The organism is Amycolatopsis benzoatilytica AK 16/65 (assembly GCF_000383915.1).
In the GTDB taxonomy this organism is placed as follows: domain Bacteria; phylum Actinomycetota; class Actinomycetes; order Mycobacteriales; family Pseudonocardiaceae; genus Amycolatopsis; species Amycolatopsis benzoatilytica.
In genome coordinates, this window is the sequence record NZ_KB912942.1 from 1,169,605 (window position 1) to 1,586,426 (window position 416,822).

At 70.1% G+C, this 416,822-nt stretch carries 404 protein-coding genes, 2 rRNA genes, 1 pseudogene and 2 riboswitches (2 of these 409 only partly in view); of the genes and pseudogenes, 213 read left to right on the forward strand and 194 right to left on the reverse strand.

All coding sequences use genetic code 11. From position 1 onward, the window contains the following. From AMYBE_RS0105565 to AMYBE_RS0105670, 22 genes and pseudogenes are all read left to right on the forward strand, one after another. Positions 1 to 318, forward strand: the 3' portion of a protein-coding gene (locus AMYBE_RS0105565) for a hypothetical protein (protein ID WP_020658356.1). It extends 144 nt beyond the left edge of the window; only the last 318 of its 462 coding nucleotides appear in the window; its start codon lies beyond the left edge, outside the window; it ends in the stop codon at positions 316 to 318. After that, positions 315 to 995 (forward strand): lambda exonuclease family protein, encoded by a 681-nt coding sequence (locus AMYBE_RS0105570; RefSeq protein ID WP_020658357.1) that lies wholly within the window; start codon positions 315 to 317, stop codon positions 993 to 995. The genes AMYBE_RS0105565 and AMYBE_RS0105570 overlap by 4 nt, the downstream gene beginning before the upstream one ends. Continuing rightward, positions 995 to 1,627, forward strand: a complete 633-nt coding sequence (locus AMYBE_RS43235) for a hypothetical protein (RefSeq protein WP_020658358.1) — start codon at positions 995 to 997, stop codon at positions 1,625 to 1,627. The genes AMYBE_RS0105570 and AMYBE_RS43235 overlap by 1 nt, the downstream gene beginning before the upstream one ends. Next, positions 1,624 to 1,872, forward strand: a complete 249-nt coding sequence (locus AMYBE_RS0105580) for a hypothetical protein (RefSeq protein ID WP_020658359.1) — start codon at positions 1,624 to 1,626, stop codon at positions 1,870 to 1,872. The genes AMYBE_RS43235 and AMYBE_RS0105580 overlap by 4 nt, the downstream gene beginning before the upstream one ends. Continuing rightward, on the forward strand, positions 1,869 to 2,573 hold the full coding sequence (locus AMYBE_RS40905) for a hypothetical protein (protein WP_051124631.1): 705 nt from the start codon (positions 1,869 to 1,871) through the stop codon (positions 2,571 to 2,573). Before AMYBE_RS0105580 ends, AMYBE_RS40905 begins: the two co-directional genes overlap by 4 nt. Then, positions 2,570 to 2,650, forward strand: a pseudogene (locus AMYBE_RS46850) (DUF6011 domain-containing protein); the annotation flags it as partial. The gene AMYBE_RS40905 and the pseudogene AMYBE_RS46850, both read left to right, overlap by 4 nt. A gap of 87 nt (positions 2,651 to 2,737) precedes the next feature. Next, the gene (locus tag AMYBE_RS0105590; protein ID WP_154676122.1) at positions 2,738 to 3,109 is read left to right on the forward strand and encodes a hypothetical protein; all 372 of its coding nucleotides are present in this window, start codon (positions 2,738 to 2,740) and stop codon (positions 3,107 to 3,109) included. Positions 3,110 to 3,186: 77 nt separating this feature from the next. Continuing rightward, the gene (locus AMYBE_RS40910; RefSeq protein WP_020658361.1) at positions 3,187 to 3,513 is read left to right on the forward strand and encodes a hypothetical protein; all 327 of its coding nucleotides are present in this window, start codon (positions 3,187 to 3,189) and stop codon (positions 3,511 to 3,513) included. 39 nt (positions 3,514 to 3,552) lie between these two features. Then, positions 3,553 to 4,443 carry a DUF2303 family protein gene (locus tag AMYBE_RS43240; RefSeq protein ID WP_020658362.1) on the forward strand — a complete coding sequence of 297 codons (891 nt, stop codon included), beginning with the start codon at positions 3,553 to 3,555 and terminating at the stop codon, positions 4,441 to 4,443. A gap of 67 nt (positions 4,444 to 4,510) precedes the next feature. Continuing rightward, on the forward strand, positions 4,511 to 4,837 hold the full coding sequence (locus tag AMYBE_RS0105605) for a hypothetical protein (RefSeq protein ID WP_020658363.1): 327 nt from the start codon (positions 4,511 to 4,513) through the stop codon (positions 4,835 to 4,837). Positions 4,838 to 4,842: 5 nt separating this feature from the next. After that, positions 4,843 to 5,697, forward strand: coding sequence for a helix-turn-helix domain-containing protein (locus tag AMYBE_RS44615; RefSeq protein WP_342663931.1), 855 nt, complete (start codon positions 4,843 to 4,845; stop codon positions 5,695 to 5,697). After that, entirely contained in the window at positions 5,694 to 6,083 is a 390-nt protein-coding gene (locus AMYBE_RS0105610; RefSeq protein WP_020658364.1) for a hypothetical protein, read from the forward strand. The genes AMYBE_RS44615 and AMYBE_RS0105610 overlap by 4 nt, the downstream gene beginning before the upstream one ends. Further along, positions 6,083 to 6,289 (forward strand): hypothetical protein, encoded by a 207-nt coding sequence (locus tag AMYBE_RS0105615; protein ID WP_020658365.1) that lies wholly within the window; start codon positions 6,083 to 6,085, stop codon positions 6,287 to 6,289. Before AMYBE_RS0105610 ends, AMYBE_RS0105615 begins: the two co-directional genes overlap by 1 nt. Positions 6,290 to 7,054: 765 nt before the next feature. Beyond that, positions 7,055 to 7,699, forward strand: coding sequence for a hypothetical protein (locus AMYBE_RS0105625; protein ID WP_154676124.1), 645 nt, complete (start codon positions 7,055 to 7,057; stop codon positions 7,697 to 7,699). Further along, a complete protein-coding gene (locus AMYBE_RS0105630) occupies positions 7,692 to 8,006 on the forward strand; it encodes a hypothetical protein (protein WP_020658368.1) in 315 nt (104 codons plus the stop codon). The genes AMYBE_RS0105625 and AMYBE_RS0105630 overlap by 8 nt, the downstream gene beginning before the upstream one ends. After that, the gene (locus tag AMYBE_RS0105635; RefSeq protein ID WP_020658369.1) at positions 7,999 to 8,376 is read left to right on the forward strand and encodes a hypothetical protein; all 378 of its coding nucleotides are present in this window, start codon (positions 7,999 to 8,001) and stop codon (positions 8,374 to 8,376) included. The genes AMYBE_RS0105630 and AMYBE_RS0105635 overlap by 8 nt, the downstream gene beginning before the upstream one ends. Before the next feature lie 150 nt (positions 8,377 to 8,526). After that, positions 8,527 to 8,784, forward strand: a complete 258-nt coding sequence (locus AMYBE_RS0105645) for a hypothetical protein (protein WP_020658371.1) — start codon at positions 8,527 to 8,529, stop codon at positions 8,782 to 8,784. Positions 8,785 to 8,871: 87 nt separating this feature from the next. Continuing rightward, positions 8,872 to 9,339 carry a hypothetical protein gene (locus AMYBE_RS0105650; RefSeq protein ID WP_020658372.1) on the forward strand — a complete coding sequence of 156 codons (468 nt, stop codon included), beginning with the start codon at positions 8,872 to 8,874 and terminating at the stop codon, positions 9,337 to 9,339. Next, on the forward strand, positions 9,336 to 10,211 hold the full coding sequence (locus AMYBE_RS0105655; protein WP_154676125.1) for a hypothetical protein: 876 nt from the start codon (positions 9,336 to 9,338) through the stop codon (positions 10,209 to 10,211). Before AMYBE_RS0105650 ends, AMYBE_RS0105655 begins: the two co-directional genes overlap by 4 nt. A gap of 17 nt (positions 10,212 to 10,228) precedes the next feature. Beyond that, positions 10,229 to 10,648 (forward strand): hypothetical protein, encoded by a 420-nt coding sequence (locus AMYBE_RS0105660; RefSeq protein ID WP_154676126.1) that lies wholly within the window; start codon positions 10,229 to 10,231, stop codon positions 10,646 to 10,648. Between the two features lie 139 nt (positions 10,649 to 10,787). Further along, complete coding sequence (locus AMYBE_RS0105665; protein ID WP_020658375.1) at positions 10,788 to 11,165, forward strand: hypothetical protein; 378 nt, start codon at positions 10,788 to 10,790, stop codon at positions 11,163 to 11,165. Positions 11,166 to 11,301: 136 nt separating this feature from the next. Next, positions 11,302 to 11,658 carry a hypothetical protein gene (locus AMYBE_RS0105670; protein WP_020658376.1) on the forward strand — a complete coding sequence of 119 codons (357 nt, stop codon included), beginning with the start codon at positions 11,302 to 11,304 and terminating at the stop codon, positions 11,656 to 11,658. Between the two features lie 68 nt (positions 11,659 to 11,726). Here the strand turns inward: AMYBE_RS0105670 and AMYBE_RS0105675 are convergent, their stop codons facing one another. The 3 genes from AMYBE_RS0105675 to AMYBE_RS0105685 form a co-directional block, all read right to left on the reverse strand. Then, a complete protein-coding gene (locus tag AMYBE_RS0105675) occupies positions 11,727 to 11,960 on the reverse strand; it encodes a hypothetical protein (protein ID WP_020658377.1) in 234 nt (77 codons plus the stop codon). Between the two features lie 89 nt (positions 11,961 to 12,049). Beyond that, on the reverse strand, positions 12,050 to 12,370 hold the full coding sequence (locus AMYBE_RS0105680; protein WP_020658378.1) for a hypothetical protein: 321 nt from the start codon (positions 12,368 to 12,370) through the stop codon (positions 12,050 to 12,052). A gap of 72 nt (positions 12,371 to 12,442) precedes the next feature. After that, the gene (locus AMYBE_RS0105685; protein WP_020658379.1) at positions 12,443 to 12,631 is read right to left on the reverse strand and encodes a hypothetical protein; all 189 of its coding nucleotides are present in this window, start codon (positions 12,629 to 12,631) and stop codon (positions 12,443 to 12,445) included. A gap of 138 nt (positions 12,632 to 12,769) precedes the next feature. On the opposite strand from AMYBE_RS0105685, the gene AMYBE_RS0105690 reads away from it, so the two are divergent. The 24 genes from AMYBE_RS0105690 to AMYBE_RS0105810 all read left to right on the forward strand — a co-directional run bounded on the left by AMYBE_RS0105690 (position 12,770) and on the right by AMYBE_RS0105810 (position 33,860). Then, on the forward strand, positions 12,770 to 12,982 hold the full coding sequence (locus AMYBE_RS0105690; RefSeq protein ID WP_020658380.1) for a hypothetical protein: 213 nt from the start codon (positions 12,770 to 12,772) through the stop codon (positions 12,980 to 12,982). A gap of 307 nt (positions 12,983 to 13,289) precedes the next feature. Then, positions 13,290 to 13,541, forward strand: a complete 252-nt coding sequence (locus AMYBE_RS0105695; protein WP_020658381.1) for a hypothetical protein — start codon at positions 13,290 to 13,292, stop codon at positions 13,539 to 13,541. 2 nt (positions 13,542 to 13,543) lie between these two features. Further along, positions 13,544 to 13,693, forward strand: coding sequence for an IDEAL domain-containing protein (locus AMYBE_RS43790; RefSeq protein ID WP_020658382.1), 150 nt, complete (start codon positions 13,544 to 13,546; stop codon positions 13,691 to 13,693). Continuing rightward, positions 13,690 to 13,959, forward strand: a complete 270-nt coding sequence (locus AMYBE_RS40920; protein ID WP_020658383.1) for a hypothetical protein — start codon at positions 13,690 to 13,692, stop codon at positions 13,957 to 13,959. The genes AMYBE_RS43790 and AMYBE_RS40920 overlap by 4 nt, the downstream gene beginning before the upstream one ends. Beyond that, entirely contained in the window at positions 13,956 to 14,459 is a 504-nt protein-coding gene (locus tag AMYBE_RS0105710) for a hypothetical protein (protein WP_020658384.1), read from the forward strand. Before AMYBE_RS40920 ends, AMYBE_RS0105710 begins: the two co-directional genes overlap by 4 nt. A gap of 2 nt (positions 14,460 to 14,461) precedes the next feature. Next, on the forward strand, positions 14,462 to 15,229 hold the full coding sequence (locus AMYBE_RS0105715; protein ID WP_020658385.1) for a hypothetical protein: 768 nt from the start codon (positions 14,462 to 14,464) through the stop codon (positions 15,227 to 15,229). Next, entirely contained in the window at positions 15,192 to 16,697 is a 1,506-nt protein-coding gene (locus tag AMYBE_RS0105720) for a hypothetical protein (protein ID WP_020658386.1), read from the forward strand. The genes AMYBE_RS0105715 and AMYBE_RS0105720 overlap by 38 nt, the downstream gene beginning before the upstream one ends. A 1-nt stretch (position 16,698) precedes the next feature. After that, entirely contained in the window at positions 16,699 to 19,431 is a 2,733-nt protein-coding gene (locus tag AMYBE_RS40925; protein WP_020658387.1) for a phage minor head protein, read from the forward strand. After that, positions 19,428 to 20,693: a hypothetical protein gene (locus AMYBE_RS0105730; protein ID WP_020658388.1), complete on the forward strand. Its 1,266-nt coding sequence runs from the start codon at positions 19,428 to 19,430 to the stop codon at positions 20,691 to 20,693. The genes AMYBE_RS40925 and AMYBE_RS0105730 overlap by 4 nt, the downstream gene beginning before the upstream one ends. A gap of 2 nt (positions 20,694 to 20,695) precedes the next feature. Next, positions 20,696 to 22,333: a hypothetical protein gene (locus tag AMYBE_RS0105735; RefSeq protein ID WP_020658389.1), complete on the forward strand. Its 1,638-nt coding sequence runs from the start codon at positions 20,696 to 20,698 to the stop codon at positions 22,331 to 22,333. Between the two features lie 70 nt (positions 22,334 to 22,403). Beyond that, positions 22,404 to 22,661, forward strand: coding sequence for a hypothetical protein (locus AMYBE_RS0105740; RefSeq protein WP_063710056.1), 258 nt, complete (start codon positions 22,404 to 22,406; stop codon positions 22,659 to 22,661). Next, the gene (locus AMYBE_RS0105745; RefSeq protein WP_020658391.1) at positions 22,661 to 22,936 is read left to right on the forward strand and encodes an SAP domain-containing protein; all 276 of its coding nucleotides are present in this window, start codon (positions 22,661 to 22,663) and stop codon (positions 22,934 to 22,936) included. The genes AMYBE_RS0105740 and AMYBE_RS0105745 overlap by 1 nt, the downstream gene beginning before the upstream one ends. 160 nt (positions 22,937 to 23,096) lie before the next feature. Continuing rightward, positions 23,097 to 24,005: a hypothetical protein gene (locus tag AMYBE_RS0105750; protein WP_020658392.1), complete on the forward strand. Its 909-nt coding sequence runs from the start codon at positions 23,097 to 23,099 to the stop codon at positions 24,003 to 24,005. After that, positions 24,005 to 24,568 carry a hypothetical protein gene (locus AMYBE_RS40930; protein WP_020658393.1) on the forward strand — a complete coding sequence of 188 codons (564 nt, stop codon included), beginning with the start codon at positions 24,005 to 24,007 and terminating at the stop codon, positions 24,566 to 24,568. The genes AMYBE_RS0105750 and AMYBE_RS40930 overlap by 1 nt, the downstream gene beginning before the upstream one ends. A 5-nt stretch (positions 24,569 to 24,573) precedes the next feature. After that, positions 24,574 to 24,831, forward strand: coding sequence for a hypothetical protein (locus AMYBE_RS0105760; RefSeq protein WP_154676128.1), 258 nt, complete (start codon positions 24,574 to 24,576; stop codon positions 24,829 to 24,831). Positions 24,832 to 24,834: 3 nt separating this feature from the next. Next, entirely contained in the window at positions 24,835 to 25,848 is a 1,014-nt protein-coding gene (locus AMYBE_RS0105765; protein ID WP_020658395.1) for a phage tail tube protein, read from the forward strand. Positions 25,849 to 25,880: 32 nt separating this feature from the next. Continuing rightward, a complete protein-coding gene (locus tag AMYBE_RS0105770) occupies positions 25,881 to 26,282 on the forward strand; it encodes a hypothetical protein (RefSeq protein ID WP_020658396.1) in 402 nt (133 codons plus the stop codon). Positions 26,283 to 26,503: 221 nt separating this feature from the next. Next, entirely contained in the window at positions 26,504 to 26,932 is a 429-nt protein-coding gene (locus tag AMYBE_RS0105780) for a phage virion morphogenesis protein (RefSeq protein ID WP_020658398.1), read from the forward strand. A 9-nt stretch (positions 26,933 to 26,941) separates the two neighbouring features. Continuing rightward, positions 26,942 to 29,323 carry a phage tail tape measure protein gene (locus AMYBE_RS0105785; protein WP_020658399.1) on the forward strand — a complete coding sequence of 794 codons (2,382 nt, stop codon included), beginning with the start codon at positions 26,942 to 26,944 and terminating at the stop codon, positions 29,321 to 29,323. Next, positions 29,320 to 31,842, forward strand: a complete 2,523-nt coding sequence (locus AMYBE_RS40935; RefSeq protein WP_020658400.1) for a LamG domain-containing protein — start codon at positions 29,320 to 29,322, stop codon at positions 31,840 to 31,842. The genes AMYBE_RS0105785 and AMYBE_RS40935 overlap by 4 nt, the downstream gene beginning before the upstream one ends. A gap of 12 nt (positions 31,843 to 31,854) precedes the next feature. Beyond that, on the forward strand, positions 31,855 to 32,424 hold the full coding sequence (locus AMYBE_RS0105795; RefSeq protein ID WP_020658401.1) for a hypothetical protein: 570 nt from the start codon (positions 31,855 to 31,857) through the stop codon (positions 32,422 to 32,424). Positions 32,425 to 32,434: 10 nt separating this feature from the next. After that, entirely contained in the window at positions 32,435 to 32,602 is a 168-nt protein-coding gene (locus tag AMYBE_RS44620) for a hypothetical protein (protein WP_020658402.1), read from the forward strand. After that, positions 32,599 to 32,937, forward strand: a complete 339-nt coding sequence (locus AMYBE_RS0105805; protein WP_020658403.1) for a hypothetical protein — start codon at positions 32,599 to 32,601, stop codon at positions 32,935 to 32,937. Before AMYBE_RS44620 ends, AMYBE_RS0105805 begins: the two co-directional genes overlap by 4 nt. A gap of 14 nt (positions 32,938 to 32,951) precedes the next feature. After that, positions 32,952 to 33,860, forward strand: coding sequence for a glycoside hydrolase domain-containing protein (locus tag AMYBE_RS0105810; protein WP_020658404.1), 909 nt, complete (start codon positions 32,952 to 32,954; stop codon positions 33,858 to 33,860). 62 nt (positions 33,861 to 33,922) lie between these two features. Here the strand turns inward: AMYBE_RS0105810 and AMYBE_RS0105815 are convergent, their stop codons facing one another. The 3 genes from AMYBE_RS0105815 to AMYBE_RS0105830 all read right to left on the reverse strand — a co-directional run bounded on the left by AMYBE_RS0105815 (position 33,923) and on the right by AMYBE_RS0105830 (position 35,121). Next, positions 33,923 to 34,306, reverse strand: coding sequence for a helix-turn-helix domain-containing protein (locus AMYBE_RS0105815; protein WP_020658405.1), 384 nt, complete (start codon positions 34,304 to 34,306; stop codon positions 33,923 to 33,925). Between the two features lie 393 nt (positions 34,307 to 34,699). Beyond that, positions 34,700 to 34,876, reverse strand: coding sequence for a hypothetical protein (locus AMYBE_RS44625; RefSeq protein WP_154676129.1), 177 nt, complete (start codon positions 34,874 to 34,876; stop codon positions 34,700 to 34,702). After that, positions 34,876 to 35,121, reverse strand: a complete 246-nt coding sequence (locus AMYBE_RS0105830) for a hypothetical protein (RefSeq protein WP_084469875.1) — start codon at positions 35,119 to 35,121, stop codon at positions 34,876 to 34,878. Before AMYBE_RS0105830 ends, AMYBE_RS44625 begins: the two co-directional genes overlap by 1 nt. A 193-nt stretch (positions 35,122 to 35,314) precedes the next feature. On the opposite strand from AMYBE_RS0105830, the gene AMYBE_RS0105835 reads away from it, so the two are divergent. From AMYBE_RS0105835 to AMYBE_RS0105845, 3 genes are read left to right on the forward strand one after another with little or no spacing between them, the layout of a single operon-like run. After that, the gene (locus AMYBE_RS0105835; protein WP_027927405.1) at positions 35,315 to 35,638 is read left to right on the forward strand and encodes a hypothetical protein; all 324 of its coding nucleotides are present in this window, start codon (positions 35,315 to 35,317) and stop codon (positions 35,636 to 35,638) included. Beyond that, positions 35,635 to 36,165 (forward strand): DUF6879 family protein, encoded by a 531-nt coding sequence (locus AMYBE_RS0105840; protein WP_020658410.1) that lies wholly within the window; start codon positions 35,635 to 35,637, stop codon positions 36,163 to 36,165. Before AMYBE_RS0105835 ends, AMYBE_RS0105840 begins: the two co-directional genes overlap by 4 nt. After that, on the forward strand, positions 36,162 to 37,013 hold the full coding sequence (locus AMYBE_RS0105845) for a helix-turn-helix domain-containing protein (RefSeq protein WP_020658411.1): 852 nt from the start codon (positions 36,162 to 36,164) through the stop codon (positions 37,011 to 37,013). Before AMYBE_RS0105840 ends, AMYBE_RS0105845 begins: the two co-directional genes overlap by 4 nt. Before the next feature lie 7 nt (positions 37,014 to 37,020). On the opposite strand, the gene AMYBE_RS40940 is transcribed toward AMYBE_RS0105845, so the two are convergent. Genes AMYBE_RS40940 through AMYBE_RS0105865 form a run of 4 tightly spaced genes read right to left on the reverse strand, consistent with a single transcriptional unit; the run spans position 37,021 to position 39,292 of the window. Then, the gene (locus tag AMYBE_RS40940) at positions 37,021 to 37,572 is read right to left on the reverse strand and encodes a hypothetical protein (RefSeq protein ID WP_020658412.1); all 552 of its coding nucleotides are present in this window, start codon (positions 37,570 to 37,572) and stop codon (positions 37,021 to 37,023) included. A 12-nt stretch (positions 37,573 to 37,584) separates the two neighbouring features. Next, positions 37,585 to 37,755, reverse strand: a complete 171-nt coding sequence (locus tag AMYBE_RS44630; RefSeq protein WP_020658413.1) for a hypothetical protein — start codon at positions 37,753 to 37,755, stop codon at positions 37,585 to 37,587. After that, the gene (locus AMYBE_RS0105860) at positions 37,752 to 37,979 is read right to left on the reverse strand and encodes a hypothetical protein (RefSeq protein WP_020658414.1); all 228 of its coding nucleotides are present in this window, start codon (positions 37,977 to 37,979) and stop codon (positions 37,752 to 37,754) included. The genes AMYBE_RS44630 and AMYBE_RS0105860 overlap by 4 nt, the downstream gene beginning before the upstream one ends. Before the next feature lie 41 nt (positions 37,980 to 38,020). Further along, the gene (locus AMYBE_RS0105865) at positions 38,021 to 39,292 is read right to left on the reverse strand and encodes an MDR family MFS transporter (RefSeq protein ID WP_020658415.1); all 1,272 of its coding nucleotides are present in this window, start codon (positions 39,290 to 39,292) and stop codon (positions 38,021 to 38,023) included. A gap of 86 nt (positions 39,293 to 39,378) precedes the next feature. Here AMYBE_RS0105865 and AMYBE_RS0105870 point away from each other — a divergent pair, with 86 nt between their 5' ends. The 3 genes from AMYBE_RS0105870 to ligD are packed head-to-tail and all read left to right on the forward strand — an operon-like array spanning position 39,379 to position 42,635. Then, on the forward strand, positions 39,379 to 40,512 hold the full coding sequence (locus tag AMYBE_RS0105870; RefSeq protein ID WP_020658416.1) for a DUF1015 family protein: 1,134 nt from the start codon (positions 39,379 to 39,381) through the stop codon (positions 40,510 to 40,512). A 42-nt stretch (positions 40,513 to 40,554) separates the two neighbouring features. Next, entirely contained in the window at positions 40,555 to 41,634 is a 1,080-nt protein-coding gene (locus AMYBE_RS0105875) for an ATP-dependent DNA ligase (protein ID WP_020658417.1), read from the forward strand. Continuing rightward, positions 41,631 to 42,635, forward strand: coding sequence for a non-homologous end-joining DNA ligase (ligD, locus tag AMYBE_RS0105880; protein WP_020658418.1), 1,005 nt, complete (start codon positions 41,631 to 41,633; stop codon positions 42,633 to 42,635). The genes AMYBE_RS0105875 and ligD overlap by 4 nt, the downstream gene beginning before the upstream one ends. Before the next feature lie 126 nt (positions 42,636 to 42,761). Here ligD and AMYBE_RS0105885 read toward each other — a convergent pair whose 3' ends face one another. Together AMYBE_RS0105885 and AMYBE_RS0105890 are read right to left on the reverse strand one after the other, a co-directional pair. After that, positions 42,762 to 43,028, reverse strand: a complete 267-nt coding sequence (locus AMYBE_RS0105885) for a hypothetical protein (RefSeq protein ID WP_020658419.1) — start codon at positions 43,026 to 43,028, stop codon at positions 42,762 to 42,764. A gap of 99 nt (positions 43,029 to 43,127) precedes the next feature. Further along, positions 43,128 to 44,132: a CobW family GTP-binding protein gene (locus AMYBE_RS0105890; RefSeq protein WP_020658420.1), complete on the reverse strand. Its 1,005-nt coding sequence runs from the start codon at positions 44,130 to 44,132 to the stop codon at positions 43,128 to 43,130. 102 nt (positions 44,133 to 44,234) lie between these two features. Here AMYBE_RS0105890 and AMYBE_RS0105895 point away from each other — a divergent pair, with 102 nt between their 5' ends. Beyond that, the gene (locus AMYBE_RS0105895) at positions 44,235 to 44,741 is read left to right on the forward strand and encodes a flavodoxin domain-containing protein (RefSeq protein ID WP_020658421.1); all 507 of its coding nucleotides are present in this window, start codon (positions 44,235 to 44,237) and stop codon (positions 44,739 to 44,741) included. A 23-nt stretch (positions 44,742 to 44,764) separates the two neighbouring features. On the opposite strand, the gene AMYBE_RS0105900 is transcribed toward AMYBE_RS0105895, so the two are convergent. After that, entirely contained in the window at positions 44,765 to 45,115 is a 351-nt protein-coding gene (locus AMYBE_RS0105900; protein WP_020658422.1) for an antibiotic biosynthesis monooxygenase family protein, read from the reverse strand. Between the two features lie 574 nt (positions 45,116 to 45,689). Between AMYBE_RS0105900 and AMYBE_RS0105905 the strand changes: the two genes are divergently transcribed. Beyond that, the gene (locus AMYBE_RS0105905) at positions 45,690 to 46,892 is read left to right on the forward strand and encodes an MFS transporter (RefSeq protein ID WP_245573365.1); all 1,203 of its coding nucleotides are present in this window, start codon (positions 45,690 to 45,692) and stop codon (positions 46,890 to 46,892) included. A 477-nt stretch (positions 46,893 to 47,369) separates the two neighbouring features. On the opposite strand, the gene AMYBE_RS46020 is transcribed toward AMYBE_RS0105905, so the two are convergent. After that, positions 47,370 to 47,654 (reverse strand): hypothetical protein, encoded by a 285-nt coding sequence (locus tag AMYBE_RS46020; RefSeq protein ID WP_020658425.1) that lies wholly within the window; start codon positions 47,652 to 47,654, stop codon positions 47,370 to 47,372. A gap of 81 nt (positions 47,655 to 47,735) precedes the next feature. Between AMYBE_RS46020 and AMYBE_RS45625 the strand changes: the two genes are divergently transcribed. The 3 genes from AMYBE_RS45625 to AMYBE_RS0105930 all read left to right on the forward strand — a co-directional run bounded on the left by AMYBE_RS45625 (position 47,736) and on the right by AMYBE_RS0105930 (position 52,574). Beyond that, positions 47,736 to 48,284 carry a PadR family transcriptional regulator gene (locus AMYBE_RS45625; RefSeq protein WP_020658426.1) on the forward strand — a complete coding sequence of 183 codons (549 nt, stop codon included), beginning with the start codon at positions 47,736 to 47,738 and terminating at the stop codon, positions 48,282 to 48,284. A 134-nt stretch (positions 48,285 to 48,418) separates the two neighbouring features. Then, a complete protein-coding gene (gene dnaE, locus AMYBE_RS0105925; protein ID WP_020658427.1) occupies positions 48,419 to 51,937 on the forward strand; it encodes a DNA polymerase III subunit alpha in 3,519 nt (1,172 codons plus the stop codon). Between the two features lie 139 nt (positions 51,938 to 52,076). Then, complete coding sequence (locus tag AMYBE_RS0105930) at positions 52,077 to 52,574, forward strand: DinB family protein (protein WP_027927407.1); 498 nt, start codon at positions 52,077 to 52,079, stop codon at positions 52,572 to 52,574. 87 nt (positions 52,575 to 52,661) lie between these two features. Here AMYBE_RS0105930 and AMYBE_RS0105935 read toward each other — a convergent pair whose 3' ends face one another. Continuing rightward, positions 52,662 to 58,121 carry an ATP-binding protein gene (locus tag AMYBE_RS0105935; protein ID WP_020658429.1) on the reverse strand — a complete coding sequence of 1,820 codons (5,460 nt, stop codon included), beginning with the start codon at positions 58,119 to 58,121 and terminating at the stop codon, positions 52,662 to 52,664. A gap of 822 nt (positions 58,122 to 58,943) precedes the next feature. Here AMYBE_RS0105935 and AMYBE_RS0105940 point away from each other — a divergent pair. The 6 genes from AMYBE_RS0105940 to metH all read left to right on the forward strand — a co-directional run bounded on the left by AMYBE_RS0105940 (position 58,944) and on the right by metH (position 67,169). Next, positions 58,944 to 59,357, forward strand: coding sequence for an SsgA family sporulation/cell division regulator (locus tag AMYBE_RS0105940; RefSeq protein WP_020658430.1), 414 nt, complete (start codon positions 58,944 to 58,946; stop codon positions 59,355 to 59,357). Positions 59,358 to 59,400: 43 nt separating this feature from the next. Then, positions 59,401 to 60,402 (forward strand): glycosyltransferase family 4 protein, encoded by a 1,002-nt coding sequence (locus AMYBE_RS0105945; RefSeq protein ID WP_020658431.1) that lies wholly within the window; start codon positions 59,401 to 59,403, stop codon positions 60,400 to 60,402. Beyond that, positions 60,402 to 61,493, forward strand: a complete 1,092-nt coding sequence (locus tag AMYBE_RS46025; protein ID WP_020658432.1) for a lysylphosphatidylglycerol synthase transmembrane domain-containing protein — start codon at positions 60,402 to 60,404, stop codon at positions 61,491 to 61,493. The genes AMYBE_RS0105945 and AMYBE_RS46025 overlap by 1 nt, the downstream gene beginning before the upstream one ends. Further along, complete coding sequence (locus AMYBE_RS0105955) at positions 61,427 to 62,773, forward strand: carboxylesterase/lipase family protein (protein WP_245573157.1); 1,347 nt, start codon at positions 61,427 to 61,429, stop codon at positions 62,771 to 62,773. The genes AMYBE_RS46025 and AMYBE_RS0105955 overlap by 67 nt, the downstream gene beginning before the upstream one ends. Before the next feature lie 4 nt (positions 62,774 to 62,777). After that, complete coding sequence (locus AMYBE_RS0105960) at positions 62,778 to 63,380, forward strand: maleylpyruvate isomerase N-terminal domain-containing protein (protein ID WP_020658434.1); 603 nt, start codon at positions 62,778 to 62,780, stop codon at positions 63,378 to 63,380. An 87-nt stretch (positions 63,381 to 63,467) separates the two neighbouring features. Further along, positions 63,468 to 63,546, forward strand: a riboswitch (S-adenosyl-L-homocysteine riboswitch). A gap of 17 nt (positions 63,547 to 63,563) precedes the next feature. Next, positions 63,564 to 67,169 (forward strand): methionine synthase, encoded by a 3,606-nt coding sequence (gene metH / locus AMYBE_RS0105965; protein ID WP_020658435.1) that lies wholly within the window; start codon positions 63,564 to 63,566, stop codon positions 67,167 to 67,169. Between the two features lie 87 nt (positions 67,170 to 67,256). Here the strand turns inward: metH and AMYBE_RS0105970 are convergent, their stop codons facing one another. Next, positions 67,257 to 67,670 carry a MarR family winged helix-turn-helix transcriptional regulator gene (locus AMYBE_RS0105970; RefSeq protein WP_020658436.1) on the reverse strand — a complete coding sequence of 138 codons (414 nt, stop codon included), beginning with the start codon at positions 67,668 to 67,670 and terminating at the stop codon, positions 67,257 to 67,259. Positions 67,671 to 67,765: 95 nt separating this feature from the next. Between AMYBE_RS0105970 and AMYBE_RS0105975 the strand changes: the two genes are divergently transcribed. The 3 genes from AMYBE_RS0105975 to AMYBE_RS0105985 all read left to right on the forward strand — a co-directional run bounded on the left by AMYBE_RS0105975 (position 67,766) and on the right by AMYBE_RS0105985 (position 70,647). Next, positions 67,766 to 69,367 (forward strand): FMN-binding glutamate synthase family protein, encoded by a 1,602-nt coding sequence (locus tag AMYBE_RS0105975; RefSeq protein ID WP_027927408.1) that lies wholly within the window; start codon positions 67,766 to 67,768, stop codon positions 69,365 to 69,367. 493 nt (positions 69,368 to 69,860) lie between these two features. Then, the gene (locus AMYBE_RS0105980; protein WP_020658438.1) at positions 69,861 to 70,235 is read left to right on the forward strand and encodes an STAS domain-containing protein; all 375 of its coding nucleotides are present in this window, start codon (positions 69,861 to 69,863) and stop codon (positions 70,233 to 70,235) included. Position 70,236: 1 nt separating this feature from the next. After that, the gene (locus AMYBE_RS0105985) at positions 70,237 to 70,647 is read left to right on the forward strand and encodes an ATP-binding protein (protein ID WP_020658439.1); all 411 of its coding nucleotides are present in this window, start codon (positions 70,237 to 70,239) and stop codon (positions 70,645 to 70,647) included. A gap of 195 nt (positions 70,648 to 70,842) precedes the next feature. Here the strand turns inward: AMYBE_RS0105985 and AMYBE_RS0105990 are convergent, their stop codons facing one another. From AMYBE_RS0105990 to AMYBE_RS0106015, 6 genes are all read right to left on the reverse strand, one after another. Further along, complete coding sequence (locus AMYBE_RS0105990) at positions 70,843 to 72,456, reverse strand: AMP-binding protein (protein WP_020658440.1); 1,614 nt, start codon at positions 72,454 to 72,456, stop codon at positions 70,843 to 70,845. A gap of 247 nt (positions 72,457 to 72,703) precedes the next feature. Beyond that, positions 72,704 to 74,752, reverse strand: coding sequence for a transglycosylase domain-containing protein (locus AMYBE_RS0105995; protein ID WP_211226921.1), 2,049 nt, complete (start codon positions 74,750 to 74,752; stop codon positions 72,704 to 72,706). A 126-nt stretch (positions 74,753 to 74,878) separates the two neighbouring features. Beyond that, a complete protein-coding gene (locus tag AMYBE_RS0106000) occupies positions 74,879 to 75,700 on the reverse strand; it encodes an ABC transporter permease (protein ID WP_020658442.1) in 822 nt (273 codons plus the stop codon). Further along, entirely contained in the window at positions 75,660 to 76,463 is an 804-nt protein-coding gene (locus AMYBE_RS0106005; protein ID WP_020658443.1) for an ABC transporter ATP-binding protein, read from the reverse strand. Before AMYBE_RS0106005 ends, AMYBE_RS0106000 begins: the two co-directional genes overlap by 41 nt. Further along, the gene (locus AMYBE_RS0106010) at positions 76,460 to 76,912 is read right to left on the reverse strand and encodes a MarR family winged helix-turn-helix transcriptional regulator (RefSeq protein WP_020658444.1); all 453 of its coding nucleotides are present in this window, start codon (positions 76,910 to 76,912) and stop codon (positions 76,460 to 76,462) included. The genes AMYBE_RS0106005 and AMYBE_RS0106010 overlap by 4 nt, the downstream gene beginning before the upstream one ends. Positions 76,913 to 76,982: 70 nt before the next feature. Further along, entirely contained in the window at positions 76,983 to 77,618 is a 636-nt protein-coding gene (locus tag AMYBE_RS0106015) for a LysE/ArgO family amino acid transporter (protein ID WP_020658445.1), read from the reverse strand. 40 nt (positions 77,619 to 77,658) lie between these two features. Here AMYBE_RS0106015 and AMYBE_RS0106020 point away from each other — a divergent pair, with 40 nt between their 5' ends. Both AMYBE_RS0106020 and AMYBE_RS0106025 read left to right on the forward strand, forming a co-directional pair. Beyond that, positions 77,659 to 78,540: a LysR family transcriptional regulator ArgP gene (locus tag AMYBE_RS0106020; RefSeq protein WP_020658446.1), complete on the forward strand. Its 882-nt coding sequence runs from the start codon at positions 77,659 to 77,661 to the stop codon at positions 78,538 to 78,540. A 60-nt stretch (positions 78,541 to 78,600) separates the two neighbouring features. After that, entirely contained in the window at positions 78,601 to 82,740 is a 4,140-nt protein-coding gene (locus tag AMYBE_RS0106025; protein ID WP_020658447.1) for a tetratricopeptide repeat protein, read from the forward strand. A 1-nt stretch (position 82,741) separates the two neighbouring features. On the opposite strand, the gene AMYBE_RS0106030 is transcribed toward AMYBE_RS0106025, so the two are convergent. Further along, positions 82,742 to 84,814 carry an AMP-binding protein gene (locus AMYBE_RS0106030; RefSeq protein ID WP_027927413.1) on the reverse strand — a complete coding sequence of 691 codons (2,073 nt, stop codon included), beginning with the start codon at positions 84,812 to 84,814 and terminating at the stop codon, positions 82,742 to 82,744. A 370-nt stretch (positions 84,815 to 85,184) separates the two neighbouring features. On the opposite strand from AMYBE_RS0106030, the gene AMYBE_RS0106035 reads away from it, so the two are divergent. From AMYBE_RS0106035 to AMYBE_RS0106060, 6 genes are all read left to right on the forward strand, one after another. After that, positions 85,185 to 86,006 carry a ZIP family metal transporter gene (locus tag AMYBE_RS0106035; RefSeq protein WP_020658449.1) on the forward strand — a complete coding sequence of 274 codons (822 nt, stop codon included), beginning with the start codon at positions 85,185 to 85,187 and terminating at the stop codon, positions 86,004 to 86,006. A 56-nt stretch (positions 86,007 to 86,062) separates the two neighbouring features. Beyond that, the gene (locus AMYBE_RS0106040) at positions 86,063 to 86,548 is read left to right on the forward strand and encodes a universal stress protein (protein WP_020658450.1); all 486 of its coding nucleotides are present in this window, start codon (positions 86,063 to 86,065) and stop codon (positions 86,546 to 86,548) included. A 257-nt stretch (positions 86,549 to 86,805) separates the two neighbouring features. Continuing rightward, positions 86,806 to 87,570, forward strand: a complete 765-nt coding sequence (locus AMYBE_RS0106045) for a putative protein N(5)-glutamine methyltransferase (protein WP_020658451.1) — start codon at positions 86,806 to 86,808, stop codon at positions 87,568 to 87,570. 66 nt (positions 87,571 to 87,636) lie between these two features. Further along, complete coding sequence (glgA, locus tag AMYBE_RS0106050; RefSeq protein ID WP_020658452.1) at positions 87,637 to 88,794, forward strand: glycogen synthase; 1,158 nt, start codon at positions 87,637 to 87,639, stop codon at positions 88,792 to 88,794. Continuing rightward, positions 88,791 to 90,008, forward strand: coding sequence for a glucose-1-phosphate adenylyltransferase (glgC, locus tag AMYBE_RS0106055; protein WP_020658453.1), 1,218 nt, complete (start codon positions 88,791 to 88,793; stop codon positions 90,006 to 90,008). Before glgA ends, glgC begins: the two co-directional genes overlap by 4 nt. Before the next feature lie 183 nt (positions 90,009 to 90,191). Then, positions 90,192 to 90,578: a DUF5684 domain-containing protein gene (locus tag AMYBE_RS0106060; protein WP_020658454.1), complete on the forward strand. Its 387-nt coding sequence runs from the start codon at positions 90,192 to 90,194 to the stop codon at positions 90,576 to 90,578. Positions 90,579 to 90,582: 4 nt separating this feature from the next. Here the strand turns inward: AMYBE_RS0106060 and AMYBE_RS40955 are convergent, their stop codons facing one another. Then, positions 90,583 to 91,779 (reverse strand): glycosyltransferase, encoded by a 1,197-nt coding sequence (locus tag AMYBE_RS40955; RefSeq protein WP_020658455.1) that lies wholly within the window; start codon positions 91,777 to 91,779, stop codon positions 90,583 to 90,585. Positions 91,780 to 91,904: 125 nt separating this feature from the next. Between AMYBE_RS40955 and AMYBE_RS0106070 the strand changes: the two genes are divergently transcribed. After that, a complete protein-coding gene (locus AMYBE_RS0106070) occupies positions 91,905 to 92,672 on the forward strand; it encodes an SGNH/GDSL hydrolase family protein (protein ID WP_034286778.1) in 768 nt (255 codons plus the stop codon). A 335-nt stretch (positions 92,673 to 93,007) separates the two neighbouring features. Here AMYBE_RS0106070 and AMYBE_RS0106075 read toward each other — a convergent pair whose 3' ends face one another. From AMYBE_RS0106075 to AMYBE_RS0106105, 7 genes are read right to left on the reverse strand one after another with little or no spacing between them, the layout of a single operon-like run. After that, on the reverse strand, positions 93,008 to 94,843 hold the full coding sequence (locus AMYBE_RS0106075) for a sialidase family protein (protein WP_027927415.1): 1,836 nt from the start codon (positions 94,841 to 94,843) through the stop codon (positions 93,008 to 93,010). Next, positions 94,840 to 96,846 (reverse strand): beta-galactosidase, encoded by a 2,007-nt coding sequence (locus AMYBE_RS0106080; RefSeq protein WP_020658458.1) that lies wholly within the window; start codon positions 96,844 to 96,846, stop codon positions 94,840 to 94,842. The genes AMYBE_RS0106075 and AMYBE_RS0106080 overlap by 4 nt, the downstream gene beginning before the upstream one ends. Beyond that, entirely contained in the window at positions 96,846 to 97,775 is a 930-nt protein-coding gene (locus AMYBE_RS0106085; RefSeq protein WP_020658459.1) for a dihydrodipicolinate synthase family protein, read from the reverse strand. Before AMYBE_RS0106085 ends, AMYBE_RS0106080 begins: the two co-directional genes overlap by 1 nt. Next, positions 97,772 to 98,731, reverse strand: a complete 960-nt coding sequence (locus AMYBE_RS0106090) for an oligopeptide/dipeptide ABC transporter ATP-binding protein (protein WP_020658460.1) — start codon at positions 98,729 to 98,731, stop codon at positions 97,772 to 97,774. The genes AMYBE_RS0106085 and AMYBE_RS0106090 overlap by 4 nt, the downstream gene beginning before the upstream one ends. Then, positions 98,728 to 100,689, reverse strand: coding sequence for a dipeptide/oligopeptide/nickel ABC transporter permease/ATP-binding protein (locus AMYBE_RS0106095; protein WP_020658461.1), 1,962 nt, complete (start codon positions 100,687 to 100,689; stop codon positions 98,728 to 98,730). Before AMYBE_RS0106095 ends, AMYBE_RS0106090 begins: the two co-directional genes overlap by 4 nt. Continuing rightward, positions 100,689 to 101,648 (reverse strand): ABC transporter permease, encoded by a 960-nt coding sequence (locus AMYBE_RS0106100; RefSeq protein ID WP_020658462.1) that lies wholly within the window; start codon positions 101,646 to 101,648, stop codon positions 100,689 to 100,691. The genes AMYBE_RS0106095 and AMYBE_RS0106100 overlap by 1 nt, the downstream gene beginning before the upstream one ends. 16 nt (positions 101,649 to 101,664) lie before the next feature. Beyond that, positions 101,665 to 103,272 carry an ABC transporter substrate-binding protein gene (locus AMYBE_RS0106105; protein ID WP_027927416.1) on the reverse strand — a complete coding sequence of 536 codons (1,608 nt, stop codon included), beginning with the start codon at positions 103,270 to 103,272 and terminating at the stop codon, positions 101,665 to 101,667. 203 nt (positions 103,273 to 103,475) lie between these two features. On the opposite strand from AMYBE_RS0106105, the gene AMYBE_RS0106110 reads away from it, so the two are divergent. The 4 genes from AMYBE_RS0106110 to AMYBE_RS0106125 all read left to right on the forward strand — a co-directional run bounded on the left by AMYBE_RS0106110 (position 103,476) and on the right by AMYBE_RS0106125 (position 106,957). After that, positions 103,476 to 104,201: a FadR/GntR family transcriptional regulator gene (locus tag AMYBE_RS0106110; RefSeq protein ID WP_020658465.1), complete on the forward strand. Its 726-nt coding sequence runs from the start codon at positions 103,476 to 103,478 to the stop codon at positions 104,199 to 104,201. Positions 104,202 to 104,476: 275 nt separating this feature from the next. Next, positions 104,477 to 105,016 (forward strand): GNAT family N-acetyltransferase, encoded by a 540-nt coding sequence (locus tag AMYBE_RS0106115; RefSeq protein ID WP_020658466.1) that lies wholly within the window; start codon positions 104,477 to 104,479, stop codon positions 105,014 to 105,016. A gap of 112 nt (positions 105,017 to 105,128) precedes the next feature. Then, positions 105,129 to 105,866 (forward strand): sugar phosphate isomerase/epimerase family protein, encoded by a 738-nt coding sequence (locus AMYBE_RS0106120; RefSeq protein WP_020658467.1) that lies wholly within the window; start codon positions 105,129 to 105,131, stop codon positions 105,864 to 105,866. Continuing rightward, positions 105,863 to 106,957, forward strand: a complete 1,095-nt coding sequence (locus AMYBE_RS0106125) for a Gfo/Idh/MocA family protein (protein ID WP_020658468.1) — start codon at positions 105,863 to 105,865, stop codon at positions 106,955 to 106,957. The genes AMYBE_RS0106120 and AMYBE_RS0106125 overlap by 4 nt, the downstream gene beginning before the upstream one ends. 10 nt (positions 106,958 to 106,967) lie before the next feature. Here the strand turns inward: AMYBE_RS0106125 and AMYBE_RS0106130 are convergent, their stop codons facing one another. Continuing rightward, positions 106,968 to 107,561 carry a TetR/AcrR family transcriptional regulator gene (locus AMYBE_RS0106130; protein WP_020658469.1) on the reverse strand — a complete coding sequence of 198 codons (594 nt, stop codon included), beginning with the start codon at positions 107,559 to 107,561 and terminating at the stop codon, positions 106,968 to 106,970. A 380-nt stretch (positions 107,562 to 107,941) separates the two neighbouring features. Here AMYBE_RS0106130 and AMYBE_RS0106135 point away from each other — a divergent pair, with 380 nt between their 5' ends. Continuing rightward, complete coding sequence (locus AMYBE_RS0106135) at positions 107,942 to 109,111, forward strand: MFS transporter (protein WP_020658470.1); 1,170 nt, start codon at positions 107,942 to 107,944, stop codon at positions 109,109 to 109,111. Positions 109,112 to 109,115: 4 nt separating this feature from the next. Here the strand turns inward: AMYBE_RS0106135 and AMYBE_RS0106140 are convergent, their stop codons facing one another. From AMYBE_RS0106140 to AMYBE_RS0106150, 3 genes are read right to left on the reverse strand one after another with little or no spacing between them, the layout of a single operon-like run. Next, positions 109,116 to 109,580 carry a hypothetical protein gene (locus AMYBE_RS0106140; RefSeq protein WP_034286782.1) on the reverse strand — a complete coding sequence of 155 codons (465 nt, stop codon included), beginning with the start codon at positions 109,578 to 109,580 and terminating at the stop codon, positions 109,116 to 109,118. After that, entirely contained in the window at positions 109,577 to 110,983 is a 1,407-nt protein-coding gene (locus tag AMYBE_RS0106145; RefSeq protein ID WP_020658472.1) for a sensor histidine kinase, read from the reverse strand. The genes AMYBE_RS0106140 and AMYBE_RS0106145 overlap by 4 nt, the downstream gene beginning before the upstream one ends. Continuing rightward, positions 110,980 to 111,681 carry a response regulator transcription factor gene (locus AMYBE_RS0106150; RefSeq protein ID WP_027927418.1) on the reverse strand — a complete coding sequence of 234 codons (702 nt, stop codon included), beginning with the start codon at positions 111,679 to 111,681 and terminating at the stop codon, positions 110,980 to 110,982. Before AMYBE_RS0106150 ends, AMYBE_RS0106145 begins: the two co-directional genes overlap by 4 nt. 199 nt (positions 111,682 to 111,880) lie before the next feature. On the opposite strand from AMYBE_RS0106150, the gene AMYBE_RS0106155 reads away from it, so the two are divergent. Then, positions 111,881 to 112,432, forward strand: a complete 552-nt coding sequence (locus AMYBE_RS0106155; RefSeq protein ID WP_020658474.1) for a M15 family metallopeptidase domain-containing protein — start codon at positions 111,881 to 111,883, stop codon at positions 112,430 to 112,432. A gap of 22 nt (positions 112,433 to 112,454) precedes the next feature. Here the strand turns inward: AMYBE_RS0106155 and AMYBE_RS0106160 are convergent, their stop codons facing one another. Then, entirely contained in the window at positions 112,455 to 112,961 is a 507-nt protein-coding gene (locus AMYBE_RS0106160; RefSeq protein WP_020658475.1) for an EXPERA domain-containing protein, read from the reverse strand. A gap of 53 nt (positions 112,962 to 113,014) precedes the next feature. Here AMYBE_RS0106160 and AMYBE_RS0106165 point away from each other — a divergent pair, with 53 nt between their 5' ends. The 4 genes from AMYBE_RS0106165 to AMYBE_RS0106180 all read left to right on the forward strand — a co-directional run bounded on the left by AMYBE_RS0106165 (position 113,015) and on the right by AMYBE_RS0106180 (position 116,186). Beyond that, the gene (locus AMYBE_RS0106165; protein WP_020658476.1) at positions 113,015 to 113,848 is read left to right on the forward strand and encodes a DUF1295 domain-containing protein; all 834 of its coding nucleotides are present in this window, start codon (positions 113,015 to 113,017) and stop codon (positions 113,846 to 113,848) included. 214 nt (positions 113,849 to 114,062) lie between these two features. Further along, a complete protein-coding gene (locus AMYBE_RS0106170) occupies positions 114,063 to 114,440 on the forward strand; it encodes a hypothetical protein (RefSeq protein WP_020658477.1) in 378 nt (125 codons plus the stop codon). Between the two features lie 2 nt (positions 114,441 to 114,442). Continuing rightward, complete coding sequence (locus tag AMYBE_RS0106175) at positions 114,443 to 115,489, forward strand: hypothetical protein (protein WP_020658478.1); 1,047 nt, start codon at positions 114,443 to 114,445, stop codon at positions 115,487 to 115,489. Between the two features lies 1 nt (position 115,490). Next, on the forward strand, positions 115,491 to 116,186 hold the full coding sequence (locus AMYBE_RS0106180; RefSeq protein WP_020658479.1) for a YbaB/EbfC family nucleoid-associated protein: 696 nt from the start codon (positions 115,491 to 115,493) through the stop codon (positions 116,184 to 116,186). A gap of 11 nt (positions 116,187 to 116,197) precedes the next feature. On the opposite strand, the gene AMYBE_RS0106185 is transcribed toward AMYBE_RS0106180, so the two are convergent. Continuing rightward, the gene (locus tag AMYBE_RS0106185) at positions 116,198 to 116,866 is read right to left on the reverse strand and encodes a TetR/AcrR family transcriptional regulator (RefSeq protein WP_020658480.1); all 669 of its coding nucleotides are present in this window, start codon (positions 116,864 to 116,866) and stop codon (positions 116,198 to 116,200) included. A gap of 117 nt (positions 116,867 to 116,983) precedes the next feature. On the opposite strand from AMYBE_RS0106185, the gene AMYBE_RS0106190 reads away from it, so the two are divergent. Beyond that, entirely contained in the window at positions 116,984 to 117,835 is an 852-nt protein-coding gene (locus AMYBE_RS0106190; protein ID WP_084469877.1) for a 3-hydroxybutyryl-CoA dehydrogenase, read from the forward strand. A gap of 21 nt (positions 117,836 to 117,856) precedes the next feature. After that, on the forward strand, positions 117,857 to 119,011 hold the full coding sequence (locus AMYBE_RS0106195; protein WP_020658482.1) for an acyl-CoA dehydrogenase family protein: 1,155 nt from the start codon (positions 117,857 to 117,859) through the stop codon (positions 119,009 to 119,011). An 84-nt stretch (positions 119,012 to 119,095) separates the two neighbouring features. Here AMYBE_RS0106195 and AMYBE_RS0106200 read toward each other — a convergent pair whose 3' ends face one another. Then, positions 119,096 to 119,500 carry a winged helix-turn-helix transcriptional regulator gene (locus AMYBE_RS0106200; protein WP_020658483.1) on the reverse strand — a complete coding sequence of 135 codons (405 nt, stop codon included), beginning with the start codon at positions 119,498 to 119,500 and terminating at the stop codon, positions 119,096 to 119,098. Between the two features lie 89 nt (positions 119,501 to 119,589). Between AMYBE_RS0106200 and AMYBE_RS0106205 the strand changes: the two genes are divergently transcribed. After that, positions 119,590 to 120,435, forward strand: a complete 846-nt coding sequence (locus AMYBE_RS0106205; RefSeq protein WP_020658484.1) for an NAD(P)H-binding protein — start codon at positions 119,590 to 119,592, stop codon at positions 120,433 to 120,435. A 12-nt stretch (positions 120,436 to 120,447) separates the two neighbouring features. On the opposite strand, the gene AMYBE_RS0106210 is transcribed toward AMYBE_RS0106205, so the two are convergent. From AMYBE_RS0106210 to AMYBE_RS0106225, 4 genes are all read right to left on the reverse strand, one after another. Beyond that, positions 120,448 to 121,698, reverse strand: a complete 1,251-nt coding sequence (locus AMYBE_RS0106210) for a pentapeptide repeat-containing protein (protein ID WP_020658485.1) — start codon at positions 121,696 to 121,698, stop codon at positions 120,448 to 120,450. Positions 121,699 to 121,779: 81 nt separating this feature from the next. Further along, the gene (locus AMYBE_RS0106215) at positions 121,780 to 122,310 is read right to left on the reverse strand and encodes a DUF6069 family protein (protein WP_020658486.1); all 531 of its coding nucleotides are present in this window, start codon (positions 122,308 to 122,310) and stop codon (positions 121,780 to 121,782) included. A 44-nt stretch (positions 122,311 to 122,354) separates the two neighbouring features. Then, the gene (locus AMYBE_RS0106220; RefSeq protein ID WP_020658487.1) at positions 122,355 to 122,942 is read right to left on the reverse strand and encodes an HdeD family acid-resistance protein; all 588 of its coding nucleotides are present in this window, start codon (positions 122,940 to 122,942) and stop codon (positions 122,355 to 122,357) included. 87 nt (positions 122,943 to 123,029) lie between these two features. Further along, complete coding sequence (locus tag AMYBE_RS0106225) at positions 123,030 to 124,169, reverse strand: cytochrome P450 (RefSeq protein WP_020658488.1); 1,140 nt, start codon at positions 124,167 to 124,169, stop codon at positions 123,030 to 123,032. 85 nt (positions 124,170 to 124,254) lie between these two features. Here AMYBE_RS0106225 and AMYBE_RS0106230 point away from each other — a divergent pair, with 85 nt between their 5' ends. Continuing rightward, positions 124,255 to 125,325, forward strand: coding sequence for a TetR/AcrR family transcriptional regulator (locus AMYBE_RS0106230; RefSeq protein WP_027927421.1), 1,071 nt, complete (start codon positions 124,255 to 124,257; stop codon positions 125,323 to 125,325). Positions 125,326 to 125,391: 66 nt separating this feature from the next. On the opposite strand, the gene AMYBE_RS0106235 is transcribed toward AMYBE_RS0106230, so the two are convergent. From AMYBE_RS0106235 to AMYBE_RS43245, 4 genes are all read right to left on the reverse strand, one after another. Continuing rightward, entirely contained in the window at positions 125,392 to 128,772 is a 3,381-nt protein-coding gene (locus AMYBE_RS0106235) for a S8 family serine peptidase (protein ID WP_245573158.1), read from the reverse strand. Positions 128,773 to 129,016: 244 nt separating this feature from the next. Continuing rightward, positions 129,017 to 130,225 (reverse strand): MFS transporter, encoded by a 1,209-nt coding sequence (locus AMYBE_RS0106240; RefSeq protein WP_020658491.1) that lies wholly within the window; start codon positions 130,223 to 130,225, stop codon positions 129,017 to 129,019. Further along, on the reverse strand, positions 130,222 to 130,866 hold the full coding sequence (locus tag AMYBE_RS0106245; protein WP_020658492.1) for a GntR family transcriptional regulator: 645 nt from the start codon (positions 130,864 to 130,866) through the stop codon (positions 130,222 to 130,224). Before AMYBE_RS0106245 ends, AMYBE_RS0106240 begins: the two co-directional genes overlap by 4 nt. Before the next feature lie 406 nt (positions 130,867 to 131,272). Further along, positions 131,273 to 131,812 (reverse strand): antitoxin, encoded by a 540-nt coding sequence (locus tag AMYBE_RS43245; RefSeq protein WP_020658493.1) that lies wholly within the window; start codon positions 131,810 to 131,812, stop codon positions 131,273 to 131,275. 208 nt (positions 131,813 to 132,020) lie between these two features. Between AMYBE_RS43245 and AMYBE_RS0106255 the strand changes: the two genes are divergently transcribed. Continuing rightward, positions 132,021 to 133,115 (forward strand): CaiB/BaiF CoA transferase family protein, encoded by a 1,095-nt coding sequence (locus AMYBE_RS0106255; protein WP_020658494.1) that lies wholly within the window; start codon positions 132,021 to 132,023, stop codon positions 133,113 to 133,115. Positions 133,116 to 133,664: 549 nt separating this feature from the next. Next, the gene (gene eno, locus AMYBE_RS0106260; RefSeq protein ID WP_020658495.1) at positions 133,665 to 134,939 is read left to right on the forward strand and encodes a phosphopyruvate hydratase; all 1,275 of its coding nucleotides are present in this window, start codon (positions 133,665 to 133,667) and stop codon (positions 134,937 to 134,939) included. Between the two features lie 42 nt (positions 134,940 to 134,981). Here the strand turns inward: eno and AMYBE_RS40965 are convergent, their stop codons facing one another. Next, entirely contained in the window at positions 134,982 to 135,410 is a 429-nt protein-coding gene (locus AMYBE_RS40965) for a hypothetical protein (protein WP_020658496.1), read from the reverse strand. Between the two features lie 418 nt (positions 135,411 to 135,828). Next, positions 135,829 to 137,046: a hypothetical protein gene (locus AMYBE_RS0106270; RefSeq protein WP_020658497.1), complete on the reverse strand. Its 1,218-nt coding sequence runs from the start codon at positions 137,044 to 137,046 to the stop codon at positions 135,829 to 135,831. Positions 137,047 to 137,218: 172 nt separating this feature from the next. Between AMYBE_RS0106270 and AMYBE_RS0106275 the strand changes: the two genes are divergently transcribed. Beyond that, the gene (locus AMYBE_RS0106275) at positions 137,219 to 138,073 is read left to right on the forward strand and encodes an NAD(P)H-binding protein (RefSeq protein ID WP_020658498.1); all 855 of its coding nucleotides are present in this window, start codon (positions 137,219 to 137,221) and stop codon (positions 138,071 to 138,073) included. 7 nt (positions 138,074 to 138,080) lie between these two features. Here AMYBE_RS0106275 and AMYBE_RS0106280 read toward each other — a convergent pair whose 3' ends face one another. From AMYBE_RS0106280 to AMYBE_RS0106290, 3 genes are read right to left on the reverse strand one after another with little or no spacing between them, the layout of a single operon-like run. Beyond that, the gene (locus AMYBE_RS0106280; RefSeq protein ID WP_020658499.1) at positions 138,081 to 138,473 is read right to left on the reverse strand and encodes an Imm1 family immunity protein; all 393 of its coding nucleotides are present in this window, start codon (positions 138,471 to 138,473) and stop codon (positions 138,081 to 138,083) included. Positions 138,474 to 138,508: 35 nt separating this feature from the next. Then, positions 138,509 to 139,750 carry an RNA polymerase sigma factor gene (locus AMYBE_RS0106285; RefSeq protein ID WP_020658500.1) on the reverse strand — a complete coding sequence of 414 codons (1,242 nt, stop codon included), beginning with the start codon at positions 139,748 to 139,750 and terminating at the stop codon, positions 138,509 to 138,511. Further along, on the reverse strand, positions 139,750 to 140,148 hold the full coding sequence (locus AMYBE_RS0106290; RefSeq protein ID WP_020658501.1) for a YciI family protein: 399 nt from the start codon (positions 140,146 to 140,148) through the stop codon (positions 139,750 to 139,752). Before AMYBE_RS0106290 ends, AMYBE_RS0106285 begins: the two co-directional genes overlap by 1 nt. A gap of 203 nt (positions 140,149 to 140,351) precedes the next feature. Between AMYBE_RS0106290 and AMYBE_RS0106295 the strand changes: the two genes are divergently transcribed. Beyond that, positions 140,352 to 141,143 carry a thioesterase family protein gene (locus AMYBE_RS0106295; protein WP_020658502.1) on the forward strand — a complete coding sequence of 264 codons (792 nt, stop codon included), beginning with the start codon at positions 140,352 to 140,354 and terminating at the stop codon, positions 141,141 to 141,143. A gap of 99 nt (positions 141,144 to 141,242) precedes the next feature. Here AMYBE_RS0106295 and AMYBE_RS0106300 read toward each other — a convergent pair whose 3' ends face one another. Next, positions 141,243 to 142,013 carry a GntR family transcriptional regulator gene (locus tag AMYBE_RS0106300; protein ID WP_020658503.1) on the reverse strand — a complete coding sequence of 257 codons (771 nt, stop codon included), beginning with the start codon at positions 142,011 to 142,013 and terminating at the stop codon, positions 141,243 to 141,245. A 96-nt stretch (positions 142,014 to 142,109) separates the two neighbouring features. Between AMYBE_RS0106300 and AMYBE_RS0106305 the strand changes: the two genes are divergently transcribed. Together AMYBE_RS0106305 and AMYBE_RS0106310 are read left to right on the forward strand one after the other, a co-directional pair. Next, entirely contained in the window at positions 142,110 to 143,165 is a 1,056-nt protein-coding gene (locus AMYBE_RS0106305; protein WP_020658504.1) for a YeiH family protein, read from the forward strand. Positions 143,166 to 143,242: 77 nt separating this feature from the next. Further along, on the forward strand, positions 143,243 to 143,755 hold the full coding sequence (locus tag AMYBE_RS0106310) for a putative immunity protein (protein ID WP_020658505.1): 513 nt from the start codon (positions 143,243 to 143,245) through the stop codon (positions 143,753 to 143,755). On the opposite strand, the gene AMYBE_RS0106315 is transcribed toward AMYBE_RS0106310, so the two are convergent. After that, a complete protein-coding gene (locus tag AMYBE_RS0106315; RefSeq protein WP_020658506.1) occupies positions 143,752 to 145,371 on the reverse strand; it encodes an ABC-F family ATP-binding cassette domain-containing protein in 1,620 nt (539 codons plus the stop codon). The genes AMYBE_RS0106310 and AMYBE_RS0106315 overlap by 4 nt on opposite strands. Positions 145,372 to 145,592: 221 nt before the next feature. Continuing rightward, positions 145,593 to 146,216 carry a TetR/AcrR family transcriptional regulator gene (locus AMYBE_RS0106320; RefSeq protein ID WP_020658507.1) on the reverse strand — a complete coding sequence of 208 codons (624 nt, stop codon included), beginning with the start codon at positions 146,214 to 146,216 and terminating at the stop codon, positions 145,593 to 145,595. A 68-nt stretch (positions 146,217 to 146,284) separates the two neighbouring features. Between AMYBE_RS0106320 and AMYBE_RS45395 the strand changes: the two genes are divergently transcribed. Continuing rightward, positions 146,285 to 146,563: a hypothetical protein gene (locus AMYBE_RS45395; RefSeq protein ID WP_020658508.1), complete on the forward strand. Its 279-nt coding sequence runs from the start codon at positions 146,285 to 146,287 to the stop codon at positions 146,561 to 146,563. After that, positions 146,560 to 146,709: a hypothetical protein gene (locus tag AMYBE_RS44640; RefSeq protein WP_020658509.1), complete on the forward strand. Its 150-nt coding sequence runs from the start codon at positions 146,560 to 146,562 to the stop codon at positions 146,707 to 146,709. The genes AMYBE_RS45395 and AMYBE_RS44640 overlap by 4 nt, the downstream gene beginning before the upstream one ends. Before the next feature lie 138 nt (positions 146,710 to 146,847). On the opposite strand, the gene AMYBE_RS0106335 is transcribed toward AMYBE_RS44640, so the two are convergent. Beyond that, the gene (locus tag AMYBE_RS0106335; protein WP_020658510.1) at positions 146,848 to 147,306 is read right to left on the reverse strand and encodes an HNH endonuclease; all 459 of its coding nucleotides are present in this window, start codon (positions 147,304 to 147,306) and stop codon (positions 146,848 to 146,850) included. 369 nt (positions 147,307 to 147,675) lie between these two features. After that, positions 147,676 to 148,557, reverse strand: a complete 882-nt coding sequence (locus tag AMYBE_RS0106340; RefSeq protein ID WP_020658511.1) for a LysR family transcriptional regulator — start codon at positions 148,555 to 148,557, stop codon at positions 147,676 to 147,678. 68 nt (positions 148,558 to 148,625) lie between these two features. On the opposite strand from AMYBE_RS0106340, the gene AMYBE_RS0106345 reads away from it, so the two are divergent. The 3 genes from AMYBE_RS0106345 to AMYBE_RS40970 are packed head-to-tail and all read left to right on the forward strand — an operon-like array spanning position 148,626 to position 150,896. Next, positions 148,626 to 149,492, forward strand: coding sequence for an EamA family transporter (locus tag AMYBE_RS0106345; RefSeq protein ID WP_020658512.1), 867 nt, complete (start codon positions 148,626 to 148,628; stop codon positions 149,490 to 149,492). A 46-nt stretch (positions 149,493 to 149,538) separates the two neighbouring features. After that, positions 149,539 to 150,456: a hypothetical protein gene (locus tag AMYBE_RS0106350; protein WP_211226801.1), complete on the forward strand. Its 918-nt coding sequence runs from the start codon at positions 149,539 to 149,541 to the stop codon at positions 150,454 to 150,456. 53 nt (positions 150,457 to 150,509) lie between these two features. Continuing rightward, positions 150,510 to 150,896, forward strand: coding sequence for a hypothetical protein (locus AMYBE_RS40970; protein ID WP_154676133.1), 387 nt, complete (start codon positions 150,510 to 150,512; stop codon positions 150,894 to 150,896). Positions 150,897 to 150,947: 51 nt separating this feature from the next. Here AMYBE_RS40970 and AMYBE_RS0106360 read toward each other — a convergent pair whose 3' ends face one another. Continuing rightward, positions 150,948 to 151,400, reverse strand: a complete 453-nt coding sequence (locus tag AMYBE_RS0106360) for a hypothetical protein (protein WP_020658515.1) — start codon at positions 151,398 to 151,400, stop codon at positions 150,948 to 150,950. Positions 151,401 to 151,485: 85 nt separating this feature from the next. Between AMYBE_RS0106360 and AMYBE_RS0106365 the strand changes: the two genes are divergently transcribed. Further along, positions 151,486 to 152,232 carry a TetR family transcriptional regulator gene (locus AMYBE_RS0106365; protein ID WP_020658516.1) on the forward strand — a complete coding sequence of 249 codons (747 nt, stop codon included), beginning with the start codon at positions 151,486 to 151,488 and terminating at the stop codon, positions 152,230 to 152,232. A 40-nt stretch (positions 152,233 to 152,272) separates the two neighbouring features. On the opposite strand, the gene AMYBE_RS0106370 is transcribed toward AMYBE_RS0106365, so the two are convergent. Then, positions 152,273 to 153,166: an NAD(P)H-binding protein gene (locus AMYBE_RS0106370; protein ID WP_020658517.1), complete on the reverse strand. Its 894-nt coding sequence runs from the start codon at positions 153,164 to 153,166 to the stop codon at positions 152,273 to 152,275. Between the two features lie 104 nt (positions 153,167 to 153,270). Here AMYBE_RS0106370 and AMYBE_RS0106375 point away from each other — a divergent pair, with 104 nt between their 5' ends. Further along, the gene (locus AMYBE_RS0106375) at positions 153,271 to 153,897 is read left to right on the forward strand and encodes a TetR/AcrR family transcriptional regulator (RefSeq protein ID WP_020658518.1); all 627 of its coding nucleotides are present in this window, start codon (positions 153,271 to 153,273) and stop codon (positions 153,895 to 153,897) included. Between the two features lie 106 nt (positions 153,898 to 154,003). On the opposite strand, the gene AMYBE_RS0106380 is transcribed toward AMYBE_RS0106375, so the two are convergent. From AMYBE_RS0106380 to AMYBE_RS0106390, 3 genes are all read right to left on the reverse strand, one after another. Then, the gene (locus AMYBE_RS0106380) at positions 154,004 to 155,107 is read right to left on the reverse strand and encodes a glycoside hydrolase family 64 protein (RefSeq protein WP_020658519.1); all 1,104 of its coding nucleotides are present in this window, start codon (positions 155,105 to 155,107) and stop codon (positions 154,004 to 154,006) included. 254 nt (positions 155,108 to 155,361) lie between these two features. Then, positions 155,362 to 155,880: a lytic polysaccharide monooxygenase auxiliary activity family 9 protein gene (locus AMYBE_RS0106385; protein ID WP_020658520.1), complete on the reverse strand. Its 519-nt coding sequence runs from the start codon at positions 155,878 to 155,880 to the stop codon at positions 155,362 to 155,364. A 461-nt stretch (positions 155,881 to 156,341) separates the two neighbouring features. After that, positions 156,342 to 156,797, reverse strand: coding sequence for a MarR family winged helix-turn-helix transcriptional regulator (locus AMYBE_RS0106390; protein ID WP_020658521.1), 456 nt, complete (start codon positions 156,795 to 156,797; stop codon positions 156,342 to 156,344). Positions 156,798 to 156,906: 109 nt separating this feature from the next. Between AMYBE_RS0106390 and AMYBE_RS0106395 the strand changes: the two genes are divergently transcribed. Next, positions 156,907 to 157,797 carry an alpha/beta hydrolase gene (locus AMYBE_RS0106395; protein WP_020658522.1) on the forward strand — a complete coding sequence of 297 codons (891 nt, stop codon included), beginning with the start codon at positions 156,907 to 156,909 and terminating at the stop codon, positions 157,795 to 157,797. Positions 157,798 to 157,935: 138 nt separating this feature from the next. Here AMYBE_RS0106395 and AMYBE_RS0106400 read toward each other — a convergent pair whose 3' ends face one another. The 8 genes from AMYBE_RS0106400 to hpnC form a co-directional block, all read right to left on the reverse strand. Then, on the reverse strand, positions 157,936 to 158,508 hold the full coding sequence (locus AMYBE_RS0106400; protein ID WP_020658523.1) for a CGNR zinc finger domain-containing protein: 573 nt from the start codon (positions 158,506 to 158,508) through the stop codon (positions 157,936 to 157,938). 366 nt (positions 158,509 to 158,874) lie between these two features. Next, on the reverse strand, positions 158,875 to 159,876 hold the full coding sequence (hpnH, locus tag AMYBE_RS0106405) for an adenosyl-hopene transferase HpnH (RefSeq protein WP_020658524.1): 1,002 nt from the start codon (positions 159,874 to 159,876) through the stop codon (positions 158,875 to 158,877). 3 nt (positions 159,877 to 159,879) lie between these two features. Further along, a complete protein-coding gene (locus AMYBE_RS0106410) occupies positions 159,880 to 160,440 on the reverse strand; it encodes a phosphorylase family protein (RefSeq protein WP_020658525.1) in 561 nt (186 codons plus the stop codon). Next, positions 160,437 to 162,335 (reverse strand): squalene--hopene cyclase, encoded by a 1,899-nt coding sequence (gene shc / locus AMYBE_RS0106415; RefSeq protein ID WP_020658526.1) that lies wholly within the window; start codon positions 162,333 to 162,335, stop codon positions 160,437 to 160,439. The genes AMYBE_RS0106410 and shc overlap by 4 nt, the downstream gene beginning before the upstream one ends. Next, positions 162,335 to 163,357 carry a polyprenyl synthetase family protein gene (locus tag AMYBE_RS0106420; protein WP_020658527.1) on the reverse strand — a complete coding sequence of 341 codons (1,023 nt, stop codon included), beginning with the start codon at positions 163,355 to 163,357 and terminating at the stop codon, positions 162,335 to 162,337. The genes shc and AMYBE_RS0106420 overlap by 1 nt, the downstream gene beginning before the upstream one ends. Continuing rightward, positions 163,354 to 164,697 carry a hydroxysqualene dehydroxylase HpnE gene (hpnE, locus tag AMYBE_RS0106425; RefSeq protein WP_020658528.1) on the reverse strand — a complete coding sequence of 448 codons (1,344 nt, stop codon included), beginning with the start codon at positions 164,695 to 164,697 and terminating at the stop codon, positions 163,354 to 163,356. The genes AMYBE_RS0106420 and hpnE overlap by 4 nt, the downstream gene beginning before the upstream one ends. After that, positions 164,694 to 165,554: a presqualene diphosphate synthase HpnD gene (hpnD, locus tag AMYBE_RS0106430; RefSeq protein WP_020658529.1), complete on the reverse strand. Its 861-nt coding sequence runs from the start codon at positions 165,552 to 165,554 to the stop codon at positions 164,694 to 164,696. Before hpnD ends, hpnE begins: the two co-directional genes overlap by 4 nt. Then, positions 165,551 to 166,405 carry a squalene synthase HpnC gene (gene hpnC, locus AMYBE_RS0106435; protein WP_020658530.1) on the reverse strand — a complete coding sequence of 285 codons (855 nt, stop codon included), beginning with the start codon at positions 166,403 to 166,405 and terminating at the stop codon, positions 165,551 to 165,553. The genes hpnD and hpnC overlap by 4 nt, the downstream gene beginning before the upstream one ends. A 151-nt stretch (positions 166,406 to 166,556) precedes the next feature. Here hpnC and AMYBE_RS0106440 point away from each other — a divergent pair, with 151 nt between their 5' ends. Further along, the gene (locus AMYBE_RS0106440; protein ID WP_020658531.1) at positions 166,557 to 167,753 is read left to right on the forward strand and encodes a PucR family transcriptional regulator; all 1,197 of its coding nucleotides are present in this window, start codon (positions 166,557 to 166,559) and stop codon (positions 167,751 to 167,753) included. Positions 167,754 to 167,826: 73 nt separating this feature from the next. Here the strand turns inward: AMYBE_RS0106440 and AMYBE_RS0106445 are convergent, their stop codons facing one another. Both AMYBE_RS0106445 and AMYBE_RS0106450 read right to left on the reverse strand, forming a co-directional pair. After that, positions 167,827 to 168,576 carry an SDR family NAD(P)-dependent oxidoreductase gene (locus AMYBE_RS0106445; RefSeq protein ID WP_020658532.1) on the reverse strand — a complete coding sequence of 250 codons (750 nt, stop codon included), beginning with the start codon at positions 168,574 to 168,576 and terminating at the stop codon, positions 167,827 to 167,829. Further along, positions 168,573 to 169,238 carry a VC0807 family protein gene (locus tag AMYBE_RS0106450; protein ID WP_020658533.1) on the reverse strand — a complete coding sequence of 222 codons (666 nt, stop codon included), beginning with the start codon at positions 169,236 to 169,238 and terminating at the stop codon, positions 168,573 to 168,575. Before AMYBE_RS0106450 ends, AMYBE_RS0106445 begins: the two co-directional genes overlap by 4 nt. A 104-nt stretch (positions 169,239 to 169,342) precedes the next feature. On the opposite strand from AMYBE_RS0106450, the gene AMYBE_RS40975 reads away from it, so the two are divergent. Both AMYBE_RS40975 and AMYBE_RS0106460 read left to right on the forward strand, forming a co-directional pair. Beyond that, positions 169,343 to 170,281 (forward strand): DMT family transporter, encoded by a 939-nt coding sequence (locus AMYBE_RS40975; protein ID WP_020658534.1) that lies wholly within the window; start codon positions 169,343 to 169,345, stop codon positions 170,279 to 170,281. 15 nt (positions 170,282 to 170,296) lie between these two features. Further along, positions 170,297 to 172,969 carry an MGDG synthase family glycosyltransferase gene (locus AMYBE_RS0106460; protein ID WP_020658535.1) on the forward strand — a complete coding sequence of 891 codons (2,673 nt, stop codon included), beginning with the start codon at positions 170,297 to 170,299 and terminating at the stop codon, positions 172,967 to 172,969. 1 nt (position 172,970) lies between these two features. Here AMYBE_RS0106460 and AMYBE_RS0106465 read toward each other — a convergent pair whose 3' ends face one another. From AMYBE_RS0106465 to AMYBE_RS0106475, 3 genes are all read right to left on the reverse strand, one after another. Continuing rightward, the gene (locus AMYBE_RS0106465; RefSeq protein ID WP_020658536.1) at positions 172,971 to 173,687 is read right to left on the reverse strand and encodes a DUF427 domain-containing protein; all 717 of its coding nucleotides are present in this window, start codon (positions 173,685 to 173,687) and stop codon (positions 172,971 to 172,973) included. After that, entirely contained in the window at positions 173,684 to 174,184 is a 501-nt protein-coding gene (gene msrA / locus AMYBE_RS0106470) for a peptide-methionine (S)-S-oxide reductase MsrA (protein ID WP_020658537.1), read from the reverse strand. Before msrA ends, AMYBE_RS0106465 begins: the two co-directional genes overlap by 4 nt. 80 nt (positions 174,185 to 174,264) lie before the next feature. Then, positions 174,265 to 175,170: a LysR family transcriptional regulator gene (locus tag AMYBE_RS0106475; RefSeq protein WP_020658538.1), complete on the reverse strand. Its 906-nt coding sequence runs from the start codon at positions 175,168 to 175,170 to the stop codon at positions 174,265 to 174,267. A 108-nt stretch (positions 175,171 to 175,278) separates the two neighbouring features. Here AMYBE_RS0106475 and AMYBE_RS0106480 point away from each other — a divergent pair, with 108 nt between their 5' ends. Continuing rightward, positions 175,279 to 176,505, forward strand: a complete 1,227-nt coding sequence (locus AMYBE_RS0106480; RefSeq protein ID WP_020658539.1) for an MFS transporter — start codon at positions 175,279 to 175,281, stop codon at positions 176,503 to 176,505. 31 nt (positions 176,506 to 176,536) lie between these two features. On the opposite strand, the gene AMYBE_RS44645 is transcribed toward AMYBE_RS0106480, so the two are convergent. Further along, positions 176,537 to 176,689 (reverse strand): hypothetical protein, encoded by a 153-nt coding sequence (locus AMYBE_RS44645; protein ID WP_020658540.1) that lies wholly within the window; start codon positions 176,687 to 176,689, stop codon positions 176,537 to 176,539. Between the two features lie 144 nt (positions 176,690 to 176,833). Here AMYBE_RS44645 and AMYBE_RS0106490 point away from each other — a divergent pair, with 144 nt between their 5' ends. Further along, complete coding sequence (locus AMYBE_RS0106490; RefSeq protein WP_034286791.1) at positions 176,834 to 178,264, forward strand: choice-of-anchor A family protein; 1,431 nt, start codon at positions 176,834 to 176,836, stop codon at positions 178,262 to 178,264. Positions 178,265 to 178,343: 79 nt separating this feature from the next. Here AMYBE_RS0106490 and AMYBE_RS0106495 read toward each other — a convergent pair whose 3' ends face one another. Further along, a complete protein-coding gene (locus tag AMYBE_RS0106495) occupies positions 178,344 to 179,180 on the reverse strand; it encodes an oxidoreductase (protein ID WP_020658541.1) in 837 nt (278 codons plus the stop codon). A 111-nt stretch (positions 179,181 to 179,291) separates the two neighbouring features. On the opposite strand from AMYBE_RS0106495, the gene AMYBE_RS0106500 reads away from it, so the two are divergent. Further along, positions 179,292 to 179,954, forward strand: coding sequence for a TetR/AcrR family transcriptional regulator (locus tag AMYBE_RS0106500; protein ID WP_020658542.1), 663 nt, complete (start codon positions 179,292 to 179,294; stop codon positions 179,952 to 179,954). Between the two features lie 42 nt (positions 179,955 to 179,996). On the opposite strand, the gene AMYBE_RS0106505 is transcribed toward AMYBE_RS0106500, so the two are convergent. The 4 genes from AMYBE_RS0106505 to AMYBE_RS0106520 all read right to left on the reverse strand — a co-directional run bounded on the left by AMYBE_RS0106505 (position 179,997) and on the right by AMYBE_RS0106520 (position 185,542). Further along, the gene (locus AMYBE_RS0106505) at positions 179,997 to 182,093 is read right to left on the reverse strand and encodes an iron ABC transporter permease (RefSeq protein ID WP_020658543.1); all 2,097 of its coding nucleotides are present in this window, start codon (positions 182,091 to 182,093) and stop codon (positions 179,997 to 179,999) included. A gap of 2 nt (positions 182,094 to 182,095) precedes the next feature. Continuing rightward, the gene (locus AMYBE_RS0106510; protein WP_020658544.1) at positions 182,096 to 183,103 is read right to left on the reverse strand and encodes an ABC transporter substrate-binding protein; all 1,008 of its coding nucleotides are present in this window, start codon (positions 183,101 to 183,103) and stop codon (positions 182,096 to 182,098) included. A 28-nt stretch (positions 183,104 to 183,131) separates the two neighbouring features. After that, entirely contained in the window at positions 183,132 to 183,962 is an 831-nt protein-coding gene (locus AMYBE_RS0106515) for an ABC transporter ATP-binding protein (RefSeq protein WP_020658545.1), read from the reverse strand. A 332-nt stretch (positions 183,963 to 184,294) separates the two neighbouring features. Further along, positions 184,295 to 185,542 carry an FAD-binding protein gene (locus tag AMYBE_RS0106520; protein ID WP_020658546.1) on the reverse strand — a complete coding sequence of 416 codons (1,248 nt, stop codon included), beginning with the start codon at positions 185,540 to 185,542 and terminating at the stop codon, positions 184,295 to 184,297. Positions 185,543 to 185,608: 66 nt separating this feature from the next. Between AMYBE_RS0106520 and AMYBE_RS0106525 the strand changes: the two genes are divergently transcribed. From AMYBE_RS0106525 to AMYBE_RS0106535, 3 genes are all read left to right on the forward strand, one after another. Further along, the gene (locus tag AMYBE_RS0106525) at positions 185,609 to 186,466 is read left to right on the forward strand and encodes an NAD(+)/NADH kinase (RefSeq protein ID WP_027927426.1); all 858 of its coding nucleotides are present in this window, start codon (positions 185,609 to 185,611) and stop codon (positions 186,464 to 186,466) included. Positions 186,467 to 186,613: 147 nt separating this feature from the next. Continuing rightward, the gene (locus AMYBE_RS0106530; protein ID WP_020658548.1) at positions 186,614 to 187,285 is read left to right on the forward strand and encodes a VldE C-terminal domain-containing protein; all 672 of its coding nucleotides are present in this window, start codon (positions 186,614 to 186,616) and stop codon (positions 187,283 to 187,285) included. 111 nt (positions 187,286 to 187,396) lie between these two features. Continuing rightward, positions 187,397 to 188,710, forward strand: a complete 1,314-nt coding sequence (locus AMYBE_RS0106535) for a M14 family zinc carboxypeptidase (protein WP_020658549.1) — start codon at positions 187,397 to 187,399, stop codon at positions 188,708 to 188,710. 33 nt (positions 188,711 to 188,743) lie between these two features. Here the strand turns inward: AMYBE_RS0106535 and AMYBE_RS40980 are convergent, their stop codons facing one another. After that, positions 188,744 to 188,956 (reverse strand): DUF2795 domain-containing protein, encoded by a 213-nt coding sequence (locus AMYBE_RS40980; RefSeq protein ID WP_020658550.1) that lies wholly within the window; start codon positions 188,954 to 188,956, stop codon positions 188,744 to 188,746. Positions 188,957 to 189,148: 192 nt separating this feature from the next. Here AMYBE_RS40980 and AMYBE_RS0106550 point away from each other — a divergent pair, with 192 nt between their 5' ends. Together AMYBE_RS0106550 and AMYBE_RS0106555 are read left to right on the forward strand one after the other, a co-directional pair. Then, on the forward strand, positions 189,149 to 190,507 hold the full coding sequence (locus AMYBE_RS0106550) for an MFS transporter (protein ID WP_020658552.1): 1,359 nt from the start codon (positions 189,149 to 189,151) through the stop codon (positions 190,505 to 190,507). Further along, entirely contained in the window at positions 190,504 to 190,962 is a 459-nt protein-coding gene (locus tag AMYBE_RS0106555) for a MarR family winged helix-turn-helix transcriptional regulator (RefSeq protein ID WP_020658553.1), read from the forward strand. The genes AMYBE_RS0106550 and AMYBE_RS0106555 overlap by 4 nt, the downstream gene beginning before the upstream one ends. Before the next feature lie 310 nt (positions 190,963 to 191,272). On the opposite strand, the gene AMYBE_RS0106560 is transcribed toward AMYBE_RS0106555, so the two are convergent. Then, positions 191,273 to 191,701 (reverse strand): DoxX family protein, encoded by a 429-nt coding sequence (locus AMYBE_RS0106560; protein ID WP_020658554.1) that lies wholly within the window; start codon positions 191,699 to 191,701, stop codon positions 191,273 to 191,275. Positions 191,702 to 192,022: 321 nt separating this feature from the next. Then, positions 192,023 to 192,595 carry a TetR/AcrR family transcriptional regulator gene (locus AMYBE_RS0106565; RefSeq protein WP_020658555.1) on the reverse strand — a complete coding sequence of 191 codons (573 nt, stop codon included), beginning with the start codon at positions 192,593 to 192,595 and terminating at the stop codon, positions 192,023 to 192,025. Between the two features lie 66 nt (positions 192,596 to 192,661). Between AMYBE_RS0106565 and AMYBE_RS0106570 the strand changes: the two genes are divergently transcribed. Then, positions 192,662 to 193,522: an SDR family NAD(P)-dependent oxidoreductase gene (locus tag AMYBE_RS0106570; protein ID WP_020658556.1), complete on the forward strand. Its 861-nt coding sequence runs from the start codon at positions 192,662 to 192,664 to the stop codon at positions 193,520 to 193,522. Here AMYBE_RS0106570 and AMYBE_RS0106575 read toward each other — a convergent pair. The 3 genes from AMYBE_RS0106575 to AMYBE_RS0106585 form a co-directional block, all read right to left on the reverse strand. Continuing rightward, complete coding sequence (locus AMYBE_RS0106575) at positions 193,515 to 194,543, reverse strand: NADPH:quinone reductase (protein ID WP_027927427.1); 1,029 nt, start codon at positions 194,541 to 194,543, stop codon at positions 193,515 to 193,517. The genes AMYBE_RS0106570 and AMYBE_RS0106575 overlap by 8 nt on opposite strands. 423 nt (positions 194,544 to 194,966) lie before the next feature. Then, a complete protein-coding gene (locus AMYBE_RS0106580; RefSeq protein WP_020658558.1) occupies positions 194,967 to 195,794 on the reverse strand; it encodes a peptidoglycan-binding domain-containing protein in 828 nt (275 codons plus the stop codon). A 96-nt stretch (positions 195,795 to 195,890) separates the two neighbouring features. Next, on the reverse strand, positions 195,891 to 196,199 hold the full coding sequence (locus AMYBE_RS0106585; protein WP_020658559.1) for a cupin domain-containing protein: 309 nt from the start codon (positions 196,197 to 196,199) through the stop codon (positions 195,891 to 195,893). Positions 196,200 to 196,365: 166 nt separating this feature from the next. On the opposite strand from AMYBE_RS0106585, the gene AMYBE_RS40985 reads away from it, so the two are divergent. Both AMYBE_RS40985 and AMYBE_RS0106595 read left to right on the forward strand, forming a co-directional pair. Continuing rightward, complete coding sequence (locus tag AMYBE_RS40985) at positions 196,366 to 199,512, forward strand: GH92 family glycosyl hydrolase (protein ID WP_245573159.1); 3,147 nt, start codon at positions 196,366 to 196,368, stop codon at positions 199,510 to 199,512. Between the two features lie 106 nt (positions 199,513 to 199,618). Next, complete coding sequence (locus tag AMYBE_RS0106595) at positions 199,619 to 200,881, forward strand: Bcr/CflA family multidrug efflux MFS transporter (protein ID WP_020658561.1); 1,263 nt, start codon at positions 199,619 to 199,621, stop codon at positions 200,879 to 200,881. 85 nt (positions 200,882 to 200,966) lie between these two features. Here the strand turns inward: AMYBE_RS0106595 and lexA are convergent, their stop codons facing one another. Next, a complete protein-coding gene (gene lexA / locus AMYBE_RS0106600) occupies positions 200,967 to 201,620 on the reverse strand; it encodes a transcriptional repressor LexA (RefSeq protein WP_020658562.1) in 654 nt (217 codons plus the stop codon). A gap of 120 nt (positions 201,621 to 201,740) precedes the next feature. On the opposite strand from lexA, the gene AMYBE_RS0106605 reads away from it, so the two are divergent. Further along, a complete protein-coding gene (locus tag AMYBE_RS0106605; RefSeq protein ID WP_027927429.1) occupies positions 201,741 to 202,439 on the forward strand; it encodes a hypothetical protein in 699 nt (232 codons plus the stop codon). Between the two features lie 47 nt (positions 202,440 to 202,486). Here AMYBE_RS0106605 and AMYBE_RS0106610 read toward each other — a convergent pair whose 3' ends face one another. Genes AMYBE_RS0106610 through bla form a run of 5 tightly spaced genes read right to left on the reverse strand, consistent with a single transcriptional unit; the run spans position 202,487 to position 205,571 of the window. Beyond that, positions 202,487 to 202,939: a MarR family winged helix-turn-helix transcriptional regulator gene (locus AMYBE_RS0106610; protein WP_020658563.1), complete on the reverse strand. Its 453-nt coding sequence runs from the start codon at positions 202,937 to 202,939 to the stop codon at positions 202,487 to 202,489. A gap of 36 nt (positions 202,940 to 202,975) precedes the next feature. Continuing rightward, complete coding sequence (locus tag AMYBE_RS0106615; RefSeq protein ID WP_020658564.1) at positions 202,976 to 203,338, reverse strand: VOC family protein; 363 nt, start codon at positions 203,336 to 203,338, stop codon at positions 202,976 to 202,978. A 49-nt stretch (positions 203,339 to 203,387) separates the two neighbouring features. Next, a complete protein-coding gene (locus tag AMYBE_RS0106620) occupies positions 203,388 to 204,113 on the reverse strand; it encodes a maleate cis-trans isomerase family protein (RefSeq protein ID WP_020658565.1) in 726 nt (241 codons plus the stop codon). Positions 204,114 to 204,159: 46 nt separating this feature from the next. Further along, positions 204,160 to 204,681 carry a D-alanyl-D-alanine carboxypeptidase family protein gene (locus AMYBE_RS0106625; protein ID WP_027927430.1) on the reverse strand — a complete coding sequence of 174 codons (522 nt, stop codon included), beginning with the start codon at positions 204,679 to 204,681 and terminating at the stop codon, positions 204,160 to 204,162. Continuing rightward, positions 204,678 to 205,571 (reverse strand): class A beta-lactamase, encoded by an 894-nt coding sequence (bla, locus tag AMYBE_RS0106630; protein ID WP_020658567.1) that lies wholly within the window; start codon positions 205,569 to 205,571, stop codon positions 204,678 to 204,680. Before bla ends, AMYBE_RS0106625 begins: the two co-directional genes overlap by 4 nt. Before the next feature lie 109 nt (positions 205,572 to 205,680). Between bla and AMYBE_RS0106635 the strand changes: the two genes are divergently transcribed. Further along, the gene (locus tag AMYBE_RS0106635; RefSeq protein WP_020658568.1) at positions 205,681 to 206,547 is read left to right on the forward strand and encodes a LysR family transcriptional regulator; all 867 of its coding nucleotides are present in this window, start codon (positions 205,681 to 205,683) and stop codon (positions 206,545 to 206,547) included. A gap of 61 nt (positions 206,548 to 206,608) precedes the next feature. Then, positions 206,609 to 207,514: a serine hydrolase gene (locus AMYBE_RS0106640; RefSeq protein WP_020658569.1), complete on the forward strand. Its 906-nt coding sequence runs from the start codon at positions 206,609 to 206,611 to the stop codon at positions 207,512 to 207,514. Between the two features lie 212 nt (positions 207,515 to 207,726). Here the strand turns inward: AMYBE_RS0106640 and AMYBE_RS0106645 are convergent, their stop codons facing one another. Beyond that, the gene (locus tag AMYBE_RS0106645; RefSeq protein ID WP_020658570.1) at positions 207,727 to 208,440 is read right to left on the reverse strand and encodes a S1 family peptidase; all 714 of its coding nucleotides are present in this window, start codon (positions 208,438 to 208,440) and stop codon (positions 207,727 to 207,729) included. 261 nt (positions 208,441 to 208,701) lie between these two features. Between AMYBE_RS0106645 and AMYBE_RS0106650 the strand changes: the two genes are divergently transcribed. Further along, entirely contained in the window at positions 208,702 to 209,118 is a 417-nt protein-coding gene (locus tag AMYBE_RS0106650) for an STAS domain-containing protein (RefSeq protein ID WP_020658571.1), read from the forward strand. A 292-nt stretch (positions 209,119 to 209,410) separates the two neighbouring features. On the opposite strand, the gene AMYBE_RS0106655 is transcribed toward AMYBE_RS0106650, so the two are convergent. Next, positions 209,411 to 209,590 (reverse strand): sigma factor-like helix-turn-helix DNA-binding protein, encoded by a 180-nt coding sequence (locus AMYBE_RS0106655; protein ID WP_020658572.1) that lies wholly within the window; start codon positions 209,588 to 209,590, stop codon positions 209,411 to 209,413. 824 nt (positions 209,591 to 210,414) lie between these two features. On the opposite strand from AMYBE_RS0106655, the gene AMYBE_RS0106660 reads away from it, so the two are divergent. The 3 genes from AMYBE_RS0106660 to AMYBE_RS46590 all read left to right on the forward strand — a co-directional run bounded on the left by AMYBE_RS0106660 (position 210,415) and on the right by AMYBE_RS46590 (position 212,223). After that, positions 210,415 to 211,218, forward strand: coding sequence for an SDR family NAD(P)-dependent oxidoreductase (locus AMYBE_RS0106660; protein ID WP_020658573.1), 804 nt, complete (start codon positions 210,415 to 210,417; stop codon positions 211,216 to 211,218). Positions 211,219 to 211,390: 172 nt separating this feature from the next. Beyond that, the gene (shbA, locus tag AMYBE_RS0106665; protein ID WP_020658574.1) at positions 211,391 to 212,008 is read left to right on the forward strand and encodes an RNA polymerase sigma factor ShbA; all 618 of its coding nucleotides are present in this window, start codon (positions 211,391 to 211,393) and stop codon (positions 212,006 to 212,008) included. A gap of 92 nt (positions 212,009 to 212,100) precedes the next feature. Further along, positions 212,101 to 212,223, forward strand: a complete 123-nt coding sequence (locus tag AMYBE_RS46590) for a hypothetical protein (protein WP_020658575.1) — start codon at positions 212,101 to 212,103, stop codon at positions 212,221 to 212,223. A gap of 257 nt (positions 212,224 to 212,480) precedes the next feature. Here the strand turns inward: AMYBE_RS46590 and AMYBE_RS0106675 are convergent, their stop codons facing one another. Beyond that, positions 212,481 to 213,929 (reverse strand): MDR family MFS transporter, encoded by a 1,449-nt coding sequence (locus tag AMYBE_RS0106675; RefSeq protein ID WP_020658576.1) that lies wholly within the window; start codon positions 213,927 to 213,929, stop codon positions 212,481 to 212,483. Positions 213,930 to 214,319: 390 nt separating this feature from the next. Next, positions 214,320 to 215,414 carry a calcium:cation antiporter gene (locus tag AMYBE_RS0106680; RefSeq protein WP_020658577.1) on the reverse strand — a complete coding sequence of 365 codons (1,095 nt, stop codon included), beginning with the start codon at positions 215,412 to 215,414 and terminating at the stop codon, positions 214,320 to 214,322. A 193-nt stretch (positions 215,415 to 215,607) separates the two neighbouring features. Here AMYBE_RS0106680 and AMYBE_RS0106685 point away from each other — a divergent pair, with 193 nt between their 5' ends. The 4 genes from AMYBE_RS0106685 (at position 215,608) to ctaD (ending at position 218,855) form a co-directional block, all read left to right on the forward strand. Next, complete coding sequence (locus AMYBE_RS0106685; protein WP_020658578.1) at positions 215,608 to 216,372, forward strand: acetate uptake transporter family protein; 765 nt, start codon at positions 215,608 to 215,610, stop codon at positions 216,370 to 216,372. Between the two features lie 15 nt (positions 216,373 to 216,387). Continuing rightward, positions 216,388 to 216,813, forward strand: coding sequence for an SPW repeat domain-containing protein (locus AMYBE_RS0106690; protein ID WP_020658579.1), 426 nt, complete (start codon positions 216,388 to 216,390; stop codon positions 216,811 to 216,813). Between the two features lie 6 nt (positions 216,814 to 216,819). Continuing rightward, a complete protein-coding gene (locus tag AMYBE_RS0106695) occupies positions 216,820 to 217,062 on the forward strand; it encodes a hypothetical protein (protein ID WP_020658580.1) in 243 nt (80 codons plus the stop codon). A 92-nt stretch (positions 217,063 to 217,154) separates the two neighbouring features. Then, complete coding sequence (ctaD, locus tag AMYBE_RS0106700; RefSeq protein ID WP_020658581.1) at positions 217,155 to 218,855, forward strand: aa3-type cytochrome oxidase subunit I; 1,701 nt, start codon at positions 217,155 to 217,157, stop codon at positions 218,853 to 218,855. Positions 218,856 to 218,901: 46 nt separating this feature from the next. On the opposite strand, the gene AMYBE_RS0106705 is transcribed toward ctaD, so the two are convergent. The 3 genes from AMYBE_RS0106705 to AMYBE_RS0106715 all read right to left on the reverse strand — a co-directional run bounded on the left by AMYBE_RS0106705 (position 218,902) and on the right by AMYBE_RS0106715 (position 221,108). Beyond that, entirely contained in the window at positions 218,902 to 219,267 is a 366-nt protein-coding gene (locus AMYBE_RS0106705; RefSeq protein ID WP_020658582.1) for an RNA-binding S4 domain-containing protein, read from the reverse strand. Between the two features lie 7 nt (positions 219,268 to 219,274). Next, a complete protein-coding gene (locus AMYBE_RS0106710; protein ID WP_034286801.1) occupies positions 219,275 to 220,204 on the reverse strand; it encodes a hypothetical protein in 930 nt (309 codons plus the stop codon). Between the two features lie 82 nt (positions 220,205 to 220,286). Further along, on the reverse strand, positions 220,287 to 221,108 hold the full coding sequence (locus AMYBE_RS0106715) for a MerR family transcriptional regulator (protein ID WP_020658584.1): 822 nt from the start codon (positions 221,106 to 221,108) through the stop codon (positions 220,287 to 220,289). A 272-nt stretch (positions 221,109 to 221,380) separates the two neighbouring features. On the opposite strand from AMYBE_RS0106715, the gene AMYBE_RS0106720 reads away from it, so the two are divergent. The 6 genes from AMYBE_RS0106720 to AMYBE_RS0106745 all read left to right on the forward strand — a co-directional run bounded on the left by AMYBE_RS0106720 (position 221,381) and on the right by AMYBE_RS0106745 (position 226,914). Then, positions 221,381 to 222,073: a helix-turn-helix transcriptional regulator gene (locus AMYBE_RS0106720; RefSeq protein WP_027927433.1), complete on the forward strand. Its 693-nt coding sequence runs from the start codon at positions 221,381 to 221,383 to the stop codon at positions 222,071 to 222,073. Positions 222,074 to 222,137: 64 nt separating this feature from the next. Further along, complete coding sequence (locus AMYBE_RS0106725; protein WP_020658586.1) at positions 222,138 to 222,722, forward strand: nuclear transport factor 2 family protein; 585 nt, start codon at positions 222,138 to 222,140, stop codon at positions 222,720 to 222,722. A 21-nt stretch (positions 222,723 to 222,743) separates the two neighbouring features. After that, positions 222,744 to 223,427 (forward strand): response regulator transcription factor, encoded by a 684-nt coding sequence (locus AMYBE_RS0106730; protein WP_020658587.1) that lies wholly within the window; start codon positions 222,744 to 222,746, stop codon positions 223,425 to 223,427. Further along, positions 223,424 to 224,758: a HAMP domain-containing sensor histidine kinase gene (locus tag AMYBE_RS0106735; protein WP_020658588.1), complete on the forward strand. Its 1,335-nt coding sequence runs from the start codon at positions 223,424 to 223,426 to the stop codon at positions 224,756 to 224,758. Before AMYBE_RS0106730 ends, AMYBE_RS0106735 begins: the two co-directional genes overlap by 4 nt. A gap of 69 nt (positions 224,759 to 224,827) precedes the next feature. After that, positions 224,828 to 225,460: a DUF2231 domain-containing protein gene (locus tag AMYBE_RS46595; protein WP_020658589.1), complete on the forward strand. Its 633-nt coding sequence runs from the start codon at positions 224,828 to 224,830 to the stop codon at positions 225,458 to 225,460. 290 nt (positions 225,461 to 225,750) lie between these two features. Further along, a complete protein-coding gene (locus AMYBE_RS0106745; RefSeq protein WP_020658590.1) occupies positions 225,751 to 226,914 on the forward strand; it encodes an IS110 family RNA-guided transposase in 1,164 nt (387 codons plus the stop codon). 50 nt (positions 226,915 to 226,964) lie between these two features. On the opposite strand, the gene mftD is transcribed toward AMYBE_RS0106745, so the two are convergent. The 9 genes from mftD to AMYBE_RS0106790 all read right to left on the reverse strand — a co-directional run bounded on the left by mftD (position 226,965) and on the right by AMYBE_RS0106790 (position 234,530). Next, entirely contained in the window at positions 226,965 to 228,137 is a 1,173-nt protein-coding gene (gene mftD, locus AMYBE_RS0106750; RefSeq protein WP_020658591.1) for a pre-mycofactocin synthase MftD, read from the reverse strand. After that, on the reverse strand, positions 228,134 to 229,561 hold the full coding sequence (gene mftF / locus AMYBE_RS0106755) for a mycofactocin biosynthesis glycosyltransferase MftF (protein WP_020658592.1): 1,428 nt from the start codon (positions 229,559 to 229,561) through the stop codon (positions 228,134 to 228,136). The genes mftD and mftF overlap by 4 nt, the downstream gene beginning before the upstream one ends. Then, positions 229,558 to 230,346, reverse strand: a complete 789-nt coding sequence (locus AMYBE_RS0106760; RefSeq protein WP_020658593.1) for a mycofactocin-coupled SDR family oxidoreductase — start codon at positions 230,344 to 230,346, stop codon at positions 229,558 to 229,560. Before AMYBE_RS0106760 ends, mftF begins: the two co-directional genes overlap by 4 nt. Further along, the gene (gene mftE / locus AMYBE_RS0106765; protein WP_020658594.1) at positions 230,343 to 231,032 is read right to left on the reverse strand and encodes a mycofactocin biosynthesis peptidyl-dipeptidase MftE; all 690 of its coding nucleotides are present in this window, start codon (positions 231,030 to 231,032) and stop codon (positions 230,343 to 230,345) included. Before mftE ends, AMYBE_RS0106760 begins: the two co-directional genes overlap by 4 nt. 1 nt (position 231,033) lies before the next feature. Continuing rightward, the gene (mftC, locus tag AMYBE_RS0106770) at positions 231,034 to 232,215 is read right to left on the reverse strand and encodes a mycofactocin radical SAM maturase (RefSeq protein WP_020658595.1); all 1,182 of its coding nucleotides are present in this window, start codon (positions 232,213 to 232,215) and stop codon (positions 231,034 to 231,036) included. Then, positions 232,215 to 232,508, reverse strand: coding sequence for a mycofactocin biosynthesis chaperone MftB (gene mftB / locus AMYBE_RS0106775; RefSeq protein ID WP_020658596.1), 294 nt, complete (start codon positions 232,506 to 232,508; stop codon positions 232,215 to 232,217). The genes mftC and mftB overlap by 1 nt, the downstream gene beginning before the upstream one ends. Next, positions 232,498 to 232,605: a mycofactocin precursor MftA gene (gene mftA, locus AMYBE_RS0106780; RefSeq protein WP_020658597.1), complete on the reverse strand. Its 108-nt coding sequence runs from the start codon at positions 232,603 to 232,605 to the stop codon at positions 232,498 to 232,500. Before mftA ends, mftB begins: the two co-directional genes overlap by 11 nt. Before the next feature lie 351 nt (positions 232,606 to 232,956). After that, positions 232,957 to 233,472 carry an AAA family ATPase gene (locus AMYBE_RS0106785; protein ID WP_020658598.1) on the reverse strand — a complete coding sequence of 172 codons (516 nt, stop codon included), beginning with the start codon at positions 233,470 to 233,472 and terminating at the stop codon, positions 232,957 to 232,959. A gap of 209 nt (positions 233,473 to 233,681) precedes the next feature. Further along, positions 233,682 to 234,530 (reverse strand): LuxR C-terminal-related transcriptional regulator, encoded by an 849-nt coding sequence (locus tag AMYBE_RS0106790; RefSeq protein WP_020658599.1) that lies wholly within the window; start codon positions 234,528 to 234,530, stop codon positions 233,682 to 233,684. An 87-nt stretch (positions 234,531 to 234,617) separates the two neighbouring features. Between AMYBE_RS0106790 and AMYBE_RS0106795 the strand changes: the two genes are divergently transcribed. Continuing rightward, on the forward strand, positions 234,618 to 236,246 hold the full coding sequence (locus tag AMYBE_RS0106795; protein ID WP_020658600.1) for an AMP-binding protein: 1,629 nt from the start codon (positions 234,618 to 234,620) through the stop codon (positions 236,244 to 236,246). A 98-nt stretch (positions 236,247 to 236,344) separates the two neighbouring features. On the opposite strand, the gene AMYBE_RS43250 is transcribed toward AMYBE_RS0106795, so the two are convergent. Further along, positions 236,345 to 236,863: a DUF3060 domain-containing protein gene (locus tag AMYBE_RS43250; protein ID WP_020658601.1), complete on the reverse strand. Its 519-nt coding sequence runs from the start codon at positions 236,861 to 236,863 to the stop codon at positions 236,345 to 236,347. 528 nt (positions 236,864 to 237,391) lie between these two features. Between AMYBE_RS43250 and AMYBE_RS40995 the strand changes: the two genes are divergently transcribed. Beyond that, positions 237,392 to 238,828 (forward strand): LCP family protein, encoded by a 1,437-nt coding sequence (locus AMYBE_RS40995; RefSeq protein WP_020658602.1) that lies wholly within the window; start codon positions 237,392 to 237,394, stop codon positions 238,826 to 238,828. A 270-nt stretch (positions 238,829 to 239,098) separates the two neighbouring features. Next, positions 239,099 to 242,983 carry a Pls/PosA family non-ribosomal peptide synthetase gene (locus tag AMYBE_RS0106810; RefSeq protein ID WP_020658603.1) on the forward strand — a complete coding sequence of 1,295 codons (3,885 nt, stop codon included), beginning with the start codon at positions 239,099 to 239,101 and terminating at the stop codon, positions 242,981 to 242,983. A gap of 142 nt (positions 242,984 to 243,125) precedes the next feature. On the opposite strand, the gene AMYBE_RS0106815 is transcribed toward AMYBE_RS0106810, so the two are convergent. Both AMYBE_RS0106815 and AMYBE_RS0106820 read right to left on the reverse strand, forming a co-directional pair. Further along, positions 243,126 to 244,292 carry a polysaccharide pyruvyl transferase family protein gene (locus tag AMYBE_RS0106815; RefSeq protein WP_020658604.1) on the reverse strand — a complete coding sequence of 389 codons (1,167 nt, stop codon included), beginning with the start codon at positions 244,290 to 244,292 and terminating at the stop codon, positions 243,126 to 243,128. Then, positions 244,289 to 244,828, reverse strand: a complete 540-nt coding sequence (locus AMYBE_RS0106820; RefSeq protein WP_020658605.1) for an OmpA family protein — start codon at positions 244,826 to 244,828, stop codon at positions 244,289 to 244,291. The genes AMYBE_RS0106815 and AMYBE_RS0106820 overlap by 4 nt, the downstream gene beginning before the upstream one ends. Before the next feature lie 373 nt (positions 244,829 to 245,201). On the opposite strand from AMYBE_RS0106820, the gene AMYBE_RS43255 reads away from it, so the two are divergent. Then, on the forward strand, positions 245,202 to 245,822 hold the full coding sequence (locus AMYBE_RS43255) for a DUF998 domain-containing protein (protein ID WP_245573160.1): 621 nt from the start codon (positions 245,202 to 245,204) through the stop codon (positions 245,820 to 245,822). Continuing rightward, complete coding sequence (locus AMYBE_RS0106830) at positions 245,819 to 247,840, forward strand: glycosyltransferase (protein WP_020658607.1); 2,022 nt, start codon at positions 245,819 to 245,821, stop codon at positions 247,838 to 247,840. Before AMYBE_RS43255 ends, AMYBE_RS0106830 begins: the two co-directional genes overlap by 4 nt. A gap of 172 nt (positions 247,841 to 248,012) precedes the next feature. Here the strand turns inward: AMYBE_RS0106830 and AMYBE_RS0106835 are convergent, their stop codons facing one another. The 6 genes from AMYBE_RS0106835 to iolC form a co-directional block, all read right to left on the reverse strand. Further along, the gene (locus AMYBE_RS0106835) at positions 248,013 to 251,315 is read right to left on the reverse strand and encodes a GH92 family glycosyl hydrolase (RefSeq protein ID WP_027927434.1); all 3,303 of its coding nucleotides are present in this window, start codon (positions 251,313 to 251,315) and stop codon (positions 248,013 to 248,015) included. A 394-nt stretch (positions 251,316 to 251,709) separates the two neighbouring features. After that, positions 251,710 to 253,062 (reverse strand): MFS transporter, encoded by a 1,353-nt coding sequence (locus AMYBE_RS0106840; protein ID WP_020658610.1) that lies wholly within the window; start codon positions 253,060 to 253,062, stop codon positions 251,710 to 251,712. Positions 253,063 to 253,106: 44 nt separating this feature from the next. After that, on the reverse strand, positions 253,107 to 254,960 hold the full coding sequence (iolD, locus tag AMYBE_RS0106845) for a 3D-(3,5/4)-trihydroxycyclohexane-1,2-dione acylhydrolase (decyclizing) (RefSeq protein ID WP_020658611.1): 1,854 nt from the start codon (positions 254,958 to 254,960) through the stop codon (positions 253,107 to 253,109). Beyond that, a complete protein-coding gene (iolB, locus tag AMYBE_RS0106850; protein ID WP_020658612.1) occupies positions 254,957 to 255,796 on the reverse strand; it encodes a 5-deoxy-glucuronate isomerase in 840 nt (279 codons plus the stop codon). The genes iolD and iolB overlap by 4 nt, the downstream gene beginning before the upstream one ends. Beyond that, a complete protein-coding gene (locus AMYBE_RS0106855; RefSeq protein ID WP_020658613.1) occupies positions 255,793 to 256,659 on the reverse strand; it encodes a Cgl0159 family (beta/alpha)8-fold protein in 867 nt (288 codons plus the stop codon). Before AMYBE_RS0106855 ends, iolB begins: the two co-directional genes overlap by 4 nt. Further along, on the reverse strand, positions 256,656 to 257,603 hold the full coding sequence (gene iolC / locus AMYBE_RS0106860) for a 5-dehydro-2-deoxygluconokinase (protein WP_020658614.1): 948 nt from the start codon (positions 257,601 to 257,603) through the stop codon (positions 256,656 to 256,658). Before iolC ends, AMYBE_RS0106855 begins: the two co-directional genes overlap by 4 nt. Positions 257,604 to 257,710: 107 nt before the next feature. Between iolC and AMYBE_RS0106865 the strand changes: the two genes are divergently transcribed. After that, positions 257,711 to 258,463, forward strand: a complete 753-nt coding sequence (locus AMYBE_RS0106865; RefSeq protein WP_020658615.1) for a GntR family transcriptional regulator — start codon at positions 257,711 to 257,713, stop codon at positions 258,461 to 258,463. 75 nt (positions 258,464 to 258,538) lie between these two features. Here the strand turns inward: AMYBE_RS0106865 and AMYBE_RS0106870 are convergent, their stop codons facing one another. The 8 genes from AMYBE_RS0106870 to AMYBE_RS0106905 form a co-directional block, all read right to left on the reverse strand. Further along, positions 258,539 to 261,328 carry an FAD-binding and (Fe-S)-binding domain-containing protein gene (locus tag AMYBE_RS0106870; RefSeq protein ID WP_020658616.1) on the reverse strand — a complete coding sequence of 930 codons (2,790 nt, stop codon included), beginning with the start codon at positions 261,326 to 261,328 and terminating at the stop codon, positions 258,539 to 258,541. 185 nt (positions 261,329 to 261,513) lie between these two features. Further along, entirely contained in the window at positions 261,514 to 262,923 is a 1,410-nt protein-coding gene (locus tag AMYBE_RS0106875; RefSeq protein ID WP_020658617.1) for an ABC transporter substrate-binding protein, read from the reverse strand. A 35-nt stretch (positions 262,924 to 262,958) separates the two neighbouring features. After that, complete coding sequence (locus tag AMYBE_RS0106880; protein WP_020658618.1) at positions 262,959 to 263,837, reverse strand: carbohydrate ABC transporter permease; 879 nt, start codon at positions 263,835 to 263,837, stop codon at positions 262,959 to 262,961. Beyond that, positions 263,834 to 264,781, reverse strand: coding sequence for a carbohydrate ABC transporter permease (locus AMYBE_RS0106885; protein ID WP_020658619.1), 948 nt, complete (start codon positions 264,779 to 264,781; stop codon positions 263,834 to 263,836). The genes AMYBE_RS0106880 and AMYBE_RS0106885 overlap by 4 nt, the downstream gene beginning before the upstream one ends. Before the next feature lie 245 nt (positions 264,782 to 265,026). Beyond that, positions 265,027 to 265,323, reverse strand: coding sequence for a MoaD/ThiS family protein (locus tag AMYBE_RS0106890; protein ID WP_027927436.1), 297 nt, complete (start codon positions 265,321 to 265,323; stop codon positions 265,027 to 265,029). Positions 265,324 to 265,328: 5 nt separating this feature from the next. Continuing rightward, positions 265,329 to 266,444 carry a WD40/YVTN/BNR-like repeat-containing protein gene (locus AMYBE_RS0106895; protein ID WP_027927437.1) on the reverse strand — a complete coding sequence of 372 codons (1,116 nt, stop codon included), beginning with the start codon at positions 266,442 to 266,444 and terminating at the stop codon, positions 265,329 to 265,331. A 32-nt stretch (positions 266,445 to 266,476) separates the two neighbouring features. Next, complete coding sequence (locus AMYBE_RS0106900; protein WP_020658622.1) at positions 266,477 to 267,268, reverse strand: helix-turn-helix transcriptional regulator; 792 nt, start codon at positions 267,266 to 267,268, stop codon at positions 266,477 to 266,479. A gap of 63 nt (positions 267,269 to 267,331) precedes the next feature. After that, positions 267,332 to 269,197 (reverse strand): FAD-binding monooxygenase, encoded by a 1,866-nt coding sequence (locus AMYBE_RS0106905; RefSeq protein WP_020658623.1) that lies wholly within the window; start codon positions 269,195 to 269,197, stop codon positions 267,332 to 267,334. A 126-nt stretch (positions 269,198 to 269,323) separates the two neighbouring features. On the opposite strand from AMYBE_RS0106905, the gene AMYBE_RS0106910 reads away from it, so the two are divergent. From AMYBE_RS0106910 to AMYBE_RS0106925, 4 genes are all read left to right on the forward strand, one after another. Further along, positions 269,324 to 269,983 (forward strand): IclR family transcriptional regulator, encoded by a 660-nt coding sequence (locus AMYBE_RS0106910; RefSeq protein WP_020658624.1) that lies wholly within the window; start codon positions 269,324 to 269,326, stop codon positions 269,981 to 269,983. 62 nt (positions 269,984 to 270,045) lie between these two features. Further along, complete coding sequence (locus AMYBE_RS0106915; protein WP_020658625.1) at positions 270,046 to 270,990, forward strand: GNAT family N-acetyltransferase; 945 nt, start codon at positions 270,046 to 270,048, stop codon at positions 270,988 to 270,990. A 163-nt stretch (positions 270,991 to 271,153) separates the two neighbouring features. Next, positions 271,154 to 271,438: a hypothetical protein gene (locus tag AMYBE_RS0106920; RefSeq protein ID WP_020658626.1), complete on the forward strand. Its 285-nt coding sequence runs from the start codon at positions 271,154 to 271,156 to the stop codon at positions 271,436 to 271,438. 341 nt (positions 271,439 to 271,779) lie between these two features. After that, positions 271,780 to 272,460: a DNA alkylation repair protein gene (locus AMYBE_RS0106925; RefSeq protein WP_027927439.1), complete on the forward strand. Its 681-nt coding sequence runs from the start codon at positions 271,780 to 271,782 to the stop codon at positions 272,458 to 272,460. On the opposite strand, the gene AMYBE_RS0106930 is transcribed toward AMYBE_RS0106925, so the two are convergent. Next, the gene (locus AMYBE_RS0106930; RefSeq protein ID WP_020658628.1) at positions 272,429 to 273,220 is read right to left on the reverse strand and encodes a methyltransferase domain-containing protein; all 792 of its coding nucleotides are present in this window, start codon (positions 273,218 to 273,220) and stop codon (positions 272,429 to 272,431) included. The two genes, AMYBE_RS0106925 and AMYBE_RS0106930, sit on opposite strands and share 32 nt — an antisense overlap. A 558-nt stretch (positions 273,221 to 273,778) precedes the next feature. Here AMYBE_RS0106930 and AMYBE_RS41005 point away from each other — a divergent pair. After that, a complete protein-coding gene (locus AMYBE_RS41005; protein WP_245573161.1) occupies positions 273,779 to 280,345 on the forward strand; it encodes a DUF7927 domain-containing protein in 6,567 nt (2,188 codons plus the stop codon). Between the two features lie 114 nt (positions 280,346 to 280,459). Here AMYBE_RS41005 and AMYBE_RS0106940 read toward each other — a convergent pair whose 3' ends face one another. The 3 genes from AMYBE_RS0106940 to AMYBE_RS0106950 all read right to left on the reverse strand — a co-directional run bounded on the left by AMYBE_RS0106940 (position 280,460) and on the right by AMYBE_RS0106950 (position 282,687). Then, entirely contained in the window at positions 280,460 to 281,371 is a 912-nt protein-coding gene (locus AMYBE_RS0106940; RefSeq protein WP_020658629.1) for an SAM-dependent methyltransferase, read from the reverse strand. Between the two features lie 212 nt (positions 281,372 to 281,583). Beyond that, complete coding sequence (locus tag AMYBE_RS0106945) at positions 281,584 to 282,189, reverse strand: DUF305 domain-containing protein (protein WP_020658630.1); 606 nt, start codon at positions 282,187 to 282,189, stop codon at positions 281,584 to 281,586. 57 nt (positions 282,190 to 282,246) lie between these two features. Further along, the gene (locus AMYBE_RS0106950) at positions 282,247 to 282,687 is read right to left on the reverse strand and encodes a hypothetical protein (protein WP_020658631.1); all 441 of its coding nucleotides are present in this window, start codon (positions 282,685 to 282,687) and stop codon (positions 282,247 to 282,249) included. Positions 282,688 to 283,073: 386 nt separating this feature from the next. Here AMYBE_RS0106950 and AMYBE_RS0106955 point away from each other — a divergent pair, with 386 nt between their 5' ends. Together AMYBE_RS0106955 and AMYBE_RS0106960 are read left to right on the forward strand one after the other, a co-directional pair. Then, positions 283,074 to 283,697, forward strand: a complete 624-nt coding sequence (locus AMYBE_RS0106955; RefSeq protein ID WP_020658632.1) for a superoxide dismutase — start codon at positions 283,074 to 283,076, stop codon at positions 283,695 to 283,697. A gap of 1,078 nt (positions 283,698 to 284,775) precedes the next feature. After that, positions 284,776 to 285,255, forward strand: a complete 480-nt coding sequence (locus tag AMYBE_RS0106960; RefSeq protein ID WP_020658633.1) for a hypothetical protein — start codon at positions 284,776 to 284,778, stop codon at positions 285,253 to 285,255. A gap of 46 nt (positions 285,256 to 285,301) precedes the next feature. Here AMYBE_RS0106960 and AMYBE_RS0106965 read toward each other — a convergent pair whose 3' ends face one another. From AMYBE_RS0106965 to AMYBE_RS0106980, 4 genes are all read right to left on the reverse strand, one after another. After that, positions 285,302 to 285,583: a DUF3040 domain-containing protein gene (locus AMYBE_RS0106965; RefSeq protein ID WP_020658634.1), complete on the reverse strand. Its 282-nt coding sequence runs from the start codon at positions 285,581 to 285,583 to the stop codon at positions 285,302 to 285,304. A gap of 170 nt (positions 285,584 to 285,753) precedes the next feature. Next, positions 285,754 to 286,029, reverse strand: a complete 276-nt coding sequence (locus AMYBE_RS0106970; RefSeq protein ID WP_020658635.1) for a GlsB/YeaQ/YmgE family stress response membrane protein — start codon at positions 286,027 to 286,029, stop codon at positions 285,754 to 285,756. A gap of 164 nt (positions 286,030 to 286,193) precedes the next feature. Continuing rightward, complete coding sequence (locus tag AMYBE_RS0106975; protein ID WP_020658636.1) at positions 286,194 to 287,093, reverse strand: RNA polymerase sigma-70 factor; 900 nt, start codon at positions 287,091 to 287,093, stop codon at positions 286,194 to 286,196. Between the two features lie 177 nt (positions 287,094 to 287,270). Beyond that, entirely contained in the window at positions 287,271 to 288,026 is a 756-nt protein-coding gene (locus tag AMYBE_RS0106980; RefSeq protein ID WP_020658637.1) for a class I SAM-dependent methyltransferase, read from the reverse strand. Positions 288,027 to 288,067: 41 nt separating this feature from the next. Between AMYBE_RS0106980 and AMYBE_RS0106985 the strand changes: the two genes are divergently transcribed. The 3 genes from AMYBE_RS0106985 (at position 288,068) to AMYBE_RS0106995 (ending at position 290,560) form a co-directional block, all read left to right on the forward strand. Next, positions 288,068 to 288,694, forward strand: a complete 627-nt coding sequence (locus AMYBE_RS0106985; protein ID WP_020658638.1) for a class I SAM-dependent methyltransferase — start codon at positions 288,068 to 288,070, stop codon at positions 288,692 to 288,694. A gap of 160 nt (positions 288,695 to 288,854) precedes the next feature. Then, positions 288,855 to 289,394: a Chromate resistance protein ChrB gene (locus tag AMYBE_RS0106990; RefSeq protein ID WP_020658639.1), complete on the forward strand. Its 540-nt coding sequence runs from the start codon at positions 288,855 to 288,857 to the stop codon at positions 289,392 to 289,394. An 8-nt stretch (positions 289,395 to 289,402) separates the two neighbouring features. Next, positions 289,403 to 290,560 (forward strand): MFS transporter, encoded by a 1,158-nt coding sequence (locus AMYBE_RS0106995; RefSeq protein WP_020658640.1) that lies wholly within the window; start codon positions 289,403 to 289,405, stop codon positions 290,558 to 290,560. A gap of 108 nt (positions 290,561 to 290,668) precedes the next feature. On the opposite strand, the gene AMYBE_RS0107000 is transcribed toward AMYBE_RS0106995, so the two are convergent. Both AMYBE_RS0107000 and AMYBE_RS0107005 read right to left on the reverse strand, forming a co-directional pair. Further along, positions 290,669 to 292,732 carry a phosphocholine-specific phospholipase C gene (locus AMYBE_RS0107000; protein ID WP_020658641.1) on the reverse strand — a complete coding sequence of 688 codons (2,064 nt, stop codon included), beginning with the start codon at positions 292,730 to 292,732 and terminating at the stop codon, positions 290,669 to 290,671. A 74-nt stretch (positions 292,733 to 292,806) separates the two neighbouring features. Beyond that, positions 292,807 to 293,799: an Lrp/AsnC family transcriptional regulator gene (locus AMYBE_RS0107005; RefSeq protein ID WP_027927442.1), complete on the reverse strand. Its 993-nt coding sequence runs from the start codon at positions 293,797 to 293,799 to the stop codon at positions 292,807 to 292,809. A 106-nt stretch (positions 293,800 to 293,905) separates the two neighbouring features. Here AMYBE_RS0107005 and AMYBE_RS0107010 point away from each other — a divergent pair, with 106 nt between their 5' ends. Both AMYBE_RS0107010 and AMYBE_RS0107015 read left to right on the forward strand, forming a co-directional pair. Then, complete coding sequence (locus AMYBE_RS0107010; RefSeq protein ID WP_020658643.1) at positions 293,906 to 295,306, forward strand: FAD-dependent monooxygenase; 1,401 nt, start codon at positions 293,906 to 293,908, stop codon at positions 295,304 to 295,306. An 11-nt stretch (positions 295,307 to 295,317) separates the two neighbouring features. Further along, positions 295,318 to 295,962, forward strand: a complete 645-nt coding sequence (locus AMYBE_RS0107015; protein WP_020658644.1) for a class I SAM-dependent methyltransferase — start codon at positions 295,318 to 295,320, stop codon at positions 295,960 to 295,962. Between the two features lie 165 nt (positions 295,963 to 296,127). On the opposite strand, the gene AMYBE_RS0107020 is transcribed toward AMYBE_RS0107015, so the two are convergent. Next, entirely contained in the window at positions 296,128 to 297,057 is a 930-nt protein-coding gene (locus tag AMYBE_RS0107020; protein WP_020658645.1) for a LysR family transcriptional regulator, read from the reverse strand. Between the two features lie 72 nt (positions 297,058 to 297,129). Here AMYBE_RS0107020 and AMYBE_RS0107025 point away from each other — a divergent pair, with 72 nt between their 5' ends. Next, the gene (locus tag AMYBE_RS0107025; RefSeq protein WP_020658646.1) at positions 297,130 to 298,914 is read left to right on the forward strand and encodes a gamma-glutamyltransferase family protein; all 1,785 of its coding nucleotides are present in this window, start codon (positions 297,130 to 297,132) and stop codon (positions 298,912 to 298,914) included. Positions 298,915 to 299,070: 156 nt separating this feature from the next. Here AMYBE_RS0107025 and AMYBE_RS0107030 read toward each other — a convergent pair whose 3' ends face one another. Continuing rightward, positions 299,071 to 300,570, reverse strand: coding sequence for an acyl-CoA synthetase (locus tag AMYBE_RS0107030; RefSeq protein WP_020658647.1), 1,500 nt, complete (start codon positions 300,568 to 300,570; stop codon positions 299,071 to 299,073). Between the two features lie 84 nt (positions 300,571 to 300,654). Here AMYBE_RS0107030 and AMYBE_RS0107035 point away from each other — a divergent pair, with 84 nt between their 5' ends. Both AMYBE_RS0107035 and AMYBE_RS41010 read left to right on the forward strand, forming a co-directional pair. After that, entirely contained in the window at positions 300,655 to 301,329 is a 675-nt protein-coding gene (locus AMYBE_RS0107035; RefSeq protein WP_020658648.1) for a TetR/AcrR family transcriptional regulator, read from the forward strand. Positions 301,330 to 301,510: 181 nt separating this feature from the next. After that, the gene (locus AMYBE_RS41010; protein ID WP_020658649.1) at positions 301,511 to 304,972 is read left to right on the forward strand and encodes a DEAD/DEAH box helicase; all 3,462 of its coding nucleotides are present in this window, start codon (positions 301,511 to 301,513) and stop codon (positions 304,970 to 304,972) included. 9 nt (positions 304,973 to 304,981) lie between these two features. On the opposite strand, the gene AMYBE_RS0107045 is transcribed toward AMYBE_RS41010, so the two are convergent. Next, a complete protein-coding gene (locus tag AMYBE_RS0107045) occupies positions 304,982 to 306,556 on the reverse strand; it encodes a succinic semialdehyde dehydrogenase (protein ID WP_020658650.1) in 1,575 nt (524 codons plus the stop codon). A gap of 16 nt (positions 306,557 to 306,572) precedes the next feature. Beyond that, positions 306,573 to 308,201, reverse strand: a complete 1,629-nt coding sequence (locus AMYBE_RS0107050; protein WP_020658651.1) for a GMC family oxidoreductase — start codon at positions 308,199 to 308,201, stop codon at positions 306,573 to 306,575. Positions 308,202 to 308,411: 210 nt separating this feature from the next. After that, positions 308,412 to 308,524: riboswitch (cobalamin riboswitch) on the forward strand. A 29-nt stretch (positions 308,525 to 308,553) separates the two neighbouring features. On the opposite strand from AMYBE_RS0107050, the gene AMYBE_RS0107055 reads away from it, so the two are divergent. From AMYBE_RS0107055 to AMYBE_RS0107085, 7 genes are all read left to right on the forward strand, one after another. After that, positions 308,554 to 308,763 carry a CbtB domain-containing protein gene (locus AMYBE_RS0107055; protein WP_020658652.1) on the forward strand — a complete coding sequence of 70 codons (210 nt, stop codon included), beginning with the start codon at positions 308,554 to 308,556 and terminating at the stop codon, positions 308,761 to 308,763. Between the two features lie 25 nt (positions 308,764 to 308,788). Further along, positions 308,789 to 309,628 carry a CbtA family protein gene (locus AMYBE_RS0107060; RefSeq protein ID WP_020658653.1) on the forward strand — a complete coding sequence of 280 codons (840 nt, stop codon included), beginning with the start codon at positions 308,789 to 308,791 and terminating at the stop codon, positions 309,626 to 309,628. Beyond that, on the forward strand, positions 309,625 to 310,290 hold the full coding sequence (locus AMYBE_RS0107065; protein WP_020658654.1) for a (2Fe-2S)-binding protein: 666 nt from the start codon (positions 309,625 to 309,627) through the stop codon (positions 310,288 to 310,290). The genes AMYBE_RS0107060 and AMYBE_RS0107065 overlap by 4 nt, the downstream gene beginning before the upstream one ends. A gap of 103 nt (positions 310,291 to 310,393) precedes the next feature. Beyond that, the gene (locus AMYBE_RS0107070) at positions 310,394 to 311,428 is read left to right on the forward strand and encodes an enoyl-CoA hydratase/isomerase family protein (RefSeq protein WP_027927443.1); all 1,035 of its coding nucleotides are present in this window, start codon (positions 310,394 to 310,396) and stop codon (positions 311,426 to 311,428) included. Then, the gene (locus AMYBE_RS0107075; RefSeq protein ID WP_020658656.1) at positions 311,428 to 312,201 is read left to right on the forward strand and encodes an enoyl-CoA hydratase; all 774 of its coding nucleotides are present in this window, start codon (positions 311,428 to 311,430) and stop codon (positions 312,199 to 312,201) included. The genes AMYBE_RS0107070 and AMYBE_RS0107075 overlap by 1 nt, the downstream gene beginning before the upstream one ends. Positions 312,202 to 312,257: 56 nt before the next feature. Then, positions 312,258 to 312,476, forward strand: coding sequence for a hypothetical protein (locus AMYBE_RS0107080; RefSeq protein WP_020658657.1), 219 nt, complete (start codon positions 312,258 to 312,260; stop codon positions 312,474 to 312,476). Between the two features lie 186 nt (positions 312,477 to 312,662). Beyond that, a complete protein-coding gene (locus tag AMYBE_RS0107085; RefSeq protein ID WP_034286824.1) occupies positions 312,663 to 315,056 on the forward strand; it encodes a cation-translocating P-type ATPase in 2,394 nt (797 codons plus the stop codon). On the opposite strand, the gene AMYBE_RS0107090 is transcribed toward AMYBE_RS0107085, so the two are convergent. The 3 genes from AMYBE_RS0107090 to dapA all read right to left on the reverse strand — a co-directional run bounded on the left by AMYBE_RS0107090 (position 315,039) and on the right by dapA (position 317,364). After that, a complete protein-coding gene (locus tag AMYBE_RS0107090; RefSeq protein ID WP_020658659.1) occupies positions 315,039 to 315,308 on the reverse strand; it encodes a DUF1918 domain-containing protein in 270 nt (89 codons plus the stop codon). The genes AMYBE_RS0107085 and AMYBE_RS0107090 overlap by 18 nt on opposite strands. A 642-nt stretch (positions 315,309 to 315,950) precedes the next feature. Continuing rightward, on the reverse strand, positions 315,951 to 316,109 hold the full coding sequence (locus AMYBE_RS44650) for a hypothetical protein (protein ID WP_154676136.1): 159 nt from the start codon (positions 316,107 to 316,109) through the stop codon (positions 315,951 to 315,953). A gap of 376 nt (positions 316,110 to 316,485) precedes the next feature. Further along, a complete protein-coding gene (gene dapA, locus AMYBE_RS0107100; RefSeq protein WP_020658661.1) occupies positions 316,486 to 317,364 on the reverse strand; it encodes a 4-hydroxy-tetrahydrodipicolinate synthase in 879 nt (292 codons plus the stop codon). A 73-nt stretch (positions 317,365 to 317,437) separates the two neighbouring features. Here dapA and AMYBE_RS0107105 point away from each other — a divergent pair, with 73 nt between their 5' ends. The 4 genes from AMYBE_RS0107105 to AMYBE_RS0107120 all read left to right on the forward strand — a co-directional run bounded on the left by AMYBE_RS0107105 (position 317,438) and on the right by AMYBE_RS0107120 (position 322,268). Beyond that, positions 317,438 to 318,325, forward strand: a complete 888-nt coding sequence (locus tag AMYBE_RS0107105; protein ID WP_020658662.1) for a LysR family transcriptional regulator — start codon at positions 317,438 to 317,440, stop codon at positions 318,323 to 318,325. Positions 318,326 to 318,766: 441 nt separating this feature from the next. After that, positions 318,767 to 319,288 (forward strand): PadR family transcriptional regulator, encoded by a 522-nt coding sequence (locus AMYBE_RS0107110; RefSeq protein WP_020658663.1) that lies wholly within the window; start codon positions 318,767 to 318,769, stop codon positions 319,286 to 319,288. Beyond that, positions 319,288 to 319,977, forward strand: a complete 690-nt coding sequence (locus tag AMYBE_RS0107115) for an ABC transporter ATP-binding protein (RefSeq protein WP_020658664.1) — start codon at positions 319,288 to 319,290, stop codon at positions 319,975 to 319,977. Before AMYBE_RS0107110 ends, AMYBE_RS0107115 begins: the two co-directional genes overlap by 1 nt. Continuing rightward, on the forward strand, positions 319,974 to 322,268 hold the full coding sequence (locus AMYBE_RS0107120; RefSeq protein ID WP_027927445.1) for an FtsX-like permease family protein: 2,295 nt from the start codon (positions 319,974 to 319,976) through the stop codon (positions 322,266 to 322,268). The genes AMYBE_RS0107115 and AMYBE_RS0107120 overlap by 4 nt, the downstream gene beginning before the upstream one ends. Before the next feature lie 115 nt (positions 322,269 to 322,383). On the opposite strand, the gene AMYBE_RS0107125 is transcribed toward AMYBE_RS0107120, so the two are convergent. Beyond that, positions 322,384 to 323,271, reverse strand: coding sequence for an alpha/beta hydrolase (locus AMYBE_RS0107125; protein WP_020658666.1), 888 nt, complete (start codon positions 323,269 to 323,271; stop codon positions 322,384 to 322,386). Beyond that, complete coding sequence (locus tag AMYBE_RS0107130; RefSeq protein ID WP_020658667.1) at positions 323,268 to 324,641, reverse strand: flavin-containing monooxygenase; 1,374 nt, start codon at positions 324,639 to 324,641, stop codon at positions 323,268 to 323,270. Before AMYBE_RS0107130 ends, AMYBE_RS0107125 begins: the two co-directional genes overlap by 4 nt. A 90-nt stretch (positions 324,642 to 324,731) precedes the next feature. On the opposite strand from AMYBE_RS0107130, the gene AMYBE_RS0107135 reads away from it, so the two are divergent. After that, a complete protein-coding gene (locus AMYBE_RS0107135; protein ID WP_020658668.1) occupies positions 324,732 to 325,376 on the forward strand; it encodes a TetR/AcrR family transcriptional regulator in 645 nt (214 codons plus the stop codon). A 28-nt stretch (positions 325,377 to 325,404) separates the two neighbouring features. Here the strand turns inward: AMYBE_RS0107135 and AMYBE_RS0107140 are convergent, their stop codons facing one another. Together AMYBE_RS0107140 and AMYBE_RS0107145 are read right to left on the reverse strand one after the other, a co-directional pair. Further along, complete coding sequence (locus tag AMYBE_RS0107140; RefSeq protein ID WP_034287997.1) at positions 325,405 to 325,842, reverse strand: hypothetical protein; 438 nt, start codon at positions 325,840 to 325,842, stop codon at positions 325,405 to 325,407. A gap of 88 nt (positions 325,843 to 325,930) precedes the next feature. Continuing rightward, the gene (locus AMYBE_RS0107145) at positions 325,931 to 326,731 is read right to left on the reverse strand and encodes an IclR family transcriptional regulator (protein ID WP_020658670.1); all 801 of its coding nucleotides are present in this window, start codon (positions 326,729 to 326,731) and stop codon (positions 325,931 to 325,933) included. Positions 326,732 to 326,807: 76 nt separating this feature from the next. Between AMYBE_RS0107145 and AMYBE_RS0107150 the strand changes: the two genes are divergently transcribed. Next, positions 326,808 to 327,911, forward strand: coding sequence for a mandelate racemase/muconate lactonizing enzyme family protein (locus AMYBE_RS0107150; protein WP_020658671.1), 1,104 nt, complete (start codon positions 326,808 to 326,810; stop codon positions 327,909 to 327,911). Further along, positions 327,908 to 329,080 (forward strand): iron-containing alcohol dehydrogenase family protein, encoded by a 1,173-nt coding sequence (locus AMYBE_RS0107155; protein ID WP_020658672.1) that lies wholly within the window; start codon positions 327,908 to 327,910, stop codon positions 329,078 to 329,080. Before AMYBE_RS0107150 ends, AMYBE_RS0107155 begins: the two co-directional genes overlap by 4 nt. 117 nt (positions 329,081 to 329,197) lie before the next feature. Here AMYBE_RS0107155 and AMYBE_RS0107160 read toward each other — a convergent pair whose 3' ends face one another. The 4 genes from AMYBE_RS0107160 to AMYBE_RS0107175 form a co-directional block, all read right to left on the reverse strand. Then, complete coding sequence (locus AMYBE_RS0107160; RefSeq protein WP_027927447.1) at positions 329,198 to 330,340, reverse strand: hypothetical protein; 1,143 nt, start codon at positions 330,338 to 330,340, stop codon at positions 329,198 to 329,200. Positions 330,341 to 330,526: 186 nt separating this feature from the next. After that, positions 330,527 to 332,311 carry an APC family permease gene (locus AMYBE_RS0107165; protein WP_020658674.1) on the reverse strand — a complete coding sequence of 595 codons (1,785 nt, stop codon included), beginning with the start codon at positions 332,309 to 332,311 and terminating at the stop codon, positions 330,527 to 330,529. A 120-nt stretch (positions 332,312 to 332,431) separates the two neighbouring features. Beyond that, positions 332,432 to 332,788, reverse strand: coding sequence for a DUF3040 domain-containing protein (locus tag AMYBE_RS0107170; protein WP_020658675.1), 357 nt, complete (start codon positions 332,786 to 332,788; stop codon positions 332,432 to 332,434). Between the two features lie 179 nt (positions 332,789 to 332,967). Next, on the reverse strand, positions 332,968 to 333,516 hold the full coding sequence (locus tag AMYBE_RS0107175; RefSeq protein ID WP_020658676.1) for a hypothetical protein: 549 nt from the start codon (positions 333,514 to 333,516) through the stop codon (positions 332,968 to 332,970). Here AMYBE_RS0107175 and AMYBE_RS44655 point away from each other — a divergent pair. From AMYBE_RS44655 to AMYBE_RS0107190, 4 genes are all read left to right on the forward strand, one after another. Further along, positions 333,515 to 333,691: a hypothetical protein gene (locus AMYBE_RS44655; RefSeq protein WP_154676137.1), complete on the forward strand. Its 177-nt coding sequence runs from the start codon at positions 333,515 to 333,517 to the stop codon at positions 333,689 to 333,691. The two genes, AMYBE_RS0107175 and AMYBE_RS44655, sit on opposite strands and share 2 nt — an antisense overlap. A 408-nt stretch (positions 333,692 to 334,099) precedes the next feature. After that, positions 334,100 to 334,372 carry a hypothetical protein gene (locus tag AMYBE_RS0107180; RefSeq protein ID WP_020658677.1) on the forward strand — a complete coding sequence of 91 codons (273 nt, stop codon included), beginning with the start codon at positions 334,100 to 334,102 and terminating at the stop codon, positions 334,370 to 334,372. Beyond that, positions 334,344 to 335,972 carry a hypothetical protein gene (locus AMYBE_RS0107185; RefSeq protein WP_020658678.1) on the forward strand — a complete coding sequence of 543 codons (1,629 nt, stop codon included), beginning with the start codon at positions 334,344 to 334,346 and terminating at the stop codon, positions 335,970 to 335,972. Before AMYBE_RS0107180 ends, AMYBE_RS0107185 begins: the two co-directional genes overlap by 29 nt. A gap of 21 nt (positions 335,973 to 335,993) precedes the next feature. Further along, positions 335,994 to 336,233, forward strand: a complete 240-nt coding sequence (locus tag AMYBE_RS0107190) for a hypothetical protein (RefSeq protein ID WP_020658679.1) — start codon at positions 335,994 to 335,996, stop codon at positions 336,231 to 336,233. Between the two features lie 16 nt (positions 336,234 to 336,249). Here the strand turns inward: AMYBE_RS0107190 and AMYBE_RS43810 are convergent, their stop codons facing one another. From AMYBE_RS43810 to bioB, 5 genes are all read right to left on the reverse strand, one after another. After that, the gene (locus AMYBE_RS43810; RefSeq protein ID WP_020658680.1) at positions 336,250 to 336,411 is read right to left on the reverse strand and encodes a hypothetical protein; all 162 of its coding nucleotides are present in this window, start codon (positions 336,409 to 336,411) and stop codon (positions 336,250 to 336,252) included. A 38-nt stretch (positions 336,412 to 336,449) separates the two neighbouring features. Continuing rightward, positions 336,450 to 337,661 (reverse strand): NAD(P)/FAD-dependent oxidoreductase, encoded by a 1,212-nt coding sequence (locus tag AMYBE_RS0107200; RefSeq protein ID WP_020658681.1) that lies wholly within the window; start codon positions 337,659 to 337,661, stop codon positions 336,450 to 336,452. 161 nt (positions 337,662 to 337,822) lie between these two features. After that, positions 337,823 to 338,320: a COG4315 family predicted lipoprotein gene (locus tag AMYBE_RS0107205; protein WP_020658682.1), complete on the reverse strand. Its 498-nt coding sequence runs from the start codon at positions 338,318 to 338,320 to the stop codon at positions 337,823 to 337,825. Positions 338,321 to 338,590: 270 nt separating this feature from the next. After that, positions 338,591 to 339,727, reverse strand: a complete 1,137-nt coding sequence (locus AMYBE_RS0107210; RefSeq protein ID WP_034288006.1) for an 8-amino-7-oxononanoate synthase — start codon at positions 339,725 to 339,727, stop codon at positions 338,591 to 338,593. Positions 339,728 to 339,732: 5 nt separating this feature from the next. Further along, positions 339,733 to 340,797: a biotin synthase BioB gene (gene bioB / locus AMYBE_RS0107215; protein WP_020658684.1), complete on the reverse strand. Its 1,065-nt coding sequence runs from the start codon at positions 340,795 to 340,797 to the stop codon at positions 339,733 to 339,735. A 48-nt stretch (positions 340,798 to 340,845) separates the two neighbouring features. Between bioB and AMYBE_RS0107220 the strand changes: the two genes are divergently transcribed. Together AMYBE_RS0107220 and AMYBE_RS0107225 are read left to right on the forward strand one after the other, a co-directional pair. Further along, a complete protein-coding gene (locus tag AMYBE_RS0107220; RefSeq protein WP_154676138.1) occupies positions 340,846 to 341,388 on the forward strand; it encodes a TetR/AcrR family transcriptional regulator C-terminal domain-containing protein in 543 nt (180 codons plus the stop codon). A 71-nt stretch (positions 341,389 to 341,459) separates the two neighbouring features. Then, positions 341,460 to 342,404 carry an arsenic resistance protein gene (locus tag AMYBE_RS0107225; RefSeq protein ID WP_020658686.1) on the forward strand — a complete coding sequence of 315 codons (945 nt, stop codon included), beginning with the start codon at positions 341,460 to 341,462 and terminating at the stop codon, positions 342,402 to 342,404. Between the two features lie 13 nt (positions 342,405 to 342,417). On the opposite strand, the gene AMYBE_RS0107230 is transcribed toward AMYBE_RS0107225, so the two are convergent. The 4 genes from AMYBE_RS0107230 to AMYBE_RS0107245 form a co-directional block, all read right to left on the reverse strand. After that, positions 342,418 to 342,882, reverse strand: a complete 465-nt coding sequence (locus AMYBE_RS0107230) for a mycothiol transferase (protein ID WP_020658687.1) — start codon at positions 342,880 to 342,882, stop codon at positions 342,418 to 342,420. Between the two features lie 37 nt (positions 342,883 to 342,919). Then, positions 342,920 to 343,516 (reverse strand): class I SAM-dependent methyltransferase, encoded by a 597-nt coding sequence (locus AMYBE_RS0107235; RefSeq protein WP_020658688.1) that lies wholly within the window; start codon positions 343,514 to 343,516, stop codon positions 342,920 to 342,922. Between the two features lie 244 nt (positions 343,517 to 343,760). Continuing rightward, entirely contained in the window at positions 343,761 to 344,246 is a 486-nt protein-coding gene (locus AMYBE_RS0107240; RefSeq protein ID WP_020658689.1) for a hypothetical protein, read from the reverse strand. 90 nt (positions 344,247 to 344,336) lie between these two features. Continuing rightward, positions 344,337 to 344,768 carry a DUF6292 family protein gene (locus AMYBE_RS0107245; protein ID WP_020658690.1) on the reverse strand — a complete coding sequence of 144 codons (432 nt, stop codon included), beginning with the start codon at positions 344,766 to 344,768 and terminating at the stop codon, positions 344,337 to 344,339. A gap of 326 nt (positions 344,769 to 345,094) precedes the next feature. On the opposite strand from AMYBE_RS0107245, the gene AMYBE_RS0107250 reads away from it, so the two are divergent. Next, the gene (locus AMYBE_RS0107250; RefSeq protein WP_020658691.1) at positions 345,095 to 345,706 is read left to right on the forward strand and encodes a hypothetical protein; all 612 of its coding nucleotides are present in this window, start codon (positions 345,095 to 345,097) and stop codon (positions 345,704 to 345,706) included. A gap of 251 nt (positions 345,707 to 345,957) precedes the next feature. After that, positions 345,958 to 346,326, forward strand: a complete 369-nt coding sequence (locus tag AMYBE_RS0107255) for an STAS domain-containing protein (RefSeq protein WP_020658692.1) — start codon at positions 345,958 to 345,960, stop codon at positions 346,324 to 346,326. Here the strand turns inward: AMYBE_RS0107255 and AMYBE_RS0107260 are convergent, their stop codons facing one another. Continuing rightward, entirely contained in the window at positions 346,327 to 347,535 is a 1,209-nt protein-coding gene (locus tag AMYBE_RS0107260; RefSeq protein WP_027927450.1) for a PP2C family protein-serine/threonine phosphatase, read from the reverse strand. A gap of 94 nt (positions 347,536 to 347,629) precedes the next feature. Here AMYBE_RS0107260 and AMYBE_RS0107265 point away from each other — a divergent pair, with 94 nt between their 5' ends. Next, positions 347,630 to 348,040 (forward strand): ATP-binding protein, encoded by a 411-nt coding sequence (locus AMYBE_RS0107265; RefSeq protein ID WP_027927451.1) that lies wholly within the window; start codon positions 347,630 to 347,632, stop codon positions 348,038 to 348,040. 15 nt (positions 348,041 to 348,055) lie between these two features. Here AMYBE_RS0107265 and AMYBE_RS46600 read toward each other — a convergent pair whose 3' ends face one another. Continuing rightward, a complete protein-coding gene (locus AMYBE_RS46600; protein ID WP_020658695.1) occupies positions 348,056 to 348,187 on the reverse strand; it encodes a hypothetical protein in 132 nt (43 codons plus the stop codon). Positions 348,188 to 348,369: 182 nt separating this feature from the next. Here AMYBE_RS46600 and AMYBE_RS0107275 point away from each other — a divergent pair, with 182 nt between their 5' ends. After that, positions 348,370 to 348,843: an SRPBCC family protein gene (locus AMYBE_RS0107275; RefSeq protein WP_020658696.1), complete on the forward strand. Its 474-nt coding sequence runs from the start codon at positions 348,370 to 348,372 to the stop codon at positions 348,841 to 348,843. Positions 348,844 to 348,954: 111 nt separating this feature from the next. Here AMYBE_RS0107275 and AMYBE_RS0107280 read toward each other — a convergent pair whose 3' ends face one another. Beyond that, positions 348,955 to 349,701: an IclR family transcriptional regulator gene (locus tag AMYBE_RS0107280; RefSeq protein WP_020658697.1), complete on the reverse strand. Its 747-nt coding sequence runs from the start codon at positions 349,699 to 349,701 to the stop codon at positions 348,955 to 348,957. Beyond that, positions 349,698 to 351,185: an APC family permease gene (locus AMYBE_RS0107285; RefSeq protein ID WP_020658698.1), complete on the reverse strand. Its 1,488-nt coding sequence runs from the start codon at positions 351,183 to 351,185 to the stop codon at positions 349,698 to 349,700. Before AMYBE_RS0107285 ends, AMYBE_RS0107280 begins: the two co-directional genes overlap by 4 nt. 224 nt (positions 351,186 to 351,409) lie before the next feature. On the opposite strand from AMYBE_RS0107285, the gene AMYBE_RS0107290 reads away from it, so the two are divergent. The 14 genes from AMYBE_RS0107290 to AMYBE_RS0107355 all read left to right on the forward strand — a co-directional run bounded on the left by AMYBE_RS0107290 (position 351,410) and on the right by AMYBE_RS0107355 (position 366,869). Then, positions 351,410 to 352,843, forward strand: a complete 1,434-nt coding sequence (locus tag AMYBE_RS0107290) for an APC family permease (protein WP_020658699.1) — start codon at positions 351,410 to 351,412, stop codon at positions 352,841 to 352,843. 38 nt (positions 352,844 to 352,881) lie between these two features. Further along, the gene (locus tag AMYBE_RS0107295) at positions 352,882 to 354,792 is read left to right on the forward strand and encodes a primary-amine oxidase (RefSeq protein WP_020658700.1); all 1,911 of its coding nucleotides are present in this window, start codon (positions 352,882 to 352,884) and stop codon (positions 354,790 to 354,792) included. Beyond that, the gene (locus tag AMYBE_RS0107300) at positions 354,782 to 355,168 is read left to right on the forward strand and encodes a hypothetical protein (RefSeq protein WP_020658701.1); all 387 of its coding nucleotides are present in this window, start codon (positions 354,782 to 354,784) and stop codon (positions 355,166 to 355,168) included. The genes AMYBE_RS0107295 and AMYBE_RS0107300 overlap by 11 nt, the downstream gene beginning before the upstream one ends. Before the next feature lie 84 nt (positions 355,169 to 355,252). After that, on the forward strand, positions 355,253 to 355,762 hold the full coding sequence (locus AMYBE_RS0107305) for a MarR family winged helix-turn-helix transcriptional regulator (RefSeq protein ID WP_084469885.1): 510 nt from the start codon (positions 355,253 to 355,255) through the stop codon (positions 355,760 to 355,762). Between the two features lie 542 nt (positions 355,763 to 356,304). Beyond that, positions 356,305 to 357,573 (forward strand): FAD-dependent monooxygenase, encoded by a 1,269-nt coding sequence (locus tag AMYBE_RS0107310; RefSeq protein WP_027927454.1) that lies wholly within the window; start codon positions 356,305 to 356,307, stop codon positions 357,571 to 357,573. 40 nt (positions 357,574 to 357,613) lie between these two features. Beyond that, positions 357,614 to 359,005 carry an MFS transporter gene (locus tag AMYBE_RS0107315; RefSeq protein WP_020658704.1) on the forward strand — a complete coding sequence of 464 codons (1,392 nt, stop codon included), beginning with the start codon at positions 357,614 to 357,616 and terminating at the stop codon, positions 359,003 to 359,005. 28 nt (positions 359,006 to 359,033) lie between these two features. Next, positions 359,034 to 359,918 (forward strand): FAD binding domain-containing protein, encoded by an 885-nt coding sequence (locus tag AMYBE_RS0107320; RefSeq protein WP_020658705.1) that lies wholly within the window; start codon positions 359,034 to 359,036, stop codon positions 359,916 to 359,918. Further along, on the forward strand, positions 359,918 to 362,323 hold the full coding sequence (locus tag AMYBE_RS0107325; protein ID WP_020658706.1) for a xanthine dehydrogenase family protein molybdopterin-binding subunit: 2,406 nt from the start codon (positions 359,918 to 359,920) through the stop codon (positions 362,321 to 362,323). Before AMYBE_RS0107320 ends, AMYBE_RS0107325 begins: the two co-directional genes overlap by 1 nt. Continuing rightward, the gene (locus AMYBE_RS0107330; RefSeq protein WP_020658707.1) at positions 362,320 to 362,832 is read left to right on the forward strand and encodes a (2Fe-2S)-binding protein; all 513 of its coding nucleotides are present in this window, start codon (positions 362,320 to 362,322) and stop codon (positions 362,830 to 362,832) included. Before AMYBE_RS0107325 ends, AMYBE_RS0107330 begins: the two co-directional genes overlap by 4 nt. Further along, positions 362,829 to 363,482 carry an SRPBCC family protein gene (locus AMYBE_RS0107335; protein WP_020658708.1) on the forward strand — a complete coding sequence of 218 codons (654 nt, stop codon included), beginning with the start codon at positions 362,829 to 362,831 and terminating at the stop codon, positions 363,480 to 363,482. Before AMYBE_RS0107330 ends, AMYBE_RS0107335 begins: the two co-directional genes overlap by 4 nt. Beyond that, a complete protein-coding gene (locus AMYBE_RS0107340; protein WP_020658709.1) occupies positions 363,469 to 364,131 on the forward strand; it encodes an isochorismatase family protein in 663 nt (220 codons plus the stop codon). Before AMYBE_RS0107335 ends, AMYBE_RS0107340 begins: the two co-directional genes overlap by 14 nt. 13 nt (positions 364,132 to 364,144) lie before the next feature. Further along, positions 364,145 to 364,990, forward strand: a complete 846-nt coding sequence (locus AMYBE_RS0107345) for an alpha/beta fold hydrolase (RefSeq protein ID WP_027927455.1) — start codon at positions 364,145 to 364,147, stop codon at positions 364,988 to 364,990. Positions 364,991 to 365,061: 71 nt separating this feature from the next. Then, a complete protein-coding gene (locus tag AMYBE_RS0107350) occupies positions 365,062 to 366,108 on the forward strand; it encodes a 2,5-dihydroxypyridine 5,6-dioxygenase NicX family protein (RefSeq protein ID WP_020658711.1) in 1,047 nt (348 codons plus the stop codon). Next, positions 366,105 to 366,869 (forward strand): maleate cis-trans isomerase family protein, encoded by a 765-nt coding sequence (locus AMYBE_RS0107355; RefSeq protein WP_020658712.1) that lies wholly within the window; start codon positions 366,105 to 366,107, stop codon positions 366,867 to 366,869. The genes AMYBE_RS0107350 and AMYBE_RS0107355 overlap by 4 nt, the downstream gene beginning before the upstream one ends. Before the next feature lie 52 nt (positions 366,870 to 366,921). Here AMYBE_RS0107355 and AMYBE_RS0107360 read toward each other — a convergent pair whose 3' ends face one another. Continuing rightward, positions 366,922 to 369,069 carry an ArnT family glycosyltransferase gene (locus tag AMYBE_RS0107360; RefSeq protein ID WP_020658713.1) on the reverse strand — a complete coding sequence of 716 codons (2,148 nt, stop codon included), beginning with the start codon at positions 369,067 to 369,069 and terminating at the stop codon, positions 366,922 to 366,924. Further along, positions 369,066 to 370,313: a bifunctional glycosyltransferase family 2/GtrA family protein gene (locus tag AMYBE_RS0107365; RefSeq protein ID WP_020658714.1), complete on the reverse strand. Its 1,248-nt coding sequence runs from the start codon at positions 370,311 to 370,313 to the stop codon at positions 369,066 to 369,068. The genes AMYBE_RS0107360 and AMYBE_RS0107365 overlap by 4 nt, the downstream gene beginning before the upstream one ends. A 222-nt stretch (positions 370,314 to 370,535) precedes the next feature. On the opposite strand from AMYBE_RS0107365, the gene AMYBE_RS0107370 reads away from it, so the two are divergent. The 3 genes from AMYBE_RS0107370 to AMYBE_RS0107380 all read left to right on the forward strand — a co-directional run bounded on the left by AMYBE_RS0107370 (position 370,536) and on the right by AMYBE_RS0107380 (position 373,120). After that, the gene (locus AMYBE_RS0107370) at positions 370,536 to 371,210 is read left to right on the forward strand and encodes a response regulator transcription factor (protein WP_020658715.1); all 675 of its coding nucleotides are present in this window, start codon (positions 370,536 to 370,538) and stop codon (positions 371,208 to 371,210) included. Positions 371,211 to 371,230: 20 nt separating this feature from the next. Beyond that, positions 371,231 to 372,613, forward strand: coding sequence for a HAMP domain-containing sensor histidine kinase (locus AMYBE_RS0107375; protein WP_051124897.1), 1,383 nt, complete (start codon positions 371,231 to 371,233; stop codon positions 372,611 to 372,613). A 120-nt stretch (positions 372,614 to 372,733) separates the two neighbouring features. Then, positions 372,734 to 373,120 carry a hypothetical protein gene (locus tag AMYBE_RS0107380; RefSeq protein WP_020658717.1) on the forward strand — a complete coding sequence of 129 codons (387 nt, stop codon included), beginning with the start codon at positions 372,734 to 372,736 and terminating at the stop codon, positions 373,118 to 373,120. Here the strand turns inward: AMYBE_RS0107380 and AMYBE_RS0107385 are convergent. Then, the gene (locus tag AMYBE_RS0107385) at positions 373,117 to 373,599 is read right to left on the reverse strand and encodes a GNAT family N-acetyltransferase (protein ID WP_020658718.1); all 483 of its coding nucleotides are present in this window, start codon (positions 373,597 to 373,599) and stop codon (positions 373,117 to 373,119) included. The two genes, AMYBE_RS0107380 and AMYBE_RS0107385, sit on opposite strands and share 4 nt — an antisense overlap. A gap of 163 nt (positions 373,600 to 373,762) precedes the next feature. Further along, on the reverse strand, positions 373,763 to 374,143 hold the full coding sequence (locus tag AMYBE_RS0107390) for an ArsR/SmtB family transcription factor (protein WP_020658719.1): 381 nt from the start codon (positions 374,141 to 374,143) through the stop codon (positions 373,763 to 373,765). 119 nt (positions 374,144 to 374,262) lie between these two features. Here AMYBE_RS0107390 and AMYBE_RS0107395 point away from each other — a divergent pair, with 119 nt between their 5' ends. Further along, complete coding sequence (locus AMYBE_RS0107395) at positions 374,263 to 375,354, forward strand: cation diffusion facilitator family transporter (RefSeq protein WP_020658720.1); 1,092 nt, start codon at positions 374,263 to 374,265, stop codon at positions 375,352 to 375,354. A gap of 178 nt (positions 375,355 to 375,532) precedes the next feature. On the opposite strand, the gene AMYBE_RS43815 is transcribed toward AMYBE_RS0107395, so the two are convergent. Both AMYBE_RS43815 and AMYBE_RS0107405 read right to left on the reverse strand, forming a co-directional pair. Beyond that, the gene (locus AMYBE_RS43815; RefSeq protein WP_084469887.1) at positions 375,533 to 375,781 is read right to left on the reverse strand and encodes a DUF2180 family protein; all 249 of its coding nucleotides are present in this window, start codon (positions 375,779 to 375,781) and stop codon (positions 375,533 to 375,535) included. 113 nt (positions 375,782 to 375,894) lie between these two features. Then, positions 375,895 to 377,490, reverse strand: coding sequence for an amidohydrolase (locus AMYBE_RS0107405; protein ID WP_020658722.1), 1,596 nt, complete (start codon positions 377,488 to 377,490; stop codon positions 375,895 to 375,897). 229 nt (positions 377,491 to 377,719) lie between these two features. On the opposite strand from AMYBE_RS0107405, the gene AMYBE_RS0107410 reads away from it, so the two are divergent. Continuing rightward, positions 377,720 to 378,628, forward strand: coding sequence for a hypothetical protein (locus AMYBE_RS0107410; RefSeq protein ID WP_020658723.1), 909 nt, complete (start codon positions 377,720 to 377,722; stop codon positions 378,626 to 378,628). Between the two features lie 498 nt (positions 378,629 to 379,126). On the opposite strand, the gene AMYBE_RS0107420 is transcribed toward AMYBE_RS0107410, so the two are convergent. From AMYBE_RS0107420 to AMYBE_RS0107430, 3 genes are read right to left on the reverse strand one after another with little or no spacing between them, the layout of a single operon-like run. Further along, positions 379,127 to 379,621 carry a nitroreductase family deazaflavin-dependent oxidoreductase gene (locus tag AMYBE_RS0107420; RefSeq protein ID WP_027927456.1) on the reverse strand — a complete coding sequence of 165 codons (495 nt, stop codon included), beginning with the start codon at positions 379,619 to 379,621 and terminating at the stop codon, positions 379,127 to 379,129. A gap of 9 nt (positions 379,622 to 379,630) precedes the next feature. After that, on the reverse strand, positions 379,631 to 380,146 hold the full coding sequence (locus tag AMYBE_RS0107425; RefSeq protein WP_027927457.1) for a pyridoxamine 5'-phosphate oxidase family protein: 516 nt from the start codon (positions 380,144 to 380,146) through the stop codon (positions 379,631 to 379,633). 28 nt (positions 380,147 to 380,174) lie between these two features. Further along, complete coding sequence (locus tag AMYBE_RS0107430) at positions 380,175 to 380,807, reverse strand: TetR/AcrR family transcriptional regulator (RefSeq protein WP_020658726.1); 633 nt, start codon at positions 380,805 to 380,807, stop codon at positions 380,175 to 380,177. A gap of 160 nt (positions 380,808 to 380,967) precedes the next feature. Between AMYBE_RS0107430 and AMYBE_RS0107435 the strand changes: the two genes are divergently transcribed. Further along, positions 380,968 to 382,998 carry a phosphocholine-specific phospholipase C gene (locus AMYBE_RS0107435; RefSeq protein ID WP_020658727.1) on the forward strand — a complete coding sequence of 677 codons (2,031 nt, stop codon included), beginning with the start codon at positions 380,968 to 380,970 and terminating at the stop codon, positions 382,996 to 382,998. 54 nt (positions 382,999 to 383,052) lie between these two features. Here the strand turns inward: AMYBE_RS0107435 and AMYBE_RS0107440 are convergent, their stop codons facing one another. The 11 genes from AMYBE_RS0107440 to AMYBE_RS41020 are packed head-to-tail and all read right to left on the reverse strand — an operon-like array spanning position 383,053 to position 388,208. Next, complete coding sequence (locus tag AMYBE_RS0107440; protein WP_020658728.1) at positions 383,053 to 383,331, reverse strand: GlsB/YeaQ/YmgE family stress response membrane protein; 279 nt, start codon at positions 383,329 to 383,331, stop codon at positions 383,053 to 383,055. Between the two features lie 57 nt (positions 383,332 to 383,388). Further along, on the reverse strand, positions 383,389 to 383,667 hold the full coding sequence (locus AMYBE_RS0107445) for a gas vesicle protein K (protein WP_020658729.1): 279 nt from the start codon (positions 383,665 to 383,667) through the stop codon (positions 383,389 to 383,391). Next, positions 383,660 to 383,827, reverse strand: a complete 168-nt coding sequence (locus AMYBE_RS0107450; RefSeq protein WP_020658730.1) for a gas vesicle protein — start codon at positions 383,825 to 383,827, stop codon at positions 383,660 to 383,662. Before AMYBE_RS0107450 ends, AMYBE_RS0107445 begins: the two co-directional genes overlap by 8 nt. After that, positions 383,824 to 384,561 (reverse strand): GvpL/GvpF family gas vesicle protein, encoded by a 738-nt coding sequence (locus AMYBE_RS0107455; RefSeq protein WP_020658731.1) that lies wholly within the window; start codon positions 384,559 to 384,561, stop codon positions 383,824 to 383,826. The genes AMYBE_RS0107450 and AMYBE_RS0107455 overlap by 4 nt, the downstream gene beginning before the upstream one ends. Then, positions 384,551 to 384,895, reverse strand: coding sequence for a gas vesicle protein GvpJ (gene gvpJ / locus AMYBE_RS0107460; protein WP_020658732.1), 345 nt, complete (start codon positions 384,893 to 384,895; stop codon positions 384,551 to 384,553). Before gvpJ (AMYBE_RS0107460) ends, AMYBE_RS0107455 begins: the two co-directional genes overlap by 11 nt. A 1-nt stretch (position 384,896) precedes the next feature. Continuing rightward, the gene (gene gvpO / locus AMYBE_RS0107465) at positions 384,897 to 385,208 is read right to left on the reverse strand and encodes a gas vesicle protein GvpO (RefSeq protein WP_245573162.1); all 312 of its coding nucleotides are present in this window, start codon (positions 385,206 to 385,208) and stop codon (positions 384,897 to 384,899) included. Next, positions 385,205 to 385,471: a gas vesicle protein GvpG gene (locus AMYBE_RS0107470; protein WP_020658734.1), complete on the reverse strand. Its 267-nt coding sequence runs from the start codon at positions 385,469 to 385,471 to the stop codon at positions 385,205 to 385,207. Before AMYBE_RS0107470 ends, gvpO begins: the two co-directional genes overlap by 4 nt. 3 nt (positions 385,472 to 385,474) lie before the next feature. Continuing rightward, the gene (locus AMYBE_RS0107475) at positions 385,475 to 386,242 is read right to left on the reverse strand and encodes a GvpL/GvpF family gas vesicle protein (RefSeq protein WP_020658735.1); all 768 of its coding nucleotides are present in this window, start codon (positions 386,240 to 386,242) and stop codon (positions 385,475 to 385,477) included. 6 nt (positions 386,243 to 386,248) lie between these two features. Next, the gene (gvpJ, locus tag AMYBE_RS0107480; protein WP_020658736.1) at positions 386,249 to 386,644 is read right to left on the reverse strand and encodes a gas vesicle protein GvpJ; all 396 of its coding nucleotides are present in this window, start codon (positions 386,642 to 386,644) and stop codon (positions 386,249 to 386,251) included. After that, the gene (locus AMYBE_RS0107485) at positions 386,641 to 387,636 is read right to left on the reverse strand and encodes an SRPBCC family protein (protein ID WP_051124900.1); all 996 of its coding nucleotides are present in this window, start codon (positions 387,634 to 387,636) and stop codon (positions 386,641 to 386,643) included. The genes gvpJ (AMYBE_RS0107480) and AMYBE_RS0107485 overlap by 4 nt, the downstream gene beginning before the upstream one ends. A 5-nt stretch (positions 387,637 to 387,641) precedes the next feature. After that, entirely contained in the window at positions 387,642 to 388,208 is a 567-nt protein-coding gene (locus AMYBE_RS41020) for a hypothetical protein (RefSeq protein ID WP_034286838.1), read from the reverse strand. A gap of 812 nt (positions 388,209 to 389,020) precedes the next feature. Between AMYBE_RS41020 and AMYBE_RS0107495 the strand changes: the two genes are divergently transcribed. Beyond that, entirely contained in the window at positions 389,021 to 389,815 is a 795-nt protein-coding gene (locus tag AMYBE_RS0107495; RefSeq protein ID WP_020658739.1) for a M15 family metallopeptidase, read from the forward strand. 240 nt (positions 389,816 to 390,055) lie between these two features. Here AMYBE_RS0107495 and AMYBE_RS0107500 read toward each other — a convergent pair whose 3' ends face one another. Continuing rightward, on the reverse strand, positions 390,056 to 391,477 hold the full coding sequence (locus AMYBE_RS0107500; RefSeq protein WP_020658740.1) for an amino acid permease: 1,422 nt from the start codon (positions 391,475 to 391,477) through the stop codon (positions 390,056 to 390,058). 258 nt (positions 391,478 to 391,735) lie between these two features. After that, positions 391,736 to 392,011 (reverse strand): hypothetical protein, encoded by a 276-nt coding sequence (locus AMYBE_RS0107505; protein ID WP_154676140.1) that lies wholly within the window; start codon positions 392,009 to 392,011, stop codon positions 391,736 to 391,738. A 137-nt stretch (positions 392,012 to 392,148) separates the two neighbouring features. Here AMYBE_RS0107505 and pqqA point away from each other — a divergent pair, with 137 nt between their 5' ends. The 6 genes from pqqA (at position 392,149) to AMYBE_RS0107535 (ending at position 396,093) form a co-directional block, all read left to right on the forward strand. Beyond that, positions 392,149 to 392,244 carry a pyrroloquinoline quinone precursor peptide PqqA gene (pqqA, locus tag AMYBE_RS0107510; RefSeq protein WP_020658742.1) on the forward strand — a complete coding sequence of 32 codons (96 nt, stop codon included), beginning with the start codon at positions 392,149 to 392,151 and terminating at the stop codon, positions 392,242 to 392,244. Between the two features lie 100 nt (positions 392,245 to 392,344). Continuing rightward, entirely contained in the window at positions 392,345 to 393,025 is a 681-nt protein-coding gene (gene pqqC, locus AMYBE_RS0107515) for a pyrroloquinoline-quinone synthase PqqC (protein WP_425386939.1), read from the forward strand. Continuing rightward, positions 392,994 to 393,302, forward strand: coding sequence for a pyrroloquinoline quinone biosynthesis peptide chaperone PqqD (pqqD, locus tag AMYBE_RS0107520; RefSeq protein WP_051124643.1), 309 nt, complete (start codon positions 392,994 to 392,996; stop codon positions 393,300 to 393,302). Before pqqC ends, pqqD begins: the two co-directional genes overlap by 32 nt. Further along, on the forward strand, positions 393,293 to 394,366 hold the full coding sequence (pqqE, locus tag AMYBE_RS0107525; RefSeq protein WP_020658745.1) for a pyrroloquinoline quinone biosynthesis protein PqqE: 1,074 nt from the start codon (positions 393,293 to 393,295) through the stop codon (positions 394,364 to 394,366). Before pqqD ends, pqqE begins: the two co-directional genes overlap by 10 nt. Continuing rightward, a complete protein-coding gene (pqqB, locus tag AMYBE_RS0107530; protein ID WP_020658746.1) occupies positions 394,363 to 395,259 on the forward strand; it encodes a pyrroloquinoline quinone biosynthesis protein PqqB in 897 nt (298 codons plus the stop codon). The genes pqqE and pqqB overlap by 4 nt, the downstream gene beginning before the upstream one ends. A 42-nt stretch (positions 395,260 to 395,301) precedes the next feature. Then, positions 395,302 to 396,093: a class I SAM-dependent methyltransferase gene (locus tag AMYBE_RS0107535; RefSeq protein WP_020658747.1), complete on the forward strand. Its 792-nt coding sequence runs from the start codon at positions 395,302 to 395,304 to the stop codon at positions 396,091 to 396,093. A 43-nt stretch (positions 396,094 to 396,136) separates the two neighbouring features. On the opposite strand, the gene AMYBE_RS0107540 is transcribed toward AMYBE_RS0107535, so the two are convergent. The 8 genes from AMYBE_RS0107540 to AMYBE_RS0107580 form a co-directional block, all read right to left on the reverse strand. Then, complete coding sequence (locus AMYBE_RS0107540) at positions 396,137 to 397,873, reverse strand: ATP-binding cassette domain-containing protein (protein WP_051124902.1); 1,737 nt, start codon at positions 397,871 to 397,873, stop codon at positions 396,137 to 396,139. 86 nt (positions 397,874 to 397,959) lie between these two features. Further along, positions 397,960 to 399,612 (reverse strand): ABC transporter ATP-binding protein, encoded by a 1,653-nt coding sequence (locus AMYBE_RS0107545; RefSeq protein WP_020658749.1) that lies wholly within the window; start codon positions 399,610 to 399,612, stop codon positions 397,960 to 397,962. 161 nt (positions 399,613 to 399,773) lie between these two features. Beyond that, complete coding sequence (locus tag AMYBE_RS44660) at positions 399,774 to 399,914, reverse strand: class III lanthipeptide (RefSeq protein ID WP_020658750.1); 141 nt, start codon at positions 399,912 to 399,914, stop codon at positions 399,774 to 399,776. A 33-nt stretch (positions 399,915 to 399,947) separates the two neighbouring features. Beyond that, positions 399,948 to 402,494, reverse strand: coding sequence for a class III lanthionine synthetase LanKC (gene lanKC / locus AMYBE_RS0107555; protein WP_020658751.1), 2,547 nt, complete (start codon positions 402,492 to 402,494; stop codon positions 399,948 to 399,950). 631 nt (positions 402,495 to 403,125) lie between these two features. Then, complete coding sequence (locus tag AMYBE_RS0107560; protein ID WP_020658752.1) at positions 403,126 to 403,566, reverse strand: HutD/Ves family protein; 441 nt, start codon at positions 403,564 to 403,566, stop codon at positions 403,126 to 403,128. A 633-nt stretch (positions 403,567 to 404,199) separates the two neighbouring features. Next, positions 404,200 to 405,039, reverse strand: a complete 840-nt coding sequence (locus AMYBE_RS0107570; protein ID WP_020658754.1) for an LLM class F420-dependent oxidoreductase — start codon at positions 405,037 to 405,039, stop codon at positions 404,200 to 404,202. Positions 405,040 to 405,103: 64 nt separating this feature from the next. After that, positions 405,104 to 405,730: a hypothetical protein gene (locus tag AMYBE_RS0107575; RefSeq protein ID WP_020658755.1), complete on the reverse strand. Its 627-nt coding sequence runs from the start codon at positions 405,728 to 405,730 to the stop codon at positions 405,104 to 405,106. Positions 405,731 to 405,893: 163 nt separating this feature from the next. Next, positions 405,894 to 406,778 (reverse strand): LysR family transcriptional regulator, encoded by an 885-nt coding sequence (locus tag AMYBE_RS0107580; RefSeq protein WP_027927461.1) that lies wholly within the window; start codon positions 406,776 to 406,778, stop codon positions 405,894 to 405,896. Positions 406,779 to 406,861: 83 nt separating this feature from the next. On the opposite strand from AMYBE_RS0107580, the gene AMYBE_RS0107585 reads away from it, so the two are divergent. Next, positions 406,862 to 407,764 (forward strand): DMT family transporter, encoded by a 903-nt coding sequence (locus AMYBE_RS0107585; protein ID WP_020658757.1) that lies wholly within the window; start codon positions 406,862 to 406,864, stop codon positions 407,762 to 407,764. Between the two features lie 134 nt (positions 407,765 to 407,898). On the opposite strand, the gene AMYBE_RS0107590 is transcribed toward AMYBE_RS0107585, so the two are convergent. Further along, positions 407,899 to 408,501, reverse strand: a complete 603-nt coding sequence (locus AMYBE_RS0107590) for a TetR/AcrR family transcriptional regulator (protein ID WP_020658758.1) — start codon at positions 408,499 to 408,501, stop codon at positions 407,899 to 407,901. A 91-nt stretch (positions 408,502 to 408,592) separates the two neighbouring features. Here AMYBE_RS0107590 and AMYBE_RS0107595 point away from each other — a divergent pair, with 91 nt between their 5' ends. The 6 genes from AMYBE_RS0107595 to AMYBE_RS0107625 all read left to right on the forward strand — a co-directional run. Continuing rightward, complete coding sequence (locus tag AMYBE_RS0107595) at positions 408,593 to 409,378, forward strand: SDR family NAD(P)-dependent oxidoreductase (RefSeq protein WP_020658759.1); 786 nt, start codon at positions 408,593 to 408,595, stop codon at positions 409,376 to 409,378. Between the two features lie 91 nt (positions 409,379 to 409,469). After that, positions 409,470 to 410,378 (forward strand): NAD-dependent epimerase/dehydratase family protein, encoded by a 909-nt coding sequence (locus AMYBE_RS0107600; protein WP_020658760.1) that lies wholly within the window; start codon positions 409,470 to 409,472, stop codon positions 410,376 to 410,378. A 58-nt stretch (positions 410,379 to 410,436) separates the two neighbouring features. Beyond that, positions 410,437 to 411,081, forward strand: coding sequence for a GntR family transcriptional regulator (locus AMYBE_RS0107605; RefSeq protein WP_020658761.1), 645 nt, complete (start codon positions 410,437 to 410,439; stop codon positions 411,079 to 411,081). A gap of 426 nt (positions 411,082 to 411,507) precedes the next feature. Beyond that, a complete protein-coding gene (locus tag AMYBE_RS41025) occupies positions 411,508 to 413,028 on the forward strand; it encodes an MFS transporter (protein WP_020658762.1) in 1,521 nt (506 codons plus the stop codon). 382 nt (positions 413,029 to 413,410) lie between these two features. Beyond that, a 16S ribosomal RNA gene (locus AMYBE_RS0107620) occupies positions 413,411 to 414,929 on the forward strand. Between the two features lie 301 nt (positions 414,930 to 415,230). Then, a 23S ribosomal RNA gene (locus tag AMYBE_RS0107625) occupies positions 415,231 to 416,822 on the forward strand (it continues 1,531 nt past the right edge of the window). Together the 16S and 23S rRNA genes form the textbook arrangement of a ribosomal RNA operon.

Genomic DNA, 416,822 nt, shown 5'->3' on the forward strand with positions numbered 1-416,822 from the left:
CGGTGGGCCGACACGCTCGGCGGCGATGTCGAGATGACCGTGCACAAGAGCGAGTACTACCACCTGCACGCTGTCGGATTCCTGCCCGGGACGGACATTGCCGCGAAACTGAAAGTCTTGGTCGTCCCCAGCGCCGAGCGCGACGCGTTGGCGGAGGAGTTTGGCCGTCCGGCACAACCGGTCGCCATCACCCGCACCCAGCTGGCGAAGATCACCGACCCGGAGCTGCTCGACGACCGCCCGTTCCTGACCGAGGAGCAGCGGGACGAGATCGAGTACTGGTCGAACACGCCGATGACGCACGAGGTGACCTCGTGAGCCTCACCGAATTCCCGGACGTGATCCAGGGCTCCGACGAATGGCACGAACAGCGCCGGGGAATCGTCACAGCGTCCGTCGTCGGCCAGCTCGTCACGCCGAAAACAATGAAGATCGCTGCCAACGACAAGAGCCGCAGCATCGTCGCGCAGCTCGTCGCCGAACGCATCACCGGCTACACCGACCCCACCTACATCGGGGACGACATGCTCCGCGGCGTCGAGGACGAACTGCGGGCACGCGACCTGTACGCCGAATTCTACAAGCGCCCCGTCCGCGAGGTCGGTTTCCTTCTGCGCAAGGAAACCGCTTGGCAGATCGGCTACTCGCCCGACGGTCTCGTCGGCGAAGTCGGCCTGATCGAGGTGAAATCGCGCCGCTCCAAGCTGCACCTGCGCACGATCCTCGACGACGAGGTGCCCGCCGAGTACATGGCGCAATGCCAAGCCGGGCTGCTCGTCTCCGGGCGTGAGTGGCTCGACTTCATCTCGTTCTCCGGCGGAATGCCGATGTGGCACAAGCGCGTGTACCCGGACCCGTTGTGGCACAAGGCGATCATCGCCGCAGCCGAGCAGTTCGAGGCCACGGCAGCGGAAATGACCGCGGACTACCTGGCCAAAACCGAAGGACTTCCCGCGACCGAGCGGACTCCCGACTTCATGGAGTTGACGATCTGATGGACCTCACCGACAGCATTGCACCCACGAGCGACCAGCTCGACGCGGTCGACCTTCTCGGCGGCCCGCGCACCTTTACCATCGACGCGATCGGCGCGGGCAATGCCGAGCAGCCCGTCAACATCAAGCTGGTCGAGTTCCCTCGCGTCTGGCGTCCCGGGAAGTCCATGCGGCGCGTGCTCGTCGCGTGCTGGGGTGCCGACGGGTCCAAGTACGTGGGTCGCCGTGTTCGCCTCTACTGCGACCCCGACGTCAAGTTCGGCGGCCAGGCCGTCGGCGGCACCCGCATCAGCCACCTCAGCCACATCGACAAGAAGCGGCAGGTGCCGTTGCTGGTGACGCGCGGCAAGTCCGCGATCTTCGTGGTGCAGCCGCTCGTCGAGACGGTCGAGGACCGCGTCGCCGAGTACAAGCTGGAGTGGCGGACTGCCACGCCGGAGCGGCGAAAGGTCATCAAGGCCGAGGTTGCTGCCCTGACGAACCCCGAGGCCCCGTCGACCCCGCCGGTCGCCGAGGAACCGGAGACGAAGCCGGAAGAGCTGGAGGCCGAGGACTTCGACGCCGACGATGACCCGACCTTGCCGGACGACCCGGACCTCGCGCTGCCCGCGCAGGAAGGCGCGACTCGGTGACCGTCCGCCTTGCCATTCCGCGGGCCGCGCCGTCTGCCGACCGCCGGGTGTGCGAGGACAGCTCGCTCACCCGGTCGTCGACGCTCGTCGGCGCGGTCTGCGGCGGCGGGATCCCGCAACCGGCGTGGCCCGCGTGCGAGGAACCCGGCCGCTGGGAGATCGCCGGCTACGAGCACCGGTATTGCACCCTGCACGCCGCGACCCGCGTCCGTGCCCGTGACGCGTTGGCCGGGTGGATCCGGTGACGCGCGCGGAGCGTCCGCACGGGCGCGCGAAATACGTACGGGAGCACTGTCCGTGTGACGTCTGCCGGGAGGCGAACAACGCCTACCAGCGCGACCGGAAACGGCAGCGCGGCTACGGCCGCGCGGCCTATGTCGACGCCGAGCCCGCTTGCGCGCACCTGCGCGCGCTCGGCGACGCCGGGATCGGCTGGCGCCGCGCCGCCGAACTCGCCGGCCTCTCGACGTCCGTCGTGAGCAAGCTGCTCTACGGGCAGACGAGTCGTGCACCGTCGAAACGGGTCCGCGCGGCCACCGCGGAGAAGATTCTCGCCGTCGAGATCAACGCCGAGGGAATGGCTGCGCACGCGATCGTCGACGCAACGGGCACCAGGCGCAGGCTCTGCGCGCTCGTCGCGATCGGCTGGACGCAAACCCAGCTGGCCGAACTCCTCGGCTTGACCCCCAACAACTTCTGGCCGCTGATCCACGGGCAGCCGAACATCACGGCCGCGCGCCGTCGCGCGGTGGTGCAGCTTTACGACGATCTGTGGGACAAGCCCCCCGCAGACGACGCGCTCGCGCGGAAGTCCAGGCGTTACGCGCAGCGGCACGGCTGGGTTCCGCCGCTGGCGTGGGACGACGACAAGATCGACAACCCGGCCGCGCGTCCTGCCGGCGTCCGGATGGACGCGGTCGACGACGACCTTCGGAGGTCGGCGTGACCGATCGCTGCCAGGTCCCGACGTGCAACCGGCCCCTCACGAGCGAGGAGTCGAGACGGCGCGGCATGGGTCCGGTCTGCTGGCGGCGCAACAACCCTCCCGCACCACGCATTCCGACCGGCGCGCATCCGGCCGGCCCCACTCAACTGTCCATGGAGGACATCGTGACCACCCAGCCTCGCGTTTTCGACGTAGACGCCCCCGAGCCGTCGGACGTGCTGTTCCTGCGCACCCACGACGGCGAGATCGTCGAGCGTCTCGCCGGTGGCCGCTACTCCCTCAACGGCGACGACACGCTCGACTGGAACGACGTCGTCGAACGGGCACCGCTGCACGAGATCGTCACCGAAGAGCCCATCGACACGCTCCGGGACATCGCCCGCGGACTCATCGCCGACCACGCCCGCGAAACCGCCAACATCCGCGCCTTCGAGGCCCACTCGGCTGAACACCTGCGCGACGACGACCTGTACGTCCTCGAAGCCCTCATCGACCGTGCCCAGGTAGACGTCACCGTCACCTGGCCTGCCCCCTGATTTGTCGGCGGGGCCGCGCCGCCCGAGGACCACGACCCCGCCGACACGCCAATTTCCCCACCACGAAAGGAAAACGAGTGACGACGACCAAATCCGCCGAGGACAAGCAGACCGAAGCACCGGACTTCGCGGCCACGCTGCTCAACCTCGCGAAAGGCAAGACCCACGCGGAGCTGTCGACGCAGCTCGCCGAGCTCGTCACCGCGGTGACCACGACCCTGAAGCCCGGGAAGCTGACCCTCACGCTTCAGGTGAAGCCGCAGCACGGCGTCGACGGCGCGGTGCTCGTCACCGCCGCGGTCGCCTCGACCAAACCGAAGTTCGAGGCCCCGGCGTCGATCTTCTACGCCACCGACGAGGGCAGGCTCGTCCGCGACGACCCCAACCAGGCATCCCTGTACTGACCGTCCCCTTTTCCCAACCACTGCAAGGAGAAACCCGTCGTGGAATACGACACCGACACTCCGACCGGCGCACTGATCGCCGATCTTTCCCGCCGCGTCGAGGCGAACGACGCCGCGCTCGCGTCCTACAACGTCGTGCAGGACGGCCCGATCCTCGCACGCACCGCCCGCCAGGACGAGCGGCTCGAAACCGTCAACCTGGAGAAGTGGCTGCCCGAACCGACCCGGGCGCGCGGCACCGTCACCCTGCACGACCCGGGCGACTTCACCATCTATACGGAACGGCTCTGCAACGCCGGAACCACCGTGTTCGGCGAAGAGGACCGTGCCCGCTTCACCGCGGTGTTCAACGACCACCAGGAAAACGGCGGCGGCGAAGACGAGCCGGTGGCCGGCTGGCGGGACCATACCGCGGTGCTGCAGCTGCAGACCGACCCGGACTGGTCGAGGTTCCTCGCCGTTGACCGGAAGTACCTCAGCCAGCTGGACTTCGCCGAGTTCCTTTCGGACAACGCCTCGGCGTTCGTCGAGCCGGACGGCGCGACGCTGCTGGAGGTCGCCACCCACTTCCGCGCGCACAAGAAAGCCGAGTTCCACGAGGCAGTCAACCTCGACACCGGCGACGTGCAGCTCACTTACAACGAGGAGACCGCGACCAAGACGACGGCCGGGCAGGTCGCCGTTCCGCGCGAGCTCGTCGTCCGGCTGACGCCGTTCCTCGGCTACCCGCCGGTGGATGTCCGGGCCCGGCTCCGCTACAGCATCGACGGCGGCCGGCTTCAGATGGGCTTCGTGCTCCAGCGGCCGGACCTGGTGAAGCGCGAGGCGTTCGCGCAGATCCGCAACGGCATCGCCGACCAGCTCACCGAGACGCACGACGTGCCGGTGCTGCTCGGCACGCCGCCCGCGTCGACCGTCCCGCAGTCCTGACCCGGTGGCCCGGCCGGTCCCGATCCGGCCGGGCCGCCATCCCTCAACCCCACCGAGGAGGTGACTGGTGACCGAACACCTGCGCGACGTTCCCGAACACATCGCCGAACGAGCCCGCGTCATCATCCAGCTTGCCGAGAACACCGATGCGATACACGTCGCCGACATCCTCACCCCTTGGGTGCGCGAAGACCCCGAGTTGTTCGTGCAGGTGCTGATCGCGATCGCGCTCATGGCCGACAAGGACAGGCGCATCAAGGAAGCCCACGCCGCCTACGGCCGCGGGGAACGGTCCCCGTCGATCATCAGCCTGGAGCGCGAATACCAGCGCAACCGCGTCCGCAAGACCCGCACCTTGAAGCAGCACAAGGAAGACGGGGAGGGCGCAGCTTGACCACGATGGCGACTGGGCTGGAGCCGTGCGACCGGTTCGAGTGGGAACGCGTTGTGCGCCGTCTCGGGCTGCCGATGCGGTTGAAGCTCGTCGCGCTCACGCTCGCCACGTACGCCGACAAGGACGGCAGCCGTGTCCGGCCCGGGGTGAACGCTCTCGCCGCGGTTACGGGGCAGGGGGAGAGCACGGTGCGCCGGTTGCTGGCGGCGCTGCGGGAGTCGGGTCTGATCGAGCAGGTGTCGCGGGGCGGCGGCCGCGCGGGGCACGGCAAGGCGACCGAGTACCGGCTGACGCTCCCGGCCGATGTGGACGGTCTCGTTCTTCTGCCGCCGTCCGAGGTTGCACCGCTCCCGATGGCGAGCGGTCAATCGGACGCCGCACCGCTCCCTAGGGAGAGCGCTGAAACGAACGCTGAACCGCTCGCCCAGGAGAGCGCCCAATCGGAACCGTCCCCTGTGGACAACCCGGAAACTCCGCTCGCCATAGAGAGCGGTGATTGTGGACAGTCCCCTGTGGACAACTCGGTTTCAGCGCTCGCCCAGGAGAGCGGCCAATCCGAGGCGCACGAACCGATTGACCGCTCGGAAAACACTGTTACCGACCGATTGACCGCTCGCTACGACGGATTGACCGCTCGCAGCTCCGAGCGACTACCAGATCAAGAACACCAACCACCTAAAAGCGACCAACCTTGTAGTCCCGACCCAACGCAACCACAGACCGCGCGCGAACCCGACCCGAACCCGATCGAACTCCGGCCGAGGAACTGCGCACACGGCCTCCCCGCCCACCGCGACGCCACCGGCACACCCACCTGCCCCCTCTGCCGCCGCGGACTCCCCGCCACGGAGGAACCATGACCCGCTACTGGCACGGCGGAAACCCCGGACTCCGCCCCGGCGACCTCGTCCAACCCGGACACACCCGCACCGTCCCCGACTGCCTCATCTGCCAAGCCCGCGCCGACGGCCAAACAACCCTCATCAACGGCCACGCCATCGACCCCGCCACCGGCCGACCCGACCGCGTCTACCTCACCACCGACCGCGAATACGCCCGCTTCTACGCATCCATGGCCCTCTACGGCGACCTCTACCGCGTCGAACCCATCGGCCCCCTCGAACCCTCCACCGAAGACCCCTTCGACACCTGGATGGCCCCCGCAGCCCGCATCACCGCCGTCTACGACCGCGCCGTCCGACTCACCAACGCCCAACGCAGACGCCTCCTCGCGCGGTGGCCGTGATGACCCTCGACCGCACCGGCGAAGAAATCCTCGAGGTCACCGACGAATGGCCGGCCATCCCCACCCACGACCCACGCTGCGACGGCACCGGCTGGATCGACCGCGACGCCATCCCCGCCAAACCCTGCCTCAACTGCAAACCCCACCTCCGCCGAGACGAACTCCGCCGCAAAACCTTCGGCCCCCACGAGGAGAACACCCGATGAACCGCCAACTGCCCGACTGGGCAAAACAAGCCACGCCGCTCATCGACCCCCAAACCCTCGCCAAAATGCTCGAAGCCATCGAACAGATCCGAGATCACTTCAGCGGCGACCCGTCGGGCCCGCCCACCCGTGAAACCCCGGACGGCGAGAACGCCAGCGAGAGGGCCAGCCAGCTGGGCGCAATGGACCCGTCCGAGCGGGCGCGCTGGATGGATGTCCTGTCCGGGCTGCCGGGGCTCAGCGACTACGAGCAGGGTGCGGAAATCGAACGCCGCATGGTCGCCGGGGAACTCCGGGAGTTGGACGGCATCTGGTACGAGCGGGTCGAGCTGGAGCCCGCCAGCGAGCGGCCGAACGCGAGCCAGGAAACCGTGGCTGAGTCGCTCGCGGCAGCGGACGAGTGGCTCAACCGCGAAGCGTCGCGGCAGTGCGATCAGGTGGTGCTCGCGCTCGGTCCGCTCTACAACGACTGCCACCGCTCATGGTCGGCGGCGTCTCTCGCAGGAAAGGCGGCCGAGGACATCACGAGCGGCACGAAGCGGAACACCTCGATGGACGCCGCAACCTTGGGTGCAATGGCCCGGATCATCGTGCAGGCCGGGAAAGACAGCCACCGCGCCGAGACCGCTGAGGCGCAACTCGAAGAGTGGACGCTGGCGGAGAACGACCAGGCTCGACGCGTCGTCGCTGCCGAGCGCGAGCGTTCCGCGGCCCTGTCGAAGCTCGACCACATCCGGGACCTTGGCCGCCGGTTTCCATGCGTTCATGCTCAGCCTTGGCCGCTGCAACCCGGACGAGGTGCGCACCCGTGCGGTGAAGGCGTTGGACGGCATCCGGAATGTGTTCGAGGACCGCGCGGGACGCGGCGAACCATCGGCGGCGGCGAAGCTCGACCAGGTGCGCGAGGTGATCCTCGACTTCGGTCAGCTGGAGAACAAGCTGCAGCCGATCGAGGTCATCGAGAAGATCGATGCGATCGTCGAGCCCGTCACGGACCGCGAGGAACCGGCGCAGGACATGTGCGGCGAGCCGCTGCCGTCCGACGACACGGCCCGCTGCCAGAACCCGACCGGCCACACTGGACCGCATTGGACGCACGGCTGCGGCCACGGATCAACCTCATGGCGCGCCAGCGAGGAACCGGCCGGCGAGACGAACTCCCAGCGAACTCCCAGTTCGCCCCAGACTGGGAGTCCAGCCCCGCGCACGCTGCTCGGCTGGACCGTGCCCGACCACATCGAGATCGCCGGTGCTGGCGAACTGATCGAACTGTGGTGCACCTACCACAAGCTCAGCGTCTCCGGCGGCTGGACGAACCGGGAATCGGCGGCACCAATCCAGTACTTCCTCCGCAACCACGCCCACGGACAGCCCGTCGAGCGCCAGGCGCAGGAGGCCGACCGTGGCTGACCACGAGTTCACACCTGACCAGATCGAGCACGGCATCGCCTGCGCGGTGAGGGAACGCAACCTCGATGTCATCCCCGGCCTCGTCCAGCTGCTCGCCGTCCAAGACCCGGCACGGGCACAGACGGTGCTCGACGCGCTCCGCGGCAAGGCAACGATCACCGTCGACCTCGCAGCGTCCCGCGAAGACCCCGCCGTCACCCCGCCCGACCGGTCCGGCCGCTGGGTCGGTGATCGGCTCGTCCCGTTCGGCCCCCACGACCTCGACGGCTGGCAACCCACCTACCCCGAGGTGGTTGCTGGTGACTGACCCCGTCGAAATCGACGTGCCGCTGCACAAAGGGAAAGCGCCGCTGACGATGAACCAGCGGCTGCACTGGCGGGAAGTGGCACGACGCAAGCAAGTCGTCCGCGAAGCCGTCGGCTGGGAGGCAAGAAAACTCAAACTCGGCCGCCACAACCACATCAGCGTGCAACTGCACTACGCCACCGGCGACAACCGCGGCCGCGACGAAGACAACCTCGTCGCCACCCAGAAACCGGCCGTCGACGGGCTCGTCGACGCGAAGCTCATCCCGAAAGACACCCCCGAGCACCTGACCTGGTGGGCGCCCGCCATCCACAACGGACCCGGGAAACGGCGGCTCTGGCTCACCATCAAAATCACCGAGGAACCGTGAGCGACGAATACGAGACCTGCACCGTGTGCAACGGGCAAGGGAAGCTCCCCACCCCGAAACGGGGACGGCCGTCACCGTGCACCAGCTGCTTCGGCACCGGCCAGAAACGCAAACCGAAACCGCCGGCACCGCCGAAACAAGAGGACGACGATGACTGACCCGCGCGAACTCATCGACACCTACGCCAGTGAGACCGACTTCTATCGCGGCGATCTGCTCGACGATCGGGAGCACGAAGCCCCGAAAGCGTTCGCCGCGCTGCGCGCCGTGCTCGACCTCCACAAGCCGATCGAGATCGAGCACGGATGGGACCAGACGGTCGACATCAAGTGCAACGACTGCTGCGACTTGTATCCGTGCCAGACCGTCCAGGCAATCACGACCGCGTTGGGGGCCACCGATGGCTGACCCGGATGACCCGCACACCGACGAGGAAATCCTCGAAGCCCTCAACGACCTGATCGACGAGAAAGACCCGCCACCGAGGAGGAAGCAATGAGCAGGCCACTGTGCGACAAGATCGAAGACGACGGCACGCGCTGCACCTCGTGGGCGATCGTCGGCTACGACCAGTGCGTCGCCCACTGGCAGCCCGGCATCGGCCCGAAACGACTGCACGCACCCGCCTACACCGGGCCGTACCAAGAGGGACGCTTCAAGCTTGAGCAGCCCGTCGACGACGAGCCCGAGCCGGTCGCCGCATCCACGCCGGAATCAACGCCAGAGCCCGAAAGCGTTGAAACCCCGGCAGAAAATGAACGCCCGGTTGAAGATCCGGAACCGGATCTGCCGGACATCATCGCGCGGCTGCTCACCGGAGGGGATACGGCCAGACTCGACGCCGAGTGGGACAGGATCCGCGAGCACGCCCTCACCAAGATCGACAAGGTCGCCGTCGAGCCCACACCGAAGCCGCCGTTCCACCGTCGCCTGTGGAACGCACTCATCCGGAGGGCAGCTTGAACCAGCCCCGCGCCTGTGTGCTCCCCGTCCACACCCGCGACGGCGACCGGCCCTGCCCGCGCCGCGCCGCACCCGGCACCCTCGTCTGCCCGCCATGCAGCGAAAACCTCCGCGGCGTCCTGTCCCGGCTCGCGCTCACCTACCGCGCCGTCACCGAGCTCGACGAGCTCATCCCCGGCGGCCGCGGCGGCGACGGTGCCCGCCGGGTACCCGGTCCGCGGTCGCCGGCGGTCGACGCGATCCTCGCCCACACGGATCCGCGCAGCCGGGACGACAGCGCGCTCGCGGTGGTCGAGTCGTGGGCACGGTGGGTGCGCGCCGAACGGTCGATCGACGTGGCCCCGGCGCAGATGCTCGCGACCGTCCCGGCCGGGCGCATCACCATGACGCGTGAGCTGGACACGCTGCGGTTCAACTGGGACTGGATCATGGCCAGCCCGGAGGTGCCGTGGTTCGCCGAGGCGATGCGGTCGGTGACGCAGGCTCTGCGGCAAGTCCGCGGCGAACTCGACCGGGTCACGCGTGTCGGGAAGTGCCCGACGATCGTGGTGGCGGGGGAGGCGCTCGGGATCCCGATCGACCTCGCGTGCGGTGCGTCGCTGCGGGTCCGGCCCGGCGCGACCAAGATCGTTTGCCGGAACTGCGGCACCGAATGGACCCGCGACCGCTGGCACGAGCTCGGCGACGCCCGCGCCGACTACGGCACCCTCGCCGCCCAGTTCAACGTCCCGGTCGGCACGCTCCGCAGGTGGGCGAGCGAGGACGGCTGGGACAAGACCGGCACCCGCGGTCGGCCGTTGCTGCTGCGCGCCGAGGTGTTCGCAAGCTACGTCAAGCGGCGTGGTGACCTCACCTTCGACCAGGCAGGATGACAGCCATGACAGACCAGGTGTTCATCGTGCTGCGCACCCTCGGCGACGTGCCGGAGCCTGTCGGCGCGTGGTTCGACCATGCCGAGGCTGCGCGGATCGCGCGTGACCTCGGTGCCGGCCATTTCGTCGCGCCGGTTCCGATGGTTCCGCCCGGCGTGGGGTTGGTGGCGCAGGTGTTCCGGTGCCGTGCGGTGGTGCGGGACGGCGAGGTGAGCGTGCCGGAGGATCCGGCGCCGCTGAAGGGCGCTGCGCGGCTGGTGCTGGGCTCTGCGGACATGCCCGGAGAGCGGGTGGTGGTCGACGAGCAGGCGGCGGCGCTGGAGGCCGCGGTGCATGGTCGTCCGGTGTTTTTCGTCGAGGCGTTCGCGGTGACCGGGGATCGGGCGCGTGAGCTGGCGGTGGAGCGTGCGGAAGCGTTGGCACGCGGCGACTCCTGAAAAAAGTCCCCCGAGTTCCCACTATCCCCTTGCGATAGTGGGAAGTGAGGGTGCATAATTAAGGAGTCCCGAACGGGACCCCCGGAACCGGGCGCTAGCACCGCCCCCGGGGAAAACTACAGAGAGGAAGGAACTCCGGATGGACGACAAGTTCGCCGATGACCGGTTCTACGGGGTCCGCTACCACGAAAGTGCTGGCGAGGACCTGTACCGCGTCGCTGGACGGATCTTGAGTGACCTCAAGGTCGACCAGCACGAAGGCCGGATGCCCTCGACCGTGATCCTCGTGATCGCAGTCTCCGGGCAAACCATCACCGTCCAAGCCCACGTGCAGGACAACGCCGAGTTCGAGCAGTGGACAGCGGAAACCATCCGCGCACGCGCGACGACGGTGTCTGACCGGTACAACTGGCGAGGCGTGAACAACCGGGCCGACACGCGGTTCAAGTTCGGCTGCAGCGTCCGCGTCGTCCGAGGACGACTCGACGCCAAGCACCTCGGATCGATCATCGGATGAACAACCCCGGGGGCGGCGACACCGCCGCCCCCGGGCGTCCCGCCGGAACCCCCTCGGCGTAGAAGGGCCCCGACGCTCTAGCACAGCGCCGGGGCCCCGAGAGAAGAACTCCACCGACCAGGATAGACGAGGAACCATGCCGCGCAAACCCACACCACCCCCGCCCGAACTCGACGACGTCCGCGCCGTCGCGGACCTGCTCGCCCTCGCCGAGCAGCTCGTCGAGACGCTGCGCGAGGAACGCAACCATCGCATCGCCATCGCTAAGCTCGCCGGCGCGACCGGCGACCAGCTCGCCGAAGCCGCCCAGATGACCCGCCGCAACGCCACCACAGCGGCCGCGGACGGCGGTTTGGGCGAGCCCGGGTGGGTCGACGACCCCGACGCGTACCGGGCCGCGATCCTCCGGCGCCTGGAGGGGCGCGACGCCGACTCTCGGCAGCGGCGCGACGCGATCATGCGGCGGCTGCGCGACGCCGCTGCCGACAAATGACCCTGCGGATGCGAAGCCGGGTGGGAAGAATGACGACTTGGCCCCGCTCGTACTGAGCGGGGCCAAGATCAACGCTCGGCGGTGCGCAGCAGCTCACCCAGCTCCGCGCCGTCCGGCAGCGGCACCTCCCGCGCCCGGGCGAGCATCGCGTCACCGCCCGGTGTAGTCGGGTCGTCGAGGTACGGCTCGCACACGGCGAACAGCGGTTCGCCGAACGCGCGCTGGTCGACCTGCCACCGGCCGTCCACGAAGATCACCGGGACTTCGATGCTGGTTTCCGGAGTCGGTCCGTTCAAGATCATCACATCCTTGGGAGCCATCGTCAGGCCGGTCACGATCCCGGCGACACCGCGCGGAGGACGGGCGCGGTGTTTCGGCTCAGCAGTAGAGGTCAGGCATCGACCCCGCGGCGGCGCAACTCGTCGACCACGAGCTGCCGGTTCATCCGGGCGCGTGCGGGTCGGATGCCGCACACCGCGGCAACTTCCTCGAAGTCCGGCAGCATGTCCTGCAAGTCGTCGGTGATCATCGAGCGGGCGATGTTCTCACGGCCCGCGCGGGTGTGCAGTTCATCGACGATGGCCACCAGGCGGGCGCTCAGGCGGTCGCCGTGCACGCCGTCGTAGTCGGCCAGCCGGAGGGCGAGGTCTTCGTAGGCCCGGTTCAGTGCGGCGACGGTGAGCGCCGGGAGGTCGTTGTTGGTGATCAGCATCGGCCGGTCTCCTGTCTGGTATGGATGGTGGGGGGGTGGGGGTGCCCCCGGCCGGAGCCGGGGGCGTTCCTGTCAGGCGCTGGGGTATTCGAGGCTGGCGTCGGTGTGGAGGACGTCCATCCAGTGCTGGTGGGCGGCGGCGGAGCGGTCCCGGATGTCCTGGTCCTGGCGGGGGTTGCGGGCGATGCGGAGGTCGGTGTCGGCGGTGCGTCCGATGGCGGCGGCGAAGTCTGCGGTGAGGGGGTAGGTGATCTCGTTCATTTTGTCCTCCGGGGTTTCTCTCTCTTGCTGATGTAATAACTATAGCACGGGTGCAATGGCACCTACAATACATAAATCAAGATTCTTTTCGGGAACTCGGATTTGCGGGTGCCAGTGCACCCGTGCTAGCCTCAGGGCATGCCCAACCAGCCAGCCACCTTCAACAAAACCGTCCGCGTCGACGGAGACCTCTGGGACCGCGCCGGCCAGATCGCCACCGTGCAAGGCACCACCCGCGCAGGCGTGATCAACGCGTTCCTCCGCTGGTACACCGGCGACCCGACTGCGAAACTCCCCACCCCGGCCACCCGAGCCGGGACAGGCAACGACCCGCAGGGAGAACGATCTTGAACGAAGCCAGTCCCGTCGAGGTCACGTGCGACCGCTGCCGCATGCCGTACGACAGCACCGACCCAGACAAGGTCCGCTACCACACCGAACCCGTCGACTGTGACTGTGGACGGTGCCGCGGCAAGCCCCAGTGCTACAGCTGCGGGGGAAGCTTCTGTTTCTGCCCCAGCCACTAGCGCGCCGCGCCGGAAACTGCCCCCTCGTTGACGCTGACCAGGGGCGAACGTATATTCGATCACGTTGGAGCACTGTCTCCGGAGCCCGGACCACTGGTTCGGGCTTTTTTCATGCCCAGGGGAGGTGCGCCATGAAGGCGATGTCGGTCTACTGGATCGTGTGGGCGTCCACGATGTTCGTGTCGTTCGCGATCCCCGAGTTCTGGGCGCTCGCCACCCACCACCCCGAGAACACGCTCTCGGAGAACTTCTGGCGGATGGAACAGTTCCTGCCCGGCCAGGACTTCATGCACTGGACCGCGCTGCACTACCTCATCGGGGTCACGCTCACCGTGTGGCTGCTCTGGTTGATCGGGCACCTGGTCTACGGAATCTGGCGATAGCGATGGGCAGCGACCCGGCCTCGATCCGGTGGCTGCTCTCCCGCATCGACCGCGCGCTCGACGTCGGCAACCGCCGCATCTTCATGGAACTCACCGGCCAGCTGAAAGCCGCGAAAACCAAGACCCGACAGCGGAAGGACGGAACCGCATGAGCACCCCCACTGTCTGGAGCGGACGGCATCCAGGCACCCAGCACTTCGAAGCCCTGTTCGAGCACACGCACCTCCCGGAACACCTCGCGGAGATCAGCGCGCCGTTCGGCCGCCTCGCCGAGGCGCTCGTCGCCGCGCTGCCGGACGGCCCCGAACTGTCCGCCGGACTCCGCAAGCTGGTGGAGGCGAAGGACTGTTTCGTGCGCGCGCAGGTCGCCTACGTCAAGGCCGGCCGTCCGATGACCCCGATCGGCGGCGGCCGATGATCGAGCACACCGTCCGCCTCACCGGCGAGCCCGGCACTTTCCAGCCCACCAGCCACAGCGAGTGGATCGGGCACCTCGTCGACGTCACCGGGTTGGACCCCGCGATGCATCACGTGCTGCGCGCCGTCGAGAACACCACCGATGGCACCGCCAGCACACTCACTCTCTCGACCTACAGCGACGCCGGCCCCGACCTCGCCGCCGTGGTCTCCGTGCGCGTCGGCACCCCGCTCGCGAGCGTCCAGGCGTTCGTGAACGGCACGAAGATCGCGACGGCGCAGCTAGAAGCGCCGTTGCAGATCGGGCAGCCCGTGCGGGTCGCCGGCCAGATGTACACCGTGCAGGCCGTGTCCTACCCGGCACGCCAGCCGGACGGCACCACCGTCGGCGACGACTACCAGCGTGTGGACCTGGCGGCCGCGGTCGCGCCGGCGCTGGTCGCCGATCGCGGTCCGGCTCCCGCTCCCGCTCCCGCGCCGAACCCGCTCGGGCACGGCTGACCGTGTCGACCGGCAACGGCCCGAACCCGAAGTGCACCGGGCGGGTGCCGCTCAAGGGCGACGACGGGCAGATGCTGCGGGACGAGAACGGGACCGTCCAAACCCGTGCCTGCAAGAACTACGCGATCGACGGCGCGACGGTGTGCGAGTCGCACGGCGGCCGGGCGCCGCAGGTGAAGGCGCGGGCGCAGGTGCGTGCCGAGGTGATGCGGTGGGGGCTCGGCGACGCGCACGCTGATCCGGCCGAGGTGCTGCTGCGGCTGGTGTCGCAGTCCGCGGCACGGGTCGAGCTGTACGGGCGGCTGCTGCAAGAGGCGTACGACGCTGCGGACCGGCTGCGGAAGGCGCACGCCGCGGAGCAGCTGGTCGCGGACACGGAGATCGAGTACGGGTTCGGCGGCGAGGGCGGCGACAGGGCCGAAGTCCAGACCGCGAAAAAGGATCTTGAACGGATCTTCAACACCGGCGGTGTCGCCGCGCTGGTCGGCTACACCTACGACGACTCGAAAACCGGCGGGATCTACGCCACCGGCGAGCAGATCCGCGGCCTCGCCCAGCTGGAAGCCGCGGAGCGGGAACGCTGCGCCGGGTTCGCGGCGAAGGCGGTCGCGGCCGGGCTCGCGCAACGGCAGGTCGAGCTCGCGGAACGGCAGGGCGCGCTGCTGGTCGAGCTGCTGACGGCGGTCTTCGATGATCTTGGGCTGACCGAGGAGCAGAGGGAGGCGGCACCCGATGCCATCGACCGCCACCTCCGCCTGGTCGCGGGCTGACGTCTCCGCGTTTTCCTCGGCGACCGCGCAGATGCGGGCGGCGAACGAGGCGCGCCGCCTGTCGCGGGACGGTGCGCTGTGGACCCGGGAACGGCTCGGCGAGCATCTGTGGTCCAAACAGGTCGAGATCCTGAACTCGGTGCGGGACAACCGGTACACGGCAGTGAAAGCGTGCCACGGGCCGGGAAAGTCGCGGGTCGCCAGCCGCGCGGCCGCGTGGTGGATGGAAACCCACCCTGCCGGTACCGCGCGGGTCGTCACCACCGCGCCGACCGGCGACCAGGTGAAGGCGATCCTCTGGTCGGAGATCAACAACGCGGCCAGCGTCGCGGAAGCCCGCGGAGAGCCGTTCCGAGGCAGGGTCAACGAAACCGAGTGGAAGATCGGCAAGCAGCTGGTCGCGTTCGGCCGCAAACCGTCGGACTACAACCCGCACGCGTTCCAAGGGATCCACGCCCGCTACGTCCTCGTGATCCTCGACGAGGCGTGCGGCATCGTGAAGCACTTCTGGACCGCCGCCCGCGCGATCACCACCGGCGAACACTGCCGCATCCTCGCGATCGGCAACCCCGACGACCCCGGCAGCGAGTTCCGGCGGGTGTGCGGGAAAGAGGACTGGAACACGATCACCATCTCGGCGTTCGACACCCCGAACTTCACCGGCGAATGGGTGCCGCAGGAAGTCTCCGAAGCGCTCGTCGGACCGTCCTATGTGGAAGACATGCGGACCGAATACGGCGAGCAGTCCCCGGTGTACATCGCGAAAGTCCTCGGCGAGTTCCCCGACGACGCCGACGACGGCGTGGTCCGGTACAGCTCGCTCCGCGCCTGCACCCACCCCGAACCGCCGCCGCACACCGACGCCGAACAGTTGCCCGTCGAACTCGGCGTAGACCTCGGCGCCGGCGGCGACGAAACCGTCATCCAGGAACGCCGCGGCATGGTCGCCGGCCGAGTCTGGACCACCCGCACCCGCGACAGCATGCAGGCCGTCGGGAAAATCGTCGAGGCGATCCGGGAAACCGGTGCCACCGCGGTGAAAGTCGACGTGATCGGCATCGGCTGGGGCATCGTCGGCCGGCTCCGCGAGCTCGCCGGCGAAGGAAAGATCACGGCATCGATCGTCGGCGTGAACGTCGCCGAAGCCTCGACGCAGCCGGAGAAGTACCGGAACCTCCGGTCGCAGATCTGGTGGGAAGTCGGCCGCAAGCTTGCCGAGGACCGGGCGATCGACTTCTCGACGCTGGACACCGCCTATCGGGACAAGCTGTTCACGCAGCTGACCGCACCGAAATACGCGCTCGACAGCTCCGGCCGGATCGTGGTCGAACCCAAGGACGAAACCAAGATCCGGCTCGGCCGGTCCCCGGACAACGCCGACGCCCTGCTCCTGGCCTACTACGCGCCGCGCGGTGCCGACTCCGTCGACTGGATGAAGCAGTTCGTGGCTGCACGCAAGGGGGTGTGAGGTGGGCAAGCGCCGCAAGCAAGGCCGTCGACCGCCGCAGACCGTCCGTCGCGGCGGCCTCGGCATCCCCGACGCGGCGAAGGCGAACATCCCCACCGCCGCGCAGGGCGCACGCGACGCCTCCACCGCGGTCGCCTCGATGACGCAGCGAGGCCGCGGCCAGATCCAGCCCGGCTACGAACAGCAGGCGCTGCCGCGCCCGGACATCTGGTACCAGAACCCGTTCGGGCCCGGTCTGCCGTCGATCCCGGTCGGCATCGACGCGCCCCGCCCGGACACGGGGCGCCCCGAGCCGCGGATCTTCGAATACTCGGTCGGCTGGAACCTGCCGGGCAAGCACAACCGGCTGCTGCCGTGGAAGCTGCTGCGCGACGCCGCCGACTTCATCCCGCTGTTCCGGCGTTGCATCGGGATCCGGCAGGACCGGATCGGCGCGCTCGACTGGGGCGTGCGGCTCACCAAAACCGCGATCCAGAACGCTGAACGCGACAACCCCGGCACGCCGCGGGTCGAGCTGGAGCGGAAGCTCCGCGACGAGAACGCCGCCGCGATCGAACGCTGCGAGGCGTTCTGGCAGATGCCGGACCGTCGCAACCGGCGCGGCTGGAACGCGTGGCTGCGGATTCTCCTCGAGGAAGTGTTCGTCGGGGACGCTCTCTCGATCTACCCCGTGTACACCTACGGCGGAGACCTGCACTCGCTGGAAATCCTCGACGGCACCACGATCAAACCGCTGCTCGACGAGCGCGGCGGCCGGCCGCAGCCGCCGTTCCCGGCGTTCCAGCAGATCCTGTGGGGTTACCCGCGGCGGGACCTGAGCATGGAGGTCGACGCGGACGGCGGCACCGGACCGTTGATGCCGTCCGACCAGCTGATTTACGAGCCGCGGAATCAGCGGGTGTGGACCCCGTACGGGCACAGCGCGGTCGAGCAGGCCCTGTCGGACGGTGAGCTGTACATGCACCGGCACCGGTGGATGACGCTCGAATACACCGCGGGCAGCATGCCGACGTCGCTGTTCGAGGTCGCGGCGGACGCGGGGTTGTCGCCGCAGCAGGTCGCGGAGCTGGAGCGGTATTTCAACGACCTGCACGCAGGCGACAGCGCGCAGCGGCAGCATGTGAACTTCCTGCCGCCGGGGATCGTGCCAAGCAGGGAAGGCGGCGGGGTCGCCGAACGGTACAAGCCGGACTACGACCTGCACCTGATCAAGCTCGTCGCGTCGCACTTCGACACGACGCTGCCGGAGCTCGGGTTCACCGAGACGAACGGGCTCGGGTCGTCGGGTTTCCACGAGGGCCAGGAAAACGTCCAGGACCGCAAAGATCAGTCCCTGATCAAATGGTTGAAGCGGCTCCTCACCGACGTCACTCGCACCCAGCTCGGCGCGCCTGACGAACTGGAGTTCTACTTCCTCGGCCTGGATGACGAGGACGAAGCCGCCGCGGACGACGTCGAGCAGGGACGCCTGAACGGCGGCGTCATCACCCTGAACGAGCGGCGCGACCGGCTCGGCCTGCCGCGCTACGAGTTCGACGAGGCGGACATGCCCGCCCTGTTCACGCAGCGCGGCCTCGTGTTCCTCGAAGGCGCGTCGAGCCTGGAGCCGGCGGGGACGTTCATCACGCCGCCGCAGGCGCCGCCGGGCTCGCCGAACCCGAACACCGCGGCGATCCAAGCCGACGAAACCGGTGCCGCGGGGGACCAGGACGGGGATGCGAACCCGGCCGAGCCCGAACCGGCGCAGCAGAAACCGCCGACGAACGCCGCCGGGACCGAGGCGGCCAAGAAAGCGGAGCTGGCGGCGTACCGAAAGTTCGCGGCGAAGGGCACGCGGGCGCGGGAGTTCCGGTGGCAGCACCACACCCCGGCCGAGGTCGACGCGATCAAGGCAGGTGGTGTCGACCCAAAAGGCCCGGTGGCCAAGGAATGGCCAGGGTGGAAGGTCGACCAGGCGGCCGCGAAGCTGTGGGGGAAACGCATTTCGGCGGCTTTGACTAGGGCAGTGGACGCCCAGACCATCGCAGCTGACTGGCGGCATGCCCGGAAAGCAGCCCCGATCTACCCCGGCCAGGTCGACGCACAGTCCTGGCTGGCGCAGAACGGGGTCACGGTCACCGCGACCCTCCGCGGCGTGCTGCGGGACGTCTACACCGACGGCTACCTGATCGGGGACCGGTCCGCGGCCGCGCTGCTCGCCAACGTCGAACCCGACTGGGGATCGTGGACGCCGGGGGACACCGAAGCCGCACTCGACCTTCTCGCCGGGGACACGTCGCTGCAAGCCTTGCTCGAGCAAGCCGACGTGACGATCACCTCGATCGCGGCTCATCGGATGGACGCGCTCGCGCTGGAGCTGGCGCGCGCGGTGGAGAACGGCGACAGCGCCGACACGCTCGCCGCGAACCTCGCCCGGGTGCTCGACGATCCGCGGTGGGCGCGGATGGTCGCCACCACCGAACTGAACCGGGCCATGTCGTCGGCCACCCTCAACCGGTACGCGCGCAACGGGATCGAAGCCGCGTACTGGATGACCGCCGAAGACGAACGGGTGTGCCCGGACTGCACCGGCAACGAAGACGCCGGCGCGATCCCGCTGTCCCAGCCGTTCCCGTCCGGCTCGTATCAACCCCCCGCGCACCCGGACTGCCGGTGCGCATTGGCCCCGATGGTCGTGGACATCAGCGAAGTAGACACCGCCGGACTCTCGGCGGCGGACCTGGAGGAATCATGAGCACCACCACGGTGTACGCCGAGATCGTCAAGCACTACCGCGACGACGACGGGAACCTGATCGTCGAGGGCTCGGCAACGAACCCGTCCCTCGACCTCGACGACCAGATCTGCGACCCGACGTGGCTGAAGTCGGCCATGCCGGACTGGTTCGAGTGGGGCAACGTCCGCGAGCAGCACACCGCGATCGCGGCCGGTGTCGGCACCGACCTCACGCAGGACGGCGACAACTGGCTGCTCCGCTCGAAGGTCGTCGACCCGGTCTCGGCGAAAAAGGTCGAGAACGACGTCCTGAAGGGCTATTCGATCGGGATCAAGAACCCGCGGGTGATCACCGACAAGTCCGCGCCCGGCGGCCGGATCGTCGGCGGCCAGATCGTCGAGGTGTCCCTTGTGGACCGGCCGTGCAACCCGACGTGCACGCTGACCGTCACGAAGGCCGCGAAGCCGGGCAGCACAGTGAAAGCGGTCGACCTCGACCGCGACCACATGCTCGTCAAGGTCGAGGAATACGCCGAGCACCAGGACGACCGCGAAGCCGGTGCCGACAAGGCCGCTGACGCGGACGATACGGCGACGGTCGAGCAGGAGCCGGACACGCCCCACCCGGCGCTCGCCGTGGTCGACGCGGTGAAGGCGCTCGGCGTCGACCTCGCGAAAGCCAGCCCCGACGAGGACATCGCCTCGGCGCAGGAAGCGATCGCGATCATCGGCCGGATCATCGTCTCCGAGGCCCAGTCCCTCGCCGCCGGGCAGCTGTCCGACGCCTGCGATATCGACGAGCTGCTGTGCGTGGTCCGCGCGCTGAAGTGGTTCATGTGCCTCGAATCCGAAGAGGACGTCACCGCGCCGACTGGCGCCGACAACCTCGTGACCATCCCCCTCGCCGCCGAGCCGGACCAGCCCAAGAACGCCGAGCCCGACGCACCCAAGACCCCGGAACCCGACGCCGCCAAGGCGACCGGGCCGGACAACCTCGCCGAACTGGTGAAGGCCGCAGTCACAGAGGTCATCTCTGCCTCAGAGGAGCGCATCAAGTCGCTCGAGGTGCAGCTGGCAAAGGTGCTCGCCACGCCCGTCCCGGGAGGACCCGCCATCACCCGCCACGCGGACGCCGACGCAGCGGCCGCAGACCTCGCGAAGACCACCGAGGCCACACGGCTGACGCGGCTCGCGAACACGGTCACCGACCGGGAGATGGCCGCTTACTACCGGAACAAGGCCGCGCAGCTCACCGCCGCGCCGGCCAGCGAAGGAGCATGACCATGAGCACCACCACCGTCCTGAAGGACGTTTTCGCCGACGCCGAAACCACGAAGGACGTCGGCGACCGGTTCGAGCGGTACAAGAACCTGCTCACCAAAGCGATCGAGCGCGGCGACTCCCGCAAGGACGGGTTCGCTCCGCGGGTCGGCATCGTCAAGGCCGGGAATTTCGACAGCCTCGCGCAGCGGGTCGCGGACATCACCAAGGGCCTCGACGCCGACGCTGCCGCGCAGTTGCAGACCACCCTCGGCGAGATGCGTGCCGACCTCGGCAAGGACATCACGTTCGCCGGGCCGCAGGGCCCTGGCGGCACCACGCAGCTGGTGCCGTACGACCTGGAGGCCCCGGCGAAGGAGATGTACCCGAAGTTCACGCCGATCCGGAACGAGCTGTCCCGGGTCCGCGGACAGGGCGCGGCGCGCGAGTACAAGCGCATCAACGGTGTCACGAACGCCGGTCTGGGCGGTGTCCCGGACATCAGCCCGTTCTTCAACTCGGAGTCGGACTCCGGGACGCCGTCGTTCGGGTCGCTGACCCTGCGCCGCGGCAAGAAGATCCAGTACGCGGCGGACGACAAGGTCATCCCCTACGTCGAGATGTCCCTGTCGGACATGGTGACGTACAAGGCCCAGTTCGCCGGTGTCGGGTTCGAGGACGTGCGGCAGCTGTCGCAGCACTCGCTGCTGTGGTCGCACCTGCTCGGCGAGGAGAAGGCGCTGCTGTACGGCCGCGGCTCGAAGACGGGTTTCGTGGGTGCGATGACGCAGCCGGCGCAGCCGACGCTGTCGACCGCGACCACGGGCGGCACGATCGCGGCCGCGACGTACTCGGTGCGCATCACCGCCCGATCCGGGTTCGGCGAGACCGCCGCCACCGCGTCGGTCACCCAGGCCACCACCGGCAGCACCAGCACCCTCACGGTGAACCTGCCCGCGGCGAACCTGCCGTTCGGCGCGAACATCTACATCGGACCGGCCGGTTCCGAGGTGTTGCAGGGCACCGGCACCGCCGGGCAGGCTGTCGTGTTCACGTCCCTCGTGACCGGCACGGCCGCGGCACCGGCCGCCGACTCGTCCGCGGACGCGAACGGCTACGACGGTCTGCTGACGAACGCGCTCGCGCTCGGCACCTCGCCGCTGGCGCTGAACGCGAAGCTCGGCCAGGGCGTCTACACCACGCCGGGCGCAGAGTTCCAGCAGCAGTTCCTGGCGATGTGGAACGCGGTCTACGCGGACCCGGACGAGGTGTGGTCGACCGCCGCGGTGCGGAACGAGCTGGGCAACCAGCTGCTCGGGTCGTCCAGCAGCAACTACCGGATCGACCTCGGCGCGGCGCAGAACGGCAAGGTCATCGGCGAGATGGTCGCCGGGATCCTGAACCACGCCAGCCCGACCAGCAAGATGGTCGACCTGCGGGTGCACCCGTACATGCCGTCGGGCACCGCGCTGATCCGCTCCCGCACGCTGCCGTTCCCGGACAACAACGTCGGGGAAACCAGCCAGGTCGTCGCCGTGCAGGAGTACATGAGCGTGGATTGGCCGCAGATCCAGTTCACGTACGACCAGTCGACCTACTGGTTCGGGACGCTCGTCAACTACGCCCCGGCGTGGAACTCGGTCATCACCGGCATTCAGTGATCCACGTGCGTTGAGCAGCCCGGGCCCCGTGTCGGGGCTGCTCGGCGTGCCCGAACGAAAGGTGTCCACTGTGGACACGGTGCGTGTGTGCGCTCCGGACGGTGCGCAACGTGAGGTCGACGGCGTCACCGGCGCCCGCTACCGCTCCAGCGACGGCGTGTACGACATGCACCCCGCCGACGCCGCCGCCTTCCGCAAGATCGGCGCGTTCACCCCGAATCTGGCCGGCGCATCCACGCGCGGCGGATACCGCTGCGGCCGCTGCGGTTTCGGGTCCTGGTTCGTCACCTGCGGCCGCTGCGGCGGCCCCTGCTCGAAGGAGTCCTGATGCCGGAAGACCACCGCGCCCTCTACGAAGCGGGCACCGTCGCCGATCTCGCTGCCGAGCTCAACTCGCGCGGCCTGTCGGCGAAGGGCGACAAGCCGGACCTCGTCGACCGGCTGCTCGAACACGACGCCGCGCAGGCACCTGCCGATCCGGGCGGTGACCAGCCGCCTGCTGACGACTCGGACGGCGAGATCTGCGGCGCCTGCTGGCCGGAAGGGTGGCCCGGCGACGACTCCGCCGCCACCTGCGCGCACGGCAGCTGGACCCGGGCGTAAGAGGACGTTCGTGAAGCACCCGCGCCGCGGCGTGCACGCGAAGCACAAGGGTGCCCACGTCCGCCACAAGGCCATTCACAGCCACGAGCATCCGCATCGCGGCAGCCACATGAAACGCGGGCACACCGCACACCGCCGAACCAGCAGACGGAGGTGAGCCGTGCTGATCCTCCCGTACGTCACCAACGCATCGTTCAAGGCGTACCCGACGTTCCTCGAGGTCGCGAACCTGCGGTCCGGTGATCCGATCCTCGCCGACCAGGACGCCGAGCTGTACAACATCCTCCTCAAGGCCAGCGCGATGGCGGACCGGTACGTCGAGCTCGGCGTTTCGTCGGGCAACGCCGCTACGGGCACCCTCACCGCGCACTCGCGCACCGAGAACGCCCGCGTCCGGACCCGCTACGACGGCCGGATCTCCTACCACCCCGACCATTCCCCGGTCACCGCCATGACCGCGCTCTCGACCGGCTACTCGCCGAACTCGTTGAACCCGGTGACGGATCTGTCGAATTTCTGGGTGGAGGACGGGAAACAGATCGTCGGCTACCCCGGAGGCGTCACGTCGCCGGGTTTCGGGGCGTTGCAGTTCGGATCGGTCGTCGCGGCCGGCGACCTCTACGCGCAGTGGACCTACACCTCGGGGTTCTCCAATACGCTGCTCGCCGCGGACGTCGCGCAGGGGGCGACGTCCGTGACCGTGCAGGACGCCACCGGGCTCGCTGCCGGGCAGGTGCTGCGGATCTGGGACCCGGGCCACGAAGAGGCCGTCACCATCGCCGGGACCTACACGACAGGGTCGACGACGGTGCCGCTCACCGGCGGCCTGAAGAATGCGCACACCGGCACCGCGACCGTGCCGGTCGGGATCTCCGCGGTTCCCGCGGATCTCCATCTCGCGGTGATCTTCTACGCCGCCGCGCTGCTTCAGCGGCCGGACAGCGAATCGGAGGACGTGTTCCCGTCCGCGCGGGTCAAGTCGAACGCGCGTGTCGGCGGGTCGACGGACGGGTCCGGGTTCGTCACCGAGGCCGAGCGGCTCCTCGAACCGTACCGGCGGGTCCGCTGATGTCCTCCGTGAACACCATCGACCAGGTGTGCCGGTACTTCGGCGGCGCCTACGACGCGACCACCCGCACCTACCGGACCCCGCAGCTCGCAGTGTCCGGTTTGGACGGTCCGATCGTGCGCCGGTCGCCGCCGCGCAGCGACGACCACAACACCGACTACCACCAGACCGGCGCGACGCCCGGCTCGATGGGCTGTCAAATGCAGGTCCAGATGCTGCGCGGCGAAGAGAAACGTGTCGCCGTCGCCGGAGCCGTCTCAGGTCTGAAACACGTGTCGTGGACGGTGAATCTCCATTCGTTCGTGCGGTCGACGACGGGGTTCGTGGAGGACCTGGCCGACGTCATGTACGCGCTGCTCGACGCGATCCGCACGCACATCGAAGCCGACCGGACCTTGGGGACCGGCGGATTCGAAGCCGGGTACGGGGTCGGGTTGCAGGCCGGGGAAGGCGGCGACCCGTGGCTCCGCTGGGAAGGCCCGTTCATGGAGTCCACCCCGAAGGGCCTGTCCAAGGGCTACCTGCTCGTCGAATTCGACTGCGACCAGTACATCCAAGCGTGAGAGAGGTGTCCACTGTGGAATACCGCTACAGCGGCGAGGAGCGGGTCTACGTGGACCGGGCTCTCGTCGTTTCCGACGGCGACGTCGTCGACTGGCCCGAGCCGCCCGACGACGGGCATTGGACGCCGGTCGCGCCTGGCGAAGAGAACAAGGCCCCGGACAACGGCAGCAACGACGAGCAGCACGAGAACGAGCCGCCCGCCGACGCGACCACGACCACCGAAGCCCCGGCGGACGCCGTGGCCCAGCACACCGAGGAGTGACCGGTGCCTACTCCAGCCACGTTCACCAGCTACAAGCAGTTCCTCGGCGTCGCCAAGGAAACGCAGCAGGGGACCGCTGTCGCGATGACCGCGACGATCCCCGTCGAGAAGCTCGACTTCGAGGACAAGCCCGTGTTCCTCGACGACAAGGCGATGCGCGGCAGCATGGTCGAGTCGTACGGGAAGCAGGCCGGTGTCATCAAGACCGATTTCTCGTTCTCCGGCCCGGTTTTCGGGGATACGCTCGGTTGGCTGCTCGGCAACATCCTCGGCGACCTCACCACCACGGGTGCCAGCGCGCCGTTCACGCACGCGTTCTCGACGCTGAACTCCGGCAACGGGCAGCCGACGTCGCACACGTTCACGCAGTACACCGGAACCACCGCGAGCACCGGCACCCGGCAGTGGCCGGGCGCGTGCCTGTCGGAACTCACGCTGAAGTGGAACGCGGAGTCGCAGCTGTTCACCTACGACGCGAAGGGCTCGTGCTGGCCCTCGATCATCGCCGCGGCGACGCCGACGAGCGCGCCGTCGACCGTGACGCCGATCGCGTCCTGGCGCGGGCAGCTCGGCGTCGGCGGCCCCGCCACCGGCGGCACTCTCGCGCTCAACGTGACCGACGGCGAGATCGCGATCAAGCGTGTCGTAGAGCCGGTGTTCACCACCCAGAACGCGCAGACCCCGTACATCATCCAGCGCGGTGCCGTGTCCGCCAGCGGGAAGCTGAACTTCATCGCGAAGGACGAAACCCCGTACCTGAACATGGTCAACAACACCCAGCCGCAGTTGCAACTGATCGTCAGCAACGGATTGACCGGTGCCGCGCAGGTGCAGTGCCAGGTGGATGTCCAGCAGGGCGCGTTCGTCACCGCCAAATACGACAGCGGGAAGAGCGCGATCGCCTACCAGACCACGTTCGATGCGGTCGCCAACACCACCAACGCCGGCACCAGCGGCGGGTTCTCGCCGCTGAAGGCGACGCTCACCAACGCGATCGCCGCCGGCACGTACGTCTGACCGGCCGGTCAGCAGTTGAAGGGACGGATTCAATGACGACTCGCTACAAGCTGCCCTCCGGCGGCACAGTGACCCTCCGCGACCCCGAGTCGCTGAAAGCCCGCGACACCAAGGCATTCATGGCGAAAATGGGTGCCGCGGTCAAGAACGTCGACGAGGAGGACGGCGAAGCGGTCGCCGCCGCCGGGGTCGAGTCGACCGACCACCTCATCGCCATGCTCGTCACCGATTGGCAGATCCCGTACGAGACTGAGGACGGCCGACCCTGGCTGATGCCGAAGCTCGACCTCTCCCTGATCGACGAGCTGACGGGCCCGGACTACGGGCTGCTGATGGAACTGGTGAAACCGGCGCAAGAGGCGCTGATGCCGCGCAACACCGATCCCAGCGACTACGAGGACCCGGATTCCCCTACCGAGCCCGCGAGCGCGTAAGAGCGAAGCTCGCGGGGAACCCGGTCAAGGCGCCGCGGCCCGGGGAACAAACCCGGTGGGACGAGGCATCGGACTACTGGTGGTGGGCCGACCGGTTCGGGTGGCCGCCCCAAGTCGTGGACGAGATCCCCGCCTACCTGTACGCCCGCATCCCGGCTGTGACCGCGATGGCGGAGGAAATCCGCTCCGAGGAACAGAAGCAAGCGTTCCGGGGGTGAGCGGTGGCTGAGTTCCATTTCCTCGGCGTCTCCGAGTTCAAGGCCGCGATCGAGGGCTCTATAGCCCGACAGGTCGCCGCTACCTCGACCGCGGTCGCCAAGGGCGCGCACGTCATCGAGGGCAAGGCGAAAGAAGAACTCACCAAGGCCAGCCACAAACGCGGCACACCGACACCGTCCATGGCCGGCCAGCCCCCGGCGCTCGTGTCCGGGACGCTGCGCCGGTCGGTGATCGTGCAGGGTCCGAAACCCACGTCCAGTGCCGGGTTTTCGGCGTCGATCGGCCCGACCGCGGTGTACGGGCGCATCCAGGAGCTCGGCGGCATGGCCGGACACAGTCGGCTCCCGCCGCGCCCGTACATGCGGCCCGCGGTCACGAAATCCGCGACCGAACTCGACAGCCTGTTCAAAGAAGCCTGGTCGAAATGGTGAGGAGGAACCATGGCCGCCGGTAGCCTCCTGCCGCCCGTCGTCGCCGTGCTCATGGGCAACATCGCGGACTTCTCCGCGAAGATGGGCGAGGCCAAGGGCGAGATGGCCGGCGTCGAGGGCACGGCCGGGAAAATGGGCGCCCTCGGAAAGACTGCGCTGCTCGGGCTGGCGGCCGGCGCGGTCGCGGTCGGCGTCGAGTCGGTGAAGATGGCGACCAGCTTCCAATCGACGATGGAGCTCATCGCCACCCAGGCGCACGCCGGGCAGGGCGAAGTCGACAAGATGAAGCAGGCCGTCCTCGACCTCGCGCCGACGGTCGGGATCGGGCCGGAGAAGCTCGCCGAGGGCCTGTATCACGTCGAGTCCACCGGTCTGCGCGGGCAGGCTGCCCTCGACGTGCTCAAGGCCAGCGCGCAGGAGGCCGCGCTGGGCATGGCCGATTTCGACTCGGTCACCTACGCGATGTCCGGCGTGATGTCCGTGGCGATGAAGGACGTGAAGGACGCCGCGGACGGCGTCGCCTACCTCAACACGATCGTCGGCACCGGCGACATGCACATGCAGGACCTTGCCCAGGCGATCGGCACCGGCGTGCTCCCGGCGTTCAAAGAGGCGCAGCTGGGGATGCGGGACTTCGGTGCGTCGATCACGGTGCTGACCGACAACTCGATGCCTGCGGAGGTCGCGGCGAACCACCTGCGGACCGCGGTGGCGTTGCTGCAAAACCAGTCCGGCCCGGCGACGAAAGCACTAGCCTCTATCGGCATCGAGCAGGGGCAGCTGGCGCGGGACCTGGCGAAGCCGGACGGCCTGCTGGTCGCGATGGAGGATCTCAAGTCCCACCTCGAAAACTCGGGCAAGACCGCCGTCGAGCAAGGCCAGATCATCAGCAAGTCCTTTGGTGGCGCGAAATCCGCGTCCACGATCGAAACGCTCGTCGGCGAGATCGACAAGCTCAAGGGCAAGTACCAGGAGATGGGTTCGGTCGGGGAGCGGGCGAAGCAGCAGCAGGACGACTGGGCGAACGCGCAGAACACGTTCAAGCAGAAGATGAACGAGGTCGGCGCGCAGTTCCAGGTGTGGGCGATCGAGATCGGGCAGGTGCTGCTGCCGGTCCTGTCGAAGATGGCCGACTGGTTCATGGGTTCGGTGAAGTGGCTCGGCGCGCACAAAGAGGTGCTGTTCGCGATCGGCGCGATGGTGCTGCCGTTGATCGCCTCGGGGTTCCGCGCACTCGCGAAATCGGCAATCGATGCGCTGGAGGGGATCGGCGCGGCGATCAAGTCGAACCCGATCGGCTTGCTTGCCTCGATCGTCGCGCTCGTCGTCTACGAGATCATCACGCACTGGGATCAGATCAAGAAAGCGCTCGGTCCGTTCGCGGGCTGGGTGAAGCGCGAAGTGATCGACCCTGTCATCCGCGCGTGGGACGCGTTGCTGGCTTTCCTGCGCCCGATCGGACAATGGATCAACACCAATGTCGTGCAGCCGATTGTCCGATTCTGGCATGCGCTCGTCGACTGGACGCGCGGCATCTGGCCGGATATCCAACAAATCATCGAACACGTCCTGAACGGTCTCAAGGATTTCTGGGAACCGTTCTGGAAAGTGCTGCAGGCTCTTTTCGCCGGTTTCGTGGCCGGATTCAAGGCGGCGTGGGATCCGCTGAAGGCGTTCTTCAAGGACGCGTGGGACGTCATCAGCTCCACGTTCAAGTTCGCGTGGGACATCATCACGACGGTGTTCAAATCCGCGTGGCAGATCATCAGCGGCGTGGTTTCCGGGATCATAAAAGTGATCAAGGGAATCATTGATTTCGTCGTCGGGATTTTCTCCGGAGACTGGAAGCGCGCCTGGAACGGCGTGAAGGAAGTGTTCTCCGGGATCTGGGACGGCATCAAGGGAATCCTCGGCGGCGTCTGGTCGTTCATCACCGGAATTTTCAAGGGTGCCGGAACCTGGCTGTGGAACGCCGGTAAAGCAATCCTCGAAGGCTTGTGGAACGGCCTCAAGTCCGTGTGGAGCGGGATCACGAACTTCTTCGGCGGAATCGGGAAATGGATCTCCGACCACAAAGGTCCGATCGACTACGACCGGAAACTTCTGATCCCGCACGGAAACGCGATCATGGACGGATTCCACGAGGGGCTGCTTTCGGGAGGCAAACGCGTCCAGGGCTTCATCAACGACTTCACCACCGGCATCGGGCACACCGCGATCAACGGCGCGTTCTCGATCTCCGCTGGCGGCGCGGTCGGCGGCGGTGCCGGCGGGACGCAGCAGATCGTGATCCAGATGAACTCGCGTGACATGCAAACGTGGCTGCAAACCGGGATCCTCCGCTACAACCTCCGCAACAGCTCGAACGGTCTGGCGGTGAGCGCGTCGTGAGCCGCGTATACCCGCTGATGACGATCAACGCGGACTTCACCGCCGGGCCGCCGAACACGCCCGGCAACTCGCAGGTAGCGCTGATGACGCCCGGGCCGGGCCCCGGGACGACCGTGCGCGCCTGGTCGACGTCACGCGGCCGTCAGTACGAGCTGGACGTGTTCCAGGCGGGCACGGCGTCGCTGGACATGGTCGACGGATCGGAGTGGCTGAACCCGGTCAACGCGTCGTCGCCGTGGAACAGCGGCGGCAATAGCTTGCTGCCGTACCGGTGTGTCCAAATCGGAGCGTTCTGGAACCCGACGACACGCTCGCTAGCCGGGAACCTGCTGAACTCCGGAAACTCCGCCAACATCGCCGGGACCTGGCTCAATTCGAGCCCGTACTATTGCAGCTTCGAGTCCGGCATCGGGTTCGTCGGCACCCTCTCGGGCTCGCCGACGCTCGCGCAGTCGACGGCGCAGGCGTGGGACGGCACGCACTCGCTCGCGATCACCTTCACCGGCAGCACCGATTTTCCCGGGTTCGGGTTCCGCACCGTCCCCGGCCAGACCTACACGATGTCCGCGTACGTGTACCTCCCGGCCGGGGCGACTGTGCAGGCGGTGTTCGCGAACTACCCCGGCGCGCTCGGCACGACCATCGCGTCGGCGTCGACCTCGACGTCGGGTGTGTGGACGCGCCTGGTGATGACCGGCGTCCCGTCCGGCGCGCTCGGCGTGTGCGGCTTCAAGATGACCGGCGGCAGCTTCCCCGCGACGGTGTACGTCGACGCGGTCCAGCTCGAACTGAGCTCGACCGCCTCGCCGTTCACCGTCAGCGGCCCCACTTGGTACAACCTGTACACCGGCTACATCGAGCGTTATCCGCAACGCTGGGACATGGCCGGCTTCCGCGGCCTGAAGCCGCTCGAGTGCGTCGACGCATTGAGCCCGATGTCCCGCACCGCGATCAGCCAGTCGTACGCGGCCACGATCGCCGCGGACAGCCCCAACCTGGTGATCCCGTACAACGACAAGTCGTCGCCGCAGGCCGTGCAGCTGCCGCAGGGCGGGCAGCCGTTCCTCGGCTACACGGCGCTCGGCACCGACGGGCAGGTCAACTTCGCCGGCGACACGTTCCTCGACGGGAGCGAAGCGGTGTCGCTGCTTCAGCAGAACCTGAACAACAACACCAACTACACCAGCATGATCACCAACCAGGGGACGGTGCAAGGACAGCTCGCGATGAACCCGCAAGCGTTCACCATCGAATGCTGGCTCAAGTCGTCGTCGGGGATGCCGTACTTCGGTGCCGCGGCGTTGACGCCGGGCGAGAACCTGAAAACGAAACCGTTCGGGCCGACCTATGGGATCGGCTGGTTGAGCTTCGTCGGCGGCGACCTCGGGTGGTACTACTACGACCCGAACGGCAACAACCCGAACGGCGGCCTTCCCGGATGGAACGGTTTCCCGGACGGGCAATGGCACTACCTGGTGATCAGGCTGACGGGAAGCAACCAGCTGAATGCCGTGGTCGACAACGTGATCGGCGGATACGCATCGATCAGCCCGTCAGGGTCGGTGCAGCTGAACAACTTCTACCTCGACGCGCAAACCTACTGGACCAACCCGGTCACGGAGTTCGCGGTCGCGAACCTCGCCTGCTATCCCGCAGCCTTGTCGAACGCCCAGCTGTCGAACCACTACCAGCGCGGCATCGGCTACCTCGGCGAGCTGTCCGGCAGCCGGGCGCAACGCCTGCTGGCCCAATACTGGTCCAGCAGCAACATCTTCTGGGACTACGGCAAAACGAAGATGGCCCCGGATTTCGGCTACAACGGGCGCTTCCTGCTGGACGTGTTGCAGGAGATCGCGCAGACCGAGAACGGCGCCACCTGGGCCGACGCCGCAGGCGTCGTGCACCAGGACTCGCGCGAGACCAGGTACACCTACAGCCGGTCCGCCGCGTCGCGGTACACGTTCGGCGAGAACACGGCCGCGGGCGAGCTGCCGTACCTCAACGTCGAGTACGACTACGACCCGACGTACGTCTACAGCCAGGCGAACATCACCTCTGGCGGGAGCGGCACCCAGCTCGCGCCCGTCGTGAACGCGACGAGCCAAGCCGCGTACGGGCAACGGATCCTGTCGCTCACGCTGCAAACCCAAAACGATTGGGACGCGCAGCAGGCCGCGCAGTTCTACGTGCAGCGGTACGCGAAACCGGCCGGTGCGCCGGGAACGAACGTGCCGCCGCGGATCACGAAGATGACGCTCGACCCGGTCGCGAATCCGGCGCTGTGGGACGCGGTGCTGTCGATCGACCTTGACGACCGCATCACGGTGAAGCGGCGCACGAGCGCGGGCGTGACGGTGTCCGGGGACTACTACGTCGAGAAGATCGACCATCACGCGGCGGGCGACGCGTCGACGTGGACGGCGGATTACGAGTTGTCCCCGGTGTGGATCTCCCAGGCTTGGATTCTGGGCGACAGCGTGAAAAGCGTGCTCGGCAGCACGACGGTTTGTGTCTACTAAGGACGGAGCATCGTGGGCATCCCAACTCCCGCGATCCCGACGTTCACGGACGGCCAGGTAGTCCATGCCGCCGACCTGAACGCGCTGGGATCGAACCTGACCAACCTCTACAACTACGGCAACGCCGGGTTCACCACCCAGCGGCCGATGGTGATCGCGCAGGCCACCACCACCCAATCCTGCGGGAACGCGGTCTACACGAACGTCACCTTCGGTCAAGCCGTGATCAACACCGACAACATGTGGAGCGCGTCGCAGGCAAGCCAGCTGACGATCCAGCATGCGGGCGTGTACTGGATTTTCGGGCAGATCAGATGCCCCAGCTTCTCGACTGGCGGTGTCGCGGGAAACATCCTGATCAACGGCACCAGCTTCAGCAACTCGAAGTCGACGAGCATCTTCGGCCCCGGGCCGAGCGGGTTCACCGGCCCGACTCCGCAGATGGGCTTGATCGTGAACCTTGCTGCGAACGCGACGGTTTTCCTGTCCCTGTACCAATCCACGGGCGGCGGGAGCTTGACGCTCCAAACCGACTTCGGCGGCAGCTATCTCGGTGCCGCGTTTCTGTCACCGTCCACATAGGAGGCGAGCAATGACTCTCTGGCAGCATCTGTTCCCTCCGTTCGACGCGTGGTGGCCGAACATCATCGCCCAGGTCGTGTGGACGGTCCCCGTGCTCACCGTCCACCACATGCTGTTGCGGCGGCATTTCCGCAACCAGCTGACCGAGAAGCTGCGCGATTTCGTGGAGGGCGAATGACCACCCCAGCGCTGCCCGAGCAGCCGACCGGCGGCGAGATCCTGCGCGCGATCGGCCGCGTCGAGAAGTCCGTCGACGGCCTCGGCGAGCAGGTGCGGCACATGGACGACAAGCTCGACGGCCAAGGGCAAACGCTGGCGGCGCAAGGGGAACGCCTCGTGACCGCAGAACGGGACATCCGCGAGCTCAAGGCGGAGAAGGTCGCCGACCGCGCCGCGGCTGCCTCGCACGCGTCGAGCATGCGCGTCGCGATCAAGGGCGCGATCGCCGCGGGCGCCGCTGGGTTCGTCGCCTCCATCGGTGCGCTCATCGTTCAGCTCATCGCCCACCACTGACCCGGAGGAACCTCATGCAAAGCATCGGTCGCTGGGCCGACGCGTCCGGGCACCCGTCCGGCGCGGCCCTCGTCGCCGAGGGCTACGTCGGCGTGTTCGTCTACGCGGGCACCCCGGGCCGCGCCAAGAACATCACCGCTGCCGTGTACGCCGATTATGTCGCGCACGGATTGCAGGTCGTCGCCGTGTACGAGAACGTCGCCGACGACATCTCGAGCGGAGCGGGCGCGCAGCACGCGCGCGACATCATGGCCGACCTCGCGCACGTCGGCGCACCGAACACACTGCTGATCTGCGCCGCCGCGGACGAACATCTGACCGCCGGCCAAGTCGTGACCGCGACCGGATACCAGCGCGATTTCTGGAACACTGCCAAAGGCGCAGGCTGGTCCGGGCCGGTGGGCGGCTATGGCTTCTCCGAGTTCACGCACGCCATCCACGACGCTGGGCTGTCCGAGTTCCTGTGGCAGTGTGGCAGCGAATCCCTGCTGTGGGACGGCGTGACGTGGTGGCAGCGCAACGACGGAACCGCCGTAGTGGGCGGCGTCCAGGTCGATATCAACGAGCAGTACCAGGAGGTCACCACCATGCCCACCGCACAGGAAATCGCGGCCGCCGTCTGGGCCTACGCGATCGGCAAGCGCCCGGACGGCAGCCCGGTCGAGGCCGGCGACGCCGAGGTCAACGAATATCTCGCCGGGTTCTTCGGCGGCGGCGACGCCGGTGCCCACGCGGTCTACCCGACTGTGAACGCGCTGGCCGCGAAGCTCGACCAGTTGAACGCCAAGGTTGACGCGCTCCAGGGCACCACCCCGGCAGCGATGCAGGCGATGATCGACGCCGCGATCGGCCAGCACATGCAGATCACCGGCACCGTCCAGATCACCGGCGCACCCCCGGCCTCGCCGCCCCCGGCGGCCTGAACACCCCAGATCGTCGCCCCCGCGCCCGTCCGTCCACGGGCACGGGGGCGGCTTTTCCATGCCTAAGTCCGGCGCGTCGGACGCAGCAGCGGCGAGATCTCGATGGCGTTTTGGCCGCCGTGCGGTCGGATCCGCACCTTGTTCTTGATCAGCAGCCGGCGGATGGTGCCGTACGACGTGCCGTGCTTGTCCGCCAACGCCTGCATCGTCGCTCCCTTGTCGTACTCGCGGATGATCTCCGCGACAGGCAGATCAGCACGCCGGACCCCCTGGCGGATCTGCGGGAGCACCGCGCCTTCCTGGCGCAGCAGCCGCCCGGTCCAGCTCAGCGACAGTCGGTGTTCCCGCGCGATCTCGGTGATCGACACACCGGAACGCCAGGATTCGAGCATCCGGCGATTCCGTTTGATCCGCTTCGCGCGCGCCTCGTCCGGCGTGTCGGCCATTCGCTGTCCCGTCGTCGCAAGTCTGTGGATGGGGGCGGTGGTCTTCGGGAGAGGCCACCGCCCCCGCGCCCCGTCCGGCGGGGGCGCACCCGGTGCCGCGGCGTGTCGGGGGATTACCGCCGCGGTGCCGGGCTGTCTAGATGTCCAAACGGAAGCTTTCGCCGCACTCGCCGCATCGGCGATCCGTGTGCTTGGCGGTCGCGCCGCAGGCTTTGCAGGCGAGTCGGATCCGCGTGGGTGGCCGAGGCGGTGCTGGACGCGCGAAACCCGGTTCCTGGCGCAGCCATTCCGCGAACAGATACAGGGGGTTGATGCCGCACTCGTCGTCGGCGTAATGGCGGCGCCGGTAACCGTGGCTCCGGCGTTGCGGCGCGGCTTTCGTGTCGCCAGTCGTCACTGCCGTCCCCTCACCAAGCCGGGAGGGGTGAGGCCCTTCCTCGGATAGCGCGCCTTCACGTACTGGACCCAGACCTCAAGATCGTCGTCCGGGCTCGGCTCGCTGTACTGGCGTGGCGTCGACAACGGCTCGGCATCAGGCTTCCCCGAGGTGCCCGGCTGCGGATCGTCCATCACGCACCCCCTCGCAGATCAAGCAGATCGGTCAGCGAGAGGCGGAGGTTCGAGACCAGTTCGGCACCGCTGTCGAGCATCAGGACCGCCGACGGGCCGACCTCAGATACTTGGCCGAGAGCGTTGATCGCGAGGCCGCCCACATCGTCGCCGTGCCTGTCGACCGTGAGCCCGGTCGTGACCGCGACCGGCCGTCCTGCCGTGTCGGCCGTCCACAGCACTCGTTCTTTCCGCCATCCCCGCACGGCGTCAACCCTGGACCTCAGCACTTGCCCGAGGCAAGGAATCTTGCGCAAAATTCGAGATCAACACTCGAACGGAGTACAACCACTGTTGGAATTTTCCGCGTCGACCCTGTCATCTCACCCGTTTGCCGGTGATAGATTGCGCAAGATCATGGCCACGATGGACGCCCAACCCCGATCAAGGAGGAACCCGATGTCGGACTCACAGGGCATGGCGTTTATCGGCACCAGCTCCGGCGGCGGAGGCTGCCCGACGATCTTCGTCACCGACCGCGGCACTCTCGTCGTCCAGGGCGCCACCGTCACCGACCCGGCCGCCCTCGACACCATGCGCGCCCGCGGCAACGGCATCCCCGCCCACGAGTCCGCCGTCGAGATCCCGGCCGCGCTGCTGCCGTTCGTCGACGTCGAAGCGCTGCAACGGATCGCGTTCGCCGACGAGGACCGGCCGTCGTTCGTCGTCGACCCGGCCTCGGCGGACAAGCTGCGCCAGCTGGCCGACGCGGTGCGCCGATGACCTGGGTCAAACCCGGCGCCGAATTCGCCGCGCTGTTCCACACCTTCGAGTCCTCGGCATGGCGGTGGGAATGCCAGGGCACCTACCGGGAGCCCGTCGAGCGGGAACCGCTGCAGGCATGGCGCGACGGACACCCGACCTTCGAGTTCATGCAGCCCTGGCTCGACCAGATCCGCGCGCAAACCGCCGAAGGCAAGACCTTCGAGCGGGTCCGGATGATGACCAGCCCGCCCACCGAGTACCTCAGGTGGATGTTCGAGTTCACGCCCCTCAACATCGAGGCAGGCGAAGACATCCGGTGGATCGGCGAGGAGCACGCCCGCAAGCTCGGCGCGCCGACCCACGACTTCTACATCTTCGACGACGCCCGGGTCGCGATCCTCCACTTCGACGACAACGGCGTTTCCGGCGCCGAGGTCACCGACGACCCCGATACCGTCGCCGAGCACCGGCAGTGGCGCGACCGGGTGTGGCCGGTCGCCGTCGCGCACAACCAGCAGTTCGCACCGACGACGAGGAGCCCGTGACCGCATCCAATCTGAGCGACCGGCGCATCGAATACGGCGACCGGCTCAAAACGCACCGCGTCGCCGTCACGCCACGGCTCACCGGCAAGGCACTCGCCGAACGTCTCGGATGGCGCGCGGCGAAGGTGTCGCTCATCGAAGGCGGCAAGCAGCTGCCGACCGAGCCGGAGCTCGGCGCATGGGCCGAGGTCGTCGGCATCACCGCCGACGACCTCGCCGCCCTGCTCCAGGAACTGCGCGCGATCCGGCTCGACGACGCACGCTGGAAAGCCCGGCTCCGCACCGGCGGCCACGAAAGCGCGCAACGATCGTTCGCCGAAATGGAAGCCGCGGCCGCCACGATCGTCAACTTCGAGCCCGCTCTCGTGCCCGGCCCGCTGCAAACCCCCGGCTACGCACGCGCCATGTTCGCGAGCATGGCCGCGCTCAAGGACGCCGGCGACGACCTCGACGCCGCTGTCGCCGCACGGATGCAGCGGCAGAACGTCCTCTACGACGAGACGAAGACGATCGAGATCCTGTTCTTCGAGGCGTCGCTGCGGAACTCGATCGCGTCGGATGCGGTGATGGCGGCCCAGGCCGACCGGCTGCTCGCCGCGACCCAGAACCCGAACTTGCGACTCGGGATCATCCCGGTCGGCGTGCAGGTGCCGTACGTGCTGCTGCACGGGTTCTGGCTGTTCGACGACGAGCTGCTCATCGCGGAGATGCTGCACACCGAGGTCACCACCCGCGACCCCGAGGACGTCCGGCTCTACCGCCGGTACCTCGCGGATATGTGGGAGGTCGCAGCGGAAGGCGAGGCCGCCCGCACGCTGCTGCAACGCGTGCTCGGCGACCTCGCCTGAACCGCGGCTATCCCTGCCTGTCGACGATGTTGCAGGTGCCCGACCCCGCCGCTGCCGTCACGCTCACCGACACAGTGTCCGCCCTCTTCAGCGGGAACTCGGTGAACGTGAACACGTGCCCGGCGTCCTGCGCGCCCTCCGTGTATGCCTGCTCGCCGTGCTGGCCGTCGCTGCTCTCGATGTAGGCGTGCACGTTCCCGGGACCGGGGAAGTTGAGCGTGACGCGGATACCGCGGCCATCGGCGGACGCAGTCGCCGTGCTGGCATCGCACATCAGCTGGTTGGAGTTCTCGATGTGCGCGTGCAGCGGCCCGGCCGCGGCGAGGATCGCCGCTTCTCCCGCCCCGGCTGCGTCAGGCGCGGCGGACGTCGGTGCCGCTGGTTTCGAGGCGGTTGCCGACGCGGCAACTGCGGCCGGAGGTGGAGCGACGGGTTTGGGTGCGGCCGCGGGGCTGGCGGCAGCCGGCGGGTTCGCCGGCTGGTCCGGTTCGAGCACCGCCCCGACTATCCCGGCGGCCACCACCACGCCGCCGACTATCCACCAGACCCGTCGCTTCACTGCGGACCTCCGTCATCGCTGGGACGACGACAAGGTCGTCCCCGGCGGCGTCGGCGTTACCGGGATGCGGTGAAACGCGGCGGGCGCGGCGAATCCGATCACGGTGACGACGACACAGCCGGCGGTGACCGCGGCGAGGGTGGCGCGGAGCAGCACGCGCCGCCACAGAGCCGCCGCCTTCACGGGGTCGCCTCGAGCGGGTAGCCGTCGGCGTCGATGGGGTCGCCGGCCATGCCTTCGAAGTCGACGTCGCTGCCGTCGTCGTTACGGTGCCCATCCCAGTCGGTGATCGGCTGGCACCAGCAGGAGGTGCTGAGGGTGTGGGTCAGGCTGCGTGCTGAGGGTGGGTGCGGGATGCTGGTCGCCTGGAGTGGCGTGTTTCGCGGCATGATCTTGCTCCGGTTCAACCCAAGATATTTCAGCCCTCGCCGCTCCTGGGTGACCTGGATTAACCTGCCTTCGGATGCCGCATAACTGCTGCATACCGGCAGAACATGTTGGTCGCGGTCACCACGCCGCGGCGTTCCCAGCCGACCGTCGACTGCACGGCCACCACGGTGGGACTCGCGGAGAGACCGAGCCCGAAACCGACCACGAGAACGACGCCGGCGGCCATCCACACCACGGACCCCGCGCCGAGGAACGTCCCGAGGACCGTCCCGACGACCAGGAATGCGCTGCCGATCAACGCCGTATCGCGGAATCCGATCCGCAGGTAGATCCGCCCGGAGAGCGACGCGGCGATCGGCCAGCCGATGGTGAGCGCCGCCAGCGCGAATCCCGCGGTGAGCGCGTCCGTGCCCAGGACGCCTTCGGCGTAGGTCGGCAGGAACGAGCTGAAGCCCAGCAGGACAGCGCCCGCGACGAGCGAGACCAGGTTGCCGCCGACGAGCGTGCGGCGAGTGAACACCCACAGCGGCAGGATGGGTTCCTCCGCTCGCCGTTCGACCAGCACGAACGTGATCAGCAACAGGACGCCGACGGCGAAGATCGCGATGCTCGGCACGGACGTCCAGCCCCAGGCGACGCCGCCTTCCAGCAACGCCAGGATCAGCAACGCCAAGCCGAGCGTCAGCAAGGTCGCGCCCGAGTAGTCGACGCGGTGTCGGGTGCGGTTCACCTGCTCGGTGAACTTGCGGTACAGCATCCAAGCGGCGAGCGCGCCGAGCGGCAGGTTGACGAAGAAGATCCAGCGCCAGCTGAGGTACTGGGCGAACACGCCGCCCAGTGTCGGGCCGATCACCGAGGCCACCGCCCACACCCCGGCCAGGTAGCCCTGTACCCGCGCACGTTCCTCGACCGTGTACAGGTCGCCGACCATCGTCATGCTGATCGGCTGGACCGCGCCGGCGCCGATGCCCTGGACCGCGCGTGCCGCGATCAGCACCGGCATGCTCCACGCGACACCGCACAGCACCGAGCCGAGCAGGAAAGCGGCGATCCCGAAGAACATGATCGGGCGGCGGCCGAGCACGTCGGCGAACTTGCCGTACAGCGGCACGGTGACCGCCTGGGTGAGCAGATAGATCGAGAACAACCACGGGAACTGGGAAAACCCGCCGAGGTCGGCGACCACCGACGGGACTGCGGTGGCGATGATCGTGCTGTCGAGCGCCACCAGGCCGGTGCTCAGCATGACGGCGGCGAGGACCGGACCGCGCTCGGAACGGAATCCGACGCCTTCGCGTTTCGTTGCGGGGGGACTGCTCGGGCTACCCATGCTGGGAATGAACTCGTTCGCACGGGTAAGCATTCCGCTCGCCCAAGATCGGCGCCCAGGGTTCACTCGGACGCCATGATGGAGGCATGGAAACGTGGGTGCGGCCGATCGGCCGGGGCTGGGTGGTGCGGGCAGCGGTGCCGGGACCGGATGTCGACGAGTTCGCCGAACCGGAGTCGGTGACCGCGGCGCTCGCCGCGGCCGAGGGCGACACGTTGCTGGCCGCGCAACACCCGGCGCGCACTCCCGCCGCATTGGCATCGGGCCTGGACGTGGCGGCGGCGCTGCCGGACGCGCGGGCCACGCTCGACCGTCTGCTCGCCGGGCATTACCGGCCGGAAAGCGGGTTCGTCGCCGCCTACCGGATCGGCGACGCGATCGCGGGCGTGCTCTGCCTGGTCGATGTCCGGGAACTGACCTCGGGCGGCGCGCATGTCCGGCACACCGAGGAGGTCTACCCGGACGTGGTGGCCGAGCGCGCGGCTGTTCTCGCTGGTCTGGGCTGTGCGACGAGTGCGGCGCTGCTCGTCCCGGTCCGCGACGGGACGGAGCTGACGACGGCGGTGAAGGAAGCCGCGGTCGGCCTGCCTGACGTGTCCGCGGTGGACCGCGCGGGACTGGCGCACGAGCTGTGGGTGGTACGGCAGGGTCCGCTGCAAGACCGGTTGCTGGCGGCCGCGTCGGCGAGCGACCTGCTCGTGGCGGACGGGAATCACCGGGTCGCCGCCGCGGCCGCCAGCGGATGGCTGCTGGCGCTGGTCACGGCCGGTCCGCAGCTGGAGATCCACGCGATCGACCGGGTGCTCACCGGCGCTGGGTACTCCGCCGAACGGCTGTTCGCGGCCTGGCGGGCGGCCGGGCTGGAGGTGGCCTGGACCGAGGACCGGACCCGGCCGGAGTCGCCGGGCGCCGCCGTGGTCGTCGCCGGTCCGCGCACGATGCGCGTGGTGCTGCCCCGGACGGATCCGCTGGTGATCGATCACGAGGTGGTGGAGCAGGTGCTGCTCGGGGCCGCGCTCGGCCTGGATCCCGAAGGCCCGCAGGTGCGGCCGCTGCTGCCGGGTGGTCTGGTCCCGGACGACGCGGACGCGGTGGTGCGGCTGGCCCCGGTGCCGCTGGAGACAGTGCTGGCCGTGCACGCGGCGGGCCGGCGGATGCCGCGGAAGGCCACCTACTTCATGCCCAAGCCGCGGGGCGGGCTGGTGGTAGCGCAGTGGTGAAAATGGTGCAGGTCAGCACCTGGTCCGCCTAGGATCGCGGAGGTGGAGTTGCCGCTGTTGCCGCCGGTGCGGCCGATGCTCGCCAAAGCCGTGCACGAGGTGCCGCGCGAAGGCGGGTTCTGGTACGAGCCCAAGTGGGACGGTTTCCGCTGCGTGGTGTTCCGAGACGGCGACGAGGTCGAACTCGGTTCCCGCAACGACCGCCCGCTCACCCGCTACTTCCCGGAGCTGGTCCAGCTGCTCAAGGACGCGCTGCCGGACCGCTGCGTGGTCGACGGCGAGATCGTCCTGGTCACCCCGCGCGGCCTGGACTTCGACGCGCTGCAGCTGCGGCTGCATCCGGCCGCGAGCAGGGTCCGCAAGCTGGCCGAGGAAACCCCGGCGAGCTTCGTCGCGTTCGACCTGCTCGCGCTGGACGAGCAGGACCTCACGGCGAAGCCGTTCGCCGACCGGCGGCGCGCGCTGGAGTCGATTTTCGGTCCGGACGAGGGCGGGTTGCAGCGGGTGCACCTGACTCCGCTGACCACCGATCCGGACGTCGCGCAGGACTGGTTCACCCGGTTCGAAGGCGCGGGTTTCGACGGCGTGATGGCGAAGCCCGCCGATCTGCCGTACGAACAGGACAAGCGCGTGATGCTGAAGGTGAAACACGAACGCACCGCGGACTGCGTGGTCGCCGGTTTCCGGTGGCACAAGGACGGCAACGGCGTCGGTTCGCTGCTGCTCGGCCTGTACGACGACGCCGGCGCGCTGCACCACGTCGGCGTCGCCAGCAGTTTCACCGCGGCGCGGCGGCGCGAGCTGGTCGGGGAATTGGCTCCGTGGCGGGAAAACGCGCTGGACGGGCATCCGTGGCGCAGCTGGGCGGAATGGCAGGCCGACGCGGTCCGCCGGCCGGGCGCGAACAGCCGTTGGGCGCCCGACAAGGACCTGTCCTGGGAGCCGCTGCGCCCGGAGCAGGTCGCCGAAGTCCGTTACGAACACCTCCAGGGCGGCCGCTTCCGCCACGGCGGCCGGCTGGTCCGCTTCCGCCCGGACCGCACACCGGACTCGTGCACGTATGCGCAACTGGACGAAGCCCCGCCCACCGAACTGGCGGACCTGTTCGGGGAGGCCCGATGAGCGGCGTGACCCTGGAGCTGGACGGCGTCGAGCTGACGATCTCCAGCCCGGACAAGGTGTACTTCCCCGAACGGGGGGAGACGAAGCTCGACCTGGTCCGCTACTACCAGGCCGTGGCCGGCCCGCTGCTGGACCGGCTCGGCGGACGGCCGCTGCTGCTGGAGCGCTACCCGGACGGCGCCGGCGGCAAGTCCTGGTTCCAGAAACGGACGCCGAAGAACGCCCCGCCGTGGCTGACCACCGCGGTGGTGTCCACTCCGAACGGAACGACGAGCGACGCGTTGGTGGCGGCGGATCTGGCGCACATCCTGTGGGCCGTCAACCAGGGCTGCCTGGGCTTCCACGTCTGGCCGAACCGCGCGGCGTCGCTGGACATCGCCGACGAACTGCGGATCGACCTGGACCCCTCTCCCGGAATCGGATTCGGCGAACTGCGCACGGCGGCCTTGCTGGTCCGCGACTTGCTGACCGAACTGGGCATCGAGGTGCACGTCAAGACGTCCGGCTCGCGCGGCCTGCACCTGTACTCGATCCTGGAACCCCGCTGGGACGGCTACCAGGTCCGAGCCGCCGCGGTGGCGCTGGCGAGGGAACTCGAACGCCGCCACCCGGACCTCATCACCGCGCAGTGGTGGAAGGAAGAACGCGGCTCGCGCGTGTTCGTGGACTTCAACCAGAACGCGCCGCACAAGACTGTGTTCGGGGCTTGGTGCGTACGCCCGAGGACGGGCGGTCAGGTCTCGACGCCGATCGCGTGGCCGGAGCTGGACACCGTGGAGCCGGACACCCTGACCTTGTCGACGGTTCCGGCCTTGGTCGCGGAGCGAGGGGACCCGTGGGCCGGAGCGAACGACCGTCCGCAGTCGATCGAGCCGTTGCTGGAGATGTCGCGCAAGGACCTGGCCGGTGGCCTGATGGACGCGCCGTGGCCGCCGGTCTACCCGAAGATGCCGAACGAACCGCCGCGGGTGGCGCCCAGCAGGGCGAAGAAAGCGGACTGACCCACGCGCGGTCCGTGAAGGGACCCTTGAGGGAATCAGCGTCCCTGAACGGCCCCTTCGCGGACGTGGCGTCCGTGAAGGGGCCCTTCACGGACTTAGACTCCCTGAACGGTGCCTTTCACGGAATCAAAGTCCCTGAGGGGGCGCTTCCCGGCCCAACGGCAGATCGAACGCGAGCTGCTCCTCGCCGCGGCCGATCGCGCCCGCGCACCGAGGACAGGCTTCGACGCCGTCCGACTCCAGGTCGACCGCGGTCCACGTGCGGGATTCCCGCTCGCCGCACGCGGACCGTCGATAGCGCAGGTCTCCGGCCCGGGTCATCACATGCGCGACCGGACGCTCTTCCGGCAGCGCTCCGACCAGATACCACCGGGCGACAACAGCGACAGCCATGGAACTCGCCTCCAAAGAGGTCACTCCGAGCTACCCGGCCATCCTCACCCCGCGACCCCGGCGAATCCGCGCTTTTCCGCTCCGTCGGCGAGTCGTTGATCAATCCTGGTCGCAATAGCGAAGAAACCGGATCAATCCGCCGGCATCGTCTTCGTCGCCGTTCGTGACACATTCCGCGAGCTGTCGCTCCACCGTCGCGACATCCACCCCAGTTCCGATCGCCACGACGTCGCTGCGCCGTGACCCGCTCCACGACGACCGCTCCACCTGCACGAACGACCCCACCGCATGGACGCCGAACCGCGACCGGGCCCCCGCGACCCCGACGTCGACATACCCCTTGACCCGATACAGACCGGCCGCCCGATTCTCCAGAAACGCGAGAAATCGCCGAGGAGACAACGGCTGATCGGCCCGGAAGGAAACGCTCTCGAAACGCGCGTGCAGATGCTCGGAATGATCATGCTCGCGCAGATCGTCGAATGACATCTGCCCGGCGATCTCCCGCGGTCGCGGATCGAAGAACAACGACGGGTCCACCCGTCCGTGCTCGGTCACCAGCACCGGTACCCCGGGCGCGTGCTCGCCGACCGTCGCCTTGACCTGGTCCAGCCGATCGGCGCCGACCCGGTCGGCCTTGTTGAGGACCACCAGGTCGGCCACCCGCAGGTGCTCGGCCAGTTCCGGGTGCTGGGTCCGGGACTCCTCGAACTCGGCGGCGTCCACGACCTGGACGAGCCCGCCGTAGCGGATGTCGGGGTTCTCGCTCGCGATCATGAGCCGCAGCAGGTCGCGCGGTTCGGCGATGCCGCTGGCCTCGACGACGATCACGTCGATGCCCGCTTCGGGGCGGGAAAGCTTGCCGAGCATGGCGTCGAGCCCGCTCGCGTCCACGGCGCAGCACAGGCAGCCGTTGCCAACGGAGACCATCGTGTCGATCTGGCCGGCGACGGCGAGCGCGTCGATGTTGACGGCGCCGAAGTCGTTGACGACGACGCCGATCCGGGCTCCTTCGCGGTTGGCCAGCAGGTAGTTGAGCATCGTGCTCTTGCCGGAGCCCAGGAATCCCGCGACGAGCACGACCGGGACTCGCTGCTTGGCCACGCCTGGGTTCCGTTCTGCTTGGGGGCGTCGAGTTTACGGGCTGCCGCGGGCGGCGGGTCGGGCGGTGGGCGAGGCGGGGAGCGCTGGGGGGACAATGGGAAGATGATCACTGTCCTCGTCGCGTATGCCGGCAAGCACGGCGGTACGCGGGAGATCGCCGAGGTCGTCGGCGAGGAGCTGCGCGCCGAGGAGTTCGAGGTCGACGTGTGCGGCGCGGCAGACGTCGACGGGGTCGAGAAGTACGCCGCGGTGGTGGTCGGAAGCGCGCTCTACTACGCGCGGTGGCGGCCGGAGGCAGTGCGGTTTCTGGAGCGGAACGCGGATGCGCTGAGGGAGCGGCCGGTCTGGCTGTTCCACAGTGGACCGTGCGGGCCGGCCGCGAACCTCGTCCGGGTGAGCTTGCCGGCCAAGGTGACGTTGCTGGCCGCCGCGATCGACGCGGAGCGCACCGAGACGTTCGGCGGCCGGCTTGATCCGGCGACCGCGAGCGGGGTCCTGGAGAAGCTGATGGCGCGCGGCGAGCGGGCCGGCGACTTCCGGGACTGGGAGCGGATCCGCGCGTGGGCCCGGGACATCGGCCGGCGGGTGCGGTCCGGGGTCGCGATCTAGGGCGCGGATGCTCCCGCACCGGGTCAGAGGTCGATCGGCTCGAACAGGTGCGGGTACGACACGATGTCTTCGGGGGATTCGGCCGCCAGGCGCTGGAACTCCGGATCGCCGAACGCGGTGGCGAGCGCCTCGGCGGATTCCCAGACCGCGACGTTCATCAGGAGCCGGCTGCCCGCGGTTCCCCGGTGCATCCGCAGGGACACGAATCCCGGCTGGGCCCTCATGAACTCGGCCTGTCGCCGGAAAAGGGCCAGGAACGACTCGGTCTTCTCCGGCGGGACGACGAAGGTGTTGGCCAGGACGACCGGCCCGGCCTTCTCCTGGAACTGGGCGAAGATCGGGGTCTTCGGGTCGAGGCTCTGCAGCTGGGCCATGGTCAGTACTTCCCTTCGCGGTGGGTCAGCCGGCGTCGCGGCAGCTGACCAGTGCACTTTCTAGCACTGCTAGATGACGTAGCGACGCTATCACTGCTGCCGCTCGATTGTCTAGCGGTGCTAGATCCACGTGGTGGACCCAGCCGCGACTTCGGTGGCGGCTGAGGGAGCGTCGCGACGTCAGTCGGGCCGGCGGCTGCTGGCTCGGGCGAGCCCAAGGAATGACTCCCGGTCCGCACCGATTCCGGCACCGAGATTCGCCGCACGTGCGGCGGTCAGGGCAGCGTCGGCCTCTCCGGCGGCGCGGTGGTCGAGCTGGATGGTCGCGACGACCAGTCAGTCCGGCCGAAGCGTGCCGGTCGAATTCGCCGGATCGCCGGCCGCGAAACCTGCCGGTTAATCCGTTTTATCGGGCCCTGTCCGGGTCATCCGGAGTCCACATGCGACACTTGCTCCGCCGTCGCGGCAGGTGTAGACCAAGCCGGTGACGGAAAATGCTGCCGGGAGCAAGGAAAAGCGCAAGCTGACCGCGGATCAGCGGAATTCGTTCCTCGCCGCGTGGCTCGGCTGGAGCATGGACGCGTTCGACTACTTCCTCGTCGTCTTCGTGTTGTCCGACATCGCGAAAGATCATTCGTTCGGCGCGACCGCGACCCAGCTGGCGTTCATCACCACCGCGACGCTGGTGATGCGGCCGGTCGGCGCACTGGTGTTCGGACTGTGGGCGGACCGGTCCGGCAGGCGGATCCCGCTGATGGTCGACGTGCTGCTGTACTCGACGGCCGGCGTGCTCTGTGCGGTCGCGCCGAACTTCGGTGTGCTGCTGGTGCTGCGATTCGTCTACGGCATCGGCATGGGCGGCGAATGGGGGCTGGGCGCCGCGCTCGCGATGGAGAAGATTCCGGTGCAGCGGCGCGGTTTCTTCTCCGGGCTGCTGCAAGCGGGCTACTCCGCCGGCTACCTGCTGGCCGCGCTGGCGTACCTGCTGTTCCATACCGCGCTCGGGCTGGAGTGGCGGTGGATGTTCGTGCTGAGCATCTTCCCGGCGCTGATCAGCCTGCTGATCCGGGCGCGGGTCAAGGAATCCGAGGTGTGGGAGGCGGCGCAGGAGAAGATGCGGGTCACCCGCACCTCGGTCAAGGACGTGCTGTTCAACCCGAAAGTGCTGCGCCGCTTCGGGTACCTGGTGCTGCTGATGACCGCGTTCAACTGGATGAGCCACGGCACCCAGGACGTCTATCCGTCGTTCCTGAAGGCGACCGAGCACGGCGGGGCCGGACTGAGCGCGGCGACCAGCACCTGGATCGCCGTGCTGTACAACATCGGCGCGATCATCGGCGGGCTGGTCTTCGGGTCGCTGTCCGAACGCTTCGGCCGCCGGATCACGATTGTCGGTGCGGCCGTACTCGGGCTGCCGATCGTGCCGATCTTCGCGATCGATCACGGGGCCGGAATGCTGGCGCTCGGGTCGTTCCTGATGCAGATCATGGTGCAGGGCGCGTGGGGCGTCATCCCTGCGCATCTCACCGAGATGTCGCCGGACGCGATCCGCGGCTTCTTCCCTGGCGTGACCTACCAGCTCGGGAACCTGCTGGCCGCGCTGAACCTCCCGATCCAGCAGAGCATCGCGCAGTCGCAGGGCTATTCCGCCGCGCTGCTGTGGACGGTGATCCCGGTGCTCGCCGCGGTCGCGGTGCTGACCGCGCTGGGCAGGGAAGCGAAGTCGATCCAGTTCGGCGCGGAGAGCGCCACGACGGCGCCCGCCAGCACTGCCTGACTTTTCCCGGGTTCGTTCGTCGTTGGTTGCGTCCGACTGGGTCGGCGATATATCGTCGTCATGTCGGCGATAGAACAACGACGAATGAGGTGTGCGATGACGACGACCGCAGGCGGGGGACACGCGTTCCGGGGCTTCGGCGGGCCGGAACGGTTCGAGGGGAAGGGCATGCCGTTCGGATTCGGCCGGCCCGGCGGCGATCGCGGGGTGCCGGACGGGCATGCCGGAGGCCGGGACGAGCGCGCCGGGGCCGGGTATTGGCCTGGCGGCGGGAGAGGTCGGCATCCGGGCGGGCCGGGGGAAGGGCACGGGTGGCCCGGATTCGGCGCGGACGAGGGGCGCGGCGGACCGGATGCGAGGGGAAGCGCCGTGCGACAGGGGGAGCCGTTCCACGGCGCGGCTGGGCATGGCTGGCCGGGGGTGGCTGGGCTCGGCTGGCCCGGTGCGGCGGCTGGGCATGGGTGGCCTGGCGGTGATCTAGCTGGGCATGGTTGGCCGGGTGCGGCTGAGCACGGCTGGCCGGGTGGTGCGGCTGGGCATGGCTGGCCTGGCGGCGAGATGCCGGGCGGCCATGTGCGGCCAGGTCCGTTCGGCGGGTCTGGGCCGGGGTTCGGCTGGCCGGGTCCGCACGGTCATCCGGGGCATCCCCACGGCGGCCACGGCTGGCATCCAGGCCATCGAGGCCACCCCGGCGAGCACGCGGTGCCCTTCGACAGCGCGGACGACGAGGAAACCTGGGACAGCACGGTCTTCGAAGCTCACGGCGGCTTCCCGCCAGCGCCTCCCGGCCCTCCTGGCCCGCCCGAGCCGCCGGGTCGCCCTGGCCGCCCCGGTCCGCCGGGGATGCCCGGGTTCCCGGGCTTTCCGGGGTTCCCCGGATTCCCGGGCGGCCCCGGCGGGCCGGGCAGCTTCTTCGGCGGTCCGCCGCGCAGCGGACGCGGCCCGGCGCGGCCGGTGCGTCCGGCGGTGCTCGCGCTGCTCGCCGAGGAGCCCCGGCACGGCTACCAGTTGATGCAGGAGATCCGCCGGCGAACGAACGACGAGTGGCGGCCCAGCCCGGGTTCCATTTACCCGATTCTGCAGCAACTCGAGGACGAAGGTCTCGTCCGCACCGCCGAGGAGGGCGGGCGCCGGGTCGCGCATCTGACCGAAGCGGGACGCGAGCACGTCGCCGGGCGCGAGGAGGAGTTCGCGGCGTTGTGGGAGTCCGGCACGCGGACGGACGACCCGAGCGCGGACCGGTTCGGGGCGCTGTATCAGCAGATCGGCGAGTTGGCGGGCGCGGCGATGCAGGTCGCGCACACGGGCAGCGAGACCCAGGTCGCGGAGGCGCACAAGGTTCTGCGCGAGGCGCGACGCCGGCTGTACGGCCTGCTGGCCGAGGACGAATAACGGGAAACTGACCGCCGCGGTCGAGTCTATTGTGGACTCGGCCGCGGCGGCTGCCTCGGGACACAACCGGAAGTGGTCCGAGCGCGCGTGTCGGTTGTTGGACGCCGTCGCGGTGCGGCCTGTCCAATGCGGGCATGCGCGCATTCGTCCACTTGCACGTCCACACCGAGTATTCGATGTTGGACGGTGCGGCGAAGATCGGCCCGTTGTTCGCGGAGGCGGCCCGGTTGGGGATGCCTGCGGTGGGGATGACCGATCACGGGAACATGTACGGCGGGGACGAGTTTTACCAGACGTCGAAGAAGCACGGGATCAAGCCGATCATCGGGATCGAGGCGTATGTCGCGCCGGAGTCGCGGTTTCATAAGAAGCCGGTTTTCTGGGGGCAGGCGAATCAGCGGGGGTCGGACGAGTTCGGTGAGGGCGGGGACGTTTCGGGCGGTGGTGCGTATACGCACATGACGATGGTGGCGGGTGATGCGACGGGGTTGCGGAATCTGTTCAAGCTGTCGTCGTTGGCGTCGATTCAGGGGTATTACCGGAAGCCGCGGATGGACCGGGAGCTGATCGCGGAGAATGCGGCGGGGATTATCGCGACGACGGGGTGTCCGTCGGGCGAGGTGCAGACGCGGTTGCGGTTGGGGCAGCGGGAGGCGGCGATTCAGGCCGCGTCGGATTACAAGGATATTTTCGGGGCGGGGAATTTTTTCCTGGAGTTGATGGATCACGGGTTGCCGATCGAGCGGTCGGTGCGGGAGGGTTTGCTGGAGGTCGGGAAGCTGCTGGATTTGCCGTCGTTGGCGACGAATGATTCGCATTATGTGACGAAGGATCAGGCGGATACGCATTCGGCGTTGTTGTGTGTGCAGGCGGGGAAGACGCTGAATGATCCGACGCGGTTCAAGTTCGACGGGGATGGTTATTTCCTGAAGTCCGCGGAGGAGATGCGGGAGTACTGGGATCGGGAGGTTCCGGGGGCGGCGGACAACACGCTGTTGATCGCGGAGCGGGTCGAGTCGTATGAGGACGTGTACGCGCACAAGGACCGGATGCCGGTCTTCGACGTCCCGGAAGGCCACACCGAAGCCACCTGGCTGCAGCACGAAGTCATGGCCGGCCTCGCCGAGAGAATGCCGGACGGCGTTCCCAGCGAGTACCGTGATCGCGCTGAGTACGAACTCGGCGTCATCGTGGACAAAGGGTTTCCCGGCTACTTCTTGATCACCGCGGACCTGATCGCGCACGCTCGCACCTCGGGGATCCGGGTGGGGCCGGGGCGAGGGTCGGCAGCCGGGTCGCTGGTCGCCTACGCGCTGCGGATCACCAATCTCGACCCGATCCGGCACGGCCTGCTCTTCGAGCGGTTCCTGAACCCGGAGCGAGTGTCCATGCCGGACATCGACATGGACTTCGACGACCGCCGCCGCGGCGAGATGATCCGGTACGCCACCGACAAGTACGGCTCGGACCGGGTCGCCCAGGTCATCACGTTCGGCACGATCAAGACCAAGGCGGCGATCAAGGATTCCGCGAGAGTCCACTTCGGCCAGCCGGGGTATGCGATCGCGGACAAGATCTCGAAGGCGCTGCCGCCGCCGGTGGCGGCCAAGGACATTCCGTTGGCCGGCATCGTGGACGCCGGGCACGAGCGCTACGCCGAGGCGGCGGAAGTCCGGGCGCTGGTCGAGACCGACGACGAGTGCAAAACGATCTTCGACACCGCCCGCGGGCTGGAGGGCCTGATCCGCAACGCCGGCGTGCACGCCTGCGCGGTCATCATGTCCAGCGAACCGCTCGACGAAGTGATTCCGTTGTGGCGCAGGGACGACGGTTCGATCATCACCGGCTGGGACTACCCGTCCTGCGAGGCCATCGGCCTGCTGAAGATGGACTTCCTGGGCCTGCGCACCCTGACCGTCATCGGCGACGCGATCGACAACATCAACGTCAACCGCGGCGAGGACGTCGATCTGGACTTGCTGGCCACCGACGACGCGGAGACATTCGCGCTGCTGGTCCGGGGAGACAGCCTCGGGGTGTTCCAACTGGACGGCGGGGCGATGCGTGATCTGCTGCGCCGGATGCGTCCCACCGGGTTCGAAGACATCGTCGCGGTCAACGCGCTGTACCGGCCGGGTCCGATGGCGATGAACACGCACAACAACTACGCGGACCGCAAGAACCGGCGGCAGGCGGTCGATCCGATCCATCCGGAACTGGCCGGACCGCTGCGCGAAATCCTTGCCGAAACGCATGGCCTGGTGGTCTACCAGGAACAGATCATGCAGATCGCGCGGCAGGTCGCCGGGTACTCGATGGGCCGCGCGGACGTGCTCCGGCGGGCGATGGGCAAGAAGAAAAAAGAAGTACTGGAAAAGGAGTTCGAGGGCTTCCGGGACGGGATGGTCGCCAACGGTTTTTCCGCGGCGGCGGTGCGGGCATTGTGGGACACGATCCTGCCGTTCGCCGGCTACGCGTTCAACAAGTCGCACGCCGCCGGCTACGCGCTGGTCGGGTATTGGACCGCGTATCTCAAGGCGAACTACACCGCGGAGTACATGGCCGCGTTGCTGACGTCGGTGGGGGACAACAAGGACAAGTCGGCGATCTATCTGTCGGAGTGCCGTCGGCTGGGGATCAAGGTGCTGCCGCCGGATGTGAACGAGTCGGCGCTGCGGTTCGCGGCCGTCGGGAGCGACATCCGGTTCGGTCTGGGCGCGGTGCGCAATGTGGGCGCGAACGTGGTGGAGTCGATCATCAAGACGCGCGAGGAGAAGGGCAAGTATTCCTCGTTCACCGAGTTCCTGGACAAGTCGGAGCTGGTGGCGTGCAACAAGCGGGTGATCGAGTCGCTGATCAAGGCGGGTGCGTTCGACTCGATGGGGCACACCCGGCTGTCGATGATCCAGGTGCACGAGGACGCGGTGGAAGCTGTCGTGCAGCTCAAGCGCCAGGAAGCGATGGGACAATTCGATCTCTTCGGCGGCGACGAGCAACCGGCCTCGTCGCCGCTGGCGCATCTGAAGTTCGGTGCCGAGGAATGGCCGCGCAAACAGCTGCTGGCCCATGAGCGGGACATGCTCGGACTGTATGTCTCCGGCCATCCGCTCGACGGCGCGGAAGGAATTCTCCGCAGACACGCGCCCCGTCCGATCGCGGCGATCATCGACAACCCGCCGAAAGAAGGCGAACTGATCGTTTCCGGGTTGATCACCTCGCTGGAGCGGCGGGTCAACAAAAAGGGCGAGCCGTGGGCGATCTGCACGGTGGAGGACCTGGACGCGTCGCTGGAGGTGCTGTTCTTTCCCAAGTCGTACGCGTTGTGCTCGGCGGACCTGGTCGAGGACAACGCGGTGCTGGTGAAGGGCCGGGTCAACTGGCGGGAGGACAAGATGTCCGTCTTCGGCGCGGCGGTGGTGTCGCTGGATCTGACCGAACTCGGCGAAACGCCGCTGGTGCTGTACACGCGGGCAGAGAAGGTCACCTTGCCGATGGTGCTGGAACTGAAGCAGACATTGTTGGCGTACAAAGGAAAAACGCCGGTTCACGTGCAGGTGGGGGAACGCCGGTACGCGCTGGACGGGTACTCGGTTCAGGTCACGCCGGCGCTGCTGGGCGAGATCAAGACGATCCGGGGAATCGCGTTGACCTGACCGTCGCAGGGGTCCTATCCTCCGGGGACCGGCCAGTCCGGAATCTGATCACGGCTGCGGCTTCTGTCCGCGCCGGCCCTCCCTGCGCTGCAGCGAGCTTCTGACGACCCCCGTGACGACCTGAGAACGGAGTACCCCCATGCCTCTTGCCCGATTGACCACCGGCACCGAACGCGCGCTCCTGGAGAACGCGCTCGACCGCAACCGCGAAGCCCTGATCGCGACCGCGCGCGGCCTGTCCGAAGCCGACGCCCGCCGCCGGCTCGTCGGTTCGCTGACAACGCCGATTTCCCTGCTCAAACACGCCGCGGGAGCCGAACGGATCTGGTTTCAGCGCTTCTGGGCAGGCCTGGCCGAGGCCGACTGCGACGGGTACTCGAAGCGGGACGTGGGCACCTTCGCGGTCGCCGACGACGAAAGCCTGGCCGAGGTGATCGCCGAGTTCGAACGGGCCAGCCAGCGCTCGCGGGAGATCACTGCCCGGTTCGAACTGGACGACACCAAGGACATGCCCCGGGAAGGGACGGTCAGCATGCGCTGGACACTGCTCATGATGAGCGAGGAATTCGCCCGGCACGCCGGACACGGGGACATCCTCCGCGAGCAGATCGACGGCGTCCCGCACCCGAAGCGCTAAGGCCGCTTCATCGCCTCGCCCGGTCCGGGAAGTGCCCCTTGCCGGACTTGGATTCCGGCAAGGGGCCCCTCACTGACTAGCGCAACGCTAGCCCTTCAAGCCGTGCTCGATCGCCTCGATAATCCGCGGCCGCAGTTGCGCCACGCTGACGATCGCGTCCACCGACCCGACCTCCACCGCTCGCTGGATGCTGTGCACCCGGTCGAACTCGGCCGCGACCTCGCCCAGCTTCTCCGCCCGCACCGAAGTCTTCACCTCGGCCAGTTCCGCAGCACAGGCCGCCCGCTCCGCCCCGCTCAGTTCGCCGAGGCGCTTCTGCAAGCCGGCCACCCGCGGGTCGTTGGCGGTCCGCGTGTTCACGTCGCCCGCGAACACCACGGCCGCCGCCGGTGCGCCGCCCAGGACCGAGGCGAACGAGCCTTCCAGCGCCAGCACGGTCATGTTCGGGTTGAGCGCTTTCGAGAACACCACGAACGCGCCGCCGTGGTACCGCGAGATCACCGTGAACACGATCGGGCCTTCGAAGTTCACGATCGCGCGGCCGATCTCGGCCCCGTACTCCAGCTGCAGCTTCTTCATCGACTCCGGCGAGCCGTCGAACCCGGACAGGTTCGCCAGCACCACCAGCGGCCGGTTCCCGCTCGCGGTGTTGATCGCGCGCGCCGCCTTCTTGGACGACTTCGGGAACAGCGTGCCGGCGGTGAAGGTGTCCGGGCCGTCGGTGGGCGGGAAGCCGCGGCGGGGGACCGAACGCGACTCGATGCCCAGCAGGCACACCGGGTGGCCGCCGATGTGCACGTCCTGCACCGCGGCGGTGTCCGCGTCCGCCATGCCCGCCCAGCGTTCCAGCACCGGGTGGTCCTGGTCGGACAGAGCGCGCATCACCGTGCGGATGTCGAACGGCTTCTTCCGGTCCGGGTTGTGCTCGGCGGAGAAGATCTGGCCCACCGTGGTGAAATCGCTGCCGACGACGGCGTGCGGATAGTCCGACATGTCCCGGCCCGCCGGGTCGGTGGTCGCCGCCTGGCGCGGGCCTGCTTCGCCAGGCACCACATAGGTGTGCGCGTAGTGCGACATGAGCACGTCGCGCGCTCCGGCGAGGTTCGGCGCCCAGTACTGCGCCTGTCCGTTCGGCCCCATCACCCGGTCGTAGCCGCCGATGCCGAAGTTGTCCTCGGCGGACACGCCGCCGGAGAAGTCCAGCGACTGCTTGCCGGTCAGCACCATCGCCGAATCCGGCGTCATCACCAGGATGCCCTTGGTGTGCATGAGCATCGTCGCCTCGGCGTTCCAGTACGGCTGCGCGCCGACCGTGATGCCCGCGACCACGATGTTGATCTCGCCGCCGTCCTGGGTGAACTCGACGATCCGCTTCAGGGCGGACGCGACCCAGTCCATGTTCTCGGTGCCGGACTCCATCGAGATCCGCGCGCCGGACGACAGCGCGAACCACTCCACCGGCACGCGCAGCTCTTGTGCCAGGTTCAGCGCGGCGATCACCCGGGTGCATTCCGCTTCGGCGAGCGCGCCGAGCGACTTCGTCGGGTCGCCCATCAGCACGACCCGCCGCACGCCCTCCGGGACCAGTTCGGTCGGCGTGCTCACCACGCCTGCCACGATCCCGGCCTTGTTCTGCCCGCGCGGCCGGTCGACCGGCACCAGCGCGCCCGCGTCGTCCAGGTCGTGCTCCACGAAGGAACCGCCGCCGGCCAGCATTTCGGTCAGCTCGTACGGGTACACGGTGTCGCGCCGCGCGGCGCGCAGCACCTTCTGCCGATAGTCGTCCAGCGGCTGCACCGGCTCGGTCGACGGGGCCTCGACGGTCAGCCGGGTGCCCGCGCCGACCTCGTTGCGGATGGTCACCGCGATGTCGGTCAGCTCGCCGGTCTCCGCGTCGCGGCGGCGGGCGAGGAACTGGATCTCCTCCAGGCCAGCACCCGCGGTGGTCGGCAGGATCCGCCGGGCGAGCAGGTCCAGCTCGTCCATCGTCAGCTCGCTCGGCGGCCACACGTAGAGCACGATCCGGTTGGTGTCGAAGCGGTTCCGGGCCGGCCGCCGCGCCTGGGCGTTGCGGATCGCGTCGAGGCAGGCCACCAGGGTGTCCTCGGCGGAGGGCAGCGAAACCAGCCTGCCGTCGGCCTCGCGCAGCGGGGTGAGGTCGCGGATCTGCGCCATCGCGACCAGCCGCTCGTCGGCCGGGTTCGTCCGCGCGGTGCAGGTGAACAGGTACACCTCTTCGTCGGTCGAGGGCAGCCGGGTGAGGTCGAACTCCTGCAGCCGTTGCAGCTGCAGCCGCTCGGCGACGCGCGGGTGCAGCCCGCGGATCACCCGGTCCTCCACGAAGCCGGAACCGTTGCGGCGGAACGTGAAGTGGTGGTGCATGACCGCGCCGCCACCCCCGGCGACGGTGGTGGTGACCCGGGCGAGGTCGGCCGGCAGCGGTTGCGCGGCCACGATTTCGCCCAGCTGCTCGGCCATCGCGTCGATGTCCGGCTGGTCGGCCCACTTCACGTACACGTCGGCGACGACCGGCGCGTCCGCTCCGGCGGACAGCTCCGCCACCGCACGCATCGCGTCCGGCAGCTGCGGGAAGTCGACCGCCGTGGTCACCACGCGGGCCGGCTCGGCGTGCTCGGCGGTGACGAATCGGCAGCCGGCCGCTTCAGTGACGCGGACGTCGGTCAGCGGCCGGTTGCCGTAGTAGCGGCGGGTCAGCACTTCCAGCATCGGGGCCGGGTCCGCGCCCGGGCGGCCGATCCGCTGGCCGAGCAGCCGCACCAGCGGCTCGTTGCTCGCCACCATGCTGGCGATCCGCTCGGCTCGGTCCGGCGCGTCCGGGGTGCGGTCGAGGTAGCGCAGGTGGCCGCGGACCTCGGTGTACAGCTCGGCTCGCGCCCGGCGCAGCATCGGCTGCGCGAACCAGCGGAACACCACCGCGCGGGCCAGGTCGCTGACCGCCGGGAACCGCAGCTGAGTAGCGGCGATCAGGTGCTCCAGCGCCAGACCGGTCGCTTCGCGCACCTCGGCGGACGGCGGCGCCTCGGAGAGCCACTGGCGCAGCAGCGCGGACACGACCGCGCTGTCCGTCGAAGCCCGTTGCTGGGCAAGGAAGATCCGGAAGACCGCTTCTTCCAGCTCCGGTGTGCGCTCCAGGTCGCCGACGCCGTAGTGGCCGAGCACCCGGCGCAGCCGGCCCTGGAACTTCTCCGGCAGCCCGGCCCGCTCGACGTCGAGACTCTGCAGGTAGGAGTGGAAGTACTCGCGGGCGCTGTGCACCGGGCTGGCCGCGCTCAGGTCGTCCGCGGCCGGCTTGTTGCGGCTCAGCTCGGACAGGTCGGCGAACACTTCCAGCAGGGCCAGCTCCTCGGCCAGCGGCCGCGCCGGCAGTTCGGCGCGGGCGGAGAGGTATCCGTCGAGCAGCCGGTTCTGGTCGTGCGGGTCGACGTCGAAGCCGAGCAGAAGGCTCCGCAGGTCTTGGCAGCCGCGCGCGGCCAGGTCGGCGGCGCTGGTGCCGTCCGGCTCGACCGGCAGGTCGATCTCGGCGGTCTCGGCCTGCGCGGCGGTCTCGTCGGCGTCATCGGCCAGCGGCTCCAGGCGCAGCAGCGCCGCGCCGGTCTCCACCTGGCTGCCGATCGACACCGGCAGTTCCTTGACCCGGGCGCGGAACGGCGCCCGCAGCACCGTCTCCATCTTCATGCTTTCCAGCACGAGCACCGGCGCACCGGACTCGACCTCGTCGTCCACCGCGACCGGCGTGGCGACCACCAGCGCGGGCGCGGGGGAGCGGACGACGCCGCCCTCGTCCCGGCTGACCCGGTGCGTGACGCCGTCGACCTCGACCAGGTGGACCGGCCCGTGGGTGCCGGTGACCAGCCGGAACCGAGTGCCGTTGACGGTGATCTGGCCGCTGTGCGCGTCGAACCGCTCCAGCTCGACGTCGGCCGGGTGCACCTCGCCGCCGCCACTGACTCCGACGCGGAAGCGCTTCGGCCCGGTGCGCGCGACAGTGACCCGGTACGCCGCGCCGCGCAGCTTCAGGTCCAGCGGGCGGATCTCGTGGCGGACCTGCGGGCGGCCGCCGTGCGCGGTGGACAGCAGCCGTTGCCGCGCGGCTTCCTCGTCGTCCTCGTACGCCTCGATCGCCGCGGCGGCGACCGCGACCGCCGAGTGCTTGGTGGTGACGAGCCGGCCCTCGGCGCGGACCCGGTCGATCCAGCCGGTGTCCGCGCTGGCGTCGATCACCTCCGGCTGGTCGAGCAGGTCGAGCACGAAGCTCTTGTTGGTGGCGCCGCCTTCGATCAGCACCGAGGTCTCGGACATGGCCCGGCGCAGCCGCGCCAGCGCCTGGTCGCGGTCGCGGCCGTAGGCGATGATCTTGGCGATCATCGAGTCGAAGTCGGCCGGGATGGTGTCGCCCTCGCTGACCCCGGTGTCGACCCGGATGCCCGGGCCGGCCGGCAGCAGCAGCCGCGCGATGCGGCCCGGCGACGGCGCGAAATCGCGGTCCGGGTCTTCCGCGTTCAGCCGTGCCTCGACCGCGTGGCCCAGTTCGCCGGGCTGCTCGCCTTCGAGCTTGCCGCCAGACGCGACGTGCAGCTGCAGCCGCACCAGGTCGGTGCCGGTGGTGATCTCGGTGATCGGGTGCTCGACCTGGAGGCGGGTGTTCACTTCGAGGAACGCGAACAGCCGCTCGCCAGGGTGGTACAGGAACTCGACGGTGCACGCGCCGCGATAGCCGACCGCGACCGCGAGCCGCTCGGCGGACGTCTTCAGCTCCGCGGCCTGCTCCGGAGCGAGCACCGGCGAAGCGGACTCTTCGATGATCTTCTGGTTGCGCCGCTGGACCGAGCAGTCGCGGACGCCGAGCGCCCACGCGGTCTCGCCGTCGGAGATCACCTGGACCTCGACGTGCCGTGCGCCGGTGACCAGCCGCTCCAGGAACACGATGCCGCTGCCGAACGCGCGCAGCGCTTCCTGGCTGGTGCGCTCGTACGCCTCGGTGAGCTCGCCCGCCGACTCGACCTTCCGGATGCCGCGCCCGCCGCCGCCCGCGGTCGCCTTGAGCATGAGCGGGTAGCCGATCTTCTCGCCCGCGGCCAGCGCGTCTTCCAGCGTGGCGACCTCGCCGCCGCTCCACGGTGCGACCGGCACGCCGACCTCCTCGGCGATCAGCTTCGCGCCGATCTTGTCGCCGAGCTTGCGCATCGCGTCCGCGCTGGGACCGACGAAGGTGACGCCGACCTTGTCGCACAGCTCGGCGAACGCCGGGTCTTCGGCGACGAAGCCCCAGCCGACCCAGGCCGCGTCGGCCTCGGTTTCGACGAGCGCCTTCTCCAGCTTGGCGAGGTCGAGGTAAGGCCGCGCGGAGGCAGGGCCGAGGCGGTAGGCCACGTCGGCTTCGCGCACGAACGTCGCGGTGGCGTCCGCGTCGGTGTAGAGCGCGACCGTCTCGATCCGCTCCCCGGTCTCCGCGGACAGGTCCCGGACGGCGTGGATCAGCCGCATCGCGGCCTCCCCGCGGTTGACGATGGCGACACGACTGAACACGGACAAAGCCTCCAAGCGAACCTGACTGCACTGACGCGCAGCAGGCGACGTCCGCTTGCCCGGAACGCCGCCTGTCTCCGTCGTACACACTGCTCTCTTACCGGCGGGTACACCAATGTCGCGGATGGCGCATGCCGGGCCTGCCGGATTGTAGGAACCCGCCAAAAAGCGCTCGTGTCACGTCGTTCGGCGCGCGATTTCTCGCGAGGTATGCCACAAATCACGCCCGGTTGGCCAGGGGCGAGGGCAACTGGACCGGAAGACGTTTCCGGCGGGTTGAGCGGGGGTTACCGGATGTTCAGCGCCGGCCCGGCAGGTTCTCCTCGCGGTCCGTGAAGGGCCCCTTGAGGGAATCCAAGTCCCTCAAGGGGCCCTTCGCGGACAACTGGGCGGCGGCGGGCGTGCAGCGGGGCGGCCGAGCCAAGTGGGGAGCGGGGTGCCGGGCCAAGCGTGCACCGGGGCGGCTGTTGAGCGAGGCGATCGGCCGAACTTCGCGCGTCGGTGGGTACCGATCGGTGGGACTTGGCGCGGATCCGTCGTTCAGCCTGCCCAGTGCGTCTCCCGGCGCGCTCCGCCGCGGTGAGTCTCCCCAGGTCGAGGTGCCCGCGGCGGCTCCGGAACGCGATCTTGGCCCATGCCCGGCCGGTTGCCCGTTCCTGCTCCGGCTGCTGCCCTTCTGTAAGCAAGTGAGACGTAGATCTCCACCCTTAGAGTGAAACATGCCCGGCCGGGCAGCTTACGCTCTCACGGCGCGTTACTTATTGAGACACATTCACTTCGGTCCGGACAGGTTCGCGACCGGGTAACGAAGGAGGCGCCGTAGTGGGTACCGAGCCGCAGGTCGTCCGCGCCACGATCATTTTCGGGCTGCGCACGTTCGGGTCCGTCCCGCTGCCGGTGCGCGCCGATCTGGAATACGACCCGGTCGATCCGTTCGCGGTGTCCGTCGGCTACCACGCCGGCGGCAGTGTGGTGCGCTGGCTGTTCGGCCGCGACCTGCTCGGCGACGGACTGCTCGCCCCGGCAGGCGACGGCGACGTCCGGGTGCGGCCCGCCGCCGACGACAGCCGGGTGCTGGTCGAGCTGAACGCGCCGGACGGGTCCGCGGTGCTGGAGGCGCCGGCGAACGAGCTCGCCGACTTCCTCGACCGCACTTACGACGAGGTCCCGGTCGGCACCGAAGACAGCTGCTTCGACTTCGACGCGGAACTGGCGAAGCTCGCCCTTCGCGACTGAACCGGATCGCCTTCCCACCCGTGCCAAGGGGGAGGGAGGCATCGTGTTCTGGTTCGTAGTGCCCGGCGACATCGACGACCGCAGCGTGCCCAGCGGCGGCAACACCTACGACCGTCGCATGGCTGAGGAGCTGGCCGCCCGGCTGACCCCGGTCGACGGCAGCTGGCCGGATCCCGGCCCGGCCGCGCGGCAGCGGCTCGGCCAGGTGCTCGCCGAGATCCCCGACGGTTCGACGGTGCTGCTCGACGGTCTCGTCGCGTGCGGGGTGCCAGATGTCCTCGCGCCGCACGCCGCCCGGCTCGATATGGCGATTCTTGTCCACCTGCCGTTGGCCGACGAGACTGGCCTCGACCGACAGCGCGCGGCTGACCTTGGCGCTCGCGAGCGCAAGGCGCTCGACCTGGCTCGGCGCGTCATCGTCACCAGTCCAGCTGCCGCGCGCGCCCTCGAAGGCCGTGCCGCGCAGGCTGTCCCGCCCGGCACCGATCCCGCGCCGCCCGCGGCCGGGACGGACGGCAGGTCGCAGCTGATCTGCGTCGCCGCGGTGACTCCGCGCAAGGGACAAGACCTGCTGCTGACCGCACTGTCTCAAGTAGACGGTCTCGCCGTCGACTTCGTCGGCTCGCGCACCCGAAACCCGGCCTACGCCAACGGCTTGCCGAGGCATCCGCGAGCCCGGTTCACCGGCCCGCTCTCCGGTGCTGCGCTCGAAGCCGCCTATCACCGCGCGGACCTGCTGGTTTTGCCGTCGCACGCGGAGACCTACGGCATGGTCGTCACCGAAGCGCTCGCGCGCGGGATCCCGGTGCTGGCGGCGGAGGTAGGCGGGATCCCGGACGCGCTTGGCCGCGCGCCCGACGGCGAGTTGCCGGGGCTGCTGGTCCCGCCTGCCGACGCGGCGGCGCTCGTGACAGCGCTGCGGTCCTGGCGCGACGACCCAGACCTGCGGCGCCGGCTACGGGTTGCTGCCGCCGCGCGAGCGCGCACACTGGAGACTTGGCCCGCCGCGGCTGCGCGGCTGGGCGGCATCTTGGGGGTGCGTTGATGCGCTGGCTGCGTCTGCTGGCCGGGGCCGCGCTCATCGCGGCGCTGTGCTGGCGATTCGGCACTGACGCCTTCGTGGCCGGCCTGCGCGCCCTCGGTCCGGCTCCGATCTTCGTCGCGCTGACGATCGGGGCGGTGACGACGCTGGCGAGCGCGGCGCGGTGGCGCTTGGTCGCGGCCGGCCTCGGCCTGAGACTGCCGTTCCGCGAGGCGGTCGGCGACTACTACGGCGCGCAGTTCCTCAACGGAGTCCTGCCCGCGGGGGTGCTCGGCGACGTGCATCGAGCCGTGCAGCACGGTCGCCGGTCCGGTGACGTCGGGCGCGGCGTGCGCGCGGTCGTACTGGAACGCGTTGCCGGACAAGCGGTAGTGCTCGTCGCCGCACTGGCGGTGCTCGCTTTCCGGCCGGAACTGCTGCCGCGCCAAGTGGTGCTCTGCCTCGGGCTGGTCGCGGTCGCCGCGGTGGCCGTGGCGTCGGTGATGCGGCGGCGGTTGCGGCAGGTGTGGGCGGCGGACATTCGCTCCGGGCTGCTCGCCGCCTGGCCCGGCGTCGCCGGCTGGTCACTGTTCGCGGTGGCGGGGCATCTGACGCTGTTCGTGGTCGCCGCGCGGGCAGCGGGCGCGAGCGCACCGCTGAGCGTCCTGCTGCCGCTGCTGGTGCTCGCGTTGCTGGCGATGGGGCTGCCGCTGAATGTCGGCGGGTTCGGCCCGCGGGAGGGCGCGGCGGCGGTCTCCTTCGCGGCTGCCGGGCTGGGTGCGGAGCTGGGCGTGACGGTCTCGGTCGGCTACGGCGCGCTCGCCCTCGTGTCCACCTTGCCTGGTGGGGCGGTGCTGCTGCTGCGCCGGATGATCCCACGGCGAGAGGTGCCCAGCGGGCAGGTATCGTCCGGCTGGTGGCGAGGGATTTTCGAACAAAGTGGCGGCGATTCTCCGCGCTCCTTGTCCTTCCCGCGCTGGCCGCGTCGGCGTGCGCGGCTTCGGACGCCACCGGTGCCGGCGACGTCGTCCACACCGCCGCTGGCTCCGTGCGCGGCATCGTCAGCGCTGGGCACCGGCTCTTCCAAGGCATCCCGTACGCCGCCCCGCCAGTAGGCGAGCTGCGCTGGCAGCCGCCGGCCCCGGCTCAGCCGTGGACCGGGGAGCGTGACGCCACCCGGCCTGGGCCACATTGCCCGCAGGCGCTCGCGGACGCGTTGACCAGCGAAGACTGCCTCTATCTGAACGTTTGGACCCCGCCGGCCGGCGCCGTGAAGCGACCGGTGCTGGTGTGGCTGCACGGCGGCGCGTTCCTCACCGGCGGCGGCGACCGGTACCAGGCCGCCCGGCTCGTCGGCCACGGCGACGCGGTGGTGGTCACGCTCAACTACCGGCTCGGCGCGCTTGGCTTCCTCGCCGACCCGGCGCTGGGCCGCGAGCCCGGCAACTACGGCTTCCTGGACCAGCAGCAGGCGTTGCGCTGGGTGCGGGACAACATCGCCTCGTTCGGCGGCGACCCGGGCCAGGTGACCGTCGCGGGCGAGTCCGCGGGCGGGATTTCGGTGTGCGACCACCTGGTCGCGCCGGGTTCGCGGGGCCTGTTCCGGGCCGCGATCATCCAAAGTGGACCTTGCCAGGCGCAGACCACGTTGCCGGACGCGGAACGCAAGAGCGTCGCGTACTCGGCCGCGCAGGGCTGCACTGATCGGTCGACGGCCGCCGCGTGCCTGCGGGCGCTGCCGGTCGCGAAGCTGCTGACCGGACCTTCTTATGTGTCGGTGGCGGGCGTCGACCTGCCCGGTCCGGCGCTGGGCGGCTCGGTGCTGCCGGCCAAGACGGCCGCGGTCCCGGTACCGGTCCTTATCGGCACGACGCACGACGAGTTCACGTACTTCCTGGCGGAACAAGCGGCGACCGGATTTGTCGTCGACCAGCACAGTTATCCGCAGGCGCTCGCCCGGGTCTTCCCGGATCCGGCGGCCGTGGCCCGTGCGTATCCGCTGGATTCGTTTCACGGCAACGCTTCCCTCGCCTACGCGGCGGCCGTCACGGACTGGGCGTTCGCCTGCCCGGCCGCGCGGCTCGCCGGTTCGCTGCCCGCGGCGTCGACCTACGAGTTCGACGACCCGACGTCGCCGGCCGCCGCCCCGCGCTCGCCGTTCCCGCTCGGCGCGACACACGCGTCCGAACTGCCGTACCTGTTCGAGCTGGGCGATCGGCCACCCGCGCTGACGCCCGCGCAGCAGCGTCTCGCGGACCGGATGGCGGGCGACTGGATGTCGTTCGTCCGAGGCCGCCCGGCCGGCTCGGCGATCGCCTATCGGGCGGACGGCGCGCGGCCGCTGACCGGTTTCGCGGAGGATCATCGTTGCGGTTTCTGGGCTTCTCTACGCTGACCGGATGACCGTTCGCGCCGAAGACCTCGACGACGCTCTCGCCTGCGTGTCCGCCGCTCTCGAACCCGTCGTCGGCGGCGACTGGACGCGCCCGGCCGGAGACCTGGACTGGGACTGCCGCTACACCGCCGAACACCTCGGCGACACGCTCTTGTCCTATGCCGCGCAGGTGGCGAGCCGCCCCGCCGACCACTATGTGCGCTTCCTGGCGAAGGCGGACGCCGACGCCTCCGCCGGAGAACTGCTGGAGTTCGTCTTGACGGCCGGCCGGTTGCTGGCCCTGGCGGTCGGCGCCGGCCAGCCGGACGAACGCGCGTATCACCCGACCGGGCGGTCCGATCCCGCTGGCTTCGCGGCCATGGGGTGCGTGGAACTGCTGCTGCACGGCGACGACATCGCGCGTGGTCTCGGCACCGGAATCGACGCGCCGCGCGAGCTCTGCGCCCGCGTCGTCGAGCGGCTTTTCCCGGAACAGGAACCGATTCCCGACGGGTGGGACGCGCTGCGCTGGTGCGCGGGCCGGATCGAACTGCCCGGCCGGCCGCGGCGGACCGGCTGGAAATGGCAGGGCAGCCCGGAATCGGACCGAGTGGCGCCGCCGGCGTGACCGGTGCCACCGGTGCGCTCGACCGGCGGCGTCTCGCAGAGTGAACGCGGTGTCGGCGCCTAGGTCACTTCCGGTAGTCTTGTTCCTCAGGTCGAGAGGCGCTGCAACGGACCGGTGGTCCGCCACGCTCGGCCGGTACCACCATTCCCAAGGGCGCCTCCGTGGACTCATGCGGAGGTGGCGATGACCCAGAACCTGCGGAACTTGCTCGACCAGCGCGTCGTCGTGCTCGACGGGGCTTGGGGCACGATGCTGCAGGGGGCCGGTCTCGCCCCGGAGGACTACCGGGCGGACTGGCTCGACGGCCACGAGAAGGACGTCACCGGCGACCCGGACCTGCTGAACCTCACCCGGCCGGACGTCGTGCTGGACGTGCACCGCCAGTACCTCGCCGCGGGCGCGGACATCACCACCACCAACACCTTCACCGCGACCAGCATCGGCCAGGCGGATTACGGCCTGCAGGACCGGGTGCGCGAGATGAATCTGCGCGCTGCCGAGCTCGCGCGCCAGGCCGCGGACGAGTTCGGCAACCGGTTCGTCGCCGGGTCGATCGGGCCGCTGAACGTCACGCTTTCGCTGTCGCCGCGCGTCGAGGACCCGGCCTACCGTGCGGTCAGCTACGAAGAGGTCAAGGCGTCCTACGCCGAGCAGATCCAGGCGCTCGCCGACGGCGGCGTCGACCTGCTGCTGATCGAGACCATCTTCGACACGCTCAACTGCAAGGCCGCGATCACCGCCGCCCGCGAGGTCGCGCCGCATCTGCCGCTGTGGATCTCGGTGACCATCGTCGACCTGTCCGGGCGCACCCTGTCCGGCCAGACGGTCGAGGCGTTCTGGACCTCGGTCGCGCACGCGCGTCCGCTGATCGTCGGCGTGAACTGCTCGCTGGGCGCGGAGGAAATGCGCCCGCACGTCGAGGAGCTGTCGAAGCTCGCCGACACCTACACCGCCTGCCACCCGAACGCGGGCCTGCCCAACGCGTTCGGCGGCTACGACCAGACGCCCGAGGAAACCGGCGGGATGCTCGGCGAGTTCGCCGGCGCCGGGATGGTCAACATCGTCGGCGGCTGCTGCGGCACCTCGCCCGCGCACATCGCGAAGATCGCCGAGGCGGTCAAGGAGCTTCCGCCGCGGCAGGTGCCCGCGCACGAGGCGAGCACGCGGTTCTCCGGCCTGGAGCCGTTCAAGATCGGCCCGGACACCGGGTTCGTGATGATCGGCGAGCGCACCAACGTGACCGGCTCGGCGAAGTTCCGCAGGCTGATCGAGGCGGGCGACCACCAGGCGGCGGTCGACGTCGCGCTGGAGCAGGTCCGCGGCGGCGCGAACCTGCTGGACGTCAACTTCGACGCCGACCTGCTCGAATCCGAGCAGGAGATGACCACTTTCCTCAACCTGATCGCCACCGAACCGGAGGTCGCGCGGATCCCGGTGATGATCGACAGCTCGCGCTGGAGCGTGCTGGAAGCCGGGCTGCGCTGCGTGCAGGGCAAGGGCGTGGTCAACTCGATCAGCCTCAAGGAGGGCGAAGGCCCGTTCCTGGAGCAGGCCCGGCGCATCCACGACTACGGCGCCGGCGTCGTGGTGATGGCCTTCGACGAGAAGGGCCAGGCCGACACCGTCGAGCGCAAGGTCGAAATCTGTTCCCGCGCTTACGATCTGCTCACTCGTGAGGCCGGTTTCGCCGGCGAGGACATCATTTTCGACCCGAACGTGCTCGCCGTCGCCACCGGCATCAGCGAGCACAACGGGTACGCGAAGGCGTTCATCGAAGCGCTGCCGCTGATCAAGGAACGTTGTCCGGGCGCGCACACCTCCGGCGGCATCTCGAACCTGTCGTTCTCCTTCCGCGGCAACAACGTCGTGCGCGAGGCGATGCATTCGGCGTTCCTGTTCCACGCCGTGCGCGCCGGGCTCGACATGGGCATCGTCAACGCGGGCCAGCTCGCGGTGTACGAGGACATCCCGAAGGACCTGCTCGAACTGGTCGAGGACGTGCTGTTCGACCGCCGTGGCGACGCCACCGACCGGCTGGTGGAGTTCGCCGAGACGGTCAAGGGCAACGGCACCAAGCGGGTCGTCGACCTGTCGTGGCGCGAGGCGCCGGTGACCGAGCGGCTGTCGCACGCGCTGGTGCACGGCATCGTGGACTTCATCGAGGACGACACCGAGGAAGCGCGGCAGTCGTTCGAGCGGCCGCTGGAGGTGATCGAGGGTCCGCTGATGGACGGCATGAAGATCGTCGGCGACCTGTTCGGCTCCGGGAAGATGTTCCTGCCGCAGGTGGTGAAGAGCGCGCGGGTGATGAAGCGCTCGGTCGCCTACCTCGAGCCCTACATGGAGGCGGAGAAGGAGAAGATGCTGGCCGAGGGCCGCATCGAGACCTCCCGCGGCCAGGGCAAGGTCGTGCTCGCCACGGTGAAGGGCGACGTGCACGACATCGGCAAGAACATCGTCGGCGTGGTGCTGGGCTGCAACAACTACGAGGTGATCGACCTCGGCGTGATGGTGCCCGCCGCGCAGATCCTGGACACCGCGGTCGCCGAGCACGCCGACGTGATCGGGTTGTCCGGGCTGATCACGCCGTCGCTGGACGAGATGGTGTCCGTCGCGCAGGAGATGCAGCGGCGCGGGCTGAAGCTGCCGCTGCTGATCGGCGGCGCGACCACGTCGAAACAGCACACCGCGGTCAAGATCGCGCCGGTGTACGACCACACCACGGTGCACGTGCTCGACGCCTCGCGGGTGGTCGGCGTCGTGTCCGACCTGCTGGACACCCGCCGCGCGGACGCACTGGACACCGCCAACCGCGCCGAGCAGCAGCGGCTGCGCGAACAGCACGAAAACCGGCACGCGACGCCGATACTGACCGTCGAGCAGGCACGGGCGAACGCGGAGAAGGTGTCGTTCGAGGACGTCCCGACGCCGGAGTTCACCGGGGTGCGGGTCGTCGAGCCGTCGATCGCGCAGCTGCGCGAGATGGTCGACTGGCAGTTCCTGTTCCTGGCCTGGGAGCTGAAGGGCAAGTACCCGGCGATCCTGGACCAGCCGGTGGCGCGCGAGCTGTTCGACGACGCGAACCAGCTGCTGGACGAGATCATCGAGAACGGCTCGTTCACCGCGCGCGGTGCGTATGCGTTCTGGCCGGCCCACTCCGAAGGCGACGACATCGTGCTCGACGGCGAGTACTCGGACTGGAAGTTCCCGATGCTGCGCCAGCAGACGCAGAAGCCGGACGGCCGCGCGAACCGCTGCCTCGCCGACTACATCGCCCCGTCCGGCTCGGGCGATCACCTGGGCGGGTTCGCGGTCGCCATCCACGGCGCGGAAGACCTGGCCGCTCACTACGAGGCCGAGCACGACGACTACCGGGCGATCATGGTGAAGGCGCTGGCCGACCGGCTGGCCGAGGCGTTCGCCGAGCACATCCACCTGGAAGCCCGGCGGCGCTGGTTCGAACCGGACGTGCAGCCGGTCCTGGCCGACCTGCACGCGGAACGCTTCCGCGGCATCCGCCCAGCGCTGGGCTACCCGGCGAGCCCGGACCACAGCGAAAAGAAGGACCTGTTCACCCTGCTCGACGCGGAGGAGCTGGGAATCGGCCTGACCGAGTCGTACGCGATGACCCCGGCCGCGGCGGTGAGCGGGCTGATCTTCGCGCACCCGGAATCGCGGTACTTCACGGTCGGGCGGCTGGGCCGCGACCAGATGGAGGACTACGCCCGGCGCAGGGGCGAGGAGCTGGCCGAGGTGGAGCGGTGGTTGCGGCCTAACCTGGCGTATTGAAGCCGGCGTGCTTGAGCGCGCGGGCCGGGCGGCTGACTGGAGCTGGGTCGGCTTGGCTCGCGGCTCGCGCGCCGTCCGGTATCGCGGTCAGGAGAGCAGGTCAGCCAGCCGAAGGGTGTCCGCCAGGTAGCGGTCGTACGGGAAATCCGCGTTCCGCAACGCTGTGCGCAGCTCGTCCTGCAGCGGTTTCCCGCTCTCGCGGAACGCGGCGAGACCGGCCTCGGTCAGCGTGACCAGGCGGCGGCGGGCGTGGTCGGGGTCCTGCCGGATTTCGACCAGGCCGGCCGCTTCGAGCGGGCGCAGCGCGCGGCTGACCGCCGGGTCGGAGACGGCCATCGCCTGTGCCAGCTGGTGCTGGGTCGCCGGCTGGATGTCCTCCACCGCGCCGAGCAGGCGGATCTGGCTGTAGGTCAGCCCGCCGGTGCCTTCGGTGCGCTGCCGTGCCGCGTCGCCCAGCAGGGACACCACCCGGTGCAGCGCATCGCCAAGTCCTTCGTCCACGGGGCGACGATATCAGAATTCTTGCATAGTTAATATTAACGGCGCAATAACTCGGCGGACCTGCGAGGGCGGGGCGCGGGGATTAGCTTCTACGCGTGGCAAGACTCAGTGTGGTCCGGTTCGGAATGGTGGCGGGGCTGGTCGCGATCGCGGCCGCGGCCGTGCTGCTCAGCAACACGCTCTCTCCGTGGTGGTGGTTCCTCGCGGGGCCGTTCGCGCTGTTCGCGGCGACCGGGGTCTACGACCTGGCGCAGCGAAAGCATTCGGTGCTGCGGAACTACCCGGTGCTCGGGCACGCGCGTTTCCTGCTCGAGAGCGTGCGGCCGGAGATGCAGCAGTACTTCGTGGAGCGGAACTTCGACGGCCGGCCCTACGATCGCAGCGTCCGGTCCATTGTGTACGAGCGCGCGAAGGGCACCGCGGCCGAGGAGCCGTTCGGGACAGAACGGGACATGTACGCGGAAGGCTACGAGTTCCTCGTCCCGTCGCTCGCGCCGGTGCCGGTGCCGAAGTCGCCGCCGCGAGTGCGGGTCGGCGGGCCGGACTGCGCGCGCCAGTACGACATGGCGTTGCTGAACGTGTCCGCGATGAGCTTCGGATCGTTGTCCAGCAATGCAATCCTCGCGCTGAACCAGGGGGCCGCCCGGGGCGGCTTCGCGCACGACACCGGCGAAGGCGGCCTGTCCGAGTACCACCTGCGCGGCGGTGGCGACCTGATCTGGGAGATCGGCACCGGGTACTTCGGCTGCCGGACCGCTGACGGCGGCTTCGATCCCGGCGAGTTCGCCGACAAAGCCGCCCACGACGCGGTGAAATGCGTTTCGCTGAAGCTGTCCCAGGGCGCGAAGCCCGGGATGGGCGGGGTGCTGCCGGGGAGCAAAGTGAACGCGGAAATCGCCCGGGTACGCGAAGTGCCGGTAGGACAGACCGTGGTTTCCCCGCCGTACCACCGGGTTTTCTCGACGCCGCGCGAGCTGGTGCGGTTTGTCGCGAAGATGCGAGAACTGTCCGGCGGCAAGCCGACCGGGTTCAAGCTGTGCGTCGGGTCGCGGGTGCAGTTCCTGTCGGTGTGCAAGGCGATGCTGGCCGAGGAAGTGACGCCGGACTTCATCGTCGTGGACGGCGCCGAGGGCGGCACCGGCGCGGCGCCGCTGGAGTTCGCGGACCATCTGGGCACGCCGCTCACCGAGGGCCTGCACACTGTCCACAACGCACTCGTCGGCGCCGGGCTGCGGGACCGGATCCGGATCGGTGCGAGCGGGAAGGTGGCCACCGGCGCGGATCTGGTGAAGCGGCTGATCCAGGGCGCGGACTACACGAACGCGGCGCGGGCGATGATGTTCGCGGTCGGGTGCATCCAGTCGCAGCGGTGCCATACGAACAAGTGCCCGGTCGGCGTGGCGACGCAGGATCCGCGACGGGGCCGGGCGCTGGACGTCGCCGACAAGACCGAACGCGTCCGGCGCTATCAGCAGGAGACGGTCGCGAGCGCGATGCGGATCATGGCGGCGATGGGGGTGTCCGACCCGGCGCGGCTGTCTCCGGAGCAGTTGCGGCGGCGGGTGGATGTGCGGACGGTGCTGTCGTATGCGGAGTGGTACGACGACTGGCTGGCCCCACGGGAGCTGCTGGCGGACCCACCGGCCGGATGGGCGGCCGACTGGGCGGCGGCGGACCCGGACCGGTTCGCGGGGTGAACCGGTCCGGGCCGGCCGTCGGTGACGCGGCGATCGGGCACCAGTCGTCGTGGCGCGGCGCTTCCGGCCCGCCCGGCTAGAGACACACGACCGCCCGGTGTCGTGCCGGAAAAAGTCCGTGAGGGGCCCCTTGAGGGACTCCAAGTCCGTGAGGGGCCCCTTGAGAGACTCCAAGTCCGTGATGGGCCCCTTGAGGGACTCCGCTCCGGGTTGGTGGAGGGGTCGTTGAGGGAATCCGCCCCGACTCCGTGAAAGGCCCCTTGCCGGAATTCAAGTCCGTGGAGGGGCCCTTCACGACACCGCCGCCAGGGCGCTTCCGGATCTGCGGCGCGGCGGGACCGCTGGCTCCCGATCCGCGGTCGCGCGACGGCCCGCCGCTCCGCTGCCCGAGTGGGCGATCCGCCGTCGCCGCGCCAGCGTCCGGCCGGGTCGGGCCTGGTCCACCCGGCTGAGCACTGGCGATCCGGGCTCTGATCGGGCACGATCGGCAATCGTGGCTTCCGGGTACCGGCAGGACGCGGGCGATCTCGAGGTTTCCGTGCGCTGGCGCGGGCACGCCGCGGTCGTGACCGTCGGCGGCGAAATCGACCTGGTCACCGCGCCGGAACTCGGCGAGGTGGTCGGCGGCGTGCTCGAACGCGGGCCTGGCGTGCTGGTCGTGGACCTGCGTGCGGTCGATTTCCTGAGCTCCTCCGGCCTGCAAGTGCTGGCAGGCGCGCACCGGCAGCTGGACGCGGGCGCGCTGCGGGTCGTCAGCACGTCGACGATCACGTCGCGCCCGTTCACGACCACCGGGCTGGACGAATGGATCGGCCTGTTCCCGACGGTCGACCACGCGCTCGCCGGCGTCTCCGGCACCGGCGGTTGAGGTGGACGTCCGAGCCGAAACCAGCGCGCTGAGCTGTCACGGCATCCTCGCCGAGCCGACCGCGCTGCGCGCGTTGCGGCACCGGCTGCTGGCGTGGACGCTGGAGTCCGGCGTTCCCGAGGAGCGCGCGCACGACATCGTGCTCGCCGGGTACGAGGCACTGGCGAACGTCGCCGACCACGCCTACTCCGGCGGCGAACCAGGGCTGGTCGACCTGGACGCGGTATGCCACCCGGACCGCGTCGAGGTGGTCATCGCCGACCACGGCCAGTGGCGCGCGCCGACCGTGGAGGACGACCCGGTCGCGTTGCGCGGACGCGGGCTGCTGCTGCTTCAGGCGACCGCCGACCACGCCGAGGTCAGCACGGACGAGAGCGGCACCGTGGTGACGTTGGGGTGGAAACTGGACTAGCGCGGGCTCGGTTCGCTTCGGCGGGGTGAGGTCCGGGCAATCTCCGGAAGTCCTTCCGGGCGCTGGCCTGTCTGTGAAGGGAACATTGAGGGAATCAGATTCCCCCAATGTTCCCTTCACAGACAGCCGGCCAAACCGGCGGCCGAGGCCGAGCTGGGCGGCACCACTGCACGGGTGGCCGGCGCGGAAGCCTGATCAGCTCGCCGTCTCCGCGGCCCGCCGGCGCAGCAGGTACCGCTGCACCTTCCCGCTGGGATTGCGCGGCAGTTCCGTCACGAACTCGACCCGGCGCGGATACTTGTAAGGCGCGGCAAGGGATTTGGCGAAGTCCTGCAACTCCCGCACCTTCGCCGCATCGCCTTCGACGCCGTCGTTGAGCACTACGTACGCGGCCACGATCGACCCGCGGGCATCGTCCGGGGCGGCGACCACCGCGCACTCCAGCACATCCGGGTGGCGCAACAGCACCTCTTCCACCTCGGGGCCGGCGATGTTGTACCCGGACGACACGATCATGTCGTCGCTGCGGGCGCGGTAATGGAAATAGCCGTCGGAATCGCGGACGTAGGTGTCGCCCGTCAAGTTCCAGCCGTCCTCCACGAAGACGGTTTGGCGTTCGTCGGCCAGGTAGCGGCAGCCGGTCGGGCCCTGTACGGCCAGTCGGCCGGGAGTCCCGTCGGGGACGGGGCGGCCTTCGTCGTCCACGATCCGGGCCCGGTAACCGGGGACAGTGCGACCGGTGGCGCCGGGACGGACGTCGTCGTCGGCGGCGGAGATGAAGACGTGCAGCATTTCGGTGCTGCCGATGCCGTCGATGAGCCAGTGGCCGGTGGCTTCGTGGAAGTCGACGGCGACGGATTCGGGCAGCGCTTCGCCCGCCGACACCGCGCGGCGCAGTCCGGACAGCAGCGGGCGGCGGTCCGAAGCGAGGATCGCCCGGTACGCGGTGGGTGCGGTGAACAAGACGGTGATCTGGTGCTTGGCGACCAGGTCGGCCAGTTCCGCCGGGGTGGCCCGTTCGACGAGCAGGGTCGCGGCGCCGGCGTGCAGCGGGAACACCAGCAGGCCGCCGAGGCCGAAGGTGAACGCCAGCGGGGGAGTGCCGCAGAAGAGGTCGGTTTCCCTCGGTTTCAGGAGATGCCGGGAGAAGGTGTCGGCGATCGCGAGCAGGTCGCGGTGGAAGTGCATGGTCGCTTTCGGCCGTCCGGTGGTGCCGGAGGTGAACGCGAGGAGCGCGACATCGTCGGCGGCGGTGTCGACGTCGGCGAACTCGGCCGGGTGCCCAGCGCAACGGGCGGCCAGGTCGGCGGCGGTATCGCCGCCGTAGGTGAGGAGGGGGAGGTCGAAGGACTGCAACTCCTCCGGATAACGGTGATCGCACAGGGCGAGCACCGGAGTGCTGGCCTCGATGATCTTCGCGAGTTCGTGTGCGCGCAGCATCGGCATGGTGGCGACGGCGACCGCGCCCGCTTTCAGCACGCCGAGCCAGCAGGCGGCCAGCCACGGGGTGTTGGGGCCGCGCAGCAGGACCCGGTTGCCGGGGACGACGCCGCGGGCGGCGAGTTCGTGCGCGATCTGGTTGGCGCGGGTCAGGAGTTCGCCGTAGGTCCAGGATTCAGTGGGGGACAGCAGTGCGGGACGGTCCGCACCCCAGCGCGCGACGCTGCCGTCCAGCAGGCGAGTGGCCGCGTTCAGCCGGTCCGGGTAGTGCAGTTCCGGCAGCTCGAACCGCAGTTCCGGCCACTGTTCGAACGGCGGGAGGTGGTCCCGGCAGAACGTGTCGACATGCGCACTCGGCTGGAGCTGCACTCCGTGCCCCCAATTCTGGCTACGACATCACGCGTCCCGCTACTGTAATACGTTTAACGATCGTCAGGAAGACGCAACATCGGACGGCGGCGGAGTGCGCTCGCGGGGGCACGGAGCGCAGCGGTGATCAGCGGCAGTGTCCGGCGAGCCGGCGGCCGCCAGCCTTGCCGGTAATGGGTCCGTGAAGGGAACATCGAGAGACTCTGAGTCCCTCGATGTTCCCTTCACGGACCGGCCTGGGGCAGGCTCAGGCGTGCGCGTCCAGGTACGCCGGGTCCGGCGCCGGGATCGGCACGTCCGGTTGTCCGGCCAGCAGCTGGTTCATCGCGGCGAAGTACGGCGGAGCGGCGACCGTGCCACCGAACGCGCCGTGACCGCAGTCGCCCAGGTGGACCGGGGTTCCCGGGCAGATCTCCTGCGGGTGCGGTCCGTCGGCGAAGACCATCGACGACACCGCGTAATGGTCGACGCCGCCGACGAAGGCGACCGATTCGCTTTGCTGCGTGGTTCCGGTCTTGCCGATGTCCGGATGGGTCCAGCCGGCCGCTCGGGCCGCGGCCGCCGAGGTGCCGATCGTGGTGTCCTGGCTCAGTCCGGCTTCCAGCGTGTTCGCCACGCCCGGCGGGATCACCTGCTCGCACGCCTGCTGGTGCAGCGCCACCGGTTTCCCGGTGCGGTCGGTGACCGACAGGATCGGGTCCGGCGCGCACCACATGCCGCCGCTCATCAGGGTCGCGGACACGTTCGCCATTTCCAGCGGGCTCACCGGGCTGTTGCCGAGGGTGAACGACAGCAGGTTCTGGAAGTACTGCGACTGCGGTTCGTTGTACTGCGGGTTCTTCGACCGCGGGTCCGACGGGTCGGTGATCGGCTTGCTGCCCGCGTCGTTGGTCGCCATCGTGCTGCGCAGGCCCAGTTTCCGTGCCATGTCCAGCACGGCCGGCATGCCGACCTGCGATTCCAGCCCGACGAACGCGACGTTCGGCGACGTCGCCAGCCCGTCGGCCAGCGAGATCGGGTCCGGGTAGCTGGTGCCGTCGTTGCTCACCGGATAGCAGTGCGTGTAGCGGTTCATGTTGGGCGGGTTGAAACAGTCGCTGAACGGGTTCGGCAGCGGGGTGTTCAGCCCGGCCTTGCCGGTGACCATCGCCGCGGCCGAGGTGAAGATCTTGAACGACGACCCGGCCCCGAACACGTTGCTCGCGTCGGCCACGATGTTGGTGGATTGCTCGCCCTGGCTCGGATCGGTGCCGTAGTTGCGGTTCGCGACCATCGCGAGCACCTGGTGCCCGTCGCTGCCCGGCTGGATCACCGCGAACGTGTTGGCGACGCCGTCCTGCGTGGTCGGCACGTTCGCGTCGACCGCGTCCTTGGTGACCTGGCTGACGTGCGGGTCCAGCGTGGTCTTGACCGTGTAGCCGCCGGTGTCGATCTGGTCGGCGGTGAGGCCGGACTGCTCGAGGTAGCGCACCGCGTACGCGCAGAAGAAGCCGGCGTCCGGCGCGGCGCCCATGCAGGTGCTGTCCGGTGCCTGCGGCCGCGATCCGATGACGCCGAGCGGGGTCGCTTTCTCGGTCGCGCCGTAGGAGGCCGGGATCGAGCGCGCGGACACCATCGAATCGATCACCACGTTGCGCCGCTGGAGCGCCTTGTCCGGATGCGTGTACGGGTTGTAAGTGTTGGGGTTGTTCACCATTCCGGCCAGCAGCGCGGCCTGCGGCACGGTCAGTTTGTCCGCCGTCGTCCCGAAATACGCCTGCGCCGCCGCGCCGACCCCGTACACGGTGCCGGAGTATTCGACCACGTTCAGGTAGTCGGCGAGGATGTCGTCCTTCGACACGGTGTGGCTCAGCTGCACCGCCATCTTGGCCTCGCGCAGCTTGCGGGCCAGGGAATCCTCCCGGTCCTTGTCCTGTGCGGTCTTGTCGTTGCGGTCCACGACGTTCACGAGGTAGTTCTTCACGTATTGCTGAGTGAGCGTGGACGCGCCTTGCAGATTCCCGCCCGAACTGTTGTGCACCGCCGCGCGCAGCATGCCCTGCGGGTCGACGCCGCCTTCGGTGTAGAACCGGCGGTCTTCGATGTCGACGATCGCCGCTTTCATCGCCGGGGAGATCTGCGCGGCGGTGACCGGAATGCGGTACTGCGAGTACAAAGTCGCGATCCTCCCGCCACTCCGGTCGGTGACCGTGGTGACCAGCGGCGGCTCGGCGCGCACCAGGTCGGCGGAGATGGCGTCCACCGAATCGCTGACCTGGTTGGACAGCACGCCGGCCCCGATGGCGACCGGGGCCATCGTGCCGGCCACCAGTATTCCGGCCAGCAAGCACAATCCGAGGAACGGGGCGATCTTGTTGCGACGAGCCACGGAAGCCACGTTAGGCCGGTCCGGGTGAGAAAACCGTGTGCGGACGAGGGTGTGTCATCGAGCCAGCCTTCCCAGCAGAGCCGAAGCGACCGCGATCGCGGCAGCGGTCGCACCTATCAAGACGCCGAAGTCCGCGCCGAGGTTCGCCGGGGTGCCGATCAATAATCCGCGCAAGGCGTCAACTTGGTAACTCAGCGGGTTCACGTGGCTGAGCACCTTGAGCCAGCCCGGCATCAGGTTCACCGGATAGAGGGCGTTGGAGCCGAAGAACAACGGCATCGTGATCGCTTGGCCGATGCCCATCAGCCGTTCGCGGGAAAGCACCAAACCGGCGATAACGATGGAAAGGCAGCAGAAAAAGGCCGAACCGAGCACAACGACCACCGCGGTGGCGAGCAGCCGGAGCGGGTTCGCGGTGAGCCCGACGCCGAGGATCGCGGCGAGGACCACCACGATGAACGCCTGCACGAGCGCCCGTACTCCGGCGGCGAACGCCTTGCCCGCCACCAGCGCGGCGCGCGGGGTGGGGGTGACGAGCAGTTTCGCCAGGACGCCCGCGTCGCGCTCCCAGATGATCTGGATGCCGTAGAAGATGGAGATGAACAGCGCCGACTGGGCGAGGATGCCGGGCGCGAGATAGTCCAGGTAGGGCACCGAACCGGTCGGGATCGCGCGCAGCCGGGTGAAGGTTTCGCCGAAGATCAGCAGCCAGAGCGCCGGCTGGATCGCCCGGGTGAGCAGTTCGGTCTGGTCTCGGCGGAGTTTCTGCAGTTCCACCAGGCACATCGCGCCCACCCGGGCGAACAGGACGCGCAGCTGGCCCAGCGGCCCGGGGTCAGCCGAGACGGCGGGCGGTGCGGCGAGTGGCACGGACATTGCGGATCCCTCCTTCGTCGTGCGCGAGCGCGTTCCCGGTCACTGTCCGGAACACGTCGTCCAAAGTGGACTCCGGACCGAGTCCGGCCTCCAGCTCGGCGGGCGTGCCGAGCGCGCGGATCCGGCCGGCGTGCATCAGCGCGACGCGGTCGCAGTACTGCTCGGCCTCGTCCATGTAGTGGGTCGTGACCAGCACGGTCATCCCGGTTTTGACCCGGATTTCGGAGATTCGGTCCCAGACCGCGGTCCGGGCGACCGGGTCGAGGCCGATGGTCGGCTCGTCGAGTATCAGCAGCCGGGGCGAGCTGACCAGCGCCTGTGCCAGTTCCAGCCGGCGGATCATGCCGCCGGAGTACCGGCCGGCCGGACGGTCCGCGTCATTCTCCAGTCCGACGAGTTCCAGCGCCTCGCGGACCTGGGCGGCGCGCTGGGAACGGGGCACGTCGAAGAGCCGGGCGAACAGTGCGACGTTCTCGCGCCCGGTGAGCGAACCGTCCGCGGAAAGCTGTTGCGGCACATAGCCGATCAGCCGGCGCACGGCCATCTTGCGCCGGGCGGCGTCGAGGCCGAACACGGTGACGTGCCCGGTTTCGACCGGCAGCAGGGTGGTGATCATCCGGATGGTGGTGGTCTTGCCGGCGCCGTTCGGGCCGAGGAGGCCGAACACCTCGCCGGAATCGATTTCCAGGTCGACGCCGTCGACCGCGAGAGTGGTGCCGAAGGCGTGCCGCAATCCGGTGCAGCGGACTGCTGTTTCGCTCATGTGTCCTCCTTGAGCACCTCGGTGAGCCGTTCGAGCGCGGGCAGCGCGGCGAGGATGGCCGCGGTGTCCGCTTCGGGCAGTTCGGCGAGCGCCGCGGAAACCAGTCCGGTGCGCGCGCGCCGCCAGGCCGCCATCCGCTCCTGCGCTTTGTCGGTGAGTTGCAGCCGGGCCGCCCGGCGGTCGGCCGGGTCGACCTCGCGGCACAGCAGGCCGGCGTCGGTGAGCGCGTTCACGAGCGTGCTCACCGAGTTCCCGGCCAGGTTCAGTTCCCGGGCCGCCGCGGCGACGCCGATGCCCGGGCTCCGGTGCACCACCCGGAGCAGTTCCACCTGCGAGCCGGGCAGCCGCGGCCCGGGCAGCTCGGCCCGCACCCGGCGGCGCACGACGCGGCGTACGCCCAGCACGGCGGCGAGCAGACTTTCGGCGAGGTCGATCCGGGGTGGCGGCATGCTGGCAAAGTAACTCTGACTCAGAGCTATTAGCAACGCTAAATGTCTTGTTCGCCGGGAGAGTTCCAGTTCATCCCCTCTGAAGGAGGAGCGAGACGCCCAGCGCGACCATCGTGGCCGCGATCAAGCCGTCCAGCACTCGCCACGCGCCGGGCCGGGCGAACAGGCCGGACAGCCGCCGCGCGCCGAGCCCGAGCGTGCTGAACCACACCGCGCTCGCGGCCACCGCGCCGGCGCCGAACAGCCAGCGCCCGTCGCCGTGGCCGGCCGCGACGGAGCCGACCAACAGGACGGTGTCCAGGTAGACGTGCGGGTTGAGCCAGGTGAGCGCGAGACAGGTCAGTAGCGTGCGGCGGGGCGAGGCGAGCGGGTCCGGGGAAGCGGTGAGCGCGTTCGGCCGGAAGGCGCGACGGGCGGCGAGGATTCCGTACCCGATCAGGAATAGCCCGCCGACGACCGCGATCGCCTGCATCGCCGACGGCCAGTGCTGGAGCACCGCTCCGATCCCGCTCACTCCGGCGGCGATGAGGACGATGTCGGACAGCGTGCAGACGAGGATCACCGGCACGACGAGATCGCCGCGCAGTCCTTGCCGGAGCACGAAGGCGTTCTGCGCGCCGATGGCGACGATGAGGGACAGGCCGGTGCCGAAGCCAGCCGCTAGCAGCGGGATCACCCGGTCGACGCTAAGGCTGGTCGCGGACATTAATCCAGGTAAAGATTCTGATTTAAGATAAGCGATCGTGATGTCGGATCTTCCCCTCGACCAGGTGCGCACGTTGCTCGCGGTGGTGGACGAGCAGTCCTTCGACCGGGCCGCGGCGGTCCTGCACGTGACCCCGCCCGCGGTGAGCCAGCGGGTGAAAGCGCTCGAGCAGCGGATCGGCCGAGTGCTGGTGCTGCGGTCGAAACCGGTCCGGCTCACCGACTCCGGCGAGGTGCTGGTGCGGTTCGCCCGGCAGCTGACCCGGCTCGAAGCGGACACCCGCGCGGAACTCGGCCTCGGCGGTCCGGGAGAGCCGACGACGCTGCCGATCGCGGTCAACGCCGACTCGCTGGCCACCTGGTTCCTGCCCGCGCTGCAAGCGGTGCCTGCGGAGCCGCCGATCTCCTTCGACCTGCGCAGCGACGACGAGGGGTACACGGACTCACTGCTGCGCGAAGGGCTGGTGATGGCCGCGATCACCGCCACCCCGCATCCGGTGCAGGGCTGCAGCGTGCGCCGGCTCGGCACGATGCGGTACCGCGCGGTGGCGTCCGCCGCGTTCGCGTCGCGTTGGCTGGACGGCCCGCTCGCCGAACGGCTCCCCGCCGCGCCGACGGTGCTGTTCGACCGCAAAGACGACCTGCAGGACGGCTTCCTCCGCCGGCTGACCCGGCGCAGGCTGCCGACCCGGATCCGGCACTACATCCCGGCTTCGGTGTCGTTCGCCGACGCGGTGGCGGCCGGGCTGGGCTGGGGCATGGTGCCGGAACTCCAGCTGGCCGGGCGAAACCTGGTCGAACTCGCGCCGGAACGCCCGATGGACGTGGCGCTGTACTGGCAGCAGTGGAAGCTCGACTCGCCGCCGCTGGCCGCGGTGGCCGACGCGGTGGCGGCGGCCGCCCGGCGGGAATTGGGGGGATGACCGGACAGGAGTCGTGCGAACCGGGCATGCTGTGGCCGGGCTTGTGAGGGAGGACCTGTCGTGACGGAACCGGCCGACGCCGTCGACCAGCTGCGGGAAGACTGGAAACTGGACGAGGCGGAAGAACTCGGCCGGCGGGCGGTGACGGAGCAGCCGGGAGACCCGGCCCGGTGGATCGCGCTCGGGCGGGTGCAGCTGGAGCAGTACCGGCGGAAAGAGGCGCTGGAGTCCTTCAGCCGCGCGGCGGGGTCCGGGCTGGGAGTGGCCTGGCAGGTCGCTGCGCTGAGCCGGTTGCGGCGATACGACGAAGCGGACGGGGCCGCGGCGGGCGGCCTGGAACGCTTCCCCGGCAGCGCGGACCTCTTGCTCGCCCGCGCGCGGATCCGTTTCGATCAGGACGACTGGGCGGCCGGGCTGCCGTTCCTGGAAGAGGCGCTGGCGTCCGAACCGGGGCACCTGGACGCGGCGCGCTGGCGAGTGATGGCGCTGGCGACCCTGGGCCGGTTCGACGACGCGGAAGCCGCCGGCCAGCTGATGATCGACCGGCACCCGGATCATCCGGATCCGCTCACGACGATGGCCTGGGCGGAGGACGAGCGGGAGCGCTACGACGAGGCACTGGGGTGGGCCGAGCGCGCGCTGGCGGTCGATCCTCGCAACGAGTGGGCGCTCCGGTCCAGGGTGCGCGAGCTGTGGTGCCTGGAACGGTACGACGATGCGATGGCGGCCGGTCTGGCGGCGATCGAGCTGCTTCCCCGAGGCCCGCGGCTTCTTCGCGAACTGGGCTGGGTCGAGAACGTCCGGGAACACTACGAGGAGTCGCTCGGGTGGTTCGAAAAGGCCCGGGAAATCGCTCCCCGAGACGGTCGGCTGCTGCGGGACCAATCGATGGCGCTGGCACTGCTGGACCGGTTCGCCGAGGCGGAAGCGGTGCTGGCGGAAGCGCGTGAAATCCGGCCGGACGATCCGGTGATTCTGGTGCAGTGCGGCCTGATCGCGGAAGCTCAGGCGCATTACGAGGACGCGGTCGGGTGGTTCGAACATGCGTTGGCCGTCGACCCGCGGGACGTGGACGCGTTGCGGTGGCGCCTGCGGACGTTGCGAAGCCTGAAGCGATATCCAGAGGCCGAGGCGGCCGCTCGGGAAGCGGTCGAACGGCGTCCACGCGACGTGGAGTGCCTCGTGTTGGCCGGCGAGGTGTACGAAGACCAGTTCAACTTCGAGGCTGCGCTGAGCTGGGCCGAGCGTGCGCTCGCCCTGGACCCGAAGAGTTACGACGGCCTGGTCAACCGGACGTTCGCACTCCGCCGGCTGCGCCGCTTCGAGGAATCCGCCGCGACCGCGCGGGAAGCCGCCGCGCTCCATCCGGAAGAACCGATTTTCCGCGTCCACGCGGGCTGGGCGGCGGCGGATCTGCGCCAGCATCAGCAAGCGATCGAATGGTATGACCGGGCATTGGAGCTGGACCCGGCTTTCCGGCCAGCGCTGCAAGCGAAGATCTTCGCACTGCGCGTGTTGCGCAGGTTCGACGAAGCCGACACGGTCGTGAACCACGCGATCGACCTGCTCCCCGGCGACGCGAGCCTGCTGGTCTACCGGGGCTGGAACCACGACGACCGGGGCGAGCGCGACAAAGCGCTGGATTCGTTCCGGCAGGCGACGGACCTCGATCCCGCAGAACCCTGGGCGTGGCAGTCACGGATCGCCCTGCTGGTCTCGATGCGGCGGTTCGACGAGGCGGAAGCCGTCTTCGAGGAAGCGGTCCGGCACTGCCCGGACGAACCGAATCTGCCGATGGAGCGGGTCGCGCTGGAACTTGCCCGGTACCGGTACGCGGAGGCGCTGGTCTGGTGCGACCGGGCGCTGGAGCTCGATCCGGTGCACGCGGAAGCGCTGGAAAAACGCGTGCGAGTGCTACGCCGGCTGCGAAGGTTCGAGGAGGCCGAAGCGGCGGCGCACGAAGCGGTCGGTCGCCGTCCGGACGAGCCGGATTTGCTGGTGGAACAGGCTTCGTTGTACGAAAGCCAGTGGCGGCTGGAAGAGGCGCTGGTTTGCCTCGGGCGGGCGCTGGAGATCGATCCGGTGCACGAGTGGGCGTTGCGGTCCCAGTCGAGCGTCTATTCCCGGATGAGGCGCTTCGACGAGGCGAAGGCGTGCACCCAAACGGTTCTTCGCCGCCAGCCGGATCACCTGCTCGCGTTGGTGCAGATGGCGTTGCTCAGCCGCAGCCAGTCCGGTGCCGAAAAGTCGCTGGAATGGTTCGACCGCGTGCTGGCGATCGACCCGAGGGACGCCACGGCGCTGGAGTGCCGGGCGACGGCGTTCCGGGAGCTGCGGCGGTTCGACGAAGCCCGGGCCGCGGTGAACGAGGCGATCGAGCTGCTTCCGAACGACCCGGATCTGCGGCTGGAGCGGGCGTTGCTGCTGCAGGAGGGGGATCGGCTCGAGGAATCGCTGGCGAACGTCCGGCAGGCGCTGGAGATCGACCCGCTCAATTCGGACGCGCTGGAGGGGCAAGCGGTCCTCCTTCGCCAGCTGAGCCGTTTCGACGAAGCCGAAGCGGCGGCGAAAGAAGCGATCGAGCTCCGCCCGGACTCCCCGGACCTGCCAACCGAACTCGGCGTCTTGTACGACGACCAGCTGCGGTACGAGGAAAGCCTGGTCTGGTTCGACCGGGCCCTGCGGACAGATCCGTGCTACCTCGACGCGATCAGCGGCCGGTCGGCGGCGCTGCGCGCGTTGCGCCGGTTCGACGAGGCCGAGCGGGGCGTTCTCGCCGCGCTGCGACGGATGCCGTGGAACCGTTCGCTGCGTGAAGAACTCGTCTGGATTTACCACGACAGCCGGCGGCTCGACGAAGCCGGGCAGCAGATCGCCTTGCTGCAAGCGGACAGCCACAATGCCCGGGAGGAAGCCGAAACCGCGGCGCAGGCGGGATGGATCCGGTTCGCGGCGGGCGACTATCCGGCCGCCGAAGGTCAGTTCCGCACCGCGTGCGAGAAGGATCCGGGCACGGCCGACCACCAGTTCGGGCTTGCCTGGTGCCTGGTGCGCCAAGCCACCGAGCAAAGCCGTCGCGAAGCCGAGCAGCTGTGCTTTTCGGTACTGGAGAAGAAACCCCGGCACCATTCCGCGCACACCTGTCTCGGCGTGATCAACTACCAGCGCGGCAACTACGCCCAAGCCGAACAGCATTTCCGCCGCGCCATCGAACTGGACCGGCACCACGCCAGCTACGTCGACCTGGCCTCCCTCTACTCCCAGCTGGGCCGCTTCGACGAAGCCGAGGAGAATCTGACCGCCGCGCTGAAGCGGGACTGGTATGACGCGCAAGCCCACGTCGAACTCGGCTATCTCCATCTTCAGCGCGGAATGGACGACCCGGACGGCAAAACCGGTGCCGTCGCCGCTCGGCACTTCCGGCAGGCGCGGCAGATCGATCCGGCCAACGGCAGCGCGAGCCTCGGGCTGGCGGTGGCGCTGATGCGGTCCACCGGCGACTTTGTCGAGGGAGAAGCTGTCTTGCAGCAAGCGTTGCAGCGCAGGGACTGTGATCTTCCCCGGTGGCAATTGCTCGTCGCGGTGGCGAAATTGCTGATCGAGCGCGGCGACGCCACTCAGGGCAGGCAGTTCCACTCCGACGCGCTCGCTCATGCGCAGGAGGCGATTTCCCTTGCCGCGCACGAAGCCGAGCCGTATTTCGTGGCCGCGGTCGCTCGCTACAAGCTCGCCGAGTCGGCGGGCGACTTTCCGGCGAAACCCATGCAGCGCCGCAAAGCGATTCGTGATCTGCGGCGGTGCGTGAAGATCGATCCGGGCAACGTCGAAGCGCGGCGGAGCCTGCAGATCATGGAGGAAAGCCTGCGGATCACCCGCAGCAGCACCGTCGGCAGCGTCGTGGTGGTGGTCGTCGGAGTCGCCGCGCTGAGCGCGTTGTGGACGGCGTTCTTCCTGTCCGACAAAGTGACCGGCGTGATGCTGACGACGCTCACGCCGGTCCTGGTCGGTCTCATGGTGGTCGGGCTGCTGCTGCCGTTCCTGATCCGGCTGAAGCTGCCCGGCGGGGTCGAAGCGGACCTGAGCGCGAGCATCCGGCAGATCTCGTCCGGCCCGACCGGCGAGGAGACGTTCGGCCCTGGCCGGTTCAGCGTCACCGCGGCCGCCAGCCCGGGACCGAAGGGACAGCTGGCGCGGTTGTGAGTCAGGACTGGGCGAGTGGCCAGAGATCGTCGTTGAGCAGCCGCTTCACGATCTTTCCGGTGGCGTTGCGGGGGAGTTCCGGGACGAAGTAGACGTCGCGCGGCACCGCGAACCGGGCCAGCCGCTGGTGGATGTAGTGGCGGACGTCCTCGGCGTGCATCCGCGCGCCGTGCCGGAGCACGACGTACGCGGCGAGGCGCTGGCCGAATTCGTCGTCCGGGACGCCGACCACTGCCGCGTCCGAAACCCCCGGTAACGCCGCGAGCGCCTCCTCGACCGGGCGCGGGAACACGTTTTCGCCGCCGGAGACGATCATTTCGTCGGCTCGGCCGGTGACGAACAGCCGGCCGGACGCGTCCTGGTAGCCGACGTCGCCGGTAGCCATCAGGTCGTGCGCGCGGGCGACGCTGGATCCGTTGGTGTAGCCGTCGAACAGCATGTCGTTGCCGACGAAGATCTGGCCCTCGTCGCCGGGCGGGACCGGACGGCGGTCGTCGTCCAGGATCGCGATCCGGGTGCCGGGCGGGCAGCGGCCGGCCGTGGTCGGGGCGGCCCGCAGGTCGGCGGGGTCGGCGATGCTCGCCCAGGAGACCTCGGTGGAGCCGTAGAAGTTGTAGAGCACGTCGCCGAAAGTGTCCATGAACGACGAGACGAACGCGCCCGGCAGCGCAGATCCGCTGCTCGCGACGATCCGCAGCGACGACAGGTCGTACCGGCTGCGCACGCGTTCGGGGAGATCCAGGATGCGCTGCAGCATGATCGGCACCGCGAACAGGGCGTCGCAGCGGTGTTCGGCGATCACCTGCAGGGTGTGCTCCGCGTCGAACCGGCGGATCAGCGACAGTTCCGCGCGCAACGCCATGCCCAGCTGCATCGCGGCCAGGCCCCAGCTGTGGAACAGCGGTGCCGCGACCGCGATCTTGTCCCGTGCCTGCAACGGAATCCGCGACAACACCGTCGCCGACGTGCTGAGCCCCTTCGGGGTCGGCCGGCGCGCGCCCTTCGGCGCACCGGTGGTGCCGGAGGTCAGCACGACGATGCGGCCTTCGCGGCCGGCCGGTTTCGGCCGGTCCGCCGACACGTCGCGGATCAGCTCGTCCAGCGTGCGGTAGCCCTGCTCGGCGTCGTCCCACGTGCTGACGCGCGGGAATTCGCCGGGTACCGAGGCGATCACCGGCCCGAACTCGTCGTCGGCCAGGACCGCGGCGGGCTGGTGCTCGGTGAGCACTTCCTCGACGGCGGCGGGGGAGAGGCCGGTGTTGAGCAGGACGACGTCCGCTCCGAGCTTGCTGCAGCCGACGAACGCTTCGATCATCGCCGCGTGGTTGCGGCACATCAGCGCGACCCGCGAACCGGCCTTCACCTCCAGCGCGGCCAGCGCGTTCGCCAGCCGGTTGCTGCGCTCGTCGATCTCTCCGTAGGTGCGGCTGTTGCGTTCGTCGTGCACGGCGATGTCGTCTGCCCCGCGCGCGGCCGCGGCGAGGTAGCCGCCGGCCAGCGTCGCGCCCCATTGGGCCAGCGAACTGACCTGCCGCACCATCTTGTCCGGCCGCCCGGCCGCCAGGACGCCGGCTCGGACCAGCGTGTTCGCCGTGCGCAGCGCGGTCGCGCGCTCCTGTTCCGGCTGGTCGCCGGGAAGACCGGACAGCTGCTGCCCGATCCGCTTGGCGAGGTTTTTGAGCAGTCCCTTGACCGCGCCGCGGGCCACCAGGCCGGCGTGCTCGTCGGGCAGGGAAGGGAGCATCATCCGCAGCACGATTTCGGTGCCGCCGCGGGGCACCGGGCGCAGTTCGATCGACACCCAGTTGCGCTCGTCCGGCAGCCCGCACCAGACGACGTGCTCGCCCGGCCGCCACACCGCCGCGTGGATCGCGCCTTCGGTCGTCGTCTCCCGGTCCGGCGCGAGCCGGATCCGGCAGTGCGGCCCGCGGCCGCGTTCGGCCTGACGGGCGACCTCGCACCAGCTGATCGCCGGCACGAATCTGGAGTACAGCTCAGGGGAGCCGACTATCGACCACACCTGCTCGGGCGGGTGCCCGACGACCGCACTCGCCTCGACTACATCGTCCCGCATCGCGATCCGCCTCGCCATTGCGCGCGTGTGGGCTCCCCGGTCCTTCCCGGCGCGCGTTCAGGTTGCGGGGACGCTACCAGCTGAACCTGCCGTGGGGTACTCCGAACGGCGGACAATCCAACCTGGTGGGAATTTTCTCTCCGCCGTCGGCGGCCGGTGCGCTGCCGCGCGAACCGGCGGGCGATACCCGCGGAAGTGCTGGTCGGTGCCGGGTCCGGGCGGAGAGGTGCGGGCATTTCCGGACATCGGACCGGTAACCGCGCGGACTCGGCAAGCGGACGGTTAAACCTTAGGGTGGCCTCTGTTAGGGAAGGCTCAGCTGGGGTTACGGTCCTGACGCACCCCTCCCTTCCGCAGAACCGGGTACCCCATGTCTTCCGCTCAGATCGCGCTCCTCGGCGGCATCGCCGGGCTCACCATCTTCCTCGGCCTGCCGCTCGGACGGCTCCGCACGCCGCTGCCCCGGGTCAAGGCACTGCTCAACGCGACCGCGACCGGAATCCTCGTCTTCCTGCTGTGGGACGTGCTCGCGCACGCGTGGGAGCCGATCGATCACGCACTGTCCGGCCATCAGGTCGGCTCGGCCGCGGGCAACGGCGCGGTGCTGATCGTCGCGCTGGGAGCCGGCCTGCTCGGGCTGGCCTACGTGGACGCCGCGGCCGCCCGGCGCGCGGCGTCCGCACGGGCGGCCGGTCCTGGCGCGGCTTCGGCCGGCGAGCTGGCCACCGCGACGATGCGCGGTCCGGCCGGCCGGCTGGCGCTGACCATCGCGACCGGGATCGGGCTGCACAACTTCGCCGAGGGTCTCGCGATCGGCAACTCGGCCGCGGGCGGGGAGCTCAGCCTCGCGCTGCTGCTGGTGATCGGATTCGGGCTGCACAACGCGACCGAGGGCTTCGGCATCGTCGCGCCGCTCACCGGACACCGGCCGTCCTGGGGCTACCTGGCCCTGCTGGGACTGATCGGCGGCGGGCCCACGTTCCTGGGCGCCGTGGTCGGGCAGAGCTTCGTCAACGACACCCTTTCGATCGCTTTCCTGGGCCTGGCCGCCGGTTCGATCCTGTACGTCGTGGTCGAACTGCTCGCGGTGGCACGGAAATCCGGGATGAAGATCATCACCAACTGGGGCCTGCTGCTCGGCCTGGTCCTCGGCTTCGTCACCGACGCGATCGTGACCGCCGCCGGGGCGTGACCGGCGCCTCGCCGCTGCCGTCCGGCGCGGCCGCGCGCACCGGACATAATGGGCGGGTGGAGCATCTGGTCGAGGAATACGGCCCCAGCTGGGAGCCAGGCCCGTACGAGCGCGGCACCGACGGGCCGCGGGTAGTCCTGGTCGGCGCGGACACCTCGCCGACCGGGCTGCGGGCGACGGCGTATGCGGGCGGGCTCGCCCGGCGCCAGCGTGCGCGGCTGGTCGTGGTGTACGTGGCGGCGCCGACGGTGTGGACCGGGTTGGCCGCCGCCGCAGTCGTCGATGTGCAGCAGCAGACCTTCGAAGAGGAGATCGAACAGTTGCGCGCCGAGCTCCAGGACCGGGCGGCCGACCTGCAGGTGCCGGTGAAGTTCCTGGTCCGCCGCGGCGAGACGTTCCCCGAGCTGCGCCAGGCGGCGCTGGACGAGAACGCGGACATGGTCGTGGTCGGCGCGTCCGAGCAGGGCGGGCACCGGCTGGTCGGCTCGGTCGGCAACCGGCTGGTGCGGGCCGCCACCTGGCCGGTCGTGGTCGTGCCCTGATCCGCTCGGGACCAGCACGGGCCGGCACCGGCCAGCGCTGACCTGCCGCGCCCGGGTTCGCCGAGCACGGCGGCGGGGAGTTGCGCAAGCGGGTCGAGTGATCGTCTGCGGGAATTCTCCTGGCCGCCTGGTTGGCCGGTTTGGCCGACTGTCCGTCAACGGCCCCTTGAGGGAATCAGATTCTCGCAAGGGGCCTTTCACGGACAGGCCGGCTGACTGTTTGGTCTGCACCACCTGAGACAAGCGTAGGGTGAGTCGTGGATTTCGACGACTTCGACGACATCGTCGCGCGGCTGCGCGCGGCCGGCTGCGTTTTCGCCGAGGACGAGGCGCGGCTGCTGCTGGACCAGGCGAGCGATGGTCTGCCGGAGATGGTCCGGCGGCGAGTCGCGGGGGAGCCATTGGAGTACGTGCTGGGCTGGGCGGAGTTCGCCGGCCGGCGGTTCGTCGTCGCGCCCGGGGTCTTCGTGCCCCGGCACCGCACCGAACTGCTGGTGCGGCTGGCCGCCGGCTTCGCGCGGACCCGGTCAGTGGTACTCGACTTGTGCTGCGGTTCCGGTGCGCTGGGCGCGACGGTCGCGGCGGAAGTACCCGGGATCGAGTTGTACGCCGCGGATATCGAGCCGGCCGCCGTCGAGTGCGCGCGGCGGAACGTTCCCGGCAAGGTCTGCGAGGGCGACCTCTACTCCCCGCTTCCGGCGAGCCTGCGCGGCCGGGTGAACGTGCTGATTTCTAACGTTCCGTACGTCCCGACCGACGAAGTCGCCCTGATGCCGCCCGAGGCCCGCGACCACGAACCTCGCGTCGCACTGGACGGCGGCCCGGATGGTCTCGACGTGCTGCGCCGGGTCGTCGCGGAAGCGCCGGAGTGGCTGGCGCCCGGCGGGCACGTGCTGTTCGAAGCCAGCGAACGCCAGGCCGAGGCCGCTGCGGCCGAGGTGCGCCGGGCCGGGCTCGCGGCGGCCGTGGAACAGTCGGAAGAACTCGGTGCGACTGTCGTGGTGGGACTGCGCGAACACTGAGCGGCGATCCTGATTCGCCCGCTTTCCGTACTGCGTCGGGCCGGGGAGGCCGTCTAGGGTCGGGGCATGAAGGTCGGCTTGCTCACCCGGGAGTACCCGCCGGACGTCTACGGGGGAGCGGGGGTGCACGTCGAGTTCCTCGCCAGGGAGCTGCGGTCGCTGGTCGACCTGGACGTGCACTGCTGGGGCCCGGATCGTCCGGACGGCGCGCACGGGCACCGCGACGCGCACGGCTACGCCCAGCCCGCGTTCGCCACCATGGACATCGCGGTTTCGATGGCGGACGCGCTCGGCGGCCAGGATCTCGCGCACAGCCACACCTGGTACGCGAACCTCGGCGGCCATCTCGCGAAGCTCGCGCACGGCATCCCGCACGTGATCACCGCGCATTCGCTCGAACCGCTGCGGCCGTGGAAAGCCGAGCAGCTCGGCGGCGGCTACCGGGTCTCGTCGTGGATCGAACGAGACGCCTACCAGGCCGCGGACGCGATCATCGCGGTCAGCTCCGGAATGCGCCGCGACGTGCTGGCCGCGTACCCAGAAGTGGACCCGGCGCGGGTGCATGTGGTGCGCAACGGCATCGACACGGATCTTTACCGGCCCGATCCCGGCACCGATGTGCTTGCCAAGCACGGCATCGATCCGAACCGGCCGTACGCGCTGTTCGTCGGCCGGATCACCCGGCAGAAAGGCGTGCCGCACCTGGTGCGGGCCGGGGCCCAGCTCGACGAGGACGTGCAGCTGGTCCTGTGCGCGGGCGGCGCGGACACGCCCGAGCTGGACGCCGAGTTCCGCGGCCTGGTCGCGGAACTGCAGAAAAACCGGTCCGGCGTGCACTGGATCCCGGAGATGCTGCCGCGGCCCGAAGTGGTCCAGCTGCTGACCCACGCGCTGGTGTTCGTGTGCCCGTCGGTCTACGAACCGCTCGGCATCGTGAACCTGGAAGCGATGGCCTGCGGAACCGCGGTGGTGGCCAGCGACGTCGGCGGCATCCCGGAAGTGGTCGCCGACGGCGAGACCGGCCTGCTGGTGCACTACGACGAAACCGAGCCCGGCGCGTTCGAAGCCGGGCTCGCGCGCGGGATCAACGCACTAGCCGCCGACCGCGACCGTGCCACCCGGCTGGGCCTGGCCGGGCGGGACCGCGCGGTGGGAGAGTTCGGCTGGGCAGCGATCGCCGCCGCGACGGTCGGGGTGTACGAGGCGTGCGGGAGGGTTTCGTGATCGACGGATCCGATGTGCTGGGCATTGTCCTCGCCGGCGGCGAGGGCAAACGGCTGATGCCGCTGACCACCGACCGCGCGAAACCCGCGGTCCCGTTCGGCGGCGTGCACCGGCTGATCGACTTCGTGCTGTCCAACCTCGTGCACGGCGGAATCCGTCGGATCTGCGTGCTGACGCAGTACAAATCGCATTCGCTGGACCGGCATATCTCGACCACCTGGCGGCTCTCGTCGCTCACCGGCGAGTACGTCACGCCGGTGCCCGCGCAGCAGCGGCTCGGCCCGCACTGGTTCCAGGGCAGCGCGGACGCGATCCACCAGAGCCTCAACCTGGTGCACGACGAATCGCCGGCGTACATCGCGGTCTTCGGCGCCGACAACATCTACCGGATGGACCCGCGGCAGATGATCGACGCGCATATCGCGTCCGGCGCGGGCGTGACCGTCGCCGGCATCCGGGTGCCCCGGTCGGAGGCCCGGTCGTTCGGCGTGATCCAGACGGCGGACGGCACGAAGATCGACGCGTTCCTGGAGAAACCGGACGACCCGCCGGGCCTGCCGGACTCGCCGGACGAGTCGTACGTGTCGATGGGCAACTACGTGTTCACCACCCAGGCGATGCTGGACGCGCTGCACGCGGACGCGAAGGACCCGGCGTCCAAACACGACATGGGCCGCGACATCATCCCGGCGCTGGTGGAGAAATCCGAAGCCGCGGTATACGACTTCAGCGGCAACGTGGTGCCCGGCGAAACCGATCGCGACCACGGATACTGGCGCGACGTCGGGACGATCGACAGTTATTACGACGCGCACACGGACCTGATTTCGACGCAGCCGATCTTCAACCTGTACAACCGGAAGTGGCCGATTCTGGCGCATCCGGGCCAGCGCGCCGCGGCGAAGTTCGTGGAAGGCGGTTCGGCGACCCAGTCGATCGTCAGCAACGGCTGCATCATCTCCGGCGCGCAGGTGGTGGATTCGGTGCTGTCGCCGGACGTGTTCATCGAGAACGGCGCGGTCGTGCAGGGCTCGGTGCTGCTGGACGGCGCCCGGGTCGGCCGCGGCGCGGTGGTCCGGCGGGCGATCCTGGACAAGAACGTGGTGGTGCCGCCGGGCGCGCACATCGGAGTGGACCTGGCCCGGGATCGCGGGCACTACCACGTGAGCGACTTCGGCATCGTGGTGCTGGGCAAGGGAGAGACGGCGATCTGACCGGGCTTCGCAGCCGGGTCCGGGAAGGGAACATCGAGGGAATCAGAGTCTCTCAATGTTCCCTTCCCGGCTGTTGGACCGGGGCACAGAGCGTGCCCTGCTGCGCACGCCGGATCTGCCGCGTACGCCGGGCGACGCTATGGTCACCGTCCACCCCGCTGTCGCGAAAGGACCCACCGCGTCATGAACCACGACACCTCGTTCGTCACCCCGGCCGCCGGCCTCGGTTTCGGCGGCCTCGGCCTGGTCTTCACGGTGCTGGTCATCGTCGCGATGTGGAAGGTGTTCGCGAAAGCGGGCCGGCCCGGCTGGGCGGCGATCATCCCCATCTACAACGTCTACACGCTGCTGAAAGTCGCCGGCCGTTCCGGCTGGTGGCTGCTCCTGCTGCTCATCCCGATCGTCAACCTGGTCGTCGCGATCATCGTGTCGCTCGACATCGCCCGGGCGTTCGGCAAGAGCGGCGCCTTCGGGTTCTTCGGCCTCTTCCTGTTCTCGGTCATCGGCTACCTGATCCTCGGCTTCGGCGGAGCGCGCTACACCGCTCCGCCGTCCGCCGGAATCCGCTGACCCCTCAGCGCAGCGCGGCGAGACCGCGGGCGAGGACTTCCGCCGGGCTCGGCTGTTCGGCCATCTCGGCCCGCACCTCGGCCGCGGCCGTGCGGAACGAGGCATCGTCGAGCAGTTGCCGCACCAGCTCCCGCACGGTCGGGACGTCCACAGTGGCCGGATCGTGGCTCAGCCCGACACCGCGCTTGGCGACTCGCTCCGCGGACATCGGATTGTCCGCGAACGAGGGCAGCACGAGCTGCGGCACGCCGTAGAACAGCGGTGTCGCCGTGGTGCCGGAACCGCCGTGGTGGACGATCGCGGCGCAACTCGGCAGGAACACCGACAGCGGCAGGTAGCCGACCGAGCGCACGTTCGCCGGTAGCTCGCCCAGCTCGGACAGATCGGCGGCACCCGCGGCGAGCACGACCTCGACGTCCAGGCCGCCGAGCGCGTCGAGCACGACCTTCAGGCTGCTGACCCCGCTCATCACCGGCACGACGGTGCCGAGCGTGACCGCGATCCGCGGCCGGTCCGGCCGCGCCAGCGCCCACTCCGGGACCACCGCGCCGCCGTTGTAGGGCACGAACTGCATCGGCCACCACGGGACGCCGTCGCGTTCGTCGGCGAACTCCTCGTCCGCCCGCAACCCGCCCATGCTCGGCGCGCGCGGGTCGACCCGGGCGACAACCTCCGGGCCCTCGTCGCCGATGCCGAGCTTCTCGCGCATCAGCGCGCTGAGCTCGCCGCCGAGCAGATCGGTGTGCTCGGTGTGCCACGCGGTGTCCCGAGTGGACCAGGAGACCCGGTTGCCGACCTCCAGCGCGGGCACACCGAGCGCGGCCGCGGTCAGCGCGCCGGCCGCGTGGTCCGACGGGTACGCCACCAGCTCCGCGCCAAACGCCCGGCCCGCCTCGATCGTGCCCGCCGTCATCGACGCGGTGAACAGCCCGAACGGACCGGCCATCCGCCGGGCCAGCTGGTACTCCTCAGGCTCGTCCTCCGGGGCCGCGGCGCCCTGCACCCGGGCCATCAGATCCGCCCACACATCCCGGCCCGGCAGCACGTCGACCACCGGCAACCCGGCCTTCGCGGCCACTCCGGCCATTTCGGACGAGGTAGCCAGCAGCACCTCGTGCCCGGCGGCGCGAGCCGCCCAGACAAGCGGGATCAGCGGCAGCGTCAGCCCGTACCCGGGCGCGGTGGCGAACAAGATCTTCACCTCTGCGAGACTGCCAGAACCGCGGCGGTCCGCGCATCCCGTTTCGCCGGGGAGATCGGTAACGACCGGGGCCCCCGCAACGACACATGCGCAGATCGTTCTTCTCCGAAAGGCACCCCCACCCCATGCGCAGAGCCCGAATCGTGGCCGTGGCGACGCTGGTCAGCCTCGGCGTCGCGATGTCCGCGTCCGTCTCCGCGGCCGACGCGGCGTCCAGCACCGGCTGGTGCGCCCACAAGGACAACGTGGCCATCTTCGGCACGTCGGCCGACACCGGCTACGGAACCACCGGCTACCAGTCCAGCACCGACACCTTCGCCCGCACCCGCTACGGCTGGTCCACGAAATTCGCCGACGAGGTGAAAGCGGCCTGGGGCACCGCGACGCAGAACTACGCGCACAACGGGGCCATGGCGACCGACTACCTGCCCGGCGGCCGCTGGTCCGACACCACCGGCGCGCTCGCCGACCTGACCACGCACCAGCCCGACCTGGTGCTGATCGACCTCGGCGGCAACGAACTCAACGCCCAAGTCGACCCGGCGGTATTCCAGGCGAACCTCGGCACGCTCATCGACAACATCCGCGCCGCCCGGCCGACCGCGAGCATCCTGCTCTCGATCTACGCCGAACTGAAATGGGCACCCAACCCGTGGGGCGGATCGACACAGAAGTACACCTGGTCGCAATACGCCTCGGCGATCTACCAGACGGCGGTCGGCAAGGGCACCGCGATGGTCGACCTGCGGCAGTACATCCCGCCCGCCGCCTCCGCGAACCTGCCCAACCCGAGCCCGTGGCTGTCGGACAACATCCACCTCAACGACGCGGGAAACCTCGCCGAGCACGGCATGTGGTGGGGCTGGACGGCCAGTCTCGGAAGCATCTGCTGAGGTTCAGCGACCGGAGGGGGAGTGTCAGCGGGGAGTGAGTGCCGGCGGGGAGTGAGTGCCGGCGGGGAGTGAGGGCCGGCGGGGAGTGAGGGCCGGCGGGGATTGAGTGCTCGCGGGGGGAGTGCCCGGGAGTGAGTGCGGGATGAGTGCCGGGGGAGTGGTGCTCGCGAAGTGGGTGTGGTGTCGCGAAGTGGGTGTGGTGTCGCGAAGCTGTGTTGTTGGCGCCGGCTCCGCCGTCGCGGCGGGATCGCTTTTAAGTCGGCGTCTGGAGGGGCGATGTGCACGGCCCGGGGGGCCGTGCACATCGCCCCTCCAGACGCCGACGCGATCCCGCGTCAACCAAGACCGTCAAAGTCAAGCCGTACTACCGCTCCTTGGACGGGCTTCCCCTCTCGGACTGTCGCAAGTTCGTCGCCGGTCAGCGCTCGCCGGTAGAGCCTGGTGTCGTCCAGGGCACCGGTCAGGTGCTGGGTGCCGTCCAGGCGTTCGCCTAGCCATAGCTGGAACGACACTGTCTGGCTGACTGAACCGGGCACGTCCGGGCCGGATGCGGCTTGGGCGCCGTCTACCAGGATGCGCAGTTGGCCTGCGGTGCGTTGCAGGGCGATGTGGTGCCACTTCTGGTCGTCGTAGGCCGATGTCGTTGTCACCGACTTGCTGCCGGCCGGGGTGGTCATCATCGCTACCAGCCGGTTCGAGGCCGGCTCGGCACGCAGCCACAGCTGCGGTGCGGTCGAGCCCATGCCGCCCAGCCACATCAACGCCTGCGGATCCTTCGATGCGCCGTAGCGAACCCAGGTCGAGAACGTGAAGTCCCCGGCTCCGACAAGCTGCTTCGGCGAGTACGGGACGCGGACGAAGGCATTCTCCAATTCCACCGCATTCCCGAACCGGCCGGGGACCGCCGCCGCGTCGCCGAGGACCCGGGCGGGCGGTCCGGCGAGGTCCGGAGTGGACACTCCCGGATTCCGGCGCCAGCCCAGATAGTTCTCGTCGAACCGGGCGAACCGGATCTCGTCGCGGGCGTCCACCGCGCCGCCTTCGTACATCAAGCCGATCTCGGCGTCGCGCTGCCCAGGAGCACTGAGCTGCACGAGATCCGAGTAACCCGACCAATCGGACGTGACCCGGGTGCCCTGATCGGCGTTCTCCCACGTCCTGCCGTCGTCATAGGACGAACGGATGGTCATCCACCGCCGGCGGTCGGTGTCCGCGGGGGAAGCGAACAGGATCCGCTGGCCGCCCGGGCGGTCCAGGCGCAGCAACGAGCCCTGCACCATCGGTGTGACCAGGTCGGGGATGGCGGTGAATCGCTGACTGAACGTCTCGCCGCCGTCACGGCTCAAGGCGTAGTCGCGATTGCCGACGTCGGTGCCGCTCTGTTCGCGGCCGCCGGCGTAGACCGTGCCGTCCGGGAGTTCGACGACGCTGACCTCGGACGGCTTCTGCGTGAAGGTGCCGCCGACCGGATGCGGGTAGCTGTCCACCGCGCCGACGCGCCAGCTGGACCCGCCGTCGTCGCTGTAGACCAGGCCCGCGTAGTTCTCCACCGAGTTGGTGCCGTCGCTGCGTTCGGCGTTCACGCCGAAGACAGGCCGTCCGGCGTGTTCGCCGTGCCGCAGTTGGATCCCGTGCACCGGACCGGAGGCGTACCACGAATCCCAGGCGGGCAGTTTCGCCTGCGCGCTGATGTCCACCGGCGCCGACCAGGTGCGGCCGTCGTCGGTGCTGTACTGCGAGTACGGAGTGCGCGGGCACGGCACGTCGCAGCCCTTGGTGTCGGTGCGGCCTTTGTTGTATGTGGTGATCAAGACGATCCGGCCGGTCCGGCTGTCCACGATGGGCACCGGATTGCCGTGTGTGTCGCCGCCGCCGCGGTTGACGACCTGCAACGGGGACCAAGTGGTTCCGCCGTCCGTCGAGCGCTTCAGCACCAGGTCGATGTCGCCGGTGTCGCCGCAGTTGTCCTTGCGGCCCTCGGCGAACGCCAGCAGCGTGCCGTGCGTGCTGCGGACCACGGCCGGGATGCGGAAGCAGGCGTAGCCGGTTTCCTGATGCGGGTTGAAGAGGGCTTGCTGGTCGAAGTAGGGAGCGGCGGAGGCGGGGGCCGGGAAGAGCAACGCCAGCAGCGCGCACGCCACGACCGCACGGAGGATGGCTCTGTATCTCAACGGGCGTCCTTTCCGAACTGTCCGGAGAGGACCGCGACACCGTACGGTGCCAGGTCCACTTCGGACGATGGCGGGGCGGGATCGGTGAGCACATCAGTGCCCGGCGACGGCAGCGAGACCGTCACCGGCACGGAGTTGTGATTGAGCAGGAACAGATAGTCCGTGCCGCCGCGCCGCACGACGGCCTGGACACCGTCCGGCAGCCCGGGCAGCACCGGCGAAACATCGGCCTCGGCGGTGATCCGGTCGAACAAGGTGCGCATCACCGTCGGGTCCGGCCGGGTGCCGAGATACCAGGCGACGCCGGAGCCGAACTCGTTGCGGGTGACCGCGGGACGCCCGGCGAGCGGTCCTTCGGCGAAGGTGGCGACGATGTCCGCGCCCTCGGATTCGATCCATTCCGACCAGACGCTCGCGCCGGCCCTCGTGCCGTCGAGGTGCATCGTGGTCGAACCGCCTTCCGGCAGCGGCCAGAACTCGTCCACCCGAAGGCCGAGGAGATCGCGCAGGGGAGCGGGATAGCCGCCCTCGTACACCCGGTCGTTCTCGTCGGCGATGCCGGAGAAGAACGACACCGCGAGGTGCCCGCCACCCTCCACATAGGAGCGAAGGTTCGCCGCGACGGCTCGGTCCATCAGATACAGATTGGGCACCACGACCAGCCGGTAGCCGGACAGATCGTGCGAGGGGTGCACGACGTCGCAGGTGATGTTCGCGTCGAAGAACGGCGCGTAGTGCGCCAGGTGCGCGTCCAGCTGGGTCAGGTCGTCCGACGGGTGCGAGTTCAGCTCCAGCGCCCACCAGCTGTTCCAGTCGTGCAGGATCGCGACGTCGGCCTGGACTCGGCTGCCGGCGATCTGCGGTGCCGACGCCAGTTCCTGGCCGAGTTCGCGCACCTCGCGGAAAATGCGGGTATCGGCACCGCCGTGCGGCACCATCGCGGAGTGGAACTTCTCCGCGCCGCCGGGCGTCTGCCGCCATTGGAAGAACAGCACCGAGTCGGCTCCGCGCGCGACCGCCTGCCAGCTGCCCAGCCGCATCGTTCCCGGTGGCTTAGGGCTGTTGCGGGTGCGCCAGTTGACCGCACTCGTCGCCTGCTCCATCAACAGCCACGGCTGGCCGCCCTTGAGCGAGCGGACCAGGTCGTAGCCGAAAGCCGCTTCGAGATGCGAGCGCGCGTCGTACGGGTCCGGATAGGAATCGAGGCTGACGATGTCCTCGTGCTGGACCCACTTGTGCCAGTCGAGCGACTTCTGCACCAGGCCGACGAAGTTCGTCGTGACCGGCACGTCCGGCGTGATCCGGGCGAGGATTTCGCGTTCGTTCAGGTAAGCGCCCAGCGAGGCGTCCGAGGAGAACCGGTGGAAGTCCAGTTTGTGCGCCGGATTGGGGAAGGTCGGCGCGACACGCGGCGGTTCGATCTCGGCGAAGCCGGAGTACCGCTGTGACCAGAACGTGGTGCTCCACGCGGCGTTGAGCGCGTCGATGGTGCCGTAACGCTCGGCGAGCCAGCGGCGGAAGTCCACCGCGGACGCCTCGCAGTAGCACTCCCGGATGTGGCAGCCGAATTCGTTGCCGATGTGCCACAGTTCCAGCGCCGGATGATCCGCGTACCGGGTGGCGACCCGATCCACCAACCGGGCCGCGTACCTGCGAAAGACCGGGCTGGACGGGCAGAACTGCTGCCGCGCGCCGGCCGAGAGCCGGGTGCCGTCGGCGCGCACCGGAAGGATTTCCGGATGCTGGTGGGAAAGCCACGGCGGCGGTGAAGCCGTCATCGTGGCCAGGCAGGCCCGGATGCCCGCCTCGGCGAGATTGTCCAGCGTCTGGTCGACCTTGCCGAAGTCGAACTCGCCTGGTCGCGGTTCGACCTGCGCCCAGGAGAAAATGCCCACCGTAACCAGGGAAACCGCGGCCTCGGCCATCAGCTTCCGGTCGTCCTCCCAGATTCCGTCCGGCCAGTGCTCCGGGTAGTAGTCCCCGCCGTAGTAGACCCGTTCCATCAGAGCAGCCCTGCTTCCGCCAGCTTTCCCTTGATCTGCAACAGTTCGTCGTCATTGAGCGGCAGCTGGGGCGGTGCCAGCACCGCGTTGTCGATGAACCCGCGCATCTTCATCGACGCCTTGAACGCGCCGAGCGCGGCCGAACCGCGGCCCATCCGGCTCGGCGGAGAGACGTCGGTGATGCCGAACAGCGTCAGCAGTCGTTCCTGCTCGCGCCGTGCGGCCTGCGGGTTTCCGTTCCGGAAGTGGTCGTAGATCAGCACGTAGCCAACCGGGTCGACGTTCCCGAGTCCGGGCACCGCGCCGTCCGCGCCCTGCGCGAGCGCGTTGTCCACCAGCAGTTCGGATCCGGTGAACACGGCGAACTCGTCCAGGCCGCGCTCGCGCCGCCGCTGCAGGACCAGCCGGAACCCGGCCTCGTCGCCGCTGGAGTCCTTGAGCCCGGCCAGGACTCCGTCCGCGGCCAGGTTCAGCAGCATCTCCCGGTCGAGCTTCGTGTGCACGGCGACCGGGATGTCGTAGGCGAAGATCGGCAGCGCGGTCCGCTCGTGCAGCAACCGGAAGTGCCGGTCGATCTCCGCGACGTGCGTGCGGGTGTAGTAGGGCGCGGTCACCACGATGGCGTCCGCGCCGGCCGCTTCGGCGGTCTTCACGTGCTCAGCGACCCGCAGGGTGGTCATGTCGATGCAGCCGGCCAGCACCGGCACCCGGCCAGCCACCTGGTCGACCGCGGTCTCGACGGTGATCCGGCGCTGTTCGTCGGGCAGGAACGCCACCTCGCTGGACGAGCCGAGCACGAAGACCCCGTGCACGCCGGCATCGAGCTGGACTTCGATGTGCCGTCGCAGCGAGTCGGTGTCGACCGTGAAGTCGTCGCGGAACGGCGTGCACAGCGGCGGGATGATCCCGGTGTACTTGGGCGCAGTCATGAGGCGGTCACTCCGATTTCTGGATGGATACAGCGGTAGCTGTGCTCGTCCGGCCCGGACTGCGCTGGCAAGGCGAGCGAGCACTCCTCGGTGGCTTTCGGGCAACGGGTGTGGAACGGGCAGCCCGGCGGCGGCGCGGTCGCCGACGGCACCGGTCCGCTGAGGACGATCGGTTCCACCGGGTGCAGCAGGCTCGGCGTCGCCGAGAACAGCGCCCGGGTGTAGGGGTGGTGCGCGTTGCCGGGCAGCTCCGAAGCCGGGGCCTGCTCGACGATCCGGCCGAGGTACATGGTGACGATCCGGTCGCTCATCCGCCGGACGGTCTGGATGTCGTGCGATACGAACACCATCGCGAGTTCGAGCTGTTCGCGCAGGTCCAGCAACAGGTTCAGGATCTGCGCCCGCACCGAAACGTCCAGTGCTGACGTGGGTTCGTCGGCCACCAGCAACGCCGGCCGCAACGCGAGCGCTCGTGCGATCGCCACTCGCTGCCGTTGCCCGCCGGACAGCTGCGACGGCAGCGCGTCGGCCACGCTGGAGGGCAACCCGACCAGAGCCATCAGTTCGCGGACGCGTTCGGTGCGTTCCTCGGGAGTGCCGATCCGGTGCACGTCCAGCGGATCGCGGACCACCTTGGCGACCGGCAGCCGCCGGTTCAGCGCGGTGGACGGGTCCTGGAAGACCATGCCCACCGTCCGGCCCAGCTCGGCAGGCCGCAATGCGGACAACGGTTTCCCGGCGTAGCGAACGGTGCCGGAAGTCGGCCGCTGCAATCCGACCAGCACCTTGGCCAGAGTGGACTTGCCGCAGCCGGATTCCCCGACCACGCCGACGGTTTCGCCCTTCGAGATGCGGAGGCTGGCGTCGGTGAGCGCGTACACGCGGTCGTGCCCGAACAAGCTGGTGCCGCGGATCTTGTGCACCACGTGCACGCCGTCGACTTCGACCAGGCTCATGCCTGCGCTCCTTCCGCGACGACCGCGACCGGATTGTCGGCGGGGTAATGGCAGGCAACCAGGTGGCTGGCGCCGGATGGTTCCGGCGCCGTCTCGAAGCAGTGCCCGCGCGCGACCGGGCAGCGGTTCGCGAACCGGCAGCCGAGCGGGAAGTCCGCCGGTGCCGGCACGACGCCCTTGATCTGGGTGAGCGTGGCCTCGTTCTCCTCCAGCGAGAGGACCGCGCTGAGCAGACCACGGGTGTAGTGGTGCCGCGGCGATCCGACGACCTCCGCGGTCACGCCGGTCTCGGCGACCTGGCCGCCGTACATCACCACCACGCGATCGGCGATGTCGGAGACCAGTGCGAGGTCATGCGAAACCAGCACCAGTGCGAAGCCGAGTTCTTCCTGCAGCCGCAACAGCAGAGCCATGATCTGCGCCTGCACGGTCACGTCGAGCGCGGTCGTCGGCTCGTCCGCGACGATCAGCTTCGGGCTGCGCGACAACGCCATCGCGATCAGGACGCGCTGCCGCTGACCGCCGGACAGCTCGTGCGGGTAGGACCGCAGCGTCCGGCCCGGATCGAGGTTGACCAGTTCCAGCAGCTCCTCCGGCGTGCGGGTGCCGCCGCGCCGGGTGAACTGCTTGAGCTGCGCGCGGATCGTCATCGCCGGGTTCAGCGAGCTGAGCGCGTCCTGGTACACCATCGCCAGGTCCTGGCCGAGCCGGCGGCGACGCGCGCCCGGCTTCATCGTGAGCAGGTCGTCTCCGGCGAAGAGGATCTCGCCGCCCAGCCGTGCGGCATCCGGCTGCAGGCCCATTATCGACAGCGCGGTCAACGATTTCCCGCAGCCCGATTCGCCGATCAGCCCGAGCACTTCGCCGGAACGCACCGAAAAGGACACTCCGTCGACCACGTGCACACCGTTGTGCCGCTCGGGGAACGAGATCGCGAGATCACGCACCTCCAGGACAGTGTCCCGGCCGGACAGGTCTCGTGCCTTGGCGGCCAGCCGCTGCCCGGCTTCGAGGAGTCCGCGCAGCGGCAGTACCGCGACGGTGTTCTCCGCGGCCAGCTCGATCTTCTGCGCGGCTTCGGCCGCCTTGGCGGTCCGGGCGGACGGCGCGGCCCACGCGTCGGAGATGCCTTCGGACAGGATGTTCAACGCCAGCACGGTGAGCAGGATCAGCAGACCGGGGAACAGCGTCGCCCACCAGCCGCCGGTCAGCACGAGGTCCTTGCCGTCGGCGAGCACCGAACCCCACGACGGGTCGGGCGGCTGGATGCCGGCGCCGATGAACGACAGCGACGCCTCGAACACGATCGCATCGGCGACGGTCACCGTGCAGTACACGAGAATCGGTGCGGCACAGTTGATCGCGACGTGCCGGGCGAGGATGAACAAGCGTTTCGCACCGAGCACCCTCTCGGCCGCGACGTAGTCCTCGCCGTATTGCGCGAGCACATTCGCGCGCACCACGCGGGCCACCGGCGCCATGTTGAGGAAGCCGATGGCGAGGATCAGCACCAGGATGCCGCGGCCGAACACGGCCACCAGCACCGCGGCCAGCGCGATGCCGGGAAACGCCATCAAGACGTCGAGCACCCGCATGACCGCGCCGTCTGCCCGGCGGCCGGTGGTCGCCGCGAACGAGCCGACGACGACGCCCGCGACCAGCGCCAGCGCCGTCGCGCCGAGGCCGATCGCGAGCGACCAGCGGGTGCCGGCGATCAGCCGGGAGAAGATGTCCCGGCCGGACTGGTCGGTGCCGAACCAGTGCGCCGCGCTGGGCCCGCCGGTGTCGGTGCTGAGCGCATCCGGATTGTGCGTGGCCAGCACGGTGCCGAGCACCGCGACCAGCCCGAGCACGACCAGCACGCCGAGCGCGATCCACGACGAGAGGGGAAGCCGCCGGAACCGGATGCCGGGCCGGGACAGCCGGGCGGTGAGGTTCGGGCGGAGGACCGGACGCATCACGAGCGGCTCCGCAGACGAGGGTTGGCGATCAGGTAGAGCACGTCGACGATCAGGTTGACGAGCACGAACCCGGCAGCGATGGTGATCACGAAGCCCTGCACCTTGGCGGTGTCGCCGTCCTGGACGGCCTGGATCATGTTCTGCCCCATGCCGGGCAGCGCGAACATGGTCTCGATGACCACCGCGCCGCCGAGCAGATAGCCGATCCGCAGGCCGAGCACGGTCAGCGGGTTGACCAGCGCGTTGCGCAGCACGTTCCGCCCGACCACCACGACCGGGGCCAGGCCGCCGCCGCGCGCGGTGCGCACGTAGTCCTTGTCCAGTTCCTCGACCATCGACGTGCGGATCACCCGGGTCAGCTGCGCGGCCACCGGCAGCGACAACGAGATCGCCGGCAGGGTCAGCGAGGCCAGCCAGCCGGAGAACGAATCGGCCGGGCTGACATAGCCGCTGGTGGGGAACAGGCCGTTGCCGACGGCCAGCCACTGCACCAGCAGCAATGCGATCCAGAAGGCGGGCGCGGCGACGCCGGCGAGCGTCACGACCCGGATCAGGTGGTCCGGCCACCGGCCGCGGAACAGCGCCGAGGTCACCCCGAGGACGATCGACACGACGAGCGCGATCGCCAGCCCGAGCAGGGTCAGCTGCACGGTCAGCGGGAGCGCGGTGGCGATGGTCTGGCCCACCGGTTCCTTGGTGATCACGCTGGTTCCGAAGTCGCCCTGGATCAGGTGCCAGACGAAGTGCACGTACTGCAGCGGCAGCGGGTCGAGCAGGCCGTTCTGCTCGCGGAACTGCTGCAGCTGGTCCGGGGTGGCGTTGGCGCCGTTGAACGCGGCCAGTGCCGGGTCGACCGGCGAGAACCGCATCACGATGAACACGAACAGGATCACGCCGAGCAGCAGCGGGATCAGAGCGAGGATGCGGCCGGCCAGCATCCGCACGACGACTGTCACTTGCCGAGCCTCCTTCTCAGACCGGCTTGGCCTGGTTCAGGTAGATGCCCGGGTAGCCCTGGGCGCGCACCCCGGTGATCGCCTTCGCGTCCCAGGCGGTGCCCATCTGGGTGAAGACGATCGGGTAGATCACCGCCTGTTCGGAGATCTGGTCGAACAGCTGCTGGTACAGGCCGGTCCGCTTCGCCTCATCGGTCTCGCCGGCGGCCTTGTCCTGCAGTGCGAGCAGCGCCTTCGCGTCGTCGCCGGTCCATCGCGCGTACTTCGTCATGATCGTGGACGTCGCGTCGTAGTAGTAGCGGACGAGCAGATCCGGGTCGTTGCCGAACTGCAACGGGTTGTTGGTGGTGGCCACCACCTGGAAGTCGTCGCCGTTGTCCAGCTTGGAGAACAGCGCCTTGGTGTCCTGGGAGTCCAAAGTGGTCTGCACGCCGACGGCGTCCCAGCCCTCCTTGATCACCTTCACGCAGTCCAGCACGAGCGAGGTGTTCGTGGTGGACAGCGAGATCTTCAGCCCGGACACGCCGGCGGCGGCGAGCAGCTGCTTGGCCTTGTCCGGGTTGTACTCGAAGCTTTCCGACGCGGGCTGCGAACCGGGCAGCTTCGGGTTGATGAACGACGTGCCGGCGGTGCCGGTGCCGCGCAGGCCGATGTCGATCATCTTCTTCTTGTCGATCGCGTAGTGCAGCGCCTGGCGGACGCGCTTGTCCGTGAACGGCTCGTGCGTGGTGTTGAAAAGCAGGAAGAGGTTGTTGCCGCCGTCGGCGAATTCGACCGTGCGGCCTGCCTTGCGCAGCTGCTCGGCGTTGGCCGGCGGGATGTTCTCCGCGATCTGCGCGTCCGGGCGCGCGCCGGAGATGGCCGCCACCCGCGGTGCGGAGTCCACAATAGACTTCCAGAGCATCTTGTCGTACGCGGCCGGGCGCGGGCCGTTGTAGCCGTCGAACTTCTCGAACGAGGTGTGCGAGAGCGGGGCCTGCTCGGTGATCCGGTACGGCCCGGAGCCGACGACCTTGCCCGCGGCGGCCGCCTTCCAGTTGGTCTCGAACACGTGCTTCGGCACGATCTTGCAGATCTGGATCCGCTGCAGTGCGTACGGGAACGCGAACTTGAGCTTGAACTCGACGGTCTTCGCGTCGACCTTGGTCACCGACTCCAGCCACTGCGTGAAGAAGCTGTGGATGAGAACGTTCTCTTTCGGATCGAGCGCGCGGGCGTAGGTGAACACCACGTCGTCCGCGGTCACCGGCTGGCCGTCGTGCCATTTGGCGCCGTCTCGCAGTTCGAACCGGAGCGTGGTGCTCTTCAGGTCGGCCGGCAGCGCCTTGGCCAGTCCGGGGAAGGGAGCGCGGGTGATCGGATCACCTTCGACGAGCGATTCGTAGCAGTGCAGCATCGCGGCCATCGAGAACGCCGACGCGGTCTGCAGCGGGTCCCAGGTCTGGTTGTTGCCGTAACCGATCACCGCGGTGACCGAACCGGACGAGCTGCCGGTCTTGTTGGTCGACGCGGGACCGCCGCACGCGGCGAGCGTCGACGAAACCGCCGCGGCCGCGCCGGCGAGGCCGGCGTAGCGCAGCAAAGCGCGCCGGTTGAACGAAGTCCCCATGGCGGTTCGGGACATGGCGTCTCCTGACTTGATGCGGTGGTCCACCCAGAAAGCGTTGGAAGTAGGACGTGGGACGTCCTATGACTTGCGCGAAACCCTAGGTCTCGTTTCCCGCCCGGTCAAGGGGTTCGTCCGCCGCTGCCGCGGGGCCGTGATCATGACGTAGGATGTCCTCAGATGGCGACGTGCCAGGTGCAGTCAAGACCCCGGGAGAACGTGTGGCGCGCCCGCAACGCAGTGAAGAGATCACCAAGCAGATCATCGACCTGATCGTCGACCGGCAGCTGCCGACCGGCGCGCCGATGCCGACCGAGCTCAGTCTCGCCGAAGACCTCGGGGTCAGCCGGAACTCCGTCCGCGAGGCGGTGAAGGCGTTGCAGGCGCTCGGCATCGTCGAGGTCCGGCACGGATACGGGACGTTCGTCGGGGCCGCCGGGTCGGAGGCGCTGCAGACGTGGCTGCTGTTCCGGACGCGGAGCAGGGGCAGCACCGACGCCGGCCGGTTGCGGGACCTGCTGGAGGTCCGGGAAATGATCGAGACGGAGCTGACCTGCCGGGTCGCGCGGGAGCACCGGCCGGAGCTGATCGCGGACCTGCAGGAGTGCGTGACGCGGATGCGCCGGAAAGGACCGGATGCCGCGGTCGCGGATCGGGAGTTTCACGACCTGATCTGCGCGGAGGCGGGGTTCGACCTGGCCCGGGAGCTGACCGGGTTGTTCTGGGATGTGTACCGGGCGGCGGAGGGCGAGATGGGCGGGCCGGTTTCCTCGTCGACGGCCACCGCCAAGCGGCATCAGGCGATCGTCGACGCGCTGGCGAGCGGAGACGCGGAGGAGGCCGCGGTGGCGGTGCACCGGCATTTCGACGAGGTGCGGAAGCGGGCGAAGGCGGGCCGGTACGGAGGGTTCGGAGAGGCTCGGCCGCAAGCTGCGCGCCTCGGCTGACGGAGTGGTCCGCTGCCGGAGGTGTGGCGGCTGACTCGTCNGTGAGGGGTCCACTGNGGGACTGCGGTGTCCGTGAGGGGCCCCTTGGGGGACTTGGGGTCCGTGAGGGGCCCCTTGAGGGACTGCGGTGTNCGNGNGNAGAGCCCNTCGAGCGGCTGCGGTGTCCGCGAGAAGAGCCCGTCGAGCGGCTGCGGTGTCCGTGAAGGGCCCCTTGCGGGAATCTGACTCCCTGAATGTCCCCTCCCGGACTTGCGGGGTTCTGGTTAGCTGGGGTTGTGGGTGTTCCGGAGATCGCGTTCCTGCCGCCGTCCGCCGCTGATGATCTTGAGCTGGTCGGCGCGCTGGCCGAGCTGGTGAACCTCGTCTACGCCAAGGCGGAAGCCGGATTGTGGGCCGGGGCGGTGGATCGCACCGACGTCGCCGAGATGGCCGCGTTGGTCCGTGCGGGCGAGATCGCCGTCGCTCGGCTCGACGGCGCGGTGGTCGGGTCGGTGCGGGTTCAGCGGCTGTCCGCGGAGCTCGGCGAGTTCGGGTTGCTCGCTGCTGCTCCCGAGGTGCGCGGGGCGGGGATCGGCCGGTCGCTGGTGCGGTTCGCGGAGGAGCACAGCCGGGCGGCGGGGTGTGTGCGGATGCAGCTCGAGCTGCTGGTTCCGCGGAACGGGACGCATCCGGCGAAGCAGTTCCTCTCGGACTGGTACCGGCGGCTCGGCTATCGCGTCGTGGAGGTCGCCGCGTTCGACGGGCCGCATCCGGATCTTGCTCGGCTGCTGGCGGTCCGATGCGACTTTCTCATCTGGCACAAGGAACTCGCCTGATCTTCGCGGTGGTTTTCGTCCGGTTCTGTCCTGGCATCAATTCTGACCAGGTGGTAGAAATTGGCGCAGGCGGCGGACGGCCGCGGCCGACCAGACCTCAAGGAGAGCGGCAATGGGCAACCCCTCCGTGCAGCTGTACTCGGTCCGCGAGGCGTTCGCGGCCGACCCGGACGAGACGCTGCGGCGGCTCGCCGCGATCGGGTTCAAGCGGGTTGAGCCGTACGGCGTCGTGGAGAACGCGAAGGCGCTCGGCGCGGGACTGCCCGCGCACGGTCTGACCGCGCCGACCGCGCACGCGAAGCTGATCGGCGAAGATCAGGATCGAGTGTTCGCCGCGGCTCGTGAGCTGGGCATCGACGTCGTCATCGATCCGCTGGTGCCGGCAGCCCGGTGGCAGGACGCGGCGGACGTCGCCGCCACCGCGGAGGCGCTCAACGCCGCGGCGAAGGTCGCGGCCGGGCACGGCGTCCGGGTCGGGTACCACAACCACTGGTGGGAGCTGGAATCCCGGATCGACGGGCGGACCGCGTTCGAGTTCTTCGCCGACCGGCTCGACCCGGCGATCGTGCTGGAGGTCGACACCTACTGGGCCACCGCCGGCGGGGTCGACGCGCCCGCTCTGCTCGGCCGGTTGGGCGAGCGGGTGCACGCGATCCACGTCAAGGACGGCTCGCTGGCGACCGACGCCACCGGTCAGGTTCCGGCCGGGCAGGGCCGGGTCCCGCTGGCGTCGGTGCTCGCCGCCGCGCCGGGCGCGTTGCGGGTCGTCGAGTTCGACCAGTACGACGACGGCGACGTGTTCGACGGCATCGCGGCCAGCTTCGCGCACCTCGCCGAGGTCGAGAAGTGACGGTCGGGGTCGGCGTTGTCGGCGCGGGGTTCATCAGCGACACCTACCTGGAGAACCTCAGCTCGTTCCCGGACGTCCGCGTCGAGGCGGTCGCGGATCTCGACGTCGGGCGCGCGCGGGCCCAGGCGGACAAGCACGGGGTACCGCGGAGCGGTTCGCTGGCGGATCTCCTTGCCCTGCCGGAGATCGAGATCGTCGTGAACCTGACTGTCCCGGCCGTGCACGTCGAAGTCAGCTTGGCCGCGGTGGAGGCGGGCAAGCACGTCTGGACGGAGAAGCCGCTCGGGCTCGATCGGCAGACCGCGCGCAAACTCCTCGACCGGGCGCGGGAAAAGGGCCTGCGCGTGGCCAGCGCGCCGGACACCGTGCTCGGCGCCGGGCAGCAGACCGCCCGTCGCGCGGTCGAGGCCGGACGGATCGGGACGCCGGCCACCGCGCTGGCGTTGTTCCAGACTCCGGGCCCGGAGAGCTGGCATCCGGCGCCTGAGTTTCTGTACCAGGCCGGGGCTGGGCCGTTGCTGGACATGGGGCCGTACTACCTGTCGCAGCTGGTCTGCCTGTTCGGACCGATCCGCAAGGTGACCGGCGCGGGCGGCCGGGCGCGCGAGACCCGGGTGATCGGCTCCGGGCCGAGGGCCGGCACCGCGTTCCCGGTGACGGTGCCGACGACGGTGACCGCGCTGGCCGAGTTCGCTCGCGGCGGTAGTGCTCAACTGGTGCTGACGTTCGATTCGGCGTTGCGCCGCACCGGTTTCGTCGAAGTGTCCGGTCCGCTCGGCACGGCTGTGCTGCCGGACCCGAACCGCTTCGACGGCGACACGGTGCTGCACCTCGCCGGGCACGACGAGCCCGAGGAGCTGCCGGCGGCCGGGCACGCGGCGTCGCGCGGCACTGGCGTGCTGGACCTGGCGCGGGCGATCCGGGCGGGAGCGCCGGAGCGCGCGTCCGGAGAGCTGGCCTACCACGTGCTCGACGCGATGCTGGCGATCGAGGAATCGATCACGCGAGGTTCTTCGGTGGAGGTGTCGAGCAGCGTCGACGTGGCGGCGCCGCTGCCCGCGGACTGGGACCCGTACGCGCGGACTGTCTGAATATTCCGGTTTACGGGAACAGTGGGACGGTCAGCAGGGTTTGCAGATAGAAGCGGAGGGAACCGACCAGATCGACACGCGCGGGGGTGGTGAGCCACTGGACCTGGAGACCGTCCATCAACGCGATGAAGGCGAGCGCAGCGTGCTCCGGATCCGTTCCGGGACGGAGCTCGCCGGTTTCGGCGAGGACCCGGAACGACTGGCCCACGCTCTCGCGTGCCTCGCGGTAATGCTTGGCGAAGTAGGCGTGCGCCGGGTGGTCCTCGGCGACCGCTTCGGCGGCGAGCCGCGAGTACAAGTCGACAATCCCGGGGTGGCGCACGTTGTGCTCGGCCAGCGCGACGAAATGCCGCAGCACCGCCAGCCCCGGGGGAGCGGAGAGCTGCTCGCGGACGCTGTCCTCGGCGTCCCGGCGTTCGAGCACAGCGGCGAGCAGCGCTTCTTTGGTGGGAAAGTGGTAGAGCAGCCCGGCGTGGCTGATGCCGACGCGTTTGGCGATCTCCCGCAACGACGATCCGTGGTAGCCCGCCTCGCCGTACAGCACGGCCGCCGCCGAAATGATGTCTTCCCGGCGGATGCGGCCCTTGAGATACCCCTCGCTCACGAGGCGGCGATCGATCCGGCGGCGTCCACGCGCCCATCATGCCCGAGCCGGACCGGGGGTGCCGGGACCCGGGCGGGAAATCCCGTTGCCGGGCGCGCGGCGGGTGGTATTGGGTTGGCGGGACAGCGGCGCCGGCCTCGGGTGCTGAGCATTAGCTGCCCGCCAGGCTGGCCGGAGCGGCCGGGTGCTCAGCGCCGCGTCCGGCGGGTTGGCCGCACCGGTCGGCGCGCCCGGCTGGCCGCAGCCAGCGGATGCGTCCGGGTTGCCCGGCTTGGCACGCTCGCCGGTCCGAGGAGGCCTTGCCTCTCCCGCTCGACCCGCCGTCCCTCCCCGACGAGACCCGCAGCGCGGCACCAGACCTCGAACAGGAGCCGAACCCGATGACCGACCTTTCTCCGCCCGTCGCGTTGCCCCGCGCCGCGCGGATCGCGACGTTCACCGTCTTCGCGCTGTGCGGTTTCGCGGTCGGCATGTGGGTCGTGCACATCCCGGTCATCGAACGCGCGGCCGGGATCTCGCACACCGCGCTCGGCGCGCTCCTGCTCGTCCTCGGCGGCTCGGCGCTGATCGGCATGCAGGTCACCGGCCGGCTCGCGGACCGGTTCGGGCATCCCCGCGTGATGACGGTGGCCGGTGTTCTCGTCGGGATCTCGGTCGTGCTGCCCGGCCTCGCCGCGAACTGGTGGACGCTCGGCCTCGCGCTCGTCGCGTTCGGCTTCTTCAACGGCTCGCTGGACGTCGCGATGAACGCGCACGCGGTAGTCGTCGAACGCGCCTATCCGCGGCCGATCATGTCGGCGTTCCACGCGATGTGGTCGATCGGCGGCGCGATCGCCGCCGCGGTCGGCGCCGCGGTGCTGGGCGCGGGCGTGCCGACCCTCGTTTCGCTCAGCGGCACCGGCGCGCTCTGCGTCGTGATCGCGGTGGCGGTGCGCCGGTATCTGCTCGATTCGCCGGCACCGGCGGACGAGGAAACCGTCGCCGCGAAGAAACCGGCGAAGATTCCGGCGCGCGTGGTGTGGCTGCTGGGGCTCCTGGCGTTCGCGCTGATGCTGTCGGAGGGCGTCGCGAACGACTGGGCCGCGCTCTACCTCCGCGACGGGCTCGGCACTTCGGAAAGCACCGCGGCGCTGGCCTACGGCTCGTTCGCGGTGGCGATGACGGCCGGCCGGTTCGCCGCCGACCGGGTGGCCGGGCTGGCCGGCCCGGCGGCGGTCGTGCGGTACGGCAGCGCGCTGGCGGCGGTCGGCTTGGCGGTGGCATCGCTGGCGCCCTGGGTGCCGCTGTCGTTGTGCGGCTGGGCGTTGTTCGGGCTCGGGCTTTCCGGCGGCGTGCCGCAGCTGTTCACCGCGGCGGGCAACCTGGACAAGCGTGCGTCGGGCGCGTTGATGGCGCGAGTGGTCGGCGTCGGCTACGTCGGCCTGCTGGCCGGTCCGGCGATCATCGGCGGGCTGGCGCACTGGGTGCCGTTGAACGTCGCATTCCTGCTGCCGCTCGCGTTGTGCCTGCTGGCGGTCGTGTTCGCGCCGGCGATCACACCGCGCGGCTGAGCGGTCAGGTGGTGCACGTGCGCGGCCCGGTTTCCTGGCCGCCACCGGTCAGAACGACGGTGCCGGAGCCGGCGTCGCTTCCCGCGGCGAGGATCGTGCAGACGATCTGCGTGACCGCGTTCGGGCTGAGGGTGCGGACGTCGATGCCGAGGTGCGCGGTGAACCCGCTGATCGCCATCGGGGCGCCCAGCGGCGGGACTTCGGTGGTGTAACCAGTGGCGCGTTCCGCGTCGGTAGGGCCGGCCGCGAGCAGCCGGACCCGGTCGGCCGGCGCGGCGCCGATCCCGTCGCGCGGCACCGGGACAACGGTGCCGTTCAAGACGAAGTAGAGCGTGGCCGTGCTCGGACCGGGCGCGGCCGGTCCGCTCGGCGCGTCGCCGCCCGGGATCACTCCGCTGGGCCGGACCCCGCAGCCCGCGACGAGGACCGCGACCGCGGCCAGGCCGGCGAGCAAACGCTTGCTCCTCATGGCTGTTCTCCCCGTGGCAGCCGCAGCGTGAACACCGCGCCGCCTTCCGGCCGGTTCGCCGCGGTCAATTCCCCGTGGTGCAGCCGCGCGTTTTCCCACGCGATGGCCAGCCCGAGACCGCTGCCTGCGGACCGGCTCCGCGCCGTGTCGGCCTTGTAGAACCGGGCGAACACGTGCGGCAGCACCTCTTCCGACAGACCTGGTCCGGAATCGGCGACCTCCAGCGTCACGCCGGCCGCGTCGCCGCGCAGCCGGACGGTGACCGGCGGCGCGCCGTGCCGCAGCGCGTTCCCGACCAGGTTCGCCACGATCACGTCCAGCCGACGCGGATCGACCCGCGCGCGGATGCCTTCCGGCAGGTCGGTGCCGACCTCGAAGCCGCGCACCCGCAGCGTCGCGCGGACCGCCTCGGCCACGTCGACGTCGTCGACTTCGAGCGACGCGGTACCGGAGTCGAACCGGGTCACTTCGATCAGGTCGTTGACCAGCCGGGTCAGGTTGTGCGTCTCCTGGCTGACCAGGCGCACCGCCTCGCCCGCCGCGTCCGGCAGCCGGGCCGCTTCGGCGTCGAGCATGTCGGTGACCGCGGTCATCGCGGCGAGCGGGGTACGCAGCTCATGCGAGACGTCGGCGACGAACCGGCGCGCGTCGGCTTCCATCCTGCGCAGTTCGCCGACGTGCTGCTGCAGCGATTCGGCGGTGGAGTTGAACGTTTTCGCGACACTGGCCAGCTCGTCCCCGCCCCGGACTTCGACCCGGGCGTCGAGATCGCCGTCGCCGAGGCGCCGCGCCGCTTTCTGCAGCTCCGCGACCGGCCGCAGCACGCTCCCCGCCGCCGCGACGGCGATCACCAGTGCGAGCGCGAGCGCCGCCCCGCCGGCGAACCACGCTTCCCGGGACAGCTGGCCGACCGCCTCGATTTCGCCGGTCAGGTCGCGCACCTGGTAAACCTCGATGCCGGACGGAACTGTCGGATTCCGCCGGTCGCCGGTCGAGATCAGCAACGGCGACCCGAGCACCAGGACGGTGGTGCCGCCCCCGTCCACGCGCTGCCAAGCGACCTTTCCGGATCGCACGACCTCGCGCAGCTCGGGCGAGATCGCCCGGCCGATCGGGCTGCCCGCGGCCACTGTCCCGCTGATCACCAGCGCCGAATGCTTGCCCTTGCTCATTCGTTCCGCGAGCGCGTCCACGGCGCTCGCCGACAGCGGTTGCGGCGGCAACGGGTACAGCAGCTTGATCTGCGCGGTCAGCTCGTTCGCGGCGCTGTCCTGGGCGCGCTGGACGATCCCGGTGCGGGCGCGCACGTAGCCGATCCCGGCGACCGCAGCCGCGGTGATCACGCTGAGCAGCGCGAAAGCCAGGACGAGCCGGGTGCGCAGACTGCGGAACCGCCAGTTCACAGCGGCCCGAAGCGGTAGCCGAAACCGCGCAGGGTCTGGACGTACACCGGTTTGGCAGGGTCGTCCTCGATCTTCGCGCGCAGCCGCTGCACGCACGCGTCGACCAGCCGGGAATCGCCGAGATATCCCTGGTCCCACACGGATTCGAGCAGCTGCTGGCGGCTGAGCACGCGGCCGGGCGAGGCGGACAGCTCCAGCAGCAGCCGCAGCTCGGTCGGCGCCAGCCCGATCGGCACGCCGTTCTTGCTGACCACCAGTCCGGCCCGGTCGATGGAGAGCGCGCCGTGCTGGTCTGGACCAGGCTGCCCGTTCGGCGCGCCGGCGCCGCGGTTCTCGCCGGCAGTGCGGCGCAGCACCGCGCGGATGCGCGCCTCCAGTACCCGGGCCTGCGCGGGTTTGACCACGTAGTCGTCGGCCCCGGCCTCGAGCCCGGCCACCACGTCGATGTCGTCGTTGCGCGCGGTGAGCATGATGATCGGCAGATCGCCGGACGCGCGGATGCGCCGGCACACCTCGAACCCGTCCATGCCGGGCAGCATCAGGTCCAGGACCACGACGTCGGCCGGGTCGCCGGCCAGCCGGGCGAGGCCCTCCTCGCCGGTCTCCACGGCATCGACGGTGTGGCCCTGGTAGGTCAGGGCCAGCCGCAGGCCGTCGCGCACGGCCTGGTCGTCTTCGATCAGCAGTACCCTGGGCATGACTCCCACTATCGCAGTCCGCCCGTCCGGCCGCCCGGACAGTCCACAGCGGACAGCCAGGGCCCACCCTGCCCGGCGCGGCTCATCGCCCAGTGCGCGGGAGGTCATCGTTCGGTAACAGCCGCGCCGGGGCGAACTGTTACAGAGCTGTCAAACTCCGCGCGCAGTGCGTGGACACTGGCGCCCAAAAGTGGGCGTCATGATCGAGTTGCTGCGCCGGCCGCGAGTCCTCGCTGCCGTCACCCGCACGCTGGCCGTGCTGTTGCTGCCCGTGGCCTTCCTGCGCTCGCCGTCGCGCTGCCGGTACCTGGCCTGCCAGTGGGCGCTCGGCCTGCGCTACCCGACGGAGGACCTGGCCGGCCTCGCCGAGCCGGCCCGTGCGGCCTTCACCGCAGCGCGCACCGAGGCGTTCTGGCGCCACGGCCAGCTCATCGGCCTCACCTCGGGCCACCGCGACGCGGCTGACCAGTACCGGCTGTTCTCCGACGAGGTGCACCGCACCGGCTCGGTGACCGCCGCCCGCCACCGGGTGCTGCCTCCGCACGAGTCGGCGCACGTCCGCGGGACGGCGCTGGACGTCCGGCCGACGGAAGGGGCAGCGTGGCTGGAAGAGCACGGCCCGTCGTACCGGCTGTACCGCCGCTACGACAACGAGTGGTGGCACTTCGAGTACCACGCCGACACGGTCCCGATGCGGCTGCCGGACCCGGACGCGCTCCGCCCGCGCGCCCTGAGCCGGCTCGCCGGGTGAGGTTCAGGAGCGGTCCAGCGGCTCAGAACCGGCGGGTGAACGGCAGCGGCTTGCGCATCCGGACCAGCAGCAGCAACGGGATCACCACGTAGGGCAGATTGAAGGCGAGAAACTTGCCGGGATTGCCGGTGCGGGTCGCCGGATCGCCGAAGAACTCGACGCCGAACACGACGATCCCGGTCAGCGTGCTGATCATCGTCGCGTAGACGACCGCGAACAGCTGGACGCCGTTGCGGCCGGTCAGCAAGCACCAGACGAGGACGACGTAGAAAGGCAAGTAGACGAAGGCGGAGAGCCCGGTGACGATCCGCATCCAGTCCGGCGGGTGCATGAAGAGCGGGTCGGCGTCGTGGGCGTACCAGTAGTTCGAGTCGACGAAGAAGTTCCCGGTGGGCCGGGAGAAGTCGACGCCGATCGTCGGCAGCAGGTCGCTGATCAGCGAGGTGCCGGTGAAAACGGAGAACACCGCCGCGAAGAAGACGTCGATCTTCCGTTCGCGCAGGGGCAGGTTCGGCGCCTCGGGGCTCATGCCAGCGGATTGTAGGGCTTCGCGGCGGCCCCGCCGGCCGTAAAGTCGCGGGCATGAACGCGTTCCAGGTGTGCCTCTGGGTCTTCGCGGGCGTCTGCGCCGCCTGCTGGCTGCTGTCGGTCCTCGCCCACGAGTACTCCTGGGTCGACCGGATCTGGTCCGTCGTCCCGGTCGTCTACACCGGGGTCTTCGCCGGCTACGCCGGGTTCGCCGATCCGCGGCTGAACCTGCTGTTCGGCCTCGTCTTCCTGTGGGGCGTCCGGCTCACCTTCAACTACGCGCGCAAGGGCGGCTACGCCCCCGGCGGCGAGGACTACCGCTGGGCGGTGCTGCGCGGGCGGATGAAGCCGTGGCAGTTCCAGTTGTTCAACCTCTTCTTCATCACGCTCTACCAGAACGTGATCCTGCTGCTGATCACGTTGCCCGCATGGACCGCTCTGGACCACCGGAGCCCGCTGGGGCCGCTCGACATCGTGCTCGCCGTCGCGTTCCTCGGCTGTCTGGCCGGCGAGACGATCGCCGATCAGCAGCAATGGAACTTCCAGCAGAAGAAAAAGCGCGAAACTGCGGCCGGGCGAATTCCGGATCCGCGATTCGCGCAGACCGGGCTTTTTCGGTTTTCCCGGCATCCGAACTTTTTCTTCGAACAGGCGCAATGGTGGCTGGTCTTCCTGTTCGGCGTGTCCGCGGCCGGCGCGTTCAGCTGGACGGTTGCCGGGGCGTTTCTGTTGACCTGCTTGTTCATCGGCTCGACCGTCTTCACGGAAAGCATCACCCGGAGCCGCTATCCGGAGTACGCCGACTACCAGCGGCGGGTTTCGCCGGTCGTGCCGTGGTTTCCGCGACGGGATTCCGGAACGGGGCCGTCCGCCCGGGCTCGTCCGTGAAGGGCTCCTCGAGGGAATCTGAGTCCCTCAAGGGGCCCTTCACGGACATCCGCGACCGAGCCGACGACCGGGAACCCCGCAGCGCGGGCCGAGCGCGGCTCCGATTAGTGACCGTCATCACGTTAATGCCGTGAACCGCCCTCGCGCCCGATGAGTCGGATTGGATACCGTTCGCCCGGTAGGGTGGCGGTTTCAGAGGACTGGGGGCAGCACCATGATCGGTTTTGAAACGGAGCTCTCCGACCTGCGGAAGGCGAGCGGGCTCGTGGGCAACGCCGGCGACGCGGCGGAGACCGCGCGCGCCGGCGTCGGCAAGCTCGGCGTGGACGTGTCGAACGGAATGCCGGGTGCGCCGTGGCTCGACCCGTTCGGCTTGGCGGGCAGCGGCACCGCGTTCGGCGGCACGCTCGGCATGCCCGAGGTCGCGAAGGCGTACGAGGCGCATCGCGCCAAGGTGGAGGATGCCCTGGCGAAGCTGGCGGCCACGACGCAGCAGACGAGCGAGGCGCTGAAGAAGGTCGCCGAGCTGTACGAGACGTCGGACGCGAACGCGCAGTCGGCGATCCGCCGGGCGGCAGGGGAGGTGCTCTGACGGTGAGCGGCCAGGAGGACTACTTCGGGCTCAGCGGCGGCGGGGACGAGCGGCCGCGCGAGGAGCTGCTCGAAGGCATCTGCGACGAGCTGCGCGGCGGCGCGAACGACGCGCTCGACGGGCTTCAGCTGCTGAAGTACGCCGAATTCTTCCAGTTCGGCATGATGGGCGAGGCCTATGAGGACTTCCAGGACAAGATCACCGGCGTCTTCCGGGAGTTCTCGTCGGCCGAGCTGACCGACTCCGGCACCGGGCTCCAGACGATGATCAACTCGTACGAGCCGGTGTGGCGGAACCTGGGCCACGGCTCGCTGACCGAGCTCAAGCGGGCCAGGGAATTGATGGACTCCTGGCGCGGCGAAGCGGCCGAGGACGTCAAGACCTACCTGGACAACCTGGCGGAGACCTACGACGCCATCGGCGCCGAGATCACCGTCGTGGAGAGCGTCGTCGCGGCCGCCCGGGACAGCGTGTGGGGTGCGCGCGACGACCTCAACAAACTGGCCGAGACGTTCAAGGAGACCGCGCGGAAGTACCAGAAGGACAAGGCCAAGGAGGGCGAGATCTCCTGGTCGAAGGTGGCGGCGGTGGCCTTTTCCGCAGCGTTGATCGGGATGCTCTCGGTGGTCGCGACGCCGGCCGCGGGCGCGGCGGCGGGCGGTCTGACGATGAGCGCGGTCGGCACCGAGGCCGCGGTGGCCGGTGCGGGCGCCGGCATCACCGAGGTGGTCGCGGAGGCGACGACCAAGGTCGAGGGCGACAACGCGATGGAAATCTTCCAGAGCTTCATGGAGCACACCGACAAGCTCCGCGAGAACATGAAGGCGGCGACCGCGCGGTTCGTGCAGAAGGTGCACGAGAAGTCCAACAACATCCCGCCGATCCCGGATCCGCCGGACGTCAGCCCGGGCAACTCGTTCGACCCGTCGAACTTCGAGACGTCGAACACCCCGAAGGACACCGAGAAGCGGGTCCGGGACCGCAAGGTCGACCTCACGCCGGACGACTCGCAGGCCGCGCCGCCGCTGACCGCGTCCGCTATGGACTGACGTGCCGGGACCGGAAGAACTGATCGCGGCATTGTCCGCGTTGTCGGTCGACGCTACGTCGCCCGACAACGCGGTCACGGCCACCGTCAACACGGATGGCGTCCTTACCGGGCTGAAGCTCTCCGACGCGGTGCGCAGCCTGCCGCCGGAGCAGCTTGCCGCGCTGATCCTGCGCACTTGCGCGGAGGCGCAACGGGATTCGGCGAACCGGACGGCGGCGTTGCTGGCCCCGGTCGGGTTGAAGGGGTACGTGATGGACCGGCTGCGGTGGCGTGCCGGGTTCAAGCCGGAGGACGCTCCGCCGGCCGAGCCCGCCCCGGCGCGCCGGACTCCGCCACGCCGGCCCGTGCCGCCGGATCAGGCGACGCGCCCGGGCGCTCCGTCACGAGCGGTACCCTCGCGTCCGGCTTCTGAGTCGGCAGGGAACCCGGCAACGCCTGCGGTGGCAAGGAATCCGGCCGGACCCCGCGCGGCCGCCGCACCTGGCCCGACCGGCACCAGTCAGGCGGCTCCGGGACGGGCTCAGCCCGGCCGGGGCTCGGCGGTGCCCGGTCCGCCCGTGGCAGCCGGTGACCCTGCCGCAGCGGGATACCTGCGTGACCGCACCGCCGACCCGGAGCGTCCGACGGCACCGGAGCGTCCATTGAGCGACGAGGACTGGTACGGCGAAGGCGTCCGGTTCGACGACGCCTGGTAGCGCCGGCCGGATCAGCCGAGCGTGCCGTCGTCGCCGAGCAGCTTCCGCAGCCCCGGCAGCACCGTGGATAGGTCTTTGCCAGTACGGAAAGCGACCACCGTGGTCTCCGCCTCGCCGGTGTTGCCGAACAGGGCGACCGTCTCCGTCATCGCCGCGTCGAAGGCCGCTTCCGGATTCGTCGTCTGGCCGCGCAGCCATCGGCGCAGGACGTGGTTGTGCGCCGTCACCACCGCGGCGGCCATCAGTTCGGCGCGCAGCGCGGTCTCTTCGCCGCCGCCGAGCCAGCGGTGGACGAACTCCTGGAACAACCGCTGGTACTGCCGGGTGCCGGCGATCTCTCGCGCGCGCAGCGCGGGCACGCTGCGGGTGAGCCGGTAGCGGGCCAGCGCCAGGTCGCCCTCGGCGACGTAATGCCGGAGCACCAGCCGTGCCGCCTCGGTGATCGCGACTGTCGCGGTGCGCGGGTCGGAGCCGGACAGTCGGGCCTCGATCGCGCTGAGCAGCACCTCGTGGTCGGGGAAGATCACGTCCTCTTTGGACCGGAACGCGCGGAAGAACGTGCTACGCCCGACGCCGGCGCGCTCGGTGATGTCCTCCACCGTCGTCTGGTCGTAGCCGCGTTCCTCGAACAGCGCGAACGCGGCCTCGCTCAGCCGTTGCCGGGCTGGTTTCTCGGCCATCGCACCACCTTTCCGCGGTCAGCCTAATCGCTGGGCCGGGTGAGCCGGGTCACGCCGTCGATCCCTACCCGCCGGTACTGAGTACCGTCATTATGAAACCAAGTACCGGAGAGATGGGTGAGGCACGTGGAGCTCGTCGGCGTGGTCGGCTGCGGCCAGATGGGGGCGGGGATCGCCGAGGTGTGCGCTCGCGCCGGGCTGGACGTCGTGGCGGTCGAATCGAGCCGGGCGGCCGCCGACGCGGGCCGGGCGCGGCTGGAGGCGTCGCTGGGCCGGGCCGAGCGCAAGGGCAAGATCGAGTCCGCGGCCGCGGTCCTGGAGCGGATCCGGATCACCGAGGAGCTCGACGACCTGGCCGACCGCACGCTGGTGATCGAGGCCATCGTGGAGAACGAGGCGGTCAAGGCGGAGCTGTTCGGCAAGCTGGACAAGATCGTCGCCGCGCCGGGCGCGGTGCTGGCTTCCAACACCTCGTCGATCCCGATCATGAAGCTCGGCACCGCCACCGCGCGGCCGGCCAAGGTACTCGGCATCCACTTCTTCAACCCGGTCCCGGTGCTGCCGCTGGTCGAGCTGGTGCCGAGCCTGCTGACCAGTGACGAGACCACCGTCCGGGCGCGGAAGTTCGCCGAGGAGACGCTCGGCAAGCACGCGATCCTGTGCCAGGACCGGGCCGGCTTCGTGGTGAACGCGCTGCTGATCCCGTTCATCCTGGCCGCGGTGCGGATGCTGGAGTCGGGTTTCGCGACCAAGGAAGCGATCGACGAGGGCCTCGTCCGCGGTGCCGCGCACCCGCAGGGCCCGCTCGCGCTGGCCGACCTGATCGGGCTCGACACCACGAAGGCGGTCGCGGAATCGCTGTACGAGGAGTTCAAGGAGCCGCTGTACGCCCCGCCGCCGCTGCTGGCCCGGATGGTCGACGCCGGTCTGCTCGGCCGCAAGACCGGCCGCGGCTTCTACACCTACTGACCGTTTCCGAGGAGAATCCCGATGAGCTTCGACCTGTTCAAGATCAACGAAGACCACGAAGCGATCCGCGAGGCCGTGCGCGCGGTCGCCGAGGAGCAGATCGCGCCGCACGCCGCCGAGGCGGACGAGCGCGAAGAGTTCCCGAAGGCGTCCTACGACGCGCTGGTGGCGTCGGACTTCCACGCCCCGCACGTGCCCGAGCAGTACGGCGGCGCCGGCGCGGACGCGCTGGCCACCTGCATCGTGATCGAAGAGGTCGCCCGGGTGTGCGCCTCGTCGTCGCTGATCCCGGCGGTGAACAAGCTGGGCAGCCTGCCGCTGATCCTCGCCGCGAACGAGGACGTGAAGGCGAAGTACCTGCCGCCGCTGGCATCCGGTGCCGCGGGATTCTCCTATGGACTGTCCGAACGCGACGCCGGCTCGGACACCGCGTCGATGCGCTGCCGCGCCACCCAGTCCGGTGACGACTGGATCCTCAACGGCCAGAAGTCCTGGATCACCAACGCCGGTTTCTCGGAGTACTACACGGTGCTGGCGGTGACCGACCCGGACGGCCGCCGAGGCGCGAACGTGACCGCGTTCGTGGTGGAGAAGTCCGACGAAGGATTCTCCTTCGGGGCCAAGGAAAAGAAACTGGGCATCAAGGGCTCGCCGACGCGCGAGCTGCTGTTCGACAACGTGCGCATCCCCGGCGACCGGATGGTCGGCGAGCCTGGCGAGGGCCTGAAGATCGCGCTGCGCACGCTCGACCACACCCGCGTGACGATCGCCGCGCAGGCGGTCGGCATCGCGCAGGGAGCGCTGGACCACGCGCTGGCGTATGTGAAGGAGCGCAAGCAGTTCGGCAAGCACATCGCCGACTTCCAGGGCATCCAGTTCATGCTGGCGGACATGGCGATGGCGGTCGAGACGGCCCGCCAGATGGTGTACACCGCGGCGGCGAAGTCCGAACGCGGCGACGCCGACCTGTCGTTCTTCGGCGCGGCGGCGAAGTGCCACGCCTCGGACGTGGCGATGCAGGTCACGACCGACGCGGTCCAGCTGCTCGGCGGATACGGGTACACGCGCGACTTCCCGCTGGAGCGGATGATGCGGGACGCGAAGATCACCCAGATCTACGAGGGCACGAACCAGATCCAGCGCGTCGTGATGGCTCGGCAGCTGCTGAAGGACTGAGGGTTGGTTTTCGAAGCCTCGTCGCCTGCGTTTGCGGGCGACGGGGCTTCGGTCTTTGGGGAAGCCGGACGGTAAGGCTCCCGGTCACGCGCCCGGCTTGTGCTGCCGATCATGCCGCCGCTGGGCCTTGACCACCTCGATCGTGCGGCTGCCGATCCAGTCCAGCAGCCCCTCCAGCGGAATCGTCAGCTCCCGCCCGAGGTCGGTGAGGGCGTAGGACACCTTCGGCGGGCTGTCCGGTTCCACCGAGCGCTCGATCAGGCCGTCCCGGGTCAGCGTGCGCAGGTTCTGGGACAGCATTTTCTCGCTGATCCCGCCGATCGTGTCGCGCAGCGCGGAAAACCGCACCGGGCCGTCGCGCAGGGAGAGCAAAATCAGCGTCCCCCAGCGGCTGCACACATGATTCAGCACCGTCCGGCCGGGGCAGTCGCCGTTGAACGCGTCACCCGGTGCCGCGGCGCCCCGCCCGGCCTCGATGCTTACTGTCACGTACGGACCTTACCTCAGGGTTCGTACTTACCAAAAGTTAGCTGGCCTCCTACGGTGAGTCTTACTGCCACTCAAGGAGGAAACCAACGATGACGACGCTGGTGATCGGCGCGACCGGCAAGGTCGGCCGCCACGTGACGGCGCAGCTGGCCGAACGCGGACTCGCGGTGCGCGCCTTGGTGCGCCGTCCGGACCAGGCCGGCCTGCCCGAAAGTGTCGAGCAGGTGCACGGCGATCTGTCCGACCTGGACAGTCTGCGCGCGGCGGCACACGGGGCGGACTCGGTGTTCCTGATGTGGCCGCTGATGTCCGCCGACCCCGCTGCGCGGATCGCGGCCACACTGGCCGAAAGCACCCGCCGTCTGGTGCTGCTGTCCTCCGCGGCGGCCCGGTCGGGCCGGGACGACGCGATCAGCCGAGTTCATTTGGCCGTGGAGCAGGCCGTCGAGCGCACCGCCTTGGAGTGGACGTTCCTGCAGCCGCACGGCTTCGCCGCGAACACTCTCGGCTGGGCACGGCAAATCCGCGAGGACGGAGTGGTGCGCGGGGCTTACGGTTCCGTGGTCTCCACGCTCATCCACGAGGCCGACATGGCGGCGGTCGCCGTGACCGCGCTGGCTGAGGACGGACACGTCGGTGCCAAGTACGACTTGACCGGGCCGCAAGCGCTTTCCCACGTCGACCAGGTCCGCGTGGTCGGCGAAGTGATCGGCCGCCCGATCCGCTGGGAGGAGGTCTCCCGCGCGGCGGCGCGGGAGCAGCTCGTCAAGCAGATCCCGGCAGCGTACGCGGACGCGATGCTCGACGCCTACGCCCGCCTTTCCGAGGCGGAACCGGACCAGCCGACAGCAACGGTGGCGCAGGTGACCGGGCGGCCGGCGCGCAGTTATGCGCAGTGGGTGGCAGACCATGCTGCGGAGTTCACAGGGCAGTGATCCCGATGCTGGTCAGACGGTGTCTTCGAGGCTCAGCCAATCAGACTGGAGTTGCGGGGGACGGTACGGAAGACCGTTGAGAGTGGTGCCGTGGAAGCCGATGTCGCCGTCGAAGGTGGCGTTGTCGAAGGTTGTGTAGCTCGCGAAACTCACGCGGTCGAACCATGCCTGGTCGCCGAAGCGGGCGCGGTCGAAATACGCGCTTTGGGCTGCGGCTCCGTCCTCGAACACCGGTGCGGCGGTGAACCCGGCGCCGGCGAAGCTGACGCTCCGTTCGAACTCCGCGTCGCTGAACCGGGCGATGCCCCGCAAGAGCGCTCTGTCAAATGACGCGTCGCGCTGGAAGCCAGCGTGCCGGAATATCGTGGTTCCGACGAATTCTGTGTACTCAAAGCGGGCTTCGTTGCGGAACACCGTGCGGTCGAACTGGACGCTGCCAGCGAAAGTGGCTCGAGTGAACCAGGTCTCGCCGTGGAAGACAGCTTCGTCGAACCGGCTTGTGCCGGTGAAGGTCGCTTCGTGGAACCACGCGTCGCCGACGAACTGCGCGCCCGCGAAGCGGGCGTTGTGGAGCGCGGCACCGTTGAGGGAGAGGTCGAAAAGGACAGCGCCCGAGAGATCGAGTTCCACTCCGCTCCAGAACTGCCCGTCGGGCGCGTCCGGTGTCAGGTGCTGGACCAGGAGCCGTTGCGCGGTGAGCCGGACTTCGCGTTCCTGGCGCGGCACCGGGTCGGCGGCGTCGGCAGTGAGGTCGTAGGGCATCCGCAGATAGGCGCTCAGCACGTTGGCGATCGTCGGACGCAGGCGCGCATTTTCCTGTGCCAGCCGGTCGAGCGCGTACAGTCCGGCCAGCCGCACCGGTGCTCGGTCGGCACCGAGCTGTTCGACCGCCTTGAGGTTCAGCTCGTTGATCCGCCGCTCGGTTGCGTCATGGCGGGCATCGGCGTTGGCTTGCTCCCGCAGCCGCAGTTCCGCGCGTTTGGTGGCCAGGTCGCGTTCTGCGGTCTGTTGTCGGCGCGCGGCCAGCAGGAGCGCCAGCGCACCGCCGGTGCCGACGACGATTGTGCCGACCGTCCTGATGCCGTCCAGCCGGATGCGGTCTGCCTCGGTGCCGTGCCCGTACCACGCGAATAAAGCCCAGAAAGCAGTCGCGGCGACCACGACGACCGTCGCCGCGCAGACCACGATCGTGCGGCTGGACAGCACCCCGGCGGTCCCGTCTCCGCCGGAATCCTCCCGCGTTCGCGGGGAGAGATCGACCATCCCTCCATGATCAGCGCTCGGGCCCCGGAAAGGAGCAGCTGGAAGGGTGGAACCCATTCCGCCGAACAGCGGCGCCCTTCCTTACCGGTCGTAATAAGAAGTCGGCGGCTCCGGCCACTGCCGGGTCGGCGAGTCCGGCCCGCTCCGCTTCTTCTTGTGCAGGGTCCGCGCGCTGGCCGCCATGCTGCTCACCACGATCGCGATCACCAGCCCGATCACCAGGTTGATCAACGCCGTCGCGATCTTCGCGTCCAGCCCGACCGTCAGCGTCAACGGCAGCACCACCGCGATCGCCGTCACCAGCACCATGATCCAGCCGAAAAACTGTCCCGGCGCCGGCGTCGCCACGCTCAGCAGATGCATCAGCCCGGTGGCCAGCAGCGCGACCACCGCGGCGGCGATCGCGTACGTCGGGGTGCTCGCCTTGCCCCACAAGCCGTCGCCCTTCGGGGCCAGCACCGGCACGTCAAAGATGCCGCGCGCGATCAGCAGGCCGACCACTGCCACGAGCGCGGCTACGACCGCGGTCGCCACCCCGCCCGCCCACAGCCGGGCGGCGTCGATGCCGGGGCGGGTGTCCTCGTTGTAGCCGCCGGGGTATTGCTGCGCCATCGCGGTCCTTCCGTCGCCGGTACGGTCCTTCCCCGATTGTCGCGCTACTTCGGCGCGGCTGCCGGGTCGGCGGACAGCTTGCGCAGTTTGAACGACAGCACTACCAGGGTGACCCCGTAGATCACCGCGTAAATGCCGATCAGCAGCGCGACGCCGTACGCGCCGGCGATCGGGTGGAACAGCACCAGGACCCCGGCGAGCACCGACAGCGCGCCGGCCACGATGAGGAACGCTTCGCCGGTGATCTGCTTGCGCAGCCGGACCGCGGCGACGATCTCCATGATCCCGGTGACCACGGCCCACGCGCCGACGAGCGTCGCCAGCACCAGGATGGTCAGGCCGGGCCATACGAGGGTCATCACGCCGGCGACGAGGCCCAGCATGCCGAGCAGCGCGTAGGCGAACCGGTGCGCGCCGTCGCCCGGGCGGAACGCCTGCATGATCGCGCCGACCGCGTCGAACAGCACGTAGATCCCGAACAGGATGGCGAGCGCCAGCACGGTGATGCCAGGCCAGACCAGCGCCAGCACGCCGAACAGCACGCCCAGGATCCCGCGGGTGAGCATCAGCGGCCACGCGCGCCGCGGGTCGAGCACCGCCAAGCCGAAGACGGGCGGAGTGGGCATGGTCATGGGGTCGCCTCCCGAGTGTCGTGCTGACCTGGGGAAACGGTAGCCGGATGAGGCCCGGGCCGCCGGGACCTCACCCGATCGAGGGCGCTACCAGACGACCGGGAGACCGGCGAGGCGCCAGGTTCCCGGGTCCGGCATCCGCTTCGCCTCCAGCACCCGCAGGCCGGGGAACCGGTCGAGCAGCGCCGTCAGCGCCGCTTCGGCTTGGACTCGGGCGAACGACGCGCCCAGGCAGAAGTGCGGTCCGTGTGCGAAGCCGAGGTGCGCGCCCCCGGTGCGGCGGACGTCGAACCGGTCCGGGTCGGCGAAGACACGCGGATCGCGGTTGGCCGCCGCGATCGACGCGGTCACCTGCTCGCCGCGGCGGATCAGCGAGCCGTGCAGCTCGACGTCTTCGGTGGCCTGGCGGGGGATGGTCAGCAGCTGCGAACCGCACCAGCGCATCAGTTCCTCGACCGCGCCCGGCCACAGTTCCGGTTCCGCGCGGAGGATCTCGAGCTGATCCGGGTGCGCCAGCAGGGTTTCGACCGAGTTCGCGATGAAGTTCGCCGGTGTCTGCCCGGCCAGCACGAGCTGCCACACCAGCGCGACGGTCTCCGTTTCGGTCAGCCCGGCGCTGGTCAAGTGCGCCAGCAACGCACTGTCCGGATGCGCCGCCAGCGACCGCGAGCTGTCGATGATTCCCGGCACCGCCGCGGCGAATCCCTCGCCGTGCGCCTGTACGACCGCCCCGCCGTACTCGTGCCAGCGGGGCCGCTCGGCTTCCGGTACGCCGACGAGTTCGCAGATCACCGCCATCGGGAGCGGCTGCGCGAACTCGGTCAGCAAGTCGACCGGGCCTTCGGCGGGCAGCGCGTCCAGGTACTGGCCGACGATTTTTTCGATCTGCGGCCGGAACTCCAACGCGCGGCGGGCGGCGAAGGCGGGCGCGGCCAGGCGGCGCAGCCGCGCGTGTTCTTCGCCCTCCACTTCCTGCATCGTCCGCAGGTACGGACGGCAGTGCTCGGGCACCTCGGGCCGATGGTGGTAGCTGCCCTCGCTCAGCGCGAAGCGCGAGTCGGCGAGCATCGCGCGCGCCTCGGCGTGCCGGGTGACCACCCACATCGGCGGGAAGCCGGGCCCGACCAGCTTGGCGAGCGGACCCTGCTCGCGCGCCGCGCCGTAGGTCGAGAACGGGTCGAGGACCACGGCCGGATCGGTCAGGTCGAGTTCGGGAACGGGGGACACCGGCACCTCCAGATGGTGAATTCAGATGATCTCATCATATGCATGGTGACGGTATCTTGGCCAGGACGGACCGGGAGGGCGCACGATGGCTCGGCTGACCAGGGCAGAGACACAGGAGCGGAACCGGGCGAGGGTGCTCGCCGCGGCGCGCGAGGAGTTCACCGAGCGCGGGTTCCGGGACGCCAAGATCGACGTGATCGCCGAACGGGCCGAGCTGACCCGCGGCGCGGTCTACTCCAACTTCCCGGGCAAGCGCGCGCTCTACTTCGCGGTGCTCGCCGCCGAAGCGGAACGATTCGCCGCGCAGCCGCCGGATCCGGACCCCGGCCTGACCCCGGCGGAGGCGCTCGGCGCGTTCGCCCGTGCCTGGGTCGCCCGGCTGCCGCTCGCGACCGACCCGGATGCCCGGCTGGGCGTCGACCTGCTGCCGGAGATCCTCGCCGACGAACTCACCCACCGCCCGTACGCGCAGCTGCTGCGGTTCGACGCGATCGTGCTCGGCCTTGCCCTGGAACGGCTTTCGCCGTCGTCCGGCCGGCTGGTCCGTGTCGCGGAGGCGGCCCTGACGACGCTGCACGGAGCGAGTCAGCTCGCGGCCGCGGCGCCCGGATTCGGCGAGCCGTTCAACGTGGTGCGGCTGTGCGAGGCATTGCCCGCGCTGGGTCTGACCGACAGCTGGCCGGAGCCGCCGATTATGCCGCAGGCGCGTCCGGCCGCCGAACCCTGGGCGCCGCCGGAGGTTTTCGACGCGCTGCGAGCTCGTGCCACCCGGATCGACGGCGACGGTGTGGTCGCGGTGATCGGGTTGCACCGGCTGTCCGCGATCGAGGAAGCCTTGCGCGCGGCGGGGGAGGCCACGCTGGTGGTGGTGACCGGCCAGCCCGGGGAGCTGACCCCGTTGACGAACTTGGTGCTCGCGGACCTGCGCGGGCTGTTGCGGCGATCGTGTCCGGAAGCCGCCTGGCCGCGCCTGCGCGTCGTCGTCGACGAGACCGGTCAGCTCGCGGCCGCCGCCGGAGTGTCCGCGGTGAGCGACGCGACCGAGACCGCGATCCGGGTCCACAATGGACACATTGTGCTCCGGGCGGAGGGGTTCGGCGCGTGCCACGCGGTCGCGGCCGCTCCGGTGCCGGCTGATCCCGCCGAAAAGCCGTGAGGGGCCTCTTCCGGGAATCAGATTCCCGGAAGAGGCCCCGCACGGACCGTTTTTCGCCCGAGACGATCAGCCGATGCGGTAGCTGTAGGGCAGAGCCGCCAGCACCTCACCGGTTCCGACCTGCGGAAGACCGGTCACGCCGGTCGGCAGCGACGGCACCGTCACGAGGTTCAGGTGCCCGGTCACCGTCTGCCCGGCCTTGCCGGACGGGGTGATGGTGACTGTGACGGTCGCGGTCTCGCCCGGCTTGACCAGCTGCGGCGTGCCGCCGGTGCCGTTCGGGTCCACCGACTGGCCGTACGGGTCGCCGGTCGAGGACGTGACCGCGCCGTCGAAGCCCGCGGTCCGGATCGACGACGTGTAGCTGGAGTGGCCTGCCGGCGCGCCCGCCGGGCCGAACGGGCCGATCTCCTGCACGTCGGCGAACCAGAGGCCCTTCGTGACATACCCGGACTTCTCGCCGATCGTCGCGACCGACACCGTGCTGCCGTTCTGCGCGGCCTTCAGGTCGCCGAGCACGTCGATGCCCGCGGCCGAGCCCTGGATCTCCGCCTGCGCGGGCACCGTCGACGAGGTCGCGACGGTGAACCGGCTGGTGTCCGGCGGAATCGAGTACACCGGCGCGTCCGTGCCCTGTTCCGGCAGAGCGACCTCGGTCGAACCCTGGATCGGCTGCGGCTGCAGCGTCTGCTGGGTGTTCGTCCGCGCGTCGACGCCGATCGCGATCGGCTCGACGCCGGTGTTGCGCACCGTCACCGGCATCGTGACAGCCTTGCCGGCGGCCAGCTGCTTCGCCGCGGACGCGGGCAGCGCGGGGGCGCTGACCGAGACCTGGTCGAAGCCGACGGTCCCGGTGAACGGCTGCTCGATCTGCTTGCCGGTCACCGGGTTCTGCACCACCAGCACGAGGTGCCAGCGGCCGGGCAGCGGGTTCGCGTCGGTCAGCTGCAGGCCGGTGCCCTGGCCCAGCGTGGTGGGCGAGGTCAGGAAGGCGTTGCTGTTCACGTCGGCGAGCTCGCCGTTCGGGTCGACCAGGACACCGTCCAGCAGCGTGCCCGGGTCTTGCAGCTTCACCGCGACGTCGAGGTCGTGCTTGCCGCGAGGAACGTCGAACTCGTAGGAGAACGTCTGCGCAGGCGACACGGCGCGCGCGTTGCCGCCGGTGATCGTGCCGCTGAAGGTCCCCGGCCCGTTCTTGGTCGGGATCAGCGAACGCACGATCGCGGACAAGGTGGTCTGGTGGCCGTCGGAGCTGCCGAAGGTCACCGAGTAGTCCGCGTCGCCGCCGGTGGCCGGGGCCTGCAGCGAGAAGTGCACCGGCTTGGTCTGGCCCGGGTTGAGCTGCAGGATCTGCGGTGACACCTGGCCGTACGGGACAGCCCGCTGCGCCGTGGTGGCCAGCTGGATGTCGCCGGTGTAGCCGGCCTTGCCGGACACCGAGTACAGCACCGCGGTCCAGGTACCGGCGGCCGGACGGGTGACGTCGACGTTGGCGTAGTTCGCCGTCGCCGGTCCGCCCTGCGGGCGGCTGTTGGCGACGAAGGTGCCGTCCGGCGCGAGCAGCGTCAGCCGCACCACCGGGGTGACGGACTGGCCGTTCACCGTCTTCGGGCTGCCCTGCCAGGCCATCCGGGCCAGAAGCCGTTGCGCGCCAGCGGGAACTGAGAACGTGACCTTCTTGTACGCCCAGTTGGCGCCATTGAAGTACGGGAAGGTCGGCAGGCTCGTGGAGTCGAACCCGGTGGTCTGGGTCTGGGTGCCCATCGGCGCGAAGGTGCGCGTGCCGGTGCTGACCGTGAGCGGCTTGCTGCCGACGTTGGTGACGTTCACCGAACCCTGCTGGGTGCTGCCCGGCGCGCCTTCCAGAGTCAGCTGGTCGGCCGACAGCGAGATGTTCGACGCGACGCCCGTCGGAGCGCCGGTGGTGCCCGGCGCGGTCAGCGCGGCTTCGACGGCCGCACGCGCGTCGAGCAGGCCGGAACCCTGCTCGTCGGCGGGGAGGTTGAGGTCGCGGGTGGTGCCGGTGATGAGCTGCTTCACCTGCGCGGGCGTCGGCGACGCGCCGTGGTGGGTGTTGCGGTAGCTCTGGATCACCAGCGCGGCGACGCCCGCGGTCAGCGGCGCCGCTTCACTGGTGCCGCCGAACGACTCCAGGTCGGTGCCCTGCGGCACGGTCTTGAAGTTGCGGCATTCCGCGTACGCCGGCGCGCAGTCGGCCCAGTTGCCCTCGCCGGGTGCGACCAGGTCGATGGTGCGGCCGTTCTGCGTGATGCCGGACGAGGACAGCGCGGAGATGTTGTCGCTCACCCATTTCCCGTTGGAGAACGGGAAAGCCGCGTAGCCGGTCTGCGCGTACAGCCGGTTGTCGGTGGTCGCGCCCGCGGAGATGACCAGCGGGTCGGTGGCCGGGCTGCCGATCGTGGACGTGGTGCCCGCGTCGCCGCTGGACGCGGTGACCGTGACGCCCGCCGCGACCGCCTGGTCGTTGAAGACCTGGAACAGGTTGCGGGAGCTGGAATCCGGGTACTGGTTCAGGCCGAGCGACTCGTTGATCACGTCGACGTGGTCGACCGTCACCGCGTAGTCGATCGCCTGCAGCACCGCGGAGTTCGTCGCGGTGCGGCCGAAGACGTTCAGGCCGACCAGGCTCGCGCCCGGGGCCACGCCTTTGACGACGATGTTGCAGCCGGCCGGCAGCGGGTGCTTCTCGTTCACGAACTTCGACAGATCGTGCACCACGACGCCCTGTGCGGCGATCGACGAGGCGTCGCCGAACGCCTCGGCCCCGGCGTCGGTCGTGTTCGGGCCGTCGCCGGAGAAGTCCTGGTAGTCGGAGAACACGTGGCTGCCGTCGGGCCGGATGAAGTCCGCGTAGTTCGGGTCCATGTTGTCGGCCAGGAACGCGACCTTGACCCCGGCGCCGTTGGCCAGGTCGGACGCGCTCTTCGAACCGTCGGTGCTGTACGCGTGGATCGAGGTCAGCGCTTCCGGCTCCAGCAGCGGCTTCGCCGGGTCGGTCGGGCAAATCGCGTTCGGCGTTGCCGCCTGCGCCTTGCCCCCGGCCTGCGGCGCGCCGGCCGGCGCGGCCGGCTTCGCGTCCGGCAGCATCACCTTGCTGTCCGGCAGCACCTGCGCGACCGCCGGGTCCTGCGCGAGCTGCGCGGCCTGCGCGGGCGTGACGGTGGCGGAGAACGCGTTGCCCAGCGCGAAGTGCTTGACCTTGGCCGGTGCGGCACCGGCCAGCTTGGCCAGCACCGAGTTCTGTTCCTGAGTGGCTTTCGCGCGGCGATCGCCCGACTCCGCCTTGGTGGGCGGCGCGCCGGGCAACTGGTCCGCGAGGACGACGATGACGGATTGCGGTGTGCCGTCGGCCGTCGCGGCGGTCTGCGGGGCAGCCAGTGCCGACTGGGTTACCCCAGCCAGCACCAGACTGCCGGTCGCAGCCATGACGAGGGCGCGAACGGATCGCGAGGAACGCCCCATGTGCAGTTCCCACTTCCTGTTCGAATGGTTCGTGAGTTACCGGCCCCGACGAAAGCGGGCGCGAACCAACCGCGCCCGTTTTCCCTGCCGCAGAACTCTTTCGCGGCCCGGCACGATCCACAAGCGACAATAGTGGGAAAGAATTCCGGCAAACAGGACTGAATTCCGGGCAGTGCGGGCATTCGGTCCTGTTTGCCGGGTTAGTCGATCAGTGTCGCGGGAGGTGCCGGCGCGAGTGTCGGGCAACCACAAGGGTTCCGGCGATCGCGATCACCGCGACACCGGCGAGCAGCACCGGGTAACCCGCTACTCCGTTCAGGGCCGCCAAAAGTGACGGCAAGAGGAATCCGACGTACGCCAGCGCGTAGTACACACCGGTGAGTTCCGCGATTTCGTCCGGCCGGGCGAGTCGTTGCAGTTCCAGCAATCCGGACACCACCACGATGCCGTATGCGGCGCCCAGCACCACGGCCGAACCGAGTGCGAGCCACGGCGATTCCGCTGCCGCCGCGACCACGCTGAGCACTAGTCCGAGGCAGAGCACGATCATCCCGGTGAGCACCGCGCGGGCGCTGGTCGCCCGGTCGACGCGCTTGGCGATCGGCTGGATCCCCACGCCCGCCCCGATCGCGCACACGGTCAGCAGGGTGGAGTAGGCGAGCGCCCACGATCCGGTCTGGTGCTCGACGAGCTGCGGAAGGATCGCGTACGCGACCCCGCAGGACCCGAAGATCCACGGTGCCATCGGCAGGATGACGCGGCGGAACCGCGGGTGTTTCGTGGTGCCGGGCAATGCGGTGCGCACTGAATCCGTTCGGGCGCGGAGAGTTTCCGGACTGCGCCGGACGGCGGTCAGCGCGGCGGCGGCGAGTCCGATGTGGACCAGGTAGGGCAGGACCATCGGCCACGGCCCCCACTGGGCGAGCGCTCCGGCGACGCCCGGTCCGATGCCGAGCCCGAGGGTGAGGCACAGCGCGGCGCGGCGGGTGCCGAGATCGGCCGGGCGGAACGGGTCGGCGTCGGCGAGCTCCTTGATCCACGTCGACCCGACCGCCATCGCGACAGCGACCGCGATTCCGGTCAGGAACCGTCCGGCGGCGATCCAGCCGACGCCCAGCGGGCCGAGCGCCAGCAAGACGCTCGCGACCAGCGACATCAGGGTGCCGGCGAACATCACCGGCCGGCGACCATGCCGATTGGACAGTCCGCCGGACAGCAACAATCCCGGCACCAGACCGACGACGTACGCGCCGAGGAGCGCGTCCACGGTGAAAGCGGAGTAGCCGGCGGCGTGGTACATGACGAGCAGCGGGGTGAATTGGTTGCCGCCCCAGCCGCACGCGAACACTGCCGCGGCCGCCGGAAACCAAGCGGGCCGCACGGTGGTTTCCGGCACTGTCTCAGAAGTCGCGGTCATCGGCGGTGCACCCGGTCCAGGTGCGCTCGCAGGGCAGGCGCGAACGTGTCCGCCTTTGTCTCGGCCTCGGCGATGATGTCCAGCAGGTCCTCGTGCTCGCCGACAACCCCCGGCAGTTGGGCCGGGATCGGCGCGAGGGCGTGCACGTTCATTCGCCGCTGCCGGTCGGCGAGCGTGGTGTAGAAGCCGAGCAGCAACGCATTTCCGCCGGCCGCGACGATCGTGCGGTGGAACAGCGCGTCGGCTTCGGCGAACGCGGGCACATCCCCCGCTTCCGCGTGCTGACGCTGGTTTCGCAGCACCGCGCGAAGCCGCTCCAGCGCGTCCGGGATCATCTCCGGCCGCCGCGCCAGCCGCTGCACCGCGGCGCTCTCGACCGCTTCCCTCGCTTCGAGCAGGTCCTCGGCCTCACCGGGGGAGACCGGCACGACGATCGCGCCGCGTTTCGGGATCAGGTTGAGCAGCCCTTCGACCTGCAGGCGCAGAAACGCTTCTCGGACCGGCGTGCGGCTGACGCCGAGCCGCTCGGCGATCTCGCCCTCGCTGAACAGGTGGCCGCCGGGCAGTTCGCCGGTGAGCACCAATTCCTTGGTGAGCCGGTAGGCGCGATCGGCGGCCCCGGAAGGTTTCACAGCGTTCACGTGAGGGACGCTACCATGCATCCCATCTTGTATCTAAGGTGTTGTGACCTGCGGCTCAACCTTCGGGCGGGCGGCCTTTGGCTCTCCTGATCGCCTGGGCTGTCCGCCTTGCCGCGGCGGCCGACCTTGGCCCCCGCAACGGCGAGGGGAGACCGGAATGCCCGACGACCTGATCATCGCGGCGGAGCTGCTCATTCCGGCGCGAAAACCGGGTTGACGAGCCAGTCTCGGAGCAATTCGACGCAGGCCGGAAAAACGGGGCGGCATTACCGCGCCAGCCTGGCCGGCTGACCGGAAATTACGCGGTAATGCCGCCCCGTTCGGCTGGAGACTTTCTTCTCGGCAGGCCGCGGGTTTCGGTCACCGAATCGCGGCAGCTGCGGAGTTCAGTGCATTCGGGCCAGTGCTACCACTGCTGCTCGTTCTGCTGGCCGCCATACTGCTGGCTCTCGCCTTGCTGGCCGCCGTACTGGTCGCCGCCCTGCGGTTCGCGCCACTGGTCGTCGCCGCGCTGTTCGCCGTACTGCTGATTTCCGTACTGCTGACCGGTTTCCTGCTGGCCGCCGTACTGCTGCTGGCCGCCGCGCTGGTCTCCGTACCGTTCGCCGCCTGGCTGGCCGCCGAATCCGCCCTGCTGCTGGCCGCCCTGCTGCTCACCGAATCCGCCCTGCTGGCCGCCTTGCTGCTGCCCGCCGCCGTACTGCTGATCGCCTTGCTGCTGCCCGCCGCCGTACTGTCCGCCGCCCTGCTGCTGGCCGCCTTCGTTCTGCCCGCCGCCGAACGCACCCTTGAGCTTGTCCGCGCCCTGACGGATCTGATCGCCGTGCTGGCCGCCGGTCTTTTCGTCGACGAATTCGGCGGCCTTGTCGATCCCCTGGCCGACCTGGTCGGAGTTGTTGCCGGCGAATTCCTGGATCTTGTCCTTGGCTTGGTCGAAAAAGCTCATGGAAATCCTTTCTTGATATGCGTGCCCCCTGAATACCAGCCGAGTACCCGCGCGGCGCGGCGGCGAGACACCGATCCCCGGTTCGGGTGAGGCGCGATGCCGGTTCTGCCCGGGTCGTGGCCCGGGTGGGTTACCCCACAGCCGCGGGCGGGCGGCCGACCGGCCGGTAGGGTCGCGGCGTCGGAGGCAGCGAAGCCGAGGAGGGCACGTGGCGGGACCGTTGAGCGGGCTGAAGGTCGTTGAGCTGGCCGGGATCGGGCCGGGACCGCATGCCTGCATGGTGCTCGCCGACCTGGGCGCGGATGTCGTGCGGGTCGAACGGCCGGCCGGGTCGCTCGACCTCACCGGCGGGCGGGCGGACCCGCTGCTGCGCGGCCGCCGTTCGGTCGCGGCGGACCTCAAGTCGGCGGACGGGCGCGAGCTCGTGCTGCGGCTCGCGGCCAAGGCGGACGTGCTGGTCGAAGGGCTGCGGCCGGGTGTCGCCGAGCGGCTCGGCGTCGGACCCGAGGACTGCTCCAGCCGCAATCCCCGGCTCGTTTACGGGCGGATGACCGGGTGGGGGCAACAGGGCCCGCTCGCGAAGCGCGTCGGGCACGACATCAACTACCTCAGCCTGACCGGCGTGCTGCACATGATCGGCCGCGCGGGCGAGCGGCCGGTGCCGCCGCTCAACCTGGTCGGCGATTTCGGCGGCGGGTCGATGTTCCTGATCGCCGGCGTGCTCGCGGCGCTGTGGGAACGCGAACGCACCGGCCTCGGCCAGGTCGTCGACGCGGCGATGGTCGACGGCGCGGGCGTGCTGGCGCAGATGATGTGGGCGTTGCGCGGCCTCGGTTCGTGGTCCGACGAACGAGGCACGAACCTGCTCGACGGCGGCGCGCCGTTCTACGACACCTATGTCTGCGCGGACGGCCGTTACGTCGCGGTCGGCGCGCTCGAACCGCAGTTTTACGCGGCGCTGCTGGCGGGGCTCGGCTTGGCCGCCGAAGACCTGCCTCCGCAGCTCGATCGCGACGGCTGGCCGACGCTCCGCGCCACGTTTACCCGGGCCTTCCTCGGTCGCACTCGCGACGAATGGGCGGAGCTGTTCGACGGCACCGACGCTTGTGTCACGCCGGTGCTCGCGCCGGACGAGGTGGCGAGCCATCCGCACATAGCCGCGCGGGCCGGGCTGATCGAGATCGACGGCATCGTGCAGCCCGCGCCGGCACCCCGATTCTCGCGCAGTACAACGGATCTGCCGTCGCCGCCGGCGGTGCCGGGCGCGGATACCGAACAGGTGCTGGCGGACTGGAAAGCGTAGCCGGACGGAGAGTCCACAGTGGAGGGTAGACTCTCGCCGCTGATCAGCCGCCGGCGCGCTTGCGGTGCCCGGTCAGCGGCGGACCGGCCCGTCGGCGAGTCGCGAGGTGATCATTTGCCAGGCCGGATCTCGGGTGAACGTCAGATGCCGGCCCTGGACCGGCGTCGCGCGGCGCGGCAGCGACCGTACCAGTGGTGAGTAGTGGTACGGCAGCGCTTGCGCCCATTCTGCCTAACGCACGTCGGCGACTGGCGGCTTTTCGATACCGGTGGTTGCCGCCGCTGGCATTTTGTGCAACGCGAAGCTGTCCGCCGGACAGCCCGCCGATGAACGGGAGCTGTCCGGGACGGGCAACGTCCCGGCGGCAGTACTGGTTCGTTCTCTTTGTCGGGAACCGGTTTCCGACTGTCCGATGTGGAGCCCGAGGGTTCTGCCGGATCGATTCAGAAGTTTCTGCTAGCCTCCGTCATGACGTGCGGCTCACCGTGGTGCCGCGTTGCTGCCGGAGTGCGCACGGTTTCGCTTCGGCTCGAACCTCCGAGGAGCGTTATGACAGCCATCGTCCGGGTGCGCGGCCGGGAAGTGCTCGACAGCCGGGGCAACCCGACGGTCGAGGTCGACGTGGTGCTGGCGGACGGGTCGGTGGGTCGCGCCGCGGTGCCTTCCGGCGCGTCCACCGGCACCCGCGAGGCGGTCGAGCTGCGCGACGGCGACGCGAAGCGGTTCCACGGCAAGGGCGTCCGGAAGGCGATCGACGCGGTCAACAGCGAGATCGCCGACGCCGTGACCGGGATGGAAGCCGAGGCGCAGGCCGACGTCGACCGGGCGCTGATCGCCCTGGACGGCACCGAGAACAAGGCGCGGCTGGGCGCGAACGCGACGCTCGGCGTTTCGCTGGCGGTGGCGAAAGCGGCCGCCGCGGCGAACACGCTGCCGCTGTACCGGTACGTCGGCGGGGTGTACGCGCACCTGCTCCCGATGCCGATGATGAACATCATCAACGGCGGCGCGCACGCGGACAACCCGATCGACTTCCAGGAGTTCATGATCGGCCCGGTCGGTGCGACGACGTTCGCCGAGGCCGTCCGGATGGGCTCGGAAGTGTTCCACACGCTGCGGAAATCGTTGCACGAAGCCGGACACAACACGAATGTCGGCGACGAAGGCGGCTTCGCCCCGCAGCTCGGCTCGGCCGACGAGGCGCTCGAATTCGTGGTCCGCGCGATCGAGCAGACCGGCTACGAGCCCGGCAAGGACATCGCGCTGCTGCTGGACCCGGCGGCGTCGGAGTTCTACCGCGACGGCGTGTACGACTACGCCGGCGAGGGACGCAAGCGCAGCATCGAGGAGCACGTCGCGTACCTGACCGAGCTGACCGAGCGGTTCCCGATCGTTTCGATCGAGGACGGCCTGGCCCAGGACGACTACGTCGGCTGGAAGCAGCTGACCGACGGCATCGGCGACCGCGTGCAGCTCGTCGGGGACGACCTGTTCTGCACCAATGTGGAGATCCTGCGCGACGGCATCAAGCGCGGCATCGCCAACTCGATCCTGATCAAGGTCAACCAGATCGGCACCCTGACCGAGACGCTGGCCGCGGTGGACACCGCGCACAAGGCCGGGTACTCGGCGGTCATGTCGCACCGTTCGGGCGAAACCGAGGACACCACGATCGCCGACCTGGCGGTGGCGACCGGCTGCGGCCAGATCAAGACGGGTTCGCTGTCGCGATCCGACCGGACGGCGAAGTACAACCAGCTGATCCGCATTGAGGAGGAACTGGGCACCGAGGCCCGCTACGCCGGGTGGGACACCCTGCGCTGAGTCTCCGCGGCCCGGGCTTTCCGCCCGGGCCGCGAACTCTGCCTACCGCCTTGTGCGCAGCAGCAGCGGCAGCGCGGCCGCAGAGCAGGCCGCGCTGACCCAGAACACCCGTCGCGCGTGACCCGCATCGACGACTACGACTCCCGCGACCGCGGGCCTGACGACCGCGCCGACGTTGAACGCCGTCGTCGCCAGCGCCCCCGCTATCCGGGGCGCCTGTTCGCCGGCTTCCGTGACGATCGCCGCGATCAACGCCGACCCGACGCCGAACGCTGCCGCCCCCGCGGCCAATGCGGTGGCGAGCAGCCCCGGCAGGCTCTGCGCCGCGACCACGGCTGCCGCCCAGACGCCAGTGAGCACGAACACCCCGGCCTTGCGGGCTGCCGCTGGAATCCGGCCCGCCACCGTGACTCCGACGAAGGACCCGATCCCGAAGGCCGCCAGCTCGACCGGCGCCCACGTACCGGCCATCGTGCCGAGATAGGTGAAAGCGGCGAAGGTGCCGGCGTTGACCAGGCCAGCCCGCGTACTGCCCGAGGACCGTGCCGGCCGGCTTCCCGCAGCCGTTTGCCGGTCTGTCCGTGAAGGGCCCCTTGAGGGAAGCCAAGTCCCTGAAGGGGCCCTTCACGGACAGAGACCGGTGGACGTTCGGCACACGCCACCTGAGGCAAGCGCTTAGCCGGGTCAGGAGCGGGATTCCGCCGCTGAACCGGGCGGAGACGGGCGCCGGGCGAGCCGGAAAAGTCCCAGCCCGCCCGGCGTTCCTCCATCCGGCCGGCAGCCCTGCCCGGCAACCTCCAGCCGTCCGGAAGTTCTGCCGGAAAAGCGCGGCGCCTGTTGAACCCCGGGCGGGACGGGAATTCCCCGCCCCGCCCGGGAACCCCCAGTCTCAGCAGAGCGGCGCGACCGGGCTGTCCGAACCGGTCTGCACATACGTGTCCGAAACGTAGTTCCCCGGCCCGATCCGGTCCCAGATCGTGCTGGTCCCGAACTTCCCGGTCACGCTGTCCCCGTTGACGTAGCACTCGATGTTCACCTTGGCGTAGTTCGCCGCCAGTCCCACCGCCGCCGCGGACGTGTGCGCGCCCGATCGGACGTTCACCGGGTCGCCGGCGGTCTGCACCAGGCCGCTCGCCGCGCTCGAGCCGGTCCACAGGTACGTCACCTTGACGTTCCCGTTGTCCCCGAGTCCGACGCCCGAGCTGAATGTGCCGTCCGCCAGGTCGATGCCCGCCGGGTTGCCGACCTGGTACCCGAGGTCGTCGCGGCCGCCGTTGTACCCGTTGTGGTACGCCGCATACGCTTCCGGCTGGCCCTGCGGCAGGTCCCGGTACTCCGAACGCACCGAGGACGGGTTCCAGTAGTCGTCCTTGGTGTTCCACGGCCCGACGTCCCAGACCGGCGCGTATTCGCAGCGGCTGTTGTCGGTCTTGCACACCCGTACGCTGTAGTTGCCGGTCCCCCTGGGGGACAACGCTTTGCCCGAGGGCAACGCGACGAAGTGGTCGTTCGCGGCGATCACGTGGCCGTTCGCGGTGGTCCCTCCGGTGAGGCCCTCACGGGTGGCGTAGACGGTGTAGGTGAGCGGGGCGGAAGCGGTGAGCGCCCGTGCCTGCGGGCCGAGGGTTCCGTTCAGCTCGACGTCGCGGACCGTCGGTCTGGCGTTGGTTCCGTTGCCGGACAAGATGATTCTCGTCTGTACCACGGTCACCGGGCGGGTGAGCGCGGTGCCGGCCGGGACCCATTCGGTCCAGTCGGCGCTGCCGGAGCGGCCACGGACGTCCACTTCGACCGACGTGCCCGCCGGGGTGTCCGCGGAGATCTGCGCCTGCACCCGGTTCACCGGGGACGACAGCTGTCGTTCCGCCGACACCAGGTAGCCCTCGCTGCCCTCGTTCTGCGCCGCCGGTCGCCAGCCGGAGTTCCGCAGGGTGATCGCGCTGCCCGCGGAAGCGACGTTGACGCCGTCACTGTCCACAGCGGACAGATCAGCCCGCCAGGAACCGGAGTTCGCGGCCGCGCTCGCCGCCGTGGTGCTTCCTGCGGTGACCGCTCCCGCGGCGAGCAGTGCGGCGACCGTGCGCCGGACCATCACATTCCCGACCACGACCGATCTCCCTTCACTCGTCCGAACCGAACGGCCGGAGTCTCGGAGGGATCCGTACACGATCCATACAACGATCTCGCTTGGTCGTGTACCCGGAGATCAGGTTTGACAGCAGAGAGTCGCCAATCTACCTTTGTAAACAAAGCTAGTTTGTGAATAAAGGGAGCTGGGGATGACGATCTTGGTGACCGGTGCGCGCGGAAGCATCGGCAGCGAAGTCGTGCGTGCGCTGCGGGCCGGCGGGCACGAGGTGCGCGGATCGGCACGGGACGCGTCGATGCTGGACCTGCCGGACGCGGTGTCGCTGGACCTGACCGCCGAAAGCGGGTTCGAGGACGCACTGGAGGGAATCGACGCGATCTTCCTGTATCCGACGGCGCGGGCGGGAGCGGGCCATTTCCTGGCCGCCGCTAAAAAGTCAGGTGTGTCGTATGTGGTGCTGCTGTCCTCGCCGGATGTCCGCGAAGGCGCGGCCGGCAATCCGCTCCGGCAAGCGCACTTGCCGTCCGAGCGGGCAGTCCGCGAATCCGGCCTCCCGTTCACCGTGGTGTACCCGGGCTGGCTGGCGGGCAACACCCGGCGTGATTGGGGTGCGGCGATCCGGGCGGGCGATCCGGTGCGGCTGTTCTCGCCGGACGCCCAGTTCGCTCCGACTGCCGAAGCGGACGTCGCTGCGGTCGCGGCGACCTTGCTCGCGGAGCGTAGCTATCCGGGCAGCGACCTGGCGTTGACCGGGCCGGAATCCATGACGCAGCGTGCGGTCGTCGCCGTCCTGGTGGAGGAACTCGGCCGCTCGATCGAAGTGCGGCCCGAAACGCGGGGGGAGGCGCTGGCGAGACGGCCGGAATGGATGCCGGCGGCCGTGCTGGAGTACCTGATGGACGCGGAAGAAGCGGCCGAGAAGCGGATCGCGCCGGTGAACAACACGGTGGAACGGTTCACCGGCCGCCCGGCGACGTCGTTCCGCGAGTGGGCGCGGACGCATCGAAGCGACTTCGAGAAGGCCGCCACCGTCCACATCGGATAGTGACCGGCTAAGCCGGTTTCCAGGCTGTCCCGGCCGGTCGCGCCTGCGATTCGCACAGCTCCCGTACCGCCCGCAGCACGGCTTCGGCCGAGACTTCGCTGCCGGCCGGCTGCGGGAAATGCGCGCCCTGCAGGCTGAAGTAGTCGGCCAGGCCCTCGCCGTCGCCGTCCGCGGGCAGGTAAGTCTGGCCGTTTTCGTGCCATACCAGGCTTCCGCGCGTCCCGTTCAGGCCGGCGACCAGGTACGGCGTCCCGGGCTTCCGTCCCGCGTACAGCCACCAGAGGACCCCTGCGCCGGGCGTCGGCGGTTCGGCGGAGCGCAGTGCGGAGAGCACGTCTTCCGCGGTCACGTCGGTGACGTCGTACCCGGTCCGGCGCCGGGCGTCTTCGGGGCTCGCCATAGTGCGCTCCGCTCGTGCCGTGCAGTTTCCTGATACTACTCGGTGGCGTTCGGCGACTTTACTGTGGAATGCGTCGCGCGGAGCCGGGCCGCGCGCAAGGTGAGATAGCGTTGCTCGGCCGTGTTGGCGGTACGCGCGGCGGCCGCGTCGTAGTAGCGGACGGCTTCGTCCGGTTCGCCGGCCAGTTCCAGCAGGTGGGCGCGGGCGGCGGCCAGCCGGTGATGCTCGGGGAGCCGGTCGTCGAGGCCTTCGAGCAGGGCCAGCCCAGCCGCCGGGCCGTGCACCATCGCGGTGGCGATCGCCCGGTTCAGCGTGACTACCGGGTTGCCCGTCAGCGATTCGAGCCGGCGGTACAGGGCGAGCACGCGCGGCCAGTCGGTGTCCTCGGCGCGCAGTGCGATGTCATGCGTCGCGGCGATCGCGGCTTGGAGCCGGTACTCGCCGGCTCCGCCTGGTGCGAGCGCGGCGGTGACCAGCGCGACGCCCTCCCGGATCAGCGAACGATCCCAGCGGGCCCGGTCCTGGTCCGCGAGCGGGACCAGCGCTCCGTCCGGATCGGTGCGGGCAGGGCGGCGGGCATCGGTGAGCAGCATCAGCGCGAGCAACCCGGCCGTCTCGCCGTCGTCCGGCAGAGCCGCGTGCAGCAGCCGGGCCAGCCGGATCGCCTCGGCGGACAGTTCGGTGCGGTGCAGGCTGCGGCCCGCGCTGCTCGTGTACCCCTCGTTGAACACGAGGTACAGCACGTGCCGCACCGACTGCAGCCGAGCTTCGCGTTCCTGCGGCGCGGGCATCCGGAACGGCAATCCGGACTTCTTGATTTTCGCCTTCGCCCGGCTGATCCGTTGCGCCATCGTGGCTTCCGGTACGAAGAACGCACTGGCGATCTCGGCGGTGGTGAGGCCGCCGACCGCGCGCAGCGTCAGCGCGATCGCCGAAGCCGCGGTCAGCGACGGGTGGCAGCAGAGGAACAACAGCGTCACCGTGTCGTCCTGGTCCGGTACCTCGGCGGGCGGCGGTTCGGCGAAGACCGTGTCCTCCCGCCGCCGTCGAGCCTGATCGCTGCGGAATCCGTCGATGAACCGGCGACCGGCGGTCTGCAGCAGCCAGCCGCGCGGATTTTCCGGCACGCCCTCGGCCGGCCAATGCCGCACCGCGGCGAGCAGCGCCTCCTGCGTGGCGTCCTCGGCCGCGCCGAAGTCGCCGTACCGGCGTGCGAGCAGGGCGAGAACCTGGGGCGCCAGCGTGCGCACCAAGTCCTCGACCCGGTCGCCGGGCATCACACCTCCGGCGCGCTCATCACCTGGCGCACCTCGATCGGCACCCGCAGCGGCGCGCCTTCGGGGCCGGGCGCGGCCGAGATCCGCTGCGCGATCTCCAACGCTCGCGTTTCCGATTCGACGTCCACCACCCGGTACCCGGCGAGCAATTCCTTGCCCTCCGCGTACGGCCCGTCGGTGACGACCCGGCCGCCGTTGCCGTCCGCGACCACTGTCTTCGCCGCGTCCGGTCCGGCCAGACCCTCGGCCTCGACGAGTTCGCCCGCCTCGGTCAACTCGGCGTTCAGCACCCGCTGGAACTCGATGTGCGCGCGGATGTCCTCCGGCGCCCACTCCGGCAGCGGCAGGTCGCAGTTCTCGCCGCGGGCGTAAGTCTGCAGCAGCATGTACTTCGGCATGGGTTCCTCCGCGATCCGGTCCGCCCCTCGCGGGCGGCTCACCAGAAGAACGGAGCCGGTGCGCCGCCCTCTACCCGGATCGGCGGATATTGTGCCGGGAAATCCGCCGGCTCGCTCCGGCGAGGGTGGGCTGGGTCTCAGCGAACGGGGCAGCATGGTCGCTTGCAGGTAAGTTGCCGGAAGAAACTCACTACGGAGGCAGCGTGAGCACGACGACCTTCGCCGCGGTCTCCGCGGTCAAGCAGCAGTCCGAGACCCAGTTCCGCGCTGACCTCAGCCCGGCCTGGACGATCGGCGGCCGCCCGAACGGCGGCTACCTGCTGGCGGTCGTCGCGCGTGCGGCGACCGTCGTGTCCGGGCACCCGGACGTGCTCGCGGCCAGCGCGCACTACCTGCGCTCGCCCGAACCGGGCCCGGCCGAGGTCGAGGTCGAGGTGCTGCGCACCGGGCGGACCGCCAGCCAGCTGCGCGGCCGGCTGCTGAAGGACGGCGTGCCGCAGGTGGAAACCCTGCTGACAATGGGCGTCCTCGGCGACGCCGAACCGCACTGGCAGGAGGGCGTGCCGCGGCCGGAGTTCGGCGAGTTCCCGGAGCAGCCGTGGGGTCCGGGCGCGGCGGCGTCCGGCTTTCCGATCGCGATCCAGAACGAGATCGACGTCCGGTTCGACCGGCCGCTGACCGACGGGCCCTCCGGCCGCGGCGAGCTGCGCGGTCTGCTCTCGCTGCCCGCCGACGAGCCGTTCGACCCGATCAGCCTGCTGTTCGCGCTCGACGCACTGCCGCCGGCGACCCTCGACGTCGCCCCGTCCGGCTGGGTCCCGACGCTCGAGCTGACCGGCTACATCCGGTCCCGGCCGGCCCCCGGTCCGGTCAAGGTGCTGCACCGGGCGCATCTGATCGGGGACGGCCGGGTCGACGAGTCCTGCCACGTGTGGGACAGCGAGGGGACTCTCGTCGCGCACGGCACTCAGCTGGCCGGGATCCGGCTCGGCTGAACCCGGCCGTTACTGGCCCGGGTGCGGCTGCTGCGGGAAACCGGGATCGCCGCCCGGCGGTAGCGCGCCGGCCGAGCGTGCCGGTCCGGGCGCGATTGGTCAGCGGGTTCCGGCCACTGTCCCAGTAGTGACCAGCCGGTACCCGGTGCGCCCGGAGAACTCGGCGGTCAGCGCGAACCGGTCGCCGCGCACGAGGGTGTGCCGCCATTCGATCGGGCGGCCGGCGCTGGCGCCGAGGCGTCCGATCGAGAACGCGCCTACCGTTTCGCCGCAGCCGAGCAGGGCGCGTTCGGCACGGGTCGGCACCACCGCGCGGATCTGTTCCTCGCCGTGGTCGAGCCGGACGCCGGTGCGCTTGTACAGCTCGCCGTACAGGCTGGTGTGCTGGAAGTCGGCGGCCAGCAGCGGCCGGGCCAGATCGGCGGGCAGCCACACCCGGTCGACTGCCAACGGGTCGTTTCCGGCCAGCCGCAGGCGTTCCAGGTAGAGCAGGGGAGTGGACGCCTCCAGTCCGAGCCGCTCGGCGACCACCGCGTCCGCGCGGATGTCGAGCCGGCGCACCACGCTGTTCTGGTGCAGCCCGGCCGCTTCGACCGCGGCGAAGAGACTGTAAAGCGCGCCTAGCGGCTGCTGGATTTCCGCAGCGGCGGCGACCCGGGGCTGGCGTCCGCGTTCGGCGATCAGCGTGCCGTCGGCGCGCAGTTCTCGCAGTGCCTGGCGGACGGTCTGCCTGCTCACGCCGTACTCCTCGGCGAGCGCGAGCTCCCCGGGGAAGGCGCCGTCGAACTCTCCGGCGCGGATGCGCACGAGCAGCGCCTGCTGCAGCTGCCGCCACAGCGGCTGGCCGCCGGTGCGATCCAGCTCTCCCATGTCGTGCAGCGTACCGGTTGCCAAATGTCCGTACCTCCCCCTAGATTAAATGTACGTACATTACGGAGGAGGAACGGTGCGCACAGGGACAGACCGGTGACCGGGGCGGCGCTGGGAGCGACGCGCGCGACGGCGGCTTGGCGGGCCCGGCTGGCCCGTCCGGTGCCCGGGCTCGCGGTCGCGGTGCTGGTCGCGGCGGTGGCGACGGCCGGCGGAAAGCTCGTTCCGGTGGTCGGCGGGCCGGTGCTCGCGATCCTGCTCGGCGCGCTCGCCGGCGCGGTGGTGCCGGGCCTGCGCGGCTGGCGGTTCAGCCCGGGCTACGCGGTCGCGTCCCGGCCGGTGCTGCAGCTGTCGATCGTGGTGCTGGGCACCGGCTTGTCCCTGCAGCAGGTGGTGCACGTCGGCGGACAGTCGCTGCCGGTCATGCTGGGCACGCTCGCGGTCGCGCTCGGCGGTGCCTGGATCCTCGGCCGGTTGCTCGGGGTTCGCGGTGACACGCAGACGCTGATCGGCGTCGGCACCGGGATCTGCGGCGCATCGGCGATCGCGGCGACCAGCGCGGTGCTGAAGCCGAAGGAAGCCGACGTCGCCTACGCGCTCGGCACCATCTTCACCTTCAACGTCGCCGCTGTGCTGCTTTTCCCGCCGCTCGGTCACGCACTCGGGATGTCTTCGCACGCGTTCGGACTGTGGGCGGGCACCGCAGTGAACGACACGTCTTCGGTGGTCGCGGCGTCCTACGCGTACGGCGGCGACGCCGGGGCGTACGGCCTGGTGGTCAAACTGACCCGGACGCTCACCCTGATTCCGATCGTGTTGTTCCTCGCAGTGCTCGCCGCGCGCAAGCAGACCAGCGGCGGCCGGGTTTCCTTGCGTGCCATGCCTTGGCACCGGCTGGTGCCGCCGTTCCTGATCGGCTTCCTCGCCGCCGCGACGGTGGAAAGCGCGGGCTGGATCCCAGTCTCGTGGCACGGCCCGCTTTCGGCTCTCGGCACCTTCCTGATCACCATGGCTCTCGCTGGGATCGGCCTGGCGCTCAAGCCGTCCGATCTCCGCAAGGCAGGGCACCGGCCGCTGCTGATGGGCGCGATCCTGTGGGTCGCGGTGGCCGCGTCCAGTCTCGGGCTGCAGGCGCTGACCGGCGGGATGTGATTGCGGCTTTTCCCGGACCTTCCTGGGGACTGTCGCGGAAAACACCAACCGGTTGTTCAACGCTACTGTTCAAGCACATGACGGAAATCCCGCTGGACCTCGCCGAGCTGCGCGCCGTCACCGCCTACGCGGTGGCCTGCGCGGAGCCGGCGCTGGCGATCTTCGACCAGGCGCGGCCAGCCGACGACCGCCCGCGCGCCGCGCTCGAGGCAGCGCGGGCGTTCGCGCAGGGAGCCAAGCGCAGCAAGGCAATCCGCGACAGCGCATGGGCCGCGCAGCGGGCATACCAGGAAGCCCGGGACGCGGGGGAATCCGCCGCTGGCGAAGCCGCGCGGGCGGCAGTGGCCGCGTGCGGGGCGGCGTTCTTGCACCCGCTCGCGAAAGCCACGCAGGTGCTGCACATCCTCGGTCCGGCCGGGCACGCCGCGTACGCGTTCGAGCTGGCCGGAGGCCGCTATCCGGTCGACCCGTGCGCGTTGGCGGACCCGATCGTCCTCCGGGTGCTGGCGCGGTACCCGAAGGCCCCGCCCGGCCGGGGCCGGGCGGGCGAGCTGGCGCGAGAGCTGGACACGCTGCTGCGTCCGGCTTAACGCGCCCGTTCCACTCGTCGCTCGTCCCACACCGGTTCCGGCGTTTCGCGCACCACTCCGTCCGATCCGAACACCAGGTACCGGTCGAACGACCGCGCGAACCACCGGTCGTGCGTCACCGCGACGACGGTGCCCTCGTAGGAATCCAGCCCTTCCTGCAGCGCTTCCGCCGACTCCAGGTCCAGGTTGTCGGTCGGCTCGTCCAGCAGCAGCGCTGTGGTGCCGGCCAGTTCCAGCAGGAGGATCTGGAATCGCGCCTGCTGTCCGCCGGACAACCGGTCGAAGGTCTGCTCGCCCTGGCGGTGCAGCTCGTATCGCCGGAGCGCGGACATCGCCGCGCCGCGGCCGGCCGAATGTTCCGTCCACAGGATGTCGACGAGCGTGCGGCCGGTCAGCTCCGGTCGCGCGTGCGTCTGCGCGAAATGCCCGGGCACGACCCGGGCGCCGGTGCGCCATTCGCCGGTGTGCGCGACGTCGTCTCCCGCCAGCAGCCGCAGGAAGTGCGACTTCCCGGACCCGTTCGAGCCGAGCACCGCCACTCGCTCGCCGAAGAAGATCTCCAGTGAGAACGGTTTCATCAGCCCGGTGAGCTCCAGATTCGCGCATGTGACCGCGCGTACGCCGGTGCGGCCGCCGCGCAACCGCATCCGGATGTCCTGGGGCCGCGGCGGTTCCGGCGGGGGACCGGCCTCCTCGAACTTCCGCAGCCGGGTCTGTGCCGCCTTGTACCGCGACGCCATTTCGTCGCTGCGCGCCGCGTACTGCTGCATGTCCCGGACGAGCCGCTTGAGCTGGGCGTGTTTCTCGTCCCAGCGCCGGCGCAGTTCGTCGTAGCGGGCGAACCGTTCCTGCCGTGCCTCGTGGTAGGTGCCGAAACCTCCGCCGTGCACCCAAGCGTCCGCGCCGTCACCGCCCGGCTCGACGCTCACGATCTTCTCCGCCGCGCGGGCGAGCAGTTCCCGGTCGTGCGACACGAACAGCACGGTCTTGCGGGTTTCTTTCAGCCGCTCTTCGAGCCAGCGTTTGCCGGGCACGTCGAGATAGTTGTCCGGCTCGTCGAGCAGCAGCACCTCGTCTGGACCCCGCAGCAACGCTTCCAGCACCAGCCGCTTCTGCTCGCCGCCGCTGAGCGTGCGCACGAGCCGCCAGCGCGCGCGGTCGAACGGCACGCCGAGCGCCTCGGTCGTGCACATGTCCCAGGTCGTCTCGAACTCGTAGCCGCGGGCCTCGGCCCAGTCGCTGAGCGCCTGCGCGTACCGCATCTGCGCGGCTTCGTCGTCGACTTCGAGAATCCGCTCCTCGGCCGCGTCGACCGCCTGGGCGGCCTCGCGAACCCGTTTGGGCGCAACGGAAACCAGGAGATCGCGAACGGTGCGCTCGTCGCGCACCGAGCCGACGAACTGCGCCATCGCGCCGAGTCCGCCGGACACCGTGACGGCACCTTCATCGGGTTTGAGGTCGCCGGACAGCAGCCGCAGCAGAGTGGTCTTGCCCGCGCCGTTCGGGCCGACCAGCGCGACGACCGCGCCCTCGCCGACCCGGAACGACACGTCGCCGAGCAGCGGACGCCCGTCGGGCAGCACGTAGCGCAGGTGCGCAGCCTCCAGATGGCCCATGGCCCGGCACTCTACCCAGCCGAGCCGGGATCGCCGCACGATTTATCGACCGCTCGCGGGACTGCTCGGCAGCCGTGGTGTCTTTTGGAAAACCGTTGGGGGGACTGGCATTGCTGGCTTTCCGGGCGAGTGAACGGTCGTGCTGGGGTAAGTCCGTGAAGGACCGTCCGGGGAACCTGATTCCCTCCAGGGGTCCTTCACGGACGGCTGCTCGCGCGCGGTCAGCCTTTTTCCCGGAACAGTTCGGCGAGATGCGCCCGCAGCACGGCGACACATTCCTCCGGCGGCGCGACGTCCGGCTGCAGCACCGCCCGGAACGCGAGCCCGTCCAGGAGCGCAGCCAGCCGCGGGGCTTCGACGTCCGGATCCAGCGGCGCGAACCGGCCGGTCCGGGCGCGGGCGTCGAGGGCGCGGCGAGCGAGCGTCACGGTGCCTTCGACGGCTTCGCGGGCCAGGTCGTCGAGGCTCGGGTCGGCGCGCGCGGCCAGCAGGAATTCCACCAGCACGGTTACTTCGACCCGCCGCCGCTCGTCCAGTGGCAGCAGTTCGGACAGGAACTCGGCGAGCTGGCCGACGATCTCGGCGGAAGGCAGGTCTGTCATCGACGGCATCCGCTCGCGGCGGGCGATGAGCCGTTCGCTCGTGCGGTCGATCGTGGTGCGCATCGCGAACCGCAGCAATGCGTGCTGGCTGTCGAAGTAATGCCGCACCGAACCGATGTTCAGCCCGGATTCCGCGGCCACCGCACGCAGCGACACCGCAGGCAGTCCGTCTCTCGCGGCCAGCCGCAACACCGCGTCGGCGATATGCGCGCGCCGCTCGTCTCCGTCCACCACCTTGGGCACTGGACTTTTATAGCACAGCTGTGATAGACACCTTTCTATCACAGTCGTGATAGAAAGGGGGATGCGCTGTGGAGACGGTGCTGAACATCCTGCTGATCCGGTTCGGCATCATCGCCGGGATCGTCGTGGTGGTGGGACTGGCCGGGTTCGCGCTGATCGTTTCGCTGCGCCGGCGCGGCAAGGGGGAGCAGGTGCGGGCCGGGGCGGCGACGTTGGCGAAGTCCGCGGCCCGAGCGGTGGAGCGGCGCGGCGCGAGGGGAGTGCGCGGCCGAGTCGGCGGGGAGGTCGTCCGCCAGGCCGCGCGCTGGCTGGACGAAGGCCCGGACCGGAAGCGGCCGGGCCGGTGACCGGCGTGCTGCTCGCCGAGGGCGAAGGGGCCGAGATCCTCGGGCACCTCATGCACGACCTACTGGTGAAGGGGCTGATCGTGCTCGGCGCAGTGCTCTTGCTGGTGATCGGGGCGGTGGTGATCTGGAAAAAGGTGGGCCGCTGATCCAGCCGAGTTCGACCGGTCCGGTGCGGCGCTGGAGCCGGGGCCGCGTGCAGCGAAGAGCCCCTTGCCGGAATCGGATTCCGGCAAGGGGCCCTTCACCGCAGTGGTCGCGGCGAACCGAGACCAGCTCGGCCAGTCTTATGCGGTCAGCGGATTCAGCTCGTCCCACCGCGGCACCCGCGGCGCGAACCGCAGCACCAGGCCGGCTTCCTCCGGCGTGCGGTCGGCCTTGCGAGCGTTGCAGCTGCGCGCGGTGCCACCGCAGGCGGCGACGGTGTTCAGCCAGCTCGTGCGCGGACCGCCGCGCGAGATCGGCGTGATGTGGTCGACCGTCGTGGCACGGCGGCCGCAGTAGGCGCAGGTGTGCCGGTCGCGGCGCAGCACCCCGGCCCGCGACCAGCGCGGCGTTCCGGAGTAGCGCCACTTCATCACGACGTAGCGAAGCAGCCGCACCACCTTCGGCCGCGGGAAGATTCCGAGGTCCGGCCCGTCGCTTTCGTGAACGACCGCGACCTGCCGGACGAGCATCCGGATGGCATGGGGGAGCGAAACGGTGTGCAAGGGCTCGTAGCCGGCATTGAGGACCAGGACTCCCATGGCGACGGGCACCTCCTTTCCCGGTGAAACGGGCCGGGAACGCAAAAGCCGCCCGGCCGGTGCTCCGGCGGGCGGCTCCTCGCTCACGGCGTGGCTGGACCACGGTCATGGCGCGGAGCCGGGAATGCCCGGCAGGATCGACAAGCGATCGCCGAAGACGGGCATCCGGGGTCTCCTTTCGTGGCTGGACAACGTCATTGTTGTCGCGCCGGGACGCCGCGTCAACGGAAAATGGCCGAGGCCGCCCGGATGCTCCACAGTGGACACAACGGCCGGCGGGCGGGGCTGTCTTCCCGGTCCGGCACGGGGCCGGTGATTCCGCGATGCGAGAAGGATCGCTCCGGCGTTCCGTTCCGCACGCGGACCCGCCTACCGCGCGTTCCGGCTTTCCCGTTTCGGATTCGCCTGGTACAGCTCACCGAGCAACGCCACCGCGGCGTGCGTGGCCGGATGCGGATCGTGTGCCCGCCAAGCGAGATTGACCGGCACAGGCGGGGCGTCGCGAACCCGGCGGTACACGATTCCGTCGCGGCGGTACTGCGTCGTGGTCGCGTGCGGGGTCACCCCGACGCAGCGTCCGGTGGCGACCGCGGCGAGCCAGTCGTCGACGTCCAGCGTCGGTTCGGTGCGCGGCCGCGCGCCTTCCGGCCACAGGTCCGGCGAAGTCGTTCCGGTGCGCGGATCGACCACCAGCAGCCGGGACGAGAGATCCGCGAGCGTCACGGTCCGGCGGCGGGCGAGCGGATCGTCGGCGGCCATGGCGCAGTACCGGTCCTCCTGCCCGACCGTCGCGTGCGCGAACCGGCTGGAGGGCACCGCGGTCCGCACCACAGCGAGATCCGCGAGCCCCTCGGCGAGCCCGGCGGTCGAGGTGTTGGTGCGCACCAGAAGCAGTTCGACGTCCGGATACCGGACCGCCCAGCGGCGCTGGAACTCCGCGGTATGCCTGCCCATCGCCGACCACGCGTGACCGATGCGCAGCCGCGTGTGCCCGGTCGTCGCCTCGCGGACCAGGTCGTCGGCCTCGGCGAGGAGATGCCGCGCCCGCGCGAGCACCTGGACCCCGGCGGTCGTCGGGGTGAGGCTCCGGCTGGTGCGATGCAGCAGCCGCACGCCCAGAACCCGTTCCAGCGACGCGAGATTCCGTGACACGGCCGCCTGCGAGACGCCCAGCTGGAATGCCGCGTCGGTGAACGTGCCGGCGTCGACGATCGTCACGAGGCAGCGCAGCTGACGCAGCTCCAGATCCATGCGTCTAGCGTATCCTTGATGCGGTCAATGCATTTTGCGCATTGATCCGGCGACCGCATCCTCGTCGCATGGCGACTACCGAACAGGCTCCGCGCACTCGCGACGACACCCGGCTGACCGGTGCGGCGATGCTGCTCGGCAGCGCACTGTCGAACCAGGTCGGCGCGGCGACGGCGGCGCTCGCGTTCCCGGTGCTCGGCCCGGCGGGCGTGGTGGCGGTCCGCCAGTGGGTGGCCGGCGCGGTGCTGATCGCGGTCGGACGGCCGCGTCTGCGGACGTTCACCGCCCGCCAGTGGCGTCCGATCCTGGGCCTGGCCGCGGTGTTCGCGACGATAAACCTCTCGCTGTACACCGCGATCGACCGGATCGGCCTCGGTCTGGCGGTGACGCTCGAGTTCCTCGGCCCGCTGGCGATCGCGCTGCTCGGCTCGCGCCGCCGGATCGACCTGGCGTGCGCGGCGGCCGCCGCGGTGGCGGTCGGCGTGCTCACCCGCCCGCAGCCGAGCACGGACTACGTCGGGATCGGACTCGCCGTGCTCGCCGCGGTGTGCTGGGCCTGCTACATCCTGCTGAACCGGACGGTCGGCCAGCGCGTGCCCGGACTGCAGGGCTCCGCCGCCGCCGCGGGCGTGTCCGGTTTGCTGTACCTGCCGGTCGGCGTGATCGTGATGCTGCACCACCCACCGACCGCGGGCGCGTTGGCGGCGGCGTTGGCCTGCGGGGTGCTCTCGTCGGCTGTGCCGTTCCTGGTGGACCTGCTGGCCCTGCGGCGGGTGCCGGCACAGTTCTTCGGCGCGTTCATGAGCGTCAATCCGGTGATGGCCGCGCTGGTCGGGCGGGTGATGCTGGACCAGCGGCTGGACGCGCTCGCCTGGGTCGCGATCGGCGTGATTGTACTGGCGAACGCCGGCACCGTGCTGCGGCGTGTCGGGTGATTGCCGCTCCCCGGGCCGACGTACCGTCGAGGGGGAGGTGGGCGAGGTGGTGCGGACCCCGGACCGGGAATGGCCGTCGACGGTCGTGCCCAGCGACGCGCGTGAGCGCGCGCAGGCGACTGGCGTGCTGGTCCGCCGCATGGGCTGGGTCACCGAGCGGCTGACCCAGGACGAACGCGACGACGTCGAGCGGCAGCTGGAATTCTGGTACTCCAACGGCTACTGCCCGGATGCGCTGCTGATCGCGCTCAGCGCGCTCCCGGACGGCACCCGCCAGCGCCCCCGCCGGGGCAGCGAACGGCCCGGCGACTTCCTGCGCTCCCGCATGAACGCCTGGTTCGCCGACGACGACCCCGGCGCGGCGATGTCCGACGTCCGGGAGCCGCCCCGGCAGGGCCAAACCTACGATGCCTGGCTCGCCAACCGCCGCAAGCAGGCGGAAAACGAAGGCGGCTACCGGCGTCCCTCCCGGCTTACCGGCGTGGGGGAGCGCGCCCGCGCCGAGGCCCGCGAGATCGCCGCCGCCAAACGCGCGAACCCGCTTGCCCGGGTGCGGGAGGCCGAACGTCGCCGGGCCGCGGCGCTCGAGAGTTTGCGGGTGGTCGGCGAAGAGGTGCCCGCTGCCGCGCCGCCGGCCGAAACCCGGGCCACGCCGCGCATGGTCGCGTCGTTCGCCGGTCGCCAGGCGCTGGCCGCGCAGTCTCCGCAGGTGCGCAGGATCGTCGAACGCCTGCGCGCCGAAAAACGCGCCCCGTCCGCCGCGGAGCTCGCGGTCTTGCGCAACGCCGTCCGCGACGCCCACCACAACGCCGGCCTGGGTGCGCTGGAAGCCGCGAGCGCGGAAGTCAACGACGTCACCGAGCTGACCCCGGACGGGCAGCGGATCCTGGATTTCCTCGCCCGTGCCGCGGACGATCGCCTGCCCTTGGACGCGACCGTGCGATTGCTTCACTCGATGCGGTGAGCTTGCGCGTGTCGGGTCCCCCGCAGCGGGGATAATGCTTCCACACTCGCCCGGTGACGAACACCTCGATGGACGACGCCGGCCGCTGCCTGCTCTCGGTGGCATGGAACATCCGCACCGGCGGTCCGCGAGCAATCCCCCGTGCGGACGCCGTGCGGGAACGCCTGCAGACGTTGTGCCGGGGGCTGGGTCATGCTGCCTGCCGCCGTGCCGGCCAGTGCGCCGGAGGGGACCACGTGCCGCTGTTGCGGCTCGCCGACCGCGCCTACGAAATCGACACCCTGTTGCTGCTGGTCGGGACGTCCCTGATCCCGGACCCCGCCCGAGACACCCGCCGCTGGAACGAAATCGACCGCCTGGTGTCCGAAGTGGACGATCTGGCGACCAAGGCCGCCGCGGCGCTGGACGAGCTTTCCCGCGAACTCGCCGAAGTTCCGTGAAGGGCCCCGTGCGGGACTCCGAGTCCCGCTAGGCGCCCGGCACGGAACCGATCAGCGCCGCCGAGTCCCGGCGATCACCGCGCTGACGCTGGGCAGCCACCGTCGCCGGGGATCCGGCGCGCTCAGCCACTCCGGCCCCATCCCGACCCCGGCCCGCCCGTCTGGCAACGGAATCAGCGCGCCACTGTCCAGGACCTGCACATCCGCCGGCAGCCCGCCGCACATCGGCAGCTCCCCGTCCGCGTCCGCGAGAATCGCCAACCGAGGCCCCCGCTGGGTAGGCAGAATCAACGCGGGACCGGCACATCCGAGCTCGCGCAGGTGCGCCAACACCGGGCCTGCCGTCAGCTTCGGCAGGGTGACCGCGCACAGCCCGTACTCGAGCGCCAGGAACAGCCGCCCGCCCTGCCGCCGCACCGACCAGCCGAACACTCCGCCGTAAAACGCCTCGGCCGGGTCCGGCCCGGTCTGCTGGTCCGGCCGCAACTGCTGGTCGAGTGTCATCGTCGACGCCTTCCGCTCGCCTGGGGTGCGTGACCATGCTAACGACACTGAGTGCCACTAGCAAGCCGGCTGCTACCGTTCGCCCATGACCGAGACGCCGCGCACCCGGGTCGGGGCCACCCCCGCCGGCCGGCGCCAGCTGCGCCGCGCGCTGGCGACCGCGGCGGTAGACCTCTTCGCTGCCAACGGTTACGAAGCCACCACCATCGACGACATCGCCGCGGCCGCCGGCGTCGGCCGGCGCACGTTCTTCCGCTATTTCGACAGCAAAGACGACGTCCTCTTCGCCAACCACGACGAGATCGTCGCCGAGATGGAGCAGGTCTTCGCCTCCGCCGACCCGTCGCGGGACCCGATCGAAGTCGCCACGGCCGCGGTCTCGCTCGTGCTCGAGTCCTACGCCGCGGAACTGGACGTCTCGCTCAAGCGATTCACCCTGACCCGGACCGTCCCGTCGTTGCGGGACAAGGAAGTCGCGACCGTCGACCGCTACCAGCGAGTCCTGGCCCGCTACCTCCAGGACCGCTTCGCCGACGCGGGCGACGAATCCGCGACCCTTCGCGCGGCAGTCGCCGCGGCGGCGATCGCGGCCGCGAACAACCACGTCCTCCGTCGCTGGCTCCGCAGCGGCGGACGGGACGACATCGCGGTCGCCGCGAACGAGGCATTCGCTCTGGTCGCGGCCGCTTTCCGGGCTCCCGGCGGGCCGGCCGAACCGGAGCCGCGGGAGCCCAGCACGGTGGTCGCGGTGCTGAGCACGACGGCCCCGCTGCACGAGGTCGTCACCCGCATCGGCGCAGCTCTGCGCTCCGCGGAGCCCGGTGGGCACTGAGTGCCATTGAGAGGATGACGCGGTCAGCCCAGCGGCGGGATCAGGCCTTCGCCACCGCGGGCTTGAGCACCTCTTCGCACCACTGCCGGAATGTGGTCGGCGTGTCCACCGCGTGCTGCGGAGTCCGCCGCACACCGTGATCCAGGTTTTCGATCTTCGCGGTCATCATGTCCACCATGCCCTGCGCCATCGCTTCGGACGCGCCGTTCGCGATCAGCCGCAGCCTGAGCGACGAGACCGGAACCTGCTGGTACTTGACCGAAATCCCGAGAACGTCGCCGATGACGGCCGCCTGTTCGTCCGCGGTCAGGTCCTGCGGGCCGAGTACCGGGACCTCCTCCTGGCCGGACCACGACGGATCGGTCAGGAACCGGGCGGCGAGCGCGCCGATGTCGCGCGTGGTGACCGTCGGCGAGGCGTAGTCGGGCGGCAGGACGTCGTAGAACACGCCCTGGTTCTTGATCGTTTCGGTCTGCCGCAGCAGGTTTTCCATGAAGGACGGGTTCACCAGGGCGCGGAACGCGACGCCGGTGCTGGCGATCAGGTCGTCCATCGCCAGTGAAGCAGACACGTATCCGGCGTTCACCGAGGAGGCTCGCCCCCGGCCGAGCGCGCTGATCGAGACGACCCGGCGGACGCCGTGCGTGCGGATCGCCTCCGTCGCGGGTCGGGTGAAGCCGGAATACACCTCGTCGACCGTCGCCGCTCGCGGGTTGCCCGGCGGGAGCCAGAACACCGTGTCGGCTCCGGCGAAGGCGCGGTCCAGCACGGCCGGATCGCCGTGCGAGCCGACCTCGACTTCTACGCGTTCCCGCAGGTCGTCGGGCAGTTTTCCGGGATCGCGCACGATCACGCGGACTGGGTGCGCACCGTCCGCGACCTGCGCCAGGACGCGGCTGCCGATGTTGCCGGTGGGGGTGGTGACGACGATCATCAGGACGCTCCAGGAGACTTGTCGAAGAGAGCAGGAGACTTCCGAAGAGGTGGAGCAGGAAGTAAACTCCACCGTACCGTTTACTTTTCGCGGAGGCAAGACCGATGGTGCGTGCGGGCGGTTCGCAGCTGCGAGGCGCGGAGTTGAGCAGGCACATCCTGCTGTCCGCGAAGAACGTGTTCCTCGAGGTCGGCTTCGAGCGCGCCTCGATGGACGCGGTTGCGGCGCGCGCGGGGACGTCCAAGCGGTCGCTCTACGCGCACTTCGAAAGCAAGGACAAGCTGTTCCTCGCGGTGCTCGACCTGGTTCGCGAGCTGTACCTGGGCAAGCTCCGGACGCCGGGCGACTACGCGGCGGACCCGGTCGAGGCGGTGACGCTGTTCTGCGGCCGGTTCCAGCAACTGCTGACCTGGGAGCCGCAGGTGCGCACGTGCCGGCTCAGCATTTCGGCCGTCGAGCGGCTGCCGGACAGCGCGCAGGCGTACTACGACGCGATGTTCGCGTCGATGTATGCGCGCCTGGCCGAGTACCTGGCCGAGCGGTACGAAAAGGACAGTGCGGCCGCGATGGCGCTGGCCGAGGACCTGGTCGGCCGGACCGTCCTGGCGCGGGTGTTCCGGGTGCTGTTGAACGCGGAACCGGCGATCCAGAAGCCGCCGGGCGAGGACGCTGCGGTGGAGAACGTCGACCTGGCCCCGATCCGCCGGGTGGTTTCGGCAGTGCTGAGCTGACCGCTCCAGGGCCCTGCGGTGGCGGGACGCGGACTTGTTCGCACGGGAAGGCGAGCTGACCGGGTGACTGCCGCGATCCGTCCCGGGACCGCGGCAGTCGCCCAGGTCAGCGGAATGCGCTGATCGTGATGGTGAGCGTGTCCGGATCGCCGGCTTGCACCGCGCCGCTGAAATCGGGACCGGGAGAGACGTCGTCGTACGGGAAGGCATACCCCCGGTTGTCCGGCAGCTTGCTGTGCACGATTCGCGCGTAGTGGTTGGTTTCCGGATTCTGATAGAACTTCGCCGGGTCCTCGCCGGTCGGCTGCTTCGGGTTGTCGCGCAACGTGGTGCGGTTCAACGCGGCCGCCAGCCGGGGAACGATCGCCTTGCGTGCCTGGCTGTCGCTGTCCTTGATGGCGAACGGGCCGCTGTCGCAGCTCCAGACGTCCGGCGTGGCCGGCTTGGCGAAGCGTTCGCCGTTGTTGAAGACGAGCATTCCGTCCGAGCCGACTTGGCCGGTGAAGGCGCCGAGACCGGGCACCTGGGTGTCGACGGTGAGCGGCGTGCCGGTGTACTTCTGCCACACCTCTTCGATGTAGCCGTCGAGGTATCCGCCGAATTGGTCGGCGCGGTAATGCGCCGACAGGGCGCGCAGCGGTTTCCCGTCGCCGCCGGTCTCGATCAGGCTGCCCCATTTGCCGCCCTGCGCTTTGAGCGCGTCGCAGATCGGGTCGAGCGAACGGGCCGGCAGGCCGGGCACGGTCTGGTCGCCGGAGCCGGTGGTGGTGAGGTGCAGGCCGATCGGGATCGCCACGAAGTCGACGTAGCTGATGTTGGCGAACAGCACGTCGTTGTTGAAGGTGAATTCGCAGAACGACCAGGTGCGCCCGTAGTTGGGATCGTCGGCGGCGAGGAAACTCGGGTGCACGAGCGCCGGGCCGCGGTTGACGAAGAAGTCCAGTTTGCTGTCCAGTGCGACGTAGATCCGGGCCGCGTACATTTTCGGGACAGTGATCTGGGAAAGCGATTTGAGCGGGATCGCGCAGTCCTCGCCGAGCGGCGTGTGGTCGGTGCCCGGAGACGGCGGATAGTAGGGAGTGCCGTCAGATTTCAGTACTATCAGCCGGTTGTCGAGAGTCGTGCCGGTAATGTAGGCGTACGACTGGCCCGCACCGGATTTGTCGTCGAAGGCGACTCTCGCGGTGTCCGGGGTCGTCGCGGACGCCATTGCGGAGCTCCACAGGGGAAATGTCGCTGCTGCCGCGGATGCGCCGAGGAATGCTCGCCGGGAAATCAAGGAAACCGCCTCCTAGGGTCGTGCCCTTTCCGGGTGCCGGGCACGCTAGTGACGGTGCGGAGGCGGGTCAACGCGCGCCGGGAAGGTTGGCTCGTTTTGTCAGTCCGGGTTTCCCGAAAATGCGCGACGAGGCACGGGCCGGGGGTGCCGGCCCGTGCCCCGATGTCCTTTGTGGACATTTGGGCTCAGCTTACTTGCAGGTCGATGCAGGAGTAGAACGCGTTCGCGGTGTCCGCGATGTTCCAGACGGCGAGCACGGTCTGGCGTCCGGTGTGCCCCTTCAGGTCGACCTGGTGGGTCACGGTGGCCGGCGGCTGCTGGCCGTTGCCGTCGACGGTCGCGATTTTCTCGTTTCCGATCCAGTATTCGTAGCTGGAGGTGCGGTGCCGGGCGGTGAACGTCCAGGTGAAGGTGGCGGTGCCGCCGGTCGGAGTCGCCTTCCAGCCCTTGTTGTCGTCGTTCAGTTCGGCGAACTGCGAGTTGCCGCCGTCGCAGCTGTGCAGCCCCTTCGGTCCCTCGACGCTCTGTGGTTCGTACTTGATCTGCCCGCAAGAAACAGTTCCCTGCGCGCATTGCGCCTGCCGGCTCGCCAGCGCGTTGACGTATCCGTGCGCGCTGGCGATGCCCGCTGGGCTGATCAGCACGAGCACCGGTGCGATAGCCGTGCCGACCGCCGCGGCGACGAGTTTCCGGTTCGCTTTCATGGCAGCTCCTTCGGGGAGTGCTCGCTTCCGTTCGCGGGTACGACAAAGCGACGCGCCGGCTTTCGGGAGCCGGCCCGCGGGGAAGTCGTGAGCGGGGAGGGAGTGGGCTTCTTGGTCTAGACCATACGACGACCAATCCGGAAGGTCAACAGCTGGCAAAGAGCCGGGGGCCCGCGGTGATTCGGCAACCAAAGGGGCGGGCGCGAGCAGTCACCGAGCGGGGCGGAGGCGTTGGGCTGGACGAGTGAGCCGGCGCGTCCGCGACCACGCTTGGTGATCTCCTGGCTTTGGGGTCCGATTTGGACAGTCTGTTGTGGACAATCAAAGCGCTGGCACTGACCTGTCGGCGGTGCTCGGCTTCGGCCGAATCCGTCGAGCCCGGTCGACGGTGCCGTATATCCCGATGATTCTGGCTAGGACCGGCTGGACCTCTTCCGCCTTCGAGATGCTTTCCGGCTGGGTCAGGCTCCTCGCCCGGGCTCGCCGTGGCGGCCGGCTTCCAGGGTTTCCCGGAGGGCGGCGAGAGTGGCGGCGACCCTGGTCAACTCCGCCGGGTCGATCGTCGCGGTCAGGGCGGCGAGTTCGTCTTCGACCACCGGGCGGGACTCGGCCAAGATGCGCTGTCCCGACTCGGTGAGGCGGAGGACGGACGAGCGCCGGTCGTGCGGGTTGGCGAATCGTTCGCACCAGCCGGCCGCGGCGAGGCGGTCGACTCCCTTGCTGACCGCGCCGACGGTGATCGCCACTTCGGCTGCGATGTCAAGGACGCGGCAGTTCGGCGTGCGTTCAATGATGTCCAGAAATTCGAACTGGCCGAGGCTCAGGCCCAGGTCGGCGCGCAGTCGGGCGCTCGCCGCGGTGTAGAGGCGGGTCTCGACCCGGACGAGGTCGACGAAGGCTTGAGTGACGTGGCTCACAACTTCTCCAGTGGATTCCATGGAATCATCTTCCGAGGAATCCGGTTGAGAGGGACCAGATGGATTCGAAGGAAACCATCCTCTCATCCCGATCGCTTGGAGGCACGACATGTCCCGTGAGCAGCGCGAAGCCCTTGACGCCTTGATCCGTTCCGCGCCCCGTCCGGAGACGCCGCCGACGCTGGCGGAGGAACGCAACGGGTTCGCGGCGACCTTCACTCGCCCGGTGCCCGACGGCGTGGCCGCCCGCCGGACGGAGCTGGGCGGTCGCCCGGCATTGGAATTGGAGCCGGACGGAACGGCCGGACGCGGACGACTGCTGTACCTGCACGGCGGGGGGTATGTCATCGGGTCGGTCGACACCCATGCCGGCCTGGCCGGCGAGCTTGCCCGGCGCGCAGGACTGCGGACCGTCCTGGTGGACTACCGATTGGCGCCTGAGCACGTCTTCCCGGCCGCGGTCGAGGACGGGGTCGCGGCCTACCGGGAGCTGCTGGAATCCGGGGTCGGTGCGCGGGAAATCGTGCTGGCCGGGGATTCGGCGGGCGGCGGGCTGAGCATCGCCACCTTGGTGGCCGCTCGGGATGCCGGGTTGCCGATGCCCGCCGGGGTGGTGGTGTTCTCGCCGTGGGCTGATTTGAGTCTCGGCGGGGAGAGCATCCAGGGCAAGGAAGAGGCGGATCCGATCTTCACAGCGGCCGACGTCCAGGCTTACGCGGACCGCTACGCCGGGGCGGCGGACCGGGCGAATCCGCTGGTCAGTCCGGTGTTCGCGGATCTGGCCGGGCTGCCGCCGATGCTGGTGCAGGTGGGCTCGAACGAGGTGCTGCTGGACGACGCGGTCCGGCTCGCGGCTCGGGCCGGAAGGGACGAGGTCGACGTGACGCTGGAGGTGGCGGCCGGGTTGCCGCATGTGTTCCAGTCGAACTACGGGAAGCTGGAGGAAGCGGACGCGGCGATCGGGCGGGTGGTCCGGTTCGTGCGGGAGGTCGTCGGCTGAAGTTCGCGGCTGGTTGACCGGTCCGGTGCCGGGGCCGGGAAAGGGGTCCTTGCGAAACCCCGTTCCCGCAAGGCCGCCCTGCTTCGGTGGTGAGGTTTGCGCGGCGGCGCTTGGGGAACTGCTGCCGTCCAGGTGGACTCAGCTGGACTGCCGGGACGGGCTGAGCGGCGGATTTCCCCGCTGCCGCGCCCGGTAGGCGGCGGCCTTCATCTTGTTCCCGCAGGTCGCCATGGCACACCATTCGCGGCGCGAGCCCCTCGAATGGTCCAGGTACACCTGCGTGCACTCGGGGCGGCCGCACTCCTTCAGCAGATCCGCGTCGGGTCCGCCCAGGATGGCGACTGCCGTCCGGGCCACCGTGGACAGCGCCTGCGCCGCCGTCGCTCGGGTGTGCCGGCCGGTGCGGCTCAGTTGCGGGACGGCGTCCGGCTGGGCGGCCGCCTCGTTGAGCAGGGTAAGCGCCTCGGTGTCGTACTCGTGGCCGGTGAGCCGCGCGGCAACCAGGGTGTAGATCGCTTCCCTCACCGCGACAGCCCCAGCCAGGTCGGATGCAGTGCTGCCGGGATCGGAGTCGGTGACGCCGGATTCCCGGAACCAGGCGTCCAGGCTGCGCGGCGAGCCCAGCATCTCTGCCGGGACGTCGTTGCGCCGTGCGCGCAGCGTGCCGACGAAGTCCAGTGCCGGGTTCCCGCAAGGGAAGGCGTGCTCCATCGCACCAGTTTGACAGGTGATGAATTGTCGCGCAACAACGCTGGTTCGCCCCGAAGAGATTATCCGGACGCAATGGGCGGGTGATGAATAGCCGGGGAACGGATTCTCGTCCTTCTGATGCCGGTGCCGAGGGCGGCTTCGGTCAGCGCGGCGATGCGGCGCAGCGCGGGATCCACGGAATGGCTTCCGCACTGCGGAACCTCGGGGGTGAAGGTGGCTTCACCTCCGGGCAGCGAGGGGAGACGCGAACGTCAGCGGGCGGAACCCGGCGCGCACGCGCAGCCCCCGGGCACTGCCCGGGGGCGAAGAAATCGCTGTGCACGCATGCGGCCATGATGGCCCGGCCGCGACCGCGAGGGCGACCGATCAGTGTCCGACGGCGGCCCGCACGGATTCCTTGAGCGAGCCGAGCGTGGCGATCACGGCGGTCGGCTCGTAGCCGCAGTGCGCCATGCAGTTGGCGCAGCGCGGGTCCTTGCCGCGGCCGAAATTCTCCCATTCGGTGGTTTCGATGAGTTCCCGGTAGGTCTTCGCGTAGCCGTCGTCCAGCAGGTAACAGGGGCGTTGCCAGCCGAGCAGCGAATAGGACGGGATGCCCCAGGGAGTGCATTCGAGATCGCGTTTGCCTTCGAGGAAATCCAGGAACACCGGAGAGTGATTGAGCCGCCAGCGTTTCCGGTTGCCGCCGCCGAACGCCTTGGCGAACAGTTCCCGGGTCTGCTGGACGCCGAGCCAGTGGTCCTGGTCCGGAGCCTTCTCGTAGGCGTACCCGGGCGAGATCTGCATGTTGTCCACGCCGAGGTCGTTGAGGTAGTCGAGGACGTCGATCACGTCCTGCGGGGTGTCGCCGGTGAAGAACGTCGTGTTCGTCATCACCCGGAAACCCTTGCTCTTCGCCAGTTTGATCGCGTCCACCGCGGCTTGGAAGCCGCCGGTCTTGCGCACCGACGCGTCATGCCGCTCTTCGAGGCCGTCGATGTGCACCATCCAGGCGAAGTTGCGGTGCGGCTTGAACTTGTGGATGTGCTTGGGAAGCAGCAAGGCGTTCGTGCAGAGAAAGATGATCTTGTTCCGGTCCAGCAGCTGCCGGGTGATCTCGTCGATCTGCGGGTGCATCAGCGGTTCGCCGCCGGCGATCGACACCATCGGCGCGCCGCTTTCCTCGATCGCGCCGACCGCCTGCTCCACCGGCATCCGCTGTTTCAGCAGGGTGTGCGGTTGCGCGATCTTGCCGCAACCGCCGCATTTCAGATTGCACGCGAACAGCGGTTCCAGCTCGACCAGCAACGGGAACTTCTCCTTGCGCAGCAGCTTCTGCTTGAGCAGGTAGCTGCCCAGCCGGACAGACTGGCGCAACGGCATGGCCATGGTTCAGCGCACCTCCCGAGGTAGCGTGGTTGTCGGTTTAGCCGCCCACCCGGCGAGAGCGGGCACGGCGCGGCGCAGGCTCCGCAATCCGGCCAGGCCGTGCGCGATCGTCGACACACGCAGCAGCGGCTGGTTTGCGGTGTCCACAATGGCCCGGACGACGGCGAACGGCGCCGCGCCGGGAGCCAGCCAGGCCGATTCCATGTCGACGGCCAGCGCTCCGGTCTTCGCCAGCGAGGACCGTTCTCGCTCCCGCACCGGGTGGTCGGTGCTGAGGATGGGTCCGATATGGACAGTAAGGCCGAGTTCTCGCAAGTCATCCACCAGCGAAGCGAAGGACGCCGGTACCGCCTCGCCTGCACCGCGTACTTCGGAAGCGACCACGACATCGCCTGGTCGCACCTGCGCGGCCAGGCCGCCGCCGAGCCCCGCGACGATCCGTGGACCGGCGGGAAGCCGAGCGGCGGCGGACCGGCGCGGGCCGAGTCCGGTGTGGACAGGACGGAGCCCGCGCACCGCGGCCTGTTCGATCCGCAGCGGCGTGCAGACTACCGCCCGGGTCACGAGCCGCCTCGCACGTACCGGCCGAGCGCGGACAGCGGGAATACCACGCGGTACAGGTGATAGGACAGGTAGAAGTCGCCGGGGAATCCGGTGCCGGTGTGCTTGTCCTCGTCCCAGCCGCCGTCCGGCCGCTGTCGCGCGCACAGCCACTCGACGCCCCGGGTGACCACTTCGGACTCGCGTTCTCCGGCGGCCAGCAAAGCAAGCAATGCCCACGCGGTCTGCGACGGCGTCGAATCGCCTCGTCCAGCCCATTCCCGGTCTCGATAGGAGCGCAGGTCCTCGCCCCAGCCGCCGTCCGCGTTCTGGTGCTCCGCCAGCCATCGCACGGCCCGCCGGACCCGGGGAGAGGACCGCGGAATGCCGGCCGCCGTCAACGCGGGGACCACCGCGCCCGTCCCGTAGACGTAGTTCGCGCCCCAGCGGCCGAACCACGAACCGTCGTCTTCCTGGTGGTCCAGCAGCCACTGCACCCCGCGACGGCACTCCCTGGTGCCGGTTTTCCCCTCCGCCGCCAGCATTTCGACCACGTGCGCGGTCACGTCCGCCGACGGCGGGTCGATCACCGCGCCGAAGTCGCAGAACGACAGTTTCGTGGTGAGGACCTGCGTGTTGTCCGCGTCGAAGGCGCCCCAGCCGCCGTCGCGGGACTGCATCCCCTCCAGCCAGGCCACGCTGCGGTCGACCGCGCCGCGGATCCGGAGGTGGTCCGGCTTGCCCATCCGGCGCAAGGCCAGCACGACCTCGGCGGTGTCGTCGGTGTCCGGGTAGCCGTCGTTGGCGAACTCGAACGCGAACCCGCCCGGCGCGAGCGACGGCCGCCGCACCGTCCAGTCGCCCGGCACCCGGATTTCCTCGCCCAGCAGCCAATCCGTGGCGCGCACCAGCATTTCGTCGCCGGCGGAGACGCCCGCGTCGAGCAGTGCGGTCATCGCCAGCGCGGTGTCCCACACCGGCGACTGGCAGGCTTCGAGCCGGCGCAGCCAGCCCTGGTCGGTTTCCTCCCGGATGGTGAACCCGTCCAGCCCGGCGATCCCGGCCTTGACCGCCGGGTGGTCCAGCGGGTAGCCGAGCAGGTGCAGTGCGAGGATCGAGTACACCCACGGCGGCTGGATCCCGCCCCACGAACCGTCGGCCTCCTGCCGTGCCAGTATCCACTCCGCGGCCTGCTTGAGCGCCGCTTTGCGGATCGGGTTGAACGGCAGTTTCGCGTACGCGTGCAACGCGGTGTCGAGGTTCTGGAACATCCCGTCCCAGGTCCACGGCGTACGCGTCTTCGGCGGCCGTTTTCCGGTGCGCAACTCGGCGACGTCGAACGGCAGCGGGCGGACCGGGCGCAGCGTGCTGACGACGGTCAGCGGGACGATCGTCTGGCGGGCCCAGCAGGCGAAGTCGTAGACGTTGAGCGGGAACCAGGACGGCAGGAAGACGAGCTCCGGCGGCAGGTTCGGCAGATCGTCCCAGGACCACTGGCCGACCAGGGCGAGCCAGATCCGGGTGAACACCCGGGCCGCTTCGATGCCGCCCTGGTCGCGGATGAACTCGGCGGACGGCGTCAGCCACGGCGCGTCCGCCGGATCGCCGGCCAGCCGCAGCGCGACGAACGCTTCGACGGTGGTGGAGAGATCGGCAGGGCCGCCGGGGAAGGTGGCCCAGGTGCCGTCGGCGCGCTGCTGGGAGCGGATCCAGCGAGCGGATTCCTCGGCTGCCTGCGGGGTGAGGATGCCGAGGAAATGCCGGAGGAGCAGATCCTCGGCGTCCATGGTGACGTTGGTGGCGAGTTCGCCCTTCCACCAGCCGGCTCGGTCCTGTTCGCGACGGAGGAATCCGATGCCGGCGGCGAGGGCGTCGGCGGGGGTGGCGGTCGCGGATGCGCGGGGAACGGTTTGGGTCATTACGCGTCCCTTCCTGCGATGAACCGCGCGATCGCGGTCAGCTCGGCACGCGGGCCTGGCGGGAGCCCGGCCAGCGCGCCTTCCGCGACGGCGACGTGCCGCGCGGCCTCCGCGACGGCCCAGTCGCGTCCGCCCGCGGCATCGACCAGTGCGGCGACTTCGGCGAGGTCCGCGTCGTCGCCAGTGGACAGCCAGCTGGCCAGCTCGCGTCCGGCCGCGCCGCCGTGCGTGGTCGCGTAAGTGATCGGCAGCGACTTCTTGCGCGCTCGCAGGTCGGAGTAGATCGGCTTGCCGGTGACCGCCGGGTTGCCCCAGATTCCGAGCATGTCGTCGACCAGCTGGAAGGCCAGTCCGATCTCCTCGCCGAACACGGTGAGCGCGTCGGTCACCTCGGCGGGAGCGCCGGCCAGGACCGCGCCGATCGCCGAGCTGGCAGACAGCAGCGCTCCGGTCTTCCCGGCCGCCATCGCGACGCATTCGGCGAGCGTGACGTCGTCGCGCTGCTCGAAGGCGACGTCGAGGAGCTGGCCGCGGATGAGCCGTCGCGTGGTCTCGGTGAGCAGCTGTCCGGCGGCCCCGGCGTGCGGCGAACCGCTCTCCAGCACTACTTCCAGCGCGAGCGCGAGCATCGCGTCGCCGGTGAGGATCGCGTTCGCCGAACCCCAGAGCGCCCAGACTGTCGGGCGATGCCTGCGCTCGGTGTCGCCGTCCATCAGATCGTCGTGGACCAGTGAGAAGTTGTGCACGAGTTCCACCGCGACCCCGCCGGGCACCCCGAGGCGAGCGGGCGCCCCGGCGGCTTCGGCGGACAGGACCGCGAGCGCGGAACGCACCGCCTTGCCACCGTTGCCGCGCGCTGGGACGCCGTTCGGATCGGTCCAGCCGAAGTGGTAGGCGGTCATCGCACGGCTGTCTTCGTCCAGCCGGTCGACGGCGGCGCGCAGCTCCGGCTGGACCAGTCCGCGTACCCGCTTGAGTACCAGCGGGACCGTCTCCGCGGCGGAAAACACTTCGGCGGTCATGCTCCGACTCCCTCCCTCTTCCCCGGTACGTTCTCGTGCAGGAGGGCAGCCGCGGCCGCGGCACCGCTGCGCGCGGCGCCCTCCATCGTCGCGGGCCATCCGGTCGCGGTCCACGCGCCGGCCAGGTACAGCCCGGGTGCCGCGGTGCGCGCGGGCGGGCGCAGCGAAGCGGTGCCGGGGGCGGGCCGGAAGGTCGCGTGCCGCTCGCGCGTGACGAAGAAGTCGAGTACCTCGGCACCGCGTGCTTCCGGCAGCAGCGACAGCAGTTCCGGCAGCAGCGAATCGCGCAGTTTCGCGGTCGGGACGTCGATCTGGGCGTCCGCGGCGGACAGCGACATCGCGAGGTACTGGCCGGAGTCCAAACCGGACTGCCGGGTTCGGTCGAACACCCATTGCACCGGCGTGCGCACGCCCGCGACGAACGGTTCGGCCAGCACCGGCCGGTCGAGCACGACGTGCACGTTCACGATCGGCGAGCTGCCCAGCCCGCCGGACCAGCCGGGCGGCAGGTTGATCGCGCCGGCCGGGGCGAGCGCTTCGGTGACCGGCGGCGGGGTGGCGAGGACGACCTGGCAGAAGCATTCGTCGCCGTCGTCGGTGCTGATCTGCCAGCCCTCGCGGACAGCACGCACCTTGGTGCCGGTGCGGACCTCCGCGCCCGCTTCGGCCAGGCGTTCGCGCGCCGGTTCGCCGTGCAGCTCGCGCAGCGGCACCAGCGACCACCCGATGTCCGCGGCGGCCGGATCGGTGAGCAGGCCCTCCTGGAAGACCGTCGCGGCGAGGCTGAGAGACGCCTCGTCGGCAGTCGCGTTGAGCGTCGCGACGCCGACCAGATCCCACAGCGCTTCGATCGCGGCCGCGCTCTGCCCGTGTCGCCGCAGCCATTCTCCGAACGACTGCCGATCGGTGTGGTCCGCCGCCGGATCCACCCGGCGCAGCGCCAGCGCGGCCAGCGCGAACCGCGCCCGGTCCAACGGACGAAGCGGGCCGTACCGCAGCAGCGAACCGGCCAGGTGCAGCGGCGCGGGCAGATCGCCGCGCCGCAGCCAGGTCGGGGCGGCCGCGCCCGGCCGGCGGATCGCAATCTCCAGCCGAGGTTGCAGCGTCACCCGCTCGGCGACGCCGAGGCGGTCCAGCAGCGCCCGATACGCCGTGCAGCAGCGCAGGAAGACGTGCTGTCCATTGTCGACTTGCAGATCTCCGCGAGGGAACGAATGCGTCAGCCCGCCGAGGTGCGGCCGCGCCTCGAACAGCGTCACCGCGCGGCCGGCGTCGGCGCAGGCGAGCGCCGCGGCGATTCCGGCCAGGCCGCCGCCGACCACCGCGACCGGCCCGGTCATCGGCCGATCCCGGTCAGCGCCCGGACCGCGACCACCGCCTTTTCCCGGCCGGACAACGAAAGCCGTCGGTCGAACACGCGGGACGGCTGTTCGTCGATCCGATCGAGCAGGGTGCGGTAGATGCCGGACATCGCGGTGCAGCAGGCCGCGCTGCGACCGTCCAAAGAGGGCACCAGGCGCAGGCCGCGGGCGTACCAGTCGCGGGCTCGCGCGGCGCTGTCGCGGATCAGCGCGGTGAGGCCGCCGCCCGGGTCGGCCAGCTTCCCGTCCGGCCCGACGGACAGCTCGACGCCGAACCGGTCGAGATCCTCCTTGGGCAGATAGACCCGGCCGTTGAGCAGGTCCTCGCGAATGTCGCGGAGGATGTTGGTCTGCTGCAGGGCAATCCCCAGCTCGTCGGCGTACACCGAAGCGTGCGGCTCGGGCTTGCTGCCGAACACGCCGAGGCACAGCCGGCCGACCGAACCGGCCACGCACCGGCAGTACTCGACCAACTCCTCGAAGCGCACGTACTTGCGACCGGTGACATCCATCTCGACACCGTCGAGCAATTCGTCGAACGCGCCGAGCGGAATCGGGTACCGGCGGGTCGCGTCCGCGACCGCGACGTACACCGGTTCGGTGCGCGCGGACAGGTCGCTGAGAGCTTCCCGTACGCCGCCCAGGCCCTGCAGCTTCGCCTCGGCGGCGGCTTCGGGGTCGTCGCCGATGTCGTCGATGATCCGGGCCAGCGCGTACACCGCGCACAACGCCGCACGCTTGGCCGGCGGCAGCAATCGAATCCCGTAGTAGAAGTTTCGTGCCTGGTGCTTGGTGACCTCCGCGCAGTGCGCGTAGGCGTCCTCGACGGTCGTCATCCAGCCCGCCTCCTCGTGCTCGCCTGCAGCCAGATCAGCCAGCCCAGCAACCCGCCCCGGCTCGGCCGGACCGGTTCGGACAACACGTCGCCGCCGCTCGCGCGCAACGCGTCGACCGTCGCCAGCCCGCCGGCGAGGAACCCGCTCACCGCGAGCCGTCCCCACCCGGACAGCCGCTGGACCAGCTCCGCGCCGCTGCCCAGCAGGGCGGCGGCGCGGTCGGTTTCCCAGCGCATCAGCGCTTTCAGCGGCGGCGACGCGTGCGCCGCGGCCAGTTCCCGCTCCGCTACCCCGAACTCGGCGAGATCCTCTTGTGGCAGGTACACCCGTCCGGCGCGGCAGTCCTCGCCGACGTCCTGCCAGTGCTCCACCAGCTGCAGCCCGGTGCAGATCCGGTCGGAGAGCTCCGCGGCGTCCGGATCGGACACATCGAGCAGGTCCAGCACGATGCGTCCGACCGGATTCGCGGAAAGTTGGCAGTACGCCAGAAGATCTCCGAAGGCCGGATAGCGGCGGATGTGCTGGTCTTGCAGGTTCGCCCGCACCAGAAGTTGAAACGGTTCTTCCTTCAGCCGTCCGGCCCGGATCGCCGGGAGAAGTCCACGCACTGCCGGATCGGCTGGTTCATCGCCGCCGAACGCCGCGGACAGCTCGGCGGAGAACGCGGTGAGCCGGGCAGTCCGGTCGCCTTCGGCCTCGTCGCCGAGATCGTCGATCGTGCGTGCGACGGCATAGACCGAGACCAGGTCGGCGCGCAGTTGCCGCGGCAGCACGCGCAGTGCCACCGGGAAGTTTTCCGCGCCGCGTTTTTCCCGCAGCGCGCGGGCGTCCGGGGCGACGTGAGGTCTCATCTTGGCCAGTGTCGCGCCCCCGGTCGGGCGTCTTCTGCCGCCGGAAAGCGAATTTCGCTGGCTTCGACTTGGCACGAGGAGCCAAAGTGGGGAGAGGATGTTCCAAGGCGAACCCATGCACTCCTGCGGCACAGGAAGGACTCCCGGAACCATGGGACCAGATCAGGCGACCCGGCTGGGCGAACTGGAGGCGGTCGTGGCCCGCCGGCTGCCCGCCATTCTCAACGAGGTCCGCGACCAGCTGACCGACGAGCATCCCGACTACGCGGAATTCCTCGCCGAAGAACTCGCCGATGTGGTCGAGGCCAGCGCGGGGTTCGTGCGGCGGATGATCGACCTCGCCGCCGAACCGGACGCCCGGCTGCCGGAGCTCGGTTCTGGCGTCGAGCAGGTGGTGTTCGAGGAAATCGGCCGCGCGCAGTACCGGCTGGGCCGTCCGGTCACCGGCCTGCTGTCCGCCTACCGGGTGGGCGCGCGGGTGGCGTGGCGACACGTCTCCGACGCAGCGCTCGACCTCAGCGTGCCCGCGGAACTGTTCGCGTCGCTGGCCACCACCGTCTTCGCGCTGGTGGATCAGCTTTCCGAGTCGTCGTTGCGCGGTTACCTGCAGGAACAAGCCGACGCGGTACGCGCGCGGGATCGGCTGCGCGACGAGTTGACCGCGTTGCTGTTGTCCGATCGCGCGGACATGGCGGCAGTGCGCGCGGCCGCGGCGCGCGCGGATTGGCGATTGCCGAACCAGGCCGCGGTCGTGTTGGTGCAGGACGACAACGAGCTGGGCCGGGAGCTGGTGTTCCGGCTGGAGGACAGCTGTCTGCGGCTGCACCGTCCCGGCGTGGTGGTCGCGATCGTCCCGGACCCGGACGGGCCCGGCCGGCGGGCGTGGCTGGCCAGGGCGCTGCGGGGCGGGGGAGCGGTGGTGGGCGCGGCGGTGCCGCTCGACCGGCTGCCAGCCAGCCTGCGGATCGCCGAAGTGACCGCGCGGCTGCGCCGGGACCACCTGCTCAGCGACGACCCGGTGTTCGCCGACGAGCATCTGGACGCGATCATCGTGCACCGCGACGACCGGCTGCTGGACGTGCTGCGAAGACAGGCGCTGGCCCCGCTCGACGAGCTGAACCAGTCTGCGCGGGACCGGCTGTGCACCACGCTCACGTCCTGGCTGCTGCACCTGGGCGACCGCAAAGCAGTGGCCGAGGACCTGCACATCCACCCGCAGACGGTGTCTTACCGGTTGGGCCGGCTGCACGATCTTTTCGGGCCCTCGCTGGACGATCCGTCCGCGCGCGCGACGCTGCTGCTCGCGCTGGCCTGGGGTCCGCCCGGCGGGCCGGACCGGATCGGCTGATCGGGGAATGTCCCGGATGCGGCGGCGGGCGCGCGGTTCTACGTTGAATCTTGTGACAGACGGCGGGGACGCATCAGCTTTCGGCGCCGAAGCGCGCGGCGAGCGTGCGGTAAACGCCGGGTGCCGCGCCGCGCAACGCGGCCGGGAAACGCAGCCAGCGCGGCAGGTAGTAGTCGCCGGGACGGCGCGCGGCGTGCACCACCGCGGCGGCGACGCGTTCCGCGCTGACCGGACGCGGAATACCGCGGGTGTACGGCCGGCCGCGGCGGGTGAAGAATTCCGTGCGCACCACACCGGGAACTACGACTCCGACCGTCACTCCAGTCCCGTGCAACTCGAATCGGAGACTCTCCGCGAAAGCGTCCACACCGGACTTGGTCGCCGCGTAGACCGCTTCCCCAGCGACGCCGGTGCGCCCGGCGATCGAGGACACGAACACGAGCTGCCCGCGGCCATGGTCGAGCATCGCGGGCAGCAGCGCGCGGGTCAGCTCGATCGGAGCGGCGAGGTTCACCGCGACGAGTTCGGCCAGTCGCCCGGCCGGCAGTTCGGGCAACGGACCGGCCCAGCCGAGCCCGGCGTTGTTGACGAGCAGATCCACCGATCCGGTGACAGCGAGCGCGCGTTCGGCAAGATCCGTTGCGGCGCCGGAGAGTCCGAGATCGGCAGGGAGCGCGGTGCCGTCGGTTTCCGCGGCGAGCGCGGCCAGCCGGTCCTCGTCGCGGCCGTGCAGCAGCACGCGGGCGCCGGAACGGGCCAGCAGCCGAGCGGTGGCGGCGCCGATGCCCGACGACGCGCCGGTGACCAGCGCCGTTCGGGTCATGCGGCCAGCGCGGCCGGGCGGTGGCCCATGCGCAGCGTGATGCCCGCCGAGCGCAGCGACCGGCGGAACCACCACAGCGAACCGGCGATCGCCAGCCCGATCACGGTGTACGAGCCGGCAGTGCTCACCATGAGGAAGTTCCCGACCGTCGCGGTCGCGAGCATCAGCAGCGTGACCGTTCCGTTCACCGCGAACACCAGCGCCCACAGCACCGACACCCGCTGGAAGAACCGGCGCATTCCGGGGTGCGCCGACAGCGATTCCGGGAATGCGCAGAAATCGCCGGCGAGCCGCGCGAGCAACGGTTTGTTGAACGGGGCGGACGCCAGGAACAGGACGGCGACGACGAAATTCTGTAAAGTCGGCTGCAGGAAGTACAGGAAAGCACTGCCGGTCGCCAGGCCCAGCACGGTGCGCGCGACCAGCAACCCGGTGGTCAGCAGCAGCACCGCGGGAATCGGCTTGCGCCGCAGCAGTCGCGTCCCGATCACCGCCGCCGCCCAGCTGAGCGCCGCGATGACCCCGCTGTCGAAGCTCACCAGGGTCAGCAGGAGGTAGAAGAGGCCGGCCGGGACCAGCGTCGACTCCAGCAGGTGCCGGCCCCCGCCGGTGACGAGGCTGCGGAACGAGGGGAGGTCGATCGTGAGGTGGTGGTGTCGCATGCGGGTTCTGCTGCCTCCGGTGGCCGGTCTTTGCGGGCTACTACCCAGCATAAACGCAGCGGATGGGGACGATGTGAGGTGAAAGCTCCGTGACAGTTACGGGGATGTCGCTCGTCGTGGCCGTCCCCGCCGCCGTCGCCGGCGCGGCGTGCATGGGCATTGCCAGCGCCGCACAGGCCAGGGCGACCAAAGAGGTGGAAACCGGCAAGCCGCTGGACCTGACGCTGTTCAAGCGGCTCGTCGGACGCCCATTGTGGCTCATCGGCATCGCGGCGACCATCCTGGGGCTGGTATTGCAGCTGGTCGCGCTCGCCTTCGGCCCGTTGCTGCTGGTCCAGCCGTTGCTCGTGACATCGTTGATGTTCGCCGGTTTCGCGTCCGCCCGGCTGGAGCGCCGCCGTCCGGACCGGACGATGAGCGTCGGCGGATTGTTGTGCGCTGCCGGGCTGGCGGCGTTCCTGGTGATCGCTCGCCCGGGCGGCAACGGCGAAACGCTGGTGAACGGAAGCGCGTTGCTGCCGTTGGGAATCACGCTCGCGGTGGTGACGCTTATCTCGCTTGTTGTTGCGGCGTCAACGAAATCTGGATCTTTGCGGGTGCTCGGGCTGGCCGTCGCCACCGGCGTGCTCTACGGGCTGACCGCCGGGCTGATGAAGGTGGTCGCCGGACAGTTCCGGTCCGGCGTCGACGAACCGTTTCGGCACTGGACGCTGTATCTGGTGTGCGTGGTGGGGCCGCTGGGATTCCTGTTGAGCCAGAACACCTTCCAGCAGGGCCGGTTCCTGACGCCCGCGCTCGCCGTCATCACCGCGCTCGACCCGCTGGTCGGCGTCGCGATCGGGCTGTCCTGGATGGGCGAGTCGGCGGACGGCAGGCCGCTCGCGCTGGCCGGCGAGGCGCTGGCCGCACTGGTGATCGTGGTGGGGATCGCGATGCTGTCCACCCGGGCCTCGCATCTGTCCGCGGAAATCCCTGCCGACGAAGAGGAATCCACACCGGGCGAACCTGACGACGGGTTCGGTCTCGCCCGGTCCGCTGGCTGAGCTGAAGGGGGCAGCGTGCAGCGCGTGCTGATCGTGTCCGCGAACATGGGACAGGGGCACAACGCCACTGGGCGTGCGCTCGAAGAGGCGGTGCGTGCGCGGTGGCCGGAGGCGACCGTGCGCTGGGTGAACGCGCTGGAACGGCTCGGCCCGGGTTTCGAAGATCTTTTTCAACGGATCTATGTCGCGAATGTGGAAACCACGCCGTGGCTGTACGAATTCTTCTACCGGGCGATCTGGCGGATCGGCTGGTTCGCCGCGGCGTCTCGCCGGTTCGTCGCCGCCTGGTGCGGGCGGCGGCTGGCCCGGCCGGTCGAGGAATTCGCGCCGGACCTGGTGCTGTCGACCTATCCGATGGGCACCGCGGGCCTGGCCTGGCTGCGCCGGCACGGAAGACTCGACGTTCCGTTCGGCGCCTGGGTTTCGGACTTCGCGCCGCATCCGTTCTGGGTTTACGGCGCGGCGGACCTGACCATGGTGATGCACGAGGTGGCGGTGGCGCCGGCGTTGCGGGCGTCGCCTTCGGCGCGGGTGGGAGTGTCCGCGCCGCCGGTGCGCGCGGTCTTCCGCGCCGGCGACCAGGCGGCCGCCCGCCACGAGCTGGAATTGCCGCCGGACGCGTTCGTCCCGCTGGTTTCGTGCGGCTCGCTCGGTTTTGGAGAAATCGAGTCGACGGTCAGGGAATTGCTTTCGGCCGACGAGACGGTGGTGCCGATCGCGATTTGCGGCCGGAACGAGGCGCTGGCCGCTCGATTGCGGGCGCTGGGTTCGCCCCGGTTGCGGGTGGTCGGATGGACCGACCGGCCGGAGGTGTACACGCTCGCATCGGATGTGGTGGTGACGAACGCGGGCGGGGCGACGGCGCTGGAGGCGTTCGCGTGCGGCCGGCCGGTGCTGATGCACCGGCCGATCGCCGCGCACGGCAAGGCGAACGCGCGGCTGATGGCGGAGGCCGGGCTGGCGGTGGTGTCGTGGCGGGAGGGCTCGCTGGCGCCGCTGGTCCGGGAGCTGCTGGAGTCGCCGGAACGCTTCAAGGAGTTGGTTGAAGCGGTTGTCCGGCATGGGGAAACAGCGATGCCGTTGGTGACTGCGCTGGAGGAGCTGGTTTCGGGGCCGCGGAATCCGCCGACGCAGCGGTTGCGGGCGGAGGACGCGTTGTTCGCGCACGTGGCCACGGCCGCGGTGCCGCAACAGGTCGGGGCGGTGCTGGTGTTCTCGCCCAAGGCGGACGGATCTTCGGTGACCCGAGCGGACGCCGAGCACCTGGTGGCCGCGACCCCGGGCCTGCGCACCCGGTTGCTGCCCGGCGGCGGCTGGTGGCGGGCGCGGTGGCAGGAGGACCCGGGGCGGACCGCGGCGACGGTGCTGACGGAGTCGGCGGCGGGTTCCGGGGACGCGCTGACGGCGGCGATGGACGAGTTTTTCTCGGAGCCGGTGACGTCGGAACACCCGGTGCGGGCGAGGCTGGTGACCGGTCTGGTCGGCGGGGAGGCAGCGTTGCTGATCGCGCTGCATCACGCGGCCAGCGACGGGATCGCGGTGATCAGCGCGCTGGTGGGGCGGGCTCGCGGGAAGGACGTGGTGGAGCCGGCACCGCTGGTGCGAAAGGGGAGACTGGGGGAGCGGGTTCGCGGGGTGCTGGAGGGCAGGGCGGGGGAGCGGGTTCGCGGGGTGCAGGAGGGGAAGGTGGGGGAACGGGTTCGCGGGGTGCAGGAGGGCAGCGGGCCACTCGGCGGGCGCCGGCTGCGCCGAGAACGGTCTGCCGAGCCGGCTCGCGGAGCGGCCGGTGCGGGGTCGACCGACGCCGCCACACCGCGAGGCCGGACCGCCGAGCTGCTTGGCCGGACCGCCACGCAGCGCGGCCGGGCCGCCGAGCTTAGCCGTTTCCGTGAAGGGCCCCTTGCGGGAATCAGATTCCCGCAAGGGGCCTTTCACGGACGCGCGCGAGCAGGTTCGGGTGACCGCCGTCGGAGGGCGGCCGAACTGGCCCGCGGAATCTGGGCGCTGGCCCGAGCCGGCACCGCCCCCCGCGTTCGCTGGGACAATCGCATCACCAGCCCCAGCCGACACTTCGCCCGTGCTTACCTGCCGGCCGCCGAAGTCCGCGCCGCCGCGCGGCGGGCCCGTGTCGCGACTACCAACCTGGTCCTCGCCCTCGTCGCCGAAGCTCTTCACCGCGAACTCGGTGCCGCGGCCCCGGACCGGATCCGCGTGCTCATCCCGATATCCGTCCGCGACACCGGCACTTTCCGCAAACTCGGCAACCACACCGGCGCGGCGTCGGTCGACCTTCCGACCGGGCCGATGCCGCTGGAGCGGCGGATCCGCGAAACCGACCGGATGCTCGCGAGCCAATCCGCCGCGCCCCGGGCGGGCAACGCCGTCGTGCGCGTCGTCGGCGTCCTTCCGCCGCGCCTGCACCGGCTGGCCGCCAAGCTGGTCTACCGCGGCACCTGGTTCAGCGCGATCGCCTCAGTCCTGCCCGGCGCTCGCTCGCCGGTCGTGCTGAACGGCGCCCTGGTTCGCACCGTCTACCCGGTGCTTTCGCTCGCTCCGGGGGTGCCGGTCGCCGTGGGCATCTTGACCTGGGCCGATCGCTTCACCGTGTGCGTCACCGTGCCGTCCGGCCAGTACGGCCGCGGGGACCGGCTGGCCGCGGCGGTCGTCGAGGCGTTCGGGCAGCTCTGAGCTACCTCGAGAAGTGCGTCCGCGGCCGGGCGAGAAGTTCCCCGTCCACTTCGATATCGACCATCTCGTTGTAGAACGCGACCAGCCCGGCGATCGGAAGGACCGCCGCGGCCGGATAGGTGTACGTCCAGGCGAGATGCCGGTGCCGGACCTCACCGATCCGCACGGACCAGTAGCCGGACGTCTCGCCCTTGTACGGGCAGGCCGTCGCCGTCTCCGGCTCCGGGACCAGGTGCGCGAAGTCGACTTCCGTGCGGTTGAAGTAGTACCGCGTCGGCAAGCCGGTCTCGAACAGCAGCACCGGCGACGACGATTCGGCCAGCCGGACCCCGTCGAGCAGCACGCGGACGTGCCGCGTCGAGCGCAGCGCGTCCACCCGCGTATACGGATTGCGCGGGTGGACGTAGACCTGCTCGTCCTCCTCGAACCAGGCGTCGAACGCGTCCCATTGGAACCGGACGTGCCCGGGCAGCTCCGCGGACGCCCAGGCGGCGGCGGGCTTTTCCACGTCGCCGGCCCGCACCGTGAACTGGTCGTCGAGAGCGCCGGGCCGGACGTCTTCGAGCGGGAAGTGAAACTGCGGGTAGTACGGCCATTCCCAGACGTACTTCGCGTTCGTGCTGTCCACGACGGTCTCCCCGGCGAGCATCGCGCGCACCCGCCGGGGGACCGGCTCGACATGGCCGGCCTCGACCGCTGGCCCCGGATAGCCGGTCATGCGGTTCGGCGGGGGAGTTTCCAGCCGGGGCGGGGGAAGTGGCAGGTGTAGCCGTTGGGGTAGCGCTGGAGGTAGTCCTGGTGTTCGGGTTCGGCTTCCCAGAAGTCGCCGGCCGGGGTGACTTCGGTGACGACTTTGCCGGGCCAGAGGCCGGAGGCGTCGACGTCGGCGATGGTGTCTTCGGCGATGCGTTTCTGCTCGTCGGTGGTGTAGAAGATGGCGGAGCGGTAGCTGGTGCCGATGTCGTTGCCTTGCCGGTTCGCGGTGCTGGGGTCGTGGACCTGGAAGAAGAATTCGAGCAGGGCGCGGAAGTCGGTCTGCTGCGGGTCGTAGGTGACTTCGATGGTTTCGGCGTGGGTGCCGTGGTCGCGGTAGGTGGCGTGGGGGACGTCGCCGCCGCTGTAGCCGACGCGGGTGGCGGTGACGCCGGGCTGGTGGCGGAACAGCTCCTCCATGCCCCAGAAACACCCGCCGGCCAGAATCGCCTTTTCCGTCATTTCACGCCTCTCTCGTCGGGGAATTCCCACCCTGCTTGACGCTGGGCGGCCGGTCGCTATTCCGGTCGCGGAGGGGGCGGTCAGAACTCGGTAATATCTTCCTCCGCCGCGGCGGTGACGAACAGGTCGAGCAGCGTCCGCAACGCCCGCGAGGGCGGCCGCGCGGCCGAGACGACCACCGAAAGCGGCAAGGTCAGCGCGGAGCCGGCGAGGTCCTTCGCCACCGTCCCGGGGAAAGCCCGCGGCCCGGTGCCTGGTGTGACCGCGACGCCCAGCCCGGCGGCGACGTACCGGGGCAGCGTGCGCAGATCCGCGACCTCGACGATCACCCGGCGGGACATCCCGAGCGCGGCGAACGCCCGGTCCACCGCCAGCCGGTTCCCGAAGCCGCGCGGGCAGTCCACGAACTGCTCGCCGTCCAGGTCCGGCAGCGCGATCGACGGCCGGTCGGCGAGGCGATGCGCGTCCGGCAGCACGGCGTAGTACGGCAGGCTCGCCAGCGGTGTCACGTCGAGCCCGCCCAGTTCGGAGTGGGCGAGGCCGAGCAGTGCGACGTCCAGCCGGCCGTGCCGGACGTCGTCGGCGAGGCCGGTCGAGCCGGTCATGGACACGGTCAGATGCAGGTCGACCCTCGGGTGTTTGCGGTGGAACGCGCCGAGCAGCACCGGCAGGTCGAAGGCGCTCATGCTGGTCAGGGTGCCGATCCGGAGGCTGCCGCGCAGTCCGGCGGACGCCTCCTGCACCACCGAACGCGCCCGTTCCACCGATTCCAGCGCCGCTTTCGCCTCCGGCAGGAAGAGCATGCCGGCCGCGGACAGCGCGACCCGTCGGGTGGATCGGTCGAACAGAGTCGTGCCGAGGTCGGTCTCCAGTGCGCGGATGGTCGCCGAGACCGTGGACTGCGTCGCGAACAGCCGCTGCGCCGCCCGCGTGAAGCTCAGCTCTTCGGCGACCGCCACGAAATACTCCAGCTGCCGCGTCTCCATGGCACCGATTATCGCTCAAGGCGATAACTGTGACCAAGACTTTTCGTTGGACTTGGTGAGTGGGCCGAGGGATCGTTGCAGGCGAAGGCTCCCGCTTGGAAGGTCGACATGGTCAGCACTGTGCAGCCAGCTTCGCTCGCTCCCGCCGCCTGGCGGGTCAGCTACGGCTGGGGTTTCCGGGTGATCGCGTTCGCGTTCGCCGCCTGCCTCGCGTTTTCCACCGTGCCCACCCCGCTGTACGCGCTCTACCAGCAGCGCGACGGCTTCCCGACGTTCCTGATCACGGTCATCTTCGCCGCGTACGCGGTCGGCGTGATGACCAGCCTCTACCTGGCCGGGCACGTGAGCGACTGGCTCGGCCGCCGCCGCGTCATCCTCGCCTCGACGCTCGCGGTCGCGCTGTCCGCGGCGCTGTTCCTGATCTGGCCGGATGTTCCCGGTTTGCTGCTGGCACGGTTCGTGACCGGGGTGGGCATCGGCGCGTTGACCGCGACCGCCACCGCGCACCTGTCCGAGCTGCGCGCGGTGACCCGGCCGGAGGAGGATCTCGGCCGATCGGGCTTGATCGCCACCGTGGTGAACATGGGCGGTCTGGGGCTCGGCCCGATCGTCGGCGGCGTTTTCGCCCAGTACGTCGACGGACCGCTGACCAGTACGTTCGTCGTGTTCCTGATCGTGCTTCTGGTCGCTGCGGGTGCGGTGTGCCTGGTGCCGGAGACGGTCGAACGGCGCGAGGAGCGTCCGGCGTACCGGCCGCAGCGGGTGTCGTTGCCGACCGGGGCGCGGCCCGCGTTCGTCGGCGCGGCGGTCGGCGTGTTCGCCGCGTTCGCGATCACCGGGCTGTTCATGTCGCTGGCGCCGACGCTGCTCGCGGAGGGCTTGCACCAGCACAACCGGATGCTCGCCGGCGTGACGGCCGGTTCGATGCTGGTCGCCGCGGCGGTCGCGCAGGTCGGGTTCGTGCGAATGGCGTCGCGGGCGCAGCTCCGGCTCGGGTTCACGCTGATGCCGGTCGGCCTGGTGGTGTTGTCCGCAGCGGCCTTGCTGCCTTCCCTCGCGCTGTTCCTGGCCGGCTCCGTCCTCGCCGGGGCCGGGGTGGGCCTCGGTTTCCGCGCCGCGGTGGGGACTGTCGCCGCGCTGGCCGACCCGATGTCGCGCGGAGAAGTGCTCGCGGCGCTGTTCCTGGCGGCCTACGCCGGGCTCGTGGTGCCAGTGCTGGCGACGGGGCTGACGCTGCGATGGGTGTCGAGCCCGGTCGCGCTGGTCGGATTCTCGGCGGCGGAGCTGGTGCTGCTCGGGCTGTCCGCGGCGCGAGTGTTGCGAGCCTCGGCCTGAAGTCCGGGAAGGCCCCGGACGAAACCGGGGATCAGGCGACCGGCAATTTGTGACCCAGCACCCATTCGTCGCCGCGAATGCGTTCGAGAAGGATTTCGGCGGCGTGCGCGGCGAGCGGATGCCAGTGCCGGAGGAAGAACGTTCCGGGCTTTCCCGAACGGCTCGGCGGACGCGGCGATGCCACTGCGGCGCAGGCTCTCCGCCGAGTGTCGAGTGTGGACCGGCGCTGCTCGCTGGTCCGATGAGTTTTGCCTTTTCCTGACCCGTTCGGGTGGGTTCCGGTGGTTCGATTTCGGTTTTCCGGGGACGGCGGGCAAAGATCGGGCACATGCGTGCCAGAAAAGTGGCCGTGGCCGGCGGAGCGATCGCCGCAGCGGTTTGTGCGGTGGCGTTCGTCGCCGGTCCGGGAGCCAGTGCCGCGCCGTTGCCCGGCGGGCTGGGTCCGTGCGTCGGCGACGCCTGTCCGGACAAATACCCGCCGATCAACAACGGCTCGTTCGCCGGCCGCGACGACGGCATCAACGTCTTCGCCGGCGGCGATTTCAAGGTGCGCGAAGGAGCGGCGGAGGCCGAGGGTCGGGTCGTCGTGCTCGGCGGCTTCGACATGGCGAAGCGGGCAGGCGCGTCCGCGATCTACAACATCGGCGTCGTCGGCGTCGGTTCGCGCGTGCCCCCGCCGGACGGCAGCGATTTCCTGGTGACCGGCAAGGACGTCACCATCGCCCCGAACCAGCGCCTGCTCGCCGACGGCGGCGTGGTGCGCTACGGCGGGACGGTCACCGGCACCGTGACCGGCACGCTGAAGCAAGACCCGAAGGCGACCGAGCCGTACCGGCAGCTGCGCGCGCAGCTGACCGCGGCGAGCGCCTGCTACGCGAAGTCCGCCGCGACCGGCACCGCCCGCAACGCCGGCCACGCGACAGTGTTCACCGGCGACGGCAAGTCCGCGCTGCAGGTGTTCGACGTCGACTTCGACCTGACCGGCGCGAACGGCGGAATGCAGGGCATCGAGTTCAACGGCATCCCCGAGGGCGCCACCGTGCTGGTGAACCTCGTCGGTGCGAACCGCACGATCAACACCTACACCGGCGACCCCGGCGATGCCGGCCCGGTGAACAAGCTGCGCGAGCGGCTGCTGTGGAACTTCCCGGAGGCGTCGAAGGTCAAGATCGCCGGCCAGGCTCAGTTCCAGGGCAGCGTGCTGGTCGGCAATCCGTCCAGCGACACCACGGTGACCGCCTCGGGCACCAATGGCCGCTTCTTCACCGCCGGAAACCTGCTGCACGCCTCGGACGGGGCCAGCGGCGGGCAGGAATTCCACTCCTACCCCTTCGACGGGGACCTGCCGGACTGCCAGGCGCCGACCACCAGCCCGACGAGCAGCACCACGTCAAGCAGCACGAACAGCACCACTAGCAGCAGCACGTCTTCCACGTCGAGCACGTCCTCGACGACCAGCACCAGCCCGACCAGCTCCTCGGCGACGGAGTCCAGCTCCCAGCCGACCTCTTCGACGTCCTCGAGCCGCACCACCGCGCCGACCACGACCAGCTCCTCGAGCGAAGGACCGGCCCCGATCACGACCACGAGCACCAGCTCCGGCGGAGTGGGCCCCAGCGGCAGCGCTCCGACCGGCCAGGGCCCGCTGGCCTCGACCGGCACCGACATCCGCGGCTACCTGATCACCGGCGGTGTCCTGGTCCTCCTCGGCGGCGCGCTGGTGGCGTTCACCGTCCTGCGCAGGCGCCGGAACACCTGATCCGCACCTGAGGCGCAAGGGGCAGGCAGGGGAACGACTCCCTTGCCTGCCCCTTGCGCCTGCGCGCGCCGCGCCGGGCTCAGCCGCGTACGCCCGTGCCGAGCTTGATGAGGGTGTCGAAGGCCCGGTCGGGGAGAAAACGGCGGAGCAGCAGCAACGGCTTGGCGCCCATGCCGACCTGGTACCGGGTGCGCGGGCGACGCGCGGAAGCCGCCTTGGTCACGGCCTTGGCGACTACCTCAGGCCCCGACGCCATCCGGTAGCCGGGTTTGGAGCTGGCGTCCAGCGTGTCCGCCATCGCGTTGGCCTGTGCGGCGTACGGGCCGCTGCCGGAGATCGCGCGGACGTTGTCGGCGGCGATGGCGCCCCACTCGGTCCGGATCGACCCCGGCTGGACCACTACGACCTTGATGCCGAACCGCTTCAGCTCCAGCCGCAGCGCGTCACTGAGGCCCTCCACCGCGAATTTGCTGGCGTGGTACCAGGATCCGAGCGGTGTCGCGAACCGGCCGCCCATCGAACTGATGTTGACGATCGTCCCGCCGCGCTGGGCGCGCAGATGCGGCAGGACCAGCTGGGTGAGCCGGGCCAGGCCGAGCACGTTGACGTCGAGCTGCGCCTGCGCCTCGGCCAGCGGGACCTCTTCGAGCGATCCGTAGGAGCCGTAACCGGCGTTGTTGACCAGTACGTCGATCCGGCCCTGCTCGGCGAGGATCGTCTCGACGGCGGAGGCGGCGGACGCCTGGTCGGTCACGTCGAGCGCGATCGTGTGCACGCCGGCGTCGCGCAACGGGGCCATCCGCTCGGTGCGCCGGGCCGCGGCGTACACCACGAACCCGGCCTCCTGCAGCCGCCGCGCGGCGGCCTCGCCGATGCCGGACGAACCGCCGGTGACCAGTGCGACCTTCTTGCCCATGTCCCGATTCCTGTTCTGTCGGAGCGATCCGCCGGGTAACGGACCGATGGTCTCTAAACTAAGAGACCGCTGGTCTGGTGTCAACAGACCGGCGGTCTGTACGATGTGGCGGTGAGCACCTTCCAGCGAGCCCGCAACGAGGAACAACGCGAGATCAGGCGCCGCGCCATCCTGGAGACAGCGGCGGCGATGATGGGCGAGATGCCGGTCGCCGCGGTCAGCCTCAACGAGCTCAGCCGCCGAGTCGGCCTCGCCAAGTCGAACGTGCTCCGCTACTTCGAGTCGCGCGAGGCGATCCTGCTCGACCTGCTGTCCCTGCGCGCGGACAGTCTTCTCGAGCGGATCGCGGAGCAGCTGCCCGGCATCACCGGGCCGGTCCGGTCGCGGGTGGCAGGAGTCGCGTCGGCGCTGGCGAAGGAGTTCGCGGCAGATCCGATGCTGTGCGAGCTGCTGAGCGCGCAGGCGGGAGTGCTGGAGCACAACGTGTCCGCGGAGACCGTGGCGCAGTACAAGCGGGACGGCTACCGGATCCTGGCCAGTGCCGCCGCGACGCTCCAGCAGGTTCTCCCCGAGCTGGGCGACGCGGCGGCCGAAGCGGTGCGGACGCTGCTGGTGCTGGCCGGGGCGCTGTGGACCCATGCGCATCCGCCGCAGGCGGTGCGGGACGCGTACGCGGCCGATCCGTCGCTGGTGTTCCTGCCGGAGGGGTTCGTGCGCACGCTGGATCGGACGATCACCTTGGTGTTGCTGGGGATTCTGGCCAGCGGGGAGTAGCGCGCGAAGAGGTTTCGACGACGCCGCGCGGCGAAACTCCGGCTATGCGGCGGTCCGGCTCCGCCACAACAGCCAGCCGAAGTACGGGGCGCCGATCAGCGCGGTGACCAGACCGGCCGCGATCTGGGTCGGGGCCAGGACCGTGCGGCCGAGAGTGTCCGCGACGCAGACGAGTACCGCGCCCACAACCGCGGCGACCGGCAGCGACCGGGAATGCTGGGAGCCGACCAAGGCCCGGGCGGCGTGCGGAGCGACCAGGCCGACGAAACCCAGCGCGCCGACCGCGCACGCGGCCGCCGCGGTGAGCACGCCGGCCAGCGACGCGAAGGCCAGCCGCGATCGGTCCAGCGGGACGCCGAGCACGCGCGGCACATCTTCGTCCAGAGCGACCAGGTCGAGGGTGCGCGCTTGCGAGAGGGCCAATGGCAGCACCACGGCCAAAGCGAGCAGGACCGGCAGAACCTGGTCGAACTCGCGGCCGTAGGTCGAGCCGACGAGCCAGGTGAGAGCGAGATTCGCGTTCCACGGCGAGGTGAGGACGACGACCAGCGTGGTGATCGCGTTGGCGGCGGCACTGACGCCGATGCCTACCAGCACCAGCCGGTCCGACGAGAGGCCGCGCGAGCCCCGGCCGCTCGCGAGCCAGTGCACGAGCGCGAAGGTGGCGAACGCGGCGACCGTCGCCGCGCCCATCATCGGCCAGATTCCGATCCCGGGCGCGAGCAGCACGACGCTGATCGCGCCGACGCTCGCACCGGGCGTCACGCCGAGCAGGCTCGGTTCGGCCAGCGGGTTGCGGCAGATCGCCTGCACCAGCGAACCGGCGACGGCCAGCGCGGCGCCGCCCAGCAGTGCGGCGAGCATTCGCGGCCAGCGCAGGTCCAGAGCGAACGACACTTCGGTGCCGGCCAGGCCGCGCAGCCAGTTCAGGACGTCGCCGAGCAGCACGATCCGATCGCCGAGCAGCAGGGCGGAGACCACCGCGCCGACCAGCGCGACGGCGAGCACGAGCCCGGTCGCGAAGACCCAGCGCCGCGAACGGACCGTGCCATGCGTTCCCCGGGCGGACGGTGTGCCGGACGGCTGCCGTCGGGCGAGCCAGACCACGACGACCGCGCCGGCGAGCGTCGTGACGACGCCGGTCGGGACGGAAACCGCTTTGTCCGCCGGGACAAGCGCGCGCAGGAGAACGTCGGCGGCGACCACGGCCAGTGCGCCGGCGAGCCCGGAGAGCGGCAGCAGCAGCGGGTGCTTGCCCAGGCCGGGCACCCGGCTGGCGATCAGCCGGGCGATGACCGGGGCGCACAAGCCGACGAAGCCGATCGGGCCGGCGACGGTCACCGCGACGGCGGAAAGCAGCACCGCGACGACGACGGCGAACGTGCGGGTGCGGCGGACGTCGACGCCGAGTACCCGCGCTTGGTCGTCGCCGAGGCCGAGCACGTCGAGCCGGTGTGCGAGCAGCAGAGTGGCCGCGATGCCGAGCGCGATGACCGGGGCCGCCAGGGAAACCTGGCGCAGTCCGGATTGGACAGTCGTGCCGCTGCCCCAGCCGTAGAGACCGGCTGTCCGTTCTTGGAAGAGCATCAGCAGCACCGACGTGAGCGCGGTGAGCGCAAGCGCGATCGCGGACCCGGCGAGCACCAGCCGGGCCGCGCCGCCGCTGCTGCTCCGCGCGACCAGCAGCACCAGCCCGGCCGCCGCCAGCCCGCCGGCGAACGCGACGATCCCGTTGACATAGAACGGAAGCGAGATCCCGAACGCGGCGACGCCGACCACGGAAACGTACGCGCCCGCGTTGACGGCCAGCGTGTCCGGCGAGGTGAGCGGGTTCCGGGCGATCGACTGCAGCACGCACCCGGCGAACCCGAGGGCCAGCCCGACGAGCAGCGCCGCGGCCAGCCGGGGGAGCCGGCTGGCGACGAGCACCGCCACGGCTTGGCTGCTTGGCTCGTCGTCGGCACCGGGCAGGATCGCGTGCAGGAGGTCGCCGAACCCGAGGTGCGACGAGCCTTGCAGCAGGTGCACCGCGGACAGCACGAGCAGCGCGACGATTCCGGCGAGGAAGACGATCGGTGCCTTGCGGCTGCGCGGGGCCGGTGCCGGCGGCCGGGCTGGAGCGGGGGCGGCTGCGGTCATCGTCAGCGGGTCAGCGCGGCGGTGAGCGCGTCGACGTAAGCGATCCCGGACTTCGGGCCGCCGAACGTCCAGATGCCGTCCGGGATCCGGTGCAGGCTGCCCGACTTCACGAAGGGCAGCTGCCGCCACACCGCGTTGCCGGCGAGGTCCTCGGCGAACACGTCGGTCTCGGTCCCGTTGGCGACGTAGACGAAGGACGTCGCGGGATCGCTGATCTTGGTCAGGCCTTCGACGTCGGTGGGGGCGAGGCCGTACACCTTGTCGCCTTCGCCGGTCCACTGGTTGGCAGCGCCGAGCCGCGCGGCGATGCTTCCGAGGAACGAGCCCTTCGTGTACATCCGGACGGTGACCGTGCCGGACGTCGTGGACCCGTTGGCCATCACGAACTTGGCACCGGACTTGCCCGCGGCGGCGATCTTCTTCGTGCCGTCGGCGACCTTGGCGTCGAACTCGGCGAGCAGGGCGCGGCCCCGCTCCTGGGTGCCGGTCGCGTCGGCCAGCGTCGTCACGGTCTTGCGCAGATAGGCGATCGGGTCGGCGGAATCGGAGCCGCGCAGGGTGAGTACCGGCGCGCGCTTCGAAAGCTGCGCTATGACGTTCTCCGGCAGGTCCGTCGTGGCGACGACGAGGTCCGGGTGCAACGCGGAGATCGCGTCGAGGCTGGGTTCGCCGCGGGTGCCGACGTCCGGCGTGGCTTCGGCGAGCGGCAGCACCTTGTCATAGGTGTTGTAGCCCTTCACATCCGCGGCCCCGATCGGCTGCACACCCAGCGCGAGAAGGTTCTCGGTGAGACCCCACTCCAGCGAGACGATCTTCGCGGCCGGCGCGGGCAGGTCGACCTTGCCGCGCTCGTCGGCGAGGCGCACCGGGCCGGCTGGCTTCGCGGCGGCGGACTGGTCCGGACTGGCCGGGGCTTCGGTGGTGCCGCAGGCGGCGAGGGTGACCGTGGCGAGCAGGGCCGCGGCGGCTGAGAAGAACGGTCTGCGGGCAGGGCGGAACACAGCGGACACGGGTTTTCCTTCGTACTAGGGGAATGGGTCAGGCGGAGCGGGCCGGCCGCCGCCGGGTGGTGTGCCGTCCGACCGGGCGCGTGCGGACGTGCCCTTCCTCGTCGGCATCGACGTCGATGCGCAGCCCGTATACGGCGCTGAGCAGTTCGGACGTCAGCACGTCGGCCGGGCGGCCGGTGGCGCGGACCGTGCCTCGGCACAGCAGCACCACCTCGTCGGCGACAGCGGCGGCCTGGTCGAGGTCGTGCAGCACGACGCCGACCGCGACGCGGTGTTCGTCGGCGAGATCGCGGACCAGATCGAGTGTTTCGATCTGGTAGCGCAGGTCGAGGAACGTGGTCGGCTCGTCCAGCAGGACGACGCCGGTGTCCTGGGCGAAACAGGTCGCGAGCCAGACTCGCTGCAGCTCTCCGCCGGACAGTTCGTCCACCGGGCGGTCGGCCATCGCGTCGACGCCGGTGTGCCGCATCGCCCGTTCGACCAGTCGCGCGCCGTCGGGGTCGCCGGTGCCGAAGCGGCCGCGATACGGGTGCCGGCCGTAGGCGACCACATCGCGGACGCGGACGCCGCCGGGCGTCGGGCGCGACTGCGTCAGCAGCGTGACTTGCCGGGCGAACTCCTTGGCGGACAAGGCACGCGCGTCTTTGCCGGTCAGCGTGAGGTCACCGGCGGTCAGCGGGTGCAGCCGGGCCAGCGCCCGCAGCAGCGTCGACTTGCCGGAGCCGTTCGGTCCGATCAAGACGGTGACCGTGCCGGAGCGCAGCGTGAGCCCGGCGTCCTCGACCACCGGCTTTCCGCCGTAGCCGAGTGCGAGCCCGGTTCCGGCGAGGGCCGGGGCATCCGGCCAGGAGTCACTCATGAAGGTTAGCCTAACCTGACCGACGGATCGAGGGAAACCGGGCACATCGGCGGTGCCGGACGTCACGGACGTTTCGTGCCGGCCGACCCGGCCCGGAGGTGAAACGCCGCTGCCGCGCATTGCCGCCGCTCTGGCTTCGGCTGTCTCGGCTCCCGCATCGGCGAGCGCACCACCGGGGGGTGTGGCGGGCACGGTGGGCCGGGTCCGCGGCCGGGAGGTACGGCCTGATGGCGGACCTGGCGCGGATGATCGTCCGGGTGCGCTTGCCGGTGTTCCTCAGGGCGGCGGCTCCCAGGCACCGCAGGGAGGCGATCGCCGTCGATCGACGGTGTCTACTGTGGACTGTTCGAGAGCAGGTGCCGTTCCAGGAATGGATTGCGGAACTTTCCCGCCGGGTCCAGCTCCGCCGCCAGCTCCCGGAACTGCCGTACCCCGCGGTGGTCGAGGTCCAGCGCCGCGCCGTGGAACAGCTTGCCCCAGTGCGGCCGGGCGGTGAACGGAGCGAGCCGTTCCTCGATCAGCGGCAGCACCGCTTCCACTTCCGGCTGGCGAGGCTGCCAGGTGAAATGCAGTGCCACCCGGTCGCCGTCGAAAGCGGGGCTCAGCCAGAGGCCGTCGCCTGCCACCGTGCGGATTTCCGATACCACCAGCAGCGGCGCGATCCGGTCGCCGATGCCGCGCAGCGCCTCGAACGCCGCGGTGGCGTGCGCGCGCGGCACGAAGTACTCGCTCTGCAGTTCCGCGCCGACACTCGGCGCGAATTCCAGCCGGAAGTGCGGCAGCCGGTCGTACCACGGACCGGGGATCCCGCCTTGCACCGTGGTGTTTTCCGCCGCGATGCCCGCCGCGTGGGCGGGGTGGCGCGGACCGTCGGCGGGCAGCGCGCCGAACAGCGAGTCCGGCGCCTCGTGCGGGACTCGGTTTTTGAGCAATACCTGATCGATGACGTCGCGCGCCCAGTTCGTGAACAGGCTGACGCTGTAGCCCGCCGCTTGGATCTCGTCGAAGTGCTCGAGGGCGGCAGACCACGGGAGACTGTCGAAAACGTCTTGCCGGACCGAGAAAGCCGGTTCCAGGTCGAGGGTGAGCCGGGTAACGACGCCGAGCGCGCCGACGTTCACGACCACGCCGGGGAACATGTCGTCGGCGCGGGAGAAGGTGCGAAGCGACCCGTCGGAGGTGAGCAGTTCCACCGCGGACACCGCCGACGCGAGGCCGCGCAGCCGCTCGCCGGAGCCGTGGGTGCCGGTCGCGACGCTGCCGGCCACCGTGATGTGGGGGAGCGAGGCCAGGTTGGCCAAGGCGAACCCGGCCTCGTGCACCTGGGCGACCACGTCGCCGTAGCGGGTACCGCCGGCGACGGTCAGCGTGCCGGCCGCGATCTCGGGTGCCAGGACGATGGCGGACAGGTCGAGCTGGAGCCCGTCCGGGCTGTCTGCGACGGTGTTGAAGCTGTGCCGGCTGCCAAGAGCCTTGACCCGGGTCGCGCCGGCCACGAGTTCCTGCGCTTCGGCGAGCGTGCGCGGGGCGAGGATCTCGCGGCCGCGATAGGTGAGGTTGCCAGCCCAGTTTTCGGTCACGGACGGGAAGCCTAATCAGCCCGAGCGCGGCAGACTGGGGACAGGCCGACGCGAGGGGACCGGACAATGCAATCTGCTGGACTCGTGCTGCATCCGCGCCGCGACTCGAAGCCAGCGGTGGACGCCGTGCTGGGCTGGGCGGCCGGGCGCGGGATCGAGATCCTCGGCATCGCCGACGAGATCGCGCGGGTCGACTGCTCGGCGACCAGCGTCACCCCGGCCGAACTGGGCAGCCGGGCGGACCTGCTGGTCAGCCTCGGCGGCGACGGCACCATGCTTCGTGCGATGCGGCTCGCCGACGGCCAGCACGCGCCGGTGCTCGGCGTCAACCTGGGGAAACTCGGCTTCCTCGCCGAGGTGGACGTGCCGGATCTGCCGCTCGCGCTGTCCGCCATCGACCGGGAGGAGTTCACCGTCGAGCCTCGGCTGGCGGTGGACGCGCGGCTGCGCGATCGGGTCGAGACCGCGTTCAACGACGTCGCGGTGGTCCGGGTGCCCGGCGACGGCAGCGCGGTAGTGGCGGTGCTGGTGAACGGCGAGCAGTTCGTCAGCTACGCGGCCGACGCGGTCGTCGTCGCGACCCCGACCGGCTCCACCGCGTACAGCTTCTCCGCGGGCGGGCCGATCACCAGCCCGGCGGTGGAAGCGCTGCTGGTCACGCCGGCCGCGCCGCATTCGGCGTACAGCCGCGGGGTGGTGCTGTCCGTGCACGACACGGTGACCCTGCAGGTGCTGCCGTCCAGCGGGCGGCTCGCGGTGGAGGTGGACGGCCGGGTCGCGGGCTACGTCGGGCCTGGCGAAACCATCGATCTGCATGCCCGGCCGGCGGCCGCACGGGTCGTCCGGCTCGGGATGACGACGTTCTACCAGCGCGCCCGGCGCAAGCTGCGGCTCACCGACTCGGCGGAGATCCCGCTGGCCTGAGCGGCTTTCGCGGTTTTCGGTAATCGGCCGCTGACCTGCGGTTATCTTGTTCGGACTGTGCTGACTGTCACTTGTCGGAGACATTCCCGTGTCCTATTCGTAATGTCATGGCGGCTTTGCGGATCCGAACGAGGAGAGTGGTGCGAGGTGTCCGGTAGACATCGCGACGGATCGAAGTCGTGGCGGCTGCCGGCCGCGGCGGGCGTGCTGGCGGCCGGTGCGCTGGCGGTGCCGGCCTGGCTGACGGCCGGTCCGGCCGAGCCGTTGCCGACTCCGATGGCCGCCGCCGACCTGCACGCGTTCAGCGCGCCTCGGCCGTCGAGCAGCACTCCGCGAACGACTTCGGCCCCGCCGTCGACGTCGACGACCAGCGCCGCGCCCCCGGCTTCCTCGGCTCCCTCGACTCCCTCGTCGTCGCGACCCGCCACCACGTCGAAGACGCCGGTGACCCCGGCCGCCCAGGCGTGTTCGTCCACTTTGGCCGGCACGCAGCCGGCGGTGGCCCAGGCCGGGAACTTTCTCAAGGAAAAGTTCGGAGTAACCGACGTGGGCGGCCGGGCCAGCCGGTCCGGCACGAGCGACCATCCGGCCGGCCTCGCGCTCGACTTCATGGTCGACACGAACACCGGAAACGCTTTGGCCGCTTACGTTCTGGCCCATCAGAACGAGCTCGGCGCGAAGTACGTGATCTGGCAGCAGCGCTACAACGACGGCAGCGGCTGGTCGTCGATGCCAGACCGCGGCAGCGAAACCGCGAACCACTTCGACCACGTCCACGTCTCGTTCGAACGCGGCGCCAAGGTCTCGGTTACCTGCTGACACCCGACTTTCGGCCGGTGTGCCGGGTTCGCCCGGTTGGGCACACTGTGCGCTGTCGACCGGTTACCGTCCGCGTGCGGTGACTTCCGTTCGTCCGCGTGAGGAGCTCCGATGACGGGCAGGTTCTCGATCCGGCTCACCCTTGGCCTGGCCGGAGCGCTGATCGCGCTCGGCGGAACGCTGCCCTCGGTTGCCTCCGCCGCGCCGGACGACCCGGTTTCCTGGAAAGTCCCGGCCAACGCCGCCCAGGCGGCCGATCTGGCCCGCGCCGGATTCGACGTGGCCGGCGCGGATGCGGGCGCGGCGTATGTGGTCGGGAACCGGTCGGTCGCCGGGAAGCTGCGAGAACGGGGCTATGCGCCGGAATTCTTCGACACCGTCTACAAGGGAGTTTCGACCCGGGCGGCGGGTGAGACGTTCTACGGCGGTTACCGGACGGTCGCGGCGCAGGAAGCCCATCTCGCCAGCGTCGCCGCCGCGCATCCGGACCTCGCGACCGAGTACTCGCTCGGCCAGTCGTGGCTGAAGACCCAGGGCAAGGGCGGCCACGACGTCAAGGCGATCTGCCTGACCAAGAAACGGGCTGGCGACTGCACACTGTCCCCGACGTCGGCGAAGCCGAAATTCGTGCTGATGGCCCAGATCCACGCCCGCGAGATCTCCACCGGCGAGCTGGCTTGGCGCTGGATCGACTACCTGGCCGACGGCTATCCGGCCGATGCCACTGCCAAGTCCATTTTGGACACCACTGAGGTGTGGGTGGTTCCGATCGCCAACCCGGACGGCGTCGACATCGTGGCGTCCGGCGGCGACTCGCCGAAACTGCAGCGCAAGAACGCGAACGGCAGCCGAGGCGGATGCACCGGCACCGACCTCGGCATCGACCTCAATCGCAACTCGAGCTTCCGCTGGGGCGGCGACTCGAACTCCCCGTGCTCGGAGACCTACCAGGGGACCGGTGCGGCGTCGGAGCCGGAGACCGCGGCGCTGGAGAAGTTCTTCCGTGCGATCTACCCGGTCCAGCGCGGCAGCGGCGACAACGACCCGGCTCCGGCGACCGCGCGGGGCACGATGATCACGTTGCACAGCTACGGCGACGACATCGTGATCCCGTGGGGATTCACCGACGCGGTGTCGCCGAACGACGCCGCGTACCGGAAGCTCGGCGCGAAGTTCAGCGCGTCGAACGGGTACCTGGTGGGGACCAACGGGGAGACGGTCGGGTATTCGACCAGCGGCACCACGGACGATTTCACGTATGGCGCGCTGGGCGTCGCGAGTTTCACCTTCGAGGTCGGCGCCCAGAGCGGTTCGTGCGGCGGGTTCCTGCCAAAGTACTCGTGCGTGGACAGCACGTTCTGGCCGAAGAACAAAGCCGCGTTCGTCACGGCGGCGAAAGCGGCCGCGGCGCCGTATCAGCAGTAAGGCCGGACGGCGCCGCTCCTGGCCGGTCCGCGGTCAGTGCGGACCGTGCCAGGGGTGCCCGTGCAGTTCGACCGGACGGTTGAGCAGCCGGTTCACCGTGTCGATGCTGTCGTACTCCTGCTCCGGCAGCGTGGCCAGCCAGCCGAGAACGTCGTCGCCCGCGCCCTGGGCGGTCGCGCTGCGCAGAAGTTCCGCCCGGTCGCAGGGGTAGCGGACGCTGGCCAGGCAGTCGCGGATGTCGATCATCGCCGACCTCCCTTGGTTGACGGCGAAGGTGCTTGCCCTGACCGCATACCCGGTCCAGACGGCGGGTATGCGCTCGCTGGGTATCCCGCTGATTAGCTCGGTGAGCGAACTAACTCTCCTGCGCTCTTGCCAGTACGGCTGGTTATGCCCGTAATATAGTTCTGCACTGGAACTAATAGACGGGAGCAGACGGTGACGATCGGCCACGAACGCGCTCGTCCGGCGATCGTGCGGGACCACCCGATGGCCGGCTGGTTCGCGGTCGGCGCGGTGTGTTTCGGCGCCTTCATGGGGCAGCTCGACGCCAGCATCGTCACTCTCACCTTCCCCGCCCTCCAGCACGAGTACGGCGAGCCGCTCGCCGCCGTCCAGTGGGTGTCGCTGGCGTACCTGCTCGCGCTGGTCGGCCTGCTCGCGGCGGTCGGCCGGGTGGCCGACGCGGTCGGTCGCAAACTCACCTACGTCTACGGGTTCGGCGTGTTCACCGTCGCGTCGGTCGCTTGCGGGCTGGCCCCGACGCTCGGCTGGCTCATCGCGTTCCGGGTGGTGCAGGCGATCGGGGCCGCGATGCTGCAAGCCAACAGCGTCGCCCTGGTGGTGCGCAGCGTGCGCGCGGACCGGATGCGCGCCGCCCTCGGGGTGCAGGCGGCCGCGCAGGCGCTCGGGCTCGCGTTGGGGCCGGCGGTGGGCGGGCTGCTGGTCGACACGGTCGGCTGGCGATGGGTCTTCCTGGTCAACGCGCCGGTCGGGCTCGCCGGGCTGATCGCCGGGCGCTACTTGCTGCCGCGGACTCGCGAGCGGACCCCGCTCGGCCGGTTCGACGGCGCGGGCGTCGCGTTGCTGGCGACGGCGTCGACCGCGCTGCTGCTGACGATCTCCGCGGTGTCCGGGCTGGCGGTGCCCGGATGGGTGCTGACGGTGCTGGCCGGAGTGACGGTGGCCGCGGCGATCGGTTTCGTGCTGCGGGAAAACTCGGCCAGCAGCCCGATTCTGCAGCTTTCGGTGCTGCGGCCGCCGGTGGTGTCGCTGGGCCTGGCCGGGGCGCTGTGCGGGTACCTCGTCCTTTTCGGCCCGCTGACGTTGCTGCCGCAGGTGCTCGGCGCGGCGGGCGGCACCGGGCTCGTGCTGACCTGCCTGCCCGCCGGATTCGCGGTCGCGGCGGTGCTGGCGGACCGGGTCCTGCCGGCGAGGTTCGGTGCCCGCGCCCGCACGGTCCTCGGCGCGCTGGTCGCCGCGGCCGGCTGCGCCGGGCTGGGGCTGGCGTCCGCGGAGTGGGAGGTGGGCGTGTCGCTGGTGGTGGCCGGGTTGGGTCTGGGAGTGTTCATTCCGGCGAACAACTCGGCTGTCATGGGCGCGATCCCGGCGCGGATGTCGGCCACCGGAGGAGGACTGGTGAACATGGCGCGCGGACTGGGGACGGCGCTCGGAGTGGCGCTGGTGACGTTGTGCCTGCACGCCGCCGGAGAAACGGCCGCGGTCGCGGTGCTGGCGGCCGCCGCGGTGCTGGCCGCGGCGACCGGGCTCGCGGCGCGTCCGGAGACGGGTCGGTGACCGGCGCGGAACCAGGGCTCGCGGACGTCGTCGCCCGGCTGCGGCGTGCGATGCGGCGGGCCGCGCGGACGGCGGACCCGGACAACACGCTGTCGGTCGCGCAACTGGAACTGCTGTCCTGCCTCTCGGAAAACCCCGGCGCGCGGCCCAGCCGGATCGCGCAGCTGCTGAAGCTGGCCCCGAACTCGGTGACGACGATGGTGACCGGCCTGCGCGCGCGAGACCTGGTCACTCGCACGAGCGGCGGCGACGACCGGCGGACGGTGGCGCTGGAACTCACCGGCAGCGGGCGCGCCGCGGTCGAGAAGTGGCAGGGGCACAACGCCGCCATCCTCGCCGCGGCGCTCGACGGGGTGCATCCGGCGTGGCGGCATCTGATCGCCGCCGCGGTGCCCGCGCTCAACGAGCTGGTCCGGGCGATCGACGCGCTCGCGGAGTCCGGCCAGGAGCACTGACCGGACTCGCCGAGCTGTGCACCGCGCCGGACCGCGCGGCGCGGTCGCGGTGCCTGGGCGGCGGGCAGCCAGTTTGCTGGTCGGTCCGTGAAGGGCCCCTTGAGGGAATCCAAGTGCCGGAAGGAGTCCTTCACGGCCAGACCAGCGGACCGTTCGGCGAACTCCACCTGAGACAAGCTTCAGCCGCGGCCCGCGAGCATCACGACAGCGCCACGTGAGACCTGCCCCAAGGCATCGAACGCGGGTCGCCGCAGGGGAGGCGGACCACCGGCTCGTGATCGGCGAATCGTCCCGGGGGCGAACGGCGAAATCAGGCGCGCGGGACCGCGTCAACGCGAGATTCCCTGGGCCGCAACGGGGAAAGCGCTCCGGCGAGCGCGAATCGGCCCGGCCCGACGAACGCGAGGATCAGCAGCGTCCAGCAGAACATCGCCGCCGCTTCGCCGCCGTTCTCGATCGGGAAAAGCGCCTTCGGCAGGTGGACGGTGAAGTAGGCGAACGCCATCGACCCGGATCCGAGCAAGGCCGCGAGCCGGCTTCCGATGCCGAGCAGCACCAGGACTCCCGCGACGAGCTGGATGAGCGCCGCCCACCAGCCGGGCCAGGCCCCGGCCGGGGCGGGGTCGTGCGCGCCCAGCACTCCGAACAGCGTTTTCACGCCGTGGCAGGCAAAAAGAAACCCGATGACGATGCGGAACAGTCCGATCGCATAATCCCGTGCCGCGTCCAGCCGGTGCATGCTGCCTCCACAAAGGACGACTCGGACGGACAGCCCCGCTGCCGTGCGGGCACCGGTCCGGCCCGTTAAGTGGTCCAGACCTTTTGGCGGACCGGTACCAGGTATACCGGCCACCCGAGCCAGGCGATACCTGCGAAAGTCAGGTTCCGCCCGAATCGCGGTGCGTGGTCACGGTCGGTGCGGGTACCGGCGTCCGATCCGGGGACGGCCCGGGGCGGTGCGGAGGAATGGGTTCGTTCGTTTGCCGGAACGAACGGTACGGACAATTCGGCGGGCAAAGCCGGGCGGGCGGCAGCGATTTCCGGGCTCGGCACTGCGCTGCTACGCCGGCCACCCGTATCGCAGCACTTCGAACACCCCCGCCAGCGCCGCCAGCGGATCCGCCGCTGTCCCGGTCAAATCCGGCACCTCCAGCACGAACCGGGCCAACGCCAGCACCGCCGGATCATCCGCCGCGAGTCCGCTCTCCTCGGCCAGCACCGGCACCAGCAACGGCTCGCACGAATGCCACAACCGTCGCGCGTAGGACCGCAAGGCCGGCGTCTCCACGATCAGATCCCGCTTCTCCGCGTGTTCCGCGGGCAGTTTCGTCGAATACGGACCTCTGCTCGCGAAAAACCGCTCCAGTGCGTCCAGTACCGACTCCGTGTCTGCCCGCTCTCGCACTGCCGCGACGATCCCCGCCCGTCGTTCGCTGCCGTCGTCGAAGATCAACGCTTCCTTGCCGTCGGGGACGTGCGCGAAGAGCGTGGCGACCGAGATGTCCGCTGCGTCGGCGATTTGCGCGACCGTCACCCCGTCGTAACCGTGCTCCAGAAACAGCCGCAGGGCGACCTCGTCCAGGCGGCGGCGGGTTTCGAGTTTGCGGCGTTCGCGGCGTCCGGTGTTGACCACGGGGCCAGCCTACCTCAAATCTAAAGTGAGTATATAATCAGAATGACTACAGATTTGGGAGGCGTCATGGCGGTGCTGGTGACCGGCGGCAACGCGGGGATCGGCTACTTCGTCGCGGAGCAGCTGGCCGAGCAGGGCGTGGAGGTCGTCCTCGGCAGCCGCGACGCGGGGAAAGCCGAGGTCGCGCTGAAAGTGCTCCGGGAGCGGGTGCCAGAAGCGCGGGTGCGGCACGTGCCGCTGGACCTGGCGTCGCTTGAGCAGATCAAGGAGGTCGACGCGGGCCCGCTCGAGGCGGTCGTGCTGAACGCGGGCGTGTACCTCCAGCAAGCCGAGCGGCGCGAGACCCCGGCGGGGCACGAGATGGCGTTCGGCGTCAATCACCTCGGGCATTTCGCGTTGGTAGCGGCGCTGTGGCCGCAATTGCGGCCGGACGCGCGGATCGTCAACACCGGCAGCTTCGCCGCGAAGTCCGCCAAGCTCGATTTCGCGGATCTCCAGACCCGCCAGAACTACACGCCGAAACTCGCCTACGAGCGGTCGAAACTCGCGCAGACGCTGTTTGCGCTGGAGCTGGACCGGCGGCTGAAAGCGGCGGGCAGCGACCGGCTCAGCGTGGTCGCGCACCCGGGCGGCGCTCTCGACAGCCTGACCCCGGACCGTCCGCCGCTGCACGTGCGAAAGGCAAAGGACCGCCTCGGGCTCTCGCGGATCATCTTGCAGGGCAAGGACGGCGGTGCCCGTACCGCGGTACGCGCGGCAGTCGGCCCAGATGTCCACAGTGGTCAGATCTGGGGGCCGCGAGTGTTCGGCCTCCGCGGACGGCCGCGCCCGGAACCGGTGCGCGCGCCGTACGCGGACGTCGAGGCGGCGCAACAGCTGTGGGCCGCCAGTGTGGAACTGACCGGGGTGGAACCCTTGGTCAGCTGACGTCGATCAGGATCTTCCCGGCGATGCCCTTCTCGGACGCCTCGTGCGCGCGAGCGGTTTCCGTTAGCGGGAACCGGTGCACGGGCAGGCCGTGGTCCGGGCCGAGCCGCAGACCGCCGTCCCGGAAAGCGGCGGTGAGGTCCTCCGCGCCGGCCCGGAGCTTGTCGAAGCCCACGGTGTAGAGCACCAGGAACTGGTATCGAGTGTTCAGAAAGAGATGCTGCCCGAAGTCGATGGTCACCGAACCGGTTCCGCCGTCGTCGCCGTAGACGGCCACCGTGCCGCGGGTGCGAAGGACCGCGGCGTGCAGGGGGGCGTTCGCGCTAGCCGCGACCTCCACGATCACGTCGACCCCGTCCGGCGCGATCTTCCGGACCTCGGCCGCGACATCCTGCTCGGTGTACCGAACGACATGCTGGGCGCCTGCCGCGCGGGCCAACTCGGCCTTGACCTCGGTGCTCACCGTGGCGATCACCGTCGCGCCGGCCCAGCGCGCCAGCTGGATGGCCGAGTTGCCGACCGCGCCGGCCCCGCCGCTGACGAGAATCGTCTTGCCGGACAACGCATTCGGCGCGAGCCGTCGCGGGCCGTCCTCCGCGACGGTCAGCGCGCGGTGCGCGGTCAGCGCGGGGATGGCGAACGCGGCGCCCTCGTCGAAACCGGTCTCGTCCGGCAGCGCGACGAGCCGGTCGGCGGGGAGCACGACGTACTCCTGCGCGGTCCCGGACAACGGCGAGTGCGCGGCCGCGAGCAGCACCCACACCCGGTCGCCGACCGCGAACTCGCCGACGTCCGGGCCGATGGCGTCGACGACCCCGGCCCCGTCCTGGTTCGGCACCGACAACTCGGCTTCGCCGCGCGCGACGGCGCCGGAGCCGGAGCGGGCTTTCCAGTCGGTCGGGTTCACCGCGGACACGACGATCCGCACCCGGACCTCGCCCGGGCCCGGCTCCGGCACGGGAAGGTCGGTCAGCGTCAGCACTTCCGGTCCGCCGCGGCGGTGGTAGGTCACAGCTTTCACCCTCGGTGCAATTCACTCTCGGGCGCGGCTATTCCCGGAAGCGCAGCGGCGGCACGCTGGGACGAGCGCGGCCGGGCTGTTGCCGCTGCGGTCGGGGCTGGCTGCGGCCGAGTTTGCCTCTATCCGTGAAGGGCCCCTTCAGGGACTCCAAGTCTCTCAAGGGGCCCTTCACGGATCCACCGCCAGTCCCGGAAGGGCCCCTTCAGGGAATCGAGGTCCCTTAAGGGGCCCTTGACGGAATCCAAGTCCCTCAAGGGGCCCTTCACGGACGGCCCGCGGGTTGGTTCCACGGGCACGGCCAGGTGTTTCCTCGCCCCGCCGGGGCGGCTCGTCCGCGATCGCGGCACTGCGGCGACCACGGCCGCCGCACCGCGGCGACCACGGCCGCCGCACCGCTGACGGCGGATGCGGCGGCCGGGAGACTCAGCCGCGCTGGTACTGCTCCCAGGTCAGCTTCGGGTTCACCGCCGGGCCGTCGTCCTTGCCGTGGTTGGCGAGGCCGTTCTGCCCGAGGTAGTACGCGCCGACCTGGTGCTGGGCGCCCGAGGACAGGTCCGGGTCGTTCACCGCGACCGCGTGGATGTGGTATCCCCAGTCGCCCTGGTCGGGCGTGCGGACCCAGGCCGCGAAGCCGACCTTGCGCAGGTCCTTGGCGAAGTCCGTGCGGGTCGCCGAAGACATCCCGGACACCGACACGTCCAACGCGCCGCCGCCGTCGTGCGTGCCGGCCGAGGCGCCGACCCCGCCCGGGTTGTACGAGCCCTGGGTGAGGCCGACTTCCTTGCCGAACAGCTTCTCCGCCGCCTGCAGCATGGCCTTGGTACGAGTGTTCAGCGTGACGCCGTGGTAGGTCACGTGGCTGCCCGCGGAGACCGGGTTCGTCACGGTGTACCGGTTGGCGCCGAGCTTCTCCAGCGAGGTCTTGCCGGGCAGGCCGGACGCGTCGAGGCCGGTATAGCCCAGCGACTTCTGGTATTTCGCGTACGCGTCGATGGTGGTGGTGCCGAAGTAGCCGTCGACGTACTTCGCGTCCAGCAGCCCCTTGGCCTGCAGCGCCTGCTCGACGAGCAGCACGCTGTCGTGTGCGCCCGGCGTCTGCGTGCTGTCCGCGCGCTGCGGGTCGATCTGGGCCGCGAGCAGCACCGCCTCCATGTTCGCGGACGGCAGCGCGGCGGCGGTGCCCGGCGCGGCGATCGCGACCGCGGCGGCGGTGGCCGCCCCGGCAGTCAGCACTGCGAGATTCTTCAACATCCGTGTTCCTCCCGGTCCTGGTCGATCCGGGGCTGATCATCGCCGGGAGGGATACACGAGACGTACAAATGAGCCGTTTTCAGGCTCCGGCCGCAATCACTCCAGCCATTCGGTGACGAACCGGTCGTTCTCGTGGATGTGCACGGCCTCGTACGGCTCCGGACCGAGCGAGGCGAACTTGTGCGGGGTGTCCGGCGGGCAGACCAGCACATCGCCGGCGGCGCCCTCGCGCTGCTGGCCGCCGATGGTGAACAGGGCGCGGCCGCGCTGGATGACGAACGTTTCGCGGTAGGGGTGCTTGTGCAGCCGGGGTCCGGTGCCCGGCTCGGCGGTGTACTCGCGGATGACCGAAACACTGGAGCCGACCTCGTAGCCCTCGACGTTCCGGGTGGCAGGTGCTGTCATACCGCCTCACGGTAGCCCTCGCGGGTGCCCCTCGGAGGCGTTTCGGCCGAGCGAGCCGGCTGTCGGATGTCTGTCCGGTCAGAACCGGCCAGATCCGTGTCAACCGGTTGACCGCGCTGCCCGCCAGCCGCAAAGGTCGGACCACAGCAGAGTTCCGGGAGGGCGTGTGCGGCACTCAGTCGTGGCAGCGTTGGTGACGGCGGCCGTCGTCGGTGCGGGGACGGTCGCGGCGGCCGCGCCGCAGACCCCGCTGACGGCCGATCCGGCGGCGTACGTCGATCCCCTGATCGGCACCGGCCGCGGCGGCACGTCGGTCGGCGAGATCAACAACTTCCCCGGGCCGGCCGCGCCGTTCGGGATGATGCAGTTCTCGCCGGACACCGACGGGTCCTACGCTGGCTACCAGTACCACAGCGACAAGATCCGCGGCTTCAGTCTCGACCATGCGTCGGTCGGCTGCAATGCGTTCGGCGACGTGCCGATCCTGCCGGTGACCGGCGACGTCGGAGCGAAACCGTGGGACCGCGTCGAGCGCTTCACCCACGACGGCGAGCAGGCCGAGCCCGGCTACTATTCGGTCGCGTTCCCGGACTCCGGCGTGCGCGCCGAGCTGACCGCGACCACCCGCACCGGCCTGGCCGCGTTCACGTTCCCCTCCGGAGCCAACGCGCAGGTGCTGGTGAAGGCCGGCGCGAGCCTGGCCGGAAACTCCGCGGCCGGCCTGCGGATCACCGGCGACCGCGAGGTGAGCGGCTCGGCCACCACCGGGCACTTCTGCGGCAAACCCAACAAGTACACCGTCTACTACGACATCACGTTCGACAAGCCGTTCACCGCGCACGGGACCTGGGACGGCACTGCCGTCCAGCCGGGCAGCGACCGGGTCGACGCGGCGAAAGCCGGCGCGTACCTGACCTTCGGCGACGCGGGCGTGGTGCACGCGAAGGTCTCCATGTCCTATGTGGACGTCGGGGGTGCCCGCGCGAACATGGCGGCCGAAGCGCCCGGCTGGAACTTCGCGGGCATCCGCGGCGCCACCCGGAACGCCTGGAGCGATGCGCTCGGCCGGATCCGCGTGGCGGGCAAGGATTCCGAGCAGCTCAAGACGTTCTACACCGCGCTCTACCACAGCCTGATGCACCCCAACACTTTCAACGACGCGGACGGCCGATACATCGGCTTCGACAACCAGATCCGCACCCTCCCGGCCGGGCACGCGCAGTACGCCAACTTCTCCGATTGGGACACCTACCGCTCGCTCGCGCCGTTGCACGGGATGTTGTTCCCGAAGGAAGCCAGCGACATGGCCCAGTCGCTGACGAACGACGCGGTCCAGGGCGGCTGGTGGCCGCGCTGGCCGATGGCCAACGGCTACACCGGCCAGATGACCGGCGACAGCTCGGTCGCACTGCTGTCCAGTCTCTACGCCTTCGGCGCCCGTGACTTCGACGTCAAGACCGCGCTGAAGTACCTCGTCAAGGGCGCGACGTCAGTGGACGAGACGCCTGGCGCGTACCAGGAACGCCGCGGGATCGCGGACTATCTCGCCCGCGGCTACCTGCCCAACAACGACGCCTCACGCGGCGACCATGCGCGCGTCGGCGCGTCGATCACGCTGGAATGGGCGATCGACGACTTCGCGATTTCCCAGTTCGCCGGAGCGATCGGCGACCGCGGCGTGGCCCGCGACTTCGCGAAACGCGGCCAGAACTGGCAGCACCTGTTCAACCCGGCCACCGGCTACCTGCAGCCGCGCGGCCAGGACGGCCGGTTCCCGGACGGCCCCGGCTTCGTGCCGCCGCCGCCCGGCAAGTTCGGCCAAGACGGGTTCGACGAGGGCAACGCCGCGCAGTACGCCTGGCTGGTGCCGCAGGACCCGGCCGGCCTGGTGACCGCGATGGGCGGCCCGGCCGCGGCGGCCGGGCGGTTGGACGCCTTCTTCCAGAAGCTGAACGTCGGCCCCAACGAGCCGTACATGTGGGCCGGCAATGAGCCGGACTTCGGCGTGCCGTGGCTGTACAACCACGTCGGCCAGCCGTGGAAGACCCAGGAGGTGGTGCGCCGGATCGCGACCACCTTGTTCAGCGCGACCCCGGACGGCGAGCCCGGCAACGACGACCTCGGCGCGCAGTCCTCGTGGTACGTCTGGGCGGCGCTCGGCCTCTACCCGACGACCCCGGGCACGCCGGACCTGACCGTGCACAGCCCACTGTTCGAACGCGCGGTGCTGAGCCTGCCGGGCGGTCGCACGCTGGACCTTCGGGCACCGGGGGCGTCCGCGACCACGCAGTACGTCCACGGCCTCGCGCTGAACGGACACCGGTGGGATCGGACGTCGCTGCCGCGGGACCTGGCCCGCGACGGCGGCCGGCTCGACTTCACGCTGTCCGCGCAGCCGGATCGGACCTGGGCCGCGAACACCCAGCCGCCGTCGTACCGGGACAACGAAGAGCCCTATGTGGCTTCGGCGACGAACCAAGTCACCGTGGCGCCGGGCCAGTCCGGCACTGTCGAGGTGCACGGCCAACGGCTCGGCGGGCACCTGCGTTCGCTCGACCTGACGACCTCGGCCCCGGCCGGGATCGCCGTCTCCGGGCCGCGTTCGGTCGTGCTCGACGACCGCACCGGCGGCGGGAAAACCGACCTGACGGTGGCGGTCCAATCCGGCACGGCGGAGGGCTACTACCAAGTTCCGGTCACGGTGCGAGGCGCCGGACATTCGGTTTCGTCTTCGGTTATCGTGTTGGTCGCACCGAAGGGAAGTCTCGCCGACGCGTTCGGTAACGCCGGAATTTCCGAGGACGGCGACGGCGGTTCCGCCAATTTCGACGGCGCGGGCAACAGTTATTCCGGTAATGCGCTGTCCGACGCCGGTCTCGCTCCGGGTTCGGCCGGACACGCAGCGGGTACGACCTTTGTCTGGCCCGCCGCGCCGGCCGGCCGCCCGGACAACGCGGTGCCGTCCGGGCAGAAGCTCGACCTGGCTGGAACTTCAGCCAGCCGGCTGCTTTTCGTTGGCTCGGCGACGAACGGCGACCACCGGGGCAGCGCCACCGTCGCTTTCACCGATGGAACAACGGCGACCGCCGACCTGTCGTTCGGCGACTGGGTATTGCCCGGCGGAGGTACCGAACCAGTGTTCGGTAATTCGTTGGTCGCCCGCGCCGCATATCGGAATCAGCCAGGCGGTCGAGGATCCGGCGCGTCGGTGTACGCCACGAAACCGCTGGAAATCCCAGCAGGCAAGAAGATCGCTGCGGTGACTCTGCCGACCGACCCGGACCTGCACGTTTTCGCTCTCGGGCTCGGCTGAGCGTTGTCAAGCGGGATTATCGCAGTGTGATCTGTTCGGCGGTTCCGGAATTTCTCCGGCCCCTTCGTCGTAAGTGACTGGCGTGCTCACGACGAAGGGGAGTGGCGTGAACGAAACACGCGAAGCGGCGAGGGGCGCCGCAAGCCAGCTCAAGCTGGTGCTCGTGCTGGGCGTTCTGGTGGCATTGGGGCCGCTGTCCATCGACATGTACTTGCCGGCGCTGCCGGACATCACCCGCGAACTGTCGACGACGGAGTCGACCATTCAGCTCACCCTCACCGGAACGGTGCTGGGACTCGGGCTCGGCCAGCTGATCGCCGGCCCGCTCTCGGACGCGATGGGGCGGCGGATCCCGCTCGTCGCGGGAAGCCTGATCCACGTCGTCGCGTCGCTGTTGTGCCTGGTGGCGCCGAACGTCGAACTGCTGAGCGCGGCGCGTGTCCTGCAGGGCCTGGGGGCCTCGGCAGGCGCGGTGCTGGCGCTGGCCGTGGTGCGCGACCTCTACACCGACCGCGCGGCCGCGAAGCTGCTGTCCAAGCTCATCTTGGTGATGGGTGTTTCCCCGGTGCTCGCACCGACGCTCGGCAGCGCGCTGCTGGCGTGGACGCACTGGCGCGGGGTGTTCGTGGTGCTCGCCGCGATTGGTCTGGCCAGTGGCATCGCCGCGGCGCTGGCGCTGCCCGAGACGCTGCCGGCGGCGCGGCGTCAGCCCTTCCAGGCGAGGGCGACCGTGCGGTCCTACCGGAGTCTGTTCACCGACCGCTCGTTCCTCGGGCTGGTGCTGGTGGCCGGGTTCGCGATGGCCGGTCTGTTCGCGTTCGTCAGCGGCGGGTCGTTCGTGTTCCAGCAGCAGTACGGGCTGGACCAGCAGCAGTTCGGCCTGATGTTCGGGGCCAGCGCGGTGTGGCTGATCGCCGCGACGCAGGTCAACGCGCGGCTGATGAACCGCTTCGAGCCGCATCAGGTGCTGCTCGTGGCGAGCGTTGCCGCGGCGGTTTCGGCAGCCGTGCTGCTGACGACCGCGCTGACTGGGCTCGGCGGCATGTTCGGTGTCGCGGTGCCGGTGTGGGCGGTGCTGTTCTTCGCCGGGCTGATCCTGCCGAATGCTCCCGCGGTCGCGCTGGACGCGCACGGCGACAACGCCGGGACGGCCGCGTCGCTGCTGGGGGCGGTGCAGTTCGGCGTCGGCGCGGCGATCTCGCCGGTGGTCGGCCTGCTGGGCAACAACGCGGTCGCGATGGCCACCGTGATGTTCGGCGGACTGGTCGTTTCCGGGCTGGTGCTGTGGCTGATCGCGCGGCCGTGGCAGGGCCGGGCAACCGAGCAGAGCGAACTGGCCGACACCCTGGTCCCGGTGGCGGTCGACTGACCCAGCCGGGGCACCCGCTGTCCGTGAGGGGAACCCTGAGGGACTCTGATTCCCTCAGGGTTCCCCTCACGGACCTTTCGGCGCTTTACATGCTGCGCAGCACTGAGACGATCACGCCGAGCACCGTGGCCCGGTCTCCGTCGATCACGTCGTAGGCCGGGTTCCGGGGCTCCAGGTAGACGTGCCCGTCGCGGCGGCGGTAGACCTTCACGGTCGCTTCCTCGTCGATCATCGCCGCGACGATCTGACCGGAATGCGCCTCGGCCTGCTGCTTCACCACGACGATGTCGCCGTCGCAGATCGCCGCGTCGATCATCGAATCGCCGCGCACCCGAAGTCCGAAGACGGTCCCGCGCCCGGTCAGCCCGCGCGGCAGCTGCAGGACGTCGTCCAGGTGCTCCTGTGCGGCGATCGGCGTGCCCGCCGCGATGTCGCCGACCACCGGGACCGGCACCGAGTCGCCGCCGTCGCGGGTGGGCAGGTCGCCGAGGAAGGCGCGCACGTCGATCGGCCGCGACATGGTCGAACTGCGCCGCAGGAAACCCTTGTCTTCGAGGGCGGCGAGGTGCTTCGAGACCGACGACGTCGACCGCAGGCCCACCGACTCGCCGATCTCGCGGGTGCTCGGCGAGTAGCCGTGGCGGCCCACCCAGTCCCGGATGGTGGCGAGGATGCGCTGCTGACGCTCCGGCAGGGCCGAGGCGTCGAGGTCGTCGTAGACGTCGTCGTAGGCGGTCACGGGCCTGATCGTAGAGGGCGCCGGGCACGTCCGCCGGGACCGGGGCGGCTGCTCCACTGTGGACTGTCCGAGCGGGCCGGTAGACTCTCCGCGCCCGAGGGGTGACGGAGGGGGACCGGGATGACACAGCCGATGACACGGCCGAAGGCGACGGGGATCGGGATCGCGCTGGCGATTCTGCTGAGCCTGCTGGAGGCCTACGTGACGAAGTTCGGTATCTTCGGGATTTACTGGCTCTTCGCGAGCGGAAGCCGCATCGACGCCTACGCCTGTCTCGTTGCCGTCATCGGCGTGCTCGCGCTGCCCGTGGTCGTTGGTGCGGTGCTGATCCTGGCGCGGCGCCCGGCGGTCGGCCGGGTTCTCCTGTGGTGCGCGCCCGCACAGCTGCTGCTCGCGGCCAGCAAGTTGGCATTCGTCCACAATGCTTGGGCAAATCTCGTCATTTTCGCCGTGCTGACCGCGCTGGCGGTGGTGCTGTGGCTGCCTGGTGTGTCGGCGAAAGTGCCGGCGACTGCGCCGCAGTGGGGTTACGGGATGCCTTACGGGGCAGCGGTTCCGCCCGCGGCGCCAGGGCATCCAGGTCAGGTTCCGCCGGGATATTCAGGTCAGGTTCCGGTCGGGACGCAGTATCCGCACCCCGGGGCGGGTTTGGCGCAGTATCCGCAGCAATACAGCGCTCCGGCAATGCCCCCGCAGCCCATGCCCCCGCAGCCCATGCCGCAGCAACCGATCCCGGGACAGATTCCGCCCGGTCAGCCGATCGGGCAGTGGCCCGCGCCGGGGCAGCCGCAGGGATGGCCCGGACCACCCGGGCCGTAGCCGTCTCTCCGCCCGGGTGCGCCCACAGCGACCGGTCCGACAGCGGTTCACGGTCCGGCGTAAACCCGCTGCTGCTCGGTGACTTCCGCGAGCGTCCGTTTGAACCGTTCGTACTCCGCCCGGCCGAGTCGGCCGGCGTGCCGGTCTTCCAGTTCCGCGAGGATGCGCGTCGATGCGCTGATCATGGCGTTCCCGCGCGCCGTCGGGCACACGAGTTTCGCCCGCCGGTCGCCGGGGTCCGGGCGGCGCTCGACGTACCCGAGCGTTTCGAGCTCGTCCACCATCGCGCCGATCACCTGTTTGCGCCGCCCGGACCGCCGGGCCAGCTCGGTGGCGCGCGAACCGTCCGGTTCGAGGTAGGCCAGCACCGCACCGTGGCGCGGGCTCAGGTCGGAGAATCCTTCCGCGGACAGCGCTGTGAACAGTTCCCGCTGCACCGCGAACAGCAGCCGCCCGGCGAGCATGCCGAGGTCGGGCGGGCGGGCGGCGGGTTCGGGCACGGCGAAGATCGTAGCCCGCGCCCGGTGGCGAAAACGTCAGGGTCGTCGGGGGAGGACGCAGAATTCGTTGTCTTCGGGGTCTTTCAGCACGATCCAGTGGTCGTCCTCGGGGTCTTCCGCCACTTTCGCGCCGAGCGTCACGAGACGGGCCACTTCGTCGCGCTGTTCCACCCGGTCCGGCGCGATGTCCAGGTGCAGGCGGTTCTTCCCGCTCTTGCCCTCAGAAACCGGCTGGAACAGCAGCGCCGGCCGGTCCGCGGCCTTCAGCTCGACGTAGGTGAGCCCGTGGCTGTCCTGCCATCGTTCGGTGTGCGGATAGTCCAGCGCGGCGCGCCAGAATTCGGCGAGGGCTTCGGCGTCGCGGCAGTCGACGGCGACGGCGATCAGACGGCTGCTCATGTCCAGGGCATACCCGCGATCAGCCGGGGTTACCCGCCGGGACTCCGGATCAGTGCGGTTGCGCGAGGAGCGTGCCGAGACCAGGCCCGGCCGCCGGGCGGCCGAGAAGGCGAAGGCAGTGCCAGAGCGTCACTTGCGTCGAGGTGAGCACTGGTTTGCCGGCCAGCTCCTCAAGACCGGCGAGCAGCGGCGCGGTGTGCAGGGCGGTTTCGGGAACCAGGACTGCTTGTGCGTCCGGGGACTGCGCGGCGTCCACGAGGTCGCGGATGCGCTCGCCGGGCCAACGCGCCAGGTCACGATCCGAACCAGCGTCGGCCGAGACCGCGTGCACGGTGGCGATGTCTTCCTCGGCGAGGAAAGCGGCGAACGCGTCGGTGAGTTCTGGCGCGTACACGGAAGCGAGCGCGACGCGCTCCAGCCCGAGTCGGCGGGCGGCGGCGGCGAACGCCAGGGACGTGCTGCTCGCCGGAACGCCCAGCGCAGCAGACAGGGCGGCGGTTTGCGAGCTGGCGGCAGCCGCGCCGTCAATGAAGCTGCAGCTTGCGCACGCCCAGCTGACCACCCGTGGCGACCCGGTGAACGACCTCGCCGCGCGGACCAGTCGATCGGGCTGGCCTAGCTCGTGCACGGCGGTCGCAGCGGTTTGCCGTTCGACCGTGCGCCGTGTCCAGGGGACGTAGGCGAATTCCACCCCGGGCCGGGCGTCAAGACACCCCGCCAGCGCGGTGAAGTCGTCTTCGGCGCAGTCGCGGGTCGGATAAAGCAGGCCGATCATCGAAGCCAGTGTCGCATCCGTCGACGGTCTTCGCCGGGTGTCTCGTTCAGCTCGCGGCGCGCGTCGCGGCGAACCCGGGATGCGGCAGCCGTTGCGGCGGACCGTCCGGGTGGTACTCGAAGTGCCACCATTCGTTGTCGTACACGCGGTACAGCCCGTACCGCGCGCCGTGGACTTCCAGCCACTGCGCGCCTTCGTACGGTCGCACGTCGAGTGCGACGCCTTGCACGTGCTGGGATTGCGCCGGCGGCAGCGCCAGGCGCAGGGCGCGCTCGTACGAGCCGGTCCGCTGCACTTCCGCGTCGAACAGTTCGGCCTGCGTCTCGGCGTCGCGGTGCCCCGAGGTCAGGCCGAGCAGGATTCCGTGCCGCCACAAGGCTTTGGTGCGCGCCGCGGTGAAGGCGGCGTGCGCGCCGGGGGTGAGTCCGGAGAGGTTTTCTGCCGGGTAGCGGGTATTCAGCGCCCACTGGCACGCCACGTGCAGCGCCCGCCCCCGCGCGACCACCCACGCGACCGGCACGAAAAGCACCGCGAGCACGTGGGTGATCACTCGGTAAATACCGGTCACTGCAACGCCTTCGCGACCGCGGACGCGGCCTGCGCGATCAGCTTGTCGTCGGTTTTCGCGTCTTTCTGCGCGTGGTCGGACAGCACAGCGAGCACGATCGGCGCCCGGTGCGGCGGCCAGAGCACGGCGATGTCGTTGCGGGTGGCGTAATCGGCCGTCCCGGTCTTGTCGGCGACTTGCCAGTCAGCGGGAACGCCCGCGCGGATGGCGTTGGTGCCGGTGGTGCTGGCCCGCATGATTCCGGTCAGCACGGCCTGCTGGTCCGTCGGGAGACCGCTGCCCAGCGCGGCGGCGCGCAGGTCTGCGGCCCAGATTCGCGGGGTGGTCGTGTCCCGGACGTCACCAGGGCTCGTCTCGTTGAGAGCGGGCTCGATGCGGTCCACGCGGGTGACCGTATCGCCCAGCCGGCGCAGGTCGGAACTCAGCCCTGCGGGGCCGCCGATTTCGCGGAACATCAGGTTACCCGCGGTGTTGTCGCTGTAGCGGAGCGCAGCATCGAGGACGCTCCGTAATGACATCGGGGTGTCGAGATGCTTCTCCGTGATCGGGGAATTGGGCACCAGGTCGCTTTTCCGAATTGTGATCATCCGGTTCAGATCTTCCCCGCGGTGCAGGATCGCGGCCGCGGTGAACACTTTATGGGTGGAAGCGTAGGCGAAGCGATCGTCGGCGTGGTAAGCGATCTCGCGGCCATTGCCGGTATCGATCGCGAATACGCCGAGCCGGGCTCCGAAAGCCTTCTCCAGCTGGGAAAAATCGGGCTGCGCGGCGGCGCGGGCAGCGGCCGGCGCCGCGGGCGCGGCGCTGGCTGGTGTTTCCGGTGTTTCTGCTGTGGCGCACGAGGTCAATGCGAACAGGGCGAGCGAGGCCACGGACAGCCTGCGGATCACGGATGCTCCCTCCAAGACGGATCTTCTTCCCGAACACTGCCGGAGCCCCGGTCATGCTCGCTAAGACACTTCTGTGCGAGTTGATGCGAATCTGGCATAAGGTGAGGTCGTGGACTTGGTCGGCTGCAGCAAAGCCTTCGTGAGCGTCGCCGAGGCGGGGAGCTTCACCGGAGGGGCGGCCGTCGCGCGGATCCCGCAACCGGTGGCGAGCCGCCGGATCGCCGCGCTCGAGCGGCACTTGGGGGAGCGGCTGTTCGACCGCTCGACCCGCCGCGCACAGCTCACCCAGTTCGGCCGTGACCTGCTGCCCTCCGCGCAACGCCTGGTCCGGCTGGCCGAGGCGATGGAGAACGACGCCCAGCGCGCCCGCCGCCGCCCGCTGCGGCTGGCTGTCCCGGACACCTGCACGACCCGCGACCTGGCCGAGCTGGAAGCGCAGGCGCGGACCGTGGAGGTGTTCCTGGAGTTCCGCGTCGCCGGGCCGGCCGAGCGAGCGGAACTGGTGCGCACGCAGGAAGTGCGCGCCGCGCTGGTCGCCGTGCCGCCGGAGGACGGGGCTTGGACGGTGCCGCTAGGCCTGGCCAGCGAGGCTTCATCGGACGAAGCGGTGCGGTATCTGGAGACGTTGCGCGCGGGTCGCTCGCCAGGCCCGCGACGCCGGGTGTGGGTCCAGCCCGAGGACGATGTGCCGCACGTGCGAGACCGCATGTTCCGGGCTCGGGACTCGGCCGGGCTGCTGCCGGCGCAGGTGGAGGTCGCGGCGACCTTGACGACGGCAGCCGCGAGTGTGTTCGGATCCTCGGACTTGCTGCTGTGCTCAGCGGACCAGGCGCGGGAACTGGGCTTGGACTGGCGGCCGGTCGGCGGGGTCCGGCTCGCGCGCGGGTACGACGTGGCGGCCGGGCTGGGCGACGATGTCGACCGCGTGCGCGCACCGCTGCGCAGTGCGGTCGCTCGGTGCTTGGGCGCTCTTTGAGAACTCGCGGCGATGGCCGCGCGGGCCGGCGCGGTGCCGGCGGTGCGGCACACTGGCGGCCGTGAACACTGAAGCGCTGCTGGCGAACCTGCGGGACGAGCTCGAGGCGGGCGGCCTGCGCGGCTCGTTCCTGGTCCGCGATCTCGGGTCCGGCCAGGAGATCGGGATCGAGCCGGACCTGGAGTTCCCGACCTCGTCGTTGGTGAAAGTGCCGCTGGTGGCGGTCACCGAGGACCGGATCCGGCGCGGCGAACTCGACGGCGCGCAGCCGGTGGAGGTCGGACCCGGCAAGCTCGACTCCGCGGGCCCGACCGGTCTGTCCCGGTTCCGGTACCCGGCGCGGATCGCGATCGCCGACCTGATGTACCTGGCGTCGGCGATCAGCGACAGCACCGCGGCGGACGCGTTGTTCGCGCTCACCCCGCCCGCAGAGGTCGCGCGGACCGTGCGGGAGTGGGGCATCGCCGGGATCTCGGTGCGGCACCCGGTTCGCGAACTCAGCGATACGCCAGCGGAACGCTTCGCGGTGGGGGAAGTGCACCTGGCGCATTCCCTGGCGATCGGCGCGGCCACCGAAGGCCGTGGCCACCCAGTGCGGCAGCTGGACGTTTCCCGCGCGAGTTCCGGTTCGGCACGCGCGTTCACCGATCTGCTGGCCGCGCTGTGGACTCCGTCGAAGATCGACCCGGAGGTGTCCGCCCGAGTCCGCCACCTGATGGGCGACAACCTCCTGCGGCAGCGACTGGCGCCGGATTTCGCGTCGGATTCGGCGAAATGGTCCTCGAAAACGGGGACGCTGCTGAATATGCGGCACGAAATCGGAGTGGTGGAGCACGAGGACGGCCAGACCTTCGCGGTCGCCGCGCTGACCGAATCCCGGGTGCCGGCCGCGATCCAGCCGGAGGCGGAGATCCTGATGGCGCGGGTCGCCCGGTCGCTGCGGGACCACCTGCGCGCCCGGAGCTGAGTTGTCGCCGGCCAGGCGAAAAGGCTGCACAGCCAGATCGCCGGCAACGCGGTGACGCAGTTCTTCGGACAGCTGTGACTGTCCGGCGCAGATCGCCGCGTCGGACGAGATGGCGCGGCTCGCCCGGGCCTGGAACGGTGCGTGACTGTCCGTGCAGGGCCCCTTGCGGGAATCAGATTCCCGCAAGGGGCCCTTCACGGCCTTTCGTCCGGTCAGACGCCGGCGACCGACTTGATCCAGTCGCGGTAGCGGGTGACGTTGATGTAGGCGGTGTAGGACTTGCGGTCGCTCGTGGACGCGACGCCGACCTGCTTGCCGTTGGCGTACATCGGGCCGCCCGAGTCGCCGCCTGCGGTGATGCCGTCGACGCGGTCCGCGCAGACCGAGACCCCGGCCGCGCCGTCCGGGCAGTCGACCGAAGTGACCTTGACGTTCGCCACCTTCAGCGTCTTCGACTGGCAGTTGATCTCCGGCTGATCGGTGCAGGTCGCGCCCCAGCCGTAGACCTGGACCTGGTCGCCCGTCTTGACGTCGCTCTCGGTGCCGAGCGGCGCGTAGTCGGTCTGGACTTTCTGGTCGATCTGCACCAGCGAGAGGTCAGCGTCGGGGGAGTCGTGCACCGACGTCGCGGACACTGCGGTGCCCTTGGTCTGGTCCAGGTCTCCGACGTGGAAGGTGATCTGCTTGCCGCCGGCGCCCTGGGTGCAGTGCCGGGCGGTGAGGATCCAGTCCGGTGCGACGATAGTGGCCGAGCACAGCTCCTGGCCGCCGGCGAACATCCGGGCGGCGGAGTGCGGGGAGTCGGCGTTGCTGCCGTCGATGATGGCGGGCAGGGCGGCCGGCGTGGCGGCAGTGGCCGGGACGGCCGCGGCCACCGCGGCGAAGGCCAGGCCGGACAGGGCTGCTGCGGTACGCGCGATTCGCACGGGCGATCAACTCCGTTGAGTACGGGGAGTGTTCGGTCAGGTACTTGCTCACCGTCTTAAATGTCGGTAAATGACGGAACCCGCCGAAGGTCGGTCGCCGCGTGGCTCACGACTTTCGTCGTGGTCCAGCCGGAGCAGCCGCTTCGGGCGGCCGTCAGAGGCGGACTGTGGGCGCGGTCACCATGCCCACAGGGTCCAGAATGGTCTCGGGTGGACATGCGGGTCGACAGGCCCCGCCTGAACAGGGAGCGCAGCACGAGGATGGAAGCCGGCTCACAGGGATCGGCGCGGCTCAAGTCGTCGTACCGCTACGACGATCTTGACGTGCTCACGCTGCTGCTCGCCGGAGAGCTCGATGCCGATACCGCCCTGGTCGTGGTCCGCGCGGTGACTTTCGCCTTGGCGAAACGGCCGATGGCGCTGGTCCTGGACCTGAGCGAGCTGAGCCTGCTGACTGACGCCGGAGTCCACGTGCTCCGCGCCGCACAGGACCGGGCAGCCGCCGAAGGGGTGGTGCTGCGGCTGCTCGCGCACCCCTTCGGGGCGGCCGTGCGGTACCTCGCCGAGACCGGGATGACCGGAGTTTTCGACGTGTATCCAGACCGCACAGCGGTCCGGGTGGAGACGGACCGGATCGCCTTCCTGCGCCGGATGAAGCGGCGGCTCGACGCCGGCTGAGCGACGCCTCGGCAGGCCGATCCGGGCGTTTCGGGTCCGGCTCGCCGGGTCCGGTGGCCCCGAGCGGGTGAACTTTCCGAACTTTCTCCGGCATTGGTTCGGCCGACCTGGCCCGCCGGGTGCAGCGGCTCGCAGGTACGGCGGGCTCCTGATTCCGGTGGGGCACGCCGGTTCATCGGCCCGGTCGGGCACCGGCTCGGCTGAGCGCGGCAACGGAGCCGCGCTCCAGTGGTCGCAGCGAGTGACCGGTCTCCTCGACGAAGCTGCGGTTCGCCTCGCCGGTTGCGCTCGGTCAGGCGAGCAGCGCGTCTGCCAGTTCCGGTGCCTGGACCGGCTCGCGCAGCTTCGCCAGCGCCCAGCACTGCGTAACCCGAACGTTCCCTGGCGAGATGCCGAGCGCCGCAACGGTTTCCGCGGACGTCAGGCCGACCACGAGCCGCAGGACCAGGATTTCCTGGTGCAGCTTCGGCAATCCCCGACATCAGCTGGCCGAGCGCGGTGCCGAGGTTGGCGGTGAGCAACCTCGCCGACAGGCTCGGGCTCGGTGGCGGACATGAGGCGTTCCATTCGTGCCGGCGGCCGCCACGATCCTTGCGCGCTCGATCCGGAAAACGACGCGGAGGTTGCGTGCGCGCCGGTGTTGTCCAGGTTCGGTTCGTTGCTGGGCAACGGGATCCACGCCGATCTCGACAGATCTTGGACAACCGCAGTGCGCCGGTGTCGCGAGCGATCCCGGGGCGGTCGGCGAAAACCGATCCGAGAGGGGGTGCGATGAGCACGCACTGACCGGCGGAACTGGCCAGGCAGCGGTGGCTGGCCGGGCTCTCGACGCGGCAGAATCTGGAGCCTGGCCGAGCAATTGCGTCCGCCAGCTTACGAAAAAGCCCGCGGAATCGGTTCCGGCGGGCGCGTCAAGACACCGCCGCACGCAATGCTTCAGCGCGCGGCGGGAACGCGAAAAGATACCTGCCCCAACATCAATCCTGCGGCGATCGGCCTCGCGCGACGTCGTCCAGCCGACCCTGGCGGTGACCGAAGCCCTTCCGCCCGGGGACCTGCGACCCCAGCCCGTGGCCGGCCGAACCGCGAGAGTGGAGGTCGCCGGGAAACCGGCGACCCGCCCGGGCGGCGGCCTGGTTGTCCGCAGGCTCGCGGCCTGGATTGACCCATCGTCGCAAGACGGGGAAGCCGCACCCGGGCGGGCCTTATCTCGGACCTGCCGTCCCGGCCGCACCGGATGGGCCGTGCGACGGCAGAGGTTTCCGCTTCTTCGGTGCACCAGGGAGGACGCACGCGATGACATTGCCTCGAGGGCAAGACCTGATCAGCCTGACCGGCCGGACGGCGATAGTCACCGGCGGTGCGATGGGCATCGGTTACGGGATCGCTTACCGGCTCGCCGAGGCCGGGGCGAAAGTGCTGGTAGCCGACCAGGACGAGGCAGCGGCGAAGTGGGCCGCGACGCGGCTCGAGGACGCCGGTTTCGTCGCCGCCGCGGTACGGGCCGACGTCGCGGACCAGGAGCAGGTGCTCCACATGGCCGACACCGCCGCGAACCGCTTCGGCGGGATCGACATCCTCGTCAACAACGCCGGGATCTACCCGGCCCGGTTGATGATGGACCTGACGGCGGCCGAATTCGCCCGGGTCGTCGCGGTGAACCTCACCGGAGTGTTCCTCTGCACCCAGGCCGTCGCGCGGCACATGATCGACCAGGGCCGCGGCGGCCGGATCGTCACCGTCACCTCGATCGACTCGGTGCACCCCTCGTCGCCCGGGCTGGCCCACTACGACGCGTCGAAGCACGGCGTGTGGGGGTTCACGAAGAACGTCGCGCTCGAACTCGCGCCGCACCGGATCTGGGTCAACGCGATCGCGCCCGGCAGCATCGCCACCCCCGGCGTCGCCGCGCAAACACAGCCTGGAACGGCCGGGGTGGACCTGACCGCACTGCTCGAGTCCTTCGCGGCCAAGGTCCCGATGCGGCGGATCGGAGACCCGGACGACATCGGGCGCGCGGCGCTCTTCCTGGCGTCGGACCTGTCCTCGTACATCACCGGCGCCCAGCTGGTGGTGGACGGCGGCATCTTGCTCACCTGACAGCTGAGGGCCGCTGGCCTTCGCAGGGGGCCGGAAGGCTCTCATCGCCGGGTGCCGCTCCGGGAGACGCAGGCGGCCGAGGGAGGACTATCGCCATGACTTGCCGACAAAACCACATCGGCTCGGCCCGCGCCGCGGCTTCCGCGTCCGGGCGACAGCACACGGAGGCAGCGTGACACGGCCGGCATTCCGCGTCGACGCCGCACGCACCCCGGCTGCCCGCAGCCCGACGCTGGACGAGCTGGACCCGCTCGTCCGGGCCGCCGGACGCAACGACCCGGCGGCGGTCGCGCAGGTGCTGCGACTGCTGCAGCCGGTCATCGTGCGCTACTGTCGCGCCCGCATCGGGGGGCGCGACCTGTCCTATCTGTCCGCCGACGACGTCGCCCAGAACGCCTGCATCGCCGTGCTCAACGCCCTGCCCGCACACCACGACCGCGGCGGCTCGTTCCTGCACCTGGTGTACGCCATCACGGCGAACAAGATCGCCGACGCCTTCCGGGCGGCCGGACGCGAGCGCGCCGATCCGGTCGCCGAGCTGCGCGACGACCCCCAGACCGGCAATGAACCCGAGGCACACGCACTGCGCCTCGACCTCGGCAGCCAGCTGAGCGAACTGCTCGGCAAGTTAGCTCCGGCGCAGCGGGAAATCCTCGCGCTGCGCGTCATCGGCGGGCTCAGCGCCGGCGAGACCGCCGAGGCGCTCGGGATCTCCGCCGGGAACGTCCGGGTCATCCAGCATCGCGCGCTCACCAGACTCCGCGGGATGCTCGGGGAGAAGGAACTCTGATCCGGCGGTTCGGGCCGGGGCGCTCGGCGGTGCGGACAAAACTCGTTGGTCCGCGTCGCTGTCGCACATTCCGGGCACGCCTGCGGGATTCCGTGCTGGTGCTCGACCGCGCCGACCAGGTTCGGTCGCCGTTGCCCGCCGAGCCGGAATGCCGCATCGTCATCGCTGGCCGATCAGGTCTGCTCGTGCTCGACGAGGTCGAGCACGTTCCCTGAGCGTTCTCCCTCGGAAACCGTCGTGTCCTTGGCATCCCCGATCTGAACCCGACCGTTCGCGGGCCGCGGCCCGCCGGGCGGCAGAGTCCGGCTCGGCCGTCGCTGGACAGTGCCAGCCGGGCCGCGGCATCGTCGGCGGTGGCGGCCGGAGGACGTCGTCGTAGCCAGCCATCCGGCGCACCACCAGCCGATGCGCGCGGCGGTTGCCGATGCTGGTCGTGCCCGAGGCGCGGGCGACGCCGCCGAGCCGTGCCGGGTTACGGGTGCGCTGCCTCCTTGGCCTGCTCCGGGCGAGCCGACCGGATGAACCAGGCGCCGACCAGTCCGACCAGGCCGATACAGCCGGAGACCACGAACGCGGTGTGCAGGCCGTCGGCGTCCGGGCTCGTGGCGGCGTGTTCGGCGGTGCCGAGCGTCGCGACACTGACGAACACCGCGGTGCCCAGCGCGCCCGCCACCTGTTGCAGGGTGGACAGAATGGCGCTGCCGTGCGAGTAGAGGTGGTCCGGCAGAGCCGCGAGCGATTCGGTCATCAGCGGCGTCATCATCAGGCCAAGGCCGGCCATCAGGACGATGTGGATGCCGATCACCGCGATCAGCGGCGAATCCGGGCCCAGCACGGAGAACAGCCACAGGGCGGCGGTCATCGCGAGGGCGCCGGGCAGCACCAGCGGACGGGCGCCGACCCGGTCGAACAACGCGCCTACCGGACGGCCCAGCAGTCCCAGGACGAGTCCGCCGGGCAGGACCGCCAGGCCGCTCACGAACGTGGACTTGTGCAGCACTGTTTGCAGGTACAGCGGCAGCAGGATCGCGCCCGCGCCGATCAGGCACATGAACAGGACCGCGCTCAGCGCCAGCGCGACCACGAAGTTGCGATGGGTGAACGGCCGCAGGTCCAGCAGCGCGCGGTTGCGTTGTTGCAGGCGGAGCTGCCGCCATCCGAACACGGCCAGCGAGGCCGCGCCGACGACGATCGGCAGCCACGGCGGCACGAGCGCGGTCTCGGCGGATTCGCCCGCCGACGACAGGCCGTACAGGACGCCGCCGAAGCCGATGGCGGACAGGACCACGGACAAGACATCGAGCGGAACAGCGCGGGTTTCGCTGCCGATCCGCAGGCGCAGCATCCCGACGACCAGTGCGGCCAGCGACAGCGGCAGGACGATGAAGAACATCCAGCGCCAGCTGAGCGACGCCAGCACCGCGCCGCCGATGGTCGGCCCGATCGCCGGGGCGACCGCGATGACGATGCTGATCGTGCCCATGGTCGCGCCGCGGCGTTCGGCCGGCACGAGCCGCATGACGGTGGTCATCAGCAACGGGATCATCACCGCGGTGCCGCAGGCTTGGACGACCCGGCCGGCCATCAGCAGCCCGAAGCCGGGCGCGACGCCGCACATCAGGGTGCCGGCGCTGAACGAAGACAAAGAGAAGAGGAACACCTGGCGCGGCGTGAACCGTTCGAGCAGGAATCCGGTGGCCGGGATGACCACGGCCATGGTCAGCAGGAAACCGCTGGTGAGCCACTGGATGGTGGTCGTCGGCACGGACAGCTCGACGGTGAGGTCGCGCAGCGCGATGCTCAGGATGGTCTCGTTGAGGATCATCACGAACGCGGACAGCACGAGCACGCCAATCAGCAGTCCCGGCTTCGTCTCGGCTCGCGCGGGCGCCTCGCTGGGCGGCGAGGACACGCCGCTCATCGGAGGGCCTCGCCTCGGAGCGGGCCCGCGACGAGCGCGGCCGCCGGAAACAACACGGCGGCCGGTCGCCCGGATGGCGCCGGGCGGGGAAGCACGGGTCTGCGCGCGGCCGCACCGGCGGCCGAGGACGGGAGGGGGGACTGCTGGATGATCACTCGGTCAGGATACGGAGGAGGACCGACAAAACCGGCGCGCTTTTCCCCGCGACCGGCCGGGCGGGCGGCCGGTTGGCGGCTGGATCCGCAGGTGGGCGGTCGCTTTGGGAAATGTGAAAACTCTGGGCGGCTGGCTTCTTCCGCACTGCGCGCGACTGGTTCGGCCTCGCGCGACGGGAGGGGAGGCCGGGGCCGGGGCCGAGTCAGCCGACCGCCAGGGCGCGAACCGTAACCGTCAGGGATTCATCGCGAGCACCAAGAACCCCGCCAGCAACACCAGGTGCACCCCGCCCTGCAGCCGCGTAGCGCGCCCAGGCACCACCGTCAGGACGCTGATGACCACTGTCAGCGCGAGCAGCACGATGTGCGTCTCTCCAAGCCCCAGGAGCAACGGCCCCTTCAGCCACACCGAGGCGAGCGCGATCACCGGAATCGTCAAGCCGATGCTCGCGATCGCCGATCCGTACGCCAGGTTAAGGCTGATCTGCATCCGGTCCCGCCGCGCGGCGCGGACCGCGGCCAGCGTCTCCGGTGCCAGGATCAGCAGCGCGATCACCACACCGACGAACGACTGCGGTAGCCCGGCCGCGCGCACGCCCGCCTCGATCGCTGGCGACTCGACCTTCGCGAGGCCGACCACGGCGATCAACGACAAGAGCAGCAGAACGAGGCTGACCATGGTGGTCTGGAGGCTCGGCGGGTCCGCGTGGTCCTCCTCGCGAGCCTCGCCGTCGGCGTCGACCGGGAGAAAGAAGTCGCGGTGACGGATCGTCTGGGTCGTCACGAAGGTCGCGTACAGCACGAGCGACGCGCCGGCGGCGAAGGCCAGCTGCGGCGCGGAGAACGCCGGTCCGGGGCGGCTGGACGTGAAGGTCGGCAGGACGAGGCTCAGCGTCGCGAGCGTGCCGACGGTCGCTAGCGCCGCACCACTGCCTTCGGGGTTGAACCGGGTTTCGCCGTACTTCCGCGCGCCCACCAGAAGGGACAAGCCGACGATGCCGTTCGTGGTGATCATGACCGCCGCGAAGACCGTGTCGCGCGCCAGGGTGTCGGCTTTCTCGCCGCCGGACGCCATCATCGTGACGATCAGCGCGACTTCGATCACCGTCACCGCGACCGCGAGCACCAGCGACCCGTACGGTTCCCCGACCCGGTGCGCGACGACTTCGGCGTGGTGCACGGCGGCGAGCACGGTGCCGCACAGGGCGATCGCGACCAGCGCGACCGCGATCGGGCCCAGATCCCGGCCGAAGGTGACCGCCAGCAGGATCAGGGCGACCACCGGCAGCAACGTGGTCCAAGACAAGAGATAACTGCGGGCGCGCGCCATGCGCTCACCCTCGCATACCGGACTCCCGGGCGCTGGCAACCCGTCCGCGCGGGGGAGTGTCGCGTCCGAGTGGACGCCGCCGGCCGCGCCTCCGCCGAAATTCACTCGTTCGGCCTACTGATTGCAGGGTTCCGCGGATGGACGGCGGGGTACGCGCGGCGAACGGGGGACCTCGGCAGGAGAGGAGCCGGAGATGACCCGCGAGATGCCGGACATCCGGATGCCGGACAGCCGCTCGATGGGCGGGGACGGCGCGGAGTATTCGTTCTGGCGCGAGCACACGCACATCAACCTGAGTCCGGTGGCGGCGCCGTCGATCCTCGGCCTCGCCGGATTCGCTGTCTCGACGTTCATGGTGGCCGGCAACATGGCCGGCTGGTACGGCAACGGCACGACGACGCCGTTGCTGCTGGCCCCGCTGGCGTTCGCATTCGGCGGTGTCGCACAGTTTCTCGCCGGCATGTGGTCCTACCGCGCCCGCGACGCGCTCGCCACGGTGGTGCACGGGACCTGGGGCGCGTTCTGGATGGGCTACGGGGTGTACCAGCTCTTCGTCGGGCTCGGCGGGCTGCCGTCGACCTCGGCGAGCCCGGTCGCCGCTTCGGCGATCGGCTTCTGGTTCATCGGGCTGGCCGCGATCACCTGGACCGGTGCGGTGGCCGCGCTGGCGGAAAGCCTGGTGATCACGTCGGTGCTCGCGGTTCTCGCCGCCGGGTCGACGCTGCTGGCGATCGGCCTGATCGCCGACGTGGGCGCGGTCCGCACGATCGCCGCCTACTTCCTGCTCGTGTCCGCGGTGCTGGCTTGGTACGCGTGCAGCGCGATGGTGCTCGAAGCGGCGCACCACCGGGTGATCCTGCCGATGGGCCTGCGCCAGCCGCGCCGGGTCCCGGCGGCGCCGTTGCACCAGGCGATTCAGTTCGACCACGGAGAGCCGGGAATCAGGGCCGGACAGTAAAAGGGGGCACCGCTGATGAAAGGGAACACCGCGCTGACCGGACTGCGGACGCGGGACCGGAAGCTGCGAGAAAGCCGGCTGCCGCTCACCGCCGAGTTCATCGCCGGGGTGTGGCTGGTGATCGCGGCGTTCGCCTACAGCTACAGCTACACGCTGTCGGCGGTGGCCGGGTTCTGGAACAGCCTGCTGTGCGGGATCGTCGTGGCCGCGGTCGCGCTGGTCCGGTTCGGCTTGCCGGAGCGGGCGCGCTGGCTGGGAGTGGTCAACCTGGCGATCGGCGCGTGGCTGATCGTGGCTCCGTTCGCGTTCGGTTACCCAGTCGACGGGCATCGTGACGCGCTCCGCACGAGCGCGTTGCTCGTCGGCGTGCTGCTGGCGATTTTCTCGGTCGTCTCGATGACCGTCGCGTTCCGACGGCACAGCGGCGATTTCCGGGAGTAGGAGGACATGTACTGGCCGGTGCTGGCCGTGCTCGCGATCGGCGTGCTCGCCCTGGGCAGCGCGGGGCTGCGTGCGCGCAAGGCGGCCTCACCGAGCCGGAAGGAGACGTTGCTCGGCGCGTGGCTGATCGCCGCCGCGGGCGTGGTGTGGTGGGCGTCGTCGCCTGCCGTCAGCGCGGTGTTCCTGGTGATCGGGGCCGCGGTGGTGTTCGGCGTCGTGCTGACAGACCGTCAGTTGCCGCTGCGCTGAATTGAAGGTTTGCCCCCGGACGGCTCGGGTTATCCGGGGCGAAGTGTGCCGGGCCGCCGCCCGGCGCTCGTCGCGCGCGCGGGAGGTCGATCATGACGCAGCTCAAGCCCCGACCCGTAGTCATCGCGGAAGCGCGGCCGCGCGGGAAGAAAGGCTCGGTGCTGCTCGGCATCCTGCGCACCACCGACCACAAGACGATCGGGTTGCTGTACCTGGGCACCTCCTTCGCGTTCTTCCTGGCCGGCGGCGCGATGGCGCTGCTGATGCGCACCGAACTCGCCCGGCCGGGCCTGCAGTTCCTGTCGCAGGAGCAGTACAACCAGCTGTTCACCATGCACGGCACGATCATGCTGCTGCTGTACGCGACGCCGAACGTGTTCGGGTTCGCCAATTTCGTGCTGCCGCTGCAGATCGGCTCACCGGACGTCGCCTTCCCGCGGCTGAACGCGTTCTCCTACTGGCTGTACCTTTTCGGCGGGTTGATCGTGATGGGCGCGTTCCTCACTCCGGCCGGCGCGCCGGACTTCGGCTGGACCGCGTACACGCCGCTGTCGGACGCCACCCACACGCCGGGCATCGGCGGCGACCTGTGGATCATGGGCCTCATCGTCGCCGGGCTCGGCACCATCCTCGGCGCCGTCAACATGTTGACCACGATTTTGTGCCTCCGCGCGCCGGGAATGATGATGTTCCGGATGCCGCTGTTCACCTGGAATATTTTCTTCACGGCGATCCTGATCCTGATCGTGTTCCCGATTCTGACCGCCGCGCTGTTCGCGCTGGAAGCCGACCGGCGGCTTGGCGCACACGTGTTCGATCCGGCCAACGGCGGTGCGATCCTGTGGCAGCACCTGTTCTGGTTCTTCGGTCATCCGGAGGTGTACATCGTCGCATTGCCGTATTTCGGGATCGTCACCGAAATCATTCCGGTGTTCAGCCGGAAACCGCTTTTCGGCTACCGGCTGATGGTGTTCGCGACGGTGGGCATCACCGCGTTGTCGGTGGCGGTCTGGGCGCATCACATGTTCGCCACCGGCGCGGTGCTGCTGCCGTTCTTCTCGATCATGACGTTCCTGATCGCGGTGCCGACCGGGATGAAGTTCTTCAACTGGATCGGCACCATGTGGCGGGGCGCGATCTCGTTCGAATCGCCGATGCTGTGGTCGATCGGGTTCATGGTCACCTTCCTGTTCGGCGGTCTGACCGGGGTCATCCTCGCCTCGCCCCCGCTGAACTTCCACGTCACCGACACTTACTTCGTGGTCGCGCACTTCCACTACGTGCTGTTCGGCACGATCGTGTTCGCCACTTTCGCCGGGATCTACTTCTGGTTCCCGAAGATGACCGGCCGGATGCTCGACGAGCCGCTCGCGAAATTGCATTTCTGGACGACTTTCATCGGCTTCCACACGACGTTCCTGGTGCAGCACTGGCTCGGGGTGGAAGGAATGCCGCGCAGGTACGCCGACTACCTGTCCTCGGACGGGTTCACGGTGCTGAACACGATCTCCACGATTGGTGCTTTTCTGCTCGGCGCCTCGGTGCTGCCGTTCATCTGGAACGTGGTGAAGAGCTACCGATACGGCGAGAAATGCGAAGTGGACGATCCATGGGGTTACGGCAATTCCCTGGAGTGGGCGACGTCGAGCCCGCCGCCGCGGCACAATTTCACCGAACTGCCCCGGATCCGTTCCGAACGGCCTGCCTTCGAACTGCACTATCCGGAGGCGGTGCAGCGGATGAGGGAGGAGCAGCACGTCCATTGGGGGCGGCGGGACAAGGTCGACGCCTGATCAGCGCTGCCGGAAGCCGGTGATCGGCGCGCGCCCGGCCCGCCGATCAGCTCCGCTGCTGCCGGAACTCGTCCAGCACGCGCCGTTCCCGCTTCGTCGGACGGCCCGCCCCTCGCTCCCGGCGGGCGACCGGGATCGCCGCTTCCGGCGGCGGTTTCGGGGTGCGGTCGATCAGGCAGGTGGCCGCGACTGCCGCGCCCACGCGTTTCTGGATGACCTGGACCACCTCGACCACCCGGGTCGTCGTGCCGATCCGGGCGCGGACCTCATCGCCGGGGACGACCGTGGTCGCCGGTTTCGCCGGACGGTCGTTCACGCGCACGTGGCCACCCCGGCAGGCGGCAGCGGCGTCGGCGCGCGTCTTGGTCAGCCGGACTGCCCAGAGCCAGCGGTCGATCCGGGTCGATTCCATGCGTCCATCATGTCGCGTCCCACCGCCAGCGCGCGCCGAGGATCCCCGGCGTCACGGCGGTCGACACGACGTGCGCCGGGAGACCAGCGGTCACCGGCAGTTCGGCGACCGCGGTCTCCGGCCCGCCCGGCGAGTCGAGCCGGTAGGCGTGGCAGGACCGCGGTTCGTCACCGGCCGGAAAGTGCAGTTCCATCAGGTGCTCGTGGACGGCGTTGCGGAACCGGCGCTCGTAGAAGGGCTCGGGCCGGTCGTCGGCGAACTCGAACTCGTACTCGGCGATCGCGGTTTCGCCCCGGTCGAGGCCGCGGCCGAGGACGAGTTCGCTCACCGTGTACCCCTCGTCGGCCAAGGTTTCGGTGCGCCCGGGCGAGCAGTAGCGGGTGCGTGCCAGCCGCGGCGGGCAGCCCGGCCCGGCTCCGTACGCGGTGACCAGCCGGACCTGTGTGTCGTCTTCGGTCGCGCGCAGCACCTCGCGCACTTCCAGCCGGTCCAGCCGCCGGTCCGCGCCGACGTGCACCGCCTCGTGCAGGCTCACCACCACCAGCGCTGACCGCTCGTCCGCCTCGAACGAGCTCAGCACCCGCAGTACCGGGTTTCGCGTGCCCCACAGCCGTTCCCATCGCACGACCGGCACCGGCGGCGGTCCCGGATCGCGGTCGAGCAGCCCGGTCAGCGAGTCCGGCGGCAGGTCGAGCACCTGCTCCAGGATCCGCACCGCGGCCCGGGACCGGGCGCGGCCGGGCGTGGTGCGGCCGGTGCGCCAGTAGCTGAGCGTGGTGGTGCTGACCGCCGCGCCGGCCGCGGCGAGCCGGTCGCGCACCCGGTCCAGCCCGAGCCCGCGCCGGTCGATGGCCAGCGTCAGCGCGCGGCTGAACGGCCCGTCCGCCAGCGCGTCGGCCAGCTGGTCCGGCGGCACGCCGGGACTTGTCGAGAACACCTTCGTCCTCCTCGGATCGCCCCCTCCCATTCCGCTGCCGGAAGGGGCGATCCGCAACCGTCGAAGGTCGGGTGTTGGCCGGTCAGCGGGCCGACTCGGCGATCGGCTCCTGGAGTTCGACGACCCATTCGCGCTCGTCGCCGGAAGTGTGCAGGTAGGTCTCGCGCGGGAATCCTTCGGCGCGGTGCCCGTGCTCGTCGGTCCACCGGGCCAGCTCCTGGTAGCCGGCCAGGACGCCGCTCATCGGGCCTCGGTGGAGCAGCGTCGCGGCGCGGGCGGCGGGCAGCTCGGCCACTTCGAGCCCGTTCGGCTCGGAGACCGCGCCGGACACCGGCAACGCGGCGTGCACGACGATCGGATCGTCCTCGCGGGCCGGCTTCTCGTAGTAGCAGACGAGCGGACCGGCCGGAGCGGCGTCGGAGCCTTCGAGCCGGCGGCCCAGTTCCTCGCAGAGCGGGCGCACGACCGGGGTGATCGCCTCCGGCGAGAAGCTGTCCACGGTGGCGGTGAGCCGGACGACGCGGGTCGCGGGGAGGTCTTTGACGATGATGTCGGACATGGCGTGCTCGCTTTCCAGCGTGCGGAGTCTCGCCTCGACCTCGGCAAGCCGGAGCCGGTCGGCGGCCAGCTGCTGCGCCAGCTCGGCGCGGCGCAGCAGCAGCATCCCGCGGACCTGCTCGGGCGTGACCTGCTCGGCCAGCAGTTCGCCGACCTCGCCGAGACCGAAACCGAGCTCCTTCAGCGCGACGATCCGGTTGAGCGTGGCCAGCTGGTCCGCCGAGTAGGAGCGGTAGCCGGTGTGCGGGTCGACCCGGGCGGGCCGGAGCAGGCCGAGCGCGTCGTAGTGCCGAAGCATCCGGACGGAAACCCGGCCGTGGCGGGCGAATTCTCCGATGGTGAACATGACCTCCCCAGCACACGCTCTGCCCCAGTGTGAGAGTCAAGTGTGCCTTCCGGGCCGGGAGCGGGCCGGCCCCCTGCGCCGACCCGCTCCGGCGGCCCCCTCGTCCCCCGACGAACGAGGGGGCCACGTCGGTCCGCCACCCTCCAGATACGGACCGGCGCCGGTCTTCGCGGCTCCCGCGAACGGAACAGCGCAGTCGGCGGGTCGTGACGGCGGTCGCCCGGAAACTCCCCCGAACGGGTTACCGGGCGTTGGTCCGTACGCTGGTCCGGGTGAATCGCACGGACCGGTTGTACGCGCTCGTCGAGGAGCTCCGGGCGATCGCGCCGCGCACTCGGACCGCCGCCTGGCTGGCCGGCCGGTTCGAGGTCAGCGTTCGCACGGTCGAACGCGATCTCGGCGCGTTGCGCGAGGCCGGCGTGCCGATCTGGACCGAGACCGGGCGGTCCGGCGGCTACGGCCTGGACCGCGAACGGACGTTGCCGCCGCTCGCGCTCACCGCGGAAGAAGCCATCGCGATCACCGTCGCGTTGCGTTCGGCCGCCGGTTCGCCGTTCGCCGCGGCCGCGCAGTCGGCGGCCCGGAAGGTGCTCGCGCGGCTGCCGACCGATGTCCGCGACGCCGAACAGCACTTGGCCGCCCGGTTGCACCAGGTCGGCGAGCCGGCGCCGCCGGTGGCGCACGGCGGGCTGATCGTGTCCGCGCTCGCCGCCCGGCGGGTCGTCCGGCTGTCCTATGTGGACGCCAAAGGGCACTCGACGGAACGGGCGTTGGAGCCGCTGGGGCTGCTGCGGGGCCCGGCGGGCTGGTACCTCCTGGGCTGGTGCCGGCTGCGCGACGCAGTGCGCGGCTTCCTGCTGGACCGCATCGGCGAGGTCGAGTTGACCGGTGAGCGGGTGCGGCGGCGCGAGGTGGACCTGGACGCGGAGCTGGCCCGGATTTCGGCCCGGCCGCTCGCGCAGTGACCTGCGCCACCGGGGCGGGAAACACCGACAGGACGGTGTCGCCGATGCCCGCGATCGTCATCGCATGGCAGAAAACCTGAACCCCGAAGAGATCCCCGCCCTCTGGTGCCGCATGTGGAACGAGGACGCAGCGCTCGCGCACCGGCTCCTCACCGACGACGGCAGGCAGTGGTCGGGCGCCAAACCCGGCCTCGACCCGCTGGTCGGCCCGGCCGACGCGGAGGCGTTCATCGCGAAGTACCAGCAGGACGTCGGCAACCGGTTCGTCCCGCGCACGCTCGTCGTCGACGGTGCCGACCGGCTCGCCTTCACCTGGGACGTCACCCGCCGCGACGGCGTGGTGATCACCGGTGCCGACATGTTCGTACTGGCGGGCGGGAAGGTCGCCCGGAACTGGACGATCCCGTCGCCGGACGGCCGCTCCGCGGTGGGGGACGGGCCGGGCGCGGGCAGCCTGGACCGGGACGAGCTGATCGCGCTGGCGAAGAACGCGCATCCGTGGCGGGGCGAGCTGGCGGCGGATCCGGCGCGGCAGACGGTCGCCGGGGTGTGGTCGGACGGCGTGCGCGGCGGGATCTCCGTGCTGGTCGCGGTCGACGGACGGGCCGACCGCGAGTGGGTAGTGCCGGGGACGCGCAGGCTGCCGTGAGCCCGAGGGCATGATGGCGGCATGGCGAACCGGGTTCTGCTGGCGGACGACGACCGGGCGATCCGCGAGTCGCTGGTCCGCGCGCTCGAGCTGGAGGGCTACGAGGTCAGCGAGGTAGCCGACGGCGTCTCGGCGCTCGCGACCGCGCGGCGGGAGGAGTTCGACGTCCTGATCGTCGACGTGATGATGCCCGGCGTCGACGGCCTCGGCGTGTGCCGCGTGCTGCGCGCGGACGGCGACCGCACTCCGGTGCTCATGCTGACCGCCCGGGTGGAGACCGCCGACCGAGTCGCCGGTCTGGACGCCGGAGCCGACGACTACTTGCCGAAACCTTTCGAACTGGACGAGCTGCTCGCCCGGCTCCGCGCGTTGCTGCGCCGCAGCGCCGACCCGGGCGAGCAGGCCCAGCGCGTGGTGCGGCTCGCCGGGCTGGCGGTCGACAGCGGCGCGCGCCGGGTGTGGTGGCACGACACCGAGGTGCCGTTGTCGAAGACTGAGTTCGACCTGTTGGAGCTGCTGGTGCGCAACGCCGGGATCGTGCTCGACCGCGGCACGATCCACCAGCGGATCTGGGGCTACGAATTCGGCCCGGAGTCGAAGAACCTGGCGGTGTACATCGGCTATCTGCGGCGGAAGCTGGAGCAGGCCGGCGCGGACGAGCTGATCCGTACCGTGCGCGGCGTCGGCTACGTGGTGCGGCCGTGAACCTGCGGGGGAAGCTGGCCGTCGCGTTCGCCGTGGTCGGCGGGGCGGCGGCGATCCTGGTGGGAGTGCTGGGCTATCAGACGAGCTCGCACCGGATCCGCGCGGAGCTCGACCGGTCGCTGCTGAACACCGCGGCGCAGGTCGCCGCCGGCGGGGTGCAGGTCCTCGCGCCGAGCCCGATCACCCGCGGCCCCGGCGACGACGACCACGACGAGGCGCAGCCGATGGTCGCCCAGTCGATCGCCCCGGACGGGACCGTGCGGCGGATCGGCGGGCGCCCGGTAGACCTGCCGGTGACGGCGGACGATCGCGCGCTGACCTCCGGCACCCGCTATACGGACGTAACGGTCGGATCGGACGGCTACCGGGTGCTGACCGTCGCGCTCGGCCCGGACCGCGGGTCGCTGCAGCTGGGCATCGACACCGACGAGACCCGGCGCGTCCTCGGCGATCTCGCCGAGCGGATGACCTGGGTGAGCGTCGCGGTGCTGGCCGGCGCCGCGCTGGCGGGCTGGCTGATCGCCCGCCAGATCACCCGGCGGCTGGTCCGGCTCACCCGGCTGACCGAGGAAGTGAGCGCGGGCAGCCGGCCCGGGATCGGCGTACCGGACCGCGGCCGCGACGAGGTCGGCCGGCTGTCCGCGTCGTTCGCGGAGATGCTGCGGCGGCTGGCCAGCGCCAGAGAGGACCAGGAGCGCCTGGTCCAGGACGCCGCGCACGAGCTGCGGACGCCGCTGACCAGCCTGCGGACCAACGCGAGCGTGCTGCGGCGGTTCGCGGAGCTGTCTCCGGACGCGCGGCAGCGGCTGCTCGCGGACGTGGACGGGGAGACGCGCGAGCTGACGCATCTGGTCGAGGAGCTGGTGGAACTCGCCACCGGGCAGCACGACGACGAGCCGCGGCAGCCGGTCGAACTGCGCGAGCCGGCGGAGCGGGCCGCCGAGCGGGTGCGCCGTCGATCGGGACGGGAGATCTCGGTCGACGCGGACGGAACGACCACCGACGGACGGCCGAAGGCGCTCGAACGGGCGATGACGAATCTGCTGGAGAACGCGGTGAAGTTCGGCGGCGGGCCGGTGGCGCTGCGGGTGCGCGACGGCCGGGTCGAGGTGGCCGACCGCGGGCCGGGGATCGCCGAGGAGGACGCGGACCGGGTGTTCGACCGGTTCTACCGGGCCGCGGACGCCCGCTCGCTGCCCGGTTCCGGGCTGGGCTTGGCGATCGTGCGGGAGGTCGCGCGCTCGCACGGCGGTTCGGTGTTCGCCGGTCCGCGCGACGGCGGTGGAGCGGTGGTCGGATTCACCGTCGCTCTTACCGGATTCATACCTTGATCTTGCCCGCGGTTAACGGCGTTCGGCCAGAGTGAGGGGTGCTGGTTCGATCTTGTCCTGGAAGGCGTCATGACGACTGTCAACGGCTTGCCCGCCCACATCCTGCTCGTGCACGCGATCGTCGTGCTGCTGCCGCTTTCGGCATTGCTGCTGGTCCTGACCGCGTGGCTGCCCGCGGTACGGCGGCGCCTCGCCGGCGCGAACGCGATCTTGTCGGTGCTCGTGGTCGTCCTCGTGCCGATCACGACGGACGCCGGGGAGTGGCTGGAGCGGAGGGTGGCGCGGACGGCGTTGCTGCGTACGCACACCGAGCTGGGCGACACGGCGGTGTGGGCGGCGATTCCGGTGGCGCTGCTGGCGTTGGCGGTGTGGTGGCGGCAGCGGGAAGCGGCGGCCGCCCCGGTCGCCGGGGCACGGGGCACTGCCGGAGCCAGTGCCGTCGGCGGGCAGCTGCCGGGTCCGGACGGCGCGCAGGCGACCGGGTCGGTCGCGACCCGAACGGAGAGCGATTCCCGCCCCGCCGCGTCCGGGCGACGCACCTTCCTGGCTCCGGCGTCGAAGGCCGTCAGCGTCACCTTGATCGTGCTGTCCGTCCTGGCCGCCGCGGCGGCCTGCTACGACATCGTCCGGATCGGCGATTCCGGCGCGCAGGTCAGCTGGCAGGGCAAGTTCCAGCAGAACGCGGCACCGCGCGAGCACTGAGACCGCTTGACTGAAAGTCCGTGAAGGGCCCCTTGAGGGAATCAGATTCCGACTTGTATGTGGTGACCGGTTGGATTGGCTGGCTGATCACTGGTCGTAGTCTGCCGGAAGTGCCGGGCTGGGATCGCTCGTGAGATTCCTGCCGCCCTTGTGCGGGCTGGCTCGTTGAGGGTGTGTGTCCTGGTCCGGCACCGGCTGCGGTCTGACTCAACAGAGGTTCGGGCACCACAAGCTGAAAGTCGGAATGTCGACCGCGGTTTCCCGTATCTGACGAGGAAGGAACGCGGTTGATGGTCGTGATCGGAGTCGACCCGCACAAGTCCAGTCACACTGCGGCGGCGCTCGACCCGGGCAGCGACGCGACGCTGGACACCGTCCGCATCGACGCGGCATTGCCGGAATACCGGAAGCTGCTGGTCTGGGCCCGGCGGTTCGGGCAACGCCGCTGGGCGGTGGAAAACGCCTGGGGGCTCGGCCGTCATCTGGCGCAGTGGCTCACCGCGCGGGGCGAGACCGTCGTGGACGTCCCCGCGACCGCGACCGCGCGGGTGCGGCAGCTCTCGCGGGGCCGCCGGAAGAACGACGCCCTGGACGCCGCGGCGGCGGCCAGCGTGGCAGCGCTGCAGGGCGACGGGACCCCGGTGACCGCCGAGGGGCTCTCGACGGTGCTGGGGATGCTCGACGAGCGGCGGACCAACCTCACCCGGCAACGCACCCGGACGGTCAACCAGCTGCACGCCCTGCTGCGCGAACTGATGCCCGGCGGCGCACCCGCCGACCTGACCGCCGGCCAGGCGGCCGCGATGCTGGCGCGGGTCCGGCCGGCCTCTCCGGCGGAGCAGGCCCGCAAGGACCTCGCGCGGGACCTGGTCGCCGACATCCGCGCACTGGACACCCGTGTGAAGACGAACCAGAAGCGCATGCAGCAGGCCGTCGCCGATTCCGGCAGCAGCCTGCCCGACGTCGTCGGCATAGGCCCGGTGGTGGCCGCGCGGCTGATCGGGCGCACCGGTCGCGCCTCGCGGTTCCCGACAGCAGCGGCCTTCGCCGTCCACGCCGGCGCGGCGCCGATCGAGATCGCCAGCGCCGGCACGGCGCGGCACCGGCTGTCGCGCCAGGGCGACCGCAAGCTGAACAATGCCCTGCACACGATCGCCTTGACCCAGGTGCGCATGTCCGGAACCAGAGGACGCCTCTACTACGACCGCAAGATCGCCGAGGGCAAGACTCACAAAGAAGCGATGCGCTGCCTGAAACGCCGTCTGGCCGACCACGTCTGGCGAGTCATGATCGCCGACCAGCGCCGGCAGACACGAGCGGCGGGCCCGGGAGGACACGCGGGGGCGACTCTGACATCCAGCGCGACCAGCCCTACCCCGACGGCCGGCTCTTCGGACAAGTCACTTCCCGGACCCGCCAACCACAACTCTACGACACCGAACCCAGCAGCTTGACAAACACAGAGGAACCCTCAAGGGGCCCTTCACGGACGGGTCAGGCGGGGTCAGGCGCCGATCCGCCGCTCGAACCCGTCCGGCACGATCAGATCGTCCCGGCTGAGATCCCGCACGCTGCGGTGCCCGAGCGCCAGCAGCGTGGAATCGATGCCGTTGCGCAGCACGTCCAGGACGTTCTCCACACCGGACTGTCCGCCCGCGGCCAGGCCCCACAGGTACGCGCGTCCGATCAGCACCGCGCGCGCTCCGAGCGCCAGCGCCTTCACCACGTCGCTGCCGCGGCGGATTCCGCCGTCCAGCAACACTTCCACCTCGTTTCCGACCGCTTCCGCGACCGCTGGCAGCGCGCGGATCGTCGCGGGCGTGCCGTCGAGGTTGTTGCCGCCGTGGTTGGACACCGAGATCGCGCTGACGCCGGCGTCGACCGCGCGCCGCGCCTCGTCGACCCGGTACACGCCCTTCAGCAGGAACGGCCCGTCCCACTGCTTCCGCAGCCAGCTCACGTCGTCCCAGGTCGGCGGCGCGGTCTGCATCCACTGGCCGTAGGCGTTGAAGAACGTCGGCACCGGGCTGCCCGGCTCGGCCATGTTCGGCACGCTGAGGTCGGGCAGTTTCCGGGTGCGCGCGTAGGCGAGCAGCCAGCGCGGGTGCAGCATGCCCTCGGGCGCGAACCGGAGGAGCTCGCGCAGGGTGAGCTTGTCCGGGATGTGCGGGCTGCCCCAGTCGCGGCTGTGCGAGAACGACCAGTCCAGGGTGAGGACGATGCCGACCGCGCCGGCCGATCGAGCGCGCTCCAGCCGGCCCAGGATGTCGTCGCGGGTGCCGGTCCAGTAGACCTGGAAATAGGTGTTCGGGTTGGCCGCGACCACCTCCTCGATCGGCTTGCTGGCGAACGACGACAGGCCGATCGAGGTGCCGCGCGCGGCGGCGGCGCGAGCGACGGCGACCTCGCCGTCCGGGTGCACCGCCTGCACGCCGGTCGGCGAGATCAGTACCGGCAGCGCGACGTCGCGGCCGAGCACGTTCGTGCTCAGGTCGCGTTCGCCGGGCAGCCCGGCGGTGCGCGGGGCGAACCGGAGCTCGTCGTAGGCGGCCAGGTTGTCCTGCAGCGTCAGGCCCTTTTCCGACCCGGCGATCAGCGCCGAGTAGACCGACGACGGGAGCCGTTTCTTCGCGCGCCGTTGCGCTTCCGCGACGGACTCGAACCAGGTGGTGCTCATTGTTTTCCCTTCCGGTCGACGCGCAAGGGGCGCCAGGTGATGCGCGGCCGCAGCGGGACCGCGGTCCGGTGGTTTAAGCAGCCCGCCCACACCCCGGCGCCATACGCGAGGTCGTCGGCGATCGCGCCGGCGGTGTAGCGGAACGGATCCAGGCCGGGCCGGTTCTTGGCCCAGGCGGTCAAGGGGGGTCCGGCGAGCAGCGACGCGATCGCGGCTCGCCGTCCCCAGCGCCGCCGCCCTCCGGGCAGGAGCAGCGCGGCGAGCAGGGGAGCGGCGAATTGCGTGCCGTAGCGGCCGAATCCGAGCCAGGTTTGGCCGACCGCGGTCGCCATCGCCGGAACGACGCCGTTCGTGGGCACGTCGCCGCGCCGGAGGGCGCGGGTCATGCTCAGCACCGCGCCCGCGAACCCGGCCGAGGCGAGCAGCGGACGGCGGGCGAGGAGCGCGGCGGCGGTCAGCGTCGGCCAGGGGTGCAGGACGAGCGGGGCCATCGCGTCCGGGCGGCGCAGCGCGAGCGGGGCGGCGGATGTTCCGTAGCTCGCACGCCGGCGCAGGACAGCTGGCCAGCCGGCCGGTTCGTGGTGGTCGACCTGCGCGGACGGCTCGTAGCGGAGCCGGAATCCGGCGTCGTGCAGCCGCCAGCCGAAATCGACGTCCTCGCCGACGCGCATCTCCGGATCGAAGGCAACCGAAGCCATCGCGGACCGGCGGACCAGGAGCGCGGCAGTGGGCACATAGGACAGCCGGGTGCCGGGGGCGACGCGGGCGGGCGCGGTGCCCATGTCGAGGCTGCTCGCGGCGCGGCTGTAGCGGCCGGCCCAGGTGCCCGGGGCGAGCGGGCGGATGCGCGGGGCGACGGCGGCGACGAGCGGGTCGGCGAAGTGCCCGGCGAGCCGGTCGATCCAGTCCGGCGACGGGACGCAATCGCTGTCCAGGAAGGCGATCAGGCTGGTGGACACGTGGTCCAGCGCGGTGTTGCGGGCCGCCCCGGGGCCGCCGTTGACATCTCGGCGGACGAGCTTCGCGCCGTGCGCGGAAGCGATGGCGGCGATCGCGGCCGGGTCGGCGGAGCCGTCGTCGACCACCAGGACCGGGTAGCGGCCGCCGAGACTGTCGAGTCCGCCGAGGCAGCGGTCGAGCAGTTCGGCGCGGTCGAGGACCGGGATGACGACCGTCGCGTCGGCGGGCTCGGCAGGCGCAGGCGGTACGGGATGCGCGAAACCGGCGTCGGTGAGCAGCCGGGCCAGCGTGCCTTCGGCGGGGGTGGCGACGGGATGGTCGGCCAGCCGCTCCCATGCGGCCCGCCCGGCCTTGGTCAGGCGCAGTACGCGAGCCGGGGAGCCGCCGAAAAGCAGGCCGTCGGCGAGTGTTTTGACGCTCGGGTCGAGCATCAGGCGGAATCCGGCGGGCAGGGGAGTGGTCACAGTGCCAGACCTCCGTCGACCGGGACGACCGCGCCGGTCATCGCGCTGCTCTCCGGACTGGCCAGGAACGCCAGCACAGCAGCGACTTCGGCGGGGTCCAGCAGACGGTGCATCGGCTGCTGAGCGGCGAATGCGCGGGCTTCCGGAAGGTCGTAGAGCCGGGCGCTTTCGGCCAGGATCGGAGTGTCGGTGGAGCCGGGGCTGACCGCGTTGGCGGTGACGCCGGAGTCGCCCAGTTCCGTGCCGAGCGCGCGAATCAAGCCCGCGACGCCGGATTTCGCCGCGCAGTAGGCGGCGAGCATCGGCAATCCGCGCGTCGCGGCGGCGGACGCTACGGCGAGAAACCGGCCAGAGCGCGGCTTCGGCCGGTTCAGCAGGGCCGGGATCGCGACCCGGGCGAGGTTCAGGACACCGCGGAGATTCACGTCGAGAACCGCGTCTTCCTGTTCTGGCGGCATTTCCCATAGCGGTGCCCCGCCGCCGATCACTCCGGCGGCGGCGATGGCTGCGTCGAGACCGCCCCAGCGCTGTTCGGCTTCCGCGACGGCTTCGGCCAACCGGCCTCGGTCTCGGACATCCGCGCGGAATTCCGCTGCGGTACCACCGGCCTCGCGGATTTCAGCGACCACTGTGGACAGTTGCTTCGCGGTGCCGAGCGGATACGGCAGAGCCGGGTCGTCGTCGGCGAGGTCGACCGCGAGCACGGCCCAGCCCTGCGCGGCGAGCTTCTTCGCGGTGGCGGCGCCGATGCCGCGGGCCGCGCCGGTCACCAGAGCGGCCTTCATCGCACCACCGCCGAAGTCCAGTCCCGCACGTGCGCGACCAGCTGCGCCGTGAGGTCATCGAGCAGGTCCCGGCCTTCCTCCGCGCCAGCCCCGGTGGGATCGCCGAGCACTCCGGTGTCCGTCACCGCTCGAACGCCGCCGTCGCGAAGAAGCGGGAGCAGGTCGCGCAGCGGACGGCGATCGCCGGGCACCGCGCGGTCCATCTGCACGGCCTCCGGGTGAAGCGCAAGCTGCAGAGCGGTTTCCGGCCGTCCGGCGTGCGGATCACCTTGCCAGCGCGGCTCGAACACCGACACGTCCCGAGACTCCGCGCGCAGCTTCGCGACCGCACGGGTCACCGCCGCCGCGTTGCCGCCGTGCGCGGACACGAAAAGCAGCCGCTCGAACGTTTCGCAGGCCGACCGGCCGAGCTCGATCAGCAGAAACTCCGTCGCCGCTTGCCCGATCGACAGCGTCCCGGCGAACCCGGCGTGCTCGCCGCTCGACCCGTAGGGCAGCGCGGGCGCGACGAGCACGTCCGGCCGGTGCTCGGCGAGCCGGTCGCACAACGCGGTCGCGATGTCCGTGTCCGTGCTCAACGGAAGGTGCGCGCCGTGCTGCTCGGTAGCCCCGAGCGGGACGGCGAGGAGCGCGCCGGACGCCGCCCGCGAGGCGACGTCCGGCGACGGCAGATCCGCCAGCCGCACGTCAGCGGCCCGGAGCGAACCCGGCGAGCGGGTTTTCGTCGCACGCCCGTTCCGGCGGACGGCGCATCCCGATGCTCACCGGCACCGGCTTGCGCTTGCGGTGCGAGTGATCCAGCGACGGCTTCGGCGCGCTGCCCGCCGCGACGCCGGCCAGCGCGCGTTCGCCGTGCCCGCGCACGCATTCCGGATCGGGACCGTCGAGCGGCAGGCCGGTGAAGAACTTCGCCGCCATGCACCCGCCTCGGCAGGCGTCGAAGGCCGAACACGACGTGCACGCCCCGCCGCTCTGCGGGCTGCGCAGCTCGGTGAACAGCTCCGATTCCTGCCAGACCCGAGTGAACCCGCCCTCGCCGCGGGTGTTGCCGGCGAGGAAGGTGTCGTGGATGGCGAACGGGCAGGCGTAGACGTCGCCGACCGGGTCGACCAGGCACACCACCCGGCCCGCGCCGCACAGGTTCAGCCCGGGCAGTCCGCCGTCGCCGTAGCCGGCGAGGTGGAAGAACGAATCGCCGGTCAGCACGTTCTCGCCGTGCGCGACCAGCCAGTCGTACAGCTCGCGCTGTTGCTGCGCGGTCGGATGCAGTTCGTCCCAGACGTCCGCGCCGCGGCCGGACGGGCGGAGCCGGGTAAGCCGCAGCTGCGCGCCGTAGCGGTCGGCGATCGCCTTGAACGCGTCGAGCTGCCCGGCGTTCTGCCGGGTCACCACGACGGAGATCTTGAAGTTCCCGAATCCGGCCGCGGCCAGGTTCTCCATCGCCCGGATCGCGGTGCGGTAGGAGCCGGGGCCGCGGACGTGGTCGTTGACCTCCTCGGTAGCCCCGTCCAGGGAGATCTGGACGTCCACGTAGTCGCTGGCGGCGAGCCGCTTCGCGACGTCCTCGGTGATCTTGATGCCGTTGGTGGAGAACTTGACGCCGACGTGGTGCTCGGTCGCGTAGTCGACCAGTTCCCAGAAATCGGGGCGGACAGTGGGTTCGCCGCCGCCGATGTTCACGTAGAACACCTGCATCCGCTCGAACTCGTCGATCAGCGCCTTGCACTCGGCGGTGCTCAGCTCGCGCGGGTCGCGCCTGCCGGACGAGGAAAGGCAGTGCACGCACGAGAGATTGCAGGCGTAGGTGAGTTCCCAGGTGAGGCAGATCGGCGCGTCGAGGCCGTACTGGAATTCGTCGACAAGCGACATCACACGCTCCTCGGCTGGATCATGTCCGACGCCGCGAGGGCGGCGAGGGCGGCGCGGTAGCGGGGCAGCTCCGCGGGCGTGACCCCGGCCTGCGCGCAGGCGGCGCGGGCGGAGGGATGGTCGATCAGGGCCTGCACCGCGGCGAGCATGGTGCGGCTCTTGAGAAAGGACAGCCGGCGAGTGCCGAAGTGATACAGCAGCGCGCCGAACCGCTCCGGCCGGATGGAGACCCGGCTGTCCAGTTCCCAAGCACCGTCCAGATCGAACGCCGCGGCGGTGCGGTCAGTAGACACCGCACATGCCGTCGATCGAGACTTCTTCGACCAGCAGTTCCTCGGCGACGACGGCCTCGTCGGCGCTCGCTTCGGCGGTGGCGGTCGGTTCGTTCATCGTGACTCCCTTGGCACGTCGACGATATTTGGCACTTAGTGCCGAATGTGTTCGAAACAATACTGTCACCAAGTGCCAGAAGCAATGGCCCAGCCCGCGGAGGTACCCGAATGGCGGACCGGGCCGGCCTTCGCCGCAGGTCGGCGGGGTGCGGCCGGCTTTCGCGGGTGCGCTACGACGGTGCCGACTGGGAACTTCGGCCGGCCGCGGCGGCAGTCGAAGCTGGCCGTCCAAACAGGACTCGACGGCGGTGGAGGGTCGACGCGCGCCTGGGCGGCGGGCGATGGCAGCGGGACCGGGCACGCGCCCGCGCCGATCGCGGCCGTGTTCCCGGCCGCCGTGATCGGGTGGTCAGCGGTCGATCTGGTTCGCGATGTCTCGCGCGGCTTTCCCGGCGGGCTGGCGCGAGGTGTCGATGAGCGTCGCCTCCTCGCGCAGCCACGGCAACGCTTCCAGGTAGCGGGCGACGTGGTCGAGCCGCCACTGCCGCGCAGCCGTCTCGACCTGATCGCCTTCGATGCGGGCGACAAGTTCCTCCGGCGCCGCGTGCAGGACGAAATGCCGGACCGGCACCCGCTCGGCGGCGAAGGCCCGGAAGATCTCGTGCGCGTATCGCTGGACGAGGACGGTCTGCGGGATCACCAGCGCGCCGCCGGTGTGGCCGAGGATCTCGATCGCGGTGCGGGGGACCAGAGCCCGCCAGGGCGGCAGGTCCTGGAAGTCGCCGACCGGTTCGGTGATGACCTGGCGGAGGAGGTAGCCGACGAGTTCGGAGTCGAAGATCCTGGCCTGCGGGAGCAAGCGGGCGAGTTCGCGGGCGGTGGTGGTTTTGCCCGCGCCGAAGGTCCCGTTGAGCCAGATGATCATTTGTCACGATAGCGCGGTGATCTGGCCGGCCGCCAGGACATCTCCGTCTCGGGCTCGCTCAGCAGCCTCGTCGAAGCGACCCGGCACGGCGAGCTGGTGCCCGCGCGGGCGGGCCGTCGCTCGAGGCGGCGGAGGTGCTTGCTCCGACGCCTGCCGGATGCGGCGTGCCAATCGATCTCGTACGCGACACGATCACCGCACCGGAAGGCTCAAGGCAGCAGATTCGCTCGCCGCGCGGCATTGACCGCCTGCAGCCGCGTCCGCGCGTCCAGCTTCCGCATCGCGTTCCGCAGATAGCTCTTCACCGTCTCCGCGCCCAATCCCAGCGAAGCGGCGATGTCCACATTGGTCATTCCGGCCGCCACCCCGCCCAGCACGTCCAGCTCCCGAGCCGACAACCCGACCGCACCGTCGGCCGGCCCGCCGGTCAGAGTCCGGCACACCGAGTCCAACCGCTCCCGCAGCTCCGGATCGTCCACCCCGGCGGCGATCCGCCGAAGCTCCGCATGACTCTCCCGAACGGCCTCCGCATCGGCCGGCGCCCCTGCCGGCGCGACCGCCGCGGGCACCAGCAACGCGACTCTTCGCCGCACCTCCGCCCGGATAGCCAGCTCCTGCTCCAGGTCCCGGGCCACCTCGACCATCGCGGACACCGAACGGTCGCCGAACCGGACCTGCTCGCGGGCCGCGCCGTACAGCACCGCCCGGACCGTCCGCTGCACGATCACCGGCACCGCCATCACCGCTCGCACGCCCTCCGTCTGCACCGCGCGGTCGTAGTGGTGGCTGATCGCGTCGCTGGTGGAGTAGTCCGCCAGCACGACCGGTTTGCGCACCCCGATCGCCCGGCCGCCGAGCCCTTTGCCCTCCGCGACCACCAGCCCGAGCAACGAGGTCGTCGAATTCCCGACCAGCTCGGTCATCTGCAGCCGCCGGCCGTCCGCGACCGCGCCGCCGAACGACAACGGCACCTGGGCCGCGCCGCGCAGCCGCACCAGCGCGCGCCGGACCTCCGCGATGTCCTCGGCCTGGCCGGGAGCGGGATCAGGATCGGGCATCGGGCACCCCTTTTCGGGGGTAGTGGTCCTGCTGACGTGCGGAGATAGTACCGCCGACACTGGCCGACGACGACCGTGGAGCACGCTGTGAGCCCTGAGCGGACCACCCGCGACCTGTTGCAGACCTATGCCGCGCCGGACGCGGACGCGACCCGTTTGCTGTGCGGGCGCCACCCGGCGGACGCGGTGGCGTTCACCCTGGTCGAGCCCGACCTGAGCAGTCACGACCTGACGTACGGGCAGCTGGAGAAGGCATCCGCGCGGTTCGCCGCCGCTCTTTCCGCGCACGGAGTCCGCCCCGGCGACCGGGTCGCGACGCTGATGGGGAAGTCCGCCGAACTGGTCACCGCGCTGCTCGCGATCTGGCGGCTCGGCGCGGTGCACGTGCCGTTGTTCACCGCGTTCGCGCCGCCCGCGATCGCGCAGCGGATCGTCGGCAACGGGACCCGCGCGGTGATCGTCGACGCCGGCCAGCGCGGCAAGCTCGAACCCGGCGCGGACCTGCCCGCCGATCCGGACCGGCTGATCGTGACGACCGGCGACGCGACCGGTGCCGACTTGTCGTTCCAGACCCTGCTGGCCGAGGAGCACCCGGTGCCCGAGCCGGTCGCGATCGGCGGCGACGGGACCTTGATCGAGATCTTCACCTCCGGCACGACCGGCACGCCGAAGGCGGTGCCGGTGCCGCTGCGCGGGCTCGCCGGGATCCACTCCTACCAGCAGTTCGGCCTCGACCAGAACGACGAGGACGTCTTCTGGAACGCCGCCGACCCGGGCTGGGCGTACGGGCTGTACTTCGCGTTGCTCGGCCCGCTCGCCACCGGACGGCGCAGCCTGCTGCTGCACGCCGGGTTCAGCCCGGAGCTGACCTGGCAGGTGCTCGAACGGTTCGGCGTCACGAACTTCACCGCCGGCCCGACTGTCTACCGCGCGCTGCGCAGCTCCGGCGTGGAGGCGCCCTCCGGGCTGCGGCTGCGGCACTGCTCGTCGGCGGGGGAGCCGCTGACGCCGGACGTCGTGACCTGGGCCGAGGAGGTGCTCGGCTGCCCGGTGCGCGACCACTACGGCCAGACCGAGACCGGCATGGTGGTCGGCAACGCGTGGCAGCCGAATCTGATCGCGCCGGTCAAGACCGGGTCGATGGGACGGCCGCTGCCCGGGTTCGCCGTCGAGGTGCTGAAGGCCGACCGCGACGAGGTGGCCGAGGCCGGCGAGACCGGCCGGGTCGCGATCGACGTGCCGGCCAGTCCGCTGATGCCGTTCACCGGCTACCGCGACGCGCCGGATCGCACCGCGGAGCGCTTCAGCTCCGACGGCCGCTGGTACTACACCGGGGACATCGCCGCCCGCGACCACGACGGCTACCTGACGTTCGGCTCCCGCGACGACGACGTGATCCTGATGGCGGGCTACCGGATCGGCCCGTTCGAGGTGGAAAGCGCGCTGGCGCAGCATGAAGCAGTCGCCGAAGCCGCGGTGATCGGCGCTCCGGACGAACTGCGCGGCGAGCTGGTGGTCGCGTACGTGGTGCTGAACCCCGGCACCGAGGGCTCGGACGAACTGGCCGCCGAGCTGCAGCAGACGGTCAAGACGCGGCTGGCCGCGCATGTGTACCCGCGCCGGATCCACTTCGTGCGCGAGCTGCCGAAGACACCGAGCGGGAAGATCCAGCGCTTCGCGTTGCGCGGCCGGGAATTGAGCACCACCGCCGGCTGATCGGGTGCTTGCCGCGGGCTGTCCCAACCGGGCCGGACAGCCCGCGGTTTCCCTTTGCCTGGCGCGATTCCTGGGAAGCGCGCCGGCTTCGGCGAACGTCAGGGGGTGGCGGTTCCGCCCTGGGTGATGACACTCGCGCCGCCCTTGTTGACGATGCGCGGGCTGCCCGAGGCGTAGCGCACGACGATGCCGCCCCCGGTGGTCACGATCTTCTGCGCCGAGCCGATGTTGATGACCGAGCCGTTGCCGTTGACCGTCAGCAGGGCGCACGGCCCGTTGAGGGTGAGCTGCACGTTGCTGGCCGTCACGAGGACCTTGCGGGACTTGCAGTTGTCGGTCAGCGACGTGCCGTCCTCGCTGACGATCAGCGGTTCGCCCTGGCCCTGGATCTCCTGGGTGTCGGCTTCCTCGGTGTCGGCCGCGGGCGAACTCCCGCCCGGCGTCGACTGCTGCCCGGCGGCCGGTGCGGCAGGCGGCTGCGGCGTGGCGGCCGGTTCGCCGGACCCGCAGCCGGCGGCCAGCAGTGCGGTCAGCCCCGCCGTGGCCAGGATCGCGCCGATGCGCGGGGCGGGCCGGTTCGCGCGGGCCGGGGAGGCGGAGGGGAGAGCTGGTTGCATATTCAACAAATTAACAACTTAGCTCAAAGGCTTCGTCAAGAGGTCGGGTTGTCCGCGGTCCCGTTCCGGCGCTGCCTGGCTCCTGGTTGAGCTGCGGTTTCGTCCGGAATGGACGGGGTAGCGGGCGGCGGTCCGGCGGGGTGGCGGCTCGGCGGTGGCACCAGCGGGCCGGGAGAGTGGTCGAGATCACCATCCGATGGCTGGGCCGGTTGTGATCCGGCGGCAACCCTTGTTCGGTGACCCGGTCAGGCCGCGGCGGCCAGCACATGCTGCCGGTGCGGCGCCGCGGACGGGTGCCACGAGATCCGTGCGAGCGCCGACCGGATTGACGAACGTCAGGTCGTCGCGCACAAAGCCGGCGGGACCGTCCGCCGTTGTGCGCCAGGCCACGCCCGCCCGCGTCCCGATCCGGATCTTGGCCAGCGGCTGCCCGGCCGGACGCTGCCCCTTGCCCTGCCGAGCGTCTCTCTCATCGCTCTCACAGCAATCCCGGAGTACACCGGGACTCGCCACTAGGGAGGAGGGGGAGTGTCCGAGCGCGCGAAGGGCCACTGGGCCGAGCGGGTCGGCGTGGTCGCGCTGGTCGCTGTCCTGCTTGGCGGAGCCGGGTACGGCTGGGTGGAGCTGCATTCGCTGCTGTCGGGAGTCACCACGTCCACTGTGCTGGACGGCCGGGTCCGGCCGGCCGGCGACACGAACATCCTCGTCATGGGGCTCGACTCCCGCCTCGACGAGCGCGGCGACCCGCTGCCCGCCCAGCTCTACGAGGAGCTGCACGCGGGCGATCAGCAGGTCGGCGGCTATCACACGGACGTGCTGATGCTCCTGCACGTCCCGGCCGACGGCGGGCATCCGACGGTCATTTCGATCGCGCGCGACGATCTGGCCGATTTCCCCGGCTGCCCCGGCGGGGTGTGCCGGGGCGCCATCAAGGAGGCTTACGGGTACGCCTTCGCCGCTGAGTCGAAACTGCTTGCCGGGCAAGGGATCGTCGACAGGGTGGTGCGGGAGCAGCGGGCGCGGGACGCCGGCCGGGCGGCGGAAATCGCCGCGGTGCGACAGTTTCTGGGCGGGGTTCCGGTCGACCACTTCCTGGAGGTGACGCTCGTCGCGTTCTTCCAGCTCGCCCAGGTCGTCGAGCCGATCACGGTCTGCCTCGCCGAAGACACCCGCGACAGCGCTTCCGGGGCGGATTTCCGTCGCGGGCCGCAGCAGATTTCCGCCGCGCAGGCGCTGGCGTTCGTGCGGCAGCGGCAAGATCCGGACCACGATTTCACCGACCTCGACCGGGAACGACGGCAGCAGGCGTTCCTCGTTTCCGTGGCGCACCAGCTGAAAGAGGGACGGGTGTTCGGCGACCCGGCGGAGCTGGGCCAGCTGGTTTCGGTCGCGCAGCGCAACGTCGCGGTCGACTCCGGTTTGGACCTCAACGCCCTGGTGCACCAGGCGGAGTCCTTCGCGGGCGGCGACCTGACTCTCTCGTCGCTTCCGGTCGAACGGTTCGGCAAGGACGAGCGCGGGAACGACGTCAACATCGTCGACCCGGCGAAAGTCCACGCCGCGGCGGCGCGGCTGCTGGGCCGCACGACTCCGCCGCCGCCCGCGGCGACCGCCGGGCCGGGGGTGGACGTGGTGAACGCGAGCGGTCGCGAAGGGGCGGCTGCCCGGCTGGTCAAGACGCTGCCATCGCGGGGCTATCGCGCCGGTCGGGTGACCAGCGCGCATCACCTGCGCCACACTGTCGTCCGCTACGGCAGCGGGGATTCCGCCGCGGCGGCCAAGCTGGTCGCCACGCTCGGCGGCGGCTACGACACCGGTTACGACGATTCGCTCGCTGCCGGGGAGCTGAAGCTGGTGCTGGGCACCGATTTCCGCGAATCGGCGGACCAGGTGGACCCGGTGCCGGTCGAGCCCGCTTCGCCGTCCGACGAAATGACCGGGGGCGGGGTTCCGTGCGTGCGGTGAAACCCGGCTGCACAACGATCCTGTGGAGACGGTGAGAACGAAATCCGAAATTAGCTCTTCCGAGTGACCCGAGTGAGGTTTTGTCCGCTGGTGTCCGGAGCGGAGTGACGGTTCTCTCGCCAGGGAACTGTCCGGCTGTCCGGTACCTGTTCTTGTTCCGTTTCAGCGTCCGGGAACGGCGCTGCTGCTTCAGCCCGGTCTTACGCCATTCAGTGTGGAGTGGTCGCGGTCGGGGATACGTGACTCCGGTAATTCTGAAAGAGGTTTCCTGTGACGCTGGACGCGGGTCGGACGCGAGCAGTCGCGCCCGAAAGACTCGCCGACGAGGCGACGGCTGTTTACCGCGCGGGCCCGACGCCCGCCGCGCGGACCCTTTACGACATTTTCGCCGAAACGGTGCGCCGGTTTCCGGACGCGCCCGCGCTCGACGACGGCGCCGAAACGTCGACCTACCGGCAGCTTTCCGCGCAGGTCGACGAACTCGCCGGGAAGCTCCGCACGGCCGGCGTGACGCCGGGCGACCGCGTGGGCATCCGGATGACCTCCGGCAACGCGGCGCTTTACCGCGGCATTCTCGCCGTGCTCGCCACCGGCGCCGCCTACGTTCCGGTCGACGCCGACGATCCGGCCGACCGGGCCGAGACGGTGTGGGCGGAGTCCGGGGTGTGCCTGGTGCTCGGCGACGGAGGGCTGCCCGCGACGCGCGGGCCGCAATGGCCGCGGGTCCGTCCGCAGCCGCAGGACGACGCCTGGATCATCTTCACGTCCGGTTCCACCGGCAAGCCGAAGGGCGTCGCGGTCACGCACCGCGCGGCGGCGGCCTTCGTGGACGCGGAAGCACGGTTGTTCTGTCAGCCCCGTCCGCTCGGTCCGGGCGACCGGGTGCTGGCCGGGTTGAGCGTCGCGTTCGACGCGTCGTGCGAGGAAATGTGGCTGGCCTGGCGGCACGGCGCCTGCCTGGTCCCGGCTCCGCGATCGCTGGTCCGAGCCGGCGCGGACCTCGGTCCGTGGCTCGTCGAGCGCGGCATCACGGTGGTCTCGACAGTGCCGACGCTCGCCTCGCTGTGGCCGGTCGACACGCTGGCCGGCGTCCGGCTGCTGATCCTCGGCGGCGAGGCATGCCCGCCCGAGGTCGTGACGCGATTCGACGACGGCACAAGGGAAATCTGGAACACCTACGGCCCGACCGAGACCACCGTGGTCGCGTGCGCGCAGCGGCTGCGCGCGGGCGAACCGGTGCGGATCGGCCTGCCACTGGACGGGTGGGAGCTCGCGGTCGTGGACCCGGACGACCCGGCCGGCATCCCGGTCCCGTGGGGCCGCAGCGGCGAGCTGGTCATCGGCGGGGTCGGTCTCGCCCGCTACCTCGACGTCGCGAAGGACGCGCAGAAATTCGTCCCGCTGCCCGGATTGGCCTGGCACCGCGGGTACCGCAGCGGCGACCTGGTGCGCGCGCTGCCGGAGGGGCTGGAGTTCGTCGGCCGCGCGGACGGTCAGGTCAAGATCGGCGGACGTCGCGTCGAGCTGGGCGAGATCGACGCCGCGCTGCGGGCGCTCCCGGGCGTCGCCGCGGCCGCGACCGTCGTACGCCGTACCGAGAGCGGCGCGCAGGTGCTGGTCGGGTACGTGGTGCCGGACGGCGACGGTCTCGACCGCACCGCGGCCCGGAACCGGCTGCGCGACCAGTTGCCGGCCGCGCTGGTGCCCCGGCTCGCGCTGGTGCCGGACCTGCCGGTGCGCGCGTCGGGCAAGCTCGATCGCGACGCGCTGCCGTGGCCACTGGAGGAGCCGACGACCGCGCCCGTGATCCCGTCCGACCCGAAGCTGGCTTGGCTGTTGCGAGTGTGGAGCGATCACCTCGGCACCGCGGCCGGGCCGGACGACGACTTCTTCGACCTCGGCGGTTCGAGCGTGACCGCGGCCCGGCTCGTTTCGGTGCTGCGCGAGCGGTATCCGGGCGCGGCAGTGTCCGATGTGTACTCCTGCCCGACGCCGCGGGAACTGTTCGAACGTCTCGACGGCACTCCGGTGCAGACGGTCGCGGCGGTCGAGCCGCGGTTCCAGGCCGCGCGCGGGACTGGCTGGTGGCAGGCCGGCGTGCAGCTGGTCCTGCTGGCCCTGTCCGGAATGCGCTGGCTGCTTTCGGTTTCGCTGCTCGGCTCGCTGGTGGCGCTGGTGGCGCCGATGCACTGGCTGCCGGAAATGTCGTGGTGGGTGCTCGTGCCCGCGTGGCTGGTGCTGCTGAGCCCGCCGGGCCGGATGCTGCTCGCCGCCGGTGGCGTCCGGGTGCTGCGCGGCACACTGCGGCCCGGCGAGTACCGGCGTGGCGGAACCGTCCACATGCGACTGTGGACGGCGGAGCGGTTCGCCGCGGTGGTCGGTCCGCCCGGTGTCGCGGGCACTCCGCTGGCCGCGCCTTATGCCCGGTTGCTCGGTGCGCGTGTCGGCAAGAACGTGGACCTGCACTCGCCGCCGCCGGTGAGCGGCCTGGCCGCCTTCGGCGACGGGTGTGCGATCGAGCCGGAGGCCGACCTGGCGGGCTACTGGCTGGACGGTCCGGTCCTGCGGATCGGCCGGATCAGTGTCGGCGCCGGTGCGCGGGTCGGCGGCCGCAGCACGCTCCTGCCGGGCACCGATCTCGGTGCCGGCTCGGTTCTGCTGCCCGGTTCGACCCTGGACACCCGCGTGCCCGACGGCGCGGTCTGGGGCGGTTCCCCGGCCGGTCCGGCTGGTGAACGGCCGACGCGGCCCGCTGCCGCCGCGCCTCGCGCGAAGCGGTACTCCTTGGCGTTCGCCCTCGGCGGCACGCTGCGTTCGCTGCTGCTTATCGTGGCGGCGATCCCGATGATCGTGGCCGCGTTCGAGCTGGTCCCGGCGGCGGACGACCCGCGCGCCGCCGCGCTGGCGATCCTGCCGTGGACTCCGCTGCTGGTGCTGGGCGGCATCGTGCTGCACGCGCTGATGATCGTCTTCCTGGTGCGGGTGGCCAGCCGTTCCGTGCGCGCCGGCGTCTATCCGGTGCTCAGCCGGGCGGGCTGGGCCGCGTGGTTCGTGCACGAACTGCTGGAAATCGCCCGCCGTCAGCTGTTCCCGCTCTACGCCGCCCTGGCGACGCCGGTGTGGATGCGGCTGCTGGGCGCCCGGATCGGCCGCAACGTCGAACTGTCCACTGTGCTCAGTCTGCCTTCGCTGCTGAAGGTGCGAGACGGCGCGTTCCTGGCCGACGATGTCCTTGCCGCACCGTATGAACTGGACCGCGGCTGGGTCCGGCTCGGCGTTTCCGAAGTCGGCGAGCGCGCCTTCGTCGGCAACTCCGCGGTGGTCGGCCCGGACCGGACGCTCGGCTCCGGCGCGCTGGTCGGCGTCCTGTCCGACACGCCGATGGAGGTCCCGGACGGCACCTCCTGGCTGGGGCGGCCCGCGCTGAGCTTGCGGCGGACTGCCGACTCGGCCGACCCGGCTCGCACCTTCGCGCCGCCGCGCCGGTTGAAGGTGGCCCGTGCACTCGTCGAGACCTGCCGGATCGCGCCGCTGCTCATCGCCGGGCTGCTCGGCCTCGCGGTGACCGCGGTGCTGGCCGGCGTGGACCTCGCCGACGGCTTCTGGATCGCGGCCGCGATCGCGCCCGCCGTCTTCGTGTCGGCCGGCCTGATCGCCGCGCTGCTCACCACGCTGATGAAGTGGCTGCTCGTCGGCCGGTTCCGGCCGGGCCGGCACCCGCTGTGGAGCGCGTTCGTGTGGCGGAACGAGCTGTACGACACCTTCGTGGAAACCCTTGCCGTGCCGTGGTTCGCCGGGTCGTTCCTCGGCACACCGGTGCTGAACTGGTGGCTGCGGACGCTCGGCGCGCGCATCGGGCGCGGCGTGTGGTGCGAGAGCTACTGGCTGCCCGAGACCGACCTCGTGCACCTCGGCGACGGCGCGGTGGTGAACCGGGGCTGCGTGCTGCAGACGCACCTGTTCCACGACCGGGTCATGCGGCTGGATCCGGTTCGCCTTGGCTCCGGCGCGACGCTCGGCCCACGCGCGTTCCAGCTGCCCGGCAGCGGTGTTTCGGACGGCGCGACGGTGGGTTCCGGCTCGCTGGTGATGGCGGGGGAGACGGTGCCGCCGCGGACCCGGTGGCGCGGGACTCCGGTCCGGCCCTGGCGGTGACGCCGGACGCTCGCGCCGGTTCGCCGGGGCGAGCGTCCGCGTTACGGCGGAACTGCCGTGAAGGGACCTTTGCCGGACTCAGATTCCCTCAAGGGGCCCTTCACGGGCCTGGATTGCTGGGCCAGGGCCACCGGCCGCGCGCTCAACTGGTCCGCGGCCGGCGCGAGCGGGACGCCGGGGCTCCGTACACGGCTTCGGCGACTGCTCGCTTCCGTTCCGCGCATTCGTGGAGCACATGAGGGGGAAAGCCGGTGCCGGAAGGGCGTTGCGGGGGCTTCTCGGCGGCGGCGTCCACGAGCGTCCACCCGGAGCCGAGTTCGATCAGGCTGCGGTGTTTCGTGGTGTAGTAACCGGGCGCGACATCGATCGCCACGCCGGTCGCGCCGGCTGCCGCCGCGGTCAAGTGCAGGTGGTAGCGGCTGGAGATCCAGGTCTGACCGGCAGCGACCGGCAAGCCGTGGCGCCACACGTCGCGGAACGGGTGGAACTCCGCGCCGGGCAGCTGGTGTTCGAGCAGCGCGAAGACCTCCCGGTCGACGCGCGGGATTCCTTCCACCACAGCGAGTTCCTCCGGCCGGAGTTTCCAGTCGCGGAGCAGATCGAGAACCTGTGCGGCCAGCGCGGAAGGCGGCGCGGAACCGACGTCGGACTGCACGCACAGGACAAACTCCCGAGAGGTCGGCGCGGTGGCCGGGTGCGGGTCCAGGAAGACGTCGTCGCAGGTGCGTTCGGCGCCGGGCACGCCGTGCAGGAGTTCGGCCGACGGGTCGTCCCGGACGTCGACGACGTCGAACCGTTCGGCGAGCGAGCGAAGGAGCCCGGCCGCGCCGGCCGGGAACGGGACGAAGCCTTGTCCGGTCATCGCCGAGCGAGCCGCGGAGCGCCGGGCGGCCGCGACCGCCCCGGCGACCAAGCCGAAGTGCCTCGGCCACAATGCGTTGACGTAGCCGCCGCCGATCAGGTGCACCACCTCGAGCCTGCCGAGCAGATCGATGCCCGCGTCCCAGCGCGGCGCGCGCCCGGGGTCGTGCACTGCGGCCTGCACCCAGGACGCGACTTCCCACGGATCGTCCGACGGAGCCTCGCCGCACAACCGCCACAAGGTGTCCGTGCAGCGCAACCGCGGGTGCAAGTCGCCGAGCAGCAGCTGCGCCGGCCCTGGCGAATGCGTGTCGAGCCAGACTTCGGCATCCGGTTCGGTGCGGGCGAGCCGGCGCAGCCAGGTCGCGGCGATCAGCTCGTCGCCGTAGTTCGGGTACCCGCTCGGCCCGATGAGGTAATGCCGGCGCGGCAGCGGGGCACGGGTCATGAAGCGACGCTGAGCTGCGTGTCCAATGCCTGCTCGCCCTGCGCCTTCTCGTTGCCGGTCGGCTCGCTCTGCACGCGGTCCTTGACGACCCCGTCGCTCTCGAGCGCGGTGGTGATCGCCTCGGCGCGCTGCTCGGAAAGCTGCTTCGACTTGGCGGCGTCCGAGTAGCCGGCGTGAGTCGCGACCTTCAGCTTGACCTCGTTGCCTTGCATGGCTTTCGCAATGCCCTTCAGGCCTTCCTTGGCCTGCCCGGTCAACTCCGCCTTCTCCGGCTCGAACTTGAGCGGTGACTGCTGGGCGGCCTGCTCGATCGCGGCGGTGACCTGCTTGCCGGCCGCGCTGTCCGGTCCGCTCATGCCGTTCTGTCCTGCGGCTCCGGACTGCTCGGCACCGGACTGGGCCGCTCCGCTGGCCGAAGCGGAGGTGTTCTTCCCGGACGCGCCGGACCCGTCGTTCGATCCGCCGGACCCGCACCCGCTGGCCAGCGCGGCGACCGCCGCGGCACCGGCAATGGCCAGGACGATTGTCCTCTGCATGAAAATCGAGCTCCTTCGGCTGGGTTCGCCGGGATCGGAACACGGGGCCAGGGGACGGGCAACCTCTGCCCGCCACCGCCGGGTCGGCGACGCCGTCGCCGGTTTCCTGCTGCCAGCAGGGCGGGAGCGGCGGTGCGCGGCAACCTGGCGGAGTGCGACATCCACCCAGCTGAGGGACCCTGTCTATCCACAATAGACAGTGCAGCGGGCCGGGCGCTCCGAGTGTATAACGCCCTATTCGCCCGGCTGTGAGTCGACGACCTGCCTCTGCCGGGAACAAGATCCGCAGCGACGGGCCCGCGTCCGATTCCGGGGTTCATCTCAGGGTGTTCCCCGATGCTCAGTGGTCCGAGTCACCACCATGCTGGCCAGCGTGACGCTTTTGACGCGAAATGCCCGGGCGGCGACTCCGGCCCTCGCCGTTCTCGCGCTGGGCTTTTCGCTGGTGCCGATCGTCCTGCTGCACTTGCTCACGATCGAGACGATGAACCCGGTCCGCGACGTGATCAGCGATTACGTCTTCCCGGACGGCGGGGCGGTGCTGCTCGGCTGCGCGTCACTCAGCCTGGCCGCGGCGTCCCTCCTGGCCAGGCAAGTGTTGCTGGCCAACGGATTGCCGAGGCTCAGCCTGGAATCGGTGCTGCTCGCGCTGTGGGCGGCCGGTTTGGTCGTCGCCACTTTCTTCCCCACTGACCCGACCCGGTTCGAGTCCTCGTTCTCCGGCGCGGTACACCGGTACGCCGGCGCGACGATGTTCGTCAGCCTGCCGCTGGCGGGCTGGCTCCTGGCGCGTCGGTACCGCGAGGCGACGGCATTGCGGTGGTTGTCCTTGGCGGCGGGGATCGCTTCGTTCGCGTTTCTCCTGGCACACCTGCCGTTGCTGGAGAATTCCGTGCCGGAGTTCCTCGGCTTGTTCGAGCGAGTGCTCTACGCGTTGCTGTACGCGGAGTTGTTCGCCCTCGTCGCGGTCGCGAAGTCCGAGGTGGACGCATGACGATCATCGCGATTTGCCTTGCTGTCGTCGGCGCTGCTTTCTTTTCGGTGGGCGCACTTCTGCAGCATCGCGTCGTTGCCGGGCTGCCGGGTCAGCCGCGGATCGGCTTGCTGGTCCGGTCGCCGCGGTGGCTGGGCGGGCTGGCGTTGCTGGGCTCGGGCGCCGGGGTGCACGCGGTCGCGCTGGGAATGGCTCCGCTGAGCGTCGTCCAGCCGGTCGGAGTGCTCGCGGTCGCGATCACCGCGGTGCTCAACCGGAGGTGGCGGGATCTGCCCGCGGTCGCGCTCACCACGCTCGGCGTCGGCACGTTCGTCACTGTCGCGGCGGACCGCGCCAGCACCACGCCGGTCAGTGCGGATGCCCAGCTGCGGGCGGCTTTTCTGGTGCTGGGGATCGTCGCGCTGCTGACCATCACCGGTGCCGTCTCTTCCCGCCCGGCGGTGCGCGGCATGTGTTTCGGCGCGGCGGGCGGCGCGGCTTACGGGTTCGTTTCGGTGCTGATGCGGGCGGTTTCGCTCGAAATCCGCGAAGGCACCGTCAGTTTCGCCACCGCGGCGTCGGTCGCCGCGATGGTGGTGGCGCTGGCCGTCGGCGGCTGGCTCGTGCAGCTGGCCTATCGATGCGGTCCGCCGCACGCCGCGGTCGCTTGCCTGACGGTGGTGGACCCGCTGGTCGCGGTGGGTCTTGGCGCCGGGGTACTGGGGGAAGCCACCCACCTCGACGGCGGCGAGACCGCGGTCGCACTGGCCGCGGCGGTCCTGGCGGTCGGCGGGATCGCCGTGCTCAGCCGGACCGGCACCACTCCTGTCCATTTCAGCAGATCGGAGCACCCTGTGAACGACGACCGGGCTTTGCGCATCGTGGTCGCTGCCGAAACCTACCCGCCGGACGTGAACGGCGCGGCGCACTTCGCCCACCGGCTGGCCACCGGCCTGGCCGGGCGGGGGCACCAGGTGCACGTGATCACCGTCGACCCGGCGGGCGTGGCGCGTACCGAGCGGGCCGGCGACGTGGTGGTGCACCGCGTCCGCTCGCACCGCACCCCGTTCCACCGGACTTTCCGGATCGGCCTGCCGTGGGAGGTGAGCAAGGACGTCGCCGTGCTGCTGGACGAACTGCGCCCGGATCTGGTGCACGTCCAGGCGCACTTCGTCGTCGGCCGGTATGTGCTCAAGCACGCGGCCGCGATGGGCGTGCCGGGGGTCGCCACGAACCACTTCATGCCGGAGAACCTGTTCGGCCACCTGCGCGTGCCGACCTGGTTGCGCGGCGCGGCGTCGCGCTGGGCCTGGCGCGACTTGACCCGAGTCTTCTCGACCGCCCGGGTGGTGACCGCGCCGACGCCGCGTGCGGTGGAACTGCTGCACGAAAACGGTTTCCCGGAACGAGCGATCCCGGTTTCGTGCGGAATCGACATCGACCGCTACCGGCTGCGCACTTTCTCGCGAGTGTCGGACGGCCCGACTGTGTTGTTCGTCGGGAGGCTGGACGAGGAAAAGCGCGTGGACGAACTGCTGCGTGCCCTCGCGCTGGTCCCGGACCTGAGAGCGGAGATCATCGGTGACGGTTCGTGCCGGGCGCAGTGGGAGGCGCTCGCCGGCGACCTGGGGGTCGCCGAGCGGGTGCGGTTCCGCGGCTTCGTGTCCGAAGAGGACTTGCTGGACGCCTACGCGGCGGCGGACGTGTTCTGCATGCCGGGGATCGCCGAACTGCAGAGCCTCGCGACAATGGAAGCGATGGCGGCGGGGAAGCCGGTGGTGGTCGCGGACGCGATGGCACTGCCGCACTTGTGCCGCTCGGGGTACAACGGCTGGCCGTTCCAGCCGGGCGACGTCGGGGAGCTCGCGGCGCGGCTGCATGCGGTGGCCGCTGATCCGGAGACGCGGGCGCGGATGGGTGCCGCGAGCGGCAAGATGATCGCCGCGCACGCGGTGGAGACCACGTTGGACTCGTTCGAAGCGTGTTACGCCACCGCGATGGGCCGGGCGGAGCGGGTTCCGGCCGCGCGGGCGGCGTAAGGCGTTGGGGCGGCCGGTCGCGGATATGGCCGCCCGGTGTTGCGTGCTTCCGGCCGCACAACTGCCGTGAAGGGCCCCTTACCGGACTCAGATTCCCTCAAGGGACCCTTCACGGACTGGCCGCCGCGTCAGCGCACTGCAACGGGGGAGCGATGCGCGAACCCGGCCTGGCTCAGTCGAGCGTGATCGCGTAGACCTGCACTCGCGGGTCGTTCGGCAAGCTGACCGACTGGACGGTCTTCGTCCCGTCCGCCGCGGCGGTCATGCCGAACAATCGCACCGGCGGACCGTCGATCCCGCTGCCCGCCTTGATCCGGTGCGGCATATCGAGCACGACGCTGGTGCCCGCCGGCGTCGAGCCCGCCCAGTCGCCGAACGTTACCGGCAGGTCGGCGCTGGTGCCGTCGCTGTAGTGGATGGTCAGCGCGGCAGTCACCGGACCGTTGTGCGATGCGCCGATCAACCGAATCGCCGAGTGTTTTCCGGCAGGCAGCAGCAGCGACTGTCCGCGCGCCTCGACGAAGTTCGCCGCGGTGCCGGCCGGATCGGCGGCCGCGTAGGTGACTCCATCGTGGACGAATGTCCCAGCCGGCGGCATCAAGGCGGCGTCGTAGCTCCAGCCGCTGCCGTCGAAGTTGCCTTCGGTGGACGCGGTTTCCGTGGCGGTGCCGTCGTGGTTGCGGTCATGGCTGAGATCGACCGCGCATTGCGCACCGGCGGACGTCGCACAGACCGTCGGTTGCCGGACTTCGACCGTCGCGGTGCGAGTGACCGTGTTCGCACCCGGGCCAGATGCCTTGACCTGCACCGAATACGTTCCGACCGGCGTGCCGCCCGGAACGGTCACCGTCACCGGCGCGGTCTTCTGCACCGGCAGCTGGAACGACCACAACAGCTGCAGCCGATCGGTCTGCACCTGCCAGCCCGCCGGGGCCGACGCGGTCACCGTCACCGGCTGCGCACCGGGGTTCTGGCCGAGCACGTCCAGGTTCAAGTGGACAGTCTGCTCGGCGGATTGCTGCGGCAGGACAACCGAACCCGGTCGCAGTGTCGCGTCGACATGCCGACGGAGGTCGCCGGTCGCCTGATTGACCGACGGCGGTTCGGTGCCCGGCCGGGTGCCCCACTGCGACGGCTGGGCGCCGACCTGGTAGGCGAGCTCGCCGCCGTGCGCGACGGCGGACCAGTCGAGCCAGGTCTGCGGGACGTCGCGGCCGTTGAGCGAAACGCTGCGCACGTAACGGTTCGTGTCGCTGACCCCGGGTGCGGTGACGGTGAGCGTGCCGCCCTGCTTGCCATCGTACTGTCCGATTCGGACGGTCGCCGACTCGAACTGCGGGCTCGACACGGCGAGGAAGTTCGAACCGCTCATCGTCGGGTAGAGGCCGAGCGACGAGAAAACGTACCAGGCGGACATCGTGCCGAGGTCGTCGTTGCCGGTCATACCGTCGGGACCGGTAGTGAACAGTGTCATCGCGGCCCGCACGACGGTCGCGGTCTTCGACGGTGCGCCGACCCAGTTGTACATGTACGGCGAAAGCAGGTCCGGCTCGTTGTTCGGGTTGTAGGTGGCCTTGGCGTAGTAGTCGTACGGGCTGGCGATCCAGTCCTTGCGCGCGGTGCCCGCCGGGTCCTTCAGCAGGTTGCCGTAGGCGAAAAACGAGTCGAGCCGGTTCTCGGTCGGCTTCTTGCCGCCCATCAACGCGGTCAGCCCGGCCGGGTCCTGCGGCACCAGCCACTGGTACTGGTACGCGCCGCCCTCGTGGAACTGGTGGTCGGCGTCGATCGGGTCGTACGGCGCGAGCCAGGTGCCGTCGGTGGTGCGCGGACGGAACTGCTTGCTCGAGGCGTCCCAGACATTGCGGTACCACTGGCCGCGGTCTGCGAACATCCGCGCATCGGCCTGGTGGCCCAGCCCCTTGGCCATCAGCGCGAGCGCGGCGTCGGCGGCGGAGTACTCCATGGTCGCCGAGGTCGGGTGCTCGCAGTCGTTGTCGCCGCCCTTGGCCGCGCAGTCCTTGCCGAGAACCAAACCGCTCGGAATGTATCCGCGCTCGTTGTAGAAGTTGACGCCAGAACGGCCGTTGTACGGCGAATCCGCCGGCGGCGTGCTGGTCGCGTTCTTCTTGAGCAGCGTGTACGCCTCGTCCTCATGTCCGGCGAGCAAGCCCTTCGACCAGGCTTCGACGAGGAACGGGGTCACCGGATCACCGGTCATGATGTTGGTTTCGCTGCCCGCCAGTGCCCATCGCGGCAGCCATCCGCCGTCGCGGCCGATCGCCAGAACGGACTGCGCGACATCCTTCGCCACCTGCGGTTCCAGCATTTCCAGCAACTGGTTCTGCGGACGGTAGGTGTCCCAGAGCGAGAAGTTCTGGTACGGCGTGTAGCCGTCCGCGCGGTGGACCTTGCCGTCGAACCCGGCGTAGTCGCCGGTGACGTCGCCAGCCAGGTTCGGGTGCAGCTGCGCGTGATACAGCGAGGTGTAGAAGGCGGTCTGCCGGTCGGCGGTGCCGCCGGCGATCTGGATCGCGCCCAGCCGGTCGGCCCATTGCCGGCGGAGGGCAGCGCGGGTGGCGTCGAAGTCGTAGCTGGTGCCGGTTTCCGCGGCGAGATTCTTCCGGGCGCCGTCGATACCGGTGTAGGAGAGGCCGACCTTGAGGACCGCGGCGTGGTTCGCGGTGGCGTCGAAGCTGACCCAGGCGCCGTTTCCGCCGGTGCCCGCGGCGTCGCGGCTGCCTTCGGTGCGGGTATTGCCGCGCCAGGTGCCGTAGGACGCGAAGGGACGGTCGAAGGTGGCGGTGAAGTAGACGGTGTGTTCGTCGTGCCCGGCGCAGAACCCGCCCGCGCGGACGCGGCCTTCCAGTGTCCGGTCGCCGACGACGTGGATCTCGGAGTCCTTCACCGACTGGTTGGCCTGGCCGGTGTTGAACAGGACGTTCGCTTGCCCGGTGGAGGGGAACGTGTAGCGCTGCCAGCCGGTGCGGGCAGTGGCGGTCAGCTCGGCGTTGATGCCGTACTTCTTCAGTCCGACGCGGTAGTAGCCGGGCTCGGCCTTCTCGTCGTCGTGGCTGTAGGCGGATTTGTAGGCGTTCGTGTCCGTGGAGTCGACCGGGCCGGTGGTGGGCATGACCGGCAGTTCGCCCATCACGCCGCAGCCGACGCCGGACAGGTGGGTCTGGCTGAAGCCGTAGATGGCGTTCTGCTGGTAGTCGTAGCCGCCTTGGCCGCCGGTGTCCGGGCTGACCTGGACCATGCCGAACGGGGCGCTGGCGCCGGGGAAGGTGTTGCCGAAGTTCTGCGTGCCCACGAAGGGGTTCACCAGGGAAACCGGATCGGACGGCGGGGCGGCTGTCGACGGGGTGGCTGCCGCGGCGGTTGCGGGGGCGGCGGTTGCGGGGGCGGCGGAAAGGAGGGCCGTGGCCAGCAATGCCGCGGCCGCGGCTGCGACAGTCCGTCTCGAGGGCGACCGCATGGGCTGATACCTCCAGGGTGACAACGTTGTCAACGCGCGAACCGATGCGGGGCGACCGGCTGCGTGAGCAGCTTGCCAGCCGCACCAGGCTTTGGAAACCCTGACAAACGGACAGTTCGCGCGGTCCGGAGCCGTCCGTGAACGGTGCTTGAACGGTCGTGAGGGGAACATTGAGGGACTCTGAGTCCCTCAATGTTCCCCTCACGGGATCCGAGTCCGTTCAAGCATGGCTCACCGGCTGCTGTCGTCATGCCTGGCCGCCAGTTTGCTTGGCCGGTCCGTGAAGGACCCCTTGAGGGAATCCAAGGCCCTTGAAGGGGCCCATCACGGACTTCCGGCCGGGGCGCGGAGGATCACGCGCGGCGCGGAGGATCCCGCCCGCGCATCGTTCGGGTTATACGGCGACTGGGTTCCGGCCGCGGGTCGCCAGCAATGTGCAGCCGACTGCCGCGGCGTATCCGGTCATCACCACCTGCATCGGCACCTGGAGCGACATTCCTGTCCCGCTGGCCGTGAGCAGCGTGCCCAGCACCGCCGTCCCGAGCGCGCCGCCGCTCTGCCGGGCGGTGTTGAGCACTCCGCTCGCCAGCGCGGTGTGCTCCTCCGGCGGGGTGGACATCGCGACCGACGTCATCGCCGGCATCGCGAACGAACAGCAGCACAGCACGATTCCGCCGGTCACCACGAGCGGCACCGAATCGGCCAATTCGAGGATCGCGGCGCCGAGCCCGGCCAGGCTGAAGCCGGCCAGCATCGGTGCCCTGGGGCCGAACCGGGCGGTCAGCCGTCCGCTGGCGGTCGCGCCGACGCCGATCGCGACGGTGAGCGGGAGCGTCAGCATCCCGGTCGCGAACGCGGTCTGGCCGAGCGGACCCTGGAGGTACAGCGAGAGGCAGAGCAGCGTGCCGTAGAGGCCGAAGTTGAAGATCAGGCCGGCCGTGGACGCGGCCGAGAACGGCCGGGACGAGAAGATCTCCACCGGCAGCATCGGATCGCGGCGGCGCCGCTCGACCACGACGAACCCGGTGCCGGCGGCGATGCCGCCGGCGATCAGCGGGGCCGATTGTCCCCAGCCGAGCTGGCCGGCTTCGATCAGGCCGCCGGTGAACGCGGCGAGCGCGAGGGTGCCGAGGACGAGGCCGTACGGGTCCAGGCTGCGCTCGCACCTCGGCGGTGACTCCTCGACGTACCGGCAGGTCAGCACGATGGCGAGCGCCGCGAACGGGACGTTCACCCAGAAGATCGCGCGCCAGTCGGCCAGTGCGACGAGCACGCCGCCGGCCACCGGTCCGGTCGCCAGGCCGATCGCAGCGATGCCGCCCCACACGCCGAGCGCGTGCGCCCGGGCGCGCGGCTCAGGGAACTGGCGGACGATCAGCGCGAGCGAGCACGGGAGCAGGGCTGCGGCGCCGACGCCTTGCAGCGTGCGGGCGGCGATGAGGACGGGCAGGTCCGGGGCCAGCGAACACACAGCGGAAGCAGCTCCGAACACGACTGTCCCCAGCACGCAGATCCGTCGCGCGCCGAACCGGTCGCCGAGCGACCCGGCGGTGAGCATTCCGGCGGCCAACGCGATCGTGTAGCTGGCGACGACCCATTGCTGGCCGCCGAGCCCGCCGCCGAGGTCGTGCTGGACGGCGTCGAGCGCGACGTTGACGACGGTCGCGTCCAGCTGGACGATGAAGAAGGCCAGGCACAGCGCCAGCAAGGCAAGCCGCTGCCGCCGGGCGGAGGTCGTTTCGGTCACCGGGCCATCGTGGCGCGGGAATCGTTCGCCGGCGGCCGAAGTGTTCAGAGGTAATGCCGCTGCGCCCGCTTCTCGGTGACGTAGGTTTGGCGTGCCGCCCGGGTCGAGTCCAGTTCGGACACTTCGCTCACCGGCACGTCCCACCATGCCGAGCCGGGCGGGTTGGGCGCGAGCGGATCCGTTTCGACGTGCACGACGGTGACCATGGGATTCGACTTGGCCTCCGCCATCGCCGCCCGGAATTCGTCTACAGTGGACGCCCGGACCACGGTCGCGCCGAGGCTGGCGGCATTGGCGGCGAGGTCGACCGGCAGCACCGAACCGTCGAGCTGCCCGGACTCTCCCCGATATCGGTACGACGTGCCGAAGCGTTGCGAGCCCAGTGCTTCCGACAACGCGCCGATCGAGGCGAACCCGTGGTTCTGCACCAGCACGATGATCACCTTGAGCCGCTCGGCGACCAGGGTGACGATCTCCTGTGCCATCATCAGGTACGAACCGTCGCCGACCAGGACGACCACCTCGCGGTCCGGCGCGGCCAGCTTCACGCCTACGCCAGCGGCGACCTCGTAGCCCATGCACGAATAGCCGTACTCCACGTGGTACGCCTTCGGATCCCGTGCCCGCCATAGCATCTGCAGGTCTCCCGGCATCGAACCGGCCGCGTTGATCACCACGTCGCGGTCGTCCAGGATCTCGTTCAGTGCGCCCAGAATCTCAGTCTGCGCGGGCCGCGGGCCGTGTCCCAGCTCGAAACACGCGGTCGCGGCGCGGTTCCACTCGCCGGCCAGCCGCCGAGTCCGGTCCCGGTACGCCGGGTCGACCTGCCAGCCCGGCAACGCGCCGGTCAACGCTTCCAAACCGCGGCGCGCGTCGGCGAGCAGCATTTCCGCGGAGTGCTTCGCCGCGTCGAGCCGGGCGACGTTCAGATTCACGAAGCGTACGGCGGGGTTGCCGAACACGGTGTGCGACGCGGTGGTGAAGTCGCTGTATCGGGTCCCGATGCCCAGCACGACGTCCGCCTCGGCAGCCAGCGCGTTCGCAGCGGAAGTCCCGGTGGCGCCGAGACCGCCGACCGCGCATGGGTGATCCCAGGGGACGGCGCCCTTGCCTGCGTGGGTGTCGGCGACCGGAATCCCGGTGGCGTCGGCGAAAGCACACAACGCCTCGGCGGCACCGGAGTACACCACGCCGCCACCGGCGACGATCAACGGTGCCTTGGCGGACCGCAGCAATGCGACTGCTCGGTCGAGAGCTTCGGGCGCGGGCGCGGGACGGTCGATGTGCCAGACCCGGTGCCGGAAGAACTCTTCCGGCCAGTCGTATGCCTCCGCCTGTACGTCCTGCGGCAGCGTCAGGGTGACCGCGCCGGTCTCGGCCGGATCGGTCAGCACCCGCATCGCCGCGAGCGCCGCGGGGATCAGCTGTTCGGGCCGGGAGACGCGGTCGAAGTACTTCGACACCGGACGGAATGCGTCGTTCACGCTCACGTCGCCGCCGCGCGTGTCTTCGAGCTGCTGCAGCACCGGGTCCGCGGCTCGGGTGGCGAACATGTCGCTGGGCAACAGCAGCACCGGCAGCCGGTTCGCGGTGGCCAGCGCGGCACCGGTGATCATGTTCGTGGAGCCGGGACCGGTGGACGAGGTGCAGGCGAACGTCTGGAGCCGGTCGCGCATCTTCGCGAACGCCGCCGCGGCATGGACTTGGCCTTGTTCGTTGCGCGCGAGGTAGTAGGGGAGCGCGTCGGGGGCCTGCAGGAGCGCCTGGCCGAGACCGGCGACGTTGCCGTGGCCGAAAATCCCGAAGCAGGCGGGGACGAGCCGCAGCTCGACGCCGTCGCGCTCGGAGTACTGGCTGGCGAGGAACCGCACCAGAGCCTGCGCGGTGGTGAGCCTCATCGAGCGCCTCCGAACGGCAGCCGCGGATCGACGTCTTGGGATTCCCAGGTCTGGCGGACCCAGGCGTGCGCCGGGTCGTCGCAGATCAGCCAGGCCCGCTCGGGGCCCGGTCCGGCCATCACGTTGAGGTAGTAGAGATCGTAGCCGGGCGCGGCCATCGACGGGCCGTGCCAGCCGTGCGGGATCAGCACCGCATCGCCGCTGCGGACCTCTTCCAGCACCTCGATCGGCCGCTCCGCGGTGCCGTAGACGCGCTGGTAGCCCATTCCGCCCCCGGCCACTTCGAAATAGTAGATTTCCTCCAGCTCGCTTTCGCCTTCGCGCGCCTCGTCGTGCTTGTGCGGCGGATACGACGACCAATTCCCGCCCGGGGTAAGGACTTCGCAGACGAGCAGCTGGTCGGCGTCGAAGGTGTGCGGCAGGCAGTAGTTGTTGACCTGACGGCTGCAGATGCCCGCCCCGCGCAGCTCGGTCGGCACGTCCTCTGCCGGGCCGTAGCGAGCAGGCAGCCGCTTCGAGGTTTTCGCCGACGGCAACGCGAAGCGGCCGCTCCCGGTGATCGTCGCTTCGGTTTCCCTCGGCACGTAAGCGAAATCGGTCACCGAATCGAACACACTGGTGCGGCCGGCGAGTTCGAAGGTCTCGCCGTCCGCTTCGACGGTGCAGCTGCCAGACAGCGGGAGCACGAGCGTTTCCGCGCCGCCGGTGCTGACGGTCGCCGAGCCGTCCAGTTCGAGCACGCGCAGCCCCGAGTAACCCCAACCGGCTGATTCCGGAGTGACGACCAGGCTGAACGGACCGTCCGCCGTGCTGCCGCTTCTCTGGTAATGGTTCATCGCAACCCCACCGCCGTGTCGACTGCCTTGGCCACGTCGCCGTCCCGTGGATACAGCAGCGACCGCCCGACCACCAGACCCTGCACGGTCGGCAGCGCCAGCGCCGCTTGCCACGCCGCGAACGCCGCGTCCGGATCGGTCACCTCGCCGCCGAGCAGCACCGCGGGCAGGGTGGACGCGGCCAGCACGCGCGGCATGTCGGCGACCACCGGCAGCTTGAGCCAGGTATAGGCGGACGAGCGGCCCAGCCCGGCCGCGATGGTGACGGACCGGATGACCGCCTCCGGGGACAGCTCGTTCCTGATCCGCCCGTCGCGCCAGACCGACAGGAACGGCTCGACCATCGCGAGAAGTTTCCGGTCGGCGAGGTCGTTGACCGCGTTCGCGGTGTTCTCCAGCAGGCTCGGCGTCGCCGGGTCGTCCAGGCAGATCCGGGCCAGCATCTTGCCGCCGTCGAACCGCATCCGCTCGATGGATTCCGCGTCGTAGCAGGCGAACCGGTCATCGATCTCGAAGCTCGACCCGGCCAGCCCGGTCCGGTTCATCGACCCGAGCACGGTCTTGCCGTGCAACGCGCCGAGCAGCAGCAGGTCGTCGATGATGTCCGCGGTGGCGAGCACGCCGGTGACCCCCGGTCGCTCCAACGCGAGGCACAACCGCTCCAGCAGTTCGCCGCGGTCGGCCATCGCCAGCGGGTCCGAACCGACCGCGTTCGCGCCTCGGGCGGGATGGTCGGCCGCGATGATCATCACCGAACCCTTGTCGTTGAACGGCGACTTCGCGCGTACCCGGTTCTCCGCCGCTTCGGCGATCGCCTCCGGGTCGTGCACCCGCTTCGCGACGATCCGCTCCACGGTGTTCATGCGATCCCTCCGAGCTTGCGCAGCACCTGGTCGACTGTCGGCATCGCGTCGGAGCAGGCGAGTTCCCCGGCGACGAGCGCGCCCGCGGCATTCGCGAACCGCATGATCCGCTCGGTGTCCCAGCCGGACAACAGGCCGTGCACCAGCGCCCCGCCGAACGCGTCGCCAGCACCGAGACCGTTGACGACCTCCACCGGCACCGGCGGCACTTCGGCCTCTCCCGTGTCGTCCACCGCCAGCACGCCCTTCGGTCCCTGCTTCACGACTGCCAGCGAGACACCGCGGTCCCGCAACGCCTTCGCCGCCGCTCGCGGTTCCCGAACCGCGACGGCGGTGTCGCATTCATCCAGGTTGCCGACCGCGACCGTCACGTGCTCCAGCGCCTTGCCGACCCACTCGCGCGCCTGTTCGCGCGATTCCCAGAACATCGGCCGGTAGTCGAGATCGAGCACCGTGATCCCGTCCCGGCCGCGGGCTTCGAGCGCGGCGAGCGTGGCCGCCCGGCTCGGTTCCTGCGACAGCCCGGTCACCGTCGCCCAGAACACCTTCGCCGCGCGGATCGCGTCGAAGTCGAGTTCGCCGGGGGAGAGGTCGAGGTCCGGGGCTTTGGGGAAACGGTAGAAGTAGAGCGGGAAGTCGTCCGGCGGGAAGACCTCGCAGAAGGTGACCGGCGTCGGCAGCTGCTTCGAGACGCCCACGAACTCGCTGGCCACGCCGTACTCGCCGAGCGCGCGGCGCAGGAACCGGCCGAACGGATCGTCGCCGGTCTTGGTGATCACCGCGGTGCGCCGTCCGTACCGGGCGGCCGCGACCGCGACGTTCGTCGCGCTGCCGCCGAGGTACTTGCCGAACGAGGTGACGTCCTCCAGTCCGACGCCGGTCTGGAGGGGATAGAGGTCCACGCCGATCCGGCCCATGGTGACGAGGTCGAACCCCGTGCGCATCGTGTCCTCCTGCCTGCCGCGTGGCTTCGACCGTGCCCCCGCCGGCTGACTTTGTCAAGACATATGGACATTAGGGCAAAGCCGGGTCCGGCCGGTAGGCTCGGACGATGACCACCAGCCCGCCCTGGGACCCGGTCCGCGAGATCGCGGTGGACCCGGCCAGCCCCGAGCCGCTGTACTTCCAGGTCGCGCGCCAGCTCTACGCGGCCATCGAAGACGGCCGCCTCCCGGCCGGCGCGCGGCTGGCGAACGAACTGGACCTCGCCGCCGGCCTGCGGCTGTCCCGGCCGACCGTCCGGCAGGCCATTCAGTCGCTCGTGAACGAGGGACTGCTGGTGCGCAGGCGCGGCGTCGGAACCCAGGTGGTGCGGACGAAGGTGTCCCGCCCGCTGCGGTTGAGCAGCCTGTTCGACGATCTGGCCGGGCTGGGCGGGGCGCCGTCGTCGGAGGTGCTGGTCAATCGGGTGGAGCCGGCGTCGGCGGAGGTCGCGACGTTGCTGGAGGCTCCGTCGCTGACGTCGGTGCGGAGGTTGAAGCGGATCCGCTCGGTGGACGGCGAGCCACTGGCGGTGATGAACAACTATCTGCCGGACGGGGTCATCGCGCCCCTTGACGAGGAGTTGGCTGCGCGCGGTTTGTACGAACTGTTGCGGCAGGCCGGGATTCGGCTGCATTCGGCCCAGCAGAGCATTGGCGCGCGGGTTGCGACGGAGGAGGACGCGGCGCTGTTGGCGGAACAGCCAGGGGCGGCTCTGCTGACCATGCAGCGCACCACTTACGACGAGACCGGCCGGGTGGTGGAGTACGGCTGGCACGTTTACCGGGCGTCGCGGTATTCGTTCAATCTTTCGCTGCAGTAGCGGGTCCGGCCGATCGCCAGCTCCGCCGGTCCGTGAAGGGAACATCGAGGGACTCAGAGTCCTTCAATGTTCCCTTCACGGACGTTTCTCCGGCGGATGGGCCAGCAGCTGTGCCAAGTGCAGTCCGCGTACTCCGGCCAGCTGGTCCGCCTGGGTGCGGCACGAGAATCCGTCCGCGAGGAACACCGCGTCCGGCTTCTCCCGCAAAGCTGGCAGGAGCGCGTTCTCCGCGACTGCCACCGACACCTCGTAATGTCCCCGTTCCATGCCGAAGTTCCCGGCCAGTCCGCAGCAGCCGGCGAGGGTCTGCAGCCGCGCCCCGGCGGCTTCCAGCAGTGCCCGGTCGCTTTCGAAGCCCAGCACCGAATGCTGATGACAATGCGGCTGCGCGACGAGCTGCACGCCGGACAGATCCGGCGCTTCCCAACCGTCTGTGATGGACAGGAGCTCAGCCAGCGTGGTGACCGCGCCGGAGACCGCCTTCGCGTCCGAGTCGTCTGGGAAGAGATCCAGCAGGTCCGACCGCAGCACCGCGGTGCAGGACGGTTCGACGCCGACGATGGGCAGCCCGGCCGTGGCGTACGGCCGCAGCGTCTCGACGAGTTCGCGGAGTTTGCGGCGGGCCGTGTCAAGCTGTCCGGTGGTAATCCAGGTCAGCCCGCAGCACGGCCGGCGCGGTGGAACGATGACCCGGTACCCGGCGTCGGCGAGCACCTCCGCGACGGCTTCGGCGACGTCGGTGTCCATGCCGTCCGAGAAAGAATCCGCCCACAGCACGACTTGCGGCCCCTCGTCGCGGACCCGCCGCCGGGACTTCGTGAACGATCGCCGGGCGAACCGCGGGGCATGCCGTCGCGGGTCCACTCCGGACAGTGCCAGCAAGACCTTTTCGACCGGCCGGAGGGACATCAGCGCGTTGACCAGGAGCGGGCCGAGCACGGGGAACCGGTGCAGCAGACGGATCCAGTCCGGCAGCCTGCCCAGCGTGTAGTGCGAGACCGGGCGGAGCTTGCGCCGGTACTTCCGGTGCAGTGCCTCGGATTTGTACTGCGCCAGGTCCACCCCGGCCGGACAGTCGCTGGCGCACGCCTTGCAGGACAGGCAAAGATCCAGCGACTCGTGCACCGCGGCGTCCGACCAGCCGGACACCAGCGAGCCGTTCGCGACTTCCTGCAGTACCCGTGCCCGGCCGCGCGTGCTGTCCTTTTCGTCGCGGGTCGCCAGGTAGGACGGGCACATGAACCCGCCGGCCGCGCGGTTGTCCGCGCGGCATTTGCCGACCCCGACGCATCGGTGGACAGCGCGGGTGAAGTCGCCTCCGTCGTGCGAGAAGGAGAAGCCGTCGGCGACCGGAAGGGGCCGGGCCCGCGGGCGGCGGAGGTCCGCGTCGAGCGGGTGCGGCCGGACGACCACTCCGGGGTTGAGCAGGTCGTCCGGGTCGAACAAGTCCTTCACCGCGCCGAACAACGCGATCGATTCGGTCGAGTACATCCGCGGCAGCAGTTCGCCGCGGGCGCGGCCGTCGCCGTGTTCGCCGGAGAACGAACCGCCGTAGCCGACCACGAGGTCCGCGGCGGCGGTCAGGAACGAGCGGAACACCGAGGCGTCGCGTTCCAGCGGCAGGCCGAGCCGGACGTGCACGCACCCGTCGCCGAAGTGGCCGTAGGGGAGTCCTTCCAGCCCGAATTCGTCGAGCAGTGCGTCGAAATCGCGCAGGTACGCGCCGAGCTGGCCGGGCGGGACGGCCGCGTCTTCCCACCCGGGCCAGGCCTGCTGGCCGGACGGCGTACGCCCGGCCAGCCCCGCGCCGTCCTCGCGGATCCGCCACATCGCGGTGGCGGCGGGCCCCCGCGGCAGCACGACGTGGTCCGCCGCCTGGGAATCCCGCACGATCTGCTCGGCACGGTGCTGAGCCTCGGCGGTGTCCGCGCCGCCCACTTCGATCATCAGCCAGCCGCCGCCGGCCGGCAGTTCCGGGACACCGCCGCGGTGGCTGCGCACCAGATCGACCAGTCGCGCGTCGAGCCCCTCGACGGCCAGCGGCCGGTGCGGCAGCAGCCCGGGTACCGCGTCGCCGGCTGTCGCCATGTCCGGGTAACCGAGCACGACCAGCAGCCGGGCCGGGGAGACCGGGACCAGGCTGACGGTCGCGTCGAGCGTGACCGCCAGCGTTCCCTCGGTGCCGACGAGCGCGCGGGCCAGGTTCCGGCCGTTCTCCGGCAGCAGGTGCTCCAGCGAGTAACCCGAGACCTGCCGGCTGAATCGGCCGAACTCGGTGCGAATGACCGACAGATGCCGGTCGATCAGCGCGTTGAGCCCGTCGACCGGCTCGACGGTGCTGAACCGGCGTCCAGTGCCGTCCACTGCGCGGAGCTCGCGCACGTTGTCGGCGGTGCGGCCGTACGCCACCGCGTGCGGGCCGCAGGCGTTGTTGCCGATCATCCCGCCGAGCGTCGCGCGCGCGTGCGTCGACGGGTCCGGTCCGAACCGAAGCCCGTGCGGCGCGGCGGCACGCTGCAGGTCGGCGAGGATGACACCGGGCTGGACGACCGCGGTCCGCGCCGCCGGGTCGAGGTCGACGATCCGGTTGAGATGGCGGGAGAAGTCGAGTACCAGGCCCGGCCCGACCGCGTTGCCCGCGACCGACGTCCCGCCGCCCCGGCAGGTCACCGGCAGGCTGTGCTGCCGCGACACCGCCAGCGCGGCGAGCACGTCGTCGGTGTCGAGCGGGGTCGCCACGACCTGCGGTACGACACGGTAGTTGGAGGCGTCGGAGGAGTACTCGGCCCGGCGCCGGACGTCCGCGTGCACCTCGCCGCGAACGGCGGCGCGGAGGTCGGCGAGCAGCTCGTTGTCGATGTCCATCCCGCACCGAACTTACCCGCCGGAATTCGCCCCAGCGAGGCGGACTGGCTCGCGCCCAGGCCGCGCAGTGCGGGTAAAAGTCCGGGAAGGGCCCCTTGCCGGAATCCAAGTCCGGCAAGGGGCCCTTCACGGACGCGTCAGCCGAGGTTAAGCGGGAACGCCGTTGCCGCGGTCATCGGCGGCACTCAGCCGCCGAGCTTGGCGTTGTAGTCCGAGATCTGCTTGTTCGCCTTGTTCTCCGCGTCGGTCAGCGCCGCCTTGGCGTCCTGGCCCTGCAGCACCGCGGCCTGCAGCGCCTGCTCGACGTCCTTGCGGATGTCCGGCATGACGCCCACCGAGCAGCCCTGCGTGGCGTGCGTCAGCTTGGTGCCCTCGAGCTGCTTGATCGCCGTCTCGAACTGCGGCTTCTGCGAGACCCACTGCTTGTCTGCCGGGTCCTGCAGCGCGCCCTTGCTGATCGGGAAGTAGCCGGTCGAGGTGTGCCAGGTGACCTGGGTCTTCTTCTCGGCCAGGAACTTCACCAGCTCCCACGAGGCGCGCTCGCGGGCGGCGTCGCCGGAGTTGATCGTCCACAGCGAGGCGCCGCCGATGATCGGGCCGCCGGTGTTCGCGGCGTCGACCTTCGGGAAGTAGCCGGTGGAGACGGTGAACGGGTTCTTGGCGGCGGCCGCGCCCTTGGTGAACTGGCCCAGCGAACCGGTCGACTCCAGCCCGATCGCGACGGTGCCGGAGCTGAACGCGTTGTCGCCGTTGTCGGTGTTGCTGTCCAGCTTCATCGCCAGCCCCTCCTTCACCATGTCCTGCCACCACTTGAGCAGCTTGACGTTGGTGTCGGTGGCCAGCGTGGCCTTGTTCGCGCGGCCGGTGCGGCCGTTCTCCGAATCGCAGATCGTCTGGTTCGCGATCGCGTTCCACTGCTCGACGTACCAGCCGTACAGCGTCGCGCCGAAGCCGTACTGCACGGTTTCGCCCGGCGTGGCCTTGATCTTGCGCGCGGCCGCGGTGATCTCGTCCAGCGACGTCGGCGGCTTGGCCGGGTCGAGTCCGGCCTTCTGGAACGCCTCGCGGTTGAGGTAAAGCAGCGGCATCGAGGTGTTGAACGGCATCGAGTACAGCTTGTTGTCGACCGTGTAGTAGCCGGCGATGTTCGGCTGGATGTCGGCCGTGTCGTAGTGGTCGACGTCGATGAACGACTGCATCGGCAGGGTCGTCTTCGAGTCGATCATGTACCGGGTGCCGATGTCGTACATCTGCATCAGATCCGGGCGCTGCGCGGCCGAGGAATTCTTGTAGGCGGCCAGGGCGGTGTCGTACTGGCCCTTGTAGTTCAGGTTGACCTTGATCTTGCCGGCGTGCGCGGCGTTGAACTCGGTGACCAGCTTGCCGAGCGTCTCGCCGTTCGTGCCGCTCATCGCGTGCCAGAAGTTGATCGAGACCTCGCCCTTGCCGTTCAGCGCGTCGGCGCCGGGCGCGGTCGCCGAGTCCGAACCGGACGCCGGGCCCGCGTTCGTCGCGGACGAGCAGGAGGAGAGGACAGTCGCGGCCGCGACGAACGCGGCCACCGCCGCGAATCCGCGGCGTTTTCCGATGCGCACAGTGATTCCCTTTCGTTTCCCAGTGGAAGATGCGGTCACTTCACGGCTCCGGCCATGAACCCGCGGACGAGCCAGCGCTGCCCGAAGATCACCAGCAGCAGGGTGGGCAGCAGGGTGATGGTCACGCCGGCCAGCACCAGCGCCTGCTGCGTGCCGTTCCCGTTGGCCTTCAACGCGAACACCGCCGTCTGCAGCGTGTTCATCGAGTTGTTCGAGGACGAGATGATCAGCGGCCAGAAGTACATGTTCCAGCCCTGCAGGAACGACCAGACCGCGAGCGCGGTCAGCGACGGCCGGACCGAGGGCAGCACGATGGTGAACAGGAACCGCAGGTGGCCGCAGCCGTCGATGCGGGCGGCATCGGACAGTTCGGTGGGGAACTGCCGGAATGCCTGGCGCATCAGGAAGACGCCGAACCCGTTGGCCAGGAACGGCAGCACCAGGCTCCACTGGCTGTTCTCGATGCCGAGGCTGCGCACGAACAGCGCGTTCGGGACCACGATGGCCTCGTAAGGCACCATGATCGTGACCATGAACAGCCAGAACAGCGGGCGGCGCAACGGCATCTTGACGAAGACCAGCCCGTAGGCGGCCAGGCACGAGGTCACCAGGTGCGCGATCATGATGACCAGGCCGACGAAGAGAGAGTTCGCGAACGCGGGCAGCAAGGGCACCACGGTCTGCTGCCAGGCCGCGATGTAGTTGTCGAAGCTGTAGCTGCCGTCGAACAGTCCCGGCGGCTGCCGGACGAGGCGCCCTTCGGGCAGGAATCCGCCGACGACGGTCAGCAGCACCGGAAACAGCAGTACCACCATGGCGAGGGCGAGCCACACGTAGGTGAGCGCACTGGTTTTCTTGCCCGGGGCGGCCAGAGAGCTGCGCTTGCGGGCCGGACGTTCGAGTGCCTGGGTCACCGGTAGTGCACCCGCCTTTCCACGACGCCGAACTGGATCGCGGCGAGCAGGATGCCGATCACCAGCAGCACGAGGCCCTGCGCGCTGGCGAGGCCGTAGTTGTTGTTCCCGTTTTCGAACGCGTTGTGGTAGATCGAGAACACCAGCGTGGTGGTGCTCCCGTTCGGCCCGCCGTCGGTCATCACCTGGACCTGGCCGAGCGCCTGCAACGCGGTGAGCGTGGTCGTGACGATGACGAAGAACACGCTGGGCGAGATCATCGGCAGCACGACGCTGAAGAAGTTCCGGAACCCGGTCGCCCCGTCGAGCCGGGCGGCCTCCAGCACCGACTCGTCGACGCCGGCCAGCCCGGACCCGATCACCAGCAGGTTGAACCCGCTGGCCACCCACACCGTCGCCCACGCCACGGTCAGCAGCGCCCACGGCGATTCGGTGGTCCATCCCGGAGAGTCCACTCCGAACAGTCCGAGCAGCCAGTTCACCGGCGACATGGACGGGTCGAGCATCAGCAGCCACACCACGCTCGCCGCCGACGCGGAGTAGGCGAACGGCAGCGTGAACAGCGTCCGGAACACCCGCATCCCGGGCAGCTTCTGCGCGATCGGCACCGCCAGCGCCATCGGCAGCAGGACGCCGACGACCACTACGAACAGCGTGAACAGCAGCGTGCGCAGCAACGTCGCGCCGAACTCCGGGGTGAACAGCTCGGCGAAGTTCGCGATGCCGACCGACCGCGACGGGTTGCCGTTGATGTCGGTGCCCCGAGTCGACAGGAAAACCGCCTGGAACAGGGGAAAGAACACGAACGTGCCGAGACCGGCGAGAGCGGGGACGCAGAACAGGACGCCCAGCAGGACCTCGCGCGGGCGGTATCGGCGGCGAGGGGGACGGCGGGGCGGTGCGGGCGCGGCGGATTCCGCCGGCCGTGCGGCAACAGTCGACACGGCCGTGGATCCTGGTTCGCCAGCACGAACATCATCGGTCTCCGGCATGGCGGAGATCTTGCCATCGAATAACGGATGAAATACACCATTGTCATCAGATGGCGACCATGTGTCGGAGCGTACGGGTGGTTTCCAGCGTTTTCCAGACCTCCCGCGGTCGGGCCGCGCGGTCTGGAATGGACGGACCGGCTGGTCTCGGTGCACCCCCACGAGGCACCGAGACCAGCAGGTCTGCTGGAGGAGCGTCAGCCGCCGGCCATCGCGCCGATGATCAGGAACGGTTCGGCGCCGGAGACCACCGGCGCGGGCAGCCCGGCATCCGGTTCAGTGTTCGACAGGTCCTCTTCACAGGCGAAAAATCGGACAAAAGCCCGGCGCTTGCCCGTGGTCGTGTCGCGGACGGTGCCGCGCAGCTGGGGATACGCGCGTTCGAGCGCGTCCAGCAGGGCGCGTTGCGTCGGCGGATCCTCGACCGGCAACCGCACCTCGCCGTCCACTTTGGCGAGCCGGCGCAGGTGCGTGGGCAGCTTGACGCGGACCACGGTCGTCATCGCAGGGTCTGCACCTCGACCGAGCACACCGCGGGCAGGTCGCGCACGATCGGCGCCCAGCTGTCGCCGCCGTCCGGGGACGCGTAAACCTGGCCGCCGGTGGTGCCGAAGTAGATCCCGGCCTCGTCGAGCGAGTCGACCGCCATCGCGTCGCGCAGGATGTTGACGTAGCAGTCCTGCTGCGGCAGGCCGTTGGTGAGCGGCTCCCATTCGTCGCCGCCGACGCGGCTGCGGTACACACGCAGCTTGCCTTCCGGCGGGTAGTGCTCGGAATCGCTGTGGATCGGGACGACATAGACGGTTTCCGGTTCGTGCGGGTGCACCGCGATCGGGAAGCCGAAGTCGCTGGGCAGGTTGCCGCTGATTTCCCGCCATGAGTCGCCCGCGTTGTCCGAGCGCATCACGTCCCAATGCTTTTGCATGAACAGGACGTCGGGTCGCGACGGGTGCAGCGCGAGCCGGTGCACACAGTGCCCGACCTCGGCGTCCGGGTCCGGAATGCCATCCGAGTGCAGGCCGCGGTTGATCGGCTGCCAGCTCTCGCCGCGGTCGTCGCTGCGGAACGCGCCGGCGGCGGAGATCGCGGTGTAGATCCGGTCGGAGTCACGCGGGTCGAGGATGATCGTGTGCAGGCACAACCCGCCCGCGCCCGGCTGCCAGCCCGGACCGGACGTGTGCTTGCGCAGCCCGGTGAGCTCGTGCCAGCTCTTGCCGCCGTCGGCGCTGCGGTAAAGCGCCGCGTCCTGCGCGCCCGCGTACACCGTGTCCGGGTCGTGCAGCGACGGTTCGAGATGCCAGATCCGGGTGAACTCCCACGGTTTCGGGGTGCCGTCGTACCAGAGGTGCTCGCCGGCCCCGCCTTCGTAGGCGAAGTCGTGGTCGACCTGGTTCCAGGTCTTGCCGCCGTCGTCGGAGCGCTGGATCAGCTGGCCGAACCAGGACGTGGACTGCGAGGCGTAGAGCCGGTCGGGGTCGGCGGGCGAGCCGTTGACGTGGTAGACCTCCCAGCCGCCGAAGTGCGGCCCGTCCACCTGCCAGTCGGTGCGGCCTTCGTCGGAAGTGAGGATGAACGCGCCTTTGCGCGTACCGACCAATACTCGAACTCCGGACATGCCCGCTCCCTGCCTCCGGCCGCTGACCGAGTTCAACCTATCCCCGCCGGACGGGCATCGCTTCTCCATTCTTGCGCTCCCGCCGAGGCCAGCGGGGGCAGCGCGACCAGCACCGGAGGCGTCCAGTCGCGCGCGAGGTCCAGCCGGACGTCCTGGCGCAGCGGCGGCGCGCCTGGCCGGATCCGGACCGGGCGGGGCGCTCCGCCGACCGCCCGGACCGGAGGGAGGAGCTGGCTGCGCGGATCGCCGGACGGGAGGGCACAGGCCAGCAGCCGATAGGTGCCGGGCGGGACGTCGAGCAGGGTGAAGCGGTGCTCGTCGTCTAGCAGCGCGCCGCTGACCGGGATGCCCCGGGCGTGCGAAGCCGCGAAGAGGCCGACGTAGATCGCGGGACGGCGGAGCGCGGACTGGGCGGCCAGGGACAGCTCGGCGCGGCCGGTCAGCACGCCGCCGTGGCGGTCCGCGCCGGGTACCTGGACCGGGGCCGGCGGACAGTCGGCGAGCAGGTCGGGAAGCCGGCGGAACCGGTGCGGGGTGACCCCGACCGCGGCGGTGAACCGGGTGGTGAAGGTGCCCGGGGCGGAGAAGCCGACCTCGTGGCAGATGTCGATGACCTTTTCCCCGGTGTCCAGCAGGAGTTCCTTGGCCAGGTGGAACCGCTGGGCGGCGAGGAACTTCCCCGGCGGCAGGCCGACTTGCCGTTCGAACGCCCGGGCCAGGTGGAACGGGCTGTACGCGACGTGGTCGGCCACGTCCTCCAGGGTGATCGGCCGGGAGCGCTCGGCGGTGAGGAACCGCACCGCTTCCAGCACCGAGTCCCGCATGTCCGCACCTCCCTCCGGATGTGCCGACCATGGTAGGCGGGGGCACCGACAATTCCGGGCGGCTCAGCGGTCCGCCCGGAAGATCGGCGCGAAGAACGCGGCCAGTTCGGCGGTCGCGCTGAGCGGCAGGACGTCGGCGACGTACTGGTCCGGCCGGACCACCACGACGGCACCGTCTTCGGAAATGCCACGGGCGGCGAAGATGTCGGTGCCCGCGTATACCTTTTCGTAGTCGATCAGCCCGAACGGCCCGGTGCGCGGGAGAAACACGGCGGGCACCTCGGCCAGGTCGATTTCCTCGTACGGCTGCGGGTAGATCACCTTGACGTCGAACCAGGCGTCGAGGTCGAGGTCCGGCGGCGTGTGCGCGACGACCGGCGAATCCGGCGCCTGGCCGAGCCAGTCCGCGAACGCGGCGGTCACCGCGTGGTCCGCCGGGGCGAAGACATAGATGCGCCAGCGCCCGTCGGCCTGCGCGTGGTGTCCCAGGTGGACCGGGTTCGCGTCGCACACCCGGACTACCGGGGCCGAGGCGAAGCGTTTGCCGATCGGAAAACCGGTCGCCAGATGCTGGTGATCCGGCGCGGCGATCAGCGGCGACTGCTGGTACCGCGTCAGGAAACCGGCCGGGAACTCGAAGGTCTTGACGTAGAACTCCTCCAGCTCCGCGGGGTCGGCCCGCTCGTCCGGCCGGGCCGCCATGAGCGCCGACCATTCCTTGTCGAACTCGATCAGGTTCTTCGCGATCAGCTGGCGTTCCGCGGAGTACGTGGCGAGCAGCGAAGCCGGGCCGCGGCCGTCCAGGACGTGCCCCAGTTTCCAGCCGAGGTTGAAGCCGTCCTGCATCGAGACGTTCATGCCCTGACCGGCTTTCGCGCTGTGCGTGTGGCAGGCGTCGCCGGTGATGAAGACGCGGGGTACCCGGTCTTCGCCGGCGGGCACGTCGTCGAACTTGTCGGTGAGCCGATGGCCCACCTCGTACACGCTGTGCCACGCCACTTCCTTCACATCCAGCGAGTAGGGCCGCATGATCGCGTTGGCGCGCGCGATGATCTGCTCGATCGTGGTCTTGCGGACCGCACCGTGGTCGTCTGGCGAGACTTCGCCCAGGTCCACGTACATCCGGAACAGGGAGCCGCCCTCGCGGGGGATCAGCAGGATGTTGCCGCCGTCGTGCGACTGGATCGCGCATTTCGTGCGGATGTCCGGGAAATCGGTCACGGCGAGGACGTCCATCACGCCCCAGGCGTGCAATGCCTGGTCGCCGACCAGTTCCCGGCCGATCGCCTCGCGCACCGCACTGCGGGCCCCGTCGCAGCCGACGACGTACTTGGCGTGGACGATCCGTTCTTCGCCGGTGCGCGGGCCGGCGGTGTGCCGCAGCGTGACGGCGACCGGGTGCTCGTCGCCTTCGGCGACGGACAGGGAGACGAACTCCAGCCCGAAATCGGGCTTCATCCGGCTGGGCGAATTCGCCATGTACTCGGCGAAGTAGTCCTGCACGCGGGCCTGGTTCACGATCAGGTGCGGGAACTCGCTGATCCCGGTCGGGTCGTCCGGCACCCGCGAGGAGCGCGCGATGCGCTCCGGGTCGGCTGGATCCGGCTTCCAGAACGACATCGTGGTGATCCGGTACGCCTCTTCGACAATCCGGCCGGCGAACCCGAACGCTTGAAAGGTTTCGACGCTGCGCGCCTGGATCCCGTCGGCCTGCCCGACCTCGAGCCGTCCGCCGCGGCGTTCCACGATCCGCGTCGTGACGTCCGGGAACCGCGACAGCTGCGCGGCGGTGATCATGCCCGCCGGGCCGGTTCCCACGATCAGCACGTCGACCTCGTCCGGCAGGTCCGCCGGCCGGGCGAGGCCGGTTCCGGCGGCGGGCAGAACGCGCGGTTCGCCAGAAACGTAGCCGTGATGGTGGAACTGCATCGGTCTCCTCACCTCGCTGTGAACAGCCACTCGTTCGATAATTGAACGAGCTATTCAATTATCGAGTGAGCTGATGCTAGAGTGGGCTGCTTCACCGCACAAGACCCCGCACGGGAAGGACCAGGCGTGACGGAAGCCAAGCAAGCGGCCGGGTCGCAGACGTTGTCGCGCGGCCTCACCGCGCTGGAAATCCTCGCCGAGGCGGAACAGCCGTTGTCGATCGGTGAGCTGGCGACGCGGCTCGGCCTGCACCGGTCTGTCGCGTACCGGATCGTGCGCACGCTGGAGGACCACGGGCTGGTGGTGCGGAACGGAAGCGGCGAGCTGGAGCTCGGCGCTCGGCTGGCGGCGTTGGCGCGCAACGTATCCCGCGATTTGCAGTCGACTGCGCTGCCGGAGCTGACGGTGCTGGCGAACGAGCTCGGCATGACCGCGTTCCTCGCGACGCTCGACGGCGAGGATTCGGTGGTCACGCTTGCCAGCGTCGAACCGCGGCACGCGACCGCCGCGGTGGCGCGGCGGCCGGGCAGCCGGCATCCGATCACCGACGGCGCGCCCGGGCGGGCGATCAGGCAGCAGCTGCGCGGCGGGAACGCGCCGTACGAAACGAGTCACGACGAGGTGATTCCTGGCTTGTCGTCGATCGCCGTTCCGCTGTCGGTGCCTGGGCAGCATCCGGCGGCGCTGGCGGTGGTGTACCTGACCGGTCCGGCGGACGTCGCGGCGATCGGGGAGCGGCTGGCGGAAGCGGCGCGGGTGATCCTGGCCGAGTTGAGTCCGGTGTAGACAGTCCCGGGGCCGGGAAAATCGTTCGACGTGCCCGCGGCCGGCTGCGATCGTGGGCGACTATGACCAACGACGATCTGCTGACCGCCGCGGACGTGCAGCTCATGCAAGTCTTGGCGCAGCGGGTGACAGCGGAGCGGCCGGAGCTGATCAACAGCGACGCGTCGTACGGGGAACTGGCCTGGAACTGGGGTCGCGCGCACGCCGGGCAAGGGGCCAGCTGGCGACGGCGGCTGTGGTTCGCCGGCCCCGATCTGGTGGCATGGGGCTGGGCGCAGCTGCCGCGGAGCGTGCGGCGCAGCGACGGGTCGGTCAAAGACATCACTGGGGCCTATCTGGCGCTGCAGGTTCACCACGACCACGCCGCGTTGGTGGACGAGGTGATCGAGTGGTTCGACGGCGTCGCGGACGGGCTCGAGCGCACCGTCCTGCCCGGCGCGGCGGACGAGTTCGGGTTGCGGCGGTGGACCGCGCACGGCTATTCGCCGGACCCGGAAGGTCTGGGCGACAACGGGTTCTGGACGATGCTGAACGAGCGCGACCTGGTGTCGGTGGAAACGCCGGCGTTGCCGGACGGCTATCGTTTCCGCACCGCGGACGAGGCCGGCCCGGACGCGGCGGTGCAGGCGCACCTGGCCGCCTGGGGCGTGGTCGCGTACTCGCGCGAAAGCTACGAGGGGCTCCGCGCGACGCCTCCGTACCGCGGCGACCTGCACATCCTGGTCGAGGCACCGGACGGGACGATGGCCGCGTCCACGATCATGTGGCTGGACGAAGTGAACAAGACGGTCGAATTCGAGCCGGTCGGCACCCATCCGGACCATCGGCGCCTCGGCCTGGGGCGGGCAATGCTGCTGCACGGCATGGGCCGGGCGCGGGCCGCGGGCGCGACCCACGCGACGGTCGCTTGCCTTGGCGCGCCCGGAGATCCGCGAGCGAAGGGGCTGTACCACGGCCTCGGGTTCCGGGAGATCTGCCGGGACCTGCCGATGATCAAGCACGCCTGAGGCACCGACCGCCGGGACGGAATTCGCGTTCCGGCGGCCGTGGGCAGCGGGCAGCGGGGTCAGCCGTTCCCGCGACGAGCTCTGGTCATGTCTTGGCCGCCCTCTGCCGAACTCCTCAAGGCGGATTTTCGCTTACGCTGGGAGGGACGACGGGAGGACCGCTGTGTGCGCACCTGGGCCGGAGATCCGCGGCATCCGGATCGAACTGCTGACCGCGCCGGGCTGCCCGAACGCCGCGGCAGCACGCGCCCTCGTGGTGGACTGCCTGGCGGAGAGCGGGGTCGACAGGGCGCTGGTGGAACGGATCGGCAGATATCGCTCGCCGACCGTCCTGGTCGACGGCGTCGACGTGATGGGCGCGGCGGACCCGGCGGCCGGTGACGCGTGCCGACTGGACGTGCCGACCCGCAGCCGGATACTGGCCGCGCTCGCTGCTCCGCGGGGGTAACCGCAGGGGCCCGCATTCCTGCTTAGAGAAGTAGCCCTGCGCGCAGCCCCACTCGTGCTGGAGCTCGCCGGACGTCTTGCCGCGGCCGCGACCGCCGGGATCGCGGTACCCCTGGTACTCCTTGCGGCGCGGGTGGAACCTCCCCGTGGCCAGCGCGTGTCTGTCCGTGAAGGGCCCCTTGAGGGAATCCAAGTCCCTGAAGGGGCCCCTCACGGACAAGACCAGCGGACTGTCCGGCGCACATCACCTGAGACCAGCTTTTGGGCGCTCCGCACTTTGTGTCCGTTACCGCGTCGGGTTCCCGTACCCTCGGTCCCGACCGCGCCGAACTGGAGGTTTCCGTGCCCGCCCCGCTCGCCTCGCCGGACGTCGCCGCTGTCCTCGCCCAGCTCAGCGAGCTGGCGGACCCCCGGATCCGCGCCGTCAACGAGAACCATGGCGACGACCACAGCGTCCACCTCGGCAAGCTTCGCGAGCTCGCCAAGGAGCTCAAAGCGCAGCCGGAGCTCGCCCGCGAACTTTGGCGCACCGGCGGTTCCGACGCCCGCCTGCTCGCGCTGCTCGTCGGCCGGCCGAAGCAGTACGACCGAGACGAGCTCGACGCGATGCTGCGCGACGCCGGCCGGCCGAAGGTCCAGGACTGGCTGGTCAACTACCTCGTCAAGAAGACCCGCTACGCCGAGGAGCTGCGCACAGCCTGGCTGGCCGACCCGGACCCGGTGGTGGCCAGTGCCGGATGGGCGCTGACCGTCGAGCGCGTCGCCAAGAACCCGGACGGGCTTGACCTTCCCGGGCTGCTCGACGTGATCGAGGCCGACCTGAAGGGCGCTCCGGAGCGGCTGCAGTGGGCGATGAACCACTGCCTCGCCCAGATCGGCATCGAGCACCCCGGCCTGCGCGACCGCGCGATCGCGATCGGGGAGCGGCTCGAAGTCCTCAAGGACTACCCGACGCCGCCGAACTGCACGTCGCCGTACGCGCCGGTCTGGATCACCGAGGTCGTGCGCCGCCGGCAGGTTTGACGAACACGCCGACGAACACCATGCTCGCGGCGAGGAACGGTCCGGCGGACAAGTCGGCCAGCCATTGTTCCCCTTCGGCGGGGTCCAGCTGACCGGCCCGGATCCCGCGTTCGGTGTTGCGGCTCAGGCCCAGAATCTTGTCCGCCGACGCGAAATCCCGGAAAACCGGCGCGGCGACCGTAACATCGCGCACCTCGAAACCGGCGGAGAGCGCCAGCCGCGGCAATTCCCGGCCGACCGTCGGGTTCCGCACCATGGTCGAGCAGACGAACCGGTTGAAGGCGCGGTTGGCCGAACGCGAGCCGGGATCCACCACCAGACTGTCCCAGTCCGGTTCGGCGGCGCAGATCAGCCCGCCCGGGCGCAACACGCGGTACAGCTCCGCGAAGACCGCGGACGGATCGGCGACATGCTGCACCATCCGGTCCGCCCGAGCGCGGTCCACGCTGGAACCAGCCAACGGCACCGCGTGGGCATCGCCCCGCCGAACCTCGGTCCGCGGCAGGTCCGCGACCCGCCGCCCCGCCTCGGCGACCATGGCAGGCTCGACGTCGATGCCGAGGACCGAACCGGTCGGGGCCACCGCGTCCGCCATGGCAGGCAGGTCGGTGCCGGGACCGCAGCCCAGGTCGAGCACCGTCAAGCCGGGCCGCAACTCCAGCGCGGCCAGTACCTGCCGCTTGTAATCGCGGCCGGCCTCCGCCACCCGGGCGTAGTAGTCGATTTTGCCCGGTCCGGGCACCCCGAAAGTCTCGGCCATGGCATCGAGTGAAGCACAGCTCCGGGTGTGCGGCGGGCTAGTTCCGCGCGGCCGCCTTGGACGGCGAGTCCGCTGAGGAAGGTCGGGCCAACGGGAGCGCGCGTTTCGCCGGTTGGCCTGGCGTGCGCCCTCGCCTCGGCTCGCGGTGGCGAGGATCCGACGCCGCGGCCAGGCTCCCACCGGAACGGCAGGGCCTCGCGGCCACGCTGCTGCCAGGCACGGTTCGGGCGGGGCACGGCTGGGCAGGGCCACGCGCATCGTCCGGCGGTGGTTCCACAGCGGACCTGGGCGAAGGACGCGACGCATTTTCATCTTGCCGTTCCGCCGAAACTATTTCCTCGCCGGAGACCGGTTATTTACGCACGCCCTCGGGTGGTTGCGGATCGATCGGCAAAACCGGTGCGCTTCCCGTCGATAGTCACTTTTTGGCTGGCCGCCGTCCCCCTATCCAGTGATTCCGGCCCGGGAAACTCCCCGGAGCGGGGGAAGGCGGGGTACGAATTCCTTGACCGGTGTCGATGAACTTCGGGCAGCAGTCCGGCAATTCCGTCCATCCCCATGGGAGCTTCTGTGATCGCCCGCCGTCCCGGATTCATCCGGTCCCGCTCGAAGCGCGTCGCCACGGCGTTGACGCTGGTGTTCGCCGTGGGCGTGCTCAGCGCCGCGCCGGCGGTCGGCGCGCCGGTTCCGTCCGGCGGCGCCCCGGTGAGCACCGCCGCGCCGTCGGAACTGCCTGCCGCGTCGTCCTCGCCGAGCGCCTCGTCCAAGTCCGAGGCCTCTCCGACGTCCACTGTGGAGTCCGCCAAGCCCGTTCCGTCGGCGACGACCACCCCGCCGACGAGTTCCGCTGCCCCGCAGCCCCGGGCGCTCGCGCCGCGCGGTCTCGGCAGCCCGCGGAAGATCGGCCCGGACCCGGCATTCTCGACGGTCGCGCACGGTGCGATCACGATGGCCGCCAACTCGGTCGTCAGCTGCAGCACCGTCCCGACCTCCTGCTCGGATACCGCGAACAACTCGACCTACGGGTACTGGGTCAAGTCCGATCCGGCCGCGCCCGGCAACACCGCCTCGAGCGCGAACCTGAACCTTCCGCCGGGTGCCACCGTGTTGTCCGCGCGGCTGTACTGGCAGCTCAACCCGGTCTCGTCCAACGCCGACTCGGGGGACGCCGCGCGCGCCGACCAGGTCGCGCTGAAGGTCCCGGGTTCCGGTTCCTATCAGCGGCTGACCGCCGACACCTACGACTGGTTCGACGCGCTCGGCGGCGGGTCTCCGCAGATCACCGCGCACGCCGGGGTCAAGGACGTGACCAGCCTGGTCAAGCAGGCCGGCGGCGGTTCCTACACGGTCGCGGACATCCAGGCCTGCCGCGGCAATTCGGCCAGCAATCGCAGCAATCTGGGCTGCTGGGGCGGCTGGTCGCTGGTCGTGGCGTACGAGCTGGACAGCGAACCGCTGCGTTACCTGCAGATGTGGGACGGCTTCGACTGGGTCCGGGCCGGCGGCAGCCCGGCCGCGACCACCATCGACCTGGCCGGCATCCGGACCCCGGCCAGCCACGTCCCGTCCGCGACGCTCGGCGTGGTCGTCGGCGACGGCGACGCCAACATCTCCGGCGACTACCTCGAGTTCGGCCGCGACGCCGGTTCGCTGCAGCGGCTGACCCTGCCCGCGCCCGGCGGGCGGAGCACGAGCAACGCTTTCAGCAGCCGGATCGACCGGGTCGACGCGAACGGCGGAGGGGCCAATGTCACCGACCGCGACCCGAACCCGGGCAACAACTTCGGCTACGACTCGCGCACCGTCGACGTCACCGGCAAGCTGCCCGCCGGCGCGGACCGGGCGCAGCTGAAGATCGGCACGACCGGTGACGCGCTGTACCCGCAGACCGTGTGGTTGATGGCCGACGCCAACGAGCCCAACCTGCAGATCGTCAAGACCAACGACCCCGAGGGCAACCTGCCGGAACGGCCGCCGGGCTGGGTCGCCCAGGGCGGGCAGATTTCCTACGGCCTCGATGTGACCAACCGCAACGCGGACGGCAGCACCGCCAACCTGGACACCGCGATCGGAGTGACCGTCACCGACACGCTGCCGAACGGCGTGTCCTATGTGGCCGGTTCGGATCCTCGCTGCTCGGCGGCCGGCCAGCTCGTCACCTGCGCACTGCCCGACCTGGCTCCTGGCCAGAGCGCGCACATCGGCTTCCGCGTCACGGTCGCGCAGACCGTCGCCCCGGGCACGCGCCTGGACAACTCCGCGTCCGTGGTCTACCACGGCAAGCAAACCGGCCGCGAACAGAGCCGCGACAGCAACACCGTCCGCAACGTCGTCGCGGCACCGGAATACACCCTGAGCAAGGTCGTGGACAAGGCCACCGCGCTGCCCGGTGACGAGCTGACCTACACGGTCACGCTCACCAACACCGGTAACATCCCAGTGCCGCCCACGACGGTCACCGACCTGCTGCCGGCCGGTACCGCCTTCGTCAGCGCGACCACCACGAGCGGCACCGTCACCGGCAGTGGCCCGCTGCAATGGCGCACCGCGGCGATTCCGGTCGGGGCGCAAGCCACGATGACCGTCCACACGCGAATCGGCGAAGCGACCATCGGCACCACGCTGATCAACCGCGCCAAGGTCACCGACGGCCCGCCGCCGACCGTCCCGCCGGACCGGCGCTGCGCGGACGATGCCACCGCGTCCTGCGCGGAAACAACTGTGCCCGGAACGAAAATCGAGATCGCCAAAACCGCGGACAAGCAGTCCGCGAACCCGGGCGACACTGTGCGGTACACCGTCGTCGTGCGCAACACCGGCCAGGTAGCCGCGCGAGGCGCGACGTTCACCGACGATCTGTCGAAGGTGCTGGACGACGCCAAGTACAACGACGACGCCGCGCCCGCCGGCCAGACCTCCTACACCGCGCCGAAACTGACCTGGACCGGTGATCTCGCCGTCGGTGCCTCGGCGACGATCACCTACAGCGTGACCGTGCGGAACCCGGACCCCGGCGACCACAAGCTGACCAACACGATCACGTCCTCCACGCCGGGCAGCAACTGCGCCGCCGGCGCGACGGATCCGCGCTGCGGCACTACGACGCCGGTGTCCGGAATGCGGATCAGCAAGACCGCCGCGCCGGCGTCCGCGAAGCCGGGCGACACCGTGAAGTACACCGTCACCGTGGCCAACACCGGCCAGACCCCGTTGTCCGGTGCGACGTTCACCGATGACCTGACTCGCGTTCTCGACGACGCCGCCTACAACGGCGACGCTTCCGCTTCGACCGGCTCGGTCGGCTACCGAGCCCCGAAACTGACCTGGACCGGCGACTTGCCGGTGGGCGGCACGGCGACCGTGACGTACTCGGCGAAGGTGCACGACCCCGATACCGGCGACCACAGGCTGGTCAACACGGTCACCTCGACCACGCCGGGCAGCAACTGCGTCCCCGGCTCGTCGGATCCGCAGTGCGGCACCACCACGCCGGTGTCCGGGATGCGGATCGAGAAGAAGGCCGACCAGCAGTCCGCGAACCCCGGCGACCAGGTGATCTACACGGTCCTTGTCACGAACACCGGCCAGACTCCGTTGTCCGGTGCGACGTTCACCGATGACCTGACGCGTGTTCTCGACGACGCTGCCTACTCCGGCGACGCGTCGGCGTCGGTGGGCGCGGTGAGTTATGCCGCACCTCGGCTGACTTGGACCGGTGACCTTCCGGTCGGCGCTTCGGCGACCGTCAAATACAGCGTGACGGTGAAGAGCTCGGTGACCGGGGATCACAAGCTGGTCAACGTCATCACCTCCGCCACCCCGGGCAACAACTGCGCGGCGGGCTCGGCCGACCCGGCCTGCTCGACCACGACGCCGGTGTCCGGGATCCAGTTCAGCAAGACCGCCGACAAGACCAGCGCCAATCCGGGCGATCGTGTCACCTACACGGTGACGGTGAAGAACACCGGCCAGACTTCGTTGTCCGGTGCGACGTTCACCGATGACCTGACTCGCGTTCTCGACGACGCCGCCTACAACGGCGACGCTTCCGCGTCGGCGGGCTCGGTGGCCTATGCGGCCCCTCGGATGACCTGGACCGGTGACCTCGCGGTCGGCGCGGCCGCGGCCGTCAAGTACAGCGTGACAGTGAAGAGCCCGGTGACCGGTGACCACAAACTGGTCAACACCGTCACCTCCACCACCCCTGGCGGCAACTGCCCAGCCGGCTCCGCTGATCCTCAATGCACGACGTCCACCCCGGTGTCCGGTCTGCGGATCGCGAAGTCGGTGGACCGCGCCCAGGTCGTGCCCGGCGACAAGGTGACCTACACGATCACCGTCACGAACACCGGCCAGACCCCGTTGCCCGGCGCGACCTTCACCGACGACCTCACTCAGGTCCTGGACGATGCGGTCTACAACGGCGACGCCTCGGCTTCCGCGGGCGCACTGGCCTATGCGGCACCGCATTTGACCTGGAACGGCGACCTTGCGATCGGTGCTTCGGCGACGGTGAAGTACAGCGTCACCGTCAAGAAGCCGGACCCCGGGGACAAGAAGCTGAACAATGTCGTCACCTCCTCGACGCCCGGTGCCAACTGCCCGCCCGGGTCCACTGATCCGTCGTGCTCGACCACGACGCCGGGCAAGGAACTGACCGTCGAGAAGACTGCGGACAAGCAGACCGCGAACCCGGGGGAGAAGGTCACCTACACGGTGAAGGTGACCAACACCGGCCAGGTCCCGCTGCCGGACGCGACGTTCACCGACGATCTCTCGCAAGTGCTCGACGACGCCGCCTACAACGGCGACGCGTCGGCTTCGGCCGGCTCGGTCGCCTACGCTGCGCCTCGCTTAACCTGGACCGGTGACCTGACGATCGGTGCTTCCGCGACCGTGAAGTACAGCGTCACCGTGAACGACCCGATCGCCGGCGACCACCAGCTGCGGAACACCGTCAGCACGCCGGTGCCGGGCAACTGCGAGCCCGGATCGACCGACCCGCGCTGCGGAACGACCACGCCACTGCCTGGCCTGACCATCGCGAAGACCGTCGACAAGCAGTCGGCGAACCCGGGGGACAAGGTCAGCTACGCGGTCACCGTGACCAATACCGGCCGGACGCCGTTGCCCGGTGCGACTTTCACCGACGATCTGTCGCGGGTCCTCGACGATGCCACCTACAACGGCGACGTTTCCGCGTCGGCGGGCACGGCTGTCTATGCGACGCCTCGGCTGACCTGGACCGGCGATCTGGCGGTCGGGGCGTCCGTGACGGTGAAGTACAGCGTCACCGTGAAGAACCCCGCCGGTGGCGATCACCGGCTGACGAACGTCGTGACGTCGGAGACTCCGGGCGGGAACTGTCCGCCGGGCTCGAAGGATCCGCGGTGCGGGACGACGACGCCGGTGTCCGGGATCGAGATCTCGAAGGTCGCGGACAAGCGGTCGGCCGACCCGGGTGAGAAGGTCGGTTACACCGTGACGGTGCGCAACACTGGGCAGACTCTGCTGCGTGGCGCGACTTTCACGGATGACCTGACACGTGTGCTGGACGATGCGGCCTATGCTGGGGACGCCTCGGCCTCGGCGGGTTTGGTCAGCTATGCCGCACCGCGGTTGACGTGGACTGGCGACCTGCCGATCGGTGCCACGGCGACCGTGAAGTACAGCGTGACGGTAAATAATCCAGTGAAGGGCGACCACGTTCTCGCGAATGTCGTGACGTCGGAGACTCCGGGTGGGAACTGTCCGCAGGGTTCGACCGATCCGCGGTGCGGGACGACGACGCCGGTGTCCGGGATCGAGATTTCGAAGGTAGCGGACAAGCAGTCGGCCAACCCGGGCGAGAAGGTCGGTTACACCGTGACGGTGCGCAACACGGGGCAGACTCTGTTGCGTGGCGCGACTTTCACCGATGACCTGACCCGCGTGCTGGATGATGCCGCCTACGACGGTGACGCCTCGGCCTCGATCGGTTCGGTCGCCTACACCGCACCGCATTTGACCTGGACTGGCGACCTTCCCGTCGGTGCTACCGCGACCGTGAAGTACAACGTGACGGTCGCGAATCCGGTCAAGGGCGACCACGTTCTGGCGAATGTCGTGACGTCGGAGACTCCGGGCGGGAACTGTCCGCCGGGCTCGACGGACCCGCGTTGCGGGACGACGACGCCGGTCGCTGGCTTGGAGATCGTGAAGGTCGCTGACAAGAAGGAAGCCAAGCCGGGGGACAAGGTGACCTATACGGTGACGGTGCGCAACATCGGGCAAACGCCGTTGCGTGGTGCGACTTTCACGGATGACTTGACGCGGGTTTTGGACGACGCCGCCTATGCTGGGGACGCCTCGGCCTCGGTCGGCTCGGTCGCCTACACCGCACCGCATTTGACGTGGACCGGCGACCTGTCGATCGGTGCTACCGCGACCGTGAAGTACAGCGTGACGGTCGCGAATCCGGTCAAGGGCGACCACGTTCTGGCGAATGTCGTGACGTCGGAGACTCCGGGCGGGAACTGTCCGCCGGGCTCGACCGATCCTCGCTGCGGAACCACTACGCGGGTGCCTGGCTCAAGCATTGCCAAGAAGGCCAGCGCGACTGTGGCGAAAGCAGGGGACAAGGTCACCTATACGGTGACGGTCAAGAATACCGGCCAGACCCCCTTGCCTGGCGCGACTTTCGTCGACGATCTGACTGGCGTCTTGGGCAATGCCGCCTTCAACAACGACGCCGCGACGACCATCGGCACCACGACTTACGCGGCGCCGCATCTGACGTGGACGGGCGATCTGGCCGTCGGTGCCACCGCGACGGTGACCTACAGCGTGACCGTCAAGACTCCAGTCGGCGACGGACAGAATCTGCGGAACGCGGTCACGTCGACCACGCCCGGCACCAACTGTCCGGACGGTTCCACCGATCCGCAGTGCCGTACGACCACCCCGCTCACCAAGACGCCACCGACCCCGCCCGGCCCGCCTCCGGGCCCGGCACCGGAACCGCCGAGCCCGCCGCTGGCGTTCACCGGGGTCGTGCTGATCCCGGCGGGACTCGTGGCAATCGCGCTCTTGGCGGGCGGTGGTGCGCTGCTGCTGATCTCGCGGCGTCGTCGCGCACGGCAGTGAGGTCAGCCGGTGGCTGGGGTTCGCGGCAACCCCAGCCACCGGCTGCCGACCCGCCTTGCCCGATCGGTCAGCGTCCGCGTGCCGCGCTCGGTGCTGCCGACACCGAACGCGTGGCTATTTCCCGAGAACCCCGCGGACGTACCGCACGTCGCCCATCCGCAGATCATCGTTCCCCAGCGACCGAAGGTCGTTGTCCGCCAACAGCTCTCGAACCGTCCTTCCTTCCAGCGCCCATCCGCGCCGGGTCAGATACGGGCCTGTTTCGTTGCGCTCGCCGAAATACCGCAGCCGAGTCAGATCGGAGTCGAAGTTCTGGCCACGCCAGTCTCGCGAGATCCGGTCCAGGCTTTCCTTCGTTTTCGCCTCGTCGCCCGGCCGCGGGTTCGGACGGCTCTCGGTGGCCACCCGGCTGCCCGGCGCGCTCAGGTCGGTGATGGTGTCCAGCAAGCGGTCCTGCGCATCGGGCGGCAGGTACCCGAGCAGTCCTTCGGCGCTCCACGCGGTCTGCTGAGCCGGGTCGAATCCGGCGGCACGCAACGACGTCGGCCAGTCGTCGCGAAGATCTGCGCCCGCGGTGCGCCGGTCGGTGGCCGGCGTGGCGCCCAGAGCGGCCAAGGTCTGTGCCTTGAACTCGATGACTCGCGGCTGGTCCAGTTCGTAGACCACCGACCCGGCAGGCCAGGGCAGCCGGTACGCGCGAGAATCCAGCCCGGCGGCCAGGATCACCGCTTGGGTGATGCCCGCCTTCGCGGCATCGAGGAAGAAATCGTCGTAGAACTTGCCGCGGATTTTGGCGATGTCGACGAAGACCTGGTCGACCAGTTCGCCCGGGCTCGCCTCGCCGCTGGCCATCCGGGCGAGGACATCGACGCCCACCGCACGGACCAGCGGTTCGGCGAACGGGTCGGCGAACAGCGAAGTGTCCTCGCGGGTCGCGATCGCCCTCGCCATCGCGGCCATCGTGGCGGTGGAGCCGACGCTGGACGCCAGATCCCAGGTGTCCCCGTCGTGCCTCGCGGAACTCACGATTCAGCCCTTTCTGTCGGCGGACGCAGGCGCTGTACTGGTCTGCGGCAGTTCTACCCCGGGCCACCGACAATTCCGGTCGGCGCCCCGTTCGCCTCCGCGCCTTGCCGAGTCCGTGAAGGACCCCTTGAGAGACTCAGATTCCCGCAAGGGGCCCTTCACGGACCGAACAGCACGGTCGTGTCGGCACCGCTCCGCCGCGCGCCCGGCGGTCAGCTCTTGAGCAGGCCCTGCATCTCGGAGATCTCGGCTTGCTGGCCGTCGATGATCTTCTGTGCCAGGGCCTTGGCGCCGGCGTCGGAGCCTTGGCCGAGCTCGGCCTTCGCCATCTCGACCGCGCCCTGGTGATGCTTGACCATCATCTCCAGCCACGCCCGGTCGAACTCCGTGCCCTTGGCCGCCGCGAGGTTCTTCATATCGGCGTCGGACATCATGCCCGCCACGGCGTGGCCGGGGGCCGGCTGACCGGACATCTCGTGACCGGGCATGGCGTTCCCTGGCATGGCGGCACCGGTGCTCGGCGCGCCCCAGGCGTCCAGCCAGCCTTGCATTTGCCGGATCTCCGGGTCCTGTGCCTTGTCGATCCGGCCGGCGAGGTCGACCACCTTCGGGTTGGTGCTGCGGGACGGCACCATCTTCGCCATGTCCAGCGCCTGCCGGTGATGCGGGATCATCTGCTGGGCGAACGCGACGTCGGCGGCGTTGTGCCCGGACTGCGTGCTCGACGCCGGCGCGGACGCCGGGGAATCGGTGCTGCTGCACGCGCCGAGCAGGAGGGCGGACGCCACGACGACGCCGCTGAACAGAATTTTGCGCACGACAAAACCTTCTCTCAAAAGGAAAAATTGCGAAAATGACCGAGGAGGGGGCTCCGGTCAGGTGCGCATCACGCAGAGAGAAGTCAGCACGGTGCGGCCGCGTCTGTCAGGCGGCCGGTCACCGGAGGGGGAGCCGCGGGCGCCATCGGGGCCTGCGGCCACGTCGGAGTACCGGCCGACCGCGAACAAGGACACGACGAGCGTGCCGGCCGCGAGCAGGACGGCCAGGCAGAGGTGGAGCATCGAGTGCTCGCCTGCGGGCATCCCCGGGTCCGAGGCGAGGCCGGGCGCGGGTTCGGCGACCGGCGGAGCGGCCATCGTGCCGCCGGGCATCGTGCCGCTGGCCGTAGTGCCGCTGGGCATCTCGACGGCTGCCAGATGGCCGGCCATCGCGTGTGCTCCGGCCGGGGAGGGAACGTGGTGCATGACGACGACGCCCACTGCCAGCGCGAACAGCAGCAACACCCGTTGCATGCTGCCGAGCCGTGATGCCGCCATGAGATCAACCGTACCGGCAGGACGGATCAGGTGCCCGGCCGTACCGGGCGGGTGGCGAGTTGCCGCTCGCCCCGCTCCCGTCTCGGGATGTGGACCGGTGCGCGGCGCTTCGGCGGCGCGGCTCACCTGCGGGGTGGTCGCGGGACGGCTTCGTGATCGCTGGCCAGTGGTCTGCCGCGGGGTCGTCACCGGGACGGCGGACGGGGAAAACCCGCAGGTCAGCGTCTTCGCGGCAGGCATCCGGAGCCCTCTGATACCGGCAGTTGAGCATTCACTCAACCAGGTTCCGGTCCGTGGCGCGCACTCCGCCCCCGCTCGCCCGGGGCGCGGGTGTGCTACTAGGTTCGGGGGCGGAAGACTTGATGTCGAAGACAGAAGGAGGGCCCATGGCCCGCTACCAGCTGCCCGAACTCGACTACGACTACGGCGCCCTCGCGCCGTCGATCTCGGGCGAGATCAACGAGCTGCACCACACCAAGCACCACGCCGCCTACGTCAAGGGCGCCAACGACACCCTCGACAAGCTCGCCGCCGCGCGCGAGGCGGGCGACTTCGGCAACATCGTCGGCCTGGAGACCACCCTGGCGTTCAACCTCGCCGGGCACGCCAACCACGTCGTCTGGTGGAAGATCCTCTCGCCGAACGGCGGCGACAAGCCGACCGGCGAGCTGGCCGCGGCCATCGACGAGGCGTTCGGCTCGTTCGACAAGTTCAAGGCCCAGTTCACCGCCGTGTCCACCACCATCCAGGGCAACGGCTGGGGCGCGCTGTCCTGGGACCCGATCGGCAAGACGCTGATCACCCAGCAGCTGCGCGACCACCACAACAACCTGGTCCTGCCGACCACCCCGATCCTGCTGGTCGACGTCTGGGAGCACGCGTTCTACCTCGACTACAAGAACGTCAAGCCGGACTACGTCAACGCCCTGTGGAACATCTTCGACTGGGCGGAGATCGGCAAGCGCTTCGACAACGCCGTCGCCGGCGGCAACGGCCTCCTGCTCGGCTGAGCACGGACGCACGAAAACGGGGCTCGGCCGATTTCGGCCGGGCCCCGCTTTTATCTCCGGTTTCGGACAGCAGCTTGAGTGATTGCCGCGGAATCCGTCCAGTGCAAGTCCGTGAAGGGCCCCTTGAGGGAACCAGATTCCCTCAAGGGGCCCTTCACGGACTTGGGCCTGTCGATGCTGTTTTGGTGCGGTGCGGGGGTCTTCGCAAGCTCCCTCCGGTGCGCGAACGGATGGTTGCTGGCTCCGTTTCGGGCTTTTTCGCGAAGGGGCTAATGGGCTGGACAGCGGGGAGGCTGCGGGGCGCAGTTGAACTGCGACCATGTCCGGGGGGAGTGCGTGGCATTGCGGATTCATTTTCCGGCAGACGGCCTCGTCCACCGGCGGTCGAGCGCCGGGCCCGATCCGATGTCTGAGCTGATGCTGAGCCTGGCTGCGCTGCAGAGCCGTCGCCCGGTCGGCGCGCCGCGGGTCTGGTCGGCGCGGGCGCGCAAGCAACTTCGGCGGGAACGAGCGGCGGAGCAGCGGCGCGTGCTGGCTCCGGCACACGGGGCTCCGGCACCCCGACGACCGCCGCATTAGACGGCTCGCTGCTTGCCGCGACCGCCGCGGTACCGGACGGTTGCTGCCCGCCGCGGCACCGGGCGGCTAGCTGCCCGCCGCGCGACGGCCGCCGCACTGGACGGTGTGCTGCTCGCCGCGACCCCCGCACCGGACGGTTGCAGCTCGCCGCGCTGACGGTGCCGGTGGTCCTTCTTGGGGCCAGGTGCGCCGGCGGACTGTCGCAGTCGGGTTGCGCGGGCGTCGGCCGGTGCGGCCTTCCGTGATTGTCCTTGCCCGGCCACGGTTTGCGAACGGATCTCGCCGGGTCCGGTACTGCGCGTGAGCCCCGGTCGCCAGCGTCTGTCCGGAAGGGACGCCGACCCGCTCGTGACGTTACCCACGAATGAGTGAACAGACCGGGTGAAATCCGGCGATTTCCGTGGCCGGGGTTGCCCGGGGTGGGCGATTTCTCCCGGGACTGGGGCACATTTTCGCCGTACCCCTGCCGCGTCGGGCGTTTTCGCGGCATTGTCGAGGCATGGCTTCCGGTGGTTTCCGCGCGTCCGCCGTGCGCGGGCGGGTGTTTCTCCTCCCGGTTCTCGTCGTGGCCGTCGTCGGGTGGGCGGCGGCCGGGATCTGGCTGGGCCTGTGGATCCACCGGCAGGGGGTCGAGGCGATCGAGCGCGCGCCTGGGCGATACGTCGTCGCGGTCGTGCATCCGGGGTCGGCGGCGCTGCCCGGCAGCGAAGGCGCCGCGCAGCCGGACACCCGGCACATCAGCTGGACGGCACCGGATGGAGGTCTGGAAGAAGCCGACGTGCAGTTGCGGTCCGACCCGTCCGCGCCGGACCGGACCCGGATCCGGATGGACGCGCGCGGGCACCTGCGGCCGTCCTCGCCGGATCAGGTCGACGTGCTCTCGACGTCTCTCCTCACGACCGTCGCCTGGGAGCTGGTCGCGGTGATCGCCGGGCTCGCGGTGTACCGGCGATTCGGGCGCGGGCGCGTCGGCGGCTGAGCCCGGCTGCCGGAACGCGGGCGGGCCCCGTGCGGGAAGCGCGGGCTCAGCGCCAGCGGCAGCGGTAGTACCAGGCGGACACGAGCGGCACCCCGAGCGTGATCGCCGCTCCGGCCAGGATCGGCGGCAGCGAGCCCATTCCGAATCCCACCACCATCGTGGTCAGTCCGGCCAGCAGCAGGCTCAGCACGCTCAGCGTGGCGGCGGCGAACGTGACCACGTGCATCGGGCGGAACTTCTCGAAGCGGTGAGCCAGGCGCGGGTTCTCGTCGGCGAGGATGCGTTCGATCTCGTCGAGCTGGCGCTGTTCGTGGTCGCGCAACGTCATCGTCGGCTCCGCCCGTCGGTTTGGCACGGACTGTCTGTTGATTCTGCCACGAATCGGGGCCGGCGAACGGGGTCGTGCTCATTTCGTGGCGTCCTGCGAAGCGGAAACCGGACGCGGAAACCAGACCGGCCCGCTACTGTGGGTAGCGGGCCGGTCAGTGTGCGGCGGCGTCAGTCGCGCCGGTGGTGCTTGCGATTGCCGAGAACCAGCCGGTACACGACGAGGATGACCAGGGCGCCCAAAATGGCCAGGCCCCAGGTGCGCGCCTCGAAGAACGTGCCCAGCTGAGTGTGGAACAGGGTCTTCCCGATCCATCCTCCGACGAACGCTCCGCCGATGCCGAGCAGGATGGTGATGATGCAGCCGCCCGGGTCCTTGCCGGGCATGAGGATTTTCGCGATCACTCCGGCGATGAGGCCCAGGATGATCCAGCTGACTACGCCCACGGCGGTCCTCTCGTCAGTGCCGCGGCAGCCCGCGGGCCGCCGATGTGCGGACCAGGATGGCATGGTCCATTCGGGTGGCGCACGGCACCGTCCGGCCTACGGCGGGTGTTGCCGGCTGGCCCGCACAGCGCGGCGAGGGCAGGCACCGGGCAGGCGAGCGGCAATCAGCGGCGCAGCGCGGTCTCCTCCGCCATGTGCGACAGCTTCGCCGGGTTCCGCACCGCGTAGATGCCGGTAACCCGGCCATCGTCGATTCGCAGCGTCAGCACGGTGTCGACCTCGCCGTCGAGCTTCAGCACCAGCGCCGGATGCCCGTTGACCTCGGCTGGCAGCAGCGACTGCGCCGGGAGCTGGTTGTGTCCGGCGGCCAGCAGGCGCGCCACCTTGTCCGCGCCGACGATCGGCCGCGGCACTGCCTGCTTCACGCCGCCGCCGTCGCCGAGGAAGACGACATCCGGGGCGAGCAGGTCGAGCAGGCCCTGCAGGTCGCCGGTGTCGACCGCGGTCTGGAACGCCTGGAGCGCGTGCCGGGATTCGGCCTTGCTGACGTCGCCGCGCGGCCTGCGGGCGGCGACGTGCGAGCGGGCCCGGTGTCCGATCTGGCGCACCGCGGCGGGGGATTTGCCGACGGCCTCGGCGATCTCGTCGTAGGGCAGGTCGAACACCTCGCGCAGCACGAACACCGCGCGCTCGGTCGGCCGCAGCGTCTCCAGCACCAGCAGCATCGCCATCGAGACGCTGTCCGCGAGTTCGACGTCATCGGCGACGTCGGGCGCGGTGAGCAGCGGTTCCGGCAGCCAAGTTCCGACATAGGACTCTTTGCGCCGGCCGAGCGTGCGCAGCCGGGTGAGCGCCTGGCGGGTGGTGATCTGGACCAGGTACGCGCGCGGGTCGCGGACCTCGGCGAGGTCGACGCCGACCCATTTCAGCCAGGTCTCCTGCAGCACGTCCTCGGTGTCGGCAGCGGAGCCGAGCATTTCGTAGGCGACGGTGAACAGCAGGTTCCGGTGGGCGAGGAAGGTCTCGGTCGCGAGGTCCGGGCTCGCTTCGCCGGGGGCTGGCATGGGTCGCTCCTCTTCGTTTTCGGCTCGATCTCCCATGGGACGCCGCTCGCCGCGAGTTTGTGACATCAGCGGCGAAGGGCGGTTCGGAGCGCTCGAGCCGGCGGCTGGGCAGCGACGTGGCCCACCGCCCATCCGTCGGGCGGCAGCGCCCCGGCGAACGACCCGGCGGACATCGCGTCAGGCCCGGACGGCGGTGACGAGCCACGCCCGGGCATCGAACCAGACGCCGTCCTCGCGGTAGTGGTCGACGATCGCCGCGCGCAGCCGGTCGAGCGCGAGTTTCCGCTGGTCGCGGTCCAGACCGGCGAGCCGGTCGCTGGCTTCGAGCAGGCTCAGCGTCCCGTCCAGCGCGGCGTCTGGATCCTTGCCGTACCAGACGGGCTCGTGCACATCGGCCAGTTTGACTCCGGAAAAGCCGCTCCGGGCAAGGAAATCGCGGACGACCGCCGGGTCGGACAGCGAGAACGCGGCGCCCGCGGCGGGTACCGAGTCCGGAGTGATCGCCTCGTGGATCACCCTCGCCCACTCCTGGTGGCTCCGGTCCTGCCAGACGAGCTGCACCAGCCTCGCACCGGGACGCAGTGCGCGGGCGATGCCGGCGAACGCCTCGGCGGGATCGGCGAAGAACATGGTGCCGAATCGGCTCAGGCCGAGCGTGAACGTTCCCGTCGGGAAAGGAAAATTCTGTGCATCGGCCTCGACGAAGCGAACGTTGGGCACGTCGCGGGAGGCAACCCGGGCACGGGCGATCATCTCGGCGGATATGTCGACACCCAGCGCGCTGCCGCGGACCGCGCGGCGAGCGGCCGCGCGGGTGGTCTGGCCGGCGCCGCAACCGATGTCGAGGATGTGGTCGGTCGGCCGCACGTCGGCGGCTTCGCGCAAGCGTGCGTCGTAATGGCGTAATTCGCCGTCGTAGTCGAAACTCCCCATGGGAGGCGAGAGTACCCAGGATGGACAGGAGTCTCGCGGGAATGAGCGACCAGGACTGGCTGCGGCGGACGTGGAACAACGAAGCGCCGCGGTACGACCGTGACATCGCGTGGGTCGAGCGACTGCTGCTCGCGGACGGCCGGGAGTGGGTGTGCGGACAGGCGGAGGGCGAGGTGCTGGAGGTCGCCGTCGGGACCGGGCGCAACCTGCCCTGCTACCCGCCGGACGTGCGGCTGACCGGGATCGACCTGAGCCCGGCGATGCTGGACCTGGCCCGGCAGCGGGCGGCGGCGATGGGCCGCGAGATGACGCTGACCGAGGCAGACGCGGAGAAGCTGCCGTTCCCGGACCAGGCGTTCGACACCGTCGTGTGCACGCTGGGGCTGTGCGGGGTGCCGGACGAGCGGGCCGCCATCGCGGAGATGCACCGGGTGCTGCGGCCGGACGGGAGGCTGTTGCTGCTGGACCACGTCGGCAGCCACCGGTCGCCGATCCGGTTCGGGCAGCGGCTGCTGGAGAAGGTGTCCGTCTCGCTGCTCGGGGACTACCTGACGCGCCGCCCGTTGCCGCTGCTCGCCGATGCCGGGTTCGTGGTGGAACGGTCGGAGCGCAGCAAAGCCGGTGTGGTGGAACGGCTGGTCGCGCGGAAGTCCGCGGTGGACTCATGACCGGCGGTGAGCGAGGCCCGGCTGCGCGCCACCGCGCCTGCCCGGAGGCGCTCATGGACAAGCGGTGAGGCCATCTCGTGGCCGGCGTGGCGGAACTCGCCGCCGCGAGGCAGGGGGGAGCGGTCCTTCGTTCGATGTAACACGTGATACATTTCTGGGCGTGGCAGAGGTTGGTGACGGCAAGTGGCTGGTCCTCGTCGTGCGGGTGCCGTCCGCCCCATCCCGGCACCGGGTCGCGGTCTGGCGCGAGCTGCGCCGGGTCGGGGCGTTGTCGCTGGGGCAGGGCGCGTGGGCGGTGCCGGACGTACCGGGTTTCGCCGGTGGCGTCGCACGCGCGGCTGAGCTGGCGGAACGGGGCGGCGGCGAGGTGATCACGCTGGACGCGGCCGAGCGGGACGGTTCGCGGCTGCTCGAGCTCTTCACCGCGGAGCGCGAAGAGGAGTGGGCCGAGTTCCTGGCCGACTGCGGGAAGTTCGACGCGGAGATCGACAAAGAGATCCGCGTCGGCAAGTTCACCATGGCAGAGCTCGAGGAGGAGGAGCAAAGCCTTGAACGGCTGCGGCGCTGGCATCGCGATCTGAAGGCCCGAGACGTGTTCGGCGCGCCGTCCGCGGGCGACGCCGACGCGCAGCTCGCCCATTGCGCGGACCGGCTGGCCGAGTACACCGAGCGGGTCTTTCAAGCCCTGCACCAGATGTGAGGTCTGTCGTGGACAAAGGCAAGCTGCGCCCGCTGTACGCCGCCGGATTCGTGACGGCCTTCGGGGCACACAGCATCGCGGCGAGTCTGGGCGCGTACACACACGGCGAGCACGCGTCCTTGCTGACCCTGGGCCTGCTGCTGGCTGTCTACGACGGGGCTGAGGTGGTTCTCAAGCCGGTGTTCGGCTCGCTCGCCGACCGGATCGGGCCGCGACCGGTGTTGCTCGGCGGGTTGCTGGCGTTCGCGCTCGCGTCGGCGGCTTTTGTCATCGCGGGGAACCCGGCGGCGGTCGGGCTGGCGCGGTTCGGCCAGGGCGCGGCTGCCGCGGCGTTCTCCCCGGCGGCCGGGGCGCTGGTCGCGCGGCTGTCTCCCCAGAAACGGCAAGGACGGGCGTTCGGCGGGTACGGCGCGTGGAAGAGCGTCGGCTACACGCTCGGTCCGCTGCTCGGCGGAGTGCTGATCACCGTCGGCGGTTTCTCGTTGCTGTTCGGTACTTTGGCGGTGCTGGCGTTCGCAGTCGCGGCGTGGGCGGCGCTGGTCGTGCCGGCGCCGGAGGCGTTGCCCCGGGCTCGGCAGACCGTGGTGGACCTGGCGCGGCGAATCGCCGAACCGGGGTTCCTGCGCCCGACCGCCGTGCTTGCCGGGACGACTGCCGCGCTGGCCGTCGGCACCGGGTTCTTGCCGGTCGCCGGGTCGGCGAGCGGGCTGGGGACATTGGCGACCGGTGCGGCGGTTTCGGTGCTGGCGTTGTGTTCCGCGCTGGTGCAGCCGTGGGCCGGGCGGCTCCGCGACGCCGGCCGGGTCTCGGACGGACCAGGGATGGCCGGCGGACTGCTGCTGGCGGCGGCCGGGCTGGGGCTGGCCGCGCTGGTGCCGGGGCTGGCCGGGATTCTGGTCGCGGCAGTGGCGATCGGGGCCGGGGTCGGGCTGGCGACACCGCTCGGGTTCGCGCATCTCGCCGAATCGGCCCCGACGGAACGGCTCGGGCAGACCATGGGGGCGGCCGAAGTCGGCCGCGAACTGGGCGATGCGGGCGGTCCGCTGCTGGTCGGCGCGATCGCGTCGGCGGCGGTGCTCGGAGCCGGGTTCGGCGGGCTGGCGGCGGTGCTGGTCGCGGTCGGTATGGCGGTGGTGCGGGCAAAGACTCCGCTCCCGGACCGATGAGGGCCCGAAGCCGTCCGGTCAAAGGCCGCTAGCGGTCCGTGAAGGACTCCTTGAGGGAATCCAAGTCCTGGAAGGGGCCCTTCACGGACCAGCCCCCGGGCCGGGCTGTCAGCCGGTGGCGATCGCCGGATCGCTGGTTGACACATTTCCGGTCTCCGCGTGGCCCGCGAACCGCCGGACGTACTTCGCGTCGTGATCGGCCTTCACCGTGATGTCGTACCAGCCGTCCGCGACGCCCCAGTTCGGCACCGCACGCGTCGCGCCTGGTTCGAGCCGGTACTGGTACGACTTGGCCGGCGCGTAGGAGTCGACAGCGGTGAACGTGACCGCGCGGGCGGTCGGGTTGGTGAAGGTCACCGTCACGAAGCCGTGGTCGTGCCGGGCGGTCGCCTCCGGGCCGAGGCCGCCGACGGCGCCCTCCTGCTCGCGCAGCCAGCCGTTCGGGCCGAAAACCGAGTACTGGTACCAATCTCCGGCACCGGTCGGGAGTTTCCAGCTGTCGGTCAGCGACTTCCCGGCCTCGACGGTGTAAGGCCACGGGCCGTCTGAACGCATCCGGGACGTCACGTGGAACGCCGCGCCGGCGCTGCCGAAGTTGCTGAAGGTGAAGTGCATCCGGTTGTCCTTGGCGACGGTGTCGGCGGCCAAGTCGTACGGCAGCGGCCGGGCCTTCCGGGTGCCGGGTTCCTGTTTGGGCAGGGCGCCGCTCGCGGGCGGCACCGGATGGTACGTCGGCGGGGTGTGGTGGTCGGCAGGCGGCTGGTAGCCGTCGGTGCCGGGCAGCGGCGGGACGCCGTTGTCCTTGCCGGTGAAATCGAACGCAGAGGTGAGATCGCCGCAGACGGCACGGCGCCACGGCGAAACGTTCGGGTTGTGCACGCCGAAGCGTTTCTCCACGAACTGCACCAGCGAGGTGTGGTCGAAGGTCTGCGAACAGACCCAGCCGCCGGTGCTCCACGGGGACACGGCGATCAGCGGAACGCGGGGGCCGAGTCCGTACGGGACACCGGTGGCATAGCCGGCGGCGGCGCCGCTTTCGTAGAATTCCCCGGCAACGCTCACCGTCGACTGGCCCCAGCTGGCGTCGCGCGGCGGGTACGGCGGCACGACGTGGTCGAAGAAACCGTCGTTCTCGTCGTAGGTGATCAGCAGGACGGTCTTGCTCCACACCTCGGGGTTCGAGGTCAGCGCGTCGAGCGCGCCGGAGACGTACCAGGCGCCGTAATTCGCCGGCCACGCCGGGTGTTCGCAATAGGCTTCCGGGGCGACGATCCAGGACACCTGCGGCAACCGGTTCGCTTTGACGTCGGCTTCCAGCTGGTCGAAAAGACCCTCGCCGGCGCTCGCGCGGGTGCCGGTGCGGGCTTTGTCGTAGAGCGGATTGCCCGGCCCGGCGTCGCGGAACTGGTTCAGGTAAAGCAGCGAATTGTCGCCGTAGTTACCGATGTACGGGTCTTTCGTCCAGCCCCAGCCGTGGTCCTTGTCCAGCCCCTCGCCGGCGTCCTGGTAGATCTTCCAGGACACCCCGGCCTTTTCCAGGATCTCCGGGAAACTCGTCCAGCCGTACCCGGCTTCTTCGTTGCCGAGCACCGGGCCGCCGCCCTTGCCGTCATTTCCGGTCCATCCGGTATACATATAATACCGGTTCGGGTCGGTCGACGACAGCATCGAGCAGTGGTAGCTGTCGCAGACGGTGAACGCGTCGGCGAGCGCGTAGTGGAACGGGATGTCCTTGCGCGTCAGATGCGCCATCGTGGTGCGGGTTTTCGCCGGGATCCACTGGTCCCACCGGCCGCCGCTCCATGCCCGATGGGTGCCGTTCCAGTCGTGGTTGAGGTCCTCGATGAAGGTCAGGCCCAGATTGTCCTCGGCGGGCCGGAACGGCAGGGTTTCCGTTCCGGCCGCGTCGGCCTGGTGCCAGACTGGCTTGCCGTTCGGCAGCGAAACCGGCCGTGGGTCGCCGAAGCCGCGCACGCCGCGGAGAGTGCCGAAATAGTGGTCGAACGACCGATTTTCCTGCATCAGAACGACAATGTGCTCGACGTCGGCGAGCGTTCCGGTGCGGATCGCGGCGGGCACCGAGGCTGCCCGGGCGATGCTGGCCGGCAGCGCGGTTCCGGCTGCGGTGGCGGCGGCGAGCTGCATGAACCGCCGGCGGCTGACCGAGGGCATCGATGTCTCCTGGACGAAGTCGGGGACAGAGCGTTGCGAACCGGGAAGATCATCTGCGGGGCGCCCGGATCTTGTCAACCGCGTGCGGCAACCATGCCCTGCGAGGGCCTGCTTGCTGCCTGTTTCACCGTTCTGATCACCGGTGCGGTCTCCATCCGGGTGACGTCGGGCAGCACGGCGACCCGGCTGGTGAGGTAGCGGTACAGCTCGTGCTGATTCGCGCAGACGACCGTCGCGTACAGGTTGTTCGGACCGGTGGTGGCGGCCGCATAGGCGACTTCCGGGTGCGCGGCCAGTGCTTTGCCGGCTGCTTCGAGCGACGCGGGGGCGACCGAAAGCCACAGCAGGGTCCGGGCTCCGCGGCCGAACAGCCGCCAGTCGATGTCCAGGTCGAAGTACAGCACGCCGCGTTCGCGCAGCTCCGTCACGCGGCGGCGGACGGTGCTGGGGGACCGGCCGGTCGCGGCGGCGAGCTGCTCGAACCCGGCGCGGCCGTCGGCGGCCAGCGCGGCGAGCAGGTCGCGATCGCCGTCGTCGAGAGCGGCGGGGCTGGGCCGGAACGGCAGCGGCGGCGGCTTCAGCCGGGCGACCGCGGCGTCGTCGAGCGTGCCGAGTTTGGCGATCAAGCTGTCCGGTCCGCCGTAGAACGAGTGCAGCACCGAGTGCGCGGTGACGCCTTCCACCCGTGGCGTATGCGGGAGCTTGGCCAGCAGCAACGCCTCGCTGTCGGCATCGTTCTCGAGCCGGATCGCGCAGGTGATCTCGGTGCCGCCGGAGGTCAGGCTCACCCAGGTGGTGTCTGACCGGCGGGCGAGCGCTTCGGCGACCGAGCCGGCGGCGGACGGCGCGCAGCGGACGCGGAGGAACCATTCCACCGCATCAAAGGCGGTTTCGCTGACAGTGCCGATGACCCGGACCGCGCCGATGGACCGGAGCCGGGCGTAGCGACGCGCGACGGTGCGATCCGACACGCCGAGTACCTCGGCGATCGTGCTGAACGGAGCCCGAGGGTCGATCTGGAGGGCATGGACGAGCTGCCGGTCGAGGTCGTCGTAGTCGGAATCCACCGGATGCACGGTACTCCTGTCGGATTCCGCCGAGTTCCTGTCGGGTTCTCGTCGATGGCACGACACCTGGCCGAAGGTGAGGGCAACCGAGAACAGGGGAGAAGTGATGGACACCGAGGTGTTGATCGTCGGCGCGGGTCCGACCGGAATGGTGCTGGCGAACGAATTGCGGCTGGCGGGGGTGTCGTGCGTAGTGGCGGACCGGCTGCCGCGGCGCAGCGAACTGTCGAAGGCGGGCGGACTGCAGTCCCGGACGCAGCAGGCGTTCGACCAGCGCGGCCTGCTGGAACCGCTGCTGGCGACCGGCGACTACCCGCTCACCACCCCGCACTTCGCGGGCAATCCGCTGCCGCTCGTGCAGGACCGGCATCGGTTCCCGTGGCGGTCGGTTCCGCAGGTCGTCGTCGAGGGTGTGCTGGAGGAACACCTTGCCGCGCATGGGGTTGCGGTGCACCGCAACCGGGAACTGACTGAATTGGCCCAGGATCCCGCCAGCGTTCGCGCGACGTTCGCCGACGGCAGCGTGGTGCGCGCGGGCTATGCCGTCGCGGCGGACGGCGGCCGGAGCACGGTGCGGAAGCTGCTCGGGGCGGAGTTTCCCGGCCGGCCAGGCACTGAAACGGTGCTGGCCGCGGACGTCCGGCTGCGGGGAGAGCCGGCGCGGCAGACGACGATCGTGGACGGCTGCCGCGCGCAGATTTTCCCGCTGGGCACCGATCCGGCGGGCCGCCCGCTGCGGCGGCTCGCGCTGGCGACGCCGGGGAGCCCGGTGCCGCGCGACGTCCCGGTCACCGAGGACGAGATCCGCGACGGGCTGCGGACGGTCTTCGGCGACCGCGTCGAGCTGCTGGAAGTGCGGTACACGCGGCGGATCACCAACGCTGCCCGGCAGGCCGCGCAGTACCGGCACGGCCGGGTCTTCCTGGCGGGCGACGCCGCGCATGTGCACCTGCCGATCGGTGCGCAGGGGATGAACACCGGCATCCAGGACGCGCTGAACCTCGGCTGGAAGCTCGCGGCCGCGGTCCAGGGCTGGGCGCCGGACGGGCTGCTGGACACCTATCACGCGGAACGGCATCCGGTCGGCGCTGCGGTACTGCGGAATGTCCAGGCGCAGTCGCTGTTGATGGACAGCGGGAACCCGGACGTGCCGGCGGCGCGCGAGGTGCTGGCCGATCTGACGCGGCTGCCGGAGGTGCAGATCCGGCTGGACGACATGCTGTCCGGGATGGGCATTCGTTACGCGATGGCGGGCAGTGCACAGCACTCGTCGATCGGGCTTCCCGCTGCCGGGCTGGACGCCGAATTGCGCTGCGGGCGAGGCGTTTTGGCCGATCCGCACCGGGAGCTCGAGGTGCTCGCGAAGCCGTGGGCGGATCGGGTGGAACGGGTCGAGGCGGGCGCGGCGGCGATGCTGGTGCGACCGGACGGATATGTGGCGTGGGCGGGCGATCCGGAGGCGCTGGCGGCGGCGCTTTCTCGCTGGTTCGGAGATCCGGAACACTGAACTGCGCTAGCGTGGCCGCGGTGCAGAACTGGCTGACCGACACCCGGGACTCCTACAACACCGTCGCGGAGAGCTATGCCGACTGGGTGCGCGATTCGATCGGCAACAGCCCCTCGATGCGCATGACGTTGGGCTTGTTCGCCGAACTGGCCGGGAACGGCGGACCGGTCGCCGACGTCGGCTGCGGGACCGGTCAGGTCACGGCGCACCTGAACGGCCTCGGACTGGACGCGTTCGGCATCGACCTGTCGCCCGGGATGATCGAGGTGGCTCGCCGCGATCATCCCGGGCTTCGGTTCCTGGTCGGCTCGATGACCGACCTGCCGCTGCCGGACGCGGCGTTGGCCGGCCTGTTGTCCTGGTGGTCGCTGATCCACGTGCCGGACGAGGCGGTGCCCGCCGCGCTCGCGCAGTTCCGGCGGGTGCTGCGGCCGGGCGCGCCGCTGGCGATCGGGTTCCACGTCGGAGACATCTCCCGGCTGAAGACTCAGGGCTACGGCGGACACCCGATGCGGGTCTACGTCCACCGGCGGCAGCCGGCCCAGGTGTCGGCGTGGTTGCGCGAGGCCGGGTTCACGGTCGAGGCGGAATGGCTGGAACAGCCGGATTCCGAAGTGCCGCAAGCGGTCGTGTACGCGCGGAGGCCGGTCAGCTGAGTTCCGCGCCGAGCTTCGCCAGCCGCGTCCAGTGGCATATCCGTGAAGGGCCCCTTGAGGGAATCCAAGTCCCTGAAGGGGCCCTTCACGGACAGACCGGCCCACTGGCCGCCCAGGCGTCACGACAGCCCCGCGTGAGACCAGGTTTTAGCTGGCAACGCCCGGTCAGGGCTGCGATTCGCAGTTCGCGGGTTGCCCTTGCCCGCAGCCGTTGTTCGTCGTCCCGGCGAGCGTGATGTCCAGAAATGCCTGAGTCGCCGCGGTCACCGCCCCGGACCGGTGCACGAGCCACTGCGGCAGGAGTTCCGGCGGCGCGAACCGGAACACCTCCGCTCCGGCGCGGCGGGCCAGATCCGCCCAGCCGTCCGGCATCAAGCTCGCCCCGATGCCGCGCAGCACCATCGGCAGCAGCACGCTCCGGTCGCCCACCTCGGCGGCGATCGACACGTCCGGCACCGTCGCCGCGAGCCGGTCGAAGAATCCGCGCACCGCGGTCGCCGGGGCCGGGACGACGAACTGCATCCCGCTCAGCTCGGCCGGCGAGACCGCGCCGCCGGTTCCGAGCACGGTGCCCGGCGGCGCGACCAGCAGCAGCTCCTCGTCCCGGAGGTGGTGCGCGATCAGCCCTGGCCCGACCGGGCGTTCCGCGCTGCCGCACACCCCGGCCTCGCACCGGCCCTGGAGCACCATCGCGACCACCTCCGCCGCCGACAGCGCCGCCGACGTGCTCACCAGCACGCCCGGGTACCGCGTCCGCATCTTCGCGACGATGCTGATCACCGGTTCCAGCGCGGACGACGACGTAGCGGCGACATCGACCCGGCCAGCCGGTCCGTCGCCCGCCATCCGAGCCGCCGCACGCAGCGCGTCGAGGTCGCGCAAGACCAGCCGCGCGCGCTCGGTCAGCAGTTCGCCTGCGTTCGAGAGCACGGTGTTGCGCCCGGCCCGGTGGAACAGCTCGACGCCCAGCTCTTCTTCCAGCTTCGAGATCGCCCGCGACAGCGACGGCTGTGCCACCCGCAGCGCCCGCGCCGCATTGGTGAACCCGCCGTGCTCCGCGATGGCGACGAAGTACTCCAGCTGACGGCGTTCCATAGCAATACGCTATCGGACTGGTGTCCTGGATGCCTTTGACGTACTCCAGGCCAACGCGCGACGATGCAGCACATGGTCCAGACGCGTCCCACCCTGCAGGGCACCTTCGGCATGGTCTCGTCCACGCATTGGCTCGCTTCGGCGGCCGCGATGGCGGTTCTCGAGGACGGCGGCAACGCCTACGACGCCGCGGTGGCCGGCGCGTTCGTGCTGCACGTCGTCGAACCGCACCTGAACGGGCCCGGCGGCGAGGTGCCGATGATCCTCGCCCCGGCGGGCGGCGCGCCGAAGGTGCTGTGCGGACAGGGTCCCGCGCCCGCTGGGGCGACGATCGAGCATTACCGGTCGCTCGGGCTGGACTTGGTCCCGGGCACCGGCCCGCTGGCCGCGGCGGTGCCTGGCGCGGTCGAAGCGTGGCTGCTCCTGCTGCACGACCACGGCACGAAGACGCTGCGCGAGGTGCTCAAGTACGCGATTCACTACGCGGCGGACGGGCATCCGGCGGTCGAGCGGGTCGGTGCGACGGTGGAGACGGTCCGCGAGCTGTTCGAGAACGAGTGGACGACCTCGGCTGAGGTGTACCTCGCCGGCGGGACAGCGCCGAAACCGGGCGGGCTGCTGAAGAACCCCGCGCTGGCGGAGACCTGGCGACGGCTGATCGCCGAGGCCGAAGCCGCCGGGACCGACCGCGAAGCCCAGATCGAGGCGGCGCGTAAGGCGTGGCGGGAGGGGTTCGTCGCGGAAGCGCTCGCCGCGTTCGCCGCGAAACCGGCCATGGACACTTCCGGCGAACGGCACGCGGGCACGTTGACGGCGGACGATCTCGCCGCGTTCCGGCCGGCCTACGAGGACCCGGTCACGCACAGCTGGAACGGCTGGACGGTGGCGAAACCCGGGCTGTGGAGCCAAGGCCCGACGTTCCTGCAGCAGCTCGCGCTCCTGCCGGACACGCTGGACTACGCGACGCCGGACTACTACCACACGCTGATCGAGGGCACGAAGCTCGCGATGGCCGACCGCGAAGCCTGGTATGGCGACCGCGCGGAAGTGTCCGTCGAAGAGCTGCTTTCCCGCGAGTACAACGATGCGCGCCGCGAGCTGATCGGTCCGCGCGCGTCGTTCGAGCTGCGTCCGGGCAGTCCGGGCGGGCGCGTGCCGAAGCTGAGCCAGCACGCGCAGTACGTCGCGGGCGGCGGGGTCACCGCGACCGCGATCGGCGCGGGGGAGCCGACCGTCGCGAAGGACGGCGCGACCCGTGGCGACACCTGTCATCTCGACGTGGTCGACCGCTGGGGCAACATGATCGCCGCGACGCCGAGCGGCGGCTGGCTGCAGTCCAACCCGGTGGTGCCGGAGCTGGGCTTCCCGCTCGGCACCCGGCTGCAAATGGCGTGGCTCGACCCCGGCCTGCCGAACTCGCTCGCCCCGGGCAAGCGGCCGCGCACCACGCTGACCCCGTCGCTGGCACTGCGCGAGGGCGTGCCGGTGATGGCGTTCGGCACGCCCGGCGGCGACCAGCAGGACCAGTGGAACTTTCACTTCTTCCTCGCCGTGGCGCTGCGGGAGAAGGTGCGCGGCGGGCTCGACCTGCAGGGCGCGATCGACGCGCCGAACTGGCACACCGACAGCTTCCCCGGCTCGTTCTACCCGCGGGCGATGGCGGCGGGCAGCGTGACGGTGGAATCGCGGATCGGCGCGGAGGTCATTGCCGCGCTGGAAAGCCGGGGGCACGACGTGACGGTCGGCGAGCCGTGGTCGGAAGGGCGGCTGTGCGCGGTGGCGAAGGACCCGGAGACCGGCATTCTTTCCGCGGCGGCCAATCCGCGCGGAGAACAGGGGTACGCGGCCGGCCGGTGACCGCCTGTCCGTGAGGGGCCCGTTGGGGGAATCCGAGTCCGTGAGGGGCCCGTTGGGGGAATCCAGGTCCGTGAGAGGCCCCTTGAGGGAATCCAAGTCCGGCGAGGGGCCCTTCACGGACAGGCGGACCTGGCGCTGCCCGGGCTGGGGCGGGCGTCAGCGGGTGACGGAAGCGGCGGAATCCGTGTAGCGGGCGCGCAGTTCGCGTTTGAGCAGCTTCCCGGTGGCGTTGCGCGGCAGCTCGGCGACCACCTCGACCCGGTGCGGGCATTTGAACGCGGCGATCCGCTCGCGGCAGTAAGCGATCACTTCGTCCTGGTCCAGCGACGCTCCTTCGTCCGGGACCACGACCGCGACGACGGTCTCGCCCCATCTCGGGTCCGGGGCGCCGATCACCGCGACGTCGGCGATGCCCGGATGCCGGTAGAGCACCTGCTCGACCTCGATCGGGTAGACGTTCTCGCCGCCGGAAATGATCATGTCCTTCTTGCGGTCGACCAGTGTGACGAAACCGTCGGAGTCGCTGCGGGCCAGGTCGCCGGAGTGGAACCAGCCGCCGCGCATCGTTTCCGCGCTGGCTGAGGGCAGGCCCCAGTACCCGGCGAAGACGTTCGGGCCGCGCAACACCAGTTCGCCGACTTCGCCGACCTCCACCTCGTCGTCGCGCTCGTCCACGATGCGTGCTTCGACGTGCAGGAACGGCCGCCCGACCGACCCGGCGTGCGAGCGCACGAAGGCCGATTCCAGCACCAATGCGGCAGGGGAGAGCTCGGTCATCCCGAAACCCTCCACAAAGGTCAGTCCCTTGCCCTCGTAGAACTCGATCACCGGCAGCGGGCAGGGCGCGCCGCCGCAGAGGAGATAACGCAGCTCGGAAAGGTCGTAGGAATCGAAGTCCGGCACCTGCGACATCGCGGCCCACATCGCCGGTACCATGAAATGCACGGTGACCTTTTCCCGCTCCAGCAATGCGAGTGTCTGTCGCGGATCGAATTTGCTCGCGACCGCCACCGTGCCGCCCGCGTACAGCAGCGGAAGCGTGAACAGCGACAGCCCGCCGATGTGGAAGAGCGGCGCGACGGCGAGCGAGCGGTCGGACGGCAGCAGGCCCTCGCCCGCGGTGAGTATGTTGACTGCGTTCGCCTCCAGGTTGCCGTGCGTGAGCATGGCTCCCTTGGGGCGGCCGGTGGTGCCGGAGGTATACATCAGCACCGCGACCTCGTCCGGCCCGGTGGGGACGAGTTCCGCCCGCTCGGCGCTGCCGAGATCTCGCGCGTTGATCAGGATCTGGCCGGTGGCCGCTTCCTGCGCGAGCCCGGTGAACAGGTCGTCGTGGACGAGCACGACTGGTCGCGCGTCGTCGAGAAGGAACCGGATTTCGCCCGCGGCGAGCCGAAAGTTCACCGGCAGCGTGATCGCGCCGAGCCAGGCGGCCGCGAAAAGCGTTTCGAGATAGTCAGTGGAGTTCAGCGCCAGCAACGCGACCCGGTCGCCCTTGCGCACGCCGAGTCCGTGCAGTGCCGCGGCCCGGCCCGCGACCCGGTCCGCCAGCTCGGCGTAGCTGATGCGTTCGCCGGTGTCGGCGTCGATCAGCGCCACCGACTCCGGGTTCACCTTGCTGCGCCGGACAATCCACTGCGCCAAGCTCGCTGCCATGCCGAGACTCCTTCGTCCGCGGGGACCGGCTACGAAGGTAACCGTACGGACGGTCAGTGGTCAAACCTCGGCTACAGTGGAGCGATGGTGCGCAAGAGCCGAGCGGGAGAAATCCTCGAGACGTTCACCCGATGCGTGGCCGAACGCGGATACGACGCGGCGAACTTCTCCGACATCGCCGGCGAGCTCGGCCTGTCGAAGGGCACGATCGTGCACCACTACGGCACGAAGGACCGCCTGCTCGCCTCGGCGCACGAGTCGTACCTGCGCCGCCGGCTGGCCGAAGCCGCGCTGATCCGCGACCGGCTCGCCACGCCGACGCAGCAGCTGGCCGGGCTGCTGTACGCGTTCGTGCTGTATCAGGTGGTGGACCGGGAAGCGACCGTCGCGTTCCAGCGCGAGATCGTCCGGCTGGCCGGCCATGAGGCGATGGCCGAGGGGCGCCGGCTGCGCGCGGACTACCTCGGCTTGGTGCGGTCGGTCCTGGCCGACGGCGTGGCGTCGGGCGAGTTCCGGCCGTGCGACATCGAAGTGCAGAGCCTGCTGATCTTCGGGTCGGCGCAGTGGGCGTGGACGTGGTTCGACCCGGACGGCCCGGTGTCGGCGGAGCAGGTGGGCGCGCAGCTGGTCGACTTGGTCCTGGGCGGGCTGGCGGTGCGGAGGTCCCGGCTGAGCGGACTGACGGCGGTGGACGGGAAGGTGGCGAGCACGGTTCGGCAGTCCATTGAGGACGTTTCCGTCATGCAGTCGGATTCGTAATTTGTCTTCGCGCTTGATTCGATAACCGAAGCTACTGAAAAAGGATTTTCTTTTTTCCTCTTTCCTGGAATATTCCGTCGCAGGGTGCTTGCGTCGTCGGTGCGGAAAGCTGGGTCGCCGGTGAATAGGGTGGTCATCGGGGAGTACAGTCCAGCCGGGGAGAGGGAACGAGGGGGTCTAGGTGAATGACGGCGCTCGCGCGGCGGAAGTCGTGCGATTCTGGCGGATGGTCGAAATGTTCACGCCGCAGGACGTGCCGAAAAGGCCGAATTCGTGGCCGAAGCCGAAGGCCGACCAGCACGTGCTCGACCTCCGCCCGGGTGACCTGGCACCGTGGCAAGAGGGGCACTGGATCCGGCGAGTCGAGCTGAGGCAGGGGATGACCTGGCAGTTCACCGTTTACGGTGGGCTGTACGAGCTTTCGGCGGTGCGGGACGAGCTGGTGCGGGTGTTCGGCCGCGACGCCAAGGAGCCTGACGGCCGACTTGATGGGCGCACTGCGTTGCTGGCGTTCACGGTCGACGATGAGGGCGGGCTCGTGGAGAACTCCGCGACGCTCTCCGCGTGCGCGTGGGCGATCAGCCGCACGCACTCGCCTGGTTCCTCGTCGCGTGGCTGGCTCGACGGGTTCGAGAAGGAGTCGCGCGAGTTCGCCCGGCAACTGGACCAGCTAGTCCCTCCGTCTGCGCGGAAGGAGTCGCCTGAGGGCGTCGCCGCGGAGGGTGGGACGGTGGCGGCGAAGGTGAAGCGTGCCGCTGCAGACCAGGTCAAGAACGCGGCGACAGAGGCGCTGAAAGCCGGCGCGAAGTCGACCGGCGCCGCGGTGACCACTGCGGCGGCCGCGGCGGTGGGGTCGCTGGCGGGGCCGGTTGTCGGCGGGATCGCGGGCAGCGTGGCCGGTACGTTCGCGGAGAAGGTCCTCACCCCGCGCAAGCGAGAGCAGGCCGCGGCGAACGGCTCCGCCGGCGCGGCGGAAGAGGACGGTGTGTCCGGCGGCTGGCCGTGCCTGACCGTAGACGACGTGCACCGGTTGGTGTCGGCGCTGACCAGCGAACTGGGCCTCCGCGCGCTGAAGCCGTCCGGAGTACGGGTGAAATGCACTCAGGTGTCGGTGCGAGCGGCGGCGGAGGCGGGGGAGCAGAACTTCCTCAACAGCTTCATCGCGAACGACCTCGGCCAGATCGAGAAGGACCTCCGCAGCGGGAACGCGGGTGCCGGGCTCGTCCAGTACCTGACGGATCCGCATGCCGCGCCGCCGGTCGGCCGGATCGACGTGCGGGCCGAACCAGCGGCCGTCGCCCAGGGCGTTTCGCCCCGCGACATCCCGACCGGCCGATGGCCAACCGACGTCACGAAACCGCTGGTGTTGAGCCAGCAGTTCGCCGTCAACCGGATCTTCGCCGATCTCGACGGACGGGACGGGCTCTTTGCGGTCAACGGCCCGCCTGGCACGGGCAAGACGACGATGTTGCGCGACGTCCTCGCCGCGATCGTCGTCCGCCGTGCCGAGCAGCTCACCGCGTTGCACCACCCAGTCGACGGGTTTACCCGGCAGGTCGGCTCCGTCGCTCTGAACTCCAAGCACACCGCATACGTCTTCGGCGTGCGGCCGGAACTGGCCGGTTCCGAGATCGTCCTCGCTACCGCGAACAACACGGCGGCGGAGAACGTCACCGCAGAGATCCCGGGGGTGAACGCAGTTCGCGGCGCGCTGGACGAAGCGCTGGAAGCTGACTACTTCGCCGATCTCGCGTCCCACATTCTCGACGCCCCGGCGTGGGGGCTGCTGGCGGCGACGCTCGGCAACAAGAACAATCGTCGTCAGTTCGCCAGCAGGTTCTGGTGGGGAGACGGCAAGAGCCAGGCAGGCACCTCGGAGGGGAACGGCAAACCGGAGCCGCAGAAGAAACCCGTCGGGATGCGGGAAATCCTGCTGCAGGCGCAGCGGAAGCCGGAAACAGCGGCAGACTGGGCGGGCGCGGTCAAGCGGTTCAAGGACGCGGCGGCCGAGGTTGCGCGCCTGACAGCGGAGCGTCAGGAAGTCGCCGACGCGGTCGCCGCACACTCACAGTGCCGAGCGGCTCGGGACAAGGCATCCGACCAGGTCGTCGCGGCTACCCAGCGGCGCGAGCACGCGCGGGGCCAGCTCGGCGTCGTCGAGCAGCACCTGGCGAGCGCGCAGACCGCGTTCGCGGAGGCGGATGTCGAGTCCGCGCGCCATGCCATGCGGCAGCCGGGGTTCTGGGTGCAATTGTCTACTCTGTTCAAGGCTGGCCGGGTTTGGGCGAGCGCCGATCGTGATCTCAATGCGAAGCGCACGGCGGCCAAGCAGGAGCGAGATCGGATCCGGCGGGCCGTCGGCGGGTGGCAGACGGAACTGTCCGAGGCTACCGAGGCCCGGCAGTCCGCGGTCCAGGCGCGCGATGAAGCCGAACGAGTATTCGTCGACGTGTGCGCGCGGATCGCCGCCGGCCGCGCTCGCTGGCCTGGCGCAGTGCCGTTCCTGCCGGACTTCGACGACGACGACTTTCAGCGGTGCGCGCCCTGGGCCGACCACGAATTCACCTCGGCCCGCAACCGACTTTTTCTCGAAGCGCTGCGCCTGCATAAGAAGTTCGTGCTCGGCGCGGAACCACGCCTGCGCGACAATTTGGCCGCGATCGAGGCGTATCTCAAGGGCCGGGTCAAGCCTGAACCGGCTGCCCTGCTGGCCGCATGGCAAGCCTTGTTCCTGGTAGTTCCGGTTGTGTCAACGACGTTCGCGTCGCTGCCGAGGCTGCTGGCTGGCCTCGGCCGGGAAGCTCTCGGCTGGTTGTTCATCGACGAGGCGGGGCAGGCGACTCCGCAGGAGGCCGTGGGCGGAATCTGGCGTGCCCGGCGATCGGTGATCGTGGGCGACCCACGCCAGCTGGAGCCGATCGTTTCGCTGCCGTCGTCCGCGCAGGAGGTGCTTCGCCGTCACTGCCGGGTCGACCTGCTCTGGTCCCCGGACACCGCGTCGGCGCAGCAGGTCGCTGACCGGACCGCACGGTACGGCACTGAGCTGGCGGACGCGGACGGTAGCGGAACTGCCTGGGTGGGCGCGCCGCTGCGGGTGCACCGTCGATGCGATCGGCTGATGTTCGGGATCTCCAACGACATCGCTTATGGCGGTACGCTGATGGTGTACGGAACGCGCCACGATGGTGAGTTCCCTGGGCGCAACCGCTGGATCCACGTGCCTTCGGGCGCGTCGGACGAGCATTGGCTGCCAGCGGAAGGGGACGCGCTGACCGAACTGCTCCAGGAACTCTCCAGCGACGGCGTCGCGGCCGCTGCCATCCGGGTGGCCAGCCCGTTCCGTGCCGTCGTGCGCGGGGCGCGGACGGTCGGCAGGAGGGTGCTGGGGGAGGAGTTCGCTGCGAAGAACGTCGGCACGGTGCATACCATGCAGGGCCAGGAATCCGATGTGGTCGTCCTGGTCCTGGGAACCGCGGCCCACCGGGAGCGTGCTCGCGAATGGGCCGCGGAGAAGCCAAATCTGCTCAACGTTGCGGTTTCGCGGGCCAAACGGCGGCTGTATGTGATCGGAGACCGGCAGAACTGGCGAACCCTGCCCTACTTCAGCGTTCTCGCTGAACGGCTTCCCGGCGGCGAACAGTGACCGGCCAGATTACCGGATCCGCAACCGCCGCATCAGCTTCAACCCGGACAACATCCCTTCCACGTACTTCTCGTACTTCTGCCCCGGCCGAGGGCTCATCACCGGCTTCTTCAGCACCGCGAGGTTCTGCACGTTGGTGTACTTCAGCAATCCCTGATCGCCGTGCCGTGCCCCGACTCCGGACGTCTTCACCCCGCCGGACGGCGTTCCCTTGGCGGCATACGCCGTCGCCAGGCTGTCGTTCACATTGACGTTGCCGGTCTCCAGCCGTGCCGCGACCGCGCCCGCCGCGCGGAGGTCTCGGCCCCACACCGACGCGTTGAGTCCGTAGTCGGTGTCATTCGCCAGCTCGACGGCGTCGTCGACGGTCCGGTACCGGTGCAGCGCCACCACCGGGCCGAAGGTTTCCGTGACACCGCAGAGCATGTCCTTGGTGACCCCCTCCAAAATGGTCGGTTCGAAGAACGCCGGGCCGAGATCTGGCCGGGCCGTGCCACCGCACAGCACGGTGGCGCCCTTGGCGACCGCGTCGTCCACATGGGACTTGACGCGCTTCATGTGGTCCACCGAAACCAGCGAGCCCATTTCCGGGCCGAAGTCGTAGGACGCTCGCACGTCCAGGGCTTTCGCTTTGGCCACGAACGCTTCCTTGAACTCGTTGTAGCGCGAGTCCGGCAGATAGATCCGCTCGATGTGCATGCAGATCTGGCCGGTGTTGCCGAACGCGCCGAACACCGCGCCCTGCACCGTGGCCGCGAAATCGGCGTCCGGCAGCACGATCATCGGGTTCTTGCCGCCGAGTTCGAGGCAGCAGCCGATCAGGTTGCGGCCGGCCTGTTCGCCGATCACCTTGCCGGTCGCGGTGGAGCCGGTGAACATCACGTAGTCCGCGGCCCCGATCAGGGTCGGGCCGACATCCGGGCCCTCGCCGCAGACGACCTGGAAAAGGCCCTTCGGCAGACCGGCTTCCTCCAGCAATTGCACGCCGTACAGCGGCGAAAGAGCGGTTTTGTTGTCCGGTTTGAGCACCACCGCGTTGCCCGCCATCAGTGCCGGGACCGCGTCGGACATGCCGGTGGCGAACGGGAAATTCCACGGCGCGATGATGCCGACCACGCCCTTGGGCACCCGGATCTCGGTGGACGACGACACCACTGGCACCGGTCCGCCGCGCCGGGTCGGGGCGAGCAGCTTCGGCGCGCGGCGCAGGTAGTGGCTCATCACCATCGGCGGGTCGCAGGTTTCCTCGATCGCCATCCGCCGGTTCTTGCCGCTTTCGACCTGGATCAGGTCGGCGATCGTCGTCGCGCGTTCGATGAACAGCGCGTGTGCGCGCCGGAACACCGCCAGTCGTTGCTTGACAGGCAGCGCCGCCCAGTTGGCCTGTGCAGCGCGCGCGGCGGCGAACGCCTGCTCGATGTCGGCTGGCGTCGACTGCGGCAGCTCCACCAGCACGTCGCCGGTGTACACCTCGGCCAGCGGCCAGGTGGCGCCTCCGGAGCCCGGCACCCGCGCGACAAGCTGGCGGAGGAACGCGTCGGTCGCCGACGCCGGGCGGGTGGGCCGGACCGGGGTGAGGGTCATCGTTCTCGCGCTCCCGTCAGTTGCCGGAAAGGACCAGCTGCGCGCCCATTTCGCCGATCATGATGCAGGGCGCGTTGGTGTTGCCGCCGGTGATCGACGGCATGATCGAGGCGTCGCAGACGCGCAGCCCGTCGACGCCGCGGACCTTCAGGTCCGGGCTGACGACCGCCAGCTCGTCCACGCCCATCCGGCAGGTGCCGACGCCGTGGTAGACCGACGTCGCGCGGTTGAGGATCGCATCGCGCAGTTCCTGGCCGCGCACGTCCCGGCCGGGGTGGATCTCCTCGTTGACGGAGCCCTTGAACGCCTTCGACGCGAAGATCTCGCGGACCATCTCGGACCCCTCGCCGAGCAGTTCCAGGTCGGCCGGGTCGGAGAGGTACTGGAAGTCGATCCGAGGGGTGGCCGCCGGGTCGGTCGAGGAGAGCCGGATCGTGCCGCGGCTCTTCGGGTAGATCAGCGTGGTCAGGACGGTCAGCGCGGGCCGCTTGTCGACCGGGTGCCGGACCGGCGCGTCCTGATTCGGCGAGACGTACGCCCAGGGCAGCAGGTGCAGCTGAAGATCGGGCACGGCGCCGGCCTGCGAGGTCTTGAGGAACGCGAGGGCTTCGAAGACCGAGTTGGCGAGGAACGTCGAACCCGGCCGGAGCAGCTCGCGGGCCAGCCCGCGGGCGAAGTACGGCGCGGTGCCCCGGTTGGTGCACGACGACACCTGGAACGTCAGCGCGTGGAACATGTGGTCGTGCAGGTTGTCGCCGACCGGCAGATCCGCGACGACGTCGATGCCGTGTTCCTTGAGGTGCTCGGCGTGCCCGACCCCGGACAGCATCAGCAGCTGCGCCGACCCGACGAACCCGGCGGAAAGGATGACCTCCTTGCCGGCCCGCACGACCCGGCGCCGCCCGTCGGCGTCGGAGACCTCGACGCCGGTCGCGCGCCCGTTCTCGATCAGCACTTTCCGCACCATGACGCGGGATTGGATCTCGAGCGTCGGGGGAGCGAGGTGGTGCAGGTACCCGCGCGAGGCGCTGTAGCGAAGCCCGTCCGCCGCGTTCTGCTGCATCCGGCTGACGCCTTCCTGCGACGCCCCGTTGTAGTCGTCGATGATGTCGCAGCCGATCGCGTCGGCCGTCGCGTCGAGGAACTGGAGGGTGCCTTCCTGCGGAATCTTGTTGCGGGTGATCTTGATCGGCCCGCCCGCGCCGCGGAACGCGTTCTCGCCGTCCTCGAAGTCCTCCATGCGCTTGTACGCGGCGTTGACGCTGTCCGCGTCCCAGCCGGTGTTGCCCTCGGCCGCCCAGGAGTCGAAATTCGCCCGGTTGCCGCGGACGTAGACCATGCCGTTGACCGAACTGGATCCGCCGAGCACCTTCCCGCGCGGCACCGGCATCCGTCGATCGAGAACGTGTTTCTGCGGGACGGAGTAGAAGCCCCAGTCGACTGTTTTCTTGAGCTGAGGCACCGCGTGCAACGGGGCGACCATGCCCGGTTTGCGGAGCAGCAGCTGGTTGTCGGTGCGGCCCGCTTCGAGCACGATCACGCTGGCCCCGGACTCGGCGAGGCGTCCGGCCACGGCTGCTCCCGAGCTGCCCGACCCGACGACGACGTAGTCGGCTTCGTTGCTCCGGGCTGCCCTGCTCGCCATGTCCGCTCCTCGTCCGACCGGTGCCGAAACTATAACCTGTTCTAGTTCGGTCACGGTATCGGGTCGCTGGTGGAAGCGCAATGTCTTCGCTCCCCGGAACGACCGTGAGGGGCCCTTGCGGGACTTGGATTCCGGCAACGGGCCCTTCACGGACGCGATGCCGGACACACCAGTCCTCCGGTCGATTGACGACGGTAAGGGGCCGCCGTACCGTTCCTTCCGCGCGACGGCTTCCCGAAGCCGGTGGGATTCCGGCACGGTCGCGCCACTGTGTGCCCTTAACCGGGCGAGTCAGGTCGAGGAGCCGTCGTCAGGTCCACCCGCAAGGGACGCGTCATCCCGAAGGAGAACCATGGCCACCATCCCGGCCGACCGGTCCACCCCGGTCGTCTTGCCCGTTTCCAAGGCCGCGCTGCTGCTCGGCGCGACGATCGCGGGCGCACTGCTGCTGTACTACTTCATCGGCGTCGACCAGGGCGCGGTGTCCCTTTTCGGCAGCGACACCCACGTGCACGAGTTCGTCCACGACGCGCGGCATTTCCTCGGCTTCCCCTGCCACTGACCCGCGCGGAACGGACAACCGAACAATGCAGAACAAGCTCATTCTGCGCGGCCTCCTCGCCGGAGCGCTGGGCGGACTGCTGGCGTTCGCGTTCGCCTGGATCTTCGCCGAATCGCCGATCCAGGCGGCTATCGACTACGAGTCCGGTCGCGACGAGGCGCAGGCGGCGTTGGACAAGGCGGCCGGGCTGCCCGTGGAGCACGCGGGCCACGAGGTCTTCAGCCGAGCGGTCCAGGGCAACCTCGGCATCGGGATCGGCATGGTCCTGTTCGGGGTGGCGATGGGCATGCTCTTCGCCGTCGCTTACACCGTGCTGCTGGGCCGGGTCGGCCGGATCCGCGCGCGGGTGCTGGCGGTGCTGGTGTCCGGGTCCGGTTTCCTGGCGCTCTACCTGGTGCCGTTCCTGAAGTATCCGGCCAACCCGCCGGCGATCGGGCACGAAGCGACGATCGGCGCGCGCACCGGGCTGTACCTGACGATGGTGGTCGGGTCGGTGCTCTTCCTGGTGGTCGCCGTGCTGCTCGGGAAACGGCTCGCGCCGAGGCTGGGCTCCTGGAACGCGACGCTGGTCGCGGGCGCCTCCTTCGTGGTGCTGTCCGCGATCCTGATGACGGTGCTGCCGTCGCTCGGCTCGCTGGCCGCCAACGCAGCCGAGTACGGGCCGCAGGCCAGCGAAACCCCGTTGCCGCTGAAGGCGCCGGGCGGGCAGATCGTGTACCCGGGTTTCCCGGCCGACACGCTGGTGTCGTTCCGGCTCTATTCGGTGCTCGCGCAGGTGGTCCTCTGGACGACGATCGCGCTCGTGTTCGGCCCGCTCGCCGAGCGAGTGCTGGACCGCGGCCGGGCAGCTACCGTCGAGGCGTGAAGGAGCTGACCGGGCTGGGCCCGTTCTTCGCCGTCGAAACGCACGCGGCGGGGGAGCCTGCCGAGCCGTGGCGGCCGCTGTCCGAGGTGCTGGACGACGGCCCGGTTCTGCGCGATCGCGTGGCACGGAACCGGGCTTATCTCGGCGGCGACGTCGTCGAGGAGCGGGTCGCCGCGTCGATCGCGCATCTCGGGTTGGCGGCGCGGATCATTTCGCCCGCGCTGGGGCTTGCCGCGGCCGCCGGCGCGGTGCCGGACTATTCGGCGGCTTGGTGGCAGCCGAAGCTCGGCGGTGCGTTCCCGTTGTCGTTGCCGGAAGCTCCGCCGGTCAGCGACGACCTGGTCGGCGAGTTCGCCGACCGGGTGCTGCGCGGTCCGCTGGCTCGCCTGGATTCGGCGGTGGCCCGGTTTTCGGTGGCGGAAAACATTCGGCGGGGGAATGTGGCGTCCGCGCTCAACGGCGCGGTTGCCGTGCTTCGCGTGGAGCGTCCGCAGTGGACTGACCAGGTCGGTCGAATGGTTGCTGCACTGGAGGAACTGCCAGAGCTGGCCGGTGCGGCGACCAGGAAGAACGGTCAGTTCCGACGGCGCAGCTGCTGCCTGTTCTATCGCGTCGCGCCGGACCGGAACGGGCCGAAGTGCGGCGACTGCGTGCTCGTTTGACGCCCCGGCCGGGTGAGGTGCTCGCCACGTCGACATAGTCGGACGTCCTACTTTAGGATGTCCGGGTAGTGACGGCCGCGAGGACGGAGCAGGACGCGTGGGGCTGAACGAGGTCGAGTTCGAGGTCCGGGCCGGCCTCGGCCGGATCACGCTGAACCGGCCGCGTGCGCTCAACGCGTTGAACCACCCGATGGTCCGGGCGATCGCGCAGCACCTCGAGCAATGGCGGGACGACTCGGAGGTGCGCGCCGTCGTGCTCGACGGGGCGGGCGAACGCGGCCTGTGCGCGGGCGGCGACATCCGGGCCATCTACGAGGATGCCCGTTCCGGTGGCGTCTCGTCACTGGACTTCTGGGCCGACGAATACCGGCTGAACGCGCTGATCAGCCGTTACCCGAAGCCGTACGTGGCGATCATGGACGGCATCGTGCTGGGCGGCGGCGTCGGAATTTCCGCGCACGGCAGCCACCGCGTCGTCACCGACCGGTCCCGGGTCGCGATGCCGGAGACCGGCATCGGATTCGTGCCGGACGTCGGCGGAACCTGGCTGCTGTCGCACGCGCCTGGCCAGCTCGGTACCCACGCCGCGCTCACCGCCGCTCAGCTGTCCGGAGCGGACGCGATCCACTGTGGACTCGCGGACCGCTATGTTCCCGCCGATCGGCTTCCGGAGCTCTACGCCGCGTTGGCGACCCGCACGCCGGACGAGGCGCTCGATCTGCTCGCCGAAAGTCCGCCGGCGAGCCGGTTGGCTGCCGAACGCGAGTGGATCGACTACTGCTACGCGCCCGACACCGTCGAGGAAATCCTCGTCCGGCTCCGCGACGGGGGAGACGCCGCGCTCGCGGCGGTCAAGGAGCTCGAAGGCAAATCGCCGACCTCGCTGAAAGTGACCCTCCGTGCGCTGCGGGCCGCGGCCGTGTTGCCGGACCTGGGAAACGCATTGGAGCAGGAGTACCGGATCGCGCACCGGGCGTTCGCCTCGGCGGAATTCGCCGAGGGCGTGCGGGCGCAGATCATCGACAAGGACCGGTCGCCGCGCTGGTCTCCGTCCACGGTGGCGGAAGTCGGCGACGACCTGGTGGAGTCCTACTTCGCCGATCTCGGCGAGCACGAGCTGACCGGAGTGCGGAACTGATGACCGAAACCATCGCTGTCGACCGGCCGGCCCCCCGGGTCGCCCGGATCACGCTCGACCGTCCCAAGGCGCTGAACGCGCTGAACCTGCAGACCATGCGCGAGGTCACCGACGCGGCCGCTGAGCTGGACCGGGCGGCGGACGTCGGCGCGATCGTGCTGACCGGCTCGGACCGGGCGTTCGCCGCAGGCGCGGACATCAAGGAAATGGCCCCGCGCACCTACAGCGAGATGCACGCCGAAGACTGGTTCGCCGGCTGGGACGCGCTCACCCGGGTCCGCACGCCGCTGATCGCCGCGGTCGCCGGTTACGCGCTCGGCGGCGGCTGCGAGCTCGCGATGATGTGCGACCTGCTGATCGCCGCGGACAGCGCGAAGTTCGGGCAGCCCGAGATCACCCTCGGCGTCATCCCGGGCATGGGCGGTTCGCAGCGGCTGACCCGTGCGATCGGCAAGGCGAAGGCGATGGACCTGATCCTCACCGGCCGGACCATCGATGCCGTCGAGGCCGAGCGCACCGGCCTGGTGTCGAGGGTCGTGCCCGCGGACGATCTGGCCGCTGAGGCGGTCGCGGTGGCGGAGAAGATCGGCTCGATGTCCTTGGTGGCCGCGACGGCCGCGAAGGAGGCGGTGAACCGGGTGTTCGAGTCCACGTTGGCCGAAGGCGTCCGGTTCGAACGCCGGGTATTCCACGCGCTGTTCGCGACCGCCGACCAGAAGGAAGGAATGGCCGCGTTCGCGGAGAAGCGGCCGCCGGAGTTCAAACACTCCTGACATGCGTTCGAGACCTGAGCGGGGAACACTCGGGGAGAGACCGCCGGGAGGATGCCATGCCCAGGTATCGGAATTATTGGACGTACAGCGCTGCGCTGGGCGTCGCGTGGGCGCTGGCCTTTCTGCTCATCTCGCTGCTTCGGGGCAGTCATGCGGCACAGGCCGCGCTGCCCGTCTTCGGCGGCTTCTGCATCGGCTGGGTGAGCACGACCATCGCGCGGTACGTGTACCCGCCGCCGAAGCAGTGGCGGCGCGAGGCTGGTCCCGCTCGCTGACCAGGCGGTTGCCGTGGTCCGCGGCTGCTTCGACGCGGAACTGTGAACTACCTCTCGTTTCGCTTAAAACGGGCAAACCGTGCAGCCCTGAGATCTTGGTTGACCAGCGCCGATCACCCGAACGGGCGGACCCGCCGGGGTCCGCCGAGCCGCGGAACAGCCTGGATTCTGCGTAAAGTCGGCCCTATGCCAGGGGAAGAGGGCCTGCTCATGCAGGACAGCGCGCGCGGGCTCACCGCGGCCGAAGTGGCCGAGCGGGTCGCCGCCGGGCGCACCAACGACGTTCCGTCGCGCACCAGCCGCAGCGCGTGGGAGATCGTCCGATCCAATGTCTTCACCCGGATCAACGCGATCTTCGCGGTGCTCGCGGTGATCATCTTCTCCACTGGCTACCTGCTGGACGGCCTGTTCGCCGGTGTGATCATCGCCAACAGCGCGGTCGGCATCGTCCAGGAGCTGCGCGCCAAGCGGACGCTGGACCGGCTGGCGATCGTCGGCCAGGTGCGGCCGCGGGTGCGCCGCGACGGAACCAGCGCGGAGCTGGCTCCGGAAGAGGTCGTCGCCGACGACGTGATCGAGATCGGGCCGGGCGACCAGGTGGTGGTCGACGGCTCGGTGCTCGCCGCGGAGGCGCTCGAAGTCGACGAGTCGCTGCTCACCGGCGAATCGGACCCGGTCGTGAAGCACCCTGGCGACCCGATCATGTCCGGCAGCTTCGTGGTGGCCGGCAGCGGCGCGTACCGGGCGACGAAGGTCGGCTCGGAGGCGTACGCGGCGAAGCTCGCCGAAGAGGCCGGCCGGTTCACTCTGGTCGACTCCGAGCTGCGGAGCGGGATCAACAAGATCCTGAAGGTCATCACCTACCTGCTGATCCCGGCCGGTGCGCTCTCCATTTACAACCAGCTGTCCGGGTCGCAGGCGTTGCCTGCCGCGCTGCGCGGGATGGTGGCGGCGCTGGTGCCGATGGTGCCGGAGGGCCTGATCCTGCTGACGTCGGTCGCGTTCGCGGTCGGCGTGGTCCGGCTCGGCCGGCGGCAATGCCTGGTCAACGAGCTGCCCGCGATCGAGGGCCTGGCCCGGGTGGACGTCGTCTGCGCGGACAAGACCGGCACGCTCACCGAGAACACCATGCGGCTGTCCGAGCTGCGCCGGCTCGAAGACGGGGGAGAAGCGGCGGAAACCGTGCTGGCCGCGCTCGCCGCCGCCGACCCGCGGCCGAACGCGAGCCTGGAAGCGATCGCCGAGGGCTGCCCGGCCGCGCCGGGCTGGACGCCGACCGCGGTCGTGCCGTTTTCGTCGGCGCGCAAGTGGAGCGGCGCGGCGTTCGGCGAGCACGGCGACTGGGTGCTCGGCGCGCCGGACGTGCTGCTGGCGCCGGATTCGGCGCAACGCGCGGAAGCCGAGCGGATCGGCGCGCAGGGTCTGCGGGTACTGCTGCTCGGCCGCGCGGCGCACGCGGTCGACGCGCCGGACGGTCCGGGCGAGGTCACTCCGGTCGCGTTGGCGGTGCTGGAGCAGAAGATCCGCGGCGACGCGCGGGAGACACTGGACTACTTCGCCGCACAGGGCGTCGCGGTGAAGCTGATCTCCGGCGACAACGCCGTCTCGGTCGGCGGCGTCGCCCGCGCTCTCGCGCTGCCCGGCGGGGAGGCCCCGGTGGATGCGCGGACGCTGTCGGAAGACCCGGAGAAGCTGGCCGACCAGCTGGAGAGCACCGCGGTGTTCGGACGCGCGACCCCGGCGCAGAAGCGCGCGATGGTCGCCGCCCTGCAGGCCCGCGGCCACACCGTCGCGATGACCGGGGACGGCGTCAACGACGTGCTCGCGCTCAAGGACTCCGACGTCGGCGTCGCGATGGGGGCGGGCAGCCCGGCGACCCGCTCCGTCGCGCAGATCGTGTTGCTGGACAACGCTTTCGCCACGCTGCCCTACGTCGTCGGCGAGGGCCGCCGGGTGATCGGCAACATCGAACGCGTCGCGAACCTGTTCCTCACCAAGACGGTGTACTCGGTGCTGCTGGCGCTGATCGTCGGCATCCCCGGGCTGATCGGCCTGGACGCGATGCCGTACCCGTTCCTGCCTCGGCACGTCACGATCGTCGGCTGGTTCACCATCGGCCTGCCCGCGTTCGTGCTTTCGCTCGCCCCCAACAACGACCGCGCCCGCGGCGGGTTCGTCGGACGGGTGCTGCGGATGGCAGTCCCGGCCGGCGTCGTGATCGGCGCCGCGTCGTTCGTTTCCTATCTCCTGGTCCATCCCGGCCGGGAAACCACCGACGCGGCGCAAGTGCAGGCGAGCACCACCGCGCTGATCACGCTGATGATCCTGGCGCTGTGGGTGCTGGCGGTGGTCGCCCGGCCCTACACCTGGTGGAAGGCCGCGCTGGTCGGGACGATGGGGGTGGTCTCCGCGCTGATGTTCGTGCTGCCGTGGACGCGTGAGCTGTTCCAGCTGGACCCGAGCAACACCCAGCACACCCTCAGCGCGCTGGCGTGCGCGGCGGTCGGCGTGGTGCTGATCGAGATCGGGCGCTGGATCGGGAACCGGGTGGGGACGCGGAAGTCACCCGTCGGCCGGTAGGTGCTGCCGCAGCGCCCCGAGCCCCTCGACCCGCTCCCGGTCGTGCGCGTCCTGCGCGGACAGCTCCGCGTCGGTGAGCACGATCGCATCCGGGCCGGGGAAGACTGTCGACTCGTGGTCCGCGCCCTGCCAATGCACGGTGAACGGGGGTGCGCCGTCCGGCGTGCCGACCGCCACGATGCGGCCCCGGTGCTCCGGAACGTCTACCTGGTTGCCTTTCACGACCAGCCAGTCTCCGCGGTGTGCGTGCATGGTTCCTCCTCACGTCGGCCTTTCGTCCGGAGCGATACCTCGCCAGGCCGGCCGCGAAACCTCGAAGCGCCGGGCGTCGGGTCTGCGGAAAACGGCGCGGGTTTGAACGGCGCCAGCATGGGATGCCCGATGCGGCCGGGAGCCAGCCCGGCTTCCGCTCCGGATCGCACCGGGTAACGGACGCCGCGGCCGAATCGTTGCCGGGTGGGAAAGGCATCACCCGCCTGGCGTAGCGCGAGCAAGCCGGAGAACACCTAGGCTATTGCGCAGCCCCGGACCCTGGCGACGGAATTTGTTGCAGCCAGAGGGGATCCGCCGATGATGACCAATCCTGGGAAGTTCGGTCCCGTTGAGGGCGAAGGGCTGGGTGCCGAGCCGCCCGACCGGCAGTGGCCGCTTGGGGACGGGCCGGGAGCCGGCAAGCGGGCCGGTCGCCCGTGCGGGATTCCGGCGCAACGCACTCGTTCGGAAGCCGCCCGCCGGGACCGCGACCTCTAGTGCCGCGGTTTTTCGTTCAGCTGCGGGAAGAGGCGCAGCGCACGAAAGCCCTGTTCCGGGGGAATTCGGTGGAGTGCCGAGCAGATCGGAGTGCGTGGTGGAAGCGAGTCTCGACGACGATTTCCCGGTTGGCTGGGTGCTGACCTACCGGTCGCGCCGAAATCCGGCGGGGTGCTCGGCCGGGGTGGTCTGCGGGCCGCCGGAGCACGACGAGGTGACCGGTGCCCGGACCACCCCGCTCGCCCCGCTGGACAGCTCCTCCGGCTCGCTGGTCTGGGTGGCCGACGGCGAGGTCCTCGGCATCGGGCCGCGTCCGGAGCCGAGACTGTCTACTGTGGACAGTGTGGCGAGGATAGTGGCGAAGCGGCGGTAGCGAACCAGGTCTCGGTCCGTTGCGGACCGATGCGAGGAGGGGGAGGCCGCGCCGGTCCGATGTGGAATGTCCGCATCGGACCGGCGCGGGGCCGGGCAGCCGTGCCGGTCACGGCGCGGCTGCCCGGCAGTCTTGGCGGGTGTCTCATTTGGTGTAGTTGCCAGGGCGTGCGGTTCTGTCCGTGAAGGGCCCCTTGAGGGAATCCAAGTCCGGTAAGGGGCCCTTCACGGACATCCGAAGGCTGATCCCGGCACCTCGCCCGCTGAGACACACGCTTGGGCCGCGTTGCCGCGGGTTTCGCACTCCTCAGGCCGCCGCCGCGAGCACGTCGGTCAACCGTCGCAGATCCGCCGCCGGCGATTCGAGCAGCGGCCGTCGCACCGTCGCGTGCGGGATGATCCCCAGGCGGGCCAGCGCGGCCTTCGCCATGATCGCACCCTGCGACGTCCGCAGGACGGCGTCGGTCAGCGGCAACAGCGCGGTCTGGATCGCTTGTGCGCCTTCAAGATCGCCTGCCCGGACCGCGTCGATCAGGTCTCGGTTCCGGTCCGCGGCGATGTTGCCGACGACGCTGACCACGCCCGCAGCGCCGCAGGCGAGATACGGCAGGTTCAATTCATCGATGCCGCAGTAGTAGGCCAGCGAAGTCCGGGCCATGACCGTCATCGCTTCGAACAGGTCGCCCTTCGCGTCCTTCACCGCACGGATGCGTGGGTGCGCGGCCAGCTCGATCAACGTGGCCGCGGTCATCGCGGTGCCGGTTCGGGCCGGGACGTCGTAAAGCATCACCGGGAGTCCGGTCGCGTCGGCTACCGCCGCGCAGTGCTCGACGATCCCGGCTTGCGTTGGCTTGGAGTAGTACGGGCAGACGAGCAGCAGCGCGTCCGCGCCGGCGGCTTCGGCTTCGCGGGCCCGGCGGACGCTGGCGGCGGTGTCATAGCTGCCGACTCCGGCGATCACCCGCGCCCGGCCGCTCGCGCCGGCGGCGACCATGCGGACCAGGTCAGCGGCCTCGACGTCGGTCAGCGTGGGTGACTCGCCGGTGGTGCCGCCGACGACCAGGCCGTCGCAGCTGGTGGCCAGCAGGTGGTCGACCAGCCCGGCGACGCCCGGTTGGCTGATCGCGAAATCGGGTTCCATCGGGGTCGCCATGGCGACCAGGTTGCTGCCGAAGAGGTCGTTCATGCCTCGATCCTGTCGCCGCCGCAATGGTGCGGTCCAGCGATGCTTTCTTGCCGGTATTGCGTAGCATCGCTTGATGATCGAAGTCGGCGCGCTGCGGGCGCTGCAGTCGGTGGCCGCACTGGGGACGCTGGCGCGGGCGGCCGAGGAACTCGGGTTCACGTCGTCGGCGGTCTCGCAGCAGATCAAGCGGCTCGAACGCCAGGTCGGCGCGGCGGTGCTCGCGCCGGCCGGTCGCGGTGTCGTGCTGACTCCCGCCGGACAGGCGCTGGTCGACTCGGCACCGGAGGTGTTCCAGGCGCTGGAGCGCTGCGCCGAGGCCGCCCAGTCGGTCGCGGACGGCGCACCGCGCGGCTCGGTCCGGCTGGTCGGCTTTTCGACGGCGATCCGGGGGCTGCTCGCGCCGATCGTCCCGCGGCTGTCCACGAGCTGTCCGGACCTGTCCCTGCGCATCACCGAGCAGGACCCGGACCAAGCCGTCCGCAGCGTCGACGCGGGCACCGCCGACCTGGCGCTCGTCCACGACGTCGACGGGCTGCCCGCCCCGCTGCCGCCGTCGCTGACCCGCCGCCACCTGCACACCGATCGCGGCGACGTCGTCATGCACCGGACTCATCCGCTCGCCCAGGCCGCCGCGCCGCTGCGGATCGCCGACCTCGCCCGGCACGCGTGGGCGGCGAGCCCGCCCGGCACGGTCTGCCACCAGTGGTTCCGGAGGCTCTTCGCGGGCGCGGCGGACGAACCCGACGTGCGACATCTGGTGGACGACTTCTCCACGCAGCTGTCACTGGTCGCCTCGGGCGAGGTCGTCGCGCTGATTCCCCGGCTGGCCCGTCCGCCGCTGGCCGAAGGGCTGGTCGCCCGGCCGCTGCACCGGCCGCCGAAGCGCGAGGTCCACGCGGTGTGGCGGCGCAGCGCGGACGGCAGCCCGGCGATCCGGGCGGTGCTGACGGAACTCGGCTAGTTCCCGGTGAGTGCGATGTCTGTGCTCAGCGTTGTTGTCGACGAGCTTCTGGATGCGGGTTTGGACGAGACGGACCTTGGCCCCGGTGACGCCCCCCCGATGCGGCGAACCAGGTCCGTGAGGGGCCCCTTGAGGGAATCTGATTCCCTCAAGGGGCCCCTCACGGCAGTCCGCCGTCAAGCGGACAGGAATCACGCGACCCTAGTTGCGGACGAGGGGAGGGCGGGTAAGGCCGCCAGGCCGCCGCCCGCCCCGATCCGGTCCTCGGAACGGCTCGAACGGGGGCAACCCGGCCACCACCTCGGCGGACCCTCCGATTCTCGGTAAGAATCCTCTGACCTGGGAAGACAGCCTATTCTCTAGTGGTATACACACGAGGTATACGCCTGCTGTATAGTGATCTTCACCCCCGGATAACGGGGTCAAGGAGGGAACAAGGGGATGTCGGTTTCACACACCTTGCTCGCGTTGCTCGAATCGGGTCCGCGGCATGGCTACGACCTGAAGCGGGCGTACGACGAGCAGTTCGGGCAGGACCGTCCGCTCGCCTACGGCCAGGTCTACTCGACTCTGTCGCGGCTGCTGCGCAACGGCATGGTCGAGGTGGCAGGCGTCGAAAGCGGGGACGGCCCGGAGCGGAAGCGCTACACGATCACCCACGCGGGCGTCACCGACGTCGAGACGTGGCTGCGCACTCCGGAGAACCCGGAGCCGTACCTGCAGAACACGCTCTACACGAAGGTGGTGCTCGCGCTGCTGTCCGGGCGCAGCGCGTCCGACGTGCTCGACGTCCAGCGCGGCGAGCACCTCAAAGCGATGCGTTCGCTGACCAAACGCAAAAACGGGGGCGACCTGGCCGATCAGCTGATCTGCGACCACGCGCTCTTTCACCTCGAGGCGGACCTGCGGTGGCTGGAGCTCACCGCCGCGCGCCTCGGCGAACTCGAGAAGGCGGTGCGCTGATGACCAGGCCGGGAACTCCGTTGCTGCAGGGCAACGGGCTGTACAAGTCGTTCGGCCAGACGCGGGCGCTCGACGGGGCGGAGCTGTCCGTGTCGGCGGGGGAAGTGCTCGCGATCATGGGTTCGTCCGGATCGGGCAAGTCGACGCTGCTGCACTGCCTGGCCGGCATCGTCCGGCCGGACTCGGGCACCATCACCTACGGCGGCGCCGATCTGGTCGGGATGGACGACAAGCGGCGCAGCGCGCTGCGCCGCACCGAGTTCGGTTTCGTGTTCCAGTTCGGCCAGCTCGTGCCTGAGCTCTCCTGCCTGGAGAACGTCGCGCTGCCGCTGCGGCTCACCGGGGCCAAGCGCAAGCAGGCCGAGGCCAAGGCGACCGAATGGCTCGCCCGGCTGGAGGTCGACGGGCTGGCCAAGCGTCGTCCGGGCGACGTGTCCGGCGGGCAGGCGCAGCGGGTCGCGGTGGCGCGGGCGCTGGTGACCGGACCGAAGGTGGTCTTCGCGGACGAGCCGACCGGCGCGCTGGACTCGCTCAACGGCGAGAAGGTCATGCAGATGCTCACCCAGGCGGCGCGGGAAACGCACGCCGCGGTGGTGCTGGTGACCCACGAGCCGCGGGTCGCTGCGTACTCCGATCGCGAGATCGTGGTTCGCGACGGGCGCACGGTCAACCGGGAGCTCGTCTCATGATGCGCGATCTCCTGCTGGGACTCCGGCTGGCCGTCGGGGGCGGCCGGATGTCCGGCTCGGCGCTGCTGCGCCTGGCGATGACCGCGTTCGGGATCGCGCTCGCGGTCGCCGTCCTGCTGCCTGCCGCGGCGGTGCATCACCTGGCCGGCGCACAGGCGGAACGCAAGGCGGCGATCCAGCCGGTCAAACAGCCGCAGCCGGGCGTCGCGCCGCTGCTGACCTACAACTGGTATCCGTCGCTCGGCGACGACTACGTCCGGATCACCGCGGTCGCGCCGACCGGGGAGAACTCGCCGGTGCCGCCGGGGCTGGCCAAGGTGCCCGCACCGGGCGAGCTGGTCGTGTCGCCGGAGCTGGCCGCGAAGCTGAACTCCGCGGAGGGCGGCTCGCTCAAAGCCCAGCTGCCGGGGCACGTCGTCGGCCAGATCACCTGGCAAGGCGTCGCCAACGCCGCCGACCTGACCGCGTACTACGGCGTGCCGGCCGCGCAGATCCAGGCGGAGGGCGAGGACGGCGGCAAGGCGTATGGCTTCGGCGTGCCCTACACCGGGCTTGGGCTGTCCGCGGTGATGCTCGCCGTCATTCTGCCGATCGCGGCGGTACTGCTGCTGCCGCTGCTGATCTTCGTGACCACGGCGTCGCGGATGGGCGCGGCGCAACGGGAACGCCGGCTCGCCGCGCTGCGGCTGATCGGGCTGGACTCCCGGCAGGTGAAGCGGGTCGCGGCGGCCGAATCACTGGTCGGAGCGGTGATCGGGCTCGTGGTCGGGATCGGTTTCTTCGCCCTGCTGCGCACTTTCGTCGCCGACATCCTGCCGTTCGGGCTGCGGATCTTCCCGGAGGACTTCGTCCCGTCCTGGCCATGGGTCGTCGTCATCGTGCTGCTGGTGCCCGGACTCGCGGTCGGGTCGGCGCTGTTCGGGCTGCGCCGGACGATCGTGGAGCCGCTCGGCGTGGTCCGCCAGGGCAAGCCAGTCCGCCGGCGGATGTGGTGGCGCTGGTCGATCACCTCGATCGGAGTGCTGTTGCTGGCCGGCACGCTGCTGCTGGACCGGGGCAAGGGCGGCACGGGCGCCGGGCTGGCGCTTTCGGCGGGCAGCGTGTTCCTGCTGGTCGGCGTGGCGGCGCTGCTGCCGTGGCTGGTCGAGCGGATCGTGGAGCGGCTGCACGGCGGTTCGCCGTCGTGGCAGCTGGCGATCCGGCGGCTCCAGCTGGACAGCGGCACCGCGAGCCGGGTGGTGTCCGGCCTGGTCGTGGTGCTGGCCGGGACGATCCTGATCCAGGGCGTGATGACGTCGCTCAGCAGCGGCATCAAGCAGCAGACGCCGCCGGACGGAGTGGCCGCGGCCCCGGTCCGGGTGCAGACGACCACCCAGCACGAAGCAGAGGTGGTCAAGGCAGTGTCGGCGGTGCCCGGGGCGACTGGCACGCACCCGATGCGGAACATCGAGCTGATGTCCTCGGCGCAACCGGCGTTCGGCGTCGTAGGCGACTGCGTGGCGCTGAAGGTGCAGGCCAACATCGGCGACTGCGCGGACGGCGACGCGTTCTACGTCGTGGCGCCGAAGGGCGGGGCCGTCCCGAGCGGCCGGGTGAAGCTGGTGGGCCACTCGCACGGCCGCGAGACCATCGGTCCGGAGTGGACGGTGCCGTCGAACGTCAAGATCGTGCAGTCCGGCGACACGTCGAGGGCGTCCTCAGGCGAGATCCTCGTGACGCCGGGCGCGCTCGGCGGGATCGCCTTGCCGGAGTCCGCGGTCGCGGTCTACGTGTCCGGCACCGGCGATCCGAAGGCGCTGATGAGCAGTGTCGCCAAGGCCGTCAGCCCGCTCGCGTGGAACGCCGACGTCAGCCAAAGCACCTTCCTCAACGGCGCGATGAACCGCGACCAGCAGCTGGTGGACAACTTCCGGTCGGTGCTGATCACCGCGTCGCTGTTCGTGCTCGCGGTGGCCGCGATGAGCCTGCTGATGCTGTCGATCGAGCAGATCAGCGAACGGCGCCGCCCGCTCGCGGCGCTGTCCGCGGCCGGCGTGCCGATCGGCGTGCTGGCCCGCGGATCGCTGTGGCAGACGGCGGTGCCGGTGGTGGTCGGCGTGGTGCTGGCGGTCGCGGCCGGGCTCGGTCTGACCGCGCCGATCCTGCGGCTCGCCGACCGGCCGATGACCATCGACGTCCCGGTGCTGCTCGGGCTGGCCGGCGCGGCGGTCGTGGCGGTGCTGCTGGTGACCGGGCTGACCATGCCGCTGCTGCGGCAGGTGACCCGATTGGACACGCTGCGCTCGGAATGAGCCGGCTCGCGGGGGTGGGGTCCGGGAAGGGCCTCTTGAGGGAAGCCAAGTCCCTCAAGAGGCCCTTTCCGGCTTTCGCGGGCTGGAAGGTGTCCGGTCGCGCTCGGCAGGACGATCAGTCCGCCACTGCGGTCGGCACCTGGCGGCGGAGGAATTCCAGCTGGTCGGCGACGACCCGCTCGAACGGCTCGCCAGCGTAGATGGCGAAGTGCCCGTCCGGATAAGTGCGTACCTCGCCGTGCGGAGCCTGGGCGGCGTAGCGCAGCGTGGGCTTGGCCGGTGCGACGGAATCGGTCTCGCAGACAGCGAACAGCGTCGGCACCTCGATCCGGCTCACTGCGCGGCCGGGCCGGTAGCGCAGGATGTCGAACACGACCCGCGCCGCTACTTCGTTGCGGAAATCGCTGCCAGGCGGGACCAGCGCGAGATACCCGGGCTCGGCGTCCGGAGCGGTCATCAGCGCGGTGCCGCGTTCGGGACCGGCGGTGGCGATGCGGTACGGCGGGCGGCCGAGCCAGTGCCCGACGACATCGCGCGCGGCGGCGAAGGTCGCCTTGACCGAACTGGCGGGGTGCATGGCCAACGCGGACGAGATGCCGTCGGTGAACGGGCACTGCGCGATCGCGGCGACCAGGCCGGCTGGACGGGTCGCGGCGGTGGCGAGCACATGCCCGCCGCCGAACGACGTGCCCCATGCGACGACGCGGTCGCCGTCGACCTGGGGGAGCGTCCGGGCGTAGGCGATCGCGGCGGCCCAGTCGGCGAGTTGTTTGCGCGGGGACAGCAGGTGCCGCGGAGTCCCTTCGCTGTCGCCGAAGTGGCGATAGTCGAACACGAGACAGGCGTAGCCGGCGGCGGTAAAGCGTTCGGCATAGGCGGCGAGCCCCATTTCGCGGACTGCGCCGAGGCCGTGCGCCATCACGATCACCGGCGGCTTTTCGGCGGCCGGCAGGTACAGCGTCGCGGCGCACCGGTCTCCGTCGACCGGGAAGGCCACGTTCATGCCGGCACTCCCTCGCGGACGGCGGCGCTGGCGACCGGACGGTCGGCCGGGGTGCGGCCGGCCGGGCGGCGGGCACCTCGTCGGCGTTCGAGCCGAAGGTCGCGCATGTAGTCGTCGTAGTCGACCTGGATGGTGTGCCGTTTGGACGCCACGTAGCGGCGCTGGATCCGCCGCCGGTGGGTGTCGATCTCGCGGTCCATCGCGGCGGCGCCGGGCAGGTGATAGCGGCCCTGCAAGTGGTCGGCGATCAGCTGCGCCTGCCGTTCCGCGATCGGCATGATCGCGCCGAGCGGCTGCACCAGCCCGACGAAGTACAGGCCGGGGACCTTCGGGTGGAACAACCGCCGGTACAGCCGGATCTCGTTGTCGCCGGACGGATCGAGGAAGTCCCGGTCGAAGAACGGGAAGCTGATCTTGTACCCGGTGCAGAACACCACCAGGTCCGCGGCGACCCGCCGGCCGTCGGCGAAGACCACCTCGTCGCCGTCGAACCGGTCGATGTTCGGCAGCGGCGTGATGGCGCCGTGCGCGAGCCGGTCGAGGATGCGGCTGGACATGGTCGGGTGCGCCTGGGCGAACTTGTGGTCCGGCGCGGGCAGGCCGTACCGGGTCATCGGCCCGGTCGCGGCGGCCATCAGCCGGCGCGCCATCGGCCAGCGCAGCGCGGACGGGAGCCATTCCGAGCCGCCGATCTGGTCGTACGGGCGGCCCCAGACGTACTTCGGGATCACGTGCACGCCGCGCCGGGCGGACAGGTAGGTCTCGCTGGCGTGGTAAGACGCGTCGACCGCGATGTCCATCGCGGAGTTGCCCATGCCGACCACCACGACCCGCTTGCCGGCCAGCTGTTCTTCCTCGGTGTAGGCGTGCGAATGCATGACCTCGCCGGTGAACCCTTCGACGCCGGGGAACATCGGCTCCGGCAGCCGCGGGTCCCAGTGGTGGCCGTTGGCGACGAGGACGGCGTCGTAGGCGACGGTGTCCCCAGTGGACAGCGAGACGGCGAAGCTGCCGTCCGGCTGCGGCTGTACGTGCGTGACGCCGGTGCCGAATCGGATCCGGTCGCGGAAGCCGAAGTGCTCCAGGTAGGCGGCGAAGTAGTCGGCGATCTGGTCGTGCCGGGCGAAGTCCGGCAGGTGGGCGGGCATCGGGAAGTCGCTGAACTCCATCCGCTTGCGCGAGGTGTTGATGTGCAGCGACCGGTACGCGGCGGAGACCCCGTTGCGGTTGCCCCACACCCAGTTGCCGCCGACCCGGTCGGACAGCTCGTAGCAGTCGACGTCGATGCCGCGCTCGGCGAGCACCTTGACGGCGGCGATCCCGGACGAGCCCGCGCCGACGACGCAGACCCGGAAATTGTTCGCGGACATGGCGCTCCTCGTTGTGACCAGTGGTCATATGACCGGTGGTCATAGAGTACGATCGGCACCGGGCGGAAGTCAACGAAAAGGAGGCTGGCGGTGCCGACGGGAACCTGGGAGCGGCTGCCGGAGCAGCGCCGCGCGGCGGTGCTGGCGGCCGCCGAGGCGGAGTTCGCGGCGCGCGGCTTCAGCGGCGGCAGCCTCAACACGATCTGCCGGGCGGCAGGGGTGTCGAAGGGCAGCCTCTTCCAGTACTTCGCCGACAAGGCCGACATGTACGTCCATCTGGCCGAACTGGCCAGTCTCCGGATTCGCGCCGCGATGGAGGCGGAGATCGCCCGGCTGGACTGGGCGGCGGACTTCGCCGGCGCGCTGAACGAACTGCTCGACGCATGGGTCCGCTACTTCTACGACCATCCGCAGGAACGCGCGATCACCGCGGCGGCGAACCTGGAACCCGACCCGACCGCGCGGACTCCGGTCCGGGCGGCGGTGAACTGCCACTACCTGGCGGTGCTGCGTCCGCTGGTCGAGGATGCGGTCGCGCGGGGGCAGTTGCGGGCGGACACCGACGTCGAGACGGTGTTGTCGTTGCTGCTGCTGGTGTTGCCGCACCTGGCGCTGGCCCCGCATGTGGCGGGGCTGGACCCGGTGTTCGGTCTGGTGGCGGGGGATTCGGCGCACGCGGTGGCGGTCGCGCGCCGGTTGACCGGCGCGATGCTGGCGCCGTTCCTGGCCGGGTGAGTGCCGGGATGGCTCGGCCCCGCTCGGCTCAGCCCGGAACCCGGGCCGCCCGCAGATACGCCGCCAGCCGGATCCGCAATCCGCGCAGATCGCGCAGCGCCAGCGGCAAGTGGTATGCCGGACGATATCCGGCCGTCGGCTCCGGCTCCCCGCACGGACCGGCGAAATACACGAACCCCTCGTCGTGGTCCCGGCGGGCGACCGACCACGGCTGCTCCTGCCAGGAGCGTCCGCCGCGGTGGCTGGCGGTCCAGTAGCTCGGCGCTTTCATCGTTTCGGCGACCGCCGCGGCGAGGCCCGCGGTGTCCGCGTCGCTGACGCCCAGCCCGCGCCCCGGCCACAGCCGGGGCAGGACGCGGTCGGCGGTCGGGTCCTCGAGCCAGGGCGCGCAGGCGAAGATGGCGCGGAAGCCGTCGACGGAGACGGACCAGCGCTGCATTGCCGCGGTCGGCGGGATTTCGTACATGAGGCCACCCAGCCGGCTGTGAGAAAAAATGAACGTTCCGAAAAGCATAGGTGACCGCCGGCCGGACCGGGAGGGCGCGGTCCGGTATTCACCGCCCCGCGCCGAGCGTCTCGGAAATCCGGTCGGCGACCGTGCGGGCGAACCTCCCGGCCGCCGGCAGCCGTCCGCCCAGCCGCGATTTCGGCGCGGAGACGTTGACGGCCGCGACGAGGTCGCCGCGGAAGCCGTACACCGGAGCGGACACGCCGACCAGTCCCGGCTCGAACTCCTCGTCGACTGTTTCGTAACCGCGCCGCCGGATCCGTGCCAGTTTCGCGGTCAGCCGCTCGAGGGTGAGCGGAGCGACCGGGGCGGCCGGACCGGGGAGGTCCGGCAGCGGCGGAGCGGAAGCGGGAGGGAACGTCCGCCACCATTGCCCGACGGTTTCGGCGTCCCATTCGCTCAGCAGCACGCGTCCGGGTGAAGTGGTGAACGGGTCGACTCCGACGCCTTCCCAGCCGAGCCCTCGAAAAGCGTGCGAGGCGAGCTCGCTGCGGACGGTGAATACCTGTCCGGCGCGCAGCACGCATAAATGCGTCGTTTCGTTGAGCCGCGCCACGATCGTGCGCAGGAATGGCGCGGCGAGCTGCGCGAGATGCGTTTCGGTGGCGTGCGTGGCGAGGGCGAACAGCCGCCAGCCCGGCCGGTAGGCGCGGGTGTGCTCGTCGCGGTCCACCAGCCCGGCGTCGGCCAGCGTGGCCAGCGCGCGCGACACTTGCGCCTTGTCGCGCCCGGACAGTTCGGCGATCCGGGACACGCCGAGCCCGCCGCGGGCTTCCGGCCGGGCGAGGACTTCGAGCAAGTCGACGTCGCGGACCAAGCCCGAACCGTAGGTGCGCTGGTTCGTCACGGTGCCTCCCCGGAGCTTGTTGAGGACTGTGCAACAACAATTGGGCGGGAGTCAATGCGTGGCTACCGTTCAGGGAGTGAAGATCGCCGACATCCAGCTGCTGGCCGGGACGCTGCCGCTCGATCCGCCGTTCGAGGCCGCGTGGGACCCGGTGCCGCGCACCCGGTTCGACGCGACCGTGGTCAAGGTCGTCACCGACGAGGGCGTGGTCGGCTACGGCTCCGGCGACACGATGGCCGGGTTCGAGCAGTACGCGGACCTGTTCCTGGGCCAGGACCCGATGGCGATCACCCGGCACGTGCGCGCGCTGGAGACGATCTCGTTCCACGCCGGGCGGTACTGGCCGCTGGAGATCGCGTTGTGGGACGTGCTCGGGAAGGTCCTCGGAGTCCCGGTGGCGACGTTGTTCGGCGGCGCGGCCGACGCGGTCCCGGCTTATGCGTCGACCGGTCGGCTCCTGCCTGCCGCGCAGCGCGCGGAGACGATGATCGCGGCCCGCGAACGCGGCTTCCGCGCGGCCAAGATCCGGCTGCCCGCGGACGATTTCGCCGGCGGGATCACGACCATGAGCGCGGTCCGCGACGCGGTCGGCCCGGAGATGGCGCTGATGGTCGACCTGAACCAGGCGTGGCGGATGCCCGGCGACGTGCGCCGCTCGCTCGACCCGGCCGCGGCGCGGCGGTTCGCGGCCGCGCTCGCCGAACTGGACGTGTTCTGGCTGGAGGAACCGCTGCCGCTGGACGACCGGGCGGGCCTGCGCTCGGTGCGCGAGGCGACCGGCGTCCGGGTCGCCGGCGGGGAAATGGTCCGAACGTTCCGGGAGCTGCTGGACCTGGTCGAATCCGACGCACTGGACGTTTACCAGCCGGATGTCGCGTTGGCCGGCGGCATGTCGCGTGCCCGCACGCTCGCCGAGCTGGTGCTGGCCCGCAACCGGCTCTTCACGCCGCACACCTGGTCGAACGGGCTCGGCCTGCTCGCGAACCTGCACGTCACCGCCGGCGTCGGCGGGGGACCGTATCTGGAGTTTCCCTACGACCCGCCGTCCTGGACGCCGCGGCGGCGGGACTTCCTGCTCGCCACGCCGCTGGACATCGACGCGGACGGCCTGCTGCACGTGCCGTCCGCGCCCGGGTTGGGGATTGACGTCGACGAGGAGCGGTTCGGGAGGAAGCCATGACTGATCCGGTACCGGCGGTCGAGATCGGCCCGTATCCGGTGGCCACCTTCGCCGCCGGTGCGCTCGCCCGGCTGCCCGGCGTGGTCCGCGCGACCGGGGCGCGGGCAGTCGCGGTGGTGACCGATCGCGGTCTGGCCGCCACCCCGCTGCCCGAGCGGGCCGTGCGGTTGCTGCGCGAGGACGGCCTGCGGGTCGCGGTCTTCTCCGATGTCCACCCGAATCCGACTACCGACGACGTCGATGCGGGCGGCCGGTTCGTTCGCGAACGGGCCGCCGAAGCGGTGGTCTCTCTCGGCGGCGGGTCCGCTTTGGACGCCGCGAAGGCCATCGCGCTCGCCGTGACCAACGATCGTCGGGCGACCGAACTGAGCTGGAGCAGCGAATCCTCGGCGGGCCTGGTGCCGGCGTTGCCGATCGCGGCGATCCCGACCACCTCGGGCACCGGGTCGGAATGCAACGACCTCGGCGTCCTCACCGACCCCGCGCGGCAGCGGAAGTGCTACCTGGGCGGCCCGACTTGCCTTGCCCGGCAAGCACTTCTCGATCCGGAGCTCACCCTGGGCCTGCCTCCCCGCGCCACCGCGGCAGCGGGCATCGACTGCCTGACGCACGCCGTCGAGTCGTTCTTGTCCGCCCGGCCGAATCCCTGGGCGGACGGCCTGGACCTGCAGGCAGTCCGGCTGGTCGCGGCGAATCTGCGGCGCGCGGTCTCGGCCGGCTCCGACCTGGCCGCGCGTGCGAACCTGATGATCGCCGCGCATACCGCGGGGCTGGCGATGCGGACGACCGGACTCGGTGTCGTGCACGGGGTCGGTCACGCGCTGGGCGGGCGGTTCGACCTGCCGCACGGCCAAGCCCTGGCGCTGGTGCTCGGCGAATGTCTCCGATTCAACCGCGAAGTGCGCGAAGGGCGGCTGGCCCGGCTGGCCGAACCGCTCGGCGTCGCGGACGCCCGGAAATCCGCCGGGCACAACGCGGACGCGGCGATCGCCGCGGTGGAAAGCCTGGTCGCGGATGTGGAACTGGCCGGGCGGCTGGGCGAATTCGGGATCGGCGCGGAAGATCTGCCGGATCTGGTGTCGGACACACTGGCGGACGGAGTGCTGGCGAACACGCCGCGCCCGCTGTCGGCGGACGAAGTGGACGGGATCCTGCGCGCGGTCTTGTGAGCGGACGACCGGCGAGCCTGCTCGCCGTCGCAGGCTCCGCGGCGAAATCGCGGACGGAAGAACGGCAAAGCTGTGGGCCGCCTCCGGAAGGAGAGACGGCCCACAGCTGGTCCGGAATCAGCGCGAGGCGGTCAGCGCGGCGGTGGCCGGCGGCATCAGCTTCGGGTATTCCTTCTGGAACCGGTCGATCATCGTCGCCGACGGGACGATCCGGTTCGGGTTGTTCTGCTTCACGGCCTGGTTCTCGCCCCAGGCGCCGGCGGCCTTGCGCTGGTCCGGGGTGCCGTGGCTGTGGAAGCAGTCGCCGATGGACGCGTCGAGGTAGGTGACTTCCTGCTGGGTGCGGGCATTCCAAGCCTCGCCCTTGGCGTGCGCGACGAAGTATCCGCCGTAGGCGTCCGGGCCCATCTCGCCGGACTCGTTGTTCGGGTAGTTCTTGTGCGCGAAGTCGACCTGGTGGCCGTACTCGTGCCCGACGACCGCCTCCACCGAGACGTCGTCGTAGCCGAGGTGGTTGACCACGTCGAGCAGGCCGTCGCCGAGCATGACGCGCTTGCCGCCGAGGCTGTCGGCCGGCGCGGAGAACGCGTTGAGCGTCAGCAGCGGGTTGCGGCCGCCCTGCATGGCCGGGACCTCGTAGAGCACCTTGGTCGCGAGCGCGCCGGCTTCCTGCGCGCGCTTCGGGTCCAGGCCCAGCTTGAAGGTCTGGACCATCTTGTCCTGGCTGCCGAGGTCGGTGCCCTTCCAGGCGACCAGCTGGATGTTCCAGCTCTCGATGTCCCAGAACCCGCGCAGCTTGTCGATGGTGGCCGAGGCGCGCCCGCTGTACTGCCCGTCGGTGCCGAAGACCTGCGGGCTCTTGTCGGTCGCGACGCCCTGGGTGTAGAGCTGGCTGATTGCGCCGAGCGCGCTGAGCGCCTTCGAATCGGTCGGGCTGAGCTGCGAGGCTAGCTGGTTCGCGTAGGTCAGCAGCGAACCCTCGGTGCAGCCCGGGATCGGGCCGGCGTGCGCCTTCATCTGGCCGGGTCGCGGGATCGGCGACTGGAACAGCGGGTCGACGCCGTGCAGCGCGTTCGGCGGAAGTCCGTTGTAGAGGTCTTCGACGTCCTGGTAGAGCTGCGCGATGTCCTGCTCGACCGAAGTCGGCGCGGCGGCCTTCGCGGGCGCGGCGAGCGCAGGGGCGGCCGTCGCGACCGTCAGCGCCGCCAGGGTGCCTGCCGCCGCGAGCGTTCTGGCGAGCACTCGGGTCCGTTTACGCATGCGATTCCCCTCATCCGGTTCAAGATCACGAAGTACTCGCCACACTAAGACGATCTTCGGCGGGCGAACCGGGCCGGAAAGAAGTCCCCCGGGATGGCTCACGTCTTTCGAAGGGTTCTCGCTGTGCGGAGATCGGCCGAAAGTACTAAGGAAAACCGGCCGATCGGCTGGTGCGGCATTCCCGGTCTAGCGCACCCGGAACCGCATCCGGCAGACCACCGCGTCGGTGCCGCTGCGCAGCGCTCGCGCCAGGACCGCGCCGCGGCGGTTCTGCAGGATGCGTTGCCACCAGCGCTCGGGCTCGACCTCGGCGATCAGCACGAACAGGTGGCACCTGCCGTGCCGGCGGAGGTGCTCGACGATCGGCTCGCCGAGGCGGCGGTGCTCGTCGTACAACTGGACCAGCGGGACGTCCGGGCGCCACTGCTCCCACGAGGCCACGAACTCCCGCGTCGCGCGTTCCTCGTCGGGGTGGCTGACGTGCACGGCTTCGACGTGGTCGCCCAGCGAGAGCGCGGCGGCGAGCGCGTCGCGGGTCAGCCTGGACACCGTGTGGACCGGGACCACCACCAGCGACCGGTCCGGGCGCGGCGGAGGCGGGGTGCGGCCGAGCTCGAGCCGGTCGCCGATGCGGCGGTAACTGCGGTGCACCCACTCCATCGCCAGCACGAGCACCGGCAGCGCGATGACGATCAACCAACCTCCCTCGCTGAATTTGGTTGCGGTGACTACGATCGCGGCGAATCCGGTGAGCAGCGCGCCGAACCCGTTGAGTGCGGCCTTGCCGTGCCAGCCGCGCGGGCGGGCGGCGAACCAGCGCCGGACCATTCCGATCTGCGACAGCGTGAAGCCGACGAACACGCCGATCGCGAACAGAGGTACCAAGGCGTTCATGTCGCCGTCCGAAAGGACCAGCAGCACCGCCGCCGCGATCGCGAGGAAGCCGACGCCGTAGCGGTAGACCTGGCGTTCGGCCCGCAGCGCGAAGACGTGCGGCAGATTGTTGTGCTTCGCGAGCAGTTGGGCGAGCACGGGCAGGCCGCCGAAGGAGGTGTTGGCAGCGAGCGCCAGCAGGACCACGGTGGAGAACTGGACGAGGTAGTAGCCGAAACCGTTCCCGAGCGAGGCGGCGGTCACCTGCGACAGGACCGTCACGCCTTCGACCGGGTGGATCGAGAACTTGCCGATCAGGACGGCGATGCCGAGCAGCATCACCGCGAGCAGGCCGCCGAGCGCGACCTCGGCTCGCTGCGCGCGGCGCACGCGCGGTAAGCGGAAGGACGGGACGGCGTTGGCGATCGCCTCGACCCCGGTCAACGCCGCACAGCCATTGGCGAAAGCCTTGAGCAGCAACAAGAGTCCGACCGTCTGCAGGCTGGGCAGGGGGCCGCCGGTGACCGCTGCGGCCGGCGCGGCGCGAAACAGCCCTGCCACGATGACGGTCAGGATCGAGCCGACAAACACCGCGGTCGGCACGATGAACGCCCGGGCGCTTTCGGCGATGCCCCGCAGGTTGACGCCGGTGATCAGGGCGAGGACGCCGAGGCAGAGCCACCGCCGGCCGGGGAGCAGCCCGGGAAAAGCGGACGTCAGCGCCGCCACCCCGGCCGCGACGGAGACCGCGACGTTCAGCACGTAGTCGACGATCAGCGAGGCCGCCGCGACCAGCGACGCCCGGCGTCCGAGATGGGTGCGGCTCACGCCGTACGCCCCGCCGCCGTCCGGGAACGCGGCGATGACCTGCCGGTAGGAGAGGGTCAGCACGGCGAGCAGGACGGCGATCGCGAGGGTGACCGGCACCGTGAAGCCGAGCCCGGCGCCGCCCGCGACGGCCAGGACGAGCACGATCGCTTCGGGGCCGTAGGCGACCGACGCCATCGCGTCGAGCGACAGCGCGGCGAGCCCGCCGAGGACGGACAGCCGGTGCCGGTCGGAGGCGGGCGTTTCCGGGCGGGAGAGGGTTGCGGTCACCGGATCAGCGTGCGGCCGGGACCGGGTCCGGCGGCCGGGCGTTGACGGTTTCCTGACAGTGATCCGGCGGAAACCGGCCAGGTCCTTTGTGGACTTCCCGGTGACGGGGAAGGAGGCGGGTCAGCGCGGCGACGGGCGGCAGCCGGGCCGGCGCGGGTCGGTCCCGGGGCCGGGCAGGGGAGTCCGGCGGGGCGGCGGGTGCAGTGCTTCCTGGCGGGTGAGGTGCCCGCAGAGCGCGACCGCGGCCAGGACGAATCCGAGCAGCGCGAGCGGCAGGAAAGCGGGCCGGGCGACCCCGAAGCCGACGAGGGAGGCGGCTGCCGCGGTGAGGGTCCAGCAGGCGGCCGGCCAGGTCCGACGGAGCGGCCAGGCGGATTGGCCGAAGGCGCGGCGCACCCAGCGCGCGTCGGTGAAGCGGAGGTCCCGTTCGATCGACCGCAGGGCATGGGCGGTGTCCGGCGTCTGGCGAGTGCGCATGACGGGCTCCCTTCGGCCCTTCGGTGAGGGGCGTACCCGGTCTGCGCCGCCTCAAACCCGCGGTTCGGCGGGAGCCCGAACCGGATCAAGTCCGTGAGGGGCCCTTTGGGGGAATCTGATTCCCTCAAGGGGCCCCTCACGGAGGTCAGAGGCCGAGGACGGGTGCCGCGGTGGTCCGGTCAGCCGATGCCGAGGACGGACTCCGCATTGGTCCAGTTGGTCAGCATGGCGTGCTGCGCGTCGGCGAGGGTCGCGTTGCCCGCGCAGACCGCCTTCTTCACCGCGTTCTCGACCGAGTCCTTGCTGTAGGAGTTCTGGTTCCCGCTGTGCGGTTCCGGCCAGAGGTTCTTCGGGTCGCGCGGCGCGCCGCCCAGTTCGAGCGGGAGGAAGTGGTCTTCCTCGTAATCGCTCATGTTCGTGTCGGAGTATCCGTAGTCGGCGATGCCCTGCTGCTTGAGCTGGTTCGTGTAGGTCACCGGCGGCCGGATGGTCTTGGTCCAGCCCGGGGTGCAGATGGTCGAGCCGATGGTGTCCTGGGTGACGTCCGGGTTGGTCGCGCCGGGCGTGCAGGCCGGGTCCGGCAGCGGCAGGTAGGACTGCGAACAGGAGGCAGCGGCAGTCTGCGGAACAGCGGCGTGCGCGACGGCGGCGTGCGCGGCCGGGACAGCGAGGAACAGCGAACCGGCGAGCACGGCCGCGGGCGCGGCGAAACGGACGGTTTTGGACATGGAGATCTCCCTTCTGGGCGCGGTGGCGACAGCCTCCGCCGAAGCGGCGGAATCGCACTACCTACCTTCGAAGGAATGCGTGAAGAATTTACCGAATGCTCAGCTGGCATGGCGACAAACCACCCAATGTGCCCTTAATTCGCCCGCCGGGCAGGGGATTTCCGGTTTGCCGTGAACAGGAGCCGATGATCCGAAATAACCGAAATTCGGCGCATTATACGTAGATAAGGATATTATCGATTAATACGGATTAGCCGGGTGTTCAGGCTTATTCGGGCAGCGGGTGATGGCCGGTCCGGCGGCGGATCGGGCCGGGCTGGCCGGGCCGTGATCCCGCCGGGTGCGGGAGCGGGAAATGATCGGCAGCGCTCCGGGAATGCCTCCGTAGTGTGCCGCGCTTTTTCACGCCGGCCGGGAAACGCTGGAGCGAATCCGCGGAGGCACCGTCCGTTGCGCCGTTAGGTGGAATGTGTTGACCGCGGGTATCGGAGGCGAGATCGGGTGCGACCTTGTCCGTGGACGCCGCCCGATGCGGGCGGAATGGATCTTTCGGGCGGAATTTCCCGATGGACGGGGACGACGGGTGAGTGATCGGGAACCGCCGCGGTCGGATGCCGGGCGCGGCGAGGGAGCGGAAAGCGGCCCGGCCGGGCCGCCCGGCGAAACCGCGCCGGGCGAGCCGGGGCACGGGTTCGACATTCCGATCGGGATGCCGGTGCCGGCCGAGGAAATGGAGCGGCTGAAGGCGGAAGCCGAGCGGCATCGCGATCGGGGGGAGGACGCCGACGCGCCGGCACCGGCCGGCGACGCGGCCGAGGAAGAAGAAGGTGATCACCGTGGTGGATCCGGTAGTTGAGGTGGTCGAAGGGCAGGAAGGACAGGCGACCGGCGGCGCGTCGCGGGCGATGGCGGACCTGACGGTCGACGAACTGCTGGCCGCACCGCCGTCGCCGGTCCGGTCTCCGGAGTTCGCGGAGCGGTTCCCGGTGCCGATGGAAGAGTACGAGCAGATGAAGATCGGCGTGCGCGAGCACAGCCCGGAGGCGCTCGCGGCCGAAGAGGAGGCCGAGGCGCAGGCCGACGAGGAGGCGCCGGCTGTACCGTCCGAGGAGAACCCGCCGGAGGACGAAATCGTCGAGGGCCTGGCACCGGCCGCGTCGGCGAGCTTCGAAGGGATCTCGCAGACCGCGTTCCGGCCGCCGGACTGCACGGTCGCGGTCGGCCCGGCGCAGGTGATGGCCGCCGTCAACGTGGATCTGGTCGGCTACGACAAGAGCGGCCTGCAGACGTTCCGCTGGGCGAACTTCACCGCGATGTTCAACCCGGTGCTGCCGGCCGGCGCACAGCTCTTCGACCCGAAACTGGCGTATGACCACTACGCCGGCCGGTGGATCGTGTGCATCGCCGGGCGGCGCGCGAATCCGCAAGGATCGTGGATCCTGCTCGGCGTCTCGCAGACCGGCGACCCGGCCGGCCCGTACTGGATCTGGAGCACCGACGCGACGCAGAACGGCTCGACCGCCACCGGGAACTGGTCGGACTACCCGATGCTCGGATTCGACACGCAGGCGATCTACGTGTCGACCAACCAGTTCGCCTTCGGCGGCGGCTTCGCGCACGCGAAACTGCGGATCTTCAACAAGGCGGAGCTCTACAGCGGCGGTGTCGGCGGGGGCCACACCATCCGCTGGTGGGACTTCTGGGGCATGAAGAATCCGGACCAGAGTGCGGCGTTCTCGATCCAGCCGTGCACGCATTTCCAGGGAGCGGGCGGCAATCCGCGGGCGTACCTGGTGAATTCCCTGTTCCCGTCGGGTTCGAGCCTCACCCTCTGGACGCTCTCGAATCCGCTGGCACTCTGGTCGGGCGGCACGCCGACGCTGACCTCGACGTCGGTCGCCTGCCGCAGCTACCGCCTGCCGCCCGGCGCGGTGCAGAAGGACGGCGGGACCACGCGGATCGCGACGAACGACACCCGGCTGCTCAACGCGGTCTTCCAGTCCGCGGGGCGCACGCAGCGGCTGTGGACGACGCATACGTCCGCGTACAGCTGGCGGGGCGACACGGAGGCGCGATCGGTCGTGCAGTGGTACGAGATCGACGTGCCCAGCCACGCAATCGCCCAGCAAGGCGCGTTCGGCGCGTCGGGCAGGCACTATTTCTTCCCGGTGATCCAGACCGACGTTTCCCGCAATACGCATGTCGTCTTCGGCCGCTCCGCCGCCGACGAGTACGGACAGTTCCGCCAGACCGGCCGGCTCGTGACCGATCCGCCGAACACCTTGCAGGGCAGTGCTTTGGTGGAGGCCGGGCAGAGCGCCTACACCGGCGGCCGGTGGGGCGACTACTTCGGCATCGCCCGGGACCCGTCCGACTCGCGGACGGTGTGGAGCTACGGCGAATACGCCGGCGCGGGCAACACCTGGCGGACGCGCGTAAACGCGGCGAAGTACTGAGCAGGATGGAGGTCGCAAGCTATGAACACTGTGCGGGCACGAAAACTCCGGAGCTCCGTCGAAGCGGCGCTGGCCGCGCTCAGCGCGGTCGTGCTGGTGCTGACGCTCGCCGTTCCGGACTGGATCGAGCGCACCGTCGGCGTCTCCCCGGATGCGGGCAGCGGGGAAACGGAATGGCTCTTCACCACGGTCGCTTGCGTGGCGACGGCGTTGTTCGCCGGACTGGCCACGTGGGAATGGCGCCGGTTGCGCGCCGGTTGAAGGGGCGGCGGAGCGATCACTCCTCGTAGGTGATCGCGTGGCGAACCGCCACCGGATTGATCCTGGCCGGGTCCAGTGCGCCGTTCGTGCGCACCTCGGGCCCGGCCTCGATCAGATCCTCCAGGTAATGCTCCCACCCGCCGGGGGACGTCTCGCCGCGCGGCTCGCTGCCCAGCACTCGTCGGCGGCCCGTGACGACGTGGATGACGGCGGGGATCAGGCCCCGGCGATCTCCTCCAGCGGTACCGACGCGTCGGCGAGCCGGCCCGGGTCCACCTGTGCCCGGGAACGGATGAGCGCCTTGATCGGGTCGGTTACGTCCCATACGTTGACGTTCATCCCGGCCAGCACCCGGTTCTCCTTGAGCCAGAAGGCGATGAACTCGCGTCCGGGCACGTCGCCGCGGAAGACGACGCGGTCGTGGCCGTCGATGGCGCCGAGGTACTCCATCCCCAGGTCGTACTGGTCGGTGAAGAAGTACGGCAGCTCGTCGTACGTCTCGTCCTTGCCGAGCATCCCGGCCGCCGCCACGGCGGGCTGGTTCAGCGCGTTCGCCCAGTGTTCGACGCGGACTCGCCGTTCGAGGAACGGGTGGTAGGCGTTCGCGACGTCGCCGGCCGCGAAAATGTCCGGGTCGCTGGTGCGCAGGCTCGCGTCCGCCAGCACGCCGTTGTCCACCTCCAGGCCGCACGCCTCGGCGAGTTCGACGTTCGGCGTCGCGCCGATGCCGGCCAGCACCGCGTCCACTTCGAGAACGGTGCCGTCGCCGAGACGGATTCGCTTGCCCTGGCCGCCGTTGGTGATGTGCTCGACCTTGGCGTTGAGCCGCAGGTCGACGCCGTGTGCGCGGTGCAGGTCCGCGAACACCGGAGCTACTTCCGGGCCGAGCGCGTTCACCAGCGGCAGGTCGAGCGCTTCGATGACGGTCACTTCCACCCCCGCCTGCCGCGCGGCGGCGGTGACTTCCAGTCCGATCCACCCGCCGCCGATGACGGCCAGCCGGGAGGCGGCGGGGAAGAGCTGCTTGAGCCGGTCGGAGTCCTCGATCCGGCGCAGGTAGTGGATTCCCGCCGCGTCCGGCAGCGTGCGCGGGCTGGCACCCGTGGCCAGCAGCAGCTTGTCGTAGCCGACAGCGGTCCCGTCGTCCAGGGTGACCTCGTGCTTGTCCCGGTCGATGGCGGTGGCCCGCACGCCCTGGCGCAGCTCGACCCGGTGCTCGGCGTACCAGGCGGCGTCGTGCACCTGGAAGCTCTCGGCCTCGGCGTTGCCCGCCAGATAGTCCTTGGACAGCGGCGGCCGCTCATAAGGCAGCTGCCGCTCGTCCCCGATCAGAATGATCTGCCCGTCGAAGCCCCTGTCGCGCAACGCTTCTGCCGCTTTGGCTCCAGCCAGTCCGGCACCGATGATCACATGGGTCGACGAGGTCACGGGCGAACTCCTTCGGTACGGGGACGACGAGGCAGGTATATCACTAGCAAAGTTTGGTCTTATTCGACGGGCCGGTCAAGATGCCCTGATCAGAGGTACCCAAACGATGCTGCGCCTACCCACGACGGCGTTAAACCGCTGCTCAGCGGTACCCGCCGCGGCTAGTACCCGCCGCCGTTGTAGCCGCTGCTCGGGGAGGGCGCGGAACCCGTGGTCGTGATCGCCGTACCGCTCGGCGAGACCATCCACCACAGGCCGCCGTTGACGTTGAGTCCTTGGCCGGTGGCCTGCCCCGCGGCATGGTCGCCGACGTAGGTGTACAGCGGATGCCCGTCGAAGCTTTCCTGCTTGCTGCCATCGGCTCGGGAGACGGTGCCGATGGTCCCGCCCGGCGCGGCACCGGTGAGCTGAGTGCCCGCCGGGACCGGCGGCCAGTAGCGGGCGCAGCTGCCGGTGCAGACGGACTGGCCGTCATGGTCCGGGGCGAACAGGTAGAGCGTGTTGCCTTTGCTGTCGGTGAGATGGGTCTGACCGGCCGGAGCCGACGGCGGCGCGGCGGTCCCGCCGCCGCTCCCGCCGCCGCAAGCGGCGGTCACCGCTGCCAGTGCCGCGACCGCGGCAGCCAGACCCAAAGACCTCGCCGGAAACTTGACGATCATCCCAGCCTCCAACCGTGCGTGGGCGGTGTCTTGCCCTCGACACGTAGCCGGCGGCGAGCCGGTTCATCGCGGATCGGTCCGGCTCGCGAGAGGACGTCCGGTACGGCAGCCAGCCTCGCTTGAGCGCAGGTCTCGCCGGGTGCTGTCGTGATGCCTGGGCAGCCGGCGGCCAGTGTGCCGATCTGTCCGTGAAGGGCCCCTTGCGGTACTCGAAGTCCCTGAAGGGGCCCCTGACGGCCGTCGCCCGACCCGGCGCGCTCGGTGTCCCGGTCAGACCGTGCTCGCGGCGCGTGACCACTCGGCGGCCAGGTGTGCGGCGTGCACCGCGCGGCTCCGGTCGACCCCGGCGCGAGCGACCAGCCGGAGCCGCGAGACGCCGTCCGGCACGCTCGGCGGGCGGAAGCAGCCGACCAGAATGTCCTGTTCGGACAGTCGGTTCGCGGCGGCAACCGCTTGCTCGGGGGAGTCGGCCGGAATCGACTGCACGGCTCCGGGCGCGACCGGAACGCCCGCCGCCTCGGCGATCGCGGCCGCGAGCCGGTGGACTTCCGCGACGCGATCCGGTTCCGCGGTCACGATCCGGCAGGCTTCCGCGGCGCTCGCCGCGGCGGCCGGGGCGAGGCCGGTGTCGAAGATGAACGTCCGCGCGGTGTTGACGAGATGTTCCCGCAGCAGCGGGGATCCCAGCACGGCACCGCCTTGCGAACCGAGCGATTTGGACAAGGTGGCCGTCACCGCGACGTGCGGTGCGGCAGCTAGCCCGGCCGCGTGCACCGCGCCCCGGCCGTTGCCCGCTACGCCGATCCCGTGCGCCTCGTCGACTACCAGGAACGCGTCGTGCTTGGCGCACAGATCCGCGGTGCGGCGGAGATCCGGGGCGTCGCCGAGCACTGAGTAGATCGACTCGACCACCACGATCGCCCGCTCCTGCGTCCGGTCGCGCAGCAGCCGGGCCAAGGCATCGAGATCACTGTGCGCGCAGATCGCGACGGGGGACCGCGACAGCCTGGCTCCGTCGATCAGCGACGCGTGGATGTGCGCGTCGGTGATCAGCAGCGTGTCCGGCGAACCGAGCGCGGTGACGACGCCGATGTTTGCCGTGTAGCCACTCGAAAAGACCAGTGCGGCCGGCTGCCCGGTGAGCTCGGACAGCGCGTGCTCCAGCTCGGTGTGGCACGGGGTGGTGCCGGTGACGACTCGCGACGCGCCAGCACCGGCGCCGTACCGCTCGACGGCTCGCGCCGCGGCCGCGCGCAGCCTCGGATCGGAGCTGAGACTCAGGTAGTCGTTCGACGCCAGATCCAAAGTAGACGGTCCGGGGTGGCGCCGGTCGTCGGTCCGGCGGACCAATCCGGCGGCTCGCCGGTCGCGTTCGGCGGCGGTGAGCCAGTCGTGCATGGACACCATCGCGGTCACGCGTTGGGGGCGACCGCGGTGCCCGCGCCGCGTTCCCGCAGGGCCGGGGTGGCCGCAGCGTCCGCCGGAGACTGGTTCTCGGCCGCGCCGAGCACCTCGAACCCGCCGTCGGCGATCATGTCCAGATCGGCCTTGGCGGCCTGGCCCTCGCTGGTCAGGTAGTCGCCGAGGAACAGGCTGTTCACGACGTGCAGGGCGAGCGGCTGCAGCGAGCGCAGGTGCATCTCGCGGCCGCCGGCCATCCGGACTTCCTTGTCCGGGCAGGCGAACCGGGCCAGCGCGAGGATCTTCAGCGCGCGCGGCGGGCTCAGTTCCCAGGTGCCGGCCAGCGGGGTGCCCTCGAACGGCATCAGGAAGTTGACCGGGATCGAATCGCTGCCCAGTTCGCGCAGCGCGAAGATCGCGTCGATCAGCTCGTCGTCGGACTCGCCCATGCCGACGATCAGGCCGGAGCACGCGGAAAGCCCGGCGGCCTTGGCCTTTTCGACGGTGTCGACGCGGTCGTCGTAGCCGTGCGTCGTGCAGATCTCTTCGTAGCGCGACTCGCTCGTGTTCAGGTTGTGGTTGTAGGCGTCGACGCCCGCGTCGCGCAGCCGCTCCGCCTGCCCGTCCTTGAGCAGCCCGAGGCATGCGCACACCTCGACTCCGGCGTGCGCGGACTTCACCGCTTCGACGGCCTGCGCGACCCGGTCGACGTCCCGGTCGCTCGGTCCGCGTCCGCTCGCGACCAGGCACACCCGGGACGCGCCGCCCTGCACGCCTGCGCTGGCCTGCCGCGCGGTTTCCTCGGCGGAAAGCCACGAGTACTTGAGGATCTGCGCCGACGAGCCGAGCCGCTGCGAGCAGTAGCCGCAGTCCTCGGGGCACAGGCCAGACTTGAGGTTGACCAGGTAGTTCACCTTGACCCGGTTGCCGAAGTGCGCGCGCCGCAACCGGCTGGCCGCCGCGACCAGGCCGAGCACGTCCTCGTCCGGCGCGCTCAGGATGGCGCGGGCGTCTTCGCGGTCCAGTACGCCGCCGGCCAGCTGCCGGGAGGCCAGGTCGTCAAAGTTTTTGAACACCTATCAAATCGTAGGCGGGCCGGACGCCCGAAGCAAGCGCCCGGCAGAATGTGCCCGGTGAAGGTGACGCGAGACCAGATCGTCGACCGGGCGTACGAGCTGCTCCGGGAGGCCGGACTGAGCAGCTTGTCGATGCGCCGGGTGGCGCTCGACCTGGGGGTGCAGCCGGGTGCGCTCTACTACCACGTCGCCAACAAGCAGGAGCTGCTCGCGGTGGTCGCGGCCCGGATCCTGGACGGGCTGCCGGGGGTGGCCGACGACCCGCGCGGGGCGGCCGAGGGCTTCCGCCAGGCGCTGCTGCGGGTCCGGGACGGGGCCGAGGTGGTCTCGTTCGTCCAGGCCTACCGGCCCGACCTGCTGGTGCCGACGCACGCGCTGCGCCGGCTGTTCGCCGCGAAGTTCGATGCCCGGCACGCGGAGTGGGCCGCCCGCACGGTTGTCCACTATGTACTCGGGTTCGTCGCTGAAGAGCAGAACCACGCCGAGCTGGTGCGCGCCGGGATCGTCGAGGACGATCGGGCGCACAGCGGCGATTCGGACGAGGCGTTCGCGTTCGGCATCGACGCGATCCTCAGTGGACTGTCCGGTTGAGACGGAAGGGCGTGGCCGCAGCCGTGGTTGCCCGAGGAGTTGGTCCGGTGCCTGCTGGCCTGGTTTCCCGGATGGAACGCCACCAGGTGGCGGTCTACCTGCTCGCGCTGGCCGCGGGCGGGCTCGCCGGGTGGCTGGCCCCGGCCGCTGGTCCCGGTCTGGCCCCGCTGATCAACCCGGTGCTGGCGGCCCTGCTGTACGTGACGTTCCTGCAGGTCCCCGCCGCGGAACTGGGCCGCGCGCTGCGCGACGGGCGGTTCCTGGGCGCGGCGCTGGCGGTGAACTTCGTCGTGGTGCCGATCGTCGTCGCGGCGATGTTCTCCTTCCTTCCCGCCGGGCAGGCGCTGCGGCTCGGGATGCTGCTCGTGCTGCTCGCCCCGTGCGTGGACTACGTGATCGTCTTCAGCGGCCTGGCCGGGGGCAGCAGCCGTCGCTTGCTGGCCGCGACGCCGTTGCTGTTGCTCGCGCAGATGGTTCTGCTGCCCGTGTTCCTCGCGCTCTTCCTCGGCACCGGCCTGGCTCAGGTCGTCCAGGCCGGACCGTTCGTGGAAGCATTCCTGGTGCTGATCGTCATCCCGTTGGCGCTGGCCTGGCTCACGCAAGCCTGGGCCGCCCGGCGCGCCACCGGCCGCCGGGTCGCTACGGCCGCCGGGACCGCGATGGTGCCGTTGATGGCCGTGACGCTGCTCACCGTGGTCGCTTCCCAGATCCCGAAACTGCACGGCGGCCTGGGCCCGGTGGTCGCGGTGGTGCCGTTCTATGTGGCCTTCCTGGTGGTGATGGCCTTCGCTGGCCTCGGCGTCGCGCGGCTGTTCCGCCTGGACGTGCCTGCCGGGCGGGCGATCGTTTTCACCGGCGCGACCCGGAATTCGCTGGTCGTGCTGCCGTTGGCGCTGTCGTTGCCGGAGGGGTTCGCGGCCGCGCCGGTCGCGGTGGTGACGCAGACGCTGGTGGAAGTCGCCGGAATGGTTTGTTACGTGCGGCTGGTGCCTCGCCTGCTGCCCGCGGCTTCGTGACGGAGCGGACCGGCTAGCGGCCGGTGGTGCCGTCGATCAGTTCGCGGAGGATGTCGGCGTGCCCGGCGTGCCGTCCGGTTTCCTCGATCAAGTGGGTGAGCGCCCAGCGGACGCTCGGCCCGGTGCGGCCCGGGAACGGGGCGGCGAGGTCGGGACAGGCGTCGAGGAGTTCGTTGGCGTGCTGGACGGTTTCCCGGTAGCGGGCAACGACCGCGGGCACCGCATCGCCGGTGCGGAAGGTCGCGGGCCAGTTCGTGACTGTCTCGCCCAGGACGAGCGCACGTTCGACCTGTGTCAGGTGGTGGAGCAGACCGACGAGATTCGTGCCGGACGAGACAGCGGCGGCGTGCGCTCCGGCTTCGGGCGCACCGTCCACTTTGGCCGCGATTGAAGCGCGGAGGTAGTCGAGAAATCCGCGCAGGACTTCGGTTTCGGTGCCGCCGGTACGCGGCGGTGGAGTGTCGCGGCGATGGAGCATGACGGATTCTCCCAGGGATGGCGGGCTTTTGGGGCGGTCAGACTGTCCGGCGGATCAGCAGCACGTGGTCGATCACCTCGGCGATGCGGCCGTCGGGACCGGTGGCCGTGCGGGCGGGGGAATCGGCGCGATCGACGGTCCACCCGGCCGGGTCGAGCGCGAGCTCCGCGGCGATCTCGCGCGGGCCGGGCAACCGGGCGGTGGGGTCTTGGTTCCACGACCACGGCGCGATCGAGCCGTGGTCGACGATCAGCAACCGGCCGCCGGGGCGCAGAGCGCGCGCGGCGGTGCGGAAAATCGCAGTGCGGTCCAGGTCGAACGGAGACTGCAGGTAGTGCGCGGAGATCAGGTCGAACTCGCCTGCCGGAAAGCTGGCATTCAGGTCGTGCCGGACCGCGGTGATCCGGTCTCCGGACAGCCGCCCGACGGCTGCCGCGGAGACGTCGGTGGCAGTGACTCGCCAGCTGCGGGCGGCGAGCCAGCGGGTGTCGCCGCCGGCGCCGCTGCCCAAGTCCAGTGCGGTGCCGGGCGGGAGAGCGGCGGCGGCTTCTTCGAGACGGACGTTCGGGCGCTGCGGCGCGGCAGGGGGCGTGGCGTGGACTTCGTCCCAGAACAGGAGTGCGTCAGCGGTCATCGGGCACCTTTCGTCGCAGTGGTGCCGTCAGCTTGGCGGGACAGGATCGGTGCGGGCACGCGATCTTGCTGGAATGGCAAGAGGTTCGCGGCACCTCGGCGGCCAGCGGTGACCGGTGGCTCCGGCTGCTAGGCCTCGTGCCGGTACTGGCTGCCCGGGGGAAGGCTCGCGGCGGGAGGGAAAGCGGTCGCGGCGGGGAGAGAGCGCGGTCGCGGGGGCAGGCGGGAGGGAGAGCGCGGCTAGTTCAGGCGGATTGGGTCAAAGGCCGCTGCCAGCCCGGTTTCGGGCTGTCCAGGCCGGCCTGGTTGCGGTGGGGCCGACGGGGGCGCGCGCCCGCCATCCGGCGCCGTGCGCACCTCGGCGGGGTTTCGCGCGACCAGGTGCACGGCTGGCGCGTTCCGCCCAGCAGAGCCAGGACCTCCGGGCTCACTCCGGCGCGCAGCCGGCCAGCCAGTTCCGGCGACGTCTGCCCGAGGGCGGTGTACACCGCCCGGACCAGGCACCGCGCGGCGCGAGGCGAACGCCTGGTGTTCAACGAGATTTCCAGCAGCAGCGCCGACTGCTCCGAGGTCCGGCCAGGGTAGCGCGGACGGACTCCCAGCCGGGCTTGTTCCGGCAGCGGAAGACACCGCAGCAGGCTTTCCAGGACACTGAGCACCGTCTCGCGGCTCTGCGCCGCGCTGCCGGTGCGAGGCCCCGGAATGACTTCTTTTCGCATCACCACGGCCATCAACTCCCTCTACCCAGAGTAGCTGACTGGCCTCGATTCGTCACCTTCCCGGTGAGCCCACAGTGTCCACTGTGGACATTGGGGTGTGCGTCAGGCGGAGCCGCGCAGGACGGCGTCCAGGTCGGCTTGGGTGCCTAAAGTGCGGAGATCGGCCGGGGCGGGGCAGCCGATCCGGTGGTCGTCATCGCGCACCGCGGCCGCGAACCGGGCCACCCGCGACGGGGACGGGACGACGCTGGGGCCGCCCAGGTAGCGCAGGACGATGAGGTCTTCGCCGGAATGGGTTTCCACCGCCGCCGCCCAGCCGCGGACCTCGTCCCACAGGAGCGCGACGTCGCGATCCGGGTAGGCGGGAAGGTGCCCGTCGAGAGCGACGTACGCGGAGACCGGCGGTTCGTGGTCCACCGTGCAGGATTCGAGGCCAACGCCCAGTGCGCCGGTGACGTCGGCGAGATAGCTCCACAGGCGGGCCAGCACCGGACTCGACGGGCCGGTCTGGACGATGTGCGGCGACGGGGACACGGGGATGCCTTTCTCGTGCGGATAACGGCGCGGAGCGGGGGGTCTCCGTGCCGGGCTGCCTCGGGGCCGGCGGTTCCGGCGGAGGAGATCCGTCGGCACCGCCGCTCGCGGCGACCTTGGTGCGGCGGCGTCGGGAGGCGCGGCCGGGAGTCCGGCCGGGCTGCCGGGGCACCCGCTCCCCGTCAGGTTCCCGGCGGCGCTGCACCGGAAACCTGGTGGGCCTGGCGGAGTCCCCGGTCCGCATCCGCCGGTGGACGCGGCCGTGCTCTTCTTTTAGCATGTCATCGAAACGATGACAACTGATATGTCGTCGAAAGGATGACACGATGGCGGACGCGGATCCGGCGGAGGCGCTGCACGACGTGCACCAGGCGGTCCTCGCCGCGCGGGACGGCGGAGCGGACCCGGATCGGTTGCTGGCGGCCCTGACGACGCTCCGGGCGCTGCGCGACGGACTCGCCGGTTGGGAGCCGGAGCTGATCGCGGCCGCGCGTGCGGCCGGCGCGAGCTGGGCAGTGCTCGCCCCGGCGCTCGGGGTGGCCAGCCGGCAGGCTGCTGAGCGCCGGTACCTGCGGCTCCAACCGTCGGCGAGCGGGGAGACGACCGGGGAAGCGCGCGTTGACGCCGAACGCGATCGCCGTGCGGGCGACCGGGCGGTGGTGGCGTGGGCACGCCGCAACTCGGCGTCGTTGCGGCGGCTCGCCGCCGAAGCGAGTGCCGCCGCCGACCTGGACGCAGCCGGGCAGGAAAGCGCCGACCGGCTCGGGGCCGCACTCGGCCAAAACGATGCGGCCGGCCTGCTGTCACCGCTGGCGGACGTGCAGCTGCACCTCGCGCGCGAGCATGCCGGCCTCGCCGACCGGGTCGGCGCGGTCGCGGAGCACGCCGACCGCCTGCGGCAGGACGCGGCCGGCCGCAGAAAGGGCGGAGCGAGATGAATTTCCTTGGGGGAGCTCGGGGTGGCGGATGCGGGAGGCGCCGGCGGAAGCCTTCCGACGCGAGCGTGGCCGGTGCTCGATGCGCGTGCGATTTGTCTCAGCGGTACGCCGGATCGGGTCATTCCGGGCGCGTCCCTCGCGCGATGGCGGCGACTAGGGCACTCTGGGCTGCGGTTGAGCAGCCAGCCAGATGACCGTGAAACTTTCCGGCCCGGCCCCGCGCCAGGCATTCCGACAAGGAGAGCAGAGCGATGAGCGAGCTGACTGACCCGGTGACCGATGCGCCGGGCGCGTTGTCGATCGAACGAGCCGACCGTCCGCCGGCCGCGGTGCTGGTGCTGCGCGGGGACCTCGATCTCGGGACCGCTCCGCAGCTGACCGCGGCGGTCGCCGCGGTCAGCGGCGAGCCGGCTTTGCTCGTGCTGGACCTGGCCGGGGTCGAATTTCTCGCGTCCGCTGGCCTGACCGCGTTGCTGGCCGCCTGCCGGGAAGCCCCGGCGGGCACCGAGGTGCGCATCGTCGCCGCGGGGCGGCCGACGATGCGGCCGATCCAGCTGACCGGTCTGGAAGACGCCTTGCCGCTGTACCAGACGCTCGAAGAGGCGCTGTCCTCGAAGTGATCAGCCGGTCTCGGCGCAGCGGCGGAGCACCATCAGCGCCACGTCGTCCTGCGGGGGCCGGGAGCCGATCAGCGCGGCCATGATCCGGGAGCAGGCCCGTTCCGGATCTTCGGCGCGCACCAGGTTCGCGAGCACCCGCAGGCCGGTGTCGGCCAACTGGTCCCGGCGCTCGACAAGACCGTCGGTGCAGAAGACGGCGACCGCGCCCGGTGGCAGCTCCACCAAGGCGGTGCGCCGCCGGACGGGTTTCCCGAGAGCCAGGCCGATCGGAGGGTCGGGAGGGACTGCGGCGAGTTCCGCAGGTTCGCCCGGCGCGGCGACCACGGGCGGCAGATGCCCGGCGAGAGACAGCGCGATGCGCTCGTGCCCGGCGTCGAGCACGCCGTAGGCGACGGTCGCCATCACGCCGTGCTCGAAGTGGACCGCCTTGCGATTGAGTTTGTCGAGTACCTCGGCGGGGTCGGGGCAATCGAGCGCGTACGCGCGCAGCGCGCTCCGGAGCCGGCCCATCACGACCGCCGCTTCGAGACCGTGCCCGGCGACGTCGCCCATCACGATGCCGGTCCGGCCGCCGGGCAGCCGGAAGACGTCGTACCAGTCGCCGCCGAGCCCAGCTTCCGCGCCCGGGACATAGCGGGCGGCCAAGCGGAGGCCGTCGATGCTGGGCAGAATGCCCGGGAGCAGGCTGCGCTGCAGGGCGATCGCGGCGGCCTGGTCCTGGCGGGTGGTTTCCAGGCGCAGGAGGGCGGCGAGCCGGTCGGCGAGCAGCCGCAGGGTCTCCACGTCGGCGGCGGCGAACCGCCGCTGCCGCACCGATCCGACGTGGAGCACGCCGACCAGTTCTGTTCCGGCGAGCATCGGCACGCCAAGCATCGCCCGCAGCCCCCGTTCCCACAGCAGGGGGTTGACCACCGTCGTCTCGTCGACGTGGTCGAGGACGACTGCGTCCCGGCTGGCGGCCACCCGGCCGGCGAACCCGGCGCCCACCGGGATCTGCACGCCTTGGCAGACCTCTTCCTCCAGTCCCGCGGCCGCGATGGCGACGAGCCGACGCGAGTGCGGGTCGTGGCGCAGCACGGTGGCCGTGTCGACGTCGAGCACGGCGCAGGCCCGGGCCAGGACCTTCGCGAGTTCCTCGCCGGGCTCTGACTGGCCCGGCCCCGCGCCGAGGATCTCGTCCAGCAAAGCGCGAGGCGAGGCAGCTGTCATGGACTGACACTAGCCGAGTCCCGGCCGCGCGCCGGGTGTGAATCCGTTCCGATCCGGGTATTCCCGCGAAAGCCGGAGCGGGAAGGTGTCGAACGTGGCCGGTCTGGGAGCGGCGACAAGCGGCCCGCCTTGGGAATTCGACCTGCGAGAGACGGGCGTCTCCGCGCTGCCGCGAATCCGCGCCTGGGCCGGTCGGCTGTTGCCGCAGCTGTCGCCAGCTGATCTCGCCGATGTCTTGATGGTGGTGGAAGAACTCGCGTCGAACGCCTACGAGCACACGCCCGGTCCTCGCTGCGCCCGGCTGACCGCGCGGGGCCGGCCGTGCCAGGTCGTGGTCGAAGTGGACGACCCGGTTCTCGTCCGGCCGCGGTTGCGTCCGCCGGACCCGGCCCGCACGCGCGGACGGGGAATGCTGCTCGTCGATCGGCTGTCGGATGCCTGGGGAGTACGGGAGCGCCCAGACGGCAAGACGGTCTGGGCTTGCCTCGGCTTCGGCGCGCGGTAGCGGGAACCCGGCGGTTCACCGGCCCTGCTGAGGGTCGGAGTCGTCGTGCGGATCGCCGGACGAAGTGCCCTGCTCGCCGCGGATGATCTCGCGTTCTTCTTCCGGGGTGTCGCCGTAGACGTCGTCGGGCCGGCGCGGCTCGGTCATAGTGCTTCTCCTTCGTTCGCGGTCCACGGGTACCCGCGACGTCGCCCCCCCAACCGGCCGAGCAGCCGGGCCGCGCGAATGCTCGAGGGCCAAACTTGCCTGGCGGGCAATATTGGGCGGTGATGTCGAAACAGCGGCGGCCAGTTCGTGGAGTGGGCGAGAGACGAACGAGAGGAGCGGTCATGGCCGAGGTGGTAAGCGCGACGCGGGTGGTCGACGCACCGGTCGAGCGGGTTTTCGCAGTGCTGGCGGACCCGGCGGCGCACGCCGCGATCGACGGCACCGGGTGGGTGCAGGCGTGCGTCGACCCGGCACCGTTGTCCGAAGCAGGGCAGCTGTTCCGGATGGACATGCACCACGACGAGCACCCGGACGGCGACTACCAGGTGCTCAACAAAGTCGAGGTGTTCTCCGCGCCGCACGCGATCGGCTGGCTGACCGGCTCCCGCAAGCCCGACGGCGAGCCGGAGTTCGGCGGCTGGCTGTGGCGCTACGACCTGCGGCGAGCCGGCTCGGGCGCGGAGGTGACTTTGTCCTACGACTGGTCCGGAGTGCCGCAGTACGTGCGGGACCGGGGAATCCGGTTCCCGCCGTTCGGGCCGGAGCACCTGGGGAATTCGTTGCGGCACTTGGCGGAGCTGGCGGAGTCCCGGTGAAGCGACCGGCCGCTTCGGGCACAGCTGTCGCGGGCGGCTTCGACCTCGGCGCGATGCGTATCGGACCGGGACGTGACCGCGGCGAACACGGGAGCCAGGCTGCGCCCGAGGTCAAGCCAGCAACGGTCCCAGCCGGCGTGCGTGTTCCTGGAGAGCGGTCAGCAGCGCGTCATCGAGTTGTGCGATCCGGCCCGGCGGACCACACAACGCCAAGCCGGCTACGAGCTGTCCGTCCGAGTCCCGGACCGGCACCGCGACACAGCCCCGGTCCGGGCGCAGTTCCCCGCATTGCCGGGCGACACCGGTCCGGGCGGCCTCGGCGAGAGAACCGCCGAGTTCGGCGGCGTTCACCAGCGTGTGTTCCGTGAAGCCGCGCAGATCGCGCACCAGCGCGCGCCAATCGGGCTGTTCGGCCAGCAGCAGCTTGCCCAGCGCGGACGCGTGCGGGTACCGGGACAGCGTCGCCTCGTCGGTCGGCGGATGGTCCGGGTCGGGGTCGACCAAGATGAGCCGTCCGGTGGTGAACGACGCCAGGTGCACGCCCCAGCGGACGATGCCGCGCAGGTGCTCCACGACGGTCCGCGCGGCGGTGCTGGGGACGGAAACGGCGGGCACGGTCAGGCGAACCGCGCGGCGGCCGAGCGCGAAGCCGCGCAGGTCGGGGAGCCGGACCAGGTACTCCTCGGCGACCAGCAGGTTCAGCAATCGGTACGTCGTGGCCGGCGGCAGGTGGAGTGCGGCGGAGATTTCCTTCGCGGTCACGCCCGGACCGGCGGCGATGACCTCCTCCAGCACTGCGAGCGCGCTCCGCACGGCCTTCGGCTGCCGTCCGGACAGCGGTGACGCACCGCCCGTCATCGGCCGGTGTCCTGGCTGCCGAGCAGGTCCGCGGCGCTCGTCTCGTCATAGACGCCGATCGCGGCGAGCTGGGGCCGGCGGCGCAGCGCCAGCCAGCCTGCCCAGGCCGCGGCCAGCACGACCAGTCCCGCCCAGGCTCGCAGCATCTCGCCGCTCACCCCGGAGGTCACGAAGAACCCGAGCACGACAACAAGCACCAGCGAACTGACCGCCGCCGCGACGACCGGCCCGCGCGTCAGCTCGCCGATGCGGCGCAGGAACAGCGGCGCGGCGAGGCAAACCAGCAGGTAGGCCACCAGATAGCCGAACACTGTCGTCGCGATCAGCACTTGGAGGATCTGCGTGGGCGACGCTCCGGTCAGCAGATACCCCGCCGCGATCAGGCCGGCGGCGGGCATCGCGACGGCGATCGCGACCGACGGACTGCGGAAGCGCGGGTGCGTCGTGCCGAAAGCCCGTGGCAGCACGCCTTCGCGGCCCATCGAGAACAACACCCGGGCCAGCGCGTTCCCGGTCGCGAGAACACTGGCGAAGAACGACATCGCGATACCGATGTTCAGCAACGCCGACAGCCACGGCATGTGCGCGGCGACGGCCAGGGAAGCGACCGGCTCGGTCTGCCCGGCCAGCCCGCCCGGGGTCGATGAGAAGCCAAGTTCCTGGACGTAGCAAGCGAACAGGAACAGCACGCCGGACCCGCCGGCGGTCCAGAGGATCGCGCGCGGGACAGTCTGGAACGGCCGCTTGGCTTCGACCCCGAACGCGGCGGCGGCCTCGAATCCGATGAACGCGCCGAGCGCGGGCAGCACCCCGGACGCCACTCCGCGCAGCGAGAACGAAGGCACGCCCAGCCGGGCGAACCGGTCCGCGGCGCCGGAGCTGGTCAGCAACGTCGCGAAAATGGCCAGCATCAGCACGATCGAGACGGCCTCGACCACGAAGACCACGCGGGCGGAGAGCCGGACGCCCCGCCGGATCAGCACGGTCGCCACGCCGGTCAGCACGAGCACGATCGCGATCGGGACTGGCCATCCGGGCGGCAGCAGCGCGGAAAGATAGGCCGCGGCGCCGACGTAGGCGAGCGCGGTCAGCGCTCCGTACCCGAGCAGCAAGGCAGCGCCGGACGCGAGCGCGGCGAGCGGGCCGAGACCCTTCGCGGTGATGCTGTAGAGCGATCCGGCGGCCGCCATCCGCCGCGTGAACTGGCCGATGCAGGCACCCACGAGCAGCGCCACCACGGTCGCGACGAGAAAGGACCAGATCGCGGCCGGACCGGCGGTCGCGGCCACGATGGCGGGCGTGGTAGCCATCGCCGCCGTGGGCGCCGTCGCGGACACGGACTGTCCCAGCACCTCGGCGAACCCCAGCTTCCGCCGGTCGAGGCCGTCGACTGGGGAGCGGTAGCGCAGCCGGTGCCGCCCGGTCGTGGCCGCCGCGGCCTGCTCGGGGTAGGTCGCCAGATCGGGCCGCCGGTGGTCTGCCATCGCCGGCCTCCTGGTGCTGCTGAGCGCGATGCGTGCGGACGAACGATAACCCGCTGCCGGTGCGGGAGCACAGCGTCGGGAGCTCGAATGAGAATTCGCGGCGCGGCCTTCTCGCGACGCGGGAACGCGGCCGCCGGTTTTCCCCGCGACCCGGCATCGGCCGTTGAACCGCGGCGGCCGGGAAGTGATCGTCGTCTCCCATCCCACCGCCGCAGGAGGACGAGATGGACACCTCGCGAACAACCGCCCCCGCTCCGCCGGCCGCTGCGCCGAGAACTCTCTCCGGCAAACTCGGAGTCGGCTCGATCGTCTTCATGGTCGTCGCCGCCGCCGCACCGCTGACCGTGATCGCCGGCGCGGTGCCACTCGGCATCGCCCAAGGCGACGGCGCGGGCTTCCCCGCCACATTCGTGCTGTGCTGCGGTGTTCTGCTGTTGTTCGCGGTCGGATTCTGCGCCATGACGCGGCATGTGCCGAACGCGGGTGCGTTCTACACCTACATCCACAAAGGACTCGGCCGCAGCATGGGCCTCGGCTCGGCGTTCCTGGCGCTGGCCACCTACACCGCGGTGCAGCTCGCGGTCTACGGCTACCTCGGCGCGACCCTGTCGGGCCTCGTCACGCACTACGGCGGACCCACGCTGCCGTGGTGGCTGTATGCGGCGGCCGCGCTCGGGATCGTGTCCGCGCTCGGCTACCGGCACATCGAATTGTCCGGCAAAGTCCTCGGTGTACTCCTGGTCTGCGAGGTCGGCATCGTGCTCGTCTTCGACGCGGCGGTGAACGTGCGCGGCGGCGCGCACGGCCTGTCGACCGCGTTGCTGCAGCCAGCGCAGATCGGGTCCGGTTCGCTCGGGATCGGGATCATGTTCGCCATCGCGAGCTTCCTCGGCTTCGAAGCCACCGCGGTCTACCGCTCGGAAGCCCGCCGCCCGGAGCGCACCGTGCCCCGCGCGACCTACCTCGCACTGCTGCTGATCGGCGGCTTCTACACGCTGTCCAGCTGGTCGCTCGTCTCCGCCTGGGGCGACCGCGACGCCGTCACGCAGGCGAACCAGAACCCGGGCGGCATGCTGACCTCCTCGGTCACCCGCTACCTCGGCGCATCGGCCGGCGAGCTCGTCCAGATCCTGCTGGTGACCAGTCTGTTCGCCGCACTGCTGTCATTCCACAACGTCATCGCGCGGTACACGTTCTCGCTCGGCAACGCGGGCGCGCTGCCGACCCGCTGCGGCCGCAGCCACGCACGGCACGGGTCTCCGCACGTCGCGTCGGCGGTGCAGTCGGTGAGCGCGCTCGTGCTGATAGCGGTGTTCGCGCTGGCGAAAATGGACCCGGTCACGCAGGTGTTCTCCTGGATGGCCGGGACCGCGACCCTGGGCGTCCTCGCGCTGATGGCGCTGACTTGCCTGTCCGTGCTGGTGTTCTTCCGCCGCACGACGATCGACCGCCGGCGCTGGAACACCGTCGTCGCCCCGTCGCTGGGCTCGGCCGGCCTGGCCGCCGCGCTGGCGCTGACCGTCGCGAACTTCCCGATGCTGATCGGCGGTTCCGGTGAGCTGGCCGCCGGGATCGGGTTCATCCTGGTCGTCGTCTTCGCGCTCGGCACAGGTCTTTCGCTGGCCCGCCGACACGTCCTCGTCACTCTGCCTGCCTGACTCCCCGCGTCCGCCCGACCATGACAGGAGCATCCGCAATGACCGTCACCGAACCGGCCGTCGAACTCTCCGGCCACCCGCTGCACCCGATCCGGGAAGAGGAGGTGCGCGCCGTCCGGCGGATCCTCGCCGAAGCCGGGCTCTTGCCGGAGACCGTGCGCTGCTGCTACTTCGGGCCGGAAGAGCCGGAAAAGTCCGCCGTGCTGGCGGGCGAACCGGCCGACCGCCGCTTTCGCGTGCTGCTGCTCGAGCTGCCGACCGGTGCCTCGCGAGACGTGGTCGTGTCCGTCACGCGGTCCACAGTGGACGCGGCTGTGGAGCTGGACCCGCGGCGCGACGGCCAGCCGCCGATCATCGACACCGAGTTCGAGCTGATCGAGGAAATCCTCGCCGGGAACGAGGAATGGCGCACCGCGCTGGCCGGCCGCGGCCTCGACCCGGGCCAGGTGCGGGTGGTGCCGCTGTCGGCGGGCTCGTATTTCCCGCAGGAGTCCGGTCGCCGGGTGGTGCGGACGCTCGGGTTCTGGCAGGAGCACGAAAAGGACCACCCGTGGGCGCATCCGGTGGACGGCCTGGTCGCCTACGTCGACTTGACCACGCACGAGGTGATGGAAGTCCTCGACCATCGCAGCCATCCGGTGCCCGCGGAACCGGGCAACTTCGACGACCCGGCGCAGACCGGACCGGCGCGCACCACGCTGAAACCGATCGAGATCACCCAGCCCGAGGGCGTCAGCTTCACCGTCGAGGACGGCCTGCTCCGCTGGGAGAACTTCGAGCTGCGCATCGGGTTCAACGAGCGGGAAGGGCTTACTCTGCACCAGATCTCGTTCGACGGCAGGCCGATCGTGTACCGCGCGTCGATCGCCGAGATGGTGGTTCCCTACGCCGATCCGTCGCCGGTCCGGTTCTGGCAGAACTATTTCGACTGCGGCGAGTACATGTTCGCCCGTTACACGAACTCGCTCGAGCTGGGCTGCGACTGTCTCGGCGAAATCACCTACCTGGACGCCGTCATCGCCGACGACCAGCTGCGGCCACAGGTGATCCGCAATGCGATCTGCCTGCACGAGGAGGACTACGGCGTGCTGTGGAAGCACAGCGATCTGTTCGCCGGCTCGCAGGAAACGCGCCGGCAGCGGCGGATGGTGGTGTCGTTCTTCACCACGATCGGCAACTACGACTACGGCTTCTACTGGTACCTCTACCTCGACGGCACTATCGAATGCGAGGCCAAGGCGACCGGCATCGTGTTCACCTCGGCCTATCCCGAGGAAGGCCATCCGTACGCCAGCGAAGTCGCACCCGGACTGGGTGCGCCGTACCACCAGCACCTGTTCTCCGCCCGGCTGGACATGATGGTCGACGGTCCGCGCAACGCGGTCGACGAGGTCGAAGCGGCCGCGGTGCCGGTCGGCCCGGGCAACCCGCACGGCAACGCGTTCACCGAGCGCCGAACTCGGCTGCACACTGAATCGGAAGCGCAACGGACGGCTGATCAAGGCCGGGCGCGGGTGTGGCAGATCGTGAACCCGGAGCGGCGGAACCGGCTGGGCCGCAACGTCGCGTACGCGCTCTACCCGCAGGGGCAGCCGACGCTGCTGGCGGACGAGTCGTCGGTGGTCCACGCCCGGGCGAACTTCGCGACCCGGCATCTGTGGGTCACCCCGTACGCGACGGCCGAGCGTTATCCGGCAGGCGATTTCGTGAACCAGCACCCCGGCGGCGGCGGGCTGCCCGCGTGGACCGCGGCGGATCGGAACGTTGACGGCGAGGACATCGTGCTGTGGCACACCTTCGGGCTCACGCACTTCCCGCGTCCGGAGGACTGGCCGGTGATGCCGGTGGACTACGCCGGGTTCACGCTCAAGCCGGTCGGCTTCTTCGACCGGAATCCGACGCTCGACGTTCCGCCGAGCGCTTCGTCGCACTGCTGCCATGCCGAGTGACTTGGCCTGGCTTCCCGGTCTGGCGTGGCGACGGCACGTCCCGCACGCGGTGATGGCCGTCGCCATGCTGGTCCTGCAGTTGGTGCCGATCGCCCCGTTGTCGCCGCCGGTGTGGTTCGTGACGCTCTCTGGCGCTGCGATCTGGCTGGCCTGCACCGAGGAAGATTCGGCGCCGCGCCTGCACGGGACGTACGACCTCGCTGGCATGGCGGTGCTGGCGCTGGCCATGCCGATGCCCGGAATGTCCGGCGGGGCGCCGCTGCTGGCGGGCTGCTGGCTGGCCGGGAAGCTGGCAGTGGAGATCCGCCGCCCGCTTCGGGATCCGGCGAACGCGGCGATGGCGGTCGCGATGTGCCTGATGCTCGCCCCGATTTGATCCGAGGACGTACTATTATGGCGTTCGAGGCTCTGGCCGGGTGGATTGCCTGCCAGGGCGCGGGTGCGCAGTTAGGGTCGGGGGATGTCGACAGCAGTGGGCGGGTCATCGAAGGGTGCGCGGGCCGGGCGCCGAGTCAACCTGGAGGCGCCGGCCGATCTTTCGGCCGCGCCAGGATATGGGGCTCGCCGGCTTTACCAGGCGTATCTGGCGGCGTGGAACCGGCATGTCGACCCCGTGCTCACCGGGCCGCAATTCGCGGTGCTGTCGGCGGTGCGGGCCTATCCGGGATACGACCAGACTGCGCTGGCGAGCGCGGTCGCACTGGACACGTCGACGATGGCGGACGTCTGCCGCCGACTGGAAAGCCGCGGGCTGATCGCGCGCGGCCCGGCACCGCACGACGCGCGAGCGAAAGTCCTGACGCTCACCGACGACGGGCAGGCGGCATTCCGCGAGGTGACCCGCCGGACGCGGAAACTGGACCGGGCGCTGCTGGCGGACTGCCCGGAGGAGAAGCGGGCGGAGATCGCGGAACTGCTGAACGACCTCGGGGCACTCTGGGAAGCGGTCGCCGAACGGGAGGAGATCTGACGGCAGGCTCCCGCCGGTGCCTCGTGACCGGGCGTCCGGCCGCACGCATGCGCTGCGTCCGTGAGGAGCCCCTTGCGGGACTTGAAGTCCGTCAGGGGCTCTTTGAGGGACTTGAAGTCCCTCAAGGGGTCCTTCACGGACTTGACTGGAGCGTGCGAGAGGGGCGAGCGCGCGAGTTGGCCTAGTGTCGCTCGCTCCCGCGCCGCATCGCTTCACGGAATCCGGGTCGGTCAGGGGTCCGTTCGCGGAATCTGGGCCGATCGATGGGTCCGTTCGCGGAATCTAAGTCCGTCAGGGGCTCCTTGAGGGAATCAGATTCCCTCAAGGGGCCCTTCACGGACTTGAACCGGGGCCGCGCTAGAGCAGCCGAGCCCAGGCATGGCCCAGGCACGGCCCAGCCTCGAACCAGGGTCGCTCTCTGCCGCGTCACGTTAATTCCTCGTGACTTGCCGACCAACCATTGCGTGTTCGGATAATCCGTGTTCGGATTAACTCGTCCGGGTGCCGCCCGGCCGGAGGCGAACACGGCAGGAGGTCTGGAAGTGGCAGCGAGTCAATCCTTCGAGGTAGTGGTCGCCGGGGGCGGCCTTGGCGGGCTGTGCGCGGCGTTGTCGCTGCGCCAGCGCGGCCTGCGGGTCACCGTGGTGGAAGCCGCGCCGCAGCTGGGGGAGATCGGGGCCGGGATCCAGACCGCGCCGAACGCCAGCCGGATCCTGATCGGGCTCGGGTTGCGCGGCGAACTGCAGAAGGTCCGGTGCGAGCCGCAGGACCAGGTGCGCAGGCGGTGGGCGGACGGCAGCATTATCGCGCAGCTGCCGCTCGGGCAGCGGGTGGTCGAGCAGTACGGCGCTCCCTACTGGCACTACCACCGTGCGGACCTGCACTCGGTGCTGCTGAACGCGTGCCTCGACCCGGACGGCGCGGGTCCGGTCGTCGAGGTCGCGACCGGTGCGAAGGTGGTCGACCTGGACCGGCGGAATCCGGATCGGCCCGCGGTGATCACCGCGGACGGGCGGCGGTTCGAAGGCGATCTCGTCGTCGGCGCGGACGGGATCCGGTCCGCGGTCCGCGATCTGGCCGGCTTCGACGACACGCTGGCTTTCTCCGGCGAAATGGCTTACCGTGCGCTGATCCCGGGCGACTTGATCGCCGCCGACCCGGCCACCCGGTTCCTCGTCGACCGTTACCACTCGACAATCTGGTACGGCCCGGACAAACACTTGGTGCACTACATGATCCGCGGCGGCGAGTACCTGAACGTCGTAGCGATCGTGCCGTGCACGGAGACCGTCGAGAAGGACTGGAGCGCGCCGGCGAGCGCCGAGCAGCTCGCTGCCGAGTACTCCGACTGGGACGACCGCGTTCCGGCGATGCTGGCCAAGGCGAAGGACGACGTCTCGGTGTGGGCGATGTACCGCCGCCGCCGCGACCCGGTCTGGGTCGACGGGCGGGTCGCGCTCCTCGGGGATGCTTGCCACGCAATGCTTCCGTACCAGGCGCAGGGTGCGTCGCAGGCGATGGAGGACGGCGCCGTGCTCGCCGAAGAGCTGGGCCAGGTCGCCCGGGACGGCATCGACGGCGCGCTGGCCCGCTACGTGCACCGCCGCGCCAAGCACGCCGGGATGGTGCAGGACGCGTCCCTGCGGAACATGAGCTTCTACCACCTGCCGGACGGCCCGGAACAGCGCGAGCGCGACGAAAAGCTGCGCCGCTTCGACGGCGAGTCCGACGTTTCCTACGACTGGCTGTGGAACGGCACCCCGCTCATCGACCCGGACAACGAATCCATCCACTACCAGTTCGCCCGATAACAAGCACGGCACACGCAGACTTCGCAGAAGGAGCACGGCTATGCGTACCGGAGACCAGGTGGTCCAAGACTTGCCTTGGCGCTGGAGCGTCCAAGGCAAGATCTTCCTCATCGGCGGGCTCGGCTACATGTTCGACGCATGGGATGTGGCGCTTAACGGATTCCTCACCCCGTTGGTGGGCACGGAATTCGGCTTGTCCGCCACCCAGCGGGGGTTTGTCGCGACCGCCAACCTGATCGGCATGGCGGTCGGTGCGGTCGTCTGGGGGACGGTCGCCGACCGGATCGGGCGGAAGCGGGCGTTCAGCATCACCTTGCTGTTGTTCGCGTTCTTCTCGGTGTTCGCCGCGCTTTCGCCGAACCTGGAGGTGTTCCTGCTGCTGCGGTTCCTCGCCGGCGTCGGGCTCGGCGGCTGTATCCCGGTGGACTACGCGATCGTCAGCGAGTTCTCGCCGCGCAAGCAACGCGGCCGGGTACTGTCCGCAATGGACGGTTGGTGGCCGGTCGGCACGACGCTGGCCGGGGTGTCGGCGACGCTGCTGGTGCCGGTGCACGGGAACTGGCGCTGGATGCTGGTGCTGATGATCCTGCCCGCGGTGCTGCTGTTCTGGGCACGGCGAGGGGTGCCGGAATCGCCGTTGTACCTGGTGCGCAAGGGCCGCGAAGCGGAAGCCCGGCTGGTGATCGACGACCTGGTCGCCCGTACTGGTGCGCCGAAGGAGCAGTACCGGATCCCGCCGGCGGTCAAAGAGGACAAGCGCGCTGGCGGCCTGCTCGCCGCGGCCGACCAGCTGCGCCGCGTGTGGGCGTACAACCCGAAGGTCACCGGGGTCGCCTGGGCGCTGTTCATCACCGTGATGCTGGTGTACTACGCCGCGCTGAGCTGGATGCCGTCGATCCTGAGGGCGCGGGGCTTCGGGGAGATCGCCGCGTTCGCGTCGACCACGCTGATGAACGCGCTCGGTATCGTCGGCGTCGTGGTGGCGGTACTGCTCGTGGACCGGATCGGCCGCAAGCGGGTGATCGCCGCGGCCGGGCCGCTCGCCGCGCTCACCCTGGTGATTTTCTCGCTGGTGCTCGGTTCGGCCGGGGCGGCGGTGGCCGCGATCGGCGCGTTCGGCCTGTTCTCGCTGATCGTCATCCCGGTGATGTACGCGTTCGTTTCCGAGCTGTACCCGACCGAGCTGCGCGCTTCCGGGTTCGGCTGGGCTTCGTCGTCCGGCCGGGCGGTCACCGGGTTCGCCCCGCTGCTGTTCGGCAGCGTGCTCTGGCCAGTGCTCGGCCTGCCGCTGACCTTCACGCTGCTCGGCCTGCTCGTGGTCGGGGCCGTGGTGTTCATGATGTTCTGCGCCCCCGAGACCCGGGGCCGGGAACTGGACCGGATCGACGACGCCGCGCCGGCTCCGCAACCGTCCGAATTGGACGCCGTTTGAGTTTCGCCGTACCGGAAAGGAATCCCGTATGAAGCCCGCCGCGTTCGCCTACCACCGGGCGCACGACGTCGCCGACGCGGTCGGCCTGCTGTCCGATCTCGCCGGGCGAGGCCGGGAGCCGAAGGCGATCGCGGGCGGGCAGAGCCTGATGCCGATGATGAGCTTCCGGCTCGCCCGGCCGAGCGACCTGGTCGACCTCGGACGGCTGCGGGAACTGCCCGGCCTGGCCGGGATCGAGCAGCGCGGCGAGGAACTGCGCATCGGCGCGATGGTGACCCACCGCCGGGTCGAGCTCGCCGCTGGCGAGCTCGGCCCGGGCTTCGCGGTGCTGGCCGAGGCGATGCGGTACGTCGGGCATCTGCCGATCCGCTCGCGCGGGACGGTCGGAGGCAGCATCGTGCACGGCGACGCCACCGCGGAGTGGTGCATGCTGGCGCTGCTGCTGGACGCGGTGATCGTCGCGGAAGGCCCGGACGGGCGCCGGGAGATCCCGGCGGGGGAGATGTTCTACGGCTTCTACGCGACCGCGGTGGAGGCGGACGAGGTCGTCACCGAGATCCGGTTCACCAGGCCCGCGCCGCTGGCTGCCCTCACCGAGTTTTCCCGTCGCGCCGGGGATTTCGCCACGGTCGCGGCGGCGGTGACGGTGGAGCCGGAGCCGGACGGTTCGCTGCGCGGCGGACGCGTGGTGCTCGGCGGAGTGGCCCCGGCCCCGCTGCGGGTCCCGGAAGCGGAGGCAGTGCTGGCGGACGGCGCGCCGGGTCCGGAGTTGTTCGCCGCGTGCGGCGAAGCGGCTGCGGAAGCGATCGATCCGCGCAGCGACGCGCAGGGCAGCGCGGACTACCGCCGGGCGCTGACCAGGACCTTGGTCGCGCGAAGTCTCAGCCAGGCGTGGGAAAGGGGAGAACGCTGATGGCCAGCTCACCCGAGGAACCCCGGTTCGACGGCCGCGGCGGCCGCTGGATCGGCGCGCCGGTGCGGCGGCGCGAAGACCCGCGCCTGGTCACCGGACGCGGCAGGTTCGTCGACGACATCCACCTGACCGGAATGCTGCACGCCGGGTTCGTGCGGGCGACTGTCGCGCACGGCAAGATCACCGGGCTGGACTTGGCCGCGACCCGCGAGGTGCCCGGCGTCGTCGCCGCGTACTCGGCGGAAGACCTCCAGCTCGGCGACATGGTCGCACTGCTGGACCGGCCGCCGGAGGAGTTCACGCCGACCACGATGCCGATCCTCGCCCGGGGCAAGGTCCGGTTCGTCGGCGAACCGGTCGCGCTGGTGATCGCGAAGGATCCGTACACGGTCGAAGACGGCATCGAAGCCGCGCAGGTCAGCTACGACGTCCTGGACGCGGTGGTGGACGAGGACACCGCGCTCGCCGAAGCCGCTCCGCTGGTGCACGAGGAGGCATCGAGCAACGTTCTGCTCGACGTGACGTCGTTCGACACCCCGGGCGTGGACGAAGCGTTCGGCGAGGCGGGATGCGTGATCGAACTCGTCACCCGCAGCGGCCGGCAGAACGCCTTGCCGCTGGAGACTCGCGGGGTAGTCGCGTCTTGGGACGACCGGGACGAACAGCTGCTCGTCCAGACCTGCAGCCAGGTCCCGCACCAGGTCCGCACCGTGCTGGCCCGTTCGCTGCGGGTGCCGGAGCGGTCGGTGCGGGTGGTGGTGCCGGACATGGGCGGCGGCTTCGGGCAGAAATGCGTGGTGGGGCGGGAAGAGATCGCCGTCGCGGCGGCGGCGAAACGGCTGCGGCGGCCGGTTAAGTGGATCGAGGACCGCAGCGAAGCGCTCGCGTCCGGCTTTCTCGCCCGGGAGCAGCGATACCGCACGCGTGCCGCGTTCACCGCCGAAGGCGAGCTGACCGCGCTGGAGTCGGACATCGTCTGCGACATGGGCGCGTACTCCTGCTACCCGTTCACCGTCGGCATCGAGCCGCTGATGGCCGCGGCGGAAATGCCGTCGGTGTACCGGGTCCCGGCTTATCGCGTGCGCGCACGGGCGATCACCAGCAACAAGGCGCCGACCGCGCCGTACCGCGGAGTCAGCCGCCCGCAGTACGTGATGGTGATGGAACGGGTGATGGACCTGGCCGCGCGCCGGCTCGGCCTGGACCCGGTGGAGATCCGGCGGCGCAACGTGATCACCGAATTCCCGTACCGGGGCGTCAACCAGGTCACCTACGACCCGGGCAGCTATCTGGAATCTCTGGAGCTGGCCGAGCGGATCCTCCGCGACGAAGGCTGGTACGACCGGCGCGAGAAGAACCCGCGCCTCGGCATCGGCTACAGCTGCTTCTCCGAGCGCACCGGCTATGGCTCCGAGGCGTTCGCGAAACGCAAGATGACCGTGGTCCCCGGGTTCGACGTGTCGGAGATCCGGATGGACCTCACCGGGTCGGTCGTGGTCACCAGCGGCACCGTCAACCACGGCCAGTCGCACGAGACCACGTTCGCGCAGATCGTCGCCGAACGGCTCGGCGTCGACCTGGCGAAGGTCAAGCTGCGCCAGGGCGACACCGAGCGGATCGCTTACGGCTGGGGCACTTTCGCCTCGCGATCGGTGACGATCGGCGGTTCGGCGGTCGCCACCGCGGCGACCCGGCTGGGGGAGCAGCTGTGCGTCATCGCCGCGCATCTGCTGGACACCCACGCCGAGAACGTCGAACTGGACGGAAACGGCGGCGTCCTCCAGCTGGACGACCCCGGCAAGCGGCTGTCCTTCGAAGAGATCGCCGATGTCGCGTACTTGCGCAGCCACCTGCTGCCCAAGGAAGCCGAGCCGACGCTCACCGCGACCGCGTCGTTCGACGTCCCGGGCGACGGCACGTTCTCGAACGCGACTCACGCGGTCGTGGTCGAAGCCGATCCGGGCACCGGTCAGGTGAAGATTCTTCGCTACGCGTGCGTCGAGGACTGCGGCGTGGTGATCAACCCGAAGGTGGTCGACGGCCAGGCGCGCGGCGGCATCGCGCAAGGCATCGCCGGCGCGTTGTTCGAGGAAGTCACTTACGCGGAGAACGGCGAACCCTCTGCCGCGAGCTTCATCGACTACCTCGTCCCGACCGCGGCGGAGATCCCCGACATCACGGTGGACCATCTCGAAACCCCGTGCGCCTTCACCGAAAGCGGCGCGAAGGGGGCCGGCGAGGGCGGCACCATCGGCGCGCCCGCCGCGGTGCTGAACGCGGTCAACGACCTTCTCTGGCACACCGGGGTCCAGCTCGAACAGACCCCGGTCCACCCGGAATCCGTCCTCGCCGCGCTGACGGGGGCTGGCTTGGCCGACCGGGAGAAAGCGGGTACTGGCGCATGACCGACAAACAGCTGATCGTCTTGACCGTCAACGGCGAGGAACACGAACTGCTCGTCGAACCGCGCTGGACGCTGCTGGACGTGCTGCGGCACGAGGTGGGACTCACCGGCACGCACGCCGGCTGCGAACACGGCGTGTGCGGGGCGTGCACGATCCTGGTCGACGGCGAACCGGTACGGGCCTGCCTGATGTACGCGGTGCAGGCCGAAGACTGTGCGATCCGCACCGTCGAAGATCTCGGCACCCCGGAGGAGCCGAACGATCTGCAGCAGGCGTTCTCCGAGCACCACGGCCTGCAGTGCGGGTTCTGCACCCCGGGTTTCCTGATGCTGGCGGAAGGTTTCCTCGCGCAGGAACCGTCCCCGTCGCGGGAGGAGATCCGGGAGGCGGTGTCCTCGAATCTCTGCCGGTGCACCGGCTACCAGACCATTGTCGACGCGATCGAAGCCACCGCCGCCCGCCGGTGCGGCGCGGTGTGCGGAGTCGCCAACCAGGAGGCCGTTCGGTGATCCTCGAGAACAAGCTGGACCTGCCCGGCGACCCGGACACGGTGTTCGCCCTGCTCAACGACGTCGAGCGGGTCGCGGGCTGCCTGCCCGGCGCGGTGCTGGAGGGCCGGGACGGCGAGTCCTACCTCGGCAAGGTCAAGTTCAAGGTCGGGCCGGTCAGCGCCGCGTACGCGGGCAAGGTGCGGTTCACCGAAATCGCTGCGGGCGAGCGGCGGCTGCGGCTGTCGGCACGGGGCGCGGACAGCCACGGCAACGGAGACGCGGAGGCCGACGTCACGCTGACCCTGGTGCCCGGGCCGCAGGGTTCTTCGCTGAGCCTGCACACCGATCTGGTGGTGCGGGGCAAGATCGCACAGTTCGGCAAGGGCGCGATCAGCACCGTGTCGAACCGGATCCTGCAGCAGTTCGCACAGAACCTCGGCGCGCTGCTGGAAAACGGCGGCAGTGCGTCGGTCGCGGCCCCACCGGCCCCGGCCCCCGCCCCGGCCTCGGATTCGCTGGACGGCCTGGCGATGCTGCTTCCGCCGAACGCGAAGCGGTACGCCGCCATCGCCGCCGCCGGCGCGCTCGGCCTGTTCCAGGGCTGGCTGCTGGGCCGGATCCGGTCCCAGAACAAACTGATCAAGGAGCTGCTTCGTGATCGCGCCTGAACCGAACGGGCTGCACGGCGCCGAGACCGACCGCACCTACGCGCGCGCGGGCTTCGGTGCGGCGGTGCCGCGCGGAACTGCTCCGGTGCTGGTCGTCGTGGATCTGACCCGTGGCTTCACCGAGCCGGAATTCCCCTCCGGGGCCGATCTCTCCGCTGAGGTGGCGGCGGCGTCCGCATTGGTCCGCGCGGCGCACGAGAGCGGTGCACCAGTCGTCTACACCGCGATCAGCTACACAGCCGCCGAAGCGGACGGCGACGCGATCGCCTGGCTGCGCAAAGCCCCTGGCATGCGCAGCCTCCGCGACGGCAGCGCCGAGGTCGCCCTCGACCCGCGGCTGGACTGGCGCGACGGGGACCACCTGATCGTGAAGAAGGGCGCGTCCGCCTTCCACGGCACGAGCCTCGCCGCGCTCCTCAGCGGACTCGGCGCGGACACCGTGCTGGTGTGCGGCGCGACCACGTCCGGCTGCGTCCGGGCGACCGCGGTCGACTCAGTGCAGTCCGGCTTGAACACGCTCGTCGTCCGCGAGGCGTGCGGCGACCGCGCCGCCGGGCCGCACGCCGCCGCGCTGTTCGACCTGCAGGCCAAGTACGCCGATGTCATCGACCTGAGCGAGGGCGTCGGGCTCCTCGCCAAAGCCCGCTGAAAGGAGTTCCCGCATGCCTTCTCCTGCTGCCAGCCGGATGCTCGCCCAGGCCGCGCTCGCCGACCTGGCCGACGTGCCCGCGGCCAGCGTCTGGGTGCGTTCCGGCGAACTGCGGCTGCACGTGCTCGACTACGGCCCCGCTGACGGCGTGCCGCTGCTGATCCTGCCCGGCATCACCAGTCCGGCGATCACCATGGACTTCGTCGCCCGCGAGCTGACCGACCTGGTTCGCCCGCTCATCCTGGACGTCCGCGGACGCGGTCTCTCCGACAGCGGGTCCGGCTATGACCTCGCCGCATGCGCAGCCGATGTGGACGCGGTCATCGACCAGCTGAACCTGTCCGACCCGCTCCTGCTCGGCCACTCGATGGGCGCGCGGATCGCCGCCAAAGCCGCGCTGTCCGGTCGGATGGCCGGAACGGTGCTTGCGGACCCGCCGATGAGCGGTCCTGGGCGGCCGTACCCGACTCCGCTGGCCGCGTTCGAGTCCCAATGGGACCAAGCGCAGCGAGGGACCGACGCCGACGAGGTGGCCGCATCCTGGCCGCGATGGCCGCGCCGGGAACAAGAGCTGCGCGCTCGTTGGCTGGCGTCCTGCGACCGGGCTGCGATCGCCGCGACGCACGCGGGCTTCGAGTCCGAGGAATTCCTTCCGCTGTGGGAAAACCTGCCCGGACCGGCGGTGCTGCTGTACGGCTCGGCCAGCCCGGTGGTGACCGCGGACGACGTGGCGGTGCTGGAGAACTCCGCGCATCCGCTGCTGCCCGTCGAGGACGCCGGGCACATGATCTTCTGGGACGAACCGGCGCGGGCGCTGACCGCGTTGCGGGCCGTGCTCAAGGAGATCGCCGCGCGCTGACCCGGCTTCTTTCCGCCGGGCTGATCTTGCGTACTCGGATAATCCGTATTCGGACGATAAAGGAGGTCGTCATGGACCAGAACCTGTTCAACGACATCTGCTTGCGCCAGTTGACTTTTTCCGGCGTGCACGAGGGGGAGACGGTCGTCGTGCTGACGCGCGGCGCCGAGCGCGCCGAGTACGCGGACGCGTTCCTCTGGGCCGCCCAGCAGCTCGGCGCGGCGACCTACCACCTGCGGCTGCCGTCGCCGGCGAGCGCGTCCGGCGCGTGGGCGGTCGGCGATTCCGGACTGGACCAGGTGCCGCTCGCGGTGGAGGCGCTCAAGGCCGCGGACATGGTGGTGGACTGCACGTTCCTGCTGTTCAGCGAGGAACAGTTCGCCATCCAGGCGGCTGGCACCCGGATCCTCACCGCGGTCGAGCCGCCGGAGCTGCTGGCGCGGCTGATGCCGACGAAGGAGCTGCGCGAGCGCGTCGAGATCGGCGCGGAGCTGCTGGCCAAGGCCAAGACGATGCGGATCACCAGCCCGCACGGCACGGACGTGACCTACCAGCTCGGCGTGTACCCGACGCTGAGCGAGTACGGCTACACCGACCAGCCGGGCCGCTGGGACCACTGGCCGGCGGCGTTCGTCTTCACCGGCGGCTCGGACGACGGCGTGGACGGCAAGATCGTGCTCGCTCCCGGCGACGTGCTGCTGCCGTTCAACACCTACGTGCAGACCCCGGTCGAGCTGACCATCGAAAAGGGCTTCATCCGAGACATCCGCGGCGGCGCCGGCTCGTCCGGCCTCGACGCGGACCTGCTGCGCAGCTACATCGAATCGTTCCACGACCCGCGCGGCTACGGCATGTCACACGTCGGCTGGGGTCTCGACGAGCGCGCGCACTGGCACGGCCTGACCCAGTTCCCCGGCGGGATGGGCATGGAGCTGCGCAGTTTCTACGGCAACGTGATGTTCTCGATCGGCCCGAACAACGAACTCGGCGGCCCGAACGACACCGCCTGCCACTTCGACATCCCGATGCGCGGCAACAGCCTGTACCTCGACGACGAGCTGATCGTCGACGCGGGCGAGCTGACCGTCAAGGAAATGCGCCCGGCGGCGAAGCGATGACCGACCACCACATCGGGATGATCGTCCCGAGCTCGAACCTGACCATGGAGACCGAGCTGCCGCGGATGCTGCGCGCCCGCGAGCAGCTGCACCCGGAGGACCGGTTCGTCTTCCACTCGGCGCGGGCGCGGATGCAGCACGTGACGCCGGAACAGCTGCGCGCGATGAACGCGCAGGCCGAACGCGCCGCCGCCGAACTGGCCGACGCCCGGCCGGGCGTGGTCGCGACCGCTTGCCTGGTCGCGATCATGGCGCAGGGACCGGGATATCACTGCACCGCCGAGGATTCGATCACCGCGGCCCTGCGTGCTGAAGGCTCCGAAGCGCCGGTGGTTTCCTCGGCCGGGGCGCTGCTGTCCGGCATCTCGGCGCTGGGCGCCAAGCGGGTGGCGATCGTTACGCCGTATATGAAACCGCTGACCCAGGCGGTGATCGATTACCTGACCGACGCCGGCGTCGAGGTGGTCGATTCGCTCTCGCTGGAGGTGCCGGACAACCTGGCGGTGGCCCGGCTGGATCCGGCGGATCTGCTGGCGCACTACCGGAAACTGGACCTGTCCCGGGCGGACGCGCTGGTGCTGTCGGCGTGCGTGCAGATGCCGTCGCTGCCGTCGATCCAGCCGGTCCAGGACGCGGTGGGGATCCCGGTGCTGTCGGCGGCGACCGCGACGACTTTCCGGATCCTGCAGGAACTGGGGGTGCCGCCAGTGGTTCCGGACGCGGGGCACCTGCTCAGCGGGAAGGTGCTGGCACCCGCCTGACGAGCGGAACCGGCGCAGGGGCAAGCCGGCTGGCCTGCCCCTGCGCCGGAGGTCAGGCGTGGCACTGATAAAGCGTCTGTGCTCCGCCCCCGGGCCCGGCGGGCTCGGTGGCGTTTTGCCCGCCGTAGGCGGCCGGGTCCACGGCGGTGCAGTGCTGCTTGATCCACTGCTGCCGTTGTTCGGCCGCGCCGCCGCCCATGCCGAGCATCCCGCCGCGCCCGCCGGTGCCGCCCAGGACGAATTTGAGCTTGCCCCCGGCGGTCCATTGCTGCAGCTGGTCGACGGAAGGCGAGTTGTCGCTGCCGAGGAAGCCGCCCATCCCGATCACGACGTCGTCGGAGCCGAGGATGAAGCTGGACGCCGTCATCGCTGAACCGTCGACCGCCAGGGTGATCGCGGCACCGTCGCTGTGCTGCTTCGCGTAGTTCAGGATGCGGCGCTGCAGGTCGGTCAGCTGGCCGTCCCGGTTGCCGAATCCGCCGAACCCGCCCGCTCGGCGGGTGCCGCCCGCATCGGCACCGCCGGGGAATCCGGCGGCATCGGGCATCCCGGGGAAGGCGCGCTGCCCGCCCGTTCGCGTCCCGCCGCCGAAGCCGCCGAAGCCGCCGAAGCCGCCGAAGCCACCCGGCCCCGCCGCTGGCATGCCGCCGTTGTTCTCGCCGGTGGCCGCGGTCGCGGCCGACCACACGGCAGGCACGAACAGCACCGTGACGAGTGCGAGCACCAGCGACACCCGGGGCAGCACCATCCGCCGGACCGGAGCGAGACGGCCCAGCACCAGTGCCAGCACGGCGAGAATGCCGACCGCGAGCACCGCCCAGCGGGTCCAGCCGTGCCACGACGGGTCGCGGTTCGTCAGGACGAAGGCCCAGCCGGCGGTGAGGGCGACTGCGGCCGGGAGCAGCAGCCAGGCGGAACCGTGCCGGTATTCGCGCCAGAACCGGACCAGCCCGGCCGCGCAGATCGCCGCGATCGCCGGGGCGAGCATCGTGGTGTAGTAGGGATGCCAGATCCCCTGCGCGAAGCTGAACACGAGGGCGGTCACCAGCAGCCAGCCGCCCCAGGCGAACCATCCGGCGCGCTGGGCCGGGTCGCCGGGCCCGGCGACCCGCACGCCTTGGACCGCGACGACCACCAGGACCAGCAGCGCCAGCGGCAGCAGCCAGGAGATCTGACCGCCGACCGAACTGCTGAACATCCGGCCGATCCCGGTCCCGCCGCCGAACATCCCGGCAGGACCGCCTGTACCGCCCGGACCGCCTGTTCCGCCCGGCGGAGCCATCCCGGCAGGCAGTTCCAGGCCGCCGCGCAGCTGCGCGGCGCCTGCCCGGAACCCGCCGCCACCGGCGAAGTTGCCCTCGCCGCCGAACACCCGGCCGAAGCCGTTGTAACCGAAGATCAGGTTCCACGCGGTGCCGTCGGTGCTCCCGCCCATGTACGGCTTCGAGCCCGGCCACCAGTCGTGCAGCGCCGTCCACCAGAACGACGACACCACCAGCACCCCGGCCGCGCCGAGCAGGTCCAGCAGCCGCCGCCTGACCGGCGCCGGGGTGCCCACGAAATACGCCACCGCGAATCCGGGCAGGACAATCCATGCCTGCAGCATCTTGGTGACGAACCCGCAGCCGATGAAGAACGCACACCACAGCAGCCACTTGGTGCGGGCGCGGCTCGGGTCGGCCCGCACCGAGCGCGTGAACGCGTACGCCGCGGCGACGAGCAGCAGCACCAGCAGCGTGTCCGGGTTGTTGTCCCGGTTGATGGCCACTGTGATCGGAGTCAGGGTGAGGATCAGCGCGGCCAGCAGCGCGGCGTTCTCCCCGGCCCAGAGCCGGACGGTGCGGTGCAGCAGGAAGACCGCCGCGACGCCTTCGACGACCTGCGGCAGCAGCAGCGACCAGCCGTGGAAACCGAAGATGAGCGCCGAGATCACCTGCGGCCACAGCGACATCGGCGGCTTGTCCACAGTGAACACGCCGTACGGGTCGAACGAGCCGAAAAGGAAATTCGAGACGCTGCCGGTCATCGACTTCACAGCCGCCGAGTAGTAGCTGTTGCCCAGTTGCCCGCCGCCGATCCGCCACGCGTAAAGCGCGGCGGCGGCCGCGCAGATCGCGACGAGTGCCCAAGGCCGCCATCGCGAGCGAGCCGCCGGGGAATCGGTTTCGGCAGGTGCCGCGGCTTGGGCGGCGACTGTCATTCTTCGTCCTTTCGGTTGTCGTGACGGAAGACCCAGGTGCGCAGCAGCACGAACCGGCCGGCGGTGCCGAGCAGCGACGCGGCCAGCAGCACCGCGAGCTCCAGCGTCCGGCCCGGTTCGGCGACGAGTCCGTGCAGCAGGAGCAGCGCGGCGGAGGTGAACGCGTAATAAAGGCCGAATACGACGAATCCCTGCAAATGCGCTTTCCGGCTCGGGGTGCCGGCACCGGCGAAGGTGAAGCGCCGGTTGGCTTCGGTGTTGAACAGCGTGGTGAGCACGAGTGCGGCCAGGTTCGCGGCGAGCACCGGCCACCACAGCCGGAAAAGCCCGTACAGCGCGAGATTCGCGACAGTGGACAGCACACCGATCACCGCGAACGACAGGATTTCCCAGAACCGGCCGCTGTCCGGCGGATTCAGCACCGCGTCCGGATGCGCTGCGCGCGGAGCCGGGCGGCGGGGAAGGTTCGGCACCTTCGCCGTGCCCGCTGCTTTGGCCCGGGCGACCCGGATCAGGCCGCGGATGTCGTCGAGCGCGGTCCTCGCGACGTCGACCCGGCTGTCGGCGTCTTCGACCCAGTCCACCGGCACCTCGTGCACGCGCAGTCCATTGTGCTCGGCCAGCAGGAGGAGTTCGGTGTCGAAGAACCAGGCGTCGTCCTGCACGTGGTCGAGCAGCGCCCGGAGCACGTCGGTGCGCGCGGCCTTGAACCCGCACTGCGCGTCGGAGAACCGCGCGCCGTGGCTCAGCCGGATCATCTTGTTGTAGCAGCGCGAGACGAACTCGCGTTTCGGTCCGCGCACGGTGCGCGCGCCGGGGGCCAGCCGGGAGCCGATCGCCAGGTCCGAATGCCCGTTGACCAGGGGAGCGACCAGCGGAAGCAGCGCATCGAGGCCGGTGGAGAGGTCGACGTCCATGTAGACGACGACGTCGGCGGTGCTGGCCCGCCAGGTCTCGCGGAGCGCGAGGCCGCGGCCCTTGCGGTCCAGGTGACGCACCTGCAGCGCCTCGTCGTCGCGGGCGAGCGACTCGGCGATCTCCAGAGTCCGGTCGGTGCTGGCGTTGTCGGCGATCACGATGGTCCACTCGAACGGGAACTGGCCGCGCAGGAATTCGCGCAGCACCCGGACACAACCCGGCAGCGCGCGTTCCTCGTTGTAGACCGGGATGACGATGTCCACCGTCGCCGTCGCGGTGCCCGGCCCAGGGGACGCGGGGGCCTTTCTGGTCGCGCCGACCGTCATGCTTCCTCCGTTCGCGGGCGCTTTCCGGTCGTGCACGACGCTGTGTGACCGATCTGCGTCTCACGGTGGAGCGCCGGTCGTGAGAATGACCTGGAATTAGCCTGAGAGGATCGTGAGAAGCCGATCTTTTCCGGCCGGGAGAATCAACAGCTGGCGCACAGTTTCGCCGCGTAGCCTCGGCCCGGTTCCGCGCGAGCGGGTGGGACGGGAAGGACCGGACGGATGCGGCTGCTGGTGGTGGACGACGACCCGGACGTGCGGGAAAGCCTCCAGCGCAGCCTCGAGTTCGAGGGCTACGAGGTCGCCGCGGCGTCCGGCGGCGCGGCCGCGGTGGCCGCCGTCGCCGGGACGGACCGGCCAGATCTGGTGATACTGGACGTGATGATGCCCGACGTCGACGGCCTGGAAACGTGCCGGCGGATCCGCGCGCTGGGCGAGCGGCTGCCGGTGCTGATGCTGACCGCGCGCGACGCGCTGGGCGACCGCGTGACCGGCCTCGATTCCGGTGCCGACGACTATCTGGTGAAGCCGTTCGCGCTGGAGGAACTGCTGGCGCGGGTCCGGGCGCTGCTGAAACAGAACCGGGGCGGGCGCCGGACGGCGGTGCACCGGTTCGCCGACCTGGAGCTGGACCCGGAAACGCGCGAAGTCACCCGGGCCGGGCGCCGCCTCGAACTGACTCCGACCGAATTCGACCTGCTCGCGGTGTTCCTGCGAGCGCCGGAGAAGGTGCTGGCCAAACACCGGCTGCGGCAGGCGGTCTGGGGCCAGGAACCGAGCCGTACCAACAATCTTGACGTGTATGTCGGATATCTGCGGCGCAAGACCGAGGCCGGCGGTGCGAGCCGGCTGTTGCACACGGTCCGCGGAGTCGGCTTCGTGCTGCGGGCCTCGTGATCCGCCGCCGCGAGCCCCGGATGTTGCTGCGCAGCCGGGTCGCGCTGATCACCGCCGCGATCGTCGCGGTCGCCATCGCGGTGATCAGCGCCGCGACCTACCTGTCCACCGAGCACAGTCTGCGCACGCAATTGGACGAAACTCTGCTCGGCGGCTGGCGTCCGCCCGGCGCCCGCAATCCGGAGGCGCCGAAACCGGGCCCGGCGGACCTGTGCCGCGCCGGCCCGCCGGGACGCCCGCTGCAGCGGTTCGTGGAGGGCATCCAGTTGCTGAAGGCGGACGGGACTGTCTGCTCGCCGCCCGGCGTGGACTCGGTCGTCGTGGAACCGGGCGACCGGTCCGCACGCGTCGTGACCCTGCGCGACGGCTACACGCTGTCCGGCAAACCGGTCCGGGTCCTGCTCGGCCCGACCGGCGACGGGAACGTGCTGGCCATCTCGCGCAGCCTCGCCGAGATCGACAGCACGCTCGCCGGCCTGCGCACCGTCCTGATCGCGGTGTCCGTCCTGGGCGCGCTGCTGGCGGCTGCCGCCGGCCTGCTCCTGACCCGCCGGACCCTGCATCCGATGGAACGCCTGACCAGCGCCGCCGAGGAGATCGCCCGCACGCACGACCTGGACCTCCCGGTCACCGTGTCCGGCCGGGACGAAGTGGGCCGGCTCGGCCACGCTTTCGCCGCGATGACCGGCGCGCTGTCCGAATCCCGGCGAAGGCAGCGGGCGCTGGTCACGGACGCGGCGCACGAGCTGCGGACTCCGTTGACCAGCCTGCGCACCAACATCGACCTGCTCGCCCGCAGTGAGCACACCGGCCGGGAGCTGCCTGCCGCCGACCGCGGCCGGCTGCTGGACCGGCTGCAGGTGCAGGCGGGGGAGCTGGGCGATCTCGTGACCGAACTGGTGATCCTGGCCCGGGACGAACGCGAACTCGACCACGCCGAGGTCGCGATGGGAACGGTGGTGCGGCACGCGGTCCGGCGGGCGTCGAGCCGGGCCCGCAAGCACACCTTCGACGTGCACAGCGCCGAATGGGCGGTGTACGGGGACGAAGGCGCGCTGGAGCGAATGGTGCTGAATCTGCTCGACAACGCGATCAAGTTCTCGCCCGCCGGATCGACGGTCACGGTCCGGTCGGCACCGGGAATGGTGTCGGTGGCGGACGAGGGGCCGGGCATCGAGGAGGCGGACCGCGCGCACGCGTTCGACCGGTTCTGGCGCGCCCCGGAGGCTCGGTCGTTGCCGGGGTCCGGGCTGGGGCTGGCGATCGTGGCGGACACCGCGGCGGTGCACGGGGGATATGCCCGGTTCGAGGAGCCGGAACCGGGGCAGGGCGCGGTGGCGGTGGTGTGGCTGCCGGTCGCGACTGCTTCGGGTTCGCGGTTGCTGCCTGGGCGGCGAGGGTGACGGAGCCGGCCGCGGAGCGTCCACGGTGTCCATAGTGGAGACCGCGGACGCCTGGTTCTCCCGGGGAGGATCGGCGCGAAACCCTGTCCAGGCCAAGGCGGGCCGAGGTAACTTCTCCCCATGAGCGCGGTGTCGGTGCGGATCGGCTGGATCTGTCTGGCGGCGGTGAGCGCCGGGATTCTCGGCTTCGGGATCGTGGTCGCCCTCGTGCCGCCGGCCGGAGACGCGCTGCTCTACCGCACGGACGCGCTCGCGACTGCCGGTCTCGGATTGTTCGGCGGGCTGATCGCGGTGCTGCCGTTTCGCCGGCGGGAACGGTGGGCGTGGTGCGCGCTGTGGTTCTATCCGGTGTTCTGGCTGGCACACTTGGTATTCGGGCTGCCGCCGGGCAAGGATCACGTGCACCAGATCGTGTTCATCGCGCTTTCGGTGATCGGGTTGGCGGTCCCGGCGCGGGAGTTCTTCCGGCCGGAACCGGAGGGGCACCACGCGCTCCGGCCTGGTTAGCCAGGTGCGTGCAAGGTTGATTCGAACGGGACGAATCCACGCGCGCGATAGAAAGCGAGCGCGGATTCGTTCGCGGCGTATGCGGTGACGCTGAGATAGTCCGCGGCATTGTCGCGAGCCCAGGCGGCGAATTCGTCGGCGAGCGCTGTGCCGAGGCCGCTGCGGCGATGACCGGGAGCTACTCGCATGCTTTCCAGCACCCCGGCGACCGTGCCCGGGCGAAGCGGGTCGTGGCGGCGCAGGCGGCCGACGAGGTGCCCGATCGCGGCGGCGGCCGGTTCGCCGGTGGGGAAAGCCAGCAGGCACAAGGCATTCGGATCGTCGGCGAGTTCGCCGTAGTAGGGCTGGCCTTCGCGGGCCGGCCAGGAAGTGTCGAGGAGCGGGTCGCGCCGGCCGCCGTCTTCGGCGAACAGCGCGGCCGCGGACGCGACCAGATGCGGGACGGATTCCGGGGTGACGCGAGCGATGACCGGATTCATGGCCCTCATCGTAATCGTCATGATTAATCTTGGAAATATCGAATTTCCCGATTTAAATCCGCGGCGGGACGACGGCGCGGGACGCAGTCCGTGAAGGGCCCCTTGCCGGAATCAGATTCCGGCAAGGGACCCCTCGCGGACAACGGGCGCGGTTTGACGGCGATCAAAGATCGCGGACCCGGGGGAGGTGCGGCTGCGCGTGGCCGTCCGGTTCGCTGGGGATGTCGCGGTCCACGTGGTCGGCGTGGTGCAGCGCCTGAGCGAGCAATCCGCGGACATGGCTGTCCGCGGCGGAGTAGTAGACGAACGTTCCCTCGCGGCGGCCCTTCACCAGTCCGGCGAGCCGGAGCTTGGCCAAGTGCTGGCTGACCGCGGTCGGCGCGGCGCCGGCGAGCTCGGCGAGGCAGGCGACCGAGGATTCGCCCTGCAGGAGCGCCCAGAGCACCTTGATCCGGGTGGGGTCGGACAGCAGCCGGAAGCTCTCCGCGGCGAGGTGGACCTGTTCGTCGGAGGGCATTTCGAAGTCCGGCAGCGAGTCGTGCATGGCCCCGAGCCTACCGGTTCGGCGGACTGCCTGCGTATCTGCGTGACTGCGCAGGTATGCTGATAACCGGATGGCCCGGCGTCTGGTGCGGGCCGCGGCGAGCAGCTGGGAGTTCTCTGATGTCGCAGACTGGGCACGGCCACGGGCATGCCGACGGCCACGGCACCGGTCACGGGCATGGCCACGGGCACACGGATGGCGAAGGACACGGCCACGGGCATGGCCACGGCCACGACGCGGCTGCCGGACTGCTGCCGAAGCTGTGGCACCACGTCAAACACGCCGTCACCCCGCACAGCCATGACAGCGCGGACCGCCTGGACAACGCCCTGGAAACCAGCAAGCGCGGCATCCGCGCCCTGACCTGGTCCTTCGCCGCACTGTTCGGGACCGCCGTCGTCCAGTTGAGCCTGGTCGCGGTCACCGGCTCGGTGGCGCTGCTCGGCGACACCATCCACAACTTCGCCGACGCCCTCACCGCGCTTCCGCTGGGCATCGCGTTCCTCCTCGGCCGCCGCGCGGCGAGCCGTCGCTACACCTATGGGCTCGGCCGGGCCGAGGACCTGGCCGGCGTCGTCGTGGTCCTGATCATCGCCGGTTCGGCCGTGCTGGCCGCGTACGAGGCGATCGACCGGCTGCTGAACCCTCGGCCGGTGCAGCAGCTGTGGGTGCTGGCCGCGGCCGGGTTCGTCGGGTTCGTCGGCAACGAACTGGTGGCCCGGTACCGGATCACGGTCGGCAGGGAGATCGGTTCGGCGGCGCTGGTCGCGGACGGCCTGCACGCCCGGACCGACGGGTTCACGTCGCTCGCGGTGGTGCTCGGCGCGGTCGGCGTCGCCCTCGGTATCCCGGCCGCCGACCCGGTGATCGGCCTGCTGATCACCGTCGCGATCCTGTTCGTCCTGCGCGACGCGGCGAAGGAAGTCTTCCGGCGGCTGATGGACGCGGTCGATCCGGCGACCGTCGAACTCGCCGAACAGACCGCGCACGCCGCGCCGGGCGTGCGCGGGGTGCGGGACGTGCGGATGCGCTGGATCGGCCACAGCCTGCGCGCCGAGCTGGCCATCCAGGTCGGCAACACGCTCACCGTCGAGGAAGCGCACGGGCTGGCGCACGACCTGGAACGCCGTCTGATCGACTCGGTTCCCCGGCTGACCGCCGCGGTGGTGCACGTCGAACCAGTGGTCGGCGCGGAAACCGCGCACGCCTAGCGATCCCGCAGGCAGGGACGTCGTCGCGAGCGCCGCGATGCCGCCGCCGGACCGCAGGCCGGTCCGTGAAGGGCCCCTTGAGGGAACCCAAGTCCCTCAAGGGGCCCTTCACGGACGGTCGGTCAAGCTCGCGCCGGGCTGCCCGGGCATCACGACAGCATCAGGTGTTCTTAGCGCGTCAGGAAGCGCCGATCGGCTTGAACCGGTACTCGTGCGAATGCTGCGCGGAAAGCGCGGCCGCGCATTCCGGGCAAGCCAGCTGCCGGGTTTCGGTGAGCGACAGGTCGGCCGAGCTGAATCCGGTGACGTGCGACGTCTCCTGCCGGCCGATCCGCACGCACTGCTCGCACACGGCGGCACCGCAGTTGGTGCAGATCCCGACAGCGGGACGGTCTTGTCCGTTGACACGGCAATCAAGACAGCGCATGGCGTTCCTTCCCGGGGCATAGAGCGGCAGCGGGGCGTGCCTCAGGGACCGGTATTCCCCGCGGGTCACCTCGGTAACCACGCTACGGGCGGCAAGGCCCGGGGAGCGTCTCCTCAGGGCCAGACGCGTTCGCCTCCGACCCAAGTCTCCCGCACCGGCACCCGGTCCAGCCGCTCCGGGTCGGCGGTGAACGGATCTTCGCCCAGCACCGCGAAATCCGCCAGGAACCCCGGGGCGAGCTGCCCCTTCACCGCCTCTTCGCCGGAGGCGTAAGCGGCTCCGGTGGTGTACAGGCCCAGCGCCGCCTCCACCGGGATCCGCTGCGAGGGCCCGAACAGGTTCCCATCCGGGGCGCGCCGGGTGACGCAGCTGCGCAGCGCGAACAACGGCTCGAACGGGCCGCACGGATGGTCGGACGAACCCGCCACCGCGACTCCCGCCTCGAGCATCGACCGGTGCGCGAACATGCGTTCCACTCGCTCTGCGCCGTAGAACTGGGCCAGCTTGTCGCCGTGCGCGGCCGCATAGTTCGCGAACGGCACGGCGACCATGCCGAGCGCACGCATCCGGGACAGGATCTCGTCGTCGATGATCGAGCAGTGCTCGATGCGGTGGCGCGGGTCCGGCCGGGGCCGGGCGGTCTGCGCCTGCTCGACGGCGTCCAGGACCCGCCGGATCGCGCGGTCGCCGTTGGCGTGCACGCAGGCTCGCCAGCCGGCGTCGTGGACGTGGCGCACGATGTCGGTCAGTTCGGCGGCGGTGACCCGTTCCAGGCCGTGGCTGTCGGTGCCTTCGATGGGCTGTTCCACCAGGCAGGTGCCGCCGTTGACGGCGCCGTCGGCGAAGGTTTTCACGCCGCCGAGGCGCAGCCGGGGACCGGGCTCGGCCTGGGCGCGGAAGTAGTCGAAGTGGTCGTAGGCGGCCAGCGCGTTGACGCGGAGGGTCAGCTGGCCCTGCTCGCACAGGTGGCTCAGGGTGCGCCATTCGGTCGGGCCGACGAGGGCTTCGCCGATGGACGTGATCCCGGCGGCGTGCAGCTCGCGAGCGTGCCGGGTGAAGGCGGCGGCCAGCGTCGCGGTGTCGGGCTCCGCGATGACAGTCGGGTTCGGCGTGAAGGCCGGGAAGGCCAGGTCGTAGAGGGCTTGGTCGTGCACGACGCCGTCCAAGCGGCCGGCCGCGTCGCGGCCCAGGTGGCCGCCGGGCGGGGGTTCGCTCGTGTCGGTGAAGCCGGCCAGCGCCAGTCCTGCGGAGTTGACCGCCCCGGCGTGCAGGGTCACGTGCACGACCAGCACCGGGTGGTCGGGGCAGGCGGCGTCCAGCTCGGCCCGGGTGAGGTCGCGGCCGCCATTGCTGCGGAAAGGGTCGTAGCCGCAGCCGATGATCCAGTCGCCGCGCGGGGTGGCGGCGGCTTGGGCGCGCAGGGCGGTTTCGAGGTCGGCCGTGGAGCGGATCCGGGCGGGGGAGAGGTCGACCTGAAGGGACTGAGCGGCGCAGATCGTCGCGTGCTGGTGGGCGTCGTTGAAGCCAGGGACCACTGTCGCGGAGCCGAAATCGTGCACTTCGGCCGAACGGAACTCCCGCCGCAGATCGGCGACGCTGCCGTGCGCGACTACCCGTTCGCCGCGGATCGCGAACGCGGGGGGCTCGGCGCCGGCCATCGCTGCGATGCGGCCGGCGGTGACTATCTGGGCGGTTTCCGGTGCGGACACGGGTACCTCCACGGGTCGGCGGCACCGTTGCGTCTACAAAGGACAGTGTGCCGCCGGTGCCGCAACTGTCGAGTGTAGGGGCGGGCGGGCCGGGCCGCCCGGGCGGTTGCGGCATTCAGGTGATCTAGGTCGCACCCGGGCGAAGTCCGGAATGGGAACGGCTCGCGCGGCGGTGTATACGCTGGAGGCAGGGAAAACCGGCCCGCGGCGGCAGGAGGCGATCCTTCGAATGTCCGGCATCGGCGCGGCGCACGCCGCCCTCACTGCCGCGGCCGAGCCGTGGGAGATCCAGATCGGCCGCGACCTCGCGGACGGTCTCGACACCGAGCCGCCGGCCCGCTGGTCCCGGCCCGGGGCGGCGGCCGAAGACCTCGCCGACCTGGTCGGTCCGGGCGAGGTGCTGTTCGCGCCGTCGGCGACCCGGCGGTCCGCCGGAGGCGTCGTCTGGACACCGGAGCAAGCGCTCGGCGCGGGGCCGCGCGGGGTGGCGCTGTGGGTGGACGACCTGCCGTATCCGCGGGTCGTCGGCGTGATCCCGTATGCCGAACTGGTCGCGGTGGAGCACGCGATGTCCGGCCGGTACGCCTGCCTGGTGCTGACCGGGCTCCGGAAAACGCTCGTCTTCCGCTACCGGTCGTGGGCCTGGCCCGCGGTCGCGGACCTGCTGACCCAGGTGCGCTCGCGTGCGCTGCGGCCGGGCACGCCGGAGCCGGCGCACGCCGGGCCGCCGTCGCTCGGCTGGCACGGCCTGCCCGCCGCGCCGCTGGTGGCGCTCGGGCATACCCGCCACACCCGGTACCTGAGGGCGGAACCGGAGCCGCCGCGCCGGTGGTTGTGGCAGCCGTCCCGGCCGGCCGCGTTCGTGGTGCTGACCCGGCAGGAGCTGGTCGTCGCCCGGCATGTACTCGGACAGCGCCCGCTCGCGCGCGGAGTACAGCTGTTGACCGTCGCCCGGGATCGGATCACCGGCCTGGCCGCGCGCGGCGACCGGTTGCGCGTCTCGACGGTGGGCAGTGTGCACGAGGTCGAGCTGATTCCGGAGCTGGCGGCGGAAGCGCGGGATCGGTTCGCTCCGATGCTGAGGGCAGACGGCCGCGGCCGGGCCCGGTCCGCCCGCAAGACCGCGCCGCACGTCTGACCGGTCTTCAATCCGCCGATCTGCTGCGCGGAAGCTCGCCAAGGCGAACCGGAGATCGGTGAGCGTTAGCCTGGATCACCGTGTTGCTGCGCGGAAAACTGTCGTCCATTCCGGCCTCGTCCCTCGCCACCTCCGACGGCTTCACGCACGGCGTCGTCGGCGATTTATCCGTCCACTCCGGACCAGGCCACGCTCGGCAATGTGGTCGGTCACCTGGCGGGCAAAGTACGAATGACTCCGCGAAGCCAACGCTGGGCGGCTGTGTGGCTGGCCGGAAGGCCGGTTTTCCGCGCTGCAGCCAGAGATGCCCCAGGAAATCCATCGCGGACGGCATGACCTGGATCGGCGTCTGCCCCGGGCAGGTCCTGGTCGAGGACGGCGCGTTGCGTTCCCCGTCGCCCGGCGGATTCTGAAGCAGCCGCTGTCCTCGGACGTGGCGAGCCGCCCGGTCAGCCGACCCGGCGGAGGAGGGCGTGGCCGTCTCCGGGGCCGCACCCCTCAGCGCACGGTGAGCACCACGACCGGGATCTCGCGATCGGTCCACTCCTGGTACTTGGCGAAGTCGGCGTACAGATCCACCACGCGGGGCCAAAGTTCGCGGCGCTCGTCCGCCGCCGCGACCCGCGCCGTCACCGGGACGTTGCGGCGGCCCTTGAGGTGAACATGCGTCTCGGGATCCGCGAGCAGGTTGAAATACCACTGCGGATGCTTGGGCAGACCGCCCTGGGAAGCCACCACGATCAGCTGGTCCCCGGAATCCAGGTACAGCAGCGGGGTGGTGAAAAGGCGGCCGGACTTGCGTCCGCGATGTTCCAGCAGCAGCGTCGGCACCGGAGCGCGGAAGCCCGCGCCGATCCGCCAGGTGCTGCCGACCCGGCCGTTGGTCAGCGTGAACGCCTTGACCTGGATTCGGGCCATCAGCTTCATTATTTTCGCGGTCGCTGGCGAGTCCAGGCCCCGCGGTGCCTGCGCGGGCAAAGAAAAGCGTCCCATCATGCCCTCCTATCGGGTCGGCGGCTGCGGGTAGTGCACGGCGGTCGACCCGGCGAGCGGCATCGGGCCCAGGCCGAGTTTGCGGTGGTCCCAGGAACGGACCCGTTCCACGTCGACTCGGACCGCAACGCGCTTCCGAAGCATGAATTCCACCATCGGTTTCGCTTCGTCGGTGTACTCGCCGTGATAGCGCTGCCAGATGCCGACTCCCACGGCCCAGAGCGCGTCCGGGTCGTCGACCACCTCGGCGCGTCCTTCCAGAGAGACGCCGCGCAGGGTGTCGTAGGTCAGCCCGTCTTCGATCAGGACCGTGACGCGCGGATCGCGTCGGAGGTTGACGGCCTTCTGCGCCTTGGCTTTCGTTTCGAACCACAGCACGCCGTCGAGGACTGCGAACCACATCGCGACCGCGTGCGGATGCCCGCCCGCGCCGAGCGACACCAGTGTCGCGGTGCGCTGGCACGCGAGGTAGTCCGACACCTCGCCGGCGGTCATCTCGACTTGCGTTCGCTGATTTGTTCCCATCGATTCCTCGTTTCCGGCGGCGGATGTGTCAGGCGGCGATTACGGAGGTCACGACGTCGATGAGGGCATCGACGATCTCGGACACGGTCCAATCGGCCGCGTCCGGACCGTGCAAGCGGCGAGTGCGGCCGACGTCGCCGAGGACGTTCAGAGTCACCGTCATCGCCTGTGACAGCCGGAAGTCCAGCGTCCGCCGCGGGACTCCCGGGTTGAGCCGCTCCAGCAGTGCGACGAACGCGGCGTTGCGCTCGAAGAACGAGTCGGCGACCGAGCCCAGCCCATCGCCGCCGGCGGTCAGCAGCTGGCCGACCAGGCGGATCCAGCATTCGCCGCCGGACTCCAGCACCGCGACCACCGGCTGCACGTACGCGCGGGCCAGCTCGCGGGCGGTGATGTCCTGCTCCGGGAATTCGCGCAGCACCGCGTTCCGCTCGCCGGTCACCTGGTCGAGACGGCTGCGCAGGACCGCGTCGAGCAGCCCTTCTTTGGAGCCGAAGTGGTAGTGGATCGCCGCGACGTTCGTTCGCGCTGCCTGCATGACGGTGCGCAGGGACACCGAGCCGACGCCGTGCTCGGCGAAAAGCCGTTCGGCGGCGGCGATGAGCCGCTGTTCGGTCGCCGTCCCGCGAGTGCCGGGGAGGCGTGCGGCTTCGGTGCCCATGCACGCACTCTATCAGCCGTTTCAATCAGTTGATAGAGTCCGTTCGCCGCTCTTCGCGGGTGGGATGTCGGAAAGATCCGGTCCGGGCACGAGCCGTTCATCCGAGCTTCGCTGGCAGTCTGTTCCGAAGGCGGGGGCATTTCGCGGGGACAGGCCAATAATGCGCGGCGTGACTCACGTGAACCGCAGACGATTCCTGCAGCTGGCCGGCGGCACCGCGGCGACTTCGCTGCTCTCGGCCAGCATCGCCCGCGCGGCGGAGATCGCGCCGGCCGGTCGCACCGGCACGATCCGCGACATCGAGCACGTAGTGGTGCTGATGCAAGAAAATCGATCGTTCGATCATTTCTTCGGCACGCTCCGCGGCGTCCGCGGCTACGGCGACCCGCGCCCGGTCACGCTGCCCAGCGGCAAGCCGGTCTGGTACCAGTCGGACGGCAAGCGCGACATCCTGCCCTTCCGCCCCGACGCGGACAACCTGGGCCTGAAGTTCATCCAGGACCTGCCGCACGGCTGGAACGATACGCACGCGGCGTGGAACGGGGGCAACTACGACAAGTGGGTGCCGGCCAAGGGCAGCACCACGATGGCGTACCTGACCCGGGACGATATCCCGTTCCACTACGCGCTCGCCGACGCGTTCACCGTGTGCGACGCCTACCACTGCTCGTTCATGGGCTCGACCGACCCGAACCGCTACTACCTGTGGACCGGATACACCGGCAACGACGGGCAGGGCGGCGGCCCGGTGCTGGGCAACGACGAGGCCGGCTACTCGTGGACGACCTACCCCGAGCGACTGGAAAAGGCCGGCGTCTCGTGGAAGATCTACCAGGACGTCGGGGACGGCCTGACCGCCGCCGGCGGCTGGGGCTGGATCCAGGACGCCTACCGCGGCAACTACGGCGACAATTCCCTGCTGTATTTCAAGCAGTACCAGAATGCTCAGCCGGGCGAGCCGCTGTACGAGAAGGCGCGCACCGGAACGAACGCCAAGCAAGGTCAGAGTTTCTTCGACGTCCTGGCCCGCGACGTGAAGGCGGACCGGCTGCCCCAGGTGTCATGGATCGTGGCCCCCGAAGCGTTCTGCGAGCACCCCAACTGGCCGGTCAACTACGGCGCCTACTACCTCTCCCAGGTGCTGGACGCGCTCACCGCCAACCCGGAGGTGTGGAGCAAGACCGCGCTGCTGATCACCTACGACGAGAACGACGGGTTCTTCGACCACGTCGTGCCGCCGTACCCGGTCGCCGGACAGTCCACGGTGGACACCAAGGGGGAGCTTTACGCCGGTTCCGCCGCGCACCCGGCCGGGGTGTACGGCCTGGGCCAGCGGGTGCCGATGCTGGTCGTCTCGCCGTGGAGCAAGGGCGGCTGGGTGTGCTCGGAGACCTTCGACCACACGTCGGTCATCCGGTTCCTGGAGACGCGGTTCGGGGTGCAGGAACCGAACATCTCGCCGTGGCGTCGCGCCGTGTGCGGCGACCTCACGTCGGCGTTCGACTTCGGCCGCACCGACCGCACCGTGCCGACGCTGCCGGACACCTCCGGCTACGTCCCGCCGGACCACAGCCGCCACCCGGACTACGTGCCCGCCGTGCCCGCGCAGCAGTCGTTGCCGCCGCAGGAATCCGGGCTGCGTCCGGCTCGTCCGCTGGGCTACGACCTGGCTGCGGACGCTGTGCATGTCGCGTCCAAGCTCCAGGTCACCTTCGCCAGCCGCGGCAGCCTCGGCGCCGGGTTCTACGTCACTACGCCCGGCGGTGCACCGCAGACCTACACGGTCGGACCCGGCCGGACCCTCGTCGGCTCGCTCGCTGTGCCTGCGACCGGCTACGACTACACGGTGCACGGCCCGAATGGCTTCTACCGCCGATTCGCCGGTGCGGTGTCCGGCGTCGAAGTGGTTGCGCACCACGACCGCACTGGCCAGCTGCGGCTGGAGCTGATCAACGGGACCGCCAAGCCGGTTCGCCTGACGCTGCGGAACGGCTACGACAAGGGCAGCGCGTCGACGCGGGTCGTGCGGCCGGGCGCGCACCAAACGGCGACGTTCGGCGGCGGCGACAGCCACCACTGGTACGACGTCGCGATCACCTCCGACCACGACCCGACGTTCGTCCGCCGCGTCGCGGGGCACGTCGAGGACGGCCGCCCCAGCGCCAGCGACCCGGCCACGATCACCGGGTGAGACGCGGAATCGGCCGCCCCGGCACCGGGGCGGCCGATTCCGGAGCGTCCCGGTTTACCGGAACAGTTTGCGTCGCCTGCCGTACGTGCCCGCCACGATGGAAACACCGACGGCGGCGAGCACGACCTGTGTCAGCAGTTCCAGCCAGTCGAATCCTGGCGTGTTGGCATATCCGGCGCTGCGGGCGATGGCGCTGCCCGCGAACGCCGCGATGATGCCGATGACGATCGTCAGCCAGATGGGGATGCGTTGTTTGCCGGGAACCACGAGGCGGCCCAGCGCGCCGATCACCAAACCGACCGCGAGTGCGCTGATAATTCCGGTGACAGTCATCGCTGAATTCCTTTCGAAGCGATAACTGCGAATACCCGGAATTGGCTTTCCGGAAACCTATTCCTCGGGCAGCAGCGAACCGAGCGGTCCGAGATCGAGATTCAGTTCCCGGCGCTCCAGGTCGAAATGGGCGCAAAGCTCTTCCATGCGTTCGTCGAGGCGCATCAGGGTCAGGCCGATCTGCTCGACCTTGTCCTGCCCCAGATCGCCGCGGTCGACCCGGCGCAGGGCTTGACGTTCCATGAGCTCGCGCAGCAGTTCGACCACCGTCAGCACCAAGCTGACCAAGCTGCGTTCCGCGGTCTCCGGATCGGCGTTGAGCCGGTTTTCATCCATGGCGCAACGCCGAGACGGACGTGACGAGGGTACGCAGAGAAATGTGCACGAGATCCACGTCGGCGATCGCGAGGGTTATTTCCCCACTGACCACCACGCCGCCGGCCAGCACCCGGTCGAGCAGATCGACCAATGCGATCTCGCGTGCCGGTGCGGTCATTGCTCGTCCAAAGCCGAAAACGAATACGGTGGCCACGGACCGGTCAGCTGCACGGCCAGTGCCTGGCTCCGCCACTGTGCGACGGTGTCGGCGAAGCGGGCGCTTTCCCGGTTGTCGACCAGGTACGCGGCGTTGAGCACCATTGGCCGATCGTCCGCGGTCAGCGCGCGGCTCTGCGGCGCATGCGTGCGGGATTCGGCGGACAGCTCGCACAGCGCGAGGTGGAGCCGACGCACTTCGTCGGACGCTTGTTGGTGCCGAGTTTCCCTTGCGGCCAGTGCGTTTCGGCGCCGTGTGAGATAGGCGACGCCGGAGCTCGCAGCGGGAGCCGGAGGATCCGGCGCGGCGGTCAGGAACGCTTTCACCCCCCATTCGGTCCGACCGGATACGCGATCCAGCGTCCGCGAGAACTGCCCGGACCGCGCTTCCACAGCGGAACGCACCGATTCGTCGTCGCGGTAAACGGTCGCGAGCCGGACCGGCGCCACGGGTCCTTGCTCGGCCAGCGCGACGATGACCGCGTCGTGGGCGCGGGCGACCGCGGCCAGCCAGTCGAGGTCTTCGAGGTCTCGCTGCAGCGCGTCCGCGCCGAACAAGTCCAGCGGCACGTCTCCGACTGTCGCTGTCAGTCCGGCCGCGGTCACGGTTCGCGGGGTCTCGCCGGCGACTCCGGGCGTTTCGAGGCGATTGGCCGCGCGGGTCACGCCGTACAGCCAGAGACCGTCAGCGGGCATGATCGCCTCCGTCCTCGCCGGACCCGGCTTCCAGCGCCGCGATCCGGTCGCGCAGCTGCCGGTTCTCCTCCTGCAGCTTGTTCTGATTGCCGGTCAGCCACGGATCGTTTTCCCACCAGTCGATGCCGACCTCGCGAGCGGTCTCGAGAGACGCGACCACCAGCCGCAGCTTGATCGTCAGCAGTTCGATGTCGAGCAGATTGACCTGGATGTCGCCGGCGATCACGAGTCCCTTGTCCAGGACGCGTTCGAGGATGTCGCCGAGGTTCGCGGGCTGTCCGCCCGCGGTGCCAAGACCGCCCTCCGACGCGATGACCGGCTGCCCCGAGACCATGTCAGCTCCTCCCGTCGCCAGTGCCCGGTTTCCCGCGCGCGTAGCGTTTCGTGCGCCGGAACGCGGTCAGGTCGCCCTCGCGGTCCAGCTCGATCTCGTAGAGGGCCAGCAGGTCGGACGAGGACGGGATGCGGTGCTCCTCGGTCACCTCCACCTCCACGAGCCAGCCGTCCTCCAGCGGCTCGACCGACGTAACGCCCGCCGGCTCGCTGGCGATCAGCTCGTCGAGCTGGCGCACCGCAGCGGCAGCCGCCTTCGACGCGACCATCGCATCACGCGTCGAGGAGCTGGCTTGCTCGGACGCGGCCATCATCGGTCATCTCCTTCTTCGCCCTCAGCGGACTGCCGCGGCGAGGGCACGGTCAGGCGGGCAAGCACCTCGTTCTGCCTCTCGGCCTCCTCCTCGCTCGAGATCTCACCGGCCGCGCGCGCCTCCTCGGCCGCCTCGAGTTCGTGCCGGACCGAGGCGGGGGCGCGCAGTTCCTGGTCGACTCGGCGGCGGATCAGCTCGCCAAGGGCGAGCACCCCGCGCAGGGGCGCGAGCGGCAGGCCCGCGATACCGGAAAGCAGACCCATGGGTTACTCCGGCGTCCGCGTCACGACGAAGTCGTAGGCCGCCAGCGGGCCGAGCAGCCGGACCTGCACCCGGCCTTCCCATTCGTTCGCCAGCTCGCCGACCGCTTCTTCCAGCTCAGCTTGCCGCGCGGTCTCCGCCAGCACGGCGAGGTGCACGGCTTCTTCTTCGTGTGTCGGCTCGCGCGGCGCGGCTTGCACCGCGATCTCGGCGAGCGCCTCGGCTACCCGCTGGGTGTCTTCGGCACGCTTGGCCTCGATCGTCCGGGAAATCTGCTCCCCGAGTTCCATCCGCTCGCTGCGGGTGGCGTCCTCGGGCTTGCCGCGGATCGCCTTGGCCAGTTCCGCCATCCGGTCGTCGCCGGACAACACCTCGCGCAGGATGGCCCGTTCCTCGTAGCGCCCCCTGACGATGTACTCCGCCTTGCCCTCGAGCTGGTCGAGCGCGGTCGTGAAGTCGTCGCGATTCGCTTCGAGAAGTTCCTCGGCGACCGCCTGTTCGTCGGTGACCACAGCGCCGAACCGCAGCGGCAGCACGGGAAGTTCGGCGGCGACCGCGTCGAGCAGGCTGGCGTGTGCCGACAGGTCCTCGGGCCGGCCGAGCGGAGCGTCGACCGGGATCTCGCTCACTATCGCGGCGACCGGCCCACTGCGGATGGTCGTGACCGGAGCCGGCGGATCGCCGACTCCGCGGGTCTCGGCGTCGACCTCAACGTCGGCGGGAACAACGCCGTAGACATACACCGCGGTGCCGGCCCGGGTGTCGGTACTCATCGATGCTCACCGTCCTTTCCGGCCACGGCTGGCGGGCTCTTCTTCTTCGCCGCCGCGGAGGAGGTCCTGCAGCTTGTCGCCGGCCGCTTCGAGAGCGCCGCGCGTCTTCGCCTTCGCGCCGCCCGAGTTCATGTCCTCCAGCAGGTCCGGCAGGCCCTTCTGATCGTTGTCGGAGAGGTCGAGACGGTTCACCGCTTCGGCGAATCGCAAGTAAGTGTCGACGCTGGCCACGACGACTCGCGCGTCCACGGTGAGCAGTTCGATGCCCACCAGGGAGACCCGCACGTACGCGTCGATCACGAGGCCCTTGTCCAGAATCGTGTCGACCACGTCGGCGAGGCTGCTCGAGCTCGGCCGGTCGAATCCTCCGCCTCCGCCCGAGGGTTGCACGGCGGTTGTCATCGGTCACCTCTCTCGTCGGTTTCTCCGGAGTCCTCTTCGTCCTCCGATGGCTCGTCTTCGGCCTCGGCGTCGGCTTCGTCTTCGGGCTGGTCTTCGGCCTCGTCGCTTTCCGGTGCGGTCCGGTCTTGGCCATCCGCGACCTTGCTGTCGCGGATCTCGCCGTGCCAGCCTTCGACGCTGTCCGGATCGAGCAGGTCGTTCATCATCACCTGCCGGCGGAAATGCTTGAGCTCAAGCCGGACCCGGCGGCCCTGGGCGCGCCAGAGGTTGCCGGTGCGCTCGAACAGTCCCTGCGGGTGGTAGGCGAGGACCAGCAACACCTTCGTGAGATCTGGGGTCAGCTCGTGGAACGTGACCGCGCCGTCGACATGGCCCTTCTGGCCCTTCGACCGCCATACGATCCGTTCGTAGGGCACCTGCTCGCGGATCGTGGCCTCCCAGTTGCGGTGCGACCAGAAGATCTGCGCCCGCCACTCGGTTTTCTCGTCGCTGACCTGCTCGACGTTCTCGACCTTTTTCATGAACGACGGGAACTCGCTGAACTGGGTCCACCGGTCGTACACGAGGTCGACCGGCGCGCCGATGTCGATCTCCTCGACGATGTTGGTGAGCTTGATCTTTTCGCCCTTGCTGCGGGCCGATCCGGTCAGCGCGGCCTTGGCCTTCTCCGCGACTCCGGACAGCGCCCCCTTGAGCGCGCCGGTCATCGCCTTGCCCTTGACTCCGGGCTGCCCGCCGGTGGCGGCTGCCAGCAGCCCGCCGCTGCCGTTGCCCGCGGCGAAATCGGTCAACCGTCCGGCGGTGGACGAAATCCGGTCGGTGAGCGAGTTCGCCGCGCGGTTCATCGCTGCCTGACCCAGGCCGCGCAGCGCGTCGCCCAGCTCGCCTGGCGGTTTCGTCGCCTGGCTGATCGCGTGTCCCGCGGTGTCAGTCGCTTTCCCCACGGTGCCAGCCGCTTTCCCCGCGGCGTCTTTCAGGCTCTTGGCGGCCATCGCGGTCACCTCCGGGCCCGGCGGACCGGCGAACGTCGAGTGGCGGCCGGCCTGCGTTCAGTTTCTTCGTCGTCCTCGTCCGACGACCGGCTGCTCGCCGACCGCCGGCGCGGCCGCCGTTGGCTGTCCTGATCGTCGTCGTCCGCCGAGCGGCGGGTCGGGGTTCGCCGACGGCGAGGCTTCTCAGCTGCCTCTTCACCGGTTTCCTGGTCCGGCTCATCCCCGGCCGGCTCCGTCGCCTTTTCCTCGCCAGCGGGATTCCGTGCCTCGCCAGCGGGATTCCCGCCGTCCTGAAGACGTTCGGTCAACGACTCTATCCGGCCGCTCGCCGCGGTGACCGCCGCAGATTTCGCCGCGGTCAGCAGTTCGTCTTTGGCCAGTGAAGTCAGCTTGCCGATCTCTTCCGACGAGGCCAGCTGCGACAGTCCATTCCGGACCAGTTTCGACGGCGACACTCCGGCCTTCCCGGTCGCCCCGGCGGCCGCGATCATCAACGCCAGCCGCATTTTCTTGGTTCGCCCCAGCAGATAACCGGCCGCGACGCCGAGCGCCATCCGTGTTCCTGCCTTCATCAACGGCTCCTTCTGACTGACGGTAGCGGGGTGCGCGCAGACCGTTCCAAAATCGCGTGATCAGGGATTCGGCTGCGTCGGCAAGATTCGGCTACCCCGGTGGCGTGACCCGAAACGCTCGATCATGAAGAAGGATGTTCCCGTTGCCGCGCAAGGAGAATGAAGGTGCGGGCAGTGCGGAAAAGATCGTTATCCCGGCTACTGAAAAGTAGCAATGTGGATTCTTCCAGGTAGCCGTCCCTGTCGATCTAGAACTGCGCCCGCGGCGCGGACGAGTATTTCATTATCGAGTAGCAAACGGTACTGCCGGAAAGATGCACCGGATGGCGCAAGGGGAGTCGGCCGTTTGGCGCCGCGTCCGGCACCGGTCACGCCCGCGGACGGTGGCTCCGGTCGACGCTGTGTCGTCGAGGCAATGCGTTCGGCAAGCCTGAGCCCGGGGGCGAGTGCAGCCAGGGTGCGCGGGCGCGCTGCGAGGGTTCCTGGCGTACATCTAGGCGCGCGACGCGCAGGTAGCCCGCGGGGCGAGATCGCCGCTTACCGGCGGGACCCACTGGGCGGTGCCCATCACCTCAGTCCGTGAAGGGCCCCTTGAGGGACTTGGATTCCGGCAAGGGGCCCCTCACGGCCGGGCGCCCGGGTCGGCGAGCAGCTGGCCGAGCACCCGGCCGTCTTGATCGCCCGCACACGGCAACGCGATCGCCGACGCGGCTGCGGATGATGGACGCCGCCATCGCCGCGCACCGCCAGCGGCAGGACGCCTACGCCGATTGATTCCCCGCGCGGCCGGTCTTGTGGTAAGTACCCACGCTATGCGCCGAACCAAGACGCGCGGCCTGGCGGCCGCCGTGATGAGTCTGCTGACCTGTCTGCTCGTGGCACCGGCGGCGTCCGCCGATCCGGAACCCAAGGCTCCGCCCGAATTCGTGGCGCTGCGCGACGTCGACCCGACGATCGTGCAGGAAATCCGGTACATCACCCCGCACAACTTCACCGGCGCGCCGGTCGACGGCTACCGCCAGCCGATGTGCATCGTCACCCGGGACGCGGCGCGGGCCCTGCACAAAGCGCAGCTGTCGTTCCTGCGCCAGGGGCTGACGCTGAAGGTGTACGACTGCTATCGCCCGCAGCGCGCCGTCGACAATTTCGTGCGCTGGGCAGAGGATCTGTCCGACCTGCGGATGAAAGCCGAGTTCTATCCCCGGGTCGAGAAGGACCGGCTGTTCGCGGACGGGTACATCGCGGCGAAGTCCGGGCACAGCCGCGGCAGCACGGTCGATCTGACCGTCGTTCCGCTGCCGGCGCTCCCGACCCGGCCGTACCGGCCGGGGGAGCCGCTGAAGCCCTGCTACGGTCCGAAGGCGGACCGGTTCCCGGACAACTCGCTCGACATGGGCACCGGTTTCGACTGCTTCGACACCCTCGCGCACACGCTCGACCCGCGAATCCAGGGCCAGCAGCGCGCGAACCGGATGATCCTCCTGCACGGCATGGAGGCGGCCGGGTTCAAGAACCTGCCGGAGGAATGGTGGCATTACACCTACCAGCCGGAGACGTTCCCGGACACCTACTTCAACTTCCCGATTTCCCGCCGTTCGCTGACCTGAGCCGGGCGGGGCAGGCCGCGCTGTCCCGCTTTGCCGTCGGCAATCAGCGGTCCGCAGTGTCCACAACGGAGTTGTCGACCGCGGAGCATGCCTCCGGTGGTGCGCGCCGACCGGCCCGCTGGTCTGTCTGTGAAGGGCCCCTTCAGGGACTTGGATTCCCTCAAGGGGCCCTTCACGGACAGTCCGGCACGCTGGCCGCCGGCCGCCCAGCATCAGGACAGCACCTGGTGAGACGTGGTCTCAGCCGTCCTGCCCAGCACCTGCCGCTGCGCGCTTCCGGTTCAGGCTGCGCCGCACCAGAGGCCAGAACGCCGCGATCACCGCCAGCGACACGATGCTGGTCCAGACCTGGGTGCGGGCCGAATCGTCGGTGAGCAGCATGACGACCACGATCGCGATCACCCCGGCGATGGTCAGCAGGCCCAGCCACGGGTGCAGCCACATCTTGAGCTTCAGCCCGGCGCGTTCCTCCGGGGTCATCTTCTGCCGCATCCGCATCTGCGTCACGGCGATGAACGAGTACACGAACAGCGCGACCAGGCCCGCCGAGTTCATGATGAAGTCGAAGATGCCCGAGTCCGGCGCGACGAAGTTGACGATCACCGCGAGGTACCCGCCGACCGTCGACGCGATCACCGCGACCGCCGGCACACCGGACTTGTTCTTGCGCGCCACCAGCCGCGGCGCGAGGCCTCGTTCGCCGAGCGCGGAAAACATCCGGCCGGCCGAATAGAGACCGGAGTTGAGTACCGAACACGCCGCGGTGAGCACGACCGCGTTCATCACCAGGCCCGCGCCGGGCAGCCCGAACAGGCTGAACGCGTGTGCGAACGGTCCCTCCTGCTTCGGGTTGGGCAGCTGGTTCCACGGCACGATGGTGACGATCAGCAGCACCCCGCCGACGAAGAACAGCAGGATCCGCCAGATCACCGTGACGACGGCCTGCCGCACTCCCTTCGCCGGGTCCTCGGATTCGGCGGCCGCCATGACCGCGATCTCGGTGCCGAAGTAGGAGAAGATCACGATCGCGACGCCGCTGAGCACCGGCCACCAGCCGTGCGGCGCGAATCCGCCGTGCTGCCAGAGGTTCGGGATCGAGAAGCTGGCCTTCGGCCAGAGTCCGAACGCGAACAGCGCGCCGACCGCGAGGAACACCACGATCGCGGCGACCTTGATGCTGGCCAGCCAGTACTCGACCTCGCCGAACGAGCGCGCCGAGACCAGGTTGGTGGTGGTGAACAGGAGCAGCAGGAGCACCGAGAACGCCCACGGCGGCACGGCCGGGAACCACCCGTTCAGGACCGACCCGCCGACGACCGCCTCGAAGGCGATCACGCCGATCCAGTAGTACCAGTACAGCCAGCCGACCAGGTATCCCGCGCCCTCGCCGAGCCCGACCCGCGCGTACTCCATGAACGACCCGATCGCCGGGCGCGCCGCGGCCATCTCGCCGAGCATCCGCATGGCGAGGAAAACCAGCAGCCCGCCGAGCAGATACGACACCACCGCCGCCGGACCCACCGACCGCACGACGTTCCCGGACCCGACGAACAGGCTGGCTCCGATGATCCCGCCGAGCGCGATCATCGTGATGTGTCGCGACCGCAGCTTCTTGGGCCCCGCGGCTGCCTCCTGCCCCTGCTCGGCGATTTGATCGGCCATGAATCGACCTTCCTCTCCTGCGCGGCGCTGCACGGCCGCGCACTGGTCCGGCCCGGGTGTCAGGGGGACGGGGGACGAGGTGCGGCCGCCGGGTCCGTCGAGGCTAGGGGTGCGGCGGCGAGTGCGCTGGGCAGGCGCGTTGTCGATCATCCGAATGGAGCAGCACAGAAACAGGACAAGTTGCCCAAAAAGAACTCTTGATCGAGCTTTGGCACCGGAGACGCGAGCACGCAGACGAGAGCGACGCGGCTCAGTCGATCACGGACGTGGCCGCGACGGGCCCAGAGCCCCCAGGGCCTGCTCCTTGGAAGGTCTTTCGAATTCCGCCGTCGCGGCACCGCCGTCCACCGTCCAGGCGTCGGCGTCCACCGTCGCGGCACCGGCGGCCGGGGGCGCGGTCGGATCGCCGTCGGGGGGTTCGGTCGGCGGCACCGCCGTCAATCCCGCCGCGACAGCCGTCTCCCGTCCCCGGTCCGGGTCGGACGCGGCCCGCGGCGGCAGCTCGCACCGCTGAGCGGTCACTCGCTCCGCCATTGGAAGGATTGTTTACGAATGGGCGGGCTAACCGCCCCTCGCCTCTGGCGGGGTGTCCTCGTGCCCTTTTAGGGTGACGTTGGCGGGGCGGCCGGCCCCGCTGAACGGGGCAGCACCGGAAGAAAGCGAGTTTCCTCATGCACGAGACCGTCGAGGTGTGGACCGCGCCGGACTTCGTCGAGTACGAGACCCCGATGGAGGTCACCGCGTACGCGGCCCGCATGCGGGAGTGACCCTCGCGGACGGGGCCGGTCCGCCGGCGGCCTCGTCCGTCCGGGGGAACCTGTGCCGATGAGCGAGAATCCGGAGTTCCGAATGTCCACTGTGCACCCGATGAGTCCGGCGGAGTTCACCGGCGCGCTGCGCGGGCTCGCGCCGCGATACTGGGGCAGCCACCCGTTCCACCAGCGAATGCACGCCGGCGCGCTGACCCAGCGCGAACTGCGGCTCTGGGCCGCCAATCGCTGGTATTACCAGTGCCTGCTGCCGCAGAAGGACGCGGCGATCATCAGCAACTGCCCGGTGCCCGACGTCCGCCGGACCTGGCTGGACCGGATCGTCTACCACGACGGGGCCGGCGACGGCGACGGCGGGATCGAGCGCTGGCTCCGGCTGTGCGCCGCGGTCGGGCTGGACCGCGAAGAAGTCGTCGACCAGCGGCACGTCGCCGCGGGCGTCCGGTTCGCGGTTGACGCCTATGTCGCGTTCGCCCGCACCAAACCCTGGGTGGAAGCGATCGCCTCCGGGCTGACCGAGATGTTCGCCGGGCACCTGATGCAGCAGCGCGTGGCCGACGTGCTGGCCAACTATTCCTGGATTTCCCGTGCCGACCTGGCTTACTTCACCAACCGGATCGACAAGGTGTCCGGCGAAGGCAAGGACACTTTGGACATCGTCGTTCGCTACTGTGTCACCCGGGAACAGCAGGAAAAGGCGGTGGCCGCACTGTCGTTCAAATGCGACGTCCTCTGGTCGATGCTGGATGCCGTCGAGCGCGCCGCGGCCGAGGAGTGAGCCGGTGAAGACCCTCACGGCCGCCTCGGTCCCGAAGCTGCGGATCGGAGTGCGGCTGACCTTCGACCACGTCCGCGGAACGCACGTGCTGCTGTTTCCAGAAGGCGTCCTGGTCCCGAACGCCACTGCCGTCGCGGTCCTCGAACTGTGCGACGGCGCGACTTCGGTCGACAGCATCACCGCGAAATTGCGCCGCCGATACCAAGGGGTAAGGGAAAACGACATCGTGGCCGTGCTGGAGCGGTTCGGTCGACGGCGGGTGATCGAATGGACGTGACAGCGCCGCTGGGGCTGCTCGCCGAGCTGACGCATCGGTGCCCGCTGCATTGCTCGTATTGCTCGAATCCGCTGGAACTCGTCGCCCGGGACGCGGAACTGTCCACAGCGGAATGGAAAGACGCCCTTTCGCAGGCGCGGGAACTCGGCGTCCTGCAGATCCATCTGTCCGGCGGAGAGCCGCTCGCGCGGCCCGACCTGCCGGAGCTGGTGTCGCACGCCAGCGGCCTCGGCTGCTACGTCAACCTCGTCACGTCCGGCCTCGGCCTGACCGGGGACCGACTCGCCGATCTGGTCGAGCGAGGACTGGCGCACGTCCAGCTGTCCGCGCAAGCCGCGACTCCGGACCGCGCGAACCGGCTCGCCGGCGCGAAAGCGTTCGACCGTAAGCTGGTCGCGGCCTCCCTGGTGAAGGCAGCGGGTCTGCCGCTGACGGTGAACGTGGTTCTGCACCGGCAAAACCACGACGAACTAGCCGCGATCATCGAGCTGGTCGAGAGAATGGGCGCGGATCGGCTGGAATTGGCCAATACTCAGTACTACGGCTGGGCGCTGCGCAACCGCGACGCGCTCCTGCCCACCCGCACGCAGCTCGCCGCCGCCGAGCCGGTGGTGCGAGCCGCGGTCGAACGGCTGCGCGGCAGCATGGAGATCATCTACGTCGTCGCCGACTACTACGAATCCTTCCCGAAACCGTGCATGCACGGCTGGGGCGCACGCCAGCTCACCATCGCCCCGGACGGCACGGTGCTGCCGTGCCCGGCCGCCAGCGCGATCACCACCCTCAACCTCGACAACGTCCGCGAGACCGCGTTGTCGGACATCTGGTACCGCTCGGAATCCTTCAACGCCTACCGCGGCGACGACTGGATGAGCGAGCCGTGCCGGACCTGCGACCGCCGCGAAACCGACTTCGGCGGCTGCCGATGCCAGGCGTTCCAGCTCACCGGCGACGCCGCCAAGACCGATCCGGTCTGCTCCCGGTCGCCCGACCGCGACCTGGTCGACCTGGTCCTGCGCGCACCGTCCACTTCGGACCTGGTCTTGCGGGGTGCCGTGCAGTGAAAGTAATCCTGCTGGGCACCGCGGCCGGCGGCGGCTTTCCGCAGTGGAATTGCGCCTGCGAGCAATGCCGCTCGTCCGCTCCGCCGCGGACCCAGGATTGCGTCGCGTTCAGCGCCGATGGCACGACCTGGCATCTGCTCAACGCTTCGCCGGATATCCGCACGCAAATTCTGGCCACCCCAGCCCTTCGCGCCGGTCCCGGCCCGCGCGAAACGCCGCTGCGCAGCGTCTTGCTCACCGACGCGGAACTCGACCACGCGCTCGGCCTGCTCATGCTCCGCGAGGCGACCGGCCTGACCGTGCACGCGCCAGCGGCCGCATTGCACGCGCTGACCGAACATTTCCCGGCCCGCATGGTCATCGAGGGCTACCACAGCTGGGACTGGATCTCCGCAGCGGAGACCACTGTGGACGGTCTGAACGTGACGCCGTTCCCGATCAGCGACAAACAGCCCAAATATGCGCGCGCGTCGACCATGCCCGGGCCATGGGTGATCGCCTACCGCATCCACGACCCGGCGACCGGGGGCAGTTTCGTCTACGCACCCTGCCTGCGCACCTGGCCGCCCGGCTTCACCGCCTTCACTCGCGGCGCCACCCTGGTCCTGCTGGACGGCACCTTCTACGACGGCGCCGAGTTCGCCACCGCCACCGCCACCGCCACCGCCACCGCCACCGCCACCGGCACGGCGGATCCCGCTGTCCAGCAGGGGATGGGACATTTGCCCATCACCGCGACCCTGCCGACGATCACCGGTCATGGCGGCACTCGCTGGGCCTACACCCATCTGAACAACACCAACCCGGTCGTCAACCCGCATTCGGTCGAACACGCCGCCGTCCTCCAGGCGGGTGCCGAGCTGCCTCCGGACGGTACCGAGTTCACCCTCTGACGTTCTCGCCGGCTGGTGGCACTCTGGAGGAAGGGAGGGACCATGATCGAGGAGTACCCGTTCGACAACGCCAGCGCCCCGGCCGCCGACCGGATGTCCGCGCTGCAGGCCGGATATGACGGGGTGACCGTCCGGCACCTGGCCGATCTGGGTGTCGGCCCCGGCTGGGCTTGCCTGGAGCTCGGCGCCGGCGGCGGTTCGATCGCTCGCTGGCTGGCCGCGCAGGTCGGGCCGACCGGCAGCGTGCTGGCCACCGACGTCGACCTCCGGCTGTTGGCCGACTTGCCCGCCAACGCGACGGCGCTGCGCCACGACATCCGCGCGGAGCCGATGCCGGACCAGCTGTTCGACCTGATCCACGCCCGGCTGGTGCTGATCCACTTCCCGGAACGCGACGAGTTGGTGGCGAAACTGGCAGCGGCCCTCAGCCCGGGCGGCTGGCTGGTCCTGGAAGAGATCGAACCTCGGGGACAGACCGTGGTGGAGACGCCGGACGAGGCGAGTGCGGAGACTTTCGCCTCGGTACAGGGGCGGATCATCGACCTGCTGGAGCGGGAAGGCAGCGACGTCGACTGGGCGGGCCGGCTGCCGCAGGTGCTCGCCGGGGCCGGGCTGGGCGAGGTCGGCAGCGAACGGGTGACGACCCGCTGGCCGGGCGGGGGACCGGAAATCCGGTTGCTGGCGGCGAACTCGGTGGAACTGGCCGAGCGGCTGGCCGCCGCCGGGCTGGCGGAGGACGACCTGGCACGGTTCCGGAAGGTGCTGGCGGACCCTCGGTTCGCGGTGTCGTCGTATCCGTTGGTGTCGGCGTGGGGTCGCCGCACGTCCCGCTGAGGCCTCCAGGCCGAGGTGTGCGGGTGAACGGAACATCGGGGAATCAGAGTCCGGCAAGGTTCCCTTCGCCGGCCCTTTCCGGCGTGCCGCGGCCCGGCCCGGCCGGCTGCTCCCGCGCCGGCTCTGGCAGCCAAGCCCGCATCATCTCCGCATACCGCGGCACCGCCAGCAGCTGATCGTGGCTCCCCAGTGCGGTCTCCCTGCCGTCCATCAGCAGCACCCGCCTCGCGCGGATCGCCGAGGACAGCCGGTGGGCGATCACCACCAGCACTCCGCCGCGGCTGGCGAACGCGCGTTCGGACCGGACTTCCGCGACCGGGTCCAAAGCGGACGTCGCCTCGTCCAGGATGACGATCCCGGCCGGCGACGCATAAGCCCGGGCCAGTGCGATGAGCTGTGCCTCGCCCGCGGAAAGCCCTTCCGCGTCGTGTCCCAGCTCGCCGTCGAGCCCGCCCAGCCGCGCCAGCAGATCCGCCGCACCGACTGCGTGCGCGGCGGCGATCAGCAGCCGGTCGCCGGCTTCGGGACTGAACAGCGCGAGGTTTTCCCGCACGGTTCCGGCGAACACGTACGCCTGCTGCGGCACGAGAACCACCTGCCGGGGCCGGTCGGCGACCTCGGAAACCGGGACACCGCCGAGCAGGACGCGGCCGTGTTGCGGGGCCAGCAGGCCGGTGAGCAGACCGGCCAGGGTGGACTTCCCGATTCCGCTCGGGCCGACCACCGCGAGGTGCTCGCCCGGGCGCAGGGAAAGGGTCAATCCGTTCACCACCGGCTCCGGGGCGGCACCCCAGCGGAACGTCAGGCCGTGCACCTGCAGCTCCGGCCCGTCCGGGACACCGGTCGCCGGACGTGGTTCCGGTGCGGCGGCGGTCTCGGCGAGCCGTCGCAACGCGACAAGCAACCGGAGCACGACCGTCGAAGCGGTCGTGGCGAGACCGCGCAACGCAGGCTGCAACGTCGTCGCCAGATAGACCAACGCGCCCAGCGCGGCTCCGGCGGTCAGCTCGCCGCGCGAGACCAGGGACGGGGCCAGTGCCAGGGACAGGACCAGCGGGACGAACCCGCCGAACGCCACCACCAGCGATCGCAGCGCGCCGGAGCGAGCTACCCGGACCGCCGCTGCCGCTTGGGCGTCGAGCGCCTCGTCGGCACCCAGCGCGGCGATCGGTTCGGCACCGCAGGCGACGATGTCGCGCACCCCGGCGGTGATCGAACCGGCGGTGGCCGACGTGCGTTCGTCGGCCAGGGTCAGCGTGCGTTGCCGCCGGGCGAGGGAGGGAAGCAGGGCGGCGAATCCGACGAGCGCGAGCAGTACTGGCACGACCACCGGCAGCGCCAGCGACCCGGCGACGGCGATCAGCCCGGCGATCGCGCCGGCCGTGGTGACGATCATCGCGCGCGCCTGGACGAGGAGCCCGCCAGTGGCGTCGCGGACGACCTCGACGTGCTGCGTGATCCGCGCGACGCCGCGTGCGTCCGGCCCGTTCCGCGGCGGTGCCGGATCGTGCAGCACGCCGCGCACGACAGCAGTGACCAGCGCGTCGCGCAGCGGTTCGACGACTTTCCCGAGTTGCTGCCATACCAGCCGCGACCCGAACGCGCCAGTGAGCGCGGCGACCGCGAAAACGCCGAGCCAGAGCAGCCCGATCCCCGGCTGGCCGGCGGCGAACCCGCTGTTCACGGCCAGTTCCACGAGTCGTCCGGAGAAGAAGGCGGGCAGTCCTTCGAGGACAGAGCAGGCCAGCAGGACCAGCCCGCCACGCCATTGCCCGGCCAGTGCGTTCCAGTAAAGGCGCCCGACGCCGGCGGACGGCGAGGTGCTCGCGGTCCGGCGGGGTTCCTTCTCATGGCGACGTCCGGCGCTCACGCTTCCTCCGTGAAAACCGCGCGGTACCCCGGTACTTGCCACAACCGCGCGTGCGGGCCCACCGCCCGCACCCGCCCGGCCTCCAGCCACACCACCAGCTCAGCCCGAGCGGCCACCGCCGCTCGGTGCGTCACGAGCACCCGTGTCCGGTGGCCCAGTTCGGCCGTCACCGCCCGTTCCGTCACCGTGTCCAGGCTCGCCGTGGCGTCGTCCAGCACCAGCACCCGCGGGTTGCGCACCAGCGCCCTGGCCAGCCCGACGCGCGCGCTTTCCCCGCCGGACAACGGAGTTTCCGCCAGCGGCGTGGCGTAGCCGCGCGGCAACCGCGCGACGACGTCATGAATTCGAGCCGTCCGGCAAGCCGCGCCGATCGCGGATCCAGCTGCCCACGAGCCGTATGCGACCGCGTCCGCGACGGTGTCGCCCAGCAGTGCGGGCCGGTCCGGCGCGTACCCGATGGCCGCGCGCAGCTCGTCGGTCCGAATGTCCGCCAGCGGCCGTCCGTCCAGCAGCACCTGTCCTGAATCCGGTCGCCGCAGCCCGGCCAGCAGACTCGCCACAGTGGACTTTCCGGTTCCGGAACTGCCGACCACCGCGGTGAAAGCGCCGCCCGGGATGACGAGCGAGACCGAGCGGACCGCACCGTCCACAGTGGCCTCGCGCAGCTCCAGCGTCCCGTTGCCCGGCAGCGATCCCAGCCTCCCGCGTGCCGGGGGCTCGGTTTCGAGCACTTCGGCGATCCGGTGCGCGGCCGAGCGTATTCGGGAAAGAGCGGTGAGCAAAGGAATCTGGGTGACCAGCCCGAGCCCTAGCGCGACATAGCCGAGCGCGGCGAGGACGTCGCCGGCGGTAAGCCGTCCGGCCAGCACGCCGAATCCCGCGGCGGCCAGCGTCAGGATTTCTACCGCAGGCAGCAGCAGGCCGGCCCGCCACACCATGCGCGCCTGGGTTCGCCACATTCCTTGACCGGCCAGGTTGAGCCGGGGGAGCGGGCGCAGCACCCGGGCCGCCTCGGCGTCGGCGGTCCCGGAGGCGGCGATCGTCCGCAGTCCGGTCACGGCGTCCATCAGCCGAGCCGCCAGTTCGCCGGAAACACGTTGGTAGGCAAGCACGTCCTTCGCGGTGCCGCGCAGATGCGATCGGGCCAGCAACAACGCGAACGGCAAGCTGCCGAGAAACACCAGCGCCAGCCGCCAGTCCAGCAGCGCCAGCAGCACGACCGCGCCGAAGGACATCAGCCCGGTCGACACCAGCTGTACGACCACCGCGGCGATCCCGCCGGCCGCCGCGCAGTCGCCGGTCACGCGGCTCACCGCGTCGCCCGGTGCGAACGGCGACCCGGCACCGAGGCCGAGCAGCCGTTCGATGACCTGGCGGCGCAGCCACGCGCTCGCGTTGCTGGTCAGCCGGGCGGGGAGGACGAGGCCGACCGCGTCGGCGGCGATCTCCGCGAGACCGACCGCGAGCAGCCACAGCACCGCGCCGGTGCTGCGCTGGCCGCTGAGCACCGTGTCGGTGGCCGCGGCGAGCGCGCCAGGCAGCAGCAGTCCCGCGGCGGCCGAGATCAGCGACGCGACGACGACCGCGGCGAGCCGGGCCCGGTCGAGCAGGGCGACCGAGACCAGCAGCCGATCAGCGGATCCGGCCATCGTGCTCCCTTGCTGGCGGGCTGGGGTCGGGGAGCGGGTCTTCCGCCGCCGAGCGCGCGCGGACCGGAATCCCGCCCTCTCTGCCCGGCCCGAGCGGACGAGGCAGAATGAACGAGGCGGGAACGGCGCACTTGGCCTGCGCCGTTCCCGCCCCTGTCAGTTCAGTCGCAGAGCAGCAGACTCAGCGTGCTGTCGCCGCAGTGCAGGCTGAAGTGGCTGTGGCCGTGGCAGTGGTGGTCGAGCCCCTGGCTCTCGAGGGCTTCCGGAGCCTCCAGTGCCTGCAGGTCCAGGACGTTTTCCATGGGTTTTCCCTTTCTCTCGGGGTCCGCCGGCGCTCATCGGCCGGAGGTGTGCGGGGACGGTGCGGAGCCCACGAAGGGCAGCAGTTCCGCTCCGTCCTGGAGGGCGGCGAGGGTGCGCAGGACGCCCGCGCTGCCGGTGGTGACGTCGGTGGAGAGCCGCAGCAGCTGGTTGCCGGGGAAGGCGATGCCGCCGCGATAGGGCACGCTGTGCCAGGACAGGCGGGCCAGGTGCAGGTCGATCGCCTCGCGGGCGGTCCGGTCCGGTTCGGCGGCGAAGGACAGCGCGGCGGCCAGCCCGCACCGGCCGTACAGCAGGCCGGGGTGGATGACGAACTCGCCGAGGCAGGCAGCCCGCAGGCCGGGCAGGCTCCGGGCCGCCTTCGAGTCCGGCAGGCACCGGGCCAGCTGCTCGGCGACCAGCAGGATGCCGGCGCTGCCGATCGCGAGGTAGGGCAGCGTGCGCAGGGTTCCGTCGCGAACCTGCAGGGTGCCGTCGCCCGCCGGTCCGCATTCTTCCAGGTCGCGGTCGAGCGCGCGGTTGGCGAACGTCAGCCAGGCGTCGTCGCCGGTGCGCTCGTGCAGGCGGAGGAACAGCAGCGCTGCGCCGGTCCAGCCGCTGGTCAGCCCGGCACGGGCGAACCGGCCCGGCGGCTCGGCCGTCTCCAGTGCCTCGACCAGCCGGACCGCGATGTCCAGCGCCTGCCTGCCGAACTCGTTGTCCCGGCGGACGGTGGCGAAGTGCAGCCGGGTGAGGCCGATCCCGGCCAGTCCGCCGGACAGGCCGTGGTCGGTGGTCCGCTCGACCAGCGCTTGCGAGGCGGCCAGCAGTTCGTCGGCCGCGTCGGAGTAGCCGAATTCCTCGAGCACGTAGGCGATTCCGTGGCTGCCGTCGAAGAACCCGGGCCGCGACGGCGGTTCCCGGCGGGCCGCGGCCAGCAGCCACCGCTCGTGCTCGGGGTAGCGACCGGCACCGGCGATGTGCAGGGAATGCAGCACGCCCGCCGCTCCGACGCCGAACCCCGCGCCGCCGGAGCGGAACTGTTCGATGTCGCCGGGGAACAGCCGGTCCGGGCGCTCCGGACTGGCGCTGGCCAGGATGCCTTCGACGATCTGCTTGCGTACTGACGCCCAGTCCGGGTCTGGCTCGTCCAGCGCGGTGTGCGTACGGGCGGGCTTCTTCGTGCGCGGGGCGAGCACCGCGACCAGGCCGTCGGCGTATCCGGCGGGCAGGCGGAACCGCTGTTCGGCGAAGTCGGCGAGCCCGCGCAGCTTCGCCGGGGCCAGCTCCAGCATCATCACCAGCGGCAGGAAGAGCCACAGCCGCAGTGCGGCCAGCGCGTGCTCGTCTATCTCGAACCCGTGCCGGTCGGCGGGCGCACGGAAGCCGGGGGCGCCGAGGCCGGGCCGGTCCGCGGAACCGGCGTCGACGGCCAGTTCGAAGTCGATCAGCGAGACCGCGTCCCGCTCGTCCACCAGGATGTTCTTGCCGTGCAGATCGCCGAACACGATGCCGTGCCGGTGCACGTCCGCGACGATCCGCTCGACCTGGGCCAGCACAGCCAGCGCGCGGTCCCGGAAAGCGAGCAGCCCGGCCTCGGTGCAGGCACCCCGGGTAAGCGGGTACTGCTCGGCGAGCCAGGAGCTCAGCGAGACGCCGGGCCGGTGCTCCATCGCGAGGTAGTGGTGCTCCCACACGGTGAACTGCTCGTACACCCGCGGGACGCCGGGAACGCCGGCCAGCCGGTCGAGGATCTCGTGCTCGTGCCGGAGCCGGGCGACCGCGTCCGCGCCGCCTCGGTCCAGCCCGGCGTGCGGCCGGGCCTCTTTCAGCACGACGGTCTTCCGGTCGGACTCGCGTTCGGCCAGGTAGACCCCGCCGCCGTTGGAAAAGTGCAGCGATCCGGTCACCCGATAGGGGAATCGGCTGCCGCTCTTGCGCGCCGCGACGCTTTCCGAAAGACAGTCCGGAATCCGTACCCAGTCCGGGGTGGAAAAGGACGGTTTCCGCTGGTCTGGGACGAGCTTCCCATCCGGCGTCCGGATTGCCAGCACCCGGGCGCCGTCGTGTTCGGTCCACTGTTCGGCGAATCCGCCGTACCGGACGTAAAGCGGACCTTCGCGGTAGCGGAGATCACTGAGAATGTAGGCGCCGTGTTCGCCTTCCAGCTCGGCGGAAAGATCATCGAGGATACGGCTGAGCGCTTGTTCGCTCTCCGGGTAGATAGTGATCAGCTTGCCGCTGCCTTCGCGAGGAGCGTATTTCGAATTGCGGGTGAGCAGGATCGAACGGGAGCGCAGCCGCTTGTAGGCGATCCGGTGTGCCAGGCAGTAGCGGTGCACCGCGGAGAGCACCCGGGCGGCATTGTCCAGACCAGCGGAAACGTGGATTTTCCAGCCTTGCGCGGGAAGATCGCGGTCGTCCGGGCGCAGCGACAGCCAGATCCCGTGCGTCTCGACGGCCCAGTCCGGACCCGGATCGGGCAGCCCGGCGGCGAGGTCGTCGGCCGGACCGGGGTTTTCCTGCGGTTCGTCGAAGAACAGCGGGTCGGCGAAGCAAAATGCCTCGTACCGGACATCCATGAAAACGAACCCTTCCCATTCCGGGGAAACCCCACGTCCGGCCGATGTCGGACGGTGACACCATTCCCGCACAGTCGGGGTGCCCGGGCCAATCCGCCAACTCGGGGGTTTGGCACCACTGATCAGGGTGATGGAGACTCGCGAGTAACCGGAGGTAGCGGACCGTCTGTGATTCTTTTCCACCCGATCGGTGGTGTAACGCCATGCCTTTCCGTCCGGCCCTCGGGCCGAGGTGGGGAAACGGGAGAAATTGGCGGAATGCCATCAACCCATTCCGGTGATGTTCTCCTCACCCGCCGTCCGGCCACTGGTTCGGACCAAGCAGGTCTGGCTTCGGCCGCGGGCATCACCGTTCGCGCGGCGGACAAGGGGAAAGCCTTGAGCAGGAAGGATCTCGCTCCGGCTGCGGCGCTCGGCCAGCGGGTCTGGTGCGGGGGCGGCGGATGCCGGGAGGGCCTGGTCGTTGTCACCGGGACGGGTGCGCGCCGGAAAAACGGGCGAAATCGTTCTTGCGTTCCGCCAGTAATTCGTTATCGATCTGGAATAGGTTCCGGTTCGCGGGCGTTGTTCGAGTTTTTCGCCACGAGGTCAGGCCGGAAATCCGTCCGGCGGCGCGGCTCGGTGCCCCAGGTCAGTCGCCGGAGAGATCGGTGACGAAGACGTCCGCGACGCGCTCGCCCAGATCCACCGTCGCGACCGCGCCCTCTTCGCCAGGCGAGGCCGCGGACCGCAGCACCACCTCGGCCCGGCACACCCCACGCGCGGTCATCACATTGAGCGCTCGAGTCGGTTGGTCGAGGGCGACGGCCACGTCGTCCTCCCCGGCGAACCGAAGCTGCTCCCCGGCGGCGAGGCCGGTGCTCGTCCCGTTGACGGTCAGTCGAAGCGCGCCCAAGGCAGTGAACAGCCGGTCAGTGCCGGGGAAGGCGGAGAACGGCGCGTCGCGGGCGAGGTCGGCGACGCTGATCCGCCACCGGAGCCCGCCGGACGGAGTGGTCGCGGCGGCCAGTTCGCGGGTGGTGCCGGCGCCGTTGCGCCAGGGGACGGGCGGGAAGTCCGACGGGTTGAGCACCCAGGCATCTCAGCCGGTTGCGCGGGCTGGCGCAAGCCGGACCCGGGAACGCCGGTCGGCCCGCACAGGTATCCCCGGCATCCGGACTGGGGTGGGCAAGCGATCGCCTCCGCCGACCGGCCAGCTGATCCCGGGCGCCGGGGCCCCGAACACGGATTCGCGGCCGGGGGCTCGACGACTGTCCTCTCTGGCCTGCCGTTACCGTGCGGCTGCGAGGAGGAACCGGACATGGAGAACCCGACGACAGTGCTGTGGCGTCCAACCGGCCCGGCGGAGCCGGAGTTGGTACGCGAGTCCGGCTGGCGCGCTGTGCTTCACCCAGCGCGCGAGATCGGCTTGAAGGCGATCTCGCAGCCTCGGCGAAGCCGAGGCAATCAAACGCGGGGCCACGATCTTGGAGTTGTGGGTTCCGGCTGAGGAGCTGGCGGAGTTCAACGCGCACCTGGTCGGGGAGATCGAGGTCGTGCACGAGTTCAGACGAGTACGGCGGAGGGCCGTTGCCGTGGGGCAATGGCTTTGCCCCAGCGCGTAAAGGAGCGGCCCCAGTCGCACGTGGCACGACTGGGGCCTGCACGCGGTTGTCCGGTCAGTGCAGCGGTTCCATCGCGGCTGGAGACTTCCCGCGAGCGCCGGTCAGCGCAGCGGGTCCAGCGCCTTCGCCAGCGGCTCCAGCACTGCCGGGGTGTGCGGCGGCGGCAGGTACACGATCGCCAGGTCCAGCCCCGCCTCGCCGAGAGCTTCGGCCTGGGCGGCGACCTTCGCGTAGTCCAGGTCCGCCTCCAGCCGGACGTGCGCCGACAGCGTGATCTCTGCCGGGTCGCGGCCGAGGTCGGCGCAGTGCTGGTGCAGCACGTCGCGCTTGTGCGCGAACTCCTCCGGCGTGCCGCCGACGAAGTTCCAGTGCTGGGCGTACTTCGCGGTGGTGCGCAGGGTGCGCTTCTCGCCGCTGCCGCCGATGCAGATCGGCGGGTGCGGCTTCTGCACCGCCTTGGGCTCGCAGCGCGCGTCGGCGAGCTGGTAGTGCTCGCCCTGGAAGGTGGTCGTGGTCTGGGTCAGCAGCCCGACCAGGACCTCGCATGCCTCCTCGAACCGGTCGCTGCGTTCCTTGACGGTGCCGAGTTCCATGCCGTACGCGCCGGACTCCTCCTCGTTCCAGCCCGCGCCGATGCCGATTTCGAGCCGGCCGCCGGAGACGATGTCCAGTGTCGCGGCCATGTTCGCCAGCAGTGCCGGGTGCCGGTAGTGGATGCCGCTGACCAGGGTGCCCAGCCGCAGCCGCTTGGTGGCCTGGGCGAGCGCGGTGAGCGTGACCCAGCCTTCCAGGCACGGTCCGGTCGGGTCGGAGAAGATCGGGTAGAAGTGGTCGAAGGTCCAGGCGGATTCGAAGACGTCGATCTCGTCGGCTGCCTGCCACACGGCGAGCATGTCCGCCCACTCGGTGTTCTGCGGTGAGGTCTTGATCGCGAAGCGCATGGAACCGATCGTAAACCTGGAGTTCCTCCAGCCGCAGCGTCCTATATGGACGGACAGCCCGGGGTTACTCCCCGGTGTCGTCGCCGCGCTGGCGGCCGGCGCAGCGGGACGGATCCGCGCGCAGGCAGACCTTGCCGTTCGCGATCCGGAGGCCGGCGTCGTCGTAGGCGGTGGTCCACGAATGCGCGATCGCGGTCTGCGCGGTGGCCAGCGGGACCAGGCCGCTGCAGACGGCGTCCTTGAGCTTGTTCTCGACGGCGTCCTTCGGGTTCGGGATCTTGCCCGGCTCCACCCAGAGATTGCGGGGATCGTCCGGCGCGCCGCCGAGTTCGAGCGACACCAGGTGGTCGTACTCGCCGGTCTCGCCGGCCGGCAGGTCGTAGGCCTTCGCGGTGGCGGCCTTCATCTTGTTCGTCTTCGACACCGCCGGGCGGACCGTCTTGGTCCAGCCGCTCTTGCAGATCGTCGAATCGATATTGGCCTGGGTGACGCCGGGGTTGATCGCGCCGGGCGTGCAAGCCGGGTCCGGTACGGACTGTCCGTTGCGGCTGCCGAGGTGGCACGAATCCGGCGACGGCAGCGGGGTCGAGGACTCCCCGACGGCCAGCGCGGCCGCGTTGACGTTCGCGGACTGCGGCGCGGCCGCGGAGTGGCCGCCGCAGGCGGCGCAGACGGCAATTCCGGCGAACATCGCCGCCAGTCGAACGGCTCGAATCGGACGAAGGGGTCGCTTCTGCACGTTTTCCCTTTCATGGCAAGCAGTTCCGGCGCAACTGAGGGGCCACAGCATCGCCGACCGCCCTCGCTGGCGACCGCAGCGACACGCGGGCGGCGACCGAGATCACGAGCCGCGCTTATGCCGGGGAATCGCGGACGAGCTCCTCCAGCAGCTGCACAGTCCGCCGCACCGCGGGGTGCCCGGCCTTCGGTTTCTTCACCGCGATGTTGATGTGGCGCACGGGGCACGGCGAGACGATCGGCACGGTTGCCAGCCCGGCCGGCAGCTCGCGGATGCCGAGCCTCGGCAGCACGGTCAGGCCGATGCCGGTTCCGACGAAGGCGATTGCCGTCGGATAGTCGTGCGTGTCGACGACGAATCGCGGGGAGAAGCCGGTCTTCGCGCACGCGTCGAGCACGACGCGGCGGCAAGGGCCTTCGCGGAAGTCGTTGTCGACCCAGTGCCGTTCGGCCAGGTCGGCGAGCGGCACCTCGGCGCGGCCGGCCAGTGGGTCGTCGGCGCGGACCACGGCGACGTACGGATCGTCGACCAGCCGCCGGACGTCGACCGGGCCGGGATGTTCGGTGCCGGTCTCCTCGACGAAGATGTCGATGTCCGGTTCGCCTGGCTCGAACTCGGTCAGCACCAGGTCGAGACGCAGCTCCGGGAACTCGGTGCGCAGCGCGGCGACCGTGGGCGCCAGCCACGGCCCGCCGGCCGAGCCGAAGTATCCGATGGACAGGCTGCCGAGGCGGCCGGTGCGCAGGTCGCCGGCGACGCGTTCGAGCCGGCCGACCGCCTCGAACAGCAGTTCCGCCTCGTCTGCCAGGATGCGCCCGGCCTCGGTCGGCTGGATGCCGCGGCCGACGCGTTCGAACAGCTGCAGCCCGGTTTCCCGCTGCAGCGCGGCGAGATGCTGGCTCACCGCGGACGGCGTGTAGCCCAGCGAGGCCGCGCTCGCGCGGATCGACCCGGTCGCGACGACGGCGCGCAGCACGCGCAGCCGGGGTAGTTCCACCATGCCGGGAACTGTACAGCGGAACTGAACAGTTGGACAGAATTCGTCGCTTGTGCTGAACGACCACTCGTGGTGACCATGAAGGGGTGACTGATCTGCACGAGATTTCCCGAACCCCCGTCCGCGACCGCTCCGGCGCCGTCCGGATCGCCGCCGCGGCCGGGCTCGCGGTCCTGCTGTGGGCGTCGTCGTTCGTGGCCATCCGCGCCATCGGGCCCGCGCTGTCCCCGGCTCCGCTGGCGCTGCTGCGGCTCGCCGTCGCCGCCCTGACGCTCACCGTGGTGGCGATTGCGCAGGGCAAGTTCCGGATTCGCCTGTCGCGCAAGGCAGTTCTGCTGATCGCGGCGTATGCGGTGCTGTGGCTGGCCGCCTACACGGTCGCGCTGAACGCGGGGGAGCGGCATGTCGACGCGGGCACCGCCGCGTTGCTGGTGAACATCGCGCCGCTGCTGGTCGCACTGGTCGCGGGCCAGTTTCTCGGCGAAGGCTTCTCGAAGTGGCTGATCATCGGCTCGGTGGTGTCGCTGGGCGGCACCGCGCTGATCGCGTTCGGCGCCACGACGCACCAGGACGGGCTTGGCGTCGTGCTGTGCCTGCTGGCGGCTGTGCTGTATGCGGCCGGGGTGATGACACAGAAGGTGGCGCTGCGGCATGTCGACGGTTTCACCGCCATCTGGATCGGCTGCATCGTGGCGACCGCAGTGCTGCTGCCGTGGCTTCCGCAGCTGATCAGCGAGGTGTCCGCCGCGCCGGCCGGGGTCGCGCTCGGTGCCGCGTACCTGGGGATTTTCCCGACGGCAGCGGGTTTTACCGCTTGGGCGTACGCGTTGCGCCGGATGGATGCGGGTCGGCTCACCGCGGCGACTTACCTGGTGCCAGCGACGTCGGTACTGCTGTCGTGGCTGTTCTTGAGCGAGGCACCGACGGGGTATGGGCTGCTCGGGGGTGTGCTGTGCTTGGCGGGAGTGGCGTTGTCCCGGCGACGCTGAGGTCACCCAAAGGGCGGTCTGGGCCAGCGTTCGGTGAGATCACGACCGGCACCCGCCGGAGTATCCCGGGCAGCCGCCGACGGGTCGGCGCGGCCGGTCGAGCGTGCGGTTCAGGCGGATGGCGAGCGCTGAACTCAGACCTCGAGCCCGCCCGACAACCCGCGAAAACACCGAACCGCCAGCTCCGCCGGTGCCGCCTTCTCGTCCGTCCCTGCCCAGCGTTCCAGCGAAATCCGGATCGCGGCGGTGGCAGCTGCGGCGACGAGCTGCACGGTCAGTTCGTCCGCCTGCGGAGCCAATCGCGCCAGCACCGGCCGCAGACGGATTTCCGAAGCGCCGTTTACTCGGTGCCAGACGGCCGCCAGCGCCGAATCCTCGGCGACCGCCGCGCGCAGCAAGCCGCGTGTCCAGGTGAACTCCGGGGCTTCGTCGGCGGCGGAGATGGTCTTGCGGATCGCGTCCTCGACCGCCCGCAGCAGCGGGGTGCCTTCCTCGGTCGCGGCGAGGTGCTCGCGCCACGAGGCGGCACCGACGACCAGCAATGGCGCGACCGCGTCCTCCTTGGTGCGGAAGTACCGGTAGAACGTGCGCGGCGCGACACCCGCGGCGGTGGCGATCGCTTCCGCGGTCGTGCCCTCCGCGCCGTGCTCGGTGAACAGGCGCGCGGCGGCGCGGGCGATGTCGAGCTGGGTCGCCGCTTTGCGTCGTTCGGTCAGGGTTGACGGCTTTGCGCTCACCGGACAACCGTACGGGACATGTGCACGTCTCGCCAAAGTGGCACATTGTGCCAACTAGGCCTACTCTGACTTCAGAGGAAAGGGGCGGATCATGAACCGTTACGAGGGACGCCGGGTGCTCGTCACCGGAGGCGGCTCGGGCATCGGGCAGGCGACGGTCCTGCGGATGCTGGCCGAAGGCGGGCGGGTCGTCGCCGCCGACGTGAGCGAAGCCGGCTTGGCGGACACCGTCTCGAAGGCGGGCGACGCGGCGGACCGGCTGACCACCGTGGTCGTGAACGTCGCCGACGAGGCGTCGGTGAAAGCAGGCGTCGGGGCCGCCGTCGAGCAGCTCGGCGGGCTGGACGTGCTGGTAAACGCCGCGGGCATCCTGCGATCGGCGCACACCCACGAGATGCCCCTCGACGCGTTCGAGCAGGTCCTGCGCGTGAACCTGGTCGGTACCTTCCTCGTGATCCGCGAGTCGATCCCCGCGCTGCGGGAGGGCACCGGCCCGGCGGTGGTGAACTTCAGCTCGACCTCGGCGATGTTCGCGCACCCGTACATGGCGGCGTATGCGGCGAGCAAGGGCGGCATCCAGTCGATGACGCACGCGCTGGCGTCCGAATACGCGAAGGACGGCATCCGGTTCACCGCCGTGCAGCCCGGTTCGATCTCGTCCGGGATGACCGACGGCAGCGGCGAGAGCAAGCAGAGCGTCGGCCCGGGATTCCCCGAGGACATCGACTTCACGCTGTTCGGCAAGCTGATTCCCGCGCTGGGTCAAGGGTTCGCCGGCCCGGAGACAGTCGCGTCGGTGGTCGCCATGCTGGCGAGCGAGGACGGCGCGTTCATCACCGGCACCGAGGTTCGCATCGACGGCGGCACGCACTTCTGATGCGCGATTCGTTCAAGAACCGGCGGCCGGTCGCGTCGTAGCTTCGCGCTATGAAGACGCTTTCGACCGCTGGTTCCCGCGCGGTGCTCCGATGATCCTCGTGACCGGCGGGCTGGGCATGATCGGCGCGCATACCGCCCGCGCGCTCGCCGATCTGGGGCAGGAGGTGCTCGTTACCGGGCACCGGCGGACGGAGGTCCCGTCGTTCCTGGCGGGCCGCGCAGAGGTGGCGGCTTTGGACACCACCGACCGGGAGGCCTTCCTCGCGCTCGGCGAACGGCGGGCCATCACCGCGATCGTTCACCTGGCCGGCGGTATCCCGGGCGAGGATCCGGTCGAGTTCTTCCGGACCGAACTGGCCGGACTGGCCAACGCGCTGGACGCGGCGCGCGCCTGGCGGGTCCGCCGGTTCGCGGTGGCGAGCAGCCTCGGCGTCTACGCCGGCCGCGCCGAGGCGCGGTGGCACGAAGACCTTCCGCTGCCGGCCGCGGACTTGCCGCACCTGATCGTCGCGTTCAAGAAGGCAGCCGAACCGCTGACGACGCAGAGCCTGCGCGGCAGCGGGGTCGAGCCGGTGGTGCTGCGGATCGGGACAGTCTGGGGTCCGCTGGTCGATCCGGAATCGCCGTTTTTCCCGATTCCGTCGTATCTCAACGCCGGATTGCTCGGCGAAACTCCGCGTCCGCTGGTCGCCGACGAGGGGTTCGACTGCTGTTACGCGCCGGATGCCGGCCGGGCGATCGCTTTGCTGACGACGGCCCGGACGTTGCGGCATGACACGTACAACGTGTCGAGCGGCCGCCCGGCGACCAACCGGCAGTTCGCCGAGGCGCTGGCGGACCTGGTTCCCGGAACGGCGGATCAGCTGACGCCGGGCGGCGCGACCGGACCGTACCTGGACATTTCCCGGCTCGCCGGGGAAACCGGGTTCGCCCCCGCGTTCGATGTCCGTGCCGCGGTGGCGCACTACCTCGCGTGGCGGCGGGCGAATCCGCGGTGAACCCCGGTCCCGAACCGGCCACAGTGGACGGTCCGAGCGGTGGTGCGAGAATGACCGGATGGCAGCAGCGCAGGGCTTCGAGTCCGAGACGGACCGGGTCGTCCGGCAGCTCCGGGACGAGATCCTGGACGGGGCGCGCAAGCCCGGCAGCAAACTGGTGGAACGGGACCTCGCCGCCGACCTCGGCGTGAGCCGGGTACCGGTGCGGGATGCGCTGAAGATGCTGGTGGCCGAAGGACTGGTCACCCCGCGGCCGCGGACCTGGGCGGTGGTGCGGGAGTTCACCGCGAGCGACATCGCGGACCTGCAGGAGGTGCGCGCGGCGCTGGAGGTGCTGACGTTCAAGCTGGCGGCGATGCGGCACACCCGGGCGGGACTGGACCAATTGCGTGCCGCGATGGATGAGGAAACCGCAGCCGCCGAGGCCGGGGACGCGGTGACCGCGCATCGGGCGGCGGCGGACTTCCACGAGGCCGTGACGGCGATGGCGGGCAACGAGCTGCTCAACGAGCTGGAACTGACGCTGCGCAGCCGGATGCGGTGGCTGCTGGGCCAGCACGAGGACCTGGCGCGGGTGGCGGGAGAACATCGGGAGCTCTACAAGGCGATCGCGCGGCGGGACGTGGACGTGGTCGAGTCGCTGCTGATGGAGCACATGGAGAGCGGCCGGCACCTGCGCGGGATGGGGCGCGAGGAGGGCTGACGCGCGCCCGGGCCGCTGCGTCTGTCAGGCAGCGTCCGGCTGTGCAGTGAGGAGGTCGCCGCGATGCGCGGTCCGACGCCGCGGGAATACCAGCTGCGGGTGCAGAGCACGTTTCAGAACCCGGTGTCGGTGCTGAACCCGCGCTAACCGGGCGGCACCGCGATCGCCACGCCGTTGCTGGCGCAGGGCATCACGCCGCCCGGCGGGGCGGCGGCGCGGGTGCGGCGGGCAGAAGCAGCGGGTCGGGATCGGCCGCGCCCGGCGGGCCCGCCGAGCGGCTGCCGCCAGCCCGGGCTGCCGGTTCTTCCCACCGGCAGCCAAGACGGCGTTCGGCGGTGGCGAAGGCCACTCCCGATCTCCCGGACTCTATACCCATGGGGGGTATAGTCCTCGGCGACCGCGCCGCCGAGAGACTGGGAGACTCTGATGCGCCTCTTCGCCATCCGCGACTACCGCCGCCTGTTCAGCGCCCAGCTCATCGCACTGTTCGGCACCGGCCTCGCGACCGTCGCTCTCGGCCTGCTCGCCTACGAACTCGCCGGCCCCGACGCCGGCGCGGTGCTCGGTACCGCACTGACGATCAAGATGGTCCTGTACGTCCTGATCGCCCCGCTGGCCGGCGCGTACGCGGACCGGCTCCCGCGGCGGGTGTTCTTGACGCTGCTCGACCTGGTTCGCGCCGCAGTGGTGCTCGCGCTGCCGTTCGTCACCGAGGTCTGGCAGATCTACGTCTTGATCGGCGTGCTGCAAGCCGCGTCCGCTGCCTTTACGCCGACCTTCCAGGCGGTCATCCCCGACATCGTCACCGACGAAGCCGCCTACACCCGGGCGCTGTCCGCCACCCAGGTCGCGTACACGATGGAAAGCTTGCTCAGCCCAGTCCTTGCCGCGGTCGCGCTGACGTTCATGACTTTCAACTGGCTCTTCGTCGGCACCATGGCCGGATTCGCGGCGTCGGCGGCGCTGGTGCTGTCGACGCGCATCCCGAACGCGCGGCCTAACGGGCAGGCACGAGTGCGGGACCGGTTGGTCGCGGGTGTCCGGATGTTCGCCGTCACCCCGAGGCTGCGTGGCGTCCTGGCATTGAACGTCGTGGTGGCGGCAGCCGGTTCGATCGTGGTCGTGAACACCGTCAACTATGTCCGGGACCGGCTCGGCGGCTCGCAGTCCGACGTCGCCTGGATGCTCGCCGCATCCGGGGGCGGCACGCTGCTGATCGCGCTGGCGCTGCCGCGGGTGCTGAACCGGATCACCGACCGCGCGGTGATGCTGGCCGGGGCGACCGTCCTGGTGGCCGCGGTGCTGGCCGCAGTGGCGCTGGCTTTCGGGCGGCTCGGGGGCTGGACCGTGACGGCCGGGATCTGGGTGGCGATCGGGGCGGGGATGGCGCTGATCGTGACGCCGACCGGACGGGTGATCCGCGCGTCGACCTCGCCGGCCGCGCTGCCGGCGGCATTCGCGGCACAGTTCTCGCTCTCGCATCTGGCCTGGCTGGTGACCTACCCGATCGCGGGCTGGATCGGGACTGGGGCCGGGTTCCGGACGGCGTGGGCGATTCTGGCCGGCCTCGCGGTGGCGGGCGGGGCGGCGGCCGTGGCGCTGTGGCCCCGGGAGAGTGCGGTGCGCGGCGGTGTGCGGGTAGCGGAGGCAGCTGACGCAGTCGGGGGAGAGGCACTGGGGGATGGGCGTGTTGTGCCGGGCGGGGAGGTTCCGGCGGCTGAAGCCGGTGGGGCGCGGCTGGCGGTTCCGATTGCCGAGGTCGGTCTTGCGCGGTCAGCGGTCCGGCCGGGCGGGAAAGCGGGCGTGGCCGGAGTCCGTCAGGCGGCCGATCGTGCGGGTGAAGCCCTCGGCGGCCGCGATGGGGCGGGCGCGTCGGTGACCCGGGACGCGGAGGGGGCAGAGGGAACGCTCGTCGCGGGCCAGTGCGCGTGCGCGCGGTGCGTGTGAGCCGACGACCGGGCCCGGCGCGGCTCGCGACAGGCCCGGTTCGACCTTCTGACCTGCGGAGATCCAGTTAAGGCACCCCCTGTTCGAGGGGGGTTTCGGGGCGTGTAATCTTCTCCGAGTCGCCAGGGAGACCGGGTGGCCGCCGGGGCACGAACCAAGCTCTCGCCGGGAAGGCGATTGAGTGGGTGTCCCACCAATAACTGCTAGGAATGATGCTTCGGTGTCGGTCGTCCTTGAGGGGGCGGTTGGTGTCGGGGTGTGTTGCTTGAGAACTCAACAGTGTGCTAGTGAACTAAGCCAGTAGAGCTTTATTTGAAACCCCCTCGTCGGGGTTTCCTTTGAGAATGATGGTTGAGAATAGTCTCGATCGAACTTTACAGCATTGTTGGAGAGTTTGATCCTGGCTCAGGACGAACGCTGGCGGCGTGCTTAACACATGCAAGTCGAACGCTGAACCGGTTTCGGCCGGGGATGAGTGGCGAACGGGTGAGTAACACGTGGGTAATCTGCCCTGCACTCTGGGATAAGCCTGGGAAACTGGGTCTAATACCGGATATGACCACTGGAGGCATCTTTGGTGGTGGAAAGTTCCGGCGGTGCAGGATGAACCCGCGGCCTATCAGCTTGTTGGTGGGGTAATGGCCTACCAAGGCGACGACGGGTAGCCGGCCTGAGAGGGTGACCGGCCACACTGGGACTGAGACACGGCCCAGACTCCTACGGGAGGCAGCAGTGGGGAATATTGCACAATGGGCGCAAGCCTGATGCAGCGACGCCGCGTGAGGGATGACGGCCTTCGGGTTGTAAACCTCTTTCGCCAGGGACGAAGCGCAAGTGACGGTACCTGGATAAGAAGCACCGGCTAACTACGTGCCAGCAGCCGCGGTAATACGTAGGGTGCGAGCGTTGTCCGGAATTATTGGGCGTAAAGAGCTCGTAGGCGGTTTGTCGCGTCGGCCGTGAAATCTCCACGCTTAACGTGGAGCGTGCGGTCGATACGGGCAGACTTGAGTTCGGCAGGGGAGACTGGAATTCCTGGTGTAGCGGTGAAATGCGCAGATATCAGGAGGAACACCGGTGGCGAAGGCGGGTCTCTGGGCCGATACTGACGCTGAGGAGCGAAAGCGTGGGGAGCGAACAGGATTAGATACCCTGGTAGTCCACGCTGTAAACGTTGGGCGCTAGGTGTGGGCGACATCCACGTTGTCCGTGCCGTAGCTAACGCATTAAGCGCCCCGCCTGGGGAGTACGGCCGCAAGGCTAAAACTCAAAGGAATTGACGGGGGCCCGCACAAGCGGCGGAGCATGTGGATTAATTCGATGCAACGCGAAGAACCTTACCTGGGCTTGACATGCGCCAGACATCCCCAGAGATGGGGCTTCCCTTGTGGTTGGTGTACAGGTGGTGCATGGCTGTCGTCAGCTCGTGTCGTGAGATGTTGGGTTAAGTCCCGCAACGAGCGCAACCCTTATCCTGCGTTGCCAGCGCGTCATGGCGGGGACTCGTGGGAGACTGCCGGGGTCAACTCGGAGGAAGGTGGGGATGACGTCAAGTCATCATGCCCCTTATGTCCAGGGCTTCACACATGCTACAATGGCTGGTACAGAGGGCTGCGATACCGCGAGGTGGAGCGAATCCCTTAAAGCCGGTCTCAGTTCGGATCGCAGTCTGCAACTCGACTGCGTGAAGTCGGAGTCGCTAGTAATCGCAGATCAGCAACGCTGCGGTGAATACGTTCCCGGGCCTTGTACACACCGCCCGTCACGTCATGAAAGTCGGTAACACCCGAAGCCCATGGCCCAACCCGCAAGGGAGGGAGTGGTCGAAGGTGGGACTGGCGATTGGGACGAAGTCGTAACAAGGTAGCCGTACCGGAAGGTGCGGCTGGATCACCTCCTTTCTAAGGAGCACAACACATCCGCGTCCCCGGGATACCCGGAACCAGGGCGCGGGGTGGCTCGGGCTCGGAAGCCGAATGTGTTTCCGTCCGGGTTGCTCAAGGAATTGTGGAACTACTGGTTACGGGTTCTCGCGGTGGTGATGCCGCCGACCTAGTACTGCGGGGCTTCGGCTTCGCGTGGAACGGCGGCCGCGGATCCGGGCGGGTTCTTGTTCGCTGGCGCGCTGTTGGGTCCTGAGGCAACACACGTTGTTTCTGGTGTGGTGTTTGAGAACTGTAGAGTGGATGCGAGCATCTTTGTGGTCAAGTTGTTAAGGGCACATGGTGGATGTCTTGGCTTCAGGAGCCGATGAAGGACGTGGGAGGCTGCGATATGCCTCGGGGAGCTGTCAACCGAGCTGTGATCCGAGGATTTCCGAATGGGGAAACCCAGCACCAGTGATGTGGTGTTACCCGCCGGTGAATATATAGCCGGTGTGGAGGGAACGCGGGGAAGTGAAACATCTCAGTACCCGCAGGAAGAGAAAACAACCGTGATTCCGTGAGTAGTGGCGAGCGAAAGCGGAAGAGGCTAAACCGATTGCATGTGATACCTGTCAGGGGTTGTGTGGTCGGGGTCGTGGGACCTGCCTTGAGAATTCTGACAGATTCTCGGGTTGATGTGCTGGTTAGTGGAACGCCTTGGGACGGGCGGCCGGAGTGGGTGAGAGCCCCGTACGCGAAAACCAGTTGCATGAGCCTTGGCGGTGTTCCCGAGTAGCAGCGAGCTCGTGGAATTTGCTGTGAATCTGCCGGGACCACCCGGTAAGCCTAAATACTTCCTGGAGACCGATAGCGGACGAGTACCGTGAGGGAAAGATGAAAAGTACCCCGGGAGGGGAGTGAAAGAGTACCTGAAACCGTGTGCCTACAAGCCGTCAGAGCCGTTGAGGTGATGGCGTGCCTTTTGAAGAATGAGCCTGCGAGTTAGTGCTGCGTGGCGAGGTTAACCCGGGTGGGGTAGCCGTAGCGAAAGCGAGTCCGAACAGGGCGGTTGTAGTCGCGTGGTCTAGACCCGAAGCGGAGTGATCTACCCATGGCCAGGGTGAAGCGACGGTAAGACGTCGTGGAGGCCCGAACCCACTTAGGTTGAAAACTGAGGGGATGAGCTGTGGGTAGGGGTGAAAGGCCAATCAAACTCCGTGATAGCTGGTTCTCCCCGAAATGCATTTAGGTGCAGCGTCGCATGTTTCACCGCGGGGGTAGAGCTACTGGATGGTCTAGGGGCCTTACCGGGTTACCGAAATCAACCAAACTCCGAATACCGTGGTGTGAGAGTGCGGCAGTGAGACGGCGGGGGATAAGCTTCGTCGTCGAGAGGGAAACAGCCCAGAACACCAGCTAAGGCCCCTAAGTGTGTGCTCAGTGGGAAAGGATGTGGGATTGCCCAGACAACCAGGAGGTTGGCTTAGAAGCAGCCACCCTTGAAAGAGTGCGTAATAGCTCACTGGTCAAGTGGTCCTGCGCCGACAATGTAGCGGGGCTTAAGCACACCGCCGAAGCTGTGTCATTGACACTTTAGATCGGCGTTCGTCCTTGAGGCGGGCGTCCAGTCGTGTTGATGGGTAGGGGAGCGTCCTGCATCCGGTGAAGCGGCGGCGGAAGCCAGTCGTGGAGGGTGCGGGAGTGAGAATGCAGGCATGAGTAGCGAATGCAGAGTGAGAAACTCTGCCGCCGGATGACCAAGGGTTCCTGGGCCAGGCTAATCCGCCCAGGGTAAGTCGGGACCTAAGGCGAGGCCGACAGGCGTAGTCGATGGACAACGGGTTGATATTCCCGTACCCGAGCATGTGCGCCCATGGCGAGGCGGTTGACACTAACCACCCGAAGCCGNNGNNGAAGTCTTCGGACGGA

Coding starts and splice junctions, on each gene's coding strand:
- AMYBE_RS43235 (WP_020658358.1), top strand. CDS start 995: ATGGACCTCACCGACAGCATTGCACCCACGAGCGACCAGCTCGACGCG.
- AMYBE_RS44615 (WP_342663931.1), top strand. CDS start 4,843: ATGGCGACTGGGCTGGAGCCGTGCGACCGGTTCGAGTGGGAACGCGTT.
- AMYBE_RS0105610 (WP_020658364.1), top strand. CDS start 5,694: ATGACCCGCTACTGGCACGGCGGAAACCCCGGACTCCGCCCCGGCGAC.
- AMYBE_RS0105615 (WP_020658365.1), top strand. CDS start 6,083: ATGACCCTCGACCGCACCGGCGAAGAAATCCTCGAGGTCACCGACGAA.
- AMYBE_RS0105625 (WP_154676124.1), top strand. CDS start 7,055: ATGCTCAGCCTTGGCCGCTGCAACCCGGACGAGGTGCGCACCCGTGCG.
- AMYBE_RS0105645 (WP_020658371.1), top strand. CDS start 8,527: ATGACTGACCCGCGCGAACTCATCGACACCTACGCCAGTGAGACCGAC.
- AMYBE_RS0105650 (WP_020658372.1), top strand. CDS start 8,872: ATGAGCAGGCCACTGTGCGACAAGATCGAAGACGACGGCACGCGCTGC.
- AMYBE_RS0105665 (WP_020658375.1), top strand. CDS start 10,788: ATGGACGACAAGTTCGCCGATGACCGGTTCTACGGGGTCCGCTACCAC.
- AMYBE_RS0105670 (WP_020658376.1), top strand. CDS start 11,302: ATGCCGCGCAAACCCACACCACCCCCGCCCGAACTCGACGACGTCCGC.
- AMYBE_RS0105675 (WP_020658377.1), bottom strand. CDS start 11,960: ATGATCTTGAACGGACCGACTCCGGAAACCAGCATCGAAGTCCCGGTG.
- AMYBE_RS0105680 (WP_020658378.1), bottom strand. CDS start 12,370: ATGCTGATCACCAACAACGACCTCCCGGCGCTCACCGTCGCCGCACTG.
- AMYBE_RS0105685 (WP_020658379.1), bottom strand. CDS start 12,631: ATGAACGAGATCACCTACCCCCTCACCGCAGACTTCGCCGCCGCCATC.
- AMYBE_RS0105690 (WP_020658380.1), top strand. CDS start 12,770: ATGCCCAACCAGCCAGCCACCTTCAACAAAACCGTCCGCGTCGACGGA.
- AMYBE_RS0105695 (WP_020658381.1), top strand. CDS start 13,290: ATGAAGGCGATGTCGGTCTACTGGATCGTGTGGGCGTCCACGATGTTC.
- AMYBE_RS43790 (WP_020658382.1), top strand. CDS start 13,544: ATGGGCAGCGACCCGGCCTCGATCCGGTGGCTGCTCTCCCGCATCGAC.
- AMYBE_RS40920 (WP_020658383.1), top strand. CDS start 13,690: ATGAGCACCCCCACTGTCTGGAGCGGACGGCATCCAGGCACCCAGCAC.
- AMYBE_RS0105710 (WP_020658384.1), top strand. CDS start 13,956: ATGATCGAGCACACCGTCCGCCTCACCGGCGAGCCCGGCACTTTCCAG.
- AMYBE_RS0105720 (WP_020658386.1), top strand. CDS start 15,192: ATGCCATCGACCGCCACCTCCGCCTGGTCGCGGGCTGACGTCTCCGCG.
- AMYBE_RS0105730 (WP_020658388.1), top strand. CDS start 19,428: ATGAGCACCACCACGGTGTACGCCGAGATCGTCAAGCACTACCGCGAC.
- AMYBE_RS0105735 (WP_020658389.1), top strand. CDS start 20,696: ATGAGCACCACCACCGTCCTGAAGGACGTTTTCGCCGACGCCGAAACC.
- AMYBE_RS0105745 (WP_020658391.1), top strand. CDS start 22,661: ATGCCGGAAGACCACCGCGCCCTCTACGAAGCGGGCACCGTCGCCGAT.
- AMYBE_RS40930 (WP_020658393.1), top strand. CDS start 24,005: ATGTCCTCCGTGAACACCATCGACCAGGTGTGCCGGTACTTCGGCGGC.
- AMYBE_RS0105770 (WP_020658396.1), top strand. CDS start 25,881: ATGACGACTCGCTACAAGCTGCCCTCCGGCGGCACAGTGACCCTCCGC.
- AMYBE_RS0105785 (WP_020658399.1), top strand. CDS start 26,942: ATGGCCGCCGGTAGCCTCCTGCCGCCCGTCGTCGCCGTGCTCATGGGC.
- AMYBE_RS44620 (WP_020658402.1), top strand. CDS start 32,435: ATGACTCTCTGGCAGCATCTGTTCCCTCCGTTCGACGCGTGGTGGCCG.
- AMYBE_RS0105805 (WP_020658403.1), top strand. CDS start 32,599: ATGACCACCCCAGCGCTGCCCGAGCAGCCGACCGGCGGCGAGATCCTG.
- AMYBE_RS0105810 (WP_020658404.1), top strand. CDS start 32,952: ATGCAAAGCATCGGTCGCTGGGCCGACGCGTCCGGGCACCCGTCCGGC.
- AMYBE_RS0105815 (WP_020658405.1), bottom strand. CDS start 34,306: ATGGCCGACACGCCGGACGAGGCGCGCGCGAAGCGGATCAAACGGAAT.
- AMYBE_RS44625 (WP_154676129.1), bottom strand. CDS start 34,876: ATGGACGATCCGCAGCCGGGCACCTCGGGGAAGCCTGATGCCGAGCCG.
- AMYBE_RS0105835 (WP_027927405.1), top strand. CDS start 35,315: ATGTCGGACTCACAGGGCATGGCGTTTATCGGCACCAGCTCCGGCGGC.
- AMYBE_RS0105840 (WP_020658410.1), top strand. CDS start 35,635: ATGACCTGGGTCAAACCCGGCGCCGAATTCGCCGCGCTGTTCCACACC.
- AMYBE_RS0105865 (WP_020658415.1), bottom strand. CDS start 39,292: ATGGGTAGCCCGAGCAGTCCCCCCGCAACGAAACGCGAAGGCGTCGGA.
- AMYBE_RS0105870 (WP_020658416.1), top strand. CDS start 39,379: ATGGAAACGTGGGTGCGGCCGATCGGCCGGGGCTGGGTGGTGCGGGCA.
- ligD (WP_020658418.1), top strand. CDS start 41,631: ATGAGCGGCGTGACCCTGGAGCTGGACGGCGTCGAGCTGACGATCTCC.
- AMYBE_RS0105885 (WP_020658419.1), bottom strand. CDS start 43,028: ATGGCTGTCGCTGTTGTCGCCCGGTGGTATCTGGTCGGAGCGCTGCCG.
- AMYBE_RS0105895 (WP_020658421.1), top strand. CDS start 44,235: ATGATCACTGTCCTCGTCGCGTATGCCGGCAAGCACGGCGGTACGCGG.
- AMYBE_RS0105900 (WP_020658422.1), bottom strand. CDS start 45,115: ATGGCCCAGCTGCAGAGCCTCGACCCGAAGACCCCGATCTTCGCCCAG.
- AMYBE_RS0105905 (WP_245573365.1), top strand. CDS start 45,690: ATGGACGCGTTCGACTACTTCCTCGTCGTCTTCGTGTTGTCCGACATC.
- AMYBE_RS45625 (WP_020658426.1), top strand. CDS start 47,736: ATGCCCGGGTTCCCGGGCTTTCCGGGGTTCCCCGGATTCCCGGGCGGC.
- dnaE (WP_020658427.1), top strand. CDS start 48,419: ATGCGCGCATTCGTCCACTTGCACGTCCACACCGAGTATTCGATGTTG.
- AMYBE_RS0105930 (WP_027927407.1), top strand. CDS start 52,077: ATGCCTCTTGCCCGATTGACCACCGGCACCGAACGCGCGCTCCTGGAG.
- AMYBE_RS46025 (WP_020658432.1), top strand. CDS start 60,402: ATGCGCTGGCTGCGTCTGCTGGCCGGGGCCGCGCTCATCGCGGCGCTG.
- AMYBE_RS0105960 (WP_020658434.1), top strand. CDS start 62,778: ATGACCGTTCGCGCCGAAGACCTCGACGACGCTCTCGCCTGCGTGTCC.
- metH (WP_020658435.1), top strand. CDS start 63,564: ATGACCCAGAACCTGCGGAACTTGCTCGACCAGCGCGTCGTCGTGCTC.
- AMYBE_RS0105995 (WP_211226921.1), bottom strand. CDS start 74,752: ATGGCCCCGGTCGCCATCGGGGCCGGCGTGCTGTCCAACCAGGTCAGC.
- AMYBE_RS0106000 (WP_020658442.1), bottom strand. CDS start 75,700: ATGTCCGTGCCACTCGCCGCACCGCCCGCCGTCTCGGCTGACCCCGGG.
- AMYBE_RS0106005 (WP_020658443.1), bottom strand. CDS start 76,463: ATGAGCGAAACAGCAGTCCGCTGCACCGGATTGCGGCACGCCTTCGGC.
- AMYBE_RS0106010 (WP_020658444.1), bottom strand. CDS start 76,912: ATGCCGCCACCCCGGATCGACCTCGCCGAAAGTCTGCTCGCCGCCGTG.
- AMYBE_RS0106015 (WP_020658445.1), bottom strand. CDS start 77,618: ATGTCCGCGACCAGCCTTAGCGTCGACCGGGTGATCCCGCTGCTAGCG.
- AMYBE_RS0106020 (WP_020658446.1), top strand. CDS start 77,659: ATGTCGGATCTTCCCCTCGACCAGGTGCGCACGTTGCTCGCGGTGGTG.
- AMYBE_RS0106030 (WP_027927413.1), bottom strand. CDS start 84,814: ATGCGGGACGATGTAGTCGAGGCGAGTGCGGTCGTCGGGCACCCGCCC.
- AMYBE_RS0106035 (WP_020658449.1), top strand. CDS start 85,185: ATGTCTTCCGCTCAGATCGCGCTCCTCGGCGGCATCGCCGGGCTCACC.
- glgA (WP_020658452.1), top strand. CDS start 87,637: ATGAAGGTCGGCTTGCTCACCCGGGAGTACCCGCCGGACGTCTACGGG.
- AMYBE_RS0106060 (WP_020658454.1), top strand. CDS start 90,192: ATGAACCACGACACCTCGTTCGTCACCCCGGCCGCCGGCCTCGGTTTC.
- AMYBE_RS0106070 (WP_034286778.1), top strand. CDS start 91,905: ATGCGCAGAGCCCGAATCGTGGCCGTGGCGACGCTGGTCAGCCTCGGC.
- AMYBE_RS0106080 (WP_020658458.1), bottom strand. CDS start 96,846: ATGGAACGGGTCTACTACGGCGGGGACTACTACCCGGAGCACTGGCCG.
- AMYBE_RS0106085 (WP_020658459.1), bottom strand. CDS start 97,775: ATGACTGCGCCCAAGTACACCGGGATCATCCCGCCGCTGTGCACGCCG.
- AMYBE_RS0106090 (WP_020658460.1), bottom strand. CDS start 98,731: ATGAGCCTGGTCGAAGTCGACGGCGTGCACGTGGTGCACAAGATCCGC.
- AMYBE_RS0106095 (WP_020658461.1), bottom strand. CDS start 100,689: ATGCGTCCGGTCCTCCGCCCGAACCTCACCGCCCGGCTGTCCCGGCCC.
- AMYBE_RS0106105 (WP_027927416.1), bottom strand. CDS start 103,272: ATGTCCCGAACCGCCATGGGGACTTCGTTCAACCGGCGCGCTTTGCTG.
- AMYBE_RS0106120 (WP_020658467.1), top strand. CDS start 105,129: ATGGGCAACCCCTCCGTGCAGCTGTACTCGGTCCGCGAGGCGTTCGCG.
- AMYBE_RS0106135 (WP_020658470.1), top strand. CDS start 107,942: ATGACCGACCTTTCTCCGCCCGTCGCGTTGCCCCGCGCCGCGCGGATC.
- AMYBE_RS0106140 (WP_034286782.1), bottom strand. CDS start 109,580: ATGAGGAGCAAGCGTTTGCTCGCCGGCCTGGCCGCGGTCGCGGTCCTC.
- AMYBE_RS0106150 (WP_027927418.1), bottom strand. CDS start 111,681: ATGCCCAGGGTACTGCTGATCGAAGACGACCAGGCCGTGCGCGACGGC.
- AMYBE_RS0106155 (WP_020658474.1), top strand. CDS start 111,881: ATGATCGAGTTGCTGCGCCGGCCGCGAGTCCTCGCTGCCGTCACCCGC.
- AMYBE_RS0106160 (WP_020658475.1), bottom strand. CDS start 112,961: ATGAGCCCCGAGGCGCCGAACCTGCCCCTGCGCGAACGGAAGATCGAC.
- AMYBE_RS0106165 (WP_020658476.1), top strand. CDS start 113,015: ATGAACGCGTTCCAGGTGTGCCTCTGGGTCTTCGCGGGCGTCTGCGCC.
- AMYBE_RS0106170 (WP_020658477.1), top strand. CDS start 114,063: ATGATCGGTTTTGAAACGGAGCTCTCCGACCTGCGGAAGGCGAGCGGG.
- AMYBE_RS0106185 (WP_020658480.1), bottom strand. CDS start 116,866: ATGGCCGAGAAACCAGCCCGGCAACGGCTGAGCGAGGCCGCGTTCGCG.
- AMYBE_RS0106195 (WP_020658482.1), top strand. CDS start 117,857: ATGAGCTTCGACCTGTTCAAGATCAACGAAGACCACGAAGCGATCCGC.
- AMYBE_RS0106205 (WP_020658484.1), top strand. CDS start 119,590: ATGACGACGCTGGTGATCGGCGCGACCGGCAAGGTCGGCCGCCACGTG.
- AMYBE_RS0106210 (WP_020658485.1), bottom strand. CDS start 121,698: ATGGTCGATCTCTCCCCGCGAACGCGGGAGGATTCCGGCGGAGACGGG.
- AMYBE_RS0106215 (WP_020658486.1), bottom strand. CDS start 122,310: ATGGCGCAGCAATACCCCGGCGGCTACAACGAGGACACCCGCCCCGGC.
- AMYBE_RS0106220 (WP_020658487.1), bottom strand. CDS start 122,942: ATGACCATGCCCACTCCGCCCGTCTTCGGCTTGGCGGTGCTCGACCCG.
- AMYBE_RS0106230 (WP_027927421.1), top strand. CDS start 124,255: ATGGCTCGGCTGACCAGGGCAGAGACACAGGAGCGGAACCGGGCGAGG.
- AMYBE_RS0106235 (WP_245573158.1), bottom strand. CDS start 128,772: ATGGCTGCGACCGGCAGTCTGGTGCTGGCTGGGGTAACCCAGTCGGCA.
- AMYBE_RS0106240 (WP_020658491.1), bottom strand. CDS start 130,225: ATGACCGCGACTTCTGAGACAGTGCCGGAAACCACCGTGCGGCCCGCT.
- AMYBE_RS43245 (WP_020658493.1), bottom strand. CDS start 131,812: ATGAGCTTTTTCGACCAAGCCAAGGACAAGATCCAGGAATTCGCCGGC.
- eno (WP_020658495.1), top strand. CDS start 133,665: ATGACAGCCATCGTCCGGGTGCGCGGCCGGGAAGTGCTCGACAGCCGG.
- AMYBE_RS40965 (WP_020658496.1), bottom strand. CDS start 135,410: ATGGCCGGTACGTGGGCGCCGGTCGAGCTGGCGGCCTTCGGGATCGGG.
- AMYBE_RS0106275 (WP_020658498.1), top strand. CDS start 137,219: ATGACGATCTTGGTGACCGGTGCGCGCGGAAGCATCGGCAGCGAAGTC.
- AMYBE_RS0106280 (WP_020658499.1), bottom strand. CDS start 138,473: ATGGCGAGCCCCGAAGACGCCCGGCGCCGGACCGGGTACGACGTCACC.
- AMYBE_RS0106285 (WP_020658500.1), bottom strand. CDS start 139,750: ATGCCCGGCGACCGGGTCGAGGACTTGGTGCGCACGCTGGCGCCCCAG.
- AMYBE_RS0106290 (WP_020658501.1), bottom strand. CDS start 140,148: ATGCCGAAGTACATGCTGCTGCAGACTTACGCCCGCGGCGAGAACTGC.
- AMYBE_RS0106300 (WP_020658503.1), bottom strand. CDS start 142,013: ATGGGAGAGCTGGATCGCACCGGCGGCCAGCCGCTGTGGCGGCAGCTG.
- AMYBE_RS0106310 (WP_020658505.1), top strand. CDS start 143,243: ATGACGGAAATCCCGCTGGACCTCGCCGAGCTGCGCGCCGTCACCGCC.
- AMYBE_RS0106315 (WP_020658506.1), bottom strand. CDS start 145,371: ATGGGCCATCTGGAGGCTGCGCACCTGCGCTACGTGCTGCCCGACGGG.
- AMYBE_RS0106335 (WP_020658510.1), bottom strand. CDS start 147,306: ATGGGAGTCCTGGTCCTCAATGCCGGCTACGAGCCCTTGCACACCGTT.
- AMYBE_RS0106340 (WP_020658511.1), bottom strand. CDS start 148,557: ATGGATCTGGAGCTGCGTCAGCTGCGCTGCCTCGTGACGATCGTCGAC.
- AMYBE_RS0106345 (WP_020658512.1), top strand. CDS start 148,626: ATGGCGACTACCGAACAGGCTCCGCGCACTCGCGACGACACCCGGCTG.
- AMYBE_RS0106360 (WP_020658515.1), bottom strand. CDS start 151,400: ATGACACTCGACCAGCAGTTGCGGCCGGACCAGCAGACCGGGCCGGAC.
- AMYBE_RS0106365 (WP_020658516.1), top strand. CDS start 151,486: ATGACCGAGACGCCGCGCACCCGGGTCGGGGCCACCCCCGCCGGCCGG.
- AMYBE_RS0106370 (WP_020658517.1), bottom strand. CDS start 153,166: ATGATCGTCGTCACCACCCCCACCGGCAACATCGGCAGCCGCGTCCTG.
- AMYBE_RS0106375 (WP_020658518.1), top strand. CDS start 153,271: ATGGTGCGTGCGGGCGGTTCGCAGCTGCGAGGCGCGGAGTTGAGCAGG.
- AMYBE_RS0106380 (WP_020658519.1), bottom strand. CDS start 155,107: ATGGCGTCCGCGACGACCCCGGACACCGCGAGAGTCGCCTTCGACGAC.
- AMYBE_RS0106385 (WP_020658520.1), bottom strand. CDS start 155,880: ATGAAAGCGAACCGGAAACTCGTCGCCGCGGCGGTCGGCACGGCTATC.
- AMYBE_RS0106395 (WP_020658522.1), top strand. CDS start 156,907: ATGTCCCGTGAGCAGCGCGAAGCCCTTGACGCCTTGATCCGTTCCGCG.
- AMYBE_RS0106400 (WP_020658523.1), bottom strand. CDS start 158,508: ATGGAGCACGCCTTCCCTTGCGGGAACCCGGCACTGGACTTCGTCGGC.
- hpnH (WP_020658524.1), bottom strand. CDS start 159,876: ATGGCCATGCCGTTGCGCCAGTCTGTCCGGCTGGGCAGCTACCTGCTC.
- shc (WP_020658526.1), bottom strand. CDS start 162,335: ATGACCCAAACCGTTCCCCGCGCATCCGCGACCGCCACCCCCGCCGAC.
- AMYBE_RS0106420 (WP_020658527.1), bottom strand. CDS start 163,357: ATGACCGCCGAAGTGTTTTCCGCCGCGGAGACGGTCCCGCTGGTACTC.
- hpnE (WP_020658528.1), bottom strand. CDS start 164,697: ATGACCGGGCCGGTCGCGGTGGTCGGCGGCGGCCTGGCCGGAATCGCC.
- hpnD (WP_020658529.1), bottom strand. CDS start 165,554: ATGACGACCGTCGAGGACGCCTACGCGCACTGCGCGGAGGTCACCAAG.
- hpnC (WP_020658530.1), bottom strand. CDS start 166,405: ATGAGACCTCACGTCGCCCCGGACGCCCGCGCGCTGCGGGAAAAACGC.
- AMYBE_RS0106440 (WP_020658531.1), top strand. CDS start 166,557: ATGGGACCAGATCAGGCGACCCGGCTGGGCGAACTGGAGGCGGTCGTG.
- AMYBE_RS0106445 (WP_020658532.1), bottom strand. CDS start 168,576: ATGACCCGAACGGCGCTGGTCACCGGCGCGTCGTCGGGCATCGGCGCC.
- AMYBE_RS0106450 (WP_020658533.1), bottom strand. CDS start 169,238: ATGCGACACCACCACCTCACGATCGACCTCCCCTCGTTCCGCAGCCTC.
- AMYBE_RS40975 (WP_020658534.1), top strand. CDS start 169,343: ATGTCGCTCGTCGTGGCCGTCCCCGCCGCCGTCGCCGGCGCGGCGTGC.
- AMYBE_RS0106465 (WP_020658536.1), bottom strand. CDS start 173,687: ATGACCGGCTATCCGGGGCCAGCGGTCGAGGCCGGCCATGTCGAGCCG.
- msrA (WP_020658537.1), bottom strand. CDS start 174,184: ATGACGGAAAAGGCGATTCTGGCCGGCGGGTGTTTCTGGGGCATGGAG.
- AMYBE_RS0106475 (WP_020658538.1), bottom strand. CDS start 175,170: ATGGAGACGCGGCAGCTGGAGTATTTCGTGGCGGTCGCCGAAGAGCTG.
- AMYBE_RS0106480 (WP_020658539.1), top strand. CDS start 175,279: ATGGTCAGCACTGTGCAGCCAGCTTCGCTCGCTCCCGCCGCCTGGCGG.
- AMYBE_RS0106490 (WP_034286791.1), top strand. CDS start 176,834: ATGCGTGCCAGAAAAGTGGCCGTGGCCGGCGGAGCGATCGCCGCAGCG.
- AMYBE_RS0106495 (WP_020658541.1), bottom strand. CDS start 179,180: ATGGGCAAGAAGGTCGCACTGGTCACCGGCGGTTCGTCCGGCATCGGC.
- AMYBE_RS0106505 (WP_020658543.1), bottom strand. CDS start 182,093: ATGACCGCAGCCGCCCCCGCTCCAGCCCGGCCGCCGGCACCGGCCCCG.
- AMYBE_RS0106515 (WP_020658545.1), bottom strand. CDS start 183,962: ATGAGTGACTCCTGGCCGGATGCCCCGGCCCTCGCCGGAACCGGGCTC.
- AMYBE_RS0106525 (WP_027927426.1), top strand. CDS start 185,609: ATGCAATCTGCTGGACTCGTGCTGCATCCGCGCCGCGACTCGAAGCCA.
- AMYBE_RS0106535 (WP_020658549.1), top strand. CDS start 187,397: ATGACGGGCAGGTTCTCGATCCGGCTCACCCTTGGCCTGGCCGGAGCG.
- AMYBE_RS40980 (WP_020658550.1), bottom strand. CDS start 188,956: ATGATCGACATCCGCGACTGCCTGGCCAGCGTCCGCTACCCCTGCGAC.
- AMYBE_RS0106560 (WP_020658554.1), bottom strand. CDS start 191,701: ATGCACCGGCTGGACGCGGCACGGGATTATGCGATCGGACTGTTCCGC.
- AMYBE_RS0106570 (WP_020658556.1), top strand. CDS start 192,662: ATGGCGGTGCTGGTGACCGGCGGCAACGCGGGGATCGGCTACTTCGTC.
- AMYBE_RS0106580 (WP_020658558.1), bottom strand. CDS start 195,794: ATGTTGAAGAATCTCGCAGTGCTGACTGCCGGGGCGGCCACCGCCGCC.
- AMYBE_RS0106585 (WP_020658559.1), bottom strand. CDS start 196,199: ATGACAGCACCTGCCACCCGGAACGTCGAGGGCTACGAGGTCGGCTCC.
- AMYBE_RS0106605 (WP_027927429.1), top strand. CDS start 201,741: ATGACACAGCCGATGACACGGCCGAAGGCGACGGGGATCGGGATCGCG.
- AMYBE_RS0106615 (WP_020658564.1), bottom strand. CDS start 203,338: ATGAGCAGCCGTCTGATCGCCGTCGCCGTCGACTGCCGCGACGCCGAA.
- AMYBE_RS0106620 (WP_020658565.1), bottom strand. CDS start 204,113: ATGATCGGCCTGCTTTATCCGACCCGCGACTGCGCCGAAGACGACTTC.
- AMYBE_RS0106650 (WP_020658571.1), top strand. CDS start 208,702: ATGGAAGCCGGCTCACAGGGATCGGCGCGGCTCAAGTCGTCGTACCGC.
- AMYBE_RS0106660 (WP_020658573.1), top strand. CDS start 210,415: ATGACATTGCCTCGAGGGCAAGACCTGATCAGCCTGACCGGCCGGACG.
- AMYBE_RS0106675 (WP_020658576.1), bottom strand. CDS start 213,929: ATGAGCGGCGTGTCCTCGCCGCCCAGCGAGGCGCCCGCGCGAGCCGAG.
- AMYBE_RS0106680 (WP_020658577.1), bottom strand. CDS start 215,414: ATGGCGCGCGCCCGCAGTTATCTCTTGTCTTGGACCACGTTGCTGCCG.
- AMYBE_RS0106685 (WP_020658578.1), top strand. CDS start 215,608: ATGACCCGCGAGATGCCGGACATCCGGATGCCGGACAGCCGCTCGATG.
- AMYBE_RS0106690 (WP_020658579.1), top strand. CDS start 216,388: ATGAAAGGGAACACCGCGCTGACCGGACTGCGGACGCGGGACCGGAAG.
- AMYBE_RS0106695 (WP_020658580.1), top strand. CDS start 216,820: ATGTACTGGCCGGTGCTGGCCGTGCTCGCGATCGGCGTGCTCGCCCTG.
- ctaD (WP_020658581.1), top strand. CDS start 217,155: ATGACGCAGCTCAAGCCCCGACCCGTAGTCATCGCGGAAGCGCGGCCG.
- AMYBE_RS0106705 (WP_020658582.1), bottom strand. CDS start 219,267: ATGGAATCGACCCGGATCGACCGCTGGCTCTGGGCAGTCCGGCTGACC.
- AMYBE_RS0106715 (WP_020658584.1), bottom strand. CDS start 221,108: ATGTTCACCATCGGAGAATTCGCCCGCCACGGCCGGGTTTCCGTCCGG.
- AMYBE_RS0106725 (WP_020658586.1), top strand. CDS start 222,138: ATGGCAGAAAACCTGAACCCCGAAGAGATCCCCGCCCTCTGGTGCCGC.
- AMYBE_RS0106730 (WP_020658587.1), top strand. CDS start 222,744: ATGGCGAACCGGGTTCTGCTGGCGGACGACGACCGGGCGATCCGCGAG.
- AMYBE_RS46595 (WP_020658589.1), top strand. CDS start 224,828: ATGACGACTGTCAACGGCTTGCCCGCCCACATCCTGCTCGTGCACGCG.
- AMYBE_RS0106745 (WP_020658590.1), top strand. CDS start 225,751: ATGGTCGTGATCGGAGTCGACCCGCACAAGTCCAGTCACACTGCGGCG.
- mftD (WP_020658591.1), bottom strand. CDS start 228,137: ATGAGCACCACCTGGTTCGAGTCCGTCGCGGAAGCGCAACGGCGCGCG.
- AMYBE_RS0106760 (WP_020658593.1), bottom strand. CDS start 230,346: ATGAAGGCCGCTCTGGTGACCGGCGCGGCCCGCGGCATCGGCGCCGCC.
- mftC (WP_020658595.1), bottom strand. CDS start 232,215: ATGTCGCTTGTCGACGAATTCCAGTACGGCCTCGACGCGCCGATCTGC.
- mftA (WP_020658597.1), bottom strand. CDS start 232,605: ATGAACGAACCGACCGCCACCGCCGAAGCGAGCGCCGACGAGGCCGTC.
- AMYBE_RS0106785 (WP_020658598.1), bottom strand. CDS start 233,472: ATGATCATCTGGCTCAACGGGACCTTCGGCGCGGGCAAAACCACCACC.
- AMYBE_RS0106790 (WP_020658599.1), bottom strand. CDS start 234,530: ATGCCCGATCCTGATCCCGCTCCCGGCCAGGCCGAGGACATCGCGGAG.
- AMYBE_RS43250 (WP_020658601.1), bottom strand. CDS start 236,863: ATGCAACCAGCTCTCCCCTCCGCCTCCCCGGCCCGCGCGAACCGGCCC.
- AMYBE_RS0106815 (WP_020658604.1), bottom strand. CDS start 244,292: ATGACCCGTGCCCCGCTGCCGCGCCGGCATTACCTCATCGGGCCGAGC.
- AMYBE_RS0106820 (WP_020658605.1), bottom strand. CDS start 244,828: ATGCAGAGGACAATCGTCCTGGCCATTGCCGGTGCCGCGGCGGTCGCC.
- AMYBE_RS0106830 (WP_020658607.1), top strand. CDS start 245,819: ATGACGATCATCGCGATTTGCCTTGCTGTCGTCGGCGCTGCTTTCTTT.
- AMYBE_RS0106835 (WP_027927434.1), bottom strand. CDS start 251,315: ATGCGGTCGCCCTCGAGACGGACTGTCGCAGCCGCGGCCGCGGCATTG.
- iolD (WP_020658611.1), bottom strand. CDS start 254,960: ATGAGGCTCACCACCGCGCAGGCTCTGGTGCGGTTCCTCGCCAGCCAG.
- iolB (WP_020658612.1), bottom strand. CDS start 255,796: ATGAACCATTACCAGAGAAGCGGCAGCACGGCGGACGGTCCGTTCAGC.
- AMYBE_RS0106855 (WP_020658613.1), bottom strand. CDS start 256,659: ATGAACACCGTGGAGCGGATCGTCGCGAAGCGGGTGCACGACCCGGAG.
- iolC (WP_020658614.1), bottom strand. CDS start 257,603: ATGCGCACGGGGTTCGACCTCGTCACCATGGGCCGGATCGGCGTGGAC.
- AMYBE_RS0106865 (WP_020658615.1), top strand. CDS start 257,711: ATGACCACCAGCCCGCCCTGGGACCCGGTCCGCGAGATCGCGGTGGAC.
- AMYBE_RS0106870 (WP_020658616.1), bottom strand. CDS start 261,328: ATGGACATCGACAACGAGCTGCTCGCCGACCTCCGCGCCGCCGTTCGC.
- AMYBE_RS0106895 (WP_027927437.1), bottom strand. CDS start 266,444: ATGTCCGGAGTTCGAGTATTGGTCGGTACGCGCAAAGGCGCGTTCATC.
- AMYBE_RS0106900 (WP_020658622.1), bottom strand. CDS start 267,268: ATGCGGGACTCGGTGCTGGAAGCGGTGCGGTTCCTCACCGCCGAGCGC.
- AMYBE_RS0106905 (WP_020658623.1), bottom strand. CDS start 269,197: ATGCAGTTCCACCATCACGGCTACGTTTCTGGCGAACCGCGCGTTCTG.
- AMYBE_RS0106915 (WP_020658625.1), top strand. CDS start 270,046: ATGACCAACGACGATCTGCTGACCGCCGCGGACGTGCAGCTCATGCAA.
- AMYBE_RS0106930 (WP_020658628.1), bottom strand. CDS start 273,220: ATGGCCGAGACTTTCGGGGTGCCCGGACCGGGCAAAATCGACTACTAC.
- AMYBE_RS41005 (WP_245573161.1), top strand. CDS start 273,779: ATGGGAGCTTCTGTGATCGCCCGCCGTCCCGGATTCATCCGGTCCCGC.
- AMYBE_RS0106950 (WP_020658631.1), bottom strand. CDS start 282,687: ATGGCGGCATCACGGCTCGGCAGCATGCAACGGGTGTTGCTGCTGTTC.
- AMYBE_RS0106955 (WP_020658632.1), top strand. CDS start 283,074: ATGGCCCGCTACCAGCTGCCCGAACTCGACTACGACTACGGCGCCCTC.
- AMYBE_RS0106960 (WP_020658633.1), top strand. CDS start 284,776: ATGGCTTCCGGTGGTTTCCGCGCGTCCGCCGTGCGCGGGCGGGTGTTT.
- AMYBE_RS0106965 (WP_020658634.1), bottom strand. CDS start 285,583: ATGACGTTGCGCGACCACGAACAGCGCCAGCTCGACGAGATCGAACGC.
- AMYBE_RS0106975 (WP_020658636.1), bottom strand. CDS start 287,093: ATGCCAGCCCCCGGCGAAGCGAGCCCGGACCTCGCGACCGAGACCTTC.
- AMYBE_RS0106980 (WP_020658637.1), bottom strand. CDS start 288,026: ATGGGGAGTTTCGACTACGACGGCGAATTACGCCATTACGACGCACGC.
- AMYBE_RS0106985 (WP_020658638.1), top strand. CDS start 288,068: ATGAGCGACCAGGACTGGCTGCGGCGGACGTGGAACAACGAAGCGCCG.
- AMYBE_RS0107000 (WP_020658641.1), bottom strand. CDS start 292,732: ATGCCCTCGGTCAGCCGCCGGCGGTTCATGCAGCTCGCCGCCGCCACC.
- AMYBE_RS0107010 (WP_020658643.1), top strand. CDS start 293,906: ATGGACACCGAGGTGTTGATCGTCGGCGCGGGTCCGACCGGAATGGTG.
- AMYBE_RS0107020 (WP_020658645.1), bottom strand. CDS start 297,057: ATGGAACGCCGTCAGCTGGAGTACTTCGTCGCCATCGCGGAGCACGGC.
- AMYBE_RS0107025 (WP_020658646.1), top strand. CDS start 297,130: ATGGTCCAGACGCGTCCCACCCTGCAGGGCACCTTCGGCATGGTCTCG.
- AMYBE_RS0107030 (WP_020658647.1), bottom strand. CDS start 300,570: ATGGCAGCGAGCTTGGCGCAGTGGATTGTCCGGCGCAGCAAGGTGAAC.
- AMYBE_RS0107035 (WP_020658648.1), top strand. CDS start 300,655: ATGGTGCGCAAGAGCCGAGCGGGAGAAATCCTCGAGACGTTCACCCGA.
- AMYBE_RS0107045 (WP_020658650.1), bottom strand. CDS start 306,556: ATGACCCTCACCCCGGTCCGGCCCACCCGCCCGGCGTCGGCGACCGAC.
- AMYBE_RS0107050 (WP_020658651.1), bottom strand. CDS start 308,201: ATGGCGAGCAGGGCAGCCCGGAGCAACGAAGCCGACTACGTCGTCGTC.
- AMYBE_RS0107055 (WP_020658652.1), top strand. CDS start 308,554: ATGGCCACCATCCCGGCCGACCGGTCCACCCCGGTCGTCTTGCCCGTT.
- AMYBE_RS0107060 (WP_020658653.1), top strand. CDS start 308,789: ATGCAGAACAAGCTCATTCTGCGCGGCCTCCTCGCCGGAGCGCTGGGC.
- AMYBE_RS0107075 (WP_020658656.1), top strand. CDS start 311,428: ATGACCGAAACCATCGCTGTCGACCGGCCGGCCCCCCGGGTCGCCCGG.
- AMYBE_RS0107080 (WP_020658657.1), top strand. CDS start 312,258: ATGCCCAGGTATCGGAATTATTGGACGTACAGCGCTGCGCTGGGCGTC.
- AMYBE_RS0107085 (WP_034286824.1), top strand. CDS start 312,663: ATGCCAGGGGAAGAGGGCCTGCTCATGCAGGACAGCGCGCGCGGGCTC.
- AMYBE_RS0107090 (WP_020658659.1), bottom strand. CDS start 315,308: ATGCACGCACACCGCGGAGACTGGCTGGTCGTGAAAGGCAACCAGGTA.
- AMYBE_RS44650 (WP_154676136.1), bottom strand. CDS start 316,109: ATGCCGAGGACCTCGCCGTCGGCCACCCAGACCAGCGAGCCGGAGGAG.
- dapA (WP_020658661.1), bottom strand. CDS start 317,364: ATGAACGACCTCTTCGGCAGCAACCTGGTCGCCATGGCGACCCCGATG.
- AMYBE_RS0107105 (WP_020658662.1), top strand. CDS start 317,438: ATGATCGAAGTCGGCGCGCTGCGGGCGCTGCAGTCGGTGGCCGCACTG.
- AMYBE_RS0107110 (WP_020658663.1), top strand. CDS start 318,767: ATGTCGGTTTCACACACCTTGCTCGCGTTGCTCGAATCGGGTCCGCGG.
- AMYBE_RS0107115 (WP_020658664.1), top strand. CDS start 319,288: ATGACCAGGCCGGGAACTCCGTTGCTGCAGGGCAACGGGCTGTACAAG.
- AMYBE_RS0107120 (WP_027927445.1), top strand. CDS start 319,974: ATGATGCGCGATCTCCTGCTGGGACTCCGGCTGGCCGTCGGGGGCGGC.
- AMYBE_RS0107125 (WP_020658666.1), bottom strand. CDS start 323,271: ATGAACGTGGCCTTCCCGGTCGACGGAGACCGGTGCGCCGCGACGCTG.
- AMYBE_RS0107130 (WP_020658667.1), bottom strand. CDS start 324,641: ATGTCCGCGAACAATTTCCGGGTCTGCGTCGTCGGCGCGGGCTCGTCC.
- AMYBE_RS0107140 (WP_034287997.1), bottom strand. CDS start 325,842: ATGTACGAAATCCCGCCGACCGCGGCAATGCAGCGCTGGTCCGTCTCC.
- AMYBE_RS0107155 (WP_020658672.1), top strand. CDS start 327,908: ATGACTGATCCGGTACCGGCGGTCGAGATCGGCCCGTATCCGGTGGCC.
- AMYBE_RS0107160 (WP_027927447.1), bottom strand. CDS start 330,340: ATGCGTAAACGGACCCGAGTGCTCGCCAGAACGCTCGCGGCGGCAGGC.
- AMYBE_RS0107170 (WP_020658675.1), bottom strand. CDS start 332,788: ATGCGCACTCGCCAGACGCCGGACACCGCCCATGCCCTGCGGTCGATC.
- AMYBE_RS44655 (WP_154676137.1), top strand. CDS start 333,515: ATGGAGATCTCCCTTCTGGGCGCGGTGGCGACAGCCTCCGCCGAAGCG.
- AMYBE_RS0107175 (WP_020658676.1), bottom strand. CDS start 333,516: ATGTCCAAAACCGTCCGTTTCGCCGCGCCCGCGGCCGTGCTCGCCGGT.
- AMYBE_RS0107190 (WP_020658679.1), top strand. CDS start 335,994: ATGAACACTGTGCGGGCACGAAAACTCCGGAGCTCCGTCGAAGCGGCG.
- AMYBE_RS0107205 (WP_020658682.1), bottom strand. CDS start 338,320: ATGATCGTCAAGTTTCCGGCGAGGTCTTTGGGTCTGGCTGCCGCGGTC.
- AMYBE_RS0107210 (WP_034288006.1), bottom strand. CDS start 339,727: ATGGTGTCCATGCACGACTGGCTCACCGCCGCCGAACGCGACCGGCGA.
- AMYBE_RS0107220 (WP_154676138.1), top strand. CDS start 340,846: ATGTGCCCGGTGAAGGTGACGCGAGACCAGATCGTCGACCGGGCGTAC.
- AMYBE_RS0107225 (WP_020658686.1), top strand. CDS start 341,460: ATGGAACGCCACCAGGTGGCGGTCTACCTGCTCGCGCTGGCCGCGGGC.
- AMYBE_RS0107230 (WP_020658687.1), bottom strand. CDS start 342,882: ATGCTCCATCGCCGCGACACTCCACCGCCGCGTACCGGCGGCACCGAA.
- AMYBE_RS0107235 (WP_020658688.1), bottom strand. CDS start 343,516: ATGACCGCTGACGCACTCCTGTTCTGGGACGAAGTCCACGCCACGCCC.
- AMYBE_RS0107240 (WP_020658689.1), bottom strand. CDS start 344,246: ATGGCCGTGGTGATGCGAAAAGAAGTCATTCCGGGGCCTCGCACCGGC.
- AMYBE_RS0107250 (WP_020658691.1), top strand. CDS start 345,095: ATGGCGGACGCGGATCCGGCGGAGGCGCTGCACGACGTGCACCAGGCG.
- AMYBE_RS0107255 (WP_020658692.1), top strand. CDS start 345,958: ATGAGCGAGCTGACTGACCCGGTGACCGATGCGCCGGGCGCGTTGTCG.
- AMYBE_RS0107260 (WP_027927450.1), bottom strand. CDS start 347,535: ATGACAGCTGCCTCGCCTCGCGCTTTGCTGGACGAGATCCTCGGCGCG.
- AMYBE_RS46600 (WP_020658695.1), bottom strand. CDS start 348,187: ATGACCGAGCCGCGCCGGCCCGACGACGTCTACGGCGACACCCCGGAA.
- AMYBE_RS0107275 (WP_020658696.1), top strand. CDS start 348,370: ATGGCCGAGGTGGTAAGCGCGACGCGGGTGGTCGACGCACCGGTCGAG.
- AMYBE_RS0107280 (WP_020658697.1), bottom strand. CDS start 349,701: ATGACGGGCGGTGCGTCACCGCTGTCCGGACGGCAGCCGAAGGCCGTG.
- AMYBE_RS0107285 (WP_020658698.1), bottom strand. CDS start 351,185: ATGGCAGACCACCGGCGGCCCGATCTGGCGACCTACCCCGAGCAGGCC.
- AMYBE_RS0107290 (WP_020658699.1), top strand. CDS start 351,410: ATGGACACCTCGCGAACAACCGCCCCCGCTCCGCCGGCCGCTGCGCCG.
- AMYBE_RS0107295 (WP_020658700.1), top strand. CDS start 352,882: ATGACCGTCACCGAACCGGCCGTCGAACTCTCCGGCCACCCGCTGCAC.
- AMYBE_RS0107300 (WP_020658701.1), top strand. CDS start 354,782: ATGCCGAGTGACTTGGCCTGGCTTCCCGGTCTGGCGTGGCGACGGCAC.
- AMYBE_RS0107305 (WP_084469885.1), top strand. CDS start 355,253: ATGTCGACAGCAGTGGGCGGGTCATCGAAGGGTGCGCGGGCCGGGCGC.
- AMYBE_RS0107315 (WP_020658704.1), top strand. CDS start 357,614: ATGCGTACCGGAGACCAGGTGGTCCAAGACTTGCCTTGGCGCTGGAGC.
- AMYBE_RS0107320 (WP_020658705.1), top strand. CDS start 359,034: ATGAAGCCCGCCGCGTTCGCCTACCACCGGGCGCACGACGTCGCCGAC.
- AMYBE_RS0107325 (WP_020658706.1), top strand. CDS start 359,918: ATGGCCAGCTCACCCGAGGAACCCCGGTTCGACGGCCGCGGCGGCCGC.
- AMYBE_RS0107330 (WP_020658707.1), top strand. CDS start 362,320: ATGACCGACAAACAGCTGATCGTCTTGACCGTCAACGGCGAGGAACAC.
- AMYBE_RS0107345 (WP_027927455.1), top strand. CDS start 364,145: ATGCCTTCTCCTGCTGCCAGCCGGATGCTCGCCCAGGCCGCGCTCGCC.
- AMYBE_RS0107350 (WP_020658711.1), top strand. CDS start 365,062: ATGGACCAGAACCTGTTCAACGACATCTGCTTGCGCCAGTTGACTTTT.
- AMYBE_RS0107355 (WP_020658712.1), top strand. CDS start 366,105: ATGACCGACCACCACATCGGGATGATCGTCCCGAGCTCGAACCTGACC.
- AMYBE_RS0107360 (WP_020658713.1), bottom strand. CDS start 369,069: ATGACAGTCGCCGCCCAAGCCGCGGCACCTGCCGAAACCGATTCCCCG.
- AMYBE_RS0107365 (WP_020658714.1), bottom strand. CDS start 370,313: ATGACGGTCGGCGCGACCAGAAAGGCCCCCGCGTCCCCTGGGCCGGGC.
- AMYBE_RS0107370 (WP_020658715.1), top strand. CDS start 370,536: ATGCGGCTGCTGGTGGTGGACGACGACCCGGACGTGCGGGAAAGCCTC.
- AMYBE_RS0107375 (WP_051124897.1), top strand. CDS start 371,231: ATGTTGCTGCGCAGCCGGGTCGCGCTGATCACCGCCGCGATCGTCGCG.
- AMYBE_RS0107380 (WP_020658717.1), top strand. CDS start 372,734: ATGAGCGCGGTGTCGGTGCGGATCGGCTGGATCTGTCTGGCGGCGGTG.
- AMYBE_RS0107385 (WP_020658718.1), bottom strand. CDS start 373,599: ATGAATCCGGTCATCGCTCGCGTCACCCCGGAATCCGTCCCGCATCTG.
- AMYBE_RS0107390 (WP_020658719.1), bottom strand. CDS start 374,143: ATGCACGACTCGCTGCCGGACTTCGAAATGCCCTCCGACGAACAGGTC.
- AMYBE_RS0107395 (WP_020658720.1), top strand. CDS start 374,263: ATGTCGCAGACTGGGCACGGCCACGGGCATGCCGACGGCCACGGCACC.
- AMYBE_RS43815 (WP_084469887.1), bottom strand. CDS start 375,781: ATGCGCTGTCTTGATTGCCGTGTCAACGGACAAGACCGTCCCGCTGTC.
- AMYBE_RS0107410 (WP_020658723.1), top strand. CDS start 377,720: ATGTCCGGCATCGGCGCGGCGCACGCCGCCCTCACTGCCGCGGCCGAG.
- AMYBE_RS0107420 (WP_027927456.1), bottom strand. CDS start 379,621: ATGGGACGCTTTTCTTTGCCCGCGCAGGCACCGCGGGGCCTGGACTCG.
- AMYBE_RS0107425 (WP_027927457.1), bottom strand. CDS start 380,146: ATGGGAACAAATCAGCGAACGCAAGTCGAGATGACCGCCGGCGAGGTG.
- AMYBE_RS0107430 (WP_020658726.1), bottom strand. CDS start 380,807: ATGGGCACCGAAGCCGCACGCCTCCCCGGCACTCGCGGGACGGCGACC.
- AMYBE_RS0107435 (WP_020658727.1), top strand. CDS start 380,968: ATGCGCGGCGTGACTCACGTGAACCGCAGACGATTCCTGCAGCTGGCC.
- AMYBE_RS0107440 (WP_020658728.1), bottom strand. CDS start 383,331: ATGACTGTCACCGGAATTATCAGCGCACTCGCGGTCGGTTTGGTGATC.
- AMYBE_RS0107445 (WP_020658729.1), bottom strand. CDS start 383,667: ATGGATGAAAACCGGCTCAACGCCGATCCGGAGACCGCGGAACGCAGC.
- AMYBE_RS0107450 (WP_020658730.1), bottom strand. CDS start 383,827: ATGACCGCACCGGCACGCGAGATCGCATTGGTCGATCTGCTCGACCGG.
- AMYBE_RS0107455 (WP_020658731.1), bottom strand. CDS start 384,561: ATGCCCGCTGACGGTCTCTGGCTGTACGGCGTGACCCGCGCGGCCAAT.
- gvpJ (WP_020658732.1), bottom strand. CDS start 384,895: ATGGTCTCGGGGCAGCCGGTCATCGCGTCGGAGGGCGGTCTTGGCACC.
- gvpO (WP_245573162.1), bottom strand. CDS start 385,208: ATGATGGCCGCGTCCGAGCAAGCCAGCTCCTCGACGCGTGATGCGATG.
- AMYBE_RS0107470 (WP_020658734.1), bottom strand. CDS start 385,471: ATGGGTCTGCTTTCCGGTATCGCGGGCCTGCCGCTCGCGCCCCTGCGC.
- AMYBE_RS0107475 (WP_020658735.1), bottom strand. CDS start 386,242: ATGAGTACCGACACCCGGGCCGGCACCGCGGTGTATGTCTACGGCGTT.
- gvpJ (WP_020658736.1), bottom strand. CDS start 386,644: ATGACAACCGCCGTGCAACCCTCGGGCGGAGGCGGAGGATTCGACCGG.
- AMYBE_RS0107485 (WP_051124900.1), bottom strand. CDS start 387,636: ATGGCCGCCAAGAGCCTGAAAGACGCCGCGGGGAAAGCGGCTGGCACC.
- AMYBE_RS41020 (WP_034286838.1), bottom strand. CDS start 388,208: ATGAAGGCAGGAACACGGATGGCGCTCGGCGTCGCGGCCGGTTATCTG.
- AMYBE_RS0107495 (WP_020658739.1), top strand. CDS start 389,021: ATGCGCCGAACCAAGACGCGCGGCCTGGCGGCCGCCGTGATGAGTCTG.
- AMYBE_RS0107500 (WP_020658740.1), bottom strand. CDS start 391,477: ATGGCCGATCAAATCGCCGAGCAGGGGCAGGAGGCAGCCGCGGGGCCC.
- AMYBE_RS0107505 (WP_154676140.1), bottom strand. CDS start 392,011: ATGGCGGAGCGAGTGACCGCTCAGCGGTGCGAGCTGCCGCCGCGGGCC.
- pqqA (WP_020658742.1), top strand. CDS start 392,149: ATGCACGAGACCGTCGAGGTGTGGACCGCGCCGGACTTCGTCGAGTAC.
- pqqC (WP_425386939.1), top strand. CDS start 392,345: ATGAGTCCGGCGGAGTTCACCGGCGCGCTGCGCGGGCTCGCGCCGCGA.
- pqqD (WP_051124643.1), top strand. CDS start 392,994: ATGCCGTCGAGCGCGCCGCGGCCGAGGAGTGAGCCGGTGAAGACCCTC.
- pqqE (WP_020658745.1), top strand. CDS start 393,293: ATGGACGTGACAGCGCCGCTGGGGCTGCTCGCCGAGCTGACGCATCGG.
- AMYBE_RS0107535 (WP_020658747.1), top strand. CDS start 395,302: ATGATCGAGGAGTACCCGTTCGACAACGCCAGCGCCCCGGCCGCCGAC.
- AMYBE_RS0107545 (WP_020658749.1), bottom strand. CDS start 399,612: ATGGCCGGATCCGCTGATCGGCTGCTGGTCTCGGTCGCCCTGCTCGAC.
- AMYBE_RS44660 (WP_020658750.1), bottom strand. CDS start 399,914: ATGGAAAACGTCCTGGACCTGCAGGCACTGGAGGCTCCGGAAGCCCTC.
- lanKC (WP_020658751.1), bottom strand. CDS start 402,494: ATGGATGTCCGGTACGAGGCATTTTGCTTCGCCGACCCGCTGTTCTTC.
- AMYBE_RS0107570 (WP_020658754.1), bottom strand. CDS start 405,039: ATGCGCTTCGCGATCAAGACCTCACCGCAGAACACCGAGTGGGCGGAC.
- AMYBE_RS0107575 (WP_020658755.1), bottom strand. CDS start 405,730: ATGTTCGCCGGAATTGCCGTCTGCGCCGCCTGCGGCGGCCACTCCGCG.
- AMYBE_RS0107580 (WP_027927461.1), bottom strand. CDS start 406,778: ATGGTGGAACTACCCCGGCTGCGCGTGCTGCGCGCCGTCGTCGCGACC.
- AMYBE_RS0107595 (WP_020658759.1), top strand. CDS start 408,593: ATGAACCGTTACGAGGGACGCCGGGTGCTCGTCACCGGAGGCGGCTCG.
- AMYBE_RS0107600 (WP_020658760.1), top strand. CDS start 409,470: ATGATCCTCGTGACCGGCGGGCTGGGCATGATCGGCGCGCATACCGCC.
- AMYBE_RS0107605 (WP_020658761.1), top strand. CDS start 410,437: ATGGCAGCAGCGCAGGGCTTCGAGTCCGAGACGGACCGGGTCGTCCGG.
- AMYBE_RS41025 (WP_020658762.1), top strand. CDS start 411,508: ATGCGCCTCTTCGCCATCCGCGACTACCGCCGCCTGTTCAGCGCCCAG.